The sequence below is a fragment of the Roseovarius litoreus genome (assembly GCF_900142765.1).
Lineage (GTDB): Bacteria > Pseudomonadota > Alphaproteobacteria > Rhodobacterales > Rhodobacteraceae > Roseovarius > Roseovarius litoreus.
In genome coordinates, this window is record NZ_FRCB01000004.1 from 1 (window position 1) to 428,826 (window position 428,826).

Genomic DNA, 428,826 nt, shown 5'->3' on the forward strand with positions numbered 1-428,826 from the left:
GCGTAGCCGCCCTTGTCATTCACGCTGACCCCGGTGATCGTCAGCATCTTCTGGCCTGCATATTCCTTGATTTCAGCGAAAGAGCGCTCCTTGGCCGGGATCGTGGCGATGTGAAAGGTTCTGGGCGTACCATCAATCACCATCTCCATCGTGCCGATGGGTTCATAATCGGAGGACAGGCTTTGCGCCAGCAGCGGCGAGGCCACAAATAACAAAAGCAGGATCAAAAAACGCATTTTGGGGAAACCTTTCTGTTATGGCTGTGCCAAACATGTCCGCTCGAACAGTTCCGTCAACAGCGGCAATGGGCCGGTCACGTCCCGAGTGCAGAACAGAAATCGAAACGCTACTCGGCGAGCCAACTCATTGGTTCCAGGCTTTTGCAGTCTGATCCGGATCAAGATTGAGACTGGACGAGCCCTTAGGTTACCATCAGATTCGGGCGTTCGCACGTCAATACCGGGAACCAGCACAGGCACCTGACTGTCAGCGACGGTCTGACACTCCGGGGCGGCTTCGAGAAAGTTGGATTATGCGAATGATCTTGATCTGGGTGATGGGATGCACCTGTATTTGCCTTGCCGGGCTCATCGGCTGGCGGCAGTTCGATCATCACGTCGACCGTGTCGAGATGGAGCGGCTGCTCGCGACCCAACCGGCCGATCCAGCCCATTTCGACGCCGATATAGTCGCCGATCTGCCCGAGCCTGCGCGGCGTTTCTTTACTTTCGCGATTTCCGAGGGAACGCCGCTTTACACCGTCGCCAATTTGGAGATGGCAGGACAGTTTGGCATGGGCGACACGGGCGCCCCGGGCTACATTCCGATGGTCGCAACGCAGGTGCTTGCCGCGCCGCACGGCTTTGTCTGGACGATGTCGGCGGGTAATGGCGCGATGCGAATGGCCGGTTCGGACAGCGCGTCGTGGACGCGTTTCTGGTTGTTCGGACTTGTTCCCGTCGCGCGGTTCGGCGGCGACCGCGATCACACCCGCTCGGCTTTCGGGCGCTACGTGGCCGAGGCGGTTTTCTGGACGCCTGCCGCGGTGCTGCCCGGCCCGAACGTCACGTGGGAGGCGGTATCCGGGAACACCGCGCGCATGACCATGCGCCACGCGGGGCTGGAGCAGGCGGTCGATGTCACGGTGGCGGAGAACGGTCAGCCCCTTTATGTCGCCTTCCAACGCTGGAGCGATGCCAACCCTGAGAAAGTGCACCGCCTTCAGCCCTTCGGCGGTTACCTATCCGAATTTCGCGACTTCGGCGGCTTCCGCCTGCCAACGCATGTCGAAGCCGGTAACCATTTCGAAACAGAGACCTATTTCCCGTTCTTCATCGCAGACGTGAGCGAAATTACCTTTCCGCAGATAGATCCATGACCGTCACCATACTCTTTTTTCAGATCGCGCTTCCGCTGGCATTGCTTGGCTGGATCCTGCTCTTGCCCTCAGGTTCAGCAACGGGTCTCCTCCTCCAGACAGCGGGAGTGGCAGCGTTCCTCTTCGCACTGGCCCGCATCGCGCAATGGGCGCTTCCAGTGTGGTGGCTGCCATGGGCCTACGGCGCTCTGTGGCTGGCGATTGCGGTCGCCGTTTTGGCGCTCCGGCCCAGCATTGCCGGATTGCCGGTCTGGCCGACAGGCCTTGGCTGGACTTCGGCAGTCCTCGGTGCGGCGCTCATGGCAACGGGGGGTTGGTTTGGCGCGCAGGCCCTCAGCGGGCGATCACCACCGCCGGTAGAGGTGGTGGAGATTGGTAATCCCTTTGCCCGCGGCCAATTCCTTGTCGCAAGCGGTGGGTCGCACCCGATCGTCAACGCCCACATGCGGACGCTTGATAACAGCGTAGAGCGGTTCCGGCCTTGGCGCGGGCAATCCTACGCCGTGGATTTCTTCGGCTTGGGACCTTGGGGCCTTAGGGCTCGCGGCTGGCGGCCCGCCGATCCGGCCGCCTATGCGATCTTCGGGGCCGAATTGCGTGCGCCCTGTTCCGGTGTCGTCGTTGCCGCAGAAGGTCACTGGCCCGATTACGAGGTGCCTGATCAGGATATGGTAAACCGGCTCGGCAACCATGTGATCCTGCGCTGCGGTGCGGCCGACATCGTGCTGGCGCACATGCGGCAAGGGAGCATTTCGGTCGCGCCCGGAGACAGAGTCGACATCGGCAACCGGCTGGGCGAGGTCGGCAATTCCGGTGCCTCGACTGAGCCGCATCTGCACATCCATGCGCAACGGCCCGCACCCGACGGCGCGCCGCCCATCTCGGGCGAACCGCTCGGCCTACGCATCGACGGACGTATCCTCGTGCGGGGTGATCGGATCAACGGGGCGGATGGGTGAGAGAGGCCGCCGCGACAGGCCGGCGATTCGCGATCTTCGGAACGGTTTTCGTGCTTGCTCGCGCTGAAGCTTTCCGGGATGCCACTTGGATCGCTTTCCCGATCAGGCAAACCAGACGAGGGCGGCGAGCCCGAGCGCGATGGGCAGCCGCGCCAGTCCGATCCTACGCCAGCTGCGGGGATCCGAGATGCCCGAGACGACGGCGCGGCCCCTAGGATTGAAGACCAGCGCGGCCGACTTGACTGCCCAAAACGCCGGGACACCGGCGACAAGCGCCCAGCCGGCCCAGGTCCTGCCCGTGTCGGAACGCAGTGCGAAATCGGTAGTGCCAAGTCCCCACAGCGCGAGTAACAGTACCGCCAAGCCCCAAATTGGAAAAGGCCGCCGCGCGCCGCCATAGGCCCATGCCTCGAGCTTGCCCCAGCGCTCGGGAAACAGAAGCATACCTAAGCTCGTCACTGCTGCAAGAAGTGTCAGCGAGACGCCGAAGATCGTGAGCCATGTCAAGTTCATACGATATTCACCTGCGCTGATCAGGTTTGAATGCCAACATGCCGAGGCCGAGGCCCGCCAGCCCTGAGGCAACGCCGAGCCAGAGCCAGAGGCCAGGCAGGATCGAGAACAGGAAAAGATAGTCCTGCGCCGAAGCCCAGAACGGCCATGAAATCAGCGCGGCAGCGATCCCGCCTAGCGTGACCCGTGCCGTCTGCGTTGGCCTTCCATGCCGTAACGCAGTCCAGACACCGAGCGTCCCGACGATCAGACCGAGCCCGATGCCTGCGCGCGCCGCTGTCTCGGCCCAGAGCACGCGCGCCATGCCGACTGGGGCAACACCCATGTCCTCCGACCACTCCTGCAGGATCGCGGCGAAGAGGGGCCAGGCGCGCTGGCTGTTCGATAGGATGACAATGCCGTCCCCGGTTTCCGGCACGAGATGCATATGGCTCATCCAGCCGTAGCCTTGGCCGCCATGCCAGACCGCCGCGCGACCGTCCGACAGTGTCTCGGTGAAATGGCCAAGCCCATAGCTCTCCGCAGCGAACCCGAACAGACCGCCGACCGTGACTTGGGGCCGGTGCAGTTCGGCCACGCCCTCAGGCGATAGAACGGATTGCTCGGCCCCCTCCATCTCAGCCAAGGCCAACCGCGCAATGTCGGCGGCTGTCGCGTGCAGCCCGCCCGAGGCGCGCCCCGGGTAAACGTAAGGCGCTACGGGCCGACCGCGCAGGTCGTGGCCCACAGGCATCGAAGCGCCAGTCCAGTCGAAGCTTGCGCTCGCCATGCCGAGGGGCGTCAGCACCTCGCGCGCGATCAGCGCAGCGAAATCCTCGCCTGTGCAGTCCTCGATCACGAGTTCCAGCAGGTTGTAGCCTGTATCCGAGTAGGAAAACCCGTCGCCCGGGGCCGTGATAAGGGTGAAGTCCTGCGCGATGTGTTCAGGCAGGTCAGGCCTTGGCGCGTCCGGGAGGAAATGCGCGGCGTAGTCACCGAGGCCCATTCCGGCGGTGTGACTGAGGAGCGCGCGAGCGGTGATCCCGTCCGTGTCCTCTGGCGGGGACCAGCGCGTCAGGCAGTCGTCGATCGGCGCGTCTAGGTCCAGTCGACCTGTTTCGGCCAAGCGTAGCGCGCCCCACGCGGTGACGGGTTTCGAGATCGACTCGACCCGGAATACAGCATCGGATGCCATCAGCCGACCTGCAGCAGGATCGGCCATGCCGAAGGCGCCCGTCCAGACTGGGGCGTGCCCCTCGATCAACACGATCACGGCGCCCGCTACACCGTCTGCCGCAATGCGGTCATCGGCGGTCCTTGTCAGCCGGTCCAACAGTGCCCTTCCTTCACCGCCGTCGGCGAAGGCTGGGGTGGCGGCGAGAACCAGCGCCATGAGACCTAAGAAAGTCGCGGCCCGCATGCACTTACCGGATCAGGGAGATCGCCAGATCGGCGAGTGCGGCCTCAAGTGCGGGCACCAGATCGCTCGTGTCATCCGCAACGCCAGTATCGGTGTTGATCTGGAAGGCGACGGTGACGCCATGTGCTGCGTAATGGCGCAGACTTGAGACATAGGCTGGGATCCAGCCGCCATGGCCAAAGACCGGCCCGCGCGACGTATCGGCGTGGATAGCCACGCCCACGCCGTAGAAAATGCCAGGTGCCTCCGCATCCACGGGCACAGCGTCGAGCAGCCGATCGAGATAGGGGGACTCCATCGCTTCGCCGCTGAACAGAAGATGCCCCCAGCGCGCCAGATCGGCCGAGGTCGAGGCGAAGCCGCCGCCCGCGGATTCCACCGCCGGGTTCCACAGAAGCCGCCCCTCGGCATCCGCCGTGCGGGCGGGCAGGCCGAACGGGTTGTCGGGATCCACATAGCCCACCGCGAGCCCGGGTAAGTCGGGACGGTCTGACGGGAAGGTATCTTGCAGGTCTAGCGGATTTACCAGGCGGGCGGCGACGGCCTCATGCCATGCCTCGCCGGTCACCTGTTCGATCACGAGGCCTAGCAGAACGTAGCCCGTGTCACTGTAGACCCATGCTTGACCGGCCTCGAACAGCGGTTCCCGTCCCGCCACGAAGGCGACGAGCCGCTCCGGGTCGAACTCACCGTCCCTGGTCGTAATTTGGGTCCAGTTTTGCTGAAACTCGGGCAGATGCACATGATCCGGCAGCCCGGCCGTGTGGTGCAGGAGGTGATTGATGGTAATGGCCCCGGGGTTGGGCAGCGCGTCGAACCACGGGCGATCCCCGAGATGAGCGGAAAGGAGATCGTCACGCGAGAGCAGCCCCTCGGCTTCCAGCGCCAGCACCGTTGCGGCGACGAGGCTCTTGCCGATGCTCGCCGCCAGCATGGGCGTTTCGGGCGTCATCGCGCGGCCGGCTTCGATATCGGCAAGGCCCGTGGCGGCGGACATGATCGTGCCGTCCGGCAGCGAAATCGCGGCGGTAGCACCCGGAAAGCCGTATCGCTCGTGGAAGTCCTCAAGCACGGACGCCAGCCGACCCTCTTGCGCTATCGCAGGCACGGAGAGGCAACAGAGGACAAGCGAGACAGTGAGGAACAAGCACCGGCGCATGTTGCTACTCGGACGACTGCCGCGCAGTGCCAGGCGTGGCTGGAATGACCTCTGTCACGGCGCCGTCGCGGGTGAACATCGTGTCGCGGTTCCACCAGACAACGCCCACGGCGACGGCCACGAGGAGCCAGGTATCCCACGGCTGCGCATCCGCCCAGAACGGATTGATTAGCTGCCAGTGGAATAGCATCGGCCAGAGCAGGCTGCCCCGCGCACTGTTGAAGATCGGCGTTACCAGGACCGCGAGCGTGATATTGCCAATGAAGAAGGGCAGGAAATTCCAGTCGGCGAAAACCACCCCCGCGAGGAAGAAGGCCGGCAGGTGCCATACGCCCCAAGTCGCCCCAATGATGATCCCCGCCCAGAGCGGCGCCACGTGGCGTTGCAACATGGGCTGCATGACGCCGCGCCAGCCGAACTCCTCTACAGGACCTAGAAAGAGCATCATGAAAAGTACTGCCACGACAGCCCCCGCACCTTCGGGCGGGATCGGCGCCAGCACTGGCCCGCCCTTAGTCAGCGAGCCCGCGACGAAGACGAGCGGAATGACGACCAGGATGAACGCGGTCCAGCCCCATGATCCGCGCCACATAAGTAGCCGCGCGAGAAAGGCACGTATGCCCGACACTCCGCCATGCAGATAGACGATCCCGAAGGCCGCGATGGCCGGCGACCACGTCGCGAGGAAAAAGAGGGGGTGCGAACCGCTAATCTCTCCAAATATCCCAACGGCCAGATCGGGGACGATGATATAGCTTCCGATCACACCCCAAGTGATCAAAAAGGTGAGGAATAGAAAAAGGTATAGCGCCGAGGTCGGGATCTGCTTTGCGGATGGGGCGCTTGAGCGTGAATACATTGTCGGGACCGAACGATTATTTGACCTTGTCGAGCACCGTATTGACCAGTGAGTCGCGCTCTACGATGATATGGATCAATGGCGACCCACCTAAGATTTCCCTCATAGCTCTCGGCCGAACGACTTGTTCAAGATACCCTTCTATCCTCCAAAGCGCGATCAAGACCAGATTTCAGTTGGGGAGCGTCCAATGACGATTGTTAAACCAGCCATAGATAGGCGCTCTCCTGCCTCGAGTGATCAACAGGCGGCGGAAGTTCCGTAACTGAAAATTCCGCTCTGTTGATCTTCATCCATCGCAAATGCTGCGTGGCGCACGAATGGCTGGTTCGGTGAAGCTGCATCGCGGCGCTGGTGGCCATCATGAATGACAGCTCGGGGCCGAAAGCGGACACGCGACTGTGGGTGGCCGGACCGCCGATAGCGGACACTGGGAACTCCCGACATGTCGTTGCCATGGACATGCTCTAAGGACATGGCGGTGCCACATCCTCGCGCGACATCCACGCCGCGACCCTTAATGCCGCTCGATTCTGCGCCCGGCTCTAGCTCGACTTTTCCAACCAGCGAACCCCCGCTGGGAAAGAAACGTTGGTCTACTGCCAAAATGGTTTTCCTCGCTTAAAGTGGGTCCCATGACGATAGATATTGATGTATCCTTGGCCTACGACGTCGGAGCGGCAGGACTGGCGCTGCTTGCGGTTGAGGCGGCACAGACGAAGACTCAGGTTGTTACCGAAGAAACTCTGGATGTCGAAAATGCGGTACTTCGGCATATCAAGGGCGAAAGCGGCTTTGGAAGGCGCACCTGGGCCCGCGTCGATGGACCAACACTTCGCCTGCGGTATAGGGCCAATGTCGATGTGTCCCGCGCACCGGTTCAACTGGAAGGGCTGTCGGCTGCGCCACTGGATGAATTGCCGGCGGACCTGATCGCATTCTTGCGGCCGTCTCGTTTTTGTCAGTCCGACCAGTTCGAAACGTTTGCCGCTAAAGAATTTGGACATCTGTCAGGCGGAAAAAAGGTTGCTGCAATCGTTGAGTGGATCCAGTCCAAGTTGACGTATGCTCCCAGCGCTTCGGATAGAGGAACAACACTTCTAGACACCTTTTCGTCTCGAAAGGGCGTTTGCAGGGATTACGCGCATTTGCTGTGCGGTCTGGCGAGAGCCTCGCATATTCCCGCACGTTATGTTTCTGCATATGGACCTTCCGTCGACCCGCAGGATTTCCATGCTGTAGTTCATGTGTGGCTCAACAACGAATGGCAACTGATCGATCCGTCCGGCATGTGCCCCGCAGACGAACTCGTGCTTGTTGGTGCAGGACGTGATGCGGCTGACGTCCCGTTCATGGAAACTCCGAATGAGGCCCAGTTCATCGATCAACGCGTATGTGTGAAGCGCTCCCACGGGAGATGCAATGGCAACTAATTTCATGGAACCCCGGTCAAAATCGTCACGCGCAACTGTACTTCTTGCGCATGGGGCAAGTGCACCAATGGATTCCCTTGGGATGACCGTGATTGCAGAGGCGCTGGCTTCGGAAGACTTCAGGCGCGGCGTTCCGATATGCCGAGCACCTGCCGCACGTGGTCGATGCATCTGCGGCGACGTGAAGGGCTCAGAAGTTTCCCTTTGCGGCCTCGGTGAGGATCAGCTTGTCCAGCGTCAGGTCCGAGACCGCGCGCCTCAGGCGCTGGTTCTCTTTCTCAAGCTCCTTGAGCCGCTTCAGCTGTCCGCAGCTCATACCGCCATACTGCTTGCGCCACCGATAGAACGTTTGCTCTGTAATGCCGTATGGCGCGACGCGTCCGCGACCGTCATGCCTTGCCCTTGCAGCACTTCGATTTGCTGAAGTTTCGATACGATGTCTTCTGGCGTCTCTCGTTTCCCAGCCATTCTCTGGTCCTCCAATTTGCGGGGTAGTCCTATCCCGGTCGGTGAACCATTTCAGTGGGGGCACTCCAGTACACGCATATCATCAAGCTCTTCTTCTGCTGCGGTCTTTTGACCTGGACCGCGGGCCATGATTAAAGGCAATATCGACTTTCAATAACATACATTGGCCTCTAAGGGCGCTTGACACTTAACAAAAAGCCAGTCTCCGCGCCAGGAATGCGTATCTTGCTGTAAGCATCGGAAGTCGCATCATAGAAGAGTGGTCCTTGCACATCAGGATCTTGCGTCCCTGGAACGCTAGCGCGCAGGCTCATCCCGACGTCGCGTGCCCCCTGCACATTCCAAGGCAGACCGATTGTTAACTGCCCCGGAAACGGCGCACTACTGGCTGCGATCGCGTCCGGGTAGTAGCGGTAAAGTCTACGAAATTCATCGTTCGCATTCAGTGAGACCGGCATGCGAAACAGCAGCAACTTTTGGGTACCAACTGTCTCGTAACTGAACCGCTGCAGCGCATCTGGCGGCATTGCAAGCGGCCCGGTCAACATAAATGGCGTCGACATGCGCGCCATAGCCAACCCGGACCCCGCATAGGAAGCGAATGTATCGTTGAGCGCCCGCATCATCTGGTCCTGCGCCAGCTGCGCCCGCGCACCGATCTCCACCACGAGCGCCTCATGCGCCTCGCTACCCACAACATAGCCTTCTGGAGGCACGTCTCGCACCGCAATACCAGGCCCGAAACCAATCCCTAGATCGCCCCGGATCTCAAGCCCATCCACAGTATCAACATACGCAAGTTCTGCACGCAATGGGAGCGTGTTACCTGGATATTGATCTGTATCGTATTCAATGATCTGACCCCGGTATGCACGGTCCAGAACCATCTCGGTGACGGCAGGCGCGACTCCTCGGCGTTCCAGGCTGGTGATCAGCCCGCCGGTGCGGTCGCGCGGTCCCACAAGGCGCTCGGTCAGCCGCAGTGTTCCCGCAAGGCTTAGGCGGCCCGCGCTGCCGGTCTGGTCGGGAAAAAGCTTGAACCGCAGTTCGTCGATTGTCCAATGGGCCGGAACCTGCGTGGCAAGATATTGATCGAGCGCAGGTTCCCCACTCCCGAACCTTTCTGGACCGGTCTCACCACTGAGTATCATATCATCTTCCACCGCCGTATTGGTTGCGCCTGACGGGACGGTGGCTAATTCATCCGGCGGGACCGCCCGTTTCTGGGTCAGATCGTAGACCTCAAGCACCAAGTCGAACTGCGATCCGTCAGGGCCGAATGTCACGTGTGGGGCCTCGCCAGACTGGCAGGGAGCGATGCTGCGGCATGTATAGCCCACAGAGGGGATGTAATTCACACAGAACCTGTTTGACTCCATGTGCCATGCGATACGTGTTTCGCTACCATTGTAATATGCGCTGCCGTGCCCACCCGGCTCAAGCGCGAGTGTCTCCGTTACACCGGTAACCGTGGCCGTCGTAATGCTGCGTCCGGTCAACCAGCGGTTCAACACCTCTGCCGGAAGCGGCTGGCCCGGCGATTGACACAAAGGTGGCGGACTTGCCAGGGACCTCTTTTTTACGGACAGGATAGTCGATGTAATGGTTCCCGCGCCATCGATCATGCCGAAGGCACCATCCCGTCCCAGACAGTGCACGATCCTGTGGCATACCCAGTTTTGAGCATCGTCATAGCTCTGGCAGAACCGTCCTTCATTTACGACCCACAGACCCTCGGTAGTCTTGCCCGTCGAAGTGGTGAAAGCAGCGCTCGTCTGCGTTCCTGGGGCGGACAGCGCCCCAATTTCGATTGTCCAAGGTTTTCCGGACGATGTTATCCCGTTCAGCTTTGCCCTAGAGAATTGTTCCGCTATTTCTCTTGAGCTAAGCGCGCCGCCCATGTCGCCGCAATGGTTAAGTTGAGCGGACACCGCGCCGCTTGAAAAAATGAATATGCCCGCGAGCATCATCAAACGCAAAATAAGATTATGCAGAAGTTTCGGAAACCACATTCCAGAAGCAATCCCGTCTTTATCATCAATTCACTTAATTTCGTAATTCAGCCCAAAATTCTATCTTCAGTCAACCTGAAGCTATTGACCGCATGTTGTGGGGATTCTTGAATATGGCAATGATTTGAACTAAAAGGTTTGGGCTCGAAGCCAACCTTGGATGCAATGCGGCATCATGTGATATGATGTCTTGTAAACGTTGGGTTGTCGATTTGGGAGGGCGTGGTGGACCGGAGGTTCCATCATGGAACACCAAAGTTACCCGACATTCGCGCACTGCGCCCAGCCAGGCACAAAAGGCCGGATCGCCGGCCAGAAACGGCCATTGAAGCCGAAACACGTCTGGGCGATAAGGGTGTGGCTATGCATTATCCCACGAATGGCAGCATCGAGCCCAAACTACCAAATGCTGCGATCTGCACCGATCTCTGCAAAGCCGACCAAAGCCGTTATTCGAAGAGCTTGGTGAGTTTGTCTCGTGATAGATGGTGGCGATTTGGCTGCCCTCTCAGAGGGTTACACGTTGCCGTGTGCAGTGTGTGTTCATTCTTCGATCGCGAAAATCTGCTGTCGCACGGCTTTCGTATCGCAATCGGATTGCCAGACAGAGGTATTGGTGGCGTCCAGAACGCGGAGGAAATGAGTGCGGCGGCGGTTGAGGCTATGCTCGACGCCGATACATGCCTCGAGTAATATCACGATTTGCGTGCGTAGAACGAACATCCGTTTGAATCGCGGCCTCGCAGGATAAGCGCCTGATCATCCACTCTAGCTTCAGTTCTGACCGTACCAAAGAGAAAGCCGAAGTTTGCCACTCCAGATATGTTGCGACCGCGCAGCGTTGCGTTCAGGCGTGCACGGAGACCCTGGGAATTGACGAGGGTGCCAGTGTAGTTCAACCCGCCAGCATGTCTCATTGTCATGTTGCCGGTGATCCTCGTGCGACCTAGCTTGCTGTTAGCGCCACAATTTGTGGTGTACCTCCAATTGCCGGACATATTTCTAGGTCCAAGTGCAATGGGGGGAGGAGGCTTGTACGCCCTCGCATTGGCGTCGTCTTTCAACCACTCGTCCAAGGCCAGCTGGCTTTGATCCTTGAGTGCAGCCAGTTGCGAGGTGTTCAGATAGCCCGTGGGCTCGGCCGACATGGATGACTGCCAAGACCTGATGGCTCCTCGGGTCCCTCGTCCGATGGCGCCATCTACACCATTCGGGTCGTGCCCGATGACCAACAAACGCGCTTGGAGGTCCCTAATGGCCTGTCTATCCAAATCGAGCTCGCGCTCTGTCGCTTCGGAGCCAACAGGCATCGAGAGTAGGGGCTCCTCTGGTTCTAATGTGAGCGTGGGAAGAGTATCCTGCTCGATTACCTCGTCGCCTTCATTGTTGGAGTTGCCGGGATCCAATGGCGTTGTCTCAGGGACAGCAGGTACCACCATCTTTTCCGTGGCCGCGGTTTCGCTTTCTTCAGCGTCCTGCAACACGGCATTGAGGTTGGCGACGTCCAGACCTTCGATCTCTTCCTTGAGGATGATCTGCAGTGCCAAGTCTGAGGCCGGATAGTCCGCTACGATCTGGTTCAGGATGCTTCGGACGCTCTCGTAGGTCGTCTTCTGCATCTCAGGAGGCAAGCCTTCGGCCGACTGATAGATGATGTTCGCAGTCTCGAAAAGAGCCTCTTCCGGGCCGGCCAAAACCGGTTTAGCCATCAGAACGGCCAGCGATGCGGTCGCGATAAATCGACAAATCAAAACGTTTTCCCTCGATCAACTCTGAGAAGACTAGACGAGCAACCGTCAGTCTGTCATCGATTTTCTCCTCAGGTCGTCCCTTTCGCAACTGGCGCAGGAGAAGTTTTTTTCTGGAAATTACTCGCCATCTACGCAAACGTGACCCGAGGGAACCAAGTCGGCCGTCATTTCACGGCCTCGTCGAGTGTTTGAATGGTCGGGGGCTTTTAATGAAGCGATTCTTGCAGCGGCGGCATACCATCATCTGTGCTGTCATCCTCTTTGCCGGTCCACTGGCGGCCCAGGAGGACCCCAATGCACTCATGAATGATGCCATCTCGCTCTACACCTCGGCGATGACCACAAGTGGTGAGGATAGATTTCTTCTCCTCCAAGAGGTCGATGGAATTCTGACGAGGATTGAGACCGAGTTTCCTGACTCTGCGCCAGCTTCCGTGATGCAACTCGGAATACCGCTTGGACCAATAGACCTGAACACCTTGGAAGCCGAACTGGCGGCCAGTGAGCCGAAGCTTGCCGACCGTTTGTCAGGTGAACTGGCTGACCAGTGGAAGATCCTGCAAGAGAGATCGCCGGCCGTCGCGGCCACTGTAGAGGACACCCTCAGGAAGGTTGCCGGTTCCGCCGCCAATGAGACGAAGGAGGAGCTCTACGTTAAGGTGAGCTACTATGTAATGGCCGCCTTCTACTTCGTGACAGAGTCTTCGTTTCATGAGTTTTTCGATCCGTCAGAAACTGGAGAGCTATACAAGGCGTTCGTTACGAGTCGCGGCCTCGATACGGCTTTGAGCGACTTTGGCCGTTCCGGCGCTACCGATATCGCCTTAGGCATCGCGCTCGATTTTGGTTCATCCACAATCGCGGATTCTGTCGTCGAGAACTCTCCAGAAATGAGCTCGAGCACTCGAACTCTGGTCCATGCCGCGATCAAAGCGACAATCACTGAGGTTCTTCTCGCTGTTCAGGCATCGAAGGATGCCACGAAGATCCCGGGACTAGGCATCAAGCGCGTTTCCGATCTTGTCGAGATATTGGTGACCACGCGCGGTCTCGCCGCGGATGTCGACAGGGCTCTGGCCGAGACGGCTCTCCGTATGCAGACCTTGGCCCAGTTGACCGTCTCCTATCGCGAACTGGAGGGTGTGCAGGACATCATCACCTCGACACGGCAGAACCTCGCATCCGAACTCGAAGGGGCCGTCGGGAAAGACGACGCCAAAGCCGTCAGCGACATCATGCTTCTCGGCTGGGCGGCGCTGACTGCCGAATTCGAGGGAGAGACCGCGCAGGCCGAGAACCTGCACGACCTCCTCCTATCGCGGGGCAATGTGGACAGTATGCCCACGATCTGGAACGCTCCCGATCTTGCGGTCTATCTCGCGAAAGGCTTCACCGACAGTCCGAAGCGTGCCGCCGAAATCATGATCGGTCTGACTGAACTCTCGAAATACTCGAAGCCGCCAGAGCAAATGGAGATGGTAACCACACCGTCCACCAGCCCGGACCTCGCGGGGACCCAGATTGCCCCGGACGGGTTTTTGGGGCCTGGCGCGGAGCTAAAGGCCGATGGGGTCACCGTGGCCAGCGAAAAGGCACCATCTAGACCTTCGCAAACCGCATTGTTCGAAGCGCTGCCCGATGGCGTTTATAGCGTGGAAAGTGAAGTTTGCGCACGTCAAGGTGAGGCCATTATCGAAACGTTGGATCGCGATTTCCGCATACTACGCCGACCACAGATCTGGCTGTTCGATTTAACGTGTAGCATCGTAGATGCGACGGAATCAGAAGACGCCACCGAAGTTGCCGCGAACTGCAATGCTGAGGGAGTCTTTGAGGAGCGCGTGTTCCGGTGGCAGGTCACTGGGCCTCAAAGCTTCATCGAATTCAATGCGAATGTTGAGCCGAAAGCGTATCAGCTTTGTGAAGATACAAACAGGGAAACCCTGCAGGCAACTTCAACTGAATGGAACGCTGCGATTGCCGTAGAATCGAGTAACGTTTCGCACATCTGTTTTGCTGAACCCTCACGAAGCTGCCTGGAAGAGTCTGAAGCTCCGGAGGAAGCCATAAGATTCATCGAAGCGCAGCAAGCGCTTGGGTACGGTTATGGACTGATACCCGTGGATTTCAAGGAGCTTGGGAAAGTGGATATCGCCTACCTAATGGCTCCCAATGCTGCGGGAACGATTTATCCCAGACTCGTAAACACGACACCTGAGTCCATCACTTCTCCGCAGTTTCCGGATTGGGAACTCAGAAAGGCAGCCGAGAGTGGTGATCGAGAAGCGGTTTCGGTCCTGCGACAGTATCCCGATTCTTCGGGTTGGAACCCACTCGTGCTCGGCATGCGTGTCCTGCCGAATGGGTATCAGAGGTTTTCGCTGGTGATGCCATACACCGAATTCTGCCGCGCCTGTCCCTATGTCGCCTATGGGGTGAATGTGGTTGACTACGACCAAAGTGGTCAGTTTCGATCATTCGAGAGCCGTGGTGTCTTCGACGCACGTGACCTCAAACCGAAGTGGAATACCCAATTTACGGCCGAGGATGCTCGGCGGGTGCCCGCCCTCATCCAGTATTTTCTCAACATCCGCGGTTACGACGCAGGCCCCATGGATGGTGCAATAGGCCCCCGAACACAGGCTGCTCTTGCGGATTTCCAGAGAGAAAACAGTGTTAGCGACGGTTCTGGCCGCGTCGATCAAGCCACCCTGAATGCCTTAGTGGATCAAGATACGATGTTCAGCAACGGCGCCTCGAGGAGCACAAACTCAAGCGACGCCAATTACGCGGCAGGCGTCGCCGGGAAGTTCTCAACAGGAGGAGAATTCACGCAGTGGGTACAAGTGGCTTCCCAAAACACGCTTTCTGAAGCACGAGAGTTCGCACTGCAGCAAGGCGACGGAGCGAGAATATTTCGAACTTCGAACGGATGGTACGCGGTTACTCTCGGGCTGCTCAACGATCCCGAGTTTGACTATCTGCCGACAATGGTGAGAGAAAATGGCTTGCCAATGGACACTTTCCTGACCACGGGCGAAACATATGTCGAGGAAATGTCGCTTTTCGCGGGAGGTGCTAAACCTGCTCCAGCGTTCGTCAAGACCGAGGTAATTGGACCGGCCGAGACATTCGTTGATCAATGGTACGAAACTGGAACCGTCACTGAAGTAGTCGGAGAGGTCACTGCAGGGCAAGAGTTGACTATTTGGGGCCAGCCGCGTGACGGACGTTGTTACGTTAGTCCGAATGAAGGCGTGTATGTCTATTGTGCAGATACGATGGCGTTTTCGGGAACGGCTGCGGTCGGCGGAGACGACAGCGCACGCGACGCCTCGCTACAAGATTCTGAACCCGAGGCGCCACCAGTTGGCCTGGCCGGGACCGAGCCGGTGCTCGGACCCGTTCAGCACACAGCAGATGAAATCGCCAGGGCGAACTACGAGCATTTGAGGGCCCAGGTCTCGGACCGCTTTCACACGCTCGAACGCTTCGTGATCGCCAACCGGTTCGAAGACAACAAGGATGTCATCGCCTTGCTCGCGCACCCCCTGCTAATGGGTATCGACAATTCGGCCTCGGCCGAGGATATGCGCCCCCGGATAAGCGACTTTCTGCGGCAAATGGCAGGCCTGCTCGACTTGACCGAGGACGATCTCCGGCTGTTGAGCGATGGCCGAAACAGCTATCAAGCCTTCACGATCGACTACTTGGAAGTCTCCGAAGGGTCGGGCTGGTCGCTCGCAGGCCCCTACGAGAAAGAGTTTCACGTCGCCGGGCTGGACGGGGACTCCATCGAGAAATGGATCAATGTCGACGGGCGGGAGTACGTATTCGACACCTCGTCGGCACCTCCTCGCATCATCAACTACGATCGCAATTCTGGGACCTTCAACTACGGCAGTGATCCGAACACGCCCCTGCACGTCGCATTGGACATTATGCCCTGGCTCCACTGGGGGACCGGACCGGATGACACCTCGAGCTTCGAGGAAAGATACGCCCTAATGCGAGGCGCGAAAATGCTGCAAGTGTGGTTGAGGCTATTTAATCCGATCGACTCGATCGCGTTCGATCTGGAGCGCGTTGGCGGTGACAATCTAATGACTGGTCCGGCTCAAGCGATGTTGCAGCGTGAGAGGCAGGCTGAAGCGAGGACCGACGCAACTTCATCGCGTCGGCTGAACCTAACCGAAGCTAACCGGCAGCGAGAAAGCCTGTCTTTGTCCGCTGACGCGACCAAAGGCGAGGATTTCAAACAAGATCGGTCTCAAGAGACTGAAAAAGTGGATATGCCCGCACAGCGAGCGTGTGTAAGCCCTGCGCAACCGATAGCTCGACAGGTTGTTAGGAACGCGCCAACAGCGGCGGTCGAGAGGGTCAGCCATCTTGACGAGCACGGTTTCGTCCCCGGGCCTCCTGCGTTCAGCATGCCGAGAATTGGCGACCTGCGGAACAATGATGACACATCTATCGTGTTAGCGGTGCTTGATCGAAGCACAGCACTTGCCGCCCTTAAAGAGACAGTTATTGGCGCTTGGTATATCAATCCAAGCATTCCGACGATTTCGAACGACCTGCGGGTATCTGAAGACAAGCTGCCATTGTTGCAGAACGAACTTGAGAGGCTGGTTCGGGTTAGCGAGCCCGCTTCTGTAGCCATAGCCGTAGATGCAATCGACTGCATCTCGCAGTTCAAATTTGACCAAACGCGTAGTCCCTTTAGAACGGATGCGCTAGAAGAGCTGCGCTTTGTCGCCTCCCTCGGCTATCGGGCGATTACCCTTTGGCAATCTGGCGTCTCAGGCTCTGATGTCGGGCCGGTCCCCATTATGAGCTTTGGGTTCCCACCTGCCGGATGGAACCCAAAGATGCCGGAACTCGATCCCGAGGGCATCATGATTGGACGCATTGGCGTCGCCGAGGTTCGTGGGATTTTTCAGACGGACACTACCGCCGAGGTCGAGTTTACCTTGAGTTCTGAGGACCTGCCTCCAACGATCTACGATGGCACAGGAACAAGTCCTTCCTTCGACCTAGAACTAGATTCCGTCGTGGCCCGCGCTATCGACTTGGGGTTGGGAACCAGGGCCATAATTGCGTTTCCTTCGCTCGCAGGATTGGAGCGAATGAATGTCGATATGAGCGATCCAAGCCGTGTCTACACGGCTGTCTTTCGCAAGTACGATGATGGCTGGCGGTTCTTCTCGGTTCGATAGACATTTTGATGCTGGTAACGACCCGCGCGTGGCCGCGGTTAGAAGACCGCAACCTGTTCCGGCGCTTCGCTTAATGGTAGGTCACACGTTCTTCGTGTCGCCGCTGACCTGCCACTGAACTTTCATCCAGCCGGAACCGGCCCTGTAACGTCGGCTTTCAGCAACGCACCCGTTTCTGCTTTGTCTTAAATGTGGTATCATGGTACCGAATTCATGAAGAAGCCGAGACTATGAGCAGCACACCAATAAAAGCAAAGAGGCGGGCGAGCGCGACCGTCAAAGGCACGCCTGAAGAGGGGCAGTTTGTTGAGCTGTCTCATGAAGAGGCTTTGAAAGAGGTCTTCAATACGTCGGATGCGAAACAGGCCGAGGCGCTTATGACGCACTGCATTAAGGTGCTTAAGCGCAGTGAGGCTAGCGATGACTATCCGGGAGAAGACGAACGGCAGTTCATGTTTTCGATCGTGAATGACTTAGCTCCCAGGGATGCTGTGGAACGCATGCTCGCTGTTCAGATGGGGGCCACCCACGTTGCCATGATCAGGTCTGCGCGCCTGCTTGCGAATTCTGAAACTATCGCACAGGTGCAGGCGCACTACACCGGTTATAACAAGCTGGCCCGCACCTATGCCGCCCAGGTCGAAGCGCTTCGCAAGTACCGCAACGGCGGCAAGCAGACGGTCACGGTTCAGCACGTGAACGTGGAAGGTGGCGGCCAGGCGATTGTCGGGAATGTCGATCACCGGGGGAGGGCCGTGAATGAAAGTTGACGCCAACCCTATGCAAAAGGCCCATGCGGCTCCGCGCTGCACGGCAACGTCAAAGCGCAGCGGTCAACGCTGCAAGGCTCCGGCCGTTCGAGGTTGGGCCGTCTGCCGCATGCATGGGGCCCGTGGTGGCCACGGCTCTGGCAAGGCCAACCCGGCTTACAAGCATGGGCTTCGGTCGCGCGAGTTCGTCGAGATGCGCAAAGCGATCAACGAAATCGTGCGGGAAGAGAAAGAAATCGAGGAATTGATTGGGTGACGCCATCCAGCTTGGGAACTCTGTCATCTATTATCAATCGCCTGAATCGACATTTGATCTACGAAAACTGCCGAAAGGTAAAACACGCTCTTAGGGTCCCAGTCATCTGACACTCTTTCTCCAGTGTCTGCTTGTCAAACAAAGCATCGGCAATTTCGATACGCAGACTTTAGCAAGATGACGCGTATGTTGAGTGTACGGCCACGGTTGCCGCATACCGCGAAACATCGCCAAACGGTCGATAGTGCCCCGCGTCATTTGTAGGGCCAAGACCCGATCTGGCACACCTTGCCGAGCGAAATCAGAACCGGGTCGCATGCGGTGCAGGTTTCATGGAGGGCTTTCGACTGGACCTAAAACCCCAGAAGGGAGGCGCAGGATTGCTATAGCCCAGCGCGATAGATGGAACAGGAAAAGATTGCAGCTTTAAGGCTGTACCTTGAAGTGGAAACTGTTTGGCCACAAAAAAGGGGGGCTGTGCCCCCCTCAATTGATAATTCCTAAAGCGCTGTGATTTTATTAAGCAGCCTTGCGCTTGCGACGAGCAATTCCACCAGCGACGCCTAGTGCGCTTAGCAAAAGAACCGCCCCAGCAGGCAATGGCACAGGCGCTACAACACTGCCGTCTTTGCGAAACTCCACGCCAACCGCGACTCGATTGTCTTCATAAAAGACTAGCTCAAAGTCCTTAACCCCTGCTGAGCCAAGGTTGTTGAATGGCGTGTTATACGTAGTAAAAGCACGTGTCCCGCCAAAACTACCGACTTGCTGGCCATCAATTATCAAACGAAAGCCATCATCCACGCCTACGGTAAACAGGTTCAGACCCGCGTCGACAAAAATTGACCCTGTGAACCGAATAATAGTGCCAAGCATAGTGGTCGTTCCGGGCAAACCGGAAAGCGTGGCTGCATCGGCACCCAGCCATGTCGCGATACTGTCAGCTGTCCCGCCAGGCCCAGTTGGACCATTAGGATAATCAATGCCTGTGGACTTGAAAGTTGCGTCTGCAGCGCGCTGGTTGGCACCTTCAACGATGCTCAACGCATCTGACAGATTGTCAATCACGTTATTGGCCGGGTCGCCGGTACTTCCCGTGTCGACATCCCAAAATTCAGCATGAAATGTGGCCGCGCTTGCTGGACCGGCAAGACCAAGCGCACAAACGGCGGCCATAAAAATATTCTTTCTAAACATATCTTACATCCCCTCAAAGTAATCCAAAGAATCGCCTTCACGCCCAAAGATACTAACGAAGAAACGTTTTCCAGAAAATAAAATCCAAAGATTGGACGCAAAACTAACGCATTTGCGCCTCAATTCCTGAAAATGGGCTCAATTTCAGAAACAATCTTCGCCTATTGCGACACTGAGTAATATTGCGAAACAAACTGCAGGCTTGGATCGAGTAAGTCTGCAATAGGCAAAATGCGGATTGTATAAAGTCCATGGGGTACATGGCGCTGAAACCTGCAATCTCGATTAGGACGCGATATGCGATTTCAACTTACAGCCCTCTCCACAATTATACTCTCAGCACGGATTGCTAATCCATCGGACGCAGCGGAAGGTGGTGTAGCGAGATGCGGGGCTTCAGATGGTTACGCATATTATTTCCGCGACGAGTTAATGAACCCAGACGGCCCCAATTGGACCACGGACGGCATAAGCAGTGGCCAATTGCTGCTGATAAAACTGGGGGACGAATGGGACATCCAATACGGTGACACCATAGGAGAGTACGGTTACCGACAGGACGGAGCACAAGTTATACCGTTAGGGGAGGCCGGTGGTAAACTCACAGTCGGCGCATTTCGAGGCACCTATACTGATATATTTACATTCGACTCCATTCAAAAAGAAGTTGTTTGGAGCAGCCACAAAATAGGAACCGTCATTTCAAAAGTTGGCACCTATCAGGCTGATTGTTCAATGGTGAGTCTCTCGCCACCAAATCAGTAGAAGGGGATGCAGAGGGGGACTGGATGTGGTTAAATTCAATTATTGCTGTTTTTACAGTCACTTACAGAGCTGAATGGTGCCCCCACACGGACTCGAACCGCGGACCTACTGATTACAAATCAGTTGCTCTACCAGCTGAGCTATAGGGGCGCCGGGGGATGAAATACGCATATAGCGGAAATACTGCAAGTCGAAATGCAGGCTTTCGTCATATGTTCGCTCCAAAAGCCGTAAGCGGTTTAACTGTGTGGCAAATGTCGTATATTGCCGGGGTCAGTTGGCCATATCCGGAACCAGTATGAAGGTTGTTCTCCACGCGGGCGCCCATGTCACCGACGAAGATCTTCTCGTTCGGTGCCTCACAGACAACGCGGACCTGCTCGCAGAGCATGGGACTCTCGCGCCTCATCCCGTCACCTATCGCAAACTCCTACGGGATATCCTGCAGGATATGCAACAGGGGCGCGGTCTGGCGGAGGCGCGCAAAAGCTTGATGGACGCCATTGGCCTAAATGCCACGACCGAACGCCTGGTCTTGTCGAATCCCGGCCTGTTCGGCACGCCCAAGATGGCCGCGTCCGCAGGCATCCTCTATTCGGCGGCCGAAGAACGCCTTGCCGCTCTGGACGCAATCCTTGCGGGGGCCGAGCTTGAGCTCTTTATCGCCATTCGCAACCCGGCGACATTCCTGCCCGCGATCTTCCGCCAGAGCCCGGTCGCCAGTTTTTCCGAACTGATGCGGGGCAAGAAACCCGAAACCGTTCGCTGGTCAGAGATGATCATTCGGGTGCGCACGGCGTTTCCAGACATGCCGATCACCCTGTGGTGCAATGAGGACACGCCGCTTATCTGGGCCGAAGTCGTTCGCGAACTGGCCGGGCTTGATCCGACGGCCAGCTTCGAGGGCGAATTCCTGCTGCTATCGAGCATCATGAGCGAGGTGGGAATGAAGCGATTCCATACGTATCTGGAATCGCATCCTGGCATGACCGAAGTGCAAAAACGCCGGGTGATCGCCGCGTTTCTCGACAAATTCGCCGAAGAAGAGGCTATCGAGGAAGAGTTGGACCTGCCCGGCTGGACCGATGATCTGGTCGACCGGCTGAGCGATCTGTATGACGAGGATGTCTACAATATTCAGCGCATTCCCGGTGTACAGGTGATCACTCCCTGACCGGCGAACACGGGAAGGCCCCTACATCCCGAGGGCTTCCTTGTACATCTCCAGAACGGCTTCTTCCTCGGCGATATCGTCCCTGTCGCGCTTGCGCAGTGCGATGACCTTGCGCATCACCTTGGTGTCGTAACCGCGCGCCTTGGCCTCGGCCATGACCTCTTTTTGCTGATCCGCGATATCTTTCTTTTCGGCGTCCAGACGCTCGAAGCGCTCGATGAACTGGCGCAGCTCATCCGCGGTGACACGATAGCTCGATTGTGGGTTGCTCTCGTCCATGGGATCCTCCGGTCTGGTTGGTCGTCCTCCTAACCTTGCCCGCGCACCGCCGCAAGATACAACTCGCGTTACGCTGCATGGTTGCAGTCACGCCGGGCTTCGGATAGGCGATCATACACTCACCGCCAAGGCGAAAGGGCGCGCAATGGAGTTGTTGATCTGGTTTGGGGCGCTCATGTCCTGCGTCGGGCTTGCCGCGCTGATCTGGTGCATCGTGACAGTCTGGAAAGCGCGCCGCGCAGGATTGTCGGACGAGGACTTGCGCGAGCGGGTCCGCAAGGTCGTGCCGGTCAATGCCGGCGCGCTGATGCTGTCGATCCTGGGCCTCATGCTGATCGTGCTGGGGATCTTGCTGGGCTGATGGTCCGAGACAGCGCGCCTCAGACGACGGGGCGCCGAAAAAATCCCTGCCCGTTCTTGACCATGCTTTCCACCAATGGGGCTGGCGTCCAGATATCCGGAGCAAGCGGACTTGCCAGTTTCATGACCTTGAGCAATCCGAACAGCCCCGCAAGATCTGCCTGAATGAGCGGCCCACCCCGATCCGGATCGAACCGCGCGCCCTTGACCATCAGCACATCGATATCCGACGCACGCAGCACGGTCTTGCTTGTCACAATGCGTGCCGCCTCGTTGACCAGCGCCGCCTGCAGCGCCGCCGCAAGGTCCAGACGCTCGACCACACCATCCGGATCGGATTTGCGGCTTTCGATCCAGGCCAACACCGCGCGGTCCGCTTCCTTGTCTCGGCCTGTCGGATAGAGATAGACGCCCTTGCCCGCGGCTTTCCCGGTGGCACCGGCAGCAATCCGGTTGGCCAGAAGGCCAGTAGCCGACCTGTCCACGGCATCGTCGCCGGTGTCAGCGGTCAGCCTCTCCTGCACCTCACGCAAGCCTTCGGCATCGGCGTTTTCAAAAGGTCCCGAGGCAAAACCGAGACTGCGCGCCGCCGCATCGATCTCGTAGGGCGAAGCGCCAGCGTCCACCAAGGCAAGAGCAGCGTTTAGCAGCACCATCTGCATCCTGTCGCCCACACTTTGTCCCGTCGCAGCCTCTCGAACAATCGTCCAGCGGAGCAACGTGAAAAACCCCGCAAGCCCGGCCACCGCCTCGGCATGGCAGCCGTCCGGCACCAGCACTTCCACCAGCCGCTGCCGATAGGCCGGCCGGTAAAGCCGCACGCCCAGAACCCTTTCGTGATGCAGGATCTCAACGGTGCGCCGCGCTATCCGTTCGGCCCCACCGATGACAGCCCAGATGGCCTCGGACGCAGGACGGGGAAATTGATCGGGCAAGGTGATCTCGTCCGTGTCAAAGATCAGATCGGCCTTCGACAGCGCCTCGTAGCCCTCAGCGATGGAGAAACGGCCCAAACGGGCGTCGCGGTCCTCGGGGCGGATGTTGCCGCGTCGCACCGCCCTTTCATAAAGACGCGTGGCTCGCTGCGACAGCTGCTCTGTCTGCTCGGGCGTCGCCGATATCAGGGTGACCTGCTGACCGAAGTCAAGACAACTGACCGCAAGCTCGGCCAGCACCGGATCGTTTCCGAGCATGACAACATGGCTGAGCGGCTTGACTGTCCCGGCCTGCGCAAGTTCCGGCATGATGGCGGTCCGGCGCGTCGCGGCAAAGAGATGGCGACGGCAAATCGCTTCTGGGTTCGACAGGCGATCCTCGAACAGCGCCAACTCCAGATCGAGCCCACGTTCAAAAGGCAAAAGCTGCGCCGCCTCTATGCATTTCAGAAGGTCGGCCTCTACCCCATCGGCCACGTTCAGACGTTCCGCGACCATCGCCACGGATTTCTGATAGGCTGCGGGATCGGCAAAGCCGCGGTCCTGCTCGCTGCTGCGCGGCCAGCGGCCCTTATCGGCGAATTCACGCGCCAGATCCAGAGCCGCCGGCAAGGGCGCGCTCTCGACCAGTCTGTCCCACAAGCCTGCAACCGCAGGATCGTCCGCCGACACCACGCGTCCCGACAACATGAAATCCAACGTGGCCTGCGCTCCGATCAGGCGCGGCAGGCGCTGCGTTGCGCCGCCGGCCGGCACCAGACCAAGTGTGATATCCGGAACGGCAAGACGGGTATCCTTGGCGATCACCCGGCCATGCGCCGCCAGCGCCAATTCAAGTCCCGCACCAAGCGCCGCCCCATGCAAGGCCGCGACGACGGGTTTCGGCGCGGTTTCGATCAGGGTGCAGATATCTCGCAGATGCGGGCTGGATAACGGTCTGTCATATTCGTTGATGTCGATGCCCGAGGAAAATACCTTGCCCCTGCCGTGCAGGACGATGGCGCGAACGGCCTCATCCGAAATCGCCGCCCGCAAGGCCGCATCCAGTTCGGCGCGCAAACCCGGCGCAAGCGCATTCGCCACAGGCCGATCCAGTGCGATCAACGCCACCCCATCTTGCAATTCCGTATGGATTTCCGGCGTCAAATCCCGTTCCACCCGCTCAATAGTTAGCTGCCCGCTCCGCAATTAACTGATAAAAGAGGATCACATGCAACCCTTGCGTGAAAGGGAGCTGTCCTGACGTCAGACGGGCATGTTGTCGAATTGAGACTCGATCATCTCGTTGACCAATTCCTCGTGCAGATCCCGAATTTCGGCGGGAACGGGAATGTCCTGATCCTGCATGGACGCGATGAGCTTCCCAAGCGGCGCCTCGTAGCCCAAACGCTTGTCAGGATCGGCATCGAGAATTTCGCGCTTCAATTTCAAACTTTGGTCAATGAGGTCGGACATGAGCTATTTCTCCATTCGCAATGACCGTATGGCACATGCCATTCCGGCCTGTTCTAAAAAGGGGATAACAAATAAATATTGTATCAGATCGCCGCGGCGCAATCCTTGCAAAACGGTGTTTCCGGCAAAACATTCAGCCTTTCGGCCGAAATTCGCTCGCCACAGCGTACACATTCACCATAGCCGCCGTCGCGGATGCGCTGCAATGCCGCCCTGATCCGGGCGATTTCGTCCTGGCCGCTCTGGCCCAGATGCTCGAGCACCTGATCGCCCTCGGTTTCGATCGCGGCATCGTCCCAGTCCTTGGAATGAGGCTCGTCCAGTTCGGCTTCGATCTTGTGCAGGCGGCTGTCAAGTTCTCCAAGCCGTTTCAGCAGGGCTGTGCGATATGTGTCGATAGATTGCATATTGGTCCTCCGTCACCGTTGGACACTCTTGCACGCAAAGACGGAACGCTCTTTGACACACATCAACATACCCACCACCGGCATTCTTCGTCAGCCAGGCCTCAGCTCACATCCTCTTCCTTTTCATGGTCTCCGGACGCATCGGGCGCGGCTTGCCCCGGGTCGACCGGCGCAAGATAGCGCGTCGTCTGCGCCCCCTCGGCAACCGGCGGCTTCGTCACGTCCTGCGCCACCATATCAGCCTTTGCGGCCGCGCCTTGCCCGGACTCCGCCCCGCCCAGAAGGCGCACCGCGCGCCATCCGTTCAACTGGCCCAGTCTGACGGGCGCAACCACATGCTGGCCCGCCCCCAGAAGTTCGGCCTTGTTGAGCGCCTCGCGCGGAACCGGCAGCTGCATACCCGGGGTCAGGGCGCAAAGCTTGTTCAGCGGCATCGAAAGGCGCGCCAGAACGGCATCCAACATGACCGGCGCGTTCAGGGCACTGGCCTCCAGCGTGGGACCGGCAAAAGCCCCGTCGCGCGCCGACGTCGCCGGATCGCGACGCGGCGCGCGCGGCAACAACAAAGACAGACTGCCCGTCTTGGCCCCATCCGCCAAATCCGCGGTGATCCGGAAGAGATCGTATTCCGGCATTTCCAACGCCAGCGCCAGCGTGCGGGCATCCTCCACCATATCGCCGAAACGCCAGTCCGAGGGCGCCACCTTCTCTGCGCCGCTGGTCAGATACTCGTCATAACCCTTCAGGATCGCGTCCATCAGCGGCGCCACCATGGCGGCATCGGTTGGGGTCACGGCCCGCTCAGGCGCTTCGCCCCGCTGCACGGCGCCCATCGTCTGCACCTCGATCACGGCCGCCAGAAACTGCGAATCCAGACGCGCCCCTCCGAGCCGCCCGCCAGCCCCATCGATCAGCAGCAGAAGACCCCCGCCATCCATCTCGGCCTTCACGGCCGATTGCGCCAGGACGGTCTGTTCGACCGTCGCAACGACAAGCGCCAGATCGAGAAGGGCATCCGCCATCTTTTCCAGCGACAGCCGCAGCGCCTTGCAAGGCGACATGGCACGCGCGTCGAAATCCTCGCGGGCGACCTTCGCCTTGCGTTGTAAAAGTGAAATGCCGTCCTGCATCGTCCTTGGTGCGCCCCTGACCGTTCTTCTTGCGACACGCTGCCGGCCGCGCGTTCAGGCAGACATTACCGCCTGATCGGTTACCAGAAGGTTCACGCCGATGCGACATGCGGCACGGAAACCGTCTCTGACGGCAGGATCACGCGAAATGACGCGCCGGACTGCCCGGGCAGATAGATGATCTCGCCCCTCAGACGCGCCATGATCTCTCGGCAGATGGCCAGTCCAAGCCCTGCCCCGCCCGCCTTGGTATGACCGATCCGCGAGAACTTTTCGAAGATCACCGATTGCTGGTCGGTCGGAATGCCCGATCCGTTGTCGGTAAAGTCGATCACCAGTCCGGCCGTCTCGAGCTTGGCCGTTATCGTCAGAACAGGCTTTCCGGCGTCGCAATATTTGCGCGCATTCGAGATCAGATTGATGAACACCTGCGCCAGACGATCCAGATCGGTGGTCAACCACAGCTCCTCTTCGGACCCGTGACGCTCGATCTTGAACATGTCGGTCTCGCCCCCCGCCGCACCGACGGCACGGTCCAGAAGATCCCGCAATCTGCCGCTATGAATATTTAGAACGACCTGACCGTGCTCCAGAACGCTGAGGTCCAGAAGATCATCCAGCAAGCGTGTCAGGCGGATCGCTTCATCATGAATGATCGTGGCATACTTGCCCTTTTCCTCGGATGACAACCCTTCGGTATCTCGCAGGATTTCCGAGAACGCCCTGATCGATGTCATCGGCGTGCGCAGCTCGTGGCTGATTTGACTGAGAAAGGCGTCCTTTTGAACCGAAAGCTGTGTCAGCTTCTGATAAGCCTCGCGCAACTGGCGTGCGGTGCGTTCCTGCTCCTGGGTCTTGGCCTCCAGTTGGCTGGAATACTCCATGATCTGCGCGGTTTCGTCGGCCACCGCCATCAGGTCCTCGACCGACACGGTCGCCCCGCCGACGATCTGCGAAATCATCGCATGCGCCGTGGCCGCCCCCACCGACCCCGACAGCTCGCGCTCGAGCTCCTGCAGGAATTCAGGCGTCGGTTCGGGCAGGTACCCCGCAAGACCCTGTCGCTTCGCCGCCGAGGAAAACAGCGCCTGTGCCTGCGCCCCGCCCATGATCCGCTGCGACATGATGAGCAGGTCCTCACTCTGCGCCAGCCCCCCCGACCAGCCCGGCGCCGTGCCCGAATGCTGGAACACGTTGACGAATTGCGCGCCCTGCAGCCGCTCGACCGGTCTTGGGAACGTCATCACCGAGACCATGACGAACACCGCCGTGTTCAGCATCATGCTCCACATCACCGCATGCACCAGCGGGTCCATGCCGACAGCCCCGAAAAGCGCCTGGGGCCGGAGCCAGCCAAGCCCGAATGGCCCATGATCGAAAACCGTTTGCGGCAGGATCATGGAGGGGCCGAAACTCGGCAGGAACAGACAATAAAGCCAGACCGTAGCCCCGACCCCCAGCCCGGCAAGCGCCCCGGTGCGGTTGGCTCCACGCCAGAACAGCCCCCCGAGCAGGGCGGGCAGAAACTGCGCCACACCGGCAAAGGACACCAGCCCGATCGCCGCCAGCGCCGTACCGCCCCCCGAGATCTGGAAATAGAGATAGCCCAGCAACACGATCCCGCCGATCGACAGGCGCCGCGCCAGAAGCGCCACGTGCCGCACATCCCCCGACATCATTGCCGTGCCGCCCGTACTCCACAGCCAGACCGGCATAACCACATGGTTCGACACCATCGTGGACACCGCGATAGCCGCCACGATCACCATCGAGGTCGCCGAGGAAAAGCCTCCGATAAACGACAGGATCGCCAGCCAGTCGCGCCCCTCCTGCAAGGGCAAGGTCAGCACGAACATATCAGGGTTCGACCCCGGCGGCAGGATATCCAGCCCCACCACCGCAATCGGCACCACGAACAGGCTCATCAGCATCAGATAGCCCGGAAAAGCCCAGGCAGCGGTGCGCAGATGATCCTCGTCCTCGTTTTCCACGACCATGACCTGAAACATCCGCGGCAGGCACAGGAACGCCGCTGCCGACAACATGGTCAGGCCGATCCAGCGCCCTCCGGACTGGTCCCATGTGGCGATGGGCGAGGCGTCGATCCGGTCCAGCGTCGGACCGATCCCTCCTGCAAGTCCCCAGACCACGAAGATCCCGACCGCCAGAAGGGCCGCCAGCTTGACCACCGCCTCAACGGCGATGGCCATGACCACGCCATGATGTCGCTCGTTGGCATCAAGGTTGCGTGTCCCGAACAGGATCGTGAACAGCGCAAGCCCAAGCGCCACCCAGAAGGCCGTGGATTGCAGGGTCGGCAATTCCGCCGCAGAGGCATCATGCGCGGCGAACGTGGAAAACGACAAAGTGACCGATTGCAATTGCAGCGCGATATAGGGCGTGGTGCCGATCACCGCCAAAAGCGTGACCAGGACCGCCAGCAGATTCGACTTGCCATAGCGCGACGAGATCAGGTCCGCGATCGAGGTGATCCGCTGGCTCCGGCCCACGCGCACCATCTTCCGCAATGTCCACCACCAGCCGATCATCACCAGCGTGGGGCCAAGATAGATCGTCAGGAACTCGAGCCCCGACCGCGCCGCCGAGCCGACAGCCCCGTAAAATGTCCAGGCCGTGCAATAGATCGACAATGACAGCGTATAGACCACCGGCGAGCGCAGCCATGTCCCCCGACCGCGCCGCGCCGCACGATCCGCCCCGAAGGCCACCGCGAACAGAAACGCCACGTAGAGCAGGCACACAAGGACAAGAACGTTGAGCGTCGCCATTCAGTGGTCCCCGTGGCCGCCCCCGTTGTCCGTGTCCGATCGCAGATGCCGAGATATCAGAACCGACGTCACCGCCAGCAGCAGCCAGACCGGAAACAGATAGAACATCACCATGGATGTGCGCACCGGCTCTCCCGGCTTGCCTTCCCACAATAGCGGCAGCAAGAACAGCGCCCCCCCGAGGATCGGCAGCATCCGGGCCGCATCGGCCATCCGGCGGCGCCTGTAGGTGCGCCGCTCCAGAAACACAGGCCCTGGCGTCTCGCGCATCACGATCCGACCATGCTGCGCACGGCCTCCAGCACATCGGCATTCGCGAACGGCTTGGTCATGTAGCGACTGACCCCGGATTTCTCGGCCAGTTCGCGATCCTTGATCTGACCGCGCGCTGTCAGCATCAGAACCGGCGTGGCGCCGAGATCTGCATCGGCCCGAATTTCCTGCAGGATGTCGAACCCGCTCTTGCCGGGCAGCATCACATCCAGAATCACCAGATCAGGCCTGCGCGCACGCACCGCATCCATGGCGTCATGCCCGTTGGAATGCGTTTTCACCTCCCAACCATCTCGCGACAGGATGAAGCTGATGGCCTCAATGATATTGGGTTCGTCTTCGATCAGAAGCACTTTTCTGTCCATGCAACCGGCCTCCCCACCGATCATCACGGCCAAGACCGCCCCGCACTTATCCTAAATGTCTGGCCTTCTGTCAAAAACCGTCTGCAACGATCGACGGCTCGCGGCGCGCACGACAGTCCCGCAGGGGGCAGATCCGGCAGCTGGCGCCCACATCCCGCACGGGATCCTCCATGCGCGCCTTCGGCTCGGGCAGGATGAGCATATGCGCCCGCAGTAAGGCCGGCTGGTCGAACGTGGCCGGTGCCGTCTGCTCGGTCGCCGCAAGCGCCAGCACCGTTTCCTGACCCCGCCCCGCCTGCCGCAGCAAGGCCCGTACCGGCGCATGCGGCTGGCCCAGAACCTGAAACAAGGGCCACAGCGCACAGGCCGCCGCATCCCGAGGCATGACGAACCCCGGAAAGGGCCGGCGGAAGATCAGCGCGCCGGACATGTCGCAGACCACCAGTCCGATCAGACCCACTTCGCTGTCCGGCAAGGCCGCCAGACGCCGGAAAATCAGAGGCAAGCCGCAGCAGAACACCCGCGCCAGCCGTTCCGGCGACGGGTCGCGGCGGACCTCCGACAAGAAAGGCCCGATCGGCAGCACCCGCGCATCCGCGCGGTACTGCTTGAGCGTATCGCGGGCCAGCCGGCGCGCCGCTTCCGTGCCAAGCTCGGTGGCGGCATCGATGATCGCGGTGATTTCGAACGCGCCTGTCCTGTCCTCTTCGAGTGTCGGAAAGTGAAATCCGCTGCGGGCAAGAAAGGCCTGCAATTCGTCCTGCGGCGATTTGATGTCGGCCTCCGAACTGGCCGCGCCTTCGAGATAGCGCACCAACGCCTCCGCCCCTTCGGCCAAACGGCGGCTGTCCTCATCGATATTGCGGTGGAACCGGGCCTGCCATTCCGGCTCCAGCGCCTCGGTCTCCACAAGGATCGAGGACGTCGACCGGATCGCGGTGACCGATGAAATCACCTCGTGCAGCGACGCGGCGAGATGCGGGTCGTGCGCCAGCCGGTCGGTCAGGGTTTCGACCGTGCGCTCCAGCCCCTCGACCCGCGCATGAAGTCGCGCCAGAAGATTGGCCCAGCCGGAAAACCTGCCCGCGAATTCCTGCACGCGCTCGGTTTCCACCCTTATCCCGTTCTGCGAGCCCGCCGCCTCCCTCAAGGCGGCGATCAGCGTGACTTCTGCCCCCTCCGAGAGGGCCGACGGCTCGACCTCCAGAACCTCGGCCAATTTGATGAGGGTCTTGCCGGCGATTCTCCGCCGATTGTGTTCGATCAGATTGAGATAGGATGGCGATATTCCGACCATATTTGCCAACTCGGACTGGCGGATACCATTCATCACTCGCCTTTCGCGGATACGAGTGCCGATCATCGAACTTTCGGGCATCGAAATTTTTCCTGCAATTCGCGGATGTTCGACCGCTTATGGCAAAAACTTTACACTTTGGCACGATATCCTGTCTAGTTTTTTACAAAAAAATCGTTCTTCTAAAAGCAGTTGTTGCGTAATTTTCTTAGCTCTTGCGATAATGCATTTGCACACTAGTGCCAAATTTGGGGCGCGCGCAGAGGAGGCGCGTTTTCCGAGTTAATCTTAATGGGAGGATATCAATGTCCAAAACCAACCTCACTCGTCGTGGCCTGCTGAAGACCAGTGCCGTTGCCGGCGCCGGCGTGGCGCTGCCGACCATTTTCACCTCTTCCGCCAATGCCTTCACGAACGAGCCCACAGGCTCCACCGTGACGCTCGGCTTCAACGTCCCGCAGAGCGGACCCTATGCTGACGAAGGCGCGGACGAACTGCGCGCATACGAGCTGGCGGTCGAGCACCTGAACGGTGGCGGCGACGGCGGCATGATGAATACCTTCAGCTCCAAGGCGCTGCAGGGTAACGGTATTCTGGGCAAGAAGGTCGAATACGTCACCGGCGACACCCAGACCAAGTCTGACGCCGCTCGCGCATCGGCCAAGTCGATGATCGAAAAAGACGGCGCCATCATGATCACCGGCGGCTCGTCCTCGGGCGTGGCCGTGGCCGTGCAGGCGCTCTGCCAGGAAGCCGGCGTGATCTTCATGGCGGGTCTGACGCATTCGAACGACACCACCGGCAAGGACCGCCGTGCAAACGGGTTCCGCCACTTCTTCAACTCCTACATGTCGGGCGCAGCCCTCGCGCCGGTGCTGGCGAATGCCTACGGCACGGACCGCAAGGCCTATCACCTGACCGCCGACTACAACTGGGGTTACACCACCGAAGAAGCCATCCGGACCTCGACCGAGGCCATGGGCTGGGAAACCGTCGGCACCGTGCTGACCCCGCTGACGCAGACCGACTTCTCGTCCTACATCGCGCCTGTTCTGCAGTCCGATGCAGACGTGCTCGTGCTGAACCACTACGGCGGCAACATGGTCAACTCGCTGACCAACGCCGTTCAGTTCGGCCTGCGTGACCGTATCGCCAACGGCAAGAACTTCGAGATCATCGTTCCGCTCTACTCGCGCCTGATGGCCAAGGGTGCCGGTGCCAACGTTAAGGGCATCTTCGGCTCGACCAACTGGCACTGGTCGCTGAGCGACGAAGGCTCCAAGGCGTTCGTCAAGTCGTTCGGTGAGAAGTACGGCTTCCCGCCGAGCCAGGCTGCGCATACCTGCTACGTTCAGGCGATCCTTTACGCGGATGCCGTGCAGCGTGCCGGCAGCTTCCAGCCCTGCGCGGTCGTCGAGGCCCTCGAAGGCTTCGAATTCGACGGCATGGGCAACGGCCCGACCCTCTACCGTGCCGAAGACCACCAGTGCTTCAAGGACGTGCTTGTGGTGAAAGGTAAGGAAAACCCGACCAGCGAATTCGACCTTCTGGAAGTCGTCGAAATCACCCCGGTCGAGCAGGTGACCTATCCCCACGACCACCCGCAGTTCGCGGGCGGCTCGCTGGGTTCCTGCAACAACGGCGCTTAAGCCAGTCACTGCCGGCCGCGCGCAGATGCTGCGCGGCCGGATTTGATAAGCGTGCCCTGCCCCTTGCGGCGGGCACGCCCCAATCCCTCTGAATCGCGAAGGATGGAATGATGGACGCAATCATCCTCCAAGTCCTGAATGGGCTCGACAAGGGGTCGGCCTATGCGCTTATCGCGCTCGGGCTGACACTTATCTTCGGCACCCTTGGTGTGGTGAACTTCGCGCATGGCGCGCTGTTCATGATCGGCGCCTTCTGCGCCGTCACTTTGTCACGCATCCTGACCCTCAGCCACGAGGTCATCGATGAAACCCGCACCGACTTTCTCGGCAATCCGCTCAAGGTGGATGTCCCCTATGTCTATGATATCTTCGGGCAGGCCACGGGCGACGCGATCATCGACTGGGCGGTGCCGCTGTCGATCCTCTTCGCGATTCCTGTGATGATCCTGATCGGCGTGGTCATGGAGCGCGGCCTGATCAAGCATTTCTACAAGCGCCCCCACGCAGACCAGATCCTCGTGACGTTCGGTCTGGCAATCGTGCTTCAGGAAATCGTCAAATACTATTATGGCGCCAACCCGATCCCGACCCCCGCACCGGAGGCCTTTACCGGCAGCTTCGATTTCGGCGCGCTGATCGGCATGGAAGCCAACAACATCATCTATCCCTACTGGCGCCTGGTCTATTTCGGGTTCGCCGCGATCGTGATCGGGGCCGTCTTCGCCTTCCTGCAATTCACCACCTTCGGGATGGTGGTGCGCGCGGGCATGGCCGACCGTGAGACGGTGGGCCTTCTGGGCATCAACATCGACCGCCGCTTCACCATCATGTTCGGCATCGCCGCCGCCGTGGCTGGGCTTGCAGGGGTGATGTACACTCCCATCAACTCGCCGAACTACCACATGGGCATGGACTTCCTCGTTCTCAGCTTCGTGGTGGTGGTCGTGGGCGGCATGGGCTCTCTGCCCGGCGCCGTCCTTGCGGGCTTCCTGCTGGGCATCCTCGAAAGCTTCGCCTCCATGCGCGAGGTGATCGACATCATCCCCGGCATCAACCAGATCATCATCTACCTGGTTGCGATTATCATTCTGCTGACACGTCCGCGGGGCCTGATGGGCCGCAAGGGCGTGATGGAGGACTAAGCCATGTTCGGCCTGGACAAGAAAGACACCTCGCTGCTCATCCTCGTCGCGATCCTGACGATGCTGGCACCCTTCATCCTGAACCCCTTCCCCGCAAGCTCCGGTCTGGCGCAGTTCAACGCGGGCTATCCCGATCTGATGCAGCGCTTCGTGATCTTCGGGATCTTCGCCATCGGCTTCAACATCCTGTTCGGCCTGACCGGCTATCTCAGCTTCGGTCACGCGGCCTTCATCGGTGTCGGCTCCTACGCGGCGATGTGGATGTTCAAGCTGGTCGGCATGAACGTTCTGCCGGCGCTGGCGCTGTCGATGGTCATGTCGGGCCTCTTCGCGGTGGTCATCGGCTATATCAGCCTCAGGCGCTCGGGCATCTACTTCTCGATCCTGACACTGGCCTTCGCCATGATGTCCTATGCCCTTGCCTATTCGGTTCTGGCAACCGACATGGATGGCCCGGACCAACAGGGCCTGCTGCAAAAGGGTCTGACCGGTGGTGAGACAGGTCTGCAGCTGACGCTGCAGGATCCCCGGGTGTTTGGCGAGCAAGCCACGGCTGACGGCAACCTCCCGGTGCCCAGCCTCTTCGGTCTCGAAATGCGCAGCTCCACGGAACTTGTCATGGGAGACTGGGTCTTCACCTTCTCGACCGGTTACTACTTCTGTGCCGTCGTGATGCTGCTCGCGTTCTACCTGTCGATCCGGATTTTCCGGTCGCCCTTCGGCATGATGTTGCGGGCGATCAAATCCAACCAGCAGCGGATCAACTATACCGGCCTTAATGCGAAACCCTACATGCTCGCGGCTTTCGTGATCTCCGGGGTCTATGCCGGTCTTGCAGGTGGTCTCATGGCCGCGATGGACCCTCTCGCCGGACCGGAGCGGATGTTCTGGACCGCCTCGGGCGAGGTGGTTCTGATGACCATCCTTGGCGGTGTCGGAACGTTGATCGGCCCGGTTCTGGGCGCAGGTCTGATCAAGTACATGGAAAACATCCTGTCCAAGATCAACTCCGATATCCTGCACACATGGTTCGCCTTCCTGCCTGATGGGCTCGAAGACTTCGTGGTCGGCATGATCTACCCCTTCATCGGCAAGGGATGGCACCTGACACTGGGCCTGATCTTCATGGCGGTCGTCATCTTCCTGCCCGGCGGACTGGTCGAAGCGGGTCAGCGGATTTCGCGGGTCTTCAAGGGTCGCAAGGCCCCCGAGGGCGCGAAGAAATCCACCACCGAACCCGCTGAATAAGGAGAGCCGGACAATGGGCATTCTTGAAGTCAAAGACGTAAACAAGCGCTTCGGTGGTCTGCAGGCCCTGGGCAACGTCAACCTCAGCGTGGCAGAGAACTCCTGCCACGCGATCATCGGACCGAACGGCGCGGGCAAATCCACCCTGCTCAACGTCCTGATCGGCAAGCTGATCCCCGATACCGGCAGCGTCATGTTCGACGGGCAATCGGTGCTGGGGCGCAAACCCTACGAGATCAACCAGATGGGCATTTCCCGGGTGTTCCAGACACCCGAGATTTTCGGCGACCTGACAGTGCTGGAAAACATGCTGATCCCGATCTTCGCCAGCCGCGACGGTGCCTTCCGCATGCATGCGATCGAAAACACCACAAGCGAGAAAGAGGTCATCGAACAGGCCGAGCACATGCTGGAAGAGCTTGGCATGGCCGACAAACGCCATTTCCACTCGGCCTCGATGAGCCGCGGTGACAAGCGACGCCTCGAAATCGGCATGTGCCTGTCCCAAAACCCGCGGCTTCTTTTGCTGGACGAACCGACGGCTGGCATGGCGCGTGCGGACACCAACAACACCATCGACCTGCTCAAACAAATCAAAGAAGAGCGCGACATCACCATCGCGATCATCGAACATGACATGCATGTGGTGTTCAGCCTTGCGGAACGCATCACCGTGCTGGCGCAAGGCTCCCCGCTGGTCGAGGATACGCCGGACAAGATCAAGGGCCATCCCAAGGTGCGCGAAGCCTATCTTGGCGAAACGGCTTAAAAAGGAGATCACGAGATGAACGTCAAACCGGAATTCTCAAAGGGCAAGAATTACGCCGAAACCGCTCCGGCCTTCCTGTCGGTCTGGGAGATGCAGGCCTATTACGGCGAAAGCTACATCGTCCAGAACATCAGCTTCAACGTCCATGAGGGCGAGATTCTGGCACTTCTGGGCCGCAACGGCGCAGGCAAGACCACCACGCTGCGCGCCATCGCGCGGATGGACAGCCCGCAGGTCAACCATGGGGAAATCTGGCTGGACCACCAGCCCCTGCACTCCATGAAAAGCCACCAGGCGGCGGTGTCTGGGATCGGACTGGTGCCAGAAGACCGGCGCATCATCCCCGGCCTCACAGTCGAGGAAAACCTCCAGCTCGCGCAGATCACCCCGCCGATCGGCTGGTCGATCGATCGTCTGTACGAGCTCTTCCCGCGTCTCGCCGAACGGCGCAAGCAGGAAGGCACCACCCTTTCGGGCGGCGAACAGCAGATGCTGGCGGTGGCCCGCGCGCTTGCGCGCGACATCAAGGTTCTGCTGCTCGATGAACCCTACGAAGGGCTGGCCCCGGTGATCGTGGACGAGATCGAAAAGACCCTCCGCATCATCAAGGAACAGGGCATGACCACGATCCTCGTGGAACAGAATGCCGTGCGCGCCTTGGAACTCGCCGACCGTGCGATCATCCTCGACACGGGCTCGATCGTGTTCGACGGTGCAGCCAAGGAAGTCCTCGAAAACGAGTCGCTGCGCGCGGAATATCTCGCGATCTGAAACCGTCGCACTCTCGGCCCGCCGGCGTGGTTGCACACGGTTCGGCGGGCCCTTACCATTCCGCCCGGAATAGAAGAAAGAAAAGGTCAGATATGTCCGATAAAACCTATCCGCCCTCAGCCGATTTTGCTGCCAAGGCACATATCGACGCCGCGAAATACCAAGATCTCTACGCCGCTTCCCTCGCAGATCCCGACGCCTTCTGGGCCGAACACGGCAAGCGCATCGACTGGATCAAGCCCTTCTCCAAGGTCAAGGACGTCAATTTCGACTTCGGGAATGTCTCGATCAAATGGTTCGAGGACGGCACCCTGAACGTTTCGGCCAACTGCATCGACCGGCACCTCGCCACGCGCGGCGACCAGACCGCGATCATCTGGGAACCCGACGAGCCGGGCGACGACGCCCTGCATATCACCTATCGCGAACTGCACGAGCATGTCTGCAAGATGGCGAACGTGCTCAAGAACCTTGGCATCTCCAAGGGCGACCGTGTTGTGATTTACATGCCGATGATCCCCGAGGCCGCTTACGCGATGCTGGCCTGTGCCCGGATCGGCGCCATCCACTCGATCGTGTTCGCGGGCTTCTCTCCGGATGCGCTTGGCGCCCGGGTCAATGGCTGCGATGCCAAACTGGTCATCACCGCCGACACCGCCCCGCGCGGTGGCCGCAAGACCAAGCTCAAGGACAACGTCAACCAGGCCCTGCTGCATGACGTGGACGACGTGAAATGCCTCGTGGTGCGCCGCACCGGCGACCAGATCGCGTGGCGCCCCAGCGGGGACTACTGGCTCCACGAAGAGCTCGAGAAGGTCGATGCCGACTGCCCGCCCGAGGAAATGAACGCCGAAGACCCGCTCTTCATCCTCTACACCTCCGGCTCGACCGGCCAGCCCAAGGGCGTGGTGCACACGCAGGGCGGCTATCTGGTCTGGGCCTCGATGACCCATGAATACGTGTTCGACTATCACGAGGGCGACATCTTCTGGTGCACCGCCGATGTCGGCTGGGTCACCGGCCACAGCTATATCGTCTATGGTCCGCTGGCCAACGGCGCGACAACGCTGATGTTCGAAGGCGTGCCCACCTATCCCGATGCGGGCCGGTTCTGGGCCGTGTGCGAAAAGCACAAGGTCAACCAGTTCTACACCGCCCCCACCGCAATCCGGGCGCTGATGGGTCAGGGCAATGATTACGTGACGAAGTACGACCTGTCGGACCTCAAGCTTCTGGGCACGGTAGGTGAGCCGATCAACCCCGAAGCCTGGAACTGGTACAACGAGGTGGTCGGCAAAAGCAGATGCCCCATCGTCGACACCTGGTGGCAGACCGAAACCGGCGGCCACCTCATCACCCCCCTGCCCGGCGCCATCGCAACCAAACCCGGCTCCGCCACCGTGCCGTTCTTCGGCGTGCGGCCCTTGGTTCTGGAAACCGAATCCGGCAAGGAGATCGACAGCACCGAGGCCGAAGGCGTGCTGGCCATCAAGGACAGCTGGCCGGGCCAGATGCGCACCGTCTGGGGCGATCACGACCGGTTCCAGGCCACCTATTTCCAGCAATACAAGGGCTATTACTTCACCGGTGACGGCTGCCGCCGCGATGCCGACGGCTATTACTGGATCACCGGCCGTGTCGATGACGTGATCAACGTCTCGGGGCACCGCATGGGCACTGCCGAGGTTGAATCCGCCCTTGTGGCCCACGCCAAGGTGGCCGAAGCCGCCGTGGTCGGCTACCCGCATGACATCAAGGGACAGGGCATCTACGCCTATGTCACCCTGATGGCCGGCGAAGAGCCGACCGAAGAGCTGCGCAAGGAGCTGGAAACCTGGGTACGCTCGGAAATCGGCCCGATCGCCAAGCCCGACCTGATCCAGTGGGCGCCCGGCCTGCCCAAGACCCGGTCCGGCAAGATCATGCGCCGCATCCTGCGCAAGATCGCCGAGAACGAGTTCGACAATCTCGGGGACACCTCCACGCTGGCCGATCCGGGCGTGGTGGACGACCTGATCGAAAATCGCATGAACCGCCACTGACACTGGCCCGGCGGCATCACTGAAAACACCCCCCGCAAGGCACCTGCCTTGCGGGGGGTTTTACGTTTGTCGCAAACGGGCGAGACCAAGGTCGTCCCTGCACTATCGTGATCGCGTGGCGCCAGCCGATCCGGTGCCCGCCCCTCGAACAACCCGGATGCCCCGCTCATGTCGTTGCTGGCACCAGACAGCCCACGTCTGCCCTCCCGTGCCCTGCATGGCATTCTCTGCGTGGAAATCGGGACTTTGTTTTTCGTCGCTCAGGACGCGATGATGAAATCCATGTTGGGGCTCTATCCGATCTGGACGCTCATTTTCGTGCGATCGGTGATGTCGGTGCTGGTGCTTTTGCCGCTTGTGATCCTGCTTGGCGGCCCTCATCGCGTGCTGACCCCGCTCTGGCCGCTGCATCTGGCGCGTGCGGCACTCTTCACCGCGGGATTTTCCCTGTTCTACGCGGCGTTTCCCTTCATGGGGCTGGCCGAGGTCACCACGATCTTCTTCGCCGCCCCCCTCATCACCGCGCTGATGGCCGCGCTCTGGCTGAAAGAAACGATCGGCCCGCATCGGCTGGGCGCGTTGATCGTGGGTTTCGCCGGCGTGCTGATCGCCATGAACCCGACCAGCGACGCCTTCACATGGATCGCCATCCTGCCGCTCTTATGCGCCGTGACCTATGCCGCCTCCCAGATCATCGCGCGCAAGATCGGGGACCGCGAAAGCACACTCACGGTGGGGCTTTATACGTTGGGCTTTTCGGGCCTGATGATCCTGCCGATGGGCTGGGGCTTCAACCAGATCTTCACCGTCGCGCCCGAATTCCGGCATCTGGGCTGGAGCCTGCCCCATGCCCTGCCCGGTGACCTGCCAGCACTTGCGCTTCTCGGGCTTCTGGGCATGGGCGGATATATCCTGCTGTCGCGTGCCTATCAGGTCGCCAATGCCAGCCTCGTGGCGCCGTTCGACTATACCTATCTGCCCATCGCGACGCTTGTGGCCTACCTGCTCTGGGACGAGGTGCCGGGGCTCAACACGCTCTTCGGCATGGCGCTGATCACAGGCGGAGGTCTATACCTCGGCTATCGCGAACTGCGCGCCAGTCGCGACACCGATCAGCCCGCCGCGGTGGCGGAAACCCTGTTCATACCGGGCAGCCCGCTGCCACAGCAAATCCCCGACGAGGAAGAGATCCGATGACCCACGCGACCGCCCCCGACCTGCCCGCGCGTGATCTGCGTGGCGTGACGATGGTGTTTTTCGCAGGCGTGCTGTGGTCCACGGTGGGCCTTGGCATCCGCCTGATGGACGAGGCGGTGGTCTGGCAGATCCTGTTCTACCGCTCGCTCAGCCTGTCGGTGCTGCTCTATGTGGTGATCCGCCTGCGCACCGGGCAGGACCCGTTCGTTCTGGCCCTTCGCACCGGGCCTGCCGGGGTGATCGGCGGGCTGGCTCTGGTCGCGGCCTATACCGGCGCCATCCATGCGGTGCAGACAACCTCGGTCGCCAATGCGATGCTGCTCTTTGCCTGTGCCCCCTTCATGGCGGCCATCCTTGGCCGGGTGATCCTGCGCGAATCCGTGCGCCCGGCCACATGGATCGCCATTGCCGTGGCCTGTATCGGAATCGCCGTGATGGTCTGGGACAAATTCGGCGCGCCTTCGGCGCTGGAGGGCAATCTTTCGGCGCTCGGCTCGGCCTTCGGCTTCGCGGTGTTCACCGTGGCTCTCAGATGGGGCAAGGCCGGCGAAATGTTGCCCGCCGTGTTCCTGTCGGGCCTCTTTGCCCTGCCGATCATGGGCATGATCTGCCTGTGGCTGGGCTTGCCGCTTGTGATCGGCGCTCAGGATGCGGGGCTGTCCCTCGGCATGGGGGTGTTTCAGGTGGGCGTGGGGCTGATCCTCTATACAATCGGCTCGAAAACCGTGCCCGCAGTGGAACTCACCCTTCTGTCGCTGGCCGAAGTGGTGCTTGGCCCCCTCTGGGTCTGGCTCTTTCTGGGCGAGACAGCGACACCCTATACCCTTGCCGGCGGCGCGATCCTTCTGAGCGCCATCGCCGGGAACGCGATATCGGGCGCGCGTCGCAAACCACCGCCCCCCATGGTCTGAGCTTTCCCACACAGCACCGGCATTTGTGCTAAACTGGGTTTGCATTGCAATTTAGCTGCATAAACAGGAGGCATCCCATATGCGCAAAACCCTCATGACGACAGCCCTTGCCGCCGGACTTGCCCTGACCGGCTGCGTAACCGCCGAACAAGAACGCCAGGTGTCCGGCGCAGTGATCGGCGGCGGGCTCGGCCTCATCACCGCAAAGGTGCTCGGAGCCGATAATGACTGGGTCGTGGTATCGACGCTGGCCGGGGCCGCGGCCGGGGCACTGGTCGCGCGCAACACCGCCACCGGGCAATGCGCCTATGCGCGCGGCGACGGCACATATTACAACGCGCCCTGCCGCTGACACCCCCGAAGCGGCGCGGCGGGGATCATCCCGCCGCCCCGAAACAAGGCTCAGCCGCGCCCGCGATAGGGCGGAACACCCTGATCGGGGATCCAGACACCCTCGGGCATCGGCCCCGTCTGGTAAAAGACATCGATGGGAATACCGCCGCGCGGATACCAATAGCCGCCGATCCGCAACCATTGCGGATCCAGGAAATCCGCAAGACGCCGCGCGATGCTGATCGTGCAATCCTCGTGGAACGCGCCGTGATTGCGGAAACTGCCCAGGTAGAGCTTGAGAGACTTGCTCTCCACCAACCACGCCCCCGGCACGTAATCGATCACCAGATGCGCGAAATCCGGCTGCCCGGTCATCGGACAAAGCGAGGTGAATTCCGGCGCCACGAAGCGCACATTATAGGCCACGTCCGCCTGCGGATTGGCCACCCGCTCCAACTCGGCATCCTCGGGCCGCTGCGGCACCACCGTCGCCCCGCCCAACTGCTTGAGATCCTTGTAGATATTGTCGCTCATTGCGTGCCTTTCCTCAAACGCCGCGCTTGTTGCCCCACAGCGCCACATGCAGCTGCGGCAGCACCCGCGCCTCGAACCAGCCATCTCGCGTGACGTGATCCACCAGCCAGCGCATCCGCGCATCAAGCCCGTCCTGATCGACCCGTGCCGCATCATCACCCGGCGGCGGCGGGGTGTGATTGCCCGGCTGCAGGAAAAGCGGCAATTGCGGATAGCGCCCCGCCACCTTCCGCGCCCAATCATAATCCGTCTCGTCGAAAATCACGATCTTCATCACCATGTCCGCGCCCTGACCCGCCGCAATGCAGGCATCGAACGCGGTCCAGTCCACCTCCATCCCGCTCGAGGGTGGTTTGGGGCTGAGCACCAGCATATCCAGCTCGGAAAACCAGTCCTTGGCGACCGAGCCCTGCGTCTCCAGAGCAAACCCATAGCCGCGCGCATGGCCCAACCGGATCACCTCGCCCAGGGGCTGGGTCGCCGGGTTGCCCCCCGACAACGACACCAGCAAGGGCCGCCCGCCCGACAGTTTCTCGACCTCGGCCATGATCGCACCGGGGGTCATCGGCGCCCATGTCTCGCGGAACGCGCTGTCCACGGCATGCAGGCTATCGCACCACGAACAGCGGTAATCGCATCCGCCCGTGCGCACAAACACCGTCGACACCCCGATCAGCGCACCCTCGCCTTGAATCGTCGGTCCGAAAATCTCGGACACCCGGATCGGTGCGGCGTCGGTCATGGCCGATATTCCGCCCATGTCTTGGGGGTCTCGCTGACCTTCACGGCGCTGACTTCCGGCCATCTGCCCACGCACCACTCATAAAAATGACGGGCCATGCGTTCGGCGGTCACGCAATCGTCCCCCAGCACATCATTGAGATGCCGGTGATCCAGCTTGTCATCGATATACCGCTTCAGCTCTGCCAGATCGAGGTAATCGCGTACGAACCCATGCGCGTTCAGGTCTTCGGCCCGCAATTCGACCACGACGATGTAATTATGGCCGTGCAGCCTTGCACATTGATGATCCTCGGGCAGGCCAAACAGCTGATGCGACGCCGAGAAATGAAATTCCTTGGTGATCGTGTACATCACTCCACCCCCACGGTAGCGCGCCAGAAATCCGCATCGGCATAGACGGTGGGATCGGTAATCCCAGCCAGGTGGAACGCCTCGCGGCGCTCGACACAGGTGCCGCAGCGCCCGCAATGCACCTCACCACCCTTGTAGCACGACCATGTATCCTCGAACGGCGTGCCATGGCGCGCGCCTTCGGTCACGATATCGGCCTTCGAGCCCGTCACGAAAGGCGTGTAAAGCTGCACCTTGGCAACCCCGTCCAGCGCATGATCCTCCATCGCCTGAAACGCCGCGATGAAATCGGGACGGCAATCGGGATAGATGAAGTGATCTCCGCCATGCACCGCCGTCGCGACCGCATCGGCCTTTTGCGCGGCCGCCATACCGAACCCCACGGCCAGCATGATCGCGTTGCGGTTGGGCACGACCGTGATCTTCATCGTCTCTTCGGCGTAATGCCCGTCCGGCACATCCAGATCATCGGTCAGCGCCGAGCCCGTCAGCGCCGCCCCCACAGCGCGCAGGTCGACCACGCGATGCGCCACACCCAAGCGCTCCGCACAGCGCGCGGCAAAATCCAGCTCCTTGGCGTGACGCTGGCCATAATCGAACGACAAAAGTCCCGCCAGCTCATGTTCGGCGGCGACCTTGTGGGCAAGCGATACCGAATCCAGCCCGCCCGAGCAGATGACGATGGTTTTCATTCCTGTGTCCTTGTTTTGAGCGGGTAGGCTGCGACCGCATGGGGCGCATCTAATCTCTATGACCGCCGATGGCAAGAACGGCACGCATGCGATGCCCCTTGGAACCCCTCCCGGCACGGGCCATAGTCGCGCCATGGACATCTCGGCCCTCGCCTTTCAGAACGCCCCCATCGGCCTTGCCGTGCTGGAAAACCGCGTGATCCGGCAGTGCAACCTGCAATTCGCCCGGACCTTCGGGGGGCCGACCGGCGATGTCTCGGATTTCACCGATGTTCCTCTGGCGCGCTACTACCCGTCCATCGCCGATTACGCGCGCATCGGGGAACGCGCACTTGCCGCCATGCGCGACACCGGGCGCTACGCGGATGAACGGGTGATGAAACGCGCCGATGGGACGCTGTTCTGGTGTCGCGCGCGGGGCCAGTCGGTCACGCCCGACGATCCTTTCCGACGCGGCGTTTGGTCCTTCACCGATCTGTCCGAAGAACGACCCCTTGTGGCCCTGACCACGCGCGAGCGCGAAGTGGCGATTCTCACCTGCCGTGGCATGACCTCCAAGGAAATCGGGCTGGAACTGGGCCTGAGCTACCGCACGATCGAGGTCTACCGCGCCCGCCTTCTCGAAAAATTCAATGCTCGTAAGCTGGCCGAACTGGTCGCCAAGCTTTCCGGGATGCCACTCTGATCCCGGCCCCGTGCGGCACTCTTGGCCGCAAGCCTCGCAATCAGGCGCGCGAGTAACCATTTTGCAAGGGGAAATGCCCGCTTTTCTCAGGCCGCGCCATGCCCTATAAGCGGCAAAAATCGAAAAACGCGATGGCGCCACGGCAGCCATCGAAAGCGTCGAGGAACCAGATGCCGAACAAAACAAATGACGCAGACGTGGCCTTCATCAAGGCCCTGGCCGAGCTTCTGCATGAAAACGACCTGACCGAATTGCAGGTCAAACGCGAATACGGCGAGAATGACGCCCTCAACGTGCGCGTCAGCCGCCGGACCGAGATCGTGACCCATGTCGCCGCCCCCGCAGCCCCGGCCCCCGGCCCGGCGCATTCGGGCTATGCGCCCGCACCGGCCCCGACCGCTGATGCAGGCTCGGTCGAAGACCCCGCCAGCCATCCCGGCGCCGTCACCTCTCCGATGGTCGGCACCGTCTACATGCAGGCCGAACCGGGCGCCCCCTCCTTCGTCAGCGTCGGCGACAAGGTGGCCGAAGGCGACACGCTGCTGATCGTCGAAGCGATGAAAACCATGAACCACATCCCCGCCCCCCGTGGCGGCACTGTCAAGCGCATCCTCGTCGAGGATGGCGCGGCCGTCGAATACGGCGCGCCGCTGATGATCATCGAATAAGGGCGCAGGCATGTTCGACAAGATCCTGGTGGCAAACCGCGGCGAGATCGCGCTTCGCGTGATCCGCGCCGCCCGCGAGATGGGCATTCACACGGTCGCCGTGCACTCGACCGCCGATGCCGACGCGATGCATGTGCGCATGGCCGACGAATCCGTCTGCATCGGCCCGCCCCCAAGCAGCGAAAGCTACCTGTCGATCCCGTCGATCATCGCCGCCTGCGAAGTGACTGGCGCCCAAGCGATCCATCCCGGTTACGGCTTTCTGTCGGAAAACGCGAATTTCGTGCAGATCGTCGAAGATCATGGCCTGACCTTCATCGGCCCGACCGCCGAACATATCCGGATCATGGGCGACAAGATCACCGCCAAGGACACCATGAAAGCCCTCGGTGTGCCTTGCGTGCCCGGCTCGGACGGTGGCGTGCCCACCTTGGCCGAGGCCAAGCGCCTTGGCGAAGAAATCGGTTATCCGGTCATCATCAAGGCCACCGCCGGTGGCGGCGGGCGCGGCATGAAAGTCGCCCAAAACGCGACCGAGATGGAACGCGCCTTCATGACCGCCCGCTCCGAGGCCAAGGCCGCCTTCGGCAATGACGAGGTCTATATAGAGAAATACCTCCAGACCCCGCGCCATATCGAAATTCAGGTCTTCGGCGATGGCAAGGGCGGCGCGGTCCATCTGGGCGAACGGGACTGCTCGCTGCAGCGCCGTCACCAGAAGGTCTTCGAAGAAGCCCCCGGACCCTGCATCACCGCCGAAGAGCGCGCCCGCATCGGCAAGACCTGCGCTGACGCCGTGGCCGCGATCAACTATGCCGGCGCCGGCACGATCGAGTTTCTGTACGAACACGGCGAATTCTACTTCATCGAGATGAACACCCGCCTGCAGGTCGAACACCCCGTGACCGAGGCGATCTTCGGTGTCGATCTGGTGCAGGAACAGATCCGCGTCGCCGAAGGACATCCGATGTCCTTCACGCAGGATGATCTGGTCATCAACGGCCACGCCATCGAAGTCCGCATCAACGCCGAGAAACTGCCCGAGTTCTCGCCGCGCCCCGGACGTATCACGCAGTTTCATACGCCCGGTGGTCTGGGCGTGCGGATGGATTCGGCGCTCTATGACGGTTACACGATCCCGCCCTATTACGATTCGCTGATCGGCAAGCTGATCGTGCATGGCCGCGACCGCAACGCCGCCCTGAACCGGCTCAACCGCGCCTTGGGTGAATTGATCGTCGATGGCGTCGATACCACCGTGCCGCTCTTTCACGCCCTGCTGCAGGAACCGGACATCCAGACCGGCAATTACAACATCCATTGGCTGGAAAACTGGCTGCTCACGAACCTTCAGGGCTGAGTGCGGGAACAAGCGTAAAGCTCGCCCTGCATTTGGCGCCCGACTGGAAATAATCCGACAGGCCAAGCCGCGCCTGCACCTCCAGCATCGTCCAGTCGATCCAGTCAAGCTCGAACCCGGCAACCCGCGCCGAAAGCGCCACCGCCCCCCGACTGGGCAAGAGCCGCAGACCCGGCGCACCGCAGACAGGCCGCCTGGCATGTTCCATCAGCAAGACGGGCGCCTCGCTGACCGCGAAAAGCCCGTCCACGATGACCAGCCTGGGGCGCAGCCTGGCCATCATGCTCAACAGCCCCGGCAGATCGGCGCATCCCTCGAGCATGTCGAAAAGCGCGATCACGTCGTGGCGCTCTCCTGCCGCGGCCTCGGCGCGCAGCGCCTCTTGCGGATCGGCGCATCGCATCTCGATCCGGCTGCGCAATCCCACCTCGGGCAAGCGTCCGAACCGCGCCACCTCGGCGCGCCGCGCCTCCACGCCGATCACCCGAAGCGCGCCCGCCGCCGCATAGGCGTGACACCATCGCCCATCCCCGGCCCCAAGCAGCAAGACCGTCGAATCCGCGATCACATGCCGGAAGCCATCCACAAGCATCCCATGGCGCGCCTGCGTCCGATTGGCCGCCAGGGTCACGTCATCGCCGAAAAAGCCCACCGACGCCTCATCCAGACCTGTCATCAAGATCGCCTTTTCCAACCTGAAGCGTTTCGCAAAAAACCTGAGCCACAGGTTTTCGCGAAATGCAGTGCTGCATTCCCTCGTTGCACGCGGTCCGCCTTTCGCTGGTGCCTCAGGATCAAGGCGGAACGCTTTATGCCCTTGCCGGTCTAGCACTGCAGAGGATACCAAAGCGTTAATCCCGGTCCTGTTCTGTCCTGAAAGTGCCACAAAGCCTTATGATCGACCCCGCCCTGCATCTGACGCCCGAGTTGCTGCTCAAGGCCTATGCGGCCGGGATCTTTCCGATGTCCGAAAACCGCGACGATCCCGAGATTTTCTGGGTCGATCCACGCCGTCGCGGGGTCTTGCCTCTGAACGGGTTCCATATCTCGCGCTCGCTGGCGCGCCGGATGCGCCAGGCGACCTATAGCGTGACGATGGATGCCGATTTCGCCGGGGTCCTCAACGCCTGCGCGGATCGCGAGGAAACCTGGATAAACGCTGAAATTCACCGCCTTTACATGGAATTGCACCATATGGGCACGGCCCATTCTCTGGAAATCTGGCAGGATGGCGCCTTGGCGGGCGGCGTCTATGGCGTGGCCTTGGGCGGGGCGTTTTTCGGCGAAAGCATGTTTTCTCGCCGCACCGACGCCTCCAAACTGGCCCTCGCGCATCTCACAGATCATTTGCGGCGCTGCGGCTTCAGCCTGTTCGACACGCAATTTATCACGCCGCATCTGGCGTCACTGGGCGCAGTCGAAATCAGCCGGTCAGACTATCACTCCAGATTGCGCGAGGCTCTGGACTTGCCCGCCTCGATCACCGCGCAGCCGCTATGTGCTTCGCCTCACTCGGTCCTGCAGCGCAACACCCAGACGTCATAGCGCTGATGTTCCATCGCGTTCAACGCCGGCGATGAGGCGATCATCCAGCCTTCGAAAACCGGCTGATTGCTCCTTGGATCACGCACCGTGATATAGGCAAAGGCATCTGACGCCGCGTCCCCCGCCGGATACCGGCACTCGCCGAGCGTGACCTCCAGATTGCCAAGCTCCGCGCTCTCGCCCGTGGCCAGCATCATGTCGACCGTATCGCCGTTGATCTTGTCCAGACCCCGCAAGGCGGCCCCGGTTCCGATCTCCACATCCTGCGCAGTTGCGGCAAGCGGCGCCAGGCCAAGCGCCAGCCCCAAGGCCGCTGCCCTGAGGATCATTGACCGTTGCCCTCTTCGTCACCGGCCACGAATTTCATCAGCAAGGACACAAGACTGACCGACCCTTGGGTAAATTCGATCTCGTCGCCCGGCTCGAAGGTAAAGGGCGAGCCACCCGGCAGGATTTCCACGAAATTGCCGCCCAGCAACCCTTCCGAGCTGATCGCAACGGCGCTGTCATCGGGCACGGCGATCCCTTCGGTCACGGTGAATGTGGTCTTCGCGCGATAGGTCTCGGGATCCAGCTCCACCGCGGTGACGCGCCCGACCTTGACCCCGGCCATGCGCACATCCGTGCCCACATCCACCCCATCGGCACTTCGGAAACTGGCGCTCAGCGGGTATTCCGTTGCCGCGCCCGACACGCCCGTGACCTGACCGGCATAGACCAGGAATCCGACAGCAACGGCCAGAACCGCGCCGCCAACGATGACTTCCGTGGTGCTTTCCGACATGATCCGCTTGCCTTTATTCCGGGGTCCAGGGTTCGTAATCGCGGCGCTCCATAGGGGCGGTCCGCCGGATCGACCCGGCCGGCGCATAGGCCAGCGCGGTCCCCGTCAGGTTTTCCTCATGCGGCTTTTCCCAAGGCTTGCGCGCCAGCGGCTTTTCCGACGGCACCTCGTCGAACGTGTGATGCAGCCAGCCATGCCAATCCGGGCTTACGCGGCTCGCCTCGGCTTCGCCGTTGAAGATCACCCACCGCTTCTTGCCGTCGCGCGAGACATAGAAGCTGTTGCCCTGATCGTCCTCGCCCACCTTCACGCCCTTGCGCCAGGTGTAGAACTGAGTGTTGAGCGTCTGCCCGTTCCACCATGTGACCGATCGCAGAAGGGTGTTGAGAATGCCCATGAAGACCTCCGATATGCTGACCCTGATATGGCGCAATCGGCGCCAAAGGTCCAGTGCCGGTTGCATGCCCAAGCTGCGGCCGGCACGACCTTGCGGCGCGGCATCAAAAAGGCCCGCAAGGATGATCCCGCGGGCCTTCGATATTGCACGGCGCGGCGCGGCTCAACTGGCCGACGTCGCCTCTTTTTTCTGGTCGGCATAGATGATCAGCGGGGCGGCATCGGAATTCACGGCCTCTTCGTTGACCACGACTTCCTCGACCCCTTCCATACCCGGAAGCTCGAACATGGTGTTCAGCAGGATATCCTCGAGGATCGAGCGCAGCCCTCGTGCACCGGTTTTACGCGCAATGGCCCGACGCGCAATCGCCGTCAGCGCATCATCGGTAAAGGTCAGTTGCGCGTTTTCCAGCTCGAACAGACGCTGATACTGCTTGATCAGGGCGTTTTTCGGCTCGGTCAGGATGGTGACCAGCGCCTCTTCGTCCAGATCCTCAAGCGTGGCGATCACCGGCAGACGTCCGACAAACTCCGGAATCAGACCGAATTTCAGCAGATCCTCAGGCTCGAGATCCTTGAACACTTCGCCCGTGTTGCGCGCGTCCACGTCGCGCACATCGGCGCCGAAGCCCATCGCGCTGCCCTTGCCGCGCTGCGAAATGATCCGGTCAAGCCCGGCAAACGCACCGCCGCAGATGAACAGGATGTTGGTCGTGTCCACCTGCAGGAACTCCTGCTGGGGATGCTTGCGCCCGCCTTGCGGCGGCACGGCGGCCACGGTGCCTTCCATCAGCTTCAGAAGCGCCTGCTGCACGCCCTCGCCCGACACGTCGCGGGTGATCGACGGATTTTCCGACTTGCGGGTGATCTTGTCGACCTCGTCGATATAGACGATGCCGCGCTGCGCGCGCTCCACGTTGTATTCGCTCGACTGCAGCAGCTTGAGGATGATGTTCTCGACATCCTCGCCCACATAACCCGCCTCGGTCAGCGTGGTGGCGTCTGCCATGGTAAAGGGCACATCCAGAATCCGCGCCAGCGTCTGCGCCAGCAAGGTCTTGCCGCAGCCCGTCGGACCGATCAGCAGGATGTTGGATTTGCTCAGTTCGATGTCGTTCTTGCCCGAGTGGTTCAGGCGCTTGTAGTGGTTGTGCACCGCCACCGACAGAACCCGCTTGGCCATCGACTGACCGATCACGTAATCATCCAGAACGGCACAGATATCCTGCGGCGTCGGAACGCCATCGGTCGATTTCAACCCGGCGCTCTTGGTTTCCTCGCGGATGATATCCATGCACAGTTCGACGCATTCGTCGCAGATGAACACGGTCGGACCCGCGATCAGCTTTCGCACCTCATGCTGGCTCTTGCCGCAAAAGCTGCAATACAGGGTGTTCTTGCTGTCGCTGCCAGAGTTATTCGACATCGCGTACCTTTCGGGCCGTGCCCAGCAGTTTCCCGGCCCCTTCGGGCCGGTCTCCTCGTGTTTCTCGCCAGCTTAAGACAGGTGGTCATGCACCACAATGTCAAATTCGCTGGCCTTCCGGGATGGCGACGCCGCCCCGGATCAGCTCTTTTCGTCGTCCGTTTTCACGCGGCTTTCCACGATCTCGTCGATGAGACCCCAGTTTTTCGCTTCCTCGGGCGACATGAAATTATCCCGTTCCAGCGCATCCTCGACTTTCTTGAGGGTCTGGCCGGTATGCTTCACGTAAATCTGATTGAGCCGCTTTTTCAGCTTCAGCGTCTCTTCGGCGTGGATCATGATGTCCGTCGCCTGGCCCTGATACCCGCCCGACGGCTGGTGAACCATGATTCGGCTGTTGGGCAACGAGAACCGCATCCCCTTTTCGCCCGCCGTCAGAAGCAGCGACCCCATCGAGGCCGCCTGGCCGATCACCAGCGTGCTCACCTTGGGCTTGATGTATTGCATCGTGTCGTAGATCGACAACCCGCTGGTCACCACCCCGCCGGGGCTGTTGATATACATGCTGATTTCCTTCGACGGATTCTCCGCCTCCAGATGCAACAACTGTGCCACGATCAGGCTCGACATACCGTCATGCACCGGGCCGTTCACGAAGATGATCCGCTCCTTGAGCAGGCGCGAAAAGATGTCATAGGCCCGCTCGCCACGGCTGGTCTGTTCGACCACCATCGGCACGAGGGTATTCATGTAGGTCTCATAAGGGTCTGTCATGTCCGCCTGCCTGTCATAAAGATATGAGCTTTACCGCTCAGGTGCTAACGGAGTCTTAGTCCCGCGCCCCACACGCTGCAAGGGGCTGGCCCCGATTGTTTTGCGCTTGATCGCCGGGGCGACAGGGCTAGATCGCGCCGCATGGATGGATCGGCAACGCCCCAGAGTTTCGAACCCACGCGCAACGCGGCGCTCGATCGGTTGCGTGTCTTCGCTCCGAAAGCCGGCGGCGATTACGCGCGGCTACGCAATTATGATCTGGGTCCGGGCCGGCATGTGCATGTCTCGACCCTGTCTCCCTACCTGCGCCACCGCCTCCTGACCGAGGACGAGGTTCTGCGCACCGTGCTCGCCCGCCACTCGCCACAAGCGGCCGAAAAATTCATTCAGGAAGTGTTCTGGCGCAGCTACTGGAAAGGCTGGCTGGAAATGCGCCCCGCCGTCTGGACCGCCTATCGCGAGGGGCTTGCCGCGGCACTCAACCGCAGCCGGGTCGAAGCCGGTCTGCGACAGCGCTGGTCGGATGCCTGCAACGGACAGACCGGCATCGACGGCTTCGATCACTGGGCGCATGAACTGATCCAGACGGGCTATCTGCACAATCACGCGCGCATGTGGTTCGCCTCGATCTGGGTGTTCACCCTCGGCCTGCCATGGGAGCTGGGGGCGGATTTCTTCCTGCGTCACCTGCATGATGGCGATCCGGCCTCGAACACACTTGGCTGGCGGTGGGTCGCGGGGCTGCAGACGCGCGGCAAAACCTATCTCGCGCGCCCCGACAATATCGCCCGCTACACCGAACGTCGCTTTCACCCTGCGGGCCTTGCCCCTGCGGCCCCGCCCTTGGACGGCCCCGATCATCCGCAACGCCGCCCCGCGCCGGTCTCGCCACCTTGGACAGCCTCGCGCCGCTCGGGCCTCTTGCTGCACGAGGATGATCTCAGCCCCGCTTACCTGTTCGAAACGGGCCTCGCCCCCGTCTCGCAGATCCGCCTGCAGACCACATCCGCCCGATCCCCCCTTGCGGTGTCGCCTCAGGTCACCGCCTTCGTCTCAGCAGCACTCGAGGATGCCGCCACCCGCTGGCGCGACCGCTCGGGCGAGGATGCAGGGCACCACGACCAAGTGGACGCCATCGCCGATTGGGCGCGCGCCTCAAGGCTTGAGCAGATCGTGACGCCCTATGCCCCCGTCGGCCCCACAGCCGAGGCTCTGGACAAGCTGGACGCGGCCCTCGCGCCCCACGGCATCGCCCTGATCCGCCCCTTGCGCCCCTATGACGAACGCGCATGGCCCCATGCCACCCACGGGTTTTTCCGCTTCAAGGACCAGATCCCAAGCCTGCTGTCCGCCATGGGGCTCTAACCCCGCGCGACCGCCTCTCTCCCCCAGCATCCATCGCCCTTCGGGCCAGAACGCATGGAAGGCAAAGGCGAACATCACATCATGCGGCAAATCGCGCCCCTGCGCGTCGCGCACCCGCACGCTGCCCACATCCCGGCCTTGGGCGATCACCTCCGTATCCAGCGCCGAGGCTTGTCCCGCCTCCCAACCAATCACCACACCTTCCTCGCTCAACCCGCCGTGCCGTCGCACACGCTCCAGCGGCCAGGCGCGGTCCCCCACCCGCACGACCCGTGCCAGAGCCGGAATGCCATGCGGCGGCGGATCACCGCTATAAAGGAAAGGCCGCGTCAGCCCGTCATAGCCGCCATAGGGATTCTGGCCATAGCGCCGGGGATAGGCGGGCTCGGCCATGACCAGCCCATCGGGATGGCGCGCGCGGAACTGGTCCCAGCTTTCCATCCATGCCGGTACCTGTCGCAACTCCGTGCCGGTCACATCACCCACGATCGCCTCGCCCACCGCCTGCTGCCACCAGCTTTCGGTCTGACGGTCATACATGATCATGTCCGAATGGCGCAGCTTCCCCGACACCCCGAACTCCAGCACGCGGCCCCCTGCCCGCCGGTCGAAGACCAGCCCCGAATTGCACAGCGGACAGAACGTGACCGCCACCGGCACACCCGCCACCTCGTCATTGACGATCTCGTGCCATGTCAGATAGCGGATCGGATAGGCGCGCGGCACGGCGTCTGCGATCTCAAGCGTGATGACCGGCTCGCGCCCGCCGATCCGGGTTTCTTCAGAAGCCTCGATGAACTCCGGATCGCTCAGCGCGGGGATGCCATCCTTCGGCGGCCCGCCCGAGACGATCTCGACCCAGCTCTCGACGCTGGTGGTGGTGAAATCCGTGTTCGGCCATTCATGTTTCCAGAAGGCCGGATCGGCAGCGGCCATATGCGCGGCAAGCGCCAATATGGCGGTCAATATCGGCAGACGAGGCATCGCGTAGAGCTCCTTCAAGGGCTGTCCCGATAATGCCCATCCGCGCCCCATCTGCACAGCAGGCCCACGCAAACGTGAAAGCCCTTGCGCGCCGACTACTGCGCGCCCCCGTCGCCTTTCTTCATGTCCGACAACGCCCGGTCCCACCGCCGATGCCGCAGCAACCGGCGAAAGGCGCGCTCCAGCTCGGCGGTGCCGCGCCGCTCATACCAGCGGCCATGCGCCAGGATCACCCGCTCGGGCGCCCATGCGATCATCCGCTCCAGACTTTCGGCCAGCGCCGCCTTGTCCCGATACCTCCAGCGCAGACGCGGCGGCATGCTGCCGTCGCTGTCATCCACCCCCGCGATCCAGATGATCGGCCGCGTCCAGACCGGCAGCTTCGCCGTCTCGAAAGCCTGAATGAGATCGGTCAGGATCAGCGTCCGGCTGTCGCGGTGCAGGAACACCGCCTCCCGATGATCCCGGCTGCCGCCCAGGATCATCTGGTCGATCTGCCCGGCCCAGGGCGCCTCGGCACCGTCGGCCTTCAATACATGATCGATAACAAGCGTATGGCCCCTCCGGGCTGCGTGGTCCGCCACCCCCGGCGCCGCCCAGCTTTTCGCGCGCGCAAAAGCCGCCTGCCAATCAGGCATATGCGTATGATGCCAGCGGTTCGGCGCAATGAGATGCGCAACCGGCCCAAGCGCCTCGATCTGCGCGCGCAGCCCCTCGCTCAGCCGCGTCGGCGAATGCACCCACAGATCGCCATTCTCCAGCCGGATCACCGTGGCCCTTGTGGGCACCGGCACCCCCCCGCAGCGCAGCGCCGGCCCATCGATCAGCCACACCCCGTCCGCCACGGGCTTGAGCGTATCGAGCGGCTCATACCCCGTGGCGATATCCAAGGCGTCGGCCGGCATCGGCTCAGTCGGTGACCGTGACCGATTGCATCACGTCGGGCTGACCGATCACCGCGCCGTTGCGGCCCTTGCCGCGCTTGATCGCATCGACCACATCCATGCCGCCCGTCACCTCTCCGACAACGGTATATTGCCCGTTCAGATGCGTGGCCGGTGCGAACATGATGAAGAACTGCGAATTGGCGCTGTCCGGGCTCTGGCTGCGGGCCATGCCGACCACGCCGCGCTCGAACGGCACATCCGAGAACTCGGCCTTCAGGTCGGGCCGGTCGCTGCCGCCCATGCCGGCGCGGCCCATATCGCCGCCCTCCAGCTTGCCGAACTGCACGTCGCCGGTCTGCGCCATGAAACCCTCGATCACCCGGTGGAACACGACCCCGTCATAGGCGCCCGCCTCGGCCAGCGCCGTGATCTGCTCCACATGGCCCGGAGCCACATCCTCGAAAAGGTCGATCGTGACGGTGCCATTGGCCTCGCCCGCGATCTCGATCTGCAGGCCCGTGGCCAGCGCGGGGCTGGCCAGAAGGCTGAAAAGAACCGCCAGTTTACGCATCTGCGGCCACCTTCACGCTGATCATCCGGTCCGGGTTCGCAGGCGGCTCGCCGCGGGTGATCGCATCGACATGCTCCATCCCCGAGATCACCCGGCCATAGACCGTGTATTGCCCGTTGAGGAAATGGTTGTCGCTGAAATTGATGAAGAACTGGCTGTTGGCGCTGTCCGGGTTCTGGCTGCGGGCCGCACCGATCGTGCCGCGATCATGCGGGATGCGGCTGAACTCGGCCTTGAGATTGGGCAGGTCGCTGCCGCCGGTGCCTGCGGCGCGCGGATTGTAATCCTTCTCCATATTGGCATTCGCCACATCGCCGGTTTGGGCCATGAAACCGTCGATCACCCGGTGGAAGGCCACGTTGTCATACTGACCGCTGCGCGCCAGCTCCTTCATGCGCGCGCAATGGTTGGGCGCGATGTCGGGCAGCAGCTCGATCGTGACGGTGCCGTCCTTCAGCTCGATGAGGATGGTGTTCTCGGGATCCTTGATATCGGCCATCTGGCCCTCCTTGTCTGAGATGTCGCAAGATACCTAAGCCGTCGCCTCGGGATTGCCAAGCGCAGAGGTTGACGCCCTGCCCCCGACACGCCAATAGAGACCCCGTGTTTCGGACAGGCAGGAGGCCTCAGGCATGAGCTGGAAAACCCTCGATGACATGGATCTGGCCGGCAAGACCGTGCTGACCCGCGTGGACATCAACGTGCCCATCGAGAACGGCCGCGTCACCGATGCCACCCGCATCACCCGCATCGTGCCCACGATCGAGGCCATTCTCGCAGCCGGCGGCACGCCGATGCTGATCGCCCATTTCGGCCGCCCCAAGGGCAAGGTGGTGGACGACATGTCGCTGCGCCCCGTGGTGCCCGCCCTCGAACAGGCGCTCGGCCGCAAGGTCACCTTCATCGAAACGCTCGATGGCGCCGAGAACCTCACCGACGAGGCCCGCGCCGCCGACGTGCTTTTGCTGGAAAACATCCGCTTCCACCCCGGCGAAGAAGCCAATGACCCCGAATTCGCCCGCCGCCTCGCAGGCCTCGGCGACATCTACTGCAACGATGCGTTTTCCGCCGCCCATCGCGCGCATGCCTCGACCGAGGCGCTCGCCCATCTGCTGCCCGCCTGCGCCGGTCGCCTGATGCAGGCCGAGCTGCAGGCGCTTCAGGCCGCCTTGGGCGCGCCGCAGCGCCCGGTGGTGGCCGTGGTCGGCGGCGCCAAGGTGTCGACCAAGCTCGATCTTCTGGGCAACTTGGTGGAAAAGGTCGATCAACTGGTGATCGGCGGCGGCATGGCCAATACCTTCCTCGCCGCCCAGGGCCTGACCGTGGGCACGTCGCTCTGCGAACATGACATGGCAGGCACCGTGCGCTCGATCATGACCCGCGCCGGCGCCTCGGGCTGCGAGATCCTTCTGCCCGCCGACGTTGTGGTGGCGCGCGAGTTCAAGGCCGGCGCCGCGCATGACACCGTGCCCGCCCATGCCTGCCCCGAAGATGCGATGATCCTCGATGCCGGCCCGCAATCGGTGGCGCGGATCACCACCGCCTTCGACGCGGCCCGCACGCTGATCTGGAACGGCCCCCTCGGCGCCTTCGAGATCGAGCCCTTCGATGCCGCCACCAACGCCGCCGCAGCCCATGCCGCGGCCCTCAGCCGGGCGGGCAAACTGGTCTCCGTCGCAGGTGGCGGCGACACCGTGGCCGCGCTGAACAAATCCGGCGCCGCTGCGGATTTCACCTATATCTCGACCGCCGGCGGCGCGTTTCTGGAATGGATGGAAGGTAAGGTGCTGCCCGGCGTCGCGGCCCTGGGCGGCTGATCCCGGGACGGTGCCCGGGGCGCGCGCCCCGGCACCCCGCTGTTAGCGCGACCACGATTGCATCATCGCCGCCCCTCGCCTAGAACCACCGGAAATATGGTGGCACACCGTCACCTTACCGTCACTTTTCAGTCCATGGGGATACGTTCATGTCCAAGCACCGCCAGACCGAACAGGTCCGCACCGCACCCGGCTTCATCGCGGCCCTCGACCAGTCGGGCGGCTCCACCCCCAAGGCGCTGCGCCTTTACGGGATCGAGGAAGACCAATACGACAGCGAAGAGCAGATGTTCGACCTCATCCACGAGATGCGCTCGCGCATCGCCCGCGCCCCCGCCTTCACCGGCGACAAGGTGATCGGCGCGATCCTCTTCGAGATGACCATGGACCGGCAGATCGACGGCAAGCCCTCGGCCACGTACCTGTGGGAAGACCGCGGCGTGGTGCCCTTTCTCAAGGTCGACAAGGGGCTGGCGGACGAACGGGATGGCGTGCAGCTGATGAAGCCGATGCCCGATCTCGACGCGCTTCTCGCGCGCGCCGTGCAGGCCGGCATCTTCGGCACCAAGATGCGCTCGGTCATCAACGCCGCCGATCCGGCGGGCATCAAGGCCGTGGTCGCCCAGCAATTCGAGATCGGCCGCCAGATCCTCGCCCACGGGCTCGTGCCGATCATCGAACCCGAAGTCACCATCAGCATTCCCGACAAGGCCGCCGCCGAAACACTCCTGCGCGACGCGCTCGCCGCCCATCTCGACGCCCTGCCCGAAGACTGCCAGGTGATGCTCAAACTGACCCTGCCCGAAACCGACAACCTCTATGCACCGCTGATCGCCCATCCGCGGGTGCTGCGCGTGGTGGCGCTCTCGGGCGGCTACAGCCGCGACGAGGCCAATGCCCGGCTGGCCCGCAACACCGGCATGATCGCGAGCTTCAGCCGCGCGCTCACCGAAGGCCTGTCCGCCCAGCAATCCGACGCCGAGTTCAACGACACCATCGCAGCCTCGATCGACAGCATCCACCGCGCCTCGGTCCAGGGCTGAGACCGGGCAAGAGGGGGCCCTGCCCCCGCCGTTGAAATCCCTCAAGGGGGATTTCAACGACTCCCCCGGGATATTTACAGCCAGAAGAAACGCGCGCCGCCTCATGTTTCTTCTGGCCCCAAATATCCCCGCCGGAGGCCCCCGCTCGCCCCGGTCACGACATCGATCGGCCAGCGCCCGACACACCGACAGAATTCCGGTGCAATACCGACGCGATACCGACGCCGTTTTACTGCGGATTTTTTTGATCAAATTCTTGTGGCATCCTTTCCCATGACGGATTAGCCTATGCGCCGACATGTCAGGAGCCGCCCCGATGGAGCTTGCGAACCACCCAACGATCCGTGTCGCCGCCTGCGATCTCAACGGTCAGATGCGCGGCAAGCGCGTGCCCGGCGGTTACGCCGCCAAGCTGGATCAGGGCGCGATCCGCATGCCGCTGTCAGTTCTCAACGTGGATATTTTCGGGGCCGATATCGACGGCTCTCCACTGGTTTTCGCCTCGGGTGATGCCGATGGCGTGCTGCATCCCACCGGGCGCGGGCCGGTGCCGTTGCCCTGGCTGGACGCGCCGCAGCCGCTGGTGCCGATGGCGATGCATCATGATGACGGGCTGCCCTTCGAAGGCGATCCGCGGCACGCCCTGGTTGCGGTGCTGGACCGGTTCGGCGAGCGCGGCTGGCAGGTGATCGCCGCTACCGAGCTGGAATTCACCCTGGTCGATGACAGCGGCGAGACCCTGCACCGGGTGCGCGATCCGCGATCGGGCCGCAGGCTCGAGGCGCCGGGCATCCTGTCGATGACGCAGATGGATGCGTTCGATCCCTTTCTGACCGCTCTTTACGAGGCCTGCGCCGCCATGGGCATCCCCGCCCAGACCGCCACCAGCGAGGCCGGGATCGGCCAGTTCGAGGTGACGCTGAACCATCAGGACGGGCTGCGCGCCGCCGATGACACATGGCTCTTCAAGACGCTCATCAAGGGGCTGGCGCACAAGCACGGCTTTTCCGCCACCTTCATGGCAAAGCCTTTCGCCAATGATGCCGGCAACGGGATGCATATGCATTTCTCGGTGATCGACGCCGAGGGGCGCAACCTCTTTGACGATGGCGGCGAGGCGGGCACCGATCTCCTGCGCGCCGCCGTCGCGGGCTGTCTGGCCGCCCTGCCCGGCTCCACGCTGGTCTTTGCGCCGCATGCCAACAGCTACACCCGGTTGGTGCCCGACGCGCATGCGCCCACCAGCGCCTCTTGGGCCTATGAAAACCGCACCGCCGCGATCCGTATTCCCGGCGGCCCACCCCAGGCCCGCCGGATCGAGCATCGCGTCTCGGGCGGCGACATCAACCCCTATCTCACCTTCGCCGCCATCCTCGGCGCCGCGATCACCGGCATCGAGGAGGGCATGACACCCCCCGCCCCGATCACAGGCAACGCCTATCAGCGCGATCTGCCCGCCATGGCCCCCGACTGGGAGACCGCGATCGACCGTTTTGCGACCGATCCGATGGTCGCGCGCATCCTGCCCGGGCAACTGATCGCCAACCTCGTGATGACCAAACGGCAAGAGTTGCGCCTGATGCGCGACATCCCCACCGAAACCCAGTGGAAAACATATCTCGAGACGGTGTAAACAGGTCGTCAGGCACACCATATCGCCTCGGGCATGCCGGGCCTTGCCCCGGCCTGCCGGCTGAGATAGCCTGAATTTGATCAAATTATGGGGTTCCCATGAAAATCGGAATTCTGCAGACCGGACACGCCATCGACATCCTGCGCCGGGAACTGGGCGATTATGATGCGATGTTCGCGCGGCTGCTGGACGGGCACGGCTTCACGTTCGAGACATGGAACGTGGTGGATGAGGACTATCCCGACAGGCCGTCCGAGGCGGATGGCTGGCTGATCACCGGCTCCAAGCATGGCGCCTACGAGGATCACCCGTGGATCCCGCCTCTGGAGCAGTTCATCCGCGACATATACGATGCGGGACGGCCCCTGGTGGGGGTGTGCTTCGGGCATCAGATCATCGCGCAGGCGCTTGGCGGCAAGGTCGTCAAGTTTCCCGGCGGTTGGGCCATCGGGCGCACGGTCTATGACATCGAAGGCCAGAAGATCGCGCTGAACGCCTGGCATCAGGATCAGGTCGTGAGCCTGCCCGAAGGCGCGCAGGTGATCGGCTCGAACGACTTTTGCGCCAATGCCGCCCTGCTTTATGGCAACCGCATCTACACGATCCAGCCACATCCCGAATTCGGCGCCCATATCATCGGCCGGCTGATCGAGCATCGTGGCCCCGGCGTGGTCCCCGACACCCAACTGGCACAGGCGCAGACGCGCCTAGATGCGCCCGTCGCCAATGACGTGATCGGCCGCCGCATCGCCGAATTCTTCAAGCAGGAGCGCTGATCATGGCGGACGACTGGACCGACTCACTTCCCGAAGCGGCCAAGGCCTATCTCGAGGGGCGCAGGCTCGACGAGGTGGAATGCGTGATCGCCGATCTTCCCGGCATCGCCCGTGGCAAGGCCGTGCCCGCCTCGAAATTCGCGCGGCAAAAGCATTTCCACCTGCCCGATTCGATCTTCTATCAGACCATCACCGGCGACTGGGGCGAAGCCGCGGGCGAGGAAGGCTTCATCGAACGCGACATGATCCTGCGCCCCGACATGTCCACCGCCACCGCCGCCCCCTGGACCGGGGACTGGACCCTGCAGGTGATCCACGACGCCTATGACCGCGACGAGAAACCCATCCCCTTCGCGCCGCGCAACGTGCTCAAGCGGGTGGTCGAGCTCTATCGCAAACACGGCATGAAGCCGATCGTCGCCCCCGAGATGGAGTTCTTCCTCGTCGCCCGAAACCTCGATCCTGCCAAGGCGATCGAGCCGATGATGGGCCGCTCGGGCCGACCCGCCGCCGCGCGTCAGGCCTATTCGATGACCGCCGTGGACGAGTTCGGTCCGGTGATCGACGACATCTACGACTTTGCCGAAGCCCAAGGCTTCGAGATCGACGGCATCACCCAGGAAGGCGGCGCGGGACAGCTGGAAATCAACCTGCGCCACGGCGATCCGGTGAAACTGGCCGACGAGGTGTTCTATTTCAAGCGCCTGATCCGCGAAGCCGCCCTCAAGCATGATTGTTTCGCCACCTTCATGGCCAAACCGATCGAGGACGAGCCGGGCAGCTCCATGCATCTGCACCATTCGATCCTTGACCCCCAGACCGGTCGCAACCTCTTTGTCGGCCCGCAGGGCGGCGAAACGGACGCCTTTTATCACTTCATCGGCGGGCTGCAGAAACACCTGCCCGACGCGATCGCCGTGATGGCGCCCTACGTCAACTCCTACCGCCGCTACGTCAAGGATCACGCCGCCCCGATCAACCTCGCCTGGGCGCGCGACAACCGCACCACCGGCATCCGCGTGCCGCTCTCCCCACCCGAGGCGCGCCGGATCGAAAACCGCATGGCCGGCATGGATTGCAACCCCTATCTCGGGATCGCGGTCAGCCTCGCCTGTGGCCTGCTGGGGATGCTCAACGAAACCCGCCCCGATCCGCAGTTCAAGGGCGACGCCTATGAGGGCGAGCCGGACATCCCCCGCGTTCTGGGCGAAGCGCTCGACATGTTCGAAGAGGCGACCGATCTGCATGATATCCTCGGCCCCGATTTCGCGCGCGTGTATTCGATCATCAAACGCGCCGAATACGAGGAATTCCTGCAAGTCATCAGCCCGTGGGAGCGTGAACACCTGCTGCTGAACGTCTGATCCGCCATGCGCATGCCTTCGCCATGAACCTGCTCTTCGCCAATGACCGTCAGGGGCAGTATCCGCCCAGCTGGTATGCCGCCACCGCCACGCCGCTTGCGCCCTTCGATCCGCTGCGCGGTCAACTCAAAGCGGATGTCTGCATCATCGGCGCAGGCTATACCGGGCTGTCGGCGGCCCTGCATCTGGCCGAGGCGGGCCTCAATGTCGTCCTGCTCGAGGCGCATCGCGTGGGCTTTGGCGCCTCGGGGCGCAATGGCGGACAGCTTGGCTCGGGGCAGCGAATGGAGCAGACCGCGCTCGAACGGCTGGTGGGCAAGGACGACGCGGCGAAACTCTGGGATCTGGCCGAAGATGCCAAGACGCTGGTCAAATCCCTGATTTCCCGGCACGGGATCGACTGCCATCTCAAGCCCGGCATCGCGCATATGTGCTTTTCAGCCCGCGAAGTGGCCGAGGAACACGCTTACGCCGATCATCTGGCCGCGCAGTATGGCTACACCGCTCTGCAAAAGCTGGATCGCGAGGCGGCGCAGGCGCTCTGCCCGTCGCCGCGATACATGGGCGGCACGCTCGATATGACAGCGGCGCATCTGCACCCGCTCGGCTATGCGCTCGGACTGGCGCGCGCGGCGCAAGCGGCCGGCGTTCGCATCCATGAAAACACGCTGGTCAGCCAGATCGACAAAGGCACCCCCGCCCGCGTGCAGACGAATCGGGGCGCGGTGACGGCAGATCATGTGATCCTTGCCTGCAACGGCTATCTCGGCGGGCTCGATGCGCGCGTGGCCGCGCGCGTCATGCCGATCAACAATTTCATCGCCGCCACCGAACCGCTCGGGCCGGATGCCGCCCGCGTCCTGACCCGTGACATCGCCGTGGCCGATACGAAATTCGTGGTGAACTATTTCCGCCTGAGCCATGACAACCGGCTCTTGTTCGGCGGCGGCGAAAGCTATGGCTACCGCTTTCCCGATATCGACGCCACCGTGCGCAAACCCATGTCCGAGATCTTCCCGCATCTGCGCGATATCCGCTTCGAGTATACATGGGGCGGCACCTTGGCGATCACCATGCGCCGGATGCCCTATCTTGCGCGGCTGGCACCCAACATCCTGTCCGCCTCGGGCTATTCGGGGCATGGCGTCGGCACCGCCACCCATGCCGGCAAGCTGATGGCCGACGCCATCGCCGGCCAATCCGCAGGGTTCGACACCCTTTGCCGTGTGCCCGCCCCGCGCTTTCCGGGGGGCTCTGCTCTGCGCGCGCCGCTGCTCGCGCTGGCGATGACATGGTATGCGACGCGCGACAGATTGGGCATCTGAGCCTCCGCGCGCCCCGCCAGATCCCCGGATCAACGCCGCACGCGACGCCCCGGAAGCCGGAAAAACCCGCTCACACGGACCTCATGCCGACGTGTCCGGGATGTGAACGACAGCCCCCATATCGCCCTACAAGGGGCCGGGCACATGGCGCGCGACCCGCGCGGCACCACCTGATGATCTCGTCATACAAGGGACTTTCGCACAGCCGCTCCGATCACGAACGGATAGCGCATCCCTCACACCCTCGCGAGGCCGCTCCCGATCACGCGCCACCTCACCTGTCCGTGTTCAATTCGTGTTTTGCAACAACGGCTTAGCAAACACACCTTCCGGTCATCGCAATCGAAACCGAAAGGAAAAACGACATGACCAAATTTGCAAACACACCCGCCCGCAGCGCCCTCGCCATCGTCCTCGGGGCCACCCTGACCGCAGCGGCCCTGCCCGCCGCCGCCAGCCAGATCACCGAGGTCGAGCGCCTGCCGATGCAGATCAGCAAAGTCGAGTTCCAGTCGCTCAGCGCGCCCGAACTCTACGAGATCGACATCGCTCAAAAGCGCGGCCAGCGTGTGCAGATCGGAGATTACAGCCTGTCCCAAAGCCAGGCGGTCGTCGATGAAGCCCTGAACATCCAGAGCGGCGACACTGTCTCGCGCAACAGCGCAGACGCCTCGGGCAGCCGCACCGCTGCACCGAACTTCCCCGAAACCGCCCCCAATCCGCGGTAAACCCTGCACCCGCAGGACACCCCCAACTCTCGGCGCGGGCGCCCCTTTCGGGCGCCCGTTGCCATGCCGGATATCCCACGGCCACGAAAATTCTGTCACATAAATTTCGCTTGGGCGGCAGGGTCATTTGGTTTAGTTTTCCCGAAATCAAACTTCAGGAAAGCCGAACCTATGTCGCTCACACCGAATGTCTACGATGCCGAGCCCATTCCCGATGCCGCCCGCGCCGAGATCGACCGCATGCTGCAATCGGGCGACCTTTTCCGCTACACCGCACCTCAAGACTCTCCCGTCGCCCTGCTCGAGCGTGACTTCGCCCAGACCATGGGCAGCCGCTATGCGCTTGCGGTCTCGTCTTGTTCGGCGGCGCTTTTCCTGTCGCTCAAGGCGCTTGGCCTGCCGCGCGATGCGCGGGTGCTGATCCCCGCCTTCACCTTCGCCGCGGTGCCCTCGTCGGTGGTCCATGCCGATTGCATCCCGGTGCTTTGCGACGTGGGCGACAATTACCGCATCGATCTGGCCGACTTCGAAGCCAAGCTCGATGGCGTGCAGGCGGTGCTCATCAGCCACATGCGCGGCCATACCAGCGACATGGACGCGATCATGGCGCTCTGCGACGCGCGCGGTCTCCCGGTGATCGAGGATGCGGCCCATTCGCTCGGCACAACATGGTCCGGGCGCAATATCGGCACGATCGGCCTCGTCGGCTGTTTCAGCTTCCAATCCTACAAGCTCGTCAATGCCGGCGAAGGCGGCATCATGATCACCGACGATCCCGATCTGGTGGCCCGTGCCGTCATCATGTCGGGCGCCTATGAGCATAACTGGGCCAAGCACATCACAACCAAGGACGATGCCCTGAACGCAGCGTTCGAGACATGGCAAAACCGCCTGCCGCTCTACAATCTGCGCATGAACAATCTGTCCGCGGCGGTCATCCGCCCGCAACTGGCCGAAATTCCCCGCCGCGTTGTCGATGGGCGCGCCAATCACGATCATGTCGCCTCTCGCCTCAATGGCTGCCAATGGCTGCAGGTCCCCGCGAAATTGCCGCAAGAAGAGCGCGCCCCCGATTCCATCCAGTTCAATCTCGTGGGTCTGAGCGACGAAGAAACCCGCGCCTTCGCCAGCGCCGCCGCGGCACGCGGGGTCAAGGTGCAGATCTTCGGCATGTCCACCGACAATGCGCGCGCCTTCTGGAACTGGCGCTTCCTGCCCGAGGCGCCGGGCGAGCTGCCGGGCACACGGGCGATGCTGATGCGCGCCTGCGACACGCGCCTGCCCGCCCGCCTGACGCGTGACGAGCTCGACGTGATCGCCGACGCGCTGATCGCGGCGGCGCATGACGTGATGGGGGTGGGCGCGCTCGCCTACGGCACCTGAACGCCCTGCAAAACCGTCATGTGACCTTCGAGGAACGGATATTCCGCGATCGCCGGCCCCACGATGCGCTCCTGTAGGATCGGGCGCAGCGTGGCGGCCACCTGCGCCGGCATCTCGCCCAGGATGTCCTTGCGCGCGGTCAGCGAAATGGTGCGTGAAATCGGCTCGAACGGCAGTTCCAGCACGTCGATCTGATCGGCGAACCGTCGCGCCCGCATCAGCGCAAGCGGCGGCAGGATGGTCCAGCCTGCCCCCTGCCCGACCAGCGCAAGGATCGCGTGATAGCTGTCGATCTCGAAGCGATGGCGCAAGGCAAGGTTCTGCCGGATCAGATGCGCGCTCACCAGCCGCCCCATGTAATGCCGCTGCGTGTATTGCACCAGCGGCATCCGCTTGAGTTGCCGCAGCACATCCTTGTCCGCCCTGAGCGCGCCCTTAGGCACCACCGCGACAAACCCCTCGCGCAGCACCGGGTGGACCTCGGCCCAGTCCCCGCCAGCCCCCAGATCCGCCGCCACGATCACATCCAGCGCCCGCTGATCCAGCAGATCGAACAGCGCATGGCTGGCACCCGTCTCCAGCAGAAACTGGCAGCCCCTCAGCTCTTCTGCCATATGCGTCAGAAGCTGCGGGGTCACATCGGCTTCGAAATCCTCGATCATGCCCAGCCGGAACCGCGTCAGCATCGACAGGTCCGACATCGCCAGTTCCGCCCGCGCCTGCGCCGCCTCGTTCAGGATCACCAGCGCATGCCGCTTCATGATCTCACCCGCAGGCGTCAGCCGCACGGGCCGCGCATTGCGCTGCAGCAGCGTCGCCCCCACCGCACTTTCCAGATTGGTCAATTGCTGGCTCACCGCCGAAGGGCTGGCCCCCAACCGTTTGGCCGCCGCCGAGATCGACCGCTCATCGGCCGCCGCCATGAACACCTCGATGCCCCACAGGGTGATCCGGCCCGGACTGTCGACCATATGCCGCTCCGCCCTATTTGTTCAGCTTCGACAACTTTTCCTGCAGGTCCGCCAGTTGCTTGCGGATCTCGTCCAGATCCTCGCCCTTGTCCGGCGTGGGCTGCTCGCTGGGGCTGTCCTCGGTCTTGGCCGCCGGTCCGCCCTTCAGGCTCCCCAGCCCCCCCATGCCTCCGGTCATCGCCTTCATGAAGGCTTCCTGCTGCGCGCGCATCGCCTCCATGCCGGGCATGTTCGCCAGCGGATTGGCCTTGGTCATGTTCTCCATCATCGCCGATTGCCCCTCGCGCAGCATCTCGAAGCTCGCGGCAAGGAATTCCGGCACGACGCTGGTGGCCTGCGTGGTATAGCTGCGCACCAGATCGGTCAGCACGCTGATCGGCAGCACGCTTTCGCCCTTGCTTTCGTGCTCGGCGACGATCTGCAGCAGATATTGCCGCGTCAGGTCATCCCCGGATTTCAAATCGATGATCTGAACTTCGCGGCCCTCGCGGATGAACTCCGCGATATCCTCCAGCGTCACGTAATCCGAAGTCTCGGTATTATAGAGCCGCCGACTGGCGTAGCGTTTGATAAGCAAAGGCTTGTCTGTCTCGGCCACGGATCGGTCCTCCCGATGTTTTCAGCGCTGCAGCAAACCTTATGCGACCGCAGAACAAAAAGAAAGGGCGAGCCTCACTGGGCTCACCCTTATCATACAGACCCGTTCAGGGAGGGAGGATCGGGTCGTATGTTCCGTCCGCGCGCTTACTTGGCGGCGGTGGCTTTCTTGGCAGCCGATGTCACGTCATCGGTGGCTTTCTTGACGGCTTTGGCTGCATCTTCCTGCAGGTCCTTGCCGGCGGCCATCATCAGTTCGACGGTGTCCATCTGAACCTTCTTGGCGATCTCGGCGAAGGCAGCCATGTTCTCGGCGGCCACTTCGGCATTGGCCGATGCGAAATCGGTCATCGCCTTGGCGTAATCGGCAGGCTCGGCTTTCGCCTTGGTCATGTCCGACATCTTCGCCAGGGTCTCTTTGGTCCACTTGCTGGAAATCTCGGCCGACTTTTCGGCAGCTTCCAGAGCGACACCCGACAGCTTCTCGCTCAGAGCGGCCTGGTTCTTGAAGGCATCTTCCATCGCTTTGGTGTCGACGGGGAATGCGCCCATGATGTCTTTCATCACGGTGCTGAAATCTTGTGTTTTAGCCATGGTTTCGTCCTCAGGTCTGGATTGGAACGGGAACACCCCGTTTCTCTGCAACTGCACACAATATGCATGCTGCAGTGCAGAAAATCAACCCCTTATTGCTGCACTGCAGCATTTTCTGAGAACGCAACAAAATCAAAGCTTTGCCTTCACCCGCACATAGGTTCCCGGCGCCGGTGCCAACGGGGGATGCTCCGAATCGCCGGGTTCCCTAGCGTCAACCTTTTTGCCCGAGCGCGTGCTCAGCCAGGCGTCCCACCGGGGCCACCACGAGCCTTCGTGGAAACTTGCCCCCTCCATCCAGTCCGCGGCCTGACCGCTCAGATCGTCATTGGTGTAATGGCCGTATTTCTTCTTGGTGGGCGGGTTCACGATCCCCGCGATATGGCCCGATTGCGACACAAGGAAGGTCTTGTCCTTTGAGCCGACCTTCTGAAACCCGCGATAACAATCCTTCCACGGCGCGATATGGTCGGTCTCGCAGGTCACCGACATCACCGGCACCTTCACATCGCTGATCCGCAGCGTCTCGCCGCAGATCTCGTAGCCCTCGTTGACGAATTCGTTCTTCTGACACAGCCCGCGCAGATACTCGACCGTCATCCGCCCCGGCAGGTTCGCCCCGTCCCCGTTCCAATACAGCAGATCGAAGGCCGGTGGCGCCTCGCCCATCATGTATTTGCGCACCGCAGGCTGATAGATCAGATCGTTGGACCGCAGGAAAGACATGGTCCGCGACATGATGAACGACCGCAACACACCCTTTTCCGCGACCTCTTTCTCGATCCCGGTCACGAAATCATCCTGCAGGAACGGCGTGAACTCTCCCTGCTCCGAAAAATCGGTCAGCGCGGTGAAGAAAGTGGCGGATTTCACCGATTTGTCGCCGCGCCTGGCCATCAGCGCCAGCGTCAGATGCAGCGTGGTGCCCGCGATGCAATAGCCCACGGCATTCACCTGTTTCGTGCCACAGATCGCCTTGGCCTCGCGGATCGCGGTCAGGAACCCCTCCTCGATGTAATCCTCCATACCCACATCGGCATAGCTCGCATCGGGATTGATCCAGCTGACCACGAACAGCGTGTAGCCCTGCTCGGTGATCCACTTGATCAGGCTGTTTTCCGGCTTCAGGTCCAGCACGTAATACTTGTTGATCCAGGGCGGGAAGATCACCAGCGGGATCTCGTGCACCTTCTCGGTCGCGGGCGCATACTGGATGATCTCCATCATCGCATTGCGATAGACCACCTCACCGGGGGTCGTGGCGATGTTGCCGCCCAGCTCGAACGCACTTTCATCCGCCAGCCGCACCAGCATCTCGCCATTGTTGGCCTCCAGATCGGCCACCAGGTTCTCCAGCCCCCGCACAAGGCTTTCGCCCTCGGTTTCCACCGCCTTTTCCAGCGCATCGGGATTGGTGCCCAGAAAATTCGTGGGGCTCATCATGTCCACGATCTGCCGCGCGAAATAGTTGAGCCGTTTCTTTTCCACCGGATCGAGATCATCGACCTCCTGCACCGCCTCCTCGATGGCGCGGGCATTGAGCGCATATTGATGCTTGATGTAGTGAAAGAAGGGATGCGTGTTCCACAGCGGGTTGGCGAAGCGCTTGTCGCCCTGCAGCGGATCATCCCCCGCCTCGTCTGGGGCGTGCGGCCTTTGGCCCTGCACCAGTTGCTGCTGCGCCTCCATGAAGTGGCGCACCGACCGGCCCCAATATTCCAGCTGCCGCTCGTAAAGCTTGCCCGGATTTTCCACCATCTCCGCCCAATAGGACGCCGCCGCCTTAGCGAACAGCTCCTGTGAGGGCGAATCGAGCGTGGGATTCGCCGGGTTTCGCGCCGAAAGCGCCGCGATGAGACGCTGTGACAACTCTTCGACCCGTGCGAGATTCTCGGCCATCTTGTCGAGATTTTCGCCAGCGGTCTCCTCTTTCGTTGTCATATGAATGGATTCCTTTTAGTTTTCTGCTATGCAGCATAGCGTCGGCTGTTCGGAGGGGACAGTGCGGCGAATGGAACCGGCACGCCCCGGCACAAGGAGACGACGATGCGGTACATGATCACCTACGATTGGATGGAAACCCTCCGAAATACAAATCAATGGTTGGGCGCAACCGCACTTTCCTTCGCATCCTACCCAATTTTCGCGATGACGCCAAACCCTGCGCTGCAATGGATGGCCGCTTGGGGCGAAGTGACCGAACGGACCTTCCAGCGCATCGTGACCAAGCCCGACTGGGGAATCGAATCGATCACCGGCGAGGATGGGCGCGACCACCTCATCAATGTCGAAACCGTCATCGAACGCCCCTTCGGCAACCTGATCCACTTCGACGTTCTTGGCCGCGGCGAGATGGATCGCCGGGTGCTGCTGGTGGCCCCGATGTCGGGCCACTACGCCACGCTGCTGCGCTCCACGGTGCGCTCGCTGCTGCCCGATTGCGAGGTCTATGTCACCGACTGGCACAATGCCCGCGACATTCCCGTGTCCGCCGGCAAGTTCGATGTCGAGGATTACACCCTTTATCTCAGCGAATTCATGCGTGAACTGGGCAGCGACCTGCATGTGATCGCCGTCTGTCAGCCCGCCCCCCTCACGCTTGCCGCCACCGCCCTCCTGGCCGAGGTCGATCCCGACGCGCAGCCGCGCTCGCTGATCCTGATCGGCGGGCCGATCAACCCCGACGCCACCCCCACCGACGTGACCGATTTCGGCCGTCGCGTGACCATGGGCCAGCTGGAAGAAACGATGATCCAGCGCGTCGGCTTCAAGTACAAGGGCGTGGGCCGCCTCGTCTATCCCGGCCTGCTGCAACTGAGCTCCTTCATGTCGATGAATGCCGAACGCCATGGCAAGGCCTTCCTCGACCAGATCCAGCGCGTCAGCCGCGGCGAAGCCAGCGATCACGACCCGCACAACAAGTTCTATGACGAATATCTCGCCGTGATGGACATGCCCGCGGAATTCTACCTCTCGACCGTCGAACGCATCTTCAAGGGGCTGGAAATCGCCCACAACGCCTTCACCGTCGAAGGCCGCCATGTCGATATCGGCGCGATCACCAAGGTCGCGGTGATGACCGTTGAAGGCGCCAAGGACGACATTTCCGCCCCCGGCCAGTGCATCGCGGCGCTCGATCTGCTGACCGGCCTGCCCGATGACCGCAAGGCCAGCCATCTCGAACCCGAGGCCGGCCATTACGGCATCTTCGCCGGGCGCAGCTGGCGCAACAACATCCGGCCCCTCGTGCTGGATTTCATCGACGCCAATTCCGAAGAGCCGGCCAAGCGCAACCGCACCTCTCCGCGCAAGAAGAAAGCCGCGAAAAAGACCGAAGCCGCCTGACGCGGGCGGGCACAGGGGCACGCGGCGCACACGGGGCAACACCGGCCTCAGCGCCGCCCGTCACCGCGCCCCTTCGTCCGGCGCCACTTGCGCAGCCCCAGCCAGCGCAGGATCGGCACCACGTCCAGCGCCGCCACCGCAACCCCGAGCGGCAGCATCCAGAAGCCCACCACCGGCAGAAACCCCAGCACGCCGCCCAGCATCAGCAAAAGCCCCGCGATCAGCCGCACCCCCGGCGGCAGATGCCGCTTGGACCACACCTGCACGCGCCGGCGGATCCTGCGCGCCCGCGCCTTCCATCCCGTCCCCCCGTCAGGCATCCGCCCGTGTCTGCAGCACATAGGGCTGCTCCAGCCATGCCCGCAGCGCGCCCGTCGTCGCCTCGGGCTGTTCCAGGGGCGGCAGATGCCCCGCGCCCGCAATCACCTCGAGCCTCGCATAGGGGATCAGCCCGGCCATGAACTCATGGCGTTTGGGCGGCATCAGCAGATCCTCGGCCCCGCACATGACAAGGGTCGGCACCTTGCAGCGCCGGAGGGTCGGCTGATAATCGCGCCGCCGCTGCATGGACCGAAGCTGCCGGATGATCCCGCCCTCGCCCACGCGCTCGGCCATCTCCAGCAGCTGCGCCCGCACTGTCGGCCGCCCTGCCCCCGCGGCCAGCGATGCCGACGGCACCAGCGCCTCCACCGCCTCCTGCAGACGCCCGGATTTCAGCTTGATGATCGCAGGCTCGTAATCCGCCGACGCCTGCGGCGTCTCGGCCAGCGGGCTCGTGTCCATCAACGCGATCCGGCTCACGCGCTCCGGCGCTCGGCGCAGGATCTCCATCGCGGCCATGCCCCCCATCGAATGACCCACCAGCGCAAAGCGCGGCGGCAGCACATGCATCAGCGCCGAGGCGACCTCTTCAAGCCGCTCCCCATGACTGACCGGCACCACGCAAACCGGATAATCATGGCTGAGCGCGGCAATCTGGCCTGCGAACAACTCGGCATCGCACATCAAGCCCGGCAAGAACACCAACGGGTCACGCATCACATCCGGTCCTTTTCAAAACTGTGCCTGTCCGCTCACCTTGCCACAGGGCCACGCCGGGTCAAGCGCTGCGGATCACCGCGGCGCGCTCATGCCGACCCGGCGCGCTCCAGCACTTCCTCGACCGACCTCTCGATCAGCCTCAGGCAATCGGGATCGGAGAACCGGTGATCGGCCCCGTCCACCAGCGTCAGCCGCATATCCGGCCCCGTCGCGTGCTCCAACAGCCGCAGCGCCACGCTCACCGCCACATCCTCATCCGCCGTGCCCTGCAGGAACCGCACCGCAAACGGTAGCGTCAGCGGATCGCGCAGCACCAGATGCGCGCGCCCATCCTCGATCAGGCGGCGGGTGATGATATAAGGCTCGCCATACTCGCTTGGCAGCGCCACCTGCCCATTGGCCGCAAGCTCCGCGCGCTGCTCCGCGTCGAACCCCTCCCACATTGCATCTTCCGTGAAATCCGGCGCCGCCGCGATCGTCACAAGCCCCGCAAGGCGCTCAGGCATCGCCCGCGCACACAGCAGCGCGATCCAGCCGCCCATGCTCGAGCCCACCAGCACCTGCGGCCCTTCGGTCAGCTTGGTGATTGCCGCCATCGCATCCTCGGCCCACTCCCCGATGCAGCCCTCGGTGAACGCGCCTGACGATTGACCATGCCCGGAATAGTCGAACCTGAGGAACGCCCGGCCCGTGGCCTGCGCCCAGGCCTCCAGATGCACGGCCTTGGTGCCGTCCATGTCGGATTTGAACCCACCCAGAAACACCACACCCGGCCCCTTGCCCGGACTGCGGTGATACGCCAGCCTGCGCCCCTGCGGTGACGTGAAATACTCGGTCTGCGTCATGTGCATCCTGCCCCTTGCTGCCTGTCGCGCGGCAAGGGTGGACGAAACCGGGGGCCGGATGCAAGCCGCCTTACCGTGACGCAGTCACCTCTCAGGCGATCGAGCCGACCCGCCGTTCGATCCGGCGCAGCGACCATTCCGCTTCCGACTGATCCTTCGGCGCACCCTGAGCGGGCGCCTCCTCTGTCTGCGGGGATCTGTCCGCCATCTGACGCGGAGAGGTTTTCGTCAGTTCCACATACTGCCGGAACAACCTGAAGTCCTTATCGTGACTGGCCATATCGAACACCCAGAGCCTTTTTGCTTCACATCGACATCACGCGGCAGCGAACGTGTTACCCAATCGTTACAAAGATGCTCGGATAAATAAAATATCTTTTTATGTCAGACTGTTACAGTAAACAATCGCACACCTTCGCACACCTTCGCACACCGGCGCATACGCTTGTCCACAGTGCGACCAGACAGCAAAAAACGGGGGCCGTTTCCGACCCCCGTCATCAAGACGTCTCGGGTGATCCGTCCTGTCAGCCGCTGATATAGGGCTGGCTGCGCGGACGATAGAACACTTTCTGATTATGCAGGCGCCCCAGAAGATCATGGATGCGGCGCACCGAGTGGTCGATCGCGTCGATCTGCTCGGGCTGCTCATCTGCGGGCGCGACCAGCTTTCCGGCCAGTTCGCTCTTGGTCTGGCGCAGGGCGGCTTCGATCAGTTCCATGTCCTCGACAGACAGTTCAAAATTCACGTTGTAACGCGCCATTCTGTATTCCCCGGTTCTGCGTGAGTCGGCAAAAGTTTCCGATAGTGGATAAACGGCAATATAGGGATCATTACCGACAAGGCCAGAGAAAATATCCATATGCGTCAAGAAGTTACGAATCCCACGGTATGCGCTTGCACACACTTCCGGCGTGCCGTTGCACACCGTTGCCGAAACCGCCATGCCCGCCAATGACTTGGGCTTTCCAGACCGCTTGGCGCCGCCCGCGCAGCGACATGCGGGCGGGTTTTTGCGATTTGTGTACAGGATGGACACAAATCCCGGCGCAAGCCCCCGGTTTCGTCCTGAACGCGTGTAGGTTTCGTACAAACCCTACACTTCGGCCCGGGCAGCGACGCGCTTGACTTGCCCTGAATCAAGGGGCAAAACCCCGCCACACCATATCAACCCGCAACCGGGCGTTCCGTGGGCGCCAAACCGACGAGGAGCTTCAGGCCGATGGCCCAGATTTCCCTTACATTTCCTGATGGTAACAGCCGCTCTTATGATGCTGGCGTCACTGCGGCCGATGTCGCCGCCGATATCTCGACCTCTCTTGCCAAAAAGGCGATTTCGGCGACATTGGATGGCCAGCACTGGGATCTGCAATGGCCAATCCAGCAGGATTCCTCCATCGCGATCAATACGATGAAGGACGAAGCTCAGGCGCTCGAACTGATCCGTCACGACCTTGCCCATATCATGGCCCGCGCGGTTCAGGAGCTTTGGCCCGATGTGAAAGTCACCATCGGTCCAGTGATCGAGAACGGATGGTATTACGACTTCGACCGCAAGGACCCCTTCACACCCGAAGACCTTGGCGTGATCGAGAAAAAGATGAAGGAAATCATCAACCTGCGTGATCCCGTCCGTACCGAGATCTGGGACCGCGCCCGCGCCGTCAAGCACTATGAGGACAGCGGCGAACCCTTCAAGGTCGAACTGATCGAGGCCATTCCCGGCACCGAACCCCTGCGCATGTACTGGCACGGCCACTGGCAAGACCTCTGCCGCGGCCCCCACCTTCAGAACACCGGCCAAGTCCCTGCAGACGCTTTCAAATTGATGTCCGTGGCCGGCGCCTATTGGCGCGGCGATTCCAATCGCCAGATGTTGCAGCGCATCTATGGCGTGGCCTTTCTCAATCGCGAAAAACTCAAGGATTACCTCACCTTCCTCGAAGAAGCTGAGAAGCGGGACCACCGCAAGCTGGGGCGCGAGATGGATCTCTTCCACATGCAGGAAGAAGCCCCCGGCCAGATCTTCTGGCACCCCAACGGCTGGACGATCTACACCACCCTGCAAGATTACATGCGCCGCCAACAACGCCGCGGCGGCTATGTCGAGGTAAACACACCACAAGTTGTCGACCGCAAGCTTTGGGAAGCGTCGGGGCACTGGGACAAATACCAGGAACACATGTTCATCGTCGAAGTCGACGAAGATCACGCCCGCGAGAAATCCATCAATGCTCTCAAGCCGATGAACTGCCCTTGCCATGTGCAGATCTTCAATCGCGGGCTGAAATCCTACCGCGATCTGCCCTTGCGCATGGCGGAATTCGGCAGCTGCAACCGCTACGAACCTTCAGGCGCATTGCACGGCATCATGCGGGTGCGCGGCTTCACTCAGGATGACGCACATATCTTCTGCCGTGAAGATCAGATCGAGGCGGAAACCAAGAAATTCATTGGTTTTTTGTCTGAAATTTACCGCGATCTTGGCTTTGCGGACTTCAAGGTAAAATTTTCGGATCGCCCGGAAAAACGCGCCGGCAGCGACGACGTCTGGGACAAATCGGAAAGCGCCCTGAAGGCCGCAACAGCCGCCGCCGGAGCCGACTTCGAACTGAACCCCGGAGAAGGCGCATTCTATGGCCCGAAGCTGGAATTCGTGTTGACCGACGCAATCGGACGGGACTGGCAATGCGGCACCCTGCAGGTGGATTTCGTGTTGCCAGAGCGGCTGGACGCCACCTATATCGCCGAGGATGGCGCCAAGCACCGACCCGTCATGCTGCACCGCGCGGTTCTGGGGAGTTTCGAGCGTTTCATCGGCATTCTGATCGAAGAACATGCCGGCAAACTGCCCTTCTGGATGGCGCCGCGCCAAGTGGTTGTGGCCTCGATCGTATCCGAGGCGAACGCCTATGTTCAGGATGTGGTCGCCCGTCTGGTCGCCGCAGGCGTCCGGGCCGAAGCCGATATCCGCAACGAGAAGATCAATTACAAGGTCCGTGAACATTCCGTCGGCAAGGTGCCCGTTATCCTGGCCTGCGGCATGAAGGAGGTCGAGGACGGCACCGTGTCGCTGCGCCGCCTGGGTGAGAAGCAGAGCACGGTTCAGCCTCTCGCGGATGTCACAGAGGCGTTGAAACGCGAAGCGACCCCCCCGGATCTTCTGTAACAATCGCACGCATGGTGGGGCAAAACAGCGTCCCAAACCATGACGCCCGGACAGAAAATCCCGAAAAATCCCTAGTTTTCAATGGGCGGCCCCATGCGGGCCGCTCACTTATTTTGACGCATCCGTGTCTGACGTGCTCGTGAATGGTTGTGCGAGGCCAGATCAGCTTAACGTCAAATTGTCGCAGCGTTTGCACCGATCCGATGCGCCGATGCCGCGACATGCCATGCAACCCACTAGGGAGACACGTAATGTCGAAATCCATGAAGACACTTGCCATTGCCGGCGCCATGACCGCCGCTCTGGCTGCACACACCACACCTGCCGCTGCTGAAACCAAAGAGAAATGCTACGGCGTATCTCTTGCAGGCCAGAATGACTGCAAGGCCGGCGCCGGCACGACCTGTGCCGGAAGCTCGACCGCTGACTATCAGGGCAACGCCTGGACCCTGGTCGACAAGGGCACCTGCACCGAGATCGAGCTGCCCGCGATGGCAGACGGCACAGAGCGCAAAGGGTCTCTGGAACCGCTCGAGCGCGATCTGCCCGCCTGATCGGCACATCATGCAGGGATACGTGGGCGCACGCCCCGCGTATCCCTCAGTTGCACCCACCAGACCGAGACCTGTCATGCTTGATACCTCCGGCCACCCCATGCATCTGCCCACAGCCCCCGGCGTCGGCTACAAGTCCCAGCATTTTCAAGCCATCATGGATGATCCCGCCCCGGTGGCATGGCTTGAAATCCATGCCGAAAACTACATGGGCGATGGCGGCCGACCGCTGGCGCAACTCAGACATCTTGCCGAACGGTTTCCGATCTCGGTGCATGGTGTCGGACTGAGCATCGGCGGCGAGGGGCGGCTGGATCCCGAACATCTGGCACGGCTCAAGGCACTGTGCGGATGGTTGCAACCCGCCAGCTTTTCCGAACATCTGGCGTGGTCCACCCATGACAGCCACTTCATGAACGATCTGCTGCCGCTGCCTTACACCGCCACCACCCTTGCGCGGGTGACCGATCACATCGACGAGCTGCAAGAAGCGCTTGGCCACAGGATGCTTCTGGAAAACCCCTCGAGCTATCTCGCCTTTGCCGAAAGCACCTTCTCCGAGACGGATTTCCTGACCGAGATCGCGCGCCGCACCGGCTGTGGCCTGCTGCTGGATGTGAACAACGTCTTCGTTTCCGCCACCAATCTTGCGCTTGATCCCCGGGCGTATATCGATGCGTTCCCCCTGGCGCAGGTGGGCGAAATCCACCTCGGCGGCCATGACGAGGATGAGGACGACCACGGCGCACCGCTGCTGATCGACAGCCATGGGCGCGATGTGGCCGATCCGGTTTGGGCGCTTCTGGACCATACCCTTCAAAGATCAGGTCCACGCCCGCTTCTGATCGAATGGGACGCCAATGTGCCGGACTGGCCCATGCTTGCGCAAGAGGCGCGCCGCGCCGCCCGCGCCCTTGAAAAGGTGGCGGTATGACGATCAGTCAGACATGCTTTCGCGATGCACTTTTCGATCGCGCGAAACCGGTGCCGATGGGCCTGCAGGATGGACAAGGCCTGCCTGCCGGGCGCCGATTCAACGTCTATCGCAACAACGTTGCGGTTTCCCTGACCGAAGCGCTGGAGCTTGGGTTTCCTGCGGTCAAATCGCTGATTGGAAAAGAGAATTTCCGGAAAGTATCTGGCCTTTTCCTGCGCCAAACACCGCCGTCGGCGCCCATGATGATGCTTTATGGCAAGGAATTTCCGGACTTCCTCGAGAGCTTCGCGCCCTTGTCGGATATCCGGTATCTTGGGGACGTCGCCCGCCTCGAGCAAGCGCAGCGCGAGGCGTATCACGCCGCCGACGCACAAGCCCTTGCCCCCGGGGCCCTGGCGCGGCTCCAGCCCGACACACTGGCGCAATCCCGGTTCCGGCTGGCTCCTGCGATACGGTTGATCCGCTCGGTCTGGCCTGTTCATGACATCTGGCGGTTCGCGACCATGGATGGCGCACCGAAACCCACTGCTCAGGCGCAAGATGTTCTGGTCACGCGGCCCGAATATGATCCCGAATTGCTTGTCCTGCCTCAGGGCGGGGCGGCTTTTGTGGCCGCAATTCTGGCGGGGGCCACACTGACCGAAGCCTGCGAGGCAGGCGAAATCAATGCCGAGGCTTTCGATCTTGCCGCAATGCTTGGCCTGCTGTTGCAGAGCGGCGCGATAATCGCCGTGGAACCCGAGGTTTGAGAGATGAACATCAGCGCAGCCTACACCACCATCACCAACCCTCTGTCCCGGGCGGACTGGCTTTTGTCCGTCATGGCCAGATTTCTGTTTGCGGCACTTTTCCTGATGTATTTCTGGGTGTCCGGCCTGACCAAGCTTGGCGATGGCGTGCTTGGGATCTTTTCGCCATCTGTCGGCGCCTATGCCCAGATCTTTCCCCGGGCGATGGAGGCCGTGGGCTATGATGCAAGCCAGTTGAGCCTGTTTCATACAATGGTCGTTCTGGCAGGAACCTGGGCCGAGTTCGTTCTGCCCCTGATGATCGTGATCGGTCTTCTGACCCGGCTGGCAGCCCTTGGGATGATCGGTTTTGTCGTGCTGCAAACCCTCACCGACCTTTACGGGCATGGCGCGATCAGCGAAGTGGGGACGGTTGGCGCCTGGTTCGACAAGGCCCCGGATTCGGTGATCCTGGATCAACGGGCTTTGTGGGTGTTCCTGTTGGTGACGCTTATGGTGAAGGGTGCGGGGCCTTTGTCGCTGGACCGTGTTCTGTTTGGCGACAGGGCATGAGCCGGGCCGGGCGCATGAGACGTGACGCGACCCGAAAAGGTATCAGCCCAACAACGTCTTTTGCACATCCCTGCCCCAGCCCAGATACAGCTTGCCGCCGGCATCGATCAGGGGGCGCTTCATCAGCGTCGGATAATCTTCAAGCAATTCCAACGGGTTGCGCTGACGTTCGGCATCATCCAGCTGCCGCCATGTGGTCGAGCGGGTATTGAGCAACGCCTCGCCAAAGGTGGCATGAGCGGATTTCAGCAGATCGGCCGGCACACCTTCGTGCCGGACATCCACGAAGCGGGCGTCCGCCAAGGATTTCAAAGCCTTGCGGCACGTATCGCAGGTTTTCAAGCCATACAGGATCATCGCAACCCCCATGTTTTGTGCCTGTTTAACGGGCATTTGGACGCAGGTCACGTGTGTTTTGCTTGCATTTTACATGACCCGTGCAATCATCTTCCGCGTGGCGTTTGGTGTTGCTGTTGCGATTTTTCCCAACGGTGGCAGGCAGATGCGGCGGGAAGATGAAGCGACTCAGCAAGGAGAGACGGAATGCCTACAGGCACCGTTAAGTGGTTTAATACGACCAAGGGTTACGGGTTTATCGCACCGGATGAAGGCGGTAAGGACGTGTTCGTTCACATTTCGGCGGTCGAGAGATCGGGGCTCACGGGGCTCGCGGACAACCAGAAAGTCGGCTACGAATTGCAGGATGGCCGCGATGGCCGGCAAATGGCGGCTGACCTCAAGCTATTGTAATCCATAGCATTTCAGACACCAACACAAGCGGCGGCGCCGGCCAAGCGCCGCCCGTTTCGCACTGTCAGAAACAGCCCTTCACACCTTCGGGGCAGGTGCGGGCGCGTTTCACCGTACGGTGCGAATAATGTTTGGCAACGGGGTGGCGCTTGGCCTGCTGATAGGTCTGGTGCTGATTGGGCACACCGCAGCAGACGGCGCCGGCGACGGTGACCGGCTGCAACCCGGCGGGGCAGAAATTGTGTTTGGATTCAAAGGCATAGACCGGGGTTTGGGCCAATGCAGGGGCGGCCAGACAGGCAAGACCTGCGGCAAGGGTCAGGGACAGACGCATGGGAACCTCGTAAACTGTTGATCGTGAACGGCTTTCTTGCAGGATCAGCCTAGCCGCTGTTCACGAACCGGTCAAACCTTGCCTGCGCCCGCTTTGGTACGATCCGTACGAAACCGACACGCGTTCAGGACCAAACCCGAGATCAAACCCGGAATTTGTGTCCATCCCGTACACAACTCAGCCCGCAACCTGCCATCCGAGCGCCCGCGCCACCGTCACCCCCGCCCAGGCCGAGACCCCGGTCAGGACAGCACCCCATGTCACATCCACGATCACCATCCGCCACGACCAGCCGCGCAGGGTGGCGAGGTTGGTGAACTCGTAGGTGCCGTAAGCCAGCGCCCCGAGGGCCGCACCGGTCAGGAGGGCTGTGCCCGGCGCATCGGCGCGCAGCGCCGGCAGCGAGACGAACCACAAAACGCCCGCGACATAGACGAGATAGAAGAGGGCCGCAGGCCCGAGGCGCAGCTCATCGGCCATCAGATCGCCGATATGGGACTCGAAGAGCGGCTTCATGATGGTCGACAGCATGATCGCATCGAGGATCAGAAACACCCCGGCCGTCACGAGGTAGAGAAGGAGAAGATGCAGCATGACGGCCCTTTCGGCGCTTGGGGTATTATTAGAGATACGGGCGCCGGGGGTGGGGTGGATCGGTTTTAGGGGTGGCGGTGACGGTTTGTTAAGGTTTGGGGGGTATGGTGGATGGAACGGTGGTCCGCGCCCGGCCCGAGGGTGGGCGCTTGAGACATCGGATTTGGTTGAGAACGGAGCGGTTGGAAGATGAACAACTTTTTACCAGACTCAGAGGGTCAGATGGCTGGTCGGTGTCCACATTCGAACAGCTGCAAAGCTAGGTCCATTTTCGTACGTTTTAAAGCAGTTCCTTACTCACCAAGAATTACGGATAATCGCCTCAACACCACCAGCTATCCTTTGGATATTTTAAACCAAACCGCAAAAACCTCTTCTTTGCTGCGAGTAATTTTACGAGACTTTTGCGGTAATCTTTCGCGCGCTTAATCTCATCCTGCAAAAAAGTAGTTGCTGATCCATGTCTTGCGGATTGCACTAAGTAATCATGCAAAAGATCGGCGTTTCTGTTGTTAAAATGACTATTGAAGCGTAGCAGGTCGCTTAGAACTTGAGGGCCCAAAAGAATGTGCAAGTAACCAGAATTGTTTAGTGGCCCCATAGCTGAATAATCAAAACTCTGGGTTGGGAAATAAACTTCATTTGCTTCACGCTCTTGGGCGCTAACTAACTGACACTGCTCAACAATATGTTGAATATATAGATCTGCTAGTTCTAAGTTCCGTCTAACCTCGATTTGAAGAACTTTAAGCGCTGTCCGAGCCTGCCGATGTCTTTCTAGCCAGCCCAAAAAATACTGGATTAACGCACCAGAAACTATGCCTAGGAAAAGCCAAAAGGGGTTACTCGTTAAGAATTCTTTCAACCAATAACCCCCTGAAATTCCCGCCATTCGCCCTTGGACATGCCTGAGTTTTCCTGCGTGACCTCCTCGCCCTTGAGCATCCGGCGCACGCACTCAAGAGCTGTGGACGACAGGGTGGCGCCGCCCATGCGGTAATCCTCGAAGGCGCTGTAGGCGGCGGGGACCCAATCGGCGACGATGGCGCAGATCGCCTCGGCATAGACGCGGATCTCGTACTGGGCATGGGCATCGGCGCGCAGGCGCAGGAAATGCAGCAAATTGTGCAGATCGACCTTCCAGTACCATTGCGTATAGATATTGGCCGGCAGGTTCATGCGGGCCAGTTCACGGGCCAGACCCTGCTGGCCCTCGTCGGAAATCATCGCCTCGTAATGGTCATAACAGCGCATCGCGTCATCGCGCAGGATGCGCAGGACACGCTCGGCCTCGTCGCCCGAAAGCGCCTCGCCCCGGCCTTGATTGTTGGTGGTGGATTGCGCGGCGAGCGCGTCGGGGGCGGGAATGTAGAATTCGCGGTCGAGGATCGAGTAGCGGGCGGAGTATTCGTTGACGTTGGCGGTGCGGTGGCGGATCCACTGGCGGGCGACGAAGACGGGCAGTTTGACGTGGAGCTTGATCTCGCACATCTCGAAGGGGGTGGAGTGCCAGTGGCGCATCAGGTAGCGGATCAGCCCCTCGTCATTGGAGACCGATTTGGTGCCCTTGCCATAGGAGACGCGGGCGGCCTGACAGATGGCGGCGTCGTCGCCCATGTAGTCGATCACCCGGACGAAGCCGTGATCGAGCACCGGGTGGGCGGTGTAGAGATGCGCCTCCATGCCCGGCGAGACGGCCCGGAGGGTCTGGGCCGGCGTGCTGCGGAGCGTGTCGATGTCGGCCTGCTGGTCTGGGGTCAGGGGCATGGGTGTCGTCCTTTCGCGGCGCGGGGGCTGTTCCGAGTCGGCTTTACTATATCTTGCGGAGGGGGGGCGTGAAAACGACAATATCGGGTGGAATGGCAGAAGGCTCGACAGGGGCGGGAATGGGCCTATCCTGTGGGTCGACGCAACATATGGAGGGAAGACATGCGCATCAGGTATCTGCACACGATGGTCCGGGTGAAGGATCTGGAAGAAAGCATGAAATTCTATGCGCTTCTGGGGCTGAAGGAGACGCGGCGGACGGATGTGGAGGCGGGGCGGTTCACGCTGGTCTTCATGGCGCCCGAGGGGCAGGAAGAGTGCCCGGTGGAATTGACGTGGAACTGGGATGGCGATGAGGGGTTGCCTTCGGACAGCCGGCATTTCGGGCATCTGGCCTATGCGGTGGAGGACATCTATGCGATGTGCGCGCATCTGCAGGCCAATGGGGTGACGATCAACCGGCCCCCGCGCGACGGGCGGATGGCGTTCGTGCGCAGCCCCGACAATATCTCGGTCGAGTTGTTGCAGGAGGGCGCGCCGCTGCCGCCGCAGGAGCCTTGGGCGAGCATGGAGAATACGGGGCATTGGTGAGGGCGGCGCTGGCGTTGGTGCTGATGGCAGGGCTTGCTGGCCCTGCCGCGGCGGCGTGCCGTCTGGCGCTGGTGCTGGCGATGGATGTGTCCTCGTCGGTGGATGAGGTGGAATACGGGTTGCAGCGCACCGGGCTGGCGGCGGCGCTCAATGCGCCGGAGATCCGTCACGCGATCCTCGAGGGGGGCGAGGGGCATGTGGCGCTGATGGTCTATGAGTGGAGCGGCAAGCGCAGGCAGAGCGTGGTGCTGGACTGGACGGCGCTGCGAGACGCGGGGGATATCGACCGGGCGGTGGCGACGCTGGCGGGAGCGACGCGCAGCGAAAGCGAGTTTCCCACCGCGATGGGCTATAGCCTGGGCTATGCGGCAGGGGCGTTGCGGCGCGGGCCGGACTGCACGCGGCGGGTGATCGACGTCTCGGGCGACGGGCTGAACAACGAGGGGTTCGGGCCGCTGCTGGCCTACAAGCATTTCCCGCTGGACGAAGTGACGGTCAATGGGCTGGTGGTGCTGCAGGGCGATCCGGAGGTGGTGAGGTTTTACCGCGAGGAGGTGATCCGGGGGCAGAACGCCTTTCTGGAGGTGGCCGAGGGGTTCGAGGATTTCGAACGGGCGATGAGCCGCAAGCTGTTTCGGGAAATCAACGATATCATGCTGGGCGCCCTGCCCCGTGACGACGGGCGGGAGCCGGGATGAGAGCCGCGCTGGCGGCGCTGTGGCTCTGCGCGGCTTTGGCCGCGGGCGCGCAGGCGGCCTGTCGGCAGGCGCTGGCGCTTGGGGTGGATGTGTCGGGATCGGTCGATGCGCGCGAATACCGGCTGCAACTGGACGGGCTGGCGGCCGCGCTGCGCGATGCACAGGTGCAGCGCGCCTTTCTGGCGATGCCGCAGGCGCCGGTGCGGCTTTTGGTGTTCGAATGGGCGGGACTGGCAGATCAGCGGCGTCTGGCGGGCTGGCGCAGCATCGACAGCGCACAGGATCTGGAGGCCGTGGCGCGGCGGCTTGAGAGCACGCAATCGGTCTATGAGGATCCGGCCACGGCGATCGGATCGGCCATGCTGCATGGCGCGATGCTGCTTGGTGAGCAGGCAGAGTGTTGGTCCAGAACGCTGGATATCTCGGGCGACGGGCCGGCCAATCGAGGGCCGCATCCCGGCGATCTGCGCGGCGGGGAGTTCGACGGGATCACCATCAACGCGCTGGTGATCGGCCCGGGATCGCGGGCCAATACGACCAAGGATCTGACGGGGGTGCTGACGCTGGAGGCCTATTATCGCGCCCATGTGCTGCGCGGGCGCGATGGCTTTGTCGAGACTGCCCGCGATTTCGAGGATTTCGCCGACGCCATGCGGCGCAAGCTGCTGCGCGAAGTGGCCGCGCCCGTGCTGTCACAGGAGCGGACAGGCGGGGCGCGGCCAGTTCGGTAGCTGCGGGTTCAGCCGCGGGGTCAGTAGATGTAGCGGATCTGATCGGTCCAGTAATGTTCGACCCGGCGCAGCGCGATGGTGATCTGGTCGATGCCATCGGCGCCAAGCACACCCCGACCCTGCAGCCCTTCGGCATGGCGTTCGAAGAGGCCCGCCACGATATTGCGGATCTCGCGCCCCCGACCGGTCAACCGGACGCGGACCGAGCGGCGATCAATCTCGCAGCGTTGGTGGTGCATATAGCCCATATCCACCAGTTTCTTGAGATTGTAGCTGACATTGCTGCCCTGATAGTAGCCGCGCGTCTTGAGTTCCCCGGCGGTCACCTCATTGTCGCCGATATTGAACAGCAACAGCGCCTGAACGGCATTCACCTCGATCACGCCGAGGCGTTCGAATTCATCCTTGATCACGTCCAGAAGCAACCGGTGCAGGCGTTCCACCAGCGACAGCGCATCAAGATAGCCCGACATGAAGCCCTTTTGTTCGGCCGTGGGCAGCGGTTTGTGCAAACTCATTCCCGTCTCCTTGCGAAACTGCTCGGAAGGGACAATCGGTCAAAATACCCAAAAATCAGTAAACTGCGGGAAAGACAGATAAAATGCCATCTAAAGCGTTTTAAACACCCGCAGCGGCGGCATCGGGCCGGCAGGGATGCGCACCGAAGGGGGCGCGCATCGCCGGGATCAGCGCGACGCGTCCGACAGACGCGCGATATCGGCCACCAGATCGGCGTAATCGACAGGGGCCGCCACCTGCCCGGTCACCCATTGGTAGAGGTCCTGATCGTTTTCCCACAGCAGGCGGTCATAAAGATCGAGCTGGTCAGGACCGAGGGTCGCCAGACGCGCCTCGCTATAGCGGGTCAGGATGATGTCCATCTCCTTGATGCCCCGCCGGATCGAGCGCATGTGCAGCCGCCGGAGCCTTGTGTCGCGGTCTTCCTCAGCCACTGGCCTCATCCTTGAGCTTGGCGCGCAGGTTCTTTTCCAGACGGCCCAGACGGTCGGTATATTGGGTGAGATGGGTGCGGATGTCGCGAATTTCGGTCAGCATCTCGGCCACGTCGCGCGACAGCTCGCCCTCCTGGCCGGGACCATCGGGGCCATCGCCCTGCCCCGAGAGCAGCCACAGAAGCGAGACGTTCAGCAGCCCGGCCATCATCGACAGCTTGTTAGCACGCGGCTCGCTCAGGTCGTTTTCCCAGGCCTTGAGGGTCTTGAGCTTGACGCCGAGGCGCTTGGCCAGTTCGACCTGCGTCATGCCGGCCTGCTCGCGCGCGCCTGCAACGCGGTCGCCGAATGTCGTGGTGTCGGGGTCGAACCATCCTTCGGTCGAATCGTCGTTCATCGGTCTTCCTTTCGATCTGCGGTGCCGTGCTGCGTGATCTGGGAGCTTGATCAGGCGTGGCACAGAACCTAAGACATGCGCCATCGCTATACAAATCGGAGCCCGCCATGAACCCCCTTTCCGCGACACTATCGCGCGTCAAACCGTCTCCGACCATCGCGGTGACCACAAAGGCCGCCGAAATGCGCCGTGCGGGGCATGACGTGATCGGGCTGGGCGCGGGCGAGCCGGATTTCGACACGCCCGAGAATATCCGCGCGGCGGGCATCCGCGCCATCGAGGAGGGCAAGACACGCTATACGCCGCCCGATGGCATCCCCGAGCTGAAGGAGGCGATCTGCGCCAAGTTCAAGCGCGACAACGGGCTGGACTATGTCCCGGCGCAGGTCAGCGTGGGCACGGGCGGCAAGCAGATCCTTTACAATGCGCTGATGGCGACGCTCAATCCGGGCGACGAGGTCATCATCCCCGCGCCCTATTGGGTGAGTTACCCCGACATGGTGTTGCTGGCGGGCGGAGAGCCGGTGGTGGTGCCGGCGGGGATCGAGACCGGGTTCAAGCTGAGTGCCGAGGCGCTGGAGGCGGCGATCACGCCGCGCACACGCTGGTTCATCTTCAATTCGCCGTCGAACCCGACGGGTGCGGGCTATACCTGGGACGAGCTGAAGGCGCTGACCGACGTGCTGATGCGGCATCCGCATGTCTGGGTGATGACCGACGACATGTACGAGCATCTGGCCTATGACGATTTCAAGTTCTGCACGCCTGCGCAGGTGGAGCCGGGGCTGTATGACCGGACGCTGACCTGCAACGGCGTGAGCAAGGCCTATGCGATGACGGGCTGGCGGATCGGCTATGCGGCGGGGCCGGAGGTGTTGATCGGGGGCATGCGCAAGATCCAGTCGCAGAGCACCTCGAACCCCTGCACGATCAGCCAGTGGGCGGCCATCGAGGCGCTGAACGGGCCGCAGGATTTCATCGCGGAGAACAACAAGGTGTTCGTGCGGCGGCGCGATCTGGTGGTCGAGATGCTCAATGCCATCGAGGGCGTGACCTGCCCGGTGCCGGAGGGGGCGTTCTATGTCTATCCGTCCATTGCCGGGCTGATCGGGCGCACCAGCGAAGGTGGTACGCGGATCGACAGCGACGAGGCCTTTGCCACGGCGCTGCTGGAGGAAACCGGGGTTGCGGTGGTGTTCGGGGCTGCTTTCGGGCTTTCTCCGGCGTTCCGGGTCAGCTACGCTACGTCGGATGCGGCGCTGAAAGAGGCCTGCACGCGTATTCAGCGGTTTTGCGCCGCAATGACATAGAGGACGGCATGGCGGGGAACCTCCCGGAATATTATTTCAGGGTCCGCGAGAACGGAGCATTTGTTTTCCGTGTGGATACAGAGAACCGTCAAAGACGGATCGAGATGGACCAGATCGCGGTCATCAACATACGCAACGGTCAGATCAAGCCCCATGGGGAGCGGGACCTGAGCGAGGATGATCTGGAGGTGATCCGCAGCTGGATGGAAGAGCGCACCGCACTTCTGGCGCGGCGCGATATCGACGACATTCACCGGGCGGTCGATTACCTGAACATGACGACCCATTGGGTGCAGGCGCGCGCCAGCGATGAACAGCTCGACGAGGTGACCGATGCGCTGCTGCTGGCGATGCACGATCTGCGCACGGTGCTGGTGCGCAAGAAAGCCGACCGGCTGACGCAGACCGACTGACGCAGACCGGCTGACGCAGACCGACTGACGCAGATCGGCTGACGCAGACCGACCGGGCCGGGCGGCGCGCGGCGTCTGCGCGGCCTGTCTCCTCCCCATTGCTTGTTCCTGCGCCCGAGAGGTCGCGCCCCCACCGTCACGGTGCTGTCGGGGGTCGTTAACCATTTGTTTGATATTCCCGCCCCGGTGATCCGGCGCCATGCGGCGCAGGGGGCAAGCGGAACAACATGGGACATCGCGGGCAGAGGCGGCCCGGATGCGGAAAGGGATCTGGATGAACAAGGCAATCACCGACGGGGTCGTCTTCATGCCGCCCGCCTTCGAGGCGGGGCTCGAAATGTGGTCAAGCGGCGACGGGACACCCGGCTCGCCCTCTTATGCGGAAAGCGCGACGGCGGCTTTCGTGCCGGCGGATCAGGATTTCGGCGGCGCGCTGGAGCTGGTGAAGGCCGAGAACGTGCAAAAGCTGCGCTATATGGGGGAAACGCCGCTGCTGCCGGGCTGTTATCTGCAGGTGCGCGCGCGGGTGAAGGCCCTGGGCGGTGCCCTGCCCGGCGTGCGCATCGCGGCATGGCCCGGCGGCGCGGGCGGCGTCCCGCTGCCCGGCCTGCCCCAGACCGGCCCGCAAGTGAGCCTTACGGCCTATGGCGAAGTGGTCGAGATCAGCGCCATCATCGGCCCCGGCAGCCGGACGGGTGTGGATCTGGTCTGGGGCCGATCAGCGCTTTATGCGCATATCGGGCTGGATCTGACCGGGCCGAATGGCGGGATCGTGCGGATCGACGATATCGAGATCGAGGATGTCACCAGCGTCTTTCTGCGCGACATGCTGAGCGTTGTGGATGTGCGCGATTACGGTGCGGTGGGCGACGGGACGAGCGATGACAGCGCCGCCTTCGAGGCCGCCGACGCAGACGCACGGGGCCGCGAGGTGCTGGTGCCTGCGGGCATTTACCGACTGGCCGAGAGCGTGACCTTTCAATCCCGCGTCCAGTTCGAGGGCCGGGTCGAGATGCCAGATGACAAGATCCTGGCCCTGACCAAGAATTTCGATCTGCCCAGCTATATCGACGCCTTCGGCGATGATGAGGAACTGGCCTTCAAGAAGGCGTTTCAGGCGCTTTTGAACAATGCCGGGCACGAGTCGCTTGATCTGGGCGGGCGGCTTCTGGGCATCCGCGCGCCGATCGACATGCAGGCGGCGGTGGCCAACCGGACCTTCTTCAATCAGCGGCGGGTGATCCGGAACGGCCAGTTCTCGGTTTTTTCCGGCCCGGCATGGGATACCGAGGTCGTCACCTCGCAGGCACGCTATGCGCCAGCCGATCCCAAGCGGCTGACGAATGTGCAGAACGTGGCCAGCATCCCCGTGGGCGCGTTGATCGAGGGCAATGGCGTGGGGCGCGAAGTCTATGTGCGGGCGCGCAACATCGCGGCGCAGACCCTTGAGATCAGCGCGCCGCTTTACGATGCGGACGGCGTGCAGGTGTTCACCTTCCGGCGGTTCAAATACATCCTCGATTTCAGCGGCTTCGACGATCTGGGGCGCATGACCCTGTCGGATATCGAGTTTCAGTGCAGCGGCGAATGCAGCGCCATCCTGTTGCCGCCGCAGGGCAGCGGCTTTGCGTTGCGCGATTGCTTCATCACCCGGCCCAAGGATCGCGGCATCTCGAGCCATGGCGAGGGCTGTCAGGGCATGTTGATCGACCGGTGCCAGTTCCTGTCGAACGAAAGCCCGCTTGCGTCGCTCGAGCGGCAGTCCATCGGGCTGAACACCAACGCCAATGACGTGAAACTGCGCAACAACCGCGCGGTGCATTTCCGGCATTTCGCGGTGATCGGCGGATCGAGCAGCATCATCCTTGGCAATCACTGGTTCCAGGGCGACACGCTGCAGAACTCCCCAAGGTTGGCGGGGCTGGTGCTGACGCGGACCAACAATCGCGGCACGGTGACCGGCAACTATGTGGACAACAGCTTTATCGAATGGGGTAATGAACACGATCAGGCGCCGGAATTCTCATCCGAATTCTCGTTCAGCCAGCTGACCGTCAGCGGCAACACCTTTCTTGCCAGCCAGGTGCCGCCGTGGTTCAGCTATCTTGTCATCAAGCCCTATGGCGCGGGGCATTTCCTGAACGGGCTGACGGTGACGGGCAATTCCTTCCGCATCATCGGCACACCGGTGGACCGGGTGGAAAGCGTGGACACGAGCTTTGCCAGTCTGGATTACAACCGCTTCGCCAATGTCACGTTCCGCGACAACATGTTCAACAATGTGAACAGCCCCTCGGCCAGCCCGGTGACGCTCGAACATACCGAAGCCAGCGCGTCGCAGGCCTGGGTGGTGGCGGCGGATGCCAAGCTGCCGTTCAACGCCTGGGCGCAGGTGGTCGAGGCGGTGACCGCCGCAGGACCGCTGCGCCGGGCGGACGGGTCGATCTATTACGGAGCGCCCTATTATCAGGCCAAGCAGGGGCCGAACAGCGATCAGGTGACCCTGAGATGGGAAACCCCGGTGCAAGGCACGGCGATGGTGACGGTGCGGATCGACGATCCGTTCTGAGCCGCGTCAGAAGCTGTGCCATAGCGCGATTTTCGCCGCGATGGCAGAGCTGCCCACAAGCCCCGCCGTCACCCCGATTTCGAGGTGGCGGCCGGGGGCGGCGGGGATCACCCAGGATGGCGCGATTTTGAGATATTCGTCGCCATAGGCGGGAACGCCTGCCCGCAGCTGGACGATCGCGCGGGTCTTGCGCCATGTCTCGATCCCGAGGGTGACGTCGGTTTCGAAATCGGCGTCGTAATCCCCGTGCAGCACATCCTGAAAGATCACCGCGCGGGTATCGAGCGTGATCCAGCCGGGCCGTCCCGACAGGCTGAAGCCACGCCCGAAGGACAGGCCGGGCCGGATGACCGGCTGATCGCGCAGGATGCCCACACCCAGTTCGAACGCGAGCCGCATGCCCCCCGGTGCCTGCCCGAAGGGCAGCCGCGCGAACACGACGGTTTTTTGCATCTTCTGCCGGGTGGCGCCCATGTCGAGACCGAGGGTCAGGCGGTCATTCAGGCCGTGTTCGCCATAGAGGGTGAAAAGACCGTCGCCCTGCACAAGCGGCGCCTCGAGCGAGACCGACAGGAAGGTTTCGCCCTCGGCGCGCGGCCAGGGACCGGCCTGACACTGAACAGCCAGCCAAAGCACAAGATTTGCCACCACCAGCATCCGCATCGCCGGACCTCCGGCGGCGAGCATCGTTCATCTTGGTAAACGATGGGTTAACGCGAGGGGATCGGGGAAAGAATTTGCCCCCGGCGCGCGGCATGGTAGGATGAGGGACCAGACGGAGGCACGCCATGCCGAAGATCGAACAGAGCGCAGACTGCCAGACGGTGATCACCACCTTCGAGATGTCGCCGGGCACCTGTCAGGATCTGCTGGATGAATTGACCGAAGCCTATGAGCAGTTCATCTCGAAGCAGAAGGGCTTCATCGCGGCGGGGCTGCATGTGAACGATGCGCAGACCCGGATCGCCAATTATTCGCAATGGGAGCGCCGCGAGGATTTCCTGGCCATGCTGCGCAGCGACGAGATGCGCCGCCGCAACCGGCGGATCAACGAATTGTGCCGCAGCTTCGAGCCGGTGATGTATGACGTGGCGGCGACATTCGGGTGAGGGACCGCGATCAAGGTCAGGACCGCGCCCAGGACGACGCGGCGGAGATGGCGCAGGAGGTGCGCGCGCTGCGCGATGAGGTCCACCAGTTGAACGCGCATCGCTTCGTGCGCATCCACAATTCCATCCCGCGGCTCTTGGCCTTCAATTTCGCGCGCGGGCTGGTCTTTGGGCTTGGCACGGTGCTGGGCGCGTCGGTGCTGTTGTCGGCGGTGGCGTGGTCGCTGTCGCAGGTGGAATTCCTGCCGATCATCGGGGAATGGGTGTCGCAGATCGCGCGACAGATGGAAGAGGCCGCCGGGCAATCGGGCGCGCGCTGATGCGCGCGGGCTGACCTGTGTCAATGTCGGGCACGCGCAAGACTGACAGAGTGGGACCGAACCGAAAGCAGGAGGAGTCCATGTACAAGAACATTCTGGTGCCGATTTCGTTTGATGAGGATCGTGACGCGGCGGGCGCGATCGACGTGGCCCGCACGCTGGCGGGCAAGGAGGGCAAGATCACCTTGATCCACGTGATGGAGGATATTCCGGGCTATGCGATCACCTATGTGCCCGAGAATTACCTTGTGGAAAGCCGACAGGCGATCGAGGCCGAGCTGCGCGAGATGGCAGAGGGGCTGGAGAACGGCGCCTCGGAGGTGATCACCGGCCATTCGGGGCGCACGATCGTGGATCACGCCGAAAAGGAGGGCGTCGATTGCATCGTGATCGCCAGCCACCGGCCCGGAATGTCGAACCTTTTGCTGGGCAGCACGGCGACTCAGGTGGTGCGCCACGCCAATTGCGCGGTGCATGTGATCCGCTAAGGTCCGTGCGCCACAAGTGCGGCGGTCATCATGTCCGGTCTGCTTCCGCAGTTGATTCTGGTCGGCGTGGCGATTGCCGCGAACAATCTGACGGTTTCGCTGGCGCTGGGGTCGGTGGCGCCCAAGGCGGTTTGGCCGCGCATCCTGACGGTGTTCGCCCTGTTCGAGTTCGGGGTGCCCTTGGCGGGCGCGTGGATGGGCCGGCATCTGGCGGGGATGATCGCGGATCATGCAGCTTGGCTGGGTCCGGCCTGTCTGATCGGGCTTGGCGCGGCGACCGTCGGGATCGTGCAGCGCGACCGTCCGGATCGTGACCGGCTGGCACATAGCCTGACCGGATGGGGGGCGCTGATGGCGCTGGCGGCGGGTTTGTCCGCGGACAATCTGCTGGTCGGCGTCAGCATGGGCCTGAGCGGTGTGCCGCCGCTGGCGCTGTCGGGCACAATCGTCACCTGCTCGGTCAGTTTTGCCTGGGTGGGGCTTGTGGCGGGACGGCGGGCCGAACGGAACTGGGGCCGAGCCGCCGCGATCGGCAGTGGGCTGATACTGATGGGGCTGGGGATCACGGGACTGGTCGGGTCGGTATGATTTTCCGACACCCGTGCGATTTGAAAAACGGAGAGAATGTCATGCGATCAACATTACATGCGATATGCCTTGGACTTCTGGGGCTGGCGGGTCTGCCGGCGCTGGCACAGGACGCGGTCAATATCCGTCCGGATATTCCCGCGATCACCATCGAGACGCCAAGCGGGCCGATGGTCATCGACCGCATTCAGGACCCCGCCCACGAGATCACCGGCGAATGGGCGCGCACCTCGCGGCCCTGCCCGCCCTTCTGCATCCAGCCGATGACGCCCGCGCCGGGTGTGACCACGATCGGGGAATTGGAACTGCTGGACATGCTGGCCGATCCCGAAGCCATCGTGATCGACAGCCGCACGCCCGATTGGTTCCAGGGCGGCACCATCCCCGGTGCGGTCAACATCCCCTATACCCAGGTGGTGGACATGCTGGGGGAGTTGGGCTGCGCCATCGATTTCGACGGCTGGGATTGTGGCGACGCGCGCCGCGTGGCGCTGTTCTGCAACGGCTTGTGGTGCGGGCAAAGCCCCTCGGCGATCCGCAACATGATCGCGGCGGGATATCCCGCGGACCGGATTTTCTATTATCGCGGCGGGATGCAGAGCTGGCGGGTGCTGGGCCTTTCGGTCACAGGCGACTGATCGCCTCTTGAGAGAGGGCATGGCCGACACCACATCCCACGTGTCAAAAGTTCACTGAGGAGATGACGCGATGCAATGCCCGATCGATGGAGAACAGCTTGTGATGACCGACCGTGCGGGGGTCGAGATCGATTATTGCCCGAAATGCCGCGGTGTGTGGCTGGATCGGGGGGAACTGGACAAGATCATCGAGCAATCCGCGCCGCGCGGCGGCGGGTCGGGCGGCGGCCGGGATCGCGGCTATGCGCCCGAACCGCAGGAGTACAAACGCAAGAAGCGCGGCGGGTTTCTGGAAGAGCTGTTCGACTTCTGACGGATCAGCGGCCCAACAGCATCCGGACCAGCGCGATCAGCGCGGACAGCACGACCGAGACGATTATCGCGCTGGTCACGGGGATGTAGAGCCGCAGGCTGCCGCGCTCGATGACGATATCGCCGGGAAGCCGGCCCAGACCGAGACGCGACAGCGGCCCCCAAAGCAGGCCGATGACGATCAAAACCAAGCCGGCAAGGATCAGGTAACGCGCCATGGGGCCAACCTATGCGGTTTGGCCAAGGATTTACAGGGGATTTGCGGCGTCAGGGGGCGTCAGGGCGGGCGAAATCTTTGAAAGATTTCTGCCCGATTTCTTTTGAAGAAATCGGGGGCGGGGTCAGCCAGCGAAGGGGCGCCCGGTTGCAGAAGATCACCAATTGACCCGAGTTTTCGACAACCTGATAGCCGCGCCGATCGATCTCGCGCAGGAAGGCATCCATTCCGGCGAAGCGTTCCACATCCCGCGCCTTGCGCCGGATCACAGCACCTTGCTGGACCGCCTTCGAGGCAAAGAGATCGCTGAGCCAGATTTCGGGCGAGAGGGGTGAGTTTCTGCTCTGCATACCCGCCAGCATGGTCCGAACATGGTTAAGACCGAGTTAAAGCCGGATCACCGCCCTCGCCGTTTGACATTCCCGCCGCGCTGGCCCGGTCGGCCTGCGGTGGAGCGGCCCTTGGCCTTTGTCGCCTCTTCCGACGCCTTTTCGACCGCCTGCTGGCGCGCCAGAGGATCGTCCTGAATGGCCAGATCGACCGCTTCGAGGCGCTTGACCTCGTCCCGCAGGCGGGCGGCCTCTTCGAATTCGAGATTCTCGGCGGCCTTGCGCATCTCGGCGCGCAGCCCGTCGAGATGGGCCTGAAGGTTCGAGCCGATCATCGGCTTGTCGACCGTCGCCGTCACCCGGTTCATATCCACATCGCCCTTGTAGAGACCGGCCAGAATATCCTCGACATTCTTGCGGACGGTGGCGGGGGTGATGCCATGTTCCTCGTTATAGGCGATCTGCTTGGCGCGGCGGCGGTCGGTTTCATCGAGCGCGCGCTGCATCGAGCCGGTGATCCGGTCGGCATACATGATCACCCGGCCATCCGCATTGCGCGCAGCGCGGCCGATGGTCTGGATCAGCGAGGTTTCCGAGCGCAGGAAGCCTTCCTTGTCGGCGTCCAGAATGGCCACGAGCCCGCATTCGGGGATATCGAGCCCCTCGCGCAGCAGGTTGATGCCGATCAGCACATCGAAGGCGCCAAGGCGCAGGTCGCGCAGGATCTCGATCCGTTCGATCGTGTCGATGTCCGAATGCATGTAGCGCACGCGGATGCCCTGTTCGTGGAGATATTCGGTCAGATCCTCGGCCATGCGCTTGGTCAGGGTCGTGCACAAGGTCCGGTAACCCGCCGCCGAGACGCGGCGCACCTCGTCCAGCAGATCGTCGACCTGCATCTCGACGGGGCGGATCTCGATCTGCGGATCCAGAAGCCCGGTGGGGCGGATCACCTGTTCGGTGAACACGCCGCCGGTCTGCTCGATCTCCCATTTCGCGGGGGTGGCGGAGACGAACACCGATTGCGGGCGCATGGCGTCCCATTCCTCGAACTTGAGGGGGCGGTTGTCCATGCAGGAGGGCAGCCGGAAGCCATGTTCGGCCAGGGTGAACTTGCGCCGGTAGTCGCCCTTGTACATGCCGCCGATCTGCGGGACCGAGACGTGGGATTCGTCGGCGAAGACGATCGCATTGTCGGGGATGAATTCGAACAGGGTGGGCGGCGGCTCGCCGGGGGCGCGACCGGTGAGGTAGCGCGAATAATTCTCGATCCCGTTACAGACGCCGGTGGCCTCGAGCATTTCGAGATCGAAGCTGGTGCGCTGTTCGAGGCGCTGCGCCTCGAGCAGCTTGCCTTCGGCGACCAGTTGATCGAGCCGCTGGCGCAGCTCCTTGCGGATGCCGATGATGGCCTGCTGCATCGTGGGCTTGGGGGTCACGTAATGCGAATTGGCATAGACGCGGATCTGCTCGAAACTGTCGGTCTTCTCGCCGGTGAGCGGATCGAATTCGGTGATCGCTTCAAGCTCTTCGCCGAAGAAGCTGAGTTTCCAGGCGCGGTCATCGAGGTGGGCGGGCCAGATTTCGAGGCTGTCACCGCGCACCCGGAAGCTGCCGCGTTGAAAGCCCGCATCGTTGCGGCGGTATTGCTGGGCCACCAGATCGGCCATCACCTTGCGCTGGTCATACTCGGTGCCGACCTTCAGATCCTGGGTCATCGCGCCATAGGTCTCGACCGAGCCGATGCCGTAGATGCACGAGACCGAGGCCACGATGATGACATCGTCACGCTCGAGAAGCGCGCGGGTGGCCGAGTGGCGCATCCGGTCGATCTGTTCGTTGATCTGGCTTTCCTTCTCGATATAGGTGTCCGAGCGCGCGACATAGGCTTCGGGCTGGTAATAGTCGTAATAGCTGACGAAATATTCCACGGCATTGTTGGGAAAGAAGCCCTTGAACTCGCCATAAAGCTGGGCTGCCAGCGTCTTGTTGGGGGCGAGGATGATGGCCGGGCGCTGTGTTTCCTCGATCACCTTGGCCATGGTGTAGGTCTTGCCGGTGCCGGTGGCGCCCAGAAGCACCTGGTTGCGTTCGCCCGACAGCACCCCGGCGCTGAGTTCAGCGATGGCGGTGGGCTGATCGCCGGCGGGCTGGAATTCGGTGACCATCTCGAAGCGCCGCCCGCCTTCGAGCTTGTCCCGCACCGCGATATCGGGGGCGGGCGAATGCAGCAGGGCTTCGGTCTTGTCGGAATGGGCGTAGGGCATCGGGTATCCGTTTTGTGATCTGAAGCTAGAGTTGTCCTGTTTGAGCCGAGGTTCAAGGGGGGCGCGGCCCCCCCTCGCCGCGAGGCGGCGAGTCCCCCCGGGATATTTGAGGCCAGAAGAAACCCCGGGACCGGTAAAGGACGCTGGCAGAGGACACGGGCCTGCGCGCATTTGATCCCTTGCCCAAGGCCCGCGTTTTTGGAATAACGAGCGCGTTATCGCAAGTGCCGGATCAGGAGTGCCGCCAATGTCCGCCCGCATCTATCAGCCGTCGCGCAGCACGACGCAATCGGGGACCGCCCGCAGCAAGCATTGGGTTCTGGAATATTTTCCCGAAACCCCGCGCGAGGTGGATCCGCTGATGGGCTGGACCAGTTCCAGCGATACCCAGGCGCAGGTCAGGCTGAAGTTTCCGACCAAGGAGGCGGCGCTGGATTATGCCAGAGAGCACGGCATCGACGCTGTGGTTCTGGAGCCGCACAAGCGCAAGCCCAATATCCGCCCCGGCGGCTATGGCGAGAATTTCGCGACCAACCGGCGCGCCACCTGGACGCATTGAGGCCTTCACGGCTGCGGGCACGCCCGGCGCTTGATGCGGATCAAGGCGCGCAGGCGCATATTCGGATAGGCTTTCACGGATCATAGTGAAGGAGATCCCCGTGAGCGCCACAGCCACCGCAGCAGTCAAAGCGACAGCCAAAACCGCCAGCACCACAGTACAGCCGAGCCCCGGGATGATCCCGGACGCGGCCGGGGACGCCGGCATAGTGCCGATCGACACGCTGACGGAGACGCGCAACGCCTTCGAAACCGGCGACTACCCTTACAGCGACCAGATGGGCCGGCGCAGCTATGAGACGCAGAAGGCGAAGTTGCAGGCGGAATTGCTGAAGGTGCAGTTATGGGCACAGGAGACCGGCGCACGGTTCGTGCTGCTGTTCGAGGGGCGCGATGCCGCCGGCAAGGGCGGGGCGATCAAACGCTTCACCGAGCACCTGAACCCCAGGCAGGCGCGGGTCGTGGCGCTGAACAAGCCGACCTGGGAAGAAAAGGGCCAGTGGTTCTTTCAGCGCTATATCGAGCATCTGCCGACGGTGGGCGAAATGGTGTTCTATGACCGCTCGTGGTACAACCGCGCCGGCGTGGAACGGGTGATGGGCTTTTGCGAGCCGTGGGAATACCTGGAATTCATGCGGCAGGCGCCGGAGCTCGAACGCATGCTGGTGCGGTCCGGCATCCGGCTTTACAAATACTGGTTCTCGGTCACGCAGGACGAGCAGAAGCGCCGGTTCGAATCGCGCGCCACGGACCCCCTGAAGCAATGGAAGCTCAGCCCGATCGACAAGCAGAGCCTTGGCAAATGGGACGATTACACCGAAGCCAAGGAGGCGATGTTCTTCTACACCGACACCGCCGATGCGCCCTGGACGGTGGTCAAATCGAATGACAAGAAGCGCGCGCGGCTGGCCTGCATGCGGCATTTCCTGAGCACGATCGACTATCCGGGCAAGAACGTGAAGCTGGTGGGCCAGCCCGATCCGCTGCTGGTCTCGACGGCGCAGCATGTGCTGCATGGCAGCGATCACATCCTTGGAAAGTCATTGCACCCCGAGACGCGCAAGCCGCGCTGATCCGCGATCGGCAAGGCTGCGCCCAAGCCCTGCGGCGCCGCTTGCCGTAAGGGCGGCGGGGTCTTAAAGATCGGGTATGTTGCGTGCCATCGTTCTTTTTCTGACAACGCTCTGCGCCCCTGCCGCCTGGGCGCATCCGCATGTATTCGTGGATGTCACGCTGCGCTTCCTGCCCGATGCCGAGGGGCGGCTGACCGGGGTCGAGGTGACCTGGGCCTATGACGATTTCTTCTCGCTTCTGGTGCTGGAGGATCGCGGGCTGGACGCCGATGGCGACATGATCCTGACCGAGGCCGAGCGCGCGGCGCTTCTGGGGTTCGATCTGAGCGATTGGCCCGAGGGCTTCGAGGGCGCGATGTTTCTCTACCAGGGCGAGCGCAAGATCGCGCTTGGCGCGCCAAGGGCGCTGCAGGCCGGGATGGAGGGGGCGCGGATCGTCACGCGCCATGTGCGCAGCTTCGATCCGATCGAGCCAGTAGGGCTGGTGGTGCGGCCTTATGATCCGTCCTATTACGCCGCGCTGAGCCTGAAGGCCGCGGGCGGGCTGCCGGATGGCTGCCGCGCCCGGATCGAGCCGGCCGACACCGAGGCGGCGGACGCCATCGTGGCGAGCCTTGGCGGCACATCCAACGAGACGCTGTTCGAAGAGGTCGAGGTCGGCATCCATTACGCCGACACGCTGGAGATCACATGCGCGCCGTCGTCCTGAGCACGGCTCTGGCCCTGCTGGCGCTGGCGGTCTGGCTTTGGGGCATGGGCGGCGCGCAGGACGTGGCGCGATGGGCCGCCGAGGGCCAGCGCGAGGTGCAAGGCGCGATGGCGGGATATCTGCGGGGCCTGCGCGCGGGCGAGCCGGGCGCGCTTCTGGGGCTTTGGGGGCTGTGTTTCGCCTATGGTTTTCTGCATGCCGCCGGGCCGGGACATGGCAAGCTCCTGATCGGCGGCTATGGGCTGGGCACCGGGGTGCCGGTGCTGCGGCTTTCGGGGCTGGCGCTGGCGGCGAGCCTTGCACAGGCGGTGACCGCGGTGGCGCTGGTCTATGCGGGGGTGCTGGCACTGAACCTGACGCGCGAGGCGATGGTGGGGCTGGCCGACAGGATCATGGCGCCTGCAAGCTATGGCGCGATTGCCGCGGTCGGGCTCTGGCTGATCTGGCGGGGGATCGGCCGGTTCCGGGCCATGCGCCGGAGGCATGATGCGCATCGGCATATCCCGGCCCCGGATGGCACCTGCCAGAGTTGCGGGCATCGCCATGGTCCCACTGCAGAAGAGGCGGCACGGGTGCACGGCGTGAAAGAGGCGCTGGCGCTGATCGCGGCGGTGGCGATCCGGCCCTGCACCGGCGCGCTTTTCCTGCTGATCCTGACATGGCGGATGGGCATCGACATGGCGGGGATCATCGGCGCCTTCGTCATGGCGCTTGGCACGGCGAGCGTGACCATCGCGGTGGCGATTGCCGCCGTCACCATGCGCACGGGCCTCTTGGGTCGGCTGAGCGCCGATGACGGCGTGGCGGCACGCGCCCTGCCCCTTCTCGAGGCGGCGATCGGCGCGCTGATCGCGGCGGTGGCGCTACATCTGTTGCGCGGCGCGCTCTGAGGCGGCGGGCATCGCTTGCGCCTCGCCCTGTCCCGACCTATGGCCCGATCATGACCAGAGCGCCGAGATATCGCCATCACGCCAGTGCCATCATCGGGCTGGGCCTGCCGCTGATCGGAAGCCATGTGGCGCAGTTCGCCATCACGCTGACAGATGCGGTGATGCTGGGCTGGTATTCGGTCGAGGCGCTGGCGGCCGAAGTGCTGGGGGGTACGCTGTTTTTCGTGCTGTTCATCATGGGATCGGGCTTTGCCTGGGCGGTGATGCCGATGGTGGCCTCGGCACGGGCGGCGGGCAACGAGACGCAGATCCGGCGCGTCACCCGGATGGGGGCCTGGGCGTCGATCCTGTTCGGGATCGCCACGCTGCCCCTGATGCTTTTGGCGCGGCCGATCTTCGAGGCGCTCGGGCAGGACCCGGATATCGCGGTGCTGGCGGGGCAGTACCTGTCGATCATGGGATGGGGCATTCTGCCGGCGCTGCTGGTGATGGTGCTGAAATCCTACCTTGCGGCGCTGGAGCGCACGCAGATCGTGCTGTGGATCACGCTGGCGGCGGTCGGGGTGAACGTGGTGGTCAACTATGCGCTGATTTTCGGCAATTGGGGCTTTCCCGAATTGGGGGTGCGGGGGGCGGCGATTGCGTCCCTTGTGGTGAATGTCGCGTCGCTTGTGGCGATGGCGATCTATGCCGCAAGGGCGCAGCCCGATCACGCGCTCTTCCAGAGGATCTGGCGCCCCGATCAGGAGGCGCTGGCGCAGGTGTTCCGGCTGGGCTGGCCGATCGGGATCACCAATCTGGCGGAAGTGGGGCTGTTTGCCGCCTCGTCGATCATGATGGGCTGGCTGGGGGCGCTGCCGCTGGCGGCGCATGGCATCGCGCTGCAGGTGACCTCGGTGGTGTTCATGGTGCATCTGGGCCTGTCGAACGTGGCCACGGTGCGCGCGGGCCAGGCGCATGGCCGATCCGATGCGCAAGGGCTGCGCGATGGGGCGACGGTGGTTCTGGTGATGTCGGGGCTGGTGGCGGCGGCGACGATGGTGCTGTTCCTGGCGCTGCCGGAATGGATGATGGGCCTTTTCATGAGCCCGGACGAGCCGAACCGCGCCACCGTGATCGAGATCGGCGTGGGGCTTCTGGCGGCGGCGGCGTTGTTTCAGCTGGTGGATGCGGGGCAAGTCATGGCGCTTGGGCTGCTGCGAGGGGTGCAGGACACCCGGGTGCCGATGGTGATGGCGACGGTCAGCTATTGGCTGATCGGGGTGCCGGCAAGCTATGTGCTGGGCTTCACGCTTGGCCTTGGGGGTGCGGGCATCTGGCTGGGGCTGGCGGTGGGGCTGGCCTGTGCTGCGCTGCTGATGCTGGCACGGTTCTGGGGCTGGTCGGTGCGCGGGCTGGCCGGGCCGGGCTGAGCGGGCTGGGCCGAGCGAGCCGGGCCGGGCGGTCAGGCGGTGCCGTCGGAGGGCTTCAAGAGGCGCACACCGTCGATTTTCCAGCCATCCTCGCCGGGGATCATCTCGTATTCGAGCAGATGCAAGGCCCCTGCCCCGTCGCGGATCATGACGGTCTGAAACAGTCGCCCGCCACGTTCCTCGACCGACAGGAACCGGACGCTGTCGGGGCGCCAGACCATCGGGTAGCCTTGGCGCACCATCTGTCCGAAGCGTTCGGGGTTGCCGAAGATCTGCTTGATCGTGGGGCTGGCAAAGGTGAAGGCGGTCTCGACATCATCCGCCAGAAAGGCGTCGATCTGGGCCGAGATCACGCCGCGAATGGCCTGATCATCGGCGCGCGCCGGCAGGGACAGACAGGCGGCGAGCGCGAAGGCAAGCAGGAGACGAAACATCGGACACCTTCCTTTCTGCTGGGCAAGCTAGCCCGCGCGCGCCGCGTTTCAAATCGCGCCTCAGCGGATCTGCAGCCCTTCGAGATAGGCGATAAGGTCGGTCACCGGGGTCGAGGTGATGATCGGCTGGCCGCTTTCGGTTTTCAGCGCGGCATCCTGCCCCTGAAAGAAATCGCCATAGATCGGCATCGGGCTGCCATGGGCCACCAGCGGGTCGCGCCCGTCGATGCGCTTGACCACGCGGCCCATGGGAAACACGCCGTCATTGCCGGCACTGAGCGCGGTGAGATCGGTGGGCTGCACGGTCAGCACAGCCTGCATCGGTCCATCGCCCGTGGCATCGGCGCCATGGCAGGCGGCGCAATAGCGCTCGTAGATCGCCTCGCCGTTGCGGGCATTGCCTTCGGCCTGCGCCGCGCCGGTCAGGGCTGCGACAAGGGCCAGAGCGGCGGTGATGAGGGTTGGGGTCTGCATCTGTGTCCTCCTAAAGTGTTTCGCGAACAACCTGACTCACAGATTTTCGCGAATTGCAGTGCTCCGTTCAATCGTTGTACGCGTTCCGCCTGTCGCTGATGCCTCAGATTAAAGGCGGAACGCTTTTGATGTCGTCATGCTCAGGTCTTCTGGATGCTGGCCAGATAGCTGGCAAGGTCAACCAGGGCGCGGGGCGTTTCGATCACCGCGCCGGTTTCAGGGTCACGCCAACCGATCTTGGGACCGGCGAAAATCGGGCCATAGTCGGGCATCACGTCGAACTGACCGGGATAACCGTAGATGCGCGCGATGACCTGCGCGTAGGGAAACACGCCGCCATTGCGCTCGGCAATGCCTGTCAGATCGGCGGGCGGCGCGTCAAGCTCGGCCACCAATGGCCCGTCGCCCACGCCCTGCGGCCCATGGCACGTGGCACACAGCGCGCGATAGGTCTGCTCGCCCGCGGCGACGCCCGCGGGCAAGGGCTCCTGCGCCGCGCAGGCCGCAAGGCCGAAAAGGAATACCGCAAGAGCCGCACGCATGGCAGATGTCCTGTCAGGATCGCTTGCCCGAGCAGACCTCAAGCCGGGCAGCGCTGCATTGACATGGATCACCCCGGGGGACGCGCTTGCCCGGTTATTGCAGGGTGAGACCCGATATGCGCCCCGTGATGCGCGTGTTGGTGTCGTCGCTGTCGCCCGAGACGGCGAGACCCACAAGGGCGGTGCGTTCGCCGCCGAACGCCCGGGCGAAATCGGCGGCCAGATCGACACGCTCGCGCGCCTCGCCGGTTCCGGCGGGGCGAAGAACCACAGTCTTGCCGCGCGGACCCAGATAGGGGCTGTCGAGAAACGCGCCCGGCGCGTGATCGCCGCCCCAGACATAGACGAGCACCCGCACGTCCTCATGCGACAGAAGCCGGGTCACACGCGAGCCCCGGGCACGTTCGGCCTCGGCCTGCGGCAAAAACACGAAATACATTGCCAGATTGCGGTCGTCGCCCCCCTTGAGCGCCAGATCGGTGGGCGGCACACTTTGGCTGACCTGCCAGAGCCAAGAGGCGTTCGAGGCCTGCCACGCGGTTTCGGGCACCGCACGATAGAGCAGCGACACGCTGGCATCGGACACCATGTCGAGAGCGCCGCCGCGCAGCGCGTAGTCATTGCCGGAAAACAGCGAAAACTTCTGATGTTTCCAACTTCCGTCGAATGCGATCGGCGATGCCGAGGCCATTGTGGCGGCCAGTGCCATCACTCCTGTCGATAGGGCCAGTCGCATGAGCGCACCTCCTGTGCTGGGCGCGTTCACCCATAGCAGACCCCGAGGCATGGGCAAATTCACTGTCCCGTGAGTAAGCCCGTGAGCAGGCTGGTGCTCTGAACCGTGCTCTGACCCGTGACCTGACCCTGTATCGCGCCTGCCGCCAGCCTAGCCCAGCCCGGCCAGGGCGCGGGCTTGCGCCCAGATCGCCGGCTCCAGCGTCACCGGATCGGCGGGCTGTTTGCCCTGCCCCGGCATCCGCGCGCCTTCGTCGAGCGCCACACCGGCCTCGACCTGCGCGAGGCGGTCGAAAAACGCGCCCGACACATCGGGGGCCATCAGCAGGTAATATTGGCCCAGATCATGCGGCGGACCATCGGGCGCCTTGAGGGGCTTCACATCGCGGCTGACCACGCCGCCGGTCATGCCTGCGGCCAGAAGTTCGGCCATCAGGCCAAAGCCCCAGCCCTTGTAGCCCCCCATGCTGACCAGAGACCCCGAAAGGGCAGCCTCGGGATCGGTGGTGGGTTGGCCTTGGGCATCGACGGCCCAGCCTTCGGGGATCTGCTCGCCCGCGGCCTTGGCCATGGTGATCTTGCCAAGCGCCACGGTGGTGGTGGATTGGTCGAACTGCATGGCGATGCCACCCTGCCCGTCGGGCACCGAGAAGGCGATGGGATTGGTGCCGATCACCCGCGTCTTGCCGCCGGGGGGTGCGACGATGGGCGAGGCATTGGTGACCCCCAGCCCGATCAGCCCGGCACGCGCGATCTGTTCGGTGAAGAACCCGAGCGACGTGCAGGTATGGGCATGACCCACCGCAAGGCTGGCCACGCCACAGGTGCGCGCGGCCTCGATCGCTTGCGGAAGCGCACGGGCAAAGGCGGGCTGGGCAAAGCCGAAGCCCGCATCGACCGCAACCACGCCGGGGCGCGGCCGGGTCACGACAGGCTCGGCATCGCCCTTGACGCGGCCGGTTTCCAGCTGCGTGCAGTAGCTTTCGAGATAGTACAGCCCGCAAATCCGGTTGCCGACGCTTTCGGCGACACGCACGGCGCGGGCCACTTCGGCGGCGATCCAGTCGTGGGCGCCATGGCGCATCAGCGCGGCCTTGGTGGTCTGTTCGATCTCGTCAAGGCTTACGGCGGGCATGGGCGTCTCCGGCAGGTGGCGGTGTTCGGCGGCGAGGGGTGTGTCGGGTGTCGCGGCACCTTGCTGGGCGGGATGGCAGAGGTCAATTCAAACCTTCTGAAGCGGATTTCAACATCCCAGAAGTGGGTCCCAGGTCTTGAAAAGACCTTGGTTCGGGATTTTTCGAACATCCCGGGGCCGCGGCACGCGGATCATGCCCGGGGATGCCCTAGCCCGGCACCACCTTGCCCTGATCGAGCTTGACCACCCGGTCCATCCGCGCCGCAAGCTCGAGGTTATGGGTGGCGATCAGCGCCGACAGGCCCGTATCGCGAACCAGCTGCACCAGAGCGCCGAACACCTGATCCGAGGTCGCGGGATCCAGATTGCCCGTCGGCTCATCGGCCAGAAGCAGGCGCGGCGCATTGGCCAGCGCCCGGCAGAAAGCGACGCGTTGCTGTTCGCCGCCGGACATCGCCGAGGGCCGATGACCCGAGCGCGGCCCCACGCCGACCCGCTCCAGAAGATCGGCGGCGCGCGCTGCCGCCTCGGCGCGGGCCACGCCATTGGCCAGCTGCGGCAGCACGATGTTTTCCAAAGCGGTGAATTCCGGAAGCAGGTGGTGGAACTGATAGACGAAACCCACCTCCTGACGGCGGGCGACGGTGCGGCGCCTGTCGCTGAGGCCGGTATAATCGGTGCCCCCGATCTCGACCCTGCCGGTATCGGGCGTGTCCAGAAGCCCCGCGATATGCAGAAGCGTCGACTTGCCCGCCCCCGAGGGCGCCACCAGCGCCACCATCTCGCCCGGGGCCAGCGCGAGATCGGCGTTTGCCAGCACCTGCACCTCGTTTTCGCGGCCCTTGTTGTAGGTTTTCGACACGCCGGAAAGGCGCAGCATCACATCACTCATAGCGCAGCGCCTCGACCGGGTTCATGCGCGCGGCGCGGCGGGCGGGAAAGATCGTGACCACGAAACTCAGCCCCAGCGACAGCGCCACCGCCGACAGCACGTCGCCCAAATTCAACTGCGCCGGCAGATGATAGATGCCGCGAATGGACGGATCCCAGACCTGACCGCCCATCAGCACATTCACGAGGCTGAAGATCGGGTCGATATAGATCGCGAAGAGACAGCCCAGAACCACCCCCGCCGCCGTGCCGATAATGCCGGTGAAGGCGCCGCAGATGAAGAAAACCCGCAGCACGGCCCCTTCGGTTAGTCCCATCGTGCGCAGGATGCCGATATCGCGGCCCTTGTTCTTGACCAGCATGATAAGCCCCGAAGTGATGTTCATCGCCGCGATCAGCACGAGGATGGACAGGATGATGAACATCACATTGTCCTCGACCTCGAGCGCGCGCAGAAATCCGCCCGAGGCGTCTTTCCATGTCCAGACCTGCGCGCGGTCCCCGGCGGCGGCGATCAGCGGAAGGGTCATGTCCTCGACCCGGTCGGGATCGCGCACCATCACCTCGAGCTCGTCGGCGCGGCCTTCGCGGTTGAAAAAGCTCTGCGCCTCCTCGAAGGGCAGATAGACGCGGACCCGGTCGATGTCATAGCGCCCGGCGCTGAAGATATAGACCACATCATAGGCGTTGATGCGTGGCGATGTGCCGAAGGCCGTGCGCACCCCATTGGGAGAGATCAGGCGGATGCGGTCGCCAACCCCTACGCCCAATTCGCGCGCCACGCCCGAGCCGATGGCGATGCCTTGCGAAAAAGCGGTGATGTCACCGCGCCCGGTTGCGGGATCGGCGATGCGCGGAATGGTCACCAGATCCTCGGGCTTGATGCCGAACACCTGCACGCCGGCGTTGCTGTCGCGGGCATTGGCCATCACCTGCCCCTTGACCAGAGGGGCTACGCGGGTGACGCCCTCGACCGCGCGGACGCGCTCGGCCATCGCCTCGTAATCGGAGAGGGTGCGATCGAGCCTGCCCGACTGCGCATCGACCGTTCCCATGTTGTAGACGGTGACATGGGCGTTCGCGCCAAGGATCGTGTCGACGAATTCCGCCCGAAAGCCCGAGCGCACCGCCAGTGTGGCAATCAGCGCGAAGACCGCCAGCGTGATCCCGATCAGGCTGATCCATGTCATCGTGCTGACCCCGCCTTCGGCGCGTTTGGCGCGCAGGTAACGCCACGCGATCATCCATTCGAACGGAGCGAAGGGCGCAGGGGCGGAAGAACGGCGGGGACGGCCTGTCACTGGAAAACCTCGGATCTCGTTTTGCGCGGACAGTGCGGGTTATCATGATCAGGGTCAAGGCCGAGCGGCAGGCATCGGGTGCAGCATGGCAAAACAGGGCGAGTCGAGTCGTCCGCACCGGAAAGGACCGCCTTGCCCGCAACTGCCCTCATCCTGCTCTACCTCGGGCTTGCTCTGACGCCGCTCGGTCTGGCATGGGCGCAGGGCCTGCCACCGCGCACGATATGGGATGAGCTGGCCTCGGGGCTGGGTCTCGTGGCGCTGGCGATGATCCTGGTGGAGTTCGGACAGATTGGCCGCTTTCGTGCGGTCACCGCAAGGGTCGGCAGCGATGTGGTGATGCGCAGCCATCAGCTTGCCGCCCGGGTGGCGCTGGTCTTTGCGGTGCTGCATCCGTTTTTCTATGTCTCGGCGATGTCCGATCCGCCCGATTGGGATGTGACCCGGCAAACGGTGGTGACTTATTCATGGACCGCGATCTGGCCCGGCATCCTGGCCTGGTTGGGACTGGGCATGGTGGTGACGATGGCGCTGGCGCGGGATGTCGCGGGCTACCGCTACGAGATATGGCGGGGCCTGCACGGTCTGGGCGCGGCCCTTGTGGCCGGCGCGGGCGTGCTGCACGCGCTGCGCGCCGGGCGCTACAGTGGCGACGATCTGCTGGGCTGGGTGTGGATCGCCGGTCTGGGACTGGCGCTGGCCGCGCTGACGATGATCTATGTCGTGGCCCCGGCCCTTCGGGCGCGCAGACCCTGGCGGGTGCTGTCGGTGACCCCTGCAGCGCGGCGGACATGGCGGCTGCGGTTGACACCGGAGGGGGCGCATCGGCTGCGGTACCGGGCAGGGCAATTTGCGTGGCTGACCATCGGACGGCCGCCTTTTTCGCTGAACGACAACCCGTTTTCCATCGCCTCCGCGCCGTCACGGGGGCCGGATCTGGAATTCATCATCAAGCAATTGGGGGACATGACCGACCGGATCGGACAGATCCCGCCCGGCACAAGGGTTTACGTGGATGGACCGCATGGGCATCTGACGCTGACGGGCCAGGAGGACGCACCGGGGATTGCGTTGATCGCGGGCGGCGTCGGGATCGCGCCACTGCTCGGGATTCTGCGCGAGATGGCGGCAAGCGGCGATCCCCGCCCCAGCCTGCTGATGTATGGCAACCGGATCCCCGGGCAGATCGTCTGCGAGGACGAGCTGCAGGCGCTGGCGCGCGATCACGGCAGCGAGGTGATCCACGTGCTGTCCGAACCGCCCGAGGGCTGGAGCGGCGAGACCGGGTTTGTCGATGCCCCGATGTTGCGACGCCATGTGGCCGAGGCCGGGCGGCGGGACTGGTTGTTCGTGCTGTGCGGACCGCCGCCGATGCTGCGCACGGTCGAGGCGGCCTTGCTGGAGTTGGGCGTGCCCGCGCGGCGCATTCTGTCGGAGCAATTCGTCTACGATTGATCGCATCGGACACGCCCCTCTCAGGCAGCGCATCGCTTGGGCGATCTGTCTGATCGTCGGGGTGGTGTTGGTCGCACTGGCGGGCTTTGCCCTGCGTGGCGGACCCTAAAGCGTTTCGCGAAAACCCGGCTCACAGAGTTTCGCGGCATGCAGTTCTCGGTTCAATCGGTGCACGCGTTCCGTCTTTGGCTGATGCCTCAGGTTAAAGGCGGAACGCGTTAGCCTTGCCGCGCGGCTTGGCGGCGACGGCTGGTCAGTCGCCCAAGCCCGCTCAACGCCCCGCCAATCAACCCGTAGCCCAGAATAAAGCCCGCGGCGGCGAAACCCAGTCCTTCGGCCGTGACCGGCAGGGCCGGGCGATAGGCGGCCCATGTGTCGCGAACAAGTTCGGCATCGGCAAAACCCCGGATATTCAGAGCCTTATGCAACGAAGATGTCCCGGAAAGCTTGGCAAGCGCATGTTGCAGGCGGTCATGGCGTGCCAGAACCTGCCCCATGGATTGCGCACGTGCCGCGCCCATCGCGCTGCCCTGAGCCAGATCCTCGAGCGCGGCGGCACGCGTCAGGCCAAGCCCCGCCGCATCCGCATCGAAGCGCGCCACAATGGTCTCCAGCTCCTTGACCGCGCCGGAGAGGCGTTGGGTATATTGCTGCGAGAACTCGGGAAATTGCGACAGGCCGACCGCACCGGTCAGCCCGCACGCCATGGCGATCGCCCTGAGGATCATCTGCTCTGCCTCGTCGGTTTTTCGGGGCAGTATACAGCGTTCGGGCGGTTTGGGGAACGCGTCGTGCTAGACCGGCTGCGGCAGGCTGCCGATCCGGTGCGCGGCATAGATGCGCGCCAGCTTTTCCACGGCCTGTTCGGGCGGCAATTCCTCGCTTTCGCCGCTGCGGCGGCTGGTCAGCTCGACCACGCCATTCTTGAGCCCGCGCGGCCCCACGGTGATCCGCCACGGCAGACCGATCAGGTCCATCGTCGCGAATTTCGCCCCGGCCCGATCATCGGTGTCATCGTAAAGCGGCTCGAGTCCGAGGGCCGTCAGGGAGGCATAAATCGCCTCGCAGGCGGCATCGGCCTCGGCGTCGCCGGTCTTGAGGTTGACGATCCCGGCATGGAAAGGGGTCACACCTTCGGGCCAGATGATGCCGCGATCATCGTGGCTGGCTTCGATGATCGCACCGATCAGGCGGCTGACGCCGATGCCGTGGCTGCCCATATGGACCGGCACGGTGTTGCCGTCACGGTCCTGCACGGTGGCGCCCATCGGTTCGGAATACTTGGTGCCGAAATAGAAGATCTGCCCCACTTCGATGCCCCGCCCGCTGCGGCGGCGCTCTTCGGGGACGCGGTCATGGAACACGGCCTCGTCATGGGTGTCGTCGGTGCGGGCATAGCGCGAGGTGAATTCCTCCATCACCGCCTGACAGGCCTCGACGCTGGTATAGTCGATCTCGCGGTCGCCAAAGCGCAGATCGGTGATCTCGCTGTCATAGAACACGCCGGATTCGCCGGTTTCGGCCAGCACCAGGAATTCATGCGTGTCGTCGCCCCCGATGGGCCCGCTTTCGGCGCGCATCGGAATGGCCTGCAGGCCCATCCGCTCATAGGTGCGCAGATAACTGACCAGATGGCGGTTATAGGCATGCAGCGCATCCTCGCGCGTCAGGTCGAAATTGTAGCCGTCCTTCATGTAGAACTCGCGCCCCCGCATCACGCCGAAACGCGGGCGGATCTCGTCGCGGAATTTCCACTGGATGTGATAGAGCGTGAGCGGCAGATCCTTGTAGCTGCCCACATGGCTGCGGAAGATGTCGGTGATCAATTCCTCGTTGGTCGGCCCATACAGAAGATCGCGCCCCTGACGGTCCTTGATGCGCAGCATTTCCTCGCCGTAATCGTCATAGCGGCCGCTTTCGCGCCACAGGTCGGCGGGCTGCAGGGTGGGCATCAGCATCGGGATATGGCCCGCGCGGATCTGCTCCTCGTGGACGATATTTTCCAGCTTGCGCAACACCTTGAAGCCCATCGGCAACCAGGAATAGATCCCGGCGGAGGCCTGTTTGATCATGCCCGCGCGCAGCATCAGGCGATGGCTGGCGATCTGGGCCTCGGCGGGGGTTTCCTTGAGAACGGGCAGGAAGTAGCGGGACAGGCGCATGACGGACCTCGGACAATGGGTTTCGGCCTGTCCTAGCCGGAAGGTGCCGCACTGGCAAGCGGGGCAGTGGTCCTTGCACCACAGGCCTTTTCCCGCGATGGTTGCGGCAGACGCGTCAGGGGTGCCGGGGTTATGGAACGCAAGCCATCAAGAAACGTGCTGGACTGGATGGGCATAAGCGAAGCGCCGGACTGGTCCGTCGCCCGCCCCTTGGGTGCGCTGGTGTCCTTGCTGCTGTTGTTGCTGTTCTCGGGCGCGCTGGTTGCCGCCTTCGTGCTGACTTAACTCAACGACGGACGGATGGAGGGGACATACTCAGCATCACGCGGGTGGATAAGACAACAAATTGGACAGCGACCGTGCTGCGCGACGCTGCCGTCTGGTCTGTAGATTTACGGGAATCGCCCATATCAACGGTCCAAATGAAAACAACCTTCGGTGCAGGCTCGACCAAGCTGCCCAATACCATTCCCCGCCCCACCCATTGGCCCAAGGAAGAATTAGACTGGCCCGACTTCCAGACCGAATACCAAAAATGGTGCGCCGATCCCGATACCTACACCCCGCCCGATCCCTGACCAAGCGAAGGACGGGCTGTGGTCGAAAAGGAACAGCCCGCCTTCCCCGGCCTAAGCCCAACGAGATGACGGCCGGGCGCGATATACATGGGATATGCCGCCTTTCCTCTTGAAACCGACCGCCTGTGAGGCGACATAGGAGCAGGCCAGTCACGGAGTTCTCATGGCATTGTCGGTGCGCGATCAGGTGAAGTATTGGGGCGTTGCGGCGGCCGTCTTTGTCCTTGCGCTTTGGTTTCTGGGCGACGTGATCCTGCCCTTCGTGCTGGGGGGGGCCATTGCCTATTTCCTCGATCCGGTCGCGGACCGGCTGCAACGGATGGGCGCATCGCGCGCGCTTGCGGTCAGTCTCATCACCTTGGGTGCGCTTCTCGTCTTTGTGCTGATGGCGCTTCTGGTGATCCCGACGCTGGTGCAGCAAACCGTGGCTCTGGTCGATACCGCGCCGCAGCTTTTCAACAAGTTCCAGCAAGTCCTGACCGAGCGGTTCCCGGCGATCGTCGACGAAAACTCGACCCTGCGCCAATCGCTTATCGCGGTGGGCGAAACGATCCGCGAGCGGGGCGGAGAGGTGCTCAACTCGCTCCTGAGTTCGGCGGCGTCGCTGCTGAACGTGGTGCTTTTGTTCGTGATCGTTCCGGTGGTGGCCTTCTACCTGCTCTATGACTGGGACCGTATGGTTGGCCGGATCGACGAGCTTTTGCCGCGCGATCATGCGCCGGTGATCCGCCGTCTTGCCGGTGAGATCGACCAGACGCTGGCCAGCTTCATTCGCGGCATGGGCACCGTCTGCCTGATCCTCGGCACCTATTATGCCGTGGCACTGATGCTGGTGGGGCTGCAATTCGGGCTGGTGGTGGGCGCGCTGGCCGGGCTGATCACCTTCATTCCCTATGTGGGTGCCTTGGTGGGCGGGGCGCTGGCGATCGGGCTGGCGCTGTTCCAGTTCTGGGGCGATTGGGTGAGCATCGGGCTGGTCGCAGCCATTTTCGTGGCAGGGCAAGTGGCCGAGGGCAATTTCCTGACGCCGAAGCTGGTGGGTAGCTCGGTCGGGCTTCACCCCGTCTGGCTGATCTTCGCGCTGTCGGTCTTTGGCGCCTTGTTCGGTTTCGTGGGCATGCTGGTGGCGGTGCCCGTGGCCGCGTCGATCGGTGTTCTGGCGCGGTTCATCGTGGCGCAATACATGGACAGCCGCCTGTATCGCGGACTGTCATCGCGCGACGAATGACCCAGAGACAGCTCAGTTTCGACCTGCCTGTGCGCGAAGCACTCGGGCGCGACGATTTTTTCGTCTCGCCCGCCAATGCCGAGGCCGTGGCGCTGATCGAAGGCTGGCGGGGCTGGCCTTCGCGCAAGCTGCTGCTGGTGGGGCCGCCGGGATCGGGCAAGACCCATCTGGCGCATGTCTGGGCCACATTGGCCGATGCCCGGATCATCGCGGCGCACGCCCTGACCCGGGCCGATATCCCCGCCTTGGCCACAGGCAATATCGCAGTCGAGGATTGCGATGACATCGCCCGGGATGCCGCCGCCGAAGAGGCGCTTTTTCATCTGCACAACCTGGCGCTTGCCGAAGGTCACACCGTGCTGTTCACCGCAGCCCGCGCGCCGCAACACTGGGGCCTCAGCCTGCCCGATCTGGCCAGCCGGATGCAGGGCACCCCGGCGACCATCCTGCACGAGCCGGATGACACGCTGCTGGCGGCGGTGCTGATGAAGCTGATGACCGACCGGCAATTGTCGCCCTCCCCTGAGACGATCCCCTATCTCACACGGCGCATCGACCGATCGTTCGAGGCGGCGCGCGATGTGGTGGACGAGCTGGATGCGCTGGCGCTGGCGACGGGGCGGCCGATCAATCGGGCGCTGGCGGCGAAGGTGCTGGACAAGTGACCGGCGGGGCTGCAGACTCCGTCACCGTGCCGTTACATGCCAACGCCATAAGGCCCATATGAACAAAGCTGATTTCCTCAAGTCACCGCCACCCGCCGCCGTTGAAATCCCCGAACTGGACCTGACCGGGCCGGGCCGGTTCTTCAATCGTGAGCTCAGCTGGCTGGGCTTCAACTGGCGCGTGCTGGAAGAGGCGCAGAATCCGCGCGTTCCGCTGCTCGAGCGGCTGCGCTTCCTGTCGATCTCGGCCACCAATCTGGACGAGTTCTACAACGTGCGCGTCGCAGGTCTGCGCGAGTTGGCGCAGGCGGGCAACACCACACCCGCCGCCGACGGGCTGACCCCCGCCGAACAGCTTGTGCTGATCAACGAAAACGCCCGCAACCTTCTGGCATCTCAGCAGAAAACCTATGAAACGCTGCGCCGCGAGATGGAAGACGAGAATATCACCATCCTCGATCTCGACCGGCTGACCGAAGAGGACCGCAGCCATCTTGCCGATGTGTTCCTGCACAATGTCTTTCCGGTCCTGTCGCCACTGGCCATCGACCCCGCGCATCCTTTCCCTTTCATTCCCAACCTGGGCTATTCGCTGGCCCTGCAACTCGAGCGCAAATCCGACAAGCGCCCGCTGCAGGCGCTGTTGCCGATCCCGCAGCAGATCGAACGCTTCGTGACCCTGCCCGCCGACCCCGGCACACATCGGGTCATACGGTTGGAAGATGTGCTGCTGCTGCATCTCGACAGCCTATTTCCGGGCTACAGGTACAAGGGGCATTGCAGCTTCCGGGTGCTGCGCGACAGCGATCTGGAAGTCGAGGAAGAGGCCGAGGATCTGGTGCGCGAATTCGAGGTGGCGCTGAAGCGCCGCCGCCGGGGCGAAGTCGTGCGCATGAAGATCTCAACCGGCGCCCCCGAGGCGCTGCGCCGCGTCATCATGGATGAGCTGCACGTGATCCCCGACGAGGTGGTCGAAGTCGAGGGCATGATCGGGCTTGCGGACCTCAAGGAGCTGGTTCTGGATGACCGGCCCGATCTTCTATGGCCCTCCTTCACGCCACGCGTGCCTGAACGCGTGCAGGATCATGACGGCGACATGTTCGCCGCGATCCGTCAGAAGGACATGCTGCTGCATCACCCCTACGAGACCTTCGACATGGTGGTGCGCTTTCTGCATCAGGCCGCGCGCGACCCCGATGTGGTGGCGATCAAGCAAACGCTTTACCGCACCTCGAAGGACAGCCCCATCGTCAGTGCTCTGTGCGAGGCCGCCGAAGACGGGAAATCCGTGACCGCACTTGTGGAATTGAAGGCGCGGTTCGACGAGGCGGCGAATATCCGGCAGTCCCGGCGGCTGGAGCGCGCGGGCGCGCATGTGGTCTATGGGTTTCTCGACCTCAAGACCCATGCCAAGATCTCGACTGTGGTGCGCCGCGAGGGCGACAGCCTTGTGACCTACACCCATTACGGGACCGGCAATTACCACCCGATCACCGCCAAGATCTACACCGACCTGAGTTTCTTCACCTGCGATCCGTCGCTTGGGCGGGACGCGACCAAGGTGTTCAACTACCTGTCGGGCTATGCGCAGCCCGAGAAACTGGAAAACCTTGCCATTTCGCCCATTTCGCTCAAGCCACGCCTGCTCGAGATGATCGCGCGCGAGGCCGAGAACGTGCGCAACGGCAAGCCGGGGAAGATCTGGGCCAAGATGAACGCGCTGATCGAACCCGATGTGATCGACGCGCTGTACGAGGCCAGTCAGGCCGGCGTGCGCATCGATCTCGTGGTGCGCGGCATCTGCGGACTGCGTCCCGGCATCAACGGGCTGTCCGAGAATATTCGTGTCAAATCGATCATCGGCCGGTTTCTAGAACATTCCCGGATCGTGTGCTTCGGCAACGGGGCCGATCTTCCGTCGAAAAAGGCCCGGGTCTTCATCAGTTCGGCGGACTGGATGGGCCGCAATCTCAACCGGCGCGTCGAAACGCTGGTCGAGATCGAGAATCCCACCGTCAAGGCGCAGATCGTCGGTCAGATCATGGCCGCCAACATGGCCGATGTGGCGCAAAGCTGGATCATGGCACCGGATGGGACGTTCACCCGTGCCGAAACGGTCGAGGGCGAGTTCGCCTTCAACTGCCACCGCTTCTTCATGGAGAACCCGTCATTGTCGGGCCGTGGCTCGGCGGGGGCTGCGGATGTGCCGAAACTGACCCATACCGAGGATTGATCCCGGCAAGCTTTTGCCGACACGCCGCGCAGCCCCCTGACACGATCGCCGGTCCTTCCCACATGAACAGGAACCGACGAAAGGAGGCTCCACATGCTTGGATGGGCAATCACATTCCTTGTCATCGCGCTGATTGCCGGTGCGTTCGGCTTTGGCGGGATCGCCAGTGCCTCGGCGGGGATCGCGCAAATTCTGTTCGTCATTTTCCTTGCGCTCTTCGTGATCGCGATGGTCCTGCGCGTCCTCAAGGGGCGCCCGCCGATGTGACCGGGTGACGGCGCGTCAGGCGCAGATCGGCGCATTCCCGCGATTGACCCATGGGGCGCTGTGGCGCATACAGGGGGTGGAAAGACCCGAGAGGCACATGGACGGCAACAGCACTCCGGCGCAGGAAGATAGCGGGCCCTTTGGGCGCCCGCTGTTCGACAAGCCTTCGGCCCGCGCACTCAGTCGCGTGGGCGTGGTGGATGTGGGCTCGAACTCGGTCCGTCTGGTCGTGTTCGACGGCGCCGCCCGCAGCCCGGCCTATTTCTTCAACGAAAAGATCATGTGCGGCCTTGGCGCCGGCATGTCCGAAACCGGGCGGCTCAACCCCGAGGGACGTGTGCGCGCCCTCAATGCGCTGAAGCGGTTCAAGCTTCTGGGCGACGGGATGGGCACCGGCCCGCTGACTGCCGTGGCCACCGCCGCGGTGCGCGACGCCGAAGACGGCGCCGAGTTCCGCGCCGAGGTCGAACGCGAGACGGGCATCCGCCTGTGGGTGATCGACGGGCGCGAAGAGGCGCGGCTGTCGGCACAAGGCGTGCTGCTGGGATGGCCCGGCTCTTATGGGCTGGTCTGCGATATCGGCGGCTCGTCCATGGAACTGGCCGAGATAAATGGCGGCACCGTGGGCAAGCGGATGTCCTGTTCGCTTGGCCCGCTCAAGCTGCGCGACATGAAAGGTGGCCGCAAGGCCCGCAAGGCGCTCATTGCCGATACGGTGGCGCGTCTGCGCAAGGAACTGGGCGAACAGAAAAACCGTCTTTTTCTGGTGGGCGGCTCGTGGCGCGCCATCGCGCGGATCGACATGGAGCGACGCGGCTATCCGCTGCAGGTGCTGCATGAATACCGCATGACGCCCAAGGCCGTGCGCGCCACCGCCAAGTATATCGCCGCCAACGATCTCGAAGAGCTGCGCAACCGCGCCGGCGTATCGGCGGCGCGCGCCGCACTGGTGCCCTATGCGATCGACGTGCTGCGCGAAGTGGTCCGCACGTTCAAGCCCCGCGATATCGCCGTGTCAAGCTATGGTATCCGCGAGGGCCTGCTTTATGAGCAGATGCCCCAGCAGTTGCGCGACCGCGACCCGCTGATCGAAGCCTGCCGCTTTGCCGAAGCCAAGGATGCCCGGCTGCCCGGTTTTGGCCGCGTGATCTATGAATTCATCGAACCCCTGTTCAAATCCGCCAAGCCGGACCGGCGCCGCATCATCAAGGCCGCCTGCCTGCTGCATGACGTGTCCTGGCGCTCGCATCCCGACTACCGGGCCGAGGATTGTTTCGACAACGCCACCCGCGCCAATCTGGGCGGATTGAAACATTCCGAGCGGATCTATCTGGGGCTGGCGCTGTTGCATCGCTATTCGAACAAACGCGAGGGATCGCGCTTCGAAGACCTCTATGAGCTGATCAGCGAACAGGACGCCACCGAGGCCGAGGTTCTGGGCAAGGCGATGCGCTTTGCCGCCATGCTCTGGCTGCGCTCGGACGCGAAACTCGGCAACCTGCGCTGGTATCCCAAGAAGCGCAAGCTGGAACTCTACCTATCGCCCGAGGCCGCGGCGCTGTTCGGCGAAGTCGCCGAAGCGCGGTTCATGTCGCTGGTCGAGGCCCTCGGGGCCGAGGCGTCGATCCACACCGCCAGGGCGTGAGCCGCCTCAGATGTCGATCTCACCCTCCTTGGGCGGCGCCGGTTCGATCTCGTCGGGGGTTTTGCGGCGCATGATGATATCGCCATTGGGCAGCATTTCCGGCGGATGATAGGCACTCAGATCGTCGATCTTGCCCATCAGCTCGCCAAAAGCCGGTCCCATTTCCTGAACGAAGCGGCGCAACTCCGGCCCCATGTCTTCGGCCAGATCGCGCAGATCCCGCATCGCCGGTTCCATCTCGCGCAGGATACCTTCGAGGAACATCTGCGCGCCGCGCTCCATCAGCGACAGCCCCTCATCCGGCGTGCCCGCATCCTGTGCTCTGGCCGGGCCTGCGACAGGCGCCGCCAGCGACAAGGCCACGAGGGATGTCAGGACAATGCGTTTCATCATTTCAATATAAGCGCATCCGGTCAGGATTTTAAGTCACAGATCGACATCCATCGTGACCGGGAAATGATCCGACGCCGCAAGCAGCGCCTCGCGCAACTCGGGGATGCGAAAGCAGCCCGGATCGTCGAACGGATGCCAGATCCGCCATCGCGGCTGCCGCGCCTCCAGATCCGCGGACACCATGATGTAATCCAGCAAAGCCTGAAGATAGCGCTTCTCGGTGGGCAGGTAGAACCGCGCGGTCGCGGTCATCGCCCCGATCCGCCGGGTCAAGGCCCGTCTTGCGTGCGGATCGTAAAGTTGCGCCGCCGCATCGCCCCCCTCGCCCATCACGATCTCGACCGAGGAGCGGCCAAAGAGATGCTCATACTCGTCAAGCCCCGGACCGTCATTCAGATCGCCCAGAACGATCAGCGTCTCGCCCTGGGCCAGATGCTCTTCGATCCGGTGGCGCAACCAGACCGCCTGCGCCTGCTGCTTGCGCCGGTTGGCGATTGCCATGCGCATGATCTGATCGCGTGACCGGGCCTTGTGCGGCGCCTTGGATTTCAGATGCGCCCCGATCATCCGGAAGGCGACACCGGTCGCGGTCGTGCAGGCCAATTCCAGCGGCGGCTTGGAGAACGCCACAAGATCCTCGGTATCGTCGATATCCAGATCGATCCGGAACACGCCGTCGAACCGCGGCGCATCGCTGGCACCCTTCTTTCCGGTGGGCTCGCCCCTGGGGTCATGCGCACAGCTCAGGACATCGGGATCATAGAGCAGCGCGATTTCCTGCTGGGTGTCGTTGGCAAAGCCGGTGACGGCGCGGCGCGCGCGGATCTGCGCGAAATCGGCAAAGCTTTCGAGCGCTGCAACCGTGCTTCTGCGGTCCGTGTCGTCCGGCGCCTCGATCACCATGACGGCATCTGCATCGAGCGCGGTGAACACGATTCCCAAAGAGGCCAGTTGATCGGCCCGTGTTACCGCGTGTCGCCTCGACCAGTCATCATCGGCCAAAAGCGCCCCCTCATCATCGAACAGGGCATCGAACCATTCGACATTATAGGTGGCGATCCGCACCCGCGGCCTCCTCGTTGATCTCCTCCCAGGCACGGTTGATCGCGACCATGCGATTTTCGGCCAGCCGGATCGCCTCGGGCGGAACGCCGCGCGCGATCATCTTGTCGGGATGACTGTCGCGGACCATCTGCTGCCACGCCTTGCGGATCTGCGGCAGGGGCGTATCGCGGCTGACCCCCAGAACCGAATAGGGATCGGGCTTTGCATCCGGCACGAAGCGGCTGCGCAGCCTGCGGAAATCGCCCTCATCCAGACCGAAGATCTCCGCAACCCGGCGCAAGAACGCCTCTTCCTGCGGATGATAGGTGCCGTCGGCCATGGCGATGTGGAACAGCCCCTCCATCAGATCGCACAGCGTGCCGGTCTCGCCGTCGAACATGCGCTTGATGCGGCCGGCATACTCCTCGAACCCGGCCACATCCTGCCGCGCCAGGTTGAAGACGCGGGCCGCACCAGCCTCATCCTCGCGGGCGATCTGGAACACCTCGCGGAAGGCGGTGACCTCGTCGCGGGTAACCTGCCCATCGGCCTTGGCCATCTTGGCGCCAAGCGCGATCACCGCGATGGTGAAGCCGACGCTGCGCTCGGGCGGGCTGCGCAGCCTGTCGAAAACGGCACTCAGACCTTCGCCCTTGGTAAGGGCGGCAAGAGCTTCGGTGATGCGGGTCCAGATCGACATGATAAAACCTACCCGCTTTCCCGGGCCCTGTCAGCGCGCACTCACAGCTGTTTCTGCAAAAGAATCAGATCCAGCCAACGCCCGAATTTCCAACCGATTTGCGGCAGGACCGCGACGCGCGCATATCCCAGCCGCTCATGAAAGGCCACCCCACCCGGGTTTTCCCCGCTCACCGCAGCGATCATCGAATACATACCGGCACCACAGGCGTGATCCTCGAGCCGCTGCATCAGCAGCCGTCCCAGACCGCGCCCGCGTGCCGACGGGTCCAGCGTGATCGAATGCTCGGCCGTGCGCGCATAGCCCGGACCGGGGCGGAACTGGCCATAGCTTGCCACCCCAAGCAGCGCGCCCGCCTCTTCGACCACAAGCAGTCCATGCCCCAGATCGCGCTTGGCTGCGATGTCATCCGCCACATCCTGCGCGGTCTTTTCGCGGGTGGTGAAGGTGATGGTCGTGTCGCGGATCACCGGATTGACCAGCGCGGCGATGGCTTGGGCATCGGCCGCCTCGGCATCGCGCAGGATCATTCCAGCACCCTCAGCCCACCGGGCGTGCTGATCTCGGCCCGCAAGGATGGCGCACCGATCTCGAACACTACACGCGCGTCACTCAGATCCGGGCCCAGCATATCCGCCAGCCGCCCGGCCTCGGGATGGCGCACCACCAGCCGCGCCAGCCCGCAGCCCGACGCGGTCAGCCTCTCGGCGGGATGCGCGTCGCACTCCCATTGCATGAGCGCGGGAAAGACACCATCGAAGGCCAAGCGCCCGTCGCGCGGCACCGCCATGCGCCAGCGCAAATCTCCCCGCGCCAGCGCCACGGGCGCCCCGGCTTGCGGATAGCGCACCAGCGCAGACCCCAGATCGTCGCTGCGGCAGATCCATGTCTGCAGCCTCGGGGCCGCATCGAACCGGTCCAGATCGAACCACCGCGCCCCCTCCGGCGCCGGCGCCTCCGGATCGATCGCGATCACCTCCAGATACAGCCCGTCCTCCAACCCCAGAAGCAGGTTATGCGTGCCGAAATGCGCATGCTTTCCGCCCGGCTGCAACCGCACGCCCAAGGCAGCCTCCACAGCCGCCCGCCCCTCTTCGAGATCGCGCGCCGCCACTGCCAGATGATCGAGCCTCAGCATCCGAACTCTCTCCTGCCACTCCTGACGCTCATTCTAAAGCGTTTCGCGAAAAACCTGAATCACAGATTTTCGCGACATGCAGTGCTGCGGTCCATCGTTATACGCGGTCCGCATCTGTCTGATGCCTCAGGCCAAAGGCGGGCCGCTTTAAACCCCTTGGATCCTCCGGGCCATCGCAGCCATCATCCCGCCCCCGCCAGACGTGCCAGCGCCCAGACCGCCACAAGCACGGTCGGCCAGAAACCCGCCGCGAATCCGAAGACCCGCAAGAGCCCGCCCTTGTGATATCCCAGCCAGAACAGCAGCCGCGCCACCGCGAAGCCCACACCAAGCGAGGCGATCACACCCGGCCCCGCATCGCCCAGCATCACCGCAGCCGCAGGCCAGATGCACAGCGCCAGCACCAGTTGCTCGACCGTGTTCTGCAACACCTTCTGATCCACCGCCGCCGGACCGTGCAAGGCCCCGCCCGCGCGCATCTCGTCATCTCCCAACCGGCGCAGCGCCACCCGCAAGACCATCGCCAGCGCCACCAGCCCCGGCACAAGAAACGACACCATGATCGTCGGCATAAGCGTGAAAACCGGCAGCGTGACGAACCGCGCCGCCCCCCATAACAGCAGCACCGCCCACAAAAACCCGGCCCCCGAGGCCATCATCGCGCCAAGCCGTCCGCCCATCTGCCCGCCTTTCATCGTTCCCCAAATACTCCGGGGGTGAATTGGCCGCAGGCCAAGAGGGGGCAAGGCCCCCTCCCGCCCGCGATCCTGTCAGCCCCGCGCCTCGCGGATGAGACGCAGGATATCCTGTGCCGCATCGGGAATGTTGGTGCCCGGGCCAAAGATCGCCTTGACGCCCGCCGCCTTGAGAAATTCATAATCCTGCTGCGGGATGACGCCGCCGCAGATCACGATGATATCGCCTGCATCCCTTGCCTTCAGCGCCTCGATCAGCTTGGGCGCCAGTGTCTTGTGGCCCGCCGCCTGGCTCGAGATGCCGACCACATGCACATCATTGTCGATGGCGTCCTGCGCGGCCTCCTCGGGCGTCTGGAACAGCGGGCCCACATCCACGTCGAAGCCGATATCGGCAAAGGCCGTGGCGATCACCTTGGCGCCCCGGTCATGGCCGTCCTGCCCCATCTTGACCACCAGCATGCGCGGGCGGCGCCCCTCGGCCTCGGCGAAATCCTCGACCGATTTCTGGATCGCGGCAAAGCCGGCATCGCCCTCATAGGCGGCGCCATAGACACCGGCCAGCGTCTTGACCTCGGCGCGGTGCCGGCCGAACTGCTTTTCCATCGCCATGCTGATTTCCCCCACGGATGCGCGTTGACGGGCGGCCTCGACCGCCGCCTCCAGTAGATTGCCGCCCTCGGCGGCGCGGCGCGTGACCTCCTCGAGGGCCGCGGTGCAGGCGGCCTCGTCGCGGTTGGCGCGGATGTTCTCCAGCCGGGCGATCTGACTGTCGCGCACGGCGGAATTGTCGATATCCAGAAGGTCGATCGGGTCTTCCTTGTCGCGGCGATACTTGTTGACGCCCACGATCACCTCCTGGCCGCGGTCAATCATCGCCTGCCTGGTGGCGGCACTTTCCTCGATGCGCAGCTTGGGCATGCCGCTTGCGACGGCCTTGGTCATGCCGCCCATCTCCTCGACCTCTTCCATCAGCGCCCAGGCTTTCTCGGCCAGATCCGCGGTCAGCTTCTCGACGTAATAGGATCCCGCCAGCGGATCGACCACCTTGGTCACGCCGGTTTCCTCCTGCAGGATCAGCTGGGTGTTGCGCGCGATGCGGGCGCTGAAATCGGTGGGCAGGGCCATCGCCTCGTCCAGCGCATTGGTGTGCAGCGATTGCGTGCCGCCCAGAACCGCGCTCAGCGCCTCATAGGCGGTGCGCACGACGTTGTTGTAGGGGTCCTGCTCTTGCAAGGAAACGCCGCTGGTCTGGCAATGGGTGCGCAGCATCTTGGAGGTGTCGTTCTTGGCGCCGAATTCGGTCATCACCCGGTGCCACAACAGACGCGCGGCGCGCAGCTTTGCGGCCTCCATGAAGAAATTCATCCCGATGGCGAAGAAGAACGACAGGCGCGGCGCGAAACGATCCACATCCATCCCCGCCGCGATTGCCGCGCGCACATATTCGCGCCCGTCAGCCAGGGTATAGGCCAGCTCCTGCACCAGGTTCGCGCCCGCCTCCTGCATATGGTAGCCCGAGATCGAGATCGAGTTGAAGCGCGGCATCTCGTTCGAGGTGTATTCGATGATGTCCGACACGATCCGCATCGACGGCTCGGGCGGGTAGATATAGGTGTTGCGCACCATGAATTCCTTGAGGATGTCGTTCTGGATGGTGCCCGACAGGTCCTTGCGCGCCACACCCTGCTCCTCGCCGGCGACGATGTAATTGGCCAGCACCGGGATCACCGCGCCGTTCATCGTCATCGACACGCTGACCTGGTCCAGCGGGATGCCGTCGAACAGGATCTTCATGTCCTCGACGCTGTCGATCGCCACACCGGCCTTGCCCACATCGCCCTCGACGCGCGGGTGATCGCTGTCATAGCCGCGATGGGTCGCCAGATCGAAGGCCACCGATACGCCCTGCTGTCCCGCCGCAAGGTTGCGCCGGTAGAACGCGTTCGATTCCTCGGCGGTCGAGAAGCCGGCATATTGCCGGATCGTCCAGGGGCGTCCGGCATACATCGTCGCGCGCGGGCCGCGCGTGAACGGCGCCTGACCGGGGATCGAGCCCAGATGCTCCAGCCCCTCCAGATCCTCTTCGGTGTAGAGCGGCGCGATGTCGATCCCTTCGAGGGTCTTCCATGTCAGATCCTCCAGCGGACGGCCCTTCAGCTCGGCCTCGGCGATCTTACGCCAGTCGTCTTTCTTCGATCCCATTGCGGTGTCCTCTTGTCGTCTGACCGGCGGGCGGATGTGTCCCCGCCTTGGCCGGTCCGGTTTCCTCGAATAGTGTCGCAAGCCCATCCGCCCCGGCGCGCAGCCAGAACAGATCGTCTGCATATACCTCGCTCAGCGCGGCGCTTTGCGCCCGGGTGAAGGGCTGCCAGCGCGCGTCATCTTCGCCCTCGCCCAACCGGGCGGGATCGCCGCCGCGGGCCGCCACCGCCCGGCGCAGATCGCCCAGCATCGGCGCGCGGTTGAGCCATTCGCGCGCATGGGCGCGCGGCATCTCCGCCTCCGGGCGGCCGGTCATCACCGCAAGCCGCTGCACAGGGCGGCTCGCGCTTTGTTCATGGGTCAGCACGATGATCTCGGCGCCGGGCAAGGCGCAGGCCAGATCGGTAATGACATCACGCCAACTGCGCGGGCTCGAGGCCAACGCCGCGATCTGCGCCGCAAGCGGGATCCGGTGCCCGCGCAGCACCGAATAGGCCAGCACCGAGGCCCAGTAACTGTCCAGCCCGCGCACGCTCAGCACCACGCGGCTCACGCGACCGCCGAACGCCTCGGCAAAGCGCGCCATGCGCAGACCGGCGCCCGCGTAAAGCGCACCATCGCGCAGGTTACGGCGCGGCGCGCCCAGCATGTTCTCGTCGCTGACCAGCAGCACCGCCATGCCCGCCGCCTCCGCCTTGTGCAGATGAAGTGCGATGCGCCCGCGCGCACGGCTCAACTGGCCCGGCGCATCGCGCAGGCCCGGCTCAGCAATCACGCCGCTCAGCAGCCCGTCGCGCGTCTTGCGCGGCTCCCAGACCTCAATGCCGCCGCGGCCGAGCACGCCCGCATTGCGCCGCAGGTAATGCTGCAGGCTGGTCGAGGCGGTCCGATGCGCCCCCAGATGCAGAATGATCTCCATGATGTCACAGCCCCTTTGCCGGTCAACCGCCCGATGCGGATTGGAAAACCCGTTCTGACCCCATGCTGCGCGCGCAAAACTGAGGATGGGATTAACGTTCGAATTTTCCGTGACCTCGGGGAATTCAGTCTTCGCAATTGTCCGTATCGATCCTATATCTTGTCCGACAGGAGCGATGATGCAGAAGATATTTGCCTTTCTTTTCATGGCCGTTCTGGCCATTCCCGCCACCGCACAACAGGCGGAGGACGCGAACGGCATGTTCGATCCGCAGATCGTCTTTTCCAGCGACGAGGCGGATTTGAGCGAGTTTTTATGGATAAAACGTCCGCTGATCGTGTTTGCCGACACGCCCGCCGATCCGCGGTATATCCAGCAGATGGAATATATCTCGCAGCGGCTTGACGATCTGGACGCGCGCGATGTCGTCGTTCTGACCGATACCGACCCTTCGGCCAACAGCGATCTGCGCCGCAAGTTCCGGCCGCGCGGCTTCATGCTGGTGCTGACCGGCAAGGACGGCACGATATATCTGCGCAAGCCGTTTCCCTGGGATGTGCGGGAAATCTCGCGCACCATCGACAAGCTGCCGACCCGCCAGCAGGAAATGCGCGAGCGCGGCGGCGGCAGCTGATTTAGCGCCGCCATCATCCCGCCCCCATCGCCACGACCAGCAGGCCGCTATCGGGGTCGAGAATGATGATCGTGCCGCTGACCGCATCCCAGGCCAGAACGCCGCGCCGGTTCTGCAGCGCGCGCAGGAATGCATCCTCCATCGGCGCGCTCATGCACACCCGCCCTTCCAGGGCGGCGCGGCGCATGGCCATGCCCCTGGGCCGGTCGATATCGACCAGCGCGACCAACCCCTCATCGGGTGACACACCGCGCATATCGAGTGCCGCGCGCCCCTGACGATCAAGCTGCTGCAGCATGGCGCGCACCCCCGACACCAGCGGCATCTGCGACTTCACATCGGCCGCGCTCAGCCGGAACATCGCTGCCGCACAATCGCGCTCGGCCTGAAAGGCGAGGGTCTCGGCGATGGAAAACCACTCCGCCAGCCGCGCGCGCAGCGCCGCCTCATCCTCGCGGGTGCAGGCCCCCGTAAGACCCAGACAGGCCAGCGCCAAAGGCACCAGCCGCCCGGCCCGGATATGACCCGCGAGGCGTGTCATCTGATCACTCGAACTCCATGATCACTTCATCCACCGCAAGGCTGTCGCCCGGACCGGCGTGGATCTTGGTGACAATGGCCTTCTTCTCGGCCCGCAGGATGTTTTCCATCTTCATCGCCTCCACGGTGCACAGCGCCTGCCCTTCCTGAACCTCGTCGCCCTCGGCCACATTGACCTTCACGATCAGGCCCGGCATCGGACACAGCAGCAGCTTGGATGTATCAGGCGGCAGTTTCTCGGGCATTAACGCCGCAAGTTCGGCCTGACGCGGGGTGCGCACATGCACCTTGATATCAGCGCCCCGGCTGCGGATGCGGAACCCGCCAGAAACCTTGCCCACCTTCAGCACCAGAGGATCGCCCCCGACCATCAGATGCGCCAGCTGATCGCCCGGCGTCCAGTCGCTGGTCACCCGCAGCGTCGCGCCATCCGCGAAACCGATGGTCGAGCCTTCGCGGTCCGCCTTCACCGTCACGGCATACTCATGCCCCTGCAGTGACACGACCCACGCCTCGCCCACGCGGCGCTCGTGGTTGTCCATGCGACCCGATACGCGGGTGCGGCGAATCTCGGCCACCCGGTGCATCGCCGCACAGCCCGCCGCGATCCGCCGCAGCGCATCCTCGCCCAACTGCACCCCGTCGAACCCGTCGGGATATTCCTCGGCGATGAAGGCGGTGGTCATGTCGCCCGCCACGAACTTCGGATGATCCATCACCGCACTCAGGAACGGCAGGTTATGGCCGATCCCCTCGACCTCGAAGGCATCGAGCGCGTTGCGCATCCCTTCGATCGCCTCCAGACGGGTATGCCCCCAGGTGCACAGCTTGGCGATCATCGGGTCGTAATACATCGAGATTTCGCCCCCCTCGTAGACGCCGGTATCGTTGCGCACGATAGCGCCCTCGACATCCAGCTCCTGCGGCGGGCGATAGCGCGTCAGCCGCCCGATCGAGGGCAGGAAGTTGCGGTAGGGATCCTCGGCATAAAGCCGGCTTTCCATCGCCCAACCGTTCAGCTTCACATCCTCCTGACGCAGCGACAGCGTCTCGCCATAGGCGACGCGGATCATCTGCTCGACCAGATCGATCCCGGTGATCAGTTCGGTCACCGGATGCTCCACCTGCAGGCGGGTGTTCATCTCGAGGAAATAGAAATTCCGCTCGCCATCGACGATGAATTCCACCGTTCCCGCGCTGGCATAGCCCACCGCGTGCGACAGCTTCAGCGCCTGTTCTCCCATCGCCTTGCGGGTGGCCTCGTCAAGGAAGGGGCTCGGGGCCTCTTCGATGACCTTCTGATTGCGCCGCTGGATCGAACATTCGCGCTCGCCCAGATAGACGCCGTTGCCATGGGTGTCGCACAGCACCTGAATTTCGATATGCCGGGGCTGCGTCACGAATTTTTCGATGAAGATACGGTCATCGCCGAAACTGCTGGCCGCCTCGTTCTTCGAGCTTTCGAAGCCTTCGCGCGCTTCCTCGTCGGTCCAGGCGATTCGCATCCCCTTGCCGCCGCCGCCCGCGCTGGCCTTGATCATCACCGGATAGCCGATCTGCTGGCTGATCTTGACCGCCTCATCGGCATCGGCAATCAGTCCCATGACGCCAGGCACGGTCGAAACGCCGGCCTCCTGCGCGATTTTCTTCGAGGTGATCTTGTCCCCCATCGCCTCGATCGCGCCCTTGGGCGGTCCGATGAAGGCCACGCCCTCGGCCTCGAGTGCCGCCGCGAATTTCGGGTTTTCCGACAGGAAGCCATAACCGGGATGGACCGCCTCGGCGCCGGTCTGGCGGATCGCGTCCATCACCTTGTCGATCACGATATAGGATTCGTTTGCCGGGGGCGGGCCGATATGCACCGCCTCGTCCGCCATCTGCACATGCAGCGCCTGCGCGTCGGCATCCGAATAGATCGCAACGGTCTGAATGCCCATCCTGCGGGCGGTCTTGATCACCCGGCAGGCAATTTCGCCCCGGTTCGCGATCAGGATCTTCTTGAACATATCTCGTCCCTTCCTCCGGTTTCGGGCCGATAGCTGCCCGCAATAAAAAGACCACCGGCGCAAGGCGCACCGGTGGTCATGGTGGTGACATCACGCGCCCTCAGGACGCGGGTGAATTCAGCGGCAGCGGCCCGGATAGGCCTTGCAATAGGCGACGTTGCCAGCCGCCCCGACAAGCGCGCCGGTCGCGATGCTGCCATTGAGCACCGCTGCGGTGCCCGCTCCTGCGCCAGCCCCCAGAAGCGCCTGCTCGGGCAGGCTTTCGCCACAGCCCGCAAGCACTGCCAGCCCGACAATCGCGGCACCTCGTAAAAGCAATTTCTGCATGTCTCTCGACCTCTCCATTCTGCTGTCGCAAACCGGCTTTCACAGTGCGACAGGCCACGGCGCGCGTCAAAGCGCAGACCGTTCCGGCCAGCATAATGGGCGGACCCCCGCCGAAAGCGGCAAGACGCTGAAGATAATGGAAAAACGGGCGGCTTGCGCCGCATGGCGCAACGCCGCCCGACAGGGGAAGGGTAACGGATCGGACGCAGGGTCCAAGCCCCTTGGGGACGGGGCTCCACTACGGCAATCACCGTGTCTTTGGCCTCCGTGAAAGCCAAGCCCGGACGCGCCGACGCGCGGGAATCGGCCATATTTCGCGTAAATTGGCGCAGGCTTGGCAAGAAAGCGCCGCAGCGGTCCGTCCGAGGGGGCATCACCACTCCTCCGGATCGTCGAAATCATCGGACTCGTCGGCATCCTCGAACACGTCCGGAAACGAAGCGCGCGCCACATCCACATCCAGCACCAGAAGCGCCTCGTAGCTCGTGGGATCGAACGGCTCTTCGGCGGGTTTGACCTCGCGCCCGATCAACCAGCTCAGACGACCTGCATCCAGATTGCCGCGCTCGAAAGGCTGATCGCCGAAACACTCCCACAAGGCCCGAACAAAGCCCTCATCGGCGCGCCGGTCCGCGGCCTTGCGGTCGCGATACCGTTCGCGGCGGATGATCGCGGTGGCACCTTTGGGATTGGCGCGGCGCACGGTGAACTGGAAATCGGTTCCCGGCAAACGGCCCGGAAACCCGCGGTGCTTCAGCATGGGAGGTGCTCCAACGGCATGACATGGCCCATCGCGGCGCATCGCTCACCCGGGCGCGCAGCGCGACCGCCGCATGTCGGCGTCACGACGCAAGGCACGGGTGCTACGCGGCGCGCGGCACGAAGGCTATCGAAACATGGAAAGGGGAAAGGGCGTGTCCGCGTCAGGCGCGAATCGCCGCGCAGGACATCCGAGTTTGAGGCAGGCCCGAAGGCCTGCCTCAGCAAGTCCCGAAAGGGCTTACTTGTACTTGCCTGTGGAAACGGGCTCGGCCGTGACCGGCTCGACCACGACGAATTCTTCTTCGGCCTGCTGTGCGCAAGCTGCGACGAAGGCAACCAGACCGATGGCCAGAATGCTCTTGATGCTGTTCGACATAAGTGTCTCCTGTGTCCTTGTAAGGGCACGCGCGGCAGAGCGCGCGTTTGATGCCCGAGTTCCGAGGTATGGGTTACTTGGGTGCAACCGAGGGCCACAATATCCGAATTTTTCGACAATGCATACGCGGCATGAGCAAACACCCGCGTATGTGGCGGCAAAGCCTCAACCATGACACGAGACAGGCTATTGCCCTCAAGATATTGTAGCGTCATCAGAACTCCTCCCAGATGCAGGTGCCATCCTCGATCCGGTAGGCTTCGAACACCTGCGTCACATCCAGGTCGAACACCCCGAATTCCGCCGGGTGATCGGCCAGCGAGATGACCACCTGACGCGGCTGCGGACCGATCGCCGGCAGGCGCGGAATCGCATAGGAAATGCACAGATATTCAAGGTCGGCCATGATGCTGTCGAACTCTTCCTTGCCGGTGAACTCCGGCGCCACGAACCGAAAGCGATAGGTCAGCCCCTGCCCCGGCTGATCCGAGATCACCTCCTGCAAACCCGCCTCCAGCCCAGAGGGCAGGACAAGGCGCTCCTCCTTCGCCTTGTCCTGCTGCGCCGTGGCCGGGCCGGCGATCGCCAGCACCAATGCCATGGCGGGGATATGCGCCCCGATGGGCCTCATGCCCCTATCCCGTCACAGCGGAATGTTGTCGTGTTTTTTCCACGGCATCTGCCGGTCCTTGTTGCGCAGCGCGGCAAAGGCGCGACTCACGCGCTTGCGGGTGCTGCGCGGCTGGATCACCTCGTCGATGAAACCCCGCTCGGCGGCCACGAAAGGATTGGCGAAGCGGTCCTCGTAATCCTGTGTGCGCTGCGCGATCTTCTCGGCATCGCCCAATTCCGAACGATACAGGATCTCTGTCGCGCCCTTGGCCCCCATCACCGCCACTTCCGAGGTGGGCCAGGCATAGTTGATATCGCCCCGCAGATGCTTGGAGGACATCACCACATAAGCCCCGCCATAGGCCTTGCGCGTGATGACCGTGACCTTGGGCACCGTCGCCTCGCCATAGGCGAACAGCAGCTTGGCGCCATGCTTGATGACCCCGTCATGCTCCTGCTTGGTGCCGGGCAGGAAGCCGGGCACATCCACGAAGGTCAGGATCGGGATTTCGAAGCAATCACAGAACCGCACGAACCGCGCCGCCTTGCGGCTGCTGTCGATGTCCAGACAGCCCGCCAGAACCATCGGCTGATTGGCCACGACACCCACCGTGCGCCCTTCGAGACGGATGAAACCGGTGATGATGTTCTTGGCGAAATCCTCCTGAATTTCGTAGAAATCCCCCTCATCAGCGACCTTGGTGATCAATTCCTTCATGTCATAGGGCATGTTGGGATTGGCCGGAACCAGCGTATCGAGGCTGGGCTCCAAGCGGTCCGAATCGTCGAAGAAGGGGCGCACCGGCACCGGCTCGCGGTTGTTGAGCGGCAGGAAATCCACCAGGCGGCGCACCTCGGCCATGGCCTCCACGTCATTCTCGAACGCGCCATCCGCGACCGAGCTCTTGCGCGTGTGGGTCGAGGCGCCGCCAAGCTCTTCGGCGCTCACCTGCTCGTTGGTGACGGTCTTGACCACGTCAGGCCCGGTCACGAACATGTACGAGCTGTCGCGCACCATGAAGATGAAATCCGTCATCGCAGGCGAATAGACCGCACCGCCCGCACAAGGCCCCATGATCACGCTGATCTGCGGCACCACGCCCGAGGCCTCGATATTGCGCTGGAACACTTCGCCATAGCCCGCAAGACTGTCGACGCCTTCCTGGATGCGCGCACCACCCGAATCGTTGATCCCGATCACCGGCGCGCCGTTCTGCATCGCCATATCCATGATCTTGCAGATCTTCATCGCATGCGTCGCACTGACCGAGCCGCCCAGAACGGTGAAATCCTGACTGAACACATAAACCTGACGGCCATTGATCGTGCCCCAGCCGGTGACCACCCCATCGCCATAGGGGCGGTTTTCCTCCATGCCGAAATCGATGCAGCGATGCGCCACGAACATGTCGAACTCTTCGAAGCTGCCTTCGTCCAGCAAAAGCTCGATCCGCTCGCGCGCGGTCAGCTTGCCCTTGGAATGCTGTGCGTCGATCCGCGTCTGACCACCGCCCAGCCGAGCCTCGCCGCGGCGATCCTCGAGTTCGCGAAGAATGTCTTTCATGGCGCTCCCCTTGCGATTTTGGCCGACCATATGGAAATTACCGCGCGGCACAAAGCGAAAACCGGCAAATTTGCAAAGCACTGCAAAGATCTTGCTGCAAATTTGAAAATATGCAAATTTCCTTGGGGCCATCCCGGTGGCCATCCCGGCCCGGCCGCCTCGCCCTCTCTCGTCCTTCGCACCCGGCCGCACCAGGCGCACGCGACTTCGAAGTCGCGTCCCAAGGCCGTTCGAACGGCCTTGCCCCCCGCCTTCTGTGCATCCCGCAACAGGGCGATGTGCGTGGACAAGCGCGCCGCGCGGGCCTAACCGTGCTTCATGACCGATCTGCCCGCCTCCCGCTTTCTGGACCGCGCCTCGCCGCCGCATATCCTCACGCTGATCCTGCTGGCGGGCATTTCGGCGCTGGCGATGAACATCTTCCTGCCCTCCCTGCCCGGCATGACCGCCTATTTCGATACGGAATACCGGCTGATGCAGCTGTCGGTCGCGCTCTATCTTGCGGTGAACGCGGTCCTGCAGGTGCTGATGGGACCGATCTCGGACCGGCTGGGCCGCCGCCCGGTGATACTCGGAGGGCTGGCGATCTTCCTTCTGGCGACGCTCGGATGCCTTCTGTCCACCAACGCCTATATGTTCCTCACCTTCCGCATGATGCAGGCGACGGTGGTGGTGGCGATGGTGCTCAGCCGGGCGATCGTGCGCGATATGGTTCCGCAGGATCAGGCCGCCAGCATGATCGGCTATGTCACGATGGGCATGGCCATCGTGCCGATGATCGGCCCGGCCATCGGCGGTGTGCTCGATCAACTCTATGGCTGGCAGGCCAATTTCTGGGCGCTCTTCGTTCTCGGCGCCGCGGTCCTGTGGCTCAGCTGGCGCGATCTGGGCGAAACCGCACCGCTGACCGGTCAGACGCTGCGCGCGCAGATCGCCGACTATCCCGAGCTTTTGTCCTCGCCGCGCTTCTGGGGCTATGCGCTGGCCTCGGCGCTCTCGTCGGGCGCGTTCTTCGCCTATCTGGGCGGCGCGCCCTTTGTGGGCGATCAGGTGTTCGGACTGCCCCCCGCCAAGCTCGGCCTTTATTTCGGCGCGCCCGCGATCGGCTACATGCTCGGCAATTTCCTGTCCGGGCGGTTTTCGGTGCGCGTCGGCGTGAACCGCATGGTGCTATGGGGCACGCTCATCAATGCCGGGGGCATCGCCGCCAATCTCTCGCTGTTCTACGCAGGCCAGGGCAGCCCCGCGAGCTTTTTCGGCCTGATGACGCTGATGGGCCTCGGGAACGGCATGGTGATCCCCAATGCAACCGCCGGGGCCTTGTCGGTGCGCCCGCATCTCGCGGGCACCGCCAGCGGGCTTGCCGGGGCGCTGATGATCGGCGGCGGCGCGGCCCTGTCGGCGCTGGCCGGCATCCTTCTCAAGCCCGGAAGCGGGGCGTTTCCGCTCCTGTGGATCATGCTCGGCACGGCACTGGCCGCCATTGCCGCCATCGGCGTGGTCGTGTGGCGCGAGCGTCAGCTCATCCGGCCCTGACCCGGCCCCGCCTCACATCATCAACAACTTGGCGGCGATCCCCCACATCACCAGCCCCACCAGCGCATCCAGCACCCGCCAGCTCGAGGGCCGCCGGAACAAGGGCGAAAGCAGGCGCGCGCCATAGCCCAGCCCGAAGAAGAACACGAAACTCGCCAGCACCGCCCCTGCGCCAAAGGCGATCTTGTCGTCATATTGCGCGCTGACCGACCCCAGCAGAACCACCGTATCCAGATACACATGAGGGTTGAGCCATGTCAGCGCCAGACAGGTCAGAAGTGCCGCGCCAAGCCGCCCCGCCCCCTCGCCTGCCTCGAGCGCCTCACCACCGCGCCAGGCCGACAGGAAATTGCGCGCCCCATACCAGATCAGGAAAGCCGCCCCGCCAAAGCGCATGATCCGCTCCAGCCCCGGCACCGCCTCGGCCAGCGCGCCGAACCCGGCCACCCCGGCCACGATCAGCACCGCATCCGACAGCGCACAGGTCAGGCACACCGCCAGCACATGCGCGCGCCGCAGCCCTTGCCGCAGCACGAATGCATTCTGCGCCCCGATCGCGAGAATGAGCGAAAATCCAAGGGCGAAGCCCGCCAAAGACGCCTGCATACGCCCCCTCCCTTCGAGCTTTGCGCGCGCCCGCCAAAGCATGATGCGCCCCCAAGGACAAGTCGGCACCCGCATGCGACGGGCCCGGGCGCGGACCCCATCCGATCCTGTCCTACAAGAGCGAGATCACCGCCTGCAACCGCCCGGCCGGCCATTCGCGCATCGCTCACAGGCCCGCCTCAACGCACCGTCATCCGCGCAGCGCGCCAAGCGCCTTCGAAGGCGCTTGACCAAGGCTTTTCGAAAAGCCTTGGCCCACCCCCGCCCGAAGACCGCCAGACGCCCGGCACGTTTACTCGGCGGCCAGCTGCGCCATCACCTCGTCGGAGGCTTCGAAATTCGTGGTCACCCGCTGCACGTCGTCGTCATCCTCGAGCGCATCCACCAGCTTCATCAGCTTCTGCATGCCCTCAAGGTCCAGCTCGGTGGTGGTCGCCGGGCGCCATGCCAGCCGGGTCGAGGCGCTGTCGCCCAACTCCGCCTCGAGCGCGGTCGAGACGTCGTTCAGATCGGTATCCGCACACCAGACCGTATGACCCTCCTCGCTCGACTCGACATCTTCGGCCCCGGCCTCGATCGCGGCCATCATCACCGTATCCGCATCGCCCGCCTCAGAGGGATAGCTGATCTCGCCCTTGCGCTCGAACATGAAGGCGACGCTTCCGGTCTCGCCCAGATTGCCGCCATGCTTGGTAAAGGTCGAGCGCACGTTCGACGCGGTGCGGTTGCGGTTGTCGGTCATCGCCTCGACGATCACCGCCACGCCCCCCGGACCATAGCCCTCATAGCGGATTTCCTCGTAATCATCGCCCTCGCCCGCCTGCGATTTCTTGATCGCGCGTTCGATCACATCCTTGGGCACCGACACCGCCTTGGCTTCCTTCACCGCCATGCGCAGGCGGGGGTTCTTCTCGGGGTCCGGGTCGCCCATCTTGGCCGCGACGGTGATTTCCTTGGAAAGCTTGGAAAACAACTTCGACCGCGCGGCGTCCTGACGCCCCTTGCGATGCTGGATGTTTGCCCATTTTGAATGGCCGGCCATGCGTGTCTCCGATCGGACTCAAGGTTGATGCGGCCCGATATAAGACAGCCCGCCCCCCTATCGCAACCCGCTTGCGCCGCCCGACAGGATGCGCTTGGCTGTGACCCCGTGACAGGAGTCCTCGATGACCCATGACCAGATCATTCTTTTCGCCCTCTTCGGCGCGGTCTTCGCCCTGCTGATCTGGGGGCGCTACCGCTATGACCTCGTGGCCTTCTGCGCGCTTCTGGCGGCGGTGGTGCTGGGTGTGGTGCAGCCCGATGACGCCTTTGCCGGGTTCGGCCATCCCGCCACGATCATTGTGGCGCTGGTGCTGGTGGTCTCGTCGGGGCTGGTCAACGCCGGCGCCGTACAGCTCATCACCCGCAAGCTGATGCAGCACGGCCGCAGCCTGCGCAGCCATGTGGCGCTGATGGGCGGGATCGGCGCGGTGCTCTCGGGCTTCATCAACAACGTGGCGGCGCTGGCGCTGCTCATGCCCGTGGACATGCAGGCCGCCCACCGGGCCAAGCGTTCCCCGGCCCTGTCGCTGATGCCGCTCAGCTTCGCCACCATTCTCGGCGGCATGGTGACGCTGATCGGCACCCCGCCCAACATCATCATCGCCTCGATCCGTCAGGACCAGCTGGGCGCCCCCTTCGAGATGTTCGATTTCACACCGGTGGGCGCCGTCACCGCCCTTGCGGGCATGGCTTTCCTCACTTTGGTCGGCTCTCGCTTCATTCCCAAGCGCGCCACCGAAACGGACCCGACCGAGGCGCTCGAGGACACCGCCGCCTTTCTCGCCGAGCTTTCCGTGCCCGAAGACAACGACATGATCGACCGTCCGCTCTCGGATCTCGACGGGGCCGCCACCGAAAGCAATGTCTCCGTGCTCGGGCTGATCCGCGACGGCACCCGCCGCTACGGCAGTTCCCGCACCACCCGGCTCAGGGCCGATGACATCCTGATCCTCGAAGCGCAGCCCGACGCGCTCGATGCGTTTCGCTCCGCGCTCGGGCTGGCCTATACCGATGCCGACCGCCGCGCCGTGATCGAGGACGAGGCCGAGGGCCTGACCCTGACACAAGCCGTCGTGCCGCGCGACGCGCGCATCGTCGATACCAGCGCGCAGGCGATCGGCCTGCACTGGCGGCAACGCTCGGTGATCGTCGGCATCTCCCGCGAGGGGCGCCGCATCACCGAGAATCTGCGCCGCGCGACGATCCTGCCGGGCGATATCCTGCTGCTGCTCACCCCGGCCGATACCGGCCCGCAGGTGATCCGCTGGCTGGGATGCCTGCCGCTGGCCGAAACCGGCCTGTCCGTCACCCAGGAGAACAAGACCTGGCTCGCCATTGGCCTGTTCGCCGCCGCCGTGGCGGCGGCCACCGCCGGTGTGATCCCGCTCTCCATCGGGCTGGGGATCGTGGTCGTGGGCTATGTGCTCAGCGGCATCGTGCCCCTGCGCGATCTCTATGACGAGATCGAATGGCCCGTCGTGGTCCTGCTCGGCTCGCTGATCCCCTTGGGCGACGCGCTCAATGACAGCGGCGGAACCCAGCTTCTGGCCTCGCAGCTTGTCGATCTGACCGGCGCCCTGCCGGTCTGGGCCATTCTGGCGGTGCTCATGGCGGTGACGATGACGCTGTCGGACGTGCTCAACAACACCGCCACCGCGATCGTCGCCGCCCCCGTCGGCATCGAGATCGCAAGACGCCTCGACGTGGCGCCCGATCCTTTCCTGATGGCGGTGGCAATCGGCGCCTCTTCGGCGTTCCTCACGCCCATCGGCCACAAGAACAACACCCTGATCCTCGGTCCCGGCGGCTATCGCTTCGGGGATTACTGGCGCATGGGCCTGCCGCTCGAAATCATCGTGATCGCAGTCTCGGTGCCGATGATCCTGTGGGTCTGGCCGCTTTGATCGCCCGCGTCACAGCGGCCAGATCACCGGAATGAGCGCACTGGCCAGCAGACCGACGCTCAGGTTCAGCGGAATGCCCACCCGCATGAAATCGGTGAACTTGTAGCCGCCGGGACCATAGACAAGCGTATTGGTCTGATAGCCGATGGGTGTGGCGAAACTGGCCGAGGCGGCGATCATCACCGCCACCACCAGCGGCCGCGCATCGACCCCCATCGCATCCGCAAGGCCAATGGCGATCGGCGTGACCACCACCGCCACGGCGTTGTTGCTCACCAGCTCGGTCAGCACGGATGTCAGCAGATAGATCGCCCAGACGACCGCAAAGCCGGGCAACATTGCAAAGCCGGGCGCCATCGCCCCGACGATCAGCCGCACCGCCCCCGAGGCCTCGAGCGCGGCACCAATCGCCAGCATGGCAAAGATCAGCGCCAGCAGCCGCCCATCGACAAAGGAAAACGCCTCGTCGGCATCGATGCAGCGGGTGATCAACACCACCGCCACCGCGATCACCGCCAGCGCAAGGATCGGCGCCACGCCAAGGGCCGACAGCACCACGATCCCCGCCAGCGCCAGCACCGCCAGCGGCGCATGACTGCGCCGGAACGCCCGCGCCGAAGGCTTTGAGACATCCACCAGATCCATCTCGCGCGACAGGCGCTGGATATCCTCGGGCGCCCCCTCCAGCAGCAGCGTATCGCCCACCCGCACCACCAGATCATCCAGCTGACGGCCGATTTTCTGGTTCCGGCGATGCACCGCCAGCGGATAGACGCCATAGCGCCGTCTGAGCCGCAGCGCACCAAGCGTCCGGCCCACCATCTTGCACCCCGGCGTGATCAGCACCTCGACCGTGGTGGTCTCCACCGCCGAGACCTGATCCACCCGCTTGAGGCTCTTGGTGCGCTGCAGGCTCAGCAGTTCGGTCATCTGCGTGCGCAGCACCACCCGGTCGCCCACCTGCAACTCGACCCCCTTCAGATTGCGCCGCAAGGACTGGTCCCCGCGGATCACGTCGATCAGCCGCACACCCTCGCGCTTGAACAGCTGCACGCCGGTCACCTCGCGGCCAATGAGGTTCGATTCCGGCGGGATCACCGCCTCGGTGAAAAACTTCATCCGCGACCGGTCCGACAGCATGTCCGCCATCGACGCCCGCTCCGGCAGCAGCAACGGTCCGATCACCCGCAAATAGATCATCCCCCAGATCACCAGAACCACCGCCAGCGGCGTGACCTCGAAGATCGAGAACGGCTCCATGCCATGCGTGCGCGCCACCCCGTCCACCAGCAGGTTGGTCGATGTCCCGATCAGCGTCAGCGTGCCCCCGAGGATCGCGGCATAGCTGAGCGGAATGAGCAGCTTGGAGGCCGGCATCCCCAAGGTCCGCGCCAGCTGCACGAAAACCGGGATCATCACCACCACCACGGGCGTGTTGTTCATAACCGCCGAGCCGACGATCACGAACGCCATCAGCATCACGATGGCCAGCTTCGGGCGGTGCCGCGCCTGCCGGTCCGCCAGCGTCGTCAGCGCATCGAGCGCGCCCGTCCGCACCAGCGCGCCCATCACCAGAAACAGCATCGCGATAGTCCAGGGCGCGGGGTTCGACAGCACCGCAAGCCCCGCCTCATAGGGCAGCACCCCAAGCGCCAAGAGCAGGGCCGCGCCGCCGATGGCCACAACCTCGGTGGGAAAAATCTCGCGGATGAACAGCGCGAACATCACACCGACCACCGCAAGGGTGATGGCGGCCTGCCCTGTCTGTGATGTCGCGATCATGTCCATCATACCGGCCCGCCACCTTTACCTGTATCGCGGCCATCTTCTCGCAATGCGCGAACCGGGGCAAGGCGGATAGCGGGGCGCGGTTGCACCAGAAACAGCCCCGCCATCAGCACGCCGAACGCCGCCCAGACATAGCCTGAATAGCTTTCTCCAAGCAGCGCCATGGACCAGGTGACACCAAAGGCCGTCACCAGATAGGCCACTTGCGCGGCAAACACCGCGCCCGCCTGCCCCACCAGCCAGACATAGCTGGCATAGACCACCGCATGAATGATCGAACTGGCCAAGAGCGCCGCATCCGGCGCGCCCCAGGGCGGCAGCGGGCTGATCCATTGCCCGGTGACCAGTGCCAGCGGCAGCGCGATCATCGCCCCCAGCAGCGACGCGCCCGACAGCACCTGGATCGCATCCATGCCGCGCGTGCCCCATTTCGACACGATATTGCCCTCGACCGCATAGAAAAACGGCGCCACCAGCGCCAGCGGCACAAAGGCGATCATCGCCGGATCCGGCAGGCTGGCCCGGGGCGCCACCATCAGCACGACCCCCGCCAGCCCCGCCATCAGACCGCCAAGCCGCATGAGGCCGAACCGGTCGATGCGCAGGCCAATGGCGATGGGAAAGGCGAACATCGGCACGGTCGAGATCAGGATCGCGATCACCCCCGCAGGCAGATGCACCGCCGCCGCGAACGAGGCCGAATTGGGGATCACCGTCCCGGTCAGCGCGATCACCAGGAAAAACCGCAGATCGCCCCCGGCCCTCGGCAGGCCGCGCCCGCGCCACGCATTGAACGCCGACAACAAAAGACCCGCGATCACCAATTGCCAGAAGATCAACCCGAACGGCATATAGCCTTCACTGACGGCGATCTTCGACAAGGGCGTGGTCAGGCCCCAGCCCGCGCCGACCACGGTCAGCACCGCCAGCAACCCCAGCCGCGATGTCACGGCCCCGTCTGCTCCAGCCGTCCGCCCTGCCGCACCATGGCGACGCGGGTGGCCTTGCCGGTGCGGTCATCCGTCTCGACATAAAGCCCCGACAGCGTCACATCGCCCATGGCGGGCTGGAACCGCCCGCGCGCCATGCCACTGACAAAGCGGCGCATCGGCTCGGTCTTTTCCATGCCGATCACCGAATTGTAATCGCCGCACATGCCCGCATCGCTCTGAAAAGCGGTGCCTTGGGGCAGGATCTGCGCATCGGCGGTGGGTACATGGGTATGCGTGCCCACAACGACGCTCGCGCGCCCGTCACAGAAATGGCCCATGCCCATCTTCTCGGACGTGGCCTCGCAATGGATATCGACCAAAGACGCCTGCACGGCACCGCCCGGCGGATGCGCGCGCAGCACCGCATCCACCGCCGAGAACGGATCGTCGAAACACCGCTTCATGAAGACCTGCCCCAAGGCCTGACAGACAAGCACCTTGCGCCCCCGCGCGTCGCTGAACACCCCCTGCCCGCGCCCCGGCGCATCCTTGGCATAGTTCAGCGGGCGCAGCACGCGCGGCTCGGTTTCGATGAATTGCAGCATGTCCTTCTGATCGAAGGCATGATCTCCAAGCGTGATGCAATCGGCCCCGGCCTGCAGCAGCGCGCGGGCGTGATCGCCCGTCAGGCCCATCCCCCCCGACGCATTCTCGCCATTGACCACGACGAAATCCAGCCGCCACTCCTGTCGCAGCCTGGGCAAAACATCCGCCACGGCGGCGCGCCCCGCCCGGCCGACAACATCTCCGAGGAACAGAATTTTCATGACAGCGGTGTTAGGCCCCGCGCGCCTCCGGCGCAAGGGCGCTGTTGCGCCCCGTCCGCCCCCCGTTCACGGCGCGATGCGATAGCGCGCGGCGACAGCGACCGGAAAAGCCACCGACCGGGCGATGAAGCACACATCATGCACCCGCCCATGCAAGCCGTCGGCGGCGGCCAGATCGGTGCCCGCGGCCACGGTGATCCTTGGCCGCAGCGTCGCGCTCAGAAACTGGCCCGCGCCACCCGCCGTCACCTCGCCCAGCGCCTCGGGGTCATCCTCATAGGCCTGCACCGCGATCCCGGCATCCGCTGCGAAATGCAGAAACCACAGCATGTGGCAGGCGCTCAGCGCCGAAATCAGCATATCCTCGGGATTGTGCCGCGCCGGATCGCCGCCAAGCAGCGGATCGTTGGAACAGGCGATCACGGGCTTTCCCGGCGTCTCGACATTCCAGCTTCGGTCATAGCCGGTATAGCTCGCCGTGCCCTGCCCGCGATTGCCGGTCCACACGATGCGCGCCCGGTAAACCGGCGCGCCCTGCTCAGCCCCGGTCAAACCCGATCACCCCGGCCTCGGTCACCACCATGTCGAGCGGCTGATCCGTGGGCTCCAGAGGCAGCGCCTCGACCTGCTGTGCGGCATAGGCGAACCCGATGGCCAGCGTGGGCCGCTTGGCGCGCAGCATCTCAAGCGTCCGGTCATAGAACCCCCCGCCATAGCCAAGCCGCCCGCCGCTGCGGTCGAAGGCCACCAGCGGCACGATCAGGATCTCCGGCTCGATGAAATCGTCCACCTCGGGGATCATCGCCCCGAATGGACCTTCCTTCAGCCTGCAACCCGGCTCCCAGCGCGAGAATTTCAGCGGCAGGCCCGCCCCCTGAATGACCGGCACGCAGACCGGGCCGTGCGCTGCGGCCTCTTCCATCGCCGGGACCGGATCGATCTCGGTGCGGATCGGCATGTAGCCCGACAGCGGCACGCCGCGATGGCCCGCCAGCACCTGCGACAGATGCCCCGCCTCACCCGGTCCCGCCGCTTCATGCGCGGCACGGCGCGCGGCAAACGCCGCCTTGCGCGCCGCCGCCTTGATATCCGCAAGATCGCTCATAGCAACACCACCGCCGCCAGCCCCAGAAAGGCGAAAAAGCCCACCACGTCGGTCACGGTCGTCACGAACGCCCCCGAGGCCAGCGCCGGGTCGATGCCCACCCGCTCGAGCGCCACGGGAATGACCGTACCGGCAAGCCCGGCCACCACGAGGTTGATGACCATCGCCGCCCCGATCACATAGCCAAGTTCCGGCCCGCCGAACCATGCGATCCCGACAATCCCCATCACGATTGCGAAGATGATCCCGTTGACCAGCCCCACCAGAACCTCGCGCCGGATGAAGCGCCACACGTTCGATCCCGTCAAATCGCGCGTGGCGATGGCACGCACCGCCACGGTCAGGCTCTGCGTGCCCGCATTGCCGCCCATCGACGCCACGATCGGCATCAGCACCGCCAGCGCCACGATCTGCGTGATCGCCTCTTCGAACTGCGCGATGACCAGCGATGCAAGGATCGCCGTCACCAGATTGACCGCCAGCCACGGCAGCCGCTGCCGCGTCGTGTCGATCACCCGGTCGTTCAGACTGCCCTCGCCCACACCGGCAAGGCGCAGGATGTCCTCTTCGTGCTCCTCGTCCAGCACCGCCATCGCGTCATCGATGGTGATGACCCCCACCAGCCGTTCGGTCTCATCCACCACTGGCGCCGATATCAGGTGATACTGGTTGAACGCATAGGCCACATCGGCCTCGGCCTGCGTCACCGGGATGACATGGAACGTGTCCTCCACCAGATCGCGCAACAGCACCTCCCGGCGCGACGCCATCAGCTTGCCCAGCGTGACATTGCCCACCGGCCTCAGCCGCGGATCGACCAGCACGATGTGATAGAACTGCTCCGGCAGATCCTCCTGATCGCGCAGGTAATCGATCGCCTCGCCCACATTCCAGTGCTCGGGCGCCATCACCACCTCGCGCTGCATCAGGCGGCCCGCGGAATATTCCGGATAGGTCAGCGATTGCTGCACCGCGATCCGGTCGCCGGCCTCCAGCGCGCTCAGGATGGTTTGCTGCTCGTGATCCTCCAGATCCTCGACCAGATCGACCACATCATCCGAATCGAGATCCCGCACCGCCTCGGCCAGCACGTCGGGCGGCAAGAGGCCGATGACTTCCTGCCGAAGCCCCTCATCCAGCTCCGACAGCACGTCGCCATCGAAATCCGAGCCATAAAGCTCGATCAGCCGACGGCGGTCAAAGGCGTTGATCTGCTCCAGAAGGTCCGCGATATCGGCCGGGTGCAGCGCCGACATTTCCTGCAGGAACAGCGCGCGATCCCCGATATCCACCGCATAGATGATCCGCGCCACCGCCTGCGGATTCAGCGCATAGGAGATGTCCTCTCGCTCGGCCTCGGTCTCTGCCAGCTGTTCCTCATCCGCCATGACACCCTCCGCCGATGCGCCCCGGCGCAAGACCTACCCAAGCCGCGCCCGGAAAACAATCACATTGCCCGATTTACCGCGTGCGAAGTCCCGCCTATCGTCACCCCTGATCCTTACTGCAGCAGGCCGCCTCATGACACGGCACGAAATCATCACGGGTCACGTGTTGTCCTTCACCGAAGACCCATTCGGCATCGCCCCCGCCGCCTCGGTCACATGGCACGAGGCGCTGCTGATCCGCGACGGAACCATCATTGCCACGGGCGATCTGGACACGCTGCGCCAACAGGCCCCCGGCGCAACGCTGACCCGCCATGACGGCTGCCTGATCTGCCCCGGCTTCATCGACGCGCATGTCCATTACCCCCAGACCGCGATTATCGCCAGCTGGGGTGCGCGGCTCATCGACTGGCTCGAACGCTACACCTTCCCCGAGGAGATGCGCTTTGCCGATCCCGCCCATGCCGCCGCCGCAGCCGACCGCTATTTCGACCTGACGCTCGCCCATGGCACCACCACCGTCTCCAGCTTCTGCACCTCGAACACCGCCAGCGTCGAGGCGTTCTTCACCGCAGCCCGGGCGCGCGGGTTGCGGGCGGCCGCCGGCAAGACCTGCATGGACCGCAACGCGCCCCCCGGCCTGTGCGACACCGCCCAATCCGCCTATGACGACAGCGCCGCGCTGATCGCCCGCTGGCATGGGGTCGACCGGCTGTGCTACGTCATCACCCCTCGCTTCGCCCCCACCTCAAGCGCCGATCAGCTGGCCGCTCTCGGGGCGCTCTGGGCCAATCACCCCGACTGCCTGATGCAAACCCATCTGAGCGAACAGATCGAGGAAATCGCCTGGGTGGCCGAGCTTTTCCCCAAGGCCCGCGATTATCTCGATGTCTATGAGACCTTCGGCCTTCTGGGCGATCGCGCGCTGTTCGGCCATGCCATCCACCTCACCGCGCGTGAGGCCTCTCGCCTTTCGGAAACCGGCGCAGCACTGATCCATTGCCCCACCTCCAACAGCTTCATCGGCTCGGGCCTGTTCGATATCGGGCGCCGTCTGGCCGAAGGGCAGCGCATCGGACTGGCCACCGATACCGGCGGCGGCTCGAGCTTCTCGATGCTGCGCACGATGGCCGCCGCCTATGAGATCGGACAATTGACCGGCACCGCGCTGCATCCCGCGCAGCTTCTGTGGCTGGCCACCGCAGGCTCGGCCCGGGCGCTGCATATGGGCGACAGGATCGGCACGATCGCCCCGGGGATGGAGGCGGATCTGGTGGTGCTCGATCTCGCCTCCACCCCCGCCATCGCCACGCGTCACGCGCGCGCAGACGACATCTGGGACGCGATCTTTCCCACGATCATGATGGGCGATGACCGCGCCATCCGCGATCTGCGCATCATGGGCCAGCCCCTTCGCACGGGCTGAGGCCATGCCGCCCGCGCGACCGCCCGTCAGGGCGGGCAAGCCCGCCCCGGCCCGACCTTCATGCGATCACTCGGCCACCGTGTTGGGCGTGCCCTCAGCACCGGCAAAGACCACAAGGACACGCGCGAGGCCCGCACCCGTATTGCGGCCCTGATGCCGCGTACCCAAGGCCTCGACCAGCGTATCGCCCTTGCGATAGACCCGCGTGCCATCCGGGCCGTAATCCACCGTCAATTCCCCCTCGAGCACATGCGCGGCCATCGGCGCCTCGTGCAGATGCCAGCCGGTCTCCTGACCGCTCTGCATCGTGACGATCGCCACCGTGATCTGTCCCGGCCCTTCAGGATAGACGATCGGCTGGCCGATCACCGTCGTTTCGCTCTGCAGCAAAAGCTCGACCGGCGGATAAGCGTCCTTGGCCAGCCCCGGCGCCGCCACCAGCGCCAGAAGGCACAGCATCGGCGCCCCCCGCAACGCCCTTGTCATGGTCCGGACCATTCGCGATATCTCCCTTCGCTCTTGCGCCATCCCCACCGGGCGCGCCCCGCCTGAGGATTAAGCTGGCAGCCCCGCGCCCTGACCCGTCTTCCCGCAGCGCAGGTGATCGCCAAGCCGATCCGCCACGGCCAAGGCGGGCCAGTCCTCGATAGACCGGCAAAACCAGCGCGCCCAACTATCTTTTGCAAGACGATCACCGATCGAGAGCGCGCACGCTTTCATTCATCATCGCGCGCAGCGCGCCGATGACAGCCACACCCGTCAGGCCAGTCACGCCATCAGCAGCCGGGCCGCCCCAGCACCATGACCCACAGGTTGTCCGGCCCGCGCACCAGCCCGAACTCCACCGCCTGTTCGGCAAGGATGTTGCGCCGATGTCCCGGCGAGGCCATCCACCCCTCCAGAACCTCCTGCAGGCTGCCCTGCCCCTTGGCGATGTTCTCGGCCACGAAACAGAACCCGTAGCCCTGCTTGCGCACGCGCTGGCCCACGCTGCTGCCATTGCTGCCCTCGTGGCTGAACCGTCCCGAACCCGCCAGATCGTCGGCATGGGCGGCAGCCGCCCGCGTCAGCGGCGCGGAAACCGCCAGCGCGCCGCGCCCGTCCTGTGCCCGCACCTGGCTCAGCCAGCCTTGCGCCGATCCGCCCATATCGGCCATCTGCGCCTGAGCCTGCCCCGCAAGCATCAGTCCCGCCAGCATCAGCGCCGCCACAATCCGCCCTGCAAACCTTGTCGCCATGTCACACACTCCCGTTCCGTTTCCGCATCTCGTCACGTGATCCGATGCGTGATCCGATCCGCGCTCACCCGATCCCCTGCAACAGCGCCAGCGCCTCGGCGTGCTGCTGGCGGCCCGCCGCCGCCAGAACGCGGCCCCCCTCATGGGCCGGGCCGCCCTCCCAATCCGTGACGATGCCGCCCGCCGCCTTGATCACCGCGATGGGTGCCTGTATATCATAAGAATTCAGCCCCGCCTCGATCACAAGATCGATCTGCCCGGCGGCCAGAAGCGCATAGGCGTAGCAATCCATCCCGTAGCGCACCAGCTGCACCGCCTCCGCCACCCGCATGAAGCCCGCCCGCTCCTGCGCTGTGCCCACCTCGGGAAAGGTCGAGAACAGGATCGATTGCGCCAGAGGCCGGTCGCCGCGCACCTTCAACCTGCGCTCGCCTTGCGGGCCGACAAGCCGGGCGCGGCCCAGACCACCCTCGAACCGTTCATTGATATAGGGCTGGTCGATGATGCCATAGATCGGCCCATCTGCATCGCGCAGCGCGATCAGCACGCCCCATGTCGGCGCGCCCGACAGAAAGGCGCGTGTGCCGTCGATCGGATCGACCACCCAGGTCAATCCGCTCGTGCCGGGCCGCGCGCCGAATTCCTCGCCGAACAGCGCATCATGAGGGCGTCGATCCTGCAGGATGTCCAGTATCGCGCGCTCTGCCGCGCGATCCGCCGCCGTCACCGGGTCGAACCCCGTGGCGGTCTTGTTCTGCGCCGTCAGCCCTTCGGCGCGGAAATGCTCCAGCACCGCCACGCGGGCGGCATCTGCCATGGCATGGGCGGTGGCGAAGATGTCATCGCTACCGACTGTTTTTTCCGTGTCGTCAATGTCCAAACCGGGCGCTCCCCTTGCGGTTGCCCCTCAGCGGTAGACCGCCCGGCCGGCAAGCTCAAGCCACGTCGCTCAGAACGCGTGCCAGATCGAACAGGCGGCGCCGCTGGTTCTCGGGGATCGCGTAATACGAGCGCACCAGATCCAGCGCCTCCTTGTCTCCCAGCAGATCGGCGGGCACCTTTTCACCGGCTTCCGATTTCCCACTGTCGGTTTCCAGCCCCTCGAAGAAGAAGCTGACTTCGACATCCAGCGCGTCCGCGATATCCCAAAGGCGCGATGCGCTGACCCGGTTCGCACCGGTTTCGTATTTCTGAATTTGCTGAAACTTGATACCGACGCTTTCGGCCAGTTGCTGCTGGGTCATTCCGACCAGCCAGCGGCGATGGCGAATGCGCTTGCCGACGTGAATATCTACGGGGTGCGGCATCACATCTTCCTTTTCTATTTTTCAGGTTCCGGTCCGACCAAAAATATTGTCGTCCGTTACGACTGCCAAATGATCAGCTTTGGACGCCAGACCAGTTGGCAGCGTCGAGCAACACTAGCATTTCCGAGGTTGAACACAAGAAATATCACACTACAAAAACGTGACCAGTCAAATTTTCACTCAATCTTAACGAGCACCTATACTTTCGAGGTAAAGCAATACAACCAAGGCTGGCGGATTGACAAAAGAGTCGCATTTCGTCTAACGCAGACAAGGGTTTGCAGCCCGTTCTTCCACTGACTCGAGGGGTCCAGATGCGCGCATTTCATATCGATTCGCCCGGTGCCTCTCCCGCCCTCACCGATCTCCCCATGCCCACTCCCGGCCCCGGCGAAATCCGGCTGAAGGTGGGCGCCTGCGGGCTGAACTTCGCCGACCTTCTGATGATGACCGGCGACTATCAGGACACGCCCGCCGCCCCCTTCACCCTCGGGATGGAGGTGGCCGGCACTGTCGATGCCCATGGTCCCGGCGTCACCGCGCCCGCCATCGGCACCCGTGTCGCGGTGTTCGGCGGACAGGGTGGGCTCGCCGAATACGGCTGCTTTCCCGCCGACCGCGCCGTGCCCCTGCCCGCAAACATGAGCGATATCGACGCCGCCGCCTTCCAGATCGCCTATGGCACCAGCCATCTGGCGCTCGATCACAAGGCGCAGCTACAGCCCGGCGAAACCCTTCTGGTGCTCGGCGCCGCCGGCGGCGTGGGCCTCACGGCGGTGGAAATCGGCAAGCTGATGGGCGCCCGGGTCATCGCCTGTGCGCGCGGCGCCGACAAGCTGGCCGTCGCCGAACAGGCCGGTGCCGATCACCTGATCGATGCCAAAACCGATGACATCCGCGCCGCCTGCAAGGCGCTTGGCGGCGTGGACGTGGTCTATGATCCCGTCGGCGGCGATCAGTTCGACGCCGCCTTCCGCGCCACCAACCCCGAAGGCCGCATCCTCTCCATCGGCTTCGCCAGCGGCACCGTCCCGCAGATCAAGGCCAATCACCTTCTGGTCAAGAACCTCAGCGTCATCGGCCTCTATTGGGGCGGCTATCTCAAGTTCCGCCCCTCGGTCGTCACCGACAGCCTCGCCACCCTCATGGGCTGGTACGAGGCAGGCCGCATCAAACCCCATGTCAGCCATGTCCTGCCGCTGGATCAGGCCGCCGAGGCGCTCGAAGTGCTGCGCAGCCGCAAATCCACCGGCAAGGTCGTGGTCACCCCAAACTGAACAGCCCCGCAGGCTGCGCCACCGCGCCATAGCCGCTGCGCAACATCTCCGCCAACTGCTCGAGCACCTCGTCGCGCCCGCCGCGCGCATACATGTTGATCTTCTGAACCCCCAGATCCGGCAGGCTCCCCCCCGGCGAAATCGCTTCCTGATGCGGCGGAATACTGTCCTCCAGCAGTGCCCCCACCGCCAGATCGGCGCTGATCAGCGCCTCGACCGAGCGGTCATCCTCGGATTCCACCGCCATGTCCCAATCCACGCCTGCGGCATCCAGACGCCGCAGCACGATGGGCCGGAAAATACAGTTGGTCGAAAACGCCAGCCTCAGCGGCCTCCGTTTCCACGCCAGCCCGTCGCGTGCCCCCGTCCAGCGCAGCGGCATTTCGCACAGCGTCTCGCCGCCCGGCCCCAGATCCTCCTCGGTGGTCAGGATAAGGTCCGCCTCACCCTTGCGCAGCGCCTCGCGCAGCCGCACCGTCCGCGATGACTTGAGGTTCACCTTGACCCTGGGAAACGCCACGTTGAACGCCTTGAGCACCCGCGGCACCACCGGATAGACGATGTCATGCGGCACGCCCAGGATGACCTCGCCCTCGAAGGTCTCCTCGGTCAGCCGCCGCACCACCTCGTCGTTCAACTCCAGCATCCGGCGCGCATAGCCCAGCAATTGCTCGCCCGCCGCCGTCAGGCCGATGGTGCGGTTGCTGCGATCGAGCAGCGACAGGCCCATCATCTCCTCCAGCCGCTTGAGCTGCATCGAGACCGCCGATTGCGTGAGGTGCAGGACCGCCGCGGCCCGTGTCACCCCGCCCTGATCGGCCACCGCCACGAACGAGCGCAGTGTCGTCGTATCCAGATTCCTCATGTATCACATCCCTTGATGCATTCGGTCACAAACATTCGTTTTAAAAATGATACCACAGCCGTCATATACATCACCAGAAAACATGAAACGCAAGTCATTCATCACGAACCGGAAAGGATATCGCCATGCCGCCCCTGTCACTCTCCCGCGCCACGCCGCGCGCCCGCCCGCACCCCCTGCTGGCCTTGCGCCTGATGCTGTCGCTGCACCGCCAGCGGCGGTCTCTGGCGCGGCTCGATGACCGTGCTCTGGCCGATATCGGCCTTGACCGCGACACCGCCCTGACCGAGTCCCGCCGCCCCCTGTGGGACATTCCGGCGCACTGGCGGAATTCATGACCTAAATTGTCACGTTTTCGCTCCGGTAATGCTTGAAATAAAGCCCGGCCTGCCCAATATTGTGTGCAAAGCCCTAAAAATGGGGCTTGGGGTTCAATATCGGAGGCTTTGATGGCTCAGTTTGAAACAATCCGGACGGCGGCAGGCGCCCGTACCGCCCAGATTGATGCGGGGCTTCGTGCCCACATGAACAAGGTCTACGGCACGATGTCCGTAGGCATGCTGCTGACCTTCGCCGCGGCTTGGGCCGTCGGCACGAATGCAGCCCTGTTCGAAACACTGTTTACCGGCATCACGCGCTGGATCGTGATGTTCGCGCCGCTGATCATGGTCTTCGCCTTCAGTGCGATGATCAACAAACTGTCCGCGGCGGCGGCACAACTGTTCTTCTACACCTTCGCAGCCGTGATGGGTGTGTCGATCAGCTATATCTTCGTGGTCTTCACCGACTACTCGATCGCTCAGGTGTTCCTGATCACCGCCATCGCGTTCGCGGGGCTGTCGCTCTGGGGCTACACCACCAAGAAGGACATCTCCGGCTGGGGTAGCTTCCTGATCATGGGCGTGATCGGCCTGATCGTGGCGTCGATCGTCAATATCTTCCTTGGCTCGCCCGCGATCATGTTCGCGATCTCGGCCATCGGTGTTCTGATCTTCGCAGGCCTCACCGCCTATGACACGCAGGACATCAAGAACGAGTATCTCGCTCACGCCCATCACGGCGACAGCGAGTGGATGGGCAAGTCGGCCATCATGGGCGCGCTGCGCCTTTACCTGGACTTCATCAACATGTTCATCATGTTGCTGAGCCTGTTCGGCCAGCGCGAGTAATCCTCGCCGCGACACGACACAACAAGGGCCGGTCCATGCGACCGGCCCTTTTTTTTGTGCCATCGCGACCCCGCGCCTGCCACCCTCATCCCTGCCAGCACATCTGCATCGCAGGCAGGCTCACGCCCGGCCCCAGATGCAACAGCACATCCCCCTGCGCCTGCATCCCCATCGCGGCAAAGAACGGCACCGCTCCTTGTGTCGAAAGACATGATAGCCGCGTGACCTGCGCCGCCTGTGCCGTCCCTACGATCCAGCCGAAGATGGCCCGCCCCACACCGCTGCGCAGCGCCTTGGGGTGAACCGCCAGATGACGCACATGGCCCAGCCCGTCCACACCGGGCCGCCCGAACGGGGTTTCCCGGCTCCAGCCGCCCATGCCCACCACATGCCCTTGCCGCCGCGCCAGCACGTAATGCGCCCCCCGCAGCAGCCTCGGCACCGGCTCGCACATCACCGGCAGCGCCTTGCCCACCAGCTCGACAGGGTGATCCCGCGCCAGAAGCTGGCCATAGCTGCAACGCAGCAGTTCCAATATCTCGTCGGGGTCGGCCTCATCGGCGGGGCTCAGGTCGATCGTACACATGGCAGGGATCCTCGGGAAATATCACCCCACCGCCCCTGCGCACCCCCCGGAATCAAGAAAGCCGCGCTTGAGCGGCGCGGCTTTCGTCTTGTCACGGAAAAGGCGATCTTACTTGATCTTGCCTTCCTTGTACTCGACATGCTTGCGCACCACCGGGTCATACTTACGTACGACCATCTTTTCGGTCATGGTGCGCGCATTCTTCTTGGTCACGTAGAAATGGCCCGTGCCCGCGGTCGAGTTCAGACGGATCTTGATGGTCGTCGGCTTCGCCATTGTGCTGTCTCCTGCGCCGGGTGCGCGTGGCACCCGAGAAATTCGTCATGAAGCCTGCCTTTTACAGGCGCTCACGTCCTAGTCAACCGGTTTTTCCCGCATCCCTCAGTTGGAACTCAACCGCGTCGGCATCCGGTAGAAATGATGCACGCCGATCGTCGCCGTGCGCGGGAAGACACGCGCCCAACGCGGGTTCACCGCCTGCGTGTGATAATGCGTCGCCCCATCGGTCAACTGCCGCGGTGCGCCATCCAGCGTCAGCCGCGCCACCTTGGCCACCTGCCGGAACGCGGCCGGGTTGGCGATCACCTCTTCATGGCCATCGCAGGTATAGGTGAACTGGCAGGCATATTTCCGCCCGGTGCCCTGATGAACCACACCGCAGACCGTGTTCGGAAACTCCGCACTGTCCACCCGGTTCAGAATCACCTCCGCCACCGCGAACTGACCCTTCACGCTTTCGCCGCGCGCCTCGAAATAAAGCGCCTCCGCCAGACAGCGCCACTGATCGCCACCCTGGCTCACCTGCTGCGTCGACAGCCACTCCTTAGAATACTCCAGATCCGCCTCCGGACGCTGCAGATAGCTGGCCTTGATCTCACCCGAGATCCGCCCCAGCGCCGCGCGCTCCTGCTCGAAAAGCCGCTTCACAGGCGTATCGGCCATCGCCGTGCTGCCCATCAATAACGACAGCATCACAATCATTCTGATCATGGCATAATCCCCCATCGCGATGCATGAGCACCGCAAAACATCTGCGCCATGTAGTCAAAATTGCCCCACGCGTCCAGTCCGCGACAGGATCGCTCCAATTGCGACGAAATTTTCGGTGCCTGCAGACCCGCCCGACCGCGCGAATATTGCGCTCAACGGGCGATCGCCTACCCTATCTTGTCTTTCACCACCAGTTGTGCGGCAGCAAGTCGCGCCACCGGAACCCGGAAAGGTGAGCATGAAACATAGTCGAATCCCGCCGCCCGGCAGAATGCGATTGATTCGGGATTGCCCCCGTGCTCGCCGCAGATCGACAACACAAGGTTGGGCTTGACCGCGCGTCCGCGCTCGGCACCCATCCGCAACAACTCGCCCACACCGTCCACATCCAGCGTATGGAACGGGTCTTCGGGATAGACGCCCTGCTTCACATAGGTCGACATGAACCGCCCCGCATCGTCCCGGCTCAGACCATAGGTCATCTGCGTGAGGTCATTCGTCCCGAAACTCAGGAACGACACATGCGGCGCGATCTCGTTGGCGCGCAGGGCTGCGCGCGGCGTCTCGACCATGACACCCAGACGATAGGTGAAATCGCGCCCCGTCTCGTTGCGCACCGCAGCGGCCACCGCATCCACACGGGTCTTGACCAGCTCCACCTCGCGCCGCGCCGACACGAGCGGGATCATGATCTCGGGCACAACGGCGTCACCTTCGCGGCTGGCCTCGACCGTGGCCTCGAAGATCGCGCGCGCCTGCATGTCGTAAATCTCCGGCACGGTAATACCCAGCCGCACGCCACGCATGCCCAGCATCGGGTTGTACTCGCCCAGCGCCTCGACCCGGCGTGTCACATCCGACAAGGGCAGATCCAGCGCCTCGGCCAGTTCCAGCAAACCGCTGCGATCGGTGGGCAAAAACTCGTGGAGCGGCGGGTCGAACAACCGGATGCACACGGGCTGGCCCTGCATGATGCGGAACAGATCGATGAAATCGGCCCGCTGCATCGGCAACAGCCGGTCCAGCGCCGCCGCCCGGTCGCGGCTCGAATCCGCAAAGATCATCTCGCGCATCACCGTCAGCCGGTCGGCCTCGAAGAACATGTGCTCGGTCCGGCACAGCCCGATCCCCTGCGCCCGGAAATTCCGGGCCGCCTCGGCATCGGCGGGCGTGTCGGCATTGGCCCGCACCGCGATATCGCGCACCGCATCGGCCCACTCCATCAGCGTCTGGAACGACTCGTCCCTCGCCGCCTCCAGCAAGGGCGCCGCCCCGGCCAGAACCTCTCCATTGGTGCCGTCGATGGTGATCGTGTCCCCCTTGCGCAGCACCCGCCCATCGCGCAGCGTCAGCGTCTTGCGGGACGTGTCGAACCCGATCTCCGACGCACCCACGACACAAGGCAGGCCAATGCCCCGCCCGATCACAGCCGCATGGCTGGTCATGCCGCCGCGCTCCGTCAGAACGGCAACCGCCGCATGCATCCCGCGAATATCCTCGGGACTGGTTTCGCGCCGCACCAGAACGCAAGGCTCGTCTCGCGCGGCATGGGCCTGTGCGGCCTCGGCGGTGAACACGATCTTGCCGGTCGCGGCACCGGGGCTCGCTGCCACACCGCGCGCCAGCACGTCGCGCGGCGCTTCGGGATCGACCTGCCGGTGCAACAATTCATTGAGCGCGCGCGGCTCGATCCGCATCAACGCCTCCTCGCGCGAGATGATGCCATCATCGGCCAGCGTCACCGCGATCGCCACCGCCGCGCGGGCATTGCGCGCCACCCTCACACCGTCCAGAACATAGACCTCACCATTTTCGATGGTGAACTCCACCTGCATTTCTTCGCGCAGCTTGACGCGCATCAGCTCGGTATACCCCCTGAGCTTGGCAAAGGCCTCCGGCGCCACCTCCTCCAGTGACGGACCGCGCGGATCGCGCATCAGGAACATCGCGTCCGACCCCGCGCGCAGCGCGTCCCGGCCCTGGCTCTGGCTCATGTAGCGCCCGGTAATCCGCCGTGCCCCCGTCGCACTGTCCACAAGCTGCATCACCCCCGAGCCGGACTCGCCCTGCCCCAACCCAAAGGCCATCTCCTGCACCACAAGGCCCAGCCCCGCATCCGCCGGCGCACCCTTGGCCTGCCGCAGCAAGCGCGCGGTCGTCCCCTCCCAGGCCCGTGCCATCGAGCGCAGCACCTCGGCCAGTTGCACACTCGTCTCTTGCGGAAAATCCTCTTCGGTCTCGTTCTCATAGGCGTGCAGCGCCTGCCCCAGACCCACCACCGGATCCGAATCCACGTCGTCGAAAATATCCGGGTCCAGCCGCGCCACATGCGTCGAATAGGCCTGCACGAAGCGCAGGTACAATTCCGACGCCGCCTCCTTGCCCAGCCGGTCGCTCAATTCCACGAACTTGGCGTCGTTCATCCCGATATTCAGCACCGCCCCCGGCCCGCCCCAGTCGGGGTCTTCCGACGACGGGCGCACACAGAGCAACGCCTCCGCGCTGAACGGCGCGATCAGCGCCTCCAGATCGGGCATATCCCCGGCGGCGATGCCATGCACCGCATCGAAGGACAGCGCGATGGTGCGCGGCACCGGCAGATCAAGCCGCACGAGTCTCTGAAGACATTTCGCGCGCCCGCCATGGGTTTGCGCCGCCATCGGAGCGGTCGGTGTGATCAGGGTGATATTCGGATCGTCTTGCTGCACTGCGGCACCTTGATTGCGTTGGCGCAGAATACGCGCGATGTGCCCCTTGGCAAGAGCAAGCGCACCCCTGCCCCCGGATTAGACGCCCGGGCTGCGCGCCCCTGTTTGCGGCCCGGAATATGCGACTTGTGTACAAGATGGACACAATTTGCAGGTATCCGACCCCGGATCGTCCCAAACGCGCGTAGGTTTCGTACCAATCCTACACAAAACCCATGCCCGGCCCCTTTTTTTGGCGGTCCGGGCCATCGGGGGGCGAACTTCAGCCTTCCAGCTTGGTCAGGTCCGCCGCCTGCAAACAGATATCCCGTATCTTTCCAAGCAGATTCAAACGGTTACGCCGCACCACCTGATTGTCGGTATTGACCTGCACCGCATCGAAAAACGCATCGATCGGTCCGCGCAGCGCCGCCATCGCCGCCATGGCGCCCACGAAGTCCTCAACGGCATTCGCCTTGGCGATCTCACCCTCGGCCTTGGCCAGAGCGGCAAAAAGGTCTTTTTCTTCAGACACTTCCGCGTATTTCGGGTCCGCTCCGAACGAATATTCGACGCCGTCTTTCTCTTCGGCCTGACTCAAGATGTTGTTGGCCCTCTTGAAGCCCTGCACAAGATTTACCCCGTCCTCGGTCTCCAGCACGTCTCCCAACGCCTTGGCCCGTGCCACGATCAGCGCCAGGTCATCGCCGCCATCCAGCATCAGGCACGCATCGATCACGTCATGCCTAAGCCCCTGATCTCTCAGGTAAACTTTCAGCCGGTCATGGAAGAATGCCAGCAAATCCGTGCTCAGATCCGGCACCACATCGCCCACAATGCGCAGAAGGCTGCCCTCCTCCGTCTCCGGCGCATTCTCTTTTTCCTGCAGCCGATCCATCACCGCCCGGAACGCCGCCCCGAAGACTCCGTGGTCCGCAATCTCGTCCAGAACCTCTTCCAGCGTGTCGATTTCGTCGTCGCTGGCTTTGGCGTGATTGAGGCTTATCTTGTGTCTGAGAAGCTGCGCATCAATATATCTGTCCAGTTTCAGCCGGAAACCGCCATCCAGAATGATCCGGATCACCCCAAGCGCCGCCCTGCGCAGCGCGAAGGGATCCTTCGATCCGGTGGGTTTTTCGTCGATCGCCCAGAACCCCGTCAGCGTATCCAGCTTGTCCGCCAACGCCACCGCCACCGACACCGGCGCCACCGGCACCGCGTCCGACGGCCCAAGCGGGCGGTAGTGTTCCTCGCAGGCTGCCGCCACATCATCCGGCAGGCCCGCCGCCTCGGCATAGTAGCGGCCCATAAGCCCTTGTAATTCCGGGAATTCATAGACCATTTCCGAACTCAGATCGGCCTTGGCCACCCGCGCCGCCTGCTCCGCGCGCCCGGCATCCGCCCCCACATCGGCGGCAATGTCCCGCGCCAGCGCCGCGATCCTGCGGATACGCGCGGCCTGCGTTCCCAGCTGTCGCTCGAATGTCACGTTCGACAGTTGCTCGATCCATTCCTCCATGCCCGCATGCGCGATACGAAGGTCGTTTTCCCAGAAAAACTTGGCATCCGACAGCCGCGCCGCCAGCACCTTCTGGTTCCCGGCAAGGATCGTGGCGCCATGATCCGCGCTTTCGATATTGGCCACGGTGATGAACCGCTCGATCCTTCCAGTCGCCGGATTGCGCACCGAAAAGAACTTCTGATGTTCCTTCATCGAGGTTTGCAGCACCTCGGCCGGCAGGCCCAGAAAATCCTCGTCGATCTGGCCCATCAACACGACCGGCCATTCGACAAGCCCGGCAACCTCGGACAGAAGCCCTTGATCTTCCACAACTTCCAGCCCTGCAGCAAAGGCCTGACTGGTGGCGTCGTGCCAGATGTGATCGGCGCGCTGCTGCGCATCCAGGATCACATGATCGCGCTTGAGCTTGGCCTCGTAATCCTCGAAAGACGAAACCGCGAAGCGTCCCCCACCCATGAACCGATGCCCTTCGGTGGTGTTGCCGGCCCTGATCCCGTCGATCTCCAGATCGACGATCCGGGCCTCGCCCGCATCATCGGTCAGGATGCACAGGATGGACTGCAGCGGACGCACCCACCGCAGGCTGCCAGAGCCCCACCGCATCGCCTTGGGCCATGGAAAATTCCGCACGACATGATCCAGCACCTCGGCCACGATCGCCTCGGCGGGTCGGCCCGGCCGCGTGATCTTGGCGTAAAACACCTGACCCTTCTTTTCGTCACGAATTTCAAGCTCTTCGCGGGTGACACCTGCGCCGCGCAAGAACCCCTCGATGGCCTTTTCGGGCGCATCTGCCCGTGGCCCCTTGCGCTCTTCGGTGACCGTGGGGCTTGCCGCCAGCAGCCCTTCCACCGCCAGCGTCAGCCGCCGGGGCGTCGCAAAGGTCTGCGCACCGGCATAGGTCAGACCGGCCTCGACCAGCCCATCGGTCATGCGCGCCCTGAGGTCCGCCGCCGCCCGCGCCTGCATGCGCGCCGGGATTTCCTCGGAGAAGAGTTCGATCAGAAGATCAGGCATATCGGTCAATTCCGGTTCGGGGGTTCGGGACAGTCTTCGGGGGTCGGCAGGCCATCAAACACGACCTTGCCGCAGCGGTTGATCTGGTGCCAGACATAGCCGCGCCCGTCATCGGTCACGGCGACGATGCGGTCGATACCGTATTCGATATCCTTCTGGCCCATGAAGGCCAGTGCCGACCCGTCCTTGAGCCCGGTTGCGATATCATCGGCATCGAAGCAATCGAACCAGCCCGGCGCCTTGAGCGGCACGGGCTTGTCGTAGGGCATGTAGGTGTCGGCCAGCACATCCAACCCAAGCGAGGTGGCGAAACAGGCGCGATACCGGATCGGCGAGCTTTCCGAGTCGATCGCCTGAAAATCGGCATAGGGGATCGGCTCCGCCTGCTCCGAGGTCAGCCGCGTCAGCTGCACATCCTGCCGTCCATCCGGAACCACCTCGTCATAATAGGCGTAGACCTGAAGATAATAGAGCCCGCCACCGGCCAATATCGCCGATCCGAGGATCAAAGCTGCGAGGAATTTACCCATTACGCCACAAATCCCCCTGCCTCGGTCGTGACGAACGCATCGGCACATTTCTTCGCCAGCGCCCGCACGCGCCCGATATAGGCCTGCCGCTCGGTGACCGAGATCACCCCGCGCGCATCCAGCAGGTTGAACACGTGGCTGGCCTTGATGCATTGATCATACGCAGGATGCGCCATGATGATCCGTTGCCCGGTTTTCGGATCGACCTCGGGCTGCGACAGGATCGCCTCGCACTCGGCCTCGGCCTCTTCGAAGTGACGCAGCAGAACATCGGTATTGGCCACATCGAAATTCCAGCGGCTGTATTCCTGCTCGGTCTGGCGGAACACATCCCCATAGGTCAGCGGGATGGGCGCCTGCGGATCGTTATAGGGCATGTCCATCACGTGATCGACGCCCAGAACATACATCGCCAAACGCTCCAGCCCATAGGTCAGCTCGCCCGAGACCGGATGGCAATCATGGCCGCCGACCTGCTGGAAATAGGTGAACTGACTGACTTCCATGCCGTCGCACCACACTTCCCAGCCAAGCCCCCAGGCTCCAAGCGTCGGACTTTCCCAGTCATCCTCGACAAAGCGGATGTCATGCAGCGCCATGTTGATGCCGATCGCCTCGAGACTGCCGAGGTAGAGCGCCTGCAGGTTCGGCGGGCTGGGTTTGATAAGCACCTGATATTGGTAGTAATGCTGCAGGCGGTTGGGGTTCTCCCCATAACGTCCGTCCGTGGGCCGTCGCGACGGCTGCACATAGGCCGCAGCCCAAGGCTTGCTGCCAAGCGAACGCAAGGTGGTGGCGGGGTGGAACGTGCCGGCGCCGACCTCCATGTCATAAGGCTGCATCATCGCACAGCCCTGCGCCGCCCAATAGGCTTGCAGCCGAAGGATCACCTCCTGAAAACTGCGTGGCATGCCTGTCTGTTCCGCCATGGTCGCCTCCGGCTGGCCCCCTGAAATCGCCGTTCTTACCTACGGCCACGACACGGCAGGGTCAATTGCGGGAGGTGCCATTATTTTGGGTGCATGACGGCGCATTTTTGCTAAAAGACGGGACAACCGGGGCAAACCAGAACGGGACAGGACCAAGTGGCTTTGATGACGCGTTTTTTTTCGGTAATTTTATGTGTGATCGTGATGGCGGCGCCTGCTGCTCGCGCGCAACAGGGCGATGCGGTCTGGGTGCAGATCGAAGCGCAACCCAGCCTGTCCTCGGCCAACGACCGGATACGCGATTACAGCACCCAGCTTGATGACGTGCACGGCTTTTCCCTTGGCGCAGGCTGGTATGCCATCGCCCTTGGCCCCTATGCCCCCGAAGATGCCGACCGGATATTGCGCAGCCTTCGGGCTCAAGGGCTGATCCCGCGCGACAGCTATGTCGCGCGCAGTTCGGATTATCAGCAGCAGTTCTGGCCCATCGGAACCAACGCGCTTGATCGTCCCGCACTCGAGATCGTCGATCCGATCCTGTCGCAGAACACCTCCCTGGCACAGGACACCCCGATAGAGATACCACTCATCGAACCCGCCGACGAAACCCCTGCCGAAGCGCGCGCCAGCGAAAGCCTTTTGAGCCGCGATGAACGTGCCGCCCTGCAAGAGGCGCTGCGATGGGCCGGGTTCTACGCGGGTCCGATCGACGCGGCCTTCGGGCGCGGCACCCGTGCCTCCATGGCAGACTGGCAAGCGGCCAATGGCCATGATGAAACGGGCATCCTGACCACGCTTCAGCGCGCCGAATTGCTGGGCCAGTACAACGCCGTGCTCGATGGTCTTGGCCTTCAGATCGTGCGCGACGAGGCCGCCGGGATCGAGATCGAGATGCCCACCGCCCTAGTCGCCTTCGAACGCTACGAGCCGCCTTTCGTACATTACAACGCTCAGGGCGATATCGACGCGCGGGTGCTTCTCATCAGTCAGACCGGCACCGATGCCACGCTGGCCGGCCTTTACGACATCATGCAAACGCTTGAAATCGTGCCTGAAACCGGGCCACGGACCCTTGAAAGCGATGCCTTCACTCTGATCGGTGAGGGTGCGCTCACCATCTCCCACACGCAAGCCTGGCTCAAAGACGGCGAGATCAAGGGCTTCACCCTTGTCTGGCCCGCGGGCGACGAGGAGCGTCGCACCCGCCTTCTGGGGCGCATGCAGGAAAGTTTCACGCGCATCGACGGCGTTCTGGACCCGGCCGAGGGCAGCGACGCCATGCAGGGCATCGACCTTGTGTCGGGCCTGGAAATCCGCAAGCCGCGGCTCAATCGCTCGGGCTTTTACGTGGATCGCACTGGCGCGGTCCTGACCACCGCCGATGTGGTGGATGGCTGCCGCCGCATCACCATCGACGAGGATCACGAAGCCGAGGTGGCCCGCCGTGATGACAGCCTCGGGATCGCGCTTCTGCGGCCCCTGGACCGTCTGGCGCCCATGGCGGTCGCGGCCTTCCAGCAGGCGATCCCCCGGCTGCGGTCAGATGTCGCCGTGGCGGGATACTCCTATGGCGGTGTGCTCGGAGCGCCGACGCTGACCTTCGGACAGCTCGAGGAGCTGCAGGGCCTGAACGGCGAGGACAAGATCAAGCGTCTGTCGCTCCATGCCCTTGAGGGCGATGCCGGTGGCCCTGTGGTCGATGCGGGCGGCGCGGTTCTGGGGATGCTTATGCCACAAGGCTCAGGCGACCGCAGACTTCCAGATGGCGTGAGCTTCGCGGCGAATAACACTGTTCTGAAACAGCTTTTGCAGGACGCGGGCATCACGCCCTCGGCCACCTCCGAGATCGGCCAGATGGCGCCCGAGGCTTTGACCGATCGTGCCGCCGGCATGACCGTGCTGGTCAGTTGCTGGGATTGACCCGCTGACACGGTGTCCCGCGCCCGATAGGCGCGCGGGGCGCGGGCTCAGCCGCCAAGCAGATCGGGCGTGACCCGGATCAGGGTCGGGCCGCTGGCCGCAAAAGCCGCGTTCACAGCCTCGGTCAACGCGCCAAGGCTTTGCGGTTCCGCCGCACCCGCCCCGTAGGCGCGCGCAAGCGCGCAGAAATCGGGATTGCGCGCCACCACCGCATTGGGTGCGATCTGCGAGCGCACCATGCTGTCCTCGATCTCCTTGAGCTTGCCATTGTCCCACAAAAGGATCGGCAGCGGCAAACCCAGCTCCACCGCCACACCCAGTTCCGGCAGCGTGTACTGAAAGCCGTAATCCCCCGCCACGCACATCGTGGGCAGGCCAGGTCGGGCCACCGCGCCGCCGATCGCCGCGGGCAAGGCATAGCCCAACGTGCCGAAGCCGCTTGGATGATGCCACAGGCCCGGCGCCTCCAACTCCCAGATTTCATTGGCGTTATAGGCAAATTGCGTCATGTCGGAAAAGATCATCGTGTCTTTGGGCAAACAGGCGCGCAGCGTGTCACAGATCGCACCGATCCCCGGCAATTGCCCATCCACCTCGCGCCGCCACCGATCCCGTGCAGCATCTATTTCCGCCTGTGTCCAAAGCGATTGCACCGGCTCACCAAGCGCCGCGCACATCGCCTCGGCCACGGCCGCCGCATCGCCCGCAAGCGTGATATCGGCGCGCGACAGGTCCGAAAGAACCTCGGCGTCGATATCCACGCGGATCATCTTGCCCGTATGGCCCAGATGATCGCGCCACAGATCGACCTGACTGAGCTCGGTGCCAACGGCCAGAACCACATCCGCCTTGGCAATCTCGTCCGCCGAGCCGGGTCTGGCCAGGAAATTCCCGTAATGCAGCGGCGTTCCGGGGGTGAAAATGCCGCGTCCGGCATAGGTGGTGAAGGTGGCCGCCCCGGTCACCTCGCGCAGTTGGTTGAGCGCCGCTGCCGCCTCTGTCGCGCCGCCCCCTGCCACGATCAACGGGCGCCGTGCCGCGCGCAGAACCTCGACCGCCGCCGCCACATCCGGCGCGGTTGCGGGGCGTGCCGAAGGCCGCGCCGGCGCGGATGGCGCCGCCTCGGCCATGCCCTGCAACAGGCGGATCGGCACGGACAGATGCTTGGGCCGTGCCCGCCCCAAGGCGAACTCGGTCATCGCCCGGTCGATGAGATCATAGGCCGCCTGCGCCGTGAGCGCGGTTTCTGACCAGTCCGCGACCGTGCGCGCGGCCCCTTCCTGATCCTTCATCTGGTGCAATTGACCGCGCCGTGCCGCGGTTTCATCCAGACAGGAAGATATCACCAGCATCGGCACGCTGTCCGAATAAGCCTGCCCGATCGGCGTCATGATATTGCAAAGCCCCGGACCGGTGATCACATAGGCGATGCCCGGCTTGCCGCTGGCGCGAGCATAGCCATCCGCCATGAAGCCCGCACCCTGCTCGTGCCGCGCCAGAATATGCGTGATCCCGGCCTCTTCGATACCGCGATACATTTCCTGATTATGCACACCGGGAATCCCGAATATCGTCTCAACGCCACGGGATTTGAGCATGTGGCTGATCTGTGCGCCCAAAGGTCGGGAGGTCATCAGGTTCTCCAGAAATTGACGGTGAACATGACATAGACGGCCATGAGCTCCAACCGTCCGATAAGCATGGCAAATGTCAGGATCCATTTCGCCGCGTCGTTCAGCGGCGCAAAATTTCCGGCCGGTCCGATGATATCGCCCAGACCGGGGCCGACATTGGCCAGCGCCGTGGCAGCCCCCGAGACCGAGGTGATGAAATCCAACCCCGTCAGCCCAAGCGCCACCGCCACGACACCAAGCGTGACGATGAAGAATACGAAGAACGTCATCACCGAATTGAGGATGTCGTCACTGATCGAGCGCCCTTCGAACCGCGGGGTAAAGACCGCGTGGGGCGAATGAATGCGCCCCAGTTGCGCGTTCACCGAAGCAAAAAGGATCTGGTAGCGGAAAATCTTGATCGAACATGTCGTCGATCCCGCGCAGCCCCCGATCAGGCCGATGAAAAAGAACAGCGCGATCAGGAATGGACCCCATGTCATGTAATCCACACTGGCATAGCCCGTGCCGCTCATGATCGAGGTGATGTTGAACGCCGCCTCGCGCAGGGCCTGTTCGGGATGATGCGGAAAGATCGTCAGCAGCACCCCGGCGGTGACCACGGCAAGCAGCGCGATCGTCATCAGGAATGCCCGTACCTGGCTGTCGCGAAAAAGCGCCCGATGGTTCCCGTTCAGAAGCTGCACATACCGCACGAACGGCAAGGCCGCGAGGACCATGAAAAGGGTCGCCACCCATTCGGCGCTGCCTGAGAATGCCCCGAAGGAGGCGTCGTAATTCGCAAAGCCACCCGTGGAGACAGTGGTCAGCGCATGGACCGTCGCATCGAAGGCGCTCATACCCGTAGCCAGATAGGCCAGCGTACAGGCCAGCGTGAGCGCCACGTAGATCGTCGAAATGCTGGACGCGATCTGCGTGGCGCGCGGCAGGATCTTGCCCATCGTGTCGAAGGCCTCGGATCGAAAAAGCTGCATCCCCCCGATGCGCAGCTCTGGCAGGAAAACCATCGCCACCACGATGATACCGATCCCGCCCATCCATTGCAGGATGCCGCGCCACAGCAACAGCCCCTTGGGCAGCGTATCAAGGCCCGACAACACCGTGGAGCCCGTGGTGGTCAAACCCGACATCGCCTCGAAAATGGCATCAACGGCCCGCGCCTCGGTCTCGCCCAGCATGAAGGGCAGTGCACCGAACAGCGGCAGGAACACCCAGACCCCGGTTGTGAGCAAAAAGGTTTCCTGAACCGTCAGACTGTCCCTGACCCCGTTGCGGCACGCCAATGCCACCAACCCACCCACAAGCGTCGTGAGGATCGCACTTTCTGCGAAGACGGGCCAATGCCCGCGCCCTTCGGCGATATCAACGGCAAGCGGGAAAATCATGGCCAACCCCATGGCCACGACCACCAGTCCTATGACATATCCGACAGGCCGCACATCCAACATGAGGCGCACAGTTGGCCGCGCCCCATGTCGCTGTCAAGCGCGAACGGATGACCGCAACAGCCCGGCACGTCGCGCCGGGCCAAGGCGCATTTCGATCTTACCTGTAGAACAGATCGCCATAGACATGGCGCACGATATCGTCCCGGCGCAGACCTATGCGGGCCAGCTCGGCGTCGGACATCGCCTCGAGCGCCTCGATCTGGTTGCGGCGTGATGCCCGGTGGGCATGAGCCTCGAACCCAAGGGCAAGCGCCGTGCCGACGGTTTTGAGCCAGTCGCGCAGACGGGCGGGAGCATCAGAGATATTGGTTGTGAAGACGGCCATTTGGAAACCTCGCTCGGTTGCTTTCAGGTTTCCTCCCTGCTGTTCAAGCTAGGTCAGCAGTGTTGACTTTACCAACATCAATTTCTCAACCCGGCCTTGCACCGGTTGCAACTCATGCCTGACTGGTGTCACGGCCGTTCATGGCCACGCTGCGCGGTGCAGGCATCGCTGGCGGTTTGGACGGTGCGCGCGGGCGCTTTGGCGTGCTGGCGTCCGTCTGCGGCTCGACGGTCTTGGCCTTGGGCTGCGCCTGTCTCATCGGAACCACCTGTCCCTGTGCCGCCGGTGCTTTCGGCGCAGCGGGCTTTGGCTCGGACGGTACAGGCGTCGCCACGGACTTGGGCTCTGTCACTGCCGGCGCTGCAGATGTGGCAGCGGTCTTGCCCGTCACGGCCGCGGCCTTTTTCTCAACCGGCGCCTTGGTCACGGGACGGACATATGTCGCGCTCTTGCGCAACAGAAACGGATTGGCAATCAGCGCGGCCCGCCCGAACTCCTGTGCGACGCGCAGGTTGTTTTCCAAAAGATAGCCAGCCAGACGAAACCCGGCGGCTGAAAGCGTGAACGGTGTCATCACGTGTGTCATCGTGGTATCCCTTAGGCCTAGTGAACTGAAGAAGTCATGACTGGATTTTGTGTCGATACGATAACGCAAACCCGCCGCTCCGTGGCCCCTTGCACCAGTTACCGCCATGCCCTCCTCGCCTTCTGAGTGTAAAACGCGCAAAAGAAAACGCGGCGCCCAAGAATAGGGCACCGCGCGAACTCTGGTGATAGCAGGACCGCTCAGCCGACGTGGAAGAGCGAGCTGAACATCCTCGGATCGATGCTGTCCGAAGCAAAGGTCTCGCCCTCGGTCAGAACGCTGACGGCATCATGGCTGTGCAGGCTCTCCTGATGGCTGGCCACCACGCGGAAATCCCCGATCCGCGGATCCTTGAGCAACTGCTCACAGAACAGCCTTGCCGCATCCTCGACGAAAATCGGGTTGGCGGCGTTCAGCTCGGCAAAGGCCTGCTCGTCCTCGCGCTTCACCATCACCTGCGTTTCGGTGGGGACAGCGGCGCGGGCCATGTCGATCAGGTCTTCGAACCACAGGATCTGCGGCCCCTCGATCTCGATCGACAGGCGTGCAACCGAGCGTTGGGAATGCGGCGTCGCCAGCTGCCCGCGCGTCTGGCGCGCATGCTCGCTCAACTCCAGCGAGCAGGGGCATGTGGACGAATAGATGTAATCGAGATGCATGAACTTGCGGCGCACCCCGTCCTGCTCGACCAGTTCCATCGCGATGTCGTAATACTGATAGCCTTGGAGCCCCGAGCGCAGGGATGTCACCTTGGCCGGATAGGAAAACCGCATCTGAAGCCGTGCATCGATCGTGTCCAGATCGGTGATGTAATCATCCAGCGCCGCTTCCATCACCTCGAAGCTGAAGGTCTTTTCGGCATGACGATAGAAGCTGCGCATGATGCGCGACATGTTGATGCCCTTCTTGCCCGCCTCGAGGCTGACCGTGCCGGTCACACTGGTCTCGAGCGTCAGATCGCCGTTGTCGCGGGTGTGAAACTGGATCGGCAGGCGGAAATTCGAAATACCCACATGCTGCAACTGCTGGCGCGCGCCGCGAATGAGCGAGCTGGGGCCGTTCTGCAGATCCGGCAGAGACGCCTTGTAGGCATCGCTGACCTTGAACTCATCCGGATAATCGCGCGACAGATCCGGGTAGTTCGAAAGTGACCGGCCCGGCAAAAGCCGCGCGATAGCCGGGTCCAGATCGGCAACTTCCTCGGGGGTCGCTTGCGCAGCCCAGCTCCGCAGCCGCTCCAGCGCCGCTTTCGCCTCGTCCCGATCCGGCATGTCCGACAGTTCCCGCGTGTGAATATTCATTTCCGGCCCCCGATATTCAGCGCCCAGTGTATCTAAACACTGCCGCTAAGGATTTCCAATTTCGAAAGGAATTACGTCGGAAGCGACAGGACGGATCATTGTTTTTCGCCCGCAATGGTCAAAGCCCGAGAGATATCCGCAATCAGATCCTCGGGATCTTCGATACCCACCGACAGCCGCACCAGCCCCGGCGTGATGCCCAGCAGGACCTTTTGATCCGCCGGCAAGCGTTGATGCGTGGTTGTTGCAGGATGGGTGGCGATGGATTTGGCATCGCCCAGATTGTTCGAGATCACCACGATCCTCAGCGCATTGAGAAACCGGAACGCCGCCGCCTGCCCGCCTGCCAGCTCCAGCGCCACCACCGTACCACCCTTGCCCATCTGCCGCAGGACCAGATCATGCTGCGCATGGCTGGCATGACCCGGATAGATCACCCGCGACAATTCAGGCCGACCCTGCAGCGCATCGGTCAGCGCCAGCGCGGTCTGGGCCTGCGCATTGACCCGCAGGCTGATCGTCTCGAGCCCCTTGAGCATCACCCAGGCATTGAACGGGGACATCGAGCCGCCGGTATGCTTCATGTACGGCTCAACCGTGCCACGGATGAACTCGCGCGTCCCGAGGATCACACCGCCAAGCGCGCGCCCCTGCCCATCGATATGCTTGGTCGCCGAATAGATCACCACATCGGCCCCCTGCTCGATCGCACGGGAAAACACCGGCGTGGCAAAGACATTGTCCACGACGACCGTAGCGCCGACCGCATGGGCGATATCCGCCACCGCCGCGATATCCACCACTTCGAGCGTTGGATTGGCGATGCTTTCAAAGAACACCGCGCGGGTATCGCTGCGCACCGCTGCGCGCCACGCGTCCAGATCGGTGCCGTCAATGAAAGTCACCTCGACCCCGAAGCGCGTCAGCACCTCGTCCAGCACATAAAGGCACGACCCGAACAGCGCGCGTGCGGCCACCACGTGATCGCCCGCCCGCAGCATCGAGGTCAGCGCGCCGCTGACCGCCGCCATGCCGCTGGCGGTGGCAAAGGCATCCTCGGCCCCTTCCAAGCCGGCGATCCTGTCCTCGAACATCGCGACGGTCGGATTGCCATAGCGCCCATAGATGAATTCATCCGGCCCCGCCTGCAGGAACCGGGCCTCGGCGGCTTCGGCACTGTCATAAACGAACCCCTGCGTCAGAAAGATCGCCTCGCTGACTTCGCCATACTGGCTGCGGCGCGTCCCGCCATGCACCAGTTTCGTCCGCATGTTCCAATCATCACTCATCTTCGTCCTCCAGGGCGCTTGGCCCAAACAAAAAAACCCCCGTCGCGGTCAAGCGAAAGGGGGCTCCTTCATCCTGACCTCTTTAGCGGAGTTGTTTTACGTGGCCCGCAATCCGGTAACAAATCGCCACGGCGTCGCTTTAGACCCGGTCGCGTGATCCGTCAACACCGTCATCCAGCTTTCGCATGGCCGTCAAAAAACCTTTGTATGCATGCGGTAGCCCAAAACCACAACATGTAGTGGTGGCTCGTCGGCATGCCCTTTCTGCACATCAACTCTGGCCCCTCAGGTCCACGCCTGCACAAGACCGACACTGCAGTGCGCCCTGCGCTCGCCAAGGCGCTTGCAGCAGATAGCGGCCCGGTCATCATCATGACGCATGGCTACAAGTTCGCCCCCGGTCACGGCGATGACTGTCCCCACGAGCATATCCTGTCGCTATCCCCCCGCCCGCACCTGCGCAAACGGATAAGCTGGCCCCGTAAGTTGGGATTTGGCGCAGATCTGCCCGGCGAAGGTGTCGGCATAGCATTTGGCTGGTCCGGACGCGGCACGATCTGGCAGGCCTACCGGCAGGCCACTGCCGCGAGTGCGTCCCTCGCGTCCCTGATCGAGGATATCCACAGCCTTGCTCCCGGTCGCCCGGTGCATCTGATGGCGCATTCACTGGGCGCGCGGGTGATCCTGTCAGCGCTGAGGCGCCTGCCCGAAAACAGCGTAGGCCGCGTGATCCTGCTGTGCGGTGCGGAATATACAGGCCAAGCCGTGCGGTGCCTGAACACCGGAGCAGGGCGCACCGCAGAAGTGTTCAACATCACCAGTCGGGAAAACGACCTCTTTGATTTCCTGCTGGAACGGCTCATTGCAGCGCCACGCGCGGGCGACAGGTGCATCGGTGCAGGCCTGCCGGACCAGCCACGGGTGGTTACGGTGCAGCTTGACCATGCCGGGTCACTGGATGTGCTGGCGAGGGCAGGGTTCGACATTGCCCCACCCGCAGCGTCGATATGCCATTGGTCGTCCTATCTGAGACCGGGCGTTTTCGACCTCTATCATGCGCTCTTGCGCCACCCCGGATCGCTGCCTCTGGCACAACTTCGCGCCAAGCTGCCCGATCGGCCCGATCATCGCTGGTCACGGCTCTTGGCCCCCACGATCCGGGTCTATACCGGCCTGACCCGCGCGACGCACCCCTTGTTTCCAAGCCTCGAGACCCGCTCGCGGCCATGAGTGGATCAATCGTAATGCGCCTGCAGGGAGATCCTCAAGGCCAGCTTGACCCGTGCCGTGTAACACGCCACGACGGGATACAAACTCAGCTTTCCTCGTCCTGAGTACCATGCTCGCGAAAGAGCTTACCTTGCGCCATGAAGAACACGAAGATCGCCGCCGTGAGGCCGAATGTCTTGAAGTAAACCCATGTCTCTTCGCTCATCAGGCGCCAGACAAGTTCATTCAAGATCGCAAGACCAAAGAAGAACGCCGCCAGACGGCGGGTAAGGATCATCCAACCCTCATGGGTCAGCGGCATCATGCCGTCCATCACATATTGCAGCCATGACTGCCCCCGCAGCAGGCCCGCCCCAAGAACCCCGGCGAAGATCAGATAAATGATCGTAGGCTTCATCTTGAAGAACCGCGGATCGTTGAACCAGACGCTCATGCCGCCGAACACGATGATCAGCACCGCCGTGACCACCTGCATCCGCGACAGATGCCCGGTCAGCCACCAAAGTATCCCCATCGCCAGCAGGAAAACCGGAATGAACCCGGCGGTGACCACGATAAAGCCGTCATATTCGGTGCCGCCAAAGGTAAAAACCCGGTCCTTGAGCATCAGATACGCTGCGAAAAACGCGATGATCGGTCCCAGTTCAAGGCCGGTCTTCACCAACGGATTGATCTTCTGCTCGCTCATATCGGCCTCTCCGGTCACCGTCCAAAGCGTGTCTGCCCTCCCCCTGAGGTCTCGGGCCGAAACGCGTGCATCGATCTGGCGATGCGCTGGTCTTTCACCTATCACAGCCCCCGGTGCAATCAATGGCATACGGGCATGGCACTGTGCCACAGGCATGGGGGCGGGCCTAAGGCAGGCCGCGCTCCCGACCGGGGCTCAGCCGCGCTCAAGCCCGGTCAGGGCCGCTGCGAAATCCTCAGGGTCGAACGGGGCCAGATCGTCGATCTGCTCGCCCACGCCGATGGCATGGATCGGCAGCCCGAACTTGTCGGCCAGCGCCACCAGAACCCCGCCCTTGGCCGTGCCGTCGAGCTTGGTCATCACCAGCCCCGACACATCGGCCAGTTTCTGGAACGTCTCGACCTGGCTCAGCGCGTTCTGGCCCGTGGTGGCATCGAGCACCAGCAGTGTGTTATGCGGCGCACCGGGATCTTTCTTTCGAATGACCCGGACGATCTTGGCCAGTTCTTCCATCAGGTCGGCCCGGTTCTGCAATCGCCCCGCCGTGTCGATCATCAGAAGGTCCGCGCCATCGGCCTGCGCCTTTTCCATCGCGTCGAACGCCAGACTGGCCGGATCAGACCCTTCGGGCGCGGTCAGCACCGGCACACCGGCCCTCTCGCCCCAGATCTGCAACTGCTCCACAGCCGCCGCGCGGAACGTGTCACCGGCAGCGATCACCACGCTCTTGCCCGCCGCCTTGAACTGGCTGGCCAGCTTGCCGATTGTCGTGGTCTTGCCCGATCCGTTCACGCCCACCACCAGCACGACCTGAGGGGTCTTGGGATAGATCGGCATGGGCCGGGCGACCGGCTCCATGATCCGGGTAATTTCCTGCGCCAGCAACTCCTTGATTTCCTGACCGGAAAGTTTGCGCCCCATGCGGCCCTCGGCCATGTTGGCGGTCACGCGCAGCGCCGTATCCACCCCCATATCCGCCGAGATCAACAGCTCTTCGAGCTGCTCGAGCATGTCGTCATCCAGCACGCGCCGCACAACGGTCTTGCCCTCCTTGCGACCCAAAAGACGCCCCAGAAGTCCCGGCTTGGCACTGTCTTGCGCCGGGCTGGTCACATCATCGACGGGGATTTCCTGCGGTGTCGGCGCAGGCGCCGGATCGGGCGCGCGCACCGGCGCTTCGGGCGGGGTTTGGTCGGGCCATTCCAGGGGCGGTTCGGCAGGCGCTTCCGAGGGCGGCTCAGGGATTTCCTCGGGGCTGGGTTCCGGATCGGGCGCTGGTTCCAGCGTTGGTTCCGGCTCAGGCTCGGGAACGGGCTCGCGCCGCGGCTCCGGCTCCGGGCGTGTCTCCGGGCGTGGCTCGGGTGCGGCCAGCACCTCTTCCTCGACGCCATCCTCCATGATCGCATCCAGACCGTCCTCGATTTTCGAGGAGGATTTGAACAGCCGTTCCTTGAGCTTCGTGAAAAACGCCATGCGGCCTCCGATACCGTCTCAATCCTCACCTAATGCGGATCTTCGGGATTTGGAAGATGCAGGCGTCCGTCAGATCTCGTCGGGGAAATGCTTCATCGTCAGTCGAATCGGGTTCGGCGCCGCCTGTCCCAACCCGCAGATCGACGCATCGCCCATCGCCTGACACAGCTCTTCCAGCAGCGGCTGGTCCCACCTGTCGGCCTGCATCAGCTTGACCGCCTTCTCGCAACCAACCCGGCACGGCGTGCACTGCCCGCAGCTTTCATCCTCGAAGAACCGCAGCATGTTCAGCGCCGCCGCCTTGGCGGAATCGCGGTCCGACAGCACCACGACCGCCGCCGACCCGATGAAAGTGCCATGCGGCTGCAGCGTGTCGAAATCCAGCGGAATATCGTTCATCGACGCCGGTAACAGCCCCGAGGACGGCCCGCCCGGCTGATAGGCCTTGAAGCTGTGCCCCTCAAGCATGCCGCCCGCCGCCTCGATGATATCGGTGATCGTCGATCCCGCAGGCAGCAGATGCACACCCGGCTTGTTGACGCGCCCCGACACCGAATAGGACCGCAACCCCTTGCGCCCGTTGCGTTCGACATCCGACAGGATCTCTTTGCCCTCGCGCAGAACGCGCGTGACCCAGTAAAGCGTCTCGACATTGTTCACCAGCGTCGGGCGATCGAAGATGCCCACCTGCGCCACAAAGGGTGGACGATGACGCGGCAGGCCGCGCTTGCCCTCGATCGATTCGATCATCGCGCTTTCTTCACCGCAGATATAGGCCCCGGCCCCCCGGCGCAGATCGATATAGCCAGGTGCCACGACACCGGCAGTTTCCAATGCGGCGATCTCACGGCGCAGGATCTCCAGCACGGCGGGGTATTCGTCGCGCATGTAAATAAAGCAGGTCTCGGCCTCGACGGCCCATGCCGCGATCAGCATTCCCTCAAGGAAAACATGCGGTTGCCGCTCAAGGTAAAAGCGATCCTTAAAGGTGCCCGGCTCGCCCTCATCGCCATTCACCGCCAGATAGCGCGGGCCTTTCTCCGCCCGCACGAAGCCCCATTTGCGCCCCGACGGAAAGCCTGCACCGCCAAGCCCGCGCAAACCGGCATCCAGCAAGTCCTGCTGCACCGTCTCGAAATCGCCGCCCTCGCGCAGCCGCGCCAGCACCTGATAGCCGCCCGCCTTCGCATAGGCATCATAGGTTTCGTACTGCGGCACATGCGCATGGGTATCGTCAGCGGCGATCGCCGCTTCGACCTTTTCGAGGGTGGCGTGATCGATATGGTTATGACCGATCTCCAACACCGGCGCAGTATCGCACCGCCCCATGCAGGGCGCGCGCAGAACCCGCACTTTCGCCGGGTCCAAACCGTCCTCCAGCGCCTTTTTCAACTGCTGTGCGCCCGCCAGTTCGCAACTCAGCGAATCGCACACCCGGATGGTCAGCGCGGGCGGCGGTGTCTCGCCTTCCTTGACCACGTCGAAATGCGCATAGAACGTCGCCACCTCATAGACTTCGGCCTGCGCGATGCGCAACTCTTCGGCCAGTGCCCGCAGATGCGCGGCGGACAGATGACCGAAACGATCCTGAATGAGATGCAGATACTCGATCAGCAGATCTCGGCGGCGCGGCGCGGCGCCAAGCAGGTCCTGCACCTCCTGCCATGGTTGATCCTCGAGCTGGCGGCCCTTCGGCGTGTGACGGCCCTTGCCCTTGCCCGATTTCCAGACGCCCTTGCGTTCATCCAGTGCCATGCGCGTGTTCCCTGTCTGCGTTCCGCCCGACAGATACATATCACCATCCCCCCGCGCGTGACCAAAAGCGACATCTGCACCACCGGAAACGTTGAGCGTGGGTAAAATGCGGCGGTCCCGGACATGTGATCGCTCGCCACTGGTCGCAACAGGCCCCATCTGTCACTATACGGCCATGCGTCGCGTGATGTGGACCCTGTGCCTTTTGCTTTTGGCCCCCGCCCTGCGGGCCGATCCTGCCATGACCGCAGAGGAATTCGACGCCTACACAAGCGGCAAGACCTTCTATTACGGCAATAATGGCGTGCCTTATGGTGCCGAGGAATATCTCGATGACCGCCGCGTGATCTGGTCCTTTCTGGACGGCGAATGTCAGGAAGGCCGCTGGTACGAAGACAACGGGCTGATCTGCTTCGTCTACGACACCAACCCCGACCCGCAATGCTGGAGCTTTCGGCAATCCGTGTCCGGCCTGATCGCGCGATTCGAAAACGACCCGTCCGCCACCGAGCTTTACGAGGTCGAGCAAAGCCGCGACCCGCTGATCTGCCCCGGCCCCGAAATCGGCGTCTGAGCAGGGCATTGTGGCGCCATTCGGGCTTTCAGAAAATCAACCTGCTCCGGGAAGTCATCCACAGCAGTTTATGGCTCGCACAGCAAATACCGACGCAGCAAACCGTTCTCCACAGTCAGAACAGACTACCCTGATCAGGCGGGTCCGAGGGGCGCTTGCCGGGCTTTTTAACCGGCTTTTCGGCAAGCGTCCGGTCCTGTGCGGCCCCGTCATCTGGCGCACCTCCCACCGGCATCCGACCATCTGCAAACTCGATCTCCAGCGCCTGCGCGCCAAGGGCGGCAGCGCGGGTCGTCACCACCTCGCCATCGCCGCGCACCACCGCGTAACCCCGCTGCAAGGTCGCCTTGTAGCCCAGTGTCTCGCGCAGCCGGTCCATCGTGTTGACCCGCTCCCGCCAGCCGCGCAGCTGCCGGTCCCCGGCATCCGACAACCGGCGCGCCACCCGGTCCAGCTGCTCGGACTTGCGCGCGATATCGCGCTCGATGGGCCGCAGGCTCAACCGGTCCAGTCTGCGGTCAAGCGTCTCGCGTTTGCGGTCCACCATGCGTTGCAGCGCCGGGGCCAGCCGTGCCTCCCATGACAGGAACATCTCGCGCCGCGATGACAGCCGCGATTGCAGCGTACCCGGTCGCAGCGCACCCGATGCCTCGAAGAGCCTGACCCTGCGCGCCTGCACCGTGCGCGTGAGCGCCGCAGGCAACCTGTCGGACCATGCATCAAGCCGCTGGCGCGGTGTATCCAGCAGACGCTCGGGCCGTGGTAAGGCCCGCGCAAGATCGCGCAACCGCTGCCCCCGTGCCGTCACCCCCGAGGTCAACGCATGGGTCATCCGCGCCTCTTGCTTGTCCACCCATGCCAACAGGTCCATCCGCACAGGCACCGCCAGTTCCGCTGCCGCCGTGGGCGTCGGGGCACGCTGATCGGCGGCAAAATCGATCAATGTCGTGTCGGTCTCGTGGCCCACCGCCGAAATCAGGGGAATCTCGCTGGCCGCCGCTGCCCGCACCACTGATTCCTCGTTGAAACCCCACAGGTCCTCGATACTGCCCCCACCCCGCGCGACGATCAGCAGATCGGGCCGGGGCAACGCACCGCCCGGGCTGAGCCGGTTGAAGCCTTGAATCGCGCGGGTCACCTCGGGCGCGCATTTCTCGCCCTGCACCGCCACCGGCCAGATCAGCACCTTGCGCGGAAACCGGTCGCGCAGTCGATGCAGGATATCGCGGATCACCGCGCCGGATGGCGAGGTCACAACCCCGATCACCTCGGGCAGATACGGCAGAGGCCGCTTGCGCTCGGGCGCAAAGAGCCCCTCGGCAGCCAGCTGCGTCTTGCGCTTTTCCAACATCGCCATCAGCGCGCCCATGCCCGCCGGCTTGATATCCTCGATCACGATCTGATAGCGCGATTGCCCGGGGAACGTGGTCAAACGGCCCGTGGCCACCACCTCCATCCCCTCTTCAGGCTGCACCGAAAGGCGGCTGGCCACCCCTTTCCAGATCACCCCCGCCAATACGGAGCGGTCATCCTTGAGGTCCAGATACACATGCCCCGAGCGTGGTCGGCTCACGCGGCCCACCTCGCCCTTGACGCGAATATGGGCGAATTCGCCCTCGATCACCCGTTTCACAGCCCCCGAAATCTCGGAAACCGAGAATTCCGGGGCGTTTTCGCCCTCCATGGGGTCGTCGATCAGGTCGGACATGCGTGCGCCTTGTGTCTGCTCTCGCACCACCTTAGAACGCCCATGATCCAAGGCCAAGCAGGAGAGCGGCGCCATGAACATCCTGATCCTCGGCGGGGGCGGCCGCGAGCACAGCATCGCGTGGGCGGTCATGCAGAACCCCAAATGCGACAAGCTGATCGTGGCCCCCGGCAATGCCGGCATCGCCCAGATCGCCGAATGCGCCAGCCTCGATATCCTGAACGGCGCGGCGGTGGTGAATTTCTGCGACGAAAACGCCATCGACTTCGTGATCGTCGGCCCCGAGGCGCCCTTGGCCGCTGGCGTCAGCGACCGTTTGCGCGATGCGGGCCTGTTGGTTTTCGGCCCCTCGCAAGCCGCAGCCCAGCTTGAAGCCTCCAAGCACTTCACCAAGTCGATCTGCGACGCGGCGGGCGCCCCCACCGCAGCCTATGGCCATTTCACCGACGCGGCCTCTGCGCGCGCTTACGTGACGGCACAGGGCGCGCCCATCGTGGTCAAGGCCGACGGGCTGGCCGCCGGCAAGGGCGTGATCGTCGCTGAAACCGAAGCACAGGCGATGGCCGCGATCGACGACATGTTCGGCGGAGAATTCGGCGACGCAGGCGCCGAAGTGGTGATCGAAGAATTCATGACAGGCGAAGAAGCCAGCTTCTTCGTGCTCTGCGACGGTGAGAATGCCCTGCCCATCGGCACGGCACAGGATCACAAGCGCGTCGGCGACGGTGATACCGGCCCCAATACCGGCGGCATGGGCGCCTATTCCCCGGCCCCCGTCCTGACCGATGCGGTGGCCGATCTGGCGATGGAGCGTATCATACGCCCCACCTTGCGCGAAATGGCCCGGCGCGGCACGCCCTATCAGGGCGTGCTCTATGCCGGCCTGATGATCCAGAACGGCCAGCCCCGGCTGGTGGAATACAATGTGCGCTTCGGTGACCCGGAATGTCAGGTGCTGATGATGCGCCTTGGCGCACAGGCGCTCGATCTTATGCAAGCCGCCGCCGAAGGGCGTCTGGCCGAGGCTCAGGTCAACTGGGCCACAGATCACGCGCTCACGGTGGTGATGGCCGCCAAGGGCTATCCCGGATCTTATGAAAAAGGCAGTGCAATCAACGGGCTGGACGACACTACAGAAGACAGCTTCCACATGGTCTTTCACGCGGGAACCGCAATGGCCGATGGACGGATCGTGGCCTCGGGCGGACGGGTGCTGAACGTCACCGCGCGCGGCGCCTCCCTGCAACAGGCCCGCGACCGCGCCTATATGATGGTCGACCGGATCGACTGGCCCGAAGGCTTCTGCCGCCGCGATATCGGCTGGCGCGCTCTGTCCTAATAACGGACGCCGCTCAGGGCCTCTGACCTCGGTCGGCCCTCAGCGGCAGGCCATCGCCCGATCGAACCCCGCCGCATCGGCCCTTGTCCCCAAGGACCGTGCCACCAACTGGCGCCCCTCGAACGCCACCGACAGCACGCGCTGAAACCCGGCATCCGCCACCACGATTTCCGGCCCCTGCCCGCAATCGCGCAAACCGCCCCAGATCACCTCGTCGCCGATGCGGTGATTGGTGACGCCGCTCAGACGCGCGATCTCGGTCAGACCGCCCGGCGCCCAACTCCAGACCCGCAGCGTCTTGCCCAGATGCGGCGTCTCGACATAGGCGATGTCGATCACCCCATCGCCGTTGAGATCGGCAATCGCCGCTGGGGCAAGCCAGCGAAACCTTGTGCCGATATGCGGCGTGGCGGCGGCCTTGACCAGCCGCCCTTGCCGCAGGCTGTAGACCGCAAGCTGCGCGCCAAGGCGCGGATCGGCCTCGACCAGAACCACATCCAGCCGCCCGTCTCCATCCGCATCCACGACGCGTGGCGCGATATCCTCGAACACATGATCCGGCTCCGGCCCCTCGCGCAGATCGAGCCGGATCTCCCGGCCCTGCGCATCGCGCACCGCCAGAACCCGGCGCTCGGGAATCGCGCCCATGATCCGGTGCGGATAGCTGTCGTCGGGCACCTCGAACCGGGCCGCGTTGATGCCCTGGCCTTCTGACGAGACCCAAGGCTCCTCAGCGTGCAGCGCCCCGGCAAGACAGGCGGCGGCACATGCGATCCATGCCCCCGCCCGCCGCATTGTCAGATCTGCTTTTCGGGCATCTGGACCACAAGCCCGTCAAGGGCATCCGTGACCTTGAGCTGGCAGGTCAGCCGCGAGCGTGCCGGATCGGGCTGATAGGCGAAATCCAGCATGTCCTCTTCCATGTCGTCCTTGGCGGGCAGCTTCTCGACCCAAGCCGGATCGACATAGACATGGCAGGTCGAACAGGCGCAGGCACCGCCGCAATCGGCCTCGATGCCGGGAATGTTGTTGTCGCGCGCACCTTCCATCACGGTCAGGCCGTTGGCCACTTCGACCACGTGCTCGGTCCCGTTATGCTCGATATAAGTGATCTTCGCCATGAACTCTTGCTCTCCCTTGACGTGACGGACGTTCCGTTTCCTAGCCAAGCCATCTAGGTCAGACCAGCCCCATTTGCGACCCCTGTCAAAAAGAGTTGCGACAAAATCCATATGTTCTATCTTTGTTCTCATGCAGGTCTTCTCTTCGCCTTCGGCATCCCCCGCCACCGCCCGTGCGACATGGCCCCGCCCTCCGGCCTGCCTTGTCGCCGCCCGTCTGTCCGAACCGCCCGAAGGCGCGCGTGTCGCGGTGGCCGGGCTGGTGATCCTGCGTCAGCGACCCGGCACCGCCAAGGGGGTGATCTTTCTCACGCTCGAGGATGAAACCGGCGTGGTCAATGTCGTGGTCTGGCGAACGCTCTACGAACAGTTCCGCCGCGCGGTGATCTCGGGGCGGCTCTTGCGGGTCACCGGCCGGGTGCAGCGCCAATCCGGCGTGGTGCATGTGGTGGCCGAAAAGATCGAGGATATCTCACCCCTGCTCGACCGCCTGCTGGACCCGTCCCTGCGCTGATCTTGCCACTCCGGGCCGATCGCGGCACAGCCCCCTGCAAAACTGTGTTTCAGCTTTGCGGCGAAAGGCGATACACTCCGTGCAAAACAACGCCCCCGAGGCCCGAGCAATGACAGTCCGTTCTTTTGCGTTTCTTCTGGCCGCCGGTTTTGTGGCCGGATGTCAGACCACCGCCGCCCTGCGCGAACCCGACATCGTCCAAACCTTGCAAGAGGCGCCCCCCGGCGCCCCGCCCGGCACCTGCTGGGGCAAGCAGGTCACCCCCGCAATCGTCGAAACGGTCACCGAACAGGTCATGCTGCAACCCGCCGAGATCAGGGCCGACGGCACCGTCACCCAGCCCGCGATCTTCAAGACCGAAACCCGGCAGGCCATTCTGCGCGAACGCAAGGCGACATGGTTCCAGACCCCCTGCGCCACCGAGCAGACACCGGATTTCATCGCCTCGCTGCAACGCGCGCTCAAGGTTCGCAACCTCTATCGCGGCCCGATCACCGGCGAGATGGACGCCCGCACCCGCGCCGCCATCCGCGCCTATCAGAAACCCGAAGGTCTGGATTCAGGTATCCTGTCCCTCGCCGCGGCGCGCAAACTGGGTCTGGTGGCCGTGGCCCCCCCTGACGAAAGCTGACACGCGCGCCCCGCGCTCAGGCCCCAGCCTCAGGCCCAGATTCAGGCCCAGACTCAGGCCATCCCCCCCTGCACCAGCCGCTCCGCCAGCCGGGCATAGGCCTCGGCCATCGGCCCATCGCCTGCCGCCACGGGAACCCCCGCATCGCCCGCCAGCCGCGTCTCGAGGTCGATGGGCAGCGCCGCCAACAGCGGCAGGCCCAGCTTCTCGGCCTCGGCTCCCACACCCCCATGGCCGAAGATATGCGCCTCATGTCCGCATTCCGGGCAATGGAAGCTCGACATGTTCTCGATCAGCCCGAGGATCGGCGTCTTGAGCGTCCGGAACATATCCATCGCCTTGCGCGCATCGATCAGCGCCACATCCTGCGGCGTCGATACCACCAGCGCGCCGGTCGGCGCCGCGCGCTGGCACAGCGTGAGCTGCACATCCCCGGTGCCGGGCGGCAGATCGACGATCAGCACATCCAACTCGCCCCATTGCACCTGCGACATCATCTGCTGCAGCGCCCCCATCAGCATCGGACCGCGCCAGATCACCGCCTTGTCCGCCTCCAGCATCAAGCCGATCGACATCATGGTGACGCCATGTGCGTGCAACGGCTCGATCATCTTGCCATCCGGGCTGGCCGGGCGCTGGCTCACTCCCATCATGCGCGGCTGGCTCGGCCCGTGAATATCGGCATCCAGCAGCCCCACGCGCCGCCCCTGCCGGGCCAGCGCCACCGCCAGGTTGGACGAAACCGTGGATTTGCCCACGCCCCCCTTGCCCGACGCGACCGCGAGGATCGAACGCACCTGCGCCGGCCGCACCGACTCCTGCCCGCCCTTGGGATGCCCGCCGATCTTCAGACTGGGCGCCGGGCCACCGCCGGGCGCCTTGGCTTCTCCCGCATGGGCCGTCAGCGCGACACTGGCCCGCGCGATCCCCGGCACCGACAGGGCGGCGCGCTCGGCCGCGGCGCGCAAGGGCTCCATCTGACGGGCGATATCCGGCGTCGGCGCCTCGATCACGAATCGCACCTGATCCCCCTCGACGGTCAGCGCCCGCACCATGTCGCGCGACACGATATTGCCACCATCCGGCAACTCCAACCGCTCGAGCTGCCTCAGAATGATGTCCCGCGTATTCGCCATGCCCATACTCCCGTCTTCATGATGCAATAGGTGGCAGATTCCCAACCACAGACAAGGGCGCCTCCACATAACGCCCAAAAAATGAACCTGACGCCCAAAGTTAGGTCAATACAGCTTATGCATTTGCTGCATAGCAGCATTGAGCCAATGGGGGATTGTGCACGCGCAGCATCGACGTATTTTGGTATCAACACAGACACGCACCGACCGGTGCACATGATGATAACGGAAACCTGAAATGACGTTCGCCAACTACACACGCGCCGCTGAAACCGGACTGGGCCTCGAACTGGCCTCGGCCCTGCATCACATGATGCAGCGTTTCGCGGATTACCGCGTGTATCGCAAGACCCTGAACGAGCTGCGCGCACTCGACAACCGCACGCTGGCCGATCTGGGCATTGCACGCTGCGGCATCCGTGCCGAAGCACTGCGCGCCGTTTACGGCATGCGCGACTGAGAATTCGAGTTCAGGGGCCTCTCTCCTCCTCCCTGAGGCCCCTGTCAATGGCGGCGCCCCCCTCCTCCTCCCTGGGGCGCCGCCTTTAAGACCCGGATCCGAACGGATCCAGACGATTGCGAAAGGTCCTCTCCTCCTCCCTGGACCGATTGCGACACCAGCGAGACGCCCTCTCCTCCTCCCTGGGCTGATCGCGACCCTTACGAACGGCCCTCTCCTCCTCCCTGGGCCAATCGTGACAATGAAACGGCGGCGCCTCTCCTCCTCCCTGGCGTCGCCGTTTTCTTTTTCTCGCCTCAGGTAATTGCTCTCGACGGGTTGACGCCTCGTCCCGCGCCTGCTGCACTCCCTTCACAGTCGAAGAAAGGGACAGCATGACACCAGACAGCCAGGATCCCGGCCTGCGCCGTGCGATCATCGACGCCGTGGCCGATGGCTTCGAGCGCCAGGTGCACTTTCTGACCGAGTTCACCCGCATCCCCAGCCTGCGCGGCCAGGAGGACTCCGCCCTCGATTTCATGGCAGGCGCCCTGCGCGCACGCGGCTGGTCGGTGGATGACTGGACCGCCCCCCTCGAAAGCCTCCGGCACGAGCCGGGCTTTTGCGACTGCGCGGGCGAAGTGCGCTCGGTCCGCTCTGTCGTCGGCACGCTCTCTTCCGGCACGGGGGCCGGTCGCTCGCTGATCCTGCAAGGCCATCTCGACGTGGTGCCCGAAGGCCCCCACGCCATGTGGCACTCGCCTCCCTTCGCCCCCGAGATCCGCGACGGCTGGATGTATGGCCGCGGCGCGGGCGACATGAAGGCCGGCAAGGTCGCGGCCCTCTTCGCCGTCGACGCGCTGCGCCGTGCGGGCGTCACACCCTCGGGGCGGCTGCATTACCAATCCGTGGTCGAGGAAGAAAGCTCAGGGCTAGGCGCCCTCGCGACGCTCGCGCGCGGCTACCGCGCCGATTGCGCCTTCATCCCCGAACCGACCGGCCTCGGCCTCGTGCGCGCTCAGGTCGGCGCGATCTGGTTCCGCCTCAAGGTGCGTGGCCGCCCCGCGCATGTGGCGTATGCCAGCACCGGCGCCAGCGCCATCACCGCCACCATGCACCTGATCACCGCCCTGCAGCGGATGGAAGCGCGCTGGAACGACGCGGCCCGCGACCACCCCCAGTATCGCGATGTCCCGCACCCGCTCAATTTCAATGCCGGCAAGATCGCCGGTGGCGACTGGACCTCGAGCCTGCCCGCCTGGTGCGACGTGGACTGCCGCATGGGGCTTTTGCCAGGCGATGACGTCGCCGCGCGCCGCGCCGAGATCACCCGCACGATCGAGACCGCCGCGGCCGAGCACCCTTTCCTGCGCGACAATCCCCCCAAAATCCTGTGGACGGGCTTCATGGCCGATGGCTACACCCTCAACGATGCCGACGCGCCCGAAGCCTGCCTTGCGCGCGCGCATCACACGGCCACCGGGCAGGACCGCCCCGAGGATCAATCCTGGACCGCCCTCACCGACACGCGTTTCTACGGGCTCTATCACGGCATTCCGAGCCTGTGTTACGGCCCGCTGGCCGACAGCATCCATGGCTTCGACGAACGGGTCGATCTTGCCTCGGTCCAGCGCTGCACCGAGGTGATCGCGCTTTTCATCGCCGATTGGTGTGGCCTCGACAGCCTGCCCGGCACCCCCGGCAAAGCCTGACCGCCCGCGCGTTTCTTCTGGCTGAAAATATCCCGGGGGAGACGGTCAAATCCCCTTGGATTTGACCGGCGGGGGCAGAGCCCCCAAACCCTTGCCCCGCTCTCAGAAGGGCACGTCGTCCGGACCGGTCACGAAACGGGCCACGACCTTTTTCGTCCCCGCCTTCTCGAAGGCGATCTCCAGCTTGTCGCCCTCGATGGCGATGATCGCGCCATAGCCGAATTTCTGATGAAACACCCGATCGCCGACCGTATGCGCGCTGATTGCCTGCGCATCGATCACGCTGGAGCGCTGTTCGCGCGGCTGGCTCACGGGCCGCTCGCCCGCGCGCGCCTGAAGCCGCCGCCAGCCCGGCGAGTTATAAACATTCGCCTCCGCCGCCGCCTGCTCGAGCCCCGATTGGACCGCCGGCCCGGCACTCGCGGCAGCCGCGCCGTAAGCCCCGCCATAAAGCCCCGGCGGCGTCAGCACATCGACATGCGCCTGCGGCAATTCATCGATGAAGCGCGACGGCATCTGGCTTTGCCATTGCCCATAGACCCGGCGGTTTCCGGCAAAGGAAATCGTGCAGATCTCCTCGGCCCGGGTAATCCCCACATAGGCCAGCCTGCGCTCTTCCTCGACCCCCTTCTGCCCGCTTTCATCCATCGAGCGTTGTGACGGAAACAGCCCATCCTCCCAACCCGGCAGGAACACCACCGGGAATTCCAGCCCCTTGGCCGCATGCAGCGTCATGATCGACACTTTCTCGCCCTGCTCTTCGGACTCGTTGTCCATGATCAGGCTGACATGCTCCAGGAAGCCACCAAGATTCTCGAACTGCTCCAGCGCCTTGACCAATTCCTTGAGGTTCTCCAGACGCCCCGGCGCCTCGGGCGTCTTGTCGGCCTGCCACATGCCCGTATAGCCGCTTTCATCAAGGATGATCTCGGCCAGGTCCACATGGCTCAGATCCGCGTCATGGGTCATCCGGCCCCAACGGGCCAGCCCGTCCAGCAGCGTGGCCAGTTCGGTGGCCCCCTTGCCGGTCAGCCCCTTCTCGCGCAAGAGGATCGCCGCCCCCTCGACCAGCGGCACACCATGCTGGCGCGCGGTCACCTGGATCTTCTGTTGTGCCTTGTCCCCCAAGCCCCGCTTGGGCGTGTTGACGATCCGCTCGAAGGCCAGATCATCGGCGGGGCTGATCACCAGCCGGAAATAGGCCATCGCGTCGCGGATCTCCATCCGCTCGTAGAATCGCGGCCCGCCGATCACCCGGTAAGGCAGCCCGATGGTCAGGAACCGGTCCTCGAAAGCGCGCATCTGGTGCGACGCCCGCACGAGGATCGCCATGTCATCCAGCGAAAAGGGCCGCATCCCGCGCGTGCCGCGCTGCATCGCCTCGATCTCTTCGCCGATCCAGCGCGCCTCTTCCTCACCGTCCCAATGCCCGATCAGGCGGACTTTCTCGCCCGCCTCGGCCTCGGTCCACAATTCCTTGCCCAACCGCCCCTTGTTGGCCGCGATCACGCCGCCCGCCGCCGCCAGGATATGCGGGGTCGAGCGGTAATTCTGCTCCAGCCGGATCACCTTGGCGCCCGGAAAATCCTTCTCGAACCGCAGGATATTGCCCACCTCGGCACCGCGCCAGCCATAGATCGACTGATCATCGTCGCCCACGCAGCAGATGTTGCGATGCGCCCCCGCCAACAGGCGCAGCCAGAGATACTGCGCCACGTTGGTATCCTGATACTCGTCCACCAGGATAAAGCGGAAGCGGCGCTGATACTGCGCCAGCACATCCTCATGCGTCTGGAAGATCGTCACCACATGCAGCAGCAGATCGCCGAAATCCACCGCGTTCAGATCGCGCAGACGCGCCTGATACTGCATGTAAAGCGCCACCCCCTTGCCGTCGAAGGCGCCCGCCTCGGCGGCCGGCACCTTGTCGGGCGTCCAGGCGCGGTTCTTCCAATTGTCGATCACCCCCGCCAGATGCCGCGCCGGCCACCGTTTGTCGTCGATATTCGCGGCCTGAATCAACTGCTTGAGCAGCCGGATCTGATCGTCGGTATCGAGAATGGTGAAGTTGGATTTCAGCCCCACCAGCTCCTGATGGCGCCGCAGGATCTTGACGCAGATCGAATGGAACGTGCCCAGCCACGGCATCCCCTCCACCGCCTCGCCCAGCATCCGTCCCACCCGCGATTTCATCTCGCGCGCGGCCTTGTTGGTGAAGGTGACCGCAAGGATCTCGCCCGGGCGCGCGCTGCCGGTGTTCAGCAGATGCACGATCCGCGTGGTCAGCGCCTTGGTTTTGCCCGTGCCCGCCCCCGCCAGCATCAGAACAGGCCCCTCAAGCGCCTGCACCGCGGCGCGTTGCTCGGGGTTGAGATCGTCGAGATACGGCATCGGCCGCGCCGCCATGGCGCGAGCGGCTAGCGATGCGCCCTCGAACGCGTCGGATTCGTCGAAACTGCTCATGGCGGCCAAGATAGCGCGGCCTAAAGATGAGTTAAAGAGAATGTTCAGGGAATGTTCCCGGCTTTTTGCGCATCACGCCGCCACAGCGCCCGCGACCGCTCAGGAGCCTGTCTCTTCATCGCCGCGCAACGCCTCGAGATTGCACAGCGATTGCGCAGGCCCCGCCCCCGGAAGGTCATCGCGCCCTTCGCCGGCATTGCCCTGCCGCATCGCGCGGGTCTGCGCCCAACGCACGATGAAATCCTCGCTGCAGGTGGCATAGACGACGCCTGCCGCCTTCGTGACATGGCGCATTTCATACTCGAACCGGCCCTCGTGCCCGTCGCGATCGATCAGGATCACCGCAGGGGCCTTGCCGGTCAGATGGGCAAAGAACAGCGCCTGATGCACGCTGTCGCGCGACGCGCTTTTGCCATCCAGCCCGATCTCGATCACATGACGGTCCGTCTCGCAATCCACCCGCACATAGCGGCTCATGCCGTTGACGTCGAAATACTTGCGGGTCTCCTGCTCGGATCCGGCCAGAAACGCACATAAGAGCGCCGCAAGTTCCACTTCACCCGCCATTCCGGCCCCTTTGGTTAACGAAGATTAACAAAAGGTTAACAGATACCGGGTCGCGCGGCAAACGCCCTTGGAAGGCATGGTAAACCCCTGCCTTTCTTCTCCCGATCAATCCCTCTGGACAATGCGATGTAAACGCTTACATTCGCGCGCCATGGATCACCACGCCCAATACCCCGCCCTCTCCGATCTGCGTGCCCGCGCGCGCGTCCGCATCCCCCGTTTCGTCTGGGAATATCTCGACAGCGGCACCGGCGCCGAAGCCACCAAGGCCCGCAACCGCACCAAGCTCGACGAGGTGATCCTCATGCCCTCGATCCTGCATGGCGAGGTGAAGCCCGACCTGTCGGTCGAGCTGATGGGGCGCACATTGCCCCTGCCCTTCGGCATCGCACCCGTGGGCATGTCGGGGATGATCTGGCCCGGCGCCGAGGCGATGCTTGCCCGGGCCGCCGCACGTGCAGGCATCCCCTATTGCCTGTCCACCGTCGCCACCCAGACGCCTGCGGACCTGTCCCGTGATCTGGGCGAGGATGCGTGGTTCCAGATGTATCCGCCCCGCGATCCCGACATTCGGACCGACATGCTGCAAAAGGCCCGTGACGCCGGGTTCGGCACGCTGATTCTCACCGTCGATGTCCCCGTTCCCAGCCGCCGTGAACGGCAGGTGCGCTCCGGGCTGACCACGCCTCCCAAACTCACGCCGCGCCTGATGGCGCAGGTGGCGCGCTGCCCGGCATGGGCGCTCGGCATCGCACAGCGCGGCATGCCCCGGATGAAGCTGATCGACGAATATGCAGGCCAGACCAAGGGCTTGCCCTCGAACAAGCACGCAGGCTACCTGCTGCGCACCGCGCCTGACTGGGACTATCTGCGCTGGCTGCGTGACGCCTGGAGCGGCCCGATGGTCGTCAAGGGCGTGCTCGACGCCGAAGATGCCGGCGCCCTTGAAGCCGCAGGCGTCGATGCGGTCTGGATCTCGAACCACGCAGGCCGGCAATTCGATGCCGCCCCCGCCACGATCGAACGCCTGCCCGCGATCCGCGCCGCCACCCGGCTGCCGGTGATCATCGACGGCGGCTTCGAAGGCGGTCTGGATATCCTGCGCGCGATCGCCCTCGGCGCCGATCATGTCATGTTCGGCCGGGCCTGGCATTATGCACTGGGCGCTCTGGGTGCCGACGGCCCCGCCCATCTGGTCGAGATTCTCAAACTCGATCTTGAGGCTAACATGGGTCAGTTGGGCCTGACCACGCTGACCGAGGTGCGCAACCGGGTAGTCTCGCATGGCTGACCGCGCCACCCGCTTTCATGCCTTCACAAAGCAAGCCATTGCTTTGAAATGATTTTCCAAAGGTTTCGACCGGACAGGCCCACTGCCCGATCGGGCAGAAAATCTCGCCAACGGGTGGAAGCCCCCGTTGTGCCATTGCGTAAACTTTGCGCAAATTCTAAAAGTTGCCGTCATAGCGCTGCAGCGCAGCAACCCGCGTCGGTGCGTTGTGCCGGCCACGAACCATATCAGCAGGGGGATCCGGGCCCGTGAGCGAATTCAAGAAAATCCTTATCGCGAACCGCGGCGAAATCGCCATCCGCATCATGCGCGCCGCCAACGAGCTTGGAAAGCGCACCGTCGCCGTCTTCGCCGAAGAGGACAAGCTGGGCCTGCACCGCTTCAAGGCTGATGAAGCTTACCGCATCGGCGAAGGTCTCGGCCCCGTCGCGGCCTATCTCTCGATCGACGAGATCATCCGCGTCGCCCTCGAATCCGGCGCCGACGCGATCCATCCCGGCTATGGCCTGCTCTCGGAAAACCCCGATTTCGTGGATGCCTGCGTCAAGAACGGCATCACCTTCATCGGCCCCAAGGCCGACACCATGCGCGCGCTCGGCGACAAGGCCAGCGCCCGGCGCGTCGCCATCGAGGCCGGCGTGCCCGTCATCCCCGCCACCGAAGTGCTGGGCGAGGACATGGACGCCATCCGCCACGAGGCCGCCGAAATCGGGTATCCCCTGATGCTCAAGGCGTCCTGGGGCGGCGGCGGGCGTGGCATGCGCCCGATCAACGGCCCCGACGAGCTGGCCGAGAAGGTGCTCGAAGGCCGCCGCGAGGCCGAAGCCGCCTTCGGCAACGGCGAGGGCTATCTCGAAAAGATGATCCTGCGCGCCCGCCACGTCGAGGTTCAGATCCTCGGCGACAAGCATGGCCAGATGTATCACCTCTTCGAGCGTGACTGCTCGGTGCAGCGCCGCAACCAGAAGGTCGTCGAGCGCGCCCCCGCCCCCTATCTCACCGACCTGCAACGCGCCGAAATCTGCGAGCTGGGCTACAAGATCTGCAAGCACGTCAATTACGAATGCGCCGGCACGGTCGAGTTCCTGATGGATATGGACACCAGCCAGTTCTACTTCATCGAAGTGAACCCCCGCGTGCAGGTCGAACACACCGTCACCGAAGAAGTGACCGGCATCGACATCGTCCAGGCCCAGATCCGCATCGCCGAAGGCAAGACCATCCAGGAAGCCACCGGCAAACCCGATCAGGACAGCATCACGCTCAACGGTCACGCCCTGCAGACCCGGATCACCACCGAAGACCCGCAAAACAACTTCATCCCCGATTATGGCCGCCTGACCGCTTACCGCGCGGCCACCGGCATGGGCATCCGCCTCGATGGCGGCACCGCCTATGCGGGCGGGGTCATCACCCGGTTTTACGACTCGCTTCTGGTGAAGGTCACCGCCCATGCCCAGACGCCTCAGGCTGCGATCGCCCGGATGGACCGCGCCCTGCGCGAATTCCGCATTCGCGGCGTCTCCACCAACATCGCCTTCGTCGAGAACCTGCTCAAGCACCCCACGTTCCTGAACAACGAATACACCACCAAGTTCATCGACGAGACGCCCGATCTTTTCAAATTCTCCAAGCGGCGCGACCGCGGCACCAAGGTGCTGACCTACATCGCCGACATCACCGTCAACGGCCACCCCGAGACGGCAGGCCGCCCCGAACCCTCGGCCGACATCAAGGCGCCGCGCCCGCCGCGCCTGATCGGCACGCCGCCCCCCGGCACCCGCACCCTGCTCGAGGACAAGGGCCCCAAGGCCGTCGCGGACTGGATGCTGGCGCAAAAGCAGCTTCTGTTGACCGACACCACCATGCGCGACGGGCACCAGTCGCTTCTGGCCACGCGGATGCGCTCGATCGACATGATCAAGGTGGCCCCGACCTATGCCGCCAATCTCCCGCAGCTGTTCTCGGTCGAATGCTGGGGCGGCGCCACCTTCGACGTGGCCTACCGCTTCCTGCAGGAATGCCCGTGGCAGCGCCTGCGAGAGTTGCGCGCGGCTATGCCCAACCTGCTGACCCAGATGCTGCTGCGCGCCTCGAACGGGGTGGGCTACACCAACTATCCCGACAACGTGGTGCAGGAATTCGTGCGTCAGGCGGCGGAAACCGGCATCGACGTGTTCCGCGTCTTCGACAGCCTGAACTGGGTCGAAAACATGCGCGTCGCGATGGATGCGGTGATCGACAGCGGCAAGATCTGCGAAGGCACGATCTGCTATACCGGCGATATCCTCGATCCGGACCGCGCCAAGTATGACCTGAAATACTATGTCTCCATGGCCAAGGAGCTGCAGGCCGCAGGCGCGCATGTGCTGGGCCTCAAGGACATGGCGGGCTTGCTGAAACCCGCCGCCGCGCGCGTGTTGGTCCGCGCCCTCAAGGACGAGCTGGACATCCCGGTGCATTTCCACACCCACGACACCAGCGGCATCGCGGGCGGCACGATCCTTGCCGCCGCCGATGCGGGCGTCGATGCGGTGGATGCGGCGATGGACGCCTTCTCGGGCGGCACCTCGCAGCCCTGTCTGGGTTCGATCGTCGAGGCGCTGATGCATACTGACCGCGACACCGGCATCGACATCGAACGCATCCGCGAAATCTCGAACTATTGGGAGCATGTCCGCGCCCAGTATGTGGCCTTCGAATCAGGCCTTCAGGCGCCCGCCTCCGAGGTTTATCTGCACGAAATGCCCGGTGGCCAGTTCACCAATCTCAAGGCGCAGGCCCGCTCCATGGGCCTCGAGGACAAATGGCCCGAAGTCGCCCGCACCTATGCCGAGGTGAACCAGATGTTCGGCGATATCGTCAAGGTCACGCCCTCGTCCAAGGTGGTGGGCGACATGGCGCTGATGATGGTCAGTCAGGGCCTCACCCGCGCGGATGTCGAGGATCCGGATCGCGACGTGGCCTTCCCGGATTCGGTCATCGACATGATGCGCGGCAATCTGGGCCAGCCCCCCGGCGGCTTTCCTCCCGCCATCCTTCTGAAGGTGCTCAAGGACGAAAAGCCCAACACCGAACGCCCCGGCGCGCATCTCGATCCCGTCGATCTCGAAGCGACGCGCAAGGAACTCGTCGATCTGCTCGAAGGCAAGCAGGTGGATAACGAGGATCTCAACGGCTACCTGATGTATCCCAAGGTGTTTCTGGATTACATGGGCCGCCACCGCATCTATGGCCCGGTGCGCACCCTGCCCACCCGGACATTCTTCTACGGGATGCAGCCCGGCGAAGAGATCTCGGCCGAAATCGACCCCGGCAAGATCCTCGAGATCCGCCTTCAGACCGTCGGCGAAACCGGCGAGGATGGCGAGGTCAAGGTGTTCTTCGAACTCAACGGCCAGCCGCGTGTGATCCGCGTACCCGACCGCAAGGCCAAGGCCTCGACCGCCGCGCGCCCCAAGGCCGAACAGGGCAATGCCAACCATGTCGGCGCGCCGATGCCCGGCGTGGTCGCCAGCGTCACGGCCAGCGTCGGCCAGAAGGTCAAGAAGGGCGACATGCTGCTGACCATCGAAGCGATGAAGATGGAAACCGGCATTCACGCCGAACATGACGCCACCGTGAAAGCCGTGCATGTGCAACCCGGCGGCCAGATCGACGCCAAGGATCTGTTGATCGAGCTGGAATAAGCCCGCTCAGGGCGTCGAAAAGGGTATCAGTTTGCACAAAGTGCTCGTGTTCACCGATCTGCACATCCTGCCCGAGGGGGAAACCCTCATCGGGCTGGATCCCGCTGCGCGTTTTTCCCAGGCCCTTGCGCATGCGCTGGACAACCATGGCGACGCCGCGCGGATCGTCATCACCGGCGATCTGACCCATAACGGCGCGCCTGCCGAATATGCCCGCCTGCGCACGCTTCTGTCGCGCTGCCCGATCCCGGTCAGCCTCATGCTCGGCAATCACGACCGCCGCGCCGCCTTTTCGGCGGCCTTCCCCTCGATGCCCCGGACATCCTCGGGCCATTACCAGCAGATGCACGACCTCAAGGGCCATCGCCTGATCCTTCTGGACACCCTCGACGAAGACGCGCCCGACCGGCACAGCGGCTGGCTCAGCCCCGGTCGCATGCGGTGGCTGGACAATGCACTTCTGGGGGCGGGCGACCGTCTGATCACCGTGTTTACCCATCACCCGCCCATAGATTGCGGCTTTCCCGCCATGGACAGGATCGGCCTGCGCAACCGCGACGCGCTGACCGACAGGCTCCGCGCGCATGGCCGCACCGCCCATATCATCAGCGGCCATATCCACCGCTCGATCAGCGGCAACGCCGGCGGCCTGCCGGTGACGATCTTCAAAAGCCCCTGCCATCAGGCGCCGATGATGCTGACGGGCAATGATGTCCACCTGTCCATCGACGAGCCGGGCGCCTATGGCATCCTGCTGCTCACGCCCTCGGGCGTGATCGTCCACAGTCAGGATGTCGGCCTGCCCGCGACGCGGCCCCAAAGCTACGCCCCCCGCTAGGCCCCCCTCCGGGCAGGTGCCACACCCGGGCTGTCAAATCCGAAAAAAGTGGTATGCTTTAGGTCGGCGGCCCGTTTGCCGTCCAAGGGAGGACAAGAAAGATGTGCAGAATCTTCGCGGGGCAAGACCCCGAACGCTACGAACTTGAAACCCGCCGGATGCGTCTGAACGGCCAGAGCACCAGCATCCGGCTTGAAAAATCCTTCTGGGCCATTCTCGATGAAATCGCCGAGGGCGAAGGCCTTTCGACACCCGCTTTCGTCTCCAAGCTGCATGGCGAAGTGCTCGAACTGAAGGGCGAGCCGAAGAATTTCACCGCCCTTCTGCGCTGCACCTGCCTTGTGCACCGCGAACGCGATCTGCCCGCACCGGGCGCCCGGATCGCCGCCGAATAACCATTCTCGCGGTGTAGTAACCGCTTACTACCCGCGCCATCCCCCGCTTTGGCAAACTTTCCGGACCAATTAACGATCCGGAGGATTTCATGGCCAAAGCCATCCACAGCATGATCCGCGTTCTCGACGAGTCGCGATCGGTTGATTTTTACCGCCGCGCCTTTGGGCTCGAAATCGCCGACAGGCTCGATTTCAGCGACTTTACCCTCGTTTACCTCAGCAATGACGAGACCCCGTTCGAGGTCGAGCTGACCGTGAACAAGGGCCGCACCGAGCCTTATGACCTTGGCGATGGCTATGGACATCTGGCCGTGCTCGTCGAGGATCTCGAGGCCGAGCACGCCCGTTTCGAGGCCGAAGGCCTCGCCCCCCGCAAGATCGTCGAATTCGCCCCCGATGGGGAGTTGGTGGGCAAATTCTTCTTCGTCGCGGACCCTGACGGATACCAGATCGAAGTGCTTCAGCGCGGCGGTCGCTTCAAATAACCGCCGATACGACCAGAGCTCTAGGGAGGAGACAAGACATGACACCAAACAGCCAGCAATCGCGCCAGCCAAAGGGCCAGCCGACCGGCCCCAAACACGGCCTGACGCGACGCCAGCTTCTGTCGCGCGGCATGGCCGCCGGCGCCACTTTCGTCGTCGGCGCGGGCTTCGTTGCCAGCACCGATGCCGCATGGGCGATGGAAACCGCGAACCTGCAACCAAAGACCATGGCCACGCTCATCCAGATGGCGCGCGACATCTACCCGCATGACCATGTGGGCGACGCCTATTACGCCCGCGCGGTCAAAGGCTACGACACCCCCGAAGGCGCCCCCGACATCGAGGCCGGCATCGCAGCACTCGATGCCGCGGCCCAGGGCAAGGGCTTTGCCGATTACCTCTCGGTGGGCTGGGAACGCGACCGCGTCGATATCCTGCGCGGCATGGAGGAAAGCGCGTTCTTCCAGCAGATCCGCGGCGGTCTGGTGACCGGCCTCTACAATCAGAAAGAGGTCTGGCCGCTTTTCGGCTACGAGGGCGAGTCCTTCTCGCAAGGCGGTTACATCGACCGCGGTTTCGACGACATCGACTGGCTCTGAGCCATAGCAGTTAGGGAGGAGAACAGACTATGGCTGCACCTTTTGATCTCAACGACAGCGGCGTGATCGTCGTGATCGGTACCGGCGCCGGCGGCGGCGTCCTGGCAAATGAACTGGCGCAACGCGGCGTGTCCGTCGTGGCGCTCGAAGCAGGCGGGCGCTACCTGCCCGAAGACTACATCAACGACGAATGGGAAAGCTTCGGCCAATTGGCCTGGCTCGATCCCCGCACCACCAGCGGCGACTGGCGCGTGGCGCGCGATTTCTCGGGCCTGCCCGCCTGGATCGTCAAGGCTGTGGGCGGCACCACGACCCATTGGGCCGGCGCCTCGCTGCGCTTTCAGGACCATGAATGGAAGGCCAAAACGACCTATGGCGACGTTCAGGGCGCCAACCTGCTCGACTGGCCGATCGACGCCGAGGAAATGGCGCCGTGGTATGACCTAGCCGAAAAGAAGCTCGGCGTGACGCGCACCAACGGTATCGCGGGCCTGCCCGGCAACAACAACTACAAGGTGTTCGAGGCCGGCGCCAAGGCGCTTGGTTACACCGAAGTCAGCACCGGGCGCATGGCGATCAACTCGTCCGACTATGACGGGCGGCTGGCCTGTCAGCAGACCGGTTTCTGCTTTCAGGGCTGCAAATGGGGCGCCAAATGGTCCTCGGCCTATACCGACATCCCGCGCGGCGAAGCGACCGGCAATCTCGAAGTGCGCGAGAAAGCCCATGTGCTGCGGATCGAACACGGGGCCGACGGCAAGGTCAACGGCGTGGTCTATGCCGATGCCGACGGGGTCGAGCACAAGCAGATGGCCCGTGCCGTCTGCGTGGCGGGCAACTCGTTCGAAAGCCCCCGGATGCTGCTCAACTCGGCCACGTCGATGTATCCCGACGGGCTGGCCAACAGCTCGGGTCAGGTGGGGCGCAACTACATGCGCCACATGACAGGCTCGGTCTATGCCACCTTCGACAAGCCCGTCCGCATGTGGCGCGGCACCACCATGGCCGGCATCATCCAGGACGAGGCGCGCCACGATCCCTCGCGCGGCTTCGTCGGCGGCTACGAGCTGGAAACCCTGGCTCTCGGCCTGCCCTTCATGGCCGCCTTCCTTGATCCCGGAAGCTGGGGGCGTGAATTCACCACCGCGCTTGATTCCTATGAAAACATGGCCGGAATGTGGATCGTGGGCGAGGACATGCCGCAGGAAACCAACCGCGTCACCCTCAATCACGACGTCAAGGACCAGTTCGGGATGCCCGTGGCCAACGTGCATTTCGATGATCACCCCAATGACATCGCGATGCGCAACCACGCCTACAAGCAGGGCATCGCCGTCTACGAGGCCGTCGGCGCCACGCGCACCTTCCCGACACCGCCCTACCCCTCGACGCATAACCTCGGCACCAACCGGATGTCCGAGAACCCGCGCGACGGGGTGGTGAACAAATGGGGCCGCACCCACGACATCGAAAACCTCTTTGTCTCGGACGGCTCGCAATTCACCACCGGGGCGGCGGAAAACCCGACGCTCACCATCGTCGCGCTGGCCATCCGGCAGGCCGACCACATCGCAGGTGAGCTCTCGCGCGGCAATCTGTAACGATCGGACCACCCGTTCAGCCCCCCGGCGCAGCTCCCTTGCGCCGGGGGGTTTTCATGCGATCCCCCGCTTGAAAACCTGCAAGCCGGCACCCCCGCCATGGCCTTCGGATCATCGTGGAATTTTTTCGCCGGGATCGGAAATTTGGGCTTGCAGCCCGCGCCAAGAGTTTATATCTCACGCCTCACCCAAGGACGCGGGTGTAGCTCAGGGGTAGAGCGTTACCTTGCCAAGGTAAATGTCGTGAGTTCGAATCTCATCACCCGCTCCAATTCTTCCACCGACCGGAACTGAAAGAATTGCCCTTCGGGGCAGATGCGCCCTTGGCCCCGGTCCCGGCCTGTCCTTCCTCCGACACAGCGCATGCGCCATCCGCCCACGCCCCCTTGGCGCGGCCATCCCCGCCCCCTATAAGGGCGCCGAAGACATTCGTGAGGACCAACGCCCATGCGCAGTGCGACGATCACCCGCAAGACGGCCGAAACCGATATCAGCGTCGAGATCACCCTCGACGGCACCGGTCGCTATGACAACCGGTCCGGCGTGGCCTTCTTCGACCACATGCTCGACCAGCTGGCCCGCCACTCGTTGATCGACATGACCATCCGCTGCGAGGGCGACACCCATATCGACGATCATCACAGCGTCGAGGATGTGGGCATAGCACTCGGTCAGGCGCTGTCGCACGCGCTCGGCGACAAGCGCGGCATCCGCCGCTATGGCGACTGCCTGCTGCCGATGGATGACGCTCTGGTGCGCGCCGCCCTCGATCTGTCGGGCCGGCCCTATCTTGTCTGGAACGTCGATCTGCCCACCCAGAAGATCGGCGCCTTCGATTGCGAACTGGTGCGCGAGTTTTTCCAGGCATTCAGCACACATGGCGGCATCACCCTGCATGTCGACGCGCTGCACGGGCTCAACAGCCACCACATCGCCGAGGCCGCCTTCAAGGCCGTGGCCCGCGCCTTGCGTCAGGCGGTCGAGACCGACCCCCGCAAATCCGACGCCGTGCCCTCGACCAAAGGGACACTGTAAGCGGCATGACCACGGTCATCATCGACTACGAATCCGGCAACCTGCACTCCGCCCAGAAAGCGTTTCAGCGCATGGCGCTTGAAACCGGCGCGGGCGAGGTGCTGGTCACCAGCGATCCCGACACCGTGCGCCGCGCCACGCGCATCGTGCTGCCCGGCGACGGGGCCTTTCCCGCCTGCCGCGACCAGCTCTACGATCATCGTGGCCTCTTCGAGGCGATCGAAGAGGCGGTGATCGCGCAGGGCCGCCCCTTCATGGGCATTTGCATCGGGATGCAGATGATGGCGACGCGCGGCCTTGAATACCGCGAGACCTCCGGTTTCGACTGGATCGGCGGCACGGTAGACCGGATCGCGCCCTCGGATGCCTCGCTCAAGGTGCCGCATATGGGCTGGAACGATCTGGTGATCGACCATGACCACCCGGTGTTCTCCGGCATCTCGACCGGCGATCACGCCTATTTCGTGCATTCCTACCACTTCCGCGTGGCCGATCCCGCGCATCTTCTGGCGCATGTCGATTATGCCGGGCCTATCACGGCGGTCGTGGGCCGCGACAACATCGTCGGCACGCAGTTCCACCCCGAAAAAAGCCAGTCCACCGGCTTGCGGATGATCTCGAACTTCCTGACCTGGGCGCCCTGACGCCGCGCGCCACCCGGACGCCGCGCGCCCGCCGGTCACGGCGGGCCAGCCCGGCGCCTGGGTGGCGTCAGCGCAAGATCACTGCACCCGCCGCCACGTCTGCTTGGCGCAGATCAGCCCGCCCGCCACACAGCCGCGCAGCTTCAGCGCATCGCCCTCAAGATCGATCTTCCCGATATAGATCTTGTCGTTCGAGGGCCGCCACACCTTGCCCTCGTAGCGCCCGTCGCCCACCGGCGTCATGTTGCGCACGATGACCTTGCCGACCGTGTCCGACGGCGTCTCAACCCCGTCCCGGAAAGTCCGCGCCACCGTGCCGCAAATATCCGCGCCGCAGGGCTGCATCCTCACATGGGCATAGCCCTCTCCGTCGACCTCGGTCTGCCACATACCCAGAACCGGGTCCGCCATCGCGGCCCCTGCCCCCAAACCCCATACCATGGCCATCGCCAGAACACGTCTCATCCCTGACACTCCTCGCTGTAGATGTCTGAAAGCTGCCCTGCCCCCCGCCTTCAGATCAAGTCTGACGTCGGGTCGCGTTGCATTTCCCGCAGCCTCATGCAAAACGGCACCAACCGCTCGCAGCAAGGAATCCGCGCCATGATCCTCTATCCCGCCATCGATCTCAAGGACGGTCAGGCCGTGCGCCTGCTCAAGGGCGAAATGGACAAGGCCACCGTGTTCAACGACGACCCCGCAGCCCAGGCCGAAGCCTTCGTGCGCGCGGGCTGCGAATGGCTGCACCTGGTGGACCTCAACGGCGCCTTCGCCGGCACGCCGGTCAACGCCGCCCCGGTCGAGGCGATCCTGCAGCGCTGCGCGGTCCCCGCCCAGCTGGGCGGTGGCATCCGCGACATGGCCACCATCGAACGCTGGCTCGACAAGGGGCTGGCCCGCGTCATCCTCGGCACCGTCGCCGTCGAAAACCCGGACCTCGTGCGCGAGGCCGCCCGCGCCTTCCCCGGACAGGTCGCCGTCGGCATCGACGCCCGCGAGGGCCGTGTTGCCACCAAGGGCTGGGCCACTGAAACCGATGTGCGCGCCACCGATCTCGCGCGCTCCTTCGAGGACGCGGGCGTGGCCGCGATCATCTATACCGACATCAACCGCGACGGCGCCATGCAAGGCCCCAATATCGACGAAACCGCCGCACTTGCGCGCGCCGTGTCGATCCCGGTGATCGCCTCGGGCGGCGTGTCCTCGCTCGCCGACCTGATCGCCCTTCGCGATTGCGGCGCAGCACTCAACGGCGCCATCTCGGGCCGTGCGCTGTATGATGGGGCGCTCGATCTGGAGCAGGCGCTCGCGGCGCTGCGCGCCTGAACCGCGCAGGATGCGCTCCGCTCTGGAAACCGGCGCGCTTTGCCCCTAAACCTTTTCGTGACACCGCAATCACAGGCCCGCCATGCTCAAGACCCGCATCATTCCCTGCCTCGACGTGGCCGACGGCCGCGTCGTGAAGGGCGTGAACTTCGTGAACCTGCGCGACGCGGGCGATCCGGTGGACGCCGCCCGCGCCTATGACGCCGCAGGCGCCGACGAGCTGTGCTTTCTCGACATCCATGCCACCCATGAAAACCGTGGCGTGATGCTCGACGTGGTGCGCCGCACCGCCGAGCACTGCTACATCCCGCTCACCGTCGGCGGCGGCGTGCGCACGGTCGAGGATGTCCGCGCGCTCCTTCTGGCCGGCGCCGACAAGGTCAGCTTCAACTCCGCCGCCGTGGCCGACCCCGACGTGGTGCGCCGCGCCGCCGACCAGTTCGGCAGCCAGTGCATCGTGGTGGCCATCGACGCCAAGACCGTCTCCCCCGGCAAATGGGAGATCTTCACCCATGGTGGCCGCAAACCCACCGGCATCGACGCGGTCGCGTTCGCCCGCCTCGTCGAAGACAAGGGCGCCGGTGAAATCCTGCTCACCTCGATGGACCGCGACGGTACGCGCGCAGGCTTCAACCTGGCCCTCACCCGCGCCATCGCCGATGCGGTCTCCATCCCGGTGATCGCCTCGGGCGGCGTCGGCACGCTCGACCACCTGGTCGATGGCGTGCTCAAGGGCGGCGCCTCGGCGGTGCTGGCCGCCTCGATCTTCCATTTCGGCGATTACACCATCGCTCAGGCCAAAGAGCACATGGCCGCCGCCGGCATCCCCGTAAGGACAGGCGCATGACCCTCGAAGAACTCGAAAAGATCGTGGCCGCCCGCGCCACCGCCTCCCCCGATGACAGCTGGACCGCGCGGCTTCTGGCCAAGGGCCCGGAAAAAGCGGCCGAGAAATTCGGCGAAGAGGCGATCGAGGCGCTCATCGAAGCCGTGCGCGGCGACCGCGCCCGCCTCACCTCCGAGGCCGCCGACGTGCTCTTTCACCTCCTGGTCATGCTGCGCGCCCGCGACGTGCCGCTGGCCGATGTGATGGCCGAACTTGACCGCCGCCAATCCCTCTCTGGACTTCAGGAAAAGGCTTCGCGCACCGAATGATCCGCCATATCGTCTTCTTCACCGCCCGCGACGCCGCCGATCTGGACCGTATCCGCGCCGGGCTCGAAACGCTGGCCAGCATCCCCCATGCGCGCCATTTCGAAGTCGGCCGCAACCTGCATGCCGACCGGCTGACCGGCGCCGAGGTGGATTTCGTGGTCTATGCCGAGTTCGACAGCGAGGACGATCTGGCCGCCTACAAGGCCCATCCGACCTATGCCCGCGCCATCGAGATCGTCAAACCCCTGCGCGACATGCGCATCGCCGCCGACATCATCGCCTCCTGAAGCGTCCCGCCACCGGGCTTGCACGCGGCACCCCGCAGGCGGCCAGACCACCGGCGCGGTTTCTTCTGGCCGGAAATATCCCGGGGGAGACAGTCAAATCCCCCGGATTTGACTGGCGGGGGCAGAGCCCCCATCTTCCTTGCCCGACCAGCCCCCGGCCTCACAGTTTCGACGAGATGACCCCGGTATTGAACCCGCCCATGCGCAATTCGCCGAACAGGCGCTGATATTCGATCTTGGGACAACGGTTCATCACCACATCGACGCCGCGCGCGGCTGCCGCCTCGGCGGCCTCGTGGTTTTCGACGCCGATCTGCATCCACACCGTCTGCAGATCGGGAAAACAGCCCAGCGCCTCCTCGACGATGGGCGGCACATGCTCAGAGCGGCGGAAGATATCCACCATATCCACCCCGCCCTCGATCTCGCTCAGGCTGGCTTTCACCTCGGCGCCGAAAACCCGCTCTCCGGCATGGCCGGGATTGACCGGCACCACCTCGAACCCCTTCAGGCTGAGATAGCGCGCCACGTAATAGCTGGGCCTCACGGGGTTCATCGACACGCCCACCACCGCCACGCGCTTGGTGCGGGTCAGGATGTCGCGCAAGAAGGCATCGGAATAGTCATTGCTCATGGGCTTCACCCTACCCGGCTTTGCGGGAAGAAAAAAGCGCCCAAGGAATGCCTTGGGCGCCAGTCGCGGAACGAGGGACAGTGAAGTGAAACACCGATGTTCCGTATCGGCGTTCCTGTAACTGAAGTAGGAAGCCTTGCGCCAAAATAAAGAGGCGCGGCGTTTCGACCCGGTTCACATTCTCGCGACCATCGCATCAGCGCCGGCCTTTCAGTCGAAAATATCCTCGACCACATCCCAGATCTCGCTCAGCACCTTGCGCCCCAATGATTTGCGCCGCTTCACCGGCTTGCGCCGGGCGCGCTCGCCCAACGCCAGACGGCGTTCTTCGTCCCAGTCCACCTGCACCTTGCGCCGTGGCCCGGACGGCACCGCGCCCGTGGGCCGTCCGATTTTTTTCCGGGTATCATCCTGTTGCGGCATGAACTTCATGTCATGCAGCGGCGCCCCACAGGCCGAACAGCTGAGTTCATGCCGGCCCTGATCCAGAACCAGCGCGGCGCGCGTGCCGCAATAATTGCATGTGGCGATTTTCGGTCCCATGGGTCTCCGGCGGTTTTGCGTCAGCGTCTCGATGCATATAGGGCGACAGCCGCCGCGTTTGAGACGTTGAGCGATCCGAAATCGCCCGAAAAGGCGATTCGCACCAATTCGTCGCAGGTTTCGCGGGTCTTTTCGCGCAATCCCGGCCCCTCGGCCCCCAGAACCAGCGCCACCGGACCCTCCGTGCGGCCCTCCAGCGCCTCCTCTATGGTCCGCTCCGCCTCGCCCGCCAGCCCCAGCACCACATAGCCCATGCCCTGCAGCGCCTCGATCGCGCGCCCCAGATTGGTCACCCGCAGATAGGGCTGGCGCTCCAGCGCGCCGCTCGCGGTCTTGGCCAGCGCGCCTGTTTCGGGCGCCGAATGGCGGTGCGGCGCGATCACCGCGCAGGCCCCGAACACTTCCGCCGAGCGCAGAATCGCCCCCACGTTATGCGGATCGCTCACCCGGTCCAGCAACAGAACGCGCGGCGGCGCCTCACCCGGCGCGCTGGCGCAGATCGCCTCCAGCGCCCCCCAATCCAGCGGCTTGACCTCAAGCGCCGCCCCCTGATGCACCGATTGCGGATCAAGCGGCGCGGTAAACCGCCTCGGATCGGCGATCTCGGGCTCCAGCCCGCCCACGGCGATCGCCTCTCCCAGCCGGTCGGCGGCATTGCGTGTCACGATCAGCCGCAGCTTGACGCGCGCAGGGTTCATCAGCGCGTCGCGCACCGCATGCAGCCCAAAGAGCCACACGGTCTCGGCCGCAGCGGCCTTTTTCGCCTGTTCCTTCTCGACGACCCAACGGGGTTTCTTGACGGCCATTCCGGTCCCTTCCTTCTGCGGCGCGACAATGCGGGCGCGCATCGCCCGGCGCAAGGCATTTTCCGGTTGACGCTGGTGGGCCGCTTTCCTAAATACGCCCTCACGCTTGGGGCACAGCCCCGGGCCGTGGGCGACAGGCCGCAAGGTGTGGCAGGGGACTGTAACTCCCTCGCGGAGACGCACGCTAGGTTCGATTCCTAGGTCGCCCACCATTATCCCCCCTCCAGGATCAGCAAAATTCCATGGCGCGGCACCGCTTTGCACCCTTCTGCCCGCGCGTCATCCCTTCTATACTCATCCCAAGGCGGAACCGGGCAGAGTGTGTGTGATGGCCAAAAAGGCAGCGAAGGCGACAGCGGCGAAACGAAAAACCGCCCCGGCGAAACCAAAAGCCGCCGCGGCGAAACCGAAACCCGTCGCCGACCGGCCCTTCAACATCGTGATCGTCGGGCAAGGCGGGCGCCTGCAATACGAAGCGGTGATCTTCGCCGCCTCCCTGCGCGCCCATTCGCCCGATTTCAAAGGCCGCCTGATCGTGGCCGAACCTCAGCCCGGCCCGAAATGGAAGGACGATCCCACCATCCGCGGTGACGACACCCGCGCCCTTCTCGCCGAACTGGGCGCCGAGATCGTGCCCTTCACCTCCCGCCATTTCGGCCAGCCCTACCCTTACGGCAACAAGATCGAGGCGCTGTTTGCCCTGCCCAAGGGCGAACCCTTCGTGTTCTTCGACACCGACACGCTTGTGACCGGCGACATCACCACCGTGCCCTTCGATTTCTCTCGCCCCACCGCATCGCTGCGCCGCGAAGGCACATGGCCCGAGATCCAGCTTTATGGGCCGGGCTACACCGCCACCTGGAAATCGCTCTATGACAAGTTCGGACTGGATTTCGACAGCTCCCTCGATCCCGCATGGCCCGATGAATTCTGGCGCCGCTACCTTTACTTCAACGCGGGGTTTTTCTTCTACGACTGCCCGCATGTCTTCGGGCAACGCTTTCTCGACTACGCCCTTGCGATCCGCGACGACGCGCCCCCCGAACTGATCTGCCAATCGCTCGATCCCTGGCTCGATCAGGTGGCGCTTCCGCTGGTGATCCATGCGCTTGGCGGCGGGCGCGACACCTTGCCTTCCGGTCTTCTGGATGGCGCGGTGACCTGCCATTACCGGCTCTTTCCGCTGCTCTACGCCCGCGAATCCGAGCGTGTCATCGAGGTGCTGGAAGAGGTGACATCCCCCAACCGCATCAAGAAAGTGCTCAAATCCTATGACCCGGTGAAGTTCATGATCTACCACGGTCGGGGCCGCAAGGTCCGCGCGCTCTTCGATCAGGACGACCTGCCGCGCAAGGAACAGGCGATCCGCAACACGATCAAGCGCAACGGCTTCTGGATGCGCTGAAGCGCGTCAGGGGCACGGGAAATATCCTCCCGCCCAGACACATCCCTTGCGAACGCCGTTCCCGTATGGCGCGCCACACCCGAACAGTGTTCCGCCCCTCTCGTGGCCAGTTGTGACACTCCCGGCAATGCCCTACACATTGCGCCAAGCAATTCCCGAGGGAGGACAATCCACATGGCTTACGGTTTCGACACATTGCAAATCCATGCCGGCGCCCGGCCCGATCCGGCCACCGGTGCCCGCCAGACACCCATCTACCAGACAACCGCCTACGTGTTCCGCGATGCCGAACATGCCGCGGCCCTCTTCAACCTGCAGGAAGTGGGATATATCTATTCGCGCCTGACCAACCCGACCGTGGCCGTGCTTCAGGAACGCGTGGCCACGCTCGAGGGCGGCGCCGGTGCCGTCTGCTGCTCGTCGGGCCATGCCGCGCAGATCATGGCGCTCTTTCCGCTCATGGCACCGGGCTGCAACGTGGTGGTGTCCACCCGGCTTTATGGCGGTTCGGTCACCCAGTTCAGCCAGACGATCAAGCGTTTCGGCTGGTCGGCGAAATTCGTCGATTTCGACGATCTCGCGGCGGTCGAGGCGGCGGTCGATGACGACACCCGCGCGATCTTCTGCGAATCGATCGCCAATCCCGGCGGCTACATCACCGATCTCGACGCGATCTCCGGCATCGCCGACAAGGTGGGCCTGCCGCTGATCGTCGACAACACCTCCGCCACGCCCTATCTGTGCCGCCCGATCGAACATGGCGCCACGCTGGTGGTGCATTCGATGACCAAGTTCCTCACAGGCAACGGCACCGTGACCGGCGGCGTCGTGGTCGATTCGGGCAAGTTCGACTGGTCCGCCAGCGGCAAGTTCCCGTCCCTCTCGGACCCCGAACCCGCCTATCACGGCCTGAAATTCCACGAGACATTCGGCCCTCTGGCCTTCACCTTCCACGGCATCGCCATAGGCCTGCGCGATCTGGGCATGACCCTGAACCCGCAAGCCGCGCATTACACGCTGATGGGCATCGAAACCCTGTCCCTGCGGATGCAGCGCCATTGCGAGAACGCCGAAAAGATCGGTGCGTGGCTCGAATCCCATCCGGCGGTCGATCACGTGACCTATGCGGGCCTGAAATCCTCGCCCTATCACGACCGGGTCGCGCGGATCTGTCCCCGTGGCGCGGGCGGGCTCTTCACCGTGGCGCTCAAGGGCGGCTATGACGCCTGCGTCAAGCTCGTGGACAGCCTCGAGCTCTTCTCGCATGTGGCCAATCTGGGCGACACCCGTTCGCTCATCATCCACTCGGCCTCGACCACTCACCGCCAGCTCACCCCCGAGCAGCAGAAAGCCGCGGGTGCCTCGCCGAACGTGGTGCGCATCTCCATCGGAATCGAGGATGCCGACGACCTGATCGCCGATCTGGATCAGGCGCTGGCCAAGGCGGGCGGCTGACCGGCCAGACCTGCCCGGTCACCCGCGCCGCGCACAGCATGTCACGCATCACCGGCGCCGCCTCATACCGGGGCGGCCCCGGACCTTTCCACGCAGAATCCTTTCCCTCGGCGGGAAGCTGCTGTAGAATCTCGCTGCTGAGGGACGGACTCCCAAAGGCCCTGACCCGATGCTAGTGCAGTACAAATGAAACCGAATTTCGCCCTGACTCTCTCTTTCGACGGCATCGGCCTGTTGCACCGGGCCGAAGCAGGCTGGCACGTCGTTGGCGAGGTGTCGCTCGACGGCTCCAACCTTGCAACCGAACTGGCGGATCTTCGCGCCAAGGGGCTGGCGCTCGATCCTTCGGGCATGACCACCCAACTGGTGATTCCCGACGAACAGATCAAATTCCTGTCCTTTTCCGCCGCAAATGCCGACCACGACGCGCTGGAACAGGCCGTGCGCGACAATCTCACAGGGGCAACCCCCTATGCGCTCGAGGATCTGGTCTATGACTGGTCGCTCGATGCTGGACAGGTCCATGTCGCGGCCGTCGCCCGCGAAACCCTCGCCGAAGCCGAGGAGTTCGCAAGCGCCCACGCCTTCAATCCGGTCAGTTTCACAGCCAAGCCCGGCTCGGGGCAATTTGCCGGCGCCCCTTGGTTCGGCAAGACCGCGCAGGCTGGCCAGCACATCCCCGAGGGCGAAACGCTCGATCCCGACACCGCCCCGATCCATGTGATCGGCCCGGCGCCCCCGCCCCCTGCGGATGCTGCCGAAACCGCCGACCTCCCGGCCTCGGACCCGGCCGACAGCGCCGCGACACCAGCCCTTGCCGACGCGGACCCGTCCGACGCCGACACCGCAACACCCGCCGACGCCGCGCCGGACCTCGACGACGCACAGGCACAAGACGCAGCACCGGACCTCGACGCCGCACAGACGCCCGACGAAGCGACGGCCCCCGACACAGACCCGGACCCCGAGGCTGTCTCTAACCCTCAGGCGCCCGACGAACCCGAGGCGGACCAGACCCCCGCCGCGCCTCCCGTCACCCCACCGGTTGCCGCACCCGGTGCCGACCAGACACCCGCCCCGGCCTTCCGTTCGATCCGCGCCACCCGCGACGAGCCCTCCGCGCTCCCCGCCGCACCGCGCCTCGAAGGGGCCGACCGCAGCCTGCGCACCCCGGACGACGCCCCTCCGGTCACCGGTCAGCCCGAAGACGCCCTCTCCGAGCGCAACGCCTCGCGCCTCGCGGCCTCTCTCGCCGCCGAACCGCAGGACCGGCTTCACCCCGCGCCCGCCGAGCCCCCTGCCGAAACAAGCGCCGCCTCCTTCTTCTTCGCGCGCCGCTCGAGCGAACCGGTGCCCGCCACCGTCGCCGCCCCGCCTCCCCCCGCCGACGAAAAGCAGCGCATGACCATCTTCGGCGCGCGCGAGCCCGTCGAAGTCGGCGGCAAGCCGCGCTATCTGGGCCTGATCCTGACCGCCCTCCTGCTGCTCTTCCTGATCGTCGTGGCCGCCTGGGCCTCGGTCTTCGCCGAGGACGGCATCGCCCGGCTCTTCCGCAGCGCGCCCGAACCGCAGATCGCCCAAGTTCCCAAACGCCCCGATCCCGCGCCGCTGCCCGCGCCCGCGCAGACGCAACCGGCCCCCACCGATCTTGCCGCCCTGCCCGACGCGGACGCAAACGCCGACGCCAGCGCGCCCGCAACCACCGACACCTCGTCCCTCACCGCGCGCCCCGACCCGACCGAGCTTTCGCCGGACGAGGCGCTGGCCCGCTATGCCGCTACCGGCATATGGCTCATGGCGCCCGAAGCGCCCTCCGCACCGGGCCTCATCACGCTCGACGATTTCTACCAGACCTCGATCGACACGCGGGTTCGCTCCTCGGATGCGGTGGCCCTGCCCGACATGGACAGTCTCCGCCACGAGGCGCGCCCCCAAACCCCCCCCGCTCCGGCCCCCGCCGGCACCCGCTTCACCGTGGATGAGCGCGGGCTCGTCGTCGCCACGCCCGAGGGCGCGCTGACACCCCAGGGCGTGCGCGTCTTTGCGGGCCGCCCCGCCCTGACCCCTCCGGCCCTGCCCGACCGGCCCACCGCCATCGCCAGCGCATTGCCCGAGGCCGAAACCAGCCGCCTTCTGGGCGTGCGGCCGCAGCTGCGCCCCGACACGCTGGCCGAACAGAACGAGCGTGCCTCTCTGGGGGCCGGTGGACGCAGCCTGGCCGAACTTGCCACCCTGCGCCCCCGGTTGCGCCCCCCAAGCGCCCAGCAGACCGCCCAGCAGGCCGCAGCCCCGACGCCAAATGTCGATCCCGATGCCGTCGCCGCCGCCCTGGCCGAGGCCGCCTCGGAACCCGATCCTTTCGCCTCGGCCACGCCGCAGGCGGTCACCGCCTCGCTCAAGCCCAATCCGCGGCCCAATAATTTCGACCGCACCGTCGCCCGCACCCGCGAGGCCGAACAGGCAACCCCCGTCGCCGCCAATCAGCGCATGGCGCCAAGCGCGCCCACCGCCACCACCGTGGCCCGTGCCGCCACCGACCAGAACGTGATCTCGCTGCGTCAGGTCAACCTGATCGGCGTCTACGGCACCCCCACCAACCGCCGCGCCCTCGTCCGTCTGGCCAATGGCCGCTACGAAAAGGTCAAGGTGGGCGACAGGCTCGATGGCGGGCAGGTCGCCGCCATCGGCAATGACGAGCTGCGCTATCTCAAACGCGGTCGCAACATTGTGCTCAAGATGCCACGCGGCTGATCCCCTCCCGAACCCGGCACCGCCCTAAAATACCGCCGCCGCATTGCGGCATTCCTGCGAAGTCTCTACGCTTGGCTCGAACACGGCACCGGCCATTCTGCCGCGCGCCGCTCTACAAGGCGCATTGCACATGGAAGGCTTTCTGTTTCAGGCCACGATATTTCTGGCCGCCGCCGTCATCGCCGTGCCTCTGGCGGCGCGGCTGGGGCTGGGATCGGTGCTGGGCTATCTGGCCGCTGGCATCCTGATCGGGCCGGTGCTTGGCCTTGTCGGCGGGTATGAAACCATCGAGTTGCAGCATTTCGCCGAATTCGGCGTGGTGATGATGCTGTTCCTCATCGGCCTCGAGCTCGAGCCGCGTGCCCTTTGGGACATGCGCCACCGGCTTCTGGGCCTTGGCGGGCTGCAGATCACCCTGACCACCGCTGCCGTGATGGGCGGCGCGATGTGGTTCGGCCACCCATGGAGCATCTCTCTCACCGTCGGTCTGGTCTTTGCGCTGTCCTCCACGGCGATCGTCCTGCAAACCCTCAGCGAAAAGGGGCTGATGCAAACCGGCGGCGGGCGCTCGGCCTTCTCGGTGCTGCTGACGCAGGACATTGCCGTGATCCCGATGCTGGCGCTTCTGCCGCTGCTCGCCCTGCCCAAATCCCCCGAGATGGTCATGGGCGAGGCGCTGCAGCGCATGAACGGCACCGCCCCCGCCGCAAAGCCCGAGGCCGGCGCCCATGCCGCCGCCGCCTCCTTCATCGAAAGCCTGCCGGGATGGGGGGCCACGCTCGTCACCATCGGCGCTGTCGTCGCCATCATCCTGACCGGCATCTATCTCACCCGGCCCGTGTTCCGCTTCATCCACGCCGCCCGCCTGCGCGAGATGTACACCGCTCTGGCGCTGCTGATCGTGGTGGGCATCGCCTTCCTGATGAACCTCGTGGGCCTCTCCCCGGCGCTTGGCGCGTTTCTGGCGGGCGTCGTTCTGGCCAACTCGGAATTCCGGCACGAGCTGGAAAGCGATATCGCCCCCTTCAAGGGGCTGTTGCTGGGGCTGTTCTTCATTACCGTGGGGGCTGGCATCAACTTCGAGGTGCTGGCGCGCGCGCCCTTCACCGTGATCGGCATCGCGCTGGCGCTGATCGTGCTCAAGGGCGCGATCCTGTTTTTCCTCGGCCTTGCCTTCCGCCTGCGCGGCCGCAACCTGTGGCTCTTCACGCTGTCACTGGCACAGGCGGGCGAATTCGGCTTCGTGCTGATCTCCTTTTCCGGCCAGATCCATGCCCTGCCCCCGTCGATGACGGAAATCCTTCTGCTGATCGTGGCGCTGACCATGCTCATCACGCCGCTGCTCTTCATCCTCTATGACTGGCTTTCCAGCCGGATGGAGGATGTCGCCGAACCGCAGGAACCCGACCATATCGACGAACAGGCGCCCGTCATCATCGCGGGCATCGGTCGCTTCGGGCAGATCGTCAACCGGCTGGTGCGCTCGAGCGGCTTCAACACCGTGGTTCTCGATCACGACCTGAACGCCATTCAGCGCATGCGCCGTTTCGGGATCAAGGGCTTCTTCGGCGACCCAACCCGGCCCGAACTGCTCCATGCCGCAGGGCTGGCCCACGCCAAGGTGCTCGTCGCCGCCCTCGACAACCCTGAGGCCACGACCCGCCTTGTCGCCTTCGCCCGCCGCGAACGCCCCGACCTGCACATCATCGCCCGTGCCCGCGACCGCACCCATGTGTTCCGGCTCTACAAGGCCGGGGCAGATGACATCGTGCGCGAACTCTTCGACAGCTCCCTGCGCGCGGGCCGTTACGTGCTCGAGAATCTGGGCCTCACCGAATTCGAAGCCGCCGAGCTGGAAAAGACCTTCTACCATCACGACCGCCAGTCAGTCCGCGATCTGGCCGCCCTCTGGGATCCCGAGATTCCCACAATCCGGAACGCCGCCTATATCGAACGCGCCCGGGCGCTCGAACGCGAGTTGGAAACCATGCTCCTGTCGCAATTGGAAGAGACCGCCGAGCCACCGGACAAGGACCCGCGCGACGGGTGATCCCGGCGCGATTTCGCGGGTTTGCGTACGGAAGGGACACAATTTTCGGAATCAGGGCCGGGTTTCGTCCTGAACGCGTGTAGGATTATGACGAAACCTACACAACTCACCTGTCCGAAACACCCGCCTCCGCAAAGCTCGCCATGCCCGAATGACAGGCCAGCGCGGCCTTCAGAATGCCCACCGCAAGCGTGCCGCCCGACCCTTCGCCAAGCCGCATGCCCAAGGACAGGATCGGCTCTTTTCCAAGCCTTTCCAATAGCTTGGGATGTGCGACTTCGGCGCTGACATGGCCTGCGACCGCATGATCCAGCGCCCCGGGCTGCGCCGCATCAAGGCAAGCCGCCGCCGCGCCACAGATAAAACCGTCCAGAATCAAGGGGATACGCAAGACCCGCGCGCGCACCATCGCGCCCGCCATCGCCGCCAACTCCCTGCCACCCAGACAGCGCAGGGTCTCCAGACCGTTGTTTTTGCACGCTTTATTGGCCTCGACCGCGCGTGTCACAACCTCCGCCTTGTGGGCAAGCGCGTCCCCGTCCACCCCGGTTCCGCGCCCCGTCCACTCTTGCGCCGTCCCCCCGAACACCGCCAGCGCAATCGCCGCCGCACTGGTCGTGTTGCCGATTCCCATCTCTCCGACAACCAGCAAATCCGCTTTCTTATCAACGGCTTGCCAGCCAATTTGCAGCGCCTCGACCAGCTCCACCTCGGTCATTGCCGGCCCTTGGGTGATGTCATTCACCGGCTGATCCAGCCTCAGCGCATGCACATCCATCCGCGCCCCGACCGTCTCCGCCAACTGGTTCACAGCCGCCCCCCCGGCTTTAAAATTCGCCACCATCTGCGCCGTCACCTCGGGCGGGAAAGCCGAGACGCCTTGCACCGTAACTCCATGATTTCCGGCGAAAACTATGGTCTGCGGGGCTGTGATGCTGGCCCTTGGATCACCACGCCAGGCGCAATACCACGCCGCCAATTCCTCCAACCGCCCAAGCGATCCCGGTGGTTTGGTCAACTGCGCATCGCGCGCATGGGCGGCCTGTCGCGCCCCCTCGTCAGGCGCGGGAAGCCCTTGAAGAATATCGGAAAATTCAGCCAGATCGCTAAACTCTTGGCGCATCCGCTCCCCCGTTGCATCATCTACGCGACCTGTGTATCGCAGCGATGAACACGGACGCAGCCGAAAAAGGCCCCGAATTGAGAAAAAACGACCAAGCCCTTGTCAAAGCTTCGGATTTTGCGCTCGCCCTGGCGCTTCTGACGCGTTTGCCGGTGCATGTGTCCAGCTTCGAGCGTGGCGCCCGCGCCGCATGGGCCTATCCGCTGGTTGGACTGGTCTTGGGCGGACTGGCGGCGACGGCGGGCTTTATTGGCCATTGGCTTGGCTTTGACGCAGCGATCAACGCATTGATTTCCTTGGCTGTTCTTGTCGTTCTTACCGGTGCGATGCATGAAGACGGGCTGGCCGATACGGCCGATGGGTTCTGGGGCGGATGGGATCCCGCCCGCCGGCTCGAGATCATGAAGGACAGTCATATCGGCGCCTATGGCGTGATTGCCCTTTTCTTCGGTTTATCAGCACGTTGGCTCGCGCTCTGGATGCTGTACGAGGCCAGCCTCGCCGCCGCCTTCACCGGCCTTATTGCCGCTGCGATCCTGTCCCGCGCGGTCTTGCCCGCCCTGATGGCCAGCTTGCCAAACGCCCGCGCATCGGGCCTGTCGCACAGTACGGGTCGCTGCCCGGCCAGGACCGCATGGCTCGCAGCCGGGCTAAGTATCGGATTTTCGTTTCTTTTATTAGGCGCGTCGGTCGTTGGCGCTGCCGCACTTGCCGTGATTGCAGGCCTCGCAATGGCGCGCATCGCCCGGGCCAAGATCTGCGGTCAGACGGGCGATGTCTTGGGCGCCACGCAGCAAGTCACTGAAATAGTGATCCTTTTCACGCTCATCGCATAGGCCGATTAAAAAAGCCGCGCCCTGATGGGCGCGGCTTGATTTCGTGAAACGGTTATTCTCACGCCGCGCGTGACACCAGCACTTCATCCACCTTCTTGGCAGCCTGCACCTCGTCTCCGCCGCTCACAGCGGCGACTTCGCGTGTCAGACGCTCGAGCGCCGCTTCGTAAAGCTGCCGTTCGGAATAGCTTTGCTCGCGCTGATCGTCGGTGCGGTGCAGGTCACGCACGACCTCGGCAATCGCGATCAGGTCACCCGAATTGATCTTCTGTTCGTATTCCTGCGCCCGCCGCGACCACATCGCGCGCTTGACCTTGGCCTTGCCTTTCAACGTGGACATGGCCTTGGACACCACATCAGGGCTCGAAAGGCTGCGCATGCCGACTTCGACGGCCTTGTTCGTCGGCACGCGGAGTGTCATCTTGTCCTTCTCGAAGGAAATGACGAACAATTCCAGCGTGATACCGGCAATTTCCTGTTCCTCGATCGATACGATCTGCCCGACCCCGTGTGCAGGGTAGACAACATAATCGTCTGGGCGGAACTCGGATTTCTTAGATTTGCTCATTCGGATCTTCCTCAAAAGCAGCCAGTCTCTTGACACAACAATCACTGCCCAAGGGCCATGGGGCCGGTGAGACACGTGTATCGCAGGGAAACCATCTCCTGACGGTTTGGTCGGAGTATGGAGAACGGGCAGCTATCTTCATTTGTCATATAACCATAGCATAAAAATACGGCATTCGGAAGTGCCGCACATACGAGGCCCGCTGTCACACTTGATTTATGAGGATATTCATGGAGATACGAGCCAAAGCTCGCTCCACTTCACGGGTAGCCCAACCTTCATGCACCGAATCGCAGGTGCGGGTCAGCCGCCCTCGCCGGGCTTTTCCGAGAAATACTTCTCAAGCTTGCCCTCTTCGCCGTCACGCTCTTCCGCGTCGGGCATCTGGTCTTTCTTCGTGATGATGACGGGCCACATTTCGGAGTATTTGCGATTGAACTCGACCCATTTTTCCATGTCCGGCTCGGTATCGGGTCGGATCGCATCCGCAGGGCATTCCGGCTCGCAGACGCCACAGTCAATGCATTCGTCAGGATGGATGACCAGCATGTTTTCGCCTTCGTAGAAACAATCCACGGGGCACACCTCGACACAATCGGTGTACTTGCAGGCGATGCAGTTGTCCGTCACGACATAGGTCATATGGGTCTCTCGGCTTTTATTTTCACCGCACCAAGTAATCCAGCCTCGCCGATCAATCAAGCGTATCCGGTCGGTTCAGATCGAGTTTGCGACGATCTCGCTTGGTCGGACGACCCTTTCCCTCAAACTTGGGCGACGCGGGAATATCTGACCGCTCTTCTTGCGGGCTCATATCCTCGTAAAGCGTTGCCGCCTCGGGGGCCGGTCCGCGCCTCTCGCCGATAGCGACGATACGGATCACCCGGATCCGGCTCGCCTGGGGAAATGTCAGCACATCGCCCGGGACGACGGCATGCGCCGGCTTGGACACTTTCTCGCTATTGACCCGGACATGACCACCAGAGACGAGCTTTGCCGATATGCCGCGCGTCTTGAAAAAGCGCGCGTGCCACAACCATTTATCCAGCCGGATTTTCCCTGGTCGCGGCTCCAAATCGGCGGATCGCCCGCTCAACCCTTGCCCTTCAGCCCCATCAAGGCCGCGGCAAAGGGATTGTCCGGGTCGATCTGATCCTTCTTGCGCTCGGGCCGTGCGGCAAAGGTCTTGGGCCCGCTTTCGGCACGCGGCTTGCCCCGGTTGGGTTTGCCGCTCTTGGCGCCACCCTTGCCAGAAGGTTTGCCACCTGCCGCCTTGGGTTTGCCGCGCTGATCGGGACGCGCACGCGCAGCGCGGCCTGCCCAGGTAAAGGTGTAGAACACCTCGGTTTCCGGGGCTGCGGCGGCGGTGTCGGGGGCCTCTCCCGGCATAATCTCGGTCTCGGTTGCGGCCGGAATATCCGCCGCGACCTCGGGCTGCTCTGACGGCTCGGCCGCAATCGGTGCCGCGCCATCGTCGGGGATGGCGTTCACAATGTCTTCCGCAGTGGCCGCAGCGGCGGCAGGATCGGTTTCGGCATGTTCCGCCTGCTCTGCCGGGGCCTGCGCGAGGGCCTGATCCACCGGCTTGACCTTCTCGCGCTCGGCACGCTCGGCCTTGTATCCAAGGCCTTCCATGAGGTCGGCGAACTGTTCGAGGGTCATCCCCGTGATCGACAGCATGTCCGGCGTGGCCTCGAACCCGGCCCGGCTGTCTTCGCCGCGCAGCATGTCGGCCAGACGTTCCAGCATGTCGATACGGATCGCACGTTCGCCTGCCGCGCGGTAGCCTGCCATCGCGTGATACCCGCGCGGCACGGCGCCGGGGCCACCCGCAGGGACCGTCACCAGACCCGGCGGCGGCGCTTCGGGAAATTCATCAAGACCTTGCGCAAGCGACCACAGCAAAAGACGCAGCCGCGTCGGCGCGGGCTTGAGCAACAAGGGCATGAAGACGGTGAACTGACCAAATCGGACGCCATGCTTGCGCAGCGCGCCACGGGCGTCCTGATCCAAGGATTTGACATCCTCGGCCACGTCGCCGCGCGGGACGATGCCGAAATTCTCGACCAGTCGGAATCCGAACCCCCGTGCCATCCCGGTCAGGGTGTCGTCACGCTGGATGTTCAGCAAAGGCTCGAACAAGGTGGCGATCTTGCGGTCCATGAAATGCTGCAACCGGCGCTGGACCTTCTGCATGACATCCTCGCCGGCGACGTCATCGACAAACGCCTCGACCTGCGGCTTGAGCGGATCGGAGCCGGCGACAAGCTTGCCCACCGCCTGCTCGCCCCACATCAGCCCGCCCTGTTCGGTGAAATCGATCTCGGTGTCGGGCGAATTGTAGAACCGATCCGCCCTCAGGTGGAACTGCGGGCTGAGCGCCTGAAGACTTGCTTGTCTCACGGCCTTTTCTTCCTGCCCGGCCAAAGCCCGGTCCTGAATGAAGCGGAATCCCTCAAGACGGCCGACAAATTCGCCCTCGACCGTCACATCACCGTTCTCGTTCACTTCGGCCACCATGGCTTCCTTCTGCTTGAGTCGGCGCAAAAGCACGGATGTGCGCCGATCCACAAATCTTTGGGTCAGACGCTCGTGCAGCGCATCCGACAGGCGGTCTTCTACCGCGCGCGTTTCGCCGCGCCAATGCGTTTCATCATCGACCCAGCCTTTTCGCTGCGCAACATACGTCCATGTGCGGATATAGGCGAGACGTTTCGACAATGTGTCAATGTCACCATCGGTCCGGTCGATCCGCTTGACCTGCCGGGCCAGCCAGTCGTCCGGAACCCTTCCCAGTTCGTGAAGATCGCAGAAGATCGTCTCGAGCAGGCTGGAATGTTCGGCATGGCTTATGCCGCGGAAATCCGGCACCCGGCACACATCCCACAACAGACGCACCGATGCCCCGTCACTGGCGCGCGCCCGCACGGCGGCCACCTGAGCCAGCGACTTGAGAGCCCCAAGGTCATCGGCCTCACGCGCACGGGCAAGCCATTGGTCCTCAGGCTTGGCCTCGAGTGCGGCGATCAGGGCGTCGATCTGTCCGAACGGCAGGTTGGCGTTGCGCCATTCGAGTTTGCGGATCGGGGTGAACCTGTGATCCATGATGGCGCGGGCCACCTCGTCCGACAACTCCGGCGCTTCGCCCGTGACGCCAAAGGTGCCGTGGCTCATGCCGCGACCGGCACGTCCGGCGATCTGCGCCAATTCATTGGGAGCAAGCGGGCGCATCCGGCGGCCATCGAACTTGGACAGCGACGAAAACGCGACATGGTCGATATCCAGATTGAGCCCCATGCCGATCGCATCGGTCGCCACCAGATAATCCACATCACCGTTTTGATAGAGCGCAACCTGTGCATTGCGCGTTCTGGGGCTGAGCGCGCCCATCACGACAGCAGCGCCGCCCTTCTGGCGTTTGAGCACTTCGGCGATGGCATACACATTATCAACAGAAAAGCCGACAATTGCACTTCTGGCGGGCATCTTGCTGATCTTTTTCGAACCTGAATAGGCCAGCTGGGACATGCGCTCGCGGCTCAGAAATTCCACGCCCGGCACCAGCGCCGCAATCGCGCTGCGCATGGTGGCCGCACCCAGAAACTGCGTCTCCTTCAGTCCGCGCATCCGCAGCAGACGGTCGGTAAAGACATGGCCACGTTCGGGATCGGCGCAGAGCTGGATTTCATCGATCGCGACGAAATCCGCGCCCAACCCCTCGGGCATCGCTTCGACGGTGCAGACCCAGTATTGCGTGCGCTCGGGCACGATGCGTTCCTCGCCGGTGACAAGCGCCACCACGGATGGCCCGCGCGCCCTGACGATCCGGTCATAGACCTCGCGCGCAAGAAGGCGCAGGGGCAGACCGATGATACCTGTGCGATAGCCCAGCATCCGCTCGATCGCGAAATGCGTCTTGCCGGTATTGGTGGGGCCGAGAACCGCAAGGGTTCTTGACTGCTCGGTCATGGCCGTCTCCGTTCAGGTCAGAGGCTGCGGCCGCCGATTTCCGGATCCAGCCGTTCCATCGCCTCGGTTACGGCTTCGTGATGCGGATGTATAGCCAGAACACGGGAAAACGCCTCATGCGCCAGTTCCGGCTTGTTCACCTCTTCAAGGATGATCCCCAGGCCGTAAATCGCGTTGAAATGCCTGGGATTGATCGACAGGGCGCGTTCGATATCGGCCAGCGCCGGGCCATACAGCCCCACCCGCGAATAGGCCACCGAGCGCATGTGCCATCCTTCGGCGAAATCCGGCGCATGATCGGTCAGCGCTGTGAAATGCTCGATCGCGGCTGCCGAATCACCCGCCTCGAGCGCATTGCGCCCCCGCTTGAGCAACATATCCATCGCTGCGGACCCCGATTGCGTGAATTCATGCTCTATGTCGCGGGCGATGCGCCGGGCCTCTGCTTTTTCGTCGGCGGCGCGCAATGCCTCGAACAGCGTATCCAACCGCCCCGCATCCTGCGCGGATACAGGTAGGGAAAACATGACTAGAGCGGCAAATGCCGCGACGATACGGTTGAGGGATGGGTATATTGCGCTCATAACAGATCTGAATGTAGCAAGTGTGAACGCGTTTCACACCCCCTTACGCGCAAATCAGAAGGAAGTGATTGAATGAGCGATATCATCGAGACGGCCGTGGCTGCCCTGAGCGAGAAGATGGACGGTGATTTCGACGGGTCCGCCAAATTCGTGATCGAAGACGAAGGTGCCATAATGATTGACGAAAACGGTGTTCGCGCAGCCGACGAAGAGGCGGATGTGACGCTTACGGCGAGTGCCGATACGTTCCAGTCGATCCTCGAGGGGGATATGGACCCGACAGCCGCATTCATGAGCGGGAAACTCACCGTGGATGGCGATATGGGCATGGCCATGAAGCTGGGAAGTCTGCTCGCCTGATGGAACATGCGCCCTTCTTTGCCGATGTGGCTGACGGGCCGGAGAACGGCGCGGCCTGGTGGTTGCCCGCGCGCGACGGCGTGCGGCTGCGTGTCGGGGCCTGGCGGGGTACGGTCGAGCGTGGCACGGTCCTGCTTTTTCCGGGGCGCACCGAATATATCGAGAAATATGGCCGCACAGCGCGCGACTTTGCACAGCGTGGCTATGCGACCCTGACGCTCGACTGGCGCGGCCAGGGGCTTTCGGACCGGCTGACCGGCGACATCATGTCCGGGCATGTCGGGCTGTTCTCGGACTACCAGCACGACGTGGCCGCGATGATCGAGGCCGCGGAGGCGCTGGACATGCCGAAACCGTGGCATCTGCTGGCGCATTCCATGGGCGGCTGCATCGGTCTGCGGGCGGTGATCGACGGCCTGCCCGTTCACAGTTGCGCCTTCTCGGGTCCGATGTGGGGCATCCAGATGGCCAAATCCCTGCGCCCGCTGGCATGGTCTCTGTCGTTCGGCGTGCGGCATGTCGGGCTGGGGCATCTCTATGCCCCCGGCACGGACCCTGAAAACTATGTCCTGACCGAACCGTTCGAGACCAACAAGCTGACCGGCTGCCCGGATATGTATCAATACATGATCGATCAGGCGCTGGCCTATCCCGAGTTGGGGCTTGGTGGCCCCAGCCTTCAGTGGCTTTACGAGGCGCTCAAGGAAACACGCGCCTTGTCGTTACATCCCTCGCCCGATCTGCCTTGCATGACAGTGCTGGGCACGAAAGAGGAAATCGTCTGCCCAAGACGGATCGAGCAACGTATCTCGAAATGGCCCGGTGCGCGGCTGGAACTGGTGCAGGAGGGCCGGCACGAAGTGCTTATGGACAGCCCGGGCGTGCGCGCCCCGGTGTTCGACATCATGTGCGAGATGTTCGATACCGCCCCACCGACAGAGGGCCAGTCACAGGTTTCTAAGGATCGCGCGCCACGGTCTGCCGCTGCGTCCCCAGCCCGTCAATCCTGAGCTCCATCTCATCCCCTTCGGTCAGGAACCGCTTGGGCGTCATCCCCATGCCGACGCCGGGCGGCGTGCCGGTGGCGATCACGTCGCCGGGCTGAAGGCTCATCATTTCAGTCAGATGCGCGATGATCTTGGCCACGCTGAAGATCATCGTACCGGTATGGCCGGTTTGCATCCGTTCGCCATTCAGATCCAGCGACAGGTTCAGGTTCTGCGGATCGCCCACCTCGTCCGGGGTCACCAGCCAGGGGCCGATCGGCCCGAACGTGTCGCAGCTTTTGCCCTTGGTCCACTGACCTGAAAGCTTGGCCTGAAAGGTCCGTTCCGATACGTCGTTGACGATGCAATACCCCGCCACATGATCGAGCGCATCCGCCTCGCTGACATATTTGGCGGGCTTGCCGATCACCACGCCCAGTTCCACCTCCCAGTCCGAATGCCGCGAGCTGCGCGGCAGGCTGACCGTGTCGTTCGGCCCAATGATCGAGGATGTCGCCTTCATGAACACGATGGGATGATCCGGCGGCGCCATTCCGGTTTCGGCGGCATGATCCAGATAATTCAATCCAATCCCGATGAACTTGCCGATCCGGCCGACGGGCGGACCAAGACGGGGGGCGCCTTCGACCAGCGGCAAGCCTTGAGGGTCGATCTGCGGCAGGTTGGTCAGAACGTCGCCCGCAATATCCGGCACCACGCCCGACAGGTCACGCAACCGGCCCTCGGCATCCAGCATGCCGGGGCGCTCCTGCCCTGGCTCTCCGTATCTTGCGAACCGCATGCGATTTCCCCCGTTCTGCTATGTCGCGCGCAGGATAGCCGCTGCTTGTCCGGGTGCAAGTGGCTGGCATCGCGGCGACGGCCGCCTATCTTTCCGGATATGGTTCTGGAATTCAAACCTCAGGGGATTTACTGCCCCGCCGGCGACTTCTTCATCGATCCCTGGTCACCCGTGGACCGGGCGCTGATCACGCATGGCCATGCCGATCACGCCCGCCCCGGCCATGCGCGCTATCTGGCTACGCAAAGTGCCGCCCCGGTGATGCGCCACAGGCTTGGCGACATCCGGCTGGACACGGTGGCTTATGGCGAGACCCGCCGGATCGGCGGGGCAAGCGTGTCGTTTCATCCGGCCGGACACGTGCCCGGGTCGGCGCAGATACGGGTCGAGGTGGCGGGCGAGGTCTGGGTCGTTTCGGGCGATTACAAAACCACCCCCGACCGGTTGTGCGAACCGTTCGAGCCGGTGCGCTGCCATGGTTTCGTGACCGAATGCACCTTTGGGCTGCCGGTGTTCGACTGGGCGCCCGAGGCTGAGGTCGCAGCGGATATGAACCGCTGGTGGGCCGGCAACGCCGCCGAGGGGCGTGTCAGTCTGCTGGGGGCCTACGCGCTTGGCAAGGCGCAGCGGGTATTGTCGCTGCTTGATCCCTCCATCGGACCGATCCTGACGCATGGCGCGGTGGAAAACACCAATGCCATTCTGCGCGATCAGGGGTTCGCCCTACCCGCCACGATCCCCGTCACCCCCGACACCGACCCCCGCGCGCATCCCGGCGCGCTTGTGCTGGCGCCGCCCGGCGCGCTTGGCTCGGCTTGGGCGCGGCGCTTCGGTCCGGCCTCGACCGGTTTTGCCAGCGGCTGGATGCGCCTGCGCGGTGTGCGGCGGCGGCGCGCGGCGGATCGGGGTTTTGTGATCTCGGACCATGCAGACTGGGCCGGCTTGAACACGGCAATTGCCGAAACCGGGGCGGAAAATATCTATGTCACCCATGGTTACACCGAGATCTTCGCGCGATGGCTGAACGATCAGGGCTACACTGCACAGATCGTCCCGACCGAATTCACCGGTGAGTCGCTGGATGAGGCCGAGACCACATGAAACGGTTCGCAGCCCTTTACGCCATGATCGACCAGACCACGAAGACCACCCGCAAGGTGGATGCGCTGGCCGAGTATTTCCGCACCGCGCCAGAGGATGACCGGCTCTGGACCATGGCGCTGTTCTCGGGGCGCAGACCGCGGCGCGCAATCACCACCACGCGGCTCAGGGAGTGGGCCGCAGACCGCGCCGGTATTCCGCTTTGGCTGTTCGAGGAAAGCTATCCGATCGTCGGTGATCTCGCCGAGACCATCGCTCTGGTCCTGCCCGCGCCCAAGGCCGACCACGCCGACAGCCTGACCGACTGGATCACCCGGCTTAGGGCGCTTGATGATGCAGACGACACGGCGCGCAAGAGCGCCGTTCTTGATGCATGGGACAGGATGGAGGCGACCGAACGGCTGGTGTTCAACAAGCTGCTGACCGGCGGGTTCCGGGTGGGGGTGAGCCGCAAGCTGATGACCCGGGCACTGGCGCAGGCGACCGGGCGCGACGAGGCCGATCTCGCGCATCGTCTGATGGGGGACTGGACGCCCGACACGACCACATATCGCGATCTGATCGAAGCGCCGGATGCCGCGGCAGAGGCCTCGCGCCCCTATCCGTTCTGCCTTGCGCATGGCCTTGACGGGGCCGCGCCGGACAGCCTTGGACCCAACGGCGATTGGTATGCGGAGTGGAAATGGGATGGCATCCGGGGGCAAGTGATCGTTCGTGCCGGAGAGGTCTTTGTCTGGTCGCGCGGCGAAGAGCTGATGACGGACCGGTTCCCGGAATTTGCAGGGCTGGCGGGGATGCTGCCTGACGGCACCGTACTGGATGGGGAAATCCTTCCTTTCGATGGCGAAAACCCACTTCCTTTCAACGCCTTGCAAAAACGTCTTGGGCGCAAGACCGTCCCCGCTAGACTGCTGCGCGAAGCGCCGGTGATCCTGCTGGCCTATGACCTGCTGGAAGAGCGGGGCGAGGACCTGCGCGCGCGCGCCCTGTCCGAGCGGCGCGCACGGCTGGACCGGCTGCTGAACGCCACCCCGCCAGACAGCCCGATCCGCCCCTCGCCGCTTGTGGCCCATGACACATGGGAGGATCTGGCCCGGTTGCGCGCCACCTCACGCGACAGGCGGGCCGAAGGGCTGATGCTCAAGCGGCGCGACAGCGCCTATCACGCGGGCCGCAAGAAGGGCGATTGGTGGAAATGGAAGCTGGATCCCCTGACCATGGACGCGGTGATGATCTATGCCCAGCAGGGGCATGGGCGGCGCGCCAACCTCTTCACCGATTTCACCTTTGCGGTCTGGGACGGCAACGATCTGGTGCCGTTCACCAAGGCCTATTCCGGGCTGACGGATGCCGAGTTCCGGCAGATCACCGCATGGGTGCGTAAGAATACCCTGCAACGCTTTGGCCCGGTGCGCCAGGTGCGCCCCGAGCATGTGTTCGAGATCGCGTTCGAGGGGATCGCCCCCTCACCCCGGCACAAATCCGGTGTGGCGCTGCGCTTTCCGCGCATGAAACGCTGGCGGCACGACAAACCCGTGCAAGAGGCGGGCACGCTGGCGGATCTCAAAGAGATGCTCGCGCAATACGGATGAAGGCTTGAGCCGCCCTGCCCCGCACCATATGTCTGAAACAAGAAAGCAAAGGAGATTTCCGCATGTTCCACCTGCCCTTGCCCGCCCATGATGCCAATGCCGGTTCCGGCGACGACAATCTGGGCCGTTTGCCGGAATGGGACCTGACGGATCTCTATGAAAGCCCCGATGCCCCTGCGCTCAAGCGGGATCTGGACTGGCTGGAAAAGGCCTGCGCCGATTTCGCCGCCGATTACGAAGGCAAGCTGGCCGATCTGGATGCGGCGGGGATGCTGGACTGTCTCAAGCGCGACGAGAAGATCAGCAATATCGCGGGGCGGATCATGTCCTTTGCGGTGCTGCGCTACCAGCAGCAGACCACCGATGGCGACCGCGCCAAGTTTCTGTCGGATTGTCAGGAAAAGGTGACCAACTACACCACGCCGCTGGTGTTCTTCACGCTGGAGCTGAACCGGCTGGAGGAGGACGCGCTGAACGCCCTTTATGATGCGAGTGCCGAGTTGGCGCGCTACAAGCCGGTGCTGGACCGTATCCGCGCGATGAAACCCTATCAACTGTCTGACGAGCTTGAGAAATTCCTGCATGACATGGGCGTGGTCGGCGATGCCTGGGAACGGTTGTTCGACGAGACGATCTCGGGCCTCAGCTTCACCGTGACTGGCGAGGAGTTGGGCATCGAATCCACCCTAAACCTGCTGACCGATCAGGACCGCAGCCAGCGCGAGGCGGCGGCACGGGAACTGGCGCGGGTGTTCGGCGCCAATATCCGGACCTTTGCCCGGGTCCACAACACCAGCGCGAAGGAAAAGGAAGTCATCGACCGCTGGCGCGGCATGCCGACGCCGCAGACGGGCCGCCACCTGTCCAACGATGTGGAGCCCGAGGTGGTCGAGGCGCTGCGCAATGCGGTGGTGAACGCCTATCCCAAGCTGAGCCACCGGTATTACGAGCTCAAGCGCAAATGGCTGGGGCTGGACGTGATGCAGGTCTGGGACCGCAACGCGCCGCTGCCGATCGAAGACAAGAAGATCATGGACTGGACCAGCGCCCGCGACATCGTGATGGAGGCCTATTCGGCCTTCGATCCGCGGATGGGAGAGCTGGCGGAGCCTTTCTTTTCAAAGGGTTGGATAGATGCAGGGGTGAAGCCGGGCAAGGCGCCGGGTGCTTTCGCGCATCCCACGGTGACGGATGTGCACCCCTATGTGATGCTCAATTACCTGGGCAAACCACGGGATGTGATGACGCTGGCGCATGAGCTGGGCCACGGGGTGCATCAGGTGCTGGCCGCCGGTCAGGGCGAGTTGCTGGCCAATACGCCGCTGACCCTGGCTGAGACCGCAAGCGTCTTTGGCGAGATGCTGACCTTCCGCAAGATGCTGGAAAAGGCCGCCACCGACACCGAGCGCAAGGTGCTGCTGGCGGGCAAGGTCGAGGACATGATCAACACCGTGGTGCGGCAGATCGCGTTCTACGATTTCGAGTGCAAACTGCATGACGCCCGCCGTGGCGGAGAGCTGACACCCAATGATATCAATGCCTTGTGGATGTCGGTTCAGGCGGAATCCCTTGGGCCGGCATTCGAGTTCATGGACGGCTACGAGACCTTCTGGGCCTATATCCCGCATTTCGTCCACTCGCCCTTCTATGTCTATGCCTATGCGTTTGGCGACGGGTTGGTGAATGCGCTTTACGCGGTCTACGAGGAAAGCCCCGAAGGGTTCGAGGACAAGTATTTCGACATGCTCAAGGCGGGCGGATCGAAGCACCACAAGGCCTTGCTGGAGCCGTTCGGACTGGATGCCAGCGACCCGGCGTTCTGGGACAAGGGGTTGAGCATGATTTCGCGGCTGATCGACGAGTTGGAGGCGATGGAGGATTAACCCTCCTCGCGAATCGCCCCAAACCGCTGGTTAACAAGGGAAAACCGGCTTCGGTATCGTGTCGGTATCACGTCGGTATCGCGTCGGTACCCGGCACCGAAAAGGCGTTGATTAACGGACCGACCGCAGTTTTCGGGACGATCCGTACGCAGGTTTGGTACGACCTCGCCATGCAGCGGGATCAGTTGCTGACGGGCAGAACGGCGCCATCGGGCTGGGCTTCGAGGACCATGTAATCCTCGAACCCGCCATCGCCGGAACTGGCCTGCTGGATCAGCCCGCTGAGCACCCGGATCGCCGCCGGAGAGGTGGCGGGCACCGCATGGTTCAGCCCTTCGCCATCGGCGAGCGCCGTGAAGTCGATCACCTTCACATCCAGCCCCGCCACCGCCTCGGGGCCGTCGATCACACCAAGGCGCGGCTTGCGGCCGGTGATGAAACTGGCGAGCGAAAGCGCACGGTCCTGCCGCGACACGAAGATCATGAACGGCTGGGGCAACTGGCCGATCGCCTCGGCCTGACTGCGGAAGAGATCGGGATCAAGATCGGGTGACATCAGGATCACGCCGCTGATCCGCGACAAAAGCCGCCTGTCGCCGCGCAGCGCGGCCTGACGCATCACCTCCATCACGAGATGCGCGCCCATGGAATGGGCCAGCAGAAGCACACGATCCCCCGAGCCTCGGGTCAGCTCGGACAAGACCCGTTCCAGATCGTCACGGGCGAAAAGAACGCTGTCGCGGTCATAGATATAGCCGCGCGGATCACCGGATGAGAGCCATGAAAACAGCACCGAGGGCATCCGGATGTCGAAATCCACCTGTATCTGGGCCAGCCGGTACATCGCGTCGGACAATGTGTTGTTGTAGCCATGCACGAAGAGCATCGTCTCGTTGCCGCTGCCGTCGCGTTTGGCGCTGGCCACGAAGCGGGACGGCGTGTCGAAAACCTGTGTATCGGTCACCACGAAATGCCGCGCGGGATCGGCGGGTTCCCCCGGCTCGGCCCATTCGACCTGACCGGGCTGGTGCACCGGCGGAATCGAGATCGCCGCCCGGAAGAAATTGAGCTCCTTGTTGCGGGGCTGGCCGAATTCCTGCCGTGGATGCGCGAGCGCGCGTTGCGTGGCGATATAGACGTTTTCGATCTGCGCGCCCGGCAGCGCCGGGCCGCGATCGGCCAAGGGGCGCGGGGCGCAGGCCGCCAGAACGACAAAGGCCGCGAACATCACCCCACGCAGGGCGCGGCGATGCGAAGCGGCGGTGGGTGATGCGGCATTCTGCATTAAAAAGCCCCTTGCGGTGTCCCGCAAGAGGCTACCGGTTTTCAGGTCTGGGTCCAAGGTATCACGCAGCGGGAATCATGCCCTTTTCCGCCGCCAGTTCCCGCATGCGGTCCTGAAGCTTTTCGAAGGCCCGCACCTCGATCTGGCGAATGCGTTCGCGGCTGACATCATATTGCGCGCTCAGGTCTTCCAGCGTCACCGTTTCGTCGCTGAGGCGGCGTTGGGTGAGAATGTCGCGCTCGCGCTCATTGAGCACATCCATCGCGCGGGCCAGCATCTCGCGGCGGGCTTCAAGCTCGTCGCGGCGCTCGTAATCCGACGCCTGATCGGCGTCCTCATCCTCGAGCCAGTCCTGCCACTCCATCGAGCCTTCGCCATCCGAGCCGATCTGCGCATTGAGCGAGGCATCGCCACCGGACATGCGGCGGTTCATCGAGATCACCTCGGCCTCGGTCACACCCAGATCATGGGCGATCTGCTTGACGTTTTCGGGGCGCAGATCGCCTTCTTCCAGGGCGCCGATCTTGGCCTTGGCCTTGCGCAGGTTGAAGAACAGCTTTTTCTGCGCCGAGGTGGTGCCAAGCTTCACCATCGACCAGCTGCGCAAGATATATTCCTGAATGCTGGCGCGAATCCACCACATCGCATAGGTCGCAAGCCGGAAGCCGCGTTCGGGATCGAAGCGCTTGACCGCCTGCATGAGGCCGACATTCGCCTCGGAGATCACCTCGGCTGTGGGCAGGCCATAGCCGCGATAGCCCATGGCGATCTTGGCCGCGAGACGCAGGTGGCTGGTGACCATGCGATGCGCGGCCTCAGTGTCCTGTTCTTCGACCCACCGCTTGGCCAGCATGTATTCCTCTTCCGGCTCGAGCAGGGGAAACTTGCGGATTTCCTGCAGATACCGGTTCAACCCGCCTTCGGGCGATGGTGCGGGAAGATTCTTGTAGTTACTCACCTTTGGTGTCCCCCTAATGTATACGCCTTTAACATGGATGTGGGCGTCTGTGGGCCTGATTTCAAGGGCTTTGCCCCACGAACCTTAAGGGAATATGACCATGCCCGCGTTGCTTTGCGATAATTGTGACAGCCGCCTCACGCATCCGTGCGCGAGGGTGCGGCGCGCAGCGCGTCGATCAGGGCTGTCATGTCGTCGGGCAAGGGGGCTTCGAATTCCAGCGCCTCGCCGCTGACCGGATGCACAAAGCCCAGAACAGCCGCATGAAGCGCCTGTCGGGGGAAATCGCGCGCAGCTTGCAGCCCGGCTTCGGACAGGGCGCGCAGCGGCAGCTTGCGCCGCCCGCCATAGACCGGATCGCCCACCAGCCCATGACCGGCATGGGCCATATGCACGCGAATCTGGTGTGTGCGGCCGGTTTCCAGCCAGCATTCCATCAGTGCTGCGACCGGCGGTTGGCCGAAGGTGTCGACAACACGGGCGCGGGTGACGGCGTGGCGTCCGCCCTCGAAGGTGACGGCCTGTTTCTGCCGGTCGGTGCGATGGCGGGCAAGGCCGCTGGTGATCTTGATGATATTGCCCGTCTCGAAGCTGACGCCGCGCAGCCCGCGCAGGCGCGGATCGGCGGCATCGGGCACGCCGTAGACCACGGCCCGGTAATAGCGCTCGACGCTGTGATCCTCGAACTGGGCGGCCAGCCCGTGATGGGCGCGATCCGATTTGGCGACCACCAGCAGGCCCGAGGTGTCCTTGTCGATGCGGTGCACGATGCCGGGGCGCTTCATGCCGCCAACGCCAGAAAGCGTGTCGCCGCAATGGTGCAGAAGCGCGTTGACCAGCGTGCCGCCGGGGCTGCCGGGGGCGGGATGCACCACCATGCCGGCGGGTTTGTCGATCACGATCAGGTCGTCATCCTCGAACACGATATGCAGCGGGATGGATTCGGCGGCGATATGGGTGTCCTGCGCTTGCGGGACGGTGATGGCGATGCTGTCGCCCTCGCTGATGCGGCTCTTGGGATCGGTGACGGGGGTGCCGTTGACCGACACCGCGCCTTCGGCGATCAGCCGCGCAAGGCGGGTGCGCGACAGCGCCGCATCCTCTGGCACATCGCGGGACAACGCCTTATCAAGGCGGGGCGGCGGATCGGCGGCGATCCGGAAGGTCACAAGGGTGGACAGCATGGATAACAGCCCCGAGCCTCAGCCGGAGGTCGATCCGGCGATGGTGAGATATCTGCGCCTGCTGGTCACGATCCTGACAGGCACGATGATTGCGGGCGTTCTAGTCGTGATCTTCCTGCTTGTCACGCGCTTCACTGAACAGCCCCCTGCCCTGCCCGAAACGCTGACCCTGCCCGATGGCGCCAAGGTGCAGGCCTTCACGCAAGGCGGCGACTGGTTCGCGGTGGTCACGGATGACGACCGCATCCTGATCTACGACCGTGTGACCGGGCAGTTGCGGCAGAGTGTACAGGTGGAGTGAACTTGAATGGTACCGCCTCCCCGGCTTGAACGGGGGACCTCTGGATCCACAATCCAGCGCTCTAACCAACTGAGCTAAGGCGGCACTGCGCCGCGATTTAACTTTCCTGCCCGGCGATTGCAAGCCCATAGCGGCGCTGATCGCCAGCTTTGTGCGCGCCCCTGCCGGTGCGGTTGCCGAACGGCGGCCGGCGGCGTTGCGTCTTGCCATTCGACGCAGAAGGCGCTAGGCGCATAACGCTTGTGCAGGAGGCCGCTATGGGCATCAACACCGAACGAGACATCGAAGCCAATCTTCAGATCGGGCCGACCGACCTTGGCATGGTCCGCCTGTTCATCGAAGCCGACGGGCTTGAGATCCCGATGGATTTCTCGCCCGAAGAGGCCGAGGAAATCGCGGCCGAGATTACCGCAGCCGTGAAGGCAGCAAGGCTCAGATCCGCCTGATCGCGGGATCGCGCAGCGCCTGCAGGCGCAGGGCCGCGTGCCGCGCAAAGCGCCGGATCAGGGCGGTGCGACGCGCCGGGGCCAGCCGGGTTTCGGGCGCCATACGCAGGATTTCGGCATCATAGGCATCCGCCACGATCAACCCGGTCTCATCGGGCAGAAGCTCGGTCGGGAAGGCCGCATCGACCGCCCAGAAATACCGGTCGCACCAATCCAGGTACCCCTCCCATTTGCCATCCGAGGTGAAATCGGCGCGCGAGGATTTGCACTCGATCACCCAGATCTCGCCCTTGGGGCCAAGCGCCATCACATCCACCCGCTTGCCGCGTTCGGGGGTGAATTCCTCGATGCAGGCGAAGTCATGGCCCAGCAGATGCCGACAGACGCCGCGCGCCAGCAATTGACCGGGCTGCAGATCGGGGGCGAAAAGCGGGTCGGGATCGGGTTCCAGGGTCATTCTTCAAATATGAACAAAATAGGAACGCACGCAACCCCTTGCCGGATGCCTCGCAAGGCCCTAGGTAGGGAATTGGCGGGTGCTGCCCTTCCCGTGAACGGTTGCATTCCGGTGGCCTTAAGCAATTCCGAGGGAGTTGGCTCTGGCCGGGCCCTGGTCCGGTTATTTCCGACGCCCACCTGTATATACAGGTCCTCGGGAATGAGATAACCAAACGGTCGCGTGCGGGCCCGCCACTTTCAGCACATCATCTGACAGCGCGTCATCGCGCGGACATCGCGTCCGACAGTCGCGCAAAGAAAAACGGACCGCGCATGGCACGATCCGTTGACGTAATAATCCGATATGTCGGGACGACGCTTTAGCGCCGCCGATTGAAGGGCTGACGGCCACGGCCCTCATCGACCCGCACGGGGATGGTGGCATAATCGCGCTCCATCGCGTGCTGACGCAGACCGCCGTGATGATCGTCGTCATCATCATCCTTGAGGCGCATCACCGCGATCCCGAACTGCACCCCGGCAAAGATGATGCCGTTGGACACCCACAGGATCAGCACGGCCAGAACGCCCTTGTCGGAATGCGTCACCAGGTGCCACAGGTTGGCCACGTCGAAATAGAGCAACATCGCCACGAAAGCCGCCGCAACACCAAAGCCGATGGCCACGTTGGTGATATAGAGGCGAATGAGCTTGGGCATGTGAAAGACTCCCTTGTGCTTCAGCCAAAACATAACATGTCACACGGCCGTAACAAGAGCGCCGCTGCAAATTCACTGATTCACGGCGCGGATCGGCTCAAGGCGGATGGAGAGGCGCATCGGCGTCTCTTCGAGAACATGAAAGCAGCGGTCTGATCTGAGCGATTGGCCGCTCAGAACGCCTCGGGACGGGCCTCGCGGGCCATGTGATCGAGCACGGCGTTGACGAAGCTGGATTCCTTGCCTTCGGGGTAGAAGCTTTTGGCGATGTCGACGAATTCCATGATGACCACCTTGGGCGGCGTGTCGGATTGCGTCATCTCGGCGCCTGCGGCCCGGAAGAGCGCCCGCAGCGTGGGATCGATCCGGGCGATGGGCCATTTGGCCACCAGCGCGCGGTCGGTCATCTGGTCGATGCTCGCCTGCCAGTTCACCGCATCGCGCATCAACTGCCCGAAGAGCACCGGATCGCCCTCGACCATGTCGCCCTCGTCGTAATGGGCGCCGAACCGGTGATCTTCGAATTCGCGGATCACCGCATCGACGGTCTGCTGGCTGACTTCCATCTGGAACAGCGCCTGCACGGCATAGAACCGCGCCGCAGATCGCATCTTGCGGCGCTGATTGCCGGACGGGACGGCAGAGGTCGTGCCCGAGGGCGAGGTATCGTCGGTGGTCATGCCTTGGGGTTGTCCTTGAGCTCACCTGCCAGCTTGTATTCCTCGGCGGCGGGCATGAAGCCCACTCCCTTGCGCTGGCCGCCCCATTTACGGGTCAGCGCGACCAGATGCAAGGCCGCGGCGGCAGCACCGGCGCCCTTGTTCATGCGGGAGGGATCCGCGCGGACCTCGGCCTGATCGCGGTTCTCCACGGTCAGGATGCCATTGCCGATGCACAGCCCCTGCAGACCGAGCAAGGTGATCCCGCGCGAGCTGTCGTTGCAGACGGTGTCGTAATGGGTGGTCTCGCCCCGGATCACGCAGCCAAGCGCCACGTAGCCATCGAAATTCGACATCCGCTCGGCGATGGTGATGGCGGTGGGAATCTCCAGCGCCCCCGGCACCTCGACCAGCTCGCAGGTGGCGCCCGATGCCTCGATCTCGGCGCGGGCGCCGGCGATCAGGTTGTCGGCGATATCGCGGTAGAACGGCGCCACCACGATCAGCAGCTTGACCGGCTTATCGAACGTGGCGCGCGGCAGGGAATATTCGGTCTCGGCCATGGGATTACCTTTCGGTCAGCGGACGGGTGCCCGCGATGGAGATGCCATAGGCATCAAGCCCAAGATAGCGCGTATCGGGGCTGTCGGTCAGCAGGATCAGCTGATGCAGGCCCATGGTGGACATGATCTGCGCGCCAAGGCCGGTCTGCTTGATGGTGCGGGGGCCGTCGTCATCCTCAAGCTCTTTGGCAAGGCTGGGCCTCGGCTGCCGGAAGAGGAACACCGCGCCGCGCCCTTCGCGGGCGATGATGTTCATGGCGCGCGGCAGCTTGGCGGTGGGGCCGCTCTCGGCGGGCTTGAGGCCGACACCCAGAACATCCTCCATCACGTTCAGCGCATGGGTCCGCGCCAGTACCGGCTGCCCGTCGAAAATGTCGCCCTTGATGAGCACCACATGCTCGGTGCCGCTGATCTGGTCGGTGAAGAGCCGCATCTCCCATGCCCCGCCATGCGAGGAATGCACGGTTTCGCGGCGCACCTCGCGCACGAGATTGTCATGCTTGTGGCGATAGGCGATCAGGTCCGAGATCGTGCCGATCTTGAGCCCATGCTCGGCGGCGAACTCGATCAGGTCGGGCAGGCGCGCCATCGAGCCGTCTTCCTTCATGATCTCGCAGATCACACCGGCGGGCTTGAGCCCGGCCAGCCGGGCGATATCGACGGCCGCCTCGGTATGGCCCGCACGGACCATGACGCCGCCCTGACGGGCGCGCAGCGGGAACACATGGCCCGGTGTTGCAATGGCGGCGGCGGTGTTCTGCTCGTTGATCGCCACTTCGATGGTGCGCGCGCGATCGGCGGCGGAAATGCCGGTGGTGACACCCTCGCGCGCCTCGATCGAGACGGTGAAGGCGGTTTCCATGCGCGAGGAATTGTTGACCGACATCATCGGCAGGCCAAGCTGCGCGATGCGCTCGGCGGTCATCGGCAGGCAGATCAGGCCGCGGCCATGGGTGGCCATGAAATTGATCGCCTCGGGCGTGGCGAATTCGGCGGCGATGACCAGATCGCCCTCGTTCTCGCGGTCCTCGTGATCCACCAGAATGAACATCCGCCCGGCGCGTGCCTCGGCGATGATCTCTTCGGTGGGGGCGATATGCCGGCGGAGGCTTTGCTCAACTTCGCCCGGCTTCTCGAAGGGGACTGTTTCGGACATGGCGATTTTCCTTGGCTTTCGGCCCTGCCAGATAACGCAGGCCAAGAGGCTTGGAAAGGGCAGATGTCGGGAACGCCGTCAAAGCATCCGCTTTCGGATGCGGTGAATCATCCACCACACCAGCAGCACCACCACCGGCGTGGCGCCCGCCGTGAGCATCTCCTTGCTGAGCCCGAGCGGCTGTGCGAGCGGATAAAGCAGATAGGCCGCCAGCGACACCGCGTAATAGCTGATGGCGACAACGCTCAGCCCCTCGACCGTCTTTTGCAGGCGCAATTGCATGTCCGCGCGCTGATCCATGCTTTCCAGCAGGGCCTGATTCTGCGCGCTGCGCTCCACATCGACGCGGGTCCGCAGCAATTCGCCCGCCCGCATCGCCCGGTCCGCCATCGCGTTGAGCCGGTCCTGACTGGATTTGACGGTGCGCATCGCCGGATCGTAGCGGCGCATCATGAATTCCGAGAAGGTCTGCCGCCCCTCGAAGCGCTGTTCACGCAGCACCGCGATCCGCTGATGCACGATATGTTCATAGGCCCCCGTCGCCCCGAAGCGGAACGAGGATTGCGCCACCATGCTTTCCAGCTCAGCCGAGATCGACAGAAGGCTTTTCAGCGTATCCTCGGCGCGGGTCGCGGCCCCGGTCATGTCACCGATCATCTTGGTGAGCTGGCCATCAAGCTCGCCCATCCGCGCGCTCAGTTCTCCGGCCCGCGAAAAGCCCAGCATCGACATCGCCTTGTAGGTCTCGATCTCGCACAGGCGCTGCACGACACGGCCGATCCGGCGCTGGCCGGTCTGCGGCGAGATGGTCACCGAAAAGCGCAGATGCCCCGCCGGATCGATGCGGAAATCCCCCGCGACCACGGCAGCGTCATCCAGCACGCGGGCCACCGCCACGCTTTCGGGCACGAACCAGTCGGCGATTTCCTGACAGGTGCTTTCCTTGTCCTTCCACGGCGTGATGCGGATCAAGGCCGAGGTCATGCGCACACCCGGCGCCTCGCCCAGCCAGTCATCGGGAAACACCTCGAAATCGCGCGGATCGAAGGGCCGCGCGCTCACACCTTCGGTGAAGGCGGTGTAGGTCACGAATTCCGTATGGCTTTCCCATTTCAGCATATGCCGGCCGATGCGCCCGAAATAATGCGTGGCGCCGGGCTGCGGATGCGGCGCGCCATGCCGGTCAAGCAGCGCCAGAAGATGCAACATATCGGCTTCGCGGTCGCGCGCCGCCGCCCCTTCGGGACGTTTGATCGCCAGATAGGCCGCGGTCGACGGCGCCTTCATCGACGGGAAAGGCCGCGCATGAAGCTCATTGGCAAGGCGATAGCGCAGCGGGTGGTCTTCGATGGGCGGCATGTGCCTGTCTCCGGGATGCTTCGAGCGTCAATCTAGCCTGTGCGCGGGCCGGGGAAAACCGTTTTTTCAATACAAACCAATGATTTACCAGAGTACATCAGTATACCGCGCAAGCCTTGGGCACAGGCTCCCACAGCCTTTGCAACACAAGACCGGCGCATGAGCGCGCCCGCGCAGCTTCGTGATAGCACGAAAAAGGGCGCCCCGCGAAGGGCGCCCCGATCTTGTCGCGTGGCGTGCCACCTGACCCGTGGATCAGTCGATCTTGGGCAGCAGGCTCGACATGCTGGCCTTGGCGTCGCCATAGAACATGCGCGTGTTTTCCTTGTAGAACAGCGGGTTCTCGATCCCCGAATAGCCTGTTCCCTGCCCGCGCTTGGACACGAAAACCTGCTTGGCCTTCCACACCTCGAGCACCGGCATCCCGGCGATCGGACTGTTGGGATCGTCCTGCGCCGCCGGGTTCACGATGTCGTTCGAGCCGATCACGATCACCACGTCCGTATTGGGGAAATCCTCGTTGATCTCGTCCATTTCCAGCACGATGTCGTAAGGCACCTTGGCCTCGGCCAGCAGCACGTTCATATGCCCCGGCAGACGCCCGGCGACCGGGTGAATGGCAAAGCGCACGTTCTTGCCCTTGGCGCGCAGCTTCTGGGTCAACTCGCTGACCGCCTGCTGCGCCTGCGCCACCGCCATGCCGTAGCCCGGCACGATGATCACGCTGTCGGCCTCGTTCAGGGCGTTGGCCACGCCATCGGCCTCGATGGCGATCTGTTCGCCCTCGACCTCGGCAGCTGGCCCCGTGGCCCCACCGAAGCCGCCAAGGATCACGCTGACGAATTGCCGGTTCATCGCCTTGCACATGATGTAGCTCAGGATCGCTCCCGACGAGCCGACAAGCGCGCCCACCACGATCAGCAGGTCATTGCCAAGGCTGAAGCCGATGGCCGCCGCCGCCCAACCCGAGTAGCTGTTGAGCATCGACACGACCACGGGCATGTCGGCGCCGCCGATTCCCATGATCAGGTGATAGCCGATGAACAGCGCCAGAAGCGTCAGCACGATCAGCGTCCAGCTGCCCGCACCGCCCAGATACATCGCCGCGAAGACCACCGACAGGATCGCCGCACCAGCGTTCAGCATGTGACCGCCCGGCAGCTTCTTGGCCGCGCTGTCCACCTTGCCGGCCAGCTTGCCATAGGCCACGACCGATCCGGTGAAGGTCACCGCACCGATCCAGATGCCCAGAACCAGCTCGACCTTGAGGATCGAGATCTCGACCGCGGTTTTCTTGGCCACGATGGCCGCGAAGCCAGAGAAGGTCTTGGCGAAGGCCACCGCCTCGGCGGTGCTCTCTTCGAGACGCGGGAAGGCATGCCCGTCGCCGATGAAGGCAGCGGCCACCCGGCCCATCTCGATATCGGCGTTGAAGCCCACGAACACGGCGGCCAGACCGACCAGCGAATGCATGATCGCCACCAGTTCGGGCATCTGTGTCATCTGCACCTTGGTGGCCAGCTGATAGCCCACCGCGGCGCCCGCCGCGATCAGCACCAGCGACAGAAGCCACAGCCCCTGACCCGGTCCGATCAGCGTTGCCACGATCGCGATCGCCATGCCGACGATCCCGTACCACACCGCGCGCTTGGCGCTTTCCTGCCCGCTCAGGCCCCCGAGGCTGAAGATGAAGAGAACAGCCGCGACCACGTAGGCCGCAATGGTAAATCCGTAATCCATTGTCGCCTCCGCTTAGGATTTCTGGAACATGGCGAGCATGCGCCGTGTCACGAGGAAGCCGCCGAAAATATTGATCGAGGCCATGAAGACCGCCACCGCACCAAGCACGGTGATCAGCGCCGAACTGGAGCCGATCTGCATCAGCGCGCCCAGAATGATGATCGACGAGATCGCGTTGGTGATCGCCATCAGCGGCGTGTGCAGCGAATGGCTGACGCCCCAGATCACCTGGAAACCGACAAAGACGGACAGGACGAACACGATGAAATGCTGCATGAAGCTGGCCGGGGCGACAAGGCCCACCGCCAGAAGCAGCACCGCGCCCACGGTCAGCAGCACCACCTGATTGCGGGTCTGCTGCTTGAACGCGGCCAGTTCCTTGGCCCGCTTTTCCTCGGGCGTCAGTTCCTTGGGCGCTTCCTTCTTGGGCTGCGCCGCGATCGCCTGCACCTTGGGCGGCGGTGGCGGGAAGGTCACCTCTCCGGCATGCGCCACGGTGGCGCCGCGGATCACGTCATCCTCCATGTTGTGCACGACCTGACCGTCCTTTTCGGGCGTCAGATCGGTCATCATGTGGCGGATATTGGTGGCGTAAAGGCTCGAGGATTGCGTCGCCATCCGGCTGGGGAAATCGGTATAGCCGATGATCGTCACGCCATTGTCGGTGACGATCTTCTCATCCATCACCGTCAGCTTGCAGTTGCCGCCCTTTTCCGCCGCCAGATCGACGATGACCGAGCCGCGCTTCATCGCCTTGACCATGTCCTCGGTCCAGAGCTCAGGCGCTTCGCGGTTGGGGATGAGAGCGGTGGTGATGACGATATCCACCTCGGGCGCCAGCTCGCGGAACTTGGCCAGCTGCGCCTCGCGGAATTCCGGCGAAGACGGAGCGGCATAGCCGCCCGTTGCGGCACCATCCTGCGCTTCTTCCTCGAAATCGAGATAGACGAACTCGGCGCCCATCGACTGCACCTGCTCGGCCACTTCGGGGCGCACGTCGAACGCATAGGTGATCGCGCCAAGCGAGGTCGATGTCCCGATCGCCGCAAGACCCGCGACGCCCGCGCCCACCACCAGCACCTTGGCCGGCGGCACCTTGCCCGCAGCCGTCACCTGCCCGGTGAAGAACCGGCCGAAATTGTTGCCCGCTTCGATCACCGCGCGGTAGCCCGCGATATTGGCCATCGAGCTCAGGGCGTCCATCTTCTGCGCGCGGCTGATGCGCGGCACCATGTCCATGGCGATGACCGATGTGCCCTTGTCGGCCAGAAGCTTCATCTGCGCTTCGTTCTGGGCCGGCCAGAAGAACGAGATCAGCAGTTGCTCGGCGCGCAGGCGCTTGGCCTCGGCTTCCGTGGGCGGGCGCACCTTGGCGATGATGTCGCACGCCTTGTAGAGCGCCGCGGCGGTTTTCACCACCTCGACACCGGCCTCCTTATAGGCGGCATCGGAAAAGCCCGCGGCCTGACCCGCGCCCGATTCAATCGCGCAGTCATAGCCCAGTTTCTGAAGCTGGAGCGCCGAATCAGGCGTCATGGCGACCCGTGCCTCACCCTCCATCACTTCTTTTGGTGTACCGATCTTCAAGGTCGTTTCCCCCGTTTATCGTTCGATTTTATTGGTCTGCGCGCACAAGTCGCGCCAGCCGTTCATCCGGCTTTAAATAGTGTTGAGCCGGGTTATTCCAGATTTTTCTACCGCTTTCGTTGCAGGCTTCGTCGCATCCTGTCAAATCCAGCGGCGTGTCTTTTCGCAATAGCGCGCGAAATCCATGCGAAACTTGCGGCGCATCCTGTCCTCTTCGGGCTCGATGAAGCGTTTCTCGATCACCCAGACGAAGATCGGCACCAGCGGCAACGCCAGAACCGCGTCCCACCACAGGATCAGCCCCGCCAGCACCAGCGCATCCCCCAGATAGATCGGATTGCGCGTTCGGCTGAAAATTCCGGTCTGGATCAGCCGCTCTGGCGTCTCATGCGGAATGACCGTGGTGCGGTGGCGGCGGAACTCGGACAGCGCCAGCGCCATCAGCACCACCCCGCCCCCCACCAGCAGGCCGCCGGCAAACTCGGACCATGCCCCGCCGAAACTCAGACCGGCGGGATAATACGTCGCCTGCCCCCAGGCCAGCACCAGACAGCCCAACAGCCAGACCGGGGGCATATCGAGCCATTTCGCCATCAGATGTGCGCCGCCCAAGGCGGCAGGGCGATGATCCGGCTCATTCCCATTCCATTTCCTCGAACACGCGGCCCGCATTCTTGGTGGCCAGCTCCTCGAACGTGTCCAGATGCGCCCATTGGGACTGATCCACGTAATAGGCCTCGGACAGATCGCCGCCATTCTCGATATGCTCGCCGATCTTCGCGCGCAGATCCTTGAGGTAATCCGAAGTATAGCGCGTCACCTGCGCCATGTTCGTCGGATGCCCGTGACCGGGGATCACATAGGTCGCGCCCAGACCGGCGAACGGCCCGTCGAACGTGTCGATCCAGCCATCGGTATCGGTGCCCGGAAAGATCGGCGGCATCCGTTCGTGAAAGGCGATGTCCCCGGCGATCACGATGCCCCATTGCGGGATCCACACCTGCGTGTCGCCCGGCCCATGCGCAGGGCCAAGATGCAGCACATGGATGGTCACATCGCCCATCTCGACGATCTTCTCGTCCTCGAAACTCAGGTTCGGGACGGCGATGGTGGTGCCTTCGGCCTTGTCGCGGTTATAGCCCTGCATGCCTTGCAGGATGAAATCGCCTTCGGACTCGATCTCGTGGATCGCATCCACATGGGCGAGGATATCCACACCCTGTTCCGCCCAATAGGAATTGCCAAGAAACGCGTGGCCCTGCCCGTTCTCGTTGATCACCAGCTTCACGGGCTGGTCGGTCACGGTCTTGATCTCGTCATGCAGCGCCTTGGCCAGACGATAGGACGCGCCGCCATTCACGACGACGACGCCATCGCCGGTGACGACGAAACTCAGATTGTTGTTATGGCCCGCATTCTCATAGGTGGGCGGCGCCGTGGCGCCGATCGCGGTGAACACATGCGGGATGAACTCGACCGGCTTGGAATAAAGCTCGGACTGCGGATACTGGTCCGCGATGTCCTCCGAGGCCAGCGCGGGCAAGGCAAGCCCGGCGGCCAGCAGGGCTGCGAAAATCGGTTTCATGACATCCTCCCTTGGATAATGGCACGATGTTACGCATTCACCTTCGTGAATGTCTAGGGGGTGTGATGCGGACCCGACGCCCTTGCCTGCCGGCCACGCCTCTGTAGGGTAGCGGTGTCACGATAACGGGAGGATGACAATGCTCGACGGCAGGCACGCACTCGTCACGGGGGGCGGCACGGGAATCGGTCTGGCCATAGCCACGGCGCTTGCCCGGGCTGGCGCGCAGGTCACCATCACCGGCCGCCGCGCCGAGGTGCTTCAGGACGCAGCCGCAGGCCTTGCCGCACCGGTCACGGGCGGCCTGCACCCGCTGGTCATGGACGTGACCGACGAGGCTCAGGTCAGCGACGCCATCGCCCGCGCCACAGCCGCGCGCGGCCCGTTACATATCTGCATCCCCAACGCCGGCATCGCCGAGGGCCGCGCGATCCACAAGACCGACACCGACGCCTGGCGCCGCATCATGGCAACCAATCTCGACGGCTCCTTCTGGACGATCCGCGAAAGCCTGGCCTCGATGCGCGACGCCGATTGGGGCCGGGTGGTGGCGATCTCATCCATTGCCGGGCTGAAGGGGCTGAAAGGCGCCGCCGCCTACAGCGCCTCGAAACACGGGCTGATCGGCCTGATCCGGGGGCTGAGCGAGGATTACATGGGCAGCCCCCTCACCTTCAACGCGATCTGCCCCGGCTATGTCGACACCGAGATCGTCAGCCGCAACGCCGACGCCATCAGCGCCCGCGCCGGCATCAGCGCCGATGCGGCGCGCGACATGATGATCGCCCAGAACCGCCATCATCGCCTGATCGCCCCCGACGAGGTAGCGCAGGCGGTGCTGTGGCTCTGCGGTCCGGGATCGTGCAGCGTGAACGGCCAATGCATCGAAATCGCCGGAGGGCAGGTCTAGGGCGTGCGCTGCGTTAACGCCGCCGTCCGGGCGCGCGCGCACCGAAAGGATACCGACGCGATACCGATGTGATACCGACACGATACCGAAGCCCTTTTCCCCATGCCTTTCAACGCATTAACCCAGATTCGCCGGAAAACCGCCCATGACCGATTTCAGCGCCACCAAATCCATGTTCGATCTGCCCGAAGGGCTGGTCTATCTCGACGGCAATTCGCTTGGCCCCCTGCCCCGCGCCGCGTCGGACCGGATGGCCCGGGTCATGCAGGAGGAATGGGGCAAGCTGCTGATCTCCGGCTGGAACAAGGCCGGATGGATGGCCCAGCCGATGCGCACGGGCGACCGCATCGCGCGGCTGATCGGCGCCGAGCCGGGCCATGTGGTGATCGGCGACACCCTGTCGATCAAGGTCTATCAGGCGCTCGCCGCCGCACTGGACATGCGCCCCGACCGGCGGGTGATCCTGTCCGACAGCGGCAATTTCCCCTCGGATCTCTATATGGCCGAGGGGCTTGTCGCGGCGCTGGACCGAGGGCTGGAGCTGCGTGTCGTCGCCCCCGAGGCGGTGGAAAGCGCCCTCACCGACGAGGTGGCGGTGATGATGCTTACGCAGGTGGATTACCGTACCGGCCGGATGCACGACATGGCCCGGCTGACGGAAAAAGCCCACGAAACCGGGGCTTTGGCCCTGTGGGATCTGGCCCATAGCGCGGGGGCGGTGCCGGTGGACCTGTCGGGCGCACAGGTGGATTTCGCGGTGGGCTGCACCTACAAGTTTCTCAATGGCGGCCCCGGTGCTCCGGCCTTCATCTATGTGGCGCCGCGCCATGCCGACACCGCTCGACCAGCCCTGTCGGGCTGGCTCGGTCACGCAGCCCCGTTCGCCTTCGAGCCCGCCTACCGCCCCGGCACCGGCATCGAACGGATGCGCGTCGGCACCCCGCCGGTGCTGGCGCTGGCGGCGCTCGAGGCGGCGCTGGATATCTGGGACCGCGTCGACATGGCCGATCTGCGGGCGCGCGCCATCACCCTTGCCGAGCGGTTCATCGCCGCGATCGAGCCCGCCTGCCCGATGCTGACCCTCGCCTCGCCCCGCGATCCCGCGCAGCGCGGCAGCCAGGTTTCGTTCCATTTCGAGCATGGCTTTGAGGCGATGCAGGCCTGCATCGCCCACGGCGTCGTGGGGGATTTCCGCGCCCCCGACATCATGCGCTTCGGCATCACCCCCCTCTATCTGGACGAGGCCGATATCGACCGCGCCGCCCAGGTGATCCGGCAGGTCATGCAGGACCGCCTGTGGGACGATCCGGCCTATCGCATAAGGGACAAGGTGACCTGACCCACCCCGCCTCGGGCGGTCCCGTTCCATGCTGAAAAGAACCGGAGCGGCCCCTGTCGCGGCGGTCGTTTCACCCGCGATCCTGTCACCGACAAAAGTGACGGTCAGGCGTCAGCTTCCGCGATTTGTCATGGTTTCGCCACAGGCGCCCCCAACTAATGCACCATTTGCAAACAATTTTATCAATCAGTGCGAACACCGGCGCGCGGTTTTGTCCTTGGGGCCTGATCGTCCGGTAACGCGATCCCGACCGTGTGTTTCGGTCGGATAGTTTGGTAAAGTATGTGTGGGGTATCGGTATCATGGTTTGGGAAAATATGCATCGGGTGGCGTCCGCGGTCGATAAATGCCGCAGCCCCCACGAGATTGCGCAGAGCGCCGCGGCGGGCCTGTCCGAATGGCACAGCACGACACCGAGCAGCGTGTCTTTGACCATATGCTTCACCCCCGGCACGATGATCCTCACCGAAACCGGCGAGCGCCCGATCGAAACGCTCAGGCCCTCGGACCGCGTGATCACACGCGACAGCGGAGTGCAGGAGATCCGCTGGATCGGCAAGCGCCGGGTTGCGGGCCATGGCGACATGGCGCCTGTGTCGATCGGGGCAAACGTGTTCGAGGGTGCGCAGGACGCGCTGCTGGTCTCGCCGCATCACCGGATACTCTATACCGGCTATGTGGCCGAACTTCTCTTCGGCGAGCTCGAGGTGCTGGTGGCCGCGCAAGACCTCATCGACGGCACCGATGTGCAGCGCCAGATCTGTGATGAGGTGACCTATATCCATCTGATGTTTGACCGACACGAGGTGATCTATGCCAACGGCATGGCCACGGAAAGCTTTCTTGCAAGCGACCTCGCGCTGTCCGGCCTTGCAGACGCCTCGCGCGAGAGCCTGCTTGCGACCCTGCCCGATCTGCGCAGCGCAAGTACCGCACATCCCGAGCCCGCACGCCCCTGCCTTGCCGCGCATGAGGCGCAGCTGTTGTCGCGCACGATAGCCGCAGCGCGACGGCCCATGTGATCGGTGACGTGATCGGGTGACGCGCCTCAGCAGGCCTTGTCGACCTTGGCGGCCCAATCGCTCACCATGGCCTTGAGCGCGGTCCAGTCGGTATATTCAGTATCGGCGTTGGGATCGACCGTCTGACCCTTTTGCGAAGCCACCCACCGCATCGCCCAGGATTTCAGGAAATCATACTGTGTGAACCGAAAGGCCCCGGCGATCTGCTCGACACGCCTTGGGTGCCAGCCGGTATCCTCGAAAAAACGCTGCGCGATAGTCTCGAGATCGGCCAATTCATCAGGATCGCCCCCGACAATCGCCAACGAGACCGACAGGAACACCGTGGGCAGATGCCCGAGGGCCTCGGCATGCTCGGCGGCGAAATGGGCCATCTCTTTCTGGTAATGCTGCATATGAAGCGATGCCGCCAGGATCGCCGCATCGAACCGCGCGATGTCGATCTCATCCGCACCGCTTGCCTGCAACAGCTCCACCGAATGTCCCGCGGCGATCAACGTATCCGAGCAAACCTGACAGATGCGGCGGGTCTGGCCTTCGGTGGTGGCATAGACGATGAGGATTTTCATGATGTCCCCCTGTTGCGGCTGACTGACATGTCGCAGGCTACCACCGCGCAGGCGGCCCCGCCTTGTCATGCGTCAAGCAAAGCAGGCAGGATCGTGTTCAGGCCGACCTGAGAGAGGGCGTCTGCGCGCCCGCCGCCCATGCGCGCGCGGCCTCGCCGAAGGCCTCGAACAGGGGCCGGCTTACAGGGTCGTTGGCGGCGTTGTATTCGGGGTGCCATTGCACGGCGAGCGCAAAGCCCTTGGCCCCCTCGACATACAGCGCCTCGGGAGTGCCGTCGGGTGCGAACCCGTCTATCACGACCCCCCGGCCCGGCCTGACGATGCCCTGACCGTGCAGCGTGTTGGTCATCACCTCTTCGGCGCCCATCAGCCGGTGGAACACACCGCCCTTGCCGAAGCGGACCGCATGGCGCAGCGCAAATTTTTCTTCGATCGTGCCGTTGGGCGGCATCCGGTGATTGTCGCGGCCGGGCAATTCACGGATTTCCGGGTGCAGCGTGCCGCCAAGCGCCACGTTCATCTCCTGAAAGCCACGGCAGATGCCCATCACCGGCTGACCGCGCTCGAGGCAGGCCCGCACCAGCGGCAGGGTGATCGCATCACGTGCCCGATCGAACGCGCCATGCGCCTCGGTGGCAGGCTCGCCATATTCCTCGGGATGCACATTGGGGCGCCCGCCCGTCAGCAGGAAGCCGTCGCACACCTCGAGCAGCTCATCGACGCTGACAAATCTGGGATCGCTCGGCACCAGAAGAGGCATGCAGCCCGAGACACCCGACACCGCCTCGGAATTCATCATCCCACCGGCATGAACCGGGTAGCTGTCGTCGATCTTGTATCGGTTCCCGATGATGCCGATGACGGGGCGCATGGTCATGGACGTCCTGTTCTTGCTTCTGACCAGAATGTAACGTGAGGATGACCATAGGAAAACGGCGATAACTGCACAACCATCCGCGCATCCCTGCAGAACCTCTTTTCTCAACGCTTTCATAACGACTTGCCACTATCAAGGGCAGGTGAGAAATGGCGCGGGCGCCGGTCCGTGCCCGCTTCCCCCGGCGGTCAAGAATCAGCGTTCGCGCGGGGGATCTGCGCCATTTCTCACACGACCCCCGCGCCGTATGTCACCTTTTGACGGGCGATGCGGGATCGGGCGATGCGGTGCCGCGCGACCGCCGGCAGCGTTCGGAACAATGGCGCACATTCTCCCAATCGCGCTCCCATTTCTTGCGCCATGTGAAAGGCCGCCCGCAGGTGGCGCAGGGCTTCGACGGAAGATCGGATTTGCGCTTTTGCCGGAGCATCAGAAATCGAAGCTCATCTGGCGGTCAGGGGCGGGCATCGGGTCGCGGCGGCCCTTGCGGCTGCCATGCCGTGCCACCAGATCACGCGCGGTTTCGCGAAAACCCTCGCGTCGGCGCACGGCCCAGACCTGTTCCCGCGCGGTTTTGGCGGCGCGGGCCACATCGACCAGCGGCTCAGGGTAGCGCCGCCCCAACAGGCGCCCGGCCCCGCCCCAGGCCCATGGTGTCTGCAGATAGGCGTCGGGCACATCGGCCAGTTCGGGCAACCAGCGGCGCGTGAAGGCCCCGTTGGGGTCTTGGTCGTGGCCCTGCTTGACGGGGTTGTAGATGCGGATCGTGTTCATCCCCGTGGTGCCGGATTGCATCTGCACCTGGCTCCAGTGGATGCCCGGCTCGTAATCGGTGAAAAGCCGCGCCAGCACCGGCCCTGTCGCCCGCCAGTCGAGCCAAAGGTGATAGGACGCCACCGCCATCACCATGGAGCGCATGCGGAAATTCAGCCAGCCGGTCGCCGCCAGCGATCTCATGCAGGCATCCACGAAGGGCAACCCGGTCTCGCCCTTGGCCCAGGCCTGCAGGCGCGCGGCATCCGGGGTTTGCGGGCGCAAGCCCTCATAGGCGGGATGCAGGCAACGATATTCAAGCGCCGGTTCATCCTCGAGCTTCTGGATGAAGTGATCCCGCCATGCCAGCCGCGACTGGAATGACTGCATCGACCCGGACCAGCCATCGCGCCCGCCCTTGACCGCGGCCGCCCGCGCCGCACCGGCCTGCACAGCCTCGCGCACCGACAGAGTGCCGAACGCAAGATGCGGACTGATCCGCGAACAGGCCTGTGCCCCTTCGAGCGGCGAGGACATGGCGCGACGATAGGTTTGCCCGCGGTCATGCAGGAAGCTCTGCAAGGTCGCCTGTCCGGCCCGGCGCCCGCCCGGCTGCCGCAGCGGGCAGCTGTCCTTCAGCCCGAGGGCCATCGCATCCGGCAAGTCATCGCTCGGTGCGTCGACCCCCTCAAGCCCGACCGGCACATCAAGTTGCGGCGCGCGCATGAACCCGTCGCGCCCGGATTGCCAGCGGTCGCGCGTCGCCAGCCGCCGCACGACACCGCATTGCCGTACCTCATGCCAGAACACGCCCTGTGCCCGCGCCCAACCGGCCACGCGCCGATCCCGCGCAAAGGTCCAGCCGTTCCCGGTTTCCTCATGGCTCACCAGATTCGCCGCGCCACAGCTCCGGCGCAGATCGTCGAGCACCTCCACGGCATCGCCCACCCGCAAGACAAGGCTGAGCCCCACACGCGCCAGATCCTCGCGCAGATCGGCCAGACACTCGGTCAGGAAAGCATATTGCCGCCCCGAGGCATCGTCCTGCCGCCACAGCTCAGGCTCCAGAATATAGACAGGCAGCACAGGACCAAGCCCCGCCGCCATGTGCAGCGCGGGATGATCGGCAATGCGCAGATCGCGCTTGAACCAGCAGATCACAGGGCCTGTCATGACCTGTGATCTAGCGGATCATCGCAAGGCGAAAAGGGTCATTCGACAGGAACTTCCTCACCTGTGCGCCCATCGATATAGGCGTCGGGCTGACCCGGCTCCTGCCCCTGATAGGCAAGCCAGGTGATCATCGCCAGCAACAGGACCCCCGCAAAGATCATCGCGCCGCGAATACCCCATAGCGCCGGTTTGTGATTCTGTTCCTGTTTGTCGATATCCGTCTTGGGGGCTGACATAGCGTACCTCCTTGAACGGTTGCAGTGAATTGCATGGCCCCTCGATGAGCGGCCACATGATTGACGTGGGGCGCGGGCCGGGATGCGACAAGCCCCGCGTCCAGATCACCCCCTCGAAAGGACCGGCGCCTCACCGACCATGACAGCCGCGTGAGGCCGGCCAATCCCTCCACGGCTGCGCAGCGGCGGGCCGGCGGGCAAAAGCCGCATCGCCGGTCACGATGACGTGAGCGGTCGCGATACCCCGCTGCCCAAGGCCCAAGCCGGGTCATGTGCCCCGGCACCGTCTCGAGGATATTCCAAGCGCATGGCACGCTTTCATGGAACCCGCACGGCCCGCAGGACTTGCCGCATCGGGAATACGCTTTAACCTGCTCGTGCAACCTGCAATTCTGCACCGGATGCAGCATGACGGAGCCGAAAATGAAAGACGCCGCACCGCAACCGATCTACCTTGCCGATTACACCCCGCCCAACTGGCTGATCGACGATGTGCATCTGACCTTTCGGCTCGCACCCAATGCCACGCGGGTGGTGTCGCGCATAGCGTTCCGGCCCAATCCCGACACGGCGTCGCGCGATTTCTTCCTGCATGGCGAGGCGCTGACCCTGATCGACGCCCGCATCGACCAAAAACCTGTCACGCCAGACCTGGTCGAGGGCGGACTGCGCTGCAGCGTACCCGATGCGCCGTTCATCTGGGAATGCGAAGTCGAGATCGACCCCGCCAACAACACCGCCCTCGAAGGTCTTTACATGTCATCAGGCATGTATTGCACCCAATGCGAGGCCGAAGGCTTCCGCAAGATCACCTATTACCCCGATCGGCCCGACGTGATGGCCACCTTCACCGTCCGGATCGAAGGCGACATGCCGGTGATGCTGTCCAACGGCAACCCGGTGTCGCAAGGCCCGGGTTTTGCCGAATGGCACGATCCGTGGCCGAAACCGGCCTATCTGTTCGCCCTTGTTGCGGGCGATCTGGTCAATCACCCCGGTCAATTCACCACAAGATCAGGCCGCGAGGTGGAGTTGAACATCTGGGTGCGCCCCGGCGACGAGGGCAAATGCGCCTTCGCGATGGAAGCCCTGAAAAAGTCGATGACGTGGGACGAGGATGTCTATGGGTGCGAGTATGATCTGGATATCTTCAACATCGTCGCGGTCGACGATTTCAACATGGGGGCTATGGAAAACAAGGGGCTGAACATCTTCAACTCTTCCTGCGTTCTGGCCAGCCCCGAGACCAGCACCGACGCCAATTTCGAGCGGATCGAGGCGATCATCGCGCACGAGTATTTCCACAACTGGACCGGCAACCGCATCACTTGTCGCGACTGGTTCCAGCTGTGCCTCAAGGAGGGGCTGACCGTCTACCGCGACGCCGAATTCACCTCGGACATGCGCAGCGCCCCGGTCAAGCGCATCTCGGACGTGATCGCCCTGCGCGCCCGCCAGTTCCGCGAGGATAACGGCCCGCTCGCGCATCCCGTCCGCCCCGAAAGCTTTGTCGAGATCAACAACTTCTATACCGCGACGATCTATGAAAAGGGCGCCGAGGTGATCGGCATGCTCAAGCGGCTGGTGGGCGATGACGCCTATGCAGAAGCGGTTCGGCTGTATTTCAACCGCCATGACGGGCAGGCCTGCACGATCGAGGATTGGCTCTCGGCCTTTCAGGATGTCACGGGCCGCGACCTCACGCAGTTCAAACGCTGGTACTCTCAGGCCGGCACCCCCCGCCTCAAGGTCACCGAAGACTTCAAGGACGGCACCTACACACTGCATTTCGAACAGCATACGCCCGCCACACCCGGCCAGCCCCAAAAGGCGCCACAGGTCATCCCGATCGCCGTGGGCCTTCTGGGACCAAATGGCCACGAGGTGATGGAAACGACCGTGCTGGAAATGACCGAGGCGCGGCAAAGCTTTTCTTTCGAAGGGTTGACCGCGCGCCCCGTCCCGTCGATCCTCCGCGACTTTTCCGCGCCTGTGATCCTTGAACGCGCGACGGACAACGCCGAACGCGCATTCCTGCTGGCCCATGACACCGATCCGTTCAACAAATGGGAGGCCGGCCGCGCGCTCGCCCGCGACGGGCTGATCGCCCAGATCCGCGAGGGCGCCGCCCCCGATGCCGCCTATCTCGATGCGATCCATGCGATGGCCCGCGACGACAGCCTCGATCCCGCGTTCCGCGCATTGGCGCTCGGCCTGCCCAGTCAGGACGATCTGGCGCAGACCCTTGCCGATCTGGGCACAACGCCCGATCCGCAAACGATATGGGAGGCGCTGGAAACCTTGCGTCAGGCCCGCGCGCAGCATTGTCAGGATCTGGCAACCCGGCTTCACGCGCAGTTTCAGGTGACCGATCCCTACCGCCCGGATGCCGAACAATCCGGTGCGCGGGCGCTGGCCAATGCGGCCCTTGGCATGATCAGCCGTCTGGATGGCGGCGCGCAGGCGCAGCGCCAGTATGACGCCGCCGACAACATGACCCAGCAACTCGCCGCGCTGTCATGCCTGCTGCAATCGGGCACCGGCGCCGAAGCCGTCCAGCGCTTCTATGACCAGTGGCGCCATGACCGGCTGGTGATCGACAAATGGTTCACGCTGCAGATCGTCCATGCCGACCCGCAGGACGCAGCCGCCACCGCCGCACGGCTGACCGCGCATCCCGATTTCGACATGAAGAATCCCAACCGGTTCCGCGCCACGCTCGGAGCGCTCGCGGCCAATCCGGCGGGGTTTCATCATGCCTCGGGGGCCGGCTACGAACTTCTGGCCGAATGGCTGATCCGGCTCGATCCCGTCAACCCGCAGACAACGGCGCGCATGTGTTCGGCCTTCGAGACATGGAAACGCTATGACGCGGCCCGCCAGGACATGATCGCCGGGCAGCTCGACAGGATACTGGACACCCCCGGTCTGAGCCGCGACACGACCGAGATGGTCAGCCGCATCCGCGGCGCCTGAGCTTCGGATCACTCCTGCGTGGCGAGGGTGGCCACGGTTGTGCTGCGCGCGCGCGGGCGCACGCTGCTCAGCGGCTTGCAATAGCTCTGCGCGCGGGTCCAGCGCATCATGTCGTCGCGCTTGTCGCTGTTGTGCAACGGCCCCCAATCGGCGGCCACCCCGCGCTTTCCACGCGACACGACCCCGTCGCGCGTCACGGTCTTCGCCATGATCCGGATCGCACAGCTCAGGTTTTCCGGCCCATGCCTGAGTGCAGCCCCATCCCTGGCCCGGCACCCATAGCCGCGCGCGGTCGCCGGCAGGATTTGCAGCAGACCATGCCATCTGCCCCCGCCGCCCACCGCCTGCGGCCGATAGGTGCTTTCATGCTTGGCCAGCGCCGAAAGAAATCCCACCCAGAAGGCGCGGCGCTTCTCGGGCGCAGCCGTCGCATAGGCCGGGCACCATTCCGCGATGTCGCCGGGCACCATGGTTGTCAGCGGTTTTCCGTGATCCTTGAGCGCCGACAGCGCCGCGCGCGTCCAAAGCACCGATCCCGGTACATGCTCCCACCTTGTGCGCGGAATATTGCCGTCGCGCGCAGGGATGCTCAGCACCGCCTCAGGGCGCTCCGACTCGGCCATTGCAGGGACGCCAAACACCTGCATTGCAACGAAAAATATGACTAACCCCCTAAGCATCGCAGAAGTCTGGCCGGATCCCGGAAATTAATCAATCACCTTCGCGCCTGTAATTCTCCCCGGCTTCTCCGCAAGCTTGCCCACTTTTGGCCGGATTACACGCGCAGGGTCCCGTCAGGGGCGAAACCAAAAGCAACCGGAGCGTTCATGCCGTTCATGTCCAGATTACCCAAGGATCAAACCTCGACCGACGCAACAGAGTCCAACGCGGCGGATGGTTTTCTGGAAGGGGCGCTGTCGCGGCTGCGCCGCAAACCCGATCCCGACCTCGAAGACCTCATGAAGCGGATCATCCTGCCGTCCCTGCCGGTCAGCGACGAGGAAATGGCTCGCGCAACGCATCAGGACCTCGGACTGAAACTGGCGCGTCAGGACCTCTGGGAGGATCTGGCCGACCGGATCGACTATGCCGACGAAAGCCGCCTTGCCACACCGGGCGGCGAAGCCGCGTCGCTTCTGCTGGCATTCGGGGCGCGAAGCGATCTGGTCGCCGCCGCCGAGGACGCGATCCATGACGGGATGAATCCCGACATGTCCGGCATGGAGGCGATGGAGGACATTCTTCTGGATCATCACGGCCGCCATGCCCTTGCGCTCGTCGTGGCGCTGTCGCATTTCGATATCGGCTGGGCCTTGCAGACCGCCACCACATCCGGAGAGCTCGCCGCTGGTCCCGACACCTCGGACCGGATCGACGCCCATTTCCAGCGCGCCGTGGATCTTCTGGCGCCTTATGATCCGCAAGAGCTCGACTCGCCGTCACTGGCGGCGGCCAAATGCGCGCTTCTGGCCACGCAGCGCCATCCCGACCGGCGGGTGGCGGATGATTACGAAAAACTCATCACGCTTGATCCCGATTGCCCGCGCCATATGCGCGCGCTCGGATTTCATCTGCTGCCGCGCTATTACGGCACCTATGACCAGCTCGAGCTCGAGGCCCGCCGCACCGCCGCACGCACCGGCGAGGTCTGGGGATCGGGCGGCTATACTTGGGTCTATCTCGATGCGCTGGCCACCGATGACGCGGCACTGATCCGGCTGGATGCGGATTACTTCATCGAAGGGCTGGAACATATCCTCGGCATCAAGCGCGATCAGCATGTGACCAACCAGCTTGCCGCCTTCTGTGCGATCACCATGGCCCCCGACCGCGCCCGCCCTGCGGCCTTGCCTGCAGGCAGCGAGGCCACAAGATCGAGGCTGCATGACTGTCTGGACTGGATCCTGAGCAAGCACCTGACAGAACTTCATCCGCTGGTCTGGTCCCAGACCCTGATGTCACCGGGCCTGACCCCTGCCCTGCCGTCGCGCCGGGCGCTGGTCACACGGGGGCGGCATGCCGCCTTGCGCGCAATCGCGCTGCGCTTTGCCAAGGATATCGCCGCCGGTCACACGATCGCCTTCTCGTCATCGGGCATGTACCGGCTCCCGGCACTCTGACCGGCGCCGCCAGCCGCCATCCGCCCCTTGCCCGTCGACCGGGCTTGGCCTAGAACGCTCGCGTTGCGACCGATGGAGGCATGGTGATGCTGGATCTGACTTACGACCCCCCGAAGCCCAAGGTGATCGCCGGGGCGAAGCATGACTGGGAACTGGTCATCGGTATGGAGGTCCATGCTCAGGTGGCCTCGAAGGCCAAGCTGTTTTCTGGCGCCTCCACCGAATTCGGCGCCGAGCCGAATTCGAACGTGTCCTTCGTTGACGCGGCGATGCCGGGGATGCTGCCGGTCATCAATGAATTCTGCATCGAACAGGCGGTGCGCACCGGGCTTGGCCTGAAAGCCAAGATCAACCTGTGGTCCGCCTTCGACCGCAAGAACTATTTCTATCCCGACCTGCCGCAGGGCTATCAGATCAGCCAGCTTTATCATCCGCTGGTGGGCGAGGGTGAAATCCTCGTGGACATGGAGCCGGGGATCGCGCGCCTTGTGCGCATCGAACGCATCCATGTCGAGCAGGACGCGGGCAAGTCGATCCACGATATGGACCCGGCCATGTCCTTCGTCGATCTCAACCGCACCGGCGTGGCGCTGATGGAAATCGTCAGCCGCCCCGATATCCGCGGCCCCGAAGAGGCCGCCGCCTATGTCACCAAGCTGCGCCAGATCCTGCGCTATCTGGGCACCTGTGACGGCAACATGCAGAACGGCAACCTGCGCGCCGATGTGAACGTGTCGATCTGTCGGCCCGGCGCCTATGAAAAATACATGGAAACGCAGGATTTCTCGCATCTCGGCACCCGTTGCGAGATCAAGAACATGAACTCCATGCGCTTCATCCAGCAAGCCATCGAATATGAAGCCCGCCGCCAGATCCAGATCGTCGAATCCGGCGGCTCGGTGGTGCAGGAAACCCGGCTCTATGACCCCGACAAGGGCGAGACGCGCTCCATGCGCTCCAAGGAAGAAGCGCATGATTACCGCTACTTCCCCGATCCCGACCTGCTGCCGCTCGAAATCGAACAGGCTTGGGTCGATGGCATCGCAGCCTCCCTGCCTGAACTGCCCGACGAGAAAAAAGCCCGTTTCGTCACCCAATACGGCGTCACGGAATATGACGCCAACGTGCTGACGGCGGATGTCGATCTGGCGCAGTATTTCGAGGATTCGGTCGCCGGCGGCGATGGCAAGCGCACCGCCAACTGGGTCATCAACGAGGTTCTGGGCCGCGCCAACAAGGCCGAGATCAGCCCCCGTCAGATCGTCGCCCCCGAGGTGAACGCCGCCATCCTCGCCATGGTCGCCCGCGACGAGATCTCGACCAAGATCGCCAAGGACGTGCTCGAACTCCATATCGAGACCGGCCGCGCCCCCGAGGAAATCGTCGAGACCGAAGGCATGAAGCAGGTGACCGATACCGGCGCGATCGAAGCCGCCGTGGATCAGATCATCGCCGACAATCCCGCACAGGTAGAAAAGGCCAAGGCCAATCCCAAACTGGCGGGCTGGTTCGTGGGGCAGGTCATGAAAGCCACGGGCGGCAAGGCCAACCCCAAGGCGGTGAACGACATCATCCAGCAAAAGCTGGGCCTCGATCAGGGCTGAGGGGCAGCGCCCCTCGCCCCGGTCCGGCTTGGGTGGGGCTTACCCTGCCGGGGTCATCGGACAGGCGGATAGAATGACCACATCAGTGCCCTTCATGTCCTCCCCGCTCAAGATCGAGCCGGGCTGGATCGACTTCAACAATCACCTGAACATGGGCTATTACACCGTCCTGTTCGACCGTGCCGCCGACGAGGTCTTCGCCGAATTTGGCTTCGGCCCGGACTATGTGGCGCAGGCCAATCACACGACATTCGCCGCCGAATTCCACATCCGCTACCTGCGCGAGGTGAAACTCGGCGACACGCTGCAGGCCTCGTTCTGGCTGCTCGACCATGACGAAAAGCGGTTCCACACCTTCCAGGAACTCTACCATCAGGACGGCTGGCTGGCCGCCACCGGCGAGGGCATGACGCTGCATGTCGATCTGGACGGCCCCCGTGTCGCCCCCATGCCCGACGACATCCTGAGCCGTGTGCGCGCCATGGCCGCGCAACACGCACAACACCCTCGTCCCGACGGGGTCGGCTCTCAGATCGGCATCCGCCGCAAGCCCTGATCCCCGCCCGACAGGCTATCCGGGATCAAAAGGCAGGCCGACAGCACCTTTCTCGTGTCGTCAAATACCACCGGCTTCTCACCAAGCCACCGGGTATGCAGCCGGTGCGACGGCGCACGGCCCTGCGCCATCTCCTGCAGGCAGGCGGCGGTTTCCTCGGCGATGCGTGTCAGGCGCAGGCGCATATTGGCGTGATAGGTGTCTCGGTGCCGCGCCTCCATGCGCAGGTGAAACAGGGAACTGCGCGCGCGCGGCGCGATCTGCATCGCCGCGATCTGCGCCTCGGCATGGCGCGCGAACATGGCCTCGGCGCGTAAAATCCGACCGGGCGCGCGCGTCACCACACCAAGTGCCGCCTCACTGGCCGCCCGCCGCAAATCGGTCGTCGCAAACCGCGAGGCGATCAACCGCGCCCTGAGGAACGCCCAAACCGCCACGCGTGTCTTGCCAGCCGCCCACGCAGCACAGCCACGCTCCATCAACGCCTCCCACATCAGGTCTCGCCGCCGCCATCCCGCCTGCAGCGCAACCCGCGCCATCGGTGAGCCAGGGTCAAATCCCCAGATACGCGGCGCGAACATGCTCATTGTCGTGAAGCTCATCGGCTGGCCCCTCCAGTGCCATGTTTCCCGTCTCCAGCACATAGGCATGGCTGGCCAGTTCCAGCGCCAGCTCGGCATTCTGTTCGACCAGAACCACCGGCACGCCCTGCGCATTGATCTCTTCGATGATGCGGGCGATCTCTTCGACGATCACCGGCGCAAGCCCCATCGACGGCTCGTCCATCAGCAACAGCCGCGGCGCCGACATCAGCGCGCGCCCGATCGCCAGCATCTGCTGCTCGCCCCCCGACATGGTCTTGGCCAGCTGTCGCCGCCTTTCTCGCAGCCTCGGGAACCGCTCATAGACCTGCTCGAGATCCGCCGCGATCCCCGGCTTGTCGCGCCTCAGAAACGCCCCCGTGCGCAGGTTTTCCTCGACCGTCATATCCGGAAAGATGCGCCGCCCCTCGGGCACATGGGCGATGCCGCGCGCCACGATCTTGTCGGATGTCAGCCCATCGATGCGCTGCCCGTCAAAATGAATCTCGCCCCCCGCCAGCGGCACCATGCCCGACATCGCCCGCAGCGTCGTCGTCTTTCCCGCGCCATTGCCGCCGATGATCGTCACGATCGCCCCATCCGGCACGCCAAGCGATATGCCCCGCACCGCCGACACCTTGCCGTAACTGACCGACACATCGCGCATCTCAAGCAACATGACGCGCGCCTCCCAGATAGGCCTCGATCACCGCCGGATGATTGCGGATCTCGGCGGGTCCGCCCTCGGCCAGAAACTTGCCGAAGCTCATGCAGGTGATCGTGTCGCACAGGCCCATGATCGCCTGCATGTCATGCTCGACGATCAGGATGGTGATCCCGTCCTCGCGCAGCTTGCGCATCAAGCCCATCATGCCTCGCGTTTCTTCGGGGTTCATGCCGGTGAACGGCTCGTCCAGCAGCATCACGTCGGGATGGCTCGCATAGGCCACCGCAAGCCCAAGCGCACGCTGATGCCCATGGCTCAATTCCCCGGCCAATTCACCCGCCAGATGATGCAGCCCGAAGAACTCCAGCGCCTCGCGTGCCCGCGCCTCGGCGCCGCGCCGGTCCTCGCGATCCCAGCCTGCGATGGCGGCGAAGATATTGGGCCGAAATGCCATATGCGTGCCGACCAGTGCGTTTTCCAGAACCGTCATCTCGGCAAAGAGCGTCGAATGCTGAAAGGTCCGCACCACGCCGCGCCGGGCCACCTCGTGCATCCGCAAGCCCGAGATCACCTCGCCGCGCAGCCGCACCTCGCCCGATGTCGGCTTGTAGAACCCAGAGATCATGTTGAACGTGGTGGTCTTGCCCGCGCCATTCGGGCCGATCAGACCATGGATTTCACCATGCCTGACCTTCAGGCTCAGACCGTCCACGGCGGTCAGCCCGCCAAAGCGCATGGTCAGGGTATCGACTTCTAGAAATTGGGTCATTCCGCAGCCCTTTGTTCTTCAACGCCCTTGCCGCGGCCCCGCGTTGTCAGATGTTGCACGATGCTTTCCAATCCCTTGGGCAGGAACAGGATCGACAGGATCATGATCAGGCCATAGATCAGCGGGCGCATCTGCTCGAAGCCCAGCTCGCGCAGCACGATCTCGTTGAGCACGGTCAGCACGACACAGCCAAGGATCGGACCATAGAACGTGCCGGTCCCGCCCACGATCGCCCAGGTCAGCACATAGACCATCAGATCGACATCGAAGCTGTTGGGATTGATCGTGCCGACATAATGCGCCATCAGACCGCCGCCGATCCCCGCGAACCCGCTGGCGATGGCAAAGGCCAGCGTCCGATAGGCCCGCAGATTGACCCCCGATGCCTCGGCCAGCTTGTCCTGCCAATGCACCGCGTGAAAGGTCAGGCCGACAGGGCTGCGCTCAATCCGCCACAGCACCCACAGACAGACCGCCACCACCAAAGCCGACAGGTAGTAGTAACTGACCGGCTCGAAGAAATCGAAATCATAGATGCCGATGGAAAAATCGGGCATCGGCTCGATCCCCTTGATCCCCTTCGGCCCGCCAAACGGATCGCGAAAGCGCTTCCATAACAGGCGGATGATCTCACCGGCGGCGAAAGACCCGATCAGGAAATAGAACCCCTTCATCCTGAACAACGGAAAGGACAACAGCACCGCCAGCAGCGCCGCCGTGGCCCCGCCCAGCAGGATTGAGACCGGCACCCACACCCCCAGCTCCTTGCTGTACAGCGCCGAGGCATAGGCCCCCACCCCCATGATGACCACATGCGCCAGCGACCATTCCCCGGTCAGCGTCAGCAGCCGGTATGAGGACACCAGCAGGATGTTGATGGTCAGGAAAACAAGGATTTCCTGCTGCGAAAAACTCAGCCCATGCGGCAGCGCCAGCAGCGCACAGGCCGCCAGCAGGATGATGACGAGCCTACGCACGATCCGCACTCCCGAAAAGACCCGTCGGCTTGACGATCAGCACCAGCAGCATCAGGCTCAGCCCGACGATATCGGCGATCACCCCGTCATAGAACGTGGTCATGAACGTGTGGATGATCGCATAGGCCACCGACGCCACGACCGCCCCTTCCAGACTGCCCACACCGCCGACGATGATCACGATGAAGGCCGTGATGATGACTGAATGGCCCATATGCGGATTGACCGACACCAGCGGCGCGGTCAGCGCCCCCGCGATTCCTGCAAGGCCCGCACCGATGAACATGGCGATCCGCGCTGTCTGCTTGATCGAAATGCCCTGCAACGCCGCCGCTTCGGGGTCCTGCGCCGCCGCGCGCAGCGCCCAGCCAAACCGCGTCTTCTTCAGGAAAATCCACAGCGCGCTCAACAGCACGACCGCCGCTATGATGACGTAAAGCCGCGCCACCGGCAGGCGCACCCTCTCGGAGAACTCGATCACCGCCTGCGTGACCGGGGCGATATGCTCCATCCGCACGCCGAACCCCATCGCGGCCACCGCCTGCAGGATCATCAGAAACCCGATCGACGCGACAAGCCCCCCCAACGGATTGTCCCGCAAGGGCCGGAAAAGCGCCCGCTCCATCGCAAGGCCCAGACACCCCACGAAGATCAGCCCCATCGCCACCGCCAGAAAGAACGGCACCTGAAAATCGGTATACATCAGCACCACCGTATAGGCGCCCGCCATATACAGCTCGCCATGGGCGAAATTGATCACCCCCATGACGCCGAAGATGAGCACAAGGCCCACCGCAATCAGCGAGATATAGCTCGCCGCATACACGGCATTCAGGCCGGTCTGCGCAAGGAGTTCCAGCATCTGTTCGGTCTCTTCCTGTCAGGGACAGGCGCCGCGAACACCCTCATTCGCGGCGCCTTTTTCCGGCCTCGCGCCTTAGCGCTGATCCCACATCTGGTCATAGGCCTTCATGTGCTTGACCAGCAGATCGCCATGCTTGTCGTACCAGGCCGGGATGCTGCGGAACTCCTTGATGGTGGCCTTGCCGTTCTCGATCGCCACCACCGGCCAATCGCCCACCAGCGCGTTGTCGATCCCGAAAAGCTCGGTCCCCCACCAGCGCGCATCGCCAAAGGCGTGCTTGCCGGTGCCGCCCTCCTTCATGGCGGCGATCACCGCATCCGGCTCGGCCGATCCGGCCTTCTCGGCGGCGGCCTTCCACAGATCCATCACCGAGGCATATTCCCAACTCACAGCACCCCATTGACCGGGATAGCGCTTGTTGAACTCGGCGAAAAACCCGTTCGGATCCTCGAAATTCACCTGATCCGAATTCAGCGCCGGATCGTCGAAATCCGGGAACTGGAACAGGAACCCCTCCATGAATTCCTTGGATGTCTTGGCGATGATCTGGTCATAGAAATCCGCCGTGCACGAGATGATCTGCCCCTGATAGCCTTGCTGGAACAACTGCTCGCAGATCGGATGCACATAATCCGAATAGCACGTGTCCAGACAGACGATATCCGGGTTCGACGACATCAGCCGCGTGACGACCGGCGCGAAATCTGTCGTGGCCGGGTCGAACAGAAGCGGCTCATCCTGCATCTCGATCCCCGCCGCCTCGAACGCCGCGAGATACGTGGCGACCGACGGCAGGCCAAGCGCGTCGTCCTGCGCGCACATCACCGCCGTCTTCAGCTCGGGCCGGTTCTCGGCCAGCCACTCGACCCCCGTCACATTGTAGATCGGATGCACCTCGGCCGGCGCGATCAGCGTGGTGGTGTCGGGGCTGAGGTCACTGGGCAGCAAGGTGGAAAACAGCATTCCGGTCTTGTCGGCCACCGGCTGCACGCCGGGCCATGTGTCGCCGCCCAGCATCATGATGAAGCTGACGCCATCCTCGCGGATCAGCTTGGTCGCGCCGGTGCGGGCCTTGGCGGGGTCATATTCGTTGTCATAGGCCACGAACTCCACCTGATAGGCGCCGTCCGACAGCTGGATGCCGCCCGCCGCGTTCACCCTCTCGGCCCAGATCTGGCACCCGTCGAGCCCCGGCTTGCCCCAGGCCGCCACCGCCCCCGTCAAAGGCGCAAGAAAGCCGATCCTGATGACGTTGTTCTGGGCATGGGCCAGCCGTGGCAGGCTCGAGGCCGCCGCGGCCGCTGCCGAGGATTGCAGGAAGGTCCGGCGCGTCAGCCCCGGCTTCATGATCTTGGAAAGCATTTTCGTTTTCTCCCATGTTGGCATGCCCGCTGGTTTCGGGCGATTTTCTTGGAGGCCAACGTCATGGAACGAGCGGGCGCGACAGCGGCAGGGCGACCGAGGCACAGCCATACCAATGCGCGCAGGTTGCTTCGGCCTCGACTCCGAACGCTAACAGAGATACCCCAACCTGCCAACAAAATTGGTTCAATTATTGGATCAATTGCGGACTTTTATTGCGCATGAATTCCGACAAAAATAAACGGATAATTATAATTTGTTGTTTTTGTTATATATATTCTGTATCTAAAATAATCACTTCTTCAACCACAAGGGTACCAATTTCCATGTCCGGCCCAATATCCCGCCTGCGCGGGGCATCATCCGCCGCCCATGGGCGCGGCAAGCATGGCGCACCACATCCCGGCAGCAGACCGCTTTCCCACCCGCCCTTTGCGCGCTAGATTGCCCCATCTACGCCAGCTTCAGGATCCCCGATGACCCGACATCTCGACGACACCGCAACCATCGTCACACCCCAGCCGATCGGCGCGACGGTGCAGATCGTCGTCGATACCCTGTTCGCGCGCATCAAGTCCGAAGAATACCCGAGCGATACACGCCTGCCCTCCGAACGCACCCTGGCCTCGGAACTGGGCGTCGCGCGCAACACCGTCCGCGAGGCGCTGGACGTGCTGGAAAACCAGAACGTGATCCGCCGCCGCCCCGGCTCGGGCAGCTTCGTGACCTACCGCTCCAAGACACCGTCGCGTGCCTTCGACGAGTCCGTGGCCGATGATACAAGCCCGCTGGATCATCTGGTGGTGCGGGGCATTCTCGAACCTGAAATGGTCCGGCTTGCGGTGGTCAACATGACCCCCCGCCAGATCACCGAATTGTCGCAAACCCTGTCGGCGCTCGAAGCCATCAATACCGACATGGACGCCTTCATCGAACTCGAGGAAAAGCTCTACAGCCAGATCGCCGAAGGCACCGGAAACCCTCTGCTGGCGTCCTGCTACCGGCTGACCATCGAAACCTACCGCCAGAGCTTTCGCACCAAACTGCGCCGCCGCAACCTGACGCCGCGCCGCATTCAGGACTATCAGAAACGCTACAACACCCTGTTCAACGCCATCGCCTCGCGCGATGTCGCCTCTGCGGTGGAATTCATCAAGCTGCATCTGGTCGAGGAACAGAAACTGCTGTTGCAGGAATTCTGATCGCGCCTCACGCCTCGATATTGCGGGCCTGCAATTCGGTGCCCTCGCCGGCCCCGCGCTCCAGCCGCTGATCCCACATCTGACCCAGAGCGATCATCTCGCGTTTCAGCAGATCGGCATTGTCGCGCAGCCAGCCCGGCACCGACCCGAAACTGACGATCCGCGCCTTGCCGTCCTGCACCGTCACCACCGGCCATTCGCCCACCAGCGCATTGTCCACGCCGAATACATCGCGCCCCCACCATTGCGCAGGGCCAAACGCGTGGGTGACATGACCAAGCTGCTTCATCGCCGCCAGAACCGACAGCGGATTGACCGTGCCGGCCTTTTCCACCGCCGCGTGCCAGATATCCAGAATGGCGGCATATTCCCAACTGACCGCGCTCCAGCTTCCGGGGTAACGCGCGTTGTATTCCTCGTAAAAGACATTCGGCTGGTTGAAGAAAAACGCCTTTTCCCGCAGCGCCGGATCGTCGAAATCCGGAAAGTGAAAGACGGTACCTTCCATGAAATCACGCCCCGTGCGCGCCACCAGCCGATCGTAGTGATCCAGCGTGCACGAGATGATCTGCCCCCTGAAGCCTTGCGCATGGGCGTATTCCGTCATCGCATGCACCATCGGCGTATAGCTGGTGCACCAGCACAGGATATCGGGGTTTTCCTCCAGCATCGGCTGCACCAATGCCGCGGCGTCGGTCATCGCGGGATCATACTGGATTTCCTTGGCAACGCGGATGCCCGCCGCCTTGAACGCCGCGCGATAGGTGGCCAGCGACGGCAGGCCAAGCGCATCGCGCTGACTGCACATCGCCACGGTTTTCAGCTCGGGCCGCGCCTTGGCCAGCCACTCCACCCCGGTGACCAGATAGATCGGGTGCACCTCGGACGGCGCAATGAGATAGGGCGTGTCCGGACTCAGATCACTGGGCAGCAGCGTCGAGGTCAGGATGCGCCGATCCATCAGGAAATCCGCCACCGGGGTAAAGCTGTCACCGCCCAGCATCATCAGCAGCTTGACGTCATGATCCTGCACCAGCCGCACAGCCCCCGCCATCGCCGTCTTGGGCTCATAGCCGCAATCATGCGCATGGATGCGAATCGGATAGCGGCGCCCGTCGATCAGCAGACCGCCCGCGGCATTCAGCCAGTTTTCCCAGATCCGGCAGCCATGCAGCCCGGGCAGCCCCCAGGATTCGACCGGCCCGCTCAGCGGCGCGAGAAAGCCGATATTGACGGTGCTTGCCATCCCCGCCTGCAGGCGCGGCAGCGCGCCGCTTATCGCCAGCCGATGCGCAAAACTCGACGACTCCATGATATTCCGTGCTCCCTTGCGCCAAGACGTTCTGCGACGATACCACCGGATCGCGCCCTGAACAGGATTGTTGTTGACTCATTGGTACACGGTTTGGCTTACTGAAGTGAACCAAAAGAACCAAAACCTAAATTTGGTTCATACCAATCAGGGAGACTGACCACATGGCAAAGAAACGCGTTGGTATCATTGGAGCCGGCCCTTCGGGGCTTGCACAGCTGCGTGCATTCCAATCCGCCGCCGAAAACGGCGAGGATATCCCCGAGATCGTCTGCTACGAGGCGCAGTCCGACTGGGGCGGTCTGTGGAACTACACATGGCGCACCGGCGTCGATGACAGCGGCTTTCCCTGCCACGGCTCGATGTATCGCTACCTGTGGTCCAACGGCCCGAAGGAGGGGCTGGAATTCGCCGACTACACCTTCGACGAACATTTCGGCAAGGAAATCGCCAGCTACCCGCCCCGCGAGGTGCTGTTCGACTATATCAAGGGCCGCGTCGAAAAGGCCGGGGTCCGCGACTGGATCCGCTTCAACAACTACGTGCGCGATGTCCGCTATGACGACGCAACCGGCACATTCACCGTCACCGCCCGCGACACGGCCCGGGACGAGGAAACCGTCGAGGTGTTCGACCATGTGATCGTCGCCTCTGGCCATTTCTCCACGCCCAACGTGCCGCATTATCCCGGCTTCGAATCCTACAATGGCCGCATCCTGCACGCCCATGACTTCCGCGACGCCCGCGAATTCGAAGGCAAGGACATCCTCATCATGGGCTCGTCCTACTCGGCCGAGGATATCGGCTCGCAATGCTGGAAATACGGCTGCAACTCGATCATCTCGTCACACCGCTCCGGTCCCATGGGCTACCAATGGCCCAACAACTGGGACGAGGCCCCCGGCCTCAGCCATGTCGAGGGTAAGACCGCCCATTTCGTCGACGGCACCAGCCGCGAGGTCGATGCCATCATCCTGTGCACCGGCTACAAGCACCACTTCCCCTTCCTTCCCGACGCTCTGCGCCTCAAGACCGCCAACCGGCTGGCCGCGGCGGATCTCTACAAGGGCGTGGTCTTCGTCCCCAATCCCAAACTGTTCTATCTCGGGATGCAGGACCAGTGGTTCACCTTCAACATGTTCGACGCGCAAGCCTGGTGGGTGCGTGACTGCATCATGGGCAAGATCGCCCTGCCCGACACCGCCACCATGGAGGCCGACTGGAAACAGCGCGAGGCCGACGAGGACAAGCTCGAGGACGATTACGCCTGCATCCGCTATCAGGGCGACTATGTCGAGGAACTGATCGCCGAAACCGATTACCCCTCCTTCGATGTGGAAGCCGCCTGTCAGGCCTTCTACGAATGGAAGAAGCACAAGAAGAAAGACATCATGGCCTTCCGCAACTACGGCTATGTGTCACCGATGACCGGCAAGAAGGCGCCGCCGCATCATACACCTTGGGTCGAGGCACTCGATGACAGCCTCGAATCCTACCTGCAAACCGAAAAACAGGCCCAATCCGCCTGATCCGATGTCGTCCCGGCCGTGTCTTTCCCCCACGGCCGGGGCGACGAACCCTTGAGCGCGCGAACACATCATGGCCATCACCCCCCTCTTCGAAACCCCCTACGAGCGGGCGGGCATCCTGTTGCCCGGCCTGCCGGTGCTGGAACCCGGCGTCGAGCGGCACCCCGTGCCCGCCGGCGGCTCCCGTGCCCTGCCGATCGAGGCGGGGGACGAAATCACCGTGCTCGATCCCGAAGGCCTGCAATGCGGCGAGCTTGTTCTCTTCGGCCCCGACGGGCGCTCGGATGCGGCGATGCTGGGAACCACCGGCTCGGGCCGCCCCGAAGGCGTGATCTCGGTACTGGCCAATGGCTCGCCCTCGGGTGCCCGGGTGGCGCGTGCGCTCGATGCGGCGGGCTTCAAGCTGGGCAAGGCCGATGCGGTGCGCGTTTTTGACGAAGGCTCGCGCCCCGGCGACATGGCCACGTTTCACGCGTCCTGCGACGGTCTGTTGATCGTCGCCGCTCCCGGCGGCCCGATGCAGCCCTCCGCGCAGGACACGCCGACCGACCTGATCCTCTATATCCGCCGCGCCAATCGCCGCAACACCAAGGGCGGGCTCCTGCCCCCCGATCCGCTGGCCGATCCGATCCACGACATCAACATCCAGCCCGGCGAGGCGCACAGCTACGAGGTGCGCAAGGGCCAGTATATCCAGATCCTCGATGTGCAGGGCCGCGAATGCTCGGATTTTCAGGCCTTCTCGATGCGCGCACTGGACAAGGGGCTGGAACGCGACATCGACCCCACCACGACCCGCTCGCTGATGGGGTCGCTCTATCCCCAACCCGGCATCTTCTCGAAATACTGGAGCGTCGATCAGGAACCGCTGGTCGAGATCGTGCAGGACACATGCGGCCGGCATGACACGTTCGGGCTGGCCTGTACCGCACGCTACTACGAGGATCTGGGCTATCCCGGTCACGTGAACTGCTCGGACAACATGAATGCCGATCTGGCGCAATACGGCATCCGCCCGCGCGCCGGCTGGCCCGCGATCAACTTCTTCTTCAACACCATGCTGGATGAGACAAACGCCATCGGCATGGACGATCCATGGTCGCGCCCCGGCGATTTCGTGTTGCTGCGCGCGCTCACCGACCTGATCTGCGTGTCCACTGCCTGCCCCTGCGATGTGGACCCGGCCAATGGCTGGAACCCCACGGACATTCAGGTGCGCAGCTATGGCGCGACCGAAACCTTCAGCCGTTCGATCGGCTATCGCAAATCGGCGGAGGCCCAAGTGGAAGACACCAAGGAAACCGGGTTCCATTCCCGCTTCGCGCAGCACACGCGCAATTTCATCGAATACAACGGCTATTGGCTGGCCTCGGACATGACCGGCAAGGGCGCTCTGGCCGAATACTGGGCCTGCCGCGAAAAGGCCGCCGTGATGGATCTGTCGCCCTTGCGCAAATACGAGGTGACAGGCCCCGACGCCGAAGCCCTCATGCAGCTTTGCGTGACCCGCAACATGAAAAAACTCGCCGTCGGTCAGGTGGTCTATACCGCCATGTGCTACGATCACGGCGGCATGATCGACGACGGCACCGTGTTCCGTCTGGGTCAGGACAATTTCCGCTGGATCGGTGGCAATGACACCTCCGGCCTGTGGCTGCGCCAGCAGGCGCAGGAGCGCGGGATGAACGCTTTCGTGCGCAACTCCACCGACCAGCTGCACAATATCGCCGTGCAAGGCCCCCTCAGCCGCGAGATCCTCTCGGCCCTGATCTGGACACCGCCGACACAGCCCACCATCGACGAGCTTGAATGGTTCCGCTTTACCATCGCCCGGATCGGCGATTTCGACGGGATCCCGCTGGTGGTCAGCCGCACCGGCTATTCCGGCGAACTGGGCTACGAGGTGTTCTGTCACCCCAAACACGCCCCGCAGGTCTTCGACGCCATCTGGGCCGAGGGCGCGCCCAAGGGTATGCTACCCCTCGGGCTCGAGGCGCTGGATATGCTGCGCATCGAATCCGGCCTGATCTTCGCCAATGCCGAATTCTGCGACCGCACCGACCCGTTCGAGGCCGGCATCGGCTTTGCCGTTCCGCTCAAGAGCAAGGAGGATGATTTCATCGGCCGCACGGCGCTCGAAAACCGCAAGGCGCATCCGCAGCGCAAACTGGTCGGGCTCGAGATCGAAAGCGGCATCGTGCCCTCGGGCGGCGATTGCGTGCGCATGGGCCGCGCTCAGATCGGCGAGATCACCTCGGCCATGCGCTCGCCCATCCTCGGCAAGACCATCGCACTGGCGCGGCTCGACCTGCCCCATACCGAACCGGGCACCGCCGTCGAGGTGGGTCAGCTCGACGGTCAGCAAAAACGCCTCAAGGCCACCATCGTCCCCTTCCCGCATTTCGATCCGACCAAGGAACGCGTGAAGGGCAATTACGACTGAGACCGGCGACTCCAGGCCGCGCCGCAACGCGCGGTTCGTTTACGATTGATCTGAAGCCGGTCGATACCGACGCGATACCGACGTTATACCGACGTGATACCGAACGGGTTTTTCCCTGTTAACCAAGGGCTTTGGGGGTGAGTCGCGGCTCAGCCGGTCCGGATGGCCGTGCCCAGCTTCGCACTCCGCCGCCCCTGCGCCCCGTCCCGGCCCAAGGTCCGGCAGAGCAGCGCCACCGGGATCAGCCCGAAGGCCACCAGCACCAGCGACGGCACCGCCGCCTCCGACAGCCGCTCATCCGACGCCAGCCGGTGCGCCTGCACCGCCAGCGTCTGGAAGTTGAACGGATGCAGGATCAGCGTGGCGGGCAGTTCCTTCATCACATCGACGAACACGATCAGCAGCGCAGTCAGCACGCTGGTGCGCGCCACAGGCAGATGCACCCGCCACAAAAGCCGCGGTCCCGGCTGCCCGAGCGACCGGCCAATCGCGTCGTAATGCACTGGAACTGTTGCCATTCCGCTGTCATAGGCATTCAGCGCGGCGGCCATGAACCGCGCCATATAAGCCACGATCATCAGCCATATGGACCCGGTGATCAGCAGCCCCGTACTGATCCCGAACGTGGCTTCCATCACATCGTCGATCAGATTGTCGAGCGCCGCCATCGGCACCATCAGCCCCACCGCGATCACGCCGCCCGGCACCGCATATCCCAGCCCCGCGCCCACCACCATCAGCCGCGACCGCCGGTCCGGCCGTGTGCGTGCGCGAAACCCGATCAGCACCGCCCCGATCACCGTCAGAACCGCCGCAACCCCCGCCAGCACAACGGAATTCTGCATCAGCGACAGATACCGGCTATCGAACAGGTTCTGCCCAGACCCCACCGCCATGAACCCCAGCATTATAACGGGAATCAGGAACCCAAGCGCCACCGGCGCAAGGCAGAACGCCGTCGCCATCCAGCCCGCCGCACCGGTCAACTGGGGCCGCTCCATCGTCTCGAACCGCGCGCCCTGCCCGGCAGTGCGCGCCTTGCCGCGCTGCGCCCGCTCCAGCCCCGCCAGAAGCAGCGCAAAGCTCAGCAAACAAAGGGATAATTGCGCCGCCGCCGCCCGATCCCCAAGCGAGAACCACGCCTGGTAGATACCCGTGGCAAAGGTCTGCACATTGAAGAACGCCACCGTTCCATAATCCGCGATGGTCTCCATCACCGCCAGCAGCGCCCCCCCCGCGATCGCCGGCCGCGCCATCGGCAGCGCTACCCGCAGAAAGGCCCGGAACGGCGAGCGCCCAAGCGTCCGCGCCACCAGAAACGCGTTCGAGGATTGCTGTTTGAACGAGGCCCGCGCCAGCAGGTAGACATAGGGATAAAGCACGATGGTCAGCATCAACGCCGCCCCGCCCAGACTGCGGATTTCCGGGAACCAATACTCCCTCGGCCCCCAGCCCGTCACCTCGCGCAGCAAGGTCTGGACCGGTCCGGGATGATCCAGCAGCGACGTATAGGCATAGGCCAGCACATAGGCAGGAAAAGCCAGCGGCAGCGCCAGCGCCACCTCCAGCCAGCGGGAGCCGGGAAAGCGGTAGACAGTGACAAGCCAGGCCGTCACACTGCCGATCAGTGCCGTCGAAACCCCTACGATCATTACCAAAATCAGCGTCGTGCGCGCATAGCGCGGCAGGACGGACGCCAGAATGTCGCGCCACGTATCCAGATCGCCGGTGAATGCCGCAAGCGCCGCCGCCAGGATCGGCGCGACGCACAGGATCACGGCAATCCACGCAATTCGATGCAGCAGGCGTTCGGACATAGGGTTGCTTTCGACGGTTCAGGCGCCATGGCTGCCACAAAACGCTGCCGGGTTCCAGACATTCCCGACAAAAAAAGTGTGAGATGCGGTGCGGCCCTTTTCTCGGGCCGCACCGGGTTGCGGCTTCGCGTCAGCGATCCAGCAGTCTTGCCTGCGCCAGATAGGCCTCGCCAGCGGCACGCAGACGCTCGGGGTCATCGCCTTCGGATGTCTGGTGAACCTCCTCCAGAACCACAGGCAGCGCGCCCAACTCCTCGTTGATCTTCGCCAGGGCTATTTCCAGAGTGTAGGTGTATTCGTGCACCTCTTCCATATCCGCCGTCGTCAGCGGATCGCGGTCCAGCACATCTGCCAACTTGTCGTTATATTTCGCGAAATTCTCGACCGCCTGCTCCAGCGTCTCGGATGGTTCGGGCGCATAATGCGTCACCTGCTCGGCAGTAGCAGGCACCAAATGCCCAAGCGTGATCGCCGCAGCTGTGACAAGACTTCCAACGGTATGTTTCATCGGTCTGATCCTTTTTCGGATGTGTCATGCTGGCTGCCGCGCGGGTTGGCCGATGATCCACCGACTGCGTACCGCTCAGGTCGCTCTCGTTTCGCGGGGACATCTTTGCACCATCACCATTCGGGTGCAGATGATCCGCGCGACATCGCCACGACGCTCGCACAAAAGCAGGAAACCCAAGTCTCGCGCCACGCCGCTCCGATATCTTGCCCACGGCTAGGGGAGAGTGAGATTGCTGTCAATATTTCCTGATAAATTTTGTGGGTCTTTCAGTCATTCGCGCGGTCTGAACTTCTCGCAATCTGGACGATACAGACCGAACTTGACGAAACGTCATGCACAGATGACGAATTATCTTTTGGCGTTCGCATACACCATGGTTAATCTTGCCTATCGTTAAGGCTACGAATTCAGAGATAAATCCAAAATAACGACAGGGAGTCCACAATGAAAACGACAGCAATTCTGACCGCAGCGCTCTTGGCCAGCACATCGATCGGCGCCTCTGCCGAGACGCTGCGTTGGGCCCGTGCGGGGGATTCGCTCACGCTCGATCCGCATGCGCAGAACGAAGGGCCGACCCACACGCTGGCCCATCAGATATACGAGCCCCTGATTATCCGCGACATGACAGGCGCCTTCCAGCCGGCGCTTGCGACCGACTGGGCGCCCAAGGCGGATGATCCAAACGTCTGGGTTTTCAACCTCCGTCAGGGCGTCAAATACCATGACGGCTCGGATTTCACCGCCGAGGATGTGGTCTTTTCCATCACCCGCGCAAAATCCGAGAATTCCAACATGAAAGAGCTTTTGACCTCGGTGGTCGAAGTGCGTGCCGTGGGCGATCATACCGTCGAATTCGTGACAGACGGGCCGAACCCGATCCTGCCCTCGAACCTGACCAACCTGTTCATGATGGACAAAGGCTGGGCCGAGGCGAACGACTCCGTCACCGTGCAGGACGTCGAGGGCGGACAGACCACCTTTGCCTCCACCAACGCCATGGGCACCGGCGCCTACAAGCTGGTCAGCCGCGAGCCTGACGTGAAAACCGTCCTTACCCAGAACGAAAACTACTGGGGTAAGGACCAATTCCCGATGGATGTGACCGACATCGTCTACACCCCGATCCAGAACGCCGCCACCCGCGTCGCGGCGCTTTTGTCCGGCGAAGTCGATTTCATTCAGGACGTTCCCGTGCAGGATCTGGGCCGCGTGGGCGAGACCGAGGGTCTGGTCGTCAAGACAGCGCCTCAGAACCGGGTGATCTTCTTCGGAATGAACATGGGCGCAGACGACATCGCCAATGACGATGTCGAAGGCAAGAACCCGCTGGCGGACGTGCGCGTGCGCAAGGCCATGTCCATGGCGATCAACCGCGACGCCATCAAGCAGGTGGTGATGCGCGGGCAATCCCAGCCCGCCGGCATGATTGCGCCCCCCTTCGTAAATGGCTGGACCGCCGAGATGGACAGCTCGGCCAAGACCGATATCGACGCCGCCAAGGCGCTGATGGCGGATGCGGGCTATGCCGACGGCTTCTCGATCCAGCTGGACTGCCCGAACGACCGCTACATCAACGACGAGGCGATCTGTCAGGCCACCGTGGGGATGCTCGCGCAGATCGGCATCACCGTGAACCTCGACGCGAAACCCAAGGCACAGCATTTCCCGCTGATCACCAATGATCAGACGGATTTCTACATGCTGGGCTGGGGCGTTCCGACCTACGACTCCGAGTACATCTTCAACTTCCTCGTTCACACCCGTGGCGAGGATCGCGGCAGCTGGAACGGCACCGGCTTCTCGAATGCGGACGTCGACGCGATGATCGTGTCGCTGGCCTCCGAGACCGACCTTGCCAAGCGTAACGAGACCATCCAGTCGATCTGGAACGTCGTGCAGGAAGAGCAGCTCTATATCCCAATCCACCATCAGGTGCTCAACTGGGGCATGACCAGCGCGGTCGGCACCGAAGTCAGCCCCGAGGATGATCCGAAGTTCAAGTTCTTCACGATGAACTGACGCTTATTCGGGCGGGCCGCATGCCCGCCCGAACATGCCGCGCCCCACCTATGGGGCGCGGTTTTCCGCATTGATCGGAGCCCCAGATGCTCGCCTATATCATCCGCCGCGTATTCCAGTCCGTGCTGGTCCTTCTGATCGTGGGGCTTGTCGCGTTCTCGATGTTCGCCTTCGTGGGCGACCCGGTCGACAACATGCTCGGCCAGGAACGCACCCAGGCCGATATCGAACGTCTGCGCCAGCAGCTTGGCCTCGACCGGCCCTTCATCGTGCAATACTGGCGCTTCCTCGAACAGGCCGCGCAGGGCAATTTCGGTCTCAGCTACCGACAGGGCCGCCCCGTGGCCGAGATCCTCATGGAACGCCTGCCCGCAACGCTGGAACTGGCCTTCGTCTCGGGCCTTCTGGCCCTGTTTGGTGGCATTGCGCTTGGTATCTTCACGGCGATCCGCCGTCGTGGCGCAGCGGCGAATGTCATCATGACGCTGTCGCTGATCGGCGTGTCGCTGCCCACGTTCCTGATCGGCATCCTGCTGATCTATGTCTTTTCCGTCGAACTTGGCTGGCTGCCCAGCTTCGGGCGCGGCGAGGTGACGGATCTAGGCGGCTGGACCACGGGCTTTTTGACGGCAAGTGGCCTCAAGGCGCTGATTCTGCCGGCGATCACCCTGGGGCTTTACCAGATGACACTGATCATGCGCCTGGTGCGCACCGAAATGCTGGAGGTGCTGCGCATGGACTACATCCGCTTCGCGCGCGCCCGCGGCATCCGCGAAAAATCGGTCAATTTCCGCCATGCTCTGAAGAACACGCTGGTGCCGGTGATCACCATCACCGGCCTGCAACTGGGCAGCATCATCGCCTTCGCAATCATCACGGAGACGGTGTTCCAATGGCCCGGCGTCGGCCTTCTTTTCATCAACGCGATCCAATTCGTCGATATCCCGGTGATGGCCGCCTATCTGATGATGATCTCGGTGATGTTCGTCGGCATCAACCTGATCGTGGACATGCTCTATTTCGCGATCGACCCGCGCCTGCGCGTCGACCGCACCGCAGGAGGGCACTGAGATGGCCGATACAAGCAGCGATATCCGCCCCACCCGCCTGCGGCGTGCCTGGAACAGCGACATTGCCTGGTCGTTCCGCCATGCGCCGGTCGCCATGGTCTCGACGCTTGTGGTTGTGGTGCTGATCCTCGGCGCAGTTCTGGCGCCCCTGGTCGCACCTCACGACCCGTTCAACCCCGCAACGCTCAACCTGATGAACGGCTTCACCCCGCCGGGCGTCGCCAACCAGTTCACCGGGGATTTCTTCGTGCTCGGCACCGACGATCAGGGACGCGACGTCTTTTCGACGATCCTCTACGGGATGCGCATCTCGCTGTTCGTGGGCTTCTCGGCAGTGCTGTTGGCAATGGTGCTCGGCGTAACGCTCGGCCTCTTGGCGGGCTACGCGGGGGGCTGGACCGAAACGATCATCATGCGCATCGCCGATGTGCAGCTGACCTTCCCCGCGATCCTCGTGGCGATGCTGATCTTCGGGATCGCCAAGGGCATCACCCCCCCCGAATACCGCGACCAGATGGCGATCTGGGTGCTGATTCTGGCCATCGGCCTCAGCGATTGGGTGCAGTTCGCCCGGGTGGTGCGTGGCGCCACACTGGTGGAAAAGAACAAGGAATACGTGCAAGCGGCCCGCCTGATCGGGCGCACGCCCTTTGCCATCATGCTGCGCCACATCCTGCCGAATGTGCTCAACCCTGTGCTGGTGATCGCCACCATCAGCCTTGCGCTGGCGATCATCGCCGAGGCGACACTGTCCTTCCTCGGCGTAGGCGCCCCCCCGACCAAACCCAGCCTCGGCACGCTCATACGCATCGGTCAGGAATTCATGTTCTCCGGCGAATGGTGGATCCTGTTCTTCCCCGCCGCCACGCTTCTGGCGCTGGCGCTGTCGATCAACCTGCTGGGCGACTGGCTGCGCGACGCATTGAACCCGAGGCTCAGATGACCGCAACTCCCGTCCTGTCCGTCCGCAACCTTGTCGTTGAAATTCCCACGCGCCACGGCGTGCTGCGCCCCGTCGATGCCGTCAGCTATGACATTCACGCGGGCGAAATCCTTGGCGTCGTGGGCGAATCCGGCGCCGGAAAATCCATGACCGGCAATGCCGTGATCGGCCTTCTGGACCCGCCTGCGCGGATCGTCTCGGGCCAGATCCTGCTGTCGGGCCAGCCGGTCCACACCCTCAGGGGTGACGCCCTGCGCCGGCTGCGCGGCAAGCGGATGGGCATGATCTTTCAGGATCCGCTGACCTCACTCAACCCGCTGCTCACCGTCGGCGACCAGCTGACCGAAACGATCCTCGAGCATCTCGACGTCTCGCCATCCGAGGCCCGCAAGCGCGCCATTGCAGCCCTCGAAGAGGTGGGCATCCCCGCCGCCCGGGACCGGATCGACAGCTATCCGCATGAATTTTCCGGCGGCATGCGACAGCGCGTGGTGATCGCGCTTGCGCTCTGCGCCGAACCCGACCTCGTGATCGCCGACGAGCCCACGACCGCTCTGGATGTGTCCGTGCAAGCCCAGATCATCGCGCTGCTCAAGCGGCTTTGCCGAGACCGTGGCGTGGCGGTGATGCTGGTCACTCATGACATGGGCGTGATCGCCGAGGCCGCCGACCGCGTGGCGGTGATGTATGCCGGCCGCTTGGCCGAGCTTGGCCCCGTGCGCGAGGTGCTCACCGACGCGCACCACCCCTATACCGCCGGTCTCATGGCCTCGACCCCGCTGGCAAGCCAGGGCCACCGCCGCCTGCGCCAGATCCCCGGTGCCATGCCCCGGCTGGGCAATCTGCCACCGGGCTGCGCCTTCTCGCCGCGCTGCGACCACGTGCAGGACCGCTGCCGCCACGATCCCAGCCCGACACTCGACACATGCGACGGCCGCGCCGCCTGCTGGTTCCCGCTGCGCTCTCAAAAAGACAACACCCCCGAACACGATCAGGAGGCCGAAGCATGAGCGCGATCATCCGGATCGAACATCTGACCCGCATCTTCGATGTCTCCAAACCCTGGCTCAACCGGCTGATCGAACGCGCCCCCCGTGCGCTGCTCACCGCCGTGTCGGACGTCAGCTTCGAGATCGAGGAAAACAGCGTCTACGCCCTTGTCGGCGAAAGCGGCTCGGGCAAATCTACCATCGGCAAGATCATCGTGGGCCTCGTGCCGCCCTCGCAAGGCTCGGTCCTGATCGAGGGCGTGGATCTCGCCACCGAAAGCGATGCCGCGAAGATCGACGCGGTGCGCGCCGATATCCAGATGATCTTCCAGGACCCCTATGCCTCTCTCAACCCGCGCTGGCGCGTGCGTGACATCATCGCCGAACCGGTGGCCGCGCGCGGCGGGGCAACCACCGGGCTGGCCGAGAAGCTGCTGGAACAGGTGGGGCTCTCGGCGGCGGATGCGGGCAAATATCCGCATGAATTCTCTGGCGGCCAGCGTCAGCGCATCTGCATCGCCCGGGCGCTCGCTTCCGGCCCGAAGATCATCGTCTGCGACGAACCGACCTCGGCGCTGGATGTCTCGGTGCAAAGCCAGGTGCTCAACCTGATGTCGGACCTGCGCGAAGAACTGGGCCTCACCTATCTCTTCATCAGCCATGACCTCACAGTGGTGCATCACATGGCAGACCGCATCGGCGTGCTCTATCTGGGCCGTCTGGTCGAAGAAGCCCCGCGCGATACGCTCTTCGCCGACCCCAAACACCCCTATACGCAGATGCTGTTCGATGCAGCCCCGCGCATGGATGCCTTCGGTCGCGAAGTGGATCCGCCCAAGGGCGAGATCCCCGATGCGATCAACCCGCCCTCGGGCTGCGCGTTTCACCCGCGCTGCCCGCTGGCCATAGACCGCTGCAGCCGGGAGCGCCCCGAGATGCGCCGCCTCGGCGACACCCGCGTGGCGTGCCACCTGGCGGAATGACACCTCGCCCGAAACCTGTCCGGGCGCGGCTTCTTCTGGCTGGAAATATCCCGGGGGAGGCGTTGAAAATCCCCGGATTTTCAACGTCGGGGGCAGAGCCCCCTACCCGTCGCCCTCATCCGCGGACGAGGCATTCAGCAGCCCATAACGCTCGGCACCGAGGCTGTCATAGAGATCGATCTGCGTCTCGAGGAAGTCGATATGGCCTTCCTCGTCGGCGATCAGCTCTTCGAACAGGTTTTTCGAGACGTAATCCGCCACGCTGTCACAGTGATTGCGCGCCTCGATATACAGCGTGCGCGCCTCATGTTCGGCGGCCAGATCGGCCTCCAGCGTCTCGCGCAGGGTCTCGCCGATCCGCAGCGGGTCCAGCTTCTGCAGGTTCGGGTGCCCGCCGAGAAAGATGATCCGTGCGATCAGCTTGTCGGCGTGGTGCATCTCTTCGATGCTTTCCTCGCGGCTCTTATTCGCGATCCGGCCATAGCCCCAGTCTTCCTGCAGGCGGTAATGCAGCCAGTATTGGCTGACCGCCGTCAGCTCGCTGCGCAGCGCCTTGTTGAGATACTCAATTACCTTTTCGTCGCCCTTCATCGGTCACTCCCTGTGTCATGTCACGGCGCAGGCCGCGCAACTCCATCGGTACTTCGAATTTGTCGCATCCCTTGAGCGTGTCAACGAACCGCGGCAGACATCCGCCGCAATCAGCGCGCTTGCCAAGGGCGCGATACACCTTGCCCGGTGTGATGATCGTGTCGGGATCCGCGGCCCGCATCCAGTCCACGGCGCGGCGGATATCCCCGTCGGTGATGGCCATGCAGTGACAAATCATCATGTCTTGTCTCCTCGTGTCCTTGTCGCCGGTCAATGCCGCGTGGCGCTGGCTGGTTCGGGGAAGCGGGCTTTTTGTCTCAATCCGGCCTGATAGAGGTACAAGCCCGCCATGCGCGCGGCGTCCACCATCGGCAGCAGCAAAGGCCCGTCCACCAGAAGCGAGGCGATCAGCATGGCGTCCTCGCGCTCACCGGTCGCCGCGACCATCACGAAATGCGCAAGGATCGCCTCATCCGAGCCCACGCAGCGGCAGGCTTGGCCGTGCTGCGCCAGCGGACGGCGGCAATGGCGCTGCATCAGGCCCATCATCTCACTGAAAGCGCGCAGACAAGCCCGCGCCCCGCTTGGCCCAAGCGTCGGCAAGAGCAGCGCTTCGACAGCATCCGGCCCGTCCCTCCATCTGCGCAGGCACAGCACCACCAGCGCCTCACCCGGATCCAGCCTGTCCAGCGCCGAGACCGGGAAGGCGCCAACCATGTCCCTGTCATGCTTCATTTGGTCAGGATCAACTTGCCGGCGCGGGTGATGCGCAAGGTGTAGATCTGGCCGTCCAGCACGATCGTGGCCGTTTGCCCGCCATCGGTCAGGGCACGCGCGTCATGGCTGGCGGGATCGGGTTGCAGCTGCGGCTGTGCGGATGTCTGCGCCCGGATCATCGTCCCGCCTCCACCCGGTCCAGCAGCGCCTCGAGCCAGTAATCAGAGGTCACGCCCCCCTGAAAGGCGACGGCGAGGATATCCTTGCGCCATGCGTCACGCTCGCGTGGGGTGACACCTTGGGGCGCAGGCGAAAGAGTATGGGACTGTACCATGCCAAAATTCCGTGTTGGGTCGTTTCTGGTGCCGGCTGGTCCGCATGGGGTGGCTTGGCAACATCAATCTGACAAAAATGATAAGGTATGTCAATTCTGATTTTTTTAGTCGGAATTAAAATGCTCTGCAAACATCGCTGGTCAGAGGCCCTTTTGCTGACTTATACTCGGGCAATTCCGGCCAGGCACACAAAGAGACTTCGCCATGTCGCTTCACCCCTACAGGCAAATGCCGATCACATTGCGCCCTCGGATCAAGTCCGACATGCGAACCCAGTTCGCGGCGCTGTGCTATCGCATGACCAACGACAAGCCGGAAATCCTTCTCGTGACCAGCCGCGGTTCCGGCCGGTGGATTTTGCCCAAGGGGTGGCCGATTCCCGGTAAGACCCCCGGCGAATGCGCTTTGATCGAAGCCTGGGAAGAAGCCGGCGTGCTGGGCAAGGCCCATGAGCAATGCCTGGGCATCTTCTCGTACCACAAAACCACCGATCCCAAGAACAGCTTGCCCTGTCTAGGCCTCGTCTTTCCGGTCAAGGTCAAAGCTCTGACCAACGACTATCCCGAGGCCGATCAGCGCAAGCGCAAGTGGATGCGACCGAAAAAGGCAGCCGCGCGCGTCGATGAACCCGAACTCGCCGCGATCCTGCGCCATTTCGATCCCAAGGCGCTGATACGGTGAACCGCGCGCGCCCTCTTGATCCCGCATCCCCCGGGGTTAAGTTCTATGGGCAACTGACGTGATGACCCCATGATACAATTCACCCTCAAATGTGACCGGGATCACCGGTTCGACAGCTGGTTTCAAAGCGCGGCCGCCTTCGACAAGCTCAAGGCGTCTGGCATGGTCTCCTGTGCGGTCTGTGGATCGACCAGCGTGGACAAGGCGCTCATGGCCCCCCGTGTCGCCGTCAGCCGCGCGCCGCAGGACCGCCCCGAACCGGGCGCCCTCAGCACTCCGAGCCATCCGGCAGAACAGGCCCTTGCCGAGTTGAAAAAACGTATCGAGTCGCAATCCGAATATGTCGGCATGAACTTCGCGGCCGAAGCCCGCCGCATCCATGCCGGCGACAGCCCCGAACGCCCGATCTATGGCGAGGCGCGTCCCGATGACGCCCGTAAACTGATCGAAGAAGGCGTGCCCGTGGCGCCTCTGCCCTTCGTGCCGGGCCGTAAATCGAACTGACGTCGGCAAATCCGACCATGGCCTGAAGGAGCGTGTTTCATGCATATCGTCATCACCGGGGCCAATCGCGGCATAGGTCATGCCCTGATGTCACATTACCGGGCGCAAGGGCATGATGTAACCGGCACGTCCCGCCAGGGCGGCGCGCTGGCGCAACTCGATGTCACCGATCCCGCCAGCGTCGCGGCCTTCGCGCAGGCGCTCGAGGGGCGCGCGGTGGATCTTCTGGTCTGCAATGCCGGCGTCTATCTGGACAAGCACGAAACACTACCCACGGGCTATCCCGCGCAGATGTGGGCCGATACCTTTGCCGCCAATGTGACCGGCGTGTTCCTATCGGTGCAGGCGCTGCTGCCCAATCTGCAAGCCGCCAAGTCGGGCAAGATCGCGATCATCTCCAGCCAGATGGCCAGCCACACCCGCGCACCGGGCGGAAGCTATATTTACCGCGCATCCAAGGCGGCGGCACTAAACCTCGGGCGCAACCTCGCCGTCGATCTTGCGCCCTCGGGGATCTCGGTCGGCATCTATCACCCCGGCTGGGTGCGCACCGATATGGGGGGCGGTTCCGCCGATATCTCGGTCGACGAGTCCGCAGAGGGGCTGATGGCGCGCTTCGCCGAGCTTGGCCCGGACACCACCGGCTGTTTCCTGACATGGGACGGCCGCCCGCACCCCTACTGAGCCGCGCTTAGAAAGCGCCGACCGCTCGCCAAGCCGTGACTTGCCCGCCTGTTTGCGCCGTATTAGTATTCCGTCGGATACTATAACCTCAGGACGCGATCAGCACGGGATGCAAACCGCGATGCACCATTATCTGTCACGGGTCGGCACGCTGTGCCGTGGCGCTGCAGCGACGCTGATTGCCCGGCTCTGGCCGGGTCATACGGTGCGCGATGTAGATCGCAGACTTGCCGCCTGTCCGGCCCGCCAGCAAGCGATGGTGACCGGCGGCGTGATGCTGGTTCTGCTGCTGCTCAGCCTTTTTGCAGCGCAATTCGGCTGGATCGGAATCCTGCTCTTCTGGCTCGGCGTCATCCTTATCGCACGCTGACCAAACGGGCTTTTGCCGCATGCCGCCGCATGCTGATTTCTGACATTTTCGTTATCCCAAAATCCAATGGTCTGCCCATGGCGTACCCCTTCCATAACCAAGGAGGTTGACATGGAAATCGTCGCAATACTGGCACTTGGAACTATGGGATTTGTCGCTGCATTCGCGTTTCTCAGCGTGCGCGCGATAGAAGAGCTTCGCAACAGCGACACACCGAAATCCGCGCTGTCGCGCGACGGCGCACAGGAACGGCTCAAAGTCGCGGCCCGCGTCAGCGAAGCCGGATAAACGCATTGCGCGGCGGCGCACAAGGCGCCGCCGCCTCATACGACCCGGCAGTCTGATCCAGACCGGTTGCCATTTTCTCGGGGGCTAGAATGACAGATATCGCAGACCTGCAAGACCGCACGCTGATGATCGTCGAGGATGATGACGCGCTGCGCACGCAACTGGCCAAGGCACTTGGCAAGCGTGGCTTTTCGGTCACCACCTCGGCCTCCGTCACAGGCGCGATCGGCCTTCTCGAACCCTCTCCGCCGGCCTTTGCTGTGGTGGACCTGCGGCTCGATGACGGCTCGGGCCTCAGCTATATCGAAGCCCTCAGCACCCGGCGCCCGGATGCGCGCCCCATCGTGCTCACAGGCTATGGCAACACGCCCACCGCCGTCGCCGCCGTCAAACATGGCGCGATCGACTATCTGGCTAAACCCACAACCGCCGATGAGATCGTCGCGGCCCTCCTCGCCCCTCGCGAAGGGCGCGCAGCACCCCCCGACAACCCGATCGACCCGGATGCCGCGCGGCTCGAACACATGCAGCGCATCTACCGCGAATCCGGCGACAACACGACCGAGGCCGCACGCCGCCTGAACATGCATCGCCGCACATTTCAACGCCGCATGAAAAAGCTGCGCGAAACGATGCAACGCGCCAGCCCCGTCTGATATCAGCCTGCGATCCGGGCGCAGCCGAGCCTGCATAAATCGGCAGTCATCGACAGCTTGTATCTTGCTCTTGGCCGCAACCGAGCGTAAACCCCGCCCGGATTGCAGCCAGGGATAGGCCCATGCCCGTTCTCGTGATGAAATTCGGCGGCACATCCGTCGCCACGCTCGACCGCATTCGTCGTGCCGCCAAACGCGTCGGCGTTGAGGTGGCCAAGGGCTATGACGTGATCGTCATCGTCTCGGCCATGGCGGGCAAGACAAACGAACTCGTCGGGTTCGTGAACGAAATCTCACCGCTTTACGATGCGCGCGAATATGACGCCGTCGTCAGCTCGGGCGAGAACGTGACAGCCGGCCTCATGGCGCTCACCTTGCAGGAAATGGACATCCCGGCGCGCAGCTGGCAAGGCTGGCAGGTGCCGGTCAAGACCACCTCGGCCCATTCCGCCGCCCGGATCGAGGATATCCCCCCTGACAACATCAACGCAAAATTCGCCGAAGGCATGCGTGTCGCCGTCGTTGCGGGCTTTCAGGGCGTCAGCCCCGAAGGCCGGATCACAACGCTTGGCCGAGGCGGCTCGGACACAACAGCCGTGGCCTTCGCCGCCGCCTTCGACGCCGAACGCTGCGATATCTACACCGATGTCGACGGCGTCTACACCACCGATCCGCGCATTTGCGACAAGGCGCGCCGGCTTGACCGGATCGCCTTCGAGGAAATGCTCGAACTGGCCTCGCTCGGCGCCAAGGTGCTGCAGACCCGTTCGGTCGAACTTGCAATGCGCTACAATGTGAAGCTGCGCGTGCTCAGCAGCTTCGAGGAACAATCGGATGACGCCGGCACCCTTGTCTGTGCCGAGGAGGAAATCATGGAATCAAATGTCGTCAATGGCATCGCCTATTCGCGCGACGAGGCGAAGATGACCCTCATCTCCGTGGCCGACCGCCCCGGCATCGCCGCCGCCATCTTCGGCCCGCTGTCGGATGCCGGCGTGAACGTGGACATGATCGTGCAGAACATCTCGGAAGAGGGCCGCACCGACATGACCTTCTCCTGCCCCACAGATCAGGTGCTGCGCGCCGAAAAAGCGCTCCAGGCCGCCAAGGAACGCGGCGAGGTCAATTACCACGATCTGGTCGCCGACACCAATGTTGCCAAGGTCTCGGCCGTGGGGATCGGGATGCGCAGCCAGTCGGGTGTGGCCGCCAAGATGTTCAAGACCCTGTCCAACGAGGGCATCAACATCAAGGTCATCGCCACCTCCGAGATCAAGATTTCCGTCCTGATCGACCGGAAATACATGGAACTCGCCGTTCAGGCCCTGCATGATGCCTTCGGGTTGGACAAATCCGCCTGAAGCCGTCACCCTGCCCGGGTGGGCCACAGGTGTAGCCCCAAGTGACTCGGTCAGGGACCCACGGCATTTGCAATGACGCATGACTTCGAGACCGACAGCCGCCAGATGCTGGGCCGCCTGCGCTCGGTCATGGCTGAAGAGGCGGCAGGCCAGCAGAGGCTGGATCGTATCACGCTGCTCATCGCCGAAGAGATGCGCACCGAAGTCTGCTCGATCTACCTCTTCCGCGACGAAGAGACCCTCGAACTCTGCGCCACCGAAGGCCTGAACCCCCAGGCGGTGCATGAAACCCGGATGCGGCTTGGCGAAGGGCTGGTGGGCCGCGTGGCCCGCACCGGCGCGATCATCAATACCGACGACGCCCCCGGCACGCCCGGTTTCCGCTACATGCCCGAAACCGGCGAAGAAGCCTATTGCGCCTTCCTCGGCGTGCCGATCCAACGCCTGGGCGAGATGCTCGGCGTGCTTGTGGTTCAGTCCCGCGAGGCGCGCATCTATTCCGACGAGGAAATCTACGCGCTCGAAGTGGTCGCCATGGTCATCGCCGAAATGGCCGAACTGGGAGCTTTCGTCGGTGAAGGCGCTGCCATGTCCGCGCGCCACCAGCAGGCGGTCCTGTTTCGCGGCACTTCCGCTCAGGAAGGCGCGGCCCAGGGCCATGTCTGGCTGCATGAACCCCGCGTGGTGGTCACCAATCCGATCGCCGACGATCCCAAACGCGAGCTGGAGCGCCTGCGCGAAGCGGTCGACCAGTTGCGCGTCGGCGTCGACCGGATGCTGTCAACGGCAGTGGGCGGCGACAAGGACCAGCTGCAGGTGCTCGAAGCCTACCGCATGTTCGCCAATTCCAAGGGCTGGATGCGGCGCATGGAAGAAGATATCGGCCGCGGTCTCTCTGCCGAAGCGGCGGTGGAAAAGGAACAATCCACGGCGCGCGCACGGATGTCTCAGGTCTCGGACAACTATCTGCGCGAGCGGCTGCACGATCTGGACGATCTCAGCAACCGGCTGCTGCGCATCCTCACCGGCCAGGGCAATCAGACCGGCGCCGAAATGCCCGCCGACCCGATCCTGATCGCGCGCAATATAGGCCCTGCGGAATTGCTCGATTATGGTCGATCGCTCAAGGGGATCGTGCTCGAGGAAGGCTCGGTCGGCTCACATGCGGCAATCGTCGCCCGTGCCCTGGCCATCCCCCTGGTGATCCATGCCGAACGTGTGACCACCGAGGCATTGAACGGTGACAAGATCCTCGTGGATGGCGATCAGGGCATCGTGCATCTGCGCCCCGACGACACGGTCGCCTCCGCCTTCCGCGACAAGATGGCCATGCAGGCGCAGGCGCAGGAACGCTACGTGTCGATCCGCGACAAACCGGCCGAAACGCTGTGCGGCACACGGGTCACCTTGCTGATGAATGCGGGGCTGATGGCCGACCTGCCCAGCCTCGACAGCTCGGGCGCCGAAGGGGTGGGCCTTTTCCGCACCGAATTGCAATTCCTGGTGCGCAATCACATGCCCAAACGGGCCGAACTCAGCGGGCTTTACGCCCGCGTGATGGAGGCCTCCAAAGGCAAGCGCGTGGTGTTTCGCACGCTCGATATCGGCTCCGACAAGGTGCTGCCCTACATGAAGGCCGTGAACGAGCCCAACCCCGCCCTCGGATGGCGGGCGGTGCGCGTCGGTCTCGACAAACCCGGTGTCATGCGCATGCAGCTTCAGGCGCTGATCCGCGCCGCCGCTGGCCGGCCCCTGACGGTGATGTTTCCCTTCGTGGCCCAACGCGAGGAATACACCGCCGCCAAGGCCGAGATGGACAAGGCGCTCGAGCGCGAGCGCATCCTCGGCCACCCCCTGCCCGCCTCGCTCGAAGTGGGCGCGATGCTCGAAACCCCGTCGCTCGCCTTCGCCCCGGACAGTTTCTATCGCGAGGTCGATTTCCTGTCGATCGGCGGCAACGATCTCAAGCAATTCTTCTTCGCCGCCGACCGCGAAAACGAACTGGTCCGGCGCCGCTACGACACGCTAAATGTCAGCTTCCTGACCTTTCTCGAAAGCATCGTCGAGCGTTGCAAGACCCTCGGCACACCGCTCAGCTTCTGCGGTGAGGATGCAGGCCGCCCCGTGGAAGCCGCGTGCCTTGCCGCGATCGGCCTGCACAGCCTGTCCATGCGCCCGGCCTCGATCGGGCCAGTGAAATCCATCCTCCGGCGCACCGACCTCACCGAGCTGCGCCGCGTGATCCACGAGGCCCGCGAGACCGGCACCCAATCGGTCCGCCCCGCCGTGATGACCTATCTGCGCGGCAAACTCTGAACCTGCCGCAGCCGGAATTTTCAGGAAAATTCCGGTCTGGGGGCTCTGCCCCCGACGTTGAAAATCAAATGATTTTCAACGCCTCCCCCGGGATATTTCCGGCCAGAAGAAACGCGCGCGCGGCGCGCACTTTCATCGTTCCCCAAATACTCCCGCCGGAGGCCCCCATCCGCAAGACACGCGCCGCAAGTATGGGGCAGCCCGGCAAACCGGTTTGGCGCCCAGACGAAACCGATGCGCTCACGCAAGGCGCGCGCGAAACGCCTCGACCAGATCGGCATGATCGCGACCGCTTTCGATCGCCAGCCGCCGCAGCCCGAAATGCACATGTGCCATCTGCTGATAATAGCTCGTATAGGCATAGTTCGTCGCAGCCCCGGCGGCCGCCCCCAGGACCGGCACGGTCTGGGCGGCCAGTTTCTGGCCCAGCACCGTCGCGAGCCGCGGCGCGACGCGCGCGATCATGGCGCGCATCGTGGTGCCGGTCAGCGCCAAACGCGTACTCAGAAAGGCGAGATCGGCCCCATCGTCATGGTCAAGCGGCCCTGCTGCCGCGAAGACCTGGACGCAATCGAAGCGCACCGCTTGTTCCTCGGGGGAAAATCCCTGCTCGATGGCGGCGTCCTGAATTGCGCGCAACAGAATGGTCGTGGTGATCGGCAGTTCGGCCAGAGCGGTGGGCAGCCCGCCCCACCCGCCGGCAGCCCCCATCGCCGTGGTCAGCGCCCGGGTCATCCAGCCGGGGCTTTCGGCCACCAGCCCGCGCGAGCGATGTGCCGCCTCCATCGCACGGGTCAGCGCATCGACAGTGGCGCTGTCGAGCCTGTCGCGCACGGCGCCCGGCAACCGGTCGAGCAGGTTTTCGGCCTGTCCGCCGATCAGGTTCAGGACCTGCAATCCCGGCGAGGCCGCCCGGGCATGGCGCGCGGCCAGATCATCGAGATGACGCGAGACCTCTGCGGCATCCATCGGTTTTGCAATGATGTCCATGGCGGCGCCCTTCCGACGGTTCGTCACCAAGATCGGCGCTGGCGCCGTGCTTTTCAAGCACCGCGCTCGACCTTGCCGGTGATCTTGTCCCAGGCCCCGGGTTTGAGCTCCAGTCCAAGCACACGGGCCGGGTTGGTGGGCGGCGGCATCTCGATGCCCGTCAGGCGGCGAAACCCGAACCGGCCATAATAGGGTTCATCCCCGACCAGCAGCACCCGGTCCCAGCCCTGCGCCGCTGCGAGCACAAGGCTTTCGCGGATCAGCCAGCCGCCCAGACCCTCGCCCTGCCGTGTGGGATGCACCGCCACCGGCCCCAGAAGCAGCGCCCGGCGCCCGGCCACCTGCACGGGCCAGTAGCGGATCGCGCCGGCCAGGATCCCGTCATCGTCACGCGCCACAAGGCTGAGACCCCGGACAGGAGGGACCCCATCGCGCAGACGATAGGATGACAGCGCCTCGCGACCCGGCGCAAAGCACAGGTCATAGAGCGCTTCGACCTCCCACCAGTCCTCATCGGTTTCCGGGCGCAGCTCGGACACAGCGCAACTCCTTGCAAAATCGGCTGGATTTGCGCGTAGCACGCCGTTAGGTCTGGCACAAACCCAGAAAACAAGCGAGGCGCTCTCTGATGTTCTATCGTCCCGAAGACGGCCACGGCCTGCCGCACAACCCGTTCAACGCCATCGTGACACCCCGCCCCATCGGCTGGATTTCCAGCCGTGGCAAGGACGGGCAGGACAACCTTGCGCCCTATTCCTTCTTCAACGCAGTGGCCTATGTACCCCCGCAGGTGATGTTCGCCTCGACCTCGGCCAAGGCGGATCGGGGCGACACCAAGGACAGCGTCGCCAATATCCGGGAGACCGGCGTATTTTGCGTCAATATCGTGGAATACGCCATGCGCGACGCCATGAACCAGACCTCAGGCGCCTGGGACAGGGACGTGGACGAATTCACACTCGCCGGGATCGACCGTGCCGAGTGCGACACCATCGCCTGTTCGCGTGTGGCTGGCGCGCCGGCCAATCTCGAATGCAAGCTCACCCAGATCGTGACCCTCCCCGGAGAAGCGAATGTCGCGGTCTTCGGAGAGGTGACGGGCGTTCACATGCGCGACGACTGCCTCAAGGACGGGATGTTCGATGTTCTGGCGTTCAACCCGCTGGCCCGCCTGGGATATCGTGACTACACGGTCGTGCGCGATACGTTCGCACTCAACCGCCCGGGCGAATGACCCAGTCCGCCGGATCACCCGTGAGGGCCAACCGTTAGCGGGGGAACGCGTCGCTGAAACCTGCCTGCCGTGTGCGGACCAGCCCGGCTTGCAGCTCTTGTGCAGAGCCGAATGGCCCGGCAAGCACGAGCGTATAGGTCTGTCCGCCGCGTGTGATCCGGCCCATGCGCGCAGGCAATCCGGTGTTGGCCAAACGCTGTGCCGCAGCGCGCGCATTACCGTGATCGCCGAACATACCGGCCTGCACATACCGCTTGCCCGACTGTGCCGCCTGTGCCTTGGGCTGTTGCGACCGGGTCGAGATGACGGCCCTTGTCCCACTCTCGCCGGAGCGCCGCACCTCGGCCATGCCAAGGGGCTGGCGGTCTGGCGCAGAGCTTCGGACAGTGCCGTTTCGCGTCACCCGGATCGGATCGGGCACGACACGCCCTTGCGTGGCGACGACAACACCGGCTGCGCGCTGCTGCTCGAAACTGGTGAACGGATAGCGCAGCCCCGGGAACCGGAAACTGACATCGCGCCCCGTGCGCGTATCGATCAGAACGCGCGGCACGGTTTTCGACCAGATCACTTCCATATTGGCCTTGCCATCAAAGTTTTGATGCGCGCGATAGGGGTTGAGCCTGTCATCCTCCCAGACTTTCTTGTAGCCATGCGGCACGGTAATGCCTTGGGATTTCACTTGCTGCTCATAGACATGCCGCGGCACGACCCGTGTCTGGCCAGTCACCGCCACCTGACGCGAAACAGGCGCCAGAACGCGCGCAGACCCTGCATGAACCGGAACCTGTGGCACCACGGTCAAATCCGAACCACGTGCAGCGTAAGGCTGGGTCACGACCACACGTCGCATCTTGGCGCCGCTTCCGCCACCGCCTTCGATATAGGTCACATGCGCGCTTGTCTGCGGGCCACAGCGCACACCTTCGCCCGTGGAATACCGCGCCGACACGCCGGTCAGCCCCGGACAGGAGGACACCACCTCCCGGCGCGCTGCCGGTGCCGTGACAACGGCTGGCGCCGTCACGACGGGCAAGGTCCTTTGGGCCGGGGGCTGGGTGACGATCCTGACAGGCGCAGGCGCCGCGGCAGGGGCTTGGGCGGGTGCGGCCCGGCGCTGCTGCACCGGCACAGGCTGCGGGCGCGGCGCAGGTGCAGGGGTTGCGACGCGCGCGGGCGCCTGTGTCACCGTCCGGGCCGGTGCGGTCCGCGCAGGCGCTGTGGCCGGTGCAGCCGGCGCTGTCTGAACACGGGTTGTCTGGGTCGGGGCGGCCGCTCTGGGGGCGGCTTGGGCGGGGGCGGTCTGAGCAGGAGCATCAGCCGTCCGGCTCAGCCCCGGAAGGCTGGGCTGAAACCCGCAGACCAGTTGGCGCGAGCGTGTCACGCGCGGCACCCAGGTGGTCGCACCACCCACACCGGCCCGGATGAACACACACCCGTTGCTGTCTACATATTGGCGTCCGGCAAAAGACGCCGGCGGAATTTCTGCGGGAATGGCGTTGGTTGACGATTGCTGTGCGGGCGCATTTTCGCCCAAGCCCAGAACCGCGACAGCAGCAATCGCAACGACTTTCAAAACTCTCATGACACACCCCGGAACAGACAGGCAAAGTCTGCCCGATTTGTTCCGGTTAGTAAACAACGAATAGCTTATTTTGTGCCATACATGCGGTCACCCGCATCACCTAGTCCCGGAAGGATATATCCTTTGTCGTTCAGCCGCTCATCCAGCGCCGCCGTGACAATCGGTACATCGGGATGCGCCTCCTTCATTCGGGCCACCCCTTCGGGCGCGGCCAGCAGGCACAGGAAACGGATATTTTTTGCCCCCGACTGCTTCAGCAAATCCACCGCCGCCGCCGAGGAATTGCCCGTCGCCAGCATCGGATCGACCACGATCACCATGCGCTCGTCCAGATAATCGGGCACCTTGAAGTAATATTGCACCGGCTTCAGCGTTTTTTCGTCCCGGTACAGCCCGACAAATCCCACCCTTGCCGACGGGATCAGCTCCAGCATCCCGTCCAGCAGGCCATTGCCCGCCCGAAGGATCGAAATCAGCGCCAGCTTGCGGCCCGCCAGAACCGGGGCGTCCATCTCCTGCAGGGGCGTTTCGATGCGCCGCGTGGTCATGTCCAGTTCATAGGTGACCTCATAGGCCAAAAGCTGACTGATCTCGCGCAGAAGCTGCCGGAACACGGCCGTCGAGGTGTCCTTTTCCCGCATGAGCGTCAATTTGTGCTGGATAAGCGGGTGTTTGACGACGGTCAGATGCTCTTTCATCTCGGGATCCTCGAATGTGCCGGTCTATGCGTTCACCCTGTTTTTCAGAAACCGCCGCCAAGGGCAACGGGATTGGGCATTACGTCTAGGGCAGAAAACTGCGCCCCGGCCCCCGCTCAGGCAGCTTGAGATGCGCGGCAACACTGGCGGCCACATCGACGAAAGCCACTTTGCCGATCTGTCCGCTCCCCAGCCCCGCCACCAGCACCGGCACCCGCTCACGGGTATGTTCGGTGCCGGGCCAAGTCGGGTCATTGCCATGATCGGCGGTGAGCACCATCAGATCGCCGGGTCGCAGGCCCGGCAGGATGCGCCCAAGCGCCGCATCGAACCATTCCAGCGCCCTCGCATAGCCCTCAACATCGCGGCGATGACCATAAAGACTGTCGAATTCCACGAAATTGGCAAAGGTCAGGCTTCCCGGCTCGGCCCCGTCGACCGCGCGCGCCAGATGGCCCATCAACTCGGCATCACTGCCCTTCCAGACATCATCGATCCCCCGCATCGAAAAGATATCCCCGATCTTTCCGATGGCATGCACCTTGCCGCCCGCCTCCTGCACCCAATCGCACAGCGTGGGCGCGGGCGGCGCGATGGCAAAGTCGCGCCGGTTGGCGGTGCGCACAAAGCCGGTGTCGGCATCCCCCACGAAGGGCCGCGCGATCACCCTCCCGACGCGCATCTGGTGCAGCAACGGCGCCACCGCGTGGCACAGATCAAGCAACCTCTGCAGCCCAAAGGACTCCTCATGGGCCGCGATCTGAAAAACACTATCCGCCGACGTATAGCAGATCGGCCATCCCGTGCGCAGATGCTCGGCCCCCAGCCGGGCGACGATCTCGCTGCCCGAGGCGTGGCAATTGCCCAAGATACCCTCGGTGCCCGCGGCATCCGTGACCGCCTTGACCACCTCATCGGGAAAGGCCGGCTCCTCATCCGGGAAATAGTGCCAGACCCAAGGCACAGGCACACCCGCCAGTTCCCAATGGCCCGTCGGCGTGTCCTTGCCGGGCGAGGCTTCGGTGGCGCAGCCCCACAGCCCCTCGGGCTCCGTCCCTAGCCCCGGCGCCCCCTCACCCGAAGCCAGCCGAACAGCCGCCCCCAGCCCCAGCCGGTCCATCACCGGCAGATGAAGGCCACCGCCGCGGGCCTGCGCGATATGCGCGAGCGTGTTGGCGCCCCTGTCCGACTGCCCGCCGCCAAAAAACCGCGCCGCATCCGGCGCCCCACCGATGCCCACCGAATCGAGCACCACGAGAAAAGCGCGCGCCATGCTCAGCCCAGCCTTTCGTGCACAAGCGGCGGCAGATAGGGCGCGGCCTCCCCGATATCCATGGCCTGCACCAGCGCCGCGGCGGCGCGGTCGGCCTGATCCTGCCTTGCGGCATGGATCCGCAAGAGCGGCGCCCCCCTCTCCACCCGGCTCCCGAGCGGCACCACCCGGTCCAGCCCCACCGCCGGATCGACCGCATCCGTTTCAACCTGCCGCCCGCCGCCAAGCCCGATCACCGCCAATCCCATCGCCTCGCCATTCATCGCGCGGACATAACCCGCGCGCGGCGCCGGCAGATCCCGGATCACGGGCGCCGCAGGCAGCACCTGCTCCCATGTCTCGACAAACCCCGTCGGCCCGCCCATCGCGGCGATCATCCGCCCGAAACACTCGGCCGCGCGCCCGTCACCCAAGACCTTGCGCAGCGCCTCTTCCCCCTCCTCCCGGCTCTCGGCAAGCCCCGCATCCCCAAGCGCCATGCCCCCCAGCACCATCGTCAGCTCCGCCAGCCGCCCGTCCCCGGCGCCACAAAGCACCCGCATCGCCTCGGCCACCTCAAGCGCATTGCCCGCAGCAGGCGCCAGCGGCTGGCTCATGTCCGAGATCACGGCACTCGTCCGGCACCCCGCGGCATTGGCCGTCTCCACCAAAGCCGACGCCAAGGCGCGCGCCTCCTCAAGCCCCTTCATGAACGCACCCGAGCCCATCTTCACATCGAGCACCAACCCCTCCAACCCCGCCGCAAGCTTCTTGGAAAGGATCGACGCGGTGATCAGATCAAGGCTCTCGACCGTCGCCGAGACATCGCGGATCGCATAAAGCCGCCGATCCGCCGGCGCCATCCGCGCGCTGGCACTGACGATCGCGCAGCCGACCTGCGCCACCACATCGCGAAACCTCTCGCCCGACAGGCCCGTGCACAGCCCCGGAACAGCCTCCAGCTTGTCCAACGTGCCGCCCGTATGCCCCAGCCCTCGGCCCGAGATCATCGGCACATAGGCCCCGCACGCCGCCAGCGCCGGGGCAAGGATCAGGCTGACGCAATCGCCGATCCCACCGGTCGAATGCTTGTCGATCACCGGACCATCCAGCGACCAGCCAAGCGTCTCGCCACTGTCGCGCATCGCCAGCGTCAGCGCCGTGCGGCCCGCCTCGCCCAACCCGTTCAAAAGAACCGCCATCGCAAAGGCACCGGCCTGCGCGTCGCTCACCCGTCCATCGGCCAGCCCGTTGGCGAACCACGACAATTCCGCCTGCCCGATCGCGGCACGATCACGGACAGAAGCGATGATCGCGCGCGCATCCATCCCTCACCCCCTCGGCAGACTGACCGAGGAAAACGCCCCCGGTAGCAACTCATCCAGCCGCGCGGTTGCCTGCTGGCCATCCAGTGTCGCCATGATGACCCGCGTCTCGCCACCGCCGAACTCGGCCAGCCGCTGCCGACACCCACCACACGGGCTGATCGGCGCGGGACTGTCGGCAATGATCGCCACCTCGGTCAGCGCGCTCTCACCGGCAGCCACCATCGCGGCGATGGCCCCCGTTTCCGCGCAGGTGCCCTCGGGATAGGCGGCGTTCTCGACATTGCACCCGACATAGACCCGCCCCGAGACACCGCGCACCGCAGCACCCACCTTGAAGCCGGAATAGCGTGCATACGCCTTTTCGCGCGCGGCGCGTGCCTGATCCAGCAAATCCATCGGCCTCTCCCTCGCGTTGCAGCCTCACAGGCCTTGCGGGTTTCACATTGCGTCCTGACGCAACCGGATGCAAGCTGGCGCAACCCGTCATGAAGCGCGGGATTGCGCCGCCGGAAATTTAGTTTAATGCTAAACTAAATGGTGCGAGGGAGGATCGAATGACCGACAACCAGAAAGAAAACCTGCGTCAGGCGGCACTGGCCTATCACGAATTCCCCAAGCCGGGAAAGCTCGAGATCCGGGCGACCAAGCCGCTCGCCAATGGCCGTGATCTTGCCCGCGCCTATTCGCCGGGCGTGGCCGATGCCTGCCTTGAAATCAAGGACGATCCGGCCAATGCCGCCCGCTACACCGCGCGCAGCAACCTTGTCGCCGTCGTCACCAACGGCTCGGCCGTTCTGGGGCTTGGCAATATCGGGCCGCTGGCCTCCAAGCCGGTGATGGAGGGCAAGGCGGTTCTGTTCAAGAAATTCGCCAATATCGACTGCTTCGATCTGGAAGTCGATGAAAGCGACCCCGAGAAATTCGCCGATATCGTCTGCGCTCTGGAACCCACTTTCGGGGCGATCAACCTCGAAGACATCAAGGCGCCCGATTGTTTCATCGTCGAAAAACTCTGCCGCGAGCGCATGAACATCCCGGTCTTTCACGACGACCAGCACGGCACCGCCATCGTCGTCGGCGCCGCGGCGACCAATGCGCTCTTCGTGGCGGGCAAACGCTTCGAGGATATCAAGATCGTCTCGACAGGCGGCGGCGCCGCCGGCATCGCCTGCCTGAACCTGCTGCTGAAACTGGGCGTCAAGCGTCAGAACATCTGGCTGTGCGACATTCACGGGCTGGTCTACAAGGGCCGCACCGAAGACATGAACCCCCAGAAAGAGGCCTTTGCCCAAGAGACCGATCTGCGCGAACTGGGCGATGTCATTCATGACGCGGACCTCTTTCTCGGCCTCTCCGGCCCAAATGTGCTCAAGCCCGAGCATGTCGCGAAAATGGCGCCGCGCCCGATCATCTTCGCCCTGGCCAACCCCAACCCCGAGATCATGCCCGACGAGGCCCGCGCCGTGGCGCCCGACGCGATCATCGCCACGGGCCGCAGCGATTTTCCCAATCAGGTCAACAACGTGCTGTGTTTCCCCTTCATTTTCCGGGGCGCATTGGATGTTGGCGCCACCGAGATCAATGACGCGATGCAGGTGGCCTGCGTCGAAGGGATCGCCGAACTGGCGCGCACCACCACCTCGGCCGAAGCCGCCGCCGCCTACAAGGGCGAGCAGATGTCCTTCGGGGCCGATTACCTGATTCCCAAGCCCTTCGATCCGCGGCTCTCCGGTATCGTCTCGACCGCCGTGGCACGCGCCGCGATGGAGAGTGGCGTCGCCCGCCACCCGATCGCCGATCTCGACGCCTACCGCGCCAGCCTTGATGCAAGCGTCTACAAATCTGCACTGCTGATGCGCCCGGTCTTCGATGCCGCGCGCACCGCCGCACGGCGCATCGTCTTTGCCGAAGGCGAGGATGAACGCGTGCTGCGCACCGCACAGGCGATCCTCGAGGAAACCACCGAAACCCCCATCCTGATCGGCCGCCCCTCGGTGATCGAACAGCGCTGCGAACGGCTTGGCCTGACCATCCGGCCCGGCCGCGACGTGAGCATCGTCAACCCCGAGGACGACCCCCGCTATCGCGACTATTGGGGCAGCTATCACGAGATCATGAAGCGTCGCGGCGTGACCCCCGATCTGGCCAAGGCGATCATGCGCACCAACACCACCGCCATCGGCGCCGTGATGGTCCATCGCGACGAGGCCGACAGCCTGATCTGCGGCACATTCGGCGAATATCGCTGGCATCTGAACTACATCACGCAGGTGCTTGGCGGGGCGGATCTGCGCCCGCATGGCGCGCTGTCTCTGATGATCCTCGAAGATGGCCCGCTCTTCATCGCCGACACCCATGTGCATTCCCGGCCCACCCCCGAACAACTGGCCGAGGCCGCGATCGGAGCGGCCCGCCATGTGCGCCGCTTCGGCATCGTGCCCAACGTCGCGCTCTGCTCGCAGTCGCAATTCGGCAACCAGTCCGAAGGATCTGGCCGGCGTCTGCGCGAGGCGCTCGAGATCCTCGATTCAGCACCCCGCGATTTCGCCTATGAGGGCGAAATGAATATCGACGCGGCGCTCGATCCCGAGCTGCGCGCACGTCTCTTGCCCGACAACCGCATGACAGGGGCCGCCAATGTGCTGATCTTTGCCCATGCCGACGCGGCCTCGGGCGTGCGCAACATCCTCAAGATGAAGGCCGGCGGGCTGGAAGTGGGGCCGATCCTGATGGGCATGGGCAACCGCGCGCATATCGTGACCCCCGGCGTCACCGCGCGCGGCTTGCTGAACATGGCCGCCATCGCCGGAACCCCGGTGCGCCACTACGGCTGAGCGGTCTTGAGGGCCTGCGAATCTCCCATGCGCCGAATTTGCAGCGCATGGGTTTGCAGCTTTGCAATCATCCGGCATTTTGCCGTGTAATCCGAATATATAAAGGTGGTTTGCAAAAATTTGCAGGCTGCCCCTGCCCATCTCTGCAAATTTCTTGCGGTAATCCGCCACGAAATCCGCCAACTCCCTTGCCGCGCGGCCCCCTGACCCCGTAACAGTTTTGCAAAGGACCGGAGGAGACTGAAATGGCATACAAAGCCGTATATGAAAACTGGCAGGCGGACCCCGAAGGGTTCTGGATGGAGCAGGCCAAGGCGATCGACTGGGACAGGATGCCGTCCAAGGCGCTCTTCGACGACAATGCCCCGCTCTATGAATGGTATGCCGACGGTCTGGTGAACACCTGCTACAACGCCGTCGACCGCCATGTCGAACGGGGCCGCGGCGATCAGGTGGCGATCATCCACGACAGCCCGATCACCCACACCAAGCACGAAATCACCTATGCCGAGCTGCGCGACCGCGTGGCCAGCCTCGCCGGCGCCCTGCGCGCCAAGGGCATCGAAAAGGGCGACCGGGTCATCATCTACATGCCGATGATCCCCGAGGCAGTCGAGGCGATGCTGGCCTGCGCCCGTCTGGGCGCCATTCATTCGGTCGTGTTCGGTGGCTTCGCCGCCCATGAGCTGGCCGTCCGGATCGAGGATTGCAAACCCAAGGCGATCATCGCCGCCTCCTGCGGACTCGAGCCGGGCCGCGTCGTGCATTACAAACCCCTGGTCGACGGCGCCATCGAACAGGCCAGCCACAAACCCGAATTCTGCGTGATCTTCCAGCGCGAACAGGAGGTGGCCAGCCTCACTCCGGGCCGCGATCACGACTGGCACGGCTTCCAGTACGGCACCACCCCCGCCGATTGCGTGCCCGTCGAAGGCAACCATCCCGCCTATATTCTCTATACCTCCGGCACCACGGGCGCCCCCAAGGGCGTGGTCCGCCACACCGGCGGTCATCTGGTGGCGCTGAACTGGTCGATGAAGAACATCTACAATGTCGATCCCGGCGATGTGTTCTGGGCCGCCTCGGATGTGGGCTGGGTCGTGGGCCATTCCTATATCTGCTACGGGCCGCTGATCCATGGCAACACCACCATCGTCTTCGAGGGCAAACCCGTGGGCACCCCCGATGCCGGCACCTTCTGGCGGGTCATCAGCGAACACAATGTGCGCAGCTTCTTTACCGCCCCCACGGCCTTCAGGGCGATCAAGCGCGAAGATCCCAAGGCCGAACTGATCAAGAATTACGACATGTCCTGCCTGCGCGCGCTTTATCTGGCCGGGGAACGCGCCGATCCCGACACGATCGAATGGGCGCAGGACGTGATGGGCGTGCCGGTCTATGACCATTGGTGGCAAACCGAAACCGGCTGGCCCATCGTCGGCAATCCCGCCGGGATCGAGGCCCTGCCCGTCAAGATCGGATCGCCCACCGTGGCGATGCCCGGCTATGACGTGCAGATCCTCGACGACTCCGGGCACGAAATGCCCGCGGGCGAACTGGGTGCCATTGCGATCAAGCTGCCCCTGCCGCCCGGCACCCTGCCGACGCTGTGGAACGCCGAAGCGCGGTTCCACAAATCCTATCTCAACACCTTCCCAGGCTATTACGAGACGGGCGATGCCGGGATGAAGGACAAGGACGGCTATCTGTGGATCATGGCGCGCACCGATGACGTCATCAACGTGGCTGGCCACCGCCTGTCCACCGGTGCCATGGAAGAGGTGCTTGCCGCCCATCCCGATGTGGCCGAATGCGCCGTGATCGGCGTCTCGGACGAGCTTAAGGGCCAATTGCCCGTGGGCTTCGTCTGCCTCACCAAAGGCGTCAACCGCCCGCATGACGAGATCGCTCGCGAATGCGTCAAGTTGGTGCGCGATCAGATCGGACCGGTCGCAGCCTTCAAGCTTGCCGTGGTCGTCGACCGCCTGCCCAAGACGCGCTCGGGCAAGATCCTGCGCGCCATCATGGTCAAGATCGCCGACGGGACCGAGTACAAGATGCCCGCCACGATCGACGATCCCGCGATCCTCGACGAGATTCGCGAGGCACTCCAAGGGATCGGCTACGCCAAGGGCTGATCCGCGCCCGACCCCGCAGATCTTGCGCCGCCATGGCTCGGGCCTTGGCGGCGCCTGTCGTTTGGCAGGATGCAAAACCCCGCGCGCAACCCTATATCCACTCTGAATGACGGAGTGCTGCCATGCCTTTTCGCCCCCTTATCGCCCTTTTCACCGGCCTGTTTCTGGGCCTGCCCGCCCATGCCGACCCGGTGAGCGACTACACCCCGCCCCCGGTGACCGAATGGCGCTATATCTCGGATCAGGTGATGGGCGGCGTGAGCCAGGGCGGCGCGCGCGCCGAAAACGTGAAGGGCGAGACCTATCTCCGCCTCACCGGCGATGTGAGCACAAAAAACAACGGCGGCTTCATTCAGGCCCGCGCCGAGCTGGAACAAGGTTTCCCCGCCGAGGCGCAAGGCGTCGTGCTGCAGGTGCGCGGCAATGGCGAGCGGTATTACGTCTTTTTGCGCACGCGGGGCACGATACTGCCCTGGCAGTTCTACAACGCGCCCTTCCAGACAAGCGATGACTGGCAGACGGTCCGCCTGCCCTTCACAGCCTTCAAGCCATCGGGCCGACTGCTGCGCGCAACGCCTCTGCCCGAAACCGTGACCAGCCTTGGCGTGGTCGCCTATGGCCGCGACCACCGGGCCGATGTCACGGCCCGATGGATCGGTCTTTACTGATCTGACAATGGTCAGGCGGCCTTGAGACCGGCCTCTTCCAGCGCCTCCAGCATCCGGTGTGCCACCATCTCGGACGAGGCCGGGTTCTGCCCTGTCACAAGACGTCCGTCACGCACCGCAAAGCCGCAGAAATCCTCGACACTGTGCTGGAACTTGGCCCCTTGCTCCTTCAGCGCGTCTTCCAGCAGGAACGGCACCACGGTATCGAGCCCGGCAGCCTTTTCCTCGGAATTGGTGAAACCGTTGACGCGCTTGCCCTGCACCAGCGGCGCACCGCCCGGCTCGGTCGCCCCCAGCAGGCCCGCAGGGCCGTGGCAGACCGCGCCGACCACACCGCCGCGCTCATAGATACGCGACACGGCCTGACCCACCGCCTCGGTCTGGCGCAGGTCCCACATCGTGCCATGCCCACCGGGCAGGAACACCGCGTCATATTGCGACGGGTCGATATCCGCCAGCTTGGCGGTGGTCTCGAGCGCTGTCATCGCATCCGCGTCATCCATGAAACGCTGCACCGCCTCGGTCCGCTGGCCATTGCCATCGTCCGAGCCGGGATCGGCCGGTGGATGACCGCCCTGCACGCTGGCCAAATCGACCTCCAGCCCCGCATCGCGGAACGACCAATAGGGCTTGGCCATTTCCTCCCAGAAGAACCCGGTCTTGTCGCCGGTATCGCCCAGCTTGTCCCAGGATGTCAGAATCATCAGAACGCGTGTCATTTGCGTTGCCTCCTTTGAAGTTGCTTACAGTTGGTTTTCAGTGACGAGCCGCGCGATCAGCCATGGGCGTGATCGGTGTTACGCGGGTCCATCATGCCTTGCTTGATCCCCATTCGGATCAGGATCAGGTTGACCGGGTAGGCCGCGATCAGCCCGCAGGTCAGCGACACGATCATCGATGACCAGAACAGCACGTCGCCCATCCCCGCATCGCCCGCCAGCGTCAGGTCCACCCCGATCGCCACGATCTCCATGACGGTGATACTCGGCGTCTCGGACCACAGCGCGTCGCGCACCGCCGCACCAAACGGCGTGCCCTCCTGCATCAGCGGGCCGACCGTCAGGCCAAAGCCCGCCGCATAGGCAAAGGCAAAGGTGACGCCCGCCACCCAGGCCGTGCTCAGCGACAGGATGCCCACCGTCAGCACAAGGCCCGCGATCTCGCCCATGCCGCAGCCCGAATAGCAATGCGCCACCGACCGCGCCGCGCGCCGCCATGCACCATCGGCCGGAATTTCCTTGCGTCCCGACCATCCGTAAACCGCCAGTCCGACCGGACCGGAATAGATCACCGTCAAGGCCCAGACCCATTTCATCAGCGGCATCAGATGCGCATTGCGCACCCGCATGTCCCAAAGAAGGATCGCAAGGCTCGGCAGCATCGTCAGGACCCAGACTGTCAGGAACAGCGGGTGGGCAAGGATCGCCGTGAGGGTGGTGGCTGCCTGTTCCATGTCTCTCACGTATGAGGCACTCCGACAGGATGAAACCGTCCCTCACACCGACGTGATACCGACGTTTTACCGACGTGATACCGATGCGGTTTTTTTAGGGGTCAGACGAACTGTTCGCGCAGCAACCGCTCTTCCAGCCCGTGCCCCGGATCGAACAGGATTCGGTGCGAAATACTTGGTTCTGAATGGATTTCCACCCACAACACATTCTCGACCCATATGCTGTCCGCATCCGCCATCACCGGCCTTTTCTCCGGCTCGATAACATCAAACCTCACATGCGCCGTCTTCGGCAACAACGCCCCCCGCCACCGCCTTGGACGGAACGCCGCGACCGCTGTCAGCGCAAGAACATCCGACCCGATCGGCAGGATCGGGCCATGCGCGCTGTAGTTATAGGCGGTCGATCCGGCGGGGGTCGCCACGAGCGCGCCATCACACACCAGCTCGGCCAGCCGCAAATTCCCATCTATGGTGATCTTCAGCTTGGCGGCCTGGGGCCCTGCGCGCAGCAGCGACACCTCGTTGATCGCAAGGGCGTCATGCACTTGGCCATCGGACCCTTGGGCCTTCATGCGCAGAGGATTGATGACCTCTTCCTGGGCGGCGTCCAGCCTATCGATCAGATCGGTTTCGGAATATTCATTCATCAAGAAGCCGACGGTGCCGCGGTTCATGCCATAGACGGGCGCCCGAAGCCCTTGGGTGCGGTGCAAGGTATGAAGCATGAACCCGTCGCCACCAAGGGCCACGATCACATCCGCGTCCTCTTCGGGCGTGGTACCGTAGCGCGCGATCAAGGCTGCCCGGGCAGTCTGTGCGGTGGGAGCGTCGCTTGCAGCGAAGGCGATCTTTTTGGCCATGTCCGGCGCTGTTCCGTTTCCCAAGGGCGTCTTGTGGGTCGGATGGAACCACAATTCCACCTGTTGCGCCAGTAATGCCGGTCCGGCAACCCCTTTTGTCGCTTTACAAGCTTTCAAAAACACTAGGTTTCCGATAGGAAAACCGCCAAAGTGATACGCACGGAGTTGCCACTATGCCTCATGATGGAAACCAGCCCTTTGTCAGCCAAGGGTTTTTCACCGAATCCCTGACATCCCGCGACCCCGAGATCGCCAAGGCCATTGGTCTTGAACTGGGCCGACAGCGCGAAGAGATCGAACTGATCGCCAGCGAAAACATTGTCTCCGCCGCCGTGATGGAGGCTCAGGGCAGCGTGATGACCAACAAATATGCCGAAGGCTATCCCGGCCGCCGGTATTATGGCGGGTGCCAGTTTGTTGATATTGCAGAGAATCTGGCAATCGAACGGGCCTGCCAGCTGTTTGGCTGCGGCTTTGCCAACGTGCAGCCCAATTCGGGCAGTCAGGCCAATCAGGGTGTGTTCACGGCCCTTCTGCAGCCCGGCGACACGATCCTTGGCATGAGCCTCGACGCGGGCGGTCACCTGACCCACGGCGCAGCCCCCAACCAGTCGGGCAAATGGTTCAACGCCGTTCAATACGGTGTGCGGCGCGATACGCTGGACGTGGATTACGACGAGATCGCCCGCCTTGCGGCCGAACATAAACCCAAGATGATCATCGCCGGCGGCTCGGCCATTCCGCGCAAGCTCGACTTTGCGAAGTTCCGCGAGATCGCAGACAGCGTGGGCGCCTATGTGCTTGCCGACGTTGCACATTTTGCCGGTCTGATCGCGGCAGGGGAATATCCCAACCCGTTCCCGCATGTGCATGTGGCGACCACCACCACCCACAAGACCCTGCGTGGTCCGCGTGGCGGCATGATCCTTACGGATGACGAGGCACTGGCGAAGAAGTTCAACTCGGCCATCTTCCCCGGCATTCAGGGTGGCCCGCTGATGCATGTGATCGCCGCGAAGGCCGTCGCCTTCGGAGAGGCGCTGCGCCCCGAATTCAAGACCTATATCCAGCAGGTCATCGCGAATGCGCAGGCGCTGAGCGATCAGTTGATCAAAGGGGGTCTGGACACCGTCACGCACGGCACAGATACCCATGTTTTGCTGGTTGATCTGCGGCCCAAGGGCGTCAAGGGCAACGCCACCGAAAAGGCGCTTGGCCGGGCGCATATCACCTGCAACAAGAACGGCGTGCCGTTCGACCCGGAAAAGCCCACCGTGACCAGCGGTATCCGTCTTGGATCGCCTGCCGGGACGACGCGCGGTTTCGGCGAGGCCGAGTTCCGCCAGATCGCGGATTGGATCGTCGAAGTGGTCGACGGGCTGGCCGCGAATGGTGAGGATGGCAATCACGCGGTCGAAGCCAAGGTGAAAGCCGAGGTCGAAGCGATGTGCGCGCGGTTCCCGCTTTATCCAAACATCTGAGACACTTTACGGATTGACCATGACCCCGCGCAGCCGGTCTGCGCGGGGTTTTGCATGCGAGGACCGCCGCGTTCAGACCTTGTTAAATAATCGCTGGCAGGGTGCCCGCAGTCAAATCAGGCCACGCCAACGCAGGACCAGCACCACGAGTGTGAGCAAGATCAACAGGTTGAAGATGATCACCCCCACAAGACCGAGAAACGTTCTCATGCGGCGCTGCACAGGATCGATCCCGGTCAGATGGGCGCGAAGGATGCCAATAGCATGATCAACAGCGGCTCGGTCCACCTGCGCGGCAAGGCGCGGATGCTGCATCATCTGCTGGGACTGCGTGATGACATGTCCGGCCCGCCGGGCGAAACGGGGCAAGCGGCGCCCCGCACGGCGCAGCTGTTTGGCGAATGTGGCGCCACGGATGCCAAGCCTCTCGCGCAGCAGCGTTTCCAGCTGCGCAACGTCCCGGTTTATCTCTTCTGGATCAATCACTTCGCGACTCCCATTGGGCAACCTACAGCGACCGGCGGAGACCCTCAATAGGGGTGGCTCTTGCAGGAGCACCCTTGTAATACTCGGCGCATGTTGAACCGGATCGAACATGGAACGCGGACCGATCAGCCGGGTTTGCTGATCGCGCACGGGCTTTATGGCTCGGCGCGGAATTGGGGGGTGATCGCGAAGCGGCTGTCGGACACCCGGAAAGTGGTGGCCGTGGACATGCGGAATCACGGCCTAAGCCCTTGGTTTGAAACGCAATCCTACCCGGACATGGCAGGTGATCTGGCCGAGGTGCTGGCGGCTCTGGATGGGCCGTATGATGTGCTGGGGCACTCGATGGGGGGCAAGGCGGCGATGGTGCTGGCGCTCACCCGGCCCGAGCTGGTGAACCGCTTGATCGTGGCAGATATTGCGCCTGTTGCCTATTCACACACCCAGATACAGTATATCGAGGCGATGAAATCGGTCGATCTGAGCCGTGTCGAGAAACGATCGGACGTGGCGGAGCAATTGCAGCCGGTGGTGGATGATCCGACGCTGATCTCTTTTTTCACCCAATCCCTTGATATCAAATCAAAAAAATGGCGTCTGAACCTTGATGTCCTGGCGGGGGAAATGCCCAAGATCCTGTCTTTTCCGGATATTTCAGGGCGATATGAGGGGCCGGCGCTGTTTCTGTCGGGCGCGGACTCGGACTATGTGAAGCGCGAATACCGAAGCATTATCAAAGACTTGTTCCCCAAGGCACAATTCGCCAAGATCCCCGGCGCAGGCCATTGGCTGCACGCCGAAAAACCCCGCGAATTCGAGGCCGCGATCAGGGTCTGGCTGGGCTGAGGATGTGTAGGGTACGTACGAAACCTACACGCGTTCAGGACGAAACACGCCCCATCTTTCGGGATTTGTGTCCCATCCGTTCACATCGCCCCGGTCACTGACCCGAATTGAGCCCGCGGGCCACGAGCCAGGCCACCGGAAAGGCCAGCACGAACCCGGCCAGCACCGCGCCGCCCAGTCCCCAGACATCGTCCAGCCCCATGACGAGGGCGGCCACGAGCCCCACCCCTGCGAGGGTGGCGCCGATGAAGAGATGCAAGACAAACAAGAGCCAGACCATGGCGCGAGACTAGAGCGGTCCGGTCGGCGCCTCATTGATCTGCGTCAGATGCCGGCGGATGGGCTGCGACAATTTCCCCCGCCTCGGTAAAGCGGGTGCAGGCCGCGCCGTTGGTCTGGTTGGGAGCGCGCGAAACGACCCCAAAAAAGGCCATGACATACCATGCCACTACCATCACCGAACGCGCTGAAGGCGCTTATCCAATCGGACCGCAACCTTGACGGCGCCAAACTGGCCACCCGGATTATTCTGGGCCGCCTGCGTATCGAGGTGCGGAACAACCCCGCCCTTATCGATGCCAAGGTCGCTGAACTTATCGAGTTCACCCGCGCCAATGCCTTTGCCGCCGATGACCTTGCCAATATCTGAAGAGACGGACTTACCCATGAAAAACGAACTTCTTTCTGTCGAAGACGCCGCGGCCCGGATCGTGTCGGGCGCTGTCATGACCATTGCCGGCGATCAGGCGCTTCTGGCGCAATTGCCCAAGGGCCAGTGGATCGGCGGCACCTCGGTCTATTTCGTTACCGAGACAGGCGGGGCGGTGATCCGTGACCGGCTGTATTGCACCACACTGCCCGAGGCGACGAAGGCCGATATTCGCGTGCTGGAGGCCAGCGACCTGCCCCGGATCGCCGAAGGCTATGCGCCGGGCGGGATGTCGTTCATCCTCATCCCCGCCTTCAGCGCGGCGCATTCGGTCTTTGCTGTGGATGGCCCCAACTATGCCGGATTTTTCAATCAACCGCTGGTCGGCTGGATTTCGGGCGTGCATCTGGACGATATCGGGCGCGTCGCGCCCAAGGTGTTTGACGGAACCACCGGGGCTGCGCATGACAACGCGGCCGTGCTGATGCATCTGACGCTGGAGGCGGGGCTGATCCCGCAGGTCGATATCGTCAATATCTTCGAGCGGAACGATGCAGATGCCCCGTGTTTCCGGTTCACGCAAAGCGGCTTCGAGGCGCAGACCGCGCTGATCGACGGGGTGGAAACGCCGCTGGCCGCCTATCTGCAGGAGCATGGCATCGATACGCGCCTGCCTCTGATCGCGAATTATGGCGGCGCGCTGATCAATGTCTCGGTGCAGAGCGTCGATGCGCAGAGCGGCAAGGTGGCCTTTTACGCGCCGGTCATGCAGAACGTCGATTACCGCTTTGCCAAGCCTCTGGCGGATTATGCCCAGGCTTTTGCAAAGCAGTTGGGGGCGGGCGGCGATACGCAGTATTCGTGCAATTGCATCCTCAACTATCTTTATGGCGATCTCGAAGGCAAATCCACGGGCGGTTTCACCGGCCCGGTCACCTTTGGCGAGATTGCTTACATGCTTCTGAACCAGACGCTTGTGCGGCTGGAGCTGCAGCCGGCGTGACGCCGGCCTGATTGCGGCGTCAGCAGAACGACCCGCAAGGAGTAGCGCAGTGAGGCGGCCCGGCTCAGGGTTGGGCCGCCTCGGCGTCGTTGTCGGACAGGATGAAGCTTGTCAGGCGCGGTGTGCTGTCCCGGTCGGACGGGCGCAGCGCCGTGAGGCTTGTCAGGCGCTGCGGCCAGCCGAGGATCCCGGTTTCCACGCCCACGCCGAAGGCAAAGCCCTGCCCACCGTTCAGGTCGACGCCACCGAGACGGCGGTTCAGCACGATAACCGTGCCGCCCGATCCGTCGATCGGAAATCCGTCGGCGATGGTATCGAGGCTGATGCCATTGCGGATGTCGAAGGTCATGATCCCGCGATTGAAGGCCAGAACCTGCGTATCCGCGACGGTCGACAGCGACTGGTAGGACGTTTCGGCCAGCAGGTCGAAGGTGCCCTGACGGAACCAGACCTTGTTGCCGATGCGGATGTCCCGACCGATCAGAACCGGACCCGCGTGGCTGACATCGCCGGAGCGGATGTAGCCGGTCGTCAGGGTCAGGGTGCCGGTCGAGCCAAAGATGCGGCTGCGATCGGTCAGAAGCGGGCGCGGATTGTCGAAATACCGGCCTTCCGGGATGAACGGGCGCACGCCCGCGCCGACCGAGGCGATGAGCGCCCGCTCGGCAAGGCCACCGGCCGCATCGGTGATGGTCAGGGCGAGCCCGTCCGTGGGGGTGGCATCGTGCAGCATGACATCCACATCGTCACCAACGAGATCCAGGGTGGATTGCGCGCCGACCAGCCCCGCCCAGATGACACTGCCGAGGTTGCGCGTCAGAAGGTCGAGATTGCGGGGCGAGCGCGCCTCGCGCAGACCATAGACATCGGGGTTGACCAGTTGGAGGGCGACCTCGTCGGCCAGATCGATGCGCGACTCGCCGATCATGGTGATGGTCAGGCTGTCGCCCGCGACAAGGCGCAGATCCCCATTGGCGCCGAGGATGCCCAGTGTCATGTTGCCCGGTGCCGAGAGATCGAGGCTGCCCTGGTCGGACAGGGCGAAGCCTGCGCGCAGATTGCCCGTGGTTTCGGCATAGGTCACGTCACCGCTGCCGAAAAGATAGAGGGTGGAGGCATCGGATATATCCGAGCTGAAGGCGCCGCCGGCGGTGCCGCCGATCCGCCCGTCGAGGGCGAAAAGCCGGATGTCGGACCCGGAGATCACCGCGCCATCGGACACGAGATCCCCGAGCGAGGTGGTCAGGACGACAGGCTGGCTGGCCAGCGCGCTGACCGTGCCCACCTGCATCAGGCCGTTGCCGAAGATGTCGATCAGGCCGTCCCGCGCGATGACGCTTTGCAGGTCGATGCCGTCCTGTTCGTTCAGATGCACCGGCCCGGTCGTCACCTCGAGATCCAGTTGATCGAGGGCCACCCCGAGGCCATCGGGACCGAGCGGGACCAGCGCACCCAAGCGCAGCACCGACAGAGCGCCGTCGGCATTGGCCAGCAGCTGCGGACCGGGCTGGCCGGGTGCGATGGACAGGCTGCCGCCCACGGTCAGGTTGAGGGCATCCGGCGTCGCGTTCAGGGTCTCGATCCGCGCAAGGCGCAGGTTGCCGCCCACATCCATGAGGATCGTCCCGGTGCCCGATTGCATCGCGGATCCGGCGGTCTGTTCCATGTCGTTGGTCACCGTCACCTCGAGCGTGCCGTCAAGGCTGTCCACGAGGCTGTTGGCAGCCTGGGTGAGACGGCCTGCCGTCACCGCGACCGGGCCACCGCTGAGGACGCGCGCGCCTTCGGCCATCGCCAAAAGCGTGCCGGCTGTCAGGGTGATCGGCCCGCCATCGGAGTCGACCAGAACGTTTGACCCGAACGAGAGGCCGTTGGTTGTCACAAGCTCGATATCGCCCGAGCGCGACAGGACATTGGCCAGAGCCTCGAACTCATCGGAGCGCAGAAGAATGGTGCCGCCTTCGGTCGTCATGCCGGGGCCAGCCAGCAGCGTCAGGGTGTTGTGTGGTGCGAAGACGTCGATCTGGCCCTCGCCGCCGGCGGAGATGGTTTCGATATCGGTGTCGCGATCGCGCAGACCAAGGACGATATCGCCGTCGAGGGACTGGGCGCGCAGGGTGCCTGCGGTCAGATCCATCCGGCTGTCGGTGCCGATCCCGCCGGGTGTGCCGTTGGCCGAAAGCTCGACACGCTCGGCCGCGATACGGCCGTTCAGGATCGCCGCCGCGGTGAGTATGGCCTCGGCCGGTGTCGTGATGGTGCCGATGGTCATGGCGCCGCCTGCGGTCACCATCACGTCGGAGCCTGCCACGGTCTGCAGGATCCGTGTGATGGCCAGATCGTCACGTTCCAGCACGACGATCGGTGCAGGCGCGGTTCCGGTGCCGGTCATATCGAAACTGGTCAGCGCGGTCAGCAACGGGTTTTCCATGGTGCCGACTTCGCCGCCCGCGGTCAGGGACAGCGTGCCGCCCGTTATGTCGGTTCCGGTGCTGGCCGAGAGGTCGATCCCCTCGGGCGCGACCAGCGACAGCGTGGATGTCGGCCCGAAGATGATCGTGTCCGAGCCGGTCAGGGCAAAGCCGCCCCTGCCGAGGATCAGCCCACCGCCAGCGAGGCGCGCATTTTCAAGCCGCGCATCGCCTTCGGCAATCAGGTAGACATCCCCCACGGTCGTGGTCAGGTCAAGCTCTCCGGCAGGGTCGGTAAGCTCGACCACCAGGGGAGCGAGGGGTAGGCCGATCTCGGTGCCTTCAAGCGTGATGTCGGCAGCGCGCACACGCACCGCGCCGGTGGCGACGGTGTCGGTGATCGCCCCCCCGGCCAGAAGGACGAGCGGACCACCTGAGAAGAGTTCCGCCAGAGGCGCATCGCCGAGCGTGGTCAGGAAGACCCCCGTGCCGCCGCGCGCGATCAGGCTGCCGTCAGTCAGGATATCGAGGCTCAGAAGCTCGTCCAGGGTCCCGATGGAGGCGAAATTGCCCGATTCCAGCAGGATGTTGCGCCCCGTTATGGCGGCGCGGTCGACCGGGCTTGCGTCGAAGATCGTACCGTCCACCTTGATTTCCACATCGCCGGTCGTGTCGACCTGCGCGACCGAAACCGGAACCTCGGAGCCGAGGAAAACATCGCCGGTGGTGGGGCTGACGGTCAGAGTGCCCAGTGGCCGGCCCGATGCGTCCCGCGATGTGGGGGCGATGTTCAGGTCATCGCGGCGGGCAACGGTGATCCGCGTGCCCTCGATGGTGATGTCGTTGCGCTCGGCCCCGGCAAGGACACGCAGATCCTCGGCCCGGTCGCTGCCCACGACATAGGGCTCAAGCAAGGAGCCGATGCCGTTTGCATTGAGCGTGATGTCACCAGCTGCGAGGATGTTCGGGTCTTCGACGCGGATATTGGTATCCCCGGTGCCACGGATCAGACCCGCGCGCAGCCACGAGTCGAGCTCTTCGCGTGTCCAGGACACACCTTCCAGAACCGCGACACGCTCTTCGGCGGTTACGGCATGGCTGTAGGCCGGGTCAAAGGCCGCGTCCGCATTCCACAGATCGTAAAGGGCCTGCCGCTCGGCGACATAGGCCGCGATCCGGGCATCCGACCAGCCATCGGCGCGCAGAGCGGTTTCGGTCGCGGTATCCAGCGTGAAGGTCAGAGGCGCGCCGCCCGCATCGGTGCGGTCCTGCCAATAGGCACGGTAGCTGCGTTCGCGTTCTGCCTTGAGTGCGGCCACCTGTGCGTCGGAGCGCGCCGCGACGGCGGGATCCCCGAAGAGGCCGAGGTCGTTCGACCACAGGTCGAGCAGCTCTGCTTCGGTCCGCAGGTCGCGGCGTTCGATGGTGTTGGCATCGAGCACACGGCCGGACGGCACCGTCAGCGTGACCGATCCGAAGGACGAGGTGACCTCGCGCAGGTTCAGATCGCCCGCTTCGTCAATCAGATCGACATTCCCACGGGAACGGACGGTCAGGCCACGGCCCTCTTCGCGCAGCACCAGAGGTGCAGAGGCGGTGCCGATCGTGCCATTCGTCGAGATCAGTTCGATCGCCGAGCCTTCGACATGCGGGCCAGCGCCCGAGCCGAGGATCGCGCCATCGGCGGTCAGCCGGATCGCCCCGGTCACTGCGCGGGTAGGATCGCTGTCACGCGCCGTTGTACGGGCCGAGAGCACGTTCATGTCGCCCGAAAGCTCGCGCAGGTCGATCCCGGTGAGGGCCGTCGCGGTCAGGGTGGAGCCGGGGGTCTGATCGACCCGGAATTCGGAGCCCATGCCGCCGATCCGTCCGCCGAGACCCGCGAAGGTGGCACTGCCCACATCGACGACAATCGAGGGATCGGTGGTCACAAGCGAGCCGCCGGTCGACTGAATCGTGGTCGTGCCCAACTGGTTGCGCACCGCACCCGCCAATTGCACGTCGCCCACGCTGAGCACGGTCAGCCCGCCGGCATCCGTGCCGTCGAAGCTGATGGCGATGGGATTGTCGGCCTTCAGACGATGTTGATAGAGATGTGTCGTCGTCACCTGCTCAATCGTGGTTTCCTTCACCTCGCCTATGAGGCGCGTGCCTTCGACCTGCGTGCTCAGCACGTCGAGGCGCAACTGCGTCCGCTCGGCTGTCAGGCGATAGGGATCGGTCAGATCGGTCGTCGCCGTCGCGATGTAGGAGCCGCTGTTGCCGGTGAGGACCGCTGGGTCCAGTTCTTTCCTTTCGGTTTCGATCACTTCGCTCTCGACCTCGTCGCCGCTGGCATTGATGGCGATGATGTAGAAGGCGGTTGTCGTGTTCTCGAAGGTGCGCACGACCGTTTCGGCGCGGTTGATGACCAGTTCCTGCCGCTCTTTCGTGGCATAGCTGGCGCTGCGCCCGTCACCCGCGGTGATCGTCGAGACGAGGTTGGTGGGATTGATCCGCGTCGCATCGGTGATGCCGTCGGCGTCGAAATCCAGGTCGATGATATCGAAGGTCTGGTTGTCGAGAACCCGCAGTTCCGATCCGATCCGGCGGTATTCGGTGATGAAGAAGTCCCCGCCGACGGTGCGGCTGGTGTCGGTGATCCGCACGAGGCCCTCGACGCCCTCGGGCGTGTTCGCGCCGGTATCCATCCGGCCCAGCCGGACCGGGCGGGTCGAGTCGTTCACCACGTTGATGGAGCCGAACCCATCGAGGGAGCGGATCTCGCCGCCGCCGGTCGAAAAGACCTTGCCGACGATCTCGACCACGCCGCCCTGCACGACCATCGGATTGACGACGATGGCCCCGGTGGCGTTTCCGTTATCGTCGAGCGCGGTGGGATCGAAGCGCACGAAGACATCGCTTGTGATGTTCGGGTTGCGCACGATGTTGGTGCCGGTGGGGGTGACGATGAAGGGCTCGGAGGGATCATAGAGCATTTCGAGCTTGGTGGTGCCGGCCAGCGTGTCGAGGAAGGCGTCGATGCCGGCGTCGATTTGCACATTGAAGCTGCCGCGCCCGGCCTGGATCAAGCCGTTCACGTTCAGCTGGTCCGCCGAGATATAGACGTTGCGCCCGGCCTGAATGCGGCCCCGGCGCGGTGCAAGTTCGAACCTTGGGAGCCTGCTGGCAAGGCTGGCGGAGATCACGCCGGTATCCGCAAGCTCGGTGCGGACGGTATCCTCGACCTTGTCGAAGAAGCCGTCATAGATCGCTTCCGGGTCGCCGTCGACATGACGGATGCCCAGGGTGAAGCCCTGCAGGAAGTCGCGCCCGGCGCGCAGATCGATGGTGCGCGCCGTGATGTCGTCGCGCACGTCCAGATCGCCTTCGTTCGAGTTGAAGAACGCGAGGCCCGCGACATTGCTGATCGCGCCGCCGACGATGATCGAGCCTTCTCCGAAGGTGACGACCTCGATCTTGGGTTCGCCGCTGCTGGCACCGGAAATCATGGTGTAGCTGTCGGGACCGGGGCGGGTCGGATCGGACAATGCGGTGATCTCGGCCGGGGTGGTCACGGTCACATCGTTGAAGAAGATACGGCCGCCATCGCCGATCGCGATCTCCATGCCCTTGGTGTTGATGAAGCGCGCCCGGTCGCCGTCGCGCACATAGGAATGCACGATGATCTCGGCATTGACCGGCGCATCCAGCGTTCCGGTCGCGGTTCCGTGGACGTAATCCGCGCGCAGAACGATATCGCCCTGGGCTGCGACGATATCCTCGAGATCGAGGAAATCCGCGGTGCCCGAGATGTCGCGCAGCGTCAGGGTCGCAACCTCGGCCTCCCAGGCGGCGACCGCTTCGGCATCCTGGTTCAGGATCGGGTCCGCCAGCAGGCTGTTCAGCAGGTTGATCCGTTCCCGCACCTCGTTGGCGATAGAAACGTTCTCGCGGATCGAGAAGGTGATCCCGTCGACCATGTCGTTGGTATAAGGCCCGATGCGGGCGTTCTGGATGGCGCCATCCTCGTTGATCACGAGGATCTGCTTGTTGCGGGAGCCGGCGCGCACATAGCCGTTCACCAGGATGCCGTCGTTCGACGTGTCACTGGATGTGCCGGATTCGATATCGAGGCTGACGGGTTCGCCGCCGAAGGCCTCGCTGATGGCGGTGCCCAGTTCGGCCAGAACCTCGCGGTAGAGATCCTTGCCGCGGCCATAGCCCACGACCTCGCGCTGGCCCGCCTCGGAGAACAGATAGACGTCGCGCACCGCGACGACCCTGGCGCCCTCTTGCACGTCGATGATCGATGTGGTGTTGGCCACCGCATCAGCCGCCGGGTCCGACGGGATCGGGATGGCGGTCTTGTTGAAGAGCCGCGTCTCGGCGCGCAGGTCAACGGTTTGTGTCCCGTTCGCGCCATAGCCCGCACCGATGCGGATATCGCCAAGGCTCTGCACGTTGGCGCCATCCTGAAGCACAACCCGGTTGTCGGAATTCAGCGTCACAGCGCTGGTCCCGGTCGCAGCACCGGCGAGACCGTAGGAATTGGCGTTCACCTCGGCGGTGAGGGCGGCGTCACCACCGGCCCGCAGGGTTATGTCATCGAGTGCAAGAAGATCGGCGCTGCCGATGGTCAGGGTCGCATCGCTGGCGATCACCTCGATGCGCGAGACGCCACGCGGCGTGGCGATGGCGCCGCCTGCATCAAGATTGAGGCTGTCGACAACCGACAGCACATTGCGCGCCGCCAAAGCGAAAATCTCGGCGCTGCCGCGGGTTCCGCTCTGAATGATGGATGCGCCGTCATCCACGGTGAGATCCGTGCGGACTGCCAGTTCGAGGTCGCTGGCCATGGCCGCCGCGTCGAACACGCCGCCGGAACCCGACTGCATGTTGAACCCGTCTTCGGGCCGGTTGACCGCGTTGGTGGCCGTGATCTCGATCGCGTCTGCCGTGATCGCGACGCCTGCGCCCAGAGTGGCCGCGACGGTGCTGTCGACGTTCCCGCGCGCGATGGCACCCGAATTGCCCAAGGCTGCCGCACTCGTGGTATCCACAAGGCTGGCCAGCGTCTGCACCTGTCCGGTGCTCAGGGCCACGGTTTCAAGCCCGTCGAAGAGAACCGCCGCGCTTTCGCCAAAGCTTGCGCGGGTCCGCGTTGCCGCTGTCGTGATGGCCTCGGAGGCCGAACCGGCGGCGACCCCGCCAGACCCCGACACCGCCTTGACCGTGGTCGAGGTGTCGTTCGTCGTGTCGATCACGACCCCCTTACCGGTGAAGGTGGCATCATCGACCACAAGATCGACACGGGCGAGGCGGTCGTCTGCGGCCAGCGCCACATCCTGATTTTGTCCGGCTTGCGCAATAGTCCGGCCCAAGGCCAGAACACCGCCCGCAGCGCCGGTGGCATCTGCGCGCGCAAGGACATCCGACGCACCTGTGACGATGGTCGTTTCGTTCGATGCCTCGAAATTACCCGCAATCCGGGCGGCAATGGCGTGGTTCGTCCAGGCCGAGGACACCGCGCCGTTCCCGGCGAGGAACCCGCCCGAAGCGGAGGTCGAGAACGCCGCGGACGTGTCGAACGCATGCCCGCGCAGCCCGGTGACCAGGATGATGTCCTGTGCCCGGATGCTGGCATCGATCTGGCTGTCGAGTGTCACGCGCATGTCGGATGTCGCCACACTTGCGCCGATGGCAAGGCCGCCCGCCGCGATGCCGTTCGCCCGCGCCTCGGCGGACACGGCGCTTTCGTTGGCGATGCGCACCGTGCCGGCCTCGATCGTGGCCCCATCGGCAGTGAGGGTGCCTGTCGCCTCGGCGGTCGCGGTCACGACGACCGAATTCAGGCCGCCGCCGATCCCACCGGAACTGCCGTCGCCCGCAGCGGTCACGCGGCTGGTATCGTCGGCCTCGACCGTCACATCCTCGGCGTTGATGCGGGTATCGGCGATGTCGATATTCGTGCCGCCCGAAAGGCTGGCCGAAGAGACGACAAGCCCGGCACCGCCTGCAAGCGACAGGCTTGCATTGGTGACATCGACCGAAACCGTGCCGCCCCGGGTGGCCAACAGGCTGACGTCGTTCGCCCGTCCGCCGGCATAGCCGCCGATCCCGGCGCCCGGGCCGAAGGTCAGCCCCGACGTGCCGTTCACGGTGGTGGTCACGACGCCGACGCCCACCGCGTATCCCGCCGAGGCAGTCAGGGTATAGCCGGTCGCGGTCAGCAGGTTCTCGGCGTCGATCCCGCTGTTGTTCGCCAAGACGGTGACATCACCATCCGCGCGAAGGCGGGCATTGGCGCCAAGGTCGACACCCACCGATGTGGACAGGTTCGAGACACCGACGCCGCTGGTGCTGCCGCCGAAGATCGCGGCGGACAGGCCGCCGGTCGTCTGGATGACGGATGTGCCCGCATCGGCGCGCAGGCTCAAGTTGCCCCGGGTTTCCAGCAGCACGTCATTGCCAAGCAGGATCGACACGGAATCGCTGCTTGCCGGCCCATTCAGAGAGATGGACTGGCGTTCCGCCGCCAGCGAAGCGCGGCTGTCGTCCGCCCCGGCAAAGACCATCAGGCCGCCGGCGGTGTTCTGGCGCTCCTCTTCGGTGAGGCCCGGCTCTTCGGCGCGGAGGTCGGAGGCGAATTCGTCCTGCGCTCCGTTCAGGAGGATATCGCGGTTGCCCGCCGTATCTTCGGCGCGCGCGCCCATGTCGATCACGCCAAGCGCTGCGTTCACGGCAAAGGCCGCGCCGCCAAGCGCCACGACCGACGAGGTCACCCGGCGTTCGGACAATGCTTCGATGGTCAGGTTCTGGATCGAGGCTGCGGGATCGCTCAGGCGCGCCGTGCCGGGATCGGCCTCGATCCGGGTGTTGTCCCCGACGACGACCCGCGTCGTGCCGGCGAAGCGCGCGTAATCCAGAGAGGCCCCGCCACCCAGGGCGCCCACGCCAAGGGAACCGGCCATGCCGGTGATCGAGACAACGTCCCGCGCCTGCAGCTTGAGTTCCGAGTCAGCCCGGAGGGATTCGTTTGCGCCGATCTCGATCAGAGTGGTTGAGGTCACGACGCCCACGTTCAGAGCCAGGGCCAGCGTTGCACCGCCAGCGGCGCCCGAGACCGCCTTGCCGTCAAGCATCATGTCGCTATGGGCCGTCACCGACATTTCGCTGCCCGCTCTGAGCGTGCTGTCGAGGAACGACTCGCCCCGGCCCACCGACACGCGAGACAGCGAATCGAACACCGTGACCTGCACGCCGCCCGAGGCGCCCACGGCACCGCCCGCAGCAGCACCGACCACGGCCGTGCTGTCGCTGTCGACATTGGAGGCAATGGTCAGGCGACGCCCAGCCGTGATGGTCGCGCCATCGAGATCGACCAGCGCCTGAGCGCCCAGAATGCTGACCCCGGCATTGGCCGCCGCGCCGACGAAGCCGCCCGCAAGGCCAAGCGTCACCGCTGTCAGTTCGGTCGTCGCGCGGGCGTCGAGCGTGATGTCGCGCGCGGCGTCGATCCGGGCTTCGCGGGCCTCGATCCCGGCCAGCGAGCGCGAGACCAGCGTTCCCGAGCCCGCGCCGACGCCGGCCTTGCCGCCGACCGCCACATTGGCGGTGAGAACCGTGGCCGTGCTGGTGGTGTTCGCGGTGATCCGCACATCCTGACGGGCATTGGCGGCATCGGTGCCCAGAAGCCCGGCAAGGCCCGTGGCAGGGGCATTGATCCAGACCTGAGCGCTCCGCTCGCCGGTGCCCAGTTCGATCCGGGCATCATCCTCGATCAGGTTCAGCGACATGAGCGCCGCGACACCGGCAATGCCGCCGACCGCGCCATTGGCGGTCAGCATCGAGATCGTCGCATCGGCACTGGCATCGATCACCACGCCGAACCGTTCGGCGCCATCCCGGTTCACGCCGGTATGGCCAAGTCCGGTGATCCGCGTATTGCCCGAGACGGCGATGCGCACATCGTTGCGCAGGGTATTGACCGTGGCGCTTGCCCCGACACCGGCGGTGCCGCCGCCTGCGAAGCTGATGTTCAGGCCGGGATCTTCCTCGGAGCCGCCCTTGAGGCGGATGATGTTGCTGGCATCCGCCGCCAACAGGACCGATCCGGCTGTGATGATCTGGCTGCCTTCTCGCACCGCCCCCGGCACCGGGGGAGTCGTATCTCGGACCAGCAGCTCTACAGTGTTGAGCGCAGAGTTGCCGATGCCCGTGCCGGTGATGCCCACAGTGCCATCGAGGGCGCCCGCGATGCCGGCGCCTGACAAGGTCCCTTCGGCAAGGGCGGTCAGGACAATCGGCCCCTGGGCCTGCAGGTAGGAGCCGTCGATATCCGTCCGGATCGTCTGACGCGCCACGTTGGTGCCGATCGCAAGGCCCACGGCGCCTGAAGCGCCCACGGCGACAGCCCCTGCACTTGCCGCGAGGTCCGCGCCGCCGGTCGCGGCAGCGCTGATCGTATCGGCCAGCACGGTGCTGTCGCGCAGCGTGGTACCCACGGCCCCGTCGGCCACGTTCACCACGAAGGATCCCGCAAAAGTGCCGCCAGCCCCACCGCCGAGCGCCGCTGCGGCGCCCCCGACGATCTGATCCTGCCGGGCCGAAAGCTGCACGGCGCCCGCGCCCGCAAGATCGGCGGCGACTCGGGTATCGACGCGGATATCGGACAGCTCCACATCGGTATCGTCAGACAGGATGTTGACCGCGATGGCCCCGCCGATCCCGGCGGTCCCGCCAAGGCCCACGGCCCCGGCGATCGATGAAATCAACCCGAACTGCGTGGTGTCCAATGTCAGGTCGTGACCCGCCATCAACAGCGTCGCCTGCCCGCCTGCAAGGCTGCTGGCAATGCGCGCATCGGCTTGCCGGTTCATCACGTTGAGCGAGATCGAGCCGGCGCCGCCAATCGAGCCGGACGCCCCCCCGGAGACCCCTATCGTCTCGACACTGCCGTCCTGCGAGGCGGTGACGGTCACGTCACCCTGGGCTGTCGTGATCTCGTCCGCGGGCAGGATAAGCTCGGCTTCTGCCTTTCCGAACAGGAGGTTGAGCGCAAGACCCGCGCCTGCCCCCCCGGTGGTGCCTGCACCCGTCGCCCCGGCGAAGGACCGGGTCCCCCCGGTCTGGGTGGCGGTGATCGACAGATCCGGAACAGTGGGCGCCGCGCCAGCCAATTCGAGCCGCGCGCGGACCAGATCGTCGGTGTCGAGCTCCAGCCTTAGTTGTTCGCGGAAGATGCTGACATCACCGCGTCCCGTCACGTTGTCCGCCACATTCGAAAGCGCAGAATCGCGCGCCTCGCTGATCGCGGTCTCGGTCAGGGACAGAGGATCCTCGCCGGGTGCGGAGCCCGGCAACGGATCAACGGACGGGCCGTCCGCCGCCACGCGACCGATCTGGGTATAGACGAGCGATCCGGTGACACCGGTGCCACCCGCGCCCGCGGCGCCGGACGCGGAAATGGCGTCGATCGCCGCCTCATCCGACGCCTCGATGCTCAGCGAACTGCCCGAGATGCCGCCACCCGCAGCGGTATCGACCACATCCGCCGTCACGGCGCCGGTGATCGAGGCCACGCTCAGCGCGCCGCCGACCGCGTTGGTCCCGCCGAAGGCCGCGCTGCCTGACAGGATGTCGATACTGCCGCCACGGCCCGCCAGAACGCTGACATCCCCGGTCCCGGCGTCAAGCCGGGTTCCGGTTGCCGCCGCGCGGGTCTCGTTGCTGATACCACCGATGGCGATGGAGCCGGCAAAGGCATTGGTCCCACCGGCCGCAAGGCCGACCGCCGCAGTTTCGATGCCGGAGTCGTTGCGCGCCGAGAGGCTGACGCCCTGCCCCGTCATGCTGCCGCCGCTGGCGGCGACACTCGTGTCATGATTGATGAAATTCGCCGCCGCCGCACCGCCGACGCCGGTGCCGCCCGCGCCAAGAGCGGCGCCGCCTGCAAGGCTGCTGATCGTGGCGGTGTCGCTGGCCAAAAGGCTGACCGCCCCGGGCGCGTCCAGCGTCGCGTCGGTTGCGGTGATCCCGGTCGTTGCCGTTGTCACGTTGACCGTCAGCGCGCCGCCGATCGAGTCCGCGCTCGAGGCGGAAATGCCCGCCGCGAGCGAAGCGATCTCGCCTTGCGCCGTCGCGGCGACGGTGATCGCGCCGTCGTTGCGGGTGGAGAGGGACGCGTTGTTCAGGTTGACGAGCGTATCGTTCGACGGAAGCAGGTTCACCGTCATGCCGGCCCCTGCGGCCGCGCGCCCTGCGGCTGCCGCACCACCGGCGAGGCTGTGGATCGTGCGCGCGCCGGTTGCCGTGGCGATGATTTCAGCCGCGTCGACAACCGAACTGCCTGCCAGCGAGGCGATGGAATCCGCATTGACCGTATTCACGGACAGGCCAAGCCCCGCGGCCTCGCCGGTCAGCGCCGCAGCACCTGCGACGGCGATGGCCGTGATGGTGCTGTCGCTGTCTGCCGTGATCTGCACCGCGCCCAGTTCCGGGCCTGTGTCGCCTTGCGAGATCGTGGCCCCCTCGGCCCGGGCTTCGGTGCCCGCGACGATGGTGTTGACCGAAAGTGCTGCGCCAACGGCATTGCTGCGCCCACCCGCCAAGGCGCCGGACAGCGCGAATATGATGTTGCTCTCGTCGGCGGTGACGGTGAGGCTTTCGGCCTCGATGCTGCGCGGGGCCGGACCTGCCTCGATCAGCGCGCGTGCGCCGCCGGAAATGGTGTTGACCGTGATCGAGCCGGCCAGACCTGTCTGACCGACACCTGCGGTGGTGCCGAAGCCGAAGATCGACTGGCTGCTGGTGGCCATGAGCGACAGAGCGCCGGTCGATACGTCGCCGGTGCCCGTGATCCGGGACAGCGCATTGCGGGCGACCGTGTTCACGGCGATGCCCACACCCACGCCATAGCCTTGGGTCGCGTCCATGTTGACGCCAACCGCGCCGGCGACGCTGACCGTGACCGACTGATCGTCGGCGTTGAGGCTGAGACTGTCGGACGCGATCTCGACGTCGCGCAACTCCGACAGCGTTTCCCCCGTCAGGACCGCCACCGACACCGACCCGGCCAGTGCCAGATCCCCGCGCGAGGTTCCGGCGCCGCCCACGGCGATGTTGACCAGCATGGATTCGTCGGTTGCGTCGATGCTGACCGCGCCGGCATCGACAGTCGCACCTTCGATGCGCGCCTGCAGGCGGCGTTCGTCGACATGGACGGCAAAGGCACCGGCCAGGGCGTTGGTATCCTTCTGCGATCCGAGGCCCGAGGCGACGGAACCGCCCACGTTGATCATGGTCGCCGTGCTGCCTGCGGTCAGCGACAGCGCGCCGTCGAGATTGACAAGCCCCGTGGTGCGCAGGCTCGCCGTGGTTTCATTCTGCAGAGCGAGGTTCACCACCGCAGCACCCGACACGGCCCATCCCGAGGTCTGGCGGTTGCCGTCGGCATCCGCCGGCTGAGTGGTCTGCGCCTGTTGCTGGGCGGCGTCGTCTTCCTCGTCGGAGAAGAGCCAGCTGGGGATGATCATGTCGTCATCGGAATCGTTCGGCGGCGGCGTGGTGCCTGCGGCCGGGTCTGGCTTGCCGACGACCTTGGTTCCCGCGACCGCCACCGTGATATCGAACGAGGCGTTGGTGGCCGTGATCGTGAGGGTGTCCGCGTCGATCACCGCATCGGTGGGCAGGACGAGCGGCGCCTCAACCAGTGCCGGGCCGATCCCGGCCCATGTCCGACGGCTGGAGAAGTTGAACACGCCCGAGGCGCCGACGCCCACGTTTTCCGATCCGCTGATGGCACCCGCGCTGGCCCATGTCACCGAATTGTCGGTGGCCGTGATCGTTACATCCTGCGCCACGATGCGCGCGGCCTCGCCGATGCGGGCCATGGTTTCAGCGTCGGCGACATGCGCCGCGACCGAGGCATTGATCGCCACATCCGCGCCCTGCCCGCCCGAATAGACGAGGCTGGCCGTGAGATTCTTGGTCTCGGCCGTCACGTCGAGATCACCCGAGGTCACCGTTACCTCGGCGCCGTTCTCGATCTCGGCGCGCACGTCGCTTGCCGTGCGGCTGAAGAAGATGCCGCCGCCGATGGCGTCATTGACCTTGGCCGATCCCCCAAGCGGGTTGCTTCTTGGCAGGTTCGTCACATGCAGGAACACCGCCTCCTGCAGCGCGGTTACGCTGGCCGCATCGGTGAGGTTGAGCACGGCGCCTTCGCGCACCACCGCCTCGGTCACGTTGTCGGTGTTGAAGATGGTCAGGGTGATGCCAAGCGCGAGACCCTGTTCCTCGCCGGGCACGACCACGCGATCGGCGGCGACTTGCGCCTCGCCCTTGGCTTTCGAATCCGTCGTGAGGTAGGTCAGCGGGTTGACGATGTCGAGGAACCCGGCGAGGTCGGGCGCCGGGGGCTGCTCGGGCTCGGGCGGATCGGCGGGGCCGCCGGTGCTGACCGGGCTGTAATTCGTGACCTGATCGACATAGGTCTGCCACTGGTTCAGCAGGCTTTGCCATGGGTTCGTGTTCGGATAGCGCGTGACCGCGTCGACCGAAGCGGATGCCGCGGTGACGGTGGCGTTCGGCCCGATCTCGGCCAGAGTTTCCCCGGCAAGCGAGGAAATCGACAGGTTCAGCATCAGCGCGGTGGAAAACCGGCCCAGAAGCTCGTCCTCGCCGATCTCGGCCAAGCCGCGTGCTCGCAAGCGATCATTCTCGCGGTCAAGCTGGCGCCGCAGCGCATCGGTCAGCTTGCCGAAGGCGGCCGATGTGGAGCGGGTCAGCGACCCGCCGCCTTCGCTGCCACGGTCGGCAAAGCGGTAGGCGGCGTTCACGGTCACGGCGCCGCTGGCCGTGACGTTCGTCGCCCCCAGAGCGACCGGCGCCGCCGTAAGGTCGTCGATGTCGCGATAGCTGCCGCCAAGCGTGGCAAAGGCATTGTCATCGCTGAGCTGGAAATCCACCGCGACACCCATCCCGAAATGCGGCTTGCGCGCGGGATCGGGGGTCTTGCCGGTGGCTCTTTGCTGAATGGTCTGGGCAAAGCCGGTTGAATTGCTTGAATTGGCGCGACTGCGCGCGACGGCCCGCGACAGGCTGCCGAGGCCCAGGGTGGCCGTGGTCACGCGCGTCGAGTCGAAGAAAAGCTGCTCTGCCGCGATGGCGACATCCCCGTTATTGGCGGTGATGGTGCCGCCGATGGCGGCTTCGGTCAGCGACTCGGAATAGTCGACATTGATCCCGATCGACACCTCGCCTTCCATCCCGGAATTGGCGATCACGGTGGAGGACACGTTGCGCCCGGTAAAGGCGCCAGCCGTGATCCCCCCCGCAGAGGTCAGGCTTCCGCCGTCGACACGAAGCTGGTTCGCCAGATTGCGGACCGAGACGGCGACCCCGAGGGCCACATCCTGACCAAAGGCCTTCTTGGCGGTGATGCTGATGGTCTGGTTCTCGCTGGCAGTCGCGGCCAGGCGCAGGTTGCCCGCATTGGTCAGCAGGTCACTGTCGGTGATCTGCACCGCCGATACGGTCTTGGTGCTGGACACGGCCACGTCAATGGCAAAGGAAAACGGAGCGATGTTCGTTTCGGTCGCGGAATGGGAATGCACGACCAGCGTATCTGTCGACAGGTCGACTTCGGAGGGCAGACGGATGCTAAGCTGATAGGCATCGTCGAAAATAAGGCTGTCGAGGACCGAATCCGCGGTCAGGAACCTGTATGTGTCCTCGCGCAGCCCCTCGGCCATGAGGAAGCCGTTGTCGGCGAATTCCGCCGTTGGATCGGTGATGCTGGCGCCGATGGGTGTCCAGTTGCCATCGGCCGTGAGGGTGCTGTCGGTGATCGCGACCCGCGCGTCGGAGGTCAGGATCTTGATCTGCAGCGGCACGAGATCGTTCACCGAGGTGATCGCGCGGTTCGCGACGGTTTCGTAGGTGTTCAGCAGGTTGTCGAACATCTGTTCGAATTGCTCGTCGGTGGTGCTGGCCTCCATGTCTGCGACCTGGTTCGCCTCCAGGGTCTCGTTCAGCTCGTCGCCGAAGATGCTGCTGGCGCGGGCCACGGCGGACACGATGACCGATCCGCCGGCGATATCGGCGTCGGTGATGGTGACCCTGGCCACTTCGGTATCGGGATCGACGGCCCAACGCGCCCCGGTGGACACGTTGCGCGCGCTCACCAGCACAAGCCCGCCATTGCCGTCGCCGGTGCCCTGTGCGTTGAGGCGGGCTCCCGGCTTGATCTCGATGTCTTTCGAGGAGATGACGAGATCCCCCGCCGCGCCGCCGGCGCGGGCGGTCGAGACTTCCATCGTGGCGAAATCATTGCCGATCGCCACCGAGGTCGTGCCGCGAATGCCAAGGGATCCGCCGTTTGTCGTCAGGCTGCGCGCAAGATCGACCGTGTCGCCGACGAGGAAGGTCTCGCCCGAGCTGCCGGGGCTGCCGGTGTCGGTCACGATGCCCGCGCCCGAGGTCGTGCCAGTGGTCAATGTCCCATTGGCGCGAAGGGCCACGAAACCGCCCGCCTCGGCGGTGGAGCGCGCGACGATCTGAAGGCCGGGTTCGAGGATCGCGTTTCCTTCGGTGAACATCATCACCGATCCTGCAGGACCGCCCCCGTTGCTGACATCGAATATGCCGCCCGCCTGCAACTCACCTTCGGCGATGACCTCGATCAGGCCACCATGTGGTGCAAATCCCGCCGACGAGCCACGCGCGCTGGCATTGCCGGATACGCGGGACGAGCCACCCGAGACCAAACGGATCACGCCGTCACGGCCGATATTCACGCCGCCTGCGGTGGGCACGCCCTGCAGGTTGACCGACGGGCTGATCCGGCCGGGGGAGACACCGCTCTGAACATCGAGCCGTCCATCCACGATCATCCGGGCGCCCGCGCGCATGTCGAGCCGGGTTGCATTGATCCGGCCCTGAATGTCGATCTCGCCTGTCGCGGACAGGGGTTCGTTCCCGGCGAACAGAATGTTGCTGACCGATCCGATGCCATTCGCCTCGTTGCGCAACTGGTCCATGAAACCGGAGGTCGGCGTACTGAGCGTCAGCTGGCCGGCATTGATGACGCCGGTCGAAGAGACGACGAAGCCATCCGAATTCAAGAGGTAGGTATTGCCGCCGATGGTGGAGGCCGCGGGTGATCCGAGACGGGCATTCAAGGTTCCGGCAATCGTCGACGTGCCGCCGGAGATGATGTTGACCAGCGCTGTGGTCCCGAGAGGCTGGTATAGATTGACCGTGTTTCCCGCGTTCACGTTGAATTGCGAGAACTGGTTGAAGGCCACGCCGCCCCGAATATTCGAGGTGGTGACATCCGAGACGAGGCCTGCGGTCGCAACTGTCGTGTCGGGCGTTGCGGCGACAACCTGAGCCTGCGCGGGAAGGGGAACCGCCCCTGCCACCAGCGCGAGTATCGACACCGACCCGACAGCATTTCGCAACACCGGCAAGACGCGCGCGCTGCGAGGCGCCTTGTCGATGGGACGGGCTTTCCTGCTGGTCTTGCTCTGTGTCATGGCGGACCTCCGGGTCGTCGCAAAGATAGAACCGGCCCCTTGTCGGGGCCGGCCCGGGCGTCAGGGACGCAGTTTCTCGATCGCTTCGGCAAATCCTTCGATGCCGACGCTGAGGACGACGGGATCGCCGTCAGAGGTTTCGCGGAAACCGAACAGCAGTGCTTCGCTCTCGGCGAAGAGCGCCAGCTCTTCCTCGGAGAGTGGTGCCGCGGCTTCGCAGACCGTATCGGCGCAGCGCTGCCAGATCATGTTGCGCTGCTCGATCTCGTCTTTGCCGGAAAAGCGATAGACGGCGCCGCCCGGCAGGTAGACGCCCATGGGCACCTGCGCCAGAAGGATCGCCCCGTCCGACACCGGCACGGCGATGAACCGTGCGATCATCTCGCCGGTCTCGCGAAGGGATTGTTCCTGCACCATGCGGCATTGGTTCTGACTGATGGTGACCGCCTCGCAGACGACCACCCAGTCGCCCACCATCTGACCGTTGCGCATCTCTTCGGTCGCGGTCTGCGCGGCCTCCTGCGCCTGCGCGGTCGCCGCCATGCCGGCGGCGGCAATGATCCCCAAGATCATCGATGTCGTTTTCATCTCGTTCCCCCTTTTGCGGGCCATCCCCGGCCCTTCTTCATGTCAAAAGCGAATATCCGCCCCCACGTAGAACTGGGCCTTGCCCGAGTCGTTGAAGCCCAACGTGTCCCTGAGCGGCACACCGACCATGGCCACCAGATTGAAGCGTTCGCTGTGTGAAATCGTGACCCCTGCCCCCACCGAAGCCAGAAGGTCCTGGTCGTTGTCGAAACCGCCCGCGGTGCGGAAGGGCACCACGACTGCGGCATCGAAGAACACGAAGGGCCGCGCCGTGATCCGGTTGCCCAGGCGGATCGGGTTCTGCAAGGACAGCTGCTGGTTCAGCACCACGCCGCTGTCGCCCGAGCGGATATTGTTGGGATAGCCCCGCACCGACCCGACACCGCCGACGGAGAACAGCCGCGCGACCGGCAGGTTCTGGTCGGGGGCGTACTGATAGCGGAGATTTGCCTCGTAGAAGAGCGAACCGCCGAGGGGGCGCAAATAGCTGCCCTGACCATAAAGCAGCCAGAACGACCCTTCGGTTTGGCTGGTCCCCAAGGCATCGGCATTACCGGCCCGCAGACCGAGGCTCAAGCTCAGCTGCGACTGTTCGAAACGGCGCGTATAGGCGGCGGACACCCAGGCATCGTTGATCGAGATATCGGCGAAGGGCAGTCCGGTCGTGGTGGATTCCGTGCGCTCATAGCCGATGCCCGCATCAAGGATGATATGGCTGTCCTCACGGATCCGGATCGGGCGGCGATAGCCGAGCGTTGCGCTGACACTGTCGGATTTGATGTCGATCGGAACCAACGGGCCGCTGATGATCTCGGAGTTGGAGATGCCGACCCCCGCTGTCAAACGCCCGCCGCCAGGCCCCACGGGGCGCGAATAGCCAAGCGCAAACGACCGTGCGCCTTCCGTGGCCTCGGCCTGCAGGGACAGGCTGTCGCGCACGCCGGTCACGCTGTTCCAGCGCAGGAAAACCGAGCTGCGCAATTCGCCGGTTTCAGGGCGGCCGAAATTGTCGACCGAAATAACCGTCTCGAACCGGTTGGGTTCCTCGATCTTGATCGTCGCATCTGTTGTGCCGGTCGCCTGCCCTGTCCCGAAACTGAGACGGGGGCGGATGTCATGGGCCAGATCGAAGAGGATCAGGTCGCGCTCGAGCTGGACGAAATCGGGCTTCTGCCCTTCCTGCAGGGACAGGTTGCGGCGCAGGAACGCTTCGGAGGTGGTCCGGTTGCCTTCGATGATGACCCGGTCGACGACCGCCTCGACCAGCGCCACGCGCAGCACGCCATCGCGAATTTCCTGTGGCGGGAGAATGGCCTGTGCCGTGGGCGCGCCTGCCGTCAGGTAGAGCCCGTTCACCTCATCCACGAAGCGCAGCAGGTCTTCGAAGGTGATCGGGCGATTGATGTACCGCGCCGCGACCTCCTGCAATTCCTCGGGTTCGAGGTAGCTCGACTCCTCGAAGGCGATCCCGGCGAGCGAAAACGTCTGTGCCTGCGCGGTGCCGGGGGCTGCGAGGAGAAAGAAGGCGAAGGTTGCGAATGCACGCAGGGCGAGGCCCGCGTAAAAAGGCAAGCCGTGGCTCATTGCACGGCCTCCATCGTGTGGGCAAGTGCGGCCGAAAAGCCCATGAGCGAGGCTTGCACACGGACCGGCGCGGTCGTGCTGCGCGGGCGATAGACGATATGGGCGCGCGTGGCGCGGCGCAGGGCCATTATTTGTGATGCGTCGAGATCCAGGGTCGCAAGGCAGGCTTGGTCCGAGCACCGCTGAAACTCGGCCTGGCGCGGCTTGCCCCTACCCACAGCAACGAAAAGTCCCGAGGCCAGGTGCACACCGGGCGGCACCAGGATCTTCATCATGCCCGAGGTGCCATCTGCCTCAGGGCTCACCAGCAGACCGGCCAGCCAGGCGTTCTTTGCATCCGCCACGTTGGTCGCCAGCATGCAACCGGCGCCGGCACCCGGGCAGTCGGACCGCCAATCGCGGAACGTTTCGGCAGAGGCCGCAGCCGACAACGCGGCCATAACCAGTGCCACGAATGGCAGAACCCGGGAGAAAGTACCGAAGCAGCGCAACACCGCTGGAGATGCCGCGGCCTTGGCCGTGGCAGATGGGGTTAAGCTTGGAACCATTAACGTATGCAACTTTTGAACACCAAACCCTGTCATTAGGGCATGGGTGCTATCTTTTGTCTATCCGTGAGAATTGTCACATGTGGCCGCCTCGGCACATGGAGCCAGAACAATACTGCGTTTACTCTATGAAAATCAGGACAAAGCGGGGCGTCTAGGAGGATCGGCACAGACCTCACCCTGAGATATTTTCAACCTAATGGAGAGCGGCGGAGCCCAACGCCGATCCAGAAATGTATACTGCGGTCCACCGAGACTACAAAAACAAGGCGCCGTTCATGATCGTGATTCGCGCTTGAGGAGGCCATCAAGAAACGCGCCGGAGGGCCCCCGAATCCGCAGCACCGAAGGGAGCCGTTCGTGGTCGCATGAGGCGTGAAACAGGGGCCGTTTTGCAAAGAAGTTGGCCGGCACCGTCAGGAATAACCGCGACCGGAGAGCGACGGCTGACATATGTGCCGAGGCGCTCTGCGCGGCCGGAGGCGTGACTCAGACTTCGGGCGCCTGCGGGTCAGGGATCACGCCTGTGCGGTTCTCGCGGGTGTGATCGAAATCCGGGTCATGACGTTTGATCCGGCGCGAGACCAGATAGGCCGCAGGCCAAGCCAGCAGAAATCCGATGGCCGCCGCCGTGCCAATCACCGGCCAACCATAATACCCCATGCTCATCGCGGCGATGACGAGCCCGCCTGTGGTGACGGGTCCGGTGGCGAGGGTGAGAAACAAGCTCAATCTGTCCATAGCGTGCCTCCTTTGGTCATATTTAGGACGTAGAAAGCGTGCTCGGCGCTGTCAGGGGGCGGTCACACGAGTGTGAGAGTTTGGTTATGCGATCGGCGGTCAGATCAGCAACTGCATCCTCGACGCTTACCCGGACTTGCCAAGGCGCAGCCTTACAATCAAAACTTGCACGAACCCTCACCTATGGGGAGAGCACAGTCTTGCGTGAGTTGTTGATTGGGTTTTTGACGGCTGTTGTCACGGCCGTGCTATATTTGACCGGCTACGGATACATCCATGGGTTTTACGGGTTTTATGGCATTTCGGTGAATGAGCTTGATTTCGGCATACAGGAAATCCTGGTGCGGTCGTTCTTTTCACTATGGCGACTGATTGCAGGGGCCGAGCCGACACCTGTAGAGGTGGCGGAAAAGGCATTCATGATCGCATTGATCGGTCTGTTCCTGTTTTTCCTTTTTTACAAGATTTCGACAGCGCTGAAGGCAAACGGGTGCGGGGTGCAAAATCCGAAACGTGTTGCGGCCTTCGCCCTTGCGATGCTCGCGATATTGCCGATCGCGATTTCCTCCAATTTTGTCGGCGGTTGGGTTGCCGAGGAAACACTGAGAAGCCTGCCACGCGCCAAGGTCACGACAAAAGATGACAAACTGGGTTTGTCTGATGTTGTTGATAAGGAGGGGTGGTTTTTGTACCATCTGGAGACGACTCCAAAGACGCATTATCTTGTTTTACGGCAGGTTGGAGAGGATTTTCGGTGGCTTTTAAGAGTTCCAAACACGTCGGACACACTCGTTCAGCATTTCCATTGATCATCGGCGTGGTCGCCTGTGTCACAGGGGTGCAAGCCCCTGCTCAACAGATGATCGATGGCAGCCAGGTCGTCGAGAGAACGGTTCTGACCAGAGTGGGCGGGGACGCGCCTGTCCGGGGCTACCGGATCAGTCCGGAAGATATCAAAGCCGATGGCCATAATTTCGAATACTGTACCGGCGGGACGGCGCAGGTGGACCTGAGCCAGTTCAAGTCCATCGGAGAGAAGTGCAAGACAATCGGATGGATGGCCTATCTGGAAGATGCAAAAATCAAGCTGGCCGGCGCCACGGTCTATGCCCAAATCGCCCAGACGAACGAATATACCAAGGTGGGCGAAGTCATTCCCACCGAGAACCTGTCAAGCGGCGCGCTTTCGATTGATTTTTCAACGGATCAATCCGAAAGCGCGCTGAAAGAGTTGAGCATTGACACCGAGGGCCTCGATATCGTGCGCTCGCAGAGTGGGAATTTTTCGGTGATCCTGGACAACGCGCTGGTCGATAAATTGCAGCCAAGCGGCATGTAGCCCAAGCCTTCCTTGCAGGCGTGGACCCTTGCCTTTCGTCGCCGTCTTGGGCTGTTGCGCCCGGTGAAGCGTTTCGCGAAATGCGGTGCTTGGTTCAAACGTTGCACGCGTTCCGGCTTCAACCGATGCCTCAGGTTAAAGGCGGAACGCTTTAAAACTGGTTTTTGCAAAGCCCGAACCACCATCGGCAAATCCCCGCCGGGTTCCTTGACGCGGGCCGGGGACCGACCCCACGTGATGGAGCAAGACCACGACAGGTCGAGGAGAGGCGCATGATGCGACTGCTGTTGATCGTGCCGCTGGTGGCTGGCCTCGCCGGTTGCGAGACGGCGGAAGGATTTACCGAGGATGTGGAGAGCGCCACGGAAGCGGTGATCGACTGACAGATCGCCCATGCCGAGCGCCCGCGCGGCGGCGGGCATGGAGCGACAGACAGAAAGGATAGTTACAATGACCCGAACAGGATTGATCGCGCTGGCCCTTGCCGGCAGCTTGCCCGTTCTGAGCGCCTGTGGCCCGCTGGTGGGCGCAGGGGCCGTGGTGGCCGCCGATACGGTGGTCGAGGAACAGGAGGGCGGCGAAGGGCTTTTCTAAGGACGGCACGGGCTTGGCGGGCGGGGCGAGACCCCGCCTGCCAAAGGTTCAATCGTCCATCTTGAGGGCCGAGATGAACGCCTGCTGGGGAATTTCCACCTTGCCGAACTGGCGCATCTTCTTCTTGCCGGCCTTCTGCTTTTCCAGAAGCTTTTTCTTGCGGGTCACGTCGCCGCCGTAACATTTGGCGGTCACGTCCTTGCGCATCGCCGAGAGCGTTTCGCGGGCGATCACCTTGCCGCCGATCGCCGCCTGGATCGGGATCTTGAACATATGGCGCGGGATCAGGTCCTTGAGCTTTTCGCACATGGCACGGCCCCGCATCTCGGCTCGGTCGCGGTGCACCATCATCGACAGGGCATCGACCGGCTCGTCATTGACGAGCACGCTCATCTTGACGAGGAAATCGCGACGATAGCCCATGATCTCGTAATCGAAGCTGGCATAGCCCTTGGTCACGGATTTGAGCCGGTCATAGAAATCGAACACGACCTCGTTCAGGGGCAGGTCATAGACTGCCATCGCCCGGCTGCCCGCATAGGTCAGGTCCATCTGGATGCCGCGCCGGTCCTGACAGAGCTTGAGCACATCGCCCAGATACTCGTCCGGCACGAGGATCGTCGCCTTGATGCGGGGTTCCTCGATGTGATCGACATAGGTCAGATCGGGCATGTCGGCGGGGTTGTGCAACTCCTTCATGGAGCCGTCTTTCATGAAGATGTGATAGACCACCGAAGGCGCGGTGGTGATCAGTTCGATATCGTATTCGCGTTCGATGCGGTCGCGGATCACCTCGAGATGCAGCAAGCCGAGAAAGCCGCAGCGGAAGCCGAAGCCGAGGGCTGCGGAATTCTCCATCTCGTAGGAGAAGGAGGCGTCGTTGAGGGCCAGTTTCTCGATCGCGTCGCGCAGGCTTTCAAATTCGGCGGAATCGACCGGGAAGAGGCCGCAGAACACCACCGGCACCGAGGGTTTGAAGCCCGGCAGCGCGGTTTCGCAACGGCGCCGGTCATGGGTGATCGTGTCGCCCACCTTGGTGTCGCGGACCTGTTTGATCGAGGCGGTGATGAAGCCGATCTCGCCGGGGCCAAGCTCGTCCACCACGGTCATGGCGGGGCGGAACACGCCGATGCGGTCCACGTTATAGGTGGCGCCGGTCTGCAGCATGTGGATGCGGTCGCCCTTTTTCATGACGCCGTCCATGATGCGCACCAGCACCACAACACCCAGATAGGGGTCGTATTTGCTGTCCACCAGCATCGCCTTCAGCGGGGCGTCACGGTCGCCCTTCGGGGCTGGCAGATGGGCGACGATGGCTTCCAGAACCTCGCGGATGCCCTGCCCGGTCTTGGCGCTGACGGGGATCGCACCCGAGGCGTCGATGCCGATCACCTCTTCGATCTGCTCGGCCACGCGGTCGAGATCGCTGGCGGGCAGGTCGATCTTGTTGAGCACGGGGATCAGTTCGTGATTGGCGTCGATCGCCTGATAGACATTGGCGAGGGTCTGTGCCTCGACGCCCTGGGTGCTGTCGACCACCAGAAGCGAGCCTTCGACGGCGCGCATCGAGCGGGACACTTCATAGGAGAAGTCCACATGGCCCGGCGTGTCGATCAGGTTGAGCACATATTGCTGTCCGTCCTCGGCGGTGAAGTCGATGCGGACGGTGTTTGCCTTGATGGTGATGCCGCGCTCGCGTTCGATGTCCATCGAGTCGAGAAGCTGTTCCTTCATGTCCCGTTCGGCCACCGTGTCGGTCATCTGGATCAGACGATCGGCAAGGGTGGATTTTCCGTGGTCGATATGGGCCACGATCGAGAAGTTGCGGATGTGCGAAAGCGGTGTCATGCGCAGGGATATGCGCCGCAATGCAGGCTTGGTCAATAGCTGGCGTCGGAGGATGGCAGGACCGTGAACCGATTGCCGATGCGATGATGCAGACAAGACGCGAAAGGAGCGGAGATGACGCAACCAATAGCCTTCCACGCCCGGATCACGGGCCGGGTTCAGGGGGTCGCCTTCCGGGCCTGGGTGCAGGCCGAGGCGCAGGGGCGCGGCCTTGCTGGATGGGTCAGGAACGAGGCCGATGGCGCGGTGACCGCCTTGATCGAAGGACCGCCCGACGGCGTACGGCAGATGCTGGATGCGTTGCATAAGGGCCCGGCCAGGGCGCGGGTGGAGCGGGTGGAAACCGTGCCAGCAGAGCCCGAGGGTCTGCAGGGTTTTGCGATCCGGCGCTGACGTCGCAGCGGGCCCGTGGAACGGGGCCGTTGCAGGACGGAAATGGAAAGTCGCAACCTATGCGGCGCGGTGGTGCCGGAAACTTGAAAAGTTTCCGGGGCGATTTCTTTTCAAGAAATCGGGTCAGCGCGCTCCGATCAGGCGGGCCATGTCGAGCATGCGGCACGAAAAACCCCATTCGTTGTCATACCAGCCGAACACCCGCAACAGACCGCCATTGGACACCGAAGTTTCCAGCCCGCTCATGATGACCGATTCGGGTCGGCTGCGCAGATCCGAGCTGACCAGGGGTTGCGTGGTCCAGCCGAAGACCGGCGAGCGGGCGGCGGCCTCCTGCAGAACAGCGTTCACCGCATCGCATGTGACCGGCGCACGGGTCTGCACCGTCAGATCGAGGCATGATACGCTGGCGGTGGGCACGCGGATGGCCCGGGCCTCGATCCGGCCTTTCATATGCGGCAGAACAAGCCCGGTCTGATGCTGCGCGCTGGTGGTGGTTGGCACCATGGACAGGGCGGCGGCGCGGCTGCGTTCCAGCGCGCTGCGAGGCTTGTCCACCGTGGGCTGACTGCCGGTGTAGCAATGCACGGTCGTCATCTGGCCACTGACGATCCCGAAGGCGTCATCGAGCAAGCGCACCAGAGGCGCCAGAGCATTGGTGGTGCAGGAGGCGTTCGAGATGATCCGCTGATCGGTCAGATCGCCTTCGTTGGCGCCCAGAACCAGCGTCGCATCAGCTTCGGCGGAAGGGCCGGAGACCAGCACCGCCGCGGCCCCTGCGGCCAGCCCGCGTTCGGCCATCGCGCGCGCGCCGCCCATACCGGTGCATTCCAGCACCACATCGACCCCCGACAGATCGAGCGCCCGAAGATCGGGTTCGGCGTGAAACGGGATCGCGCGGCCATCGACGTCAAGCACCCCCTGCCCCGACGTGACATCTCCGGGCCAGGGGCCGAAGACGCTGTCATACTGGAAAAGATAGGCGCAGGTGGGCAATGGCTCGATCTCGTTGATCAGGACAAGCTCGATATCGGGCGCGTCGCGCAGCAGGATGCGCAGAAGCGTGCGACCGATGCGGCCAAAGCCGTTGATGGCGACGCGAAGGGGGCGGGTTGGCATGTCAGGCTCCGATGCATTGGGCGGGGCGTGTCGATCTGGCGGCACTGTGGCGCGCGACCGCGCGAATGCCAACCACGAAAACCGGAGCGGGTTCAGCCCTCGATCGGCGCGATCAGGCCGGCGCCGGAGGCGCGGTTGGAATTCACCGCACGGTCGACGCGCCAGAAGGTCAGCGCATCTTCGGGCGCAGGCCGCATCAGGGTCGCAGCGCCATGCCCCGCCTCGCCCAGCCAGAGCGGCCAGTCGCCGGGGTCGAGGATCACCGGCATCCGGGCATGCAGAGCCTGCATCGGCCTGTTGGCGGCACAGGTCACGATGGCGCAGGTGGTCACCCGATCCTCGCCCTGCCCCCAGTCCTGATAGATCCCGGCAAAGGCGATCGGGCTGTCATCGGCATGCTTGATGTACCACGGCAGTCGCCCCCCTTCGGCATCCTTGGTCCATTCGTAGAATCCGCTGGCCGGGATCAGGCAGCGCCGATCCCGACAGGCGGTGCGGAAGGCGGGCTTTTCGGCGATGGTTTCGGCGCGGGCATTGATCAGAAGCGGGCCATCGGTCGGGGTCTTGTACCAATGCGGGAGGAACCCCCACCGCATCGCGCCCAAGCGACGGCCTTCGGGGCCTGCCGTCACGGTGTGGACACGCGATGTGGGGCATATGTTGTAATCGGGCGTGTCCGGCAGATCATTGGCGGGGGCCGCCCCAAAGAGCTGCGCCATCGCGTCATTGGGCAGGGTCAGGGCGAAACGACCGCACATCGCGCCTAGCCGCGGTCCAGGATCGACGAATAGAGCAGCGCGCCCCAGCCGGTCAGTTCAGCCTCGATCCGCGCCCATGTGGCGCCCATCGAAATGGGGTCGGTGCGGGTCACCTGAGCGATCTGCGCAAGGCTGCGCCGCCCGTCGATGGCCGCGATCAGGGGGGCGGCCTCTTTCGGCAAGACCAGACGCGCGGTCACCGAACCGAAGCCGAGTTGCGGATGCTTGCCCTGGGCCACGGCTTGCGCGAGGGCGCGAGGGTCGATCCCCTTGAGATGGGGAATGCGCGCGCGGTTGCGCCCCGAGGCCGGGCCACGCGGCGCGTCCGAAGCCACGGCATAGCCGACATGCGTCTTGATCGTGCCATTGAGCTTCTCGGCCACGGCCATGGCCTCGGGATCGCTCAGGTGGTCGGGCCGCTCGGTCAAACGAGCCAGATCATAGAGCGCAGGCATGGTGAAGCCGGAAAGGGCCCAACCTGTTGACTGCATCACCTCGAGCAGTTCGGTGACGGTGAAGGCGCGGTCCTGGCTGTGCAGCAGCAGATCGTAGAAGCCTGCATCGCTGTCCTTGTGATCTCCGAGATTGGGGTTTGTCAGGAAAGGGTGTCCCTGAGGCAGACGCGCGAGCAAGGCTCGTGCACGCGACAGCCGGTCTTCGGGGGCAAGCCCCTCAAAGAGCGCGCCGAAGGCGGCCTGCAAAGGATAGACGCCCGAACGGCCATAGGGCGCGTAGACCATGAAGCCCATGCCGCCCCCCGGCGCAAGCGCTGCGCGCAAGGCGGCAAAGCCCGCGCTCGGATCAGGTAGGTGGTGCAGCACCCCGCAGCAGTCGATATAATCGAACGTCCCCAGATCGGGCGCATCGAGCAGGCTGCCGGTGAGGAAGGTGATCCGATCGAGCCCACGCGCCGCTGCACGCGCTTCGGCCACCTTTCGGGACGCGCTTGAAAGATCGAGATAGGTCACCTCGCAGGCGCGGTCGGCCTGTTTCATCAGAGCGGCGATCTGGATCAGCCCGTCGCCCGTACCGCCGCCGGCCACCAGAATGCGCAGCGGCTGCGACCAGTCGCGGCACCCGTCAAACAGGAAATGGTCGATTTCCAAAGGGTGCGAAGGAGAGCCGGTGACAAGGCGTCGCGTCTCGTCGGCGGGATCGCGTTCGGGATAGGGATAGGCTTCGTACTGGGCCTTGACGGTGGTCATTCCACGCCTCGTGACGGTGGGGGCATCGGCCCGAGTGTGCCTTGCCGGGGCGGGATTGCAAAGGGCCGGCTTGGCGCCTTGGGTTTGGCGCTTGACCGGGACGCGCGCGCAGGGCATCACCCGTGGCATGCTGATCTACAAGATTTTCCGCACCGATGAATGGCAAGCGCTGCGCCGCGAGGGCGTCACGAGTGGCGCGCCAGTCGATCTGGCCGATGGCTATATCCATTTCTCGACCATGGAACAGGCGGCCGAGACGGCCGCGAAGCATTTCGCGGGACAGGACGGGCTGATGCTGGTGGCGGTCGAGGCCGAGGCGCTTGGCGAGGCCCTGAAATGGGAGCCGTCACGGGGCGGCGCACTGTTTCCGCATCTCTACCGCGATTTGCGGCTGGAGGATGTGCATTGGGCGCAACCGCTGCCGCTGGCGGATGGGGTGCACCAGTTTCCGCCGGGGCTGCAATGAGCATGCTGGAACGGCTGGGGCTGGCGGCGCTGCACCGGCTTGAGCCGGAGCGCGCCCATGACGCGGCACTTCTGGCGCTGCGCGCGGGGCTGACGCCCCTGCCCGGGCTTGTCACATCGGACAGGCTGCGCTGCGAGGTGGCGGGGCTTCATCTGCCCAACCCTGTGGGGCTGGCGGCTGGGTTCGACAAGAACGCGGTGGCGCTGTCACCGCTGAGCCGCGCCGGGTTCGGGTTTCTGGAAGTGGGCGCCGTGACGCCGCGCGCGCAACCCGGCAATCCGCGTCCGCGGCTGTTCCGGCTGGCGCAGGATCGCGCAGTGATCAACCGTTTCGGCTTCAACAACGAGGGCATGGAAACGGTGGGCGCAAGGCTGTCCACGCGTCCGCGCGATGCGGTGATCGGACTCAATCTGGGGGCCAACAAGGACAGCGCGGACCGGGCCGAGGATTTCGCCCGGGTGCTGGCGCATTGCGGACGGCATCTGGATTTCGCGACGGTCAATGTGAGCAGTCCCAACACCGAGAAACTGCGCGACCTTCAGGGTGCCGAGGCGTTGGCCGGGCTGCTGGCCGGTGTGATGGCGGCGCGCGACGGGCTGCCGCGCGCGATCCCGATATTCCTCAAGATCGCCCCTGATCTGAGCGATGCGGAGCTGTCGGAGATCGCGGATGTCGCCATGACAGCAGGGCTCGCGGGGATCATCGCGACCAACACGACGCTGGACCGGGAGGGGCTGCACGGCCCGCACGCGGCGGAAAAGGGCGGGCTGTCGGGCGCGCCGCTGTTCGAGAAATCGACGCGGGTTCTGGCAAGGCTGTCGGTGCTGACCGGGGGTGCACTGCCGCTGATCGGCGTGGGGGGCGTGGCCTCGGCCGAGGCGGCCTATGCCAAGATCCGCGCCGGCGCGAGCGCGGTGCAGCTTTACTCCGGGCTGGTCTATGAGGGGCTGTCGCTGGTGCCGCGCATGGCACGCGGGCTGGAGACACTGCTCGAGCGTGACGGATTTGCCAATGTGGCCGAGGCTGTGGGCACGGGGCGAGACGCATGGACGTGATCGAGATCTGGCACAACCCGCGCTGCAGCAAGTCGCGCGCGGCGCTGGCGCTGCTGGAGGCGCGGGGTCACAAGATGCGGATACGCCGCTATCTGGAGGAGCCGCCGAGCGCCGAAGAGCTGCGGCAGGCCCAAAACGCGCTTGGCCTGCGTGCCATCGACATGATGCGCCCCGGTGAGGCGCTTTTCACCGAGCTGGGCCTGAGCCGCGACGCGGACGATACCCCGCTGATCGAGGCGATGGCCGCGCATCCCAAGCTGATCGAGCGGCCCATCGTCCTGTGGCAGGGCCGCGCCGCCATCGGGCGTCCGCCCGAACGGGTGCTGGACATCCTCCAGGGGCTTTGCACACCGCCCGAGACGGCCTAACAGCGTTCCGCCTTTGAGCTGAGGCATGAGCCAAAGGCGGACCACGTGCAAAGATTGAACCGAGCACCGCATTTCGCGAAAATCTGTGTTTCAGGTTTTTCGCGAAACGCTTTAGATTGACGCAGAGGCATTTCCGAGCAGGAGCCCGGATGACAAGCGATCACACCCGACAGCGCGCCAAACACGGGCCAGCGGCATGGCTCGATGCGGTGGTCTATGATCTGGCGCGGCAGATGCGCTGGACCTTCCTGCCGCCCCTGATGGTCTATTTCGCAGCCGGGTTCTCGGGTCTGACAGGGATCGTGGGCACCTTCTTCGTCAAGGAATACCTTGATCTTTCAGCGGCCTATCTGGCGGGGCTGGCGTTTTGGGCGGGGCTGCCATGGGCGTTGAAGATGCCGCTCGGACATCTGGTGGACATCATATGGCGGTGGAAATGGCTGCTGGTCTATCTGGGTGCGGGGCTGATCGGACTGAGCATGATCATCATGTATTTCGTGCTGACCGAGCGCGAGATGATGGAGGCGATCATGCCGATCAGCGCCTGGTACATCACCTCGTTCCTGCTGACGCCATGCGGGCTGGTGATCCAGGATGCGGTGGCCGATGCGATGTCGGTCGAGGCGGTGCCGCGCGTGGATACGCAAGGCGCACCAATCCCGGAAGAGCAGTCGCGCGCGATGCATGTCACCATGCAGACGCTGGGGCGCTTTGCGCTGATCACCGGCACGGTGGTGGTGGCCGCGCTCAACATCTGGATGTTTCGCGGGATCGAGGCGATGGACGCGGCAGCCAAGGCGAATGTCTATGCCACGATCTATCTCGTGGCGCTGTCCATTCCGCTGGTGTCGGTCTCGGGTGTGATCCTGGCGGGGGTGCAGAAATACCGCGCCAAGCACAACCTGCGCAAAACGGGCCTGAGCCCCGCCGAGGCCGACGCGCTTTTCGAGCGCCCGGACGAGGACACCACGCCCAACCCATGGTATTTCATCGGCGGCGGAGCGTTTGTGATCCTGACGCTGGCGGTGGGTCTGGGACAGGTGCCCTATAGCCAGGAGATCATCTTTGCAGGCTCGATGGCGATCGTGCTGTTCCTGATGCGCCAGCTGGTCGCCACGCTGAGCGCCGCGCAGGCCCGCGCGCTGATCGGCACCGCGACGATCATCTTCATGTTCCGCGCAGTGCCGAGACCCGGCGACGGGATCACCTGGTTCAACATCGACGTGCTGGGATTCGACCAGCAGTTCCTGTCGGTGCTGTCGCTGATCACCTCGGTTCTGACGCTGGTGGGGATCGTGGTGTTGCGCCCGCTGATGGCGGAAAAGCCCATCGTCTGGATCATCGCGATGCTGACCATCGCGGGCGGGGTGCTGACGCTGCCGAATATCGGGCTCTATTACGGGATACAGGATATCACGGCGCCACTGACCGGGGGCGTGGTGGATGCGCGTTTCATCGCGATCCTCGATACGGCGATCGAATCGCCGCTTGGACAGGTGGCGATGATCCCGATGCTGGCCTGGATCGCGCGCAATGCGCCCTCGAACCTCAAGGCCACGTTCTTTGCGGTCATGGCCTCGTTCACCAATCTTGCGCTGTCGGCCTCGAGCCTGACGACGAAGTATCTCAACCAGATCTACACCGTGACCCGAGAGGTGCGCGACCCGGCCACCGGAGAGGTGACCGTGCCGGCGGATTATTCCGAGCTTGGCGTTCTGCTGATCGTGGTGACGGCGATCACCGTGGGCATCCCGCTGCTGGTGATCTGGCTGGTGCAGAATTCGCGCCTGCGCACCAGCGATTGAGGGATGCGCCAGCGAGGGGCCAGCCCCTCGCGCTCCCTGGGATATTTGGGGCCAGAAGAAATCAGGACGAGCCGGGCGGATGCGCGGCGCGTTCGAGCGCCGGGTAGCGCAGACCGAGGGACAGGGCGCGCGCCAGAAAGCTGATGAGCAATGCGGCCCAGAGGCCGTGATTGCCATGGGCGGGCAGCAGGAGAGAGGCCGCCAGCACGTAAACGGCAAGGCTGAGAGCCATCATGTTGCGCATGTCGCGGGTACGGGTGGCGCCGATGAAGATACCGTCGAGCATGTAGGAGGCCAGCCCGAACAGGGGTGCGGCCACCATCCAGGGCAGATAGAGCCGGGCGGTGTCCTGCACCGCCGCGTTGCGCGCCATCAGATCGATGATCGCAGGACCGAGCAGAGCGAAGCTGAGCGAAAGGCCGATCACCGCGACCACGCCCCATTGGCTGGAGATGAGTGCCGCACGGCGCAGGCGGGCGGGGTCATGGCGGCCCATGGCCTGACCCACCAGGGCCTCGGCGGCGAAGGCGAAGCCGTCCAGCGCATAGGCGGTGATGTGCAGGAACTGCATCAGCACCTGGTTGGCGGCGAGCGTCACATCGCCGAGGCCCGCACCGAGAAAGAGGAACGACACGAAGATGCCCTGGAGCATGAGCGAGCGCAGCAGGATGTCCGTATTGACCTGAGCCATGCGGCGCAGGGCCGGGCCGTCGAAGACCCGCGGCCAGTCGCGCCAGGCCGACACCGCGAAGGCATCGCGGCAGAGCCAGAGCGCCAGGGCCAGCCCGCCCCATTCGGCAAGGAACGTGGCCAGCGCCACGCCCTTGACGCCCCAGCCGAGGCCCAGGACGAACCACAGATCGAGGCCGATATTGATGCCGTTCATCGCCACCTGGATGATCAGCACTGCGCGCGTGCGCTCAAGCGCGATCAGCCAGCCGGTCACGCCATAGAGCGCGATGATGGCGGGTGCGCTCCAGATGCGGATCGAAAGGTAGTCATGGGCGAGCGCCTCGACCTCGGGGCTGGCGGGCGCGAGCAGGAAGGCCGCGTGAAACAGGGGCACCTGCAGCGCGATCACCGCCACCCCGGCGATCCCTGCCACCATCAGCGCACGGGTGAGCAGCGCCGCCACCTCGCCCCGGCGTCCGGCGCCATGGGCCTGACTGGTCAGGCCCGTGGTGCCCATGCGCAGAAAGCCGAACACCCAGTAGAGCGCCGAGAGGATCACCGCGCCGAGCCCGACCGCGCCGATCGGCGCGGCAAGGCCCATCTGGCCCACCACCGCGGTATCCACCGCGCCGAGGATCGGCACGGTGATATTGGCCAGAACGATGGGAATGGCGATTTTCAGGACACGCGCATGGGTGATCGCCGCAGCCCCCGGGCCGGCCGCCGGGACAATGTCAGCCATCGCGCGGCGGCATCAGGAAATGGCCGGAAGCCTGAGCGAAGGGCCGCGCGCGATTGTCCTGCCATGCCTCGACATGCACCGAGGCGTACCGCCGTCCCGAGCGCGTCACTTGCGCGCGCGCATAGGCATCGCGCGGCAGGCCCGAGCGCAGATAGTCGACAGTGAAACCGATCGTCTTGGGCAGGCTCGGCAGCCGACCACGGGCCAGATCGTCGGGATCGAGCCGGCCGCTTTCGATCTCGTCCCAGAGCATCGACCAGCTCAGGCCGATGATTGCCGTGACCTCGAGAAAGGCGGCGGTGGCGCCGCCATGCAGGGCCGGCAGCAACGGGTTGCCGATCAGCTTGTCCTCAAAGGGCATGATCGCGGTCAACTCATCGCCGCGCCGGTCGAAGGTGATTCCGAGAAAGCCGATATAGGGCACACCACGCACCAAAGCCCCGAGGGCCGCGTCGCGGCGCTGCTTGACCACCTGAACAGGTTCGGGACGGGAGCGCGCCATCAGGAAGACTCGACCGTGAAGGTGCCGGTGGCGGTGGCGACGGGGCGGTCGGCGTCGTCATCCATCGCACGGGCGCGCACGAAGGCCACGGAGCGGGTGATGTGGAAGCATTCGGCCTGCGCACGGATCCGCTGGCCCGGGGTGGCGGGGCGCATGTAGTCGATGCGCAGGTCGATCGTGGCGGTGGAGCCGGGATTGCGGGGATGGCTCATCGCGGCGGCGCCGCAGCAGGTGTCCATCAGCGCCGACACCGCGCCGCCATGGATCACCCCGGTTTCCGGGTCGCCGATGAAACGCTCGTCATAAGCCATGACGATCTCGGCGGTGCCTTCGCCGATCGAGGTCAGCTCCATCCCGAGGGCCCGGGAATGCGGGATCGCGGTGATGAACTGCTCGGCGATCTTGGTCTTGTCCACGCTCATGCGGTTGCTGTGCCCGTGTTGTACCCGTTCTTTGCCGGTCGCGCCCTTTATGGGCCTGAACGCGCGGGCGCTGCAAGTGGGGTGGTTGCCCTTGCGCGCGCTTGGCATTAATTTCGATCGTAGGGAGACGTCGCCGATGTCAGACAAACGCCTGTCGTTCAAGGAAATGTGCGCGATGTTCGATGTAACGCCGCGCACGCTTCGCTATTACGAATATATCGAGCTGATCTTTCCCGAACGAGACGGGCGGTCACGCTTCTATGGCCCCCGCGAGGTGGCCCGGATGACTCTCATCCTGCGCGGCCGCAAATTCGGCTTCGCGCTCGAGGAAATTCGGCAATGGCTGCTGATCTACGAGCATGAGGGCACCGAGGCGCAGATGCGCGCCTGGGTCGAGCTGGCCGATCGGCAACTGGCCGAACTGGCCGAGCAGAAGGCCCAGCTGGACGACACGATGAACGAATTGCGCGCGCTGCGCGACGAGACCAAGGCGAGCCTCATCTGATCCGGTCTGATCCGGTCCGATATGCCGAGGTTACCGACAGTCCATGGGCGCAAGGCGGCGGCTGCACCGCAAGGAAATTACACTGGGCGCAGCATTACCTTGCATGATCTTACGTCAACTTGAAAGTGACGTGACGTAGTTCTTACGTCACCTTTATGAGCTGTTGTAACGATAGCCGTGACGGTCCAATTCGTCGGAAGACACAAAATTTGGACATTCAGGATGATGACCGAACAGACAATGACAATCCGGCAGATGTGCGACGCGTTCGACGTCACACCCCGCACCTTGAGGTTTTACGAGGCCAAGGAGCTGTTGTTTCCCCGCCGCGAGGGGCAAAAGCGGCTGTTCACCAAGCGTGACCGCGCCCGGCTCAAGCTGATCCTGCGCGGCAAGCGCTTCGGCTTCCAGCTCGAGGAGATCCGGCAGCTTCTGGATCTTTACGACAAGGGCGACCAGCAGCTGACACAGCTGACCCGGTCCTACGAGATCGCGCAGGAGCGGCTGGTGGAGCTGGAGCGCCAGCGCGACGAGCTGACCGCCGCGATCGACGACCTGCAGGACCAGATGCGGTGGGGCGAGAAAATGATCGCCTCGATACGCCAATCGAAAAACGCCGCCGAGTAACGCGGCCCCGATACCAAAGTGCCAAGGGAGAGAGCCATGCCCACCTACACCCCGCCCACCAAGGACATGCAGTTCATCCTGCACGATGTGCTCGAAGTCTCGGCCATGCAGGTGCCCGGCTATGACGAGCTGGACCGCGATTTCACTGCCGCCGTGCTGGAAGAGGCGGGCAAGATCGCCTCGGACGTGCTGGCGCCGCTGAACGTGGTGGGCGACCGGCAGGGATGCACGCTGGAGAATGGCGTGGTGCGCACGCCTGACGGGTTCAAGGAGGCCTTCGACACGCTGCGCGAGGGTGGCTGGACCGCGCTCGATTGCGACCCAGAGTATGGCGGACAGGGGCTGCCCTATCTGATCTCGACGGCGGTGGGCGAGATGTTTTCTTCGGCCAACATGGCGTTCAACATGTATCCCGGCCTGACCCATGGCGCCTACAATACGATCCAAGCCCATGGCAGCGAGGCGCAGAAGCGCACATATCTGCCCAAGATGGTCACCTGCGAATGGGGCGGCACGATGAACCTGACCGAGCCGCATTGCGGCACCGATCTGGGGCTGATCCGCACGAAGGCCGAACCTGCGGAGGATGGCACCTACAGGATCAGCGGGCAGAAGATCTGGATCTCGGCGGGCGAGCACGACATGTGCGAGAACATCATCCATCTGGTGCTGGCCAAGCTGCCGGATGCGCCCGAGGGGACCAAGGGCATTTCCCTGTTCATCGTGCCGAAATTCCTGGTGAACGAGGATGGCAGCCTTGGCGCGCGCAACGCGCTGTCCTGCGGCGGTCTGGAACAGAAGATGGGCATTCACGGCAATGCCACCTGCGTGATGAATTACGACGGCGCCACAGGCTTTCTGGTGGGCGAGCCGCACAAGGGCATGCGCGCGATGTTCACCATGATGAACGAGGCGCGGCTTGGCGTGGGGCTGCAAGGCTATGCCCAGGGCGAGGTCGCTTATCAGAACGCGCTCGGCTTTGCGCTGGACCGTCTGCAGGGGCGCGACGTAACCGGCACGCAGGCGCCCGACAAGCCCGCCGATCCGATCATCGTGCACCCGGATGTGCGGCGCAACCTGATGGATCAGAAAGCCTTTGTCGAAGGCGCGCGGGCCTTCACATTCTGGGGGGCGTCACTGCTGGATGCAGGCCACCGTGCAGGCGATGCGCAAGCCGAGCAGATGGTGTCGCTGATGACACCGGTGATCAAGGGCTTCCTGACCGACAAGGGCTTCGAGACGACGGTTCTGGCGCAGCAGACGCTTGGCGGATCGGGCTTCACCCGCGAATGGGGGCTGGAGCAATTCGTGCGCGATGCAAGGATCACCATGATCTATGAGGGCACCAACGGCATCCAGGCGCTGGACCTGGTCGGCCGCAAGCTGGCGCAGAACGGCGGCAAGGCGATCATGGCCTTCTTCGAGATGATCAAGGGCTACATCAAGGAGAATTCAGGCCAGGATCCCGCCTTCGACGCGCAGTTCCTCGACCCGCTGAAGGCCGCCAGCAAGGACCTGCAGGCGGCGGGCATGTATTTCATGCAAAACGGCATGAAAAATCCGAACAATGCCCTGTCGGGCAGCTATGATTTCATGCATCTCTTCGGCCATGTCTGCCTTGGGCTGATGTGGGCGCGGATGGCACGCGCCGCCCGAAAGGCCCTTGACAGCGGGACGACAGATACCGCCTTCCACGAGGCAAAGATCGCTACGGGGCGGCACTACATGACGCGGCACCTGCCGATGACCGCCACACATCTGGCCCGCATCGAGGCCGGCGGCGACACGGTGATGGCGCTGGCGCCGGAACAATTCGCAAGCGCCGCCGGCTGAGACCGGGCCGCGTCGCGCGACAGGAGGAGAGCCATGCCGAAACGCTTCCGGCTGACACGCCGCTTCAATGCGGCGATGACCGAGGATGGCTATCGCCGCCTGCGCCGCTTCGCGTCCGAGGCCGGGCTGGACGAGGGCGAGGCGCTGTCGTTTCTGTTCGAGAATTTCGACAGCGTGATCGACGAGGACAGTTTCACCCATCGTCTGCGCCTGTTCAATTCCGAGCTTGACGCGCGCAAACGCTGAAGGGAGATGCCCCAATGCCAGACCAGAGCGCGCATCTCGAGGGCGTTCTCATCTCTCGAACGCATCCGCCGGTGGCGAATGACAGATGCCTCCGGCGGGAGTATTTCGGGAACGATGAAAGCGCAGGGGCTTCGGCCCTTGGCTCGGGTCCGCGGCGCGCTTTCGGTCCTGGGGTGAGGCCTGATGTCGAGATGCCCCTTTCATCGTTCGAAAAATACTCTGCGGGGGTGTGGGGGTGCAAAACCCCCACCGCGCCGACAGCCAAAGGAAAGACGGCATGACCATTCGGCTTTACTGTTTCGGAGAAAGCGGCAACGCCTACAAGGCGGCGCTGGCGCTGGAGTTGGCGGGACTCGACTGGGAACCGGTATACGTGGATTTTTTCGGCGGCGAGACCCGGGGCGAGGCGTTTCGCAAGCTCAATCCGATGGGCGAGGTGCCGGTGCTTGTGGAGGATGGCGTGACCTTGACGCAATCTGGGGTCATGCAGATGTATGTCACGGAAAAGACGGGCCGGTTCGGAGGTGCCACCCCTGAGGAGGCGCGCGAGGTGATGCGCTGGATGTTCTGGGACAATCACAAGCTCAGCAGTCAGGCGGGGATGACGCGCTTCTTGATGAATTTTCTGCCCGAAGCCAAGCGCCCCGAAGGGGTTATCCCGTTTTTGCAGGGCCGGCTCAAAGCCGCCTACGGGGTGCTCGATGCGCATCTGGAAGGGCGCGACTGGATCGTGGGCCATGGCCTGAGCCATGCCGATCTGTGTTGCTGCGGATATCTGTTCTATCCCGAGCCGTTCGGCTTTGAGCGCGCGGACTGGCCCAATATCGACCGCTGGCTTTCCAATGTCGAAGCTCTGCCCGGTTGGAAACACCCCTATGACCTGATGCCCGGCTCGCCGGCTGATCGGGCCTGATTCAAGGAGACCATCATGATCGACGCCTATATCTACGACACGGTGCGCACGCCACGGGGCAAGGGCCGCAAGGATGGCGCGCTGCACGAGGTGACCAGCGTGCGCCTCTCGGCGCTGGTTCTGAACGCGCTGAAGGACCGTAACGGGCTGGAGGGCCATGCCGTGGAGGACGTGATCTGGGGCAATGTCACCCAGGTCAAGGAGCAGGGCGGCTGCCTTGCGCGCACCGCCGTTCTGGCCTCGGATCTGGACGAGGCGATCCCGGGGCTGGCGATCAACCGGTTCTGCGCCTCGGGCATGGAGGCGGTGAACCTTGCCGCCAACCAGGTCAGGGGCGGCGCGGGCGAGGCCTATATCGCGGGCGGCGTCGAGATGATGGGTCGCGTGGCCATGGGCAGCGATGGCGCGGCCATCGCGGTCGACCCCAGCGTGGCGATGGACAGCTATTTCGTCCCGCAGGGTATCAGCGCCGATATCATCGCCACGGAATATGGCTTCACCCGAGATCAGGCGGATGCCCTGGCGGTGGAAAGCCAGAACCGCGCCGCGGCCGCCTGGGCCGACGGGCGGTTCGCGCGCTCGATCCTCGAGGTGAAGGACCAGAACGGGCTCACGATCCTTGATCGGGACGAGTACATGCGGCCCGGCACCGACATGCAGGCGCTTGGGGCGCTCAAGCCCAGCTTCAAGGAGATGGGCGAGGGCATGCCGGGGTTCGACGCCGTAGCCAAGCTGAAATACCCGCATCTCGAGCGGATCGAGCATATCCACCATGCCGGCAATTCTTCGGGCATCGTTGATGGTGCGGCAGGCGTTCTGGTGGGCTCGAAAGCGTTTGGCGAAAAATGGGGCCTCAAGCCGCGCGCCCGCATCCGCCAGACCACCAAGATCGGCACCGATCCGACGATCATGCTGACGGGTCCGGTGCCGGCCACCGAAAAGGCGCTGCGCGACAGCGGCATGACGATCGGGGATATCGACCTTTTCGAGGTGAACGAGGCGTTTGCCTCGGTCGTGCTGCGCTTCATGCAGGCCTTCGATGTGGACCCGGATGTGGTCAATGTGAATGGCGGCTCGATCGCGATGGGCCATCCGCTTGGCGCGACCGGGGCGATCATCATCGGCACGCTGCTGGACGAGCTGGAGCGCAGCGACCGAGAAGTGGGGCTTGCCACGTTGTGCATCGCATCCGGCATGGGTGCGGCGACGATCATCGAACGCGTCTGAGCGACCGACAGGAGACTGACAGATGACTGATTTCACGATGGAAAAAGGCGCCGATGGCGTTGCCGTGATCACCTGGGACGTGCCCGGAAAATCGATGAACGTGATGTCGATGGAGGCCTGGCCGCTGCTGGAGCAGCTGATCGACGATGCGCTGGCGGATGAGGCGGTCAAGGGGATCGTCCTGACCTCGGGCAAGGAGGGATCCTTTGCCGGGGGCATGGACCTCAACGTGATCGCCAAGATGAAGGACATGGCGGGCGATGATCCGGCCAAGGGTCTGTTCGAAGGGCTGATGGGGATGCACGCCATCCTGCGCAAGATCGAGCGCGCCGGCATGGACGAGCGCAACAAGGGCGGCAAGCCCATTGCCGCGGCGCTCCCCGGCACGGCGCTTGGCATCGGGCTGGAGATTCCGCTGGCCTGCCACCGGATCTTTGCCGCCGACAATCCCAAGGCCAAGATCGGCCTGCCCGAGATCATGGTGGGCATCTTCCCAGGGGCCGGCGGTACGACGCGGCTGGTGCGCAAGATGGGTGCCATGGCCGCAGCCCCGCTGTTGCTGGAGGGCAAGCTCAACGAGCCGAAAAAGGCCAAGTCGGCCGGTGTGATCGACGAGGTCGTGCCAGCGGAGGAATTGCTGGAGCGCGCCAAGGCCTGGGTGCTGGAGGCGACCGACAAGGACATCGTCAAGCCATGGGACGAGAAGGGCTACAAGATGCCCGGCGGCGAGCCCTATCATCCGGCAGGTTTCATGACCTTCGTGGGTGCGAGCGCCATGGTCAACGGCAAGACTCAAGGCGCCTTTCCCGCTGCCAAGGCGCTGCTGAGCGCGGTCTATGAGGGTGCGCTGGTGCCCTTTGACACGGCGCTGAAGATCGAGGCGCGCTGGTTCACCCATGTGCTGATGGATCCATCCTCGGGCGCGATGATCCGCTCGCTCTTCATCAACAAAGAGGCGCTGGAGAAAGGCGCCAACCGACCCGATGTGGCGGACCAGAAGGTGACGAAGCTGGGCGTCATGGGCGCAGGCATGATGGGCGCGGGCATCGCATTGGTATCCGCACAGGCGGGCATCGAGGTGGTCCTGATCGATCAGGAGCAGGCGGCCGCGGATCGCGGCAAGGCCTATGCTGCCGACTACATGGACATGGGCATCAAGCGCGGCAAGGCCACCGAGGACAAGAAGACCGCCCTGCTCGAGCGGATCACCGCCACCACGGATTACAGCGCACTGAAGGGGTGTGACCTGGTGATCGAAGCCGTGTTCGAAGATCCCGGCATCAAGGCCGAGGTCACCCGAAAGGTGCTGGAGGTGGTGGGCGACGACTGCATCTTTGCCACCAACACCTCGACCTTGCCGATCTCGGAGCTGGCCCGTGCCAGTGACCGGCCCGAGCAGTTCATCGGGATCCACTTCTTCTCGCCGGTCGAGAAGATGTATCTGGTCGAAATCATCAAGGGCGCGAAAACCGGCGAGCGGGCCGTGGCCAAGGCGCTGGATTATGTCCGACAGATCCGCAAGACGCCCATCGTGGTCAATGATGCGCGGTTCTTCTACGCCAACCGCTGCATCATTCCCTATATCAACGAGGGCATCCGCATGGTGGCCGAAGGCGTGGCGCCTGCGCTCATCGACAATGCGGCGCGGCAGCTTGGCTTCCCGGTGGGGCCGCTGCAACTGGTGGACGAGACCTCGATCGACCTTGGCGCCAAAATCGCCCGCGCGACAAAGGCCGCGATGGGCGATGCCTATCCCGATGCGGCGGTCGATGAGGTGATCTTCTGGATGGAGAGCGAGGGCCGTCTGGGGCGCAAGGCCAATGCCGGGTTCTTCGACTATGACGACAAGGGCAAGCGGCAGGGCTATTGGCCGGGACTGGCGGCGCAATATCCGCTGGCCGAAGAGCAGCCCGATCTCACCACCGTGCAGCACCGTCTGATGTTCGCTCAGGTGCTTGAAGCGGTCCGTGCGCTGGAAGACGGCGTGCTGGAAGATATCCGTGAAGGCGATGTGGGGGCGATCCTTGGCTGGGGCTTTGCGCCTTGGTCGGGCGGGCCATTCAGCTGGCTCGACATCATCGGCACGCCTTATGCCGCTGAGCGCTGCGACGCGCTGGAAGCGGCGCATGGCCCGCGTTTTGCCTGTCCTGCGCTGCTGCGCGAGATGGCCGATAAAAACCAGAGCTTCTACAAGCGGTTCGACAGCGGGGCAAAGGCGGCCTGACACCTAGCCCCAGCCCCCCTACCCGATCCCCCTGCGCGCATTGATGAAAGGCGCGCAGGGGCACTGGCCGGGGTCAGAACGCGTAGCCGAACCGCGCGATGTCCTCCGAGCAAAGACGCGCCAGCGTTTCGGCGTCTGCGTCGCTATATGCCTCCCGGTAATCGGCTGTGCGGTCCGAACGGTTCTCGTGCGGCAGGTCAAGCCGGAAGCCCAGATGCGCCCAGAGAGGGGCCGTATCCTCGTCCAGATGTTCCAGGCGGATAAAAGCGCGACAGTGTTCCCTGCCATCGGCGCCGCGCATGTAGCTGCCATAGGGCGCCGCACGCAGCGAGGCAGCGGTATGCGGGTGGTTCAGGAACGCGCTGAAATCAAGCTTTTTTGCAAGGGTCACCGCGGGATGATCGAAGCTTTGCCGGCGCAGCCATGTGTAATAGCTTACCATCCGGTCCCAGGGGTTGCGCACCATGGTGAAGGTGAAGGCGACCGCAATCTGCTCAGGCGCAACAAGGCCAACGATATCCGACAGTGTCGAATGTTTCCAAAGCCGCCCCGCCGCCTGCGCCCCGTCAATCCGGCGGCGGCGCTTGCGCGCCTTTGGGGTATCGCCGATCAGGATGTCATCGGCCATGGCCCGCCCCTCGAGCGCCAGCGCCATCGAGGTGCCGCCCGTTTTGGGGATATGCACGAAGATGTAGTTGCGCCCGCCCGAGATGATCATGCCCAAGGCTAGGCCCGGCGCGGTCCGCGCACAATAGCCTTGGCGACGGGCATGCAATTGTCTGACATTTGAAATTGATTGCGGCGGCAAAAGCAATATCCTCCGCTGAACGCGGTGGACGGGGAATCAGGGAGGATCGCTATGGGCTGGATGGCGGATGAGACCGGGCTGGATAAATGCGCGGCCAATTTCGTGGCACTGACGCCGCTGTCGCATCTGCAACGCGCGGCCCGGCTGTTTCCCGATCACGAGGCGGTCGTCTATCGCGGATTTCGCAAGACCTATGCCGAGTATCACGACCGCTGCACGTGGCTGGCCTCGGCGCTGGTCAAGCTGGGGGTGACGCCCGGCGATGTGGTGGCCACGCTGCTGCCCAACCTGCCCGCCCATGCCGAGGCACATTTCGGCGTGCCGGCCTGTGGCGCGGTGCTGAACACGATCAATACGCGGCTCGAGGCGGACACCATCGCCTATATCCTCGATCATGGCGGGGCAAAGGTGCTGCTGGTCGATCCGCAATTTCTGCCGGTCGCGGCCGAAGCGATCGACATGATGGATGGCCCGGCCCCCACCGTGATCGAGGTTGCCGACGATCAGGCCGGAGCGCATGCGCATGGGCACTACATGGAATACGAAGAGCTTCTGGCGAGCGGCGACCCGGCGTTTGAGTGGATCATGCCCGAGGATGAATGGGAAAGCCTTGCGCTGAACTATACATCGGGCACCACGGGGCGGCCCAAGGGCGTGGTCTGTCACCATCGCGGAGCGTATCTCATGACCATGGGAACCGCGATCAGCTGGCCGATGCCGCGCCATGCGCGTTACCTGACGATTGTGCCGCTGTTTCATTGCAACAACTGGAACCACACCTGGATGATGCCGATGGTCGGCGGCACGATCATCTGCTGTCGCGACATCACCGCCAGCGCGATCTATGACGCGATCGCCGACGAGGGCGTCACCCATTTCGGCGCGGCGCCCATCGTGCTCAATACCATCGTCAACGCCAAGCCCGAGGACCGCCGCGACTTCGATCACGTGGTCGAGGTGTTCACCGCGGGCGCCCCACCGCCCGCCGCAACCCTGCGCGCGATCGAGCCATTGGGCTTTCAGGTGACGCAGGTCTACGGACTGACCGAAACCTATGGTCACGTCACCGAGTGTCTCTGGCAGACCCGGTGGGACGGGTTGGCCGATGACGACCGCTATGCGATCAAGGCCCGCACCGGGGTCTTGATGCCGATGATGGAGGACATCACGGCGATGGATCCCGAGACCATGACCCAGATCCCGATGGACGGCACCACGCAGGGCGAGATCATGATCCGCGGCAATGCGGTGATGAAGGGCTATCTGAAGAATCCGAAAGCCACGGAAGAGGCGTTCCGGGGCGGTTATTTCCATTCGGGCGATATCGCGGTCCAGCATCCCGACGGCTATCTCCAGATCGCCGACCGGGCAAAGGACATCATCATCTCGGGCGGCGAGAATATCAGCTCGGTCGAGGTGGAGGGCGTGTTGATGATGCATCCGGCGGTTCTGCTCTGCGCTGTGGTCGCCAAGCCCGATGAGAAATGGGGAGAGGTGCCCTGCGCCTTTGTCGAGGTCAAGGACGGCGCCGACACAACGGAGGCCGAGTTGATCGCCTTTGCCCGCCACAGGTTGGCGGGGTTCAAGACGCCCAAGCGCGTGGAGTTCCGCGAGTTGCCCAAGACATCGACCGGGAAAATCCAGAAATTCGAGCTGCGCAAGCTGGCCCGAGAGCTTTGAGCGAGCCGCGCCGGTCTGCGCGCTTGGCGATGGACGGGGCGCGCAGGCACATGCTATCGTAGCTCGACAAGAGGCAGAGCAGGCCCACGACACCAGCATGACCGCACTGAGCGAATACCAGAGGCTTGAAGCATCGGGCCTGTGGCGCGCCTCACCAGAGGATCAGCGCAGTGATGTCATCGTGTCGATCGGAGAGTCGAGCCTGGTCATCTGCAACATCCGCGAAAAACCTTTGGCGCATTGGTCTCTGGCGGCGATTCAGCGGGCCAATCCGGGACGGATGCCCGCCATCTATCATCCTGACGGAGACCCCGGCGAGACGCTGGAACTGGCCGAAGACGAAAAAGCGATGATCGAGGCGATCGAAAAGCTCCGCGCCGCGGTCGAGCGCCGCCGCCCGCATCCGGGCCGGTTGCGTCTGGTGATGTTGGGCGCGTCGTTTCTGGCGGTGGTGGCGCTGGCGGTGTTCTGGCTGCCGGGGGCGGCACGGCATCACGCGCTGACGGTGGTGCCCGATGTAAAGCGCGCCGAGATTGGCGGCGATCTGATGGGACAACTTCAGCGGATCACCGGCCCGGCCTGCCGCAGCACCGAAGGGCGCACGGCGCTCAACCGTCTGGCGCGGCGGCTGCCTGCGCCGCGCGGTCCGGGGCGGCTCGACGTGGTGCGCAGCGGCGTCAGGACGACGATCAATTTGCCGGGCGGCACGATCCTCATCAATCGCACCCTGGTCGAAGATCACGAGGAGCCTGACGTGGTTGCGGGCTATATCGTGGCGGAGCGGCTGCGCGCGCAACTGACCGATCCGCTGGACGATCTGCTGAGCCATGCAGGGTTCCGGGCCACGTTCCGGCTGCTGACCACAGGACAGATCGATCCCGCCTCGCTCGAGACCTATGCGCAGCACCTTCTGAAGAGCCCGCGCCCACAACCCGAGACTGACAGTCTGATCGAAGCGTTCGGGGCCTGGCGCGTGCGGTCGACGCCCTATGCCTATGCGCTTGATATCTCGGGCGAGTCGACGCTGCCTTTGATCGAGGCCGACCCCTTTGCCGGTGACGCGCCCGAGCCGCTGCTCAGCGACGCGGACTGGCTGAGACTGCAGGGCATCTGCGGCGGCTGAGGCACGCCCTGCGGCCGGATTTGCCATTTGCATCGCGGGTCGCTTGGCCTAAACCTTGGCCGGGATATGGTGCGAAGGCGTGAGGACCGGACATGACACAGACGATGATCGGGGTGATCGGGGGATCGGGCCTCTATGAGATAGACGGGCTGGAAGGCGCGGAATGGACCACCGTCGACAGCCCGTGGGGCGCGCCGTCGGATGCGATCTTGACCGGCCGGCTGGACGGGGTGGCGATGGCCTTTCTGCCGCGCCATGGACGGGGCCATGTGCATTCGCCCACCACGGTGCCCTACCGCGCCAATATCGATGCGCTCAAGCGGCTCGGCGTGACCGACGTGATCGCGGTCAGTGCCAGCGGATCGTTTCGCGAAGAGATGGCGCCGGGCGATTTCGTCGTCGTGGATCAGTTCATCGACCGCACCTTCGCGCGCGAGAAAAGCTTTTTCGGCACCGGCTGCGTGGGCCATGTCAGCGTGGCGCATCCCACCTGTCCCCGGCTTGGCGCGGCCTGCATCACGGCGGCGCGCGATGCGGGCATCACCGTCCATGAGGGTGGCACCTATCTGGCGATGGAAGGCCCGCAATTCAGCACGCTGGCAGAATCGCGGATGTATCGCGAGGTCTGGGGCGCGGATGTGATCGGCATGACCAACATGCCCGAAGCCAAGCTCGCCCGTGAAGCCGAGCTGTGCTATGCCTCGGTTGCGATGATCACGGATTATGACAGCTGGCATCCCGATCACGGTGAAGTCGACGTGACGCAGATCATCGCCACATTGCTTGGCAATGCCGACAAGGGCCGCGACATGGTGCGCCGCCTGCCCGCCCTGCTGGGGGCCGAGCGGGCGCCCTGCCCGCATGGCTGCGACCGGGCGCTCGAGAATGCGATCCTGACCGCACCCGGCGCACGCGACCCCGAGTTGCTTGCACGGCTGGATGCGGTCGCAGGCCGCGTGCTGTGAGCAACGCGGCGCCACGCGGTCATGAGCGCATGAGGGGACCCCGATGAAGCGCGATCTCATCCTGAAATATGCCAAGACCTCGGGCAAGGGGATCGAGGTTGCCCCCTATTTCAACCCCATCCTGACCAAGCGCGAGGGGCATGATCTTCTGATCATGGACGTGTTCGACACCGAAACGCTGCGGGACCGGGTCCGCGACGATCCGCTGATCGACAGCGCGCGTGCCGCCGAGATCGAAGAGGTGGATCTGGTGGGCGACGCCTCACGCCTCGGCGAGGTGATTGCAAAGGCGGGGTTGCAGGGGAGCCTCGATTATATCGTCTCGTCCCATAATTTCGAGCATTTGCCCAACCCCATCCTGTTTCTGCGCGGCGCCGGTGAGGCGCTGGCACCGGGCGGCGTTCTGAGCATGGCAGTCCCCGATTGCCGCGCCAGTTTCGATCATTTCCGGATGCCTACAAGGCTGTCGGACTGGTTGGCCGCCTATCACGAGGACCGGCGCCAACCCAGCCCCGAAACCGTGATGGACAGCGCCGCGAACCAATCGGCCTATATGCGCGACGGCAAGGCGACGCCCGGCTGCAATCTGGCCTATGATGATCCGTCAGGATTCGAGCCGGATCGGAACCTTGCGCAGGCCTATGCGGATTATGTCGCCTCAAGGGAGGCGCCCGGAGACTATCGCGACACGCATTGCAACGTTTTCTTCCCCGAAAGCCTTGAGTTGATGCTGCGCGATCTGCGCTATCTGGGGCTGATCGAGCTGGACGTGATCGAGGTCAGCCAGACCCGAGGGCTGGAATTCTTCGTGCATCTGCGCAAGCCCGATACGCCGCAGGATATCCCCGACGAGACGTTCTATGCGCAGCGCAAGGCACTCCTGACCGCCATGTCGCGCGGGCTTGGCGCCGCAGGGTTCGGGCTGGGGCCGGTGGCTGGGCTGCGGCGCGCGATCACCGGGCGGCTGAACAATTGGCGCATCCGCCTCAAGCATCGGCGCAGGGCCCGCAAGACCCCCTGAGCCGGACCAGTGGCGGGACAGCGTACTTGCATGGCCGGGCCGCTTGGGCCAAACACCTCAACGAGACTTTCTGCTCTAGAGGCCAACCAATGCCCGTGACCCGCACCGTCAAGGATTACATCCGCACCATCGTCGATTTCCCCCATGAGGGGATCATGTTCCGCGATGTGACCACGCTTTTTGCCGATCCGCGCGGGTTTCGCATGGCGATCGACCAGATGCTGCATCCTTATGCCGGTCTGCGGATCGACAAGGTGGTGGGGCTGGAGGCGCGCGGTTTCATTCTGGGCGGCGCGATCGCGCATCAACTGTCGCTTGGCTTCGTTCCGATCCGCAAGAAGGGAAAACTGCCCGGCGCGGTGATCTCGGAGGAGTATCAGCTGGAATACGGCGAGGCGATCGTCGAAATCCACGACGATGCGATCCAGCCCGGTGAAAAGGTGCTGCTGGTCGACGACCTTCTGGCCACGGGTGGCACCGCCGAGGCGGGCATCAAGCTGGTGGAACGGCTGGGCGGCGAGATCATGGGCTGCGCCTTCGTGATCGACCTCCCCGAGCTTGGAGGGCGCGCACGGCTGGAGAAGATGGGCATGGATGTGCACGCGCTTTGCGCGTTCGAGGGCGCCTGAGCCATCGTCCCGAGGGCTGATGCCAAACCGACCAAAGGCGCGGATCGGCAGGCGGGTCACACGCCGTAATAGTCGCGGTACCAAGCCACGAAGCGCGCGATCCCGTCGCGCATGTCGGTTTGCGGCTTGTAGCCGGTGAGGCGCTGCAGCAAGGACGCATCCGCCCAGGTGGCCGGCACATCGCCTTTCTGCATCTCCATCAGGTTGCGCTTCGCCTTGACGCCAAGCGCATCCTCGATCGCCTCGACGAAATCCAGCAACCGAACGCTGGTCGAGTTGCCGATATTGACCACCCGCCAAGGCGCCACCGGCGACAGGCTGTCGCCTTCGGCGATATCGGCGGGCGTTGCGGGGCGCTCGGGCGCCGCGTCGATCAGCAGTCGGATCGCGCGCACCAGATCGTCGACATAGGTGAAGTCGCGGTACATGTCGCCGTGATTGTAGATGTCGATCGGCCGGCCATTGAGGATCGCGTCGGTGAACTTGAAATAGGCCATGTCGGGCCGTCCCCAAGGACCATAGACCGTGAAGAAGCGGAACATCGTGGTCGGCACACCCCACAGATGTGCATAGGCATGCGCCATCGCTTCGCTCGCCTTCTTGGTCGCGGCATAGATGGTCATCTGGGTGTCGGCCTTCATCGTCTCGGCATAGGGCATCTGCGTCTCGGCGCCATAGACCGAGCTGGTCGAGGCCATCAGAAGGTGGCGCACCTCATGGCGGCGCGCGGCCTCCATAACGTTGAAACTGCCGATCACATTGGCATCCAGATAGGCGCGCGGGTTTTCAAGGCTATAGCGCACCCCGGCCTGAGCGGCCAGATGCACGATCACGTCCGGCGCACAGGCATCCACGGCACGATCCAGCGCGGCGGTGTCTTCCAGCATCGCTTGCGTGGCGGTGAAACCGGGTTTGCCTGACAGGATCGCATGGCGGCGCTGCTTGAGAGTGACGTCGTAATAATCCGTCATCCCGTCGAAGCCATGCACCTCGATCCCTTCATCGAGCAACAGGGCGGCGAGGTGAAAACCTATGAAACCCGCCGTGCCGGTGATGAAAACCCGTGTCATGCCGCTTGCCCCCAGCTGTCATTGCCCGATGATCCCCCGAGCGATAACGGCTGGCGCGCCACGGCACAAGCCGCATGCGCCACCGGCACGCGGCCTATGGCCTTTGTCCGCGATCTCGACCAGACTGCGCGGCGCAGATGACGGCAAGACCAAGAGCACGATCAAGACAAGGACAATGACCTTTTCCTCCCGACATCATGTGGTGATCGGTGACGGCGCCAGCGCCGCCGCATTCGCCGAGATGGCCCCGCTTGGACCCGGTGACCGGCTGACCGTGATCGGCCGCGACACCGCCAATCTGGGCCGGGGGCTTGCCTATGGCGACCATCCCGAGGACGCGCCGTGGCGCTATGCCTATCTGCTGAATTCCCCCTCGGCTGCGGTGCTCCCTGCTTTTTCGGAAGAACTCGAAGCGCGATGGTCCGACGTGGCCGAGCGCATGGCAGGCAGAAGGCCCGACTGGCTGGGGTTCGGAGCAGATCATATCGCGGCGGGCGACTACGCTGCGCTTTTTGCGCCAAGGGCGATCTTTGGCGATTACCTGAGCAGGCTTGTGCGGGACGGGCTGGAGCGGCACCGCGCGGCCGGCGTACAGGTGACGCTCATCGACGATGAGGTCACCGGGCTCGATCACGACGGATCCGGCTTCACGGTGCGCCGCGCCAATGGCGCGCCGCTGCATGCGAGCCATGTGGATCTCGCCCCCGGCACGCCTGCGATGGATGCGTTTTGCGCCGATGCGGGGCCAGCCGCCTTTCCGATGCTCTATGGCAACGAGGCCGCCATCGCCGACCGGCTGCGCCCCGACCAGCCGGTGATCTGTGTGGGGGCCAATGCCGCGATGCTCGATGTGCTGCGGTTTCTGCAATCGGTGATGGACGAGTCCGCGATCCGCATGATCGTCATATCCGCCACCGGTCTGCGCCCCGAGCCGCTGATCTGGCACCGCCCGCGCAGACCCGCCGTGACGCCGCGGATTACCGGACCTTTCGACACTTGCGCCACTCTGATGGACGCCGTCGACGCCGAAATCGCCCGGCTGCGCCGCGACGAAGGCGCGACCATGTCCGAGCTGCGCCCCGGCTTCAAAGCCTGGCTCACACAGGAGCGGCTCTCCGCGCTGCTGCCCGACATGGCGGAGCGGCGGCGCGTCACGCATTCTCTGGAACGCCGGTTTCGCCGCGGCACGCATGACAGCATCGCCGATTACACGCGCCTGACAAAGGCAGGTCAGATCACCGATATCATCGCGCGCGCCAAGGATGTGCGCCCGTCGCCCCTAGGGGCACAGGTTCGCGTGACCAAGGCCGACGGAGATACCGAAAGCCTTGATGCGCCCGTGGTGATCAACTGTGCCGGTCCCGGCCCGCGGCTGGCCCTTGATCCGCTAAGTAAAAGCCTTGTGGCGCGCGGTTGGCTGGGCCTTGCCCCTGACGAGGCCGGCGTGACCACCGGGCCGGGGCTGCGTGCGGGGCCGGAGGGAATGCGCTATCTCGCACCCACCGTGACAGAGGTGGGCGATACCGTGGCGCCCTTTCCGCTCTTCGATCTGGGTGGGCTGCGCGAGGAGGTGGCCCGCGCCAACAGGCTGGACTGACACGAGAGGCAGAGTGACCCCGCCCGCATATGGACATGGGCGCGATTGCGCATAGGGTAGAACCATCCGACATCAGATATGGACACGCAACCTCATGCAGACCCGCCTGCGCCCCGGAGAGCAAACCGCCGAGATCCCCGATGCATCGGACGCATCGCTATATTTCATAGGGCGCATCCACACGCCCTGGACCACGCGCGACCAATGCCCCCGGCAAGGGCGCAGCGACGGACCGGAATGCCGGATCGAGATATTCGCGCCATGGGACCGCGCGCTTACCGGGATCGAGGCCTATGGGCGGCTCGAGATCCTCTATTGGTTGGATCGCTCGCGCCGCGACCTGATCCTGCAGAACCCGAAATCGGATGGTGAGCGTTATTTCGGCACCTTCGCGCTGCGCTCGCCGCAACGGCCCAACCCGATCGGCACATCGCTCGTCACACTGGAGCGGGTGGAGGGCAGCAGCCTGATCGTGCGCGGGCTTGACTGCCTTGACGGAACGCCCCTGATCGACGTGAAACCCGACCGCTGCGAGTTCACGCCCAAGGCGCCCGACAAACCCGGTGTGACCTGAGACAGGGTCAGACCCGCCTCAGAGCACCACCTGCGACGCCACACCCTGTTCACGCGCCAGCCGTACCACCGCTGCCGCCACTGCCAGATCCTGTAGCCCGACGCCGGTGCCGTCGAACATCGTGATCTCCTGATCCGAGGTCCGGCCCGGATGGGTGCCGTTGATGACCGCACCCAATTGGGTGATGTCATCCGCCGATGTCAGCCCTTCGGCCACGGCATGTTGCGCCTCACCCAAGGTGACCGATTGCGCCACTTCGTCGGTGAAGACGCGCGCGCGGGCCAGCAAACCCGCTTCGACCTCCTGCTTGCCCTTGGTGTCGGTCCCCATGCAGGCCAGATGCGTGCCGGGGCGCACATGCGCATCGAGCAGCGACGGGGCAAAAGACGAGGTGATCGTGACGATCACATCCGCCTGCGCGCCCAATTCCTCAAGGGTCACCGCCTCGAAGGGCAGGCCAAGTTCTGCAGCGGTATCCGCCAGCCGCGACAGCATCTCGGGGTGATAATTCCAGCCCACCACCTTTTCGAAGGACCGTTGCTGAACAGCCGCGCGCATCTGGAACGCCGATTGATGGCCGGCACCGATCATGCCCAGAACCTTGGCATCCTGCCGCGCCAGATACCGGATCGACACCGCGCTGGCCGCCGCCGTGCGCAAAGCCGTCAGCAGGTTCCCCCCGACAAGCGCACTCGGCCGGCCCGTATCGGCGTCGAAAAGGATCACGGTCGACTGGTGGTTGGTCAGGCCGCGCGCCTCGTTGCCGGGCCAATAGCCACCGGATTTCAGCCCAAGTGCAAGGCTCTCGCGGTCAAAACCCGACTTGAACCCATACAGCGCATCGGCATGGCCAATCGCCTCGCGGATCACCGGAAAGTTGTAGGCATCGCCGCGCGCCATGGCCGCGAATGTCGCCTCGACCGCATCAAAGGCAGCCTCGGGGGTCATGAGGCCCGCGATCTCGGCTTCGGGGACGATGGTGACGGTGTTGCCGGCTTGCGCGGCCTTGGGCGCCTGTGCGCTCAGGTCATTCATGACCTCTCCTTTCCGGGGCAAGGCCCCGCGTCATTCTGGATGTCCTGCGTCAGATCAAGGCCGGCCCCACGACGCGATTGCCGTGGGCCGACCAAAACGCGTCAATAGGCTTTGCCGCGTGCGGAAACGGGCCAGACACTTTCGACCTTGCCGCCGCGCACACCCACATACCAGTCATGCACGTTGCAGGTCGGGTCGCAATGACCCGGCACCAACTTGAGCTTGTCATTGACCTTGAGAACGCCCTTCGGGTCGGCCACCACACCATGCTCGTCTGAGCATTTGACATATTCCACGTCATCGCGCCCAAAGACGAAAGGCAGACCGCTATCGACCGACTGTGCCTTGAGACCGGCATCCACGATCGCCTTGTCGGCCTTGGCATGGCTCATGACGCTGGTCAGCAGGAACAGCGCGTTTTCCCATTCGCCCTGATCAATGCGCTTGCCGTCCTTGTCGAGGATACGGCCGTAATCGGCATCCATGAAGGCATACGATCCGCACTGAAGCTCATTGTAAACGCCTGAATTGCTTTCGAAATAGTAGCTGCCGGTGCCGCCGCCGCCGACGATGTCACACTCGATCCCGTCGGCTTTCAGCGCATCGACCGCGTCGCGCACCATCGCGATGGCGATGTCCACCTTGGCCTTGCGATCTTCATAGCTGTCCATGTGCTGCATGGCGCCCTGATAAGCCTGCAGGCCGGCAAATTTCAGCCCCGGCGCGGCGTCGATCGCCTTGGCGATGCGCACCACATCGGCGGTCTGGGTCACGCCACAGCGACCCGCGCCGCAATCGATCTCGACCAGGCACTCGATCTGCGTGCCGTGCTTTTGCGCCGCCGCAGACAGATCGGCCACGTTATCGATATCGTCCACGCAGCAGATGGTGCGCGCGCCCAGTTTGGGCATCCGCGCCAGCCGGTCGATCTTGGCCGGCTCCCGGACCTGATTGGACACCAGAACATCCTTGATGCCGCCACGGGCAAAGACTTCGGCCTCGCTCACCTTCTGGCAGCAGACACCGCAGGCGCCGCCCAGTTCCACCTGCAGCTTGGCCACATCGACCGATTTGTGCATCTTGCCATGCACCCGGTGCCGCATGCCGTGCGCCTTGGCGTAATCGCCCATCTTGCGGATGTTGCGTTCGAGCGCGTCAAGGTCCAGCACCAGACAGGGGGTCTGGATATCGGCCTCGTCCATGCCGGGCAGCGCCGGGATATCAAAGCCCACTTCAAGCTCGTGAATGTTGCTCATGTCGTTCATCTTGGTCTCTCCCTGGTGTGTTGGGAATTCAAATATCTGTTCGCTCCGGCCCGTGATGGCCCGGCCCTAGCCGCGCATCCAGGGCAGTTTGTCGAGATCGACATTGCCGCCGGTGATGATGACGCCCACGCGCTTGCCCCGGAAGATATCGGGGTTCTTGAGAATGGCCGCAAGCGGCGGTGCGCAGCTGGCCTCCATCACGATCTTCATGCGCGCCCATGTGAGTTTCATCGCGTCGATGATCTCTTGCTCGCTGGTGGTCAGGATATCGGTCACGTGGTTCGAAACGAAATGCCAGGTGTTTTCCTTCAGCGGCACCTTGAGACCGTCAGCGATGGTCTCAGGAGCGTCATCGGCGATGATATGGCCCGCCTTGAAGCTGCGATAGGCATCGTCGGCCTGCTCGGGTTCGGCGGCATAGATCGCCACCTCAGGCGCCAGCGTGCTCAGCGTCAGACAACAGCCCGACACCATGCCGCCACCGCCGATGGGCGCGATCACCGCATCCAGCCCGTCGGTCTGCTCCATCAACTCTTTCGAGCATGTCCCCTGCCCCGCGATCACCCGCGGATCGTTGTAAGGATGCACGAACTCGGCGCCGGTTTCGGCCTGCACCTGGGCAAACACTGCCTCGCGCGAGGTGGTTGACGGCTCGCATTCTGTGATGATCCCGCCATAGCCGCGCACGGCGTCCTTCTTGGCCTGCGGCGCGGTGCGCGGCATGACCACGTGACAGGGGATGCCCCGCCGCCCCGCCGCATAGCTGAGACTGAGCGCATGATTGCCGCTGGAATGGGTGGCGACACCGCGCGCGGCCATCTCATCGCTGAGACCGAAAACTGCGTTCGAGGCGCCGCGCACCTTGAACGCTCCGGCCTTCTGGAAATTCTCGCATTTGAAGAACAGCTCGGCCCCCGTGACATCGTTCAGGAACGATGAGGTCAGAACCGGCGTGCGGTGAATATAGGGCTTGATGCGCTCATGCGCGGCAAGCATATCCTCATAGGTGGGTATTTGCGTCACGGTATCTTTCATCACGCGGCCTCCTTCCTCGTGGTGGTTGCGGGATCGAGGCGATAATGGGCCTGCGCCGCCGCCACGCCCGAGCCAAGGGCGATATCCATGCCCAGATCGGCCATCACCATTTCCGCCGTGGCAATGCCGCTCAGGGCCATGACGTCGGTCATGCGGCCCAGATGACCGATGCGGAACACCTTGCCCGCAAGCTCACCCAGACCGGTGCCGAAGGCGACGCCATACCGCTCGACCGCATGGGCGACGAAACGGTTCGCATCCACACCCTCGGGCATACGGATCGCCGACACGGTGTCGGACCAAAGATCCGGGCTGTCGGCGCACAACTCCAGCCCCCAGGCATGCACCGCGCGGCGCACCCCTTCGGCAATGCGGTGGTGACGGGCAAAGACATTGTCCAGCCCTTCGTCCAGCAACATGCCCGTGGCCATCTTGAGACCGTTCAGCAACCCGACTGCAGGCGTGTAGGGATAGCCGCCCGCCGCATAACCCCGAGCCATGTCGCGGATATCGAAATAGGTGCGGTGCAGAGTGGCCCCCTCGACCGCCTGCATGGCACGCGGCGAGAAGGCGACGATGGCAAGGCCCGCAGGCAGCATGAAGCCCTTTTGCGACCCGGTCACCGCGATATCGACGCCCCAGTCGTCCATGCGGAAATCCATCGACCCGATCGAGCTGACCCCATCGACCAGCAAGAGCGCCGGATGACCGGCCGCATCCATCGCGCGCCGGATCGCGGCGATATCGGACACGACGCCGGTCGCGGTCTCGTTATGGGTAGCCAACACGGCCTTTATCCGGTGCCCCGTATCGGCGGCCAGAATCTCTTCGTAGCGGTCTGCGGGCAAGCCCGCGCCCCAACCGGCCTCGATCACCTGCACGTCCAGACCGTGACGCTGGCACAGGTCGATCCAGCGATGGCTGAACATCCCGTTGCGCGCGGCCAGAACGGCATCGCCGGCGCTCAGCGTGTTGCTGATCGCGGTCTCCCATCCGCCCGTCCCGGTGCCGGGAAAAACGAATACCTCTGCCGTTTGCGATTTCAGCACGGCTTTGACGCCGTCCAGGGCAGGGTGGAGAATAGCGGCAAAGAGCGGTGACCTATGGTCAAGCGTGGGCATGTCCACGGCTTTGCGCAATTCCTCGGGCATATTGGTCGGACCCGGAATGAAAACGGGGTTCTGAAAGCTCATGACACGGCCCTCCTCGTTGTGTCGATGTTCAACTTACAGAGCCCCCATCACAAACCCAATTTTTTTGAAAAACTTTTTCGAAGATAAGCGTTCAGGTATATTTACATGTTTTTCAATGGTTTGTATTTTTTCACTGGATGGAATTATTTTTCACATTTAGAATACCATCGGATACAACCACCGGAATCGGAGCCACGGATGGATCAGACGACACGCCGGCGCGGACGGCCAAAGGGCTTCAACAGCCCCACCTCGAAGACCACGATCCAGTCGCTTGACCGGGCATTCGACGTGCTCGATTGCCTTGCCGCGCGCGACGGTCTGACCCTGACCGACATCGCCGAAACGCTGGAGCAGTCCCCCGCCACGATCCACCGCGTGCTGGCCACGCTCGAGGCGCGGGGCATCGTCGACAGCGACACCGGCACGCAGACATGGTTCATCGGGGCGATGGCCTATCGGATCGGATCCGCCTTTCTGCGCCGTGCCGGCGTTGTTGAACGCGCCCGCGCCAGCATGCGCGAGCTGATGCAAAGTACGGGCGAAACCGCCAATCTGGGGATAGAACAGGCAGGACAGGTGATGTTCATCAGTCAGGTGGAAACCCCACAGACGATCCGGGCTTTCTTTCCACCGGGCACCGTCTCGCCGATGCATGCCTCGGGCATCGGCAAGGCGCTGCTGGCGCAATATTCCGATGATCGGATGGCGGCGTTTCTGAAGGCGCACGCGCTCACCCGCTTCACCGACAGAACCATCACCGATCCGGATGCCTTGCGCCAGGACATGGACCTGACGCGCGCCCGTGGCTGGGCCTTTGACGACGAGGAAAAAGCCGCCGGAATGCGCTGCGTCGCGGCGCCGATCTTCAACATCTTCGCAGAACCCGTGGCGGGCATATCAGTGTCGGGGCCAACCCATCGGATGGATCTGGCCCGGATCGAAGAGATCGGCACGATGGTGCGCGAAGCGGCGGCGGCCGTGTCCCGCGCCCTCGGAGCCGAGACAGGCAAGCCGTCTCAGGCCGCGGATCAGGCGGCGTCGTAGCTGGTGAAAATCTCGGTCGTGCCATCGCGGCGGATCAGGTGCACGTCATACGCCTCGCGCCGGTCTTCCGGCCCCATGCCGGGCGAGCCATAGGGCATTCCCGGCACGGCAAGCCCCACCGCGTCGGGCCGCTCGTCGAGCAACCGGCGGATGTCGGCGGCAGGCACATGGCCTTCGATCATGTAGCCCGCGATCTTGCCCGTGTGGCACGAGGCCATCTTGGGCGGAATGCCATTGTCCAGCTTGTAGCGGCTGAGCGCGGTGCCGAAACTGGTTTCGGTCGTCACCTCGAATCCCTCGGCCTGCATGATCTCGATCCAGGCGCCGCAGCATCCGCAATTTGGGTCTTTCAGAACATGGATCAACGGTCGCCCGGCGGCGGTGGCGGGCATGGCTGCGCTCAATGTCACGGCAGCACTGCCGACAAGCAGGCTACGGCGGCTCATGATCGGGTGTGTCATCGTCTTCGGCCTCCGGGTTTGCGTCGCAGATCAGCATAGACCAGCCCGCCTCCGCCTCCAACCGCCGCCGCCCGTGGCGCACGAAATCGTGTCCTTGGGCTCAGCCCGCCAGCCAGACATCCAGAAACAGCATGACCACCAGACCCACCGCCAGCCCTAGCGTCGCCTTGTTCTGGTGGCCGCTGCGATGGGTTTCAGGGATGATCTCGTGGCTGATGACATAGAGCATCGCCCCCGCCGCAAAGGCCAGACCCCAAGGCAGCAAAGGCTCGGAGATCGAAATCAGCCCCGCGCCAAGCACACCGCCCAAAGGCTCCACCAACCCGGTCAGCGACGCGATCACCCATGCTCGCGCTCGCCCGTATCCTTCACCCAGAAGAGCCACCGCCACGGCCAGACCTTCGGGCGCGTTCTGCAAGCCGATGCCGATGGCCAGAGGCAGACCGCCTTCGAGCCCATGCGCGCCGAAGCCCACGCCAACCGCCAAGCCTTCGGGGAAATTGTGAATGGTGATCGCGAAGATAAACAGCCAGACCCTCCGCAGCGCCACCGCATCCGGCCCTTCGCGGCCCATTCGGAAATGCTCGTGCGGGAGCGCTTCGTTCATCAGATGCACCGCCGCCATACCGATCAGGATCGACGCGCAGGCGATCAGCGCCGGTATGGCGCCCCGCCCATAGGTTTGCCCCGCCGCATCCAGCGCCGGTATGATCAGCGAAAAGAACGACGCGGCCAGCATGACGCCCGCGGCAAAGCCAAGCGACATGTCCCGAAACGCCCGCCCCGGCTCCCGCCCCGCCAGCACAGGCAAGGCCCCGACCGCCGTCATGAGCCCTGCCGCAAGGCTGCCCAGAAACCCCAGCATCAGCGGTGAGGACAAGCCATCCATCACGCCGGCCTCAGGCCCATTCGCCTTGCCGGAACACCGGAACGCGCGTGCCATCCTCGCGCAGACCGTCGATATCGGTCTCGGCCCCGCCGATCATCCAGTCCACATGGATCAGGCTGGCATTGCCGCCACGCGCGGCGATCTCGTCAGGGCTGAGGCTGTCGCCGCCCTCGAAGCACTGGGAATAGCACTGGCCAAGTGCGATATGGCACGCGGCGTTTTCGTCATAGAGCGTGTTGTAGAACAGCAGCCCCGATTGCGAGATCGGCGAGGAATGCGGCACCAGCGCCACCTCGCCCAGACGGCGCGCGCCCTCGTCGGTGTCCAGCAGCTTTTGCAACACGGCCTCGCCCCGGGTCGCCCGGGCTTCGGTGATGCGGCCTTCTTTGAAACGGACCTCGATATTCTCGATCAGGCTGCCCTGATGCGACAGTGGCTTGGAAGCGCGCACATGACCTTCGGTTCGGGTGGCATGTGGGGTGGTGAACACCTCTTCGGTCGGGATGTTCGGATTGCAGGTGACACCATTGCGCGCCACCGACGCCCCGCCTTGCCATTCATGCCCATCGGCCAGCCCGACCGTCAGATCCGTGCCCGGTCCGGTGAAATGCAGCGCGGCGAACCGCTGCTCGTTCAGCCATTCGGTCCGCGCGCGCAACGTGGCGTTATGCGCCTGCCATGCCGCCACCGGATCGGATGTATCGACACGCGACGCGGCAAAGATTGCCTGCGCAAGCCTGTCCACGGCCTGATCCTCGGGCAGGTCGGGGAACATGCGCCGCGCCCATGACGGGCTTGGATAGCTGGCGATCGACCAGTTGATCGCGAAATTGGCTATATGTTCCAGCGCGGGCTTGTAGGCCATGGAATTGGCCTTGCCGGCGCGCGCCACCTTGGCCGGGTCTTCGTCGGCCAGAAGCATCGGGTCATCGCCCACGACCGCCATGCGCGCAGCACCCCCTTCGAAGGCCTTGGCCATCCCCTCGTAAAGCCAACCCGGCGCGCGGTCGAAACTGTCGTCGGGCGCATGGCGATAACGCGCCAGCATCAACGCCTCATCCCCGAGAATCGGCGTCACAAGCCCCGCGCCCGCGCGATACGCCTCGGCCACGACACGGCGCACCAAGGGCAGCGCCGCCACCGGCGCGGTCAGCACAAGATCCTGCCCCGGCTGCAGGTTCAACCCTACCCTGACCGCCACCTCGGCCAGCTTGTCCAGTTGCGGCGCGTATCTGTCCTCAAGTGTCATGACCTGCTCCTGATTTACTGTCGCGCGCACGTTCGAAGAACCCGGGCCGAAGGTCAAGGCGCCAGCGCCCCCAAGCTTGACTTACCGCCGCCTGATACCAATCTCGTTCGCATCAGCCATTCAAACCAAGAGGTCAGGATGAAACTCAGCGCGCGCAACACGCTCAAGGGCACTGTGACCACGATCGAGAAAGGTGCCGTGAACAGCACCGTTCAGCTTGATATCGGCGGCGGCAATACGATCACCGCAATGATCACCAATGCCTCGGTCGAGGAATTGGGCCTTGCAACAGGCAAGACCGCCTACGCGGTGATCAAGGCCTCGGAGGTGATCGTCGGTACGGACTGAGCCGGCGCGCACCGATTTTTGGCATGAAAAAAGGGCCGCCCCCACTGGCGCGGCCCCCGCGATGGCCCGTGACGGGCCGCGATCCGGCGTCAGCCAGCCTTGCGGCGGTGATTCAACTCGCGCATCAGCGCCTTTGCCGCCAGATGCATCCCCGAATTCTGAAGGGATTCGATCCGCTGTTCGATTTCCTCAATGGTCATATCGCTCATGGCTGTCTCCTTTCGGTTCTGTTTCAGGTCGTGGGCCGAAGCGTCAAATGGCGGCGGGCGGCAAGAGCCGCTCGGGTGTCGCGCGTGACGGTTGATGTCCACTCGGTCCAGCCCTGAGGCCAGCATCTCATGTGGGTGGACCCTTTCGGACCCGGGCATGGTGGCCGTGCACATAGGGCAGGCCCATACCGATGGTGCAGCTGTATATCGGCCCTGAGTTCCGAAAGATCAACCCCAAGTTCCCACCAATGAAAGGGATGAGACGCGCCGGATCAGCTGTCCGGCGCCGCGACAAAGCGCAAATGACCGGTCTTCATCCACAGTGTCGCACCATCCGGCCCGGCACTGAGCGCAAGCGCCTCCCCCTCCGGCAGGCGCAGCCAGTCGCCCGCGCGCAGCCAGTCATCCCCGTCCTGCACAGAGCCCGACAGCAGCAGCAGTTCCAGCCCTCCGACCGGGGTGGATTTGAGCGTGGCACCGGCATCGAGCGCGTAATAGCGCACGATCTCGCGGCCATCGCGGAAAAGCTCGTTGACCTTGACGCCATCGCCTTGCGCGACAAGACCCTCGGCCATTGGTTTGCTGAACTGCGTGCGGTCCTCGGGGTCGAATTGCCAGAGCTTGACGAAGATCGTGCAGCCCTCGTCCGAGCCGGGCGTGTGGCTGGTGGTCGGCGGGTTGCGCACATAGGTTCCGGCCGGATAATCGCCATGCTCATCCTGAAACACCCCGTCGAGCACGATGAATTCCTCGCCTCCGCCATGGGTATGCGGGGAAAAACTCTGACCCGGCGCGAAGCGCACGATGCTGGTGGCGCGCGCCACTTCGTCGCCGATCCTGTCCAGCATACGCCGTTCGACCCCGGGTGAGGGCGAGGGATGCCACGGCTCTTTTTCGGTCCGCACCAGAACGCGCTGCGAAAAATCGGAATTCAGCTCCATGATCTCGTCCTTTCAAGTCGTGTCGCAGTCGGAAGCTGCAAGGCGCGATGCGCGATCCAGCCTTGTGGATTCGATGCGACGGATTATTCTCCCCCGATACTAATGCAAATCACGGGGAGATCATCATGCCGGACGGAAGAAATGCGTCACCGACATCGCGACGCAGCGTCGTGGTTCAGGAATTCACCAACAGTGTTCTCGATCCCGATGCGCCGATGCTCGGCCCGGTCGAGAATGGCGGCACCATCATCGCCAACACCGCACCGGGATGCTGGGGACCGATGATCACACCCCGCCTGCGTGGCGGACATGAGGTCACGAAACCGATCTTCGTGGAAGGCGCCGAGGTGGGAGATGGCGTCGCGATCCGCATCCGCGACATCACAGTGACCTCGATCGCCACCGCATCGGGCCATGACAGCTCGCCCGAAGGGTTCTGTCTGGGCGATCCCTATGTCGCGGCGCGCTGCCCGACCTGCGACACCGTCTGGCCCGAGACGCATATCGAAGGCAGTGGGCAGGATTCGGTCAAATGCGACGTCTGCGGCAATGCCGTAAAGCCCTTCGAAATCGTGCATGGCTATACCGTCACCTTCGACGATACGCGCAGCGTGGGCCTGACCCTGCCGCACGAGGCCGCCGAAACCATCGCCGCGCAGGCCGATCATTACTCGGCGCTGCCCGATGAAAGCCGCCAGCATTCGATCCTGCATTTCGCGCCGTCGGACATGCCCGGTACGTTGATCCGGATGCGGCCCTTCATGGGTCAGCTTGGCACCTGCCCCTCCATGCCGATGCCCGACAGCCATAACGCCGGCGATTTCGGCGCCTTCCTTGTGGGCGCGCCGCATGACTACGGCATCACGCTCGAACAGCTCAACGAGCACAAGACCGACGGCCATATGGATATCGACGCGGTGCGCGCCGGCGCGATCCTTGTCTGCCCGGTCAAGGTGCCGGGGGCGGGCGTCTATATGGGCGACATGCATGCCGGTCAGGGCGATGGCGAAATCGCGGGGCACACGATGGACGTATCGGGCAGCGTCACCCTGCAGGTCGAGGTGGTGAAAGACTACCCGCTCGATGGGCCTGTGCTCTTCCCGCTCGAAGAAGACCTCCCGCCCCTCGCCAAACCCTTTACCGAAGCCGAAAAAGCCAAGGGGCAGCGGCTTGCAACCAAATGGGGCGTGTCGCAGATCGAACCGCTTGCGCCTGTCTCGGTGATCGGCACGGCGGCCAATCTGAACGAGGCGATCGAAAACGGGCTGGCGCGCGCCGCCAAGCTGCTGGACATGACCGTGGCCGAGGTGCGCAACCGCGCCACCGTGAACGGCGCGATCGAGATCGGCCGTGCGCCGGGGGTCATTCAGGTCACGTTCCTCGCGCCCTTGGCCAAGCTGGATGCGGTGGGTCTGGGCGATTACGCCCGCGAGCAATACGGGCTGTGATCGACGCCTGAACATGTGAAACCAGCGGGGGCGCGGACCGGGACTACCGGCGCCGCGCCCCTCATCATTCGTAGCCGGTCATTTCCAGGTACCCCCGCCCCGCATGACTGCCCGACACCACAACCGGGCCCTCCCAATAGGGCACGCTGGTGTGCATCCATGCATCGGGGTTGATCGCCCCCACCTCGACATCGACGCCATAACCCGGCACTTCGAGCCGCCAGCGCGTCGGCACATCGCGCCCCGCGACGCGGGTCGTCTCCAGCGGGCTGGCGATCACCTCTCCGTCCTGCAAGGCACGGGTCGCCCCATCCGGCCCGATCCATGTGCCGGAACTGAACACGGTGCCATCGGTTTGGCGCAGCTGGAACCCCATCAGCTTGTCCCCATCGTCGAAACTCAGCGAGAACCAGTCCCATCCGGTTTGATCCTCGGCCAGCGGCTGCGAGGACCATTCCCGGTCCAGCCAGGCGGTGCCGGTGACCGGCACCACGCCCTCGGGCAGGGTCAGCTGTCCGGATATGCGGAAGAACGGCTGCGAGTAATAGTAGCTCGCCTGCCCCGCCGCCGATTTGACCGAATAGCCGCCATCGCCGTGAAACACCAACGGCCCCTCGGCCTGCAGGCGCATGTCATAGGAAAAGACATCGCCCGTCGCGGTCAGCGTCACATCCTCCAGCGTCTCGCCCGCCATACGCCAATCATCGATCCACGCCTCGAACGGCGCCGCCGTGACACCGGACTGCCCGATCCCGCCACGGGCAAAGCGTTCGGCGCTGTGATGCGCCTGCGGTGTGGTGATCGCGGCATGGGCAAACCAGATTTGCGGGCTGTCCCATCCCGGCCCTTCGCCCGGGGCCAGCGCCGAGCGAAAGAGCGTCCATTGCAACCCGTAGGGCGTACCGTCAGGGCCGCTCAGATTGGCTGTCAGATACCACCACTCGATCCGGTAATCGGGATGCGGGCCGTGATCTTGCGGAAAGGCGAATTGCGGATCGGGCTGCGGCACGGCGAAACCTTGCGCATCGCTGCCCATCCCGGCAAAGCCCTGCGCCAGCGCCTGCACCGGACAGGCCAGCACCAGAACCAGGGCCAGTCGTGCGGCCAGACAATCAGCCTTCATGCGCGAACACCTTCAGCAGTTGCGAGGGCGGCGTCCGCGCCAGCCTGAGCGCGGGCCATGCGGCGGCGGCCATCGCCGCACATAGCGCAAGCGCCCCCAACACCGCGTAATCCAAGGGGAACAGAAACATCGGCAACCGCCAGCCAAACGCCTCGACATTGATGACCGCCAGCAACATCCACGCCAGCGCCAGCCCCAAAGGCACCGCCACAATCAGCGTCAGCGCGGCAAGGATCACCGCGCGCCAAAGCTCCAGCCGGCCCAGCTCGCGGCGTGTGAGGCCAAGCGCCCATGCAGGGGCAAGCTGAGGAATGCGCATGCCCGCCAGCGTCAGCAGGCTCATCAGGATGGCAAAGCCCGCAACCGCCAGCGTGAGCACATTGAGCGCCGCCGTCACGGTGAAGGTCCGCTCGAACACCCCCATGGAAAACGCCTTGAGCGCGGATTGATCGGTGATCTGCCCCTCCTCCACGATGCCCGCATCGATCAGCGCATCGCGCAAGGCATCGGGTGTCTGCGTCCGAAGCCCGAACCGCGTGGCGCGCGTCTCGGGGAACAGTTCGCCGAACAGCCCTTCGCCGATCACCGCCTGACCGATCGGATTGCCGTAATCGCTGACCACGCCCGCAATCAGCACCTCCCGCCCCGGCGCAAGGGGCAGCCTGTCACCCGGCCACAGATCGGCACGGCGGGCCATCTGCTCGTTGATGATCACCGCCTCGCCCGTAGCCACCCGATCCCACACAGCCCCGTCCTGCGCGATGAAGGTCCAGTTGTCGCGATAGGCCGGGCCGACGCGCACGCCGAGTATCTCGGCCTTCTGGCCAGCAAGCCGGCTCTCGGCGGACAAGAGCGGAAGAACGCCCTCCGCACGCCCGTCGACAAAGGACAAAAGCGCCTCCGCCTGATCCGCATCATCGGTGGCCACATAAAGCCCGGCGGTCAGACGTTGATCCAGAAAGCCCGTAAAGGTCAGCCGGAAACTCGACACCATGGTCGACACCCCGATATTCGCCGCCATCGCCAGCAACAGCGCCATCAGCGCAAGACTGAGGCCCGGCACCTGCTGGCGCGTATCGGCCCAGAACCATTCCCACCGCACGGACCTTGCCCGGCACTCGGCCGTCTTGAGCGCGCGTTCAAGGATCAGCGGAAAGACCAATGCCGCCCCGAACAGAAGACAGGCGACACCGGCAAACCCCGCGATCAGACCGCTGCCAAGCCACACCAGCCCAACTGCCATCCCGAAAAGCCCCAGACCCGCCATCGCCAGCAGAGCATGACGCCGGCCTGCAGCCATACTCCATGCGCGCGCATCGCTGTTGGCCAACGCCGGCATCCGTGCGATCCGCCAGAATGCGCCCGAGGCCGCAAGTCCCGTGCCCAGCAGTGCGATCCCCAGACCCGACAGCCACCACGACGGCTCGAGGTTCAGCGCCCCCGACACCTGCGCGCCGTAAAGCCCCTCCAGCGTGGCCGCCACATCCGGCAGAAGGGCCGCCGCCAAAAGGTATCCAAGCACCACCCCAACAGCCCCCGCAATCAAAGCGATCACCGCCAGTTCCGCCGCCATCAGCCCCACCAGATGCCGCAGCGGCAGGCCCAGACTGCGCAGCGTGCGCACCATGCCGCGCCGTTGCTCGAACGCGAGGCCAATCGCGCCATGCACGATGAAGATACCCACCGCGAAACTCAGCAACCCGAACGCCGTCAGGTTGAGGTGAAAGCTGCCGGTCAGCTGCCCGATATCCGAGCTTTGCTGCGACGGGCGCAGCACCAGATCGGGCGCGATCTCGTCCAGCGGGGGACGACCGCGCGGCTGGCTTTCGGCCAGCATCAGGCGGCTGAGCTCCTGCGGGCGATTCAGCAGGGATTGCGCGACGCCGATATCGGTCACCGCCGTGTCGGGCGCCAGCCCCGGATCGGCCACCACGCGCGCTGTCACGCTCCGCGCCAACGCCTCGGCGATATCGGGATGGGCAAAGATCAGCCGTTCGGACAAAAAGCTCTGCAAGGGTGCGTCACCGGCCTGCGTGATCGGCCCTGCACCGCCGGGTGCTGTCAGCGGATCGATCCCGACGATACGCACCCGCTCGCCCCCTGCGTCCAGACTGCCCTCGATCACCGGACCGACAAGCCAGCCCGCGCGGCGCAAACTCACGAAGCGGTCTTGTGCGATCGTATCGCCGCTGCGCGGCACCAGCTGATCGAACCGCCCCTCGCCCAACAGGGCCGCGGCCGCGTCATAGCTGCTGCGCGCCTGCGCATTCAGTGCCTGCACCCCCGACCAAAGCGCCGTGGCCAGCGCCAGCCCCGCCACCAGCGTGAAAAGCTGCAAAGGATTGCGCCGCCAATGCGACCAAAGCGCCTGACCCGCCGCCGCGATCATTCCAACCGCCCCTGCCGCAGATGCAGCCGCCGCCCCGCCCGCGCCGCAAGCGCCGGGGAATGCGTCACCATCATCAGCGCGGCGCCCGTCTCGTGGACCAGTGCCAGCATTTCCTCGATCACAACCGCGGCGGTCGCCTCGTCCAGATTGCCCGTCGGCTCATCGGCCAGCACAAGCCGTGGCCGTGCCGCAAGCGTCCGGGCGATGGCGACACGCTGCTGCTGGCCGCCCGACAACTGCTCAGGGTATTTCGCCAGTTGCCCGGTCAGGCCCAAAGCCTCGGCCAGACGGTCGGCGCGGGCCTGGTCGAAGCGTCCGGCAAGCCGGGCCTGAAAGCTGATATTCGCCGCGACGCTCAGCGACGGGATCAGGTTGAACTGCTGAAACACCACCCCCACCGTGCCACGCCGCAAGGCCGCGCGTCCGGTGTCATCAAGGCGCGTCACCTCCTGACCATCAAGCCGGATGCTGCCGCCATCGGCCGTGTCCAGCCCACCCACCAGATGCAGAAGCGTGCTTTTGCCCGACCCCGACTCGCCGGTCAGCGCAAGGGTTTCGCCTGCGTCCAGCGACAGGCTCACGCCACGCAGCACCTCTGTCGGGCCTTCCGGCCCGGCATAGGATTTCGTCAGATTGTCGATCTGCAGCAACATGGCGCCTCCGTCTGATGGGAAGCTATGCCATGCGCGGCGGATGAAAAGCCACAGGCGCCGAAAATCGGCCCCGTGGCCAATAAAGCGTTCCGCCTTCAACCCGAGGCATCAGCGACAGGCGGAACGCGTGCAACGATTGAACACAGCACCGCATTTCGCGAAAATCCCTGATGCAGGTTTTCCGCGAAACGCTTTGCGTCTCAGCCTGCCATTCGCGTCACTGAATACGCGCGCGCAGCTTGTCGGTGCACAGCTCCATCAGCAGCACGATGGCGAAGATCGCAAGAATGATCATCGATGCGTTGCGATACTGGAACAGATCGAACGCCACCTTGAGTTCCTGCCCAATCCCGCCAGCCCCCACCAGCCCCAGCACGACCGACGACCGCACCGCCTTTTCCAAAGCGAAGAGCGACGCGTTGATCAGCGACGGCATGATGTCCGGCAGGATCGCGCCCACAAGGATCGATCCGCGCCCCGCGCCGATAGCCGACAACGCCTCTTGCGGCTCCTTCTCGGCATCCTCCATCGCTTCGGCAAAGAACCGGCCACAAAAGCCGATCGTATCGACCACGATCGTCATGGTGCCCGCCACGGCCCCCAGCCCGATCGAGGCCACGAAAATCAGCGCCCAGACCAGATCGGGCACCGTGCGCAGGAACGACACGAACGCCTTGACCAGCACATTGCCGCGCCCAAGCGGCGACACGCCCCGCGCCGCACACCACGCGATCGGCAGGCTCAGCACGATACCGATGGCGGCACCGACCAGCGCGATCTGGAAGGTCTCGAGGATGCGCAACCCGATCCGCGCCAGAAACGCCGGTTCGGTGTTGGGCGGCAGCATGCGCCCCACAAGATTGACCATCCCCGGCACACCATCGGCCAATTGCTGCGGCGACGGCGCCACCTTGCCCATCGAGGCAAGGATCACCGCCCCCAAACCCACCAGCAGCGCGAAATTGAGCGGCGAAAACCCCGTGAAGCGGCCAGGCGCCTCCAGCCTGCGATCAGCCATCGAACGTATCCTTGAGATCGGCGCGCGTGACCTGTGCCGCGGGCCGGTCGAACAGCACCTTGCCGCCTTTCAGCGCCACAACGCGATCCGCGTAATCCACCGCATGCGCCATGTCATGCGAGGTATAAAGCAGCGTGATGCCGTGATCCCGGCACAGCTGGGTGAACAATTCCATCACATTGCGCCCTGACACCGGGTCAAGACTGGCGGCAGGCTCATCCGCGATCAACAGGCGCGGACGACGCACAAGCGCACGGGCAATCGCCACGCGCTGCTGTTGCCCGCCCGACAACGCATCGGCGCGCTCCAGCGCCTTGTCGGCCAGATCGACCTCGGCCAGCGCCTGCATCGCGCGATCACGCCATTCGGGCGGCGCCAGAGAATGCGAAAACGCCCGCCAGCTTCCCGCGTCACCGAAAAGGCCATGAATGACATTGGACAGCACCGTGCGGCGCCGCACCAGACAGTGTTTCTGAAAGACGAACCCGGTTTGCCGCCGCATGGCCAGCCGCTGTTTGCGGCTGCCGCGCGCATCCACCGGTTCGCCAAAACAGTGCAGCGTGCCACCCGAGATCGGATGCAACCCGATCAGGCTTTTCAGCAGGGTGGACTTGCCGCTGCCGTTTGAGCCGATCAACGCAACCCGCTCGCCCGCCGCGATCTCCAGATCGACCCCGTCAAGGATCGTGCGGCGCCGGTCATAAGATTTGCATAGGCCACGCGCCGCGATCAGCGGGCCGGTCTGGGCCAGCGCCTGCGCCTTTGCGGCGGCGCCACTCGGGCGGTCGGTCACGAGATCAAGCATCATGCCCCCTGGGGTTTGAACGCAAAAAAGGCCAAGGGCCGGGAGCATCCGCCCCCGGCCTCATCGCCAGCTGGGGCTCAGTTGCCCACGAAGTCGCTCGTATCGACACCGATGGTCGCATACATCGAGCGCACGTAGTCATAATCGCTGTCATCGACCTGCGTCAGGAAGAACCCACCCTTGAACTTCTGGTTGTCTTCGCCGGTCAGAACCGCCTGCATCAGCTCGGCGGAGTGATCGACAAAGGCGGCCTTGACGGCGGCGACAGCCTCCTGATCCATGTCGGAACGCGCCACAAGGATGTCGTTGGGCAGATCGCGGCCCCGCGCCACCACGGTGAAGGACGTATCGGGGAACGCCTCGCGGATGCGGCGCAGATGGCCTTCATTCATGCCCACCGCCTGCACATCACCGCGGATCAGCGCCTCGACAGCCAGATTGCGCGAGATGATCTGCGGCTGGTAGTCGGTGTTATAGGCCAGACCGAAATCCGCCAGAACCTGCGCCGGTCCCAGATGCTGCGAGGTCGAGCCGACCGATCCGAAGGTCACGGTCTTGCCCTTGAGATCCTGCACCGACTTGATCGGACCATCCGACAGGGTGACGATCTGGGCAAAATAGTTCGGGCGCTGCCATGCGGTCACGATCACCGCATCGGTCAGCTCCTTGATGACGACGTATTCGGCCGGGCCGGTCAGCACCAGATCGACCTTGTCCTGCTTCAGCGCCTCGACAGCGGCGGTGCGCGACGAGACCGGGAACAGATCGACTTCATAGCCGGTCAGCTCTTCGAGTTTGGCCTCGAACGCGCCGAACTCCTGTTGCAGGGCTTCAAGCCCTTCGATGTCGGTGACCGCGAATTTGAGCGGTTCGGCGAAGGCGGGGGTGATGGCAGCGACGGAAACCGCGGCGGCGGCGAGCAGGGAACGGATCATTGAGCCTCTCCAAGATGTCCAGAGTTGTGTATACAGGAACGTCACACAAGCGATGCATAAGGGATTCGATTGACACTTTCGTGACACGGAGACCAAAGACCCCATGACCAACGCCTGGACACTCACCGGCGGCGAAACCTTGCTGCCCGACGGCTTCACCGACACCGATCTGCACCTGTCCGGCGGGCGGATCACTGCGGACCGGCCCGATGACGCGCAGAGCTTCGATGCAAGCGGCGCGTGGATCCTGCCCGGCATCGTCGATCTGCATGGCGACGGGTTCGAATCCATCGTGCAACCCCGCCCCGGCGTGCATTTCCCCCATGCCCTCGCCTATGCCGAGGCCGATGCCCAGATGATCGCCAACGGGATCACCACCGGCTATCACGCGCTGACGGTGTCTTGGGAACCGGGCCTGCGCGATATCGCGATATCGCGCGCGCTGGTCGCCTCGCTCAACGATATCGCCCCCCGCCTTGCCTGTGACACGCGGCTCAATATCCGGTGGGAAACCTTCGCGATCGATCACGTGGACGAGGTGATCGGCTGGCTGGCCGCGCGCCCCGGCGATATCCTGTCGCTCAACGATCATACGACCGCCAACCGCGCGCTCGACGACGACAGCGCCAAGCTCAAGCGGATGGCGGCGCGCATGCACCTCTCCCCCGCCGACGCCAAGCGCGAGATCAACCGCATCTGGGACCGCCGCACCGAAGTGCCCGCCGCCACCGACCGGATCTGCGAACGGGCTACGGCACTTGGCCGCCCCGTGATGTCGCATGACGACATGACCGTCGAAGACCGGCTGACAGGGCGCGCGCGCAAGGTCACCATCGCCGAATTCCCGATGTCCGCCGACGCCGCGGGCGCCGCTCGCGATGCGGGCGAACATGTCGTACTCGGCGCGCCCAACGCGCTGCGCGGCGAAAGCCACAATGGCGCGCTATGCGCCACGCAGGCCATTGACGCGGGGCTCTGCACCGTTCTGGCATCGGACTATTACTATCCCGCCCCGTTCCATGCGGTCTTTCGCCTGCACGATGCCGGGGTGCTGCCTCTGGCCCAAGGCTGGGCGCTGATATCGGCCAACCCGGCAGCGGCGGTCGGACTGCAGGATCGCGGCACGCTTGCCCCGGATCAGCGCGCCGACCTGCTTGTGGTGGACAAACAGACGCGTCACATTCGGGCGGTCTTCGTGAACGGCAGAAAGGTTCTGGATCGTGGCTGAAGCATCCGTCGCCCCAAGAGGCGGCTCTTCTCTTCTGGCGCTGGCGCAGCGGCCCTATGAGGCCCGCGCGCTGCGCCCGATCTGGCTGCAGATCTACGACAGGCTGTCCGAGGCCATCGACAGCGGCCTTGTCGCACAGGGCGCCAAACTCCCCGGCGAGGTGCAACTGGCCGAAATGTTCCGCGTCAACCGCGTCACCATGCGCCGCGCACTGGCCCTGCATCAGAGCGAAGGCAAGCTGCAGGCCCGCAAGGGCGTCGGCATCTTCGTGCGCCAGACGCCCCGCGCCTTCGTGATCCAGAACGACATGCGGTTTTCCGACTCGCTGATCGGCTGCGGGCAGGACGTGACCACGCGCACCCTGCGGCTCGAACGCGCGGCACCCGGCCCCGAGGCGGCGCGCCTTTTTGGGCTGTCACCGCGCGACAGGGTGATCGTGCTGCACCGGATGCGACTGCTAGATGGCGCGCCGATCTATTTCACCCGCAAGGAGTTGCCAGCCCACCGCTTCCCCGATTTCGAACGGCTTTACGAGCGGCTGCAATCCGTCAGCGCGGTCTACAAGGCGTCGGGCATCCCCTGGTTCCGCCGCGCCGAAACCCGTGTGCGCGGCGGTCTGGCCACACCGGACGAGGCCGAGATCCTCGGCATTAACGCCAAGACACCGGTGCAGCATGTCACCGCGATCAACCGCACGGCGGATGGCGCGGCGATCGAATACAATCGCGGGTGTTGGGCCATGGCCAGCGTGGAATTCGTGTTCGTCTCACCCGAAGGCTGACGCGCCCCCGATCAGCCGAAGTCGCGTCGCGTGCGATTGGCGAAAGCCACCAGCGACAGCATGACCGGCACCTCCACCAGCACCCCCACCACCGTGGCCAGCGCCGCGCCGGAATTCAGCCCGAACAGGCTGATCGCCACCGCCACCGCCAGTTCGAAGAAATTCGACGTGCCGATCAGCGCGCAGGGCGCCGCGATCCGGTGCGGGACCTTCATGATCCATGCCGCCGCATAGGCCACCGCGAAAATGCCGTAGGATTGCAACAGGATCGGCACCGCAATCAGCACGATCACCAGCGGCCGCTCCAGAATGACATCGCCCTGAAGCCCGAAGAGGATCGCCACCGTCGCAATCAGCCCGACCATCGAGAACGGCTTGACCCGCGCCTTGAACGCCTCGATCCGCGCCTCGCTTTCCAGCCGCGCTCGGGTCAGCAGCCCCGCCGCCAGCGGCAGCGCCACGAACAGAACCACCGACAGCACCAGCGTCTCCCAAGGCACGGTGATATCCGTCACCCCCAGCAGAAACGCCACGATCGGCGCGAAGGCAAAGACCATGACCACGTCATTCACCGTGACCTGCACCAGCGTGTAATTCTCGTCCCCCCGGGTCAGTTGCGACCACACGAACACCATCGCCGTACAGGGCGCCGCCCCCAAAAGGATCAGCCCGGCGATATAGCTTTGCGCATCCTCGGGCGCGATCAGATCGGCGAAAACGCCCTCGAAGAACAGCACCGCAAGGGCTGCCATGGTGAACGGCTTGATCAACCAGTTGACCGCCAGCGTGATCCCCAGCCCCTTGGGCTGGCGGAACACATGGCGCAGTTGATGCGGATCGACCCCCACCATCATCGGATAGACCATCGCCCAGATCAGCACCGCCACCACAAGGTTGACGCGCGCGATCTCGGCGGCGGCGATCATCCCCACCAGCCCCGGCGCCAGCGTGCCGATCACGATCCCGGCGAACATCGCCGCCGCGATCCAAAGGCTCAGATACCGTTCGAAACTGCTCATGCCCGTGTTTCCGCCTGATGCGTCTGCGGCTCAAGTCGGCCCGCCGCCAGGGCGCTCAGCCCGACCATGACCGCCGCCGTGGCAAGGCACAAGGCCAGACCACCGATCTGATAGGTCAGCCCCGACAGCACCGTTCCGATCAACCGGCCCGCCGCATTGGCCATGTAGTAGAACCCCACATCCATCGTCACCCGCTCATCGCGGGTGAACGCCAGGATCAGATAGGAATGCAACGCCGAGTTCACCGCGAACAGCCCACCGAACACCAGCAATCCCGCGACCACGGTCGCCGTCAGGCCCGGTGACGGCCCCTCCGACAGGCCCACCGCCAGTGCCAGCACCGCCGGCACGATGCACAGCACCGCCGCCCATCCGCGCGCCGCGCGGATCAGCTCGGCCTCGGGGCGGGTGGCGGCGCGCAAGAGCCTCGGGGCCGCTGCCTGCACCGCGCCATAAAGGATGATCCACCCCGCCATGAACGTGCCGATCATGAAGAACGCCGCCCGGTTGCCCGCCGTGCTGCCATCCGACAGCACCGCGTAGAAATAGATCGGGATGCCCACCACGAACCACACGTCGCGCGCCCCGAACAGCACCACCCGCGCCGCACTCAGCCAGTTGACGTTCCGCTCGCTGGAAAACACCTCCGAGAATTTCGCCCCCTTGCGTCCGCGCGGCAGCCCCGACGGCATCGCAAGACCCACCGCACACAGGATCACCGCCAGCACCAGCGCCATCGCCAGCACCGCCCAGGTGAACCCCGCAACCGCCAGCAGCGCCGCCCCCAGCAGGAATCCCAGCCCCTTCACCGCGTTTTTCGATCCCGTCAGGATCGCGACCCACCAAAACAGCCCGCCATTTCCCTTGGGCGCCAGCAGCTTGACCGCCGATTTCGACGACATCTTGGCCAGGTCCTTGGCCACGCCGCTGGCCCCCTGCACCGCCATCACATAGGCGACCGACGCGCCAAGCGCCCAAGCCGGGTCAAGCTGCGTCAGCGCAAGCAGTGCCGCCACCTGAAGCCCGAGCCCCGCATAAAGCGTCGCCGTCAGCCCGAACCGCGCCGCGATCCAGCCCGCCGACAGGTTGGTGACCATGCCCGCGATCTCGTAGAGCACGAACAGATAGGCCAGCTGCACCGGGCTGAAGCCAAGCGTGTGAAAATGCAGCAGCACCAGCATCCGCAGCGCGCCATCGGTCAGCATGAAGGCCCAATAAGCCGCCGTCACCGCGACATAGGCCGACAGTCCTTCGGGGCGTTGGCTCACAGCGCGGTCCCGACCATGCAGGCCACATCCACCAGACGATGCGCATAGCCCATCTCGTTGTCATACCAGACATAGACCTTCACTTGCGTCCCGTTGATGACCATGGTCGAGGGCGCATCGACGATCCCTGAGCGCGTGTCATTGGTGTAATCCGCCGACACAAGCGGCCGCTCCTCATAGCCCAGAATACCCTTGAGCTCCGTCTCCGACGCCGCCTTGAACAGCGCATTGACCTCCTCCACGCTGGTCTCGCGCTCCAGCTCGAACACGCAATCGGTGAGCGACGCATTCAACAGCGGCACCCGCACCGCATGGCCATTCAGCCGCCCGGTCAGCTCGGGATAGATCAGCGTGATCGCCGTGGCGCTGCCTGTGGTGGTCGGAATGAGCGAATTCAGCGCCGATCTTGCCCGCCGCAGATCCTTGGCGGGCCGGTCCACGATGGTCTGGGTGTTGGTCACGTCATGGATCGTGGTGATCGAGCCGTGGCGGATGCCGATTTTCTCGTGCAGCACCTTCACGACCGGGGCAATGCAATTGGTCGTGCAACTGGCCGCCGTCACGATCCGGTGGCGTGCCGGCTCGTATATCGCCTCGTTCACCCCGTATACGATATTGGCCGCATCCCCGTCCTTCACCGGGGCAGACACCACGACCTTCTCCACACCCGCCTCGAAATAGGGCGCAAGCTTCGCCTCGGTCTTGAAGACGCCGGTGCAGTCGATCACCACATCGACACCCTCGAGCGGCAGATCCTCGATCCGCGACGCCCCGATGAACGGCAGCCGCGTGCCGTCGATCGTGATGCTGTTCGCATCATGCCCGAAGGCGGCATCCCACCGGCCGTGCACCGTATCGAATTCCAGAAGATGCGCGTGCATTTCCGCGTCACCCACCGCATCGTTGATCCAGGCGATCTGCGCCCCGCGCTCCAGAAGCGGACGCAGCGCCAGCTTGCCCACGCGGCCAAGCCCGTTCAGTGCATAGACCGTCATGCCGACACCTCGCCCGCATCGCGTGCGATATCATCCACGGCCTTTTGCAACGAAATCCGGTCCAGCGTCTCGAGCGGCAGCGCCGTGAAGGCCAGGATCCGGTTGCGCAACGCGCCATAAGCCTGCTGGAACGCAAGGCTTTTCTGCGCATCCGTGCCTTCGGCCTTGACCGGATCGGGCATCCCCCAATGGGCGCTGATCGGCTGGCCTTCCCATGCCGGGCACTCCTCGTTGGCGGCCTGATTACAGACGGTGAACACGAAATCCATCACCGGCGCCTCCGGCCCGGTGAACTCCGAGACGTTCTTGGCGCGCAGGCCGGAAATGTCATGGCCCTTCGCCCGCAGCACCTCGAGCGCGAAAGGGTTCAACTCCGATTGCGGACGCGTGCCCGCGGAAAAGACGTCGAACCGATCCCCGGCTTCGGCGCGCAGCAGCGTTTCGGCAAAGATGGATCGGGCGGAATTGCCGGTGCAGATGAACAGCACGTTGTATTTGCGGTCGGACATGGCGGGCATACCTTTTTCAGAAGCTCCGGAAAGGGAAACGCAGGCATCGGGACGCCCGCGACAGCAATCGTTGAACAGGAAATCCATGATCTCGCCCGCCGCTTCGGTCCTCGCCGTGTAGAGCAACGACGTGCCCTCGCGCCGCTGGCTGACCAATCCCGCCGCCGACAGCGCCGACAGATAGACCGACAACGTCGAGGGCTTGATCTCGAGCGCACGCGCCACCTCACCTGCAGGCACCGCATCGGGATAGCGCCGCATCAGCAGACGAAAGACCGACATGCGTCCCGGATGGGACAGCACGTCAAGACGGGAGAGAATCACTTTTTCCATATTTCATGAATATTGGAAATAATGGGGATTTGCATGTGAAACTTTCATGACAGCTACAGGATACACGGCGTTTGCGACAAAATATTTACATAACCGGTTTTCTGGTTTAATTTTGTTGCATGACACAGACCAGCCCCCATGCCCGAGCCCTGGCCGCGCTTGGCCACGATGCCCGCCTGTCGATCTTCCGCCTTCTGGTCAAGGCCGGTGACGCCGGCCTGCGCGTCGGCGATATCGGCGATCACCTTGGCCTCGCGCCCTCAACCCTTGCGCATCACCTGTCCAGCCTCGTCGATGCCGGACTCGTCCTGCAGGACAAGCGCGGCCGCGAGGTCTACAACCGCGTGGATTATCCCGCGATGCAACGGGTGCTGGCCTTTCTCACATCCGAATGCTGCACCGGTGTCACGATCCGGTCCAAGGATACCGCCACATGACCACAGCTTTTTTATCGCCCAAAGCAACCATAATTCCGGAGATGTCGAAATGACAGACCTCAGCGCATCCGCCCCCCGCCCTCTGGACAAGGTGCGCAGCCTATGGCGCAGTCAGAAGGTCTGGCTGGCCACCGCTCTCATCCTGGCGGGTCTGGCGTTCTTCGATCCCGGTCAGGCCGGTGACAGCGCGCTTTTCACCGCCGAAGCCTTGCTGAACACCGCGCCCTTCCTCATCCTGTCGATCGGCGTGGCCGCCTGGGCCGGGGCCACGGGCGCCGACAACCTGATCGCTCGCGCCTTTACCGGGGCACCGGTGGTGATGATCGGGCTTGCCGCTCTGGCCGGGGGGCTGTCGCCGTTTTGCTCTTGCGGCGTGATCCCCCTGATCGCGGCCCTTCTGGCCATGGGGGTGCCGCTGTCGGCGGTCATGGCCTTCTGGCTGGCCTCGCCGGTCATGGACCCGTCGATGTTCGTGCTGACCACGGGCGTTCTGGGGCTCGAGTTCGCGGTCGCCAAGACACTGGCCGCCGTCGGCCTGGGGCTGTTCGGCGGCGCGGTCGTGCATGGCCTGACCCGCGCCGGCGGCCTGTCCGATCCGCTGCGCGAGGGGATCGGCAATGGCGGCTGCGGCGGCAGCAAGATCCGCACCCCCAAGCCCGTGGTCTGGCGCTTCTGGACCGATGCTGACCGCCGCGCGAAGTTCGGGCGCGAAGCCCTTGGCGTCACACTGTTTCTGGCCAAATGGCTGACCCTCGCCTTCCTGCTGGAAAGCCTGATGCTCGCCTATATCCCCGCCGAAACCGTGACCGCATCCATCGGCGGCACCGGCCTTGCCCCCATCGCTCTTGGTACCCTTGTCGGGGTTCCCGCATATCTCAACGGGTATGCCGCCCTGCCGCTGGTCGGCGGGTTGCTGGATCAGGGCATGGCGCAGGGCGCGGGCCTGGCCTTTTTGGTGGCCGGAGGCGTGACCTCGCTTCCAGCGGCCATCGCCGTCTGGGCACTGGTCAAACCGCGTGTGTTCGTCCTCTATATCGCGCTGTCGCTCACCGGCGCCTTCACCGCCGGGGTGCTTTTCCAATTCTGGAGCGTCGCATGATCCCCCTCACCGTAGAAACCGCGCCCCTGCCCGAAGGTGCTACACTTCTGGCCCCCTTGGGCATGACCACCCCGCATGGTGCGGTCGCGCGTCTGACGCTGACCGGCGGCACGATCGACAGCGCCTTGCGTGATCCCGATCTTGCGCTGGCCGCGCTCCGCGTCACCGCTCATGGCGGCCCTGTTGTCCTGCACTACGAGGTCACGGCCCCGCCCCCCGCCGCAGCCTATCCCGAGCAGATGTTCACCCCCCGCCAAACCCGCTTCACGCGCGCCGCCGACGAACTGGCAAACGCCAGCCGTAGCATCGCCGCGCAAGCGGGCGGAGGTGCCGCCGGTATCGCCGCCCTCGTCGCCGAGGCCGAACGCCGCTTCGACTATGCCCACCCCGAGACCCGCTTCAACGACGGTCACGAGGTGGTTCCCTATCTCTCCTGCGGGCTGACACCCGGCTCTTGCGTGGATATAAACACCTACCTCGTCGCCAGCCTGCGCGCAGCGGGCTACGAGGCGGGCTATATCTACGGCTATTTCTTCCCCGAGGAAAAAGCTGGCACCACCCATGACATGCATTGCTGGGTGGTCACCCGGCACGACGGACAGGTGCAGGAATGGGACATCGCGCATCACATCAAGGCCGGTCTCGGCCCGACGCGCCCCGCCCTCGATCCGCGTCCCGGTTGGCGCGTGGCGCTCGGCCATTCGATGGGCCATCACTACGCCGCGCCCGACATCCCGCAACCGCTCAAACTGCTGTCCGAGCCTGTGCAGCTGACCCCCGGCGGCGCCGAGCGGCTCGACATCGTGATCCGCATGGCGAAACCGATCTGACCCCAGAGTCCTGCCAACACCCCGCATCGGTGAAGTTCCGCCGATGATGTAAACATTTCAGCAACAGTTTTGGATCACACTCCGGGGAGACTGTTGCGGTAGGCACTGATTCTGCCGCATCCAACTTCAAGTTGATTGGCCAACCTTGGGATCATTATTATGTCTACTGCTGCCATTATGATCGGATTGATTGCTGTAAGCGGCCTGATTTTCGCCCTTCTCGCCTCCATGGGTCACGACCGGGGCTAGTCGCTGAAACCTGCACGGCCGCAAGGCGCGTAAATCCACCTTTCCCCTCTTTCCTTCATCCGGACGACGCCCGACTCCGCCTCTTGCGGACGCTCCCGTGCACCGCGCATTCGCACCATGCACTGTTGACTTGAATGTTGGGTAGCTGACAGGATCGCCAACTGTCCTGTGGACAAACCGGTGCCGCAGCACACAAATAGCCAAGCACCGGCAACCCGTCCCATCCAATCACCCCCCGCTTGCACAGCGCCCGCTCGCAATGCTCTAAGCCAAGTCATGCACCCTATCCGGAGGACACGCGTTGAGTTTCTCGATCGGCATCGGCCCGAACATCCGCAAATCCGCCTATTTCGATGCCACGGTCCGTGATGGCGTCCGGTCCTTCTCGGTCTACAATCACATGTATATCCCGGCCCATTTCGGCGATCCCGACGCCGAATACGACCGGCTGCTGAGCGGCGTTGCGATGTGGGATGTCGCAGCCCAACGGCAGGTGCAGCTTGATGGCCCCGACGCGGGGCGACTGGCGCAGTATCTCACGCCCCGTAACCTCGGCGGGACCCGCCCCGGTCAGGGCCGCTATGTCCCGCTGTGCGATCATGACGGCTGGCTCATCAACGATCCGGTGCTGCTCAAATTCGACGAGACGCGCTACTGGCTCTCGGTGGCCGACAGCGACATTCACCTCTGGGCTGCCGCCATCGCGCGTGAAAAAGGCTGGGATGTCTGCATAAGTGAGCCGGATGTCTCTCCTCTCGCCATTCAGGGGCCGCTTGCGATGGATGTGGCCGCCGCCCTTTTCGGCGATGAGGTCCGCAGCATGCGTCCCTTCGCCTTTGTCGAGACATCGCTGGACGGCATTCCTTTGGTGCTGGCGCGCTCGGGCTGGTCCAAACAGGGCGGGGTCGAGCTTTACCTCATGGACGCCACCCGCGGCACCGAGCTTTGGGACAAGGTCAAACAGGCCGGCGCCCCCTTCGGCATCGGCCCCGGCGCGCCCAACGATATAGAACGAATTGAAAGCGGGCTCATTTCCTATGGGGCCGACATGCGCTGGCAGGATCATCGCGCCACCCCGTTCGAGATGGGCTTCGGCCCGCTGATCGATCTGGACAGCGACCTTGATTACATCGGTCGCGCCGCCCTTCTGCGCCTCGCTGCCACCCCACCGGCCCGGCGCCGCATCGGTCTTGTGGTCGAAGGCGCGCCGCCCCTGCCCGGCCATCCCGTTCCCCTGATGCTGGATGGTGAAACCGTCGGCACCGTCAGCGAACTGGCGCAGTCCCGCCGCATGGGCAAGACCATCGGCCTTGGCCTGATACGGGCCGATCTGGCCGACAGCGCGCAGCATTTAGACCTGCGGATCGAAGAAGCCACCTGGCGCGCGGACCTGCACCCGCTCCCCTTCATCAGGTGACTTCGCGGCGCCTCGCCCTATGTTTTGCCCCTGACAGACGGGACAACGGGCGCGACAATGCAAAAGATTGCCATCTGGAAACAGCTCACGATGTCTGCGGCGCTGATCGCCGGCACGGCACTCGCCTGGCATTTCCGGGCCGAGCTTGCGACGCTCTGGACAGGGGCTCAGGCCGCGCAACCGCAAGACAGCGCCCCCGCCACCGCCGATACCGGTCCTCCGGTCATCGTCTCCGATGTGCAGGCCGTCTCGGATGATCTGACCTTTTCGGTCATCGGCACCAGCTTCGCGCTGCGCTCGATCACCCTGCGCGCGCCCTCGGGCGGTGAGATCACGTCGCTGGCCATCGCGCCCGGCGCGAAATTCGCCGCCGGTGACACGCTCATGCAGCTTGACGACAGCGATGAACGGCTTGCCGTCGCACTGGCCGAGGCGCGGCTGGACCGGGCCACCTCCGAGCGTAACCGCTACCAGACGCTGCAGGATACCGGCGCTGCCGCCACCGCCCGCTTCGAAGAGGCACAGACCGAATTCAAGGTCGCCCGCATCGAGCTTGACAAGGCCCGCGCCGATCTGGCCGACCGCACGCTGCGCGCGCCCTTCGATGGCGTGACCGGTCTGGCGCTTGTCGAAGCCGGCGACCGCATCGCCACCGATGATGCCATCGGCAGCTTCGATGACCGCAGCCGCATCCTTGTGGAATTCGACCTGCCCGAGGCGCTTCTGGGCCGCATCTCTCAGGGGCTTGCCGTGACCGCCACCACCCCGGCGGTCGAAGGGCGCAGCTTCGAGGGCAAGATCACCGCCATCGACAGCCGCGTCGATCCGATCACCCGCACTGCCCGCATCCGGGCCGAAATCGACAATACCGCCGATAGGCTGCGCCCCGGCGCGTCCTTCGCGCTGCGGCTCGATCTGCCCGGCAAGACCTATCCCGCGGTGCCGGAACTGGCGCTGCAATTCTCGTCCGGCGCGCTCCATGTATGGCGCGTGGCCGATGGCAAGGTCGAACAGGTCGAGGTGCGCCTCGTGCGCAGGCGGGCCGGAATGGTGGTGGTGGATGGCCCGCTGAGCACCGGCGACCCGATCGTGGTGGAAGGCACACAGCGTTTGCGCCCCGGCATCCCGGTCACCGTCCTGAACAAGACGGGCGTGGGCAACTCATGATGACGCGCGGTCGCGGCCTGCCCGATCTCAGCGTACGCCGCCCCTATCTGGCGGCGGTGATGAGCCTGCTCATCATGATCGCGGGCATCGGCGCGCTCTGGGGCATCGAAGTGCGCGAACTGCCCGATGTGGATCGGCCCGTGGTGTCGGTGCGGGCCAATTTCCCCGGCGCCTCGCCCACCACCGTCGATGCCGAACTGGCCTCCGTGGTCGAAGGCGCCGTCGCCCGCGTCGCCGGCGTGCAGGCGGTGCGCACCTCCTCCGAGGAGGGCAATTTCCGGATGCGCGTCGAATTCAGCCCCGACCGCGATCTGGCCAATGCCTCCAACGATGTGCGCGAGGCCGTGAGCCGCGTTGAGAACCGCCTGCCCGACGGGGTCGAGGATCTGTTTGTGGTCAAATCCGAACAGGACGCCGATCCCATCGTCAATATCGCCGTCTGGAGCGAGGCGCGCTCGATCGACGCTCTGACCCGGCTGGTCGAGGACGCTCTGGTGCCCGAATTCACCGCCATCGACGGTGTGGCCGATGTGGTGCTGTTCGGCGACCGCCAGCGCGTCCTGCGCGTCGCGGTCCGGCCAGACCGTCTGGCCGCGTTCGGCCTGTCGATCGGCGAGGTGGCAAACGTGCTGCGCGCCGCGCAATTCGATGTGCCGGTCGGCAGCTTTTCGTCGGGTCCTCTCGAAGTGCTGGTGCGCGCCGATGCCACCGTCGCCGACCCCGCCCGCATCGAGGACCTGATGCTGCGCGACCGGATCCGTCTGGGCGATGTGGCCGATGTCTATTTCGGCCTCGCCACCCCCAGCAGTGTCGCGCGCCTTGACGGGCGGCTGGTCATCAATCTCGGCATCGTCCGACAGGCCCAATCCAACACCGTGCGCATCTCCGATCAGGTTCAGGGCGCGATCTCGCAGCTCCGGCAGCGCTTTCCCGATCTGGGCTTCCAGGTCACCAGTGACGACGCGGTCTTCATCCGTGGCGCCATCGCCGAAGTGCTCAAGACACTGGGCGCGGCCCTCCTGATCGTGATCGGCGTCATGTGGCTCTTCTTCGGGCGCCTGTCGGCCACCCTGATCCCCGCCGTCGCGATCCCGGTGGCCCTTGTCGGCTCGGTCGCCGGGATCTGGCTCATGGGCTTTTCCATCAACCTCATCACCCTTCTGGCTCTGGTGCTCGCCACCGGGCTGGTGGTCGATGACGCCATCGTAGTCACCGAAAACATCCAGCGCCGCCGCCAGGAGGGCATGGCCCCCCGCGCCGCCGCCGTGCTCGGCGCCTCTCAGGTGTTCTTCGCCGTCATCGCAACCACCCTCACGCTTATCGCGGTCTTCGTGCCGATCTCCTTCCTGCCCGGCGACGCCGGCCGCCTGTTCACCGAATTCGGCTTCGTGCTGGCGGTGACCGTGGCGATCTCGTCCTTCGTGGCGCTGACCATCTGCCCGATGCTGGCGTCATTCTCGGGCGGCCTCGGGCAGAGCGGCGGGCTGATGTCGGGCCTCGGCGCGCGCCTTGCGGCGCTCTATGCCGCGCTGATCCGGCCGATGATCCGTGCGCCCCTCGTCACCCTTGTCGGCGCGGGCCTTCTGGCCGGTGGCGCGTTTTTCGCCTATGGCCAGCTTGGCGAGGAACTCGTCCCCCCCGAGGATCGCGGCGCGGTCACCGTCCGCATGCAAGGCCCCGACGGCACCGGCCTCGACTATACCGACCGGCAGGTGGTCCGCGTCGAAGAGCTGCTGCGCCCCTATGTGGATCAAGGCGTGGCCGACGGCCTTTATTCGATCACCGGGCGCTATGACCTCAACCGCGGCAGCGTCGGCATCCGCCTCGTCCCATGGGAGCAGCGTGACACCTCCCAGGCCGAGATCGAGGATGCGATCCGCGGCGATCTGGCAACCCTGCCCGGCGCGCGGGCCCGCATCGCGGGCGGCAACAGCCTTGGCGTCAGGGGCGGCTCGGGCGGAGGGCTGTCCATCGCGCTCACCGGCCCCGCCTATCCCGACATCGCCTCTGCCGCCGATGCCTTCGCCCTCGATCTGGCCGAGATCCCCGGCCTTTCGGGCATCCGCGTGCAATATCAGGCGACCCAGCCGCAACTCAGCATATCGGTGGACCGCCAGCGTGCCTCGGACCTGCAGGTGCCGATGGCGACCCTCTCGGACACCCTGCGCGCGCTCATCGACGAAGACGAGATCGCCGAGCTTACCATCGACGATCAGGCCATTCCGATCCTCTTGCAATCCAGCGCCGGCGCGGTGCGCGATCCGATGGACCTTCTGAACCTCTCCATCCGCTCGGACGCCGGCGATCTTGTCCCGCTCAGCCAGATCGTCACCTTCAGCGAACAGGGCGTCGCCGCCGAGCTTGACCGCCACGCCCAGCGCCGCGCCATCGAAATCGACGCCTCGGTGTCACCCGACGTTACCCTGCGCGAGGTGATCGACGATGTCCGCGCCTTGGCCCAGGACCGTCTGCCCGACGGGATCGGCCTGATCTTTCTGGGCGAAGCCGCAACGCTCGATGAAACCTCATCGGCGCTGGCCGCCACCTACGTGATCGCACTTCTGGTGGTCTTTCTGGTGCTGCTCGCGCAATTCGAAAGCCTGACAAGCGCGCTGGTGGTGATGCTGACCGTGCCTTTCGGGGTCTGCGCCGCGATCTATGCGATGCTTCTGACCGGCACGACCGTCAATATCTACAGTCAGATCGGGATTCTGATGCTGATCGGGGTCATGGCCAAGAACGGCATCCTGCTGGTGGAATTCGCGAATCAGCTCCGCGATGCGGGGCGCCCGGTGATCGACGCCGCCTTCGAGGCCGCTCAGGCCCGATTGCGCCCCATCGCCATGACGCTGATCTGCACCGTGATGTCCGGCCTGCCCTTGATCCTCGGCTCCGGTCCCGGCGCCGAGGCGCGCGCCTCGATCGGCTGGGTGATCGTCGGCGGGCTGGGGCTGGCGGCGGTGTTCACCCTGTTCCTGACGCCTGCCGCCTATGCTCTGGTCAGCGGCGCCACCAAATCGCGGGCCTCCTCGGGTCAAGCGCTTGATCGTGAGCTCGAAGCCGCAGGCCACGCCGACATCCGCTGACCGCTCCCTTCCGGCGGCCCGGCGCAACGGCCCGCCCGTGCATCTTGCGCATCAGCTTGCACAGCGCCGCGTTTCTCCGCATGACTTGCGCAACATGAAACCTTCGGCGACATCAAACAGACTGACAGGCGGCCTTCTGGTCGCCATCACCGGGCTCGAAATCCTCTCGGTCTGGGCCTCCAGCACCATGGCAGAAACCGTACTGCCATGGCTGATCATCCTGACAACGCTGGTGCTGGCGCTGCAGGTCCGCGCGGGCCGCTATCTCTTCGCGCTGGTGGCTCTGGCTCTGAGTGCGGCGCTGATCGCAACCAATCCCGACTGGCGCGACATCATGCACCGCGGCCTGATGACCGCCGCCTTCATCACCGCGTTCTTCACGGCCCTCGCTACCCTGCGCAGCGTGGCCGAAACATCGCCCGCGATCCGTGCCAGCGGTCGCTTTCTGGCCCAGCAACCGCCCGGCCGGCGCTATCTCGCGCTCACGATCGGCGGGCAGATGTTCGCGCTCTTGCTGAACTACGGCGCCATAGCCCTGCTCGGCAGCCTCGCCACCACCAGCGCAAACGAGGAAAAAGACCCCGAAATCCGCCGCCACCGCACCCGCCGGATGCTGCTGGCGATCCAGCGCGCCTTCACATCGGCCCTGCCATGGTCGCCGCTGTCCTTCGCTGTCGCCATTTCCACGGCCCTCATTCCCGGCACAAGCTGGGCGCTGGCGGTCCTACCCGGCCTTGTCACATCGCTCCTGTTGGCGGCAACCGGCTGGGTGCTCGATGCGGCCTTCAAGCCGAAACTCTCCGCCCCTGCCCCGGTTCGCCAGATGCCCGAGGGCACATGGGCCTTGATGCTGCCTCTGGCGCTTTTGCTGGCGATCCTCGTCACCAGCATCGCGGTGCTCTATGCCGCCACCGGCATCAGGATCGTCGGGCTTGTATTGGTGATCGTTCCGGTCATCGCCGGCTTCTGGCTCGCGCTGCAGGCCCGGGGCAAGGCGGATGCGCCCGGCGTCGGGCGGCGGGTGTCGGATTATGCCTTTGTCGAGCTTCCCGCCTATCGGGGCGAAATCATCCTGCTGATGATGGCCGGCTATATCGGCACCGTCGGCGCGCCCCTGCTCGGACCTGTGCTGATGGGCATCGGTCTCGATCTTGCAGGCATGCCTGCGCCGCTTCTGCTGATCTCCTTCGTGTGGATTATCCCTCTGGCCGGACAGCTCGGCATGAACCCGATCCTGACCGTGACGCTTCTGGCACCCCTGATCCCGGAAGCCGCCGATCTGGGCGTCACCCCCAACGCGATCATCGTGGCGATCACCTCGGGTTGGGCGCTGACCGGGGTGACCTCGCCCTTCACCGCCACGACACTCCTGATCGGCTCGTTCGGACGCGTCAGCGCGCGCCATGTCGGGCTGCGCTGGAACGGCGCCTATGCTCTGGTGACAGCGGTGATCCTGTCAGGCTGGGTGGCGCTTTATGCCAGCCTCTGAGCCTGCGTGCCGCGGCGGCAGCCCCGTACCAAAGAGCGGGGTGTCGTACCACCGGCTGCGCGCGAGGCGCTGACCGGCGCGATCCGGAGGACCCGTACCGACGCGATACCGACGTCATACCGACGTGATACCGATCCCGGTTTTTTGTGGTTAACCCATCTCTCGCGCGCCTGTCCGGGGTCAGCCCAGCTTCTTGCCCGGCGGGTCGAACGGCAGGAACTCCAACGCGCTGTGTTTCACCGGCGACGGAAAAAGTTTGGTGACAGCGGTGATCCTGTCAGGCTGGGCAGCGCGGCGGCACCCCGTACCAAAGAGGGGGGTGTTTCGTACCACCGGCTGCGCACAAGGCGCTGACCGGCGCGATCCGGAGGACCCGTACCGACGTGATACCGACGTTATACCGACGTGATACCGATCCCGGTTTTTTGTGGTTAACCCATCTCTCGCGCGCCTGTCCGGGGTCAGCCCAGCTTCTTGCCCGGCGGGTCGAACGGCAGGAACTCCACCGCGCTCTGTTTCACCGGCGACGGGAAAAGTTTCATAAGATCAAGTATTTCCGACGGCATCCCCACCGTCACTTCCAGCCCCAGCTCCCGCGCTTCGGCCGGTGTCAGCGCATAATCATGCGTCCAGGTTCCCGACGCGAGGGTCTTCGCCAATTCCTCCGCCTTCCCCCTTTCCATCCTCGGCGTCATAATCTCCACCGCCCCCCTCACCACCTGCGCGATGGCCTTGTCGCTGACATCCGCTAAAACCAGTGCCACATCCGAGACGTGCTCGATTGGTTTGGCGTCCCGCGCCGCGATGATCGAAGCTGCGGAAATCCCCATGATTTGCGGGTCGATTGGCCCCAACATCGAGAACTCTCCCATCACGATTTCATCGGCGGCAAGTGCGATCAGAGTGCCGCCCGACATCGCATAAATCGGAACAAAAACAGTGACTTTCGCGGGATGCATCTCGACCGCGCGCGCGATCTGCATGGCCGCGAGCACCAGCCCGCCGGGTGTGTGCAGAACAAGATCGATCGGCGTGTTTGCGGGTGTGGCCTTGATCGCCGAGATGATGGATTGCGCATCTTCAAGGTCGATCATCCGGCTGACATTGACCCCGAAGAAACTGCGCCGCTCCTGACGATGAATCATGGTGATCACACGGCTGCGACGTTTGCGCTCGATCGCACGGATCGCCTGCTCACGACGGAAGGCGAAAATGCGCCCCATCAGAACGGGCTGCAGGATCATCACCATGAAAAACAGGAAGAAAATCGTCGAAAAACTGAATTCCATAAGGCCTCCGGGCCGTTTATCCATCAATAAAATCACGGTGAGTCTTGCAGCAATGCGCCACCTTGTGAATTGAAAAATTCCGCTGTTCGGGCAATGATCGTGCAGGTAGAGAATGACCGGGACCATGCAGGCGGGCCGATAACCGCACCGGATCCCGAGCAAAGAGGCGGACACGATGCGACAGGCGATTATTCTTGGTTTGACGTTACTTCTTGCAGGATGCGGCGGCGGTGACAGGTACCGTGGCGGCTCGGGCCCGTCCGGCGGAGTCCCGATAGCATCCGGTCCGATCAGTCAAGCCTGCCTCGCATCGGACCGAAAGGCCCGCTCGCGCGCACTCTGCGGCTGCATCCAGGCCGCCGCCAACCAGACGCTGACCGGCTCGCAACAGCGCCGCGCGGTGGCGTTTTACGGCAATCCGCAGCTTGCACAGGACATCCGGCAATCCGATAGCGCCAGTGACGAACGCTTCTGGGCGGCGTATCGCGCCTATGGCGAACGGGCCGAACGGCTGTGCAGCTGAGCGTTCAGGCCTTCAGCCGATAGCCACGCGCGAACATCCACAATGCGGCGATCGAAATGGCGAGCGTCGCCCCGATCCCGACGCCAAGCCCCAGCCAGGGCGAGCTGTCGGACACACCGATCATCCCATAGCGCACCCCGTCGATCATGTAGAAAATGGGGTTGAAATGGGTGATCTCGTTCAACACGGGCGGCAATGCCTGCACCGAATAGAACGTGCCCGACAGGAAAGCGAGAGGCGTGACCACGAAGTTGGTGATCGCGGCCATCTGGTCGAACTTGTTGGCAAAAATCCCTGCAACCATGCCGAGGCCGGACAGAAAAGCCGCGCCAAGCACCACGAAGACCATCATCCAGATGGGGTGAGCAGGCACCAGCCCCAGAACCGCGAATTGACCCAAAGCAATGGCCAGTGCCACGAGCACGCCCCGTCCGACACCACCGGCCATGTAGCCCAGAACCAATTCTCCCGCACTGAGCGGCGGCATCAGCGTGTCCACGATATTGCCCTGCACCTTCGAGATCACGATGGAAGACGATGTATTGGCGAATGCGTTCTGAATCACGGTCATCATCAGAATGCCCGGGGCAATGAACGTCGTGAAATCCACCCCCATGACATCGCCACGGCGCGGGCCGATCGCAATCGAGAAGATCACCATGAACAGCCCCGCCGTGACCAACGGAGCAAGCAAGGTCTGGGTCCAAACCGCCATGAAACGCTGCATCTCACGCACGGCCAGAGTATATAATCCCAACCAGTTCACGCGTCCGAAACGTCGTGTGCCCATGTTGCTGATCTCGGCCATGCCGTGTCCTCCGGTCGTTGATGATTCGACGCCTTGTAACTTACTGACGAGTGATTAGAATAGGGCGACTACGGAATAAGCAGGGCGGCGCGGGCAACCGGCCGCCTTTTGAGATAGGAAGCCACCATGTCCTGGAGCGACGAACGCGTCGAACTTCTGAAGAAACTCTGGAGCGAAGGCCAGTCGGCCAGCCAGATCGCCAAGGAACTCGGCGGCGTGACGCGCAATGCCGTGATAGGCAAGGTGCATCGACTTGGACTGTCGAACCGAAACGGCTCGGCAGCGTCGGGCGCCGAGACAGCCCCCAAGGCCAAGCCCGCCGCCAAGGCCGAGGCCAAGTCCAAGGCAACAACCAAGCCCGCCGCCAAGGCCGAACCCAAGCCTGCACCTGAACCCAAGGAGGTGTCGGTTGCGGCACCGCAAGCCCCGGTCTCGCGCGCCAAACAGATCATTCCGGCCGGGCAGCCCCTGCCGCCGCAGCCCTCGACCAACGAGATCGACCCCGCAGCTTTGGCCAAGGTCAGTGAAATCGAGAAGAAAGCCATGAAGCTCACGCTCATGGAATTGACCGAGAGAACCTGCAAATGGCCTGTGGGCGACCCCGCGACACCGGATTTCTGGTTCTGCGGCCTGCCCGTTCAATCCGGTAAACCCTATTGCGAAGCGCATGTGGGCGTGGCCTTCCAACCCATGAGCAGCCGTCGCGACCGCAAGCGATAATCGCGACCTGCACAATCACGAATTAAGGCGCGTCAGGTTCGGTCCGGCGCGCCTTTTTTACAGCGTTACGCTAAAAACTTGGACCACAGATTTTGGCGAAATGCAGTACTCCGTTCACTCGTTGCTCGCGTTCCGTCTTTAGCCGATGCCTCAGGTCAAAGGCGGAACGCTTCAGTCAGTCGAACAGCTTGAACAATTCCTTTTTCAACTCGTCCTCGACCTTGTTCTTGATCGCGTCTTCCACGGACTGCCCCTGCTCGACGGTGACGCCCAGTTCTTTCTGGACGGCACGATTGACCTCTTCCTTGGCCTTGGCCTTCAACTCGTCTTTCTGTTCCTTGAAATTCAGATCGATCGCCGCTTCCAGATCGGGGGTGATGCGCGGGTTGGCCCAAGGACCGCGAATGCGCACCGGGATCGCCAACCCCTTGCGGGTGTCACCCTCCAGCAAGGTCGGGGTGAAGGTGTAATCGAGGTCCCGCGCGCCGAGCCCGATACGGCCTTCGCCACGCGCCGTGGCGAATGGCAGGCTGAGCAACAGGTCGTTGTTGAAAAGGTTGCCCGCCTGCATCGTGAAGCTGGCGCCCAGACTGTCGAACACTGTTGTCCCACCACTGACATCGCCCGAGCGCATCAGCTTGTCGAGGTCGATCCCCGAGATGACGCCGCGCCCGGTGCGCAGGCCGCCGCTGCCTTCGAGGCTGTTCATGATTGCATGGAGCGACTGGCCAACGCCCAGGAAACTGACTTCACCATCGGCTTTTGCAGAGAACCGCGAAATATCCACCGCATCTCTGAGGAATGTCTCGAGATTGATGCCGGCAGCCGTCATCTTGCCGCCCACCGACAGGCCGGACCGGTTGTTGAGCACGAATTCGCCTGTGATGTTTCCGTCATAGGCCTGCACCTCACGCAAGGCAAAGACCAAGCGTGATTGGGTCAGCGTCGCCAAGGTGCGGGTCTTGCCCAGTTTCAGATCACCCAGATCGATACTGTCGGCTACAAGTGCCACCTCTCCATCCGCCAGCCCGAGGGCGGAGGCATCGATCGCAGTCTTGGGCCAGCCATCGGTCGGCACGCTGCCCCCTGAACCGCTTCCGCTTTGCGAGGTGCCTGATGTGGCAGATGCGCCCTGCCCTGCCGCCAGCGCCGAGAAATCGAGGCTTTTCGCCGTCAGCTGTGCGTTCAGGCGCGGCCGGTCACCGCCCAGGAAAATATCCGCCGCCCCCGTCAGCCGGTTGTCATCCAGCGCAAGCGCAGAATCGCGCAGTGACAGACGCATATCCTCGGAAAATGTGATGTCCGTCGCGACCGAAATGGCGCGTCCCATGCCCCGCGGTATGTCCACACCAGAGACACCGAACGCCGCCAGAAAAGCCGCCGTATCGCTCAGATCAGCACTCAACCGCCCGCCCAATTGCGGCAGAAGACCCGCACGCCCGTCAAAATCCACCGCTCCGCCCGACGTGCTGATCGTGGCACTCAGATCGGTCACACCGCCGGCGATGAAGGTACCCACCTGATCCAGCTCACCCGATATGGTCACCACCGAGCCCGCCGGCTTGGCCGAGGCTTCGAACGTGGCCGCGCCATCATAATCGGGCCAGCGCAAATCGAGATTGATGTTCTGCAGGGTCAGCGTTTCGCCCGTGCCATGGTCGCTGTAGGTGACGTGCGCATCGGTGATCAGCGCACGGTCCAGCGTCAGCGCCAACCGCTCCGACCGGGCGGCGGGTTGACCGGGTGCGGACTGTCCCGAGGGCGCCACCCCTTCGACCCCTATTTCCCAGTTGACGCGCCCATCGGCGGCACGTTCCAGCAAAACCCTGGGATTGACCGCCTCAAGCCCGGTGATCCGGATTTCGCCCCCGAACAGCGCCACGGGTTCCACGCCGATTTTCAGGCTGTCGGCTTCCAGCATCGGACCCGCATCGGACCAGCCTGCGTTTGCGACAAGGACCTCACCGGTGCTGACCCCCAGAACAGGGTAGAAACTGATGGTGGTGCGCCCCGAAAAGATGACATCGCGACCCGTTGCAGCGCTGATCTGCTCGGCGGCGATCTTGGCGATCCGATCTCCGGGGAGCAAAAGCAGCGAAGCCACGGCGACCACGACCAAGACGATCACCAGCCCGACCAAACGCAACAGCCACCGCATGTCAGCCCCCTTTACCCGATGCTACCTGAAATGTAAGCGCATGGTCCCGCGCCAACAACCGGTTTTCCCTTCCCGTGCGCCCATCCGTCGACTATATGCCGCCACATGAGCACCAACCCGCCCGATCTGCGCCCCGACCTTGCCCGCGCCCGCGTGACCGAAACGCCGCGCAGCGGCCAGCCGACGATCGGCATGGTCTCTTTGGGCTGTCCCAAGGCCTTGGTCGACAGCGAGCGCATCCTGACCCGTTTGCGGGCCGAGGGCTATGGGATTTCGCCCGACTATTCCGGCGCGGATGCGGTGATCGTGAACACCTGTGGCTTTCTCGATTCCGCAAAGGCCGAAAGCCTTGAGGCCATCGGCGAAGCCCTTTCCGAAAACGGACGCGTGATCGTGACCGGCTGCCTTGGCGCCGAACCCGATTACATCACCGGCGTCCATCCCCGCGTGCTGGCGGTGACCGGACCCCATCAATATGAACAGGTGCTGGATGCCGTGCACGCGGCGGTGCCGCCCTCGCCCGATCCGTTCGTGGACCTGCTTCCGGCCAGCGGTGTGAAGCTGACGCCACGCCATTACAGCTATCTCAAGATTTCCGAGGGCTGCAATCACAAGTGCAAGTTCTGCATCATTCCCGACATGCGCGGCAAACTGTCGAGCCGCCCGGCCCATGCCGTGATCCGTGAAGCCCAGAAGCTGGTGGAAAACGGCGTGCGCGAGCTGCTGATCATCAGTCAGGACACAAGCGCCTATGGGGTCGATATCAAGCACGCCGAGGCCAATGGCCACCGCGCCCATATCACCGATCTGGCACGCGATCTGGGAAGCCTCGGCGCTTGGGTGCGGCTGCATTACGTCTATCCCTACCCGCATGTGCGCAACCTCATTCCACTGATGGCCGAAGGGCTGGTGCTGCCCTATCTCGACATCCCGTTTCAGCACGCCCACCCCGAGACACTCAGGCGCATGGCCCGCCCCGCGGCCGCCGCGCGCACGCTCGACGAGATCGCGGCATGGCGCAGCGATTGCCCGGACATCACCTTGCGATCCACATTCATCGTCGGCTACCCGGGCGAAACCGAACAGGAATTCCAGACACTTCTGGACTGGCTGGACGAGGCGCAGCTGGATCGTGTCGGCTGTTTCAAATACGAAAATGTCGCCGGTGCACGCTCGAACGCACTGCCCGATCATGTTCCCGAAGAGGTCAAACAGGACCGTTGGGACCGCTTCATGGAAAAGGCTCAGGCGATTTCCGAAGCCAAACTGGCCGCCAAGGTCGGATCGGTGCAGCAGGTCATCGTGGACGATATCGACGAGGACGGTATCGCCACATGCCGCACCAAGGGCGACGCTCCTGAAATCGACGGCTGCCTGTTCATCGACGAGCGTACCGAGGGGCTGAGCGTGGGCGACATCGTCAGCGTCGAGGTCGACGAGGCCGGAGACTACGATCTCTGGGGGTCTCTGACGCTGCGGGGCTGAACCTGCCGCTACGTCAGCGGAGTGTCACAGCGCAAGACATGCCGGTCTTCGCTTGCTAGACTGGGCACGTCGAACAGCAAGGATGATCCTCTTGTCCTATCCCGCCTATACCCGGGCAGAACGCATTGCCGACGCGCTTGTGCATATCTTCGGCATTTGCGCGGCGATTGTCGGTATCGCGCTGCTGTTCGCGGTCTGGGCCTTCACGATGGATGGCGCGACACTGGCGGCAACGGTCCTTTATTGTGCAGCGCTGCTGCTGATGCTGACGGCCTCGGCGGCTTATCACATGGCCGCGCATACATGGGCCCGCCCATTTCTGCGCCGGTTGGATCATGCGGCGATCTATCTGAAAATCGCCGGGACATTCACCCCGCTTGCCGTTTTTCTGGGAACCGCCTTTGGATATGTGGTGGTTGCGATCGTCTGGACCTGCGCGCTGATCGGCGCGGGCGCCAAACTGATGACAGCGCCGGGCAAGATGACCACAGGATGGGTGCCATATGTGGCGCTTGGCTGGGCCGGGCTGGCCTTGCTGGTGCCGTTGAGCACCGTCTTGCCGGGCCTCAGCCTTGCGATGATCGTTGCGGGCGGGCTGCTTTATACGGCGGGCGTGGTGTTTTACTGCTGGGAAAGCCTGCGCTTTTCGAATGCCATCTGGCATGGTTTCATCGTGATCGCGTCGGCCTGTTTCTTCATCGGTATTTCCGCCGCACTTGCTCAACACGGATAAGGGAACACGGACAGGCATGGCCACACCGGGTTTCCAGTCGCGCACCGCTTGCTCTTAACAGGGGACGTTCCCGCCGCTAAAGCGTTCAGCCTTTAAATGGAGGCATCAGCTTAAGGCGGAACGCGTGCAACGATGGAACGGAGCACTGCATTTCGCGAAAATCTATGATTCAGGTTTTTTGCGAAACGCTTTAGGCTGGCCCGACATAACCCTATGAGGCCAGCAATGATCCAAGTGCACACAACCTGTCCCGATCTCGATACCGCACGCATGCTGGCCAGCAGCGCGCTCGAGGCGCGTCTGGCCGCCTGTGCAAACATAACCCCCGGCATTCTCAGCATGTTTCACTGGCAAGGCCGGATCGAGGAAGAGACCGAGGTCGGTCTGACCCTCAAGACCCGCACCGCCCATCGCGCCAGCCTGATTTCGCTGCTGGAGGATGAGCACCCCTATGATCTGCCGGTCATTACCTGGCAGGAAATATCGGCCGGCTCGGATGCCGAGGCCTGGGTCTCGGAGGAAACCGGCGGCGACTGACGCGACAGAGCAGCGCAGACCACTGGACGAACCGTTCGGCTGCAATAGTTCGCAAGTCATGAGGGAGTGCCGCGATGTCCGACGATACCCGCGTTCTGTTCAACGCTGATTGCCCGATCTGCAATTACGAGATCAGCCACTACGCCACCTATAGCACCGCGCGCGGCCTTGCGATCAGGTTCGACGATCTGAACGACTGCGACCTTGCACGCTACGGCGTGGACAAGGATGCAGCCGCCCGACGCCTGCATGTTTTGCATGATGGACAGGTTTACGCGGGGATTGATGCGTTTCTGGTCCTGTGGCGCCAGATGCCGCGGTATCGGCCCCTTGCGAAACTCGTCGGTTTGCCCATCATCCGCCAGCTGGCCGCGGCTCTATACGATCACATCCTCGCGCCCGCCTTGTATTCCCGGCACCGCCGCCGCGTGATGCGATTGCAAGCAGCTGACAGGAACTCCTGACAGTCGGGCATATCTCTGGACAGATCAGGCCGGCTCAACCGGTTCCCATGCGGTCGGCCAGATCGTTCAGGATGTCGGCATGCACGCAATGGGCAGGGGCGCAGCGCGCGCCACCTGCGCTGGAGGCCAGCCACAATTCGCAGCTCTCGACATGCTGACAGGTCCGGCATCGCGTGATCATGTCACTATATGCCCGTGCGGACAGGTAGCCATGCGCCATCGCCTCGGACAGGTTGAGGTTCATCGCTCGGGCGACCGACCGGGTCAGCCAGAAATGCCTGGTCGGATCACCAAGATAGGCGACATGAGCATTCATGATTTGTCCAGCTCCTCTTCGATCCTTGGGGGCGAGATTCAGGCGTGCTTACCCGCCTGAAGGCGTTCGAAAAGTTCGGTGTTGCGACAGATCGACGGCGGAGCATCGGCCCCGTGAGAATGCGCATCCAGCCAGCGTTCGCAATCGCCGGGACTGCTGCAGCCGGTGCAGTTCAGGACGGCATCACCGATCGTATCGACATCGAGCATGCCTGCCATCAGCTTTTCCTCGAGATCGATCCCGACGGTATTCGCCATCCGGTCAACCAAGGCAGCGTGTCGCTTGAGCGTAGTGTTTTCGGGCATCAGAGCCTCCATGTTGGGGCACCCCTGATCCGTGAGCGCCTGACACAAAGGGTAACGCAGCGCCGCGCGCTTATCCTTGACCTGAGTCAAGCCTGCGGATTGCCCAGATCGTCGAGATAGGCGCGGACACAATCCTGCACATGGCGGAATCTGTCACCGCCGAGATGCTTGCCGCCGAACCAGCGCGTCACGACGATGACATGCGCGCGAAGGTCTTCGCGTTCCAACATGCGCAGGATCACCATGCCTGCGCCTGCCTCGCCATCATCGCCCTTGAGCGGCACGCCGTCCTCCAGCAGAACCGCCCATGTGTTATGCGTGGCCTTGGCGAATTTCTTGTCTTTTTTCAGCTTCTTGAGAAAGGCGTCCACCTCGTCCCGGGTGCGAGCCGGCCCACCGGACACCGCGTATTTCGACCCACGGTCGACGATGACGCCGGAGAGCTGCCGCATCACAGTTGTGACGCGACACGCCGGACGGTTTCGATACGCTGCGCGTTCGGCGGATGGGTTCCAAGAAACCGGTCACCGGGATCCGGGATCTGGGTGAAGAACTCGGCACCGCGCACCGGATCGTAGCCGGCGCGCTTGGTGATCACCGTGCCAAGCGCATCGGCCTCCAGCTCGAACTCCTTGGAATAGCTGCGCGCGCCAACCGATGCACCCAGATCGGATGCCGTCCGGACCGCATCGCCAGTCGCACCCGACAGCGTCGCCAACCCGCCCAGAAGGATGGCGCCCGCCATGGCGTTCTGCTGCTGGCGGGGGATGTGGCCGGCGATGTGATGCGCCGCCTCATGGCCCATCACGAATGCAAGCTCGTCCCGATTGCGAACCTCGGCAATCATCGCGAGCGTGAAGGCGATGATCGGGCGACCGTTACGATCGAGCGTCTGATAGGCGTTCACCGGCTGCCCCGGCCGGTCATCGATCACGATCTGGAAATCACAATTTGTGCCCGGGTCTGTCTGCGCCGCGCAGATCTGTTCTGCCACGGGTTCGACCGTCTGGACGACCGCGACGAACTGATCCACCTTCGCGCGGGTCGGCGTCGCCGGGGCTTGCGCCGGTTTGGGCTGCGGCGTCCCCGGTGCCTGAGGCACAGGCGTCGAGACACATCCGGCAAGAAGGGTCAGGCATAAAACGGCAATCCAGCGCATAGACATCCTCATCAGATTGACAGAGCAACGTCTTAGCAGATTATCGCGGGCCCTGCAGCACCGATCACGGCAAGATGAGCGCGGTTGCAAAGACCTGCCAAGTGGGTAGGCTGCAGGTATGTTTTCGATTGAACATGAATTCGACGCGACCGTCATCACGCTTGTGGACGATGGCCCCGCGCCCCTGCAGGAGGACGTGGTCATCAACGCTTTCGAGGAATGCGTCACAATCGAGCAATACGACCCAAGAACCGACAGCATGCAGAAAATCACGCTGTCCATGGGCCAATTGCGCGATCTGGGCGCGGCTTTGGATTTGCCCGAAGGGGTTTATACGCTGAACAATCCCAAGCGAAACGGCTGACGGATGCCCGGCGGTCTTGTCGGATCGCGGTTGGCGGGGTTGACCCTGTTGCCCGGTCACACGACATAGAGCAGCAGAATGTCATAGCACCGGGACCACCATGCCAGATCGCAATCAAGCCGCCCTCGACTTTCTTCTGAGCCGCCGTTCCCGCCCCGCCAAGACCCTTGGTCTGCCGGTTCCCGACCGCGACGCGCTGATCCCGATTCTGACAGCGGCAGCTAGGTCTCCGGATCATGGCAAGCTCGAGCCTTGGCGATTCATCGTGCTGGAACGTGCGGCACTGGACCGGCTGGCGGATCTGGCGGAGGCGCGCGGCAAGTCACTGGGCCGCGACGAGGCGGATGTCGCCAAGGGGCGCAAGCAGTTCGACGACAGCCATCTTGCGGTGGCGGTTATCGAAGTCCAAAAGCCCTCGGAGAAAATTCCGCCCATCGAGCAAACCTATTCGGCGGGGGCCGTGTGCCTTGCGCTGCTCAACGCGGCACTGGCGTCAGGCTGGGGCGCCAATTGGCTGAGCGGATGGCCGGCGCATGATCGCGGTTTCGCAGAAGCCGGCTTGGGCCTGCAGACCCACGAGCGGGTGGCGGGGCTCATCCATCTGGGCACCGAAACAGCACTCCCGCCCGAGCGCCCGCGCCCGGATCTCGAGCAGATAACCACATGGATGTCGGAATGATTTTCACGTCCTTTTTCAAGGCGTTGGCCCAATTGAGCGACCCACGTTTCCGCAAGGTTCTATGGCGCGGAATTGGCCTGACACTCGGGCTGCTCGCGGCCATCACGGCGCTCCTGGTCTGGGGTGTCGGATGGCTGGTGGGGGACGCGGTGACGCTGCCCCTTGTGGGGGAGGTGCAGTGGGTCGACAATGTTCTGAGCTGGGCCTTTCTGGCGTTGATGATCGTCTTGTCGGTGTTTCTCATGGTGCCGGTGGCGTCGGCCTTCGTGTCGATGTTTCTGGACCGGATCGCCGAGGCGGTGGAGGACCGGCATTATCCCGGCCTGCCCAAGGTGCAAGGCCCGCCACTGACGGATGAGATCGTCGACGGGCTGTCGGCGATGGGCGTTTTGATCGCGGCGAATATCGTGGCACTGGTGGTGACGCTGCTGCTGCCGATCGCCGGATTGCCCTTGTTTTACGCGGTCAACGGGTTCCTGCTGGGACGGGAATATTTCACCGTGGTCGCCATGCGGCGGATCGGGCGGCGCGCGGCGAAGGACATGCGGCGCAGGCATGGGGCGCTGATCTGGATGGCGGGGGTTCTGATGGCGGTGCCGCTGACCGTGCCGATCCTGAACCTGGTGGTTCCGATCATCGGGGCGGCGACATTTACCCATATTTACCACCGGCTCGACAAAGGCCGGGGCGAATCAGCGCAAGCCACTGGTTAACAACAGAAAACCCGCTTCGGTACCGCGTCGGCAAAACGTCGGTATCACGTCGGTATCGGGGACCGAAAACGCCCCGATTAACAAGGCGCGCGCAGAGTTGCGTACAAAACGCGCGCCGTTCAGGACGAAACAAGCCGCCCGAAATCACTCAGCCGGAGCGGAAACGGGCGCGTCCTTGGATTCGCTGTACCACATGCTGCCACCCGGCCCCATGCGCTCGAAGAGGTCGATGTCCCGCACGGAGATCACGCCGGAGATGATCGTGCCGCCGATGATCACCCAAAGGACAAAGGACACGCCCGTGGTGATCCAGGCCTTTTTGCGCAGGTGATGATGTTCCGGCGAGCCGGCATGAGTGCCGGGCACGATCTCGTTCAGGTCGCCTTGGGTCTGGATGCGGATGGGAATCACGATCAGGAAGGTCATGAACCAGATGACCATGAAAAGAACGATGGCAGAGGCGATGCTCATCAGACTTGCTCCAGTTCCACGAGGGTCCCCTGAAAATCCTTGGGGTGCAGGAACAGCACGGGCTTGCCATGGGCGCCGATCTTAGGCTCTCCGGTGCCCAGAACACGCGCGCCGCTTTCCTTCAGCTTGTCACGGGCGGCGAGGATATCCTCGACCTCGTAGCAGACGTGATGGATGCCGCCCGAGGGGTTCTTTTCCAGAAAGCCTTTGATCGGGCTGTCATCCCCCAGAGGATACAGAAGCTCGATCTTGGTGTTGGGCAGTTCGATGAAGATCACGGTCACACCGTGATCGGGTTCGTCCTGCGGCGGGCCGACCACGGCGCCAAGGGCGCTGCGATACTGCTCGGCCGCGGCGTCGAGATCCGGCACGGCGATGGCAACGTGGTTCAGGCGTCCGATCATGGTCTGGTCCTCCGATAGCGTTACGGCATGTTATGGGGGTGCATGACGCGCGGCGCAAGCGACAGGGGGACGCAACCCGCCTGTTAACCATTCATTAGCCACCTTTGGCCTAGCCTTGGTTCATCACAGCTGCCGGAGATCGCACCCATGGATGACCGAACACCCCCTCAGCCCTACGGGCTGCCCACCGCCAACCGCCCGCTTCTGGGGCTGACCATTCTGATCGTCGAGGACAGCCGCTTTGCCAGTGAGGCGATGCGGCTTTTGTGCATGCGCAGCGGCGCAAGGCTGCGCCGGGCCGATTGCCTGGCCTCGGCGCGGCGGCATCTGCAGGTCTATCGCCCGTCGGCGGTGATCGTGGATTTCGGCCTGCCGGACGGGTCCGGGCTGGACCTGATCGCGGAGTTGAACGAGGCGCAACCGCGCGTCGGGGTGATTCTGGGCATGAGCGGCGACGACCGCGCGCCGCACTTGGCCGCCCAGGCGGGGGCGGATGGCTGTCTGGTCAAGCCGCTGGAGAGCGTGATGCAGTTTCAGCAGGCGATCATCGCGCATCTGCCCCAGGACCGCCAGATCGTCGGTCCACGCCATGTGGACGAGGACCCGATTCGCCCTGATCCCGCCGCCTATCACGAGGACATGACCCATGCGGCCGACCTTTTGGAAGATGACAAGGACGGGCAGGTTCTGGATTACGTGGCGCAGTTTCTGGGCGGGGTCGCCGCCTCGGCGCGCGACACGCAGCTTGCGGATGCCGCAGACGCGCTGGCGCACACCCGCAAACACGGCGCGCCGGGCGACGAGTTGGCCGTGCTGGCGCATCTCAACGCGATGGTGCGCGACAGGTTGCAGGGCCGCGCAGCGATCTGAGGGCGACGGCGTATCAGAGTTTGCGCAGAGCGGCCTCGCCCGCCGCCACAAGGGGCGCGGTGAGGTCGCTCAGCCGATGCCGTTGCAGGCCGTTCGCGTCGAAATTGGCGGGGTCGAGCCATGTGTCATAGGCCGCGCGCAGCGCGGGCCAGTCGCGGTCGATCACCGAGAACCACGCGGTATCGCGATTGCGCCCCTTCACGATGGTGGCCTGACGAAAGACACCCTCGAACACGAAACCGAAGCGCCGGGCAGCGCGGCGCGACGGGGCATTGAGCGCGTCGCATTTCCATTCGAAGCGGCGATAGCCCGCATCGAATGCCCAATGCATCATCAGGTGTATGGCGTCGGTCGCGATACGGGTGCGTTGCAACGCGGGGGACATGGCGATGAACCCCACCTCGATCGAGCCTGCGCGGGGATCGATCCGCAGAAAGGACGCAACCCCGGTTGCAGGGCCGCCCGCACGATCCCGGATCGCGTAGAACAGGGGATCATCGCCGGCGGCGGCGCCTGTCAGCCACGCGCGAAAATCCGCGAACGAGGCAAAAGGACCGACAGGCATGTAATCCCAGACCTGATCATGGCCCTTGAACGCGTCGAAAAGCTCCGCCGCGTGGGTCTCGGACAGCCGTTCCAGAAGCGCATGGCGGCCCTCGATGCGCGCGGGTCCTGGACGGGGCGGCGCCTGCCATCCCGGAACGGGTGGGCCGACGGGGCGATCTGTCATCTGCTTTCCTTTCACCGGGACGGCACGACACAGGCTAAGCGGGCGCGCGGATGAAGAAAAGGGCGCGCAGTCCGCGCGCCCTTGGCCATAAGCTCGGGTTGGAAAGCCCGTCGGGGCCGGTCAATCCTTCTGTTCGATCACCCGAAGGCCAAGCTCCATCAGCTGTTCGCTGCTGGCCTCGGAGGGGGCGTTCATCATCAGGTCTTCGGCGCGCTGGTTCATCGGGAACATGATGACCTCGCGGATGTTCTGTTCATTGGCCAGAAGCATCACGATCCGGTCGATGCCCGCCGCACAGCCGCCATGGGGCGGCGCGCCATACTGGAACGCGTTGACCAGACCGCCAAAGCGCTTGTGCACTTCGGCCTCGTCATAGCCGGCCAGTTCGAACGCCTTGATCATGATGTCGAGCTTGTGGTTCCGGATCGCGCCGGACACCAGCTCGTACCCGTTGCAGGCAAGGTCATACTGGAAGCCCAGCACCTCGAGCGGATCGCCCGACAGCGCGTCAAGCCCGCCCTGCGGCATCGAGAACGGGTTGTGCGAGAAGTCGATCTTGCCGGTCTCGTCGTCCTTTTCGTACATCGGGAAATCGACCACCCAGCAGAAGGCGAAACGGTCTTTGTCGGTGAGGCCCAGTTCCTCGCCGATGACGTTGCGGGCGCGGCCGGCGACCGATTCGAAGCTTTGCGGCTTGCCACCAAGGAAGAAGGCCGCGTCGCCCTTGCCCAGACCAAGCTGCAGGCGGATCGCCTCGGTGCGTTCGGGGCCGATATTCTTGGCGAGCGGGCCTGCGGCTTCCATGCCGTTCTCGCCGTCGCGCCAGAAGATGTAGCCCATGCCGGGCAGACCCTCTTTCTGGGCGAAGGCGTTCATGCGGTCGCAGAACTTGCGGCTGCCCCCCGTGGGCGCGGGGATGGCGCGGATTTGCGTGCCGTCCTGTTCCAGCAGCTTGGCGAAGATGGCAAAGCCGGAGCCGCGGAAATGCTCGGAGACGTCCTGCATCTTGATCGGGTTGCGCAGGTCGGGCTTGTCGGTGCCATACCACAGCGCGGCATCGCGATACGAGATATGTGGCCAGTGCTTGTCGACCTTGTGGCCGGGGCCGAATTCTTCGAACACGCCTTCGAGCACCGGCTGGATCGTGTCGAACACGTCCTGCTGCTCGACAAAGCTCATTTCGAGGTCGAGCTGGTAGAAATCGGTGGGCGAGCGATCGGCGCGGGGGTCTTCGTCGCGGAAGCAGGGCGCGATCTGGAAATACTTGTCGAAGCCCGACACCATGATGAGCTGCTTGAAGAGCTGCGGCGCCTGCGGCAGCGCATAGAAGCGGCCCGGATGCAGGCGCGAGGGCACGAGAAAGTCGCGCGCGCCCTCGGGCGAGGAGGCGGTGATGATCGGCGTCTGGTATTCGCGGAAGCCCTTGTCCCACATGCGGCGGCGGATCGAGGCGACCACGTCCGAGCGCAGGGTCATGTTGCGCTGCATCTCTTCGCGGCGCAGGTCGAGATAGCGGTGACGCAGGCGGGTTTCCTCGGGGTATTCCTGATCGCCGAACACCATCAGCGGCAGTTCCTTGGCGCTGCCCAGAACCTCCATGTCGCGGATGAACACCTCGATCTCGCCGGTGGGGATCTTGGCGTTGATCAGGCTGGCGTCGCGGGCCTTCACATCGCCGTCGATGCGGATGCACCATTCCGAGCGGACGCGCTCCACCTGATCGAACACGGGGCTGTCGGGGTCGCACAGAACCTGCGTGATGCCGTAATGGTCGCGCAGATCGATGAACAGCACCCCGCCATGGTCGCGGATGCGGTGTACCCACCCGGACAGGCGGACCGTCTGACCGACGTTGGATGTGTCGAGTTCGGCGCAGGTGTGGCTGCGATATGCGTGCATGGCGTCCTCTCTGGCCCGGGGGCTGCGTGACTTGGTTCGGGCCGATACACCTTGGCGGCGGGCCAAAGTCAAGGGGCGGGCGGATGCGCAACCGGCTCGTATTGTGCAAAATCATTTACAGACAGACATTTGTCGGCAAAAATACCCGATATCGAGCAAAAACCCCCTATTTCAGGGAGAAAGGTCGGCAGGTTTCGCATCACCGGACACGACGCCAGAAACGGCGCAAACCAATGGGGATGGGACATGTGGACAACGGTATTGGACAGGCTTTTGCTGCATCTGTTCAGCAGCGGAGACCTGAAAATCACTTTTCCCGACGGCGTGACGCGCCATTATGGCGACGGGTCGGGGCAGACGGTGGCGGTGACGCTGCATGACGACAGCTTGCCGCGAAAGATCGTGATCTCGCCGGATATGGCGGTGGGCGAAGCCTATATGGATGGGCGGCTGACGATCGAGGACGACGATCTATACGGGTTTCTGGGGCTGGCGATCCGCAATATCGCGCAAAATGGCCAGCCATGGTTCCGCAGGCCACTGGAGCTGGGCCGGCATGTGATGCGCAGCGTCGCACAGTTCAACCCGATGGGCCGCGCGCAGGCCAATGTGGCGCATCATTACGACCTGTCCGGCGCGCTTTATGATCTGTTCCTCGACGCTGACCGGCAATATTCCTGCGCCTATTTCCGCGAGCCCAACATGACGCTGGAGGCGGCGCAAGACGCCAAGAAACGCCATATCGCCGACAAGCTGCTGATCGAGCCGGGGATGCGGGTGCTGGATATCGGCTGTGGCTGGGGCGGCATGGGGCTGACGCTGGCGCGCGATTATGGCGCCGAGGTTCTGGGCGTGACGCTGTCGCGCGAACAGCACGCCATGGCCAATGCAAGGGCCGAACAGGCCGGGCTGGCGGGGAAGGCACGGTTCGAGCTGATGGATTACCGCAAGCTCGAGGGCACATTCGACCGGATCGTGTCGGTGGGGATGTTCGAGCATGTGGGCGTGCCGCATTATGATGAGTATTTCAGAACGGTGAAACAGCGGTTGGCGCCCGAGGGCATCGCGCTGATCCACACCATCGGGCGGGCCGACCCGCCGGGGGTGACAAGCCCCTGGATCGCGAAATACATCTTTCCCGGCGGCTATGTGCCATCGATGTCCGAGGCGCTCAAATCCATCGAAAAACAGCACTTTATCGCCACCGATATCGAGATATGGCGGCTGCATTACGCCGAGACGCTGCGCCATTGGCATGATCGGTTCATGGCCAATATCGACAAGGCCCGCGCGCTTTATGACGAGAGATTCTGCCGGATGTGGCGCTATTACCTGATTGCCTGCGAGCTGACATTCAGGCTCAACCGCCAGGTGGTGTTCCAGTTCCAGCTGTCACCGAAGCAGGACGCCGTACCGCTGACGCGCGATTATCTTTATCGCGACGATGTCCGGGCGATGCAGCACGCGGCGGAATAAAGCGTGCCGCCTTTACCCTGAGGCATCACCTGTAGGCGGACTGCGCGCACCGGCTGAACAAAGCACGGTTTTTCGCGACACGCTTCAATCTGCGGGCCGGCGCGACAGGCGCCGGTCAGGCATAGGCGGATGACAGGCGGCTGGCGAAGCGGGCCTTCCAGAGAGCCTCTTCGTATTCCGAGGCGGCGGTGCTGTCATGCACCACGCCGCCGCCCACATTCAGCGTCGCGGCCCCGTTTTCGAGCATAAGCGTGCGGATCGCCACGTTGAATTCCGCGCGCCCGTCAGGCGCGGCCCAGCCGATCGTGCCGCAATAGATCTCGCGCGGGGCGGGTTCGAGTTCGGCGAGGATCTGCATCGCGCGCAGCTTGGGCGCGCCGGTGATCGAGCCACAGGGGAAGAGCGCCCGGAAGATATCCGACAAGTGGGTATCGGCGGCCATCTGTCCGGCCACGAGCGAGGTCATCTGGTGCACCGTCTCGTAGGTTTCGACCTTGAAGAGCTCGGGCACGCACACACTGCCGGGCAGGCAGATGCGGCTGATATCGTTGCGCAGAAGATCCACGATCATCAGGTTTTCGGCGCGGTTCTTTTCATCGGAGGACAAAAAGGCGCGGCGGCGCGCATCCTCGGCGGGATCGTCGCTGCGGGGCTGGGTGCCCTTCATGGGGCGCGTCTCGATCCGGCCGGCGGCATCCGTGCGAAAGAACAGCTCGGGCGAGCGAGACAGGATCGCGGGCAGGCCCGGAGCCTCGATCAAGGCGCCGAAGCGGACCGGCTGGATGCGGGTCAGGGCGGCATGGAGCGCCTCTGGGGTGCCTTCGGCGCGCATGGTGATCGGGAAGGTCAGATTGGCCTGGTAGATATCACCGGCGCAGATATAGGCGTGCACCTGATCGAAGGCGGCGGCGTAATCCTCGGCGGACCAGTGCGGGGTCATGTCATGCAGCGCCACGGGACCGGCCGCCAGCGGCGGCGCCGCAAGGGGGGCGTCGAACACGCCGAACTGGAGCAAGGGCAGGCGGCGATCACGCGGCATCAGAGGCATCAGGCGCGGCTCGAGCGCATAGCCCGCGTCATAGCTTGCGAAGCCCGCGAGCCAGGCGCCCTGCGCACGCGCCGCATCGAGCGCCGCGAGAGCCGCAGGCATCTCGTCGGCGGTGCGGGCGGCAATGATGCGCCGGGGCCGGGCGAAAACCGCGGCGCGCGCATCCGGCCCATGATCGAAACGAATCTGCAAAGCGGCTGTCCCTGCTGCGTATCTGGCGAAGAGATAGGGCCAATGACGGGAAATGGCACTGTCAAAAGCGGCCTTTGCGGCCGGTTTTGCGATGCCCCTTGCAAGCCAGCGCGTGATGGATATAACCGCCAACAATTTGTGCGCAGGCCGCAAGCGCCCGCGCCCGATCAGCTGCCCGGGGATCACCATGCCGAAAAGAACAGACATCTCGTCCATCATGATCATCGGGGCGGGTCCGATCATCATTGGCCAAGCCTGCGAGTTCGACTATTCGGGCGCCCAGGCCTGCAAGGCGCTGCGCGAGGAAGGGTACCGGGTGATCCTGGTCAATTCGAACCCGGCCACGATCATGACCGATCCGGGACTGGCGGATGCCACCTATATCGAGCCGATCACCCCCGAGATCGTCGCCAAGATCATCGAGAAGGAACGCCCCGATGCGCTGCTGCCCACGATGGGCGGTCAGACCGGGCTGAACACCGCGCTGGCGGTGGCCGATATGGGCATCCTGGACAAATACGGTGTCGAGCTGATCGGGGCCAACCGTCAGGCCATCGAGATGGCCGAGGACCGCAAGCTGTTCCGCGAGGCGATGGACCGGCTGGGCATCGAGAACCCGGCGGCCACCATCGCCAACACGCTGGACGAGGCGATGGCGGCGCTGGATACGGTGGGTCTGCCGGCGATCATCCGCCCGGCCTATACGCTTGGCGGCACGGGCGGTGGCGTGGCCTATAACCGCGACGATTACGAGCGGATCTGCAAATCGGGGCTGGATGCCTCGCCGGTGAGCCAGATCCTGATCGACGAGTCGCTGCTTGGCTGGAAAGAGTTCGAGATGGAGGTGGTGCGCGACAAGGCCGATAACGCGATCATCGTCTGCGCCATCGAGAATGTCGATCCGATGGGCGTGCATACCGGAGATTCGATCACCGTGGCCCCGGCGCTGACGCTGACCGACAAGGAATACCAGATCATGCGCAACCTGAGCATCGCGGTGCTGCGCGAGATCGGGGTCGAGACGGGCGGGTCGAACGTGCAATGGGCGATCAACCCCGAAAACGGGCGCATGGTGGTCATCGAGATGAACCCGCGGGTGTCGCGCTCGTCGGCGCTGGCCTCCAAGGCCACGGGCTTCCCGATCGCCAAGATCGCCGCCAAGCTGGCGGTGGGCTATACGCTGGACGAGTTGGACAACGACATCACAAAGGTGACGCCCGCCAGCTTCGAGCCGACCATTGACTATGTCGTCACCAAGATCCCGCGCTTTGCCTTCGAGAAATTCCCCGGCTCGGAGCCGCATCTGACCACGGCGATGAAATCTGTGGGCGAGGCGATGGCGATTGGCCGGACGATCCACGAGTCGCTGCAAAAGGCGCTGGCCTCGATGGAGACGGGCCTGAGCGGGTTCGACGAGATCGAGATCGAAGGGGCACCGGAACGCGCCGCCGTCATCAAGGCGCTGAGCAAGCAGACGCCGGACCGGCTGCGCACCATCGCGCAGGCCATGCGCCACGGGCTGAGCAATGACGACATTCAGGCCGCCACCGCCTATGATCCGTGGTTCCTTGCGCGCATCCGCGAGATCGTGGAAGCCGAGGAAGAGGTCCGCGAGAGCGGTCTGCCCAAAGATGCTGCCGGACTGCGCCGTCTGAAGATGCTGGGCTTCACCGATGCGCGGCTTGCCAAGCTGACCGGCTTCACCGAGGCCGATGTGCGCCGGCGCCGGGTGGCCGAGGGGGTCACGGCCGTGTTCAAGCGGATCGACACCTGTGCCGCCGAATTCGAGGCGCAGACGCCCTATATGTATTCGACCTATGAAGCGCCGATGATGGGCGAGGTGGAGTGCGAGGCACGCCCCAGTGACCGCAAGAAGGTGGTCATCCTTGGTGGCGGCCCGAACCGGATCGGTCAGGGGATCGAGTTTGATTATTGCTGCTGTCACGCCTGTTTCGCACTGAGCGATGCGGGCTATGAAACCATCATGATCAACTGCAACCCCGAGACCGTGTCGACCGATTACGATACCTCGGACCGGCTGTATTTCGAGCCGCTGACGTTCGAGCATGTGATGGAAATCCTGCGCGTCGAGTTGGAGAACGGCACGCTGCACGGGGTGATCGTGCAGTTCGGGGGGCAGACCCCGCTGAAGCTGGCCAAGGCGCTGGAGGCCGAAGGCATCCCGATCCTCGGCACCTCGCCGGACGCGATCGATCTGGCCGAGGACCGCGAGCGGTTCCAGGCGCTGGTCAATCAACTTGGCCTCAAGCAGCCGAAGAACGGCATCGCCAGCACCGACAAGCAGGCCCTGGCCATCGCCGATGAGATCGGTTTCCCGCTGGTGATCCGCCCGTCCTATGTGCTGGGTGGGCGCGCGATGGAGATCGTGCGCGACATGGCGCATCTGGAGCGCTACATCGCCGAGGCCGTGGTGGTCTCGGGCGACAGTCCGGTGCTGCTGGATGGTTACCTATCGGGGGCCATCGAATGCGATGTGGATGCGCTCTGCGATGGCGAGACCGTGCATGTGGCGGGCATCATGCAGCATATCGAGGAAGCGGGCGTGCATTCGGGGGACAGCGCCTGTTCGTTGCCGCCCTATTCGCTGCGCCCCGAAACCATCGCCGAGATCAAGACCCAGACCGAGGCACTGGCCCGGGCGCTGAATGTCGTGGGGCTGATGAACGTGCAGTTCGCGGTCAAGGGTGACGACATCTATCTGATCGAAGTGAACCCGCGTGCCAGCCGCACGGTGCCCTTCGTGGCCAAGGCCACCGACTCGGCCATTGCATCCATCGCAGCGCGGCTGATGGCGGGCGAGCCGATGTCGAACTTCCCCTATCGGGGCCCCTACCCTGCCGACACCAAACCCGGCACCTTGCCGATGGCCGACCAGATGACTCTGGCCGATCCGGCGATGCCGTGGTTTTCGGTCAAGGAGGCGGTCATGCCCTTCGCGCGCTTCCCCGGTGTGGATACGATCCTTGGCCCCGAGATGCGCTCGACCGGTGAGGTGATGGGGTGGGATGTGTCCTTCCCGCGCGCCTTCCTCAAGGCGCAGATGGGCGCGGGCACAGACCTGCCGGAAAGCGGCACGGTGTTCTTTTCGATCAAGGATTCGGACAAGACACCGCAGCTGATCGAGGCGGCACGGACGCTGACCGATCTGGGCTTCGATCTGATCGCGACCCGTGGCACGGCGGCGTTTCTGGCCGAGCAGGACATCGATTGTGCCGTGGTCAACAAGGTCTATGAGGGGCGCCCGAACATCGTGGACATGCTCAAGAACGGGCAGATCGCACTGGTCATGAACACGACCGAAGGTGCGCAGGCCGTCGAGGACAGCCGCGAAATCCGGTCGGTCGCGCTTTATGACAAGATCCCGTATTTCACGACCGGCGCCGGTGCGCATGCCGCAGCCATGGCAATAAAGGCACGCCAAGAGGGCGAACTGAAAGTGATGCCGCTGCAGGGACAGCCCAGACCCGCCGCATAAAGCTGCGCCAAGGCACTGATAATGCTGCATAAAAATCGGCGCCACCCGGCGCCGAACCGAGCCATGATGTGCCATCCCGGCAGCCCTGCACTGGGTGCATGGATTTTTGTGAAATTTGGGATTGCGCGGCGCAAATTTTCGATTATGTGCGGCTGACGGACGCTGATGCGCCCGCCCAAACCGCAACCTCACTTTTCAGGAGGCCGAAAATGACGCGTGACGAACTGAACCGCGAATTGCGTATGCACAGTGCTTCCTGGCCGGCGGTCCTCATCGTGTATGGACTCATCGTGGCCACGATGGTGTTCAGCGCGATGTCCATCACCTGACCCAGGGCAGCTTGACACCAGAGACCTGTTGAACAGGTCCGGTTGCAACGAGATAGATAGCGGCGGATGGCACATGCCCATCCGCCGTTTTTCATGGTCGACGCGCTAATCAGAGCTGTGTGCCCTGCACCTTGGCATCGCCCGGCTTGATGTTGCTGGAGGCTGCTTCGCCGACATTGTCGACGCCACGTTCCTCGAGCAGGGTGGTCAGCCAGTCGGGGTCCATCTCGGGTACCGAACTGAGCAGCAGATCGGTATAAGGGTGGTGCGGCGGCGTGAACATGTCCGTCTTGGGGCCTTGTTCCACCACCTTGCCATGCTGCATGACGACCACCTCATCGGCGATCGCGCGCACAGTGGCCAGATCATGGGTGATGAACATATAGGCGAGGTTCAGCTCTTTCTGGAGCCGGTTCAGAAGCCGCAGGATGCCTTCGGCGACAAGCTGATCGAGGGCTGATGTCACCTCGTCGCAGATGATGAAGGTGGGATCGGCTGCGAGTGCGCGGGCAATCCCGATCCGCTGCTTCTGCCCCCCGGACAGTTCCGGCGGATAGCGGTTGTAGTATTTCGAGGGCTCAAGCTCGATCAGGTCCAGAAGTTCGTCCACCCGGCTCTTGAGCGCGGCACCCTTGAGGCCGTGATAGAATTGCGCGGGACGGCCGATGATTTCCGAGATCTGCACCTTGGGATTGAGCGCGGTATCGGCCATCTGGTAGATCATCTGGCACTGGCGCAACTGATCCTTGGTGCGGTTGCGGTAATCGGGGGGGAACGGTTCGCCCTTGAACAGAACGTCGCCTTTCATCGGGGGCAAAAGCCCGGTGATGACGCGGGCGGTGGTGGATTTTCCGGACCCGGATTCGCCGACAACGGCGACGGTCATGCCCTCGTAGACATCGAAGCTGACATCATCGAGCACCTTGGCGCCGCTGCTATAGGCGGCATCCACGTTGCGCACCGAGATGAGCGGCGTGGTGTCCTTGGGCCGGACTTTCTGCTCGCGCTTGAGGCTGCGGACCGCCCAGAGGCTTTTGGTGTAATCCTCTTTCGGGTTGTCGAGCATTTCCTTGGTGGGGGCCTCTTCGACCTCTTCGCCCTTGAGCAACACCTTGATCGTGTCGGCCATCTGCGCCACGACGGCGAGATCGTGGGTGATGTAGATGGCGGCGGTGTTGAACTGATCGACGATATCGCGGATCGCGGCCAGCACCTCGATCTGGGTGGTCACGTCAAGCGCCGTGGTCGGCTCATCGAAGATGATGAGATCGGGACGGCAGGACATGGCCATCGCCGTCATCGCGCGCTGCAACTGACCGCCCGACACCTGGTGCGGATAGCGAAAGCCGATCTCTTCGGGGTTGGGCAGACGCAGCCGGCGATAGAGCTCGATGGCGTCTTCCTGCGCTTCCATCCGTTTCTTCAGGCGGTATTGCACCGGCGCTTCGGTATGCTGGTCGATCAGCTTGTGCGCCGGGTTGAACGAGGCGGCGGCGGATTGTGCCACATATGCGATCCGCGAACCACGCAGCGCGCGCCGGTCGCTTTCGGAGGCGGTGGTCAGCTCCATGCCGTCGAACTCGATCGAGCCGCCGGAAATGCGCGTCCCGTCCCGGGCATAGCCCATGGCGGCCGCACCGATGGTGGATTTCCCGGCGCCGGATTCACCGATCAGGCCCAGCACCTCGCCACGGTGGAGGGTCAGGTCGACACCCTTGATGATGTCGACCCATTGTTCGTCGGAATAGCCCTGAATCTGCAGATCGCGGATTTCCAGAAGGACGTCTTTTGATTTCGGCATGGGGATTAATCCTTCAGTCCGGAGGAACGGTGCAGCATCCAGTCGACCACGAAATTGACCGCAACGGTCAAGAGCGCGATGGCCGCCGCCGGAATGAGCGGGGTGATGTCACCGAAGGAAATGAGCGTCGCGTTTTCACGCACCATCGAGCCCCAGTCCGCGGTGGGCGGCTGGATGCCGAGCCCGAGGAATGACAGGCCCGCGACGAGCAGGAACACGAAGCAGAATTCCAACCCGAATTCCGCGATCAGAGGTGCTGTGGAATTGGGCAGGATCTCGCGGCGGATCAGGTACCATTTGCCCTCGCCGCGCAGCTTGGCCGCTTCGATATAGTCCATGACCACCACGTTGCCCGCCACCGCACGCGTCAGGCGGAAGACGCGCGGCGAATAGATCACGCCGACCACGAGGATCAGGATCACCTCGGACGGATTGAAGATGGTCAGCATGCCAAGGCTGAATGCAGCGGAGACCCCAACGAGGATCGCCAGACCAACAAGCCAGCTGAGCACGTTGTTTTCCGCCTTTGCGACCACCACCAGAAGGCCGGTGACCATGGCAAAGCCGAACATCAGCCAGAAGCTGGTGGTCGAGTTGGCCAGCGCACCGCCGAAGATCGACAGCATCAAAAGCGCGAAGATCAGCGAGGGGATCGACATGATGACATCCGATGTCCGCCCCAGAACCTGATCGAACCAGCCCCCGGTCGTAGCAGCCAGAAGCCCCGCGAGCGCCCCTAGAAGGAAGGCCATCACGGTTCCCGCAAGGGCGAGGGCCACGGTATTCCGCGCGCCATAGATGATCCGGCTGAACATGTCGCGGCCCAGCTGATCGGCGCCCAGAAGCATGTCGCCATCCGGCGCGGCAAAGGCGGTCGAGATCACCTCGGCTTCGCCAAAGGGCGCGATCCAGGGCGCGAAGATACCGGCAATCGCATAGGTGAAGATCACGAACATGCCGAATGCCGCGGTCAGCGGCGCGGTGCGCAGCTCCTTGGCCATGTCGTTGGACGCGATGGCGATCAGGAATTCGCGGAACGCATAGGCCACCATGGCCGAGAGAGCCAGCATCCCAGCCGCAATCGCCACGCCGCGAAGCATCGACGCCCCGCCCACGATCCCGAGGATGAAGGACACCAGGGTGAGCGAGAAGACCAGCAGAAACCAGGTGCGTTTGTTGAAATAGGCGGCCAGACAGGACGCTGCGAGAAGCAGGGTATAGTAGCCGATAACGAAGATGCTCATCGTGATACCCTCCCTTACTTCGGATGCCGCAGACGCGGGTTTGTCAGAATGGCCCCGACATCCGCCGCAAGATTGAGCAGGATGAAGGTGGCCGCGAAGATCAGGCAGCAGGCCTGCACGACGGGGAAGTCACGTTTCGACACCGAGTCGACAAGCGCCTGTCCGATGCCGGGATAGACGAAGACCACCTCGACCAGCACCACGCCGGTGATGAGATAAGCCAGGTTGAGGGCCACCACGTTGATGATCGGCGCCCAGGCATTCGGCAGGGCGTGCTTGACGATGACTTTCCATGGCGGCGTGCCCTTGAGACGGGCCATTTCGATATAAGGCGAGGCCAGCAGGTTGATGATCGCCGCCCGCGTCATGCGCATCATGTGCGCGGTCACCACCAGCACCAGTGTCAGCGCGGGAAGGAAGGTCCGGTGCAGAAGCTCGGGCAGGGTCATGTCCTGACTGAGGCTTGCGATGGCAGGGAACATGCCCCAGTTCACCGAGAAATAGAGGATGAGGATATAGCCCAGGAAGAATTCCGGCGACGAGATCGAGGTCAGCGTCGCCACGTTCGCCACCCGGTCAAAGACGGTATAGCGCAAGAGCGCGACCAGCACGCCCAGAACGATGGCCAGCGGCACCGCGATCACCGCGGCATAGGCCGCGAGGAACAGCGTGTTCATGAAGCGCTGCCCGATCAGGGTGGTCACACGCTCACCGGTCACGATGGAATTGCCGAAATCGAGTGTCACCGCACCGCCAAGCCATTCGAGATATCGGATGATGGCGGGCTTGTCCAAACCCATTTCCTTGCGTAATGCCGCCAGGTTTTCCTCGGTTGCCCCCTGACCGAGAACCGCCTGAGCGATATCGCCCGGCAAAAGCTCGACCATGAAGAAAATGATGACGGATATGACCAAGAGGATGAACAGCCCGATACCGAGCCTCTTTCCTACAAGCCCCAGAATGTCTCCCATCTGTCCCTCCTGCTGTTGTACCGGTGCCGAGGACATGATGTCGTCCCTGCGACCAGTAGAACAGTTTTTTATTTGGGCTGTGCTTTCATGATGCCGCAAGGGCAAATCTGAGCCAGCTTTTGGCCTGAACGCATTTTTCAGAAGATGAGAGGCTGGTTCAGGCAACGATGGACCCGGCGCATCACGCCGGGTCCGGTCTTGTATCTATCAGCCTTCGAACCACCAACGGCTGGCGGCGCGGGCGCCGTCCATCTGCCAGCTTGCCGCGAGTTCAGGGCCGTGCTGAACGTTCTTGCGGCGGGCATAGACGAAGTTCGGGAAGAACGGGATCAATGTGCCGCCATCATCACGGGCCAGCATGCCCATTTCGCGATACATCTCGGCGCGCTTGTCATTGTCCAGTTCGGACTTGGCCTGCAGCAGCAGTTCGTTGAACCGTTCGTTCTGCCAGCGGCTTTCGTTCCAGGCAGCGTCATCCTTGTAGGCAAGGCTGTACATGACGTCCGGCGTCGGACGTGCGCCCCACTGCACCACGCACCAGGGATCCTTGAGCCAGACATCCGAGTAGTAGCCATCGCTCGGCACGCGGTTGACGGTGATGTTGATGCCCGCGGCCTTGGCCTGTTCGGCGTAGAGGATGCACATGTCCACGGCGCCCGAGAACACCGAATCCGCCACCTTGATCTCGACCGACAGGCCTTCGGCACCGGCTTTGGCCAGCAAGGCCTTGGCCTCGTCCGGATCATACTCGCGCTGCGGAATATCGTCGGGCCAGTAGGGCATGGCGGGCGAATGGTGGAAATCATTGCCCATGGTTGCCGTGTTGAAGGTGATCTTTTCGATGATCTCCTGCCGGTTCATCGCCAGCTTCATCGCATTGCGCACGTCCACATTGTCGAAAGGTGCCGTGTCGCACATCATCGGCATGGTGATCGCGGCGGCCGAGGGGACGTTGTCGATCTCGATATTGGGATCGCGCTGCAGAAGCGACAGGGTCTTGAGCTCGAGCTGCGTGATCGCATCGACATCGCCGGTGACAAGGGCCGTCTGGCGGGCGTTCGGATCGTTGAGGACGGTGATCACCACCTCGTCGAAATACGCACCTTCGAGGTGCCAGTCGTCATGCCGGACAAGGCTGTACTGAACGCCGAATTCGGTTTCGACCAGACGGTAAGGACCGCAGCCATCGCCCGACTGCCAGTTCAGGCTGCCATCGTCATTGGCGGGGCAGATGGCGAAATGGTAGTCGGTCATCAGCCACGGCAGATCGGCATTGCCCGACCCCAGCGTCACGGTGATCGAGTGATCGCCATTGTCGACGATATCGACCACATCCGACAAAAGCGCCTTGGCCGCCGATGTCGAGGACTCGCCGCGATGATGGTTGAGAGACGCGACCACATCGTTCGCCGTCACCTTGGCGCCGCTGTGGAAGGTCGCGCGATCGTTCAGCTTGAAGGTCCAGACCTTGGCGTCCGGGCTTGCCGACCATTCCGTCGCCACATCCGGGCCAAGCGAGCCATCCGACTCGATCAGGGTCAGGTAGCTGCGGAACGTGTGGATCAGCTGGATCATCGAGAAGGTTACGTAGGTGCCGGGATCATGCGTGTCGCCGGTGTTGCCGTCATGCGCGCCGAGGCGGAACGTGCCGCCGCGCGAGGGTGCGGCCTTGGCCTGCGTCGTCCAAAGCCCGGTGGCGGCAGAAGCGGTCAGGCCCGCCGCCATCGAATAATTCATGAAGGACCGGCGCGAAACCTTGCCCTCGCGGGCGGCGTCGGCAAGCCGGTCAATCAGCATCTGATCTTTGATTTTCGTCATGGTCTCTCCCTGATTTTATATCTGAGGTCACCGCCGAGGACATGCTCGCGGCGCCATTCCCAAGTGTTTGCGTCATTCGCCAAGACAGGTAGCCTAAAAACGACATGTGCCAACCAAAACACGAATTCGCACGGACATCCACCCTTTCCATGCGGCAAGCGATTTTTCATTTATCAACAATATATTGTAAGAATACGATGTCACGCGGCTCCAATCGCACGGCGTTGCCCTGCAAAATATTGTCTAAATACGACAAGTTCACATCCGGAGGCGGATACGCAGGTCCCTGATCCGGGACCGGTCAGCTTTCGTCCCTGCGCGACCGCAGCCGCGCGAAATAATCCAGCCTTTTCTTCAATTCGCGCTCGAATCCGCGCTCGACCGGGCTGTAGAGGACGGGGCGTTTCATATCCTCGGGAAAGTAGTTCTGCCCGGAAAATCCATCCTCGGCATCATGGTCATAGGCGTAGCCCTCGCCATAGCCTTGATCCTTCATCAGCTTGGTGGGCGCATTGAGAATATGCCGGGGTGGTGGCGCGCTTCCTGTCGCCTTGGCCGCGCGCATGGCGGCCTTGTAGGCGACGTAGCCGGCGTTGGATTTCGGCGCCAAGGCCAGATAGGTCACCGCCTGAGCCAGCGCCAGTTCGCCCTCGGGGCTGCCGAGGCGTTCGTAGATTTCCCAGGCATGAAGGCAGACCGTCTGCGCCTGCGGATCGGCCAGACCGATATCCTCGACCGCCATTCGGGTGATCCGCCGCGCAAGATAGCGCGGATCCTCCCCCCCGGTCAGCATCCTTGCATACCAGTAAAGCGCCGCATCCGGATCGGACCCGCGCACCGATTTGTGCAGCGCCGAAATCAGGTTGTAATGTTCATCACCGGACTTGTCGTATTTCGCGGCCCGCCGCATCAGCCGCCCGGTCAGCGCGGCTGTGTCAAGCTTGCCCTCGACCTTCCAGGCGGCCACCTGTTCGATCAGATTGAGAAGCGCGCGCCCGTCGCCATCGGCCATCTCGAGCAGCGCCTCGCGGGCTGGACCATCCAGAGGCAGGGGACGGCCAAGCTCGGCCTCGGCGCGTTGCGCCAACAGCTCCAGATCGGCCAGCGACAGCCGTTCGAGTACCAGAACCTGCGCCCGGCTGAGGAGGGCGGCGTTCAACTCGAAGCTGGGATTTTCGGTGGTCGCGCCCACCAGCAGAAGCGTCCCATCCTCCATATGGGGCAGGAAACTGTCTTGCTGGGCCTTGTTGAAGCGGTGGATCTCATCGACGAACAGCAGCGTCCCCTGCCCGTTCGCGCGGCCGTGGCGCGCTTGCTCGAACACCTTCTTCAACTCGGCCACACCACTGAAGATCGCGCTGATCTGCACGAAATGGAGATCGGTCTCGTCGGCCAAAAGCCGAGCGATCGTGGTCTTGCCTACCCCCGGCGGCCCCCAGAACACCAAAGACGACAGGCTGCCAGCCTCCAGCATCGCGCCAAGCGGTGCCTCGGGGCCAAGCAGCTGCGCCTGCCCGATCACATCCGCCAGCTTGCGCGGGCGCAGCCTGTCGGCCAAAGGGCGAGGCGCGGTGTCGGGCGCTTTGCCGGGGTCCTTGTCGAACAGATCCTGCATCCGCTAGAGCCTGAACCGCAGAACGGCGCGCTGATCGCCGCGCTGCACATCGAGTGACAGCATCCCCGAGGCTCGCGCCAGAAGATCGTTCGCGCTGGTGCTGTCGTTCACCTCGATCCCGTCAATCGCGCGCAGCACGTCACCCGCCTGCAAACCGGCCCGCGCCCCGACGCGGCCGGGATCGTCCACCACCACGCCCGACATGCCAAGCGGCAGGTCGTACTCGGACAGGACCACAGGGTTGACCGTCGACAGGGTCATTCCGGGAATGGCGGTTTGCTGGCCTGTCACAAGCTGCGCGCGCGGCGGCATATCCGGCGGCGCGATAAGGTCCAGCGTCACCTCGCGCACGGCACCATCGCGGATATGGGTGATGGTCGACGCGGCCCCGATACCCGCGACCGACATGCGAAACAGCATCTCGGCGGGCGTATTGACGGGCAAGCCATCGACGGTTGTGATGACATCGCCGGGCTCGATGCCGGCGCGAGCGAAGGCGCTTTGCGGATGCACCTGCGAGATGACCAGCCCGCCGGGACGCTCAAGCCCCAGCCCCTCGACCATGTCGGCGGTCACCGGCTGACCGGCAAGCCCCGCCCAGGGGCGCTGAAACCTGCTGTTCCCGGCACGGGCCTGCGTAACGAATTGCGCGACAAGCGCCGATGGGATGGCGAAGCCGATGCCATTCGACCCACCCGAGCGGCTGAGGATCGCGGTATTCACCCCGATGAGCCGTCCATTGATATCGACCAGCGCGCCGCCGGAATTGCCCGGATTGATCGGTGCATCGGTCTGGATGAAATAGCCGCGCGCATTGCCCGTGGCGGTGCCCGACCGCGCCAGCCCCGACACGATTCCGCTGCTGACGGTCTGACCCACGCCGAAAGGGTTGCCGATGGCCAGAACAAGTTCGCCGACATCGACGGTATCGCTGTCGCGAAGCTCGAGCGCGGGCATCGGCGGCGCATCTTCAAGCTGCAGAATGGCCAGATCGCTTTCCTCGTCCGACAAGAGCACACGCGCGGAATATTCGCGCCGGTCATTGAGAACCACACGGATATCCGTTGCCTCTCCGACCACATGATAATTCGAAACGACGATGCCATCCTCGCTGAGGATCACCCCGGACCCCAGTGAGTTCTGGACGCGCTGTTGCGGCACGCCGAAATCGCGAAAGAGGTTCTGAAAGAAGGGATCGCCACTGAACGGGCTGGAGCGCACATTCACGATGCGGCGCGCATAGATATTGACCACCGCAGGGGCGGCACGCTTGACCACGGGGGTGAAGCTGAGCCCGATCTCGGCCCGGGTTTCGGGCACGCGGGCGCCGTCGGCCAAAACCGGCGTGGACAGAACACACAGCATCATGAAAAGCGCGCGGATCACAGCACCCCTCCGATCAATTCCGCCTCCACCATATGCGAAGACCTGACGCGCTTTGCAACCGCCCTGCCCGATGATCGCCCAAACAGGGCAGCCCGAACGCAAAAGGCCCCCGCCGATCCGGCAGGGGCCAAAAGACACCGGGCCATGCCGGAGTGATCAATCTTCGTCGCCAGCAACCTCTGCGGCTTCGAGACGGGCGCGATCCGCCGCACCCTTGGCATCGAGATCACGCTCGACGAATTCGATGATCGCCATAGGCGCCATGTCGCCATAACGGAAACCGGCCTTGAGGACGCGGACATACCCGCCCTGACGCTCTTTGTAGCGCGGGCCGAGAACCTCGAACAGTTTGGCGACGTGCTTGTCCTGCTTGAGCTGTGCCGCGGCCTGACGGCGGGCATGCAGATCGCCGCGCTTGCCAAGAGTGACCAGCTTTTCGACGATGCGGCGAAGTTCCTTCGCCTTGGGCAGGGTTGTCTTGATTTGCTCATGTTCGATGAGCGAGCCGGCCATGTTGGCCCACAGAGCCTTGCGGTGTTCGTGGGTCCGGTTCAGGCGGCGGTAGCCTCGTGCGTGACGCATGTTTCAATCTCCAGATCGTGTTTTGCTTTGTCTGACCGGCGATGCGTGTCACCGGCTCTCCTTGGGGCGGAATGCCCGGGGTATTGCCGGCGGGGCGCAGACCGCCCCGACCGGGAATTTCGAACAGTACTTAGAACTGGTCTTCGAACTTCTTGGCCAGGTCTTCGATATTGTCCGGCGGCCAATCCTCGACATCCATGCCGAGATGCAGGCCCATGCCCGACAGCACTTCCTTGATTTCGTTCAAGGACTTGCGGCCGAAGTTGGGTGTACGGAGCATTTCGGCTTCGGTCTTCTGGATCAGATCGCCGATATAGACGATGTTGTCGTTCTTCAGGCAGTTCGCCGAACGCACCGACAATTCCAGCTCGTCCACTTTCTTGAGCAGGAGCGGGTTGAATTCCAGCCCCTCATCCTCGGACTCGCGGCCTGCCGCTTCGGGTTCTTCGAAGTTGACGAAGATCGACAGCTGATCCTGAAGGATACGCGCGGCATAAGCCACAGCATCGTCAGGCGTGATCGAGCCATCGGTTTCCAGCTTCAGGGTCAGTTTGTCATAGTCAAGCACCTGACCTTCGCGGGTGGGCTGGACGTCATAGCTGACTTTCTTGACCGGCGAATAGATCGCGTCGATCGGGATCAGACCGATGGGCGCGTCTTCCGGCTTGTTCTTGTCCGCAGCGACATAGCCTTTTCCGGTGTTGACGGTCAGTTCCATGAACAGATCGGCACCATCGTCGAGGTGGCAGATCACGTGATCCTTGTTCAGGACCTCGATGCCCGCGCTGTCGGTGATATCACCGGCCGTGACGATTGCAGGTCCTTTGGCCGAAATCGACAGGCGCTTGGGCCCTTCGACTTCCATCCGCAAGGACACGCCCTTGAGATTCAGAACGATATCGGTGACGTCTTCACGCACACCGGCGACCGAGCTGAATTCATGCAGGACGTTGTCGATCTGCACGCTGGTGATCGCAGCGCCTTGGAGCGACGACAACAGCACGCGGCGCAGCGCGTTGCCCAGTGTCAGGCCAAAACCACGCTCCAGCGGTTCGGCGATTACGGTGGCTTGGCGCATCGGGTCATTGCCCGGCTTGACGTCAAGTTGTGTCGGCTTGATCAGCTCTGCCCAGTTCTTATGGATCATGCGTTCCCTCCATTCCTGTCCCTGCTCCATGTCCAAAAGGCCGGGACGCCCGAGGTTCAAAATAACGGAATGGGGCCGTGCATCGCACGCGGCCCCACCTAGAAAATCGACTTAGACGCGGCGGCGCTTGGGAGGGCGGCAGCCGTTATGGGCGATCGGGGTCACATCACGGATCGAGGTGATGTTGAAACCGACGGCGGCCAGAGCACGAAGCGCGGACTCGCGGCCCGAGCCAGGACCCTGAACCTCGACCTCGAGGGTCTTCATGCCATGTTCCTGCGCCTTGCGGCCCGCATCTTCGGCGGCCATCTGAGCGGCATAGGGCGTCGACTTGCGCGAGCCCTTGAAGCCCATGGTGCCGGCCGAGGACCATGCAATCGCATTGCCCTGCACGTCCGAGATGAGGATCTTGGTATTGTTGAAAGAAGAGTTCACATGAGCAACGCCGGTGGCGATGTTCTTGGAAACCTTTTTCTTGGTACGACGGGTATCACGTGCCATTGGTTCTGCCCTCCCTTACTTCTTCTTGCCGGCAATAGCTTTTGCCGGGCCCTTGCGGGTGCGGGCATTGGTATGCGTCCGCTGACCGCGAACCGGCAGGTTGCGGCGGTGACGCAGACCGCGATAGCAGCCGAGATCCATCAGACGCTTGATGTTCATCTGGACTTCACGACGCAGGTCGCCTTCGACGGTGAAGTTTTCGTCGAGATGCTCGCGCACGGCCAGAAGCTCGGCGTCCGACAGCTCGTTGACGCGGCGCGACTGGTCGATACCAACGGCTTCGCAGATGGCCTTGGCCGATGCATGGCCAATTCCGGTGATGTAGGTGAGGGCGATCGGGACCCGTTTACTGGTCGGGATGTTTACGCCGGCGATACGTGCCACGTGTCATGTCCTTTCGTTGCGGTTCCGTAGCTCCAGAACCTTTTTTCACAACGTCAGCCCGGGCATGTTGCCAGCCGGGCCGCAGCTGATTTCAGGTGATCGATCCTTGACGGATCATTACCGCGCCAGAATCAAATCCGCGCGGGATGTTGCTGGTTAGGAGTAAATGCCGGGAGCGTCAACCCCCTGCCATTCATTTGTCGAGCACAGCGGCGATAGAGGCCTTCACCTCGTCGATCTCGCCCAATCCGTTGACGGATTCGAGCTGGCCATTGGCATAGTAATAGCCGATCAGCGGCGAGGTTTTCTTGTAGTATTCCATCAAGCGCTGCTTGAGGCTGTCCTCGTTGTCATCGGCGCGGCGCTTGAATTCCGTGCCGCCGCATTTGGGGCATGTGCCATCTGCCGGGATCGGCTTGGTGATGTCGTTGTAGACCTCGCCGCAGCCCGCGCATGTCGAGCGGGCGGTGATGCGCTGCACGAGTGCGGTGTCATCCACCTGCATCTCGATCACGGCATCCAATGTCTCGCCCTGCTCCTTCAGAAGCCCGGCCAGAGCATCGGCCTGCGCCAGCGTGCGGGGGAAGCCGTCGAAGATGAATCCACCCTTCTTGTCACCCTGCAGTTTCTCGCGGATCAGGCCGATCACGATCTCATCGGTCACGAGATCACCGCGGGCCATGACGTCGGCCACCTTGCGGCCCATCTCCGTGCCGCTGTCCTTGGCCTCGCGCAGCATGTCGCCCGTGGAGAGCTGGATCATGTCGCGCTCTTCGACGAGATGATGTGCCTGGGTGCCCTTGCCTGCGCCCGGCGGTCCGAGAAGAATGATGTTCATTTACGTGTCGTCCCTTTCCTGCGGGCGCGCTTTTTGCCTTTGCCCTTGCCGCCCAGCTGAGATTTTTCGATCAGGCCCTCATACTGATGCGCGAGCAGATGGCTTTGTACCTGCTGGATCGTATCCATGGTGACAGACACCACAATGAGAACCGACGTGCCGCCAAAATAGAAGGGAATGGCGAACTGCCCGCGCAGAATCTCGGGCAGAAGACAAACCGCCGCAAGATAGGCCGACCCGAGCACCAGAATGCGCGACACCACGTATTCGAGATACTCGGCCGTCTTCTTGCCGGGACGCACACCCGGAACGAACCCGTTCTGGTTCTTCAGGTTATCGGCGACATCATCGGGTTTGAACGACACGTTGTACGTGTAGAAATAGGTGAAGAATACGATCATCACCGTGAAGAACAGCAGATATGCCGGCTGACCGGGGCCGAAATAGGCCATGATGGTCGACATGATCGGACTGGTCTGATTGCCCGAGAAGGTGCTGATCGTCGCTGGCAGCAGCAGCAGGGACGAGGCGAAGATCGCGGGGATCACACCGGCAGGGTTCACCTTGACCGGCAAATGGCTGGAGCCGCCGTCATAGACCTTCATGCCGACCTGTCGGCGCGGATACTGGATGTGGATCTTGCGAAGGCTGCGCTCCATGAACACCACGAAGGCGATCACGGCGATGACCATGATGATCACACCGATGATGACCGCAGGGCTGATGGCGCCCGACCGTCCCTGGCTCAAGAACTGCGCCAAGGCCGCTGGCACTTCGGCGATGATGCCCACGAAGATGATGAGCGAAATCCCGTTGCCCACACCGCGTGCGGTGATCTGCTCGCCGAGCCACATGAGGAACATCGTCCCCCCGACCAGCGTGATCATGCAGCTTGCGATGAAGAAAAGACCCGGATCGGTGACAAGACCACCCGATTGCAGACTGACGGCAAGCCCATAGGATTGCAGCGTCGCCAGGAACACCGTGCCATAGCGCGTGTACTGGTTGATTTTCTTGCGGCCCTGTTCGCCTTCTTTCTTCAGCTGCTCGAGAGCCGGCACCATGGCCGCCAAGAGCTGCACGATGATCGAGGCGGAAATATAGGGCATGATCCCAAGGGCAAAGATGCCCATCCGGCCAAGCGCACCGCCGGTGAACATCGACAGCATGCCGCCGATACTGGCGGCAGCGCCCTCCATGAAGTTCCGCAACTCGGCACCGTCGATGCCCGGAACGGGAATATACGTCCCAAGGCGATAGACAATCAGAAGCCCGAGCGTAAAGACGATCCGTTTGCGGAGATCGGTGGCCTTGCCGAAAGCGGACCAACTGGTGTTGGCGGCCATTTGTTCTGCTGCAGATACCATGCGCGGTCTCTTTCAAGTGACAACGCCGCCCGAAGCCGTTTTCCGGCCCAGGCGGCGTTTTCGGAAAAACTTAAGGGTATGTAAGCGGCGACGTCACCGCTCACAACCTCTTATTCTGCTGCCTGCGCGGTTGTGACCGTCAGAGAGCCGCCCGCTTTTTCCACGGCGTCGATCGCCGATTTGGAGGCACCGGTGACTTCGAGCGTCAGTTTCGTGGTCAGCTCGCCCTTGGACAGAATGCGCACACCATCGAGTTTGCGGCGCACGAGGCCCGACTCGACCAGCACGTCTTCGGTGATCGGGTTCTTGGCGTCGATCTTCTTGGCGTCGATGAATTTCTGGATCAGGCCGAGGTTGACGACAGCGTATTTCTTGCGGTTCGGCTTGGTGAAGCCGCGCTTGGGAAGGCGCTGGTAGATGGGCATCTGCCCGCCTTCAAACCCCTTGATCGCCACACCCGAACGGGATTTCTGGCCCTTTACACCGCGGCCAGCGGTCTTGCCCTTGCCCGAGCCGGGGCCGCGGCCAACGCGTTTCTTGGTCTTCGTCGCGCCCGGATTGTCGCGCAGTTCGTGAAGTTTCATGTCGCTTCTCCTGAAGCCGGATGTGACCCCCGAAGCGTGATGGGGCCAACCACGGCATGTCGTGATATGTTGAGTCGTGCCCCGATAACAGGCCACCGGCGGGCGTATAGACGGGTTGCGCCAGGCTTGCAAGGCCCACGCCGCATGGCAAGGACCAGATCGAGATTGATTTCGCGGCGCACACGGGGTCTTCTGGACGTTATGACACACCCTTCTTGTCCCCTGCCCCGGATCGCGTCTAGCGCCATAGGTGGGCTGGCCCTGTCACTGGCCCTGACGTCGCCTGCGGGCGCGGTCACGGGATGTGCGCGCGACGCCATGCTCGTGCTGGACGGGTCAGCCTCGATGTCCGAGATCGGCTTCGATCCGACCGCCCCCACCCGGATCGACGAAGCCCGCGCAGCGCTGGCCCAGGCCATGCCACGGATCGCCATGGTGCGCCGTGTGGGTCTTTTGACCTATGGGCCGGGCGGAAGCGATGCGTGTTCAGGCATCGATCTGCGATTTGGACCGATCGACGATGCGGCAGGCCCGATCATCGCGGCGGTCGACGCCTTGCGCCCGGGCGGGTTGACCCCTCTGGCCGCATCGGTTCAGGCGGCGGCCGAAGCGCTGAATTACCGAACCACACCGGGTATCGTGGTGTTGGTCACCGATGGCAACGAGACCTGCGGGGGCCGTCCCTGCGCACTTGGCACTGCGCTGGCAGCGCAAGCCGCAGGGCTTACGGTGCACGTAATCGGCTTTCGCGTGCAATACGATCCCTTCGCCTGGGACAATCCCGAGGCGCAAACCTATGACGGCGGCGCGGTCGTGGCCAAGTGTCTGTCGGACCGCACCGGGGGTCTCTATGTCGATACGCAGACCGTGGAGGAACTGACCGAGGCGCTGGAGGCGGTATTGGGATGTACGGTCGTGGGCCGAGCGCCGGAAAACCGCAAACGCGAAGGTTGATCGCGGGCGCCAGAGCGGTTTCGAAACCGCTTGCTCAAGGCTCTTGAAAGAGCCTTTCCGGCGCAAACGACAAACGCCCCGGCCAAGATCGACCGGGGCGCTTTCAGTCCTGATGAAGCCAAGGCGTGATGCCGCGGAACTTCAGCCTTTTTCTTCGATGATCTTCACGAGATGCGGGATCTTGTTAACCATGCCGCGCACGGCAGGGGTGTCTTCAAGCTCGCGGGTTCTGTGCATTTTATTGAGGCCCAGGCCGATCAGCGTCTGGCGCTGCTTTTCCGGGCGACGGATCGGCGAACCGATCTGCTTGACTACGATGGTCTTTGCCATGTGCTTGTCTCCTTACGCTTCCGCGGCTTCCTTGACGGGCGCCTCGTCCTTCTTGAGGATATCGACGACCTTCTTGCCACGGCGCTGTGCCACCATGCGGGGGCTGGCCTGGAACTGAAGCGCGTTCAGCGTGGCGCGGATCATGTTATAGGGGTTTTGCGACCCGATGGACTTTGCCACCACGTCCTGAACGCCCAACATCTCGAATACGGCGCGCATCGGACCACCGGCGATGATACCGGTACCTTGCGGAGCCGTGCGCATCACGACCTTGCCGGCACCGTGGCGGCCATGGCCGTCGTGATGCAGGGTGCGGCCTTCGCGCAGGGGCACACGGATCATCTGGCGCTTGGCCTGCTCGGTTGCCTTGCGGATCGCCTCGGGCACCTCTTTGGCCTTGCCCTTGCCGAAGCCGACACGGCCCTTTTGATCGCCCACGACCACCAGCGCAGCAAAACCGAAGCGCTTGCCGCCCTTGACGGTTTTCGACACGCGGTTGATCGCGACGAGACGATCGGCGAATTCCGGAGTTTCGTCGCGGTCGCGACGCTCACGGCGATTGTCTTCTCTTGCCATGTGGCATCCTTTCCATGCGGCACCCTGCGGCACCTTCAGTCTGTTCCGATCTCTGGTGTGCCTGCACGATGGCCGACACCCGGATCATCGAGAGGGCCGGCGGGCCAGCCCTCTGCACTTTAGATCTTCAGCCCAGCCTCACGCGCGGCATCCGCCACGGCTTTGACACGGCCATGATACAAAAACCCACCACGATCGAACTGGGCTTCGGTGATCCCGGCCTTCTTGGCACGCTCGGCAATGGTGGCGCCGATCTTGGCGGCCGCCTCGAGGGTGTTCTTGCCCAGGAAACCGAGGTCCTTTTCCAGCGTCGATGCCGCGGCCAGCGTTACGCCGTTCACGTCGTCGATCAGCTGAACGCTGAGGTTCTTATTGGAGCGGTGAACGCTGAGGCGCACGCGCCCTGCATTGACCTTGCGAAGTTTGTTCCGAACGCGCAGGCGGCGTTTCTGGAACAGTTGTCTCTTGCTGTTTGCCATCTGTCGCGTCCTTACTTCTTCTTGCCTTCCTTCTGGAAGATGTACTCGCCCTTGTAGCGGATGCCTTTGCCCTTGTAGGGCTCGGGCCGACGCCAGTCACGGATATTGGCCGCAACCTGTCCGACGAGCTGCTTGTCATGGCCCTCGACCACCAGTTCGGTGGGCTTGGTCGCCGTGACAGTCACACCTTCCGGAACTTCGAAATCCACATCATGCGAATAGCCGAGGTTCAGCTTCAGGGTATTGCCCTGCATCTGCGCCCGGTAGCCCACACCGTTGATTTCGAGCTCTTTCTTGAAGGTCTCCTTGGCACCATGCACCATGTTGGCGATGACGGTGCGCGTCATGCCCCATTGCTGGCGCGCCCGCTTGGACTTGCCGCGCGGCGTGACGGTGACCTGCCCATCCTCGATCGCGATGGTGACATCGTCGGTCGCGGTGAAGGACTTGCTGTCCTTCGGGCCTTTGATTTCCAGTGTCTGACCCGAAATGGAGGCGGTGACGCCATCGGGCAGAGCCACGGGTTGTTTTCCGATACGAGACATGTCCGACCTCCTTAGAATACGGTGCAGAGCACCTCGCCACCAACATTGGCGGCGCGCGCAGCGGCATCCGACATCACACCCTTGGGGGTGGAGACAATCGACACGCCAAGGCCCTGACGGACCGACGGAATGTCCTTGACGCCCATATAGACGCGACGGCCGGGCTTGGAGACCCGCTTCATTTCGCGAATGGCGGGGGCGCCTTCGAAGTATTTCAGGCTGATTTCCAGGGCCGGATGACCGTTTGCACCGGTCGTCTTTTCATAGCCGCGGATATAACCTTCGTCAGCCAGCACATCCAGAACCCAGCACCGCAGCTTCGAGGCCGGGCACGAGACGGTGGACTTGCCGCGCATACCTGCGTTGCGGATGCGGGTAAGCATATCGCCGATAGGATCGTTCATTTTCCGTCCTCCTTACCAGCTCGATTTCACCATGCCGGGGGCTTGGCCATTCGAGCCAAGCTCGCGCAGGGCGATCCGCGACACTTTGAGTTTGCGATAATAAGCATGCGGACGACCGGTCAGCTGGCAACGGTTGTGCAACCGTGTCGCCGAGCTGTTGCGGGGCAGTTCCGCCAGCTTCAGGGAAGCGCGGAAACGCTCTTCCATCGGCTTGCTTTCGTCACTGATGATCTCTTTGAGAGCAGCACGTTTGGTGGCATATTTCTGCACCAGACGCTGACGCTTCTTCTCGCGCTCGATCATTGCTTTTTTAGCCATATCTCTTTTCTCCCGCGATCAGCTGTTGAAGGGCATGTTGAAAGCTTTCAACAGCGCCTTTGCTTCAGCGTCGGTGGCCGCCGTGGTGCCAATGATGATGTCCAGGCCCCAAACCTCGTCGACCTTGTCATACTCGATCTCGGGGAACACGATGTGCTCCTTGATGCCCATGGCATAGTTGCCGCGACCATCGAAGGACTTGCCCGAAATACCGCGGAAGTCGCGGATGCGGGGCATGGCGATCGTGACCAGACGATCCAGGAAATCATACATGCGGTCGCCGCGCAGCGTTACCTTCGCGCCCATCGGCATGCCTTCGCGAACGCGGAAGCCGGCGATGGAGTTCTTTGCCTTGGTGATCACGGCACGCTGGCCTGCGATCATGGTCAGATCTTCCTGAGCCGATTTGGCTTTCTTGGAATCACGGACAGCCTCGGCACCGCAGCCGATGTTCAGGACGATCTTGTCCAGACGCGGGATCTGCATGTCATTGGTGTAGCCGAACTCTTCTTTCAGAGCGGGCCGGATGACGTCGCGATACTGCACACGCAGGCGCGGGGTGTATTTTGCGCTATCAAGCATCGATCACGTCCCCCGTGGTCTTGGCAAAACGGACTTTCTTGTCGCCTTCGGTCTTGAAGCCAACGCGGGTCGGTTTGCCGTTCTTGTCGAGGTAGGCCAGGTTGCTCAGGTCGATGGGCAGCGCAGTAGGAATGCGGCCCCCCTGGCTGGTCTGGCTTTGCTTGGTATGGCGGATCGCGACATTGACGCCGTCAACCACGGCCTTGCCGGCCTTGGGGTTCACGGACAGGATCGTGCCTTCCTTGCCTTTGTCTTTACCGGCAAGAACGATCACCTTGTCGCCCTTTTTCAGTTTTGCAGCCATCTTACAGCACCTCCGGGGCGAGCGAGATGATTTTCATGAACTTCTTGGCGCGCAGCTCGCGCACGACCGGCCCGAAAATACGGGTTCCGACCGGTTCATTGTTGTTGTTGAGGATAACGGCCGCGTTGCGGTCAAAGCGGATGGCGGTGCCATCTTCGCGGCGGACTTCCTTGGCGGTGCGCACGACGACGGCCTTGCGGACGTCACCCTTCTTCACGCGACCGCGCGGGATGGCTTCCTTGACGGAGACGACAATGATGTCGCCCACCGACGCATATCTGCGCTTGGAACCACCCAGAACCTTGATGCACTGAACCCGGCGAGCACCGGAATTGTCAGCAACATCCAGATTGGTCTGCATCTGGATCATATGGTTTCTCCCGACCTTTGGGGTAACGACCCCAGGGTTTCGATCAAACTGTCAGGTTACCGCTTAGTTTGCGATAACCTCCCAGCGTTTCGTTTTCGACTTCGGCGCGCATTCGATGATCCGGACGGTGTCGCCGACCTTGAATGCGTTGTTTTCATCGTGAGCCCGGTATTTCTTGGACTTGCGGATGGTTTTCTTCAGAACGGGATGCGTAAAGCGGCGCTCGACCGAGACGGTGACGGTCTGTTGGTTGGCGTCGCTGGTCACGGTGCCTTGAAGGATACGTTTGGGCATAACTCAAGGCCTCCCTTATTCTGCGTTGGCCGCATTCGCGGCCTTTTCGTTCAGGATTGTCAGCACACGTGCCGCATTGCGGCGGGCGATTTTCATCCTGGACGGATTCTCAAGTTGCCCGGTGGCCGCTTGAAAGCGCAGGTTGAACTGCTCTTTCTTCAGCTCGTTCAACTGCTCGCGCAGCTGATCGGGGGTCTTGTCTCTCAATTCGCTGGCGTTCATGTCGCCGGTTCCTTCCTCAATACACCAGTAAGCCCCTGACGGTTGGTTCAGGGTAACCCGAGACCTGGTGGATAAATTGCAAATACACGAATCCCCGTCCTGCGGGGCGTCATGGATTGCGGCTCTATACGGGACGCGGGATATCAGGGCAAGGGGGAGTCTTGTTTTTCTTGCCCCATATCGCCTTTTGCCCCACGCAAATGCGGCATCCCGGACCAAAAACCCCCTGCCACATCCGCGGCAGGGGCCATCTTTTCTGTCGGATCTGTCGGACGGGGTAACCCCCCTGCCCTTACCAGTCCTCGCGGACCACGATCCGGGTCTTGATCGGCAGCTTCATCGCGGCAAGGCGCAGGGCCTCTTTGGCGATGGTTTCGCTGACACCGTCGATCTCGAACATGATCCGGCCCGGTTTGACGCGGCAGGCCCAGAAATCGACCGAACCTTTACCTTTACCCATCCGAACCTCGGTAGGTTTCGAGGTGACGGGCGTATCGGGGAAGATACGGATCCAGACACGGCCCTGACGCTTCATATGACGCGTCATGGCACGACGTGCTGCCTCGATCTGGCGCGCGGTGACGCGCTCCGGCTGGGCCGCTTTCAGACCGAAGGTGCCGAAGTTGAGATCCGACCCGCCCTTGGCGACGCCGTGGATCCGGCCCTTGTGCTGCTTGCGGAATTTAGTGCGCTTTGGTTGAAGCATCTGTCATTCCTCCTCAGCGACGGCCGCCGGCGCCACGAGGCGCGGGACCATCCTGGAGTTCCTGGGCTTTGCGGTCACGTGCACTGGGATCGTGCTCCATGATCTCACCCTTGAAGATCCATACCTTGACGCCGATGATGCCATAGGGCGTCACGGCCTCCTTGTGGGCATAGTCGATATCGGCCCGCAGGGTATGCAGGGGCACGCGGCCCTCGCGATACCATTCGGTACGGGCGATTTCGGCACCGCCGAGACGACCCGAGACGTTCACCCGGATACCAAGGGCGCCCATGCGCATCGCATTCTGAACCGAACGCTTCATCGCGCGGCGGAACGACACGCGGCGCTCAAGCTGCTGCGCGATCGACTCGGCGACCAGTGCGGCGTCCAACTCGGGCTTGCGGACCTCGACGATGTTGAGGTGCAGCTCGCTGTCGGTCATCCGGGCAAGCTTCTTGCGGAGACCTTCGATATCCGCCCCTTTCTTGCCGATGATGACACCGGGACGTGCTGTGTGGATCGTGACGCGGCACTTCTTGTGCGGACGCTCGATGATCAAACGGCTGATGCCGGCCTGCTTGCACTCTTTCTCGATGAAGTCGCGGATCTTGAGGTCTTCCAGCAGAAGATTCCCGTAATCCTTGGTGTCGGCATACCAGCGGCTGTCCCAGGTGCGGTTCACCTGAAGGCGCATGCCAATCGGATTGACTTTGTTACCCATTAGGCTTGCTCCTCAATTTGACGCACTTTGATCGTCAGTTCCGAGAACGGCTTGCGCAGCGCGCCGAACCGGCCACGTGCACGGGGGCGGCCCCGCTTCATGACCAGGTTCTTGCCCACATAAGCCTCGGCGACGATCAGCTCGTCCACATCGAGGTTGTGGTTGTTCTCGGCATTGGCGATCGCGGACTGAAGGCATTTGCGCACATCTTCGGCGATCCGCTTTTTCGAAAAGGTCAGATCGTTGAGCGCCTTGTCCACCTTCTTGCCACGGATCATCGCGGCCACGAGGTTGAGTTTCTGCGGGCTGGTGCGAAGCATGCGCAGTTTTGCCATCGCTTCGTTGTCTGCCACGCGGCGGGGGTTCTTTTCCTTGCCCATGACTTACTTCCGCTTCGCTTTTTTGTCGGCAGCGTGCCCGTAATAGGTACGGGTCGGCGAATATTCACCGAATTTCTGACCGATCATGTCTTCGGTTACGTTGACGGGAACATGCTTGTGCCCGTTATAGACGCCGAATGTCAGACCCACGAACTGGGGCAGGATCGTCGAACGGCGCGACCAGATCTTGATGACTTCATTACGCCCGCTTTCGCGCGTTGCCTCGGCCTTTTTCAGGACGTAAGCATCGACGAACGGGCCCTTCCATACAGAACGTGCCATGTCTTAGCGGCCCTTCTTCTTGGCGTGACGCGAGCGCAGGATAAGCTTCTGCGACGCCTTGTTGGTGTTGCGGGTGCGCGCGCCCTTGGTGGGCTTGCCCCAGGGCGTGACCGGGTGACGACCACCCGAGGTCCGGCCCTCACCACCACCATGCGGGTGATCGATCGGGTTCATCACGACACCGCGAACAGACGGCCGCTTGCCGTAGTGGCGCATGCGCCCGGCCTTGCCGAAGTTCTGGTTGGAGTTGTCGGGGTTCGACACGGCACCGACGGTGGCCTTGCACTCCTGACGGACCATGCGCAGCTCGCCCGAGCTCAGACGGATCTGAGCGTAGCCGCCATCACGACCGACGAACTGGGCATAGGTGCCCGCAGCGCGTGCGATCTGGCCACCCTTGCCGGGCTTCAGCTCGATATTGTGGACGATCGTGCCGATCGGCATGCCCGAGAACGGCATACAGTTACCCGGCTTGATGTCGACCTTGGCGCCCGCCACGATCTTGTCCCCCACAGCCAGACGCTGCGGCGCAAGAACGTAAGACTGTTCGCCATCTTCATACTTGACCAGCGCGATGAAGGCCGTCCGGTTCGGGTCATACTCGATCCGCTCGACGGTGGCCGCCATATCGAATTTGTTGCGCTTGAAATCAACGACGCGATAGAGGCGTTTCGCCCCACCCCCGCGACGACGCGAGGTAATCCGTCCGGTGTTGTTACGGCCGCCCGACTTGGTCAGACCCTCGGTGAGGGACTTGACAGGACGTCCTTTCCACAGCTCCGAACGGTCGATCAGCACCAGCCCGCGCTGGCCCGGCGTCGTCGGCTTATACGACTTGAGTGCCATGCTTTCTGTCTTCCGTTTGCTAACGGCGGCGCCCGTTGAGGCAAATCCGCCTATGGTTAAGCCCCCCGAAGGTGGCCAGTATTATAGGGCCCCGAAGGTCCCCGGTTCAAAAACCGTGGCCCCGGGAACTGCCCGGGGCCACGCGAGTCGCGGCTTCCTATCAGAGACCTGTGGTCACGTCGATAGTGTTTCCCTCGGCGAGGGTTACATAAGCTTTCTTGACATCGTTCCGGCGGCCCAGACGGCCACGGAAACGTTTCTGCTTGCCCTTGGTGATTGTGGTGTTGACCGCCTTGACCTTCACACCAAAGAGAGCCTCAACGGCTTCCTTGATCTGCGGCTTGTTGGCGTCCATATGAACCTCGAAGACAACCGCGCCGTTTTCGGACGCCATCGTGGCCTTCTCGGTGATCACCGGCTTGCGGATCACATCGTAATGTTCGGGTTTCGCGCTCATTTCAGACGAGCCTCCAGTGCTTCGACACCCGCCTTCGTGATCACCAGGGTGTCACGCTTGAGGATATCATAGACATTTGCACCCATCGACGGCAGCACATCGACACCTTCGATATTGGCCGCAGCGCGCGCGAAATCCGCGTTCACTTCGGCGCCGTCGATGATCAGCACACGCTTCCAGCCCAGATCCTTGATCTGCTTGGCCAGAGCGCCGGTTTTGCCATCCGATGTCGCGGCATCCAGAACGACCAGTTCGCCGGCTTTCGCCTTGGCGCTCAGGGCGTGCTTGAGACCCAGCATGCGGACCTTCTTGGGCAGATCATGCGCATGGCTGCGCGGTGTCGGCCCCTTGTAGACGCCACCCTTGCGGAAGATCGGCGCGTTCCGGTCACCGTGGCGTGCGCCGCCGGTGCCCTTCTGGCGATAGATCTTCTTGGTGGAATAGCTGGTTTCCGACCGGGTCTTGACCTTGTGTGTCCCCTGCTGCGCCTTGTTGCGCTGCCAGCGGACCACGCGATGCAGGATATCGGCGCGCGGATCCAGGCCGAAGATGTCTTCGCCCAGATCGACCGAGCCGGCCTTGCCACCGTCCAGTTTGATCACGTCGAGTTTCATTCTTCGCCTTCCTTCTTATCGGCCTCGGCCTCGGCTTCGGCGGCGGCTTCTTCAGCTGCCTGTTCGGCGGCTGCCGCTTCAGCTGCGGCGGCTTCCTCGGCGGCGGCCTGTGCGGCGGCTTCCTCGGCAGCCTTCGCGGCTTCGTCAGCGGCCGATCTCAGCGCGGCGGGCAAGATCGCGTTTTCAGGGAACGGCTTCTTGACCGCATCCTTGATCGTGACCCAACCACCCTTCGAGCCGGGAACAGCGCCCTTGACCATGATCAGGCCACGGTCGGCGTCGGTCTTGACGACCTGAAGGTTCTGGGTCGTGACACGGACGGCACCCATATGGCCGGCCATTTTCTTGCCCTTGAACACCTTGCCCGGATCCTGACACTGGCCGGTCGAGCCGTGCGAGCGGTGGCTGATCGACACACCATGGGTCATTTCCAGACCCTTGAAGTTGTGCCGTTTCATGGCCCCCGCGAAGCCCTTACCGATCGATGTGCCGCAGACATCCACATACTGACCCGCGAAATAATGATCCGCGGTGATCTCTTCACCGACATTGATCATGTTCTCGGGCGCGACGCGGAATTCCGCAATTTTCCGCTTGGGTTCGACCTTGGCGGACGCGAAATGGCCGCGCATGGGCTGCGACACCCGCTTGGCCTTGATCGAGCCTGCACCCAGCTGAACAGCCGTGTAGCCATCCTTCTCGGGCGTGCGTTGGGCAACGACCTGCAGCTTGTCGAGTTGAAGAACGGTCACCGGAACCTGCCGGCCGTCTTCCATGAAAAGCCGGGTCATGCCGACTTTCTTTGCGATGACACCAGAGCGCAACATCACCTTGCCCTCCTTAAACCGAAATCTGAACGTCGACGCCGGCGGCCAGGTCGAGCTTCATCAGCGCGTCCACGGTCTGCGGAGTCGGATCCACGATGTCGAGCAGACGCTTGTGCGTCCGGATCTCGAACTGATCGCGCGACTTCTTGTTCACATGCGGTCCGCGAAGGACGGTGAACTTTTCGATCTTGTTGGGCAGCGGGATCGGCCCGCGCACCTCTGCACCCGTACGCTTGGCGGTATTCACGATTTCCTGTGTGCTGGCGTCCAGAACACGGTAATCGAATGCCTTGAGCCGAATGCGAATATTTTGACTTTGCATCAGTCTGGCCTTTCACGGCGTTGGAGTTGATAGGAGGAAGGCCGGATCATCCGGCCCCCCTCTTCGAACCCTTGCCCCGGACCGGAGCCCGGGGCCTTCAGGATCACTCGAGGATTTTGGACACGACGCCGGCGCCGACGGTGCGGCCACCTTCGCGGATCGCGAAGCGCAGGCCGTCTTCCATGGCGATCGGTGC

Annotated in this window: 425 protein-coding genes, 4 tRNA genes, 3 pseudogenes and 1 riboswitch; of the genes and pseudogenes, 185 read left to right on the forward strand and 247 right to left on the reverse strand. The window is 63.6% G+C overall.

All coding sequences use genetic code 11. The annotated features are described in order from the left end of the window. Positions 1-236, reverse strand: a 236-nt coding sequence (locus F3H35_RS08560) for a hypothetical protein (RefSeq protein ID WP_149779214.1), incomplete at its 3' end; no start/stop codon positions are given. Positions 237-538: 302 nt separating this feature from the next. Between F3H35_RS08560 and F3H35_RS08565 the strand changes: the two genes are divergently transcribed. Together F3H35_RS08565 and F3H35_RS08570 are read left to right on the forward strand one after the other, a co-directional pair. Further along, positions 539-1,378, forward strand: coding sequence for a DUF6544 family protein (locus F3H35_RS08565; RefSeq protein ID WP_149779215.1), 840 nt, complete (start codon positions 539-541; stop codon positions 1,376-1,378). Between the two features lie 107 nt (positions 1,379-1,485). Further along, the gene (locus F3H35_RS08570) at positions 1,486-2,337 is read left to right on the forward strand and encodes a M23 family metallopeptidase (protein ID WP_188129929.1); all 852 of its coding nucleotides are present in this window, start codon (positions 1,486-1,488) and stop codon (positions 2,335-2,337) included. 102 nt (positions 2,338-2,439) lie between these two features. Here the strand turns inward: F3H35_RS08570 and F3H35_RS08575 are convergent, their stop codons facing one another. The 4 genes from F3H35_RS08575 to F3H35_RS08590 all read right to left on the reverse strand — a co-directional run bounded on the left by F3H35_RS08575 (position 2,440) and on the right by F3H35_RS08590 (position 6,267). Beyond that, entirely contained in the window at positions 2,440-2,850 is a 411-nt protein-coding gene (locus tag F3H35_RS08575) for a hypothetical protein (protein ID WP_149779217.1), read from the reverse strand. Between the two features lie 7 nt (positions 2,851-2,857). Then, positions 2,858-4,222: a serine hydrolase domain-containing protein gene (locus F3H35_RS08580; protein WP_188129930.1), complete on the reverse strand. Its 1,365-nt coding sequence runs from the start codon at positions 4,220-4,222 to the stop codon at positions 2,858-2,860. A gap of 31 nt (positions 4,223-4,253) precedes the next feature. After that, the gene (locus tag F3H35_RS08585; protein WP_262975127.1) at positions 4,254-5,321 is read right to left on the reverse strand and encodes a serine hydrolase domain-containing protein; all 1,068 of its coding nucleotides are present in this window, start codon (positions 5,319-5,321) and stop codon (positions 4,254-4,256) included. Between the two features lie 91 nt (positions 5,322-5,412). Then, complete coding sequence (locus tag F3H35_RS08590) at positions 5,413-6,267, reverse strand: CPBP family intramembrane glutamic endopeptidase (protein WP_149779220.1); 855 nt, start codon at positions 6,265-6,267, stop codon at positions 5,413-5,415. A 635-nt stretch (positions 6,268-6,902) separates the two neighbouring features. Between F3H35_RS08590 and F3H35_RS08595 the strand changes: the two genes are divergently transcribed. After that, positions 6,903-7,700, forward strand: coding sequence for a transglutaminase-like domain-containing protein (locus tag F3H35_RS08595; RefSeq protein ID WP_149779221.1), 798 nt, complete (start codon positions 6,903-6,905; stop codon positions 7,698-7,700). A gap of 122 nt (positions 7,701-7,822) precedes the next feature. Here the strand turns inward: F3H35_RS08595 and F3H35_RS08600 are convergent. The 3 genes and pseudogenes from F3H35_RS08600 to F3H35_RS08610 form a co-directional block, all read right to left on the reverse strand. Beyond that, a pseudogene (locus F3H35_RS08600) lies at positions 7,823-8,168 on the reverse strand (transposase); the annotation flags it as partial. Positions 8,169-8,338: 170 nt separating this feature from the next. Next, entirely contained in the window at positions 8,339-10,180 is a 1,842-nt protein-coding gene (locus F3H35_RS08605) for a hypothetical protein (RefSeq protein ID WP_149779222.1), read from the reverse strand. A 695-nt stretch (positions 10,181-10,875) separates the two neighbouring features. Beyond that, positions 10,876-11,889, reverse strand: a complete 1,014-nt coding sequence (locus tag F3H35_RS08610) for a peptidoglycan-binding domain-containing protein (protein ID WP_149779223.1) — start codon at positions 11,887-11,889, stop codon at positions 10,876-10,878. Between the two features lie 251 nt (positions 11,890-12,140). On the opposite strand from F3H35_RS08610, the gene F3H35_RS08615 reads away from it, so the two are divergent. From F3H35_RS08615 to F3H35_RS19180, 4 genes are all read left to right on the forward strand, one after another. Next, on the forward strand, positions 12,141-17,150 hold the full coding sequence (locus tag F3H35_RS08615; protein ID WP_149779224.1) for a peptidoglycan-binding domain-containing protein: 5,010 nt from the start codon (positions 12,141-12,143) through the stop codon (positions 17,148-17,150). 230 nt (positions 17,151-17,380) lie between these two features. After that, a complete protein-coding gene (locus tag F3H35_RS08620) occupies positions 17,381-17,920 on the forward strand; it encodes a hypothetical protein (RefSeq protein ID WP_149779225.1) in 540 nt (179 codons plus the stop codon). Further along, positions 17,910-18,176 carry a hypothetical protein gene (locus tag F3H35_RS08625; RefSeq protein ID WP_149779226.1) on the forward strand — a complete coding sequence of 89 codons (267 nt, stop codon included), beginning with the start codon at positions 17,910-17,912 and terminating at the stop codon, positions 18,174-18,176. The genes F3H35_RS08620 and F3H35_RS08625 overlap by 11 nt, the downstream gene beginning before the upstream one ends. A 244-nt stretch (positions 18,177-18,420) precedes the next feature. Further along, positions 18,421-18,606 (forward strand): HGGxSTG domain-containing protein, encoded by a 186-nt coding sequence (locus F3H35_RS19180; RefSeq protein ID WP_317510552.1) that lies wholly within the window; start codon positions 18,421-18,423, stop codon positions 18,604-18,606. A gap of 89 nt (positions 18,607-18,695) precedes the next feature. On the opposite strand, the gene F3H35_RS08635 is transcribed toward F3H35_RS19180, so the two are convergent. Continuing rightward, positions 18,696-19,373: a VPLPA-CTERM sorting domain-containing protein gene (locus F3H35_RS08635; RefSeq protein WP_149779227.1), complete on the reverse strand. Its 678-nt coding sequence runs from the start codon at positions 19,371-19,373 to the stop codon at positions 18,696-18,698. A 297-nt stretch (positions 19,374-19,670) separates the two neighbouring features. Here F3H35_RS08635 and F3H35_RS08640 point away from each other — a divergent pair, with 297 nt between their 5' ends. Beyond that, positions 19,671-20,138 (forward strand): hypothetical protein, encoded by a 468-nt coding sequence (locus F3H35_RS08640; protein WP_149779228.1) that lies wholly within the window; start codon positions 19,671-19,673, stop codon positions 20,136-20,138. Positions 20,139-20,212: 74 nt separating this feature from the next. Here F3H35_RS08640 and F3H35_RS08645 read toward each other — a convergent pair. Next, positions 20,213-20,288: transfer RNA gene (locus tag F3H35_RS08645), tRNA-Thr, on the reverse strand. A gap of 148 nt (positions 20,289-20,436) precedes the next feature. Between F3H35_RS08645 and F3H35_RS08650 the strand changes: the two genes are divergently transcribed. After that, positions 20,437-21,312 carry a hypothetical protein gene (locus F3H35_RS08650; RefSeq protein ID WP_149779229.1) on the forward strand — a complete coding sequence of 292 codons (876 nt, stop codon included), beginning with the start codon at positions 20,437-20,439 and terminating at the stop codon, positions 21,310-21,312. Positions 21,313-21,333: 21 nt separating this feature from the next. Here the strand turns inward: F3H35_RS08650 and F3H35_RS08655 are convergent, their stop codons facing one another. Further along, on the reverse strand, positions 21,334-21,591 hold the full coding sequence (locus F3H35_RS08655; protein WP_007818296.1) for a DUF2312 domain-containing protein: 258 nt from the start codon (positions 21,589-21,591) through the stop codon (positions 21,334-21,336). A gap of 145 nt (positions 21,592-21,736) precedes the next feature. Between F3H35_RS08655 and F3H35_RS08660 the strand changes: the two genes are divergently transcribed. Further along, positions 21,737-21,952: a hypothetical protein gene (locus F3H35_RS08660; RefSeq protein WP_149779230.1), complete on the forward strand. Its 216-nt coding sequence runs from the start codon at positions 21,737-21,739 to the stop codon at positions 21,950-21,952. A 19-nt stretch (positions 21,953-21,971) separates the two neighbouring features. On the opposite strand, the gene F3H35_RS08665 is transcribed toward F3H35_RS08660, so the two are convergent. The 8 genes from F3H35_RS08665 to F3H35_RS08700 all read right to left on the reverse strand — a co-directional run bounded on the left by F3H35_RS08665 (position 21,972) and on the right by F3H35_RS08700 (position 30,683). After that, positions 21,972-24,044: an enoyl-CoA hydratase-related protein gene (locus tag F3H35_RS08665; protein WP_188129931.1), complete on the reverse strand. Its 2,073-nt coding sequence runs from the start codon at positions 24,042-24,044 to the stop codon at positions 21,972-21,974. An 87-nt stretch (positions 24,045-24,131) separates the two neighbouring features. Beyond that, positions 24,132-24,341, reverse strand: a complete 210-nt coding sequence (locus F3H35_RS08670) for a hypothetical protein (protein WP_149779232.1) — start codon at positions 24,339-24,341, stop codon at positions 24,132-24,134. A gap of 83 nt (positions 24,342-24,424) precedes the next feature. After that, positions 24,425-24,748, reverse strand: a complete 324-nt coding sequence (locus F3H35_RS08675; protein ID WP_149779233.1) for a TraR/DksA family transcriptional regulator — start codon at positions 24,746-24,748, stop codon at positions 24,425-24,427. 101 nt (positions 24,749-24,849) lie between these two features. Beyond that, entirely contained in the window at positions 24,850-25,878 is a 1,029-nt protein-coding gene (locus tag F3H35_RS08680) for a FliM/FliN family flagellar motor C-terminal domain-containing protein (RefSeq protein WP_149779234.1), read from the reverse strand. Positions 25,879-25,970: 92 nt separating this feature from the next. Then, on the reverse strand, positions 25,971-28,667 hold the full coding sequence (locus F3H35_RS08685) for a sensor histidine kinase (protein ID WP_149779235.1): 2,697 nt from the start codon (positions 28,665-28,667) through the stop codon (positions 25,971-25,973). Beyond that, a complete protein-coding gene (locus F3H35_RS08690; RefSeq protein ID WP_149779236.1) occupies positions 28,668-28,937 on the reverse strand; it encodes a hypothetical protein in 270 nt (89 codons plus the stop codon). Beyond that, positions 28,937-29,305 (reverse strand): response regulator transcription factor, encoded by a 369-nt coding sequence (locus F3H35_RS08695; RefSeq protein WP_149779237.1) that lies wholly within the window; start codon positions 29,303-29,305, stop codon positions 28,937-28,939. Before F3H35_RS08695 ends, F3H35_RS08690 begins: the two co-directional genes overlap by 1 nt. A gap of 70 nt (positions 29,306-29,375) precedes the next feature. After that, on the reverse strand, positions 29,376-30,683 hold the full coding sequence (locus F3H35_RS08700) for a helix-turn-helix domain-containing protein (protein ID WP_149779238.1): 1,308 nt from the start codon (positions 30,681-30,683) through the stop codon (positions 29,376-29,378). 224 nt (positions 30,684-30,907) lie between these two features. Here F3H35_RS08700 and F3H35_RS08705 point away from each other — a divergent pair, with 224 nt between their 5' ends. From F3H35_RS08705 to F3H35_RS08745, 9 genes are all read left to right on the forward strand, one after another. Next, positions 30,908-32,251 (forward strand): ABC transporter substrate-binding protein, encoded by a 1,344-nt coding sequence (locus tag F3H35_RS08705; protein WP_149779239.1) that lies wholly within the window; start codon positions 30,908-30,910, stop codon positions 32,249-32,251. 110 nt (positions 32,252-32,361) lie between these two features. Beyond that, positions 32,362-33,393, forward strand: coding sequence for a branched-chain amino acid ABC transporter permease (locus F3H35_RS08710; RefSeq protein WP_149779240.1), 1,032 nt, complete (start codon positions 32,362-32,364; stop codon positions 33,391-33,393). Positions 33,394-33,396: 3 nt separating this feature from the next. Then, the gene (locus F3H35_RS08715) at positions 33,397-34,641 is read left to right on the forward strand and encodes a branched-chain amino acid ABC transporter permease (protein ID WP_149779241.1); all 1,245 of its coding nucleotides are present in this window, start codon (positions 33,397-33,399) and stop codon (positions 34,639-34,641) included. A 13-nt stretch (positions 34,642-34,654) separates the two neighbouring features. Continuing rightward, positions 34,655-35,410 (forward strand): ABC transporter ATP-binding protein, encoded by a 756-nt coding sequence (locus F3H35_RS08720; RefSeq protein ID WP_149779242.1) that lies wholly within the window; start codon positions 34,655-34,657, stop codon positions 35,408-35,410. Positions 35,411-35,425: 15 nt separating this feature from the next. Then, entirely contained in the window at positions 35,426-36,181 is a 756-nt protein-coding gene (locus F3H35_RS08725; RefSeq protein ID WP_149779243.1) for an ABC transporter ATP-binding protein, read from the forward strand. A gap of 92 nt (positions 36,182-36,273) precedes the next feature. Further along, a complete protein-coding gene (gene acs, locus F3H35_RS08730; RefSeq protein WP_149779244.1) occupies positions 36,274-38,223 on the forward strand; it encodes an acetate--CoA ligase in 1,950 nt (649 codons plus the stop codon). Between the two features lie 168 nt (positions 38,224-38,391). Then, the gene (locus tag F3H35_RS08735) at positions 38,392-39,420 is read left to right on the forward strand and encodes a DMT family transporter (protein WP_149779245.1); all 1,029 of its coding nucleotides are present in this window, start codon (positions 38,392-38,394) and stop codon (positions 39,418-39,420) included. Then, positions 39,417-40,331, forward strand: coding sequence for a DMT family transporter (locus tag F3H35_RS08740; protein ID WP_149779246.1), 915 nt, complete (start codon positions 39,417-39,419; stop codon positions 40,329-40,331). Before F3H35_RS08735 ends, F3H35_RS08740 begins: the two co-directional genes overlap by 4 nt. 79 nt (positions 40,332-40,410) lie before the next feature. Then, positions 40,411-40,683 carry a hypothetical protein gene (locus F3H35_RS08745; RefSeq protein WP_007818075.1) on the forward strand — a complete coding sequence of 91 codons (273 nt, stop codon included), beginning with the start codon at positions 40,411-40,413 and terminating at the stop codon, positions 40,681-40,683. A 50-nt stretch (positions 40,684-40,733) separates the two neighbouring features. On the opposite strand, the gene queF is transcribed toward F3H35_RS08745, so the two are convergent. Genes queF through queC form a run of 4 tightly spaced genes read right to left on the reverse strand, consistent with a single transcriptional unit; the run spans position 40,734 to position 42,985 of the window. Further along, the gene (gene queF, locus F3H35_RS08750; RefSeq protein ID WP_007818074.1) at positions 40,734-41,198 is read right to left on the reverse strand and encodes a preQ(1) synthase; all 465 of its coding nucleotides are present in this window, start codon (positions 41,196-41,198) and stop codon (positions 40,734-40,736) included. Between the two features lie 13 nt (positions 41,199-41,211). Continuing rightward, positions 41,212-41,940 carry a 7-carboxy-7-deazaguanine synthase QueE gene (gene queE, locus F3H35_RS08755; protein WP_149779247.1) on the reverse strand — a complete coding sequence of 243 codons (729 nt, stop codon included), beginning with the start codon at positions 41,938-41,940 and terminating at the stop codon, positions 41,212-41,214. After that, positions 41,937-42,293 (reverse strand): 6-carboxytetrahydropterin synthase QueD, encoded by a 357-nt coding sequence (gene queD / locus F3H35_RS08760; RefSeq protein WP_149779248.1) that lies wholly within the window; start codon positions 42,291-42,293, stop codon positions 41,937-41,939. Before queD ends, queE begins: the two co-directional genes overlap by 4 nt. After that, on the reverse strand, positions 42,293-42,985 hold the full coding sequence (gene queC, locus F3H35_RS08765) for a 7-cyano-7-deazaguanine synthase QueC (protein ID WP_149779249.1): 693 nt from the start codon (positions 42,983-42,985) through the stop codon (positions 42,293-42,295). Before queC ends, queD begins: the two co-directional genes overlap by 1 nt. Positions 42,986-43,118: 133 nt before the next feature. On the opposite strand from queC, the gene F3H35_RS08770 reads away from it, so the two are divergent. From F3H35_RS08770 to accC, 3 genes are all read left to right on the forward strand, one after another. Next, entirely contained in the window at positions 43,119-43,670 is a 552-nt protein-coding gene (locus F3H35_RS08770; protein ID WP_223228380.1) for a LuxR C-terminal-related transcriptional regulator, read from the forward strand. Between the two features lie 170 nt (positions 43,671-43,840). Continuing rightward, on the forward strand, positions 43,841-44,338 hold the full coding sequence (gene accB, locus F3H35_RS08775) for an acetyl-CoA carboxylase biotin carboxyl carrier protein (RefSeq protein WP_149779250.1): 498 nt from the start codon (positions 43,841-43,843) through the stop codon (positions 44,336-44,338). A 10-nt stretch (positions 44,339-44,348) separates the two neighbouring features. Then, positions 44,349-45,698, forward strand: coding sequence for an acetyl-CoA carboxylase biotin carboxylase subunit (gene accC, locus F3H35_RS08780; protein ID WP_149779251.1), 1,350 nt, complete (start codon positions 44,349-44,351; stop codon positions 45,696-45,698). Here accC and F3H35_RS08785 read toward each other — a convergent pair. After that, positions 45,679-46,374 carry a methyltransferase domain-containing protein gene (locus tag F3H35_RS08785; RefSeq protein WP_223228365.1) on the reverse strand — a complete coding sequence of 232 codons (696 nt, stop codon included), beginning with the start codon at positions 46,372-46,374 and terminating at the stop codon, positions 45,679-45,681. The genes accC and F3H35_RS08785 overlap by 20 nt on opposite strands. 218 nt (positions 46,375-46,592) lie before the next feature. Here F3H35_RS08785 and aat point away from each other — a divergent pair, with 218 nt between their 5' ends. Further along, a complete protein-coding gene (gene aat, locus F3H35_RS08790) occupies positions 46,593-47,243 on the forward strand; it encodes a leucyl/phenylalanyl-tRNA--protein transferase (protein WP_149779252.1) in 651 nt (216 codons plus the stop codon). Here aat and F3H35_RS08795 read toward each other — a convergent pair. The 5 genes from F3H35_RS08795 to F3H35_RS08815 form a co-directional block, all read right to left on the reverse strand. Beyond that, positions 47,207-47,572, reverse strand: a complete 366-nt coding sequence (locus tag F3H35_RS08795) for a DUF2155 domain-containing protein (protein WP_149779253.1) — start codon at positions 47,570-47,572, stop codon at positions 47,207-47,209. The genes aat and F3H35_RS08795 overlap by 37 nt on opposite strands. Then, complete coding sequence (gene mlaD, locus F3H35_RS08800; RefSeq protein WP_149779254.1) at positions 47,569-48,027, reverse strand: outer membrane lipid asymmetry maintenance protein MlaD; 459 nt, start codon at positions 48,025-48,027, stop codon at positions 47,569-47,571. The genes F3H35_RS08795 and mlaD overlap by 4 nt, the downstream gene beginning before the upstream one ends. 13 nt (positions 48,028-48,040) lie before the next feature. After that, on the reverse strand, positions 48,041-48,424 hold the full coding sequence (locus F3H35_RS08805) for an NADH:ubiquinone oxidoreductase subunit NDUFA12 (protein WP_149779255.1): 384 nt from the start codon (positions 48,422-48,424) through the stop codon (positions 48,041-48,043). 162 nt (positions 48,425-48,586) lie between these two features. After that, entirely contained in the window at positions 48,587-49,849 is a 1,263-nt protein-coding gene (gene clpX, locus F3H35_RS08810) for an ATP-dependent Clp protease ATP-binding subunit ClpX (RefSeq protein WP_007818050.1), read from the reverse strand. 141 nt (positions 49,850-49,990) lie between these two features. Continuing rightward, entirely contained in the window at positions 49,991-50,623 is a 633-nt protein-coding gene (locus F3H35_RS08815) for an ATP-dependent Clp protease proteolytic subunit (RefSeq protein WP_149779256.1), read from the reverse strand. Between the two features lie 141 nt (positions 50,624-50,764). Here F3H35_RS08815 and F3H35_RS08820 point away from each other — a divergent pair, with 141 nt between their 5' ends. Then, complete coding sequence (locus F3H35_RS08820; RefSeq protein ID WP_149779257.1) at positions 50,765-51,988, forward strand: FAD-binding domain-containing protein; 1,224 nt, start codon at positions 50,765-50,767, stop codon at positions 51,986-51,988. A gap of 21 nt (positions 51,989-52,009) precedes the next feature. Here the strand turns inward: F3H35_RS08820 and F3H35_RS08825 are convergent. The 4 genes and pseudogenes from F3H35_RS08825 to F3H35_RS08840 all read right to left on the reverse strand — a co-directional run. Continuing rightward, positions 52,010-52,972, reverse strand: a pseudogene (locus tag F3H35_RS08825) (DUF3179 domain-containing protein); the annotation flags it as partial. Positions 52,973-53,067: 95 nt separating this feature from the next. Further along, positions 53,068-53,877 carry a DUF4336 domain-containing protein gene (locus F3H35_RS08830; RefSeq protein WP_149779258.1) on the reverse strand — a complete coding sequence of 270 codons (810 nt, stop codon included), beginning with the start codon at positions 53,875-53,877 and terminating at the stop codon, positions 53,068-53,070. Between the two features lie 4 nt (positions 53,878-53,881). Further along, the gene (locus tag F3H35_RS08835; protein ID WP_149779259.1) at positions 53,882-54,430 is read right to left on the reverse strand and encodes a peptidylprolyl isomerase; all 549 of its coding nucleotides are present in this window, start codon (positions 54,428-54,430) and stop codon (positions 53,882-53,884) included. Further along, positions 54,423-54,929 (reverse strand): peptidylprolyl isomerase, encoded by a 507-nt coding sequence (locus tag F3H35_RS08840; protein ID WP_149779260.1) that lies wholly within the window; start codon positions 54,927-54,929, stop codon positions 54,423-54,425. Before F3H35_RS08840 ends, F3H35_RS08835 begins: the two co-directional genes overlap by 8 nt. A 133-nt stretch (positions 54,930-55,062) precedes the next feature. On the opposite strand from F3H35_RS08840, the gene F3H35_RS08845 reads away from it, so the two are divergent. From F3H35_RS08845 to F3H35_RS08880, 8 genes are all read left to right on the forward strand, one after another. Continuing rightward, entirely contained in the window at positions 55,063-56,247 is a 1,185-nt protein-coding gene (locus F3H35_RS08845) for a phosphoglycerate kinase (protein WP_149779261.1), read from the forward strand. 149 nt (positions 56,248-56,396) lie between these two features. After that, positions 56,397-57,290: a fructose bisphosphate aldolase gene (locus tag F3H35_RS08850; protein ID WP_149779262.1), complete on the forward strand. Its 894-nt coding sequence runs from the start codon at positions 56,397-56,399 to the stop codon at positions 57,288-57,290. Between the two features lie 316 nt (positions 57,291-57,606). Then, on the forward strand, positions 57,607-58,923 hold the full coding sequence (locus tag F3H35_RS08855; protein WP_149779263.1) for a glutamine synthetase family protein: 1,317 nt from the start codon (positions 57,607-57,609) through the stop codon (positions 58,921-58,923). 98 nt (positions 58,924-59,021) lie between these two features. Continuing rightward, positions 59,022-59,699: a type 1 glutamine amidotransferase gene (locus F3H35_RS08860; protein WP_149779264.1), complete on the forward strand. Its 678-nt coding sequence runs from the start codon at positions 59,022-59,024 to the stop codon at positions 59,697-59,699. A 2-nt stretch (positions 59,700-59,701) separates the two neighbouring features. Next, a complete protein-coding gene (locus F3H35_RS08865) occupies positions 59,702-61,063 on the forward strand; it encodes a glutamine synthetase family protein (RefSeq protein WP_149779265.1) in 1,362 nt (453 codons plus the stop codon). Positions 61,064-61,086: 23 nt separating this feature from the next. Next, the gene (locus F3H35_RS08870; RefSeq protein WP_149779266.1) at positions 61,087-62,388 is read left to right on the forward strand and encodes an NAD(P)/FAD-dependent oxidoreductase; all 1,302 of its coding nucleotides are present in this window, start codon (positions 61,087-61,089) and stop codon (positions 62,386-62,388) included. Between the two features lie 365 nt (positions 62,389-62,753). Beyond that, positions 62,754-63,116 carry a hypothetical protein gene (locus F3H35_RS08875; RefSeq protein ID WP_149779267.1) on the forward strand — a complete coding sequence of 121 codons (363 nt, stop codon included), beginning with the start codon at positions 62,754-62,756 and terminating at the stop codon, positions 63,114-63,116. Positions 63,117-63,287: 171 nt separating this feature from the next. Further along, positions 63,288-64,499, forward strand: coding sequence for a DegT/DnrJ/EryC1/StrS family aminotransferase (locus tag F3H35_RS08880; protein WP_149779268.1), 1,212 nt, complete (start codon positions 63,288-63,290; stop codon positions 64,497-64,499). Here the strand turns inward: F3H35_RS08880 and F3H35_RS08885 are convergent. The 4 genes from F3H35_RS08885 to F3H35_RS08900 form a co-directional block, all read right to left on the reverse strand. Next, on the reverse strand, positions 64,487-65,470 hold the full coding sequence (locus tag F3H35_RS08885) for a LysR family transcriptional regulator (RefSeq protein ID WP_007818020.1): 984 nt from the start codon (positions 65,468-65,470) through the stop codon (positions 64,487-64,489). The genes F3H35_RS08880 and F3H35_RS08885 overlap by 13 nt on opposite strands. A 13-nt stretch (positions 65,471-65,483) precedes the next feature. Continuing rightward, on the reverse strand, positions 65,484-66,068 hold the full coding sequence (phaR, locus tag F3H35_RS08890) for a polyhydroxyalkanoate synthesis repressor PhaR (RefSeq protein ID WP_149779269.1): 585 nt from the start codon (positions 66,066-66,068) through the stop codon (positions 65,484-65,486). Positions 66,069-66,214: 146 nt separating this feature from the next. Beyond that, on the reverse strand, positions 66,215-66,661 hold the full coding sequence (locus F3H35_RS08895) for a phasin, PhaP (protein ID WP_149779270.1): 447 nt from the start codon (positions 66,659-66,661) through the stop codon (positions 66,215-66,217). A gap of 132 nt (positions 66,662-66,793) precedes the next feature. Next, entirely contained in the window at positions 66,794-68,602 is a 1,809-nt protein-coding gene (locus F3H35_RS08900) for a PHA/PHB synthase family protein (protein ID WP_149779271.1), read from the reverse strand. A gap of 105 nt (positions 68,603-68,707) precedes the next feature. Between F3H35_RS08900 and phaZ the strand changes: the two genes are divergently transcribed. After that, entirely contained in the window at positions 68,708-70,006 is a 1,299-nt protein-coding gene (phaZ, locus tag F3H35_RS08905; RefSeq protein WP_149779272.1) for a polyhydroxyalkanoate depolymerase, read from the forward strand. Positions 70,007-70,053: 47 nt separating this feature from the next. Here the strand turns inward: phaZ and F3H35_RS08910 are convergent, their stop codons facing one another. From F3H35_RS08910 to F3H35_RS19210, 4 genes are all read right to left on the reverse strand, one after another. After that, positions 70,054-70,272 carry a hypothetical protein gene (locus F3H35_RS08910; protein WP_223228366.1) on the reverse strand — a complete coding sequence of 73 codons (219 nt, stop codon included), beginning with the start codon at positions 70,270-70,272 and terminating at the stop codon, positions 70,054-70,056. Between the two features lie 46 nt (positions 70,273-70,318). Continuing rightward, entirely contained in the window at positions 70,319-71,044 is a 726-nt protein-coding gene (locus tag F3H35_RS08915) for an alpha/beta fold hydrolase (RefSeq protein ID WP_149779273.1), read from the reverse strand. A gap of 89 nt (positions 71,045-71,133) precedes the next feature. Beyond that, complete coding sequence (locus F3H35_RS08920) at positions 71,134-71,898, reverse strand: alpha/beta fold hydrolase (RefSeq protein WP_149779274.1); 765 nt, start codon at positions 71,896-71,898, stop codon at positions 71,134-71,136. A 521-nt stretch (positions 71,899-72,419) separates the two neighbouring features. Continuing rightward, positions 72,420-72,656 carry a hypothetical protein gene (locus tag F3H35_RS19210; protein WP_007818003.1) on the reverse strand — a complete coding sequence of 79 codons (237 nt, stop codon included), beginning with the start codon at positions 72,654-72,656 and terminating at the stop codon, positions 72,420-72,422. A 459-nt stretch (positions 72,657-73,115) separates the two neighbouring features. Here F3H35_RS19210 and thrS point away from each other — a divergent pair, with 459 nt between their 5' ends. The 5 genes from thrS to F3H35_RS08950 all read left to right on the forward strand — a co-directional run bounded on the left by thrS (position 73,116) and on the right by F3H35_RS08950 (position 77,854). Further along, entirely contained in the window at positions 73,116-75,062 is a 1,947-nt protein-coding gene (gene thrS, locus F3H35_RS08930) for a threonine--tRNA ligase (protein WP_149779275.1), read from the forward strand. Positions 75,063-75,313: 251 nt separating this feature from the next. After that, positions 75,314-75,616, forward strand: a complete 303-nt coding sequence (locus F3H35_RS08935) for a BufA1 family periplasmic bufferin-type metallophore (RefSeq protein WP_149779276.1) — start codon at positions 75,314-75,316, stop codon at positions 75,614-75,616. A gap of 76 nt (positions 75,617-75,692) precedes the next feature. Further along, the gene (bufB, locus tag F3H35_RS08940; RefSeq protein ID WP_149779277.1) at positions 75,693-76,550 is read left to right on the forward strand and encodes an MNIO family bufferin maturase; all 858 of its coding nucleotides are present in this window, start codon (positions 75,693-75,695) and stop codon (positions 76,548-76,550) included. Further along, positions 76,547-77,302: an HvfC/BufC N-terminal domain-containing protein gene (locus tag F3H35_RS08945; RefSeq protein WP_149779278.1), complete on the forward strand. Its 756-nt coding sequence runs from the start codon at positions 76,547-76,549 to the stop codon at positions 77,300-77,302. Before bufB ends, F3H35_RS08945 begins: the two co-directional genes overlap by 4 nt. A gap of 3 nt (positions 77,303-77,305) precedes the next feature. Beyond that, a complete protein-coding gene (locus tag F3H35_RS08950) occupies positions 77,306-77,854 on the forward strand; it encodes a DoxX family protein (RefSeq protein ID WP_149779279.1) in 549 nt (182 codons plus the stop codon). Positions 77,855-77,896: 42 nt separating this feature from the next. On the opposite strand, the gene F3H35_RS08955 is transcribed toward F3H35_RS08950, so the two are convergent. Further along, positions 77,897-78,211, reverse strand: a complete 315-nt coding sequence (locus F3H35_RS08955) for an ArsC/Spx/MgsR family protein (RefSeq protein WP_149779280.1) — start codon at positions 78,209-78,211, stop codon at positions 77,897-77,899. Between the two features lie 186 nt (positions 78,212-78,397). On the opposite strand from F3H35_RS08955, the gene F3H35_RS08960 reads away from it, so the two are divergent. Then, entirely contained in the window at positions 78,398-78,604 is a 207-nt protein-coding gene (locus tag F3H35_RS08960) for a cold-shock protein (RefSeq protein ID WP_149779281.1), read from the forward strand. A gap of 64 nt (positions 78,605-78,668) precedes the next feature. Here F3H35_RS08960 and F3H35_RS08965 read toward each other — a convergent pair whose 3' ends face one another. The 4 genes from F3H35_RS08965 to thyX all read right to left on the reverse strand — a co-directional run bounded on the left by F3H35_RS08965 (position 78,669) and on the right by thyX (position 81,299). After that, positions 78,669-78,938, reverse strand: a complete 270-nt coding sequence (locus F3H35_RS08965) for a hypothetical protein (protein ID WP_149779282.1) — start codon at positions 78,936-78,938, stop codon at positions 78,669-78,671. Between the two features lie 177 nt (positions 78,939-79,115). After that, positions 79,116-79,529: a DUF2177 family protein gene (locus F3H35_RS08970; protein WP_188129945.1), complete on the reverse strand. Its 414-nt coding sequence runs from the start codon at positions 79,527-79,529 to the stop codon at positions 79,116-79,118. A gap of 325 nt (positions 79,530-79,854) precedes the next feature. Then, entirely contained in the window at positions 79,855-80,397 is a 543-nt protein-coding gene (locus F3H35_RS08975) for a hypothetical protein (RefSeq protein ID WP_149779284.1), read from the reverse strand. Further along, the gene (gene thyX / locus F3H35_RS08980; protein ID WP_149779285.1) at positions 80,394-81,299 is read right to left on the reverse strand and encodes an FAD-dependent thymidylate synthase; all 906 of its coding nucleotides are present in this window, start codon (positions 81,297-81,299) and stop codon (positions 80,394-80,396) included. Before thyX ends, F3H35_RS08975 begins: the two co-directional genes overlap by 4 nt. 162 nt (positions 81,300-81,461) lie before the next feature. Here thyX and F3H35_RS08985 point away from each other — a divergent pair, with 162 nt between their 5' ends. The 3 genes from F3H35_RS08985 to F3H35_RS08995 are packed head-to-tail and all read left to right on the forward strand — an operon-like array spanning position 81,462 to position 83,319. Continuing rightward, the gene (locus F3H35_RS08985) at positions 81,462-81,890 is read left to right on the forward strand and encodes a VOC family protein (protein WP_149779286.1); all 429 of its coding nucleotides are present in this window, start codon (positions 81,462-81,464) and stop codon (positions 81,888-81,890) included. After that, positions 81,857-82,588, forward strand: a complete 732-nt coding sequence (locus F3H35_RS08990) for a DUF1194 domain-containing protein (RefSeq protein WP_223228367.1) — start codon at positions 81,857-81,859, stop codon at positions 82,586-82,588. The genes F3H35_RS08985 and F3H35_RS08990 overlap by 34 nt, the downstream gene beginning before the upstream one ends. Then, positions 82,585-83,319 (forward strand): DUF1194 domain-containing protein, encoded by a 735-nt coding sequence (locus tag F3H35_RS08995; protein ID WP_149779287.1) that lies wholly within the window; start codon positions 82,585-82,587, stop codon positions 83,317-83,319. The genes F3H35_RS08990 and F3H35_RS08995 overlap by 4 nt, the downstream gene beginning before the upstream one ends. Positions 83,320-83,339: 20 nt before the next feature. On the opposite strand, the gene F3H35_RS09000 is transcribed toward F3H35_RS08995, so the two are convergent. The 3 genes from F3H35_RS09000 to F3H35_RS09010 form a co-directional block, all read right to left on the reverse strand. Beyond that, the gene (locus F3H35_RS09000) at positions 83,340-83,837 is read right to left on the reverse strand and encodes a MarR family winged helix-turn-helix transcriptional regulator (RefSeq protein WP_149779288.1); all 498 of its coding nucleotides are present in this window, start codon (positions 83,835-83,837) and stop codon (positions 83,340-83,342) included. 168 nt (positions 83,838-84,005) lie between these two features. After that, positions 84,006-84,281, reverse strand: coding sequence for a succinate dehydrogenase assembly factor 2 (locus F3H35_RS09005; RefSeq protein ID WP_149779289.1), 276 nt, complete (start codon positions 84,279-84,281; stop codon positions 84,006-84,008). Continuing rightward, entirely contained in the window at positions 84,265-84,669 is a 405-nt protein-coding gene (locus tag F3H35_RS09010; protein ID WP_149779290.1) for a helix-turn-helix domain-containing protein, read from the reverse strand. Before F3H35_RS09010 ends, F3H35_RS09005 begins: the two co-directional genes overlap by 17 nt. Before the next feature lie 107 nt (positions 84,670-84,776). On the opposite strand from F3H35_RS09010, the gene F3H35_RS09015 reads away from it, so the two are divergent. From F3H35_RS09015 to F3H35_RS09025, 3 genes are all read left to right on the forward strand, one after another. Then, entirely contained in the window at positions 84,777-85,979 is a 1,203-nt protein-coding gene (locus tag F3H35_RS09015) for a pyridoxal phosphate-dependent aminotransferase (protein WP_149779291.1), read from the forward strand. An 8-nt stretch (positions 85,980-85,987) separates the two neighbouring features. Beyond that, positions 85,988-86,392, forward strand: a complete 405-nt coding sequence (locus F3H35_RS09020; protein ID WP_149779292.1) for a hypothetical protein — start codon at positions 85,988-85,990, stop codon at positions 86,390-86,392. Between the two features lie 274 nt (positions 86,393-86,666). Further along, the gene (locus F3H35_RS09025) at positions 86,667-88,961 is read left to right on the forward strand and encodes a glycosyl hydrolase family 28-related protein (protein WP_149779293.1); all 2,295 of its coding nucleotides are present in this window, start codon (positions 86,667-86,669) and stop codon (positions 88,959-88,961) included. 6 nt (positions 88,962-88,967) lie between these two features. Here the strand turns inward: F3H35_RS09025 and F3H35_RS09030 are convergent, their stop codons facing one another. Then, entirely contained in the window at positions 88,968-89,648 is a 681-nt protein-coding gene (locus tag F3H35_RS09030) for a hypothetical protein (RefSeq protein ID WP_149779294.1), read from the reverse strand. Between the two features lie 101 nt (positions 89,649-89,749). On the opposite strand from F3H35_RS09030, the gene F3H35_RS09035 reads away from it, so the two are divergent. From F3H35_RS09035 to F3H35_RS09060, 6 genes are all read left to right on the forward strand, one after another. Next, positions 89,750-90,070, forward strand: coding sequence for an antibiotic biosynthesis monooxygenase family protein (locus F3H35_RS09035; protein ID WP_149779295.1), 321 nt, complete (start codon positions 89,750-89,752; stop codon positions 90,068-90,070). Then, positions 90,067-90,390 carry a DUF5665 domain-containing protein gene (locus tag F3H35_RS09040; protein ID WP_149779296.1) on the forward strand — a complete coding sequence of 108 codons (324 nt, stop codon included), beginning with the start codon at positions 90,067-90,069 and terminating at the stop codon, positions 90,388-90,390. The genes F3H35_RS09035 and F3H35_RS09040 overlap by 4 nt, the downstream gene beginning before the upstream one ends. A gap of 80 nt (positions 90,391-90,470) precedes the next feature. Further along, positions 90,471-90,878: a universal stress protein gene (locus tag F3H35_RS09045; RefSeq protein WP_149779297.1), complete on the forward strand. Its 408-nt coding sequence runs from the start codon at positions 90,471-90,473 to the stop codon at positions 90,876-90,878. Positions 90,879-90,908: 30 nt separating this feature from the next. Beyond that, positions 90,909-91,466 (forward strand): manganese efflux pump MntP, encoded by a 558-nt coding sequence (locus F3H35_RS09050; protein ID WP_149779298.1) that lies wholly within the window; start codon positions 90,909-90,911, stop codon positions 91,464-91,466. A gap of 41 nt (positions 91,467-91,507) precedes the next feature. Beyond that, entirely contained in the window at positions 91,508-92,104 is a 597-nt protein-coding gene (locus tag F3H35_RS09055; protein ID WP_149779299.1) for a rhodanese-like domain-containing protein, read from the forward strand. 70 nt (positions 92,105-92,174) lie between these two features. Then, positions 92,175-92,417 (forward strand): TFIIB-type zinc ribbon-containing protein, encoded by a 243-nt coding sequence (locus F3H35_RS09060; RefSeq protein ID WP_149779300.1) that lies wholly within the window; start codon positions 92,175-92,177, stop codon positions 92,415-92,417. Positions 92,418-92,421: 4 nt separating this feature from the next. On the opposite strand, the gene F3H35_RS09065 is transcribed toward F3H35_RS09060, so the two are convergent. The 3 genes from F3H35_RS09065 to uvrB form a co-directional block, all read right to left on the reverse strand. Continuing rightward, complete coding sequence (locus F3H35_RS09065; RefSeq protein ID WP_149779301.1) at positions 92,422-92,634, reverse strand: DUF2905 domain-containing protein; 213 nt, start codon at positions 92,632-92,634, stop codon at positions 92,422-92,424. 49 nt (positions 92,635-92,683) lie between these two features. After that, the gene (locus tag F3H35_RS09070) at positions 92,684-92,902 is read right to left on the reverse strand and encodes an aspartate aminotransferase (RefSeq protein ID WP_317510554.1); all 219 of its coding nucleotides are present in this window, start codon (positions 92,900-92,902) and stop codon (positions 92,684-92,686) included. A gap of 128 nt (positions 92,903-93,030) precedes the next feature. Then, positions 93,031-95,229 (reverse strand): excinuclease ABC subunit UvrB, encoded by a 2,199-nt coding sequence (uvrB, locus tag F3H35_RS09075; protein WP_149779303.1) that lies wholly within the window; start codon positions 95,227-95,229, stop codon positions 93,031-93,033. 247 nt (positions 95,230-95,476) lie between these two features. Here uvrB and F3H35_RS09080 point away from each other — a divergent pair, with 247 nt between their 5' ends. The 5 genes from F3H35_RS09080 (at position 95,477) to F3H35_RS09100 (ending at position 99,871) form a co-directional block, all read left to right on the forward strand. Continuing rightward, entirely contained in the window at positions 95,477-95,788 is a 312-nt protein-coding gene (locus tag F3H35_RS09080) for an ETC complex I subunit (protein ID WP_149779304.1), read from the forward strand. Positions 95,789-95,963: 175 nt separating this feature from the next. Then, positions 95,964-96,860 carry a polyphosphate kinase 2 gene (ppk2, locus tag F3H35_RS09085; RefSeq protein WP_149779581.1) on the forward strand — a complete coding sequence of 299 codons (897 nt, stop codon included), beginning with the start codon at positions 95,964-95,966 and terminating at the stop codon, positions 96,858-96,860. Positions 96,861-96,936: 76 nt separating this feature from the next. Further along, positions 96,937-97,569 (forward strand): DUF1007 family protein, encoded by a 633-nt coding sequence (locus F3H35_RS09090; RefSeq protein WP_149779305.1) that lies wholly within the window; start codon positions 96,937-96,939, stop codon positions 97,567-97,569. Further along, positions 97,551-98,459, forward strand: a complete 909-nt coding sequence (locus F3H35_RS09095) for a nickel/cobalt transporter (protein WP_149779306.1) — start codon at positions 97,551-97,553, stop codon at positions 98,457-98,459. Before F3H35_RS09090 ends, F3H35_RS09095 begins: the two co-directional genes overlap by 19 nt. Positions 98,460-98,509: 50 nt before the next feature. Next, positions 98,510-99,871, forward strand: coding sequence for an MATE family efflux transporter (locus F3H35_RS09100; protein ID WP_149779307.1), 1,362 nt, complete (start codon positions 98,510-98,512; stop codon positions 99,869-99,871). 32 nt (positions 99,872-99,903) lie between these two features. Here the strand turns inward: F3H35_RS09100 and F3H35_RS09105 are convergent, their stop codons facing one another. The 7 genes from F3H35_RS09105 to F3H35_RS09135 form a co-directional block, all read right to left on the reverse strand. Next, complete coding sequence (locus F3H35_RS09105) at positions 99,904-100,305, reverse strand: DUF4864 domain-containing protein (protein WP_149779308.1); 402 nt, start codon at positions 100,303-100,305, stop codon at positions 99,904-99,906. Positions 100,306-100,365: 60 nt separating this feature from the next. After that, entirely contained in the window at positions 100,366-100,779 is a 414-nt protein-coding gene (locus F3H35_RS09110) for a c-type cytochrome (RefSeq protein WP_149779309.1), read from the reverse strand. A 140-nt stretch (positions 100,780-100,919) separates the two neighbouring features. Next, a complete protein-coding gene (locus F3H35_RS09115; RefSeq protein ID WP_149779310.1) occupies positions 100,920-101,321 on the reverse strand; it encodes a c-type cytochrome in 402 nt (133 codons plus the stop codon). 94 nt (positions 101,322-101,415) lie between these two features. Continuing rightward, complete coding sequence (locus F3H35_RS09120) at positions 101,416-102,057, reverse strand: DUF3047 domain-containing protein (RefSeq protein ID WP_149779311.1); 642 nt, start codon at positions 102,055-102,057, stop codon at positions 101,416-101,418. A 150-nt stretch (positions 102,058-102,207) separates the two neighbouring features. Beyond that, entirely contained in the window at positions 102,208-103,191 is a 984-nt protein-coding gene (locus F3H35_RS09125; protein WP_149779312.1) for an Ldh family oxidoreductase, read from the reverse strand. Between the two features lie 208 nt (positions 103,192-103,399). Then, positions 103,400-104,083 carry an ABC transporter ATP-binding protein gene (locus F3H35_RS09130; RefSeq protein ID WP_149779313.1) on the reverse strand — a complete coding sequence of 228 codons (684 nt, stop codon included), beginning with the start codon at positions 104,081-104,083 and terminating at the stop codon, positions 103,400-103,402. Continuing rightward, complete coding sequence (locus F3H35_RS09135; protein ID WP_149779314.1) at positions 104,076-105,326, reverse strand: lipoprotein-releasing ABC transporter permease subunit; 1,251 nt, start codon at positions 105,324-105,326, stop codon at positions 104,076-104,078. The genes F3H35_RS09130 and F3H35_RS09135 overlap by 8 nt, the downstream gene beginning before the upstream one ends. Before the next feature lie 189 nt (positions 105,327-105,515). On the opposite strand from F3H35_RS09135, the gene F3H35_RS09140 reads away from it, so the two are divergent. After that, positions 105,516-106,838: a ferredoxin reductase family protein gene (locus tag F3H35_RS09140; protein WP_149779315.1), complete on the forward strand. Its 1,323-nt coding sequence runs from the start codon at positions 105,516-105,518 to the stop codon at positions 106,836-106,838. A 218-nt stretch (positions 106,839-107,056) separates the two neighbouring features. On the opposite strand, the gene F3H35_RS09145 is transcribed toward F3H35_RS09140, so the two are convergent. Further along, complete coding sequence (locus tag F3H35_RS09145) at positions 107,057-107,566, reverse strand: DUF2937 family protein (protein ID WP_149779316.1); 510 nt, start codon at positions 107,564-107,566, stop codon at positions 107,057-107,059. Between the two features lie 66 nt (positions 107,567-107,632). After that, entirely contained in the window at positions 107,633-109,000 is a 1,368-nt protein-coding gene (gene proS, locus F3H35_RS09150) for a proline--tRNA ligase (RefSeq protein ID WP_149779317.1), read from the reverse strand. Between the two features lie 132 nt (positions 109,001-109,132). On the opposite strand from proS, the gene F3H35_RS18840 reads away from it, so the two are divergent. The 7 genes from F3H35_RS18840 (at position 109,133) to F3H35_RS09175 (ending at position 115,616) form a co-directional block, all read left to right on the forward strand. Further along, a complete protein-coding gene (locus F3H35_RS18840; protein WP_188129932.1) occupies positions 109,133-109,285 on the forward strand; it encodes a hypothetical protein in 153 nt (50 codons plus the stop codon). Between the two features lie 137 nt (positions 109,286-109,422). Then, positions 109,423-109,578, forward strand: coding sequence for a hypothetical protein (locus tag F3H35_RS18845; protein ID WP_188129933.1), 156 nt, complete (start codon positions 109,423-109,425; stop codon positions 109,576-109,578). A gap of 163 nt (positions 109,579-109,741) precedes the next feature. After that, on the forward strand, positions 109,742-110,806 hold the full coding sequence (locus F3H35_RS09155) for an AI-2E family transporter (protein ID WP_149779318.1): 1,065 nt from the start codon (positions 109,742-109,744) through the stop codon (positions 110,804-110,806). Further along, positions 110,803-111,471 (forward strand): P-loop NTPase family protein, encoded by a 669-nt coding sequence (locus F3H35_RS09160; RefSeq protein ID WP_149779319.1) that lies wholly within the window; start codon positions 110,803-110,805, stop codon positions 111,469-111,471. Before F3H35_RS09155 ends, F3H35_RS09160 begins: the two co-directional genes overlap by 4 nt. A gap of 58 nt (positions 111,472-111,529) precedes the next feature. After that, on the forward strand, positions 111,530-113,704 hold the full coding sequence (locus tag F3H35_RS09165) for an RNA degradosome polyphosphate kinase (protein WP_149779320.1): 2,175 nt from the start codon (positions 111,530-111,532) through the stop codon (positions 113,702-113,704). Positions 113,705-113,797: 93 nt separating this feature from the next. Next, positions 113,798-113,971: a DUF1328 domain-containing protein gene (locus tag F3H35_RS09170; RefSeq protein ID WP_149779321.1), complete on the forward strand. Its 174-nt coding sequence runs from the start codon at positions 113,798-113,800 to the stop codon at positions 113,969-113,971. Positions 113,972-114,068: 97 nt separating this feature from the next. Beyond that, positions 114,069-115,616 (forward strand): Ppx/GppA family phosphatase, encoded by a 1,548-nt coding sequence (locus tag F3H35_RS09175; protein WP_149779322.1) that lies wholly within the window; start codon positions 114,069-114,071, stop codon positions 115,614-115,616. Between the two features lie 6 nt (positions 115,617-115,622). Here the strand turns inward: F3H35_RS09175 and F3H35_RS09180 are convergent, their stop codons facing one another. From F3H35_RS09180 to F3H35_RS09215, 8 genes are all read right to left on the reverse strand, one after another. Continuing rightward, positions 115,623-116,006: a hypothetical protein gene (locus F3H35_RS09180; RefSeq protein ID WP_149779323.1), complete on the reverse strand. Its 384-nt coding sequence runs from the start codon at positions 116,004-116,006 to the stop codon at positions 115,623-115,625. A 36-nt stretch (positions 116,007-116,042) separates the two neighbouring features. Then, positions 116,043-117,074: an endonuclease/exonuclease/phosphatase family protein gene (locus F3H35_RS09185; RefSeq protein WP_149779324.1), complete on the reverse strand. Its 1,032-nt coding sequence runs from the start codon at positions 117,072-117,074 to the stop codon at positions 116,043-116,045. After that, the gene (locus tag F3H35_RS09190; RefSeq protein WP_149779325.1) at positions 117,055-117,753 is read right to left on the reverse strand and encodes a molecular chaperone DjiA; all 699 of its coding nucleotides are present in this window, start codon (positions 117,751-117,753) and stop codon (positions 117,055-117,057) included. The genes F3H35_RS09185 and F3H35_RS09190 overlap by 20 nt, the downstream gene beginning before the upstream one ends. A gap of 41 nt (positions 117,754-117,794) precedes the next feature. Further along, positions 117,795-118,283 (reverse strand): GNAT family N-acetyltransferase, encoded by a 489-nt coding sequence (locus F3H35_RS09195; protein ID WP_149779326.1) that lies wholly within the window; start codon positions 118,281-118,283, stop codon positions 117,795-117,797. Next, positions 118,280-118,891: a VOC family protein gene (locus F3H35_RS09200; protein ID WP_149779327.1), complete on the reverse strand. Its 612-nt coding sequence runs from the start codon at positions 118,889-118,891 to the stop codon at positions 118,280-118,282. Before F3H35_RS09200 ends, F3H35_RS09195 begins: the two co-directional genes overlap by 4 nt. Positions 118,892-119,073: 182 nt before the next feature. Next, positions 119,074-119,586, reverse strand: coding sequence for an MAPEG family protein (locus F3H35_RS09205; protein WP_223228368.1), 513 nt, complete (start codon positions 119,584-119,586; stop codon positions 119,074-119,076). Between the two features lie 75 nt (positions 119,587-119,661). Beyond that, positions 119,662-121,791: a methylmalonyl-CoA mutase gene (gene scpA / locus F3H35_RS09210; RefSeq protein ID WP_149779329.1), complete on the reverse strand. Its 2,130-nt coding sequence runs from the start codon at positions 121,789-121,791 to the stop codon at positions 119,662-119,664. Further along, positions 121,763-122,710 carry a hypothetical protein gene (locus tag F3H35_RS09215; protein WP_149779330.1) on the reverse strand — a complete coding sequence of 316 codons (948 nt, stop codon included), beginning with the start codon at positions 122,708-122,710 and terminating at the stop codon, positions 121,763-121,765. Before F3H35_RS09215 ends, scpA begins: the two co-directional genes overlap by 29 nt. A 175-nt stretch (positions 122,711-122,885) precedes the next feature. Between F3H35_RS09215 and F3H35_RS09220 the strand changes: the two genes are divergently transcribed. Further along, the gene (locus F3H35_RS09220; protein WP_149779331.1) at positions 122,886-123,344 is read left to right on the forward strand and encodes a DUF4174 domain-containing protein; all 459 of its coding nucleotides are present in this window, start codon (positions 122,886-122,888) and stop codon (positions 123,342-123,344) included. A gap of 13 nt (positions 123,345-123,357) precedes the next feature. On the opposite strand, the gene F3H35_RS09225 is transcribed toward F3H35_RS09220, so the two are convergent. The 7 genes from F3H35_RS09225 to F3H35_RS09250 form a co-directional block, all read right to left on the reverse strand. Then, positions 123,358-123,885 (reverse strand): hypothetical protein, encoded by a 528-nt coding sequence (locus F3H35_RS09225; RefSeq protein WP_149779332.1) that lies wholly within the window; start codon positions 123,883-123,885, stop codon positions 123,358-123,360. Between the two features lie 4 nt (positions 123,886-123,889). Next, positions 123,890-125,890: an acetyl-CoA carboxylase biotin carboxylase subunit gene (locus tag F3H35_RS09230; RefSeq protein ID WP_149779333.1), complete on the reverse strand. Its 2,001-nt coding sequence runs from the start codon at positions 125,888-125,890 to the stop codon at positions 123,890-123,892. A 117-nt stretch (positions 125,891-126,007) separates the two neighbouring features. Next, positions 126,008-126,217 (reverse strand): hypothetical protein, encoded by a 210-nt coding sequence (locus F3H35_RS09235; RefSeq protein WP_149779334.1) that lies wholly within the window; start codon positions 126,215-126,217, stop codon positions 126,008-126,010. A 373-nt stretch (positions 126,218-126,590) separates the two neighbouring features. Further along, on the reverse strand, positions 126,591-126,977 hold the full coding sequence (locus F3H35_RS09240; RefSeq protein ID WP_149779335.1) for a hypothetical protein: 387 nt from the start codon (positions 126,975-126,977) through the stop codon (positions 126,591-126,593). A gap of 240 nt (positions 126,978-127,217) precedes the next feature. Next, positions 127,218-127,355: a hypothetical protein gene (locus F3H35_RS18850; RefSeq protein ID WP_007814500.1), complete on the reverse strand. Its 138-nt coding sequence runs from the start codon at positions 127,353-127,355 to the stop codon at positions 127,218-127,220. Between the two features lie 214 nt (positions 127,356-127,569). Further along, positions 127,570-127,986, reverse strand: coding sequence for a DUF6497 family protein (locus F3H35_RS09245; RefSeq protein ID WP_149779336.1), 417 nt, complete (start codon positions 127,984-127,986; stop codon positions 127,570-127,572). 12 nt (positions 127,987-127,998) lie between these two features. Continuing rightward, positions 127,999-129,531 (reverse strand): acyl-CoA carboxylase subunit beta, encoded by a 1,533-nt coding sequence (locus F3H35_RS09250; protein WP_149779337.1) that lies wholly within the window; start codon positions 129,529-129,531, stop codon positions 127,999-128,001. Positions 129,532-129,849: 318 nt separating this feature from the next. Here F3H35_RS09250 and F3H35_RS09255 point away from each other — a divergent pair, with 318 nt between their 5' ends. After that, the gene (locus tag F3H35_RS09255) at positions 129,850-131,067 is read left to right on the forward strand and encodes a multidrug effflux MFS transporter (RefSeq protein WP_149779338.1); all 1,218 of its coding nucleotides are present in this window, start codon (positions 129,850-129,852) and stop codon (positions 131,065-131,067) included. Between the two features lie 12 nt (positions 131,068-131,079). Here F3H35_RS09255 and F3H35_RS09260 read toward each other — a convergent pair whose 3' ends face one another. Further along, entirely contained in the window at positions 131,080-131,673 is a 594-nt protein-coding gene (locus F3H35_RS09260) for a LysE/ArgO family amino acid transporter (protein WP_149779339.1), read from the reverse strand. 292 nt (positions 131,674-131,965) lie between these two features. Continuing rightward, a complete protein-coding gene (locus F3H35_RS09265) occupies positions 131,966-132,715 on the reverse strand; it encodes a YebC/PmpR family DNA-binding transcriptional regulator (RefSeq protein ID WP_149779340.1) in 750 nt (249 codons plus the stop codon). Between the two features lie 124 nt (positions 132,716-132,839). Here F3H35_RS09265 and F3H35_RS09270 point away from each other — a divergent pair, with 124 nt between their 5' ends. Next, positions 132,840-134,621, forward strand: coding sequence for an SLC13 family permease (locus F3H35_RS09270; protein WP_149779341.1), 1,782 nt, complete (start codon positions 132,840-132,842; stop codon positions 134,619-134,621). A 9-nt stretch (positions 134,622-134,630) separates the two neighbouring features. Here the strand turns inward: F3H35_RS09270 and F3H35_RS09275 are convergent, their stop codons facing one another. The 6 genes from F3H35_RS09275 to mgtE all read right to left on the reverse strand — a co-directional run bounded on the left by F3H35_RS09275 (position 134,631) and on the right by mgtE (position 140,661). Beyond that, on the reverse strand, positions 134,631-136,409 hold the full coding sequence (locus F3H35_RS09275; RefSeq protein ID WP_149779582.1) for an SLC13 family permease: 1,779 nt from the start codon (positions 136,407-136,409) through the stop codon (positions 134,631-134,633). Next, a complete protein-coding gene (locus tag F3H35_RS09280) occupies positions 136,409-137,359 on the reverse strand; it encodes a DMT family transporter (RefSeq protein ID WP_149779342.1) in 951 nt (316 codons plus the stop codon). The genes F3H35_RS09275 and F3H35_RS09280 overlap by 1 nt, the downstream gene beginning before the upstream one ends. Beyond that, positions 137,356-138,168, reverse strand: a complete 813-nt coding sequence (locus tag F3H35_RS09285) for a TIGR00282 family metallophosphoesterase (protein ID WP_007814519.1) — start codon at positions 138,166-138,168, stop codon at positions 137,356-137,358. Before F3H35_RS09285 ends, F3H35_RS09280 begins: the two co-directional genes overlap by 4 nt. A gap of 66 nt (positions 138,169-138,234) precedes the next feature. After that, positions 138,235-138,720 (reverse strand): OsmC family protein, encoded by a 486-nt coding sequence (locus F3H35_RS09290; protein WP_223228369.1) that lies wholly within the window; start codon positions 138,718-138,720, stop codon positions 138,235-138,237. Beyond that, the gene (locus F3H35_RS09295; RefSeq protein WP_149779343.1) at positions 138,707-139,273 is read right to left on the reverse strand and encodes a 5-formyltetrahydrofolate cyclo-ligase; all 567 of its coding nucleotides are present in this window, start codon (positions 139,271-139,273) and stop codon (positions 138,707-138,709) included. The genes F3H35_RS09290 and F3H35_RS09295 overlap by 14 nt, the downstream gene beginning before the upstream one ends. Continuing rightward, complete coding sequence (mgtE, locus tag F3H35_RS09300; RefSeq protein WP_149779344.1) at positions 139,270-140,661, reverse strand: magnesium transporter; 1,392 nt, start codon at positions 140,659-140,661, stop codon at positions 139,270-139,272. Before mgtE ends, F3H35_RS09295 begins: the two co-directional genes overlap by 4 nt. A 133-nt stretch (positions 140,662-140,794) precedes the next feature. Here mgtE and guaD point away from each other — a divergent pair, with 133 nt between their 5' ends. Then, positions 140,795-142,087, forward strand: a complete 1,293-nt coding sequence (gene guaD / locus F3H35_RS09305; RefSeq protein ID WP_149779345.1) for a guanine deaminase — start codon at positions 140,795-140,797, stop codon at positions 142,085-142,087. Positions 142,088-142,153: 66 nt separating this feature from the next. On the opposite strand, the gene F3H35_RS09310 is transcribed toward guaD, so the two are convergent. The 4 genes from F3H35_RS09310 to F3H35_RS09325 all read right to left on the reverse strand — a co-directional run bounded on the left by F3H35_RS09310 (position 142,154) and on the right by F3H35_RS09325 (position 144,632). After that, a complete protein-coding gene (locus tag F3H35_RS09310) occupies positions 142,154-142,585 on the reverse strand; it encodes a cupin domain-containing protein (RefSeq protein WP_149779346.1) in 432 nt (143 codons plus the stop codon). Between the two features lie 278 nt (positions 142,586-142,863). Continuing rightward, entirely contained in the window at positions 142,864-143,325 is a 462-nt protein-coding gene (locus F3H35_RS09315) for a CAP domain-containing protein (protein WP_149779347.1), read from the reverse strand. 64 nt (positions 143,326-143,389) lie between these two features. Beyond that, on the reverse strand, positions 143,390-144,205 hold the full coding sequence (locus F3H35_RS09320) for an inositol monophosphatase family protein (RefSeq protein WP_149779348.1): 816 nt from the start codon (positions 144,203-144,205) through the stop codon (positions 143,390-143,392). Positions 144,206-144,260: 55 nt separating this feature from the next. Next, a complete protein-coding gene (locus F3H35_RS09325) occupies positions 144,261-144,632 on the reverse strand; it encodes a helix-turn-helix domain-containing protein (protein WP_149779349.1) in 372 nt (123 codons plus the stop codon). A gap of 314 nt (positions 144,633-144,946) precedes the next feature. Here F3H35_RS09325 and F3H35_RS09330 point away from each other — a divergent pair, with 314 nt between their 5' ends. Then, positions 144,947-145,909 (forward strand): NADPH:quinone oxidoreductase family protein, encoded by a 963-nt coding sequence (locus tag F3H35_RS09330; RefSeq protein WP_149779350.1) that lies wholly within the window; start codon positions 144,947-144,949, stop codon positions 145,907-145,909. Here F3H35_RS09330 and F3H35_RS09335 read toward each other — a convergent pair. Next, positions 145,896-146,774 carry a LysR family transcriptional regulator gene (locus tag F3H35_RS09335; protein ID WP_149779351.1) on the reverse strand — a complete coding sequence of 293 codons (879 nt, stop codon included), beginning with the start codon at positions 146,772-146,774 and terminating at the stop codon, positions 145,896-145,898. The two genes, F3H35_RS09330 and F3H35_RS09335, sit on opposite strands and share 14 nt — an antisense overlap. Positions 146,775-146,899: 125 nt before the next feature. Between F3H35_RS09335 and F3H35_RS09340 the strand changes: the two genes are divergently transcribed. After that, positions 146,900-147,112, forward strand: coding sequence for a DUF1127 domain-containing protein (locus F3H35_RS09340; protein WP_149779352.1), 213 nt, complete (start codon positions 146,900-146,902; stop codon positions 147,110-147,112). Positions 147,113-147,223: 111 nt separating this feature from the next. Further along, positions 147,224-147,943, forward strand: coding sequence for a Bax inhibitor-1/YccA family protein (locus F3H35_RS09345; protein ID WP_149779353.1), 720 nt, complete (start codon positions 147,224-147,226; stop codon positions 147,941-147,943). Positions 147,944-148,028: 85 nt separating this feature from the next. On the opposite strand, the gene F3H35_RS09350 is transcribed toward F3H35_RS09345, so the two are convergent. From F3H35_RS09350 to F3H35_RS09380, 7 genes are all read right to left on the reverse strand, one after another. Further along, a complete protein-coding gene (locus F3H35_RS09350) occupies positions 148,029-148,529 on the reverse strand; it encodes a GNAT family N-acetyltransferase (RefSeq protein ID WP_149779354.1) in 501 nt (166 codons plus the stop codon). A 108-nt stretch (positions 148,530-148,637) separates the two neighbouring features. Then, positions 148,638-148,805 (reverse strand): 50S ribosomal protein L33, encoded by a 168-nt coding sequence (gene rpmG, locus F3H35_RS09355; RefSeq protein ID WP_007814563.1) that lies wholly within the window; start codon positions 148,803-148,805, stop codon positions 148,638-148,640. Positions 148,806-148,910: 105 nt separating this feature from the next. Then, the gene (locus F3H35_RS09360; RefSeq protein WP_149779355.1) at positions 148,911-149,519 is read right to left on the reverse strand and encodes a cell wall hydrolase; all 609 of its coding nucleotides are present in this window, start codon (positions 149,517-149,519) and stop codon (positions 148,911-148,913) included. Between the two features lie 167 nt (positions 149,520-149,686). Beyond that, complete coding sequence (locus tag F3H35_RS09365) at positions 149,687-152,227, reverse strand: putative PEP-binding protein (protein WP_149779356.1); 2,541 nt, start codon at positions 152,225-152,227, stop codon at positions 149,687-149,689. 262 nt (positions 152,228-152,489) lie between these two features. Continuing rightward, positions 152,490-154,745 carry a glycine--tRNA ligase subunit beta gene (gene glyS, locus F3H35_RS09370; RefSeq protein WP_149779357.1) on the reverse strand — a complete coding sequence of 752 codons (2,256 nt, stop codon included), beginning with the start codon at positions 154,743-154,745 and terminating at the stop codon, positions 152,490-152,492. Positions 154,746-154,750: 5 nt separating this feature from the next. Next, positions 154,751-155,275: a DUF6446 family protein gene (locus tag F3H35_RS09375; RefSeq protein WP_149779358.1), complete on the reverse strand. Its 525-nt coding sequence runs from the start codon at positions 155,273-155,275 to the stop codon at positions 154,751-154,753. After that, a complete protein-coding gene (locus F3H35_RS09380) occupies positions 155,275-156,204 on the reverse strand; it encodes a glycine--tRNA ligase subunit alpha (RefSeq protein WP_149779359.1) in 930 nt (309 codons plus the stop codon). Before F3H35_RS09380 ends, F3H35_RS09375 begins: the two co-directional genes overlap by 1 nt. Positions 156,205-156,369: 165 nt before the next feature. Between F3H35_RS09380 and F3H35_RS09385 the strand changes: the two genes are divergently transcribed. Beyond that, the gene (locus tag F3H35_RS09385; protein ID WP_149779360.1) at positions 156,370-158,124 is read left to right on the forward strand and encodes a serine protease; all 1,755 of its coding nucleotides are present in this window, start codon (positions 156,370-156,372) and stop codon (positions 158,122-158,124) included. 47 nt (positions 158,125-158,171) lie between these two features. Here the strand turns inward: F3H35_RS09385 and F3H35_RS09390 are convergent, their stop codons facing one another. The 6 genes from F3H35_RS09390 to metZ all read right to left on the reverse strand — a co-directional run bounded on the left by F3H35_RS09390 (position 158,172) and on the right by metZ (position 164,707). Beyond that, entirely contained in the window at positions 158,172-159,758 is a 1,587-nt protein-coding gene (locus F3H35_RS09390; protein ID WP_149779361.1) for a 5-guanidino-2-oxopentanoate decarboxylase, read from the reverse strand. Continuing rightward, positions 159,758-161,206, reverse strand: a complete 1,449-nt coding sequence (locus F3H35_RS09395; protein WP_149779584.1) for a TrkH family potassium uptake protein — start codon at positions 161,204-161,206, stop codon at positions 159,758-159,760. Before F3H35_RS09395 ends, F3H35_RS09390 begins: the two co-directional genes overlap by 1 nt. A 97-nt stretch (positions 161,207-161,303) precedes the next feature. Beyond that, the gene (locus F3H35_RS09400; RefSeq protein ID WP_149779362.1) at positions 161,304-161,531 is read right to left on the reverse strand and encodes a DUF1127 domain-containing protein; all 228 of its coding nucleotides are present in this window, start codon (positions 161,529-161,531) and stop codon (positions 161,304-161,306) included. Between the two features lie 112 nt (positions 161,532-161,643). Next, complete coding sequence (locus F3H35_RS09405) at positions 161,644-162,117, reverse strand: hypothetical protein (RefSeq protein ID WP_149779363.1); 474 nt, start codon at positions 162,115-162,117, stop codon at positions 161,644-161,646. Positions 162,118-162,317: 200 nt separating this feature from the next. Further along, positions 162,318-163,418, reverse strand: a complete 1,101-nt coding sequence (folE2, locus tag F3H35_RS09410) for a GTP cyclohydrolase FolE2 (RefSeq protein WP_149779364.1) — start codon at positions 163,416-163,418, stop codon at positions 162,318-162,320. A 95-nt stretch (positions 163,419-163,513) separates the two neighbouring features. Continuing rightward, positions 163,514-164,707, reverse strand: a complete 1,194-nt coding sequence (gene metZ, locus F3H35_RS09415; RefSeq protein WP_149779365.1) for an O-succinylhomoserine sulfhydrylase — start codon at positions 164,705-164,707, stop codon at positions 163,514-163,516. 61 nt (positions 164,708-164,768) lie between these two features. Then, positions 164,769-164,847: riboswitch (SAM riboswitch) on the reverse strand. 115 nt (positions 164,848-164,962) lie between these two features. Between metZ and F3H35_RS09420 the strand changes: the two genes are divergently transcribed. Continuing rightward, positions 164,963-165,937, forward strand: coding sequence for an alpha/beta hydrolase (locus F3H35_RS09420; protein ID WP_149779366.1), 975 nt, complete (start codon positions 164,963-164,965; stop codon positions 165,935-165,937). 85 nt (positions 165,938-166,022) lie between these two features. On the opposite strand, the gene F3H35_RS09425 is transcribed toward F3H35_RS09420, so the two are convergent. The 3 genes from F3H35_RS09425 to F3H35_RS09435 all read right to left on the reverse strand — a co-directional run bounded on the left by F3H35_RS09425 (position 166,023) and on the right by F3H35_RS09435 (position 169,853). After that, positions 166,023-166,625, reverse strand: a complete 603-nt coding sequence (locus F3H35_RS09425) for an inner membrane-spanning protein YciB (RefSeq protein WP_149779367.1) — start codon at positions 166,623-166,625, stop codon at positions 166,023-166,025. 195 nt (positions 166,626-166,820) lie between these two features. After that, a complete protein-coding gene (gene ftsY, locus F3H35_RS09430; RefSeq protein ID WP_149779368.1) occupies positions 166,821-168,098 on the reverse strand; it encodes a signal recognition particle-docking protein FtsY in 1,278 nt (425 codons plus the stop codon). A gap of 69 nt (positions 168,099-168,167) precedes the next feature. Continuing rightward, positions 168,168-169,853 (reverse strand): NAD(P)H-dependent oxidoreductase subunit E, encoded by a 1,686-nt coding sequence (locus tag F3H35_RS09435; RefSeq protein ID WP_149779369.1) that lies wholly within the window; start codon positions 169,851-169,853, stop codon positions 168,168-168,170. 175 nt (positions 169,854-170,028) lie between these two features. Between F3H35_RS09435 and F3H35_RS09440 the strand changes: the two genes are divergently transcribed. Beyond that, positions 170,029-170,427 (forward strand): hypothetical protein, encoded by a 399-nt coding sequence (locus F3H35_RS09440; protein ID WP_149779370.1) that lies wholly within the window; start codon positions 170,029-170,031, stop codon positions 170,425-170,427. A 115-nt stretch (positions 170,428-170,542) separates the two neighbouring features. On the opposite strand, the gene xseA is transcribed toward F3H35_RS09440, so the two are convergent. Continuing rightward, complete coding sequence (gene xseA / locus F3H35_RS09445; protein WP_149779371.1) at positions 170,543-172,135, reverse strand: exodeoxyribonuclease VII large subunit; 1,593 nt, start codon at positions 172,133-172,135, stop codon at positions 170,543-170,545. A gap of 73 nt (positions 172,136-172,208) precedes the next feature. On the opposite strand from xseA, the gene purD reads away from it, so the two are divergent. Then, positions 172,209-173,474 carry a phosphoribosylamine--glycine ligase gene (purD, locus tag F3H35_RS09450; protein WP_149779372.1) on the forward strand — a complete coding sequence of 422 codons (1,266 nt, stop codon included), beginning with the start codon at positions 172,209-172,211 and terminating at the stop codon, positions 173,472-173,474. Between the two features lie 39 nt (positions 173,475-173,513). Here the strand turns inward: purD and F3H35_RS09455 are convergent, their stop codons facing one another. Beyond that, positions 173,514-174,269, reverse strand: coding sequence for an FG-GAP repeat domain-containing protein (locus F3H35_RS09455; RefSeq protein ID WP_149779373.1), 756 nt, complete (start codon positions 174,267-174,269; stop codon positions 173,514-173,516). A 2-nt stretch (positions 174,270-174,271) separates the two neighbouring features. After that, on the reverse strand, positions 174,272-174,595 hold the full coding sequence (locus F3H35_RS09460; protein ID WP_007814605.1) for a 2Fe-2S iron-sulfur cluster-binding protein: 324 nt from the start codon (positions 174,593-174,595) through the stop codon (positions 174,272-174,274). Between the two features lie 130 nt (positions 174,596-174,725). On the opposite strand from F3H35_RS09460, the gene F3H35_RS09465 reads away from it, so the two are divergent. Together F3H35_RS09465 and F3H35_RS09470 are read left to right on the forward strand one after the other, a co-directional pair. Next, entirely contained in the window at positions 174,726-175,109 is a 384-nt protein-coding gene (locus tag F3H35_RS09465; protein ID WP_149779374.1) for an OB-fold nucleic acid binding domain-containing protein, read from the forward strand. A gap of 109 nt (positions 175,110-175,218) precedes the next feature. Then, positions 175,219-175,740 carry a peptidoglycan-binding domain-containing protein gene (locus F3H35_RS09470; RefSeq protein WP_149779375.1) on the forward strand — a complete coding sequence of 174 codons (522 nt, stop codon included), beginning with the start codon at positions 175,219-175,221 and terminating at the stop codon, positions 175,738-175,740. 53 nt (positions 175,741-175,793) lie between these two features. Here F3H35_RS09470 and F3H35_RS09475 read toward each other — a convergent pair whose 3' ends face one another. Further along, complete coding sequence (locus F3H35_RS09475; RefSeq protein WP_149779376.1) at positions 175,794-176,876, reverse strand: Mrp/NBP35 family ATP-binding protein; 1,083 nt, start codon at positions 176,874-176,876, stop codon at positions 175,794-175,796. Between the two features lie 238 nt (positions 176,877-177,114). On the opposite strand from F3H35_RS09475, the gene F3H35_RS09480 reads away from it, so the two are divergent. Both F3H35_RS09480 and F3H35_RS09485 read left to right on the forward strand, forming a co-directional pair. Beyond that, positions 177,115-177,336 (forward strand): DUF1127 domain-containing protein, encoded by a 222-nt coding sequence (locus tag F3H35_RS09480; RefSeq protein WP_149779377.1) that lies wholly within the window; start codon positions 177,115-177,117, stop codon positions 177,334-177,336. Positions 177,337-177,710: 374 nt separating this feature from the next. Continuing rightward, positions 177,711-179,027, forward strand: a complete 1,317-nt coding sequence (locus tag F3H35_RS09485; protein ID WP_149779378.1) for an ArgE/DapE family deacylase — start codon at positions 177,711-177,713, stop codon at positions 179,025-179,027. 102 nt (positions 179,028-179,129) lie between these two features. Here the strand turns inward: F3H35_RS09485 and F3H35_RS09490 are convergent, their stop codons facing one another. Then, the gene (locus F3H35_RS09490; protein ID WP_149779379.1) at positions 179,130-181,490 is read right to left on the reverse strand and encodes an ATP-dependent helicase; all 2,361 of its coding nucleotides are present in this window, start codon (positions 181,488-181,490) and stop codon (positions 179,130-179,132) included. 99 nt (positions 181,491-181,589) lie between these two features. After that, the gene (locus F3H35_RS09495) at positions 181,590-182,057 is read right to left on the reverse strand and encodes a hypothetical protein (protein WP_149779380.1); all 468 of its coding nucleotides are present in this window, start codon (positions 182,055-182,057) and stop codon (positions 181,590-181,592) included. 151 nt (positions 182,058-182,208) lie between these two features. Here F3H35_RS09495 and F3H35_RS09500 point away from each other — a divergent pair, with 151 nt between their 5' ends. The 10 genes from F3H35_RS09500 (at position 182,209) to hisH (ending at position 192,634) form a co-directional block, all read left to right on the forward strand. Then, positions 182,209-183,348: an alpha-hydroxy acid oxidase gene (locus F3H35_RS09500; protein ID WP_188129934.1), complete on the forward strand. Its 1,140-nt coding sequence runs from the start codon at positions 182,209-182,211 to the stop codon at positions 183,346-183,348. A gap of 248 nt (positions 183,349-183,596) precedes the next feature. Next, on the forward strand, positions 183,597-187,037 hold the full coding sequence (locus tag F3H35_RS09505) for a pyruvate carboxylase (protein WP_149779382.1): 3,441 nt from the start codon (positions 183,597-183,599) through the stop codon (positions 187,035-187,037). A gap of 40 nt (positions 187,038-187,077) precedes the next feature. Beyond that, positions 187,078-187,875, forward strand: a complete 798-nt coding sequence (locus F3H35_RS09510; RefSeq protein ID WP_223228381.1) for a phosphodiesterase — start codon at positions 187,078-187,080, stop codon at positions 187,873-187,875. Between the two features lie 101 nt (positions 187,876-187,976). Then, complete coding sequence (locus F3H35_RS09515) at positions 187,977-188,270, forward strand: ribbon-helix-helix domain-containing protein (protein WP_007814642.1); 294 nt, start codon at positions 187,977-187,979, stop codon at positions 188,268-188,270. 89 nt (positions 188,271-188,359) lie between these two features. Continuing rightward, positions 188,360-188,755, forward strand: a complete 396-nt coding sequence (locus F3H35_RS09520; RefSeq protein WP_007814643.1) for a VOC family protein — start codon at positions 188,360-188,362, stop codon at positions 188,753-188,755. Positions 188,756-188,793: 38 nt separating this feature from the next. After that, a complete protein-coding gene (locus tag F3H35_RS09525; protein ID WP_149779384.1) occupies positions 188,794-189,354 on the forward strand; it encodes a Twin-arginine translocation pathway signal in 561 nt (186 codons plus the stop codon). A 29-nt stretch (positions 189,355-189,383) separates the two neighbouring features. After that, positions 189,384-190,955, forward strand: a complete 1,572-nt coding sequence (locus tag F3H35_RS09530; protein ID WP_149779385.1) for a GMC family oxidoreductase — start codon at positions 189,384-189,386, stop codon at positions 190,953-190,955. Between the two features lie 196 nt (positions 190,956-191,151). Next, positions 191,152-191,226, forward strand: a tRNA-Gly gene (locus tag F3H35_RS09535). A 176-nt stretch (positions 191,227-191,402) separates the two neighbouring features. Beyond that, positions 191,403-191,990, forward strand: coding sequence for an imidazoleglycerol-phosphate dehydratase HisB (hisB, locus tag F3H35_RS09540; RefSeq protein ID WP_149779386.1), 588 nt, complete (start codon positions 191,403-191,405; stop codon positions 191,988-191,990). Between the two features lie 5 nt (positions 191,991-191,995). Then, positions 191,996-192,634 carry an imidazole glycerol phosphate synthase subunit HisH gene (gene hisH / locus F3H35_RS09545; protein WP_007814647.1) on the forward strand — a complete coding sequence of 213 codons (639 nt, stop codon included), beginning with the start codon at positions 191,996-191,998 and terminating at the stop codon, positions 192,632-192,634. A gap of 78 nt (positions 192,635-192,712) precedes the next feature. Here hisH and F3H35_RS09550 read toward each other — a convergent pair whose 3' ends face one another. After that, on the reverse strand, positions 192,713-193,099 hold the full coding sequence (locus F3H35_RS09550; RefSeq protein WP_037295444.1) for a DUF2147 domain-containing protein: 387 nt from the start codon (positions 193,097-193,099) through the stop codon (positions 192,713-192,715). Positions 193,100-193,237: 138 nt separating this feature from the next. Here F3H35_RS09550 and hisA point away from each other — a divergent pair, with 138 nt between their 5' ends. The 4 genes from hisA (at position 193,238) to F3H35_RS09570 (ending at position 195,402) form a co-directional block, all read left to right on the forward strand. Next, positions 193,238-193,960 (forward strand): 1-(5-phosphoribosyl)-5-[(5-phosphoribosylamino)methylideneamino]imidazole-4-carboxamide isomerase, encoded by a 723-nt coding sequence (hisA, locus tag F3H35_RS09555; protein ID WP_149779387.1) that lies wholly within the window; start codon positions 193,238-193,240, stop codon positions 193,958-193,960. An 82-nt stretch (positions 193,961-194,042) separates the two neighbouring features. Further along, positions 194,043-194,807: an imidazole glycerol phosphate synthase subunit HisF gene (gene hisF / locus F3H35_RS09560; protein ID WP_149779388.1), complete on the forward strand. Its 765-nt coding sequence runs from the start codon at positions 194,043-194,045 to the stop codon at positions 194,805-194,807. Beyond that, entirely contained in the window at positions 194,804-195,115 is a 312-nt protein-coding gene (locus tag F3H35_RS09565) for a phosphoribosyl-ATP diphosphatase (protein WP_149779389.1), read from the forward strand. Before hisF ends, F3H35_RS09565 begins: the two co-directional genes overlap by 4 nt. Continuing rightward, positions 195,112-195,402, forward strand: coding sequence for a Dabb family protein (locus F3H35_RS09570; protein ID WP_149779390.1), 291 nt, complete (start codon positions 195,112-195,114; stop codon positions 195,400-195,402). The genes F3H35_RS09565 and F3H35_RS09570 overlap by 4 nt, the downstream gene beginning before the upstream one ends. 160 nt (positions 195,403-195,562) lie before the next feature. Here F3H35_RS09570 and F3H35_RS09575 read toward each other — a convergent pair whose 3' ends face one another. The 3 genes from F3H35_RS09575 to rlmB all read right to left on the reverse strand — a co-directional run bounded on the left by F3H35_RS09575 (position 195,563) and on the right by rlmB (position 197,385). Next, positions 195,563-196,036: a CoA-binding protein gene (locus F3H35_RS09575; RefSeq protein ID WP_149779391.1), complete on the reverse strand. Its 474-nt coding sequence runs from the start codon at positions 196,034-196,036 to the stop codon at positions 195,563-195,565. 210 nt (positions 196,037-196,246) lie between these two features. Then, the gene (locus tag F3H35_RS09580) at positions 196,247-196,579 is read right to left on the reverse strand and encodes a hypothetical protein (RefSeq protein WP_149779392.1); all 333 of its coding nucleotides are present in this window, start codon (positions 196,577-196,579) and stop codon (positions 196,247-196,249) included. A gap of 20 nt (positions 196,580-196,599) precedes the next feature. Next, the gene (gene rlmB, locus F3H35_RS09585) at positions 196,600-197,385 is read right to left on the reverse strand and encodes a 23S rRNA (guanosine(2251)-2'-O)-methyltransferase RlmB (protein WP_149779393.1); all 786 of its coding nucleotides are present in this window, start codon (positions 197,383-197,385) and stop codon (positions 196,600-196,602) included. Between the two features lie 128 nt (positions 197,386-197,513). On the opposite strand from rlmB, the gene F3H35_RS09590 reads away from it, so the two are divergent. The 5 genes from F3H35_RS09590 to F3H35_RS09610 all read left to right on the forward strand — a co-directional run bounded on the left by F3H35_RS09590 (position 197,514) and on the right by F3H35_RS09610 (position 205,046). Further along, positions 197,514-197,597: transfer RNA gene (locus F3H35_RS09590), tRNA-Tyr, on the forward strand. Between the two features lie 116 nt (positions 197,598-197,713). Then, complete coding sequence (locus tag F3H35_RS09595; protein WP_223228370.1) at positions 197,714-198,790, forward strand: glycosyltransferase family A protein; 1,077 nt, start codon at positions 197,714-197,716, stop codon at positions 198,788-198,790. 174 nt (positions 198,791-198,964) lie between these two features. After that, a complete protein-coding gene (locus F3H35_RS09600; RefSeq protein ID WP_149779394.1) occupies positions 198,965-200,245 on the forward strand; it encodes an O-acetylhomoserine aminocarboxypropyltransferase/cysteine synthase family protein in 1,281 nt (426 codons plus the stop codon). A gap of 186 nt (positions 200,246-200,431) precedes the next feature. Further along, entirely contained in the window at positions 200,432-202,996 is a 2,565-nt protein-coding gene (locus tag F3H35_RS09605; protein WP_149779395.1) for a hypothetical protein, read from the forward strand. Positions 202,997-203,126: 130 nt separating this feature from the next. Continuing rightward, positions 203,127-205,046 carry a cation:proton antiporter domain-containing protein gene (locus tag F3H35_RS09610; protein WP_149779396.1) on the forward strand — a complete coding sequence of 640 codons (1,920 nt, stop codon included), beginning with the start codon at positions 203,127-203,129 and terminating at the stop codon, positions 205,044-205,046. A 106-nt stretch (positions 205,047-205,152) separates the two neighbouring features. Here F3H35_RS09610 and cobT read toward each other — a convergent pair whose 3' ends face one another. Beyond that, positions 205,153-206,169: a nicotinate-nucleotide--dimethylbenzimidazole phosphoribosyltransferase gene (gene cobT, locus F3H35_RS09615; RefSeq protein ID WP_149779397.1), complete on the reverse strand. Its 1,017-nt coding sequence runs from the start codon at positions 206,167-206,169 to the stop codon at positions 205,153-205,155. Between the two features lie 44 nt (positions 206,170-206,213). Here cobT and cobS point away from each other — a divergent pair, with 44 nt between their 5' ends. After that, entirely contained in the window at positions 206,214-207,005 is a 792-nt protein-coding gene (gene cobS, locus F3H35_RS09620; protein ID WP_149779398.1) for an adenosylcobinamide-GDP ribazoletransferase, read from the forward strand. A 58-nt stretch (positions 207,006-207,063) separates the two neighbouring features. Here cobS and F3H35_RS09625 read toward each other — a convergent pair whose 3' ends face one another. The 5 genes from F3H35_RS09625 to F3H35_RS09645 all read right to left on the reverse strand — a co-directional run bounded on the left by F3H35_RS09625 (position 207,064) and on the right by F3H35_RS09645 (position 212,069). After that, positions 207,064-207,573: a CarD family transcriptional regulator gene (locus F3H35_RS09625; protein WP_149779399.1), complete on the reverse strand. Its 510-nt coding sequence runs from the start codon at positions 207,571-207,573 to the stop codon at positions 207,064-207,066. A gap of 303 nt (positions 207,574-207,876) precedes the next feature. Next, a complete protein-coding gene (gene fdxA / locus F3H35_RS09630; protein WP_007818469.1) occupies positions 207,877-208,215 on the reverse strand; it encodes a ferredoxin FdxA in 339 nt (112 codons plus the stop codon). 52 nt (positions 208,216-208,267) lie between these two features. Next, the gene (locus tag F3H35_RS09635; protein ID WP_223228371.1) at positions 208,268-208,669 is read right to left on the reverse strand and encodes an RNA-binding S4 domain-containing protein; all 402 of its coding nucleotides are present in this window, start codon (positions 208,667-208,669) and stop codon (positions 208,268-208,270) included. After that, entirely contained in the window at positions 208,666-211,542 is a 2,877-nt protein-coding gene (locus F3H35_RS09640; RefSeq protein ID WP_149779400.1) for a helicase-related protein, read from the reverse strand. Before F3H35_RS09640 ends, F3H35_RS09635 begins: the two co-directional genes overlap by 4 nt. A gap of 17 nt (positions 211,543-211,559) precedes the next feature. Further along, entirely contained in the window at positions 211,560-212,069 is a 510-nt protein-coding gene (locus F3H35_RS09645; protein ID WP_223228372.1) for a tetratricopeptide repeat protein, read from the reverse strand. A gap of 129 nt (positions 212,070-212,198) precedes the next feature. On the opposite strand from F3H35_RS09645, the gene F3H35_RS09650 reads away from it, so the two are divergent. Next, the gene (locus F3H35_RS09650; protein WP_007818462.1) at positions 212,199-212,486 is read left to right on the forward strand and encodes an SCP2 sterol-binding domain-containing protein; all 288 of its coding nucleotides are present in this window, start codon (positions 212,199-212,201) and stop codon (positions 212,484-212,486) included. Next, positions 212,486-213,496, forward strand: a complete 1,011-nt coding sequence (locus tag F3H35_RS09655) for an alpha/beta hydrolase (RefSeq protein ID WP_223228373.1) — start codon at positions 212,486-212,488, stop codon at positions 213,494-213,496. Before F3H35_RS09650 ends, F3H35_RS09655 begins: the two co-directional genes overlap by 1 nt. Here F3H35_RS09655 and F3H35_RS09660 read toward each other — a convergent pair. After that, the gene (locus tag F3H35_RS09660) at positions 213,444-214,274 is read right to left on the reverse strand and encodes a fumarylacetoacetate hydrolase family protein (protein ID WP_149779402.1); all 831 of its coding nucleotides are present in this window, start codon (positions 214,272-214,274) and stop codon (positions 213,444-213,446) included. The two genes, F3H35_RS09655 and F3H35_RS09660, sit on opposite strands and share 53 nt — an antisense overlap. 99 nt (positions 214,275-214,373) lie before the next feature. On the opposite strand from F3H35_RS09660, the gene F3H35_RS09665 reads away from it, so the two are divergent. From F3H35_RS09665 to F3H35_RS09675, 3 genes are all read left to right on the forward strand, one after another. Beyond that, a complete protein-coding gene (locus F3H35_RS09665; protein ID WP_149779403.1) occupies positions 214,374-215,375 on the forward strand; it encodes a ligase-associated DNA damage response exonuclease in 1,002 nt (333 codons plus the stop codon). Continuing rightward, the gene (locus F3H35_RS09670; RefSeq protein WP_149779404.1) at positions 215,372-216,967 is read left to right on the forward strand and encodes an ATP-dependent DNA ligase; all 1,596 of its coding nucleotides are present in this window, start codon (positions 215,372-215,374) and stop codon (positions 216,965-216,967) included. Before F3H35_RS09665 ends, F3H35_RS09670 begins: the two co-directional genes overlap by 4 nt. A 62-nt stretch (positions 216,968-217,029) precedes the next feature. Further along, entirely contained in the window at positions 217,030-218,850 is a 1,821-nt protein-coding gene (locus F3H35_RS09675) for a M3 family oligoendopeptidase (RefSeq protein ID WP_149779405.1), read from the forward strand. Positions 218,851-219,031: 181 nt separating this feature from the next. On the opposite strand, the gene F3H35_RS09680 is transcribed toward F3H35_RS09675, so the two are convergent. The 3 genes from F3H35_RS09680 to F3H35_RS09690 all read right to left on the reverse strand — a co-directional run bounded on the left by F3H35_RS09680 (position 219,032) and on the right by F3H35_RS09690 (position 222,277). Then, the gene (locus F3H35_RS09680; protein WP_149779406.1) at positions 219,032-220,135 is read right to left on the reverse strand and encodes an alpha/beta hydrolase; all 1,104 of its coding nucleotides are present in this window, start codon (positions 220,133-220,135) and stop codon (positions 219,032-219,034) included. Between the two features lie 61 nt (positions 220,136-220,196). After that, the gene (rpoH, locus tag F3H35_RS09685) at positions 220,197-221,093 is read right to left on the reverse strand and encodes an RNA polymerase sigma factor RpoH (RefSeq protein WP_149779407.1); all 897 of its coding nucleotides are present in this window, start codon (positions 221,091-221,093) and stop codon (positions 220,197-220,199) included. Between the two features lie 137 nt (positions 221,094-221,230). After that, the gene (locus tag F3H35_RS09690) at positions 221,231-222,277 is read right to left on the reverse strand and encodes an RluA family pseudouridine synthase (protein WP_149779408.1); all 1,047 of its coding nucleotides are present in this window, start codon (positions 222,275-222,277) and stop codon (positions 221,231-221,233) included. On the opposite strand from F3H35_RS09690, the gene F3H35_RS09695 reads away from it, so the two are divergent. Beyond that, positions 222,276-222,578 (forward strand): DUF6476 family protein, encoded by a 303-nt coding sequence (locus F3H35_RS09695; protein WP_149779409.1) that lies wholly within the window; start codon positions 222,276-222,278, stop codon positions 222,576-222,578. The genes F3H35_RS09690 and F3H35_RS09695 overlap by 2 nt on opposite strands. A gap of 7 nt (positions 222,579-222,585) precedes the next feature. Here F3H35_RS09695 and F3H35_RS09700 read toward each other — a convergent pair. Then, positions 222,586-222,662: transfer RNA gene (locus tag F3H35_RS09700), tRNA-His, on the reverse strand. Between the two features lie 173 nt (positions 222,663-222,835). Between F3H35_RS09700 and F3H35_RS09705 the strand changes: the two genes are divergently transcribed. Then, positions 222,836-223,024 carry a DUF6324 family protein gene (locus F3H35_RS09705; RefSeq protein WP_007817869.1) on the forward strand — a complete coding sequence of 63 codons (189 nt, stop codon included), beginning with the start codon at positions 222,836-222,838 and terminating at the stop codon, positions 223,022-223,024. Here F3H35_RS09705 and F3H35_RS09710 read toward each other — a convergent pair. The 10 genes from F3H35_RS09710 to F3H35_RS09755 all read right to left on the reverse strand — a co-directional run bounded on the left by F3H35_RS09710 (position 223,011) and on the right by F3H35_RS09755 (position 232,830). Next, positions 223,011-223,481, reverse strand: coding sequence for an MmcB family DNA repair protein (locus F3H35_RS09710; RefSeq protein WP_149779410.1), 471 nt, complete (start codon positions 223,479-223,481; stop codon positions 223,011-223,013). The genes F3H35_RS09705 and F3H35_RS09710 overlap by 14 nt on opposite strands. A 361-nt stretch (positions 223,482-223,842) precedes the next feature. After that, a complete protein-coding gene (locus tag F3H35_RS09715) occupies positions 223,843-224,181 on the reverse strand; it encodes a hypothetical protein (protein WP_149779411.1) in 339 nt (112 codons plus the stop codon). 173 nt (positions 224,182-224,354) lie between these two features. After that, positions 224,355-224,861 carry a transcription antitermination factor NusB gene (gene nusB / locus F3H35_RS09720; RefSeq protein WP_007817863.1) on the reverse strand — a complete coding sequence of 169 codons (507 nt, stop codon included), beginning with the start codon at positions 224,859-224,861 and terminating at the stop codon, positions 224,355-224,357. Further along, complete coding sequence (locus F3H35_RS09725) at positions 224,858-225,403, reverse strand: 6,7-dimethyl-8-ribityllumazine synthase (protein WP_149779412.1); 546 nt, start codon at positions 225,401-225,403, stop codon at positions 224,858-224,860. The genes nusB and F3H35_RS09725 overlap by 4 nt, the downstream gene beginning before the upstream one ends. A 4-nt stretch (positions 225,404-225,407) precedes the next feature. After that, positions 225,408-226,559, reverse strand: coding sequence for a 3,4-dihydroxy-2-butanone-4-phosphate synthase (gene ribB / locus F3H35_RS09730; RefSeq protein ID WP_149779413.1), 1,152 nt, complete (start codon positions 226,557-226,559; stop codon positions 225,408-225,410). Positions 226,560-226,637: 78 nt separating this feature from the next. Further along, positions 226,638-227,918: a DUF3422 family protein gene (locus F3H35_RS09735; protein ID WP_007817857.1), complete on the reverse strand. Its 1,281-nt coding sequence runs from the start codon at positions 227,916-227,918 to the stop codon at positions 226,638-226,640. A gap of 255 nt (positions 227,919-228,173) precedes the next feature. Next, the gene (locus F3H35_RS09740; RefSeq protein ID WP_149779414.1) at positions 228,174-229,658 is read right to left on the reverse strand and encodes an NAD(P)(+) transhydrogenase (Re/Si-specific) subunit beta; all 1,485 of its coding nucleotides are present in this window, start codon (positions 229,656-229,658) and stop codon (positions 228,174-228,176) included. A 12-nt stretch (positions 229,659-229,670) separates the two neighbouring features. After that, positions 229,671-231,245, reverse strand: a complete 1,575-nt coding sequence (locus F3H35_RS09745) for a Re/Si-specific NAD(P)(+) transhydrogenase subunit alpha (protein WP_149779415.1) — start codon at positions 231,243-231,245, stop codon at positions 229,671-229,673. 141 nt (positions 231,246-231,386) lie between these two features. Further along, complete coding sequence (locus tag F3H35_RS09750) at positions 231,387-231,839, reverse strand: methyltransferase family protein (protein ID WP_223228374.1); 453 nt, start codon at positions 231,837-231,839, stop codon at positions 231,387-231,389. A gap of 40 nt (positions 231,840-231,879) precedes the next feature. Then, entirely contained in the window at positions 231,880-232,830 is a 951-nt protein-coding gene (locus F3H35_RS09755; RefSeq protein ID WP_149779416.1) for an MBL fold metallo-hydrolase, read from the reverse strand. 139 nt (positions 232,831-232,969) lie between these two features. Between F3H35_RS09755 and F3H35_RS09760 the strand changes: the two genes are divergently transcribed. The 3 genes from F3H35_RS09760 (at position 232,970) to F3H35_RS09770 (ending at position 236,101) form a co-directional block, all read left to right on the forward strand. Further along, entirely contained in the window at positions 232,970-233,740 is a 771-nt protein-coding gene (locus F3H35_RS09760) for an SDR family NAD(P)-dependent oxidoreductase (protein WP_394852311.1), read from the forward strand. Between the two features lie 145 nt (positions 233,741-233,885). Then, positions 233,886-235,079 (forward strand): kynureninase, encoded by a 1,194-nt coding sequence (kynU, locus tag F3H35_RS09765; RefSeq protein WP_149779418.1) that lies wholly within the window; start codon positions 233,886-233,888, stop codon positions 235,077-235,079. A gap of 302 nt (positions 235,080-235,381) precedes the next feature. Beyond that, complete coding sequence (locus F3H35_RS09770; protein WP_149779419.1) at positions 235,382-236,101, forward strand: Hint domain-containing protein; 720 nt, start codon at positions 235,382-235,384, stop codon at positions 236,099-236,101. 26 nt (positions 236,102-236,127) lie between these two features. Here the strand turns inward: F3H35_RS09770 and F3H35_RS09775 are convergent, their stop codons facing one another. From F3H35_RS09775 to F3H35_RS09795, 5 genes are all read right to left on the reverse strand, one after another. Further along, on the reverse strand, positions 236,128-236,670 hold the full coding sequence (locus tag F3H35_RS09775) for a flavodoxin domain-containing protein (RefSeq protein ID WP_149779420.1): 543 nt from the start codon (positions 236,668-236,670) through the stop codon (positions 236,128-236,130). A gap of 97 nt (positions 236,671-236,767) precedes the next feature. Next, positions 236,768-237,547, reverse strand: coding sequence for a gamma-glutamyl-gamma-aminobutyrate hydrolase family protein (locus tag F3H35_RS09780; RefSeq protein ID WP_149779421.1), 780 nt, complete (start codon positions 237,545-237,547; stop codon positions 236,768-236,770). A 250-nt stretch (positions 237,548-237,797) separates the two neighbouring features. Then, positions 237,798-237,977, reverse strand: coding sequence for a DUF2256 domain-containing protein (locus F3H35_RS09785; protein ID WP_149779422.1), 180 nt, complete (start codon positions 237,975-237,977; stop codon positions 237,798-237,800). Further along, positions 237,977-239,473: an FAD-binding domain-containing protein gene (locus F3H35_RS09790; protein WP_188129936.1), complete on the reverse strand. Its 1,497-nt coding sequence runs from the start codon at positions 239,471-239,473 to the stop codon at positions 237,977-237,979. The genes F3H35_RS09785 and F3H35_RS09790 overlap by 1 nt, the downstream gene beginning before the upstream one ends. Positions 239,474-239,511: 38 nt before the next feature. Next, positions 239,512-239,709, reverse strand: coding sequence for a hypothetical protein (locus tag F3H35_RS09795; protein ID WP_149779423.1), 198 nt, complete (start codon positions 239,707-239,709; stop codon positions 239,512-239,514). Between the two features lie 423 nt (positions 239,710-240,132). Between F3H35_RS09795 and pepN the strand changes: the two genes are divergently transcribed. Then, complete coding sequence (gene pepN, locus F3H35_RS09800) at positions 240,133-242,685, forward strand: aminopeptidase N (protein ID WP_149779424.1); 2,553 nt, start codon at positions 240,133-240,135, stop codon at positions 242,683-242,685. 8 nt (positions 242,686-242,693) lie between these two features. On the opposite strand, the gene F3H35_RS09805 is transcribed toward pepN, so the two are convergent. Then, entirely contained in the window at positions 242,694-243,308 is a 615-nt protein-coding gene (locus tag F3H35_RS09805) for a transglycosylase SLT domain-containing protein (protein ID WP_149779425.1), read from the reverse strand. A gap of 213 nt (positions 243,309-243,521) precedes the next feature. Between F3H35_RS09805 and F3H35_RS09810 the strand changes: the two genes are divergently transcribed. From F3H35_RS09810 to F3H35_RS09820, 3 genes are all read left to right on the forward strand, one after another. Further along, positions 243,522-244,805: a hypothetical protein gene (locus F3H35_RS09810; protein WP_223228375.1), complete on the forward strand. Its 1,284-nt coding sequence runs from the start codon at positions 243,522-243,524 to the stop codon at positions 244,803-244,805. A gap of 86 nt (positions 244,806-244,891) precedes the next feature. Further along, positions 244,892-246,409, forward strand: coding sequence for an Asp-tRNA(Asn)/Glu-tRNA(Gln) amidotransferase subunit GatB (gatB, locus tag F3H35_RS09815; protein WP_149779427.1), 1,518 nt, complete (start codon positions 244,892-244,894; stop codon positions 246,407-246,409). A gap of 73 nt (positions 246,410-246,482) precedes the next feature. Next, positions 246,483-246,965 (forward strand): thioesterase family protein, encoded by a 483-nt coding sequence (locus tag F3H35_RS09820; RefSeq protein WP_149779428.1) that lies wholly within the window; start codon positions 246,483-246,485, stop codon positions 246,963-246,965. On the opposite strand, the gene F3H35_RS09825 is transcribed toward F3H35_RS09820, so the two are convergent. The 6 genes from F3H35_RS09825 to F3H35_RS09850 form a co-directional block, all read right to left on the reverse strand. After that, positions 246,938-247,567 (reverse strand): tetratricopeptide repeat-containing protein, encoded by a 630-nt coding sequence (locus F3H35_RS09825; protein WP_149779429.1) that lies wholly within the window; start codon positions 247,565-247,567, stop codon positions 246,938-246,940. The genes F3H35_RS09820 and F3H35_RS09825 overlap by 28 nt on opposite strands. Further along, positions 247,518-248,225 carry an ABC transporter ATP-binding protein gene (locus F3H35_RS09830; RefSeq protein ID WP_149779430.1) on the reverse strand — a complete coding sequence of 236 codons (708 nt, stop codon included), beginning with the start codon at positions 248,223-248,225 and terminating at the stop codon, positions 247,518-247,520. Before F3H35_RS09830 ends, F3H35_RS09825 begins: the two co-directional genes overlap by 50 nt. Further along, positions 248,215-248,982, reverse strand: a complete 768-nt coding sequence (locus F3H35_RS09835; protein ID WP_007817829.1) for an ABC transporter ATP-binding protein — start codon at positions 248,980-248,982, stop codon at positions 248,215-248,217. Before F3H35_RS09835 ends, F3H35_RS09830 begins: the two co-directional genes overlap by 11 nt. Then, complete coding sequence (locus tag F3H35_RS09840; RefSeq protein WP_223228376.1) at positions 248,979-249,959, reverse strand: branched-chain amino acid ABC transporter permease; 981 nt, start codon at positions 249,957-249,959, stop codon at positions 248,979-248,981. The genes F3H35_RS09835 and F3H35_RS09840 overlap by 4 nt, the downstream gene beginning before the upstream one ends. Further along, entirely contained in the window at positions 249,952-250,821 is an 870-nt protein-coding gene (locus tag F3H35_RS09845) for a branched-chain amino acid ABC transporter permease (protein WP_149779432.1), read from the reverse strand. The genes F3H35_RS09840 and F3H35_RS09845 overlap by 8 nt, the downstream gene beginning before the upstream one ends. 75 nt (positions 250,822-250,896) lie before the next feature. After that, on the reverse strand, positions 250,897-252,186 hold the full coding sequence (locus F3H35_RS09850) for an ABC transporter substrate-binding protein (RefSeq protein ID WP_149779433.1): 1,290 nt from the start codon (positions 252,184-252,186) through the stop codon (positions 250,897-250,899). Between the two features lie 476 nt (positions 252,187-252,662). On the opposite strand from F3H35_RS09850, the gene F3H35_RS09855 reads away from it, so the two are divergent. After that, entirely contained in the window at positions 252,663-253,388 is a 726-nt protein-coding gene (locus F3H35_RS09855) for a FadR/GntR family transcriptional regulator (protein ID WP_149779434.1), read from the forward strand. Between the two features lie 7 nt (positions 253,389-253,395). Here the strand turns inward: F3H35_RS09855 and F3H35_RS09860 are convergent, their stop codons facing one another. Further along, on the reverse strand, positions 253,396-254,700 hold the full coding sequence (locus tag F3H35_RS09860) for an ABC transporter substrate-binding protein (RefSeq protein ID WP_149779435.1): 1,305 nt from the start codon (positions 254,698-254,700) through the stop codon (positions 253,396-253,398). A 164-nt stretch (positions 254,701-254,864) separates the two neighbouring features. Here F3H35_RS09860 and F3H35_RS09865 point away from each other — a divergent pair, with 164 nt between their 5' ends. Together F3H35_RS09865 and F3H35_RS09870 are read left to right on the forward strand one after the other, a co-directional pair. Further along, positions 254,865-256,229 (forward strand): flavin-containing monooxygenase, encoded by a 1,365-nt coding sequence (locus F3H35_RS09865; protein ID WP_149779436.1) that lies wholly within the window; start codon positions 254,865-254,867, stop codon positions 256,227-256,229. A 70-nt stretch (positions 256,230-256,299) separates the two neighbouring features. Beyond that, positions 256,300-258,672 (forward strand): DUF1989 domain-containing protein, encoded by a 2,373-nt coding sequence (locus tag F3H35_RS09870; protein WP_149779437.1) that lies wholly within the window; start codon positions 256,300-256,302, stop codon positions 258,670-258,672. A gap of 149 nt (positions 258,673-258,821) precedes the next feature. Here F3H35_RS09870 and F3H35_RS09875 read toward each other — a convergent pair whose 3' ends face one another. Together F3H35_RS09875 and F3H35_RS09880 are read right to left on the reverse strand one after the other, a co-directional pair. After that, complete coding sequence (locus F3H35_RS09875) at positions 258,822-260,489, reverse strand: ABC transporter permease (protein ID WP_149779438.1); 1,668 nt, start codon at positions 260,487-260,489, stop codon at positions 258,822-258,824. A gap of 130 nt (positions 260,490-260,619) precedes the next feature. Continuing rightward, positions 260,620-260,997 (reverse strand): DUF6746 family protein, encoded by a 378-nt coding sequence (locus F3H35_RS09880; protein ID WP_149779439.1) that lies wholly within the window; start codon positions 260,995-260,997, stop codon positions 260,620-260,622. Between the two features lie 447 nt (positions 260,998-261,444). On the opposite strand from F3H35_RS09880, the gene F3H35_RS09885 reads away from it, so the two are divergent. The 5 genes from F3H35_RS09885 to F3H35_RS09905 all read left to right on the forward strand — a co-directional run bounded on the left by F3H35_RS09885 (position 261,445) and on the right by F3H35_RS09905 (position 267,007). Further along, the gene (locus F3H35_RS09885) at positions 261,445-263,022 is read left to right on the forward strand and encodes an ABC transporter substrate-binding protein (RefSeq protein ID WP_149779440.1); all 1,578 of its coding nucleotides are present in this window, start codon (positions 261,445-261,447) and stop codon (positions 263,020-263,022) included. Between the two features lie 86 nt (positions 263,023-263,108). After that, on the forward strand, positions 263,109-264,092 hold the full coding sequence (locus tag F3H35_RS09890; RefSeq protein ID WP_149779441.1) for an ABC transporter permease: 984 nt from the start codon (positions 263,109-263,111) through the stop codon (positions 264,090-264,092). Between the two features lies 1 nt (position 264,093). Then, a complete protein-coding gene (locus F3H35_RS09895; protein ID WP_149779442.1) occupies positions 264,094-265,035 on the forward strand; it encodes an ABC transporter permease in 942 nt (313 codons plus the stop codon). After that, positions 265,032-266,045, forward strand: coding sequence for an ABC transporter ATP-binding protein (locus F3H35_RS09900; protein ID WP_149779443.1), 1,014 nt, complete (start codon positions 265,032-265,034; stop codon positions 266,043-266,045). The genes F3H35_RS09895 and F3H35_RS09900 overlap by 4 nt, the downstream gene beginning before the upstream one ends. After that, positions 266,042-267,007, forward strand: a complete 966-nt coding sequence (locus F3H35_RS09905) for an ABC transporter ATP-binding protein (protein ID WP_149779444.1) — start codon at positions 266,042-266,044, stop codon at positions 267,005-267,007. The genes F3H35_RS09900 and F3H35_RS09905 overlap by 4 nt, the downstream gene beginning before the upstream one ends. Before the next feature lie 102 nt (positions 267,008-267,109). Here the strand turns inward: F3H35_RS09905 and bfr are convergent, their stop codons facing one another. From bfr to F3H35_RS18855, 5 genes are read right to left on the reverse strand one after another with little or no spacing between them, the layout of a single operon-like run. Continuing rightward, positions 267,110-267,598 (reverse strand): bacterioferritin, encoded by a 489-nt coding sequence (gene bfr / locus F3H35_RS09910; RefSeq protein ID WP_149779445.1) that lies wholly within the window; start codon positions 267,596-267,598, stop codon positions 267,110-267,112. Beyond that, positions 267,573-267,839 carry a (2Fe-2S)-binding protein gene (locus F3H35_RS09915; protein WP_007817797.1) on the reverse strand — a complete coding sequence of 89 codons (267 nt, stop codon included), beginning with the start codon at positions 267,837-267,839 and terminating at the stop codon, positions 267,573-267,575. Before F3H35_RS09915 ends, bfr begins: the two co-directional genes overlap by 26 nt. A gap of 29 nt (positions 267,840-267,868) precedes the next feature. Next, complete coding sequence (locus F3H35_RS09920) at positions 267,869-268,333, reverse strand: hypothetical protein (protein ID WP_149779446.1); 465 nt, start codon at positions 268,331-268,333, stop codon at positions 267,869-267,871. Further along, entirely contained in the window at positions 268,330-268,494 is a 165-nt protein-coding gene (locus tag F3H35_RS09925; RefSeq protein ID WP_007817793.1) for a hemin uptake protein HemP, read from the reverse strand. The genes F3H35_RS09920 and F3H35_RS09925 overlap by 4 nt, the downstream gene beginning before the upstream one ends. Then, positions 268,491-268,649 (reverse strand): hypothetical protein, encoded by a 159-nt coding sequence (locus F3H35_RS18855; protein ID WP_188129937.1) that lies wholly within the window; start codon positions 268,647-268,649, stop codon positions 268,491-268,493. Before F3H35_RS18855 ends, F3H35_RS09925 begins: the two co-directional genes overlap by 4 nt. A gap of 205 nt (positions 268,650-268,854) precedes the next feature. Here F3H35_RS18855 and F3H35_RS09930 point away from each other — a divergent pair, with 205 nt between their 5' ends. From F3H35_RS09930 to ptsP, 8 genes are all read left to right on the forward strand, one after another. Next, the gene (locus F3H35_RS09930; protein ID WP_149779447.1) at positions 268,855-269,331 is read left to right on the forward strand and encodes an NUDIX hydrolase; all 477 of its coding nucleotides are present in this window, start codon (positions 268,855-268,857) and stop codon (positions 269,329-269,331) included. Positions 269,332-269,400: 69 nt separating this feature from the next. Continuing rightward, entirely contained in the window at positions 269,401-269,835 is a 435-nt protein-coding gene (locus tag F3H35_RS09935; RefSeq protein ID WP_149779448.1) for a DUF1178 family protein, read from the forward strand. A 39-nt stretch (positions 269,836-269,874) separates the two neighbouring features. After that, the gene (locus F3H35_RS09940) at positions 269,875-270,519 is read left to right on the forward strand and encodes an SDR family oxidoreductase (RefSeq protein WP_149779449.1); all 645 of its coding nucleotides are present in this window, start codon (positions 269,875-269,877) and stop codon (positions 270,517-270,519) included. 121 nt (positions 270,520-270,640) lie between these two features. After that, a complete protein-coding gene (locus tag F3H35_RS09945) occupies positions 270,641-270,889 on the forward strand; it encodes a hypothetical protein (protein WP_149779450.1) in 249 nt (82 codons plus the stop codon). Positions 270,890-271,000: 111 nt separating this feature from the next. Beyond that, complete coding sequence (locus F3H35_RS18860; protein WP_188129938.1) at positions 271,001-271,177, forward strand: hypothetical protein; 177 nt, start codon at positions 271,001-271,003, stop codon at positions 271,175-271,177. Positions 271,178-271,266: 89 nt separating this feature from the next. Next, positions 271,267-271,833: a response regulator transcription factor gene (locus tag F3H35_RS09950; protein WP_149779451.1), complete on the forward strand. Its 567-nt coding sequence runs from the start codon at positions 271,267-271,269 to the stop codon at positions 271,831-271,833. Between the two features lie 122 nt (positions 271,834-271,955). Beyond that, the gene (locus tag F3H35_RS09955) at positions 271,956-273,194 is read left to right on the forward strand and encodes an aspartate kinase (protein WP_149779452.1); all 1,239 of its coding nucleotides are present in this window, start codon (positions 271,956-271,958) and stop codon (positions 273,192-273,194) included. Positions 273,195-273,266: 72 nt separating this feature from the next. Then, positions 273,267-275,510 (forward strand): phosphoenolpyruvate--protein phosphotransferase, encoded by a 2,244-nt coding sequence (gene ptsP, locus F3H35_RS09960; protein WP_149779453.1) that lies wholly within the window; start codon positions 273,267-273,269, stop codon positions 275,508-275,510. A 240-nt stretch (positions 275,511-275,750) separates the two neighbouring features. Here ptsP and F3H35_RS09965 read toward each other — a convergent pair whose 3' ends face one another. After that, positions 275,751-276,500 (reverse strand): EcsC family protein, encoded by a 750-nt coding sequence (locus F3H35_RS09965; protein ID WP_188129939.1) that lies wholly within the window; start codon positions 276,498-276,500, stop codon positions 275,751-275,753. Positions 276,501-276,553: 53 nt separating this feature from the next. Beyond that, the gene (locus F3H35_RS09970; protein WP_149779455.1) at positions 276,554-277,039 is read right to left on the reverse strand and encodes a GNAT family N-acetyltransferase; all 486 of its coding nucleotides are present in this window, start codon (positions 277,037-277,039) and stop codon (positions 276,554-276,556) included. Between the two features lie 89 nt (positions 277,040-277,128). Between F3H35_RS09970 and F3H35_RS09975 the strand changes: the two genes are divergently transcribed. Next, on the forward strand, positions 277,129-277,734 hold the full coding sequence (locus tag F3H35_RS09975) for a flavin reductase family protein (RefSeq protein ID WP_149779456.1): 606 nt from the start codon (positions 277,129-277,131) through the stop codon (positions 277,732-277,734). A 34-nt stretch (positions 277,735-277,768) separates the two neighbouring features. On the opposite strand, the gene F3H35_RS09980 is transcribed toward F3H35_RS09975, so the two are convergent. From F3H35_RS09980 to F3H35_RS10000, 5 genes are all read right to left on the reverse strand, one after another. Next, the gene (locus F3H35_RS09980; protein WP_149779457.1) at positions 277,769-279,319 is read right to left on the reverse strand and encodes an SPOR domain-containing protein; all 1,551 of its coding nucleotides are present in this window, start codon (positions 279,317-279,319) and stop codon (positions 277,769-277,771) included. A 65-nt stretch (positions 279,320-279,384) separates the two neighbouring features. Then, complete coding sequence (gene upp, locus F3H35_RS09985; RefSeq protein WP_149779458.1) at positions 279,385-280,017, reverse strand: uracil phosphoribosyltransferase; 633 nt, start codon at positions 280,015-280,017, stop codon at positions 279,385-279,387. Between the two features lie 85 nt (positions 280,018-280,102). Continuing rightward, positions 280,103-281,290 carry a phosphopentomutase gene (locus F3H35_RS09990; RefSeq protein WP_149779459.1) on the reverse strand — a complete coding sequence of 396 codons (1,188 nt, stop codon included), beginning with the start codon at positions 281,288-281,290 and terminating at the stop codon, positions 280,103-280,105. A gap of 2 nt (positions 281,291-281,292) precedes the next feature. Further along, positions 281,293-282,597, reverse strand: coding sequence for a thymidine phosphorylase (locus F3H35_RS09995; RefSeq protein ID WP_149779460.1), 1,305 nt, complete (start codon positions 282,595-282,597; stop codon positions 281,293-281,295). A 3-nt stretch (positions 282,598-282,600) separates the two neighbouring features. Continuing rightward, positions 282,601-282,993 carry a cytidine deaminase gene (locus tag F3H35_RS10000; protein ID WP_149779461.1) on the reverse strand — a complete coding sequence of 131 codons (393 nt, stop codon included), beginning with the start codon at positions 282,991-282,993 and terminating at the stop codon, positions 282,601-282,603. A gap of 158 nt (positions 282,994-283,151) precedes the next feature. Between F3H35_RS10000 and F3H35_RS10005 the strand changes: the two genes are divergently transcribed. From F3H35_RS10005 to F3H35_RS10015, 3 genes are all read left to right on the forward strand, one after another. Further along, the gene (locus F3H35_RS10005) at positions 283,152-285,431 is read left to right on the forward strand and encodes an NADP-dependent malic enzyme (RefSeq protein ID WP_149779462.1); all 2,280 of its coding nucleotides are present in this window, start codon (positions 283,152-283,154) and stop codon (positions 285,429-285,431) included. A gap of 245 nt (positions 285,432-285,676) precedes the next feature. After that, on the forward strand, positions 285,677-287,569 hold the full coding sequence (gene prpE, locus F3H35_RS10010) for a propionate-CoA ligase PrpE (RefSeq protein WP_149779463.1): 1,893 nt from the start codon (positions 285,677-285,679) through the stop codon (positions 287,567-287,569). 122 nt (positions 287,570-287,691) lie between these two features. Next, positions 287,692-288,237, forward strand: a complete 546-nt coding sequence (locus tag F3H35_RS10015; protein ID WP_149779464.1) for a CIA30 family protein — start codon at positions 287,692-287,694, stop codon at positions 288,235-288,237. Positions 288,238-288,248: 11 nt separating this feature from the next. Here the strand turns inward: F3H35_RS10015 and F3H35_RS10020 are convergent, their stop codons facing one another. The 3 genes from F3H35_RS10020 to F3H35_RS10030 all read right to left on the reverse strand — a co-directional run bounded on the left by F3H35_RS10020 (position 288,249) and on the right by F3H35_RS10030 (position 290,553). Then, on the reverse strand, positions 288,249-288,956 hold the full coding sequence (locus F3H35_RS10020) for a type 1 glutamine amidotransferase domain-containing protein (RefSeq protein ID WP_149779465.1): 708 nt from the start codon (positions 288,954-288,956) through the stop codon (positions 288,249-288,251). A gap of 56 nt (positions 288,957-289,012) precedes the next feature. Beyond that, on the reverse strand, positions 289,013-289,690 hold the full coding sequence (locus tag F3H35_RS10025) for a DUF4396 domain-containing protein (protein WP_149779466.1): 678 nt from the start codon (positions 289,688-289,690) through the stop codon (positions 289,013-289,015). Positions 289,691-289,791: 101 nt separating this feature from the next. Further along, the gene (locus F3H35_RS10030) at positions 289,792-290,553 is read right to left on the reverse strand and encodes an NAD kinase (protein WP_149779467.1); all 762 of its coding nucleotides are present in this window, start codon (positions 290,551-290,553) and stop codon (positions 289,792-289,794) included. Positions 290,554-290,726: 173 nt separating this feature from the next. Here F3H35_RS10030 and glyA point away from each other — a divergent pair, with 173 nt between their 5' ends. Next, positions 290,727-292,034 (forward strand): serine hydroxymethyltransferase, encoded by a 1,308-nt coding sequence (gene glyA, locus F3H35_RS10035; protein ID WP_149779468.1) that lies wholly within the window; start codon positions 290,727-290,729, stop codon positions 292,032-292,034. Positions 292,035-292,145: 111 nt separating this feature from the next. Here the strand turns inward: glyA and F3H35_RS10040 are convergent, their stop codons facing one another. Continuing rightward, positions 292,146-292,520 (reverse strand): hypothetical protein, encoded by a 375-nt coding sequence (locus tag F3H35_RS10040; RefSeq protein ID WP_149779469.1) that lies wholly within the window; start codon positions 292,518-292,520, stop codon positions 292,146-292,148. 90 nt (positions 292,521-292,610) lie between these two features. Here F3H35_RS10040 and F3H35_RS10045 point away from each other — a divergent pair, with 90 nt between their 5' ends. Beyond that, entirely contained in the window at positions 292,611-293,366 is a 756-nt protein-coding gene (locus tag F3H35_RS10045) for an alpha/beta fold hydrolase (RefSeq protein ID WP_149779470.1), read from the forward strand. Between the two features lie 94 nt (positions 293,367-293,460). Here F3H35_RS10045 and F3H35_RS10050 read toward each other — a convergent pair whose 3' ends face one another. Further along, positions 293,461-293,646 carry a CTP synthetase gene (locus tag F3H35_RS10050; protein WP_149779471.1) on the reverse strand — a complete coding sequence of 62 codons (186 nt, stop codon included), beginning with the start codon at positions 293,644-293,646 and terminating at the stop codon, positions 293,461-293,463. A 162-nt stretch (positions 293,647-293,808) separates the two neighbouring features. On the opposite strand from F3H35_RS10050, the gene F3H35_RS10055 reads away from it, so the two are divergent. Together F3H35_RS10055 and F3H35_RS10060 are read left to right on the forward strand one after the other, a co-directional pair. Next, positions 293,809-294,015 carry a hypothetical protein gene (locus F3H35_RS10055; protein WP_149779472.1) on the forward strand — a complete coding sequence of 69 codons (207 nt, stop codon included), beginning with the start codon at positions 293,809-293,811 and terminating at the stop codon, positions 294,013-294,015. A gap of 16 nt (positions 294,016-294,031) precedes the next feature. Then, positions 294,032-295,018, forward strand: a complete 987-nt coding sequence (locus F3H35_RS10060; RefSeq protein ID WP_149779473.1) for a DUF6976 family protein — start codon at positions 294,032-294,034, stop codon at positions 295,016-295,018. 64 nt (positions 295,019-295,082) lie between these two features. On the opposite strand, the gene F3H35_RS10065 is transcribed toward F3H35_RS10060, so the two are convergent. The 5 genes from F3H35_RS10065 to F3H35_RS10085 form a co-directional block, all read right to left on the reverse strand. Beyond that, a complete protein-coding gene (locus F3H35_RS10065) occupies positions 295,083-312,950 on the reverse strand; it encodes a leukotoxin LktA family filamentous adhesin (protein ID WP_149779474.1) in 17,868 nt (5,955 codons plus the stop codon). A 60-nt stretch (positions 312,951-313,010) separates the two neighbouring features. Continuing rightward, a complete protein-coding gene (locus tag F3H35_RS10070) occupies positions 313,011-313,538 on the reverse strand; it encodes an invasion associated locus B family protein (protein ID WP_188129940.1) in 528 nt (175 codons plus the stop codon). Positions 313,539-313,580: 42 nt separating this feature from the next. Further along, positions 313,581-315,122, reverse strand: coding sequence for a ShlB/FhaC/HecB family hemolysin secretion/activation protein (locus tag F3H35_RS10075; protein ID WP_149779476.1), 1,542 nt, complete (start codon positions 315,120-315,122; stop codon positions 313,581-313,583). Continuing rightward, positions 315,119-315,481: an invasion associated locus B family protein gene (locus tag F3H35_RS10080; protein WP_262975129.1), complete on the reverse strand. Its 363-nt coding sequence runs from the start codon at positions 315,479-315,481 to the stop codon at positions 315,119-315,121. Before F3H35_RS10080 ends, F3H35_RS10075 begins: the two co-directional genes overlap by 4 nt. A gap of 678 nt (positions 315,482-316,159) precedes the next feature. Next, positions 316,160-316,411 carry a hypothetical protein gene (locus F3H35_RS10085; protein WP_149779478.1) on the reverse strand — a complete coding sequence of 84 codons (252 nt, stop codon included), beginning with the start codon at positions 316,409-316,411 and terminating at the stop codon, positions 316,160-316,162. A 200-nt stretch (positions 316,412-316,611) separates the two neighbouring features. Here F3H35_RS10085 and F3H35_RS10090 point away from each other — a divergent pair, with 200 nt between their 5' ends. The 4 genes from F3H35_RS10090 to F3H35_RS18865 all read left to right on the forward strand — a co-directional run bounded on the left by F3H35_RS10090 (position 316,612) and on the right by F3H35_RS18865 (position 318,344). Beyond that, positions 316,612-317,220, forward strand: a complete 609-nt coding sequence (locus tag F3H35_RS10090) for a hypothetical protein (RefSeq protein ID WP_149779479.1) — start codon at positions 316,612-316,614, stop codon at positions 317,218-317,220. Then, positions 317,217-317,750, forward strand: coding sequence for a hypothetical protein (locus tag F3H35_RS10095; protein WP_149779480.1), 534 nt, complete (start codon positions 317,217-317,219; stop codon positions 317,748-317,750). The genes F3H35_RS10090 and F3H35_RS10095 overlap by 4 nt, the downstream gene beginning before the upstream one ends. Before the next feature lie 272 nt (positions 317,751-318,022). Then, complete coding sequence (locus F3H35_RS10100) at positions 318,023-318,133, forward strand: entericidin (RefSeq protein ID WP_149779481.1); 111 nt, start codon at positions 318,023-318,025, stop codon at positions 318,131-318,133. 67 nt (positions 318,134-318,200) lie between these two features. Then, positions 318,201-318,344, forward strand: coding sequence for a hypothetical protein (locus F3H35_RS18865; RefSeq protein ID WP_007817720.1), 144 nt, complete (start codon positions 318,201-318,203; stop codon positions 318,342-318,344). Positions 318,345-318,392: 48 nt separating this feature from the next. On the opposite strand, the gene lepA is transcribed toward F3H35_RS18865, so the two are convergent. Further along, the gene (gene lepA, locus F3H35_RS10105; protein ID WP_149779482.1) at positions 318,393-320,192 is read right to left on the reverse strand and encodes a translation elongation factor 4; all 1,800 of its coding nucleotides are present in this window, start codon (positions 320,190-320,192) and stop codon (positions 318,393-318,395) included. 114 nt (positions 320,193-320,306) lie between these two features. Here lepA and F3H35_RS10110 point away from each other — a divergent pair, with 114 nt between their 5' ends. Continuing rightward, positions 320,307-320,585: an acylphosphatase gene (locus F3H35_RS10110; protein ID WP_149779483.1), complete on the forward strand. Its 279-nt coding sequence runs from the start codon at positions 320,307-320,309 to the stop codon at positions 320,583-320,585. A 123-nt stretch (positions 320,586-320,708) separates the two neighbouring features. On the opposite strand, the gene F3H35_RS10115 is transcribed toward F3H35_RS10110, so the two are convergent. The 3 genes from F3H35_RS10115 to F3H35_RS10125 form a co-directional block, all read right to left on the reverse strand. After that, positions 320,709-321,704: a type I glyceraldehyde-3-phosphate dehydrogenase gene (locus F3H35_RS10115; protein WP_149779484.1), complete on the reverse strand. Its 996-nt coding sequence runs from the start codon at positions 321,702-321,704 to the stop codon at positions 320,709-320,711. 92 nt (positions 321,705-321,796) lie between these two features. Next, positions 321,797-322,462 carry an SOS response-associated peptidase gene (locus tag F3H35_RS10120; RefSeq protein WP_149779485.1) on the reverse strand — a complete coding sequence of 222 codons (666 nt, stop codon included), beginning with the start codon at positions 322,460-322,462 and terminating at the stop codon, positions 321,797-321,799. A gap of 5 nt (positions 322,463-322,467) precedes the next feature. After that, positions 322,468-323,667, reverse strand: a complete 1,200-nt coding sequence (locus F3H35_RS10125; RefSeq protein WP_149779486.1) for a class I SAM-dependent methyltransferase — start codon at positions 323,665-323,667, stop codon at positions 322,468-322,470. A gap of 127 nt (positions 323,668-323,794) precedes the next feature. Between F3H35_RS10125 and F3H35_RS10130 the strand changes: the two genes are divergently transcribed. The 4 genes from F3H35_RS10130 (at position 323,795) to F3H35_RS10145 (ending at position 327,361) form a co-directional block, all read left to right on the forward strand. Beyond that, positions 323,795-324,133 carry a DUF952 domain-containing protein gene (locus F3H35_RS10130; protein WP_149779589.1) on the forward strand — a complete coding sequence of 113 codons (339 nt, stop codon included), beginning with the start codon at positions 323,795-323,797 and terminating at the stop codon, positions 324,131-324,133. Continuing rightward, the gene (locus tag F3H35_RS10135) at positions 324,130-325,188 is read left to right on the forward strand and encodes a quinone-dependent dihydroorotate dehydrogenase (protein WP_149779487.1); all 1,059 of its coding nucleotides are present in this window, start codon (positions 324,130-324,132) and stop codon (positions 325,186-325,188) included. The genes F3H35_RS10130 and F3H35_RS10135 overlap by 4 nt, the downstream gene beginning before the upstream one ends. Beyond that, positions 325,179-325,556, forward strand: coding sequence for an arsenate reductase (glutaredoxin) (gene arsC, locus F3H35_RS10140; protein WP_149779488.1), 378 nt, complete (start codon positions 325,179-325,181; stop codon positions 325,554-325,556). Before F3H35_RS10135 ends, arsC begins: the two co-directional genes overlap by 10 nt. Before the next feature lie 149 nt (positions 325,557-325,705). Beyond that, a complete protein-coding gene (locus F3H35_RS10145; RefSeq protein ID WP_149779489.1) occupies positions 325,706-327,361 on the forward strand; it encodes an MFS transporter in 1,656 nt (551 codons plus the stop codon). Between the two features lie 61 nt (positions 327,362-327,422). Here F3H35_RS10145 and F3H35_RS10150 read toward each other — a convergent pair whose 3' ends face one another. Genes F3H35_RS10150 through F3H35_RS10160 form a run of 3 tightly spaced genes read right to left on the reverse strand, consistent with a single transcriptional unit; the run spans position 327,423 to position 329,699 of the window. Further along, positions 327,423-328,775, reverse strand: coding sequence for an MATE family efflux transporter (locus F3H35_RS10150; protein WP_149779490.1), 1,353 nt, complete (start codon positions 328,773-328,775; stop codon positions 327,423-327,425). Further along, on the reverse strand, positions 328,768-329,277 hold the full coding sequence (locus tag F3H35_RS10155; RefSeq protein WP_149779491.1) for a PaaI family thioesterase: 510 nt from the start codon (positions 329,275-329,277) through the stop codon (positions 328,768-328,770). The genes F3H35_RS10150 and F3H35_RS10155 overlap by 8 nt, the downstream gene beginning before the upstream one ends. Beyond that, entirely contained in the window at positions 329,277-329,699 is a 423-nt protein-coding gene (locus tag F3H35_RS10160) for a PaaI family thioesterase (RefSeq protein ID WP_149779492.1), read from the reverse strand. The genes F3H35_RS10155 and F3H35_RS10160 overlap by 1 nt, the downstream gene beginning before the upstream one ends. A gap of 136 nt (positions 329,700-329,835) precedes the next feature. On the opposite strand from F3H35_RS10160, the gene F3H35_RS10165 reads away from it, so the two are divergent. From F3H35_RS10165 to F3H35_RS10195, 7 genes are all read left to right on the forward strand, one after another. After that, on the forward strand, positions 329,836-330,204 hold the full coding sequence (locus F3H35_RS10165) for a MerR family transcriptional regulator (protein ID WP_149779493.1): 369 nt from the start codon (positions 329,836-329,838) through the stop codon (positions 330,202-330,204). A gap of 225 nt (positions 330,205-330,429) precedes the next feature. Further along, positions 330,430-330,831: a MerR family transcriptional regulator gene (locus F3H35_RS10170; RefSeq protein ID WP_149779494.1), complete on the forward strand. Its 402-nt coding sequence runs from the start codon at positions 330,430-330,432 to the stop codon at positions 330,829-330,831. Positions 330,832-330,867: 36 nt separating this feature from the next. Next, the gene (locus F3H35_RS10175; protein WP_149779495.1) at positions 330,868-332,664 is read left to right on the forward strand and encodes an acyl-CoA dehydrogenase C-terminal domain-containing protein; all 1,797 of its coding nucleotides are present in this window, start codon (positions 330,868-330,870) and stop codon (positions 332,662-332,664) included. A 33-nt stretch (positions 332,665-332,697) separates the two neighbouring features. Continuing rightward, positions 332,698-332,910, forward strand: a complete 213-nt coding sequence (locus F3H35_RS10180; RefSeq protein ID WP_007817319.1) for a hypothetical protein — start codon at positions 332,698-332,700, stop codon at positions 332,908-332,910. 277 nt (positions 332,911-333,187) lie between these two features. Further along, positions 333,188-333,823: a glutathione S-transferase family protein gene (locus tag F3H35_RS10185; protein WP_149779496.1), complete on the forward strand. Its 636-nt coding sequence runs from the start codon at positions 333,188-333,190 to the stop codon at positions 333,821-333,823. 15 nt (positions 333,824-333,838) lie between these two features. After that, positions 333,839-335,050 (forward strand): acetyl-CoA C-acetyltransferase, encoded by a 1,212-nt coding sequence (locus tag F3H35_RS10190; RefSeq protein WP_149779497.1) that lies wholly within the window; start codon positions 333,839-333,841, stop codon positions 335,048-335,050. 22 nt (positions 335,051-335,072) lie between these two features. Then, positions 335,073-337,274, forward strand: coding sequence for a 3-hydroxyacyl-CoA dehydrogenase NAD-binding domain-containing protein (locus tag F3H35_RS10195; protein WP_149779498.1), 2,202 nt, complete (start codon positions 335,073-335,075; stop codon positions 337,272-337,274). 73 nt (positions 337,275-337,347) lie between these two features. On the opposite strand, the gene F3H35_RS10200 is transcribed toward F3H35_RS10195, so the two are convergent. Continuing rightward, positions 337,348-337,992: a sulfotransferase family 2 domain-containing protein gene (locus F3H35_RS10200; protein WP_149779499.1), complete on the reverse strand. Its 645-nt coding sequence runs from the start codon at positions 337,990-337,992 to the stop codon at positions 337,348-337,350. Between the two features lie 141 nt (positions 337,993-338,133). Between F3H35_RS10200 and F3H35_RS10205 the strand changes: the two genes are divergently transcribed. The 5 genes from F3H35_RS10205 to F3H35_RS10225 all read left to right on the forward strand — a co-directional run bounded on the left by F3H35_RS10205 (position 338,134) and on the right by F3H35_RS10225 (position 343,500). Continuing rightward, a complete protein-coding gene (locus tag F3H35_RS10205) occupies positions 338,134-339,762 on the forward strand; it encodes an AMP-binding protein (protein ID WP_149779500.1) in 1,629 nt (542 codons plus the stop codon). A gap of 97 nt (positions 339,763-339,859) precedes the next feature. After that, complete coding sequence (locus F3H35_RS10210; RefSeq protein WP_149779501.1) at positions 339,860-340,885, forward strand: M48 family metalloprotease; 1,026 nt, start codon at positions 339,860-339,862, stop codon at positions 340,883-340,885. Positions 340,886-340,977: 92 nt separating this feature from the next. Continuing rightward, positions 340,978-341,850, forward strand: a complete 873-nt coding sequence (locus F3H35_RS10215) for an S-methyl-5'-thioadenosine phosphorylase (protein WP_149779502.1) — start codon at positions 340,978-340,980, stop codon at positions 341,848-341,850. Positions 341,851-341,893: 43 nt separating this feature from the next. Then, positions 341,894-342,871 (forward strand): methyltransferase domain-containing protein, encoded by a 978-nt coding sequence (locus F3H35_RS10220; RefSeq protein ID WP_149779503.1) that lies wholly within the window; start codon positions 341,894-341,896, stop codon positions 342,869-342,871. A gap of 89 nt (positions 342,872-342,960) precedes the next feature. Continuing rightward, positions 342,961-343,500 (forward strand): adenine phosphoribosyltransferase, encoded by a 540-nt coding sequence (locus tag F3H35_RS10225; protein ID WP_149779504.1) that lies wholly within the window; start codon positions 342,961-342,963, stop codon positions 343,498-343,500. 56 nt (positions 343,501-343,556) lie between these two features. Here F3H35_RS10225 and F3H35_RS10230 read toward each other — a convergent pair whose 3' ends face one another. Beyond that, positions 343,557-344,570, reverse strand: coding sequence for an NAD-dependent epimerase/dehydratase family protein (locus F3H35_RS10230; protein ID WP_149779505.1), 1,014 nt, complete (start codon positions 344,568-344,570; stop codon positions 343,557-343,559). Positions 344,571-344,745: 175 nt separating this feature from the next. On the opposite strand from F3H35_RS10230, the gene F3H35_RS10235 reads away from it, so the two are divergent. Continuing rightward, on the forward strand, positions 344,746-346,167 hold the full coding sequence (locus tag F3H35_RS10235; RefSeq protein WP_188129942.1) for an FAD/NAD(P)-binding protein: 1,422 nt from the start codon (positions 344,746-344,748) through the stop codon (positions 346,165-346,167). Positions 346,168-346,261: 94 nt separating this feature from the next. Further along, positions 346,262-346,741, forward strand: a complete 480-nt coding sequence (gene tsaA, locus F3H35_RS10240) for a tRNA (N6-threonylcarbamoyladenosine(37)-N6)-methyltransferase TrmO (protein ID WP_007817293.1) — start codon at positions 346,262-346,264, stop codon at positions 346,739-346,741. Between the two features lie 18 nt (positions 346,742-346,759). On the opposite strand, the gene bhcD is transcribed toward tsaA, so the two are convergent. The 4 genes from bhcD to bhcA form a co-directional block, all read right to left on the reverse strand. After that, entirely contained in the window at positions 346,760-347,776 is a 1,017-nt protein-coding gene (gene bhcD / locus F3H35_RS10245; protein ID WP_149779507.1) for an iminosuccinate reductase BhcD, read from the reverse strand. A 101-nt stretch (positions 347,777-347,877) separates the two neighbouring features. After that, entirely contained in the window at positions 347,878-349,041 is a 1,164-nt protein-coding gene (gene bhcC, locus F3H35_RS10250) for a 3-hydroxy-D-aspartate aldolase BhcC (RefSeq protein WP_149779508.1), read from the reverse strand. Between the two features lie 66 nt (positions 349,042-349,107). Then, on the reverse strand, positions 349,108-350,076 hold the full coding sequence (gene bhcB / locus F3H35_RS10255) for a beta-hydroxyaspartate dehydratase BhcB (protein WP_149779509.1): 969 nt from the start codon (positions 350,074-350,076) through the stop codon (positions 349,108-349,110). After that, positions 350,076-351,269, reverse strand: a complete 1,194-nt coding sequence (gene bhcA, locus F3H35_RS10260; protein ID WP_149779510.1) for an L-aspartate--glyoxylate aminotransferase BhcA — start codon at positions 351,267-351,269, stop codon at positions 350,076-350,078. The genes bhcB and bhcA overlap by 1 nt, the downstream gene beginning before the upstream one ends. Before the next feature lie 198 nt (positions 351,270-351,467). On the opposite strand from bhcA, the gene bhcR reads away from it, so the two are divergent. Next, positions 351,468-352,316: an HTH-type transcriptional regulator BhcR gene (gene bhcR, locus F3H35_RS10265; RefSeq protein WP_149779511.1), complete on the forward strand. Its 849-nt coding sequence runs from the start codon at positions 351,468-351,470 to the stop codon at positions 352,314-352,316. Here the strand turns inward: bhcR and F3H35_RS10270 are convergent. The 3 genes from F3H35_RS10270 to F3H35_RS10280 form a co-directional block, all read right to left on the reverse strand. Next, on the reverse strand, positions 352,301-352,777 hold the full coding sequence (locus F3H35_RS10270) for a DUF411 domain-containing protein (RefSeq protein WP_149779512.1): 477 nt from the start codon (positions 352,775-352,777) through the stop codon (positions 352,301-352,303). The genes bhcR and F3H35_RS10270 overlap by 16 nt on opposite strands. Before the next feature lie 100 nt (positions 352,778-352,877). After that, complete coding sequence (locus F3H35_RS10275) at positions 352,878-353,666, reverse strand: ZIP family metal transporter (protein ID WP_149779590.1); 789 nt, start codon at positions 353,664-353,666, stop codon at positions 352,878-352,880. Between the two features lie 10 nt (positions 353,667-353,676). Beyond that, positions 353,677-354,915, reverse strand: coding sequence for an aminopeptidase (locus F3H35_RS10280; protein WP_149779513.1), 1,239 nt, complete (start codon positions 354,913-354,915; stop codon positions 353,677-353,679). 138 nt (positions 354,916-355,053) lie between these two features. Between F3H35_RS10280 and F3H35_RS10285 the strand changes: the two genes are divergently transcribed. Then, entirely contained in the window at positions 355,054-355,263 is a 210-nt protein-coding gene (locus F3H35_RS10285; protein ID WP_149779514.1) for a TOBE domain-containing protein, read from the forward strand. 481 nt (positions 355,264-355,744) lie between these two features. Here F3H35_RS10285 and F3H35_RS10290 read toward each other — a convergent pair whose 3' ends face one another. Then, entirely contained in the window at positions 355,745-356,413 is a 669-nt protein-coding gene (locus F3H35_RS10290; RefSeq protein WP_149779515.1) for a cupin domain-containing protein, read from the reverse strand. Between the two features lie 125 nt (positions 356,414-356,538). Between F3H35_RS10290 and F3H35_RS10295 the strand changes: the two genes are divergently transcribed. Further along, the gene (locus tag F3H35_RS10295; protein ID WP_149779516.1) at positions 356,539-357,861 is read left to right on the forward strand and encodes an acetamidase/formamidase family protein; all 1,323 of its coding nucleotides are present in this window, start codon (positions 356,539-356,541) and stop codon (positions 357,859-357,861) included. A gap of 64 nt (positions 357,862-357,925) precedes the next feature. Here the strand turns inward: F3H35_RS10295 and F3H35_RS10300 are convergent, their stop codons facing one another. The 6 genes from F3H35_RS10300 to F3H35_RS10325 form a co-directional block, all read right to left on the reverse strand. Further along, the gene (locus F3H35_RS10300; RefSeq protein WP_149779517.1) at positions 357,926-358,984 is read right to left on the reverse strand and encodes a lipocalin-like domain-containing protein; all 1,059 of its coding nucleotides are present in this window, start codon (positions 358,982-358,984) and stop codon (positions 357,926-357,928) included. Continuing rightward, positions 358,974-361,373, reverse strand: coding sequence for an ABC transporter permease (locus F3H35_RS10305; protein WP_149779518.1), 2,400 nt, complete (start codon positions 361,371-361,373; stop codon positions 358,974-358,976). The genes F3H35_RS10300 and F3H35_RS10305 overlap by 11 nt, the downstream gene beginning before the upstream one ends. Then, on the reverse strand, positions 361,370-362,026 hold the full coding sequence (locus F3H35_RS10310) for an ABC transporter ATP-binding protein (protein WP_149779519.1): 657 nt from the start codon (positions 362,024-362,026) through the stop codon (positions 361,370-361,372). Before F3H35_RS10310 ends, F3H35_RS10305 begins: the two co-directional genes overlap by 4 nt. 217 nt (positions 362,027-362,243) lie before the next feature. After that, entirely contained in the window at positions 362,244-363,044 is an 801-nt protein-coding gene (gene phnE, locus F3H35_RS10315) for a phosphonate ABC transporter, permease protein PhnE (RefSeq protein WP_149779520.1), read from the reverse strand. After that, complete coding sequence (locus tag F3H35_RS10320) at positions 363,037-363,852, reverse strand: phosphonate ABC transporter ATP-binding protein (protein WP_149779521.1); 816 nt, start codon at positions 363,850-363,852, stop codon at positions 363,037-363,039. The genes phnE and F3H35_RS10320 overlap by 8 nt, the downstream gene beginning before the upstream one ends. Positions 363,853-363,926: 74 nt before the next feature. Continuing rightward, positions 363,927-364,784 (reverse strand): PhnD/SsuA/transferrin family substrate-binding protein, encoded by an 858-nt coding sequence (locus F3H35_RS10325; protein ID WP_149779522.1) that lies wholly within the window; start codon positions 364,782-364,784, stop codon positions 363,927-363,929. Between the two features lie 103 nt (positions 364,785-364,887). Between F3H35_RS10325 and F3H35_RS10330 the strand changes: the two genes are divergently transcribed. Then, entirely contained in the window at positions 364,888-366,012 is a 1,125-nt protein-coding gene (locus F3H35_RS10330) for an alpha-D-ribose 1-methylphosphonate 5-triphosphate diphosphatase (protein WP_149779523.1), read from the forward strand. Beyond that, on the forward strand, positions 366,005-366,793 hold the full coding sequence (locus tag F3H35_RS10335; protein ID WP_149779524.1) for a GntR family transcriptional regulator: 789 nt from the start codon (positions 366,005-366,007) through the stop codon (positions 366,791-366,793). Before F3H35_RS10330 ends, F3H35_RS10335 begins: the two co-directional genes overlap by 8 nt. 11 nt (positions 366,794-366,804) lie before the next feature. Here the strand turns inward: F3H35_RS10335 and arsB are convergent, their stop codons facing one another. From arsB to F3H35_RS10355, 4 genes are read right to left on the reverse strand one after another with little or no spacing between them, the layout of a single operon-like run. Further along, the gene (arsB, locus tag F3H35_RS10340) at positions 366,805-367,812 is read right to left on the reverse strand and encodes an ACR3 family arsenite efflux transporter (protein WP_149779525.1); all 1,008 of its coding nucleotides are present in this window, start codon (positions 367,810-367,812) and stop codon (positions 366,805-366,807) included. Continuing rightward, the gene (gene arsJ, locus F3H35_RS10345) at positions 367,809-369,080 is read right to left on the reverse strand and encodes an organoarsenical effux MFS transporter ArsJ (protein ID WP_149779526.1); all 1,272 of its coding nucleotides are present in this window, start codon (positions 369,078-369,080) and stop codon (positions 367,809-367,811) included. The genes arsB and arsJ overlap by 4 nt, the downstream gene beginning before the upstream one ends. Beyond that, positions 369,077-370,075, reverse strand: a complete 999-nt coding sequence (locus F3H35_RS10350; protein ID WP_149779527.1) for an ArsJ-associated glyceraldehyde-3-phosphate dehydrogenase — start codon at positions 370,073-370,075, stop codon at positions 369,077-369,079. The genes arsJ and F3H35_RS10350 overlap by 4 nt, the downstream gene beginning before the upstream one ends. After that, complete coding sequence (locus tag F3H35_RS10355) at positions 370,072-370,917, reverse strand: arsenate reductase/protein-tyrosine-phosphatase family protein (protein ID WP_149779528.1); 846 nt, start codon at positions 370,915-370,917, stop codon at positions 370,072-370,074. The genes F3H35_RS10350 and F3H35_RS10355 overlap by 4 nt, the downstream gene beginning before the upstream one ends. A gap of 119 nt (positions 370,918-371,036) precedes the next feature. Between F3H35_RS10355 and F3H35_RS10360 the strand changes: the two genes are divergently transcribed. The 7 genes from F3H35_RS10360 (at position 371,037) to F3H35_RS10390 (ending at position 380,691) form a co-directional block, all read left to right on the forward strand. Then, a complete protein-coding gene (locus F3H35_RS10360) occupies positions 371,037-371,354 on the forward strand; it encodes an ArsR/SmtB family transcription factor (protein WP_149779529.1) in 318 nt (105 codons plus the stop codon). Between the two features lie 49 nt (positions 371,355-371,403). Then, the gene (locus F3H35_RS10365) at positions 371,404-372,453 is read left to right on the forward strand and encodes a permease (RefSeq protein WP_149779530.1); all 1,050 of its coding nucleotides are present in this window, start codon (positions 371,404-371,406) and stop codon (positions 372,451-372,453) included. Further along, on the forward strand, positions 372,450-373,283 hold the full coding sequence (locus F3H35_RS10370) for a transglutaminase-like domain-containing protein (protein ID WP_149779531.1): 834 nt from the start codon (positions 372,450-372,452) through the stop codon (positions 373,281-373,283). The genes F3H35_RS10365 and F3H35_RS10370 overlap by 4 nt, the downstream gene beginning before the upstream one ends. A gap of 550 nt (positions 373,284-373,833) precedes the next feature. Beyond that, on the forward strand, positions 373,834-374,949 hold the full coding sequence (locus F3H35_RS10375) for a glycine cleavage T C-terminal barrel domain-containing protein (protein ID WP_149779532.1): 1,116 nt from the start codon (positions 373,834-373,836) through the stop codon (positions 374,947-374,949). 57 nt (positions 374,950-375,006) lie between these two features. Then, on the forward strand, positions 375,007-376,116 hold the full coding sequence (locus F3H35_RS10380; RefSeq protein WP_149779533.1) for an efflux RND transporter periplasmic adaptor subunit: 1,110 nt from the start codon (positions 375,007-375,009) through the stop codon (positions 376,114-376,116). Further along, complete coding sequence (locus tag F3H35_RS10385; protein WP_149779534.1) at positions 376,113-379,202, forward strand: efflux RND transporter permease subunit; 3,090 nt, start codon at positions 376,113-376,115, stop codon at positions 379,200-379,202. The genes F3H35_RS10380 and F3H35_RS10385 overlap by 4 nt, the downstream gene beginning before the upstream one ends. Before the next feature lie 94 nt (positions 379,203-379,296). Next, entirely contained in the window at positions 379,297-380,691 is a 1,395-nt protein-coding gene (locus F3H35_RS10390; RefSeq protein WP_188129947.1) for a hypothetical protein, read from the forward strand. 461 nt (positions 380,692-381,152) lie between these two features. Here F3H35_RS10390 and F3H35_RS10395 read toward each other — a convergent pair whose 3' ends face one another. Continuing rightward, entirely contained in the window at positions 381,153-382,106 is a 954-nt protein-coding gene (locus tag F3H35_RS10395; protein ID WP_223228377.1) for an SDH family Clp fold serine proteinase, read from the reverse strand. Positions 382,107-382,155: 49 nt separating this feature from the next. Between F3H35_RS10395 and F3H35_RS10400 the strand changes: the two genes are divergently transcribed. Further along, a complete protein-coding gene (locus tag F3H35_RS10400) occupies positions 382,156-382,503 on the forward strand; it encodes a hypothetical protein (RefSeq protein ID WP_223228378.1) in 348 nt (115 codons plus the stop codon). A 4-nt stretch (positions 382,504-382,507) separates the two neighbouring features. Here the strand turns inward: F3H35_RS10400 and F3H35_RS10405 are convergent, their stop codons facing one another. Continuing rightward, positions 382,508-383,311, reverse strand: coding sequence for an ABC transporter permease (locus F3H35_RS10405; RefSeq protein WP_149779536.1), 804 nt, complete (start codon positions 383,309-383,311; stop codon positions 382,508-382,510). 126 nt (positions 383,312-383,437) lie between these two features. Here F3H35_RS10405 and F3H35_RS10410 point away from each other — a divergent pair, with 126 nt between their 5' ends. Further along, complete coding sequence (locus tag F3H35_RS10410; protein ID WP_149779537.1) at positions 383,438-384,031, forward strand: GcrA family cell cycle regulator; 594 nt, start codon at positions 383,438-383,440, stop codon at positions 384,029-384,031. A 553-nt stretch (positions 384,032-384,584) separates the two neighbouring features. Here the strand turns inward: F3H35_RS10410 and F3H35_RS10415 are convergent. After that, a pseudogene (locus tag F3H35_RS10415) lies at positions 384,585-386,189 on the reverse strand (AsmA family protein); the annotation flags it as partial. Positions 386,190-386,294: 105 nt separating this feature from the next. Between F3H35_RS10415 and rimO the strand changes: the two are divergent. The 4 genes from rimO (at position 386,295) to F3H35_RS10435 (ending at position 389,408) form a co-directional block, all read left to right on the forward strand. Then, positions 386,295-387,674, forward strand: a complete 1,380-nt coding sequence (gene rimO / locus F3H35_RS10420; RefSeq protein ID WP_149779539.1) for a 30S ribosomal protein S12 methylthiotransferase RimO — start codon at positions 386,295-386,297, stop codon at positions 387,672-387,674. A gap of 82 nt (positions 387,675-387,756) precedes the next feature. Beyond that, positions 387,757-388,407: a PAQR family membrane homeostasis protein TrhA gene (gene trhA / locus F3H35_RS10425; protein WP_149779540.1), complete on the forward strand. Its 651-nt coding sequence runs from the start codon at positions 387,757-387,759 to the stop codon at positions 388,405-388,407. Between the two features lie 225 nt (positions 388,408-388,632). Continuing rightward, positions 388,633-388,944, forward strand: coding sequence for a divalent-cation tolerance protein CutA (gene cutA / locus F3H35_RS10430; protein ID WP_149779541.1), 312 nt, complete (start codon positions 388,633-388,635; stop codon positions 388,942-388,944). Between the two features lie 74 nt (positions 388,945-389,018). Further along, positions 389,019-389,408: a thiol-disulfide oxidoreductase DCC family protein gene (locus F3H35_RS10435; protein ID WP_149779542.1), complete on the forward strand. Its 390-nt coding sequence runs from the start codon at positions 389,019-389,021 to the stop codon at positions 389,406-389,408. 34 nt (positions 389,409-389,442) lie between these two features. Here the strand turns inward: F3H35_RS10435 and F3H35_RS10440 are convergent, their stop codons facing one another. From F3H35_RS10440 to F3H35_RS10455, 4 genes are all read right to left on the reverse strand, one after another. After that, positions 389,443-389,724: a DUF6455 family protein gene (locus F3H35_RS10440; protein ID WP_149779543.1), complete on the reverse strand. Its 282-nt coding sequence runs from the start codon at positions 389,722-389,724 to the stop codon at positions 389,443-389,445. A gap of 38 nt (positions 389,725-389,762) precedes the next feature. After that, a complete protein-coding gene (locus F3H35_RS10445; protein WP_037296156.1) occupies positions 389,763-390,029 on the reverse strand; it encodes a DUF6455 family protein in 267 nt (88 codons plus the stop codon). Positions 390,030-390,115: 86 nt separating this feature from the next. Beyond that, on the reverse strand, positions 390,116-390,481 hold the full coding sequence (locus tag F3H35_RS10450) for a YigZ family protein (protein ID WP_149779544.1): 366 nt from the start codon (positions 390,479-390,481) through the stop codon (positions 390,116-390,118). Beyond that, positions 390,481-391,188 carry a M48 family metalloprotease gene (locus F3H35_RS10455; RefSeq protein WP_149779545.1) on the reverse strand — a complete coding sequence of 236 codons (708 nt, stop codon included), beginning with the start codon at positions 391,186-391,188 and terminating at the stop codon, positions 390,481-390,483. Before F3H35_RS10455 ends, F3H35_RS10450 begins: the two co-directional genes overlap by 1 nt. A gap of 118 nt (positions 391,189-391,306) precedes the next feature. Here F3H35_RS10455 and F3H35_RS10460 point away from each other — a divergent pair, with 118 nt between their 5' ends. The 3 genes from F3H35_RS10460 to F3H35_RS10470 all read left to right on the forward strand — a co-directional run bounded on the left by F3H35_RS10460 (position 391,307) and on the right by F3H35_RS10470 (position 392,944). Beyond that, the gene (locus F3H35_RS10460; protein ID WP_149779546.1) at positions 391,307-391,552 is read left to right on the forward strand and encodes a hypothetical protein; all 246 of its coding nucleotides are present in this window, start codon (positions 391,307-391,309) and stop codon (positions 391,550-391,552) included. A 100-nt stretch (positions 391,553-391,652) separates the two neighbouring features. Next, complete coding sequence (locus F3H35_RS10465) at positions 391,653-392,231, forward strand: nitroreductase family protein (RefSeq protein ID WP_149779547.1); 579 nt, start codon at positions 391,653-391,655, stop codon at positions 392,229-392,231. Beyond that, positions 392,228-392,944: an EI24 domain-containing protein gene (locus F3H35_RS10470; RefSeq protein ID WP_188129943.1), complete on the forward strand. Its 717-nt coding sequence runs from the start codon at positions 392,228-392,230 to the stop codon at positions 392,942-392,944. Before F3H35_RS10465 ends, F3H35_RS10470 begins: the two co-directional genes overlap by 4 nt. Before the next feature lie 144 nt (positions 392,945-393,088). Here the strand turns inward: F3H35_RS10470 and F3H35_RS10475 are convergent, their stop codons facing one another. Then, positions 393,089-393,415 carry a DUF1467 family protein gene (locus F3H35_RS10475; RefSeq protein WP_149779549.1) on the reverse strand — a complete coding sequence of 109 codons (327 nt, stop codon included), beginning with the start codon at positions 393,413-393,415 and terminating at the stop codon, positions 393,089-393,091. Continuing rightward, entirely contained in the window at positions 393,415-393,819 is a 405-nt protein-coding gene (mce, locus tag F3H35_RS10480; RefSeq protein ID WP_007817212.1) for a methylmalonyl-CoA epimerase, read from the reverse strand. The genes F3H35_RS10475 and mce overlap by 1 nt, the downstream gene beginning before the upstream one ends. Before the next feature lie 147 nt (positions 393,820-393,966). Here mce and F3H35_RS10485 point away from each other — a divergent pair, with 147 nt between their 5' ends. Further along, complete coding sequence (locus tag F3H35_RS10485; RefSeq protein WP_149779550.1) at positions 393,967-394,689, forward strand: response regulator; 723 nt, start codon at positions 393,967-393,969, stop codon at positions 394,687-394,689. 13 nt (positions 394,690-394,702) lie between these two features. Here F3H35_RS10485 and F3H35_RS10490 read toward each other — a convergent pair whose 3' ends face one another. Beyond that, positions 394,703-395,419 carry a GNAT family N-acetyltransferase gene (locus F3H35_RS10490; RefSeq protein WP_188129944.1) on the reverse strand — a complete coding sequence of 239 codons (717 nt, stop codon included), beginning with the start codon at positions 395,417-395,419 and terminating at the stop codon, positions 394,703-394,705. A gap of 120 nt (positions 395,420-395,539) precedes the next feature. Beyond that, a complete protein-coding gene (gene aspS / locus F3H35_RS10495) occupies positions 395,540-397,318 on the reverse strand; it encodes an aspartate--tRNA ligase (RefSeq protein WP_149779551.1) in 1,779 nt (592 codons plus the stop codon). A 246-nt stretch (positions 397,319-397,564) separates the two neighbouring features. Here aspS and F3H35_RS10500 point away from each other — a divergent pair, with 246 nt between their 5' ends. Further along, positions 397,565-398,794, forward strand: coding sequence for an SAM-dependent methyltransferase (locus F3H35_RS10500; protein WP_149779552.1), 1,230 nt, complete (start codon positions 397,565-397,567; stop codon positions 398,792-398,794). Positions 398,795-398,909: 115 nt separating this feature from the next. Here F3H35_RS10500 and F3H35_RS10505 read toward each other — a convergent pair whose 3' ends face one another. Beyond that, positions 398,910-400,034 carry an aminodeoxychorismate synthase component I gene (locus F3H35_RS10505; RefSeq protein ID WP_149779553.1) on the reverse strand — a complete coding sequence of 375 codons (1,125 nt, stop codon included), beginning with the start codon at positions 400,032-400,034 and terminating at the stop codon, positions 398,910-398,912. A gap of 187 nt (positions 400,035-400,221) precedes the next feature. Here F3H35_RS10505 and carB point away from each other — a divergent pair, with 187 nt between their 5' ends. After that, entirely contained in the window at positions 400,222-403,530 is a 3,309-nt protein-coding gene (gene carB / locus F3H35_RS10510; protein WP_149779554.1) for a carbamoyl-phosphate synthase large subunit, read from the forward strand. Positions 403,531-403,968: 438 nt separating this feature from the next. Here the strand turns inward: carB and F3H35_RS10515 are convergent, their stop codons facing one another. The 13 genes from F3H35_RS10515 to rplO form a co-directional block, all read right to left on the reverse strand. Beyond that, complete coding sequence (locus tag F3H35_RS10515; RefSeq protein WP_149779555.1) at positions 403,969-405,660, reverse strand: ABC transporter ATP-binding protein; 1,692 nt, start codon at positions 405,658-405,660, stop codon at positions 403,969-403,971. A gap of 5 nt (positions 405,661-405,665) precedes the next feature. Then, positions 405,666-406,904, reverse strand: coding sequence for an ABC transporter permease (locus F3H35_RS10520; protein WP_149779556.1), 1,239 nt, complete (start codon positions 406,902-406,904; stop codon positions 405,666-405,668). 14 nt (positions 406,905-406,918) lie between these two features. Beyond that, positions 406,919-407,875, reverse strand: coding sequence for an ABC transporter permease (locus F3H35_RS10525; protein WP_149779557.1), 957 nt, complete (start codon positions 407,873-407,875; stop codon positions 406,919-406,921). 207 nt (positions 407,876-408,082) lie between these two features. Further along, positions 408,083-409,693: an ABC transporter substrate-binding protein gene (locus tag F3H35_RS10530; protein ID WP_149779558.1), complete on the reverse strand. Its 1,611-nt coding sequence runs from the start codon at positions 409,691-409,693 to the stop codon at positions 408,083-408,085. A 301-nt stretch (positions 409,694-409,994) separates the two neighbouring features. Next, complete coding sequence (locus F3H35_RS10535) at positions 409,995-411,308, reverse strand: replication-associated recombination protein A (protein ID WP_149779559.1); 1,314 nt, start codon at positions 411,306-411,308, stop codon at positions 409,995-409,997. Between the two features lie 3 nt (positions 411,309-411,311). After that, complete coding sequence (locus F3H35_RS10540) at positions 411,312-412,694, reverse strand: trypsin-like peptidase domain-containing protein (protein WP_149779560.1); 1,383 nt, start codon at positions 412,692-412,694, stop codon at positions 411,312-411,314. Positions 412,695-412,850: 156 nt separating this feature from the next. After that, positions 412,851-413,276, reverse strand: coding sequence for a 50S ribosomal protein L17 (gene rplQ, locus F3H35_RS10545; protein ID WP_007817189.1), 426 nt, complete (start codon positions 413,274-413,276; stop codon positions 412,851-412,853). Between the two features lie 130 nt (positions 413,277-413,406). Beyond that, positions 413,407-414,423: a DNA-directed RNA polymerase subunit alpha gene (locus F3H35_RS10550; RefSeq protein WP_007817187.1), complete on the reverse strand. Its 1,017-nt coding sequence runs from the start codon at positions 414,421-414,423 to the stop codon at positions 413,407-413,409. Positions 414,424-414,534: 111 nt separating this feature from the next. Then, positions 414,535-414,924 (reverse strand): 30S ribosomal protein S11, encoded by a 390-nt coding sequence (gene rpsK, locus F3H35_RS10555; protein WP_007817184.1) that lies wholly within the window; start codon positions 414,922-414,924, stop codon positions 414,535-414,537. A 15-nt stretch (positions 414,925-414,939) separates the two neighbouring features. After that, positions 414,940-415,308 (reverse strand): 30S ribosomal protein S13, encoded by a 369-nt coding sequence (gene rpsM / locus F3H35_RS10560; protein WP_007817182.1) that lies wholly within the window; start codon positions 415,306-415,308, stop codon positions 414,940-414,942. 193 nt (positions 415,309-415,501) lie between these two features. Further along, positions 415,502-416,146, reverse strand: coding sequence for an adenylate kinase (locus F3H35_RS10565; RefSeq protein ID WP_149779561.1), 645 nt, complete (start codon positions 416,144-416,146; stop codon positions 415,502-415,504). Next, positions 416,143-417,513 (reverse strand): preprotein translocase subunit SecY, encoded by a 1,371-nt coding sequence (gene secY, locus F3H35_RS10570; RefSeq protein ID WP_149779562.1) that lies wholly within the window; start codon positions 417,511-417,513, stop codon positions 416,143-416,145. Before secY ends, F3H35_RS10565 begins: the two co-directional genes overlap by 4 nt. A gap of 110 nt (positions 417,514-417,623) precedes the next feature. Then, a complete protein-coding gene (gene rplO / locus F3H35_RS10575; RefSeq protein ID WP_149779563.1) occupies positions 417,624-418,097 on the reverse strand; it encodes a 50S ribosomal protein L15 in 474 nt (157 codons plus the stop codon). A gap of 201 nt (positions 418,098-418,298) precedes the next feature. On the opposite strand from rplO, the gene F3H35_RS10580 reads away from it, so the two are divergent. Then, complete coding sequence (locus tag F3H35_RS10580) at positions 418,299-419,051, forward strand: vWA domain-containing protein (RefSeq protein WP_223228379.1); 753 nt, start codon at positions 418,299-418,301, stop codon at positions 419,049-419,051. 141 nt (positions 419,052-419,192) lie between these two features. On the opposite strand, the gene rpmD is transcribed toward F3H35_RS10580, so the two are convergent. The 21 genes from rpmD to F3H35_RS10685 all read right to left on the reverse strand — a co-directional run. Then, complete coding sequence (gene rpmD / locus F3H35_RS10585) at positions 419,193-419,381, reverse strand: 50S ribosomal protein L30 (RefSeq protein WP_007817172.1); 189 nt, start codon at positions 419,379-419,381, stop codon at positions 419,193-419,195. Between the two features lie 12 nt (positions 419,382-419,393). After that, positions 419,394-419,957: a 30S ribosomal protein S5 gene (gene rpsE, locus F3H35_RS10590; RefSeq protein WP_149779564.1), complete on the reverse strand. Its 564-nt coding sequence runs from the start codon at positions 419,955-419,957 to the stop codon at positions 419,394-419,396. A gap of 119 nt (positions 419,958-420,076) precedes the next feature. Continuing rightward, positions 420,077-420,436 carry a 50S ribosomal protein L18 gene (gene rplR, locus F3H35_RS10595; protein WP_149779565.1) on the reverse strand — a complete coding sequence of 120 codons (360 nt, stop codon included), beginning with the start codon at positions 420,434-420,436 and terminating at the stop codon, positions 420,077-420,079. Positions 420,437-420,447: 11 nt separating this feature from the next. Then, a complete protein-coding gene (gene rplF / locus F3H35_RS10600) occupies positions 420,448-420,981 on the reverse strand; it encodes a 50S ribosomal protein L6 (RefSeq protein WP_007817165.1) in 534 nt (177 codons plus the stop codon). Positions 420,982-420,992: 11 nt separating this feature from the next. Beyond that, complete coding sequence (gene rpsH, locus F3H35_RS10605; RefSeq protein WP_149779566.1) at positions 420,993-421,385, reverse strand: 30S ribosomal protein S8; 393 nt, start codon at positions 421,383-421,385, stop codon at positions 420,993-420,995. A 12-nt stretch (positions 421,386-421,397) separates the two neighbouring features. Then, positions 421,398-421,703, reverse strand: a complete 306-nt coding sequence (gene rpsN, locus F3H35_RS10610) for a 30S ribosomal protein S14 (protein WP_037296131.1) — start codon at positions 421,701-421,703, stop codon at positions 421,398-421,400. Between the two features lie 18 nt (positions 421,704-421,721). Continuing rightward, positions 421,722-422,285 carry a 50S ribosomal protein L5 gene (gene rplE / locus F3H35_RS10615; RefSeq protein ID WP_149779567.1) on the reverse strand — a complete coding sequence of 188 codons (564 nt, stop codon included), beginning with the start codon at positions 422,283-422,285 and terminating at the stop codon, positions 421,722-421,724. Further along, positions 422,278-422,589: a 50S ribosomal protein L24 gene (gene rplX / locus F3H35_RS10620; RefSeq protein ID WP_149779568.1), complete on the reverse strand. Its 312-nt coding sequence runs from the start codon at positions 422,587-422,589 to the stop codon at positions 422,278-422,280. Before rplX ends, rplE begins: the two co-directional genes overlap by 8 nt. A 1-nt stretch (position 422,590) precedes the next feature. Continuing rightward, positions 422,591-422,959, reverse strand: a complete 369-nt coding sequence (gene rplN / locus F3H35_RS10625; RefSeq protein WP_007817159.1) for a 50S ribosomal protein L14 — start codon at positions 422,957-422,959, stop codon at positions 422,591-422,593. Between the two features lie 63 nt (positions 422,960-423,022). Then, the gene (gene rpsQ, locus F3H35_RS10630) at positions 423,023-423,253 is read right to left on the reverse strand and encodes a 30S ribosomal protein S17 (RefSeq protein WP_149779569.1); all 231 of its coding nucleotides are present in this window, start codon (positions 423,251-423,253) and stop codon (positions 423,023-423,025) included. Between the two features lie 15 nt (positions 423,254-423,268). Then, on the reverse strand, positions 423,269-423,475 hold the full coding sequence (gene rpmC, locus F3H35_RS10635) for a 50S ribosomal protein L29 (protein WP_007817157.1): 207 nt from the start codon (positions 423,473-423,475) through the stop codon (positions 423,269-423,271). Between the two features lie 292 nt (positions 423,476-423,767). Next, entirely contained in the window at positions 423,768-424,181 is a 414-nt protein-coding gene (rplP, locus tag F3H35_RS10640) for a 50S ribosomal protein L16 (RefSeq protein WP_007817156.1), read from the reverse strand. Between the two features lie 13 nt (positions 424,182-424,194). Continuing rightward, positions 424,195-424,902: a 30S ribosomal protein S3 gene (gene rpsC, locus F3H35_RS10645; RefSeq protein WP_149779570.1), complete on the reverse strand. Its 708-nt coding sequence runs from the start codon at positions 424,900-424,902 to the stop codon at positions 424,195-424,197. Further along, on the reverse strand, positions 424,902-425,282 hold the full coding sequence (gene rplV / locus F3H35_RS10650; protein WP_149779571.1) for a 50S ribosomal protein L22: 381 nt from the start codon (positions 425,280-425,282) through the stop codon (positions 424,902-424,904). The genes rpsC and rplV overlap by 1 nt, the downstream gene beginning before the upstream one ends. Positions 425,283-425,285: 3 nt before the next feature. Then, entirely contained in the window at positions 425,286-425,564 is a 279-nt protein-coding gene (gene rpsS / locus F3H35_RS10655; protein WP_007817152.1) for a 30S ribosomal protein S19, read from the reverse strand. Positions 425,565-425,567: 3 nt separating this feature from the next. Continuing rightward, positions 425,568-426,410 carry a 50S ribosomal protein L2 gene (gene rplB / locus F3H35_RS10660; RefSeq protein WP_149779572.1) on the reverse strand — a complete coding sequence of 281 codons (843 nt, stop codon included), beginning with the start codon at positions 426,408-426,410 and terminating at the stop codon, positions 425,568-425,570. A 160-nt stretch (positions 426,411-426,570) separates the two neighbouring features. After that, positions 426,571-426,867, reverse strand: a complete 297-nt coding sequence (locus F3H35_RS10665; RefSeq protein WP_007817148.1) for a 50S ribosomal protein L23 — start codon at positions 426,865-426,867, stop codon at positions 426,571-426,573. Continuing rightward, positions 426,864-427,481, reverse strand: coding sequence for a 50S ribosomal protein L4 (gene rplD, locus F3H35_RS10670; protein WP_149779573.1), 618 nt, complete (start codon positions 427,479-427,481; stop codon positions 426,864-426,866). The genes F3H35_RS10665 and rplD overlap by 4 nt, the downstream gene beginning before the upstream one ends. Continuing rightward, positions 427,478-428,308, reverse strand: a complete 831-nt coding sequence (gene rplC, locus F3H35_RS10675; RefSeq protein WP_149779574.1) for a 50S ribosomal protein L3 — start codon at positions 428,306-428,308, stop codon at positions 427,478-427,480. The genes rplD and rplC overlap by 4 nt, the downstream gene beginning before the upstream one ends. 13 nt (positions 428,309-428,321) lie before the next feature. After that, positions 428,322-428,630 carry a 30S ribosomal protein S10 gene (gene rpsJ, locus F3H35_RS10680; RefSeq protein WP_007817142.1) on the reverse strand — a complete coding sequence of 103 codons (309 nt, stop codon included), beginning with the start codon at positions 428,628-428,630 and terminating at the stop codon, positions 428,322-428,324. A gap of 103 nt (positions 428,631-428,733) precedes the next feature. Beyond that, positions 428,734-428,826 (reverse strand): EF-Tu C-terminal domain-related protein (locus F3H35_RS10685; protein ID WP_149779575.1); only part of this gene is annotated, 93 nt, incomplete at its 5' end.

Bases quoted from the DNA above. Each gene is read 5' to 3' on its own strand.
- F3H35_RS08565 (WP_149779215.1), top strand. From the start codon at position 539: ATGATCTTGATCTGGGTGATGGGATGCACCTGTATTTGCCTTGCCGGG.
- F3H35_RS08575 (WP_149779217.1), bottom strand. From the start codon at position 2,850: ATGAACTTGACATGGCTCACGATCTTCGGCGTCTCGCTGACACTTCTT.
- F3H35_RS08580 (WP_188129930.1), bottom strand. From the start codon at position 4,222: ATGGCGCTGGTTCTCGCCGCCACCCCAGCCTTCGCCGACGGCGGTGAA.
- F3H35_RS08590 (WP_149779220.1), bottom strand. From the start codon at position 6,267: ATGTATTCACGCTCAAGCGCCCCATCCGCAAAGCAGATCCCGACCTCG.
- F3H35_RS08595 (WP_149779221.1), top strand. From the start codon at position 6,903: ATGACGATAGATATTGATGTATCCTTGGCCTACGACGTCGGAGCGGCA.
- F3H35_RS08605 (WP_149779222.1), bottom strand. From the start codon at position 10,180: ATGTGGTTTCCGAAACTTCTGCATAATCTTATTTTGCGTTTGATGATG.
- F3H35_RS08610 (WP_149779223.1), bottom strand. From the start codon at position 11,889: ATGGCTAAACCGGTTTTGGCCGGCCCGGAAGAGGCTCTTTTCGAGACT.
- F3H35_RS08615 (WP_149779224.1), top strand. From the start codon at position 12,141: ATGAAGCGATTCTTGCAGCGGCGGCATACCATCATCTGTGCTGTCATC.
- F3H35_RS08620 (WP_149779225.1), top strand. From the start codon at position 17,381: ATGAGCAGCACACCAATAAAAGCAAAGAGGCGGGCGAGCGCGACCGTC.
- F3H35_RS08625 (WP_149779226.1), top strand. From the start codon at position 17,910: ATGAAAGTTGACGCCAACCCTATGCAAAAGGCCCATGCGGCTCCGCGC.
- F3H35_RS08635 (WP_149779227.1), bottom strand. From the start codon at position 19,373: ATGTTTAGAAAGAATATTTTTATGGCCGCCGTTTGTGCGCTTGGTCTT.
- F3H35_RS08640 (WP_149779228.1), top strand. From the start codon at position 19,671: ATGCGATTTCAACTTACAGCCCTCTCCACAATTATACTCTCAGCACGG.
- F3H35_RS08650 (WP_149779229.1), top strand. From the start codon at position 20,437: ATGAAGGTTGTTCTCCACGCGGGCGCCCATGTCACCGACGAAGATCTT.
- F3H35_RS08655 (WP_007818296.1), bottom strand. From the start codon at position 21,591: ATGGACGAGAGCAACCCACAATCGAGCTATCGTGTCACCGCGGATGAG.
- F3H35_RS08660 (WP_149779230.1), top strand. From the start codon at position 21,737: ATGGAGTTGTTGATCTGGTTTGGGGCGCTCATGTCCTGCGTCGGGCTT.
- F3H35_RS08670 (WP_149779232.1), bottom strand. From the start codon at position 24,341: ATGTCCGACCTCATTGACCAAAGTTTGAAATTGAAGCGCGAAATTCTC.
- F3H35_RS08675 (WP_149779233.1), bottom strand. From the start codon at position 24,748: ATGCAATCTATCGACACATATCGCACAGCCCTGCTGAAACGGCTTGGA.
- F3H35_RS08680 (WP_149779234.1), bottom strand. From the start codon at position 25,878: ATGCAGGACGGCATTTCACTTTTACAACGCAAGGCGAAGGTCGCCCGC.
- F3H35_RS08685 (WP_149779235.1), bottom strand. From the start codon at position 28,667: ATGGCGACGCTCAACGTTCTTGTCCTTGTGTGCCTGCTCTACGTGGCG.
- F3H35_RS08690 (WP_149779236.1), bottom strand. From the start codon at position 28,937: ATGCGCGAGACGCCAGGGCCTGTGTTTCTGGAGCGGCGCACCTACAGG.
- F3H35_RS08695 (WP_149779237.1), bottom strand. From the start codon at position 29,305: ATGGACAGAAAAGTGCTTCTGATCGAAGACGAACCCAATATCATTGAG.
- F3H35_RS08700 (WP_149779238.1), bottom strand. From the start codon at position 30,683: ATGCCCGAAAGTTCGATGATCGGCACTCGTATCCGCGAAAGGCGAGTG.
- F3H35_RS08705 (WP_149779239.1), top strand. From the start codon at position 30,908: ATGTCCAAAACCAACCTCACTCGTCGTGGCCTGCTGAAGACCAGTGCC.
- F3H35_RS08710 (WP_149779240.1), top strand. From the start codon at position 32,362: ATGGACGCAATCATCCTCCAAGTCCTGAATGGGCTCGACAAGGGGTCG.
- F3H35_RS08715 (WP_149779241.1), top strand. From the start codon at position 33,397: ATGTTCGGCCTGGACAAGAAAGACACCTCGCTGCTCATCCTCGTCGCG.
- F3H35_RS08720 (WP_149779242.1), top strand. From the start codon at position 34,655: ATGGGCATTCTTGAAGTCAAAGACGTAAACAAGCGCTTCGGTGGTCTG.
- F3H35_RS08725 (WP_149779243.1), top strand. From the start codon at position 35,426: ATGAACGTCAAACCGGAATTCTCAAAGGGCAAGAATTACGCCGAAACC.
- acs (WP_149779244.1), top strand. From the start codon at position 36,274: ATGTCCGATAAAACCTATCCGCCCTCAGCCGATTTTGCTGCCAAGGCA.
- F3H35_RS08735 (WP_149779245.1), top strand. From the start codon at position 38,392: ATGTCGTTGCTGGCACCAGACAGCCCACGTCTGCCCTCCCGTGCCCTG.
- F3H35_RS08740 (WP_149779246.1), top strand. From the start codon at position 39,417: ATGACCCACGCGACCGCCCCCGACCTGCCCGCGCGTGATCTGCGTGGC.
- F3H35_RS08745 (WP_007818075.1), top strand. From the start codon at position 40,411: ATGCGCAAAACCCTCATGACGACAGCCCTTGCCGCCGGACTTGCCCTG.
- queF (WP_007818074.1), bottom strand. From the start codon at position 41,198: ATGAGCGACAATATCTACAAGGATCTCAAGCAGTTGGGCGGGGCGACG.
- queE (WP_149779247.1), bottom strand. From the start codon at position 41,940: ATGACCGACGCCGCACCGATCCGGGTGTCCGAGATTTTCGGACCGACG.
- queD (WP_149779248.1), bottom strand. From the start codon at position 42,293: ATGTACACGATCACCAAGGAATTTCATTTCTCGGCGTCGCATCAGCTG.
- queC (WP_149779249.1), bottom strand. From the start codon at position 42,985: ATGAAAACCATCGTCATCTGCTCGGGCGGGCTGGATTCGGTATCGCTT.
- F3H35_RS08770 (WP_223228380.1), top strand. From the start codon at position 43,119: ATGGACATCTCGGCCCTCGCCTTTCAGAACGCCCCCATCGGCCTTGCC.
- accB (WP_149779250.1), top strand. From the start codon at position 43,841: ATGCCGAACAAAACAAATGACGCAGACGTGGCCTTCATCAAGGCCCTG.
- accC (WP_149779251.1), top strand. From the start codon at position 44,349: ATGTTCGACAAGATCCTGGTGGCAAACCGCGGCGAGATCGCGCTTCGC.
- F3H35_RS08785 (WP_223228365.1), bottom strand. From the start codon at position 46,374: ATGACAGGTCTGGATGAGGCGTCGGTGGGCTTTTTCGGCGATGACGTG.
- aat (WP_149779252.1), top strand. From the start codon at position 46,593: ATGATCGACCCCGCCCTGCATCTGACGCCCGAGTTGCTGCTCAAGGCC.
- F3H35_RS08795 (WP_149779253.1), bottom strand. From the start codon at position 47,572: ATGATCCTCAGGGCAGCGGCCTTGGGGCTGGCGCTTGGCCTGGCGCCG.
- mlaD (WP_149779254.1), bottom strand. From the start codon at position 48,027: ATGTCGGAAAGCACCACGGAAGTCATCGTTGGCGGCGCGGTTCTGGCC.
- F3H35_RS08805 (WP_149779255.1), bottom strand. From the start codon at position 48,424: ATGGGCATTCTCAACACCCTTCTGCGATCGGTCACATGGTGGAACGGG.
- clpX (WP_007818050.1), bottom strand. From the start codon at position 49,849: ATGTCGAATAACTCTGGCAGCGACAGCAAGAACACCCTGTATTGCAGC.
- F3H35_RS08815 (WP_149779256.1), bottom strand. From the start codon at position 50,623: ATGACAGACCCTTATGAGACCTACATGAATACCCTCGTGCCGATGGTG.
- F3H35_RS08820 (WP_149779257.1), top strand. From the start codon at position 50,765: ATGGATGGATCGGCAACGCCCCAGAGTTTCGAACCCACGCGCAACGCG.
- F3H35_RS08830 (WP_149779258.1), bottom strand. From the start codon at position 53,877: ATGCCGGCCGACGCCTTGGATATCGCCACGGGGTATGAGCCGCTCGAT.
- F3H35_RS08835 (WP_149779259.1), bottom strand. From the start codon at position 54,430: ATGCGTAAACTGGCGGTTCTTTTCAGCCTTCTGGCCAGCCCCGCGCTG.
- F3H35_RS08840 (WP_149779260.1), bottom strand. From the start codon at position 54,929: ATGGCCGATATCAAGGATCCCGAGAACACCATCCTCATCGAGCTGAAG.
- F3H35_RS08845 (WP_149779261.1), top strand. From the start codon at position 55,063: ATGAGCTGGAAAACCCTCGATGACATGGATCTGGCCGGCAAGACCGTG.
- F3H35_RS08850 (WP_149779262.1), top strand. From the start codon at position 56,397: ATGTCCAAGCACCGCCAGACCGAACAGGTCCGCACCGCACCCGGCTTC.
- F3H35_RS08855 (WP_149779263.1), top strand. From the start codon at position 57,607: ATGGAGCTTGCGAACCACCCAACGATCCGTGTCGCCGCCTGCGATCTC.
- F3H35_RS08860 (WP_149779264.1), top strand. From the start codon at position 59,022: ATGAAAATCGGAATTCTGCAGACCGGACACGCCATCGACATCCTGCGC.
- F3H35_RS08865 (WP_149779265.1), top strand. From the start codon at position 59,702: ATGGCGGACGACTGGACCGACTCACTTCCCGAAGCGGCCAAGGCCTAT.
- F3H35_RS08870 (WP_149779266.1), top strand. From the start codon at position 61,087: ATGAACCTGCTCTTCGCCAATGACCGTCAGGGGCAGTATCCGCCCAGC.
- F3H35_RS08875 (WP_149779267.1), top strand. From the start codon at position 62,754: ATGACCAAATTTGCAAACACACCCGCCCGCAGCGCCCTCGCCATCGTC.
- F3H35_RS08880 (WP_149779268.1), top strand. From the start codon at position 63,288: ATGTCGCTCACACCGAATGTCTACGATGCCGAGCCCATTCCCGATGCC.
- F3H35_RS08885 (WP_007818020.1), bottom strand. From the start codon at position 65,470: ATGGTCGACAGTCCGGGCCGGATCACCCTGTGGGGCATCGAGGTGTTC.
- F3H35_RS08895 (WP_149779270.1), bottom strand. From the start codon at position 66,661: ATGGCTAAAACACAAGATTTCAGCACCGTGATGAAAGACATCATGGGC.
- F3H35_RS08900 (WP_149779271.1), bottom strand. From the start codon at position 68,602: ATGACAACGAAAGAGGAGACCGCTGGCGAAAATCTCGACAAGATGGCC.
- phaZ (WP_149779272.1), top strand. From the start codon at position 68,708: ATGCGGTACATGATCACCTACGATTGGATGGAAACCCTCCGAAATACA.
- F3H35_RS08915 (WP_149779273.1), bottom strand. From the start codon at position 71,044: ATGCGTGACCCGTTGGTGTTCTTGCCGGGCTTGATGTGCGATGCCGAG.
- F3H35_RS08920 (WP_149779274.1), bottom strand. From the start codon at position 71,898: ATGCACATGACGCAGACCGAGTATTTCACGTCACCGCAGGGGCGCAGG.
- F3H35_RS19210 (WP_007818003.1), bottom strand. From the start codon at position 72,656: ATGGCGCGTTACAACGTGAATTTTGAACTGTCTGTCGAGGACATGGAA.
- thrS (WP_149779275.1), top strand. From the start codon at position 73,116: ATGGCCCAGATTTCCCTTACATTTCCTGATGGTAACAGCCGCTCTTAT.
- F3H35_RS08935 (WP_149779276.1), top strand. From the start codon at position 75,314: ATGTCGAAATCCATGAAGACACTTGCCATTGCCGGCGCCATGACCGCC.
- bufB (WP_149779277.1), top strand. From the start codon at position 75,693: ATGCTTGATACCTCCGGCCACCCCATGCATCTGCCCACAGCCCCCGGC.
- F3H35_RS08945 (WP_149779278.1), top strand. From the start codon at position 76,547: ATGACGATCAGTCAGACATGCTTTCGCGATGCACTTTTCGATCGCGCG.
- F3H35_RS08950 (WP_149779279.1), top strand. From the start codon at position 77,306: ATGAACATCAGCGCAGCCTACACCACCATCACCAACCCTCTGTCCCGG.
- F3H35_RS08955 (WP_149779280.1), bottom strand. From the start codon at position 78,211: ATGATCCTGTATGGCTTGAAAACCTGCGATACGTGCCGCAAGGCTTTG.
- F3H35_RS08960 (WP_149779281.1), top strand. From the start codon at position 78,398: ATGCCTACAGGCACCGTTAAGTGGTTTAATACGACCAAGGGTTACGGG.
- F3H35_RS08965 (WP_149779282.1), bottom strand. From the start codon at position 78,938: ATGCGTCTGTCCCTGACCCTTGCCGCAGGTCTTGCCTGTCTGGCCGCC.
- thyX (WP_149779285.1), bottom strand. From the start codon at position 81,299: ATGCCCCTGACCCCAGACCAGCAGGCCGACATCGACACGCTCCGCAGC.
- F3H35_RS08985 (WP_149779286.1), top strand. From the start codon at position 81,462: ATGCGCATCAGGTATCTGCACACGATGGTCCGGGTGAAGGATCTGGAA.
- F3H35_RS08995 (WP_149779287.1), top strand. From the start codon at position 82,585: ATGAGAGCCGCGCTGGCGGCGCTGTGGCTCTGCGCGGCTTTGGCCGCG.
- F3H35_RS09000 (WP_149779288.1), bottom strand. From the start codon at position 83,837: ATGAGTTTGCACAAACCGCTGCCCACGGCCGAACAAAAGGGCTTCATG.
- F3H35_RS09005 (WP_149779289.1), bottom strand. From the start codon at position 84,281: ATGAGGCCAGTGGCTGAGGAAGACCGCGACACAAGGCTCCGGCGGCTG.
- F3H35_RS09010 (WP_149779290.1), bottom strand. From the start codon at position 84,669: ATGAACGACGATTCGACCGAAGGATGGTTCGACCCCGACACCACGACA.
- F3H35_RS09015 (WP_149779291.1), top strand. From the start codon at position 84,777: ATGAACCCCCTTTCCGCGACACTATCGCGCGTCAAACCGTCTCCGACC.
- F3H35_RS09020 (WP_149779292.1), top strand. From the start codon at position 85,988: ATGGCGGGGAACCTCCCGGAATATTATTTCAGGGTCCGCGAGAACGGA.
- F3H35_RS09025 (WP_149779293.1), top strand. From the start codon at position 86,667: ATGAACAAGGCAATCACCGACGGGGTCGTCTTCATGCCGCCCGCCTTC.
- F3H35_RS09030 (WP_149779294.1), bottom strand. From the start codon at position 89,648: ATGCTCGCCGCCGGAGGTCCGGCGATGCGGATGCTGGTGGTGGCAAAT.
- F3H35_RS09035 (WP_149779295.1), top strand. From the start codon at position 89,750: ATGCCGAAGATCGAACAGAGCGCAGACTGCCAGACGGTGATCACCACC.
- F3H35_RS09045 (WP_149779297.1), top strand. From the start codon at position 90,471: ATGTACAAGAACATTCTGGTGCCGATTTCGTTTGATGAGGATCGTGAC.
- F3H35_RS09050 (WP_149779298.1), top strand. From the start codon at position 90,909: ATGTCCGGTCTGCTTCCGCAGTTGATTCTGGTCGGCGTGGCGATTGCC.
- F3H35_RS09055 (WP_149779299.1), top strand. From the start codon at position 91,508: ATGCGATCAACATTACATGCGATATGCCTTGGACTTCTGGGGCTGGCG.
- F3H35_RS09060 (WP_149779300.1), top strand. From the start codon at position 92,175: ATGCAATGCCCGATCGATGGAGAACAGCTTGTGATGACCGACCGTGCG.
- F3H35_RS09065 (WP_149779301.1), bottom strand. From the start codon at position 92,634: ATGGCGCGTTACCTGATCCTTGCCGGCTTGGTTTTGATCGTCATCGGC.
- uvrB (WP_149779303.1), bottom strand. From the start codon at position 95,229: ATGCCCTACGCCCATTCCGACAAGACCGAAGCCCTGCTGCATTCGCCC.
- F3H35_RS09080 (WP_149779304.1), top strand. From the start codon at position 95,477: ATGTCCGCCCGCATCTATCAGCCGTCGCGCAGCACGACGCAATCGGGG.
- ppk2 (WP_149779581.1), top strand. From the start codon at position 95,964: ATGATCCCGGACGCGGCCGGGGACGCCGGCATAGTGCCGATCGACACG.
- F3H35_RS09090 (WP_149779305.1), top strand. From the start codon at position 96,937: ATGTTGCGTGCCATCGTTCTTTTTCTGACAACGCTCTGCGCCCCTGCC.
- F3H35_RS09095 (WP_149779306.1), top strand. From the start codon at position 97,551: ATGCGCGCCGTCGTCCTGAGCACGGCTCTGGCCCTGCTGGCGCTGGCG.
- F3H35_RS09100 (WP_149779307.1), top strand. From the start codon at position 98,510: ATGACCAGAGCGCCGAGATATCGCCATCACGCCAGTGCCATCATCGGG.
- F3H35_RS09105 (WP_149779308.1), bottom strand. From the start codon at position 100,305: ATGTTTCGTCTCCTGCTTGCCTTCGCGCTCGCCGCCTGTCTGTCCCTG.
- F3H35_RS09110 (WP_149779309.1), bottom strand. From the start codon at position 100,779: ATGCAGACCCCAACCCTCATCACCGCCGCTCTGGCCCTTGTCGCAGCC.
- F3H35_RS09115 (WP_149779310.1), bottom strand. From the start codon at position 101,321: ATGCGTGCGGCTCTTGCGGTATTCCTTTTCGGCCTTGCGGCCTGCGCG.
- F3H35_RS09120 (WP_149779311.1), bottom strand. From the start codon at position 102,057: ATGCGACTGGCCCTATCGACAGGAGTGATGGCACTGGCCGCCACAATG.
- F3H35_RS09125 (WP_149779312.1), bottom strand. From the start codon at position 103,191: ATGCCCGCCGTAAGCCTTGACGAGATCGAACAGACCACCAAGGCCGCG.
- F3H35_RS09130 (WP_149779313.1), bottom strand. From the start codon at position 104,083: ATGAGTGATGTGATGCTGCGCCTTTCCGGCGTGTCGAAAACCTACAAC.
- F3H35_RS09135 (WP_149779314.1), bottom strand. From the start codon at position 105,326: ATGATCGCGTGGCGTTACCTGCGCGCCAAACGCGCCGAAGGCGGGGTC.
- F3H35_RS09145 (WP_149779316.1), bottom strand. From the start codon at position 107,566: ATGATCCTCAGGGCGATCGCCATGGCGTGCGGGCTGACCGGTGCGGTC.
- proS (WP_149779317.1), bottom strand. From the start codon at position 109,000: ATGCGCCTGTCCCGCTACTTCCTGCCCGTTCTCAAGGAAACCCCCGCC.
- F3H35_RS18840 (WP_188129932.1), top strand. From the start codon at position 109,133: ATGGAACGCAAGCCATCAAGAAACGTGCTGGACTGGATGGGCATAAGC.
- F3H35_RS18845 (WP_188129933.1), top strand. From the start codon at position 109,423: ATGAAAACAACCTTCGGTGCAGGCTCGACCAAGCTGCCCAATACCATT.
- F3H35_RS09155 (WP_149779318.1), top strand. From the start codon at position 109,742: ATGGCATTGTCGGTGCGCGATCAGGTGAAGTATTGGGGCGTTGCGGCG.
- F3H35_RS09160 (WP_149779319.1), top strand. From the start codon at position 110,803: ATGACCCAGAGACAGCTCAGTTTCGACCTGCCTGTGCGCGAAGCACTC.
- F3H35_RS09165 (WP_149779320.1), top strand. From the start codon at position 111,530: ATGAACAAAGCTGATTTCCTCAAGTCACCGCCACCCGCCGCCGTTGAA.
- F3H35_RS09170 (WP_149779321.1), top strand. From the start codon at position 113,798: ATGCTTGGATGGGCAATCACATTCCTTGTCATCGCGCTGATTGCCGGT.
- F3H35_RS09175 (WP_149779322.1), top strand. From the start codon at position 114,069: ATGGACGGCAACAGCACTCCGGCGCAGGAAGATAGCGGGCCCTTTGGG.
- F3H35_RS09180 (WP_149779323.1), bottom strand. From the start codon at position 116,006: ATGAAACGCATTGTCCTGACATCCCTCGTGGCCTTGTCGCTGGCGGCG.
- F3H35_RS09190 (WP_149779325.1), bottom strand. From the start codon at position 117,753: ATGTCGATCTGGACCCGCATCACCGAAGCTCTTGCCGCCCTTACCAAG.
- F3H35_RS09195 (WP_149779326.1), bottom strand. From the start codon at position 118,283: ATGATCCTGCGCGATGCCGAGGCGGCCGATGCCCAAGCCATCGCCGCG.
- F3H35_RS09200 (WP_149779327.1), bottom strand. From the start codon at position 118,891: ATGCTGAGGCTCGATCATCTGGCAGTGGCGGCGCGCGATCTCGAAGAG.
- F3H35_RS09205 (WP_223228368.1), bottom strand. From the start codon at position 119,586: ATGAAAGGCGGGCAGATGGGCGGACGGCTTGGCGCGATGATGGCCTCG.
- scpA (WP_149779329.1), bottom strand. From the start codon at position 121,791: ATGGGATCGAAGAAAGACGACTGGCGTAAGATCGCCGAGGCCGAGCTG.
- F3H35_RS09215 (WP_149779330.1), bottom strand. From the start codon at position 122,710: ATGGAGATCATTCTGCATCTGGGGGCGCATCGGACCGCCTCGACCAGC.
- F3H35_RS09220 (WP_149779331.1), top strand. From the start codon at position 122,886: ATGATGCAGAAGATATTTGCCTTTCTTTTCATGGCCGTTCTGGCCATT.
- F3H35_RS09225 (WP_149779332.1), bottom strand. From the start codon at position 123,885: ATGACACGCCTCGCGGGTCATATCCGGGCCGGGCGGCTGGTGCCTTTG.
- F3H35_RS09230 (WP_149779333.1), bottom strand. From the start codon at position 125,890: ATGTTCAAGAAGATCCTGATCGCGAACCGGGGCGAAATTGCCTGCCGG.
- F3H35_RS09235 (WP_149779334.1), bottom strand. From the start codon at position 126,217: ATGCAGAAATTGCTTTTACGAGGTGCCGCGATTGTCGGGCTGGCAGTG.
- F3H35_RS09240 (WP_149779335.1), bottom strand. From the start codon at position 126,977: ATGCTGAAGCACCGCGGGTTTCCGGGCCGTTTGCCGGGAACCGATTTC.
- F3H35_RS18850 (WP_007814500.1), bottom strand. From the start codon at position 127,355: ATGTCGAACAGCATCAAGAGCATTCTGGCCATCGGTCTGGTTGCCTTC.
- F3H35_RS09245 (WP_149779336.1), bottom strand. From the start codon at position 127,986: ATGAGGCCCATCGGGGCGCATATCCCCGCCATGGCATTGGTGCTGGCG.
- F3H35_RS09250 (WP_149779337.1), bottom strand. From the start codon at position 129,531: ATGAAAGACATTCTTCGCGAACTCGAGGATCGCCGCGGCGAGGCTCGG.
- F3H35_RS09255 (WP_149779338.1), top strand. From the start codon at position 129,850: ATGACCGATCTGCCCGCCTCCCGCTTTCTGGACCGCGCCTCGCCGCCG.
- F3H35_RS09260 (WP_149779339.1), bottom strand. From the start codon at position 131,673: ATGCAGGCGTCTTTGGCGGGCTTCGCCCTTGGATTTTCGCTCATTCTC.
- F3H35_RS09265 (WP_149779340.1), bottom strand. From the start codon at position 132,715: ATGGCCGGCCATTCAAAATGGGCAAACATCCAGCATCGCAAGGGGCGT.
- F3H35_RS09270 (WP_149779341.1), top strand. From the start codon at position 132,840: ATGACCCATGACCAGATCATTCTTTTCGCCCTCTTCGGCGCGGTCTTC.
- F3H35_RS09275 (WP_149779582.1), bottom strand. From the start codon at position 136,409: ATGGACATGATCGCGACATCACAGACAGGGCAGGCCGCCATCACCCTT.
- F3H35_RS09285 (WP_007814519.1), bottom strand. From the start codon at position 138,168: ATGAAAATTCTGTTCCTCGGAGATGTTGTCGGCCGGGCGGGGCGCGCC.
- F3H35_RS09295 (WP_149779343.1), bottom strand. From the start codon at position 139,273: ATGAGCGATCTTGCGGATATCAAGGCGGCGGCGCGCAAGGCGGCGTTT.
- mgtE (WP_149779344.1), bottom strand. From the start codon at position 140,661: ATGGCGGATGAGGAACAGCTGGCAGAGACCGAGGCCGAGCGAGAGGAC.
- guaD (WP_149779345.1), top strand. From the start codon at position 140,795: ATGACACGGCACGAAATCATCACGGGTCACGTGTTGTCCTTCACCGAA.
- F3H35_RS09310 (WP_149779346.1), bottom strand. From the start codon at position 142,585: ATGGTCCGGACCATGACAAGGGCGTTGCGGGGGGCGCCGATGCTGTGC.
- F3H35_RS09315 (WP_149779347.1), bottom strand. From the start codon at position 143,325: ATGGCGACAAGGTTTGCAGGGCGGATTGTGGCGGCGCTGATGCTGGCG.
- F3H35_RS09325 (WP_149779349.1), bottom strand. From the start codon at position 144,632: ATGCCGCACCCCGTAGATATTCACGTCGGCAAGCGCATTCGCCATCGC.
- F3H35_RS09330 (WP_149779350.1), top strand. From the start codon at position 144,947: ATGCGCGCATTTCATATCGATTCGCCCGGTGCCTCTCCCGCCCTCACC.
- F3H35_RS09335 (WP_149779351.1), bottom strand. From the start codon at position 146,774: ATGAGGAATCTGGATACGACGACACTGCGCTCGTTCGTGGCGGTGGCC.
- F3H35_RS09340 (WP_149779352.1), top strand. From the start codon at position 146,900: ATGCCGCCCCTGTCACTCTCCCGCGCCACGCCGCGCGCCCGCCCGCAC.
- F3H35_RS09345 (WP_149779353.1), top strand. From the start codon at position 147,224: ATGGCTCAGTTTGAAACAATCCGGACGGCGGCAGGCGCCCGTACCGCC.
- F3H35_RS09350 (WP_149779354.1), bottom strand. From the start codon at position 148,529: ATGTGTACGATCGACCTGAGCCCCGCCGATGAGGCCGACCCCGACGAG.
- rpmG (WP_007814563.1), bottom strand. From the start codon at position 148,805: ATGGCGAAGCCGACGACCATCAAGATCCGTCTGAACTCGACCGCGGGC.
- F3H35_RS09360 (WP_149779355.1), bottom strand. From the start codon at position 149,519: ATGATCAGAATGATTGTGATGCTGTCGTTATTGATGGGCAGCACGGCG.
- glyS (WP_149779357.1), bottom strand. From the start codon at position 154,745: ATGCCTGATCTTCTGATCGAACTCTTCTCCGAGGAAATCCCGGCGCGC.
- F3H35_RS09375 (WP_149779358.1), bottom strand. From the start codon at position 155,275: ATGGGTAAATTCCTCGCAGCTTTGATCCTCGGATCGGCGATATTGGCC.
- F3H35_RS09380 (WP_149779359.1), bottom strand. From the start codon at position 156,204: ATGGCGGAACAGACAGGCATGCCACGCAGTTTTCAGGAGGTGATCCTT.
- F3H35_RS09385 (WP_149779360.1), top strand. From the start codon at position 156,370: ATGACGCGTTTTTTTTCGGTAATTTTATGTGTGATCGTGATGGCGGCG.
- F3H35_RS09390 (WP_149779361.1), bottom strand. From the start codon at position 159,758: ATGACCTCCCGACCTTTGGGCGCACAGATCAGCCACATGCTCAAATCC.
- F3H35_RS09395 (WP_149779584.1), bottom strand. From the start codon at position 161,206: ATGTTGGATGTGCGGCCTGTCGGATATGTCATAGGACTGGTGGTCGTG.
- F3H35_RS09400 (WP_149779362.1), bottom strand. From the start codon at position 161,531: ATGGCCGTCTTCACAACCAATATCTCTGATGCTCCCGCCCGTCTGCGC.
- F3H35_RS09405 (WP_149779363.1), bottom strand. From the start codon at position 162,117: ATGACACACGTGATGACACCGTTCACGCTTTCAGCCGCCGGGTTTCGT.
- folE2 (WP_149779364.1), bottom strand. From the start codon at position 163,418: ATGAATATTCACACGCGGGAACTGTCGGACATGCCGGATCGGGACGAG.
- metZ (WP_149779365.1), bottom strand. From the start codon at position 164,707: ATGAGTGATGATTGGAACATGCGGACGAAACTGGTGCATGGCGGGACG.
- F3H35_RS09420 (WP_149779366.1), top strand. From the start codon at position 164,963: ATGCCCTTTCTGCACATCAACTCTGGCCCCTCAGGTCCACGCCTGCAC.
- F3H35_RS09425 (WP_149779367.1), bottom strand. From the start codon at position 166,625: ATGAGCGAGCAGAAGATCAATCCGTTGGTGAAGACCGGCCTTGAACTG.
- ftsY (WP_149779368.1), bottom strand. From the start codon at position 168,098: ATGGCGTTTTTCACGAAGCTCAAGGAACGGCTGTTCAAATCCTCCTCG.
- F3H35_RS09435 (WP_149779369.1), bottom strand. From the start codon at position 169,853: ATGGCACTGGATGAACGCAAGGGCGTCTGGAAATCGGGCAAGGGCAAG.
- F3H35_RS09440 (WP_149779370.1), top strand. From the start codon at position 170,029: ATGCGTCGCGTGATGTGGACCCTGTGCCTTTTGCTTTTGGCCCCCGCC.
- xseA (WP_149779371.1), bottom strand. From the start codon at position 172,135: ATGTCCGACCTGATCGACGACCCCATGGAGGGCGAAAACGCCCCGGAA.
- purD (WP_149779372.1), top strand. From the start codon at position 172,209: ATGAACATCCTGATCCTCGGCGGGGGCGGCCGCGAGCACAGCATCGCG.
- F3H35_RS09455 (WP_149779373.1), bottom strand. From the start codon at position 174,269: ATGCGGCGGGCGGGGGCATGGATCGCATGTGCCGCCGCCTGTCTTGCC.
- F3H35_RS09460 (WP_007814605.1), bottom strand. From the start codon at position 174,595: ATGGCGAAGATCACTTATATCGAGCATAACGGGACCGAGCACGTGGTC.
- F3H35_RS09465 (WP_149779374.1), top strand. From the start codon at position 174,726: ATGCAGGTCTTCTCTTCGCCTTCGGCATCCCCCGCCACCGCCCGTGCG.
- F3H35_RS09470 (WP_149779375.1), top strand. From the start codon at position 175,219: ATGACAGTCCGTTCTTTTGCGTTTCTTCTGGCCGCCGGTTTTGTGGCC.
- F3H35_RS09475 (WP_149779376.1), bottom strand. From the start codon at position 176,876: ATGGCGAATACGCGGGACATCATTCTGAGGCAGCTCGAGCGGTTGGAG.
- F3H35_RS09480 (WP_149779377.1), top strand. From the start codon at position 177,115: ATGACGTTCGCCAACTACACACGCGCCGCTGAAACCGGACTGGGCCTC.
- F3H35_RS09485 (WP_149779378.1), top strand. From the start codon at position 177,711: ATGACACCAGACAGCCAGGATCCCGGCCTGCGCCGTGCGATCATCGAC.
- F3H35_RS09490 (WP_149779379.1), bottom strand. From the start codon at position 181,490: ATGAGCAGTTTCGACGAATCCGACGCGTTCGAGGGCGCATCGCTAGCC.
- F3H35_RS09495 (WP_149779380.1), bottom strand. From the start codon at position 182,057: ATGGCGGGTGAAGTGGAACTTGCGGCGCTCTTATGTGCGTTTCTGGCC.
- F3H35_RS09500 (WP_188129934.1), top strand. From the start codon at position 182,209: ATGGATCACCACGCCCAATACCCCGCCCTCTCCGATCTGCGTGCCCGC.
- F3H35_RS09515 (WP_007814642.1), top strand. From the start codon at position 187,977: ATGTGCAGAATCTTCGCGGGGCAAGACCCCGAACGCTACGAACTTGAA.
- F3H35_RS09520 (WP_007814643.1), top strand. From the start codon at position 188,360: ATGGCCAAAGCCATCCACAGCATGATCCGCGTTCTCGACGAGTCGCGA.
- F3H35_RS09525 (WP_149779384.1), top strand. From the start codon at position 188,794: ATGACACCAAACAGCCAGCAATCGCGCCAGCCAAAGGGCCAGCCGACC.
- F3H35_RS09530 (WP_149779385.1), top strand. From the start codon at position 189,384: ATGGCTGCACCTTTTGATCTCAACGACAGCGGCGTGATCGTCGTGATC.
- hisB (WP_149779386.1), top strand. From the start codon at position 191,403: ATGCGCAGTGCGACGATCACCCGCAAGACGGCCGAAACCGATATCAGC.
- hisH (WP_007814647.1), top strand. From the start codon at position 191,996: ATGACCACGGTCATCATCGACTACGAATCCGGCAACCTGCACTCCGCC.
- F3H35_RS09550 (WP_037295444.1), bottom strand. From the start codon at position 193,099: ATGAGACGTGTTCTGGCGATGGCCATGGTATGGGGTTTGGGGGCAGGG.
- hisA (WP_149779387.1), top strand. From the start codon at position 193,238: ATGATCCTCTATCCCGCCATCGATCTCAAGGACGGTCAGGCCGTGCGC.
- hisF (WP_149779388.1), top strand. From the start codon at position 194,043: ATGCTCAAGACCCGCATCATTCCCTGCCTCGACGTGGCCGACGGCCGC.
- F3H35_RS09565 (WP_149779389.1), top strand. From the start codon at position 194,804: ATGACCCTCGAAGAACTCGAAAAGATCGTGGCCGCCCGCGCCACCGCC.
- F3H35_RS09570 (WP_149779390.1), top strand. From the start codon at position 195,112: ATGATCCGCCATATCGTCTTCTTCACCGCCCGCGACGCCGCCGATCTG.
- F3H35_RS09575 (WP_149779391.1), bottom strand. From the start codon at position 196,036: ATGAGCAATGACTATTCCGATGCCTTCTTGCGCGACATCCTGACCCGC.
- F3H35_RS09580 (WP_149779392.1), bottom strand. From the start codon at position 196,579: ATGGGACCGAAAATCGCCACATGCAATTATTGCGGCACGCGCGCCGCG.
- rlmB (WP_149779393.1), bottom strand. From the start codon at position 197,385: ATGGCCGTCAAGAAACCCCGTTGGGTCGTCGAGAAGGAACAGGCGAAA.
- F3H35_RS09595 (WP_223228370.1), top strand. From the start codon at position 197,714: ATGGCCAAAAAGGCAGCGAAGGCGACAGCGGCGAAACGAAAAACCGCC.
- F3H35_RS09600 (WP_149779394.1), top strand. From the start codon at position 198,965: ATGGCTTACGGTTTCGACACATTGCAAATCCATGCCGGCGCCCGGCCC.
- F3H35_RS09605 (WP_149779395.1), top strand. From the start codon at position 200,432: ATGAAACCGAATTTCGCCCTGACTCTCTCTTTCGACGGCATCGGCCTG.
- F3H35_RS09610 (WP_149779396.1), top strand. From the start codon at position 203,127: ATGGAAGGCTTTCTGTTTCAGGCCACGATATTTCTGGCCGCCGCCGTC.
- cobT (WP_149779397.1), bottom strand. From the start codon at position 206,169: ATGCGCCAAGAGTTTAGCGATCTGGCTGAATTTTCCGATATTCTTCAA.
- cobS (WP_149779398.1), top strand. From the start codon at position 206,214: ATGAACACGGACGCAGCCGAAAAAGGCCCCGAATTGAGAAAAAACGAC.
- F3H35_RS09625 (WP_149779399.1), bottom strand. From the start codon at position 207,573: ATGAGCAAATCTAAGAAATCCGAGTTCCGCCCAGACGATTATGTTGTC.
- fdxA (WP_007818469.1), bottom strand. From the start codon at position 208,215: ATGACCTATGTCGTGACGGACAACTGCATCGCCTGCAAGTACACCGAT.
- F3H35_RS09640 (WP_149779400.1), bottom strand. From the start codon at position 211,542: ATGACCGAGCAGTCAAGAACCCTTGCGGTTCTCGGCCCCACCAATACC.
- F3H35_RS09645 (WP_223228372.1), bottom strand. From the start codon at position 212,069: ATGTTTTCCCTACCTGTATCCGCGCAGGATGCGGGGCGGTTGGATACG.
- F3H35_RS09650 (WP_007818462.1), top strand. From the start codon at position 212,199: ATGAGCGATATCATCGAGACGGCCGTGGCTGCCCTGAGCGAGAAGATG.
- F3H35_RS09655 (WP_223228373.1), top strand. From the start codon at position 212,486: ATGGAACATGCGCCCTTCTTTGCCGATGTGGCTGACGGGCCGGAGAAC.
- F3H35_RS09660 (WP_149779402.1), bottom strand. From the start codon at position 214,274: ATGCGGTTCGCAAGATACGGAGAGCCAGGGCAGGAGCGCCCCGGCATG.
- F3H35_RS09665 (WP_149779403.1), top strand. From the start codon at position 214,374: ATGGTTCTGGAATTCAAACCTCAGGGGATTTACTGCCCCGCCGGCGAC.
- F3H35_RS09670 (WP_149779404.1), top strand. From the start codon at position 215,372: ATGAAACGGTTCGCAGCCCTTTACGCCATGATCGACCAGACCACGAAG.
- F3H35_RS09675 (WP_149779405.1), top strand. From the start codon at position 217,030: ATGTTCCACCTGCCCTTGCCCGCCCATGATGCCAATGCCGGTTCCGGC.
- F3H35_RS09680 (WP_149779406.1), bottom strand. From the start codon at position 220,135: ATGCAGAATGCCGCATCACCCACCGCCGCTTCGCATCGCCGCGCCCTG.
- F3H35_RS09695 (WP_149779409.1), top strand. From the start codon at position 222,276: ATGGATAACAGCCCCGAGCCTCAGCCGGAGGTCGATCCGGCGATGGTG.
- F3H35_RS09690 (WP_149779408.1), bottom strand. From the start codon at position 222,277: ATGCTGTCCACCCTTGTGACCTTCCGGATCGCCGCCGATCCGCCGCCC.
- F3H35_RS09705 (WP_007817869.1), top strand. From the start codon at position 222,836: ATGGGCATCAACACCGAACGAGACATCGAAGCCAATCTTCAGATCGGG.
- F3H35_RS09710 (WP_149779410.1), bottom strand. From the start codon at position 223,481: ATGACCCTGGAACCCGATCCCGACCCGCTTTTCGCCCCCGATCTGCAG.
- F3H35_RS09715 (WP_149779411.1), bottom strand. From the start codon at position 224,181: ATGCCCAAGCTCATTCGCCTCTATATCACCAACGTGGCCATCGGCTTT.
- nusB (WP_007817863.1), bottom strand. From the start codon at position 224,861: ATGACCACCGACGATACCTCGCCCTCGGGCACGACCTCTGCCGTCCCG.
- F3H35_RS09725 (WP_149779412.1), bottom strand. From the start codon at position 225,403: ATGGCCGAGACCGAATATTCCCTGCCGCGCGCCACGTTCGATAAGCCG.
- ribB (WP_149779413.1), bottom strand. From the start codon at position 226,559: ATGTCCGAAACAGTCCCCTTCGAGAAGCCGGGCGAAGTTGAGCAAAGC.
- F3H35_RS09735 (WP_007817857.1), bottom strand. From the start codon at position 227,918: ATGCCGCCCATCGAAGACCACCCGCTGCGCTATCGCCTTGCCAATGAG.
- F3H35_RS09740 (WP_149779414.1), bottom strand. From the start codon at position 229,658: ATGGATTACGGATTTACCATTGCGGCCTACGTGGTCGCGGCTGTTCTC.
- F3H35_RS09750 (WP_223228374.1), bottom strand. From the start codon at position 231,839: ATGGCGAAATGGCTCGATATGCCCCCGGTCTGGCTGTTGGGCTGTCTG.
- F3H35_RS09755 (WP_149779416.1), bottom strand. From the start codon at position 232,830: ATGAAACCGATTTTCGCAGCCCTGCTGGCCGCCGGGCTTGCCTTGCCC.
- F3H35_RS09760 (WP_394852311.1), top strand. From the start codon at position 232,970: ATGCTCGACGGCAGGCACGCACTCGTCACGGGGGGCGGCACGGGAATC.
- kynU (WP_149779418.1), top strand. From the start codon at position 233,886: ATGACCGATTTCAGCGCCACCAAATCCATGTTCGATCTGCCCGAAGGG.
- F3H35_RS09770 (WP_149779419.1), top strand. From the start codon at position 235,382: ATGGTTTGGGAAAATATGCATCGGGTGGCGTCCGCGGTCGATAAATGC.
- F3H35_RS09775 (WP_149779420.1), bottom strand. From the start codon at position 236,670: ATGAAAATCCTCATCGTCTATGCCACCACCGAAGGCCAGACCCGCCGC.
- F3H35_RS09780 (WP_149779421.1), bottom strand. From the start codon at position 237,547: ATGACCATGCGCCCCGTCATCGGCATCATCGGGAACCGATACAAGATC.
- F3H35_RS09785 (WP_149779422.1), bottom strand. From the start codon at position 237,977: ATGCTCCGGCAAAAGCGCAAATCCGATCTTCCGTCGAAGCCCTGCGCC.
- F3H35_RS09790 (WP_188129936.1), bottom strand. From the start codon at position 239,473: ATGACAGGCCCTGTGATCTGCTGGTTCAAGCGCGATCTGCGCATTGCC.
- F3H35_RS09795 (WP_149779423.1), bottom strand. From the start codon at position 239,709: ATGTCAGCCCCCAAGACGGATATCGACAAACAGGAACAGAATCACAAA.
- pepN (WP_149779424.1), top strand. From the start codon at position 240,133: ATGAAAGACGCCGCACCGCAACCGATCTACCTTGCCGATTACACCCCG.
- F3H35_RS09805 (WP_149779425.1), bottom strand. From the start codon at position 243,308: ATGGCCGAGTCGGAGCGCCCTGAGGCGGTGCTGAGCATCCCTGCGCGC.
- F3H35_RS09810 (WP_223228375.1), top strand. From the start codon at position 243,522: ATGTCCAGATTACCCAAGGATCAAACCTCGACCGACGCAACAGAGTCC.
- gatB (WP_149779427.1), top strand. From the start codon at position 244,892: ATGCTGGATCTGACTTACGACCCCCCGAAGCCCAAGGTGATCGCCGGG.
- F3H35_RS09820 (WP_149779428.1), top strand. From the start codon at position 246,483: ATGACCACATCAGTGCCCTTCATGTCCTCCCCGCTCAAGATCGAGCCG.
- F3H35_RS09825 (WP_149779429.1), bottom strand. From the start codon at position 247,567: ATGAGCTTCACGACAATGAGCATGTTCGCGCCGCGTATCTGGGGATTT.
- F3H35_RS09830 (WP_149779430.1), bottom strand. From the start codon at position 248,225: ATGTTGCTTGAGATGCGCGATGTGTCGGTCAGTTACGGCAAGGTGTCG.
- F3H35_RS09835 (WP_007817829.1), bottom strand. From the start codon at position 248,982: ATGACCCAATTTCTAGAAGTCGATACCCTGACCATGCGCTTTGGCGGG.
- F3H35_RS09845 (WP_149779432.1), bottom strand. From the start codon at position 250,821: ATGCTGGAACTCCTTGCGCAGACCGGCCTGAATGCCGTGTATGCGGCG.
- F3H35_RS09850 (WP_149779433.1), bottom strand. From the start codon at position 252,186: ATGCTTTCCAAGATCATGAAGCCGGGGCTGACGCGCCGGACCTTCCTG.
- F3H35_RS09855 (WP_149779434.1), top strand. From the start codon at position 252,663: ATGACCCGACATCTCGACGACACCGCAACCATCGTCACACCCCAGCCG.
- F3H35_RS09860 (WP_149779435.1), bottom strand. From the start codon at position 254,700: ATGGAGTCGTCGAGTTTTGCGCATCGGCTGGCGATAAGCGGCGCGCTG.
- F3H35_RS09865 (WP_149779436.1), top strand. From the start codon at position 254,865: ATGGCAAAGAAACGCGTTGGTATCATTGGAGCCGGCCCTTCGGGGCTT.
- F3H35_RS09870 (WP_149779437.1), top strand. From the start codon at position 256,300: ATGGCCATCACCCCCCTCTTCGAAACCCCCTACGAGCGGGCGGGCATC.
- F3H35_RS09875 (WP_149779438.1), bottom strand. From the start codon at position 260,489: ATGTCCGAACGCCTGCTGCATCGAATTGCGTGGATTGCCGTGATCCTG.
- F3H35_RS09880 (WP_149779439.1), bottom strand. From the start codon at position 260,997: ATGAAACATACCGTTGGAAGTCTTGTCACAGCTGCGGCGATCACGCTT.
- F3H35_RS09885 (WP_149779440.1), top strand. From the start codon at position 261,445: ATGAAAACGACAGCAATTCTGACCGCAGCGCTCTTGGCCAGCACATCG.
- F3H35_RS09890 (WP_149779441.1), top strand. From the start codon at position 263,109: ATGCTCGCCTATATCATCCGCCGCGTATTCCAGTCCGTGCTGGTCCTT.
- F3H35_RS09895 (WP_149779442.1), top strand. From the start codon at position 264,094: ATGGCCGATACAAGCAGCGATATCCGCCCCACCCGCCTGCGGCGTGCC.
- F3H35_RS09900 (WP_149779443.1), top strand. From the start codon at position 265,032: ATGACCGCAACTCCCGTCCTGTCCGTCCGCAACCTTGTCGTTGAAATT.
- F3H35_RS09905 (WP_149779444.1), top strand. From the start codon at position 266,042: ATGAGCGCGATCATCCGGATCGAACATCTGACCCGCATCTTCGATGTC.
- bfr (WP_149779445.1), bottom strand. From the start codon at position 267,598: ATGAAGGGCGACGAAAAGGTAATTGAGTATCTCAACAAGGCGCTGCGC.
- F3H35_RS09915 (WP_007817797.1), bottom strand. From the start codon at position 267,839: ATGATGATTTGTCACTGCATGGCCATCACCGACGGGGATATCCGCCGC.
- F3H35_RS09920 (WP_149779446.1), bottom strand. From the start codon at position 268,333: ATGAAGCATGACAGGGACATGGTTGGCGCCTTCCCGGTCTCGGCGCTG.
- F3H35_RS09925 (WP_007817793.1), bottom strand. From the start codon at position 268,494: ATGATCCGGGCGCAGACATCCGCACAGCCGCAGCTGCAACCCGATCCC.
- F3H35_RS18855 (WP_188129937.1), bottom strand. From the start codon at position 268,649: ATGGTACAGTCCCATACTCTTTCGCCTGCGCCCCAAGGTGTCACCCCA.
- F3H35_RS09930 (WP_149779447.1), top strand. From the start codon at position 268,855: ATGTCGCTTCACCCCTACAGGCAAATGCCGATCACATTGCGCCCTCGG.
- F3H35_RS09935 (WP_149779448.1), top strand. From the start codon at position 269,401: ATGATACAATTCACCCTCAAATGTGACCGGGATCACCGGTTCGACAGC.
- F3H35_RS09940 (WP_149779449.1), top strand. From the start codon at position 269,875: ATGCATATCGTCATCACCGGGGCCAATCGCGGCATAGGTCATGCCCTG.
- F3H35_RS09945 (WP_149779450.1), top strand. From the start codon at position 270,641: ATGCACCATTATCTGTCACGGGTCGGCACGCTGTGCCGTGGCGCTGCA.
- F3H35_RS18860 (WP_188129938.1), top strand. From the start codon at position 271,001: ATGGAAATCGTCGCAATACTGGCACTTGGAACTATGGGATTTGTCGCT.
- F3H35_RS09950 (WP_149779451.1), top strand. From the start codon at position 271,267: ATGACAGATATCGCAGACCTGCAAGACCGCACGCTGATGATCGTCGAG.
- F3H35_RS09955 (WP_149779452.1), top strand. From the start codon at position 271,956: ATGCCCGTTCTCGTGATGAAATTCGGCGGCACATCCGTCGCCACGCTC.
- ptsP (WP_149779453.1), top strand. From the start codon at position 273,267: ATGACGCATGACTTCGAGACCGACAGCCGCCAGATGCTGGGCCGCCTG.
- F3H35_RS09965 (WP_188129939.1), bottom strand. From the start codon at position 276,500: ATGGACATCATTGCAAAACCGATGGATGCCGCAGAGGTCTCGCGTCAT.
- F3H35_RS09975 (WP_149779456.1), top strand. From the start codon at position 277,129: ATGTTCTATCGTCCCGAAGACGGCCACGGCCTGCCGCACAACCCGTTC.
- F3H35_RS09980 (WP_149779457.1), bottom strand. From the start codon at position 279,319: ATGAGAGTTTTGAAAGTCGTTGCGATTGCTGCTGTCGCGGTTCTGGGC.
- upp (WP_149779458.1), bottom strand. From the start codon at position 280,017: ATGAAAGAGCATCTGACCGTCGTCAAACACCCGCTTATCCAGCACAAA.
- F3H35_RS09990 (WP_149779459.1), bottom strand. From the start codon at position 281,290: ATGGCGCGCGCTTTTCTCGTGGTGCTCGATTCGGTGGGCATCGGTGGG.
- F3H35_RS09995 (WP_149779460.1), bottom strand. From the start codon at position 282,597: ATGGATGCGCGCGCGATCATCGCTTCTGTCCGTGATCGTGCCGCGATC.
- F3H35_RS10000 (WP_149779461.1), bottom strand. From the start codon at position 282,993: ATGGATTTGCTGGATCAGGCACGCGCCGCGCGCGAAAAGGCGTATGCA.
- F3H35_RS10005 (WP_149779462.1), top strand. From the start codon at position 283,152: ATGACCGACAACCAGAAAGAAAACCTGCGTCAGGCGGCACTGGCCTAT.
- prpE (WP_149779463.1), top strand. From the start codon at position 285,677: ATGGCATACAAAGCCGTATATGAAAACTGGCAGGCGGACCCCGAAGGG.
- F3H35_RS10015 (WP_149779464.1), top strand. From the start codon at position 287,692: ATGCCTTTTCGCCCCCTTATCGCCCTTTTCACCGGCCTGTTTCTGGGC.
- F3H35_RS10020 (WP_149779465.1), bottom strand. From the start codon at position 288,956: ATGACACGCGTTCTGATGATTCTGACATCCTGGGACAAGCTGGGCGAT.
- F3H35_RS10025 (WP_149779466.1), bottom strand. From the start codon at position 289,690: ATGGAACAGGCAGCCACCACCCTCACGGCGATCCTTGCCCACCCGCTG.
- F3H35_RS10030 (WP_149779467.1), bottom strand. From the start codon at position 290,553: ATGGCCAAAAAGATCGCCTTCGCTGCAAGCGACGCTCCCACCGCACAG.
- glyA (WP_149779468.1), top strand. From the start codon at position 290,727: ATGCCTCATGATGGAAACCAGCCCTTTGTCAGCCAAGGGTTTTTCACC.
- F3H35_RS10045 (WP_149779470.1), top strand. From the start codon at position 292,611: ATGTTGAACCGGATCGAACATGGAACGCGGACCGATCAGCCGGGTTTG.
- F3H35_RS10050 (WP_149779471.1), bottom strand. From the start codon at position 293,646: ATGGTCTGGCTCTTGTTTGTCTTGCATCTCTTCATCGGCGCCACCCTC.
- F3H35_RS10055 (WP_149779472.1), top strand. From the start codon at position 293,809: ATGCCACTACCATCACCGAACGCGCTGAAGGCGCTTATCCAATCGGAC.
- F3H35_RS10060 (WP_149779473.1), top strand. From the start codon at position 294,032: ATGAAAAACGAACTTCTTTCTGTCGAAGACGCCGCGGCCCGGATCGTG.
- F3H35_RS10065 (WP_149779474.1), bottom strand. From the start codon at position 312,950: ATGACACAGAGCAAGACCAGCAGGAAAGCCCGTCCCATCGACAAGGCG.
- F3H35_RS10070 (WP_188129940.1), bottom strand. From the start codon at position 313,538: ATGAAAACGACATCGATGATCTTGGGGATCATTGCCGCCGCCGGCATG.
- F3H35_RS10075 (WP_149779476.1), bottom strand. From the start codon at position 315,122: ATGAGCCACGGCTTGCCTTTTTACGCGGGCCTCGCCCTGCGTGCATTC.
- F3H35_RS10080 (WP_262975129.1), bottom strand. From the start codon at position 315,481: ATGCTGGCGACCAACGTGGCGGATGCAAAGAACGCCTGGCTGGCCGGT.
- F3H35_RS10085 (WP_149779478.1), bottom strand. From the start codon at position 316,411: ATGGACAGATTGAGCTTGTTTCTCACCCTCGCCACCGGACCCGTCACC.
- F3H35_RS10100 (WP_149779481.1), top strand. From the start codon at position 318,023: ATGATGCGACTGCTGTTGATCGTGCCGCTGGTGGCTGGCCTCGCCGGT.
- F3H35_RS18865 (WP_007817720.1), top strand. From the start codon at position 318,201: ATGACCCGAACAGGATTGATCGCGCTGGCCCTTGCCGGCAGCTTGCCC.
- lepA (WP_149779482.1), bottom strand. From the start codon at position 320,192: ATGACACCGCTTTCGCACATCCGCAACTTCTCGATCGTGGCCCATATC.
- F3H35_RS10110 (WP_149779483.1), top strand. From the start codon at position 320,307: ATGACGCAACCAATAGCCTTCCACGCCCGGATCACGGGCCGGGTTCAG.
- F3H35_RS10115 (WP_149779484.1), bottom strand. From the start codon at position 321,704: ATGCCAACCCGCCCCCTTCGCGTCGCCATCAACGGCTTTGGCCGCATC.
- F3H35_RS10120 (WP_149779485.1), bottom strand. From the start codon at position 322,462: ATGTGCGGTCGTTTCGCCCTGACCCTGCCCAATGACGCGATGGCGCAG.
- F3H35_RS10125 (WP_149779486.1), bottom strand. From the start codon at position 323,667: ATGACCACCGTCAAGGCCCAGTACGAAGCCTATCCCTATCCCGAACGC.
- F3H35_RS10130 (WP_149779589.1), top strand. From the start codon at position 323,795: ATGCTGATCTACAAGATTTTCCGCACCGATGAATGGCAAGCGCTGCGC.
- F3H35_RS10135 (WP_149779487.1), top strand. From the start codon at position 324,130: ATGAGCATGCTGGAACGGCTGGGGCTGGCGGCGCTGCACCGGCTTGAG.
- arsC (WP_149779488.1), top strand. From the start codon at position 325,179: ATGGACGTGATCGAGATCTGGCACAACCCGCGCTGCAGCAAGTCGCGC.
- F3H35_RS10145 (WP_149779489.1), top strand. From the start codon at position 325,706: ATGACAAGCGATCACACCCGACAGCGCGCCAAACACGGGCCAGCGGCA.
- F3H35_RS10150 (WP_149779490.1), bottom strand. From the start codon at position 328,775: ATGGCTGACATTGTCCCGGCGGCCGGCCCGGGGGCTGCGGCGATCACC.
- F3H35_RS10155 (WP_149779491.1), bottom strand. From the start codon at position 329,277: ATGGCGCGCTCCCGTCCCGAACCTGTTCAGGTGGTCAAGCAGCGCCGC.
- F3H35_RS10160 (WP_149779492.1), bottom strand. From the start codon at position 329,699: ATGAGCGTGGACAAGACCAAGATCGCCGAGCAGTTCATCACCGCGATC.
- F3H35_RS10165 (WP_149779493.1), top strand. From the start codon at position 329,836: ATGTCAGACAAACGCCTGTCGTTCAAGGAAATGTGCGCGATGTTCGAT.
- F3H35_RS10170 (WP_149779494.1), top strand. From the start codon at position 330,430: ATGACCGAACAGACAATGACAATCCGGCAGATGTGCGACGCGTTCGAC.
- F3H35_RS10175 (WP_149779495.1), top strand. From the start codon at position 330,868: ATGCCCACCTACACCCCGCCCACCAAGGACATGCAGTTCATCCTGCAC.
- F3H35_RS10180 (WP_007817319.1), top strand. From the start codon at position 332,698: ATGCCGAAACGCTTCCGGCTGACACGCCGCTTCAATGCGGCGATGACC.
- F3H35_RS10185 (WP_149779496.1), top strand. From the start codon at position 333,188: ATGACCATTCGGCTTTACTGTTTCGGAGAAAGCGGCAACGCCTACAAG.
- F3H35_RS10190 (WP_149779497.1), top strand. From the start codon at position 333,839: ATGATCGACGCCTATATCTACGACACGGTGCGCACGCCACGGGGCAAG.
- F3H35_RS10195 (WP_149779498.1), top strand. From the start codon at position 335,073: ATGACTGATTTCACGATGGAAAAAGGCGCCGATGGCGTTGCCGTGATC.
- F3H35_RS10200 (WP_149779499.1), bottom strand. From the start codon at position 337,992: ATGATCATCTCGGGCGGGCGCAACTACATCTTCGTGCATATCCCCAAA.
- F3H35_RS10205 (WP_149779500.1), top strand. From the start codon at position 338,134: ATGGGCTGGATGGCGGATGAGACCGGGCTGGATAAATGCGCGGCCAAT.
- F3H35_RS10210 (WP_149779501.1), top strand. From the start codon at position 339,860: ATGACCGCACTGAGCGAATACCAGAGGCTTGAAGCATCGGGCCTGTGG.
- F3H35_RS10215 (WP_149779502.1), top strand. From the start codon at position 340,978: ATGACACAGACGATGATCGGGGTGATCGGGGGATCGGGCCTCTATGAG.
- F3H35_RS10220 (WP_149779503.1), top strand. From the start codon at position 341,894: ATGAAGCGCGATCTCATCCTGAAATATGCCAAGACCTCGGGCAAGGGG.
- F3H35_RS10225 (WP_149779504.1), top strand. From the start codon at position 342,961: ATGCCCGTGACCCGCACCGTCAAGGATTACATCCGCACCATCGTCGAT.
- F3H35_RS10230 (WP_149779505.1), bottom strand. From the start codon at position 344,570: ATGACACGGGTTTTCATCACCGGCACGGCGGGTTTCATAGGTTTTCAC.
- F3H35_RS10235 (WP_188129942.1), top strand. From the start codon at position 344,746: ATGACCTTTTCCTCCCGACATCATGTGGTGATCGGTGACGGCGCCAGC.
- tsaA (WP_007817293.1), top strand. From the start codon at position 346,262: ATGCAGACCCGCCTGCGCCCCGGAGAGCAAACCGCCGAGATCCCCGAT.
- bhcD (WP_149779507.1), bottom strand. From the start codon at position 347,776: ATGAATGACCTGAGCGCACAGGCGCCCAAGGCCGCGCAAGCCGGCAAC.
- bhcC (WP_149779508.1), bottom strand. From the start codon at position 349,041: ATGAACGACATGAGCAACATTCACGAGCTTGAAGTGGGCTTTGATATC.
- bhcB (WP_149779509.1), bottom strand. From the start codon at position 350,076: ATGAAAGATACCGTGACGCAAATACCCACCTATGAGGATATGCTTGCC.
- bhcA (WP_149779510.1), bottom strand. From the start codon at position 351,269: ATGAGCTTTCAGAACCCCGTTTTCATTCCGGGTCCGACCAATATGCCC.
- bhcR (WP_149779511.1), top strand. From the start codon at position 351,468: ATGGATCAGACGACACGCCGGCGCGGACGGCCAAAGGGCTTCAACAGC.
- F3H35_RS10270 (WP_149779512.1), bottom strand. From the start codon at position 352,777: ATGACACACCCGATCATGAGCCGCCGTAGCCTGCTTGTCGGCAGTGCT.
- F3H35_RS10275 (WP_149779590.1), bottom strand. From the start codon at position 353,666: ATGGATGGCTTGTCCTCACCGCTGATGCTGGGGTTTCTGGGCAGCCTT.
- F3H35_RS10280 (WP_149779513.1), bottom strand. From the start codon at position 354,915: ATGACACTTGAGGACAGATACGCGCCGCAACTGGACAAGCTGGCCGAG.
- F3H35_RS10285 (WP_149779514.1), top strand. From the start codon at position 355,054: ATGAAACTCAGCGCGCGCAACACGCTCAAGGGCACTGTGACCACGATC.
- F3H35_RS10290 (WP_149779515.1), bottom strand. From the start codon at position 356,413: ATGGAGCTGAATTCCGATTTTTCGCAGCGCGTTCTGGTGCGGACCGAA.
- F3H35_RS10295 (WP_149779516.1), top strand. From the start codon at position 356,539: ATGCCGGACGGAAGAAATGCGTCACCGACATCGCGACGCAGCGTCGTG.
- F3H35_RS10300 (WP_149779517.1), bottom strand. From the start codon at position 358,984: ATGAAGGCTGATTGTCTGGCCGCACGACTGGCCCTGGTTCTGGTGCTG.
- F3H35_RS10305 (WP_149779518.1), bottom strand. From the start codon at position 361,373: ATGATCGCGGCGGCGGGTCAGGCGCTTTGGTCGCATTGGCGGCGCAAT.
- F3H35_RS10310 (WP_149779519.1), bottom strand. From the start codon at position 362,026: ATGTTGCTGCAGATCGACAATCTGACGAAATCCTATGCCGGGCCGGAA.
- phnE (WP_149779520.1), bottom strand. From the start codon at position 363,044: ATGGCTGATCGCAGGCTGGAGGCGCCTGGCCGCTTCACGGGGTTTTCG.
- F3H35_RS10320 (WP_149779521.1), bottom strand. From the start codon at position 363,852: ATGATGCTTGATCTCGTGACCGACCGCCCGAGTGGCGCCGCCGCAAAG.
- F3H35_RS10325 (WP_149779522.1), bottom strand. From the start codon at position 364,784: ATGATCCGTTCCCTGCTCGCCGCCGCCGCGGTTTCCGTCGCTGCCATC.
- F3H35_RS10330 (WP_149779523.1), top strand. From the start codon at position 364,888: ATGACCAACGCCTGGACACTCACCGGCGGCGAAACCTTGCTGCCCGAC.
- arsB (WP_149779525.1), bottom strand. From the start codon at position 367,812: ATGAGCAGTTTCGAACGGTATCTGAGCCTTTGGATCGCGGCGGCGATG.
- F3H35_RS10350 (WP_149779527.1), bottom strand. From the start codon at position 370,075: ATGACGGTCTATGCACTGAACGGGCTTGGCCGCGTGGGCAAGCTGGCG.
- F3H35_RS10355 (WP_149779528.1), bottom strand. From the start codon at position 370,917: ATGGAAAAAGTGATTCTCTCCCGTCTTGACGTGCTGTCCCATCCGGGA.
- F3H35_RS10360 (WP_149779529.1), top strand. From the start codon at position 371,037: ATGACACAGACCAGCCCCCATGCCCGAGCCCTGGCCGCGCTTGGCCAC.
- F3H35_RS10365 (WP_149779530.1), top strand. From the start codon at position 371,404: ATGACAGACCTCAGCGCATCCGCCCCCCGCCCTCTGGACAAGGTGCGC.
- F3H35_RS10370 (WP_149779531.1), top strand. From the start codon at position 372,450: ATGATCCCCCTCACCGTAGAAACCGCGCCCCTGCCCGAAGGTGCTACA.
- F3H35_RS10380 (WP_149779533.1), top strand. From the start codon at position 375,007: ATGCAAAAGATTGCCATCTGGAAACAGCTCACGATGTCTGCGGCGCTG.
- F3H35_RS10385 (WP_149779534.1), top strand. From the start codon at position 376,113: ATGATGACGCGCGGTCGCGGCCTGCCCGATCTCAGCGTACGCCGCCCC.
- F3H35_RS10390 (WP_188129947.1), top strand. From the start codon at position 379,297: ATGAAACCTTCGGCGACATCAAACAGACTGACAGGCGGCCTTCTGGTC.
- F3H35_RS10395 (WP_223228377.1), bottom strand. From the start codon at position 382,106: ATGGTCCCGGTCATTCTCTACCTGCACGATCATTGCCCGAACAGCGGA.
- F3H35_RS10400 (WP_223228378.1), top strand. From the start codon at position 382,156: ATGCGACAGGCGATTATTCTTGGTTTGACGTTACTTCTTGCAGGATGC.
- F3H35_RS10405 (WP_149779536.1), bottom strand. From the start codon at position 383,311: ATGGCCGAGATCAGCAACATGGGCACACGACGTTTCGGACGCGTGAAC.
- F3H35_RS10410 (WP_149779537.1), top strand. From the start codon at position 383,438: ATGTCCTGGAGCGACGAACGCGTCGAACTTCTGAAGAAACTCTGGAGC.
- rimO (WP_149779539.1), top strand. From the start codon at position 386,295: ATGAGCACCAACCCGCCCGATCTGCGCCCCGACCTTGCCCGCGCCCGC.
- trhA (WP_149779540.1), top strand. From the start codon at position 387,757: ATGATCCTCTTGTCCTATCCCGCCTATACCCGGGCAGAACGCATTGCC.
- cutA (WP_149779541.1), top strand. From the start codon at position 388,633: ATGATCCAAGTGCACACAACCTGTCCCGATCTCGATACCGCACGCATG.
- F3H35_RS10435 (WP_149779542.1), top strand. From the start codon at position 389,019: ATGTCCGACGATACCCGCGTTCTGTTCAACGCTGATTGCCCGATCTGC.
- F3H35_RS10440 (WP_149779543.1), bottom strand. From the start codon at position 389,724: ATGAATGCTCATGTCGCCTATCTTGGTGATCCGACCAGGCATTTCTGG.
- F3H35_RS10445 (WP_037296156.1), bottom strand. From the start codon at position 390,029: ATGCCCGAAAACACTACGCTCAAGCGACACGCTGCCTTGGTTGACCGG.
- F3H35_RS10450 (WP_149779544.1), bottom strand. From the start codon at position 390,481: ATGCGGCAGCTCTCCGGCGTCATCGTCGACCGTGGGTCGAAATACGCG.
- F3H35_RS10455 (WP_149779545.1), bottom strand. From the start codon at position 391,188: ATGCGCTGGATTGCCGTTTTATGCCTGACCCTTCTTGCCGGATGTGTC.
- F3H35_RS10460 (WP_149779546.1), top strand. From the start codon at position 391,307: ATGTTTTCGATTGAACATGAATTCGACGCGACCGTCATCACGCTTGTG.
- F3H35_RS10465 (WP_149779547.1), top strand. From the start codon at position 391,653: ATGCCAGATCGCAATCAAGCCGCCCTCGACTTTCTTCTGAGCCGCCGT.
- F3H35_RS10470 (WP_188129943.1), top strand. From the start codon at position 392,228: ATGATTTTCACGTCCTTTTTCAAGGCGTTGGCCCAATTGAGCGACCCA.
- F3H35_RS10475 (WP_149779549.1), bottom strand. From the start codon at position 393,415: ATGAGCATCGCCTCTGCCATCGTTCTTTTCATGGTCATCTGGTTCATG.
- mce (WP_007817212.1), bottom strand. From the start codon at position 393,819: ATGATCGGACGCCTGAACCACGTTGCCATCGCCGTGCCGGATCTCGAC.
- F3H35_RS10485 (WP_149779550.1), top strand. From the start codon at position 393,967: ATGGATGACCGAACACCCCCTCAGCCCTACGGGCTGCCCACCGCCAAC.
- F3H35_RS10490 (WP_188129944.1), bottom strand. From the start codon at position 395,419: ATGACAGATCGCCCCGTCGGCCCACCCGTTCCGGGATGGCAGGCGCCG.
- aspS (WP_149779551.1), bottom strand. From the start codon at position 397,318: ATGCACGCATATCGCAGCCACACCTGCGCCGAACTCGACACATCCAAC.
- F3H35_RS10500 (WP_149779552.1), top strand. From the start codon at position 397,565: ATGTGGACAACGGTATTGGACAGGCTTTTGCTGCATCTGTTCAGCAGC.
- carB (WP_149779554.1), top strand. From the start codon at position 400,222: ATGCCGAAAAGAACAGACATCTCGTCCATCATGATCATCGGGGCGGGT.
- F3H35_RS10515 (WP_149779555.1), bottom strand. From the start codon at position 405,660: ATGCCGAAATCAAAAGACGTCCTTCTGGAAATCCGCGATCTGCAGATT.
- F3H35_RS10520 (WP_149779556.1), bottom strand. From the start codon at position 406,904: ATGAGCATCTTCGTTATCGGCTACTATACCCTGCTTCTCGCAGCGTCC.
- F3H35_RS10525 (WP_149779557.1), bottom strand. From the start codon at position 407,875: ATGGGAGACATTCTGGGGCTTGTAGGAAAGAGGCTCGGTATCGGGCTG.
- F3H35_RS10530 (WP_149779558.1), bottom strand. From the start codon at position 409,693: ATGACGAAAATCAAAGATCAGATGCTGATTGACCGGCTTGCCGACGCC.
- F3H35_RS10535 (WP_149779559.1), bottom strand. From the start codon at position 411,308: ATGCAGGATCTGTTCGACAAGGACCCCGGCAAAGCGCCCGACACCGCG.
- rplQ (WP_007817189.1), bottom strand. From the start codon at position 413,276: ATGCGTCACGCACGAGGCTACCGCCGCCTGAACCGGACCCACGAACAC.
- F3H35_RS10550 (WP_007817187.1), bottom strand. From the start codon at position 414,423: ATGATCCATAAGAACTGGGCAGAGCTGATCAAGCCGACACAACTTGAC.
- rpsK (WP_007817184.1), bottom strand. From the start codon at position 414,924: ATGGCACGTGATACCCGTCGTACCAAGAAAAAGGTTTCCAAGAACATC.
- F3H35_RS10565 (WP_149779561.1), bottom strand. From the start codon at position 416,146: ATGAACATCATTCTTCTCGGACCGCCGGGCGCAGGCAAGGGCACCCAG.
- secY (WP_149779562.1), bottom strand. From the start codon at position 417,513: ATGGTATCTGCAGCAGAACAAATGGCCGCCAACACCAGTTGGTCCGCT.
- rplO (WP_149779563.1), bottom strand. From the start codon at position 418,097: ATGAAACTTCACGAACTGCGCGACAATCCGGGCGCGACGAAGACCAAG.
- F3H35_RS10580 (WP_223228379.1), top strand. From the start codon at position 418,299: ATGACACACCCTTCTTGTCCCCTGCCCCGGATCGCGTCTAGCGCCATA.
- rpmD (WP_007817172.1), bottom strand. From the start codon at position 419,381: ATGGCAAAGACCATCGTAGTCAAGCAGATCGGTTCGCCGATCCGTCGC.
- rpsE (WP_149779564.1), bottom strand. From the start codon at position 419,957: ATGGCAAGAGAAGACAATCGCCGTGAGCGTCGCGACCGCGACGAAACT.
- rplR (WP_149779565.1), bottom strand. From the start codon at position 420,436: ATGGCAAACAGCAAGAGACAACTGTTCCAGAAACGCCGCCTGCGCGTT.
- rplF (WP_007817165.1), bottom strand. From the start codon at position 420,981: ATGTCTCGTATCGGAAAACAACCCGTGGCTCTGCCCGATGGCGTCACC.
- rpsH (WP_149779566.1), bottom strand. From the start codon at position 421,385: ATGAACGATCCTATCGGCGATATGCTTACCCGCATCCGCAACGCAGGT.
- rpsN (WP_037296131.1), bottom strand. From the start codon at position 421,703: ATGGCTAAAAAAGCAATGATCGAGCGCGAGAAGAAGCGTCAGCGTCTG.
- rplE (WP_149779567.1), bottom strand. From the start codon at position 422,285: ATGCTTGATAGCGCAAAATACACCCCGCGCCTGCGTGTGCAGTATCGC.
- rplX (WP_149779568.1), bottom strand. From the start codon at position 422,589: ATGGCTGCAAAACTGAAAAAGGGCGACAAGGTGATCGTTCTTGCCGGT.
- rplN (WP_007817159.1), bottom strand. From the start codon at position 422,959: ATGATCCAGATGCAGACCAATCTGGATGTTGCTGACAATTCCGGTGCT.
- rpsQ (WP_149779569.1), bottom strand. From the start codon at position 423,253: ATGCCCAAACGTATCCTTCAAGGCACCGTGACCAGCGACGCCAACCAA.
- rpmC (WP_007817157.1), bottom strand. From the start codon at position 423,475: ATGAACGCCAGCGAATTGAGAGACAAGACCCCCGATCAGCTGCGCGAG.
- rplP (WP_007817156.1), bottom strand. From the start codon at position 424,181: ATGCTTCAACCAAAGCGCACTAAATTCCGCAAGCAGCACAAGGGCCGG.
- rpsC (WP_149779570.1), bottom strand. From the start codon at position 424,902: ATGGGTAACAAAGTCAATCCGATTGGCATGCGCCTTCAGGTGAACCGC.
- rplV (WP_149779571.1), bottom strand. From the start codon at position 425,282: ATGGGCAAGGAAAAGAACCCCCGCCGCGTGGCAGACAACGAAGCGATG.
- rpsS (WP_007817152.1), bottom strand. From the start codon at position 425,564: ATGGCACGTTCTGTATGGAAGGGCCCGTTCGTCGATGCTTACGTCCTG.
- rplB (WP_149779572.1), bottom strand. From the start codon at position 426,410: ATGGCACTCAAGTCGTATAAGCCGACGACGCCGGGCCAGCGCGGGCTG.
- F3H35_RS10665 (WP_007817148.1), bottom strand. From the start codon at position 426,867: ATGAGCGCGAAACCCGAACATTACGATGTGATCCGCAAGCCGGTGATC.
- rplD (WP_149779573.1), bottom strand. From the start codon at position 427,481: ATGAAACTCGACGTGATCAAACTGGACGGTGGCAAGGCCGGCTCGGTC.
- rplC (WP_149779574.1), bottom strand. From the start codon at position 428,308: ATGTTGCGCTCTGGTGTCATCGCAAAGAAAGTCGGCATGACCCGGCTT.
- rpsJ (WP_007817142.1), bottom strand. From the start codon at position 428,630: ATGCAAAGTCAAAATATTCGCATTCGGCTCAAGGCATTCGATTACCGT.